Genomic DNA, 345,230 nt, shown 5'->3' with positions numbered 1-345,230 from the left:
AGCTGACTGGTACTAATCGGTCGAGGGCTTGACCTAAAAGCGAGGTTCGAAGTGCGAGGCACGAGGTTCGAAAGGACAGAGAGGCTGAGGACGAAGGGCTTCGGGATTGCTAATGACTAGGTGAGTGGCTCAAATTCAATCGACACTACTAGAAGAAGACTCTGTGCAGTTTTGAGAGAACAGCGTTCGAAAGAATGAACTATCTCAGACATCTGGTGATCATGCCGGAGGGGTTCCACCCGTTCCCATATCGAACACGGAAGTTAAGACCTCCAGGGCCAAGGATACTTGGAGCATAGCTCCTGGGAAAGTAGGTCATCGCCAGGTAACAAGCGAGAGACTATCTCTAACGAGGTAGTCTCTCTGTGTTTAGTCATACTGTAAATTAAGATACTTGGGTCCGGGGTTCCACCCGTTCCGATCCACATCCTACGCCGTTTAGTATTCTTTGGGGATCGCGGCTTCGGCGAAACCCTCCACTGGAGGCTTTCGTGCTGTTTGTATCGCCAGGTAACAAGCGAAAGGACTATCATAGTCTTTTCGCTTGTTTGCGTTTGGCAAACAAAGAAACGAAGTAGGCGAAACATAATTGTACTTTTTATTCAAAAGAGAGGCTTAGTTTTGAAGAGAATACTTTAGGGCACTATTAGTGAACAACATAACAAACTTGTTAAGAAATATTGTGTTAAAATAGGGAAAAGGTTGGAGATTAATTTAGATTCATGGTCCGACCATCAGACATTGTGGTATAATATGGAGGTAAATAGGTTTTAAAGGGAGATGGATTTGTGGTCTCTAAGCTTAGCAATTTTGTTGCCAATAAAATAGTAAGTTTTATTCATGAACAAGGTGGGTTTGCTGTTATCGTATGTGATGAATCTGGGATAATCATGGCAGATTCTGCCCAAACTAGAGTAGGGGTACAGCATAAGGGAAGCCACCAAATAATGACTACTAATATAGAATATACAGTTGTAACTCAAGAAGAGGCTGACGTTTCAAATGGGAAGTTAAAAGAGGGTTACAACCAAGCAATTAAAGTCGACGGTGTTAAAATCGGCACCTTTGGAATTGCTGGTCCTCTAGATATCGTTAGTCCGGTTGCCAGGATTGCTGCGGGTATGGTTGTAACGATGCTGAGAGACGAAGAATTGAAAGACATCATGCGCAATCAAGTAAAAGTTTTAAGTAATTCGATAGAGCGAGCTGCCAGTGCTGTGCAACAAACAGCTGCTTCGGCACAAGAAGTGGCCGCGATTAGTCAAGCTATTGCGACAGAGGCGAAGGAGGGAGAAAATCAACTTAAATTCACTTCAGATATCTTGGGGCTTATTCGTAAAGTAGCCAAACAAACTAATCTTTTAGGGTTAAACGCAGCAATTGAAGCAGCCAGAGCAGGAGAACATGGACGTGGTTTTTCCGTGGTTGCAGGTGAAGTTCGTAAATTGGCAGATGAAAGCAATCGTTCAGCCAATGAAATCAGTGAACTCTTACTGGAATTTCAGGCCATTATTCAAAAGATCACGGCAAGTTCGTTGCGTAACAGTGCAATCACGCAAGAACAAGCACAGGCTAATCAAGAAATTGCCAAATTAGTTGAAGGTTTACAGGAAGTAAGCGGACAGTTAGAATCGTTGGCTTTAAGTTTATAGGTCATGTCTCAAGTAATTTGTTACTAGACAGTATGATGCTTCATACATAACATTTCAAAGAAAAGGAGATATATATGGAAGTTTTTTTAGCCTATGGAAAGAATGGGTTGAACATAAATGTACCTGAACACACGAGAGTCGTTGAACCGACACATTTGAAGTTGCCGGAGAATGACCATGAGCTTGTATTAGACGCTCTGAGCAATCCTAAAGGGACAAACCCGCTTAGAGAAATGGTTAAGTCAACAGACAGGGTAGTCATTGTAATTAGCGATATTACTAGGCCGACACCAAACTATAAATTAATTCCTTGGATACTTGAGGAACTTCCTCATGTACCGGTGGAAAACATTACCATTATCAATGGCCTTGGAACTCACCGTGACCAAACAAGGGAAGAATTCATCGAAATGTTAGGAGAAACAGTTGTAGATACTGTACGTCTTGTAAATCATCATTGTCACGAAAAATCGGAGCTTTCGCATCTGGGAACGAGTAGCTTTGGGTGTGAGGTATATCTAAATAAAGAATATGTTGAAGCAGATTTTAGAATAGTAACAGGGTTCATCGAGCCTCATTTCTTTGCGGGTTTCTCTGGCGGACCTAAGGGAATTATGCCTGGTATAGCGGGGATTGAAACTATATTAACCTTCCATAACGCTAAAATGATTGGGCACCCGCTGGCTACCTGGGGAAAACTAGATAAGAATCCACTTCAAGAAATGACGAGGGAAGTCAACAATTTTTGTAAACCGGATTTCCTTCTAAATGTAGCTCTGAATGGAGAGAAAGAGATCACCAATGTATTTGCCGGCGAGTTGGTTGAAGCTCATGCTATTGGCTGTGCATATGTCAAAGAACAAGCCATGGTCAAATGTGAGAAGCGTTATGATGTTGTAATTACGACGAATGCTGGTTACCCTCTCGATCAAAATTTATACCAGGCTGTAAAAGGTATGGATGCTGCCCGGATGATTGTCAAACAAGGGGGGACGATTATTTGTGCCGCAGAATGTAGTGAGGGCATGCCGGAACATGGGAATTTTGTTAAAATACTTCAAATGCGCAACTCACCAAAGGAACTTTTAGAAATGATTAACGAACCTTCATTTCAAATGTTTGATCAGTGGGAAGCACAAAGATTGGCTATGATTCAGGAGTGGGCAGATGTATACTTGTATTCCTTGTTGCCTGAAGAATCGACAAGAATTGCAAATTTAACTCCTACGAGGGATATCGAACAAACTTTGAGGGAACTAACGGGTAAATATGGCGATAATATGAGTATTGCTGTTTTGCCACTTGGCCCTCTTACGATTCCGTATGTCGAAGAATAGGGTCTAAACAAATTTTGCTTAAGGTTAGTTTTGATATAAATAACTCAATTAGAAAGGGACGTCGTTTATCTGAACGACGTCCCTTTCTAAGATATTACTAATCTATAACATCAGAACCCTGCTCGGCCATTTCCTTCTCTGCAAAGGTAATCATTTTCTTGACCATATTGCCGCCAATTTGACCTACTTCTCTGGTGGTCATGTTAGCAAACCCTTTTTCTTGAATATCATCGTCTAAATTTAGTTCTTCAGCTACTTCCCACTTAAGCTCATCCAACTGTCTTTCGGATTCTGGAACTTCAGGTGTATTACGGCTCATATTTAACCATCCTCCTTTTTCAGTTGTTTGTTTAGACATTATTATACTAACCATATAAAAGGTCTTTATACGTGTAATAAAAACATAAATTTACTCATGATTAACAATACTATTAAGTATGTCCACAGAAGATTGTACTAGGCTAGTATTTAGCTAGAGCAGGAAATAAGTGTCGATTCAGATGATTCTGTATTTTATAGCCAGGCATAAAGGGATATTTGCACCTCTTGTCGAACTATTTATACTATGTATACTAAGGCTTATAAAGAAAACTTTTTTACCGCCAAGCCACAGGCGAAGGCCAAGGATGGCTAAGTGTCCCTGTAGCCAGGGACAGCGAGAAGGGACCGATGGCCAAGGATGGCCGAGTGTCCCTGTAGCCAAGGATGGCGAGAAGGGACCTTCCAAAAATATATAACTATAAGTTAAACTTTCTGGCTAGTATTATAGTAAGTTTAGTCATTATTATCATGAAGGTAACTTAGAAAACGAAGTTAATAAACTTGGAAAAGGGATAAGAATATTACTGAAAGGAAGGTTAAGTTTTTTCGAGTTTTCTTAACTGGAGACGATGTGCATGAAATGTCTTTAATGGGAGGAGTATTTGAGGTCATCGAACAGACTGTCTCCCAACATAAAGTAAAGAGAGTGCTCCAGGTTAAACTAAAGGTTGGAGCACTTACAAATGCGGAACCGGATGCTCTGCAAATGGCTTTTGAAGCTTATGGCAAGGATACCATATGTGAAGGAGCAGAACTGTTAGTAGAGCGTATAGACGTGCTTGGTCGCTGTCAGAACTGTCATTATGAGTTTAACGTGACGGGGATGTTTTTTCTCTGTCCAAAATGTCAAGATATCAACATTGAAGTTATTCAAGGTGAGGAACTATTACTTGAAAGCCTGGAGGTAGAATAATGGAAGCAACACGTCGTGAAATTGAAGTCATGGCAAATTTACTTAACTCAAATGATACGCAGGCTGAAATAAATCGTGCTCATTTTCGAAAGAATAATTGTTTAGCTATTAATATGATTGGCTCACCAGGAGCAGGAAAAACTTCGCTTTTGGAAAAGTCGTTGCCCCTCCTAACTAGAAGTCTTGGTGTGGGGGTTATAGAAGGAGATATTTTTACTAGTAAAGATGCGGATCGCATAGCTATACACCAGATACCTGTAATTCAGATTAATACTGGCGGAGGATGTCATCTTGACAGTAAAATGGTAAGTAAGGTTTTACCGGACTTTGATTGGAATGCCATTGATCTGATGATTATCGAAAATGTCGGGAACTTGGTTTGCCCTGCCGATTTTGATCTGGGTGAAGCATTTAAAGTCATTGTGCTTAGCATTGTTGAAGGAGATGACAAACCTTCGAAATATCCTGTGATATTCCGCAATGCGAAAGCGGTTGTTCTAAATAAGATGGATCTAGAAAAATTGACTGATGTAAATATGGAGACGATGAAACAAGATATTCTAGCGATTAATCCACACATACGAATTTTCGAAGTATCTTGTCGCAATGGAAATGGGCTAAATGAATGGATTAGTTGGCTAAGTCAAGAGGTGATAGAGCACCGGGAACATGAAGGGTAACAATAACGATTGGTTAGTTGAGGTGCTGGAAGTACTGCGAGGTATAGTAAACTGCCTTTCGAAAAATAACTTTAAGAATAATATGTATCAAAATAATTGTAAGAGCCTTTCACCACTGCAAAGATTCATAGTGGTAAAAGGCTCTTGAATTTTATGGCGAAGCAAATTTCCCTTCGTGCTGAATGGAATCAATTTCCTTTATTATTAACTCACTCAAACGGGGGAATAGGGCTTCGATTTCAGGGCTTATTTCTAAGCCCCATTCTAAACTTTTAGGTTGAATACCAAAAATTAAAGTTTGTGGAGCATGCCCCAATACATTAGCCATGGTTATTACTTCAACGATGCCGATTTGATGAAATGATACTTCATATTGTTCGGGGATTACTTGAAGATCCCCAGGTTGAAAGCGGAACAATGCTCCAGGCTCAGCGTTAGCATTTAAGGCATCGATGATAATAAGAAAGTCTACATCTTGTATTAAATGAACGAGCTCCAGTCCAGCTGTCCCCCCTTCAAGTAGTTCTACATTGTCGGGGAGCGTATTCTTAGCTAGTTCGTCCAAAAAACGAACTCCTAAACCTTCGTCAGATAAAAGGATGTTTCCTACTCCCATCACCATGATTTTTGGTGATTGCATGATTATACACTTTTCTCCTTTCTTATCTTGCCAAAAAACATGAAGAGAAACTGCTCATAGGCTGCTGTAAAGACAAGATAAAGGTGAACTGCGATTACAGCGATAAATAGCCACATTAAGAGATAATGGAATCCTCGAACAGCCGCTAACCCTCCAAAGGAATCAGCTAAACTTGCCAATTGAACAGGCTTGTAGAGTATGAAGCCTGTCACAGCCTGAACTACAGCCATAATAGGCAGGGCAATATAGGCCATTTTTTGAAGGGGGTTGTATTTCCCGGTTTTGGGATGTTTGCCCAAGAACAAATAATATTTAATTTGAGGCCAAGTTGTTTTTAGATCCTGAGAGTTGAAAAAAAAGGTGTCATAATCTTTATGCTTCCCAAAAAAGGAGTAATAGAAACGGACGATGCCATTAATGATTAACAGATACATAAAAATAAAATGCAAATTCCGAACTAGGCTCATAGGCATTCCTTGATAAGGGGAATGAATGAACCAACCTGTGATGCCTAAAAATAAAAAGTTGATTAAATTGATCCAGTGGCTTATGCGCTGAAACAATGGGTGGTCTAAGTCTAATTGGCTAGACATGTCCTTCCCTCCTTTATTACCAGCCGATCTGGAATTTTTTTATCTGGTTAGTTTCAGGATGAATGAGGTGAATCGCACAGGCTAGACATGGATCATAGGAACGAACGACCCGTACAATGTTGACAGGATTTTCGAGATCAGGTACAGGAACACCTATTAGGGCTTCTTCAACCGGACCACGGACACCCTTGTCATCCCTTGGAGAGAAATTCCAAGTAGTCGGAACAACCATTTGATAGTTTTCAATTTTATGATCGGCGACTTTGATAAAGTGGCCAAGAGCTCCTCGAGGAGCTTCAACCATGCCTGCGCCTTGTCCGGTGGCTGGAGCTTCCCAGTGATCAGTATCATGAATGCGGAATTCCTTAGATCCCATTTCTTTTTCCAAGGCATCAATCCAATTGAACATATCTTTAGCCATAAGGAGAGTTTCATAAGCACGAGCCGCATGACGTGCTACTGCACCCGGCTTGATATTATACTTAGCGATGATATCCATGAGACCTTTAGGTTGCATAACAAGCATTCGGGCAAGAGGCCCAACTTCGATTGGTTTAGCATCATAGCGAGGGGCTTTAACAAAGGTGTAGGCACCTTTCTTATCTAGATCAGGTACTGTATCCTCGGTATAGGGCGTTTTACCGTTGGCGCTGGCTTTATACCAAGAATATTGAACGTCTTCTGTAATTTTTGCTTCATCGACCGATTTAATACTGCTTAAATTACCATCCATAATGACGCCTGCTTTAAAGAACATGTCTTTGCCAGCATCGTCACGGGCAAATCCACCATAAGACAGATAGTTGGGACTCCCTCCGCCTACACCGGCTTGGGCTAAGGGCAGAAGCGGGCCAGTACCGAATGTTAATACATCTTGCAAATAAGTTTTCTCGATGAAATCAAGCTGTTCATAAAGCATGGAACGGAATTGCTCAACGACTCCAATGCTTGGAAGCATAGTTACGCCACCAACGACAATCGAAGATTGATGGGGCTGTTTTCCGGCAAACAGTGCGGACATTTTCTTGGCCTTCGCTTGCATCTCTAAAGCTTTGAGGTAATGGGCAACAGCCATGGTCACTAATTCAGGATCGTTGACGCTGAAGGCATCTGGTTTATAACGAGGAGTCAGTGGAGCAGTATCCCCGGCAGTCACCAACTTTACGATTTTGTCTTTTACAGCCAGAAGTCCTGGGTCTTTTCCTTGATATTGGGCGACAGCTATTACATCTATATAGTCTAGGGCACTTAGATGATAAAAATGCAGAGGATGGTCATGCAGATACATCGCCCCAAGGATTAGATTCCGAATAAGACGACCACCGGCCGGAACATTTGCGCCATAAGCTTTGTCCAGAGCTAAAGAGGACGCCCAACCATGTGAACCGGCACAAACCCCACACACTCGTTCTGTAACATACGTAGCATCTCGAGGGTCACGACCACGGAGCATAGCTTCAATCCCACGGTACATGGTTCCTATGACATGTGCGTCAACAACTTTTCCATTCTCGACTTCTACTTCAACCCTTAAGTGCCCTTCAATGCGTGTTAAAGGATCGATTACTACTTTCGCCATCTACACGTCCTCCTTATGGTCCTTTTTGCTCAGTCTGCCGCTAGCAGCAGTAGCTATTAAATGGGCTCCCAGACCCACTGCAGCAGCTCCTCCAATAACAGCCCCTACTGTATCTGCATTCACTTGACCAACGCCTGGAAGCTTGAAGATCTCTTGCTTTGCATATAAGGGACTGAATCCATCATAGAAGTCTTTCTCTGAACATCCGGAACAGGGAGACCCTGCATTAATACAGAAGTTGGCGTTGTCATTCCACCATACTTGTGCACAGTCGGTATAGGTCTTTGGACCTTTGCACCCCTTTAGTATTAGGCAATACTCTTTTTGAAGAGGATCGTTCCAATCTGTAAGGAAGTTTCCACTTTCGAAGTGCCCGCGGCGAGGGCAGTTATCATGCAATAATGAACCGTAGAAGGCCACCGGGCGATTTTGAGCATCCAGCTCTGGAGCCTTTTGGTAGGTCAAGTAGTATAGAATTGTGCCAATTAATGTATTGGGTTTGACCGGACAACAGGGAAGATTAATTACGGGTTTGTTAATTCCTTCGTTTCTCAGGATTTCTGCCACACCGACAGCACCAGATGCACAAGCCCCTGGAATCCCAGCCCCCTCTGATGCACAGCTTCCGATGGCGAGAATCACCTGAGCCTTCTGAGCTGATTCAAGGAGAATTTTGCGGAATGGTCTGCCTCCAATCATACAGAAACGGTCTTGCTCTTCTTTACCGGGACAGGATCCCTCTACAACGAGAACAAATTTTTCCTTGAGAGCCTCTTGGTAAGCTTCCTCTGATGTGTGACCGGATCCAGCCATGATGGTTTCATGATAACGAATTGAGAGCATATCTAAAATGAGTTCGGCGGGTGAAGGATTTAGGGTGGAAATGGCTGATTCTGTGCATCCAGTACAATCCATGCCTTCCAACCAGATAACAGGCGGTTTCTTCAGTGCTTGTTCTAACGCATTAGCCGCTTGAGGTACGATAAGTTCGGGAAGTCCAAGCGCTGCAGTTGTTGCTGCAATCAATTTCATGAAATCACGCCGAGAAACCCCTTTGACTTTGAGTAAATCAAAATTACCCATACTTTACAGAACACCTCCTGAATTTGAAATTGATCCTTCAGCTAAGTAGGCCTTAGTGTAACGAAAACGATATATGTAACTTATATTCTGGAAAAATTGTCAGTTTCCTCTCTAACTTATGAATATTTAGAAGATTGGCAATATTAATTTATAATTTAGTAATTAAAAATACTAATGACAAGAATTTTTATTAAAGAAAACTTGGCGAACGAAAAAGCTCGATGCACTCGTTGTGACTCAACCATGGGCGGTCGAACCTTGGAAAGCGCATAGATTATGATACTTTCTGACTATTACGAAACGTTTAGAATTAATTTACTTGAAGAAAATAGAGTTTGGCGTGTACAATAAGAGTGTTAATATTAAGAATTATTTCAGTAAGGCTGAAAGCTGGTCATTTAACAATGAAAATACAAGCAAAAGCTATCTATTTTAATGGTATTGTTCAAGGGGTAGGGTTTCGACCTTTTGTTTTTAAGCTTGCAGAAGAACTAGGTATCAACGGATGGGTAAATAACTCAAGCCATGGTGTAACAATCCATGCAGAAGGAAATAAATTAGACTTGTTCTATGATCGGTTGCTTAATGAAGCTCCCCCTTTGGCTCAAATCGTGACAGCACGATTTGTTGAGACTGAGCCTAAGCGCTATAAGACGTTCGAAATTGTTGAGAGTGAAGCTGAGCAAGATGCGGATGTTTTAATATCGCCGGATGTTGCAACATGCAGAGATTGCCTTAAGGACATGGCTGACCCTATGAGCAGGTACTGCGCATATCCGTTTACAAATTGCACGAATTGTGGTCCGCGCTATTCAATAATTCGTGACGTTCCTTATGACAGGGTGCAAACCACTATGTCAGAATTTCCGATGTGCAACTCATGCGCAGCAGATTATAGAAATCCAAGGGATCGACGATTTCATGCACAACCGGTCGCCTGTGAAAATTGTGGGCCTAAGCTTCAACTTAGTGATGCTTTTGGTCACCCGCTCCCAGGGATAGGCGTAGATCAGCTAGCCCAAGGCGGGATTATTGCGGTAAAAGGGCTAGGGGGCTTCCATCTTGTTTGTGATGCTCGAAACACAGAAGCCGTTCGTCGCTTGCGAGAACGAAAGGAAAGGGGATCAAAGCCTTTTGCGGTTATGGCGAGATCTGTGGCAAAGGCTTGTAACGAGGTTAATATCAGTGCTAAGGAAGAGGAATTGTTACAGTGTCCAGCGGCCCCTATTGTGGTCTTGGAACGAAAGTTAGCTCTTGCGGAGCCTTTACCGGGGAACATCGCACCGGGAATACAGACATTGGGAATCATAATGCCATATACCCCAGTACATCATCGCTTGTTTGAGGGACCCTGTGATTTTTTAGTCATGACGAGTGCCAACCTCAGTGGGCGTCCATTAATTTACACAAACGAAGAGGCCTTTGAAGCTCTACAGGGAATTGCGGATTATTTTCTGATGCATAATCGAGATATTTATCATCCCTGTGATGATTCGGTTGTTCAAGTGATTGGTCATGAAATCGTCTTTTTCCGCAGGGCCCGCGGTTATGTCCCTTTACCAATTTTAATGTCCCAAATTCAGATTAAGACCCCCCTTCTCGGTGTAGGGGGAGAACTTAAAAATACATTTTGTCTCGCCTTGGGGCAACGGGCTTTTGTGAGTCAATATATTGGAGATATGGAAGGGTATGAAAATCTTCAGCGCTTTCACCAGGAACTGGAATCCTTTCAACGAGTCGTTAATATTGCACCAAGTGCGATTGCCTACGATAAACATCCAAACTATCAACTAACGAGATTTGCTTTGGAACAGCCTTGGCCAAAATATGCCGTGCAACATCATCATGCCCATTTAGTTAGTGTGTTGGGGGAATGGGAAAGAACCGAACCAACCCTGGGAGTTATCTGTGATGGAACTGGTTACGGAGAAGATCATTGTATCTGGGGGTTTGAATTTCTGTATGGAAACTCCTCAGGGTATGAACGCAAGGGGCATTTGGAGTACTTAGGGCTTCCAGGGGGAGATGCGGGTGGAAAACAACCTTTACGAATTGCTTATTCGTATCTTAAAACTCTTTTTGACAGTGCAGAATGGGAAAAGACTTCGTCCTTTTGGTCAGCCCTTTCAATCCATGAACGTCAGATCTTAGATCGTCAACTCGAAACCGGAATTCAAGTTTTTCAAACCTCTAGCGCAGGGAGATTGTTTGACGCGGTCAGTGCCTTACTAGGTGTATGTACTAAGGTAACCTATGAAGGACAAGCTGCAATTGAGCTGGAAAGCCTTGGGGCTGATTTCTTACGGCAAGAAAGTCTTGAAGACTCAGAATATCGGAGTAGAAATAAACAATTACTCTATTCATATGAAGTAAGAGCTGAGAACGGGGTGCTTATCCTTGGAGTTAGACAGCTTTTCGAAGAATTGGTTCGAGATGTTCTTCTTGGCGTGAGTCGGGAAGAAATTGCCTATCGGTTTCACCAAACGATTGCTCAAGCGATTGTGGATATAGCCCTGCAACTGGGGGCAGGTTGCAGTCCTTTGGTTTTAAGTGGAGGGGTATTTCAGAATAAACTCTTAACTGAAGCAGTCCTTGAAAATTGTCAAGCAGAAGGAATAAAGGTCTTGCGTTCCCGAAGCCTCCCTCCAGGGGATGGAGGCCTAGCCTTTGGACAACTATTAATTGCGAATGAGGTGTTATAATGTGCTTAGCCATTCCTGCTAAAATCGTCACGATCGACGGCACTATTGCCAAGGTAGATATGATGGGAAATGAACGTATAGTCAGTATCGACTTGGTGCCGGAGGTTGGAATTGGCGAATACGTGTTAGTTCATGCCGGGTTTGCCATCAGTATTATTGATGACGAAAGTGCCAAAGAAACGGAAGGACTGCTGCTGGAGGTGGCTGAGGCCTATGAAAAAGACCAGTAAGGAGTTAATGGCTAGGGCGAGCATCCTTCTCACCGAAATTAAGTCCTTAGCTCAAAGTCCATTTACCATCATGGAGGTTTGCGGAACGCATACTGTAGCTATCGCCAAAAATGCGCTTCGAGAATTATTACCATCTACTGTGCGGTTAGTTTCTGGACCTGGTTGTCCAGTCTGTGTTACTGCCAGTGGAGATATAGACCGGTATCTTTATTTAGCCGCTCAAAAAAATGTCCTCACCGCTACGTTTGGGGATATGATTCGAGTGCCGGGTACGGAAAAGAATTTACAGGAGTTAAGAGCTGAAGGCGCAGATATTCGAGTGGTTTATTCAACTCAAGATGCGTTGGAGTTAGCTCGCCAAAATCCAAACAAAGAGGTTGTTTTTCTGGGGATCGGCTTTGAAACGACTGTTCCTACTGTAGCCGTGAGCTTAGAGATAGCTAAACGGGAAGGGATAAAAAATTACAGTGTGCTCTCTATGCACAAAGTGGTCCCTCCAGTATTAAAGCTGCTGGCAGAGGACAATGAACTGGTTGTCGATGCTTTTCTTGATCCTGGACATGTTTGCTCAATTATAGGTATAGAGCCGATAAAGTTTATGGCTCAAGATTATGGTAAACCTGGCGTTGTTACAGGATTTGAAGCCTTGGATATCCTTGAGGGGATAGTGATGCTCCTTCGCCAACGTGCAGAGGGACGCTCTGACATTGAAATTCAATATCATCGTGTAGCTAAGCCGGAGGGGAATCCTCAGGCCAAAATGTTTATTGAACGGGTCTTTGAGCCTGTTGATGCGTATTGGCGAGGGATAGGACTAATCCGACAAAGCGGCTTGGGTATACGGGAAGAATATAGACTTTGGGATGCTGTCCAGAAATTTTCCTTGCCTGTTTTTGACTCGCGGGAAACACCTGGTTGCCGTTGCGGTGATGTCTTAAGAGGGATAATTTATCCGACTCAATGCCCTTTGTTTGGGAAACATTGTACACCGATGAAGCCTGTTGGACCTTGTATGGTATCTACTGAAGGGTCTTGTGCAGCTTATCACCGATACGCTCAAAGGAGTGTGGATTAAATGGAACGCATAATGTTGGCTCATGGAAGCGGTGGACGGCTAAGCCATGAATTAATACTCAACCTTTTTCAGAAACACTTAGGAAATCCTTACTTAAATCAGATGAACGATGCTGCTTTGGTGCCCGGCAGGGAGCAGATCGCTGTAACCACTGACTCGTTTGTAGTTTCCCCTTTGTTTTTCCGCGGGGGAGATATCGGCAAGCTTGCGATATGTGGTACGGTCAATGATTTAGCGGTGAGTGGTGCAATTCCAAAATTTATAACCCTGGCACTTATTTTAGAAGAGGGTTTACTTATGGAGGATTTAGAGCGGATTATTAAAAGTATTGCCGAGACTGCGGCTGAAGCCGGTATAGTCATTATCAGCGGGGATACGAAAGTTGTGGAACGCGGAAGTGCTGATAAAGTTTTTATAAACACCACTGGAATAGGGTATATTACAAATCGTTTAGTTGGTCCGGAGCAGATTCGGCCCGGTGACGAGATTCTTATAACAGGAACGATTGGGGATCATGGAATAGCAATTTTATCGGAGCGAGAAGGGCTTGAATTTCAAACTCCTGTGCTTAGTGACTGTGCTCCTTTAAATAAATTAATTGATACTTTTTATCTGCCAGGAGTCAAATGTATGAGAGATCCTACCCGTGGCGGCGTGGCGACAACTTTAAACGAATTAGCCCAACAAGCGGGAGTGAGTATGCTTTTAAAGGAAGAGTTCTTACCACTGTCTCCAAGCGTAGAAAGTGCCTGCGAGATGTTAGGATTGGATCCCCTTTATTTAGCGAATGAAGGAAAGGCCTTGGTCATTGTGAGGCCGGAAGTTGCGGAAGAAGTGCTTATGAAGATGCAGGCTCATCCATTGGGGCAAAATGCAACACGTATTGGACAGGTACAAGAAGGAAAGTCGGGGCTTGTGCTTTTGGAAACTTTCCTCGGGGGAAAACGTATAGTTGGCATGCTCGAAGGCGAACACCTTCCCCGGATATGTTAAGAAAGTATGAGGCGGTATTATGCGGATAGCAGTCATTGATGGACAGGGTGGCGGTATTGGCAAACACATTGTAGAACAGTTGCGCAAAAAGATCCCGGAGTTAAATATCCTCGCCCTCGGGACAAATGCGCTTGCGACTGGTGCCATGTTGCGCGCAGGGGCCACAGAGGGAGCTTCTGGTGAGTCTGCCATTTGCTACAATGTGGAGCGTGTAGACATAATTGTGGGCTCGGTCGCAATCATGATGGTCTACGGTCTTTTAGGTGAGATTACAGCGTCAATGGCAACAGCAATTTCGGCCAGTAAAGCGGAAAAATTGCTGTTGCCAATTCAACGTGGAAATATTCAGCTTGTAGGGGTTCCTCGCATCCCTCTGCCCCATCAGATCGAAGCCTTAGTAGCAGTAGTAGAGGAACGATTAAAGGCTGAGTAGCAATTATAGAATTATACCGAAAGTCCTAGATAACTTTCGGTGTATATAGTGTTAGTTTGATAGGTGGGTTAAAAATATTTATTTTAAAAGAAGTTAAACGTTTTTTGATTTACTTTATAATTCTTGTACTATTATCAGTGTATTGGGTAGAAACTACATTTTATGAAGCTTCCATCGTTGCAGTTGGTTCTTGGAGCGCAATGAGTATCTTTGAATTTATTCAAAAGCGCTTTACTAACAAGAAATAATCAAAGAGAATCAAGTTGCATTTAACAACGTTAAAATTTGGAAGCATAAAGCCCATGGTACGGACTTCATTGCAATGAAACTCCTTGAATAGTAAGGCACTTGGGTTGGAATACTTAATTCGCCCGGAGACTAGTTTGCTTGACAAGTGGAATATTCATTGCTATTATTAATCCATACTAAATTGATATGAAATGGGGTATTTAATATGAGGGTTGTTGATAACATTACAGATTTGATAGGGAAGACCCCTTTAATTCGTCTGCAACGTTTGGTTAAGCCTGGAATGGCTAATATCTATGTTAAAGTTGAGTCTTTTAATCCAGGTGGAAGCGTCAAAGATCGTATTGCTTGGGGAATGATTAAAGATGCCGAGGAACGAGGACTGCTCCGTCCCGGGGGAACTATAATTGAGCCAACAAGTGGGAATACGGGGATTGGGCTAGCTATGATTGCAGCCGCCCGAGGTTATCGATTAATTGTCGTTATGCCAGATTCATTAAGTGTTGAACGGAGGATGTTGATGTCTGCCTATGGTGCGGAATTTGTCTTAACTCCTGGAGCAGAGGGGATGAATGGGGCAATTAATGAGGCGAAGCGGTTACTCAAGGAAAACCCGGACTACTTCATGCCTCAACAATTTGAAAATCCTGCTAACCCTGAAGCTCATCGACGGAGTACAGCCTTAGAACTTCTTGACCAGTTGAAGGATATCGATGCGTTTGTCGCTGGAATCGGCACGGGGGGGACAATAACTGGGATCGGCGAGGTATTAAAAACTCGTCTTCCCGAAATACAGATTATCGGAGCGGAACCAGCCTCGTCTCCAGTCATTTCCGGCGGGAAACCAGGACCGCATAAAATCCAAGGAATTGGTGCTGGGTTTATACCGGAAGTTTTAAATAAGACGATCTTGGATCAAGTTATACAGGTAAGTAATGAGGACGCCTTAGAGACAGCGCGCCGCATGGCACGAGAAGAGGGAATCTTGGTAGGCATTTCTTCTGGAGCAGCAGTAAGTGCAGCTCTTCAAGCAGCTGTAACTTTAGGCGAGGGGAAAAACCTCGTTGTTCTGGCCCCAGATACTGGGGAACGTTACTTGAGCACTGAACTGTTCAGCAAGTGATAGGCAGAGTAATAGTCCCCTCGTTCAATTTTGGAACGAGGGGACTTTCGATAATGTTTATCTCATCCGACGCCTTTATAATAAACTCCCCAAAAGACCATTTTGTCAAAAATATAAATTATAAAGATATAGATTTAAATTGTTATATTCTAATGTGGAAATCTGTGGAGAATCTACTCACGGCAGATCCTGTTTATTCAATATACCTTTACAAGAGAAATTAGCTTGTGCTAAACTATTTAAGACTAGCATAAGGAGGATTTAACTACATGTCAGGACATTCAAAGTGGGCAAACATTAAACATAAAAAAGGTAAGGCAGATGCTCAAAAAGGTAAAATGTTCACTAAGCTGGGCCGGGAACTGGTGGTTGCCTCCCGTGCTTGCGGGGGAGACGTCAACGACTTTCGCCTGAAGATAGCCATCGAAAATGCTAAATCAGCAAATGTTCCTAATGAAAATATCCAACGGGCAATTCTTAAAGGGACTGGCGGAGCAGAAGGAACAGTATATGAAGAGTTGCGTTATGAAGGATATGGTCCGGGTGGGGTCGCCATTATGGTTGATATATTAACGGATAACAGAAACCGGACAGCGGGGGAAGTTCGTTATATTTTCTCTAAAAATGGGGGCAACATGGGTGAGACTGGATGCGTTGGTTGGATGTTTGAGGAAAAGGGTCAATTGAGAATCCAACGCGAGGGTATCAAATTAAGTGATGATGATTTTATGATGTTGGCTTTAGAAGCTGGAGCTGAGGATATTGAAATTGATGAGGATGGCTTTGTTGTATACACGACTCCAGAGACCATGGAGGAAGTTCATCAAGCTCTTTTAGATCAAAAGATTTCCGTTGAGGAATCTGTGCTTAGCCCAGTTCCCCAAAACACCCTTGAAATTTCGGATGTAGATCAGGCCCGCAAGATAGTGCGTTTAATGGATAAACTTGAAGATCATGACGATTCTCAAGGAGTTTATTCTAACTTTGAATTAGCCGAGGCTTTAGCAGGTGAAGATCTCTAAAGACAAGCCTGTCACAAGATCAAGTAAAAGGAATATGGTAAAAACGATTAAAGTAAACCCTCCTGGCAAGACTATAGCTAAGAAGACAATAGTCAGGAGGGTTTTTCATTATGTCCAGGTGGAAAGTTGTTAGTTTAGTTCTTATTCTAGGATTGGGAATTGGTTGCATAGTTCCTGCTACAACCTTATGGTGGTCCAACAAAGATCGCGCTGAGTCCGTATTGAACACTTTGAATTCGGCAGATGTGTTAGCAGGTGAAGCTACTGAAAAGGAAAGCTATCATTTCGGTTTGGAACAAGGGGTGCTTTCTGTGATCGAAGGAAAACCCGGAGTGAATGGCAATGTTATAGTAACAGGGTTAAGTGTAGAGTCATGGCCAAAGGAAATCATAGATATGGCTCATAAGGTTGAGTTCTATTCTTTAGATGAAGTTCAGTCGTTCATTGATTCTGCAAGTGAATCCCTTTGGCTTGAGTGAAACAGATTAGTAAAAAAAGAAAGGAAATCGTCCGTCTTCTGTCGAAATCTATTAGGATTGAAAGGAAGACGTGCATGATTATTTTAGGAATTGACCCAGGAACGGCAATTATGGGGTATGGATTAATAGAACAAAAAGGGAACACCTTAAGTGCGCTCGATTATTCATGCTGGCGTACGCCTGCTCATACGCCATTGGCAGAGCGCTTGCTGATGTTATATGAAAATATAGAGCCGTATCTGCGTATACACACTCCGGATCATATTGCAGTTGAAGAGTTATTTTTTAATCGAAATACCACGACCGCCTTAGCTGTAGGGCATGCGCGGGGGGTTGTTTTATTGGCTGGTGCCCAACATGGCCTTCCGATTTATGAATATACTCCATTGCAGGTTAAACAAGCCGTAGTAGGGTATGGAAGAGCCGAAAAAAATCAGGTCCAACAGATGGTCAGAGGATTACTGGGGCTAAATGAAATTCCGAAGCCAGACGATACTGCTGATGCTCTGGCAATTGCGATCTGTCATGCGCATAGCTTTGCTTTGAACCAGAGAATGGGGGATTTAAGATGATTGGAATGTTGCGTGGCAAGGTGTGGGAAATCCAGTCCGATCGTCTAGTGCTCGATGTACAGGGAACAGGTTACTTGCTCACTGTGCCGTATGGGTTGTTGGCAAAGGCTCAACCAGGGCAGGAACTTGTCGTATATACCCATGTCGTTATGCGCGAAGACGATTTATCTCTTTATGGGTTCTCCTCATTTGAAGAAAAGCAACTCTTTCTTCAAATGTTAAGTGTTTCAGGCATTGGGCCTAAGGCGGCTATATCTCTGCTTTCAACCTTTGGCGCGGTTCAGATTGAAAGTGCTATTGTTAGTGAAAATCTTAATTTATTGACTAAGGTCCCAGGCATCGGTAAAAAGACAGCACAACGGCTTATTCTCGAACTTAAAGAAAAGTTTAAAGGACACAGTACGTTTCCAATTGGAGAGAGCTCGTTCTCTGAATCCTCTTCCCATACTCACTCCGAGACAGTGCAAACTTTGCTGGCCTTAGGTTTTGGTTTGGACGAAGCACGGCAGGCTGTTGGTCAGATCCAAAAAGACAGTGGGGAATTAACCACTGAAGAGCAGGTTAAGAAGGCATTGCGGTTACTTGCTCCAAGCTAGAAAGTTAAGCCCCAAAGACACATCTTTGGGGCTTATTTCAACGAAGTATGCCGCACTTATGAAATGGGCTAAGATTTGGATAAACATGCTATACTTTAATTAGGCGCCATACTTATGACCCTAAACAGGAGGGGAAAGCATGAAATCTCATCAAATTATTAAATTGGATCAGGCTTTTCAAGCCCTTAAGGCTGGCATTATTGTGATAGATGATCAAGATGCTGTCTGTTATTGCAATCCAGCTGCAGCTAACTTCATTGGGATAGACGTAGAAGGCATTATTGGCAAGAAAATAATAGATGTTATTCCGAATTCTAAACTCAACAACGTAATACTGAGTGGAGACGCTAACTCGGATCAACTGTTAATAGGAGAACGGATGTTTATCACGAACCGTTCTCCTATTAATCAAGACGGAGAAACAGTCGGTGCGGTTGTCGTTTTTCAGGACGGCAGCGAATTGCAAACAGTATTATCTCGTTTAGATAATACGCTAAACAGCCTCACGAGCTTAGAAAGTATTTTTGAACAAGCCTACGACGGCGTTATGGTCGTAGACTCAAAAGGCATTATAACCAGAATTACGAAGAGCTACTGTCGGTTCCTTAATATTGAGCAAGAGGATGCTATCGGTCGTCTCTGTACTGACATTCTACCGAGCAGTCGAATGCATATTGTTGCCCAGACTGGTTTGGCAGAAATCGGAGAGGTCATGGATATTAACGGAAAAGAAGCGATGGTGATGCGCCTTCCTTTGAGGGAAGAGGGTAAACTTATCGGTGCAGTAGGCAAGGTTATGTTTCGGGATGTCCGAGAGCTTCGTACTTTGGCAGAGAAGTTGGATTTATTGGAGAACAAGCTAAAATTCTATGAAAAGGAATTAAAACACTATCAGAAGTTTCGCTATACATTTAGTAACATTATCGGCAAGAGTCAAGCTATGCTTCGGACGATAGCGCTGGCGGAAAGGGCGGCGTTAGTTAAGTCAACGGTACTTTTGCGTGGAGAGAGCGGCACAGGTAAAGAGCTCTTTGCCCATGCTATTCATGCCGCCAGTACGCGCCATGACCAACCGTTTGTGCGAGTGAACTGCGGGGCAATTCCAGCGGAGCTTTTGGAGTCAGAACTTTTCGGGTATGAAGAAGGTGCCTTTACCGGAGCCAAGAAAGGCGGTAAACCAGGAAAATTTGAGTTAGCTAACAGAGGGACAATTTTCTTAGACGAGATCGGTGATCTGCCACTCCCTATGCAAGCAAAAGTTTTACGGATCTTACAAGAAAAAGAAATTGAAAGAGTAGGAAGTAATCGATTACAGCAACTAGACATAAGGGTTATAGCTGCCACTCATCGAGACTTGGAAAAAATGATAGGGGAAGGAGAATTCCGCCGTGATCTCTATTATCGGCTCAATGTGTTTACGGTGACCATACCTCCTTTGCGGGAACGGGAAGGGGATGTCTTACTTTTAAGCGAACATCTATTGTCTAAATTCCAACACGAACTGGGGCTATCCTTAAGAAAACTCGATCGTTGGGTTATGGAACTATTTCAGCTTTATGCATGGCCTGGAAATGTTCGAGAACTGCAAAATGCGATTGAAAGAGCCATCAACGTCGCGGAAGGGGGGATGATTCAGCTTAAAGATCTTCCCTTATATCTTCAAGATTTAGAGGGGCGGCGCGGAAACACATCTCTGCAACCATTAGCGCTAGAACTTGCGGAGGCGGAGCGTAAGGCTATACTTAAGGCTCTAAAGACAACGGATGGAAATAAAGTTAAAACTGCGGAAATTTTAGGAATTCATCGAACAAATCTCTATCGCAAAATGGAAAAGTATGGATTATAAAGCAGCGCATTCGCGACATGTAGCGAAGGGGCTACATGAAATGCTAGATTTGAGTCATAACAAGGATAGCTTACAATAAGCAGATTGCAAACGTTGCGAAATAGCTACATATTGCTGCCTGCTTAAATAATATCTTTTCTATAAAACCCTGGAGGCTAAGGCTTTCAGGGTTTTATTTTTTTGGCATGTATCTTGCTTATAGATAAGTTGCGTGGAAATTTTGATTCTTCTGGAAGAAGCAAGAAGGATGAGAAGGAGCGAGGAGAGTTTAGGTACGGACACTTAAAAAGCTTGACAGGAGGATAATCGCGATGAAGAAGGCGGTCTTAACTGCGGATGAAGCGATCGCGTTGATCAAGGATGGAAGCATGGTCGCCATTGATGGATTTGTCAGTATTGGACATCCAGAAGAATTGACGATGGCTTTGGAAAAGAGATTTATTGAGACGGGTTTACCTAAGAATTTATCCTTGGTGTATGCGGCAGGGCAAGGGGATTCTAAAGATCGGGGAATGAACCATTTGGCGCATAATGGGCTCATCAAGCGCGTTGTTGGCGGGCACTGGAACCTAGCGCCCAAGTTAGGGAAGATGGCTGTTGAAAATAAGATTGAAGCCTACAATTTTCCGCAAGGAGTTATCTCCCATCTCTTCCGAGATATTGCAGCCGGTAAGCCGGGGACCTTAACCCATATTGGTCTTGAGACTTTTGTTGATCCACGTCATGGCGGGGGAAAGCTAAATCAGATTACCCAGGAGGATTTAGTGGAACTCATGAGCTTTAAGGGAAAGGAGTATCTCCTCTATCATTCCTTCCCGATTGACGCAGCTTTTATTAGAGGAACATCTGCCGATGAATTAGGGAATATCTCGTTTGAAAAGGAAGCACTCACTCTTGAAGGGCTCTCCATTGCCCAAGCGGTTAAAAACAGTGGAGGTGTTGTGATAGTACAGGTGGAGCGTGTCGTTCAAGCGGGAAGTATTAATGCCAGAGATGTCAAAATTCCTGGAATTTTAGTGGATGCAATTGTAATAGCGAGTCAGCCTGAATTCCATATGCAATCGTTTGGTGAACAATATAACCCCTCCTACAGTGGTGAAATACGATTGCCGTTTACAGAACTTAAAGCGATTTCTCTCGATGAACGAAAGATCATGGCTAGAAGGGCTTTTATGGAGGTAACCCCAGAAGCAATTGTTAATTTAGGAATCGGTGTTCCTGAAGGGGTAGCATCGGTTGCCGCGGAAGAAGGGGTCTTAGACCAATTTGTATTGACAGTGGAATCCGGTCCGATTGGGGGAGTTCCTGCTGGAGGGTTAAGTTTTGGAGCGAGTTTTAATCCTGATTGTATTTTAGATCAACCTTATCAATTCGATTTTTATGATGGTGGAGGACTGGACATCACGGTTTTGGGGATGGCTCAATTGGACAGACACGGTAATGTTAATGTTAGCCGGTTTGGGACACGCATTGCTGGGGCAGGCGGATTCATTAATATTTCTCAAACCGCAAAAAAAGTTGTATTTTGTGGAAGCTTTACTGCTAATGGATTAAAGGTAGAGGTTAAGGACGGTAAGCTAGTCATCCTGCAAGAAGGAAAAATTTCTAAGTTGATCCAAGACGTTGAGCATGTCACTTTCAGTGGAAACTATGCGCGAAAGAAAGGACAGCAGGTGTTGTTTGTGACTGAACGAGCAGTGTTCAGGCTGGGTGAAGAAGGTCTCGTGCTTGAAGAAATTGCTCCTGGCATCGATCTTCAAAAGGACATTTTAGCCCTGATGGATTTTAAGCCCATTATTGCTGATTCCTTAAAAACAATGGATTCGAAACTTTTCAATCCAATACTCATGAAAATAAGTCAGGAACTCAATGGAAGGTGTGTAGCAAAATGAAAATAAAAGATAGAGTTGCTCTAATTACAGGAGGCGGTCAAGGAATTGGTAAGGCCATTGCTCTTAATTTCGCTCGTGAAGGGGCCAAGATTGCAGTTAATGATATTTCATTTAATGAAGTTAAGGCTTTGGAAGCCGTGGAAGAACTACGGAAACTAGGGGTGGAGGCTGAGCTGTTCCTCGCGGATGTGAGTAAAGAAAACGAAGTAAACAGCATGGTGGAAAAGATTATCGAACGTTTCGGAAGGGTGGATATTCTTGTCAATAACGCTGGTATCAATCGGGACGGACTGCTTCATAAAGGCAATCTGTCCAATTGGGAGGCTGTCATGGCGGTTAATCTGACCGGACCTTTTATCTGCACGAAAGCGGTACTTCCGTCTATGCGTTTGCAGGGATATGGACGAATTGTGAATCTTTCCTCGTTAACTGCCCGCATGGGAATCTTCGGAACTGGGTATTATGCAACTTCAAAGTCGGGGTTGATTGGGTTAACAAAAGTAACTGCTGTTGAAAATGCGACTAAAGGAATTACCTGTAATGCCTTAGCGCCTGGATATATTAATACGGACATGATGAATAAATACCCTGAAGATCAATTAAAGGCACTGATAGCAAAGATCCCAGTCGGACGATTTGCTGAACCTGAAGAAGTAGCAAATGCAGCCCTTTTCTTAGCATCAGACTCCTCTGCATATATCACTGGGGCGGTCCTGGATATAAATGGCGGAATTTTCATCTAAAATTGAAAGCAGGATAAGGGAATGGCGCGGCAATCGTGAAGCCTCTGCCTCATAGGATTACTGAAGAATGGGCCAGGGTCGGAGCGCTTCATTTTAGGATAGATAAGCAGATGTTCACTTCGGATCTAGGGTAGAAAAATTTAGTTGGAGGTGCATTTTATTGGCGGTTCTTGGAATTATCCTAAGTTTAGTTTTGCTGATGTACATGGCATACCGAGGTTTTTCGGTCATCTTTTTTGCGCCAGTTTTTGCTCTGTTGGCAGCGGTATTTTCCGGCATGGCTTTAATGCCAACCTATACAGAAGTATTTCTCCCAAATATGGCGAATTACTTGAAGGTATATTTTCCATTCTTCCTTCTCGGGGCCGTTTTTGGTAAAGTGATGGAAGAATCCGGGGCAGCCGAGTCGATCGCTAAAGCAATCGTCAATAAACTTGGCCCGAAGCAGGCTATCTTAGCAGTGGTCTTATCAGCAGCAATTCTTACGTATGGAGGAGTTAGCCTTTTTGTTGTCGCCTTTGCGGTTTATCCTTTTGGAGCTTCCCTGTTTAGAGAGGCAAATATCCCAAAACGACTTCTTCCAGGGACTATCGCTTTAGGTGCCTTTACGTTTACAATGACAGCAATACCAGGTACCCCCCAGATTCAAAACACGATTCCCATGAAGTTTTTCAATACGGATTTATATGCTGCCCCTGTGTTTGGAACCCTGGCTGCTCTTATGATCTTTGGGGGCGGTATGGCTTGGTTAGAGTATCGTAAACGGCAAGCACAAGCTAAAGGGGAAGGATATGGTCAGCATACCCTGCAAGAACCTGATCAAGTTGAAGGTAAAAACCTGCCTAATCCCTATCTAGCTTTACTGCCCTTAGTTTCTGTCTTAGCCGTCACACTAATTCTGCAAAAGTTTGTTTTCCCTGCTTGGGATATCGCGAGTTGGGTAGGTCAACCACCTTATAATATTGCCAAAGCAGGACTTGTCGGGACTATGAATAACTGGGCCTTAATGATTGCACTTGTAGTAGGGATAACCATTGCGGTTCTTATCAATCCTAAAACAATGAAAGGAAATCTTGCCAAAGCGATCAATGCCGGAACAATCGGTTCTTTGCTGGCTGTGATGAATACTGCTTCTGAAGTTGGCTATGGCAATGTGATCAAAACTCTGCCCGGTTTTAAATCAATTGCTAATTTTTTATTGGGTATTGGACAAAGCGGCAGTCCGCTTCCCTCAGAAGCAGCTACTGTTACTGCCTTAGCTGGTATTACGGGCTCTGCCTCCGGGGGAATGAGTATCGCTCTGGATACCTTTGGCAAACAATATTTAGAATGGGCTACCAGGGTCAATGTAAATCCTGAACTCCTGCACAGAGTTGCCAGCGTAGCTTCAGGCGGAATGGATACGATGCCCCATAATGGCGCAGTTATCACGTTGTTGGGGATCGTTGGTCTCACTCATAAGGACGCATATAAAGATATTTTCGTTACGTCTCTGCTTATCCCCGTTGTTACTGTCTTTGCTCTCATTTTCCTGCAAGGCATTATAGGTTTTAACTAAATTTGAGAGATCCTTCCTAAGAATTACAACGCTTTGTTGAGAAAATTATAATCGGTATTCAGAGAGTTTTAACAAAGATCCCCGGTTGGATATTTTGCTAAACCGGAAGGAGTAACGAAAAAACACAGGAGGCTGGATCATGAAAGAAGTTGTAATTATCAGTGCAGTTCGTACTCCTATCGGATCCTTTGGAGGAGCTTTAGGACAAATTCCGGCGATCGAATTAGGCGGACTGGTTATCAAAGAGGCCATTAGACGGGCCGGTTTAACTCCTGAACAGGTCGATGAAGTAATCATGGGAAATGTCTTGCAGGGAGGCTTGGGTCAAAATCCTGCGCGACAGGCTGCCATTAAGGCTGGCATTCCTCAAGAGGTACCCTCATGGACCCTGAATAAACTTTGCGGATCTGGGCTTAAATCGGTCGAGAGTGCTGCTCAGGCCATTATGACGGGAGATGCAGAGATCATCGTTGCCGGTGGAATGGAAAGTATGTCAATGGCACCGTATGTACTGGAAAAGGCCCGTACAGGTTATCGATTGGGACATGGGACGTTGATTGATACTGTTCTTCAAGATGGACTATTGGATGCCTTCCATGACATTCACATGGGAATTACGGCAGAGAACATCGCTGAACAGTTTGGAATTTCTCGTGAAGAGCAAGACGCTTATGCAGTGCAGAGTCAAAATCGAGCAGAAGCTGCCATCAAGGCGGGGATTTTTGATGAGGAGATTGTTCCGGTCCTGATTCCACAGCGTAAGGGGGAACCCATAGTCTTCGATAAAGATGAATATCCGAAGTTCGGTACGACCTTAGACTCACTGACCAAACTTCGTTCAGCCTTTAAAAAGGAAGGGACAGTGACTGCTGGGAATGCGTCAGGTATCAACGACGGAGCGGCTGCTGTGGTCGTTATGTCTAAGGAAAAGGCCGTCGAATTAGGGTTGCAGCCGCTAGCTTTCATTGTATCCTTTGCTTCTGCTGGTGTGGATCCTAAAATAATGGGTACCGGTCCGATTCCAGCCAGCCACAAAGCATTGTCCAAAGCAGGGTTCACTATTGAGGACATTGATCTTGTGGAAGCGAATGAAGCCTTTGCTGCTCAGACTATTGCAGTTGCTCGCGGGCTTCAGCTTTATACAGATAAAACCAATGTTAACGGCGGGGCGATCGCTTTAGGTCATCCGATTGGCGCCAGTGGGACTCGGGTTCTCGTAACACTCTTGTACGAAATGAAACGCAGGGAAATAAGACGAGGTCTCGCCACATTATGTATTGGCGGAGGGCAAGGTACGGCTATGGTTGTCGAAAGATAGCCCTTGGTATTTAAGAGTAAGAGCCAAAAGTATTGTTTGGCTCTTACTTTTTGCGTATTAGAGTAGTGTGATGACTGTATGAATGCAGTTAACCTGAAGGTGTTTGTATATATCTAGAGAGACCTGATGATTATATCTTCTTCGCATGCAGGAGTTTTATCTTATAAGGAGAATAAGTTTAGGTTGGAGATGAAGGGTTTTATACGTGAAGATTGCAAAGAGGAGCCTAGCAAAGATAAGGAAATTTGCAAACAAACCTGCTCTGTAATATATTTAATTTCGTTGGTGACGAGAGGGGGATAGAATATGACTGAGCGTCTGGTTGCGCCACAAGAACAACCTGCAGATCGTGAAGGAGAGGGGCTGCGTCCTCAACGCTTGAGTGACTACATAGGGCAGAGAAAAGTCAAAGAAAACCTGAGTGTTTTTATTCAAGCCGCCTCCACTCGCGGAGAAGCGCTGGATCATGTCTTATTATATGGACCGCCTGGCCTAGGAAAAACGACTCTCGCGAATATTATTGCTGCGGAAATGGGCGTGAGTGTTCGCACCACTTCCGGTCCAGCGATTGAACGTCCTGGGGACTTAGCGGCGATTCTGACCGCTTTAGAGCCTCGTGATGTTCTTTTTATAGATGAAATTCACCGCTTAAGCAGTGCAACAGAAGAGATCTTGTATTCCGCCATGGAGGATGGGTGTCTGGATATTGTGATTGGAAAAGGGCCCAGTGCTCGTTCAATCCGCTTGTCCCTTCCTCCGTTTACATTAGTAGGAGCAACGACCCGTGCAGGACAGTTAACGTCTCCTTTGCGGGATCGCTTTGGGGTTATCAGTCGTTTGGAATTCTATGAGGTTGAGGATCTAAAAGATATTGTCCTGAGAGCAGCAAGTATCTTGCGCTTGAGTATTACCGACGACGGTGCGGAAGAGATCGCTCGCCGTTCCCGCGGCACACCAAGAGTTGGCAATCGCTTGTTAAAGAGAGTCCGGGATTTTGCTCTGGTTTGGGAGGGCGGTGCTGTCACTCAAACCATAGCCAGAGAAGCACTGAATCGCTTGGATGTTGACCCCGAGGGCTTAGACCAGATTGACCAAAAAGCACTAAAGACGATTATTTTGACCTTCGCCGGAGGCCCAGTCGGGCTGGATACTCTTGCCGCAACGATAGGAGAAGAATCGATCACCCTTGAAGATGTCGTTGAACCCTTTTTGCTTCAAATGGGATTTTTACAACGTACCCCGCGTGGACGAATGGCTACAGCAAGAGCTTATCAGCATTTAGGCTATTCGTTGCCCCAGAGTCGGATGGACAGCGTACTTTTCCCGGAGTAAAAGGGACAAGGGACGTTCCTACCCAGCGACCAGAAATTAAGGGACAATTCCTTCAGCATCCAACGAGCCAGTGAACGGGAACGTGTGTGAACGTGCAATTTCTACTTACTTTCACAGACCCCAAATGAACTCAAGAACCGTCCCCCACTACCCTAGGGGATAATTGCTAGAAATTGAAGAGTATTATTCGAAGCATATATGCAAAGCAAAAAGGGCACTCTGAAAGCATAAGCAAAACTTAACTTCCACCATGACGTGACTATCTGATTAATGTGGAAAAGGGTGTGAAGACATGCTTCAGATTATGTATCGGTTACCCTTTTTGTGGATAGTATCATTAATACTGGTGCTGGCTCAGCCAACACTGTGTCAAGCAAAAATGGTTTCAGTAGAGCTTGTATGGAATTTGGGCCAAGCAGGGTGGGTTCAAATAGAGATTGAAAAAGGCGACTATCAACTTAGTATGGATACAGTGACCCGTAAGTTTCCAGCAGGTTCGACTCTTCAAGTCGGTTGGGGCGGGTGGACTCCCGTCTTGCGGATTAACCATGAAGAATTTCAAATCTTTAGTGGATCAGTTTTGGAAATCAAGGGTATAAATTCGGGGAGTCTTCGTGTTAAGACTCCTGAAGGTAAAGAGGCTGCTTATCGTGGCGGATTACAACTTAATTGGCAAGACGGTCATTGGCGGTTAATTAATCAAGTTGATAGTGAAGACTACCTAAAAGGAGTCGTGCCGATTGAGATGAGTAACGAATGGGCTAACGGAGGCTCTGAGGCGCTTAAGGCTCAGGCTGTAGCAGCTCGGACTTATCTTGTCAAACAGACTGATAATGGCAATAAAATGATTACAGATTCTCCAGATATACATCAGGCCTATGCGGGGATAAGTGTTGAGGGAGAAGCGTCAAAAGCAATCGAGGCTACGCGCGGGGAGATAATTGTAGATGCCCAAACTGAGGAACCTATAGATGCACTCTATTCTTCTCATAGCGGTGGATATGCAGAGGACGCTAAAAATGTATGGGGAAATACAGACATCCATAATGTGTCGCATCCTGATCCTTATTCGCAAGGGGTTGGGGGTGCGGTGAATTATTGGCGCTTTATTGTTTCCGCTCCGCTCTTGGGCTCAAAGTTTGGATTAGGACCCGTACGTGATGTTAAACTTGACAAATTCCCCTCCGGCAGGGTAAAAAGTGTAAAGCTGGAGGATGAATTTGGACAGACTGCGACCGTTAAAGGCAGAGCATTTGTTCAAGCGTTCTATCCTTTTGGGCAACCAATTCGAAAGGAAGCTTTTTTGGGAAGCTTATTTGAGGCACAGGCAGTTGTCAAAAGCGATTCGCAGGGGAAATTAGATTCCACCGGGCTTTTCGCGTCCTTTGGATACTCCGGATTTTTAGAATTAACAAGGCCAAATCAGCAGGAGCAAGGGCCTTTGTTATCAAAAATTCTAAGTTCATCATTAGGGACAAGTGCTGATCCCCAGCCGTTCGGAGTCTTTATTTTTGAGGGACGGGGCTGGGGTCACGGAGTAGGGATGTCTCAATGGGGTGCTTATCATATGGCCCAATTAGGGTATAAATATCAAGAAATAATAGCGTATTACTATAACCATGTTTCAATTTCCAAGGGATAATAATTTTAAGATAATAAACATGTCTTACTGAAGGAGAAGAATAGATTGAATGTCTCGGATTTTGATTTTGAATTGCCGGAGGACTTAATTGCACAGCATCCTGTAGAGCCTCGGGATACCTCCCGTTTAATGGTCGTTAATCGTCAAAGTGGAAAGATAGCTCACCACACGTTTAGAGATCTGAGTTCACTTTTGAAAAAAGGCGATGTCCTTGTGTTAAATAACACTCGCGTTATTCCCGCGCGTTTGATTGGAGAAAAAGAGGGAACGGAGGTTAAAATTGAAATTCTTTTGCTTAAGAGACTTAAACTTGATGTATGGGAAGCGTTAGTTAAACCAGGCAAACGACTTAAGATTGGGCAAAAGGTTAGCTTCGGGCACGGAATGCTAGTTGGAGAACTGCAGGAAATATTAGCAAATGGGAACAGAACGATCCATTTTAGTTATTCAGGGATGTTTGAAACTATCCTAGATCAGCTCGGCGAAATGCCTCTTCCGCCCTACATAACGGCTCAATTGGAAGACCAAGAACGTTATCAAACAGTGTACGCTAAAGAACGGGGATCTGTCGCTGCGCCTACAGCAGGTTTGCACTTTACGCCGAAACTTTTAGATGAACTCCAGAAAACGGGTATAGAAATTGTGGAGATTCTTCTTCATGTAGGTTTAGGAACCTTTCGCCCAGTCAAAGTTGAAGATATTCGTGAACATGCTATGCACTCGGAATATTATCGTGTCGACTCAGAAGCAGCGGAGCGAATTAATCGGGCAAAACTAGAAGGACGCCGTGTCATCGCTGTAGGGACAACTGCAGCGCGAACTTTAGAATCTGTGGGTCATGAAGGGAAGGTTGTACCAGGTGAAGGATGGACGGATATCTTTATCTATCCAGGCTATTCATTTCAGGTGGTAGATGTCCTCTTGACCAATTTTCACTTTCCAAAGTCTACCTTGGTCATGCTTGTCAGTGCTTTGGCAGGACGAGAACTTATTTTAAAAGCGTATGAGACCGCCGTTCAAGAGAGATACAGGTTCTATAGTTTTGGAGATTCCATGCTTATTCTATGAATTTGAAAGTTGCCTTTTCAAATTCAGCGACATTCTGAATTGTGCTTAGTGTAAAGCCTAGTGGGACAGAGATTTAGATCAGTGTAAAAAGAAGGAAGTGAAGGGTTTGACCGCCGTATATTTGGAAATACTTAAGGAAGATTCCCGGACAAGAGCACGCTTAGGGAAGTTGCATACGCCGCACGGCATCATGGATACGCCAGTATTCATGCCAGTTGGAACACAAGGAACAGTAAAGACTATCACCCCGGAGGAGATCAAAGAAATTGGGGCAGGGATGATCTTAAGTAATACATATCATCTATTCTTGCGTCCGGGCCATGAACTGATTCGGGAAGCGGGCGGGCTTCATCGTTTTATGAACTGGGACGGGGCCATTCTCACCGATAGCGGCGGTTTTCAAGTCTTTAGCTTGGGAGATCTGCGTACTATCAGGGAAGAAGGTGTAGAATTCAGATCACATATCGACGGATCACGCCAATTCCTAAGCCCGGAAATCTCGATGCAGGTTCAGATGGCTCTTGGCTCTGATGTGGTAATGGCTTTTGATGAGTGTGCACCGTATCCCTGTACTCACGAATATGCCAAGGATTCCTTAGAGAGGACTACGCGTTGGCTTAAACGGTGTAAGGAGACATTGACAACGACGGAAACCCAATCATTATTTGGAATTGTTCAAGGAGGTATGTTTGAAGATCTGCGACGTCAAAGTGCTGCTGAGATCACGGAATTAGATTTGCCGGGGTATGCGGTTGGGGGCTTAAGTGTCGGAGAACCAAAAGAGATGATGTACGAAGTCTTAGATTATACGGTTCCCTTACTTCCGAGAGAAAAACCGCGTTATCTTATGGGGGTTGGTTCTCCAGATGCTCTAATTGAAGGGGTTATGCGGGGGATAGACATGTTTGATTGTGTGCTGCCTACCCGCATTGCCCGAAATGGAACAGCTTTGACCCGTTACGGTAAAGTGATTGTTCGCAATGCCGGATCGGCACGGGATCTTGGTCCGATTGATCCATCCTGCGATTGCTATACTTGTCGCAATTATTCTCGAGCTTATATAAGGCATCTGCTCAAGGCTGAAGAAATTTTAGGTCTCAGACTAATGACTATTCATAATTTGCGTTACCTTCAGATTTTAATGCGAGAAATTCGAGAAGCGATTAAGGAAGATCGGTTGCCAGAGTACCGTGAGAAGTGTTTTTCTGATTACGGGTACGAATGACAGAGGTCGGAGGGACAGAAGCCAGAGGTCGGATTACTAAAAGAAGAGGGTCAATTAGACGCTGAATAAGTTCGGTTAAGCTTCAGATAGAGTAATCCTAACGGAGGAAGTTAAAATTTTATGCAATCAGGAAGGATTTTCACGAGGATATGGTGAATAGTTCAGGAGACTAATAAAGGGGGAATTACAAAGTGACTCAATCAACAATGACATTAGTCCTATATTTTGTAGTCTTTTTTGGGATTATGTATTTTCTCATGATCAGGCCTCAACAGAAACAGGCGAAGAAACGGCAGGCTTTAATGAGTAGCCTTCGTACTAGGGACCAAGTAATAACAACAGGCGGGATTTATGGTAAAATCACAAAGGTTAAAGAGGATTCCGTCATTTTGGAAATTGCGGATAAAGTTGAAATTGAAATGGCCAAAAGTGGAATTGTCAGTGTAGAAAACCGTGAAATTGAGCTTGATAAGAAATAATAGACATTACAGCGATATATTATTGCGCTCAGCTCTCTTAAAGATTATTTAAGACCAGTGCCCGAAAAGATATATACGGAATAAAAGCAAGTGGCACAGACCACTTGCTTTTAAACTTATTTAATACAAAATGATAAATGAGGTGAATACTGCCCTTGTATAGAGATCCTATAAATAATGACCAAACGTATGAAGAGTATGTGCGAGCAGATTTGAACCGTTGGGTAAGGAAATTGTTGCAAAGGCCGGGATTAGTGGAACGAACCTCAAAAGTTATTCAAACAAAAATTAATGATAAGATTATCCCCGAAAAAGTACATACTGTAATTACTGCGACAGTTAAAGGTTTAGTTAAATCGGTCGTCTTTGGATTGGAGTATATCCCTAACAGTCCCATAATTTATGGAGTGAAGCTGCAAGAGCGTGATCAAGCGGCTCAGAGGCTTTTAACCAAATACAGAAAGATTGCTGCCGCCGAAGGGGCAGGGACCGGTGCGGGTGGTTTTACCCTCGCAGTTGCTGATTTTCCGGCCCTTATCGTCATCAAAATGAAGTTTCTCTTTGAATTGGCTCATATTTATGGGTTTTCTACCGAAGATTATCGAGAGCGACTTTTTTTGTTATATGTTTTTCAATTAGCCTTTTCTAGTCAAGAGAAACGACCTGAACTGTACAAGGTCATTCTAAATTGGGACAAGTCCAGAGAAAGCTGGCCAGTCGAGAAAGAAAGTTTACAGCAAGTCAATTGGGAACAGTTTCAGCGGGAGTATCGAGATGCCATCGATTTCCGTAAAACACTTCAACTCATACCGGGTTTGGGTGCAATAATCGGAGCATGGGCAAATTACGGTTTAGTGGATGATCTGGGAACAATTGGCATAAATTGCTATCGATTGCGAATTTTAGGGGGGAATTAAAAATTGACAAAGGTCACTCTGCAAGAGGTCAAAGCAGATTCCTATGTACAAGCTCTGATTGATGCCGGAAACCGTCATCTTGCTGCGATTGGTTTTACAGAACATGGGCTTAGGCATGCAGGCTTGGTTTCTCATATTGCTTCAAATATTCTAGAAAAGATGGAGCATTCCGAAAGGGAGTGCGAACTGGCAGCCATTGCCGGTTACTTGCATGATATAGGGAATGCTGTAAACCGTGTCGCCCATGCACATTCAGGGGCAATTCTCGCGGCCGGGATATTAGAACGGCATGATATGGAACCAGAGGAGATTGCGATCATCATTGGTGCAATCGGTAATCATGATGAGCAGGACGGGAACCCTGTCAACGTTATTTCGGCAGCTTTGATTCTGGCCGATAAATCGGATGTACACCGTTCCCGAGTGCGAAACCCAGATCTGGCGAAGTTTGATATACACGACCGAGTTAATTATGCGGTTAAAAAATCTTTTCTTCGCGTCTATCCGAAGGAACGAATCGCTTTAGAACTCACGATTGATACTGAGATATGCCCGGTAATGGAGTACTTTGAAATTTTTCTGGCCCGGATGCTTTTGTCCCGTAAAGCAGCCGAATTTCTGCTCACCAAATTTGAATTAAAGATTAATGATGTAAAATTACTCTAATATAGGCTATTTCCCATTTTCCCCAGATTGACATTGCAAACTTGAAAGTTTTATAATGGAGTTTGGCATGGGCAAGTCCCATTCAAATTAAAAGGGAGGAAAGCAGATGAGACGGGGAAACATCATCAAGCTGGTGGCATTAGTGCTTTTAGTGGTAGCAGCTGTTGCACTATCGATTAAACCTCTAATGGATCCCGAAAAGGGCATCCTGTTGGGACTTGACCTACGTGGTGGAGTGCATTTAGTGTTGCAAGCCGAGCCAAACGAGGATGGCACTCCAATTACCAACGATGATATAGACAAAGCGAAAGCAATCATCGAGAAGAGGGTCAATGATCTGGGGGTATCTGAACCTATAGTTCAATCGGATTATGATAAAAAGCGAATCGTGATCGATCTGGCCGGGGTCACCGACCCGGACAAAGCAGTCGATATCTTGAAAACGACAGCTAAGTTAACCTTTAGGGATCCACAAGGAAATATCGTATTAGAGGGGGATGACCTCAAGGACGCTAAGGGCGGACAAGGTCAGGCTAGTGGATACGTTGTTAATTTATCCTTTTCATCTGAAGGAGCAAAAAAGTTTGGTGAATTAACGACCCAGTTAATTGGTCAAAGACTAGGTGTTTATCTTGATGAAGATCTATTAACAAATCCAACCGTTAATACACCAATTCTTAACGGTCAAGCGGAGATCACAGGGTACGCGACCCTAGAAGAGGCAGCAAATGATGCGGTGCTCATGCGTTCAGGTTCATTACCAGTAAGCATGTCGATTGCAGAAAAACGTCAGGTAGGAGCATCTTTAGGGGTAGACTCCTTGAATAAAAGTATTTATGCTGGCGCATATGGTGTGATCTTTATCTTCTTATTTATGTTAATCTTCTATCGTGTACCAGGGGCTGTCGCGAATCTTTCGTTGTTCGTCTATGCTCTCATAGTTCTTTGGATTTTCTGGATGTTTAGAGTCGTGTTGACGCTACCAGGTATCGCAGGGTTTATTCTCTCGGTCGGGATGGCCGTGGACTTTAACATCATTATTTATGAACGGGTAAAAGAAGAAATAAGAGCTGGTAAATCCCTGCGGGCTGGTGTAGAATCGGGCTTTAGCCGAGCATTTATCACAGTTATAGATGCCCATGTAACAACCCTTATCGCGGCTATAACTCTTTTCTACTTTGGGACAGGTGCCATCCAAGGGTTTGCTTTGACCTTAGGCATAGGGATTATTGTTACCCTGTTTACCGGTATTACCTTTACTCGACAAGTGCTGCGGTGGATTGTGGGAGCTAACCCGAAAATGAAAACAATATGGTTTGGCGTAAGGGGGGATGCATGATGAAAACTGGACATCCAGCGACTTACGAGGAAGTAAAGAAAGTCCACCCACTTTACTTTAACATTATGAAGAGACGATATTGGTGGTTTGCTCTTTCGTTATTAGTTTTGATCCCTGGAATTATTTCTCTTTTCATGCAGGGACTTAATTTAGGAATTGACTTTAAGGGCGGTTCAATGCTCGATATAACCTTCAACAAGCCGGTGACCCAAGCTGCGATTACAGATACGATGAAATCGGTGGGACTTGAAGGACCGGTGCAATTGTCTAATGGGGATACTTCGGCCTTAATACGAACGGAAGCGCTCGAAGAGGAAAAACGCAATGAATTATTAGCAGCCTTGGAAACCAATGTCGCAGAATATGATAAAAATTCTCTTGGAGACGATAAAGTGGGCCCAGCGATGGGGCAAGAGCTGACCAGAAATGCTTTATGGGCATTACTCATCGCTATTGGTTTGATGATTGGCTATATTACAATTAGGTTTCAGTTTGTTTTCGCAATCTCTGCGATTATCGCCTTGTTACACGATGTTTTAATAGTCGTCGGTGCTTTTTCGCTGCTCCAATGGGAAATCGATTCGACATTTGTAGCGGCGATCTTAACCGTTTTTGGATATTCGATCAACGATACCGTAATCATCTTTGACCGAATCCGTGAGAACGAAGCGAAGATGAAGCGGGCAGACAGTTATGAAGATATGGCAGATAAATCTGTATGGCAGACCATGCGCCGATCCATTAACACGTCCCTAACAGTACTGATCGCCCTGCTCTCAATATTTATCTTCGGCGGTGAATCAACAAAATTATTCTCCTTAGCCATGTTGATTGGGGTATTTGTTGGAGCTTACTCCTCTATCTTTATAGCTAGCCCAATTCTATTAGAAATTAAGCAACGTATGAGGAAATCGCGTAGAGGCGGTAAAGCAGTTCGCGCTTAAATACTAAGTACGGTTTAATGAAAAAGAGATCTCGAGATGTAATTATTCTTGAGATCTCTTTTTTAAATTTAAAAGTTTTAAACGTTTCAATTTAACCCTTTACCAAAGATTTATTTAAAATAAATATGGCAGATGAAAGACAGTGAAGACAAATAATATGATAAAATAGTTAAATAAAGTAATTATTTTATTTAAGTTGAAGTAATCTTTGTTTAAGCATAAAGGAGTTTATCAATGTGAAAAAAGTTATTGGAAAGATATTTTTAATTGTCTTTTTACAAGTGCTTGTCATTGGAATCAGTGGTTGTGGTGGGGAGAAGCCCTCAAGCTCTATTTCACAGACTCAATTAGATTCAAGCACTCCAAGCACGACATCGGGCAAATTACTAAACACGTTAAAATCACCAAGCAACCAAAATGCACAAGTAGTGCCTGTCTTATACTATCATTCGGTCATGCTAGAGAAGGGAAATGAAGTGAGAATGCCTCCTGACCAGTTTGAGGCGCAAATGGCCTACTTGCAGGAAAAGGGGTACGAGAGCGTTACATTGGATCAGTTATACCAGGCATTTTATAAGGGTGGGGTTCTCCCCCAAAAACCAATTGTGATTACATTTGATGACGGTTACGAAGATAATTATGCGACTGCTTTCCCTATCGTAAAAAAGTATGGATTTACTGCTGCAGTCTTCATGGTGTCCAGCTATATTGGCGGAGAGGGATTTATGTCATGGCCCCAGCTTAGAGAATTATCAGCCAATGGATGGGAAATTGAAGGGCATACAGTTAATCACCCATATTTGTCTCAAGTGGATATGACCATAGTGTTAAACGAGCTAATGGATTCTAAGGAAACACTTGAAAAGGGTCTCGGAAAGTCTGTGGGATTTTTTGCCTATCCTTACGGAGATTTGAACGGTGATGTGGCACAAGCGGTAAAACAAACAGGGTATTTAATGGCTTTTACTACAGATCGGGGTTGGGCTGACCTTAATCTCGATGAATGGCATTTGCAACGTGTTTATTGTTTCGCTAATATGGGACTGAACGAATTTGCCCGACGACTTCAAGAACCAAACTATTAAGTGAAGATTAAGGACTCTTATATAAAGGCTCTCCAGAGATTGGAGAGTCTTTATATATTCAAAACTATTTTAATGGAAGATATTAACACTTTAGGATCTTTTTACATATCTTACTGTGAGCCCAAGAAAAACGGAAAATATCGGAATAAGGAGGTCGCTGTTATGGCATATGGTATTGGTGCAGTTGAAGGTGTCGAAGGTGTTGGATGTGGACCTAATTTCCTACCTGGGATTGCTGTAGTTGTAGTAATCATTCTTTTGTTAATCGCTATGGGTATCGTTTTTTAAAAAAGGGTCCTAAACTTCTAGAAATTAAGATATAAGGGGGAAATATTATGTACGGATATGGATACGGAGCAGGGGCAGGGTATGCAGGAGCTTGTTGCCCGCCAGTTGCCCCAGTTGCACCAGTAGGGAGTGCAATCGGAGCAGGCATCATCGCTATCGCAATTCTGATCTTAATTGCCTTAGGCGTTATATTCTAAAAATTTAAGTCTAAGTAGATTTTAAGGGAGGTCATTAGTATGTTTGGAGCAGGTGGAGCCGGAGTTGGCGCAGGAATTGCCATAGTCGTAGTAATCATCCTTTTGCTTATCGCAATGGGGATCGTTTTTTAAACAAATTCGCTAGATTTAATTTATAGATATAAGGGGGAAATATTATGTACGGATATGGATACGGAGCAGGCGCAGGGTATGCAGGAGCTTGTTGCCCACCAGTTGCCCCAGTAGGCAGTGCAGTCGGAGCAGGCATTATCGCTATCGCAATTTTGATTTTAATTGCCTTAGGCGTAATATTCTAGACGATCAAAATCTAACTAATTTATAAGGGGGGTCATAAGTATGTTTGGAGCAGGTGGAGCTGGAGTAGGCGCAGGAATTGCCATCGTGGTTGTTATCATTCTTTTGCTCATTGCTATGGGTATCGTATTCTAATAAAAAAGATTTTGAAAATGGTGGCATTCAATAGTTCGCATTTGGAGGTGAGTTCATGTACGGATATGGTGCAGCTGGTGTTGGTGTTGGCACTGGTGCTGGAATTATAGCTATTGCCGTTTTGATTCTGATCGCCTTGGGAGTTATTTTCTAAGCTTTCTCAAAAAGGTGATGTAGAGGAGCACTGTGATAAGGGGTCCTCTAGTTTTGGGTTTTATTGCCTAAACCACTAGCCGTCTGCTTAAAAAATTCTATATTTTAAGCAGACGGCTAACTCCTTTAAAATAGCTAAATGGCCCTGCATATTGGGGGCAGCGCCATTTAGTAGATTAAGAACGGTCAAGAATGGACGAAAAGTAAAATGATAAGCATACGATTACATAAATGAAAAAGGTTTACCCATTAAGGCTTACCACCACCAACGGCGAAAACCCCACCAAGGACCGAAACCAAACCAAGGGCCGAAGCCAAACCAAGGAAAACCCCAACGTCCCCACCACATAGTTAAAACCTCCTTCAAATTATCGTTTTCATTTACTGTAGGCTAGCAGCTATAATTAGATCTACCATAATACAGAATATGAAGATAATGGAATTAATGTTCCAAATAATGGTAATTGATGTCGTGATTGCAGTTTACCCTTAGAGAGCTAGATTTCCCTTAAGATTAGATTGGTTATTACTGGGATATACTACTACGAACATAGTGTTGGGGGAGAGAGGTTTCTTGGAATTCATTCAACTGGTATTACTCGAGGGAATACTTCTTCTTTGCGCAGGAATGATTTTTTTTGGAGGGATTTTGGGAACTGTTGCGGCAACAGTCGCTTTAAGTGGGATAAACTATCTTTTCCATGACGCAACAATGTTTTGGCAATGGGAAATTCCCATGTTAGCAGGTGGAACCGTTGGAATCCTGCTCCTTCTTACTATTGGAAAAAAAGCTAATAAAAGCAAGATTGTAGGCGGGCTTATAGGCGGATTGACCAGCTTGGTTTTACTCGGGGCCTTTGCAACGCCAGTTATTGCTATAATCCTATGGGCCTTAGTATTCGGCACAGGTATTATTCCTAAAGGTAGCAAAAAACAGATATTATGGAGTTTCGCGCCAACATTTTTGCGAATAATCTTGGGATTGGGATGGATTATTTACGGAAACTTTTTAACAATTTAATCCTGAAATCCTTTCCATTATCCGGAAAAACCCAAAACAAAACCTTGCTATTACGTTTAATATTTGTTATCTTATACATAAACTTATTATTGTCAGGCATATAGCTGGGCTTCAGCTTTTGGAGCAGCGGAGGAATCTGCGGGACTACCTTTTTGTAAGGGGTCCTATTTTTATGTACTTTAGTCTGATTTACCATATACTAGTCAGTGAGGAGAGTGCAGTCGTGGATGAAAAGACACAGGTGGCCTCATTATCAGTTGCTTCGAACATTATATTAACCTTAACTAAGGTGATAGTTGGGTTAGTAAGTGGGTCGGTTAGTATCTTGTCGGAAGGGATTCATTCTGGTATCGATCTAGTGGCGGCCTTTATTGCACTCTTTGCGGTGAAAGAGTCTGGGAAGCCTGCAGATTCATGCCATGCCTACGGACATGGAAAGATAGAAAATGTTTCCGGTACGATCGAAGCTGCTTTGATATTTGTGGCAGCGCTAATGATAATCATTGAAGCGATTAAGAAAATCCAAGAAATTATTTACGGCAATGGTGGACATGTCACAGATTTTGGCTTGGGCTTAGGTGTGTTAATCATGGGCGTTTCAGCGATCATGAATTGGATTGTCTCCACACGGCTTATGAAAGTCGCCAAGCGAACTGACTCTGTGGCTCTTGAGGCGGATGCCTTGCATTTGAGGACAGATGTGTATACATCATTAGGAGTATTGGTGGGGTTGCTCTTAATCAAGCTAACGGGTTGGACCATAATAGATCCTATCATCGCGCTTGGAGTTGCGTTTATGATTATAAAGGCATCAATTGATTTAACAAAGAAGGCTTTTGCACCGCTGGTTGATGTCAGTTTGCCGGATGAAGAACGTGAGATTATTGCTGAAGTACTGCAACGCTATGAGGATGAATTTGTTGAATTTCATAAACTCCGGACTCGTAAGGCCGGAGCAGAAAGACATGTTGATTTGCATTTGGTCGTTGCTAAATATACTCCAGTTGTTGACGTTCATGATTTGTGTGACAGGATAGAAAAAGAGATTAATGAGAGATTGTATATAACTTATGTCTTGATTCATGCAGAACCTTGCAGCAACAGAGATGTGGAATGTCCGGTTGAGGAAGGATTGACTTCCTCTTGTCAGAGTTGCCAAGTGCGGAAGCCGGAGCAGGGGTCGGAGGTCAGAGACTGGAAGTCAGAGAGCGAGATCTAAGAGCTACAACTTTTAATGATTTGTATGCTGGATGGCTGGTCTTTGATATTATCGTTGTATAATTTGAGAGCTTTTCAGATTCCATTTGAGTAGTGTTTCCCATTATTTGAAGGATAAATTCTAAGGTGAGCTTCAAGTCCGAACTTCGAATATTAAACGTCGAGAATATCGATAATGGTTGCTGCAATTTTAGCTCTGTTTTATAATGAAAGCCTGGGGGAGTATATTTGTGAAACGATTATGGTCTGTACAGCATTCTTCCGGACGAATGACAGAAAAACTCCGCGATTTTTTAGGGATTTCTCCGGTTGTCTCAGAAATATTAATTCAAAGAGGCTATCAACAGCCTGAAGAGGCTATTGAATTTATGCGCCCAACCCTCTTAAATCTGATCTCACCGTTTTGTTTTTGCGACATGTTAAAAGCGGTTGAGCGATTGTCTTTAGCCTTAGAGCGCAAGGAAAAGGTCCTTATCTATGGTGATTATGACGTGGATGGAGTTACGAGTACCACGTTACTATACAAAGTTCTAATTGATTTGGGGTTACAGGCTGTGGCCTATATTCCACACCGCCAAGACGAAGGCTATGGTCTCCATTCTGAGGCTGTTGAACGGGCAGCTAAGGCGGGTGTAAGTGTTCTTATTACAGTTGACTGTGGGGTTACAGCAGTCGTGGAAGTGGAATTGGCTAAAACTCTTAATATTGACGTCATTATTACAGATCACCATGAACCGCTAAAAGTTTTACCAAAGGCTTTTGCTATTATAAATCCTAAGCTTGAGAATTCGGGCTATCCCTTTAGGGATTTGGCCGGGGTTGGTGTAGCGTTTAAATTGGCCCAAGCTTTATTGCAATCTTTAGGGAACGATGAAACAGGCATACACTCTGAAATCAAACTCTTAGATCTGGTGGCTTTAGGTACGATTGCAGATCTAGTCCCTTTAATTGGCGAAAACCGGGTCTTAGTTCATTATGGACTTCGCCAAATGGAGGAGACGAATCATCCTGGACTGGCAGCTCTTATCGAGGAGTGTGGGTTAAAGGATAAAACCCTTAAAGCAGGACAAATTGGCTTTATGGTCGCGCCTAGAATTAATGCGGCAGGACGTATGGACAGTGCCCGAGCAGGTCTGGAACTTCTTCTGACGGAGGATGCTGAGCGAGCGGGTGAACTTGCTCGTCAGTTAACTCAGGAAAACCAATCGCGCCAAGAAACCGAGAAGGAAATTTTAGCAGAAGCGATTTCCTTATTGGAACGTGAACCGCTGCCGCGAGTGATCGTACTTTCGACAGACCATTGGCACCACGGAGTTGTAGGGATTGTAGCTTCCCGTTTGGTAGAACGGTATTATCGTCCAGTCTTTATAATTTCGGAAGACGGAGAAGAAGCCAAGGGCTCGGCGCGTGGCATTGCGGGTTATCCCGTATTAGAACAGTTGAGCACACAAGCACATCTGCTGACAAAGTTTGGAGGACATAAACAAGCCGCCGGTTTTTCTCTCCCTGCAAAAAATATCGAAAAACTTAGAGAAGGACTGAATGAACAAGCTTTAGCTTTTGATGAAACTCTCTTCCATGAAGTCTTAAGAATTGATTCTCAAGTTGCTCTCGATGCTGTTTCCGGGGATTTACTTCGTCAACTCGACCTAATGGCACCGTTTGGGTTTGGCAATCCAGGCCCGGTTTTGGCCAGTAAAGAAATTCCTGTGCATTCCCTAAGTACTGTAGGAAAAGACCAAAGTCATCTTAAATTTCGCTTTGGATCGAAGGGAGAGCTAGAAGGAATTGCTTTTAGGTTAGGAGAACGTTTGAATGAGCTGAAGGATAAACTGACATTAGATGCAGCATTTGTTCTGGATTGGAATACTTTTCGAGGTCAAGAAAATGTTCAATTAATGATCAAAGATATTCAGACTGAAGCGAATTGGCTGAATCGGCCAACTATAAATGAGGCCGGTCCAACAGCATATCAGGAAATTGCGGTCGCAAATGAGGAAATTGAAATTGAATGGCTGGACTGGAGAGATTTGCCTCAAAAAGAGTGGCCTATAAAATATAATCAACGATTATGGATTTGGGACAACACTGGGAGTATGCCGACTCTTCGACTTGGGAATGATTTGGCTAGTAGCCAACATACTCAAGGAGAACGTTCTGAGGCCAATCCTTTGAATCAGGATGAGGATGGAAAAGTGAATCAAAGTCTCGGGTTGATGTTCGGTCTTCCGCTTACGGAGGAGGATTTTAGAGAAGGCGTCGAAAAACTGCGGAGATTAGGTATATTTCGTATTGCACTTGCAGGATTTCAAGCCCCACTTGAGGAAAGAGTTCGTCAGCGTTGTTGTTACATAGCTCGCGAAGAGCTGGTAAAATTATATCGAGAGTTGCTTGCTAAATCGAGCAGGGCTAATCCTTTTCGTTGGGGTACAGATCTGAAAATTTTGGCTAAAGAGAAAGTCGGATTAAAAGTATTGGAGGAGTTGGGGCTCATCCGATGCCTTGGCGGGACGGATGAGATTGTCTTGGAATGGATTCCAGCTCAAAGCAAATTAGAACTGGAATCATCTTTACGCTATCGTTTAGCAAAAGAACGGTTGGATAGAGCATTAAAATTTCAAAATCAACTGCTCGTCTCGTCTATTCAATTAAAGAAACTTTACTGACCGGAAAATTTTTAAGTTTAGGTACAATTATCTAAGTTGTTTGCATCAAAAGAAAGGTGGCGTAAAGATCATGGATTTCAGGGATCATATTCGCGTAATTTCCGATTTCCCCAAGGAGGGAATTTCGTATAAGGACATTACAACTCTTATGAAAAACGGCGAAGTTTATCATGCCGCTATTAACGCCCTGGTAGAAAAAATTAAGCCGTGGCAGCCTGACGTGATTGTCGGCCCCGAAGCACGTGGCTTCTTATTTGGTGCACCTGTGGCCTATGCCTTAGGAATCGGCTTTGTTCCAGTTCGTAAACCGGGTAAATTGCCGGCTCAAACGATTGGTGAAACCTATGCTTTAGAATATGGGTTTGATACGTTAGAAGTCCATGCAGATGCTATCAAACCTGGCCAACGAGTAGTTGTTGTGGATGATCTGTTAGCAACTGGGGGAACAATGCTTGCGACCGCAAACTTACTGAAAAAGATTGGGGCAGATGTAGTTGGATTAGGCTTCCTAATTGAACTAACGTTCTTAAACGGTCGGGAGAAGTTGGAGGATTACCCTGTTTTTTCTTTGGCAGAGTATTAGATTTGGCGAAGTTGTTACTCATGCATAGAAGGTATGAACTTGCGTTATATACTTTCTAAGCATAAGTGCGAATAAGGATACACCCACGGCTGGGGCTTCTCCGCTAAGTTAACACTTGCAAAGACAGTGTCTTCGGGCGCCAGCCAGGTTTTCTGTAATCGAGCGTTATTGGCAGATGAGAGGAGTTCACCGATGTCCTTCGCAGAATTAATGGTAAAAATGAAAAAGAAATCTCCAGAGGCACGTCTGGCTATTGTGGATAAGGCATATCAGTTTGCTGAAGTGGCTCATAGGAACCAACTGCGCAACTCTGGGGAAGATTATATTCTGCATCCCTTGGAAGTTGCTCAAATTTTGGTTGAACTTGAAATGGATGAAGCAACCATTGCGGCCGCTCTGCTTCATGATGTCGTGGAGGATACGGAATTTACCATTCAGGATATTGAGAAGGCATTTGGCGCAGAAATCGCGTTGCTTGTTGACGGTGTGACTAAACTTGGCCGGATTGAGTACAAAAGCAAGGTGGAGCAACAAGTAGAAAATCTACGCAAGATGTTTTTGGCGATGGCCAAGGATATCCGTGTTATACTCATTAAACTTGCTGACCGCCTTCATAATATGCGAACCCTGAAATATCATTCAGAGAAAAAGCAAAAAGAAATTGCCCAAGAAACCTTGGAGATTTTTGCTCCGTTGGCTAACCGCTTGGGGATTTTTCGGATTAAATGGGAGCTGGAAGATCTTTCGTTTCGATATCTAAAACCACAGGAGTATTATGATTTAGTCGAAGGAATTGCCCTCAAACGCCGGGAGCGCGAAGCCTATATTAACGAAGTTATAGTGCAAATGCGAGACAGACTAGATGAAGTAGAAATATATGCGGACATTGCGGGTCGTCCTAAGCATTTTTACAGTATCTATCGTAAAATGTCTACTCAGCACAAAGAACTAAGCGAAATCTACGACCTCATGGCGATTCGAGTCATTGTGGACTCCGTCAACGATTGTTACGGTGCATTAGGGATCATTCACACAATGTGGAAGCCGATCCCTGGTCGCTTTAAGGATTATATTGCCATGCCTAAACCAAATATGTATCAGTCATTGCATACTACCTTGATTGGACTTCATGGAGAGCCCTTTGAAATTCAGATCAGGACCTGTGAGATGCACCGTACGTCAGAATACGGGATTGCTGCCCATTGGAAATATAAAGAAGGAAGCAATAATGAATGTGCTAACAAGTCAACGAGTAATAAGTCAACAAGTAATAAAGACTGTGGAAATAAAACAGCGAGCGTAAATTTTGATCAAAAACTCTCTTGGTTGCGTCAACTTCTGGAGTGGCAACATGATTCTCGGGATGCCGGAGAATTTATGGAGTCGTTGAAAATAGACTTGTTTGCAGACACAGTTTTTGTATTTACTCCCAAGGGAGATGTGGTGGAACTTCCCGCAGATTCATGTCCAGTTGATTTTGCTTATCGCGTTCATACAGACGTTGGGCACCGTTGCATAGGTGCCAAGATTAACGGGCGGATTGTTCCGCTCGAGACAAAGCTGAATAACGGAGATATTTTAGAAATACTTACCTCAAAGCAAGGGGGAGCACCTAGTCGAGATTGGTTGTCTTTTGTTAAAACGTCCCAGGCCAAGAATCGGATTCGCCAATGGTTCAAGAAAGAGCAACGAGAGGATAATATCATTCGTGGACGTGAGAGCTTGGAACGTGAGGTCCGCAAGCTGGGGCTGGATCCCGCAGCTGTTCTTAAACCTGAAAGCCTCATGGCGATTGGCAAGACCCAAAACTTTGTAGGTCTGGATGATTTATACGCCTCAATTGGGGACGGTGTACTCACCCCAAATAAAGTCTTGATGCGCTTGCGCGAGGATCTCACTAAAGAAGAACGAGAAAAGGTACAGCTGGCAGCACTCCAGCAAGGGGAAGGCAAAGCACCAACTCAGGTTTCGTATGGCAAAGCAACGCATGGGGTGAGGGTCAAAGGCGTGGATAACGTATTGATTCGTTTCGCACAGTGTTGCAACCCTCTGCCGGGGGATGCGATAATGGGTTATATTACCCGAGGGCGCGGGGTTTCCATTCATCGCGGGGATTGCAGCAATGTACTAAGCCACTCTGAAGACGAGAGTGATCGAATCGTAGAAGTTATGTGGGCAGAACAAGTGGATTCCACTTATCCTGTAGACATTCAAATCTATGGGAGAGACAAGCCGCGTTTGGTCACAGAGGTCATGAATACGGTTTTAGATACTCGGACACATATTCTAGGGATTAATGCCCGAGTGGGAAAAGGCGACGTTGCCCATATCCAGTTGAGAATTGAGATTAGAAATGTGGAACAGCTTAAAATGGTGATGCATAAAATTCGTAAGGTTAAAGACATCACGGAAGTCAAGCGAATCCATACGGGAGAAAGTTAAGATGCGCAGTGTTGTACAGCGCGTTAAACGCGCCTCGGTAACCGTGGACGGTGAAAAAGTAGGAATCATAGCTGCCGGACTTTTAGTCCTGCTGGCAGTTGGACAAGAAGACGGAGCAGACGACATAAGCTGGATGATTGAAAAAATTGTAGGGTTGCGAATTTTTGAAGATCAAGGAGGGAAAATGAATTGCTCCGTACTGGATACAGGCGGAGAAATTCTTGTAGTTTCTCAATTTACACTTTATGGTGATTGCCGTAAAGGGAAACGCCCTAGTTTTACGGCAGCTGCACCACCTGAACAAGCTAAGGATCTATTCGAACGCAGCGTTGCCGGAATGCGCAGTTATGGAATAAAAGTGGAGACGGGAATTTTCCAAGCAGAGATGGACGTTGAATTGGTCAACGATGGACCTGTGACGATACTTTTAGACAGTAAGAAAAAGTTTTAAGGAGGTAATGTTTGATGATTGAAGCGCAAGCTATGGGTGCCATGGGAGCAAATTGTTATTTGTTCTATTGTGCGGAAACTAAGAAAGCTGTGGTCATCGACCCCGGCGCAGATGGGAAAAGGATTTATCGTTGGGTTATGGAGAAGGGTCTAAAGGTAGATTATATTCTGATTACCCATGGGCATGTGGATCACATTGGTGCCGTAGATGAACTTAGAGAACTATTGGGGGATGTCTTGGTAGGGATTCATGCGGATGATGCAGGGATGTTAACAGATGACAAGAAGAACCTCTCTAGTTATGTGGGAAGCAGACTTGTACTTAAGAAAGCGGATATCCTGCTTCAGGATGGACAAGAACTTATGATTGGCAAAGAACGAATCAAAGTCATAGCAACTCCGGGACATTCTCCTGGAGGGGTATGTTTCTTATGTTCTGAAGGGCTGTTTAGCGGAGATACGCTTTTTGCCGGGTCGATTGGGCGAACTGATTTCCCGGGAGGATCAATGAATCAGCTTTTAGATGGAGTCAAGAAAAAACTCTTGATTCTCCCAGAAGATACCCGAGTTTTTCCTGGTCATGGTGAAGAGACCAGTATCGGAGAAGAAAAACGGGACAATCCCTTTTTGGTATAAAATTTCTTGATTCAGTGTTGCCATCCATGGCACCGCGGCACTAAGCTATCCTTGGCGATGGGATATACAAATATTCTTGATTCAGTGAAAATTACTACCACAGAGGAATCCGAACTAATCTTAGAAGATGTTATCCAGGAGCTTGGAGCGATTAATCCGGATTAAAGAGCGCATCATTTGGTGGGACTTACTATCGGTCGTGGGGGAAATAATCTATTTACAGAAATAACCAAATAATTATTGACAAATAACGATCGTATTTGGTAAAATATAAAGATATAGGCGTTATTCATTGAAACAACGTAATAAATGTAGAATACTCACGAAACCTTTTGGAAAATTCCGGGTTAATCTTTCTCCAGGGAGGGCTTGCAAGACTGGAACTAGCCTGAGAGACACACGGTAGGACACCCTAAAGAAGAGTATCTTTGCATCGGATAGTCTCGTTAACGACTGAAAAGTGGGCGGAAGAATACCGTCAATTAGGGTGGCACCGCGAGAAGTTCTCGTCCCTTGCGCAAAGCAAGGAACGAGGGCTTTTTTTCTATAAGTGCCAGCCAAGCCATTTTTTGAACTATAATTTAAGGAGGAATTTGCATGGCGATTCAGCGTCCAAAAGGGACTCAAGATCTATTGCCAGGTACAATCGAACAATGGCAATATCTCGAAGAAACTATTCGCTCAGTTTGCCGCGAATATGGGTATGAAGAGATTCGGACGCCGATGTTTGAAGCGACAGAACTTTTTCAAAGGGGTGTTGGGCAAACTACGGATATTGTTAAGAAAGAAATGTACACCTTCCAAGACAAAGGGGATCGATCAATGACCCTGCGTCCGGAGATGACTGCTTCGGTCTGCCGTGCGTATGTGGAGGACAAGCTTTATGGCCAACCACAGCCGATGAAATTGTACTATATTGGCCCTATGTTTCGGTATGAGCGGCCACAAAGCGGTCGTTTTCGCCAGTTCCATCAGTTTGGGATTGAAGTTTTGGGTGCAGACCAACCGATCGTGGACGCAGAAGTCATTAGCTTAGTCTGGAATTTATATAAACGACTTGGACTAATTGGGCTTGAGGTCCATGTCAATTCTGTCGGATGCCCAATTTGCCGCGCAAGGCACCGTGAACAACTGCAGGAATTTCTGGCTGCTCGAAAAAGTAAATTATGTAACGATTGCCAAGAACGTTTTGAACGAAATCCATTGCGCATACTAGATTGCAAGAACCCCTCTTGTCAAGAAGAGACCGTTGGGGCGCCGACAACAAAGGACACCCTTTGTGAGGACTGCAGTACTCACTTCGAGAAAGTTCTGGCTATCTTAGGCAGGGCCGGAGTGGTCTATCGAGTTAATCCACGCTTGGTAAGAGGACTTGATTATTACACGAAAACAGCTTTCGAAGTCATGGTCGAAGAAATTGGAGCGCAGAGTGCCATTTGTGGGGGCGGCAGGTATGATAAGCTGGTTGAAGAAATCGGCGGACCGCCAACTCCGGGAATTGGATTCGCTATGGGGATTGAACGTGTTTTAGCAGCCCTGCAAGTACAACATAAGCTGCCGGAAGAAAAGCCTAAACTATTTGCTATGTTGATTGCCTGGGGTGAACAAGCCCAAATCGAGGGCTTTGCTCTTCTGAGTGCCTTGCGCAGCCAAGGGATGCCTGTGGGTATGGATTTGCTCGGTCGAAGTCTAAAAAACCAACTTAAATCAGCCAATCGACAAGGCGTACGCTATGCCTTAATTCTTGGTGAAGAAGAGCTTGCTCGAAAGGTGCTTGTCATTCGTGATTTAACACTCGGCGAGCAAATGGAAGTTTCACTGGTGGACGCAGTTGAAGAAATAAACAAGAAGTATCAGAGAGGTGTTTAACATGACAGTATTTTCAGAACGTGTTGAAAATGGGCAGCTAGGATTAGCAAAAGTGGGAGAGACCGTTCGTTTGTTAGGATGGGTTCAGCGCCGTCGTGACCACGGAGGTTTAATTTTCGTTGATCTGCGAGATCGTACAGGTATTGTTCAAGTTGTTTTTGACCCAGAGAAGATGGGAGAAGGATTTTCCACGGCGGAAAGCTTGCGTTCAGAGTTCGTTGTCTCTATCCTTGGGCAAGTGATTGCTCGCCCAGAAGGAATGATTAATCCAAACCTGGCAACAGGCAAAATTGAGATCGCGGCACAGACATTGGATGTCTTAAATGGAGCTAAAACTCCTCCTTACTATCTTGTAGATCAAGTGGATGTAGACGAGACAGTGCGTCTAAAATATCGTTATTTGGATTTGCGTCGACCTGAAATGCAGACCATATTCAAGATTCGGCATCGAGTCACTCAGATCATGCGTAATTTCTTTGACCGTCAAGGTTTTTATGAAATCGAAACTCCCATGCTTAATAAATCTACGCCTGAGGGGGCACGAGATTATCTTGTTCCCAGCCGTGTTCACCCAGGTGAGTTTTATGCCTTACCACAGTCCCCCCAAATATATAAGCAACTTCTCATGGTAGGCGGTATGGAGAAGTATTTTCAAATTGCTCGTTGTTTCAGGGATGAGGATTTAAGAGCAGATCGTCAACCGGAATTTACTCAACTTGATGTTGAGATGTCTTTTGTCGAAGTGGAAGACATACTTCCCATGATGGAAAAATTAATGACGGAGATTTTCTCTGAAACGGTTGGGAAACCTGTAACCGTTCCTTTCCCGCGTTTAACATATAAAGAAGCAATGGAACGTTATGGATCAGACAAACCGGATACGCGCTTTGGCATGGAACTGATCGATGTAGGAGAACTCGTGGGTAAAACCGGATTTAAGGTATTCGCTAATGCGGTGGCAAATGGCGGGAGCGTAAAGTGTATCTGCGCTAAAGGGTGTGCTGGCTTGCCACGTCGCGAAATCGATGACCTGGCTAAGTTTGTCAGTACTTATCGAGCGAAAGGCTTAGCCTGGATCGTCTTAGCTGAGGAGGGCCTGAAATCCCCTATTGCTAAATTCTTTACTGAAGAGGAAATGGCTGCCCTAATTGAACGTACACGTGCCGAGACTGGAGATATCTTGTTCTTTGTGGCAGATACCTATGCTGTCGTCTCTGATGCATTGGGGCATCTGCGCTTGGAATTGGCAAAACGTTTAGGTCTGATTGAAGAGGGACTGCTCGAATTCCTATGGGTTACCGAATTCCCACTCTTGGAATATGATGAGGAACAACAACGTCATATCGCTATTCACCATCAATTTACTGCACCGATGGACGAAGATTTACATCTTCTCGAGACTGATCCCCTTAAAGTTCGGGCAAAGGCCTATGACATGGTCCTCAACGGAACGGAGCTCGGGGGCGGAAGTATTCGGATTCATCGTCGCGAGGTACAGGAGAGGTTATTCAAGTTACTTGGATTTTCTGAGGAAGAGGCTGTCGCCCAATTTGGATTTCTTATGGAGGCCTTTGAATATGGTACTCCTCCCCACGGCGGAATTGCCTTTGGCCTGGATCGAATGATTATGCTCTTAACTGGAAAAGATAATATAAGAGACGTAATTGCTTTTCCGAAAACTCAAAGTGCCTCAGATTTAATGGCTCATGCTCCTTCGACAGTGGCGGACAAACAATTAAAAGAATTGCATATCCGGACAAATATTGAGTTACCCAGTGTAAAATGATAAGGCAAAGCGAGTGGGCAATGAGGAGAGTTAACAAAATATTTTTTTATTAAAAGAATTCTTCTTGAATTGTAAGGAATAGTAACTTTTCCGAGTTGACAGGGAAGAGTGCATTAGCTATAATATTTATTGTAGCTACCCCCTTAGGGTATCGGAGGATGCATAGCATGACGAATTCAACCCCTTATTCAGAATCTAAAGAGGATCTTATACGCAGGCTTAAAAAAATCGAAGGCCAAGTAAAAGGGATTCAACGTATGGTTGACAGTGACAAGTATTGTGTTGATGTCTTGATTCAAGTGGCAGCAGTTCGTGCTGCGCTTAACAGGGTTGGCACTATTGTCTTTGAACACCATTCACGGGGATGTATGCGCAATGCCGTTGAGAACAATAACCAGGAAGCTGCGATTGAGGAGCTTATTGGGGTGCTCGCTAAATTTATTAAGTAAATCATATTTGATTAGGAGGAATTATTATGGCAGGTGCAAATGTTAAAACCTTTACTACTGCAAATTTTGAATCGGATGTTTTGAAGTCTGAGCAAGCGGTTTTGGTCGATTTTTGGGCTCCTTGGTGTAATCCATGTCGTATGGTTACTCCTGTTATTGATGAACTTGCTGATGAGTATGTCGGCCGAATCGCCATCGGGAAGGTTAATGTCGATGAGAATGGCCCTATCTCTAGTGAATATGGAGTTATGAGCATACCTACACTGGCTATTTTCAAGGGGGGCAAAATGGTTGACAAAATTACTGGCTTCCGTGGAAAACCTGACCTTGTCAAAATGCTCGAGGCCCATATCTAAGTGTCAATAATATAAGCCGATAATAAAAAGCGATGCCCAATTTCGGGCATCGCTTTTTTGGGCTAAATGAGGGGGGGTATAAACTTCAATTCGGGGAGCGGGGTTAGGCTATCTTTTATTATCCGTGGCCTTAGGGGGGGTGAAAAGCTCTTTTCCCATTTTTGAGGGGACGTAAAAGGTTTGTCCCTGAACAGTTGGGGGCAGGTAGGTTTGGTCAACCCAGTGGCCTGGGTAAGAGTGTGGATAGAGGTATCCTTTTCCGTTCCCTAATTTTTCTGCGCCGGGGTAGTGTCCGTCCTTAAGTTGGGGGGGAACTTCTCCAGTAGGATGTTTTTTTACATAATTCAGAGCCTGATCGATGCTCGTGACAACACTGTTGCTTTTAGGTGCAGTTGTGATGGCTAGAACTGCTTGAGCTATGGGGATTCTTGCTTCAGGCAGGCCCAGCCATTCAAGAGCATTTGCAGCAGCATGAGCTTGAAGCATGACCATCGGATCTGCCAATCCCACATCTTCTGACGCGTGGACGATAATCCGTCGGACAATAAAACGTGGATCTTCGCCCGCTTCAAGTAAAACCCCTAACCAATAGAGCGCTGCATCGGGATCTGAACCGCGCATACTTTTGATAAATGCGGAGATGATGTCATAATGATTATCCCCTGATTTATCGAACCGGATGGCCCGTTGTTGTATGGATTCTTCCGCTATATCAAGGGAGATATGACGAATTCCGTTTTCTGGCGCGGTAGTAAGAACTGCCAGCTCTAAAGCATTAAGGGCGCGGCGTAAATCTCCGTTAGCATAATTAATCCAATGCTCCCACGCTTCAGAGGTGATTTCTGCTTGATATTGCCCTAAACCTCGTTCTGAATCCTTCAGGGCTTGTTCGAGTCCGAGACGAATTTCTGGAGGTTCAAGAAGTTCTAATCGAAAAAGGGTTGAACGACTAAGGAGCGCAGAATTTAATTCAAAGAAGGGGTTTTCTGTTGTTGCACCGATGAAGGTAATAGTTCCATTTTCGACAGCAGGAAGAAGTGCATCTTGTTGTCCTTTATTAAAACGATGAACTTCATCACAAAAAACTAAAGTGCGCTTGCTGTAAAGATGAAGATTATCTGTTGCCTGCGTAATAATTTCACGGATCTCCTTAACGCCAGAGGTGACAGCATTTATGCGGACAAAACGCGACGTGGTTTTGGCAGCAATGACTTGTGCTAAAGAGGTCTTCCCTGTTCCTGGCGGGCCATAGAGAATCAATGATGAAACACGGTCAGCCTCAATAGCCCGACGCAGGAGTTTTCCAGGGCCGAGAATTTGAGTTTGACCGATATACTCTTCAAGTGTTCTTGGGCGCATACGCTCCGCTAGAGGAGCAACTTGATGTTGATTGAATGTTGCGGAAAAAAGATCCATTGGGCTATGTTCCTTTCTTACAACCTGTGGCTATGGTTTGATACTGGCCAAGTTTTCTTATATTAATTATATCATGCAGGACGGACATCTGCTTGCAGAGCTTTACGTTTAAAATTGTTAGTTTGATCACAGTAAAAAGATAGCGTTAGGTGTAAAATATAAAAGAAGTTGAGTTTGGTACTAGTAGGCTTGACAAATCCCGAGTGTTTTTATAAGATATAAACAGATAAGAAATATATGAAAAAAAGCGTTTATCTAGTGGAAAAGAGGTGAGGGTGTTGAAACTCTCGACCAAAGGTCGATATGGGGTAAAAGCCATGTTTGATTTAGCTCAACATATGGGTGAAGGACCGACTTCTTTGAAAAGCATTGCAGAGAGGCAGGGTATATCTGAACATTATCTGGAGCAACTAGTTTCCGGTTTGCGTAAAGCGGGTTTAGTGAAAAGTGTTCGTGGTGCGCAAGGTGGTTACTTGTTAGGGAGAGAACCGGATAAAATAAAAATTGGAGATATTATCCGTGTGTTAGAAGGGCCAATTGCTCCGACTGATTGCGTATCAGAGGAGGACCCGGAAATTTGCTCTAAAGCTGAGTTTTGTGTCACTAGGGCAATTTGGGAGAAAGTCAGGGATTCCATCGCAGATGTTCTTGATTCCATCACACTTGAAACAATGCTTGAAGATGCCAAAAAGATTGAATCGGAGCGGAACTTATATATGTATTACATTTAACCTTTATTTTTTTGCTTCAAAGTTTATGATATAAGGGAGTGAGCCCCATGAGGCGAGTTTATTTAGACCACAGTGCAACAACCCCGGTTGATCCAGAAGTAGCTGCTATCATGATGACATATTACACAGAAAAGTATGGTAACCCGTCAAGTGTTCACGGCTTTGGCAGAGAGACTAAACAAGCCCTTGAGCAAGCTCGAAATCAGGTGGCCGAGTTGATCGGTGCTGCTTCTAGGGAGATCACATTTACCAGCGGAGGAACAGAAGCGGACAATCTGGCGATTCTTGGGACAGCTGAAGCGCTTCGTAAAAAAGGTAAGCATATTATTACCTCTTGTATCGAACACCATGCTGTTCTTGAAACTTGTGAATACCTGGAAAAGAATGGATTCGACCTGACAGTTATACCAGTAGACGAAGAGGGAATTATTTCAGTTGATGAAGTACGGAAGGCTATTCGACCGGACACAATCTTGATTACTGTAATGCATGCCAATAATGAAGTGGGATCAATTCAACCAATTGCAGAAATCGGTAAACTGGCTAAGGAACATGGTATTGTCTTTCACGTTGATGCAGTTCAGTCTCTGGGAAAAATCCCAATTAATGTTGAAGAAATGAATGTCGACTTGCTGACTGTTTCAGGTCATAAGATTTATGGCCCTAAAGGGGTAGGAGCACTCTATGTTCGCAAAGGGGTACGAATTGTGCCTTTAATTCATGGCGGAGGGCAAGAAAGAAAGCGCCGCTCGGGAACAGAGAATATGCCTGGAATCATTGGGTTTGGTAAGGCCTGCGAGTTGGCTGGGCAACGGATGGCGGACGACGCGAAAAAACAAATTAAACTGCGGGACAAACTGATGAATGGTATCGTAGAACGTATAGAATATGTGAAAGTAAATGGACCGGTAGGAGAAAAGCGTTTACCCAATAACGTTAACGTCAGTATCCGTTATGTTGAAGGGGAGTCTTTATTACTCTCTCTAGATATGTTGGGAATTGCAGCCTCAAGCGGATCGGCATGTACCTCGGGGTCTCTGGATCCTTCCCATGTTTTACTGGGTATGGGATTGATTCATGAAATTGCCCATGGTTCATTGCGCTTCTCCCTGGGTCGTCAGAATACAGAAGAAGAAATCGATTATGTCCTTGAGCAATTACCGAAAATCGTGGAGCGTTTGCGAATGATGTCTCCACTGTACGATCAGGTTATTCATTCGAAACAATCATAATAAGGAGTGAGGAAGAAATGTATACAGAAAAAGTAATGGATCATTTTACAAATCCACGCAACGTTGGCGAAATGGAAAATCCAGATGGTGTCGGTGAAGTAGGAAACGCTAAGTGCGGCGACATTATGCGTATATATTTAGATATCGAAGGGGACATTATCAAAGACGTAAAATTTAAAACCTTTGGCTGCGGAGCTGCAGTCGCAACTAGCAGTATGGTTACGGAAATGGTCAAGGGAAAAACGATTGACGAAGCTATGGTAATCTCCAATGCGGCAGTAGCTGAGGCATTAGGAGGCCTTCCAGAAACTAAAATGCATTGTTCTAATCTGGCCGCAGATGCACTTCATAAGGCCATTGGGGACTATCACGATAAACAGCAAAAAAAGGAATAGATGAAGAATGACTCAAACTACAAAACCTAAAGTGGTTGTGGGTATGAGCGGCGGCGTGGATAGCTCCATGGCCGCCGCTTTGCTCAAAGAAGAAGGATATGACGTGATTGGGGTAACTATGCAGATATGGGAAGCAACGGGTCCGGAAGTCGAGGGGGGTTGTTGCTCGAACTCGGCTATTGACGATGCCAGGAGAGTTGCCTTTATATTGGGAATTCCCCATTACGTCATGAACTTTCGTTCGTATTTTAAGGAGACTGTAGTAGATTATTTCACGCAGTCTTATTTGTATGGTGAAACTCCCAACCCATGCTTGGCATGCAACAAACACGTAAAATTCGGGGAGATGCTCCGCAAGGCCCGTGGATTAGGAGCGGAGTTTATAGCAACCGGCCATTATGCTCAAGTGTTACGAGATCCGAACAGTGAACGATTTCTTTTAAGTAATAGTGCAGATGCGCGCAAAGATCAGACATATGCACTGTACATGCTAACCCAGGAACAGCTGGAACATACTCTTTTTCCTTTAGCAGAATATCAAAAAGAGCATGTGCGGGAAATGGCTAGAGAGCGGGGCCTAGGGGTTGGAGATAAGCCCGAAAGCCAAGAAATTTGTTTTGTGCCAGATGATGATTACGCGACCTTTGTGAGGCAGCGATTAGAGGTCCCGATCAAGCCGGGTGATTTTGTAGATCTTGCTGGAAAGAAATTGGGCCGGCATGAGGGGATTATTAACTTCACAATTGGGCAGCGAAAAGGCCTGGGAGTCACCTTTGGTAAACCAATGTTTGTGGTAGGGCTGAATCCTGAGCGCAATGAAGTTGTTCTGGGCGAAGATCGGGATGTGTATACGGATACGCTTTGGGCAATCGATCTCAACTGGATATCGATACCCGATTTAACTGAACCATTAAAAGTTAAGGCCAAAATTCGTTACAATTCCACTGGGGCTCCAGCGACAATTTTCCCTGGCGAAATAGGGTCTTGTTATGGTGTGATGGTACGCTTTGATGAACCACAGCGCGCAGTGACTCCAGGACAGGCAGTCGTCTTTTATCAAGGAAATTTAGTGGTTGGCGGGGGGAAGATTATTTCTGATCCTCGCGGCCGAGATCGCGGGTCGAAGTAAGTTCTTCCTTCTCGCCATCCATGGCTACAGGGACACTTGGCCATCCTTGGCCTGCGCATGCATAAAGTTTGGTTTAGGCGGGCAGAGTATAGATAGAAATTTTTTTAGCGGAGGTGGAAGAACAAATGAGACGCTCACGTGAGATTGTCGGATTGCCAGTGTTGGATTTAAAAAGTGGAAATTCAATTGGTTGGGTACATGATCTGGTGCTTGACAATGAAAAAGATGAGGTTGTCGGAGTTCTTCTTGAAGGCGGACATTTCTTCCACTCAGCTAAAGGTATTCCTCGGAAGGCCATTGTAACGGTTGGTAAAGATGCCCTGACTGTTAATGAAAAAACAGTAGAAGAACTTAAGGGGACAAGATGGTCTGACAAAGTAGGTAATGAAGTCTATACTCAAGGTGGAGACGCTAGAGGCACGATTGAAGATGTTTTCCTCGATGACACCATAGAAAAAATGGTAGGGTTCGAGGTATCTGACGGGCTCTTCGCTGACCTTCTTCACGGTCGGGGGACGATTCTAAAGCCGCATGTCATGATTGATGGGAAAGATATCTTAATCGTTGATAACCAAGTATCCCCCTTGGATCAAGCAAATGAAGGGGGAATGCGATCATGAATTGTCCAGTTTGTGGTGGAAGAGCCATTGGTAAAGTTGGAGTCGAGCAGTTTTACTGTTGGGATTGTTGCGTTGAATTTGCGACTCAAACTGATAAAGTAGTAATTTACGATTTGGCCGAAGACGGCTCTTTGGTGGCTTGGGATGATCCAAGCCTCAATCCCACTGTTTCTTGTGCAGATGAAGTAATTCCGATTTAATGAAAAAGGAACGATGAATATTAGGTTTTAAAAAATGTGGTATTCATTTTTTGCGAAGAATAGAAAAGTGTTGATGCGACGCAGTATGAATCCTTCAAAAAGGGTAGGCACCTGTTTGTCAAGAATATGAAACTATTTCACTAATGCTGGATTAAAAAAGCGCGCATCGCGCGCTTTTTAGTTTGTCTTTAGTCCGTTTCTAAGAGCGTGCTTCGTTGTTCAGGGAAATACATAAGTTCATTCTGTCCCAGATCTTCGAAAGGAAGTGTACTCTCACGGTTTATGAAATTTAAAAATTGGAAATGGATTTTTACGGGAACGTGTTTGCTGTTGGGAATACTAATTCTCTTCCGGGTGAGGGCAATATTAGGTCCGTTTTTCCTTGCTTTTGTGCTGGCGTACTTGTTAAACCCTCTGGTTGTTGTGCTGGAACGGTATAAAATTAGCAGAAATAGAGCTATTGCGATTGTTTTCATCTTAATTATTGCCTTTTGTGCCACTGCCATTTTCCTTATTATCCCAATAATCTATAATGAACTAAGTAAATTGTTGGTTATTTTGCCTCAGACGATTCAGTCGATTACGGATATGATCGAAGAGTTTCGGAATCAGTTTAAGGCAACAGGGTTACCTAATCGAGTTGCGATTGTCTTAGATGAACATTTAATTCAAGGGGAAACAATGATTGCTGATCGGCTTAACCAATTTCTAGATAACTTGCCAAAGGCACTGTCTTCAGTGACTCTTTACATGTTGTCGCCGGTTATTGCCATTTACATTCTGGCAGACTGGAAAGGCTTAGGGGAAGGCTTTTTTCGGATTATCCCTCAACGCTGGAGGATGGAATGGCGACGGTTGTGGCAAGACATTAATCATGTCGTAAGGCAATTTGTTCGAGGAGATTTATTCGTAGCAGTGATCGTAGGGATAATGATCGGTATAGGGGTAAAACTTGTTGGCATGGATTATGCTCTGTTGATTGGCCTTGTTTGCGGAATTTTTGACCTAATTCCCTATTTTGGGCCTGCAATTGGGGCAGTTCCAGCGATACTATTAGCTTTAACTCATTCTCCGGTGATGGCCTTAAAGGTTACCTTGGTTATTTTCTTTGTGCAACAGCTTGAAGGGAATATAATATCTCCTAAGCTTATGGGCGAGAGTGTCGGACTTCATCCTCTTTGGGTTGTTTTTGCACTTCTAGCTTGTGGAGAAATTGCAGGGTTCTGGGGCATGTTCTTGGCTGTCCCTTTAGCTGCGGTCATTCGAGTACTGTTTAAACATATTTATTTCAGGCTGGTGTCTACGAAAGTCTAATCTAGTTGACAAATAAGACATTCCCTGTATATACTTTATAAACAATGGAAATTTTATATTACTATCATAATTACGTCAGAAAGTACCGCTCAAGCCCGGTAAGATACAGGGTGATCCCGAAAAAATCTCGTCCCTGATTGACAAAGGGAGAGATTATTTTTTTATACCAGTCGGAAGGGATAATTTGACTGTTATTTCTTGATTGAATTTAAAGGGGTGTTCATATTGTATTCAGGCAATGAATTAAGGGACATGTTTCTTAAGTATTTTGAGGCTAAAGGGCACAAAATTCTGCCTAGTGCTTCGCTTATTCCCAAAGATGATCCGACATTGTTGTTAACAGTGGCGGGCATGGTTCCTTTTAAACCATATTTCCAACGTCAGGTTGAACCTCCCTTTCCACGGGCTACGACTGCTCAAAAGTGTGTTCGAACCCCGGATCTCGAGGAAGTAGGGAAAACTGCTCGTCATCATACATATTTTGAAATGTTGGGAAACTTTTCGTTTGGAGATTACTTTAAAACGGAAGCAATTCCCTGGGCTTGGGAGTATATCACCAATGTCTTGAAAATCCCGGTTGAAAAATTGTGGATAACAATATATCCCGAAGATCAGGATGCCAAACAAATATGGGAAAAAGCAGGTGTTAAGTCCGAGCGAATCGTAGGTGATCCGGAGAACTTCTGGGCGGCTGGTCCGACAGGTCCTTGCGGGCCTTGTTCTGAGATTTATGTCGACCTGGGTGCAGCCAGAGGGTGTGGTAAACCAGGTTGTGCTATAGGGTGTGATTGTGATCGGTTCTTGGAAATATGGAATTTGGTCTTTATGCAATATAACCGTGATGAAGCAGGCGTATTGACCCCACTTCCAAAGCAAAATATTGATACGGGGATGGGCCTGGAGCGGATCGCCTCTGTGATGCAGGGTGTGGAAACCAATTTTGACACGGATCTATTCCGTCCTATTATTGATCATGTCGCAACCTTAGCTGGAATCAAATATAAGGATAATGCTAAAAATGACTTAGCTTTAAAAGTGGTTTCAGATCACGTTCGAGCGGTTTCATTTATGTTGTCCGATGGAATTCGGCCAAATAATGAAGGCAGAGGATATGTCCTTCGTCGTATATTGCGTCGGGCTGTTCGGTTTGCTAAACTCTTAGGGATTGACAAACCCTTCTTGGAATCCGCCTTTCAAATTATACAAAGGGACTATGCCCACGCCTATCCGGAGCTCAAAGAGAACGAGAACTTTATTCTCAGTCACTTAAATTTAGAGGAGAAGAACTTTCAAGCAACTTTAGAACAGGGCACTCAGTTATTGCAGGAAAAGGTCAAGGAGCTTATCAAACAAGGGGAGACAGTGTTAACTGGAGCCGATGCTTTCTATTTGTATGAAACCTACGGTTTCCCTGTAGAGTTAACTGAAGAAATGCTGGAAGAACAAGGGCTGTCCGTAGATATGCTGACCTTCCAGACCGCTTCTGAGGAACATCGTCTCCGAGCGAAAGAACAATCTCAGCAAATGCGTGCTGTGGTCGAGAGCCCGGAACTTATAGAAAGGGCTAAATCCTTAGGAGCTACACCCTTTGTTGGCTATGACAAAGTTTCTTTAACGACTCGAATTGAAGGCCTGTTTGTCAATGGCAAAGAGATGCAGGACGCTGGTGAGGGGGAAGAGGTTATGATCTTCCTTTCAGAGACTCCTTTCTATGCAGAAAGCGGAGGGCAGGTGTCTGATGTGGGTGTAATCCGAACATCCCGTGCCGAGGCGCGCGTGCTTGAAGTCAAAAAAGGTGTGACAGGAACCCTTTATCATCGGGCTGAGGTTAAAACAGGGGTATTACATGTCGGGGAATCCGTAGAAGTGGAAATTGATAATTTTGACCGGCTGGCTACGACTCGTCATCACAGCGCGACCCACCTTCTTCAGACTGCTTTGCGCTCGGTTTTGGGGGACCACGTTCAACAAGCAGGGTCATTAGTGACTCCTGAACGTCTGCGCTTTGATTTTACGCATTTTTCTCCAATGACACCGGATGGTTTAAGGGCAGTCGAGGGGCTGATTAATGAAGCTGTGTTAAAGAATATGCCGGTTAAGGCGACAGAAATGTCTTTAAAGGAAGCTAAACAAAGCGGAGCAACGGCACTTTTTGGAGAGAAATATGGAGAAACTGTCAGGGTTGTAAGTATGGGGATGTTCAGTCAAGAATTGTGCGGTGGGACCCATGTTAACAGCACAGGAGAAATCGGACTTGTAAAAATCCTTAGCGAAGGCGGAATAGGGGCTGGCTTGCGTCGGATTGAGGCAGTTGCCGGTCTTGAAGCCCTGGCATACTTCCGTTCCCTTGATGAGCAGGTAATGGAAGTAGCCCAGAACCTTAAAGCACAACCTTTAGAGGTTGGGAAGCGTGTAAATGGTCTGATGACCCAGGTAAAAGACCTTGAACGTGAAATCGGACAACTCCAAGCAAAGCTTGCCAAGAATGAAGTTGGAGGGTTATTGAGTCGGGTTGTGGAGGTCGATGGAATTCAGGTCATAGCTGCCCAAGTACAGGCGCCGGATATGGAAGGTCTTCGTCAAATGGCAGATTTAATTCGAGACAAGATGAAGTCTGGAGTTATCGTCTTAGGTGCTGTAAGCGAAGGAAAGGTTAACTTTGTTACAACTGTTAACCCAAAAGGTTTAAGCGGGCTTCATGCAGGACAGATTATAAAGGAAGTAGCCAAAATTACTGGCGGCAGCGGTGGCGGTAAGCCAGACATGGCACAGGCCGGCGGTAAAGATCCCAGTAAATTGGGTGAAGCTATAGATCGAGTTCCAAATCTTATCAGAGAATTTCTTAAAAAATAGAGGAGAATCATACTGAGAGTAAGAATATCTAATTCAAGTTGAAAAAGCCGTATACGAAAAGGCGAAAGGTGGACAGGGAAATGGATCGAATGGAAGAAACCATGATGTTTAAGGCTGTAGGAGATGAAACGATTTCAGCCCACGATATATTGCAGAAGGTGTATGCCGCGTTACAGGAGAAAGGGTATGACCCGATCAACCAAATGGTGGGTTATCTCATGTCTGGCGACCCTGTATATATTACCAGCCACAATCAGGCGAGATCGATGATTCGTAAACTTGAACGCTTTGAGCTGATCGAAGAACTGGTTAGAACCTATTTGCAAGAAAAATAGTAATGTACTTTGAACCCTCACTAATGTGGTGAGGGTTTCAACTTTAGAGCGTACAGTGCGAAATGAGTGCATGCACTAAAGGAGTTTTAAAATGCGTCAAGTTAAGCTTGGCTTGTGGGGAGCAGACGTTTCAGAGGTTTGCTTTGGAAGTCTGGCAATATCTCCGTTGCAAGGCCGTGTAACAGAAGCGGAAGGAATCTCTGTTCTGCGCTATGCGCTTGAGCAAGGGGTTAATTGGATTGATACTGCAGAAATATATGATAACTATGGGCAAATTGCTGAAGCCATAAAAGGACATCAGGACGCTCGAATCGTCAGTAAATCGTACTCTGTCACTGCCGAAGAAATGAGCCTAAGCATAGAGAAGGCGCGTACTGCTCTTAATCGGGATACCCTTGATTTTTTCTTACTTCATGAGCAAGAAAGTGCTTTAACCTTGAAAGGACATCTGGGCGCTTGGGAAGAACTCTTGCGAGCAAAGGAAAAGGGTATAGTTCGCTGGATCGGCATTTCGACGCATGCTGTTGCGGGAGTCAGGGCAGGTGCGCTGTTACCCGGTCTTGATGTGATCCATCCCATCTTAAACTACCAAGGTCTGGGGATTATTGATGGCACCTTAAGCGAGATGCTGGATGCTATTTCCTTTGCATCTGACCTGGGTATAGGGATTTATGCTATGAAGGTTTTTGGGGGCGGGCATTTAGCAAGCGATCCTGAAAAAGCCGTAGCCTTTGTCCGAGGTGTTTCAGGCGTTCAGAGCATGGCTCTGGGAATGTCCAGCCAAGAAGAAGTGGATTATAATCTCCTCTTGTTGGCAGATAAAGAAGTCCCAGAGGAGTTGCAGAGAAAGGTCAAGCATAGGCAACGGAAACTATATATTGCAGATTGGTGCCAGGGGTGTGGGCTTTGTTTGGAAGCTTGCCCCCAGGGTGCTTTAAGTATTGAAGAAAATATATCGGTAGTTGATGCCAAGGCTTGTGTACTTTGTGGGTATTGCGGAAGGGTTTGTCCCCATTTCTGTTTAAAAATTGTCTGAAGTATTTCTTGATTAAAAGTATATTCAGGGCCAGATGTTGTTAGATTAAGGAGAACTTATGAGTTGGCTGTATTTGATTTTAGCAATTATTTTTGAACTTTGTGGCACTACTTTAATGAAACTTTCCAATGGGTTGACAAAAATTGTTCCTGCAATAGGCATGTTTGTCTCATATTTTTTATGTTTTTGGCTGTTATCATTGGCTTTAAAAGAAATTGAAGTAAGCGTGGCATATGCAATATGGTCAGCGGTAGGGATAGTGGTTATTTCTGTAATAGGAATAGTTTTTTTTAACGAAACAGTTAATACCCTCAAAATAGTTTCTATACTTCTAATTGTGGCTGGAGTCATAGGATTAAATTTAAGTGGTTTAAAGCATTAATGCATATTTATGACTAAAAATAGTTTTAATTAAAAAACTATGAGTCAACTTGGAGGGAATACTGTTGAGAATTATGGGGTTGGATTTTGGGTCGAAGACGATTGGTGTGGCGATGAGTGACGCATTATTTTGGACGGCCCAGGGAGTTAAGACGATTAGACGCTCCAAGAAGGAGCTAGATGAGTTGCGTGAACTTATACGGGAGTATGAGGTTATGGAGATAGTCATCGGGTATCCTAAGAATATGAATGGAACGCTAGGGCCTCGATGTACTTTGACCGAGGAGTTCGCTGAGGTTTTACGTGCCGAATTTGGACTTGAAGTCAAGTTGTGGGATGAGCGTTTAAGTACTGTTGCAGCCCAGAGGACTCTTATAGAAGCGGATGTGTCGCGCTCGAAGAGAAAACACGTTATAGACAAAATGGCGGCCGTATTTATCCTTCAGGGTTATCTAGACAGTCGGCAAAATAAAAATAGTTAAGGGCAATATTTGACAATCATTACCTACAATAGTACAATGACAATATTCTTTGATAAGAGGTGAATCATATGACTGACCATGAACATAACCATGATGAGCATGACGCGGAAGAGTTTGATACTGTCATTCTCACAGATGATGAGGGAAAAGACCATGAGTTTCTTCATCTAGACACTTTGGAACTAGAAGGTTCTACATACTTTGTCTTGATGCCTATCTCTGAGGACGAATCAGAAGAGGATGAGGCTATTATCCTTAAACTCGGTAAAGATGCTGAAGGCGGCGAAATGTTGCTTGACATCGAAGACGATGAAGAATGGGAAAAAGTGGCTGATGCTTGGGAAAACCTGGTGGAATCCGAAGACGAAGAATAAGGTGGACTAATTTTATCCCGTGTATATTTGGGAATACTAAGAACTCGCTGAAAAATAATTCAGCGAGTTCTTTTATTTTGCAGTCTAGAAATTATTAACTCCACCTAATGGAGGCACTCAAATTTCAACATCTTTATTCGAGGTTTGGCAGTCAAATTTTGATCATGAATAAAATTAATTATTGAGATAAACAACAACCTCCGCGGAAATACTAAAGTTGAGAAAAGAGGAGGTGTTGAAGATAAAGTACTTAGAAAAAGTAAGAATACGAGATCTTTTTTTTGCTGGGGCTCTTTTTTTACTCATTTTATTAAACGGTTGCAATTCTTCAAACCCTGCTCCTGCGCCTGATAAACTTTCTGAGGATGCACAAGATAGTAATCGAGTTGAAGTAACTAATAGAATTATTTCGGATGGGACCAAAATTGACGATTTGGATTTAAGTGGCACTCCATTGCCTGAGGCATCCGTAAAGATAGAAAATTGGGCAAAGGACAAGCTGGAAGAAACGCGTGTACTGTTGTACAATGATACAGAGATTCCTGTAACTCTAAGTGACATAGGGATTGAGGTGGATACTCAGAAGATTATTGAGGAGACACAGATTAATCCCGGAACGGCTCTGCCCAGTGTGTTAAAAGTGGATTCATTAATAGCAAGTCAAGAGCTTCAGGAAAAGCTTAAAAAGTTTAATAGACCAGCCAAAGATGCTTCTTATAAGATTGAAAAAGATGCAGTAGTCATTCAGCCGGGGGAGAGTGGGCGGACGGTCAATGTCGAAAGCTTGATCAATCAAATTCAAGAATTTCCTCTAAATGATGTGCCGGCACGGATCGTCATTCCCATGGTAGAAGTTCCGGCAGCTGTTACTACTGAGTCTGTTAAAGCCTTAGCATTTGATGCAGTCATCGGGGAGTTTTCTACTAATTTTTCAGTTAAAGAAAAGAATCGTTCTGCTAATTTGACGGCTGCTGCTAAAGCGTTGGATGGCAAAGCGCTTCTTCCCGGAGAAACTCTTTCTTTTAACGAGAAAGTTGGTCCGCGTGAGCCAGAAACAGGATATAAAGAAGCTTATATAATTGTTAACGGCGAGTACGTGCAAGGAACCGGAGGGGGCGTATGCCAGGTGTCTTCGACTCTGTACAATGCCGTATTATTAAGTGATTTAGAGATAGTGGAACGCAAGCCTCATGCGGTTGTCGTTAGTTATGTACCATCTGGTCAAGATGCGACCGTTAATTATCCCAACATTGATTTTAAGTTTAAAAATAATACCAACAGTTTAGTCTATTTGCGCACAGAGGTAAAGCCAGGAGTTCTGACGGTTAGGATTATGGGTAAGAAAACGGATAAAACCGTCCGAATTGAACGGCAAGTGGAGAGAGAAATAGCCTATAAGACAGAAAGGCGACTAGATCCCAAGTTGCGCAAAGGACAAGTCATTCGGGAACAAGCCGGTTCTAAAGGGATTATTGTCAATACGTGGCAAATTATTCGGGATGGGACTGGCAGTGAGACTAAGAAGTTTCTGGGTCGTGATTGGTATGCTCCGACAAACCGCATATTACGTGTAGGGACTTAAAAGAGGATCTCACTGGAATAATAGAAAGAGAGAGTGAGAAATGGCCAGAAAAAAGAAGACCATAGGCATATTTACGTGGATTGTTCTTTTTGCATTGGTCGGGGGCGTCGGATTATTGTCTTGGTGGAATTGGGCTAAAATGCCCTACTCCACGTCAGGAAACACAGAAAAAATCACGATTGTTTCCGGAACAACTGCAGGGCAATTAGCCGAAGAGTTACAAGAGCGTCATCTAATACGCAGTGCGTGGATGTTTAAGTTTTTAGCTCGTGAACGTCAAGAAGATTTCAAGCTCTATGTTGGGGATTATCAATTAGCCCCTGCAATGTCCCCGAGCGAAATGATAAATCGCTTAATTGGTCGCTCAGTTGCCTCAGATACTAATCTGGTGACCATCCCAGAAGGGTATACTACGAAACAAATTATGGAACTCCTCATCCAAAAAGGAATAGGCAGTAAAGAAGAGTATATGAAAGTTGTTACGGAAGGTGAGTTTCCCTATTCATTTTTAAAGGATGCCCCTATAGGGGTTCACCGCTTAGAAGGATATTTATTTCCTAATACCTACGATATTCCTGTAACCACAACTCCTCATACCGTCATTGATTTGCTTCTTCGACAATTTGAGAAAGAGCTGACGCCAGAAGTACAGAATCAACTCACTGCAATGAAACTTACCGTTGCTCAGTGGGTTACCTTAGCCTCTCTCATTGAAAAAGAGGCAGTGAAAGAAGCCGATCGACCATTGATCTCTTCAGTGTTAATGAATCGATTAAAGATTAACCAGCCCCTTCAAATAGATGCTACTATTCAATTCTTGCTCGAAACTCCAAAACCGAAACTTTCTTACGAAGATCTTCAGATTCCCTCTCCATATAATACTTATCTCCATTCAGGATTTCCACCGGGTCCGATTGCCAGTCCGGGACATGCTTCTCTGCAGGCGGTATTAAATCCGGCCCAAACGGAGTTCAGATACTATGTGGCCAAAAAGGACGGCTATCATGTATTTGCTAAAACCTATGCAGAGCATCTGAAAAATGTTAAAGAGTATCAGTGAGATAATTGGTAGATTTGTTCCACGTCTTTGTCACCGCGGCCAGATATATTGACGATGAGAATTTGCGCAGGACTCATTGTTGGGGCAAGCTTAAGTGCATAAGCTACGGCATGTGCGCTCTCCAGAGCCGGGATGATGCCTTCAGTTCGGGAAAGCCGATGAAAGGCATCAAGAGACTCATCATCTGTAATGCTGACATATTCTGCACGGCCGATGTCCTTAAGATAGCTGTGCTCGGGTCCAACACCGGGATAGTCCAGACCGGCTGAAATGGAGTGGGTGGCAAGAGGCTCTCCGTTTTCGTCTGCCATGACGTAACATTTAAAGCCGTGTACGATTCCGGGAGCTCCGGCGGTGAGGGGAGCAGCGTGTTTGCCAGTTTCCAGCCCCAGACCAGCCGGCTCAACTCCTATGAGTTTAACAGAGGAATCATTGATAAAGTTCGCAAACATGCCTATAGCGTTGCTGCCGCCTCCAACACAGGCCATGACAGCATCAGGAAGTTTACCTTCGGCTTCGAGTATTTGCTGGCGTGCCTCCCGGGAGATAATCGCTTGGAAGTGTTTCACAAGGGAGGGGAAGGGATGGGGACCGACAGCAGATCCCAGCATATAAAAAGTATTCTCATAGTTCACGGCGAAGTCCCCTAAGGCTGCATCCACAGCATCCTTCAGAGTACGGGTTCCAGATGTGACGGGGACTACTTTGGCTCCCAATAGTTCCATTCGGAAGACATTAAGAGATTGGCGCTTTGTATCTTCTTCTCCCATATATATGACGCATTCCATGTCAAAGAGGGCACAGGCTGTTGCTGTGGCCACGCCGTGTTGTCCTGCTCCGGTTTCTGCTATGACCCGTCTGGCACCCATGCGTTTAGCAAGTAATGCTTGGCCAAGGACGTTATTGATTTTGTGCGCACCGGTATGGTTAAGATCCTCTCGTTTGAGGTAGACTTTAGCCCCTCCTAATTGGTGGGAAAGCTTTTTTGCATAGTAGAGGGGATTGGGGCGGCCTACATATTGACGGAGATAATAGTCGAGTTCTTGATTGAAGTCAGGATCATCCTTATACCTTTCGAATGCGTCGTCTAACTGATTTAATGCGTTTTCTAATTGAGGAGGGACAAAACTTCCGCCATATTCACCAAAATAACCCTTTTCCATAATAAATTCCTCCATCTCATGATTTTAATATTGGAAAACTAAAAAACTTTCCGCCCTTCAAAGGACAGAAAGTTAATTTCTATATGCCACCTTTTTGTATGGGATCTACATATAGTAAGATACCCATATTCCAAGCTTAGATACGGAGCAGGATGCATTTCTCGGCAACAAATAAGCAGATGCGGAGAGTCGACCTCTCGATATCCGTGTCTCTGTAACGGGAAACCCCCGGTATCACCTACTGATGCAAAAGCATGTTCGGATTACGACTCTGAGATCCATTCGGTCTGCGGGAAGTGTATCAGACTCTCACCTTCTCTGACTCGCTAAAAACATTCCTCAAAGACTTACTAATTCTCTTCATTGTCTTGCATGTTAATTTTCTGTATTGTAATATGGCAGAAGGCACTTCGTCAAGAGGTGTTATGTAAAAGATTTAAAGTTAGGGGAATCTTCATGAAAAAACCGGAATTGTTAGCTCCTGCGGGAGATTGGGAAAAGTTAAGATACGCTCTGGCCTACGGAGCGGATGCTGTTTATATGGGAGGGCAGGCTTTTGGTCTGAGGGCTTACGCCGGGAATTTCGGTTTCCAGGAAATGGAGCAAGCGGTTCGCTGGACGCATGATTTAGGGAAGAAACTTTATATAACGGTAAATATCTTCGCCCATGAGCCGGATTTTGAAGAACTCCCGGCTTACCTCAAGCAGTTGGAAACCTTAGGTGTTGACGGAGCGATTGTCTCAGATCCGGGCGTTATTGCGATAGCCCAGGAGGTGGCTCCTCGACTGCCTCTTCATTTAAGCACTCAGGCCAATAACACAAATTCATATTCGGTTCGATTTTGGCTGAAGCAAGGGATTGAGCGGGTTGTTCTCGCTCGGGAGCTGACGCTGGAAGAGATAAGAGCAGTACGTACTAAAGTGGATGGGGGACTGGAAATCTTTATCCATGGAGCCATGTGCATGTCTTATTCAGGGAGATGCTTGTTGAGTAATTATTTAACAGGAAGAGATGCTAATCGGGGAGAGTGCACTCAGCCCTGTCGGTGGGGATACGCACTTGTGGAGGAAAAACGGCCAGAGGTTGTCTTTCCGATTGAGGAGGATGAACGCGGGACTTATGTTTTCAACTCGCACGATTTATGCCTCTTGCCTCATCTGCCCCTGTTAAAGTCAATTGATATAGACAGCTATAAGATCGAAGGACGGATGAAAAGCGTTCAATATGTTGCCAGTACAGTTAAGGTTTATCGTGAAGCCATAGACACTCTTTGGGATCAGGGGGAAGAAGCCTTTCAGGCCAAGCTCCCTCAGTGGTTAGAAGAGATGGACAAAGTCAGTCACCGGGATTATTCCGCAGGATTTCTCTTTGGTAAACCGGGGGCGAGCTCGCATAATTTAGTGTCTTCTCATTATGTTCGGGATTATGACTTCGTAGGAGTTCGGTTGGATGAAGGGAACATAGATAACGAAGCCGCAGCCGCAGATACCACAGATGAGTCCGTAGCTTGGATCGAGCAACGAAATAACTTTAAGCTGGGAGAGGTTTTAGAGGTTCTAACTCCCCAGGGCGACTGTTGGTCGTTTGAAGTTAAAGAGATGTGGGATATCGAAGTAGAACCGATAGAAGTGGCTCGTCATGCTCAGCAGAAGATTAGGATGACCGTCCCCAGAATGATTCTTCCCTATAGTATTTTGAGGCGGGCGAAAAGCGAGAGAAAGTGAAGCGCGATTATATGAAGTGATAAAAAGTGTTAAGCGGCTCATGTTCTGTTTTAGGGCCGGCGGCTTCGGCGAAACCCTCCACTGGAGGCTATCGTAACCGAAGCAGAATAAGAAACACTCACTTAAAAGAAATGGGAGTCTTCGTTGAATTGATAAAAACAAGTCCACAATAGTAGTTTAAGGAGACGAGTGAATGAATTATGATGGTTCAGACCAATCAAGTCCTCTTTTTTCGGATGTTGATGTTATCGTTAAAGCGCGCTTAGAACGGGTTGAAATGCAAATGTTAGATAAACTTGTCGAGGGTTTAGGGCATTTAGGCATCGTAACAACAACGAATAAAGCTTTAGGAGAGGTCATGATTCAAACAACCAAGCATTGTTGGCCAGATTTAAAAAAGGCCATAGAACAGATGCCTTTTGAGATAGAGTTCATTTAAGATAAATATGAAGAATTAGGGGAGTAGCAGATGAATTTTTCAGACCAACCAGGGGCACACCTCTCGGATATTGACCTTATCATAAAAGCGCGCATAGATCGGTCACAGATCCAAATGCTTTGCAAACTTGTCGAGGGCTTAGGGCATCTCGGCATTGTAACAACTACGAACAAAGAATTAGGTGATGTCATGATCCAAACGACAAAGTATTGTTGGCCTGAGTTAAAAGAACTGATATTAAAGATGCCGTTGGAGATCGAATTTATGTAAATAGCAGAAGGAACCCAAAGGGTTCCTTCTGCTATTTGCGTACCATCAATTTTTTAATGGCTTGATCGAGCCCTTCTAGGGTTAGTTCATACATTGGAAAGACACTGCGCACCATTTTAATGGTGTGATACCCGTGAACTCGTTCCCAATATTTCTCGGGTATAGGATTAAGCCAAACATTATACGGAAACGTCTTAGCTAAACGTTCCAACCAGGTGTATCCTGGCTCCTCATTGCCTAAATCCCAAAAGATGTTGCCATCGATCATCGTGAGTTCACTTGGGGCCATGGCTGCATCCCCTATGATAATGACTTTATAGTCTTTGCTGAGTAAATGCATAGTATCAATAGTTTTGACTGCTCTTTTGGGGTTGCAAGCGGCATCTAAATATAACTGGTCATAAAAACAGTTGTGAAAGTAAAAGAACTTTAGATCCTTGAAATGAGAAGACTTATGCACTGCAGAAAACAACTCACTGCAGATTTTGGCATAGGGAGCCATCGATCCCCCCGCATCCATCAGGACAATAAGCTTAACGGTGTTTTTGCGCGGCCTTGTCCAAACAAGTTTCAATTTCCCAGCATTTTTGCAGGTTTTATCGATAGTATCATCTAAATCAAGTTGGTCTTTGGCTCCGTCAAGACGCGTGCTGAACTGGCGCAATTTACGCAAGGCGACTTCAAACTGACGCACTCCTAAGGTTTTGTCACTGCGATACTCCCGGTAATTTCGCTCTGCGGCCACTTTCACCGCGGATTGCCCGTATGACTCGCCCCCTATGCGCACTCCACCGGGATGAAACCCAGAGTGCCCGAAGGGGGAAGTCCCACCCGTTCCGACCCATTTATTTCCGCCGTGATGAGGACCATCCTGTGTACGCAGACGTTCCTCTAAAGCCGATTTTAAACTCTCCCAATCGGGTAACCCTAGTTTATTCAAGAGTTCATTGCGTTCTTCTTCGGAAAACATCTTAGGTGGTAAAGGATTTTCCATCCACTTGGAAACCTGATCTAATAATTGTGCAGGGGTCTCTATCCCTCGAAAATAGTTCTGAAATGCAAGGTCATATTGGTCAAAGTGACTTTCGCTTTTAACTAAGACAGCTCTGGCAAGATAGTAAAATCCTGATAGGCTTGATCCAGCCAAACCTCCGTTAAGTGCCTCCATCAAGGTCATCCATTCTGTGATAGAAACAGGAACCCCTTCGCGTCGTAATTGATAAAAAAAGTTAGTATACATAGTCTGCTCTACCAGCCGCGACTGTTGGCGCGTGACGGACTGTCTGCCCCGCGCGAATGAAGTTGCCTTAAGGCCAAATCAAAATCCTGATTCTTCTTTAACAACGCACCTAAGAAAGGGATTTCCTTTGAAATTCTATCCGGTTCTATACCACCAATGGTTAAGGCCTGTACCCAATCGAGAAGTTCGCTGGTACTGGGCTTTTTCTGCAAGCCTGAGACACTTCGCAACCAATAGAAAGATTTTAATGCTTCCGCCAGCAGTTTGGATTCTAGCTCAGGAAAATGGACGTGAACAATCTCTTCCATCATTGCTTGATCTGGAAAGTCAATATAATGGAAGATACATCTCCGCAAAAAAGCATCCGGCAGTTCTTTTTCCGCGTTGCTCGTGATGATCACTATGGGGCGATGTTTAGTCGTGATGGTTTCCCCAGTTTCCGGGATGTAAAAGTTCATTACGTCTAATTCCCAGAGCAGATCATTGGGAAATTCTAAGTCCGCCTTATCGATTTCATCGATCAAAAGGACAACCCGCTCAGTAGATTCAAAGGCTTCCCCGAGTTTACCCAACTTAATATATCGTTTTATGTCGGAAACATTCTGCTCGCCAAATTGACTGTCATACAGGCGTTGGACCGTGTCATAAACATACAGGCCATCCTGTGCTTTGGTGGTGGATTTAATATTCCAGATAAGTAATCGGAGTCCAAGAGAGCGGGCAATGCTTTCCGCTAAGACGGTTTTACCGGTGCCAGGCTCCCCCTTAATTAGGAGCGGTCTCTTTAGGGCAACTGAGATATTAACACTGTTGCGAAGATCGTTCGAAACTATGTAATCATCAGTTCCTTGATAGGATACATGATCGGTCATTGCTATAATCCTCCTTGTCATAACTGAACTTGTTTTATATAATAATACCACTATTCTGTCAATTTTGTATATTATTATTGTTGTGTTTTGAAAACTGATCTTTTACCTTTTATAGATGGGTTATAACTCCTGCAAAATGGCAACATTTTATGTGGGGGGGATTGATTAATATGTTTAAAACTAGAAAAGAAGGCGGTTATACGCTTACTGAGCTTATGATTGTTATTGCGATCGTGGGGGTTCTGGCATTTTCAGAGGTTGAGCATGTTAGGACTGCGGCGAAACTTACGGGGGTGCAGGCTAATTTTAGATCGGTCACCACTGCCATATACGGCCTTGAAGCAACTGATACCCTAGACATAAAATTAAGAGAAGTATTTGGAGATTCAGTAATCCCAGAAGTTGAAGATATGAGGAATCCGATTACAAATAAGGTTGGTGTTGCAACAGATGAACCACATATCGATGAACTAACCGCAGCAGTCTATGTGTTAGCTGAGTCAGAATCTCTTGTACCATCAGCAACTGAACCGTCTGTATATAAAGGCGCTGTCCTAACGATTATACACCCTGACAACAGTGTAGCTGTATATGGCTGTGACGAAAAAGGGAAGCTGATGAAAGGATTACAGATGACGATACAATTATGACATCTCAAAGAATGTAATTTGAAAACAGTGTTATAAATTCAAGGATAATGTTCTAAATTGGAACAAATTGCATTAATAATTAACGGGCTTAAGCATTGTTTTTTTTCAATTAAGGTCTTATGCTTAAAGTATACAAGTAGCTTATTTGTAGACACTAGCGTTGTGAATATTCCGAAATTTGTTTCTGTAATTATAAATTTTGGTTAATATACCTATTGACGACTTATAATAAAACCGATAATATATAGAAAAAAGGTAATAGGACCAAGGTCCTGGAAGAATGGGACTAAAGACCTAAATAACTAAGAGAAAAAGTACATAAGAGAGAGGATGAATAAGTTGAACGAGATGATCAAACGTAGAAAAGATAATGGTTTTACTTTAATCGAACTTATGATTGTTATCGCTGTAATTGGGATTCTGGCGGTTGTTTTGATCCCGAAGGTGGGGACGATTAAGACTCAGGCTAAGACTGCTGGTCTGAATACTAACATTCGGTTAGTCGAAGGATATATTCAGAATAAAATAACAAAATGGGCGGACAATGGAGCAACTGAGAATGAAATTCAGAATGACATAATAGAGGCATTTAATAATGATGATATTACCAATCCTTTTACTTTCAGTAAAGTAGTAGCTAAAAACGCATCAGATAGTGAAGCTTTAATCGTACAAAAAACAAACGATAAAAATGATGTAAATAAAAGAGGATCTGTAGTTGTAGAAGTTGATAAAATTGATCCATTAACTATTACAATAACTGCTCATGATAATGATGGCGATATTATTAAAGACTTGACCGTTGAAATAACTCCTTAAAATTGTTTTGAATAGTATTCAATCAAATAGGAAAAGGGTGTTTACCGAAACACCCTTTTCCTATATTCTTAAAGTAACTCGGAAAGGAGGAATCCCCATGGCCCTACGCCAAGAACGCAAACGTCTTGGAGAAATACTCATCGCTGGTGGCGTGATTTCTCCAACTCAATTAGAAGAGGCTCTTGCAATGCAAAGGTCTCTTGGTCTTCGTTTAGGCGAGGTCCTAATTAAGCAAGGGCTTGTCACTGAAGAGGATATTCTGCGTACTATGCAAAGTCAGCTGGGACTGCCTTCGATTGATCTTAATCGCGTTGTTGTGTCCGAACAAGTTCTTCGTTTACTTCCAGAGAACGTTGTGCGGAAATACACGGTTCTTCCTGTGGAAATGAACAACGCCCAGCTTATGGTGGCTATGTGCGATCCGACTGATTATTTTGGAATCGATGATTTGCGCTTAGCTTCAAGAATGATGATCAAGCCCTGTTTAGCCAAAAAAGAAGATATTCTCCGGGCTATAGATCGCTTCTATGGTCGAAGTGAAGCGGAAAAGGCGGCCCGTGACTATGCCAAACAATTGGGCGTGGCACCGGTTGCAGCAACATCTCAGTTGGCGTCTCTTAACGTTTCCGGTGTGGAAGTTGTTGATGAGGAATCAACCCCGATTATCAAATTTCTAAATACAATTATTGACAATGCCGTTAATAACCATTCCAGTGATATTCACATTGAACCGATAGAAGAAGAACTTCGGGTGCGCTTCAGGATGGATGGCGTGTTGCGTGAAATTATGCGGACTCCGATTAGTATGGCAGGTCCAGTCGTCAGCCGGGTGAAAATTATGGCTGACCTCAATATTGCGGAACGACGGTTACCTCAAGATGGCCGAATTTCCTATCTGGTGGGGGGGAAGATGATCGACTTTCGGGTTTCCACATCTCCCACAATGTATGGAGAAAAGGTTGTTTTGCGTATCTTAGATAAATCAAGTACTATTCTTGAGACAGAAGCTTTAGGACTTGTCGGCAAAGATTTGAAAGTCTTTGAGGACTTAATCTCTAGACCTTACGGGATCGTATTAGTTACAGGCCCAACGGGAAGCGGTAAGACAACAACTCTCTATACAGCTCTGAACCAGTTAAATACATCGGATAAAAACCTGGTTACGCTTGAAGACCCTGTTGAATTCAACTTCAAAGGGATCAATCAAATGCAGGTGAACACTAAAGCTGGACTGACGTTTGCAACAGGGCTCCGATCAATTTTGAGACAAGATCCTGACATCATCATGGTGGGCGAGATGAGGGACAATGAAACGGCACAAATCGCTGTACGCTCCGCATTAACAGGGCATTTAGTGTTGTCGACCATTCATACCAATGACGCAGCCAGTTCAATTACGCGTTTAGTAGATATGGATATAGAGCCTTTTCTACTCTCTGCTTCGATTATTGGAATTATATCTCAAAGACTTGTCCGGCGCATCTGTCCTCAATGTGCGACTGAATATAAGGCAGGCTTAAAAGAGCATTCTATCCTGGAAATACCTAATGAAACCCCTTTTGTGTTAAAAAAAGGGCAGGGGTGTATTTACTGCAATAAGAGCGGATATAAAGGCCGAATTGCTATTTTTGAAATGATGCCAATTACCGCGGGGCATAGACAGCTTATTGACCAGCGAGCAACAGCGGATGAATTAAGAGACTATGCGATTAAGCAGGGGATGACGACTCTCAAGCAGGCGGCCGCAAGACTGGTATTAGATGGAATTACAACCTTGGATGAACTTCTAAGGGTGACTTATGTGAATGAATAATCTGAGGTGAACGGCAGGAATGCAATTTCGCTATAAAGTAATTAATGAAGAAACACGGGTGACTGAAGGAGCATTAGAAGCGGCGGATCTAGAGGCTGCCAGACGGCAGATAAGCGAGAATGGCTGGCAAGTTATCTTTCTAGAAAAATCGTCCTCGCTGAGTGGGTTGCTCTCTAAGAAATTCAAACCTAAGGTGAAGCATGAAGCTATTTCTGCTTTTTGCACGCAAATGTCGATGATGATACGATCGGGAGCCAATTTAGTCAGGGGATTGGACATTCTTCATTCTCAGATGGAGGATCGGCGTTTGAAAGAGGTCATTGGAATCATTCATCGCAGTGTTAGTCGGGGTAGTTCATTATCTGCGGCCATGCGAGAATGCCAAGGGGCTTTACCGGAACTTTTAATTAATATTGTCAGTGTCGGTGAGGAAAGCGGAAACTTGGACTCTGTCCTGTCTAATATGGCAGAATACTATGAACGGGAAAATTTTATTCAAAAGAAGATTACAAGTGCGGCAATTTACCCTTTGACTATGTTAATTGTCCTTGTCGGACTTATTGTCATGTTTATGAATTTTATTCTTCCTGAGATCACTGAACTTATGAAAGGGAATGGTCAAAGCCTGCCATTGGCAACTCAGATGATTGTTGACACAGCTGATTTTTTACAGAGTCATGGAATATACCTCTTGCTAGGTTTTCTAGCCCTCGCTGTGCTTTTAGCCAGGGTATTTAAGATTCCTAAGTACCTTTTTTACCTGCATTCTTTTCTGCTAAGAACTCCTCTTTTGGGCAAAAACATAAAAGATGTAGTTATTGCCCGTTTCTCTAGAACTCTAGCCTTGTTTTTACATTCTGCTATTCCTATTGTGCCGATTTTAAATTCTCTAGAAAATATCGTGGGCAACGAAGTTCCTCGTTTAGCGATTGTCCGTTCAAAAGACCGAATTATTAAAGGAGAGACTATGGCCTTAGCCTTCGGACAAGAGCCTTTCTTTGACCCTCTCATTATACAAATGATGTCTATTGGGGAAGAAACAGGACGTTTGGAGGAACTAATGGTCGAAGTAGCTAATCACTATGATAAGCGAGTTGAGATTGGGCTGGCACGTTTAGTGGCTTTGGTCGAACCGATCTTTACGATCATTATTGGAGTCTTTGCTGGGGGGCTAATCATTGCTATTGCCTTACCTATATTCAATATGGCGAGTGGGGTCGGTGGAGGTGCCGGGGGTCAATAAGTCAATTATTTAAAGTACTTAATATTTAATTCCTCAACAAATTAAGCTTGGAGGGCGTCATGTGGACACGTCCGGTAGTTTCGAATGTTATAAGAAAAGTAACTTAGGATTTACTTTAATAGAGATAATGCTAGTTATTGCAGTGGTTGGGATACTGGCAATGGTAACTGTTCCCAAGTATCAAGGAGTTACTGATCATTATCATCTGGAATCTTCGGCTCAAATAGTAGCAGTGCAATTACGCAATGCCAAACAATATGCTATGGATCGGCGAACAGAAGTTTATGTAATGTTTAATTCAAAAAGTGTTCAAACATTCCATGTGATTAAAAATAATAGCTCTCGTGAGTATGAGTATGCTGTAATAGAGAATCCACAAAGATTTGATTCGGGAATAAAGTTTGATTTTAGTGATCTGAGCAATGAAGGGCTTAAAGATATCCCCACCACAACAGCGGATGGAAATGTTATTAACAACATTCCGCTCTATGATAAATGTTTAGTTTTTGATAGAAAGGGTTTTCTTCAGGTTAGCCCGGTTAGTATCATCTTGTCTAATTCTCGTAAGTCCCGTCAAAGTGTTAGTATCGGCCTAACATCAGAGGATTTGAGTGTTAAGATTAGTTGGGAATAAGCTTTCATCCAATACTTTAAGACTAAAGCGTGATTTGGAGGGCTAAGGATGAAAACTAATAAGGAAGACGGTATGACAATCTTAGAAGTTGTCATAGCTATCACCATTTTACTTATGGGGACAGTTTTTGTAGCACAAAGCAATTCTCTATCCTATCGTTTCCTCGGTCAACAAGAATTACGCCAGCAAATGGTCTTCTTTGCTGCTGGGGCGATGGAAGCAGCCTTAGAAGCAGCCTTAGAAGGGGAGAATGAGGACTTAACAAGTGGCAGAATTACTGCAAAAGCTAGTTTAGACGTTCATATTCCTGAGCTGCTGCCACGAGGCTTAACCCCTTTTAAAGTTACTGCTTCTGTTAACTCACCGAATATTTCCGATGTTGAAATGTATAACTACAGGTACAACTACGATGAAAAATAGGTTCTTTGATCAGAGAGATGGTTTTAAAAACACTGGGTTTACTTTATTAGAGCTAATGATTGCCATAACGATCTTTGGCTTTCTAATGCTTTATGTCTCTCAATTGATGCGCTCTGAGATTAGATTATATAACAATGCCAGCAAACAAAATGACCTTGATCACAACGCTCGGTCGGCCATGATGCATATTTTAGATGAGATGCGTCTCGTTCCAAATAAAACTTACTCATATGGGGATAAACCAAGAGACAGTACAACCAAAAAAGGGTACAACAGCGGAGTTTATATCTATTCCTCTACTTCGACTAATTATTGCTTAATCAATGAAAATCCTCCGATAGATTCCCTAACCGGAAAACTTTCCCCTCCTGATGGGACAGTGATTTTTTTTGATAAACAAAATCATAAATTGTGGTATCGGGATGGGAATAGGAATGATCATCTAATTTCAGATCAGATTAAGTCATTAATTCTAACTCAGGACGAAATTAATCCAAGGCTTGTTAAGATTGTTTTAATTGCAGAGGATACAAGTATCAACAGAACTTATGAACTTGTCTCTTATATGCGCTTATACTAGAGGGAGGAAACTATGAGAGAGCGCGGTTCTGCCATGTTGACAGCTGTTGTGGCTGTAATGGTCTTACTCCTTATATCAGGTATTCTTTTTTCCTTAGTCAATAATCAGTTTAAAATGCAAACGACTGAGGAAAAAGCATTAAAAGCATACTACTTGGCTGATGCAGGAACAACCTATGGAATTGCTGTTATGGTTAATGCTGTGGTTGATGCGGTGAAGAAAGGGAATTATACGGATACTACGATAACGATAAAAAAGCCAAGTCCTTTTGGACCAGCTTATCGAGGAGAATTTGAAGTTACTGTGTCAGTTAGTCCTGATCCAAATCAAAACTTTAATTCCAATCTAGATTCAGATCAGGTGTATAATATTACGGCAACCTGTGAGGGGTATTACCCAAGTAAAGATGATAAAAACCGAATCTTAAGAAAACTGAAAAAAGAATACGCCTTTAAAATGAGCATGGATACACCTTAAGCGTAGAATACTGAAGTTTTAATATTTACATTACCAAGAGTCAATGATCGCTTTTTCAGTATGTTTTGTATTAAATCCTTAGAACAACTAAATATGTGAACCCTCGAGTATTGCTTAGGTTAAACTAGGGACCTGGGATTTAGGGAGGTGTTAAATGAAAAAGAGAAAGAATCACTTAGCCCTATTTGTTGGACTAGCTTTAATATTCGTTGTCCTTTTAGGCACTTTAGTTTTTGCCACTGCGAACAGTGATGATAATGGGAACGGGGGGAATTCGACTAAAACCTTTTCGATTCAGAGCAGTGACGACTTTACTAAGAAAGAAGATATTAGTAAGCTAGTTGTCAGTGCTGGTCAGGTTTTCCCGATCTATATTTATGCTGTTAATAAAGGCAATGCTCAATCTCCTGAAGTTAATCAGGAGATTCCCGTGCAAGTAACCTTGTTTAATCCTAGTAACAATCAAACGTTTCAAACTTACGTAACAATACCTAAAGGGCCTGCTAATACTTATGCGACTTTAGATCTTAGCTGTGCATACCCCGGAAAGTGGACGGTTAAAGTATATGGTAATCCTGGCAAGGGTAATGTTACAGTATCCGGTACTTTTACTGTTATAGGTAATGAGGCTGTACTCAATGTTATCCCGCCGGAAGCAACGATTCTATTAAATTCTACCCAAAAGTTTCAAGCTCTCTTTACGGATTCACAAGGAAATACAACCCCTATATCCGATGAACCGGCTATTATTATTCCTGAAGCCTTAAACTATACGATTTTTTCAGGAAGTTCTGCTTCGACATTGGCATTAAATGGCACTGATATTAACATAAAGGGTAGCACTCATTCGAATAGAGACTTTATCGCATCTGTTTATAAGCTTAATATATCCCAAACTTGTGAGGCTGTAACAACGGTGCAACTGAATGGTAATATGAATGATATTCATATTGGTAAGGTAGTTCAGAATGCTTCGTCTATAGTTATGCCGGATATTGGTAATGCAATCATAGCGATGGCTCAGGCGACTGGACAAACTTATAATGGAAATAAAACCTATAATGATACTAACATTTATTTAAATTCTCCAATTTATGTTGATGGTAATTTAACAATAAATTGTAATGACTTTTCAGGGATAGGTCCTATCGTGGCAACGGGAGATATAACGATTAATTCCACCACTTTATCTATCATGAATGATGCTCCTGTTAGCCTTTATTCGAAAAACGGTAATATAAAAATAGGTAATAACAGTGTAAATCTAAAGGGAATGGTTTACGCACCCAATGGTACTATTACTATGAATGGCACGTATCTGAATATTTATGGTCGAGTGATTGGAAATCAAATTGGGATACAAGTTAACCAGTTAAATATTGATAGCAGTGATAATGACTTAACAAGTCTAATAACAAGTGGAGTACCACAAGTAAAGTGGTCAAGCAGTGATCCGAGTGTAGCAACGATTGACCCAAGTGGTTTGGCAACAAGTACTGGTTTGGGAACCTGTCTAATTACAGGGGAGTATACAATTAATAATGTTACCTACACAGATACGTCGCAGCTTACAGTAATATCCCCGACCCTTAGAATTGATCCCGAAAGCGTCATTATACCTTTAGGTTCTACCCAGGCATTTAAGGCTATCCTTGAAGATTCAGACGGGACCGCAGATGTAACAGAATCAGTAACATGGTCAAGCAACAGTTCGAGTGTAGCAACTATTGAATCGTCTGGATTAGCCACTAGTAAGGGAGGGGGAACCTGTAAAATTACGGGAACCTATTTGATTAATGGCGTGAGCCTTACAGCTGAGGCTCAGCTTACAGTAGCGTTGCCGACACTAAGTATTGAGCCCGCTTTTTCATGGATTTTATTAGGCTCCAAACAACAGTATCAAGCGATACTCACTGATTTTGAAGGAAAGGAAAAAGAAGTAGTAACGGAATTTATGGAATGGTCCTGCGATCAACCAAATATTGCAACAATTGATTCATCAAGTGGCTTAGCCACAGGTATAAGTGCAGGAACCTGTATAATTTCAGCAACTTATATCATAAATGGAGTGAGCATCACGGCTTCCGCTACCCTTGAAGTTATGGACCTGAGTATGGTTACGACTTTAATCGTTAAACCAGCACCGGTGCCGATGATGAATGCCATCTTTGTTGGAGATACTCAACCATTTACCGCCCATTTGAAGTATAGTGACGGAACAAGCACTGATGTTACCGATAGAGTTAAATGGTTTAGCAGTGTTAGCTCAGTTGCAGCTATCGGAGATATTGACGAAAATAAAGTCTTAGTCACCGGAATCTCTGCAGGAACCAGTATAATCTCGGCTACCCTTAATACTAACAACAACTCTTTGTCTGGGTCGTATTTGTTAAAGGTTTTACCGATTAATGGCGGAATTATTCGGGAATGGGAACTATAATAAGTACAAAGTATCCTAAAATATCCTTTGGCATAGAGCTCTATGATGAAATGTATTAAATCAAAAACGCTCCTTGGGAATTTTACATTTACATCAATGGTAAACAGAATTTGAGGAGAATGCAACATGTTTAAGCAGAAACAGTGGCTGGCAGTTATTAAGGGAAATCACTGGGTTGTTGCCAAAGTGGCTCGCCATAAGAGCAAGCTGGATATTCTCCATTTGTTAGAATTTCGTGCAGGTAGTGAAAATGAATTCCAAAGCGTTCAATACCAGCTTGGTGAAGACCTGCGATTGCAGAAAGAGGATTTGAAGGAAGAGAAGCAATCGAATGCTGTTGGAAAGACGGATTTACTAAAGGAGTGGTTGAATAAGAACGGTATTCCTGTGAACAAGTTGCGAATTGCCGTTTCGTGTCAGGGAGTGATTACGCGGATGATTACTCTTCCGCTTATGTCCACCCAAGATTTAGATAGACTATTGACGGAACAAGTTGATCAATATTTTACTTTGAATATTTTAGATTATGTTGTGGATTATAGAGTTTTAGAACATTTTAAAGAAGATGGGGAAATGCGTTTAAGAGTTCTTCTTGCTGCCCTGCCTAAGTATCAGTGGAAAAAACTTTGGTCTGAGTGGGAAGAGATTGGATTCAAACCAAAAGTGGTTGATTTAGCGGCCGATGGATTGGCACGATTGTATTCGCAATTGACCCTGAAGGGTAAGAACCAAACGAATATAGCTGAGTTGGGGACTCCTCTTGATTTAGCAATTGTTGATTTAAGTGCTGAGCGTGTGGAATTTATCCTCCTAGAGCAAGGAGTGTTTTTCCTGTTTTCCGATTTAGAGGTTTCATTAAACGAGTTGGATCAAGTTGCGATTACTGTCCATGCTCAAGGGCTTGACCATGGACAAGCTGAAGAGGGGGAAGATTCACAGCTGCAGACCGCAAAAGTGAATGCTTGGGCTAAAAAAGAAATTGAAACGACTTTGGGAAGTGTCTTACAGTCTCTCTCTGAATTCTTCGGCTTTTTTGCAGCACGGCATTTTGGAAAATCCATTGATCGTATTTATATTACTGGAGACTACGCTAATCTTCCCTACTTACAAGAGATCTTTGAGAACAATTTAGAAATTACCACGCAGGTAGGCTTCCCGAATGCTTGGCGTCCTTGTTTCAGCAAGAAAATGAGTATACATCAGAAGAACGGGATGAAATATGGCAGCCTTTATGGTTTGGCCTTGCGGGAGGGCTAAATGAGAGAAAAAAGAGAGTTTAATTTTGCTAAGCGGTGGCTTGAAGGGCTGGCCAGAGAGAATGGAAGCCCTTCAAAATGGAAGGAAAGAGCATTGCTTTGGGGCACGGGAAGCATATTAATCTTAATTGTAGCGGGAAGTATTCCCTGGCTGTGGGAATATAAGGTGAAGCGAGATATTGCCCTTGTTGAAAAGCAAATCATCGCGATCGAGAAGATCAATAATCAGGTTAACCAACTTAAGGGGTTAAAGGTTCAAGCTCAAGAACAACAGCAGTTATTGGATCTTATGCAAAAGAGTTCCCAAGATCCTGGGCCTATATTGGAAAAACTAATGGAGAACTTTCCGATAGGGACGGTAATTAATTCGTTTTCTCTCCAAGAAAATACCTTGACAATGGGAGTAAGTGTTCCGATACCGGTTGACGTTGCGCGTCTGTGGGTTAGTTTGCGTGATTCTGGGATGTTTCAAGAAGTTGATATTCAGACTGTATCATTGGAAGATAAGGCACAAACTTTGAATTTTAACTTAAAGTTAAGGCAGAATCAGGATTTTGACTTACAGACGATGAAAAGTAAGGAGCAAGAAGGGTGAAGGAGTTAAAAAAGGAAAAGCTTGAAAAAGTGATACTTATCCTATTTCTGATCTTCGGGCTTGTCTATGCTTATATAACTGTTCTTTTTTTGCCGGAATGGACGGTTATTCAAAGTTCAACAAGTCAATTAAATGCTCAGGAAAATCATTATCAGGAATTGCTCTCCTACCAAAATAATCAAAGTGGGCTTCAAGAGGAAATTACAGGGCTAGAGGCTAAGGTGCACCAATTGAATGCCCAGCTTCCGAATCGGATTGATAACCCCCAACTCATGGTCGGACTCTATACTTTGGCTAAACAACACTCGGTTATTCCTCAAACCTTAGCTTTTGAGCAGGCTCAAAACAAAGGTACCTATCAAGAGATGGGCATGAGCTTTAGCTGCCTAGGTAAAACGACGGACATACTCACCATGATTCATGATCTGCAATTCGGGGGGAGTCAACGACTGGCGATCAAATCCATAAGCCTTACTGGCACGCAACAGAACATGCGGGCGGACTTAAAGCTGACGGCTTATGCCAGTCTTGGAAGTTCCGGCGATTCAACTCAGAAACCAGCCTTTATGAATTCCTCCTTTGGTGTAGATTCTCCCGAGAAACTATTTCAACCCTAAAAATTCGCCTTTCGAGAAATCGGAAGGCGAATTTTATATTCAGTGGATAAGCAAAATCTCCAGCTTCTAAGCATAGGTATTAGAATACCATGCGAAAGGAGTGGAGAAGATGATCGCGGAACTCTTCTTTGTCAGTATTGCACTCTCTGTTTTAAAGGGAGTCACCTTACTGGTCTCGTATATTAACAATAATGCCTTTCCTCAGCCTTTAAATGAACAGGAGGAAGCGCGTTATTTAAAAATCCTCAGCCAAAGTAAAACAGAACCTTTTACCTTAACCCGTGAAGTTGAGAATGCGCGCAATACCTTAGTGGAGCATAATTTGCGCTTAGTTGCGCATCTTGTCAAAAAGTTTGATGGTACTGGTGAAGATGGGGACGATCTGATTTCGATTGGGACGATCGGTTTAATCAAAGGGATTAATACCTTTGATCCGAACAAAGGGACTAAGCTTGCCACGTATGCAGCCCGTTGTATTGAAAACGAAATTTTAATGCATTTGCGGTCACTGAAAAAGTCCCGTGGCGAAGTCTCAATCTATGATCCAATTGGTATGGACAAAGAGGGTAATGAAATTTCGCTTATTGATGTTCTGGGTTCCAACGAAGAAGACATTTCCTTGAAGGTCGAAAATGAATCAGAGCAAAAGGCGTTGCTTGAACTTGTTAAAAAGCTTACCAAAAGGGAAAAACTAGTTCTTCAATTGCGCTATGGCTTAATGAACAGCCCCAAAAGGACCCAACGTGAGATTGCCAAAGCCTTAGAAATTTCCCGATCCTATGTTTCGCGCATTGAGAAAAAAGCCATTCAAAAATTAATGGAAGAGATGGCAAAGATTGATTCAAATAGGTAGTCCATTACTTGCTCTCGTGGCATCCTCTAAGGTATAATGATATAAACTTATGCATTTTGGAGGATTCTATGTTAGAGTATTTTCGGCCTACACGTCAAGCTAATTCGCTCGATCTTATTTCGGTTGAACAGCTTCGTCAGGATGGGATTCGAGGGCTAATTATTGACTTAGATAATACTATGACCCCCTGGAATAATGTAGAAGTGGGCCCTAAAGTGGAAGCGTGGTTTAAAAAGGTTAAATCAGCTGAAATTCGTGCGTGTGTGGTGTCTAACAATAGTAAGCGTCAACGCGTAGCCGTGGTTGCCGACCGATTAGGGATTCCGTTTGTTTTTGGGGCCACAAAACCGCGCCGCAGAGCGTTCCGGGCGGGTATGAATCTTTTGGAAACCGGGCAAGAGGATACAGCTGTCATTGGAGATCAGTTGTTTACAGATATTTTAGGCGGAAACCGTCTGGGTCTATATACAATTTTGGTCACTCCCATCAATGATCATGAGTTTATCGGAACTCGGATTATGCGACGGATAGAGAAACTGCTCGTTTGGGTTATGAAGCATTTCGCTTCGGCCAAACCTTACAGTCCGAAAATTCATTAAGCATTCAGGAATGGCTTAGCCATTCCTTTTTCGCTATTTATCATGTCTATGCCCAGATAGGTTCAACTGTACTCAGTGGAGTTAATACTCCCTGAAGCAGTTTCTTATATTTTCTGTTCTGGTCTTACTAAAGGAATTATGTAAAGGAATGTTATAAGTGGAAAGACACTATGCAGTCATGGGTGACCCAATTCAGCATTCACTCTCTCCTTGGATGCACAATGCAGGGTATGAGGCACTGGGGCTAGACGCGGAATATCAACGCTTTCGCGTTGAAGCCAGCCATTTAGCGGAGGCGGTAAAAGGTCTTCGTGCCTTGGGGTTTTCCGGTTGGAATGTAACACTCCCTCATAAGGAAAATATTGTCTCTCTCCTCGATACTCTTACTCCCCAAGCTCAGCGCGCGGGGGCGGTTAATACCGTGAAAATTCATGAGGGACAACTTATTGGTCACAATACGGACGGGGATGGATTTGTTCGTTCTGTAGAAGAAGAACTCCATGGATTTGAAGGAAAAAAGGCAGTTCTACTAGGTGCAGGCGGAGCCAGTAAAGGGATAGCTCTGGCCTTAGCTGAGCAAGGGATGTGTTTACATATTCTCAATCGAACGCCTGAAAAGGCGAAGGGATTGGCTCAAGCCATAGAACGCGAGGGAGGCACAGCTTCTACAGGGGAGTTCGCTCCGGGGGACTGGCTCAAAGATGTAGACCTATTAGTGCAAACGACTTCTGTAGGGCTGCATAGGGAGAGCTTTCCATTCTCATTAGAAGGGATTTCTAAGCGGGCGCTGGTTGTGGATATAATTTTCAACCCTATGGAAACTGCTTTTTTGAAAGAAGCTAAGAAACTGGGGTGCCGAACGCATAATGGTTTAGAAATGCTTCTATATCAAGGGGCTTTGGCCTGGGAGTTTTGGCTTGGTGGCCAAGCCCCTGTCAAGGAAATGCGCCAAGCCCTAAAGAATCAACTCTTCAAGGGAATGTTTAATAAAGGATAGAGGTAAAGGAAGAGTGAAATGAGCAAAGCAGGTGCCAACGATCTTGAGAGAGGATTTACGCTCTTAGAAATGTTACTTGTGTTTGTTCTTTTGGCGGGCTCAGGTTTTTATCTGCTCATTAAGCTTCCTGTTAACTTTGAAAAGCAACGCTTAGCCTTTGAGTCAACTCAATTATTGGAAGACATTCGGGATGCTCGTCAGGCCGCAATGGCTGAGAATAATTGGTATGCGGTTAAATTTTATTATCAGACTGGGGATCACCATTACCAGATCTATAAGCAAGGCCAGATGATAAAAAACGTGTATCTTAAAAATGGAATTAGTTTTTTTGGAAGCCCGGGGGATTTAACCTTTAATGCTTCAGGACGAAGTGTGGGGACGACTATTACTTTGACCAATTCATTGGGTGAGCGGAGAAGTGTCATTGTCGCCCCAGTAGGTATGCGCATTCGAGAAAAGTTGGATATAGAGGGGAAGACGGAAAGTGCGGTTTTTAACAGCGGGAGAATCACACGGTCAGAAATTGGTGGGAATTATCGAGGGACTTCCCTCGGGAATGAAGATTTCTAAGGATCAAGTCGATAAGGCACTTAGAAAACGTCAAAAGGGCCCTGGACGAGGCGGAAGGATGGCCATTGAGCAAGATGAAGTTCTGCTTGTTTCCGGAGTGCGAGGCGGATTAAGTACCGGGGCCCCAATCGCTTTGGAAATTCCTAATCGTGATTGGGAAAACTGGGAGAAAATCATGACTTGGAGAGAAGACGCTGACTTAGAGAGCCGAAAAGTGTTGACTCCTCGGCCAGGGCATGCGGATTTGACAGGAGCTCTTAAATATCGTACAGAAGTCCGGAATATCCTCGAGCGCGCGAGCGCCCGAGAAACTGCCATGAGGGTAGCAATTGGGAGTGTTGCCAGGCAAGTTCTGACCGCCTTAGGCGTAGAAATAAAGGGGCATGTCCTTGCGGTTGGCGGTGTTCACGCAGAGCGTGCTGATAATGAAGAGTATTGGCAACGTGTAGAACAATCAGAGTGGTCTGTAGGAGACCCGATTGCCGAACAACAGATGGGGGAAAAGCTCATCTTGGCACGAGAACAAGGGGAATCCTTGGGAGGAATCTTAGAAGTGCAAGTGCATCATGTCCCCGCAGGATTGGGGTCCCATGTGCAGTGGGATCGGAAGTTAGATGGTAAATTAGCCCAGGCTGTCCTTTCAGTACAAGCGATTAAAGGGGTGGCGTTTGGCTTAGGTTTTGAGGCAGGGGACCGATTGGGGTCCAAGGTTCATGATCCAATTTGTTATGAAAAGGGCCAGGGCTTCAGCAGGGTTTCAAATCATGCTGGAGGAATCGAGGGGGGGATGAGTAACGGAGAACCGATCATTCTTCAAGCGGTTATGAAACCGATTCCGACCCTTTATCAACCTTTAGACACGGTGCATCTGGAGACTAAAGCCGTGGTTAAAGCTAGTGTAGAGCGGTCAGACATCTGTGCTGTACCAGCGGCTTTAGTAGTTTTGGAACATGTAGCAGCTTGGGTAATTGTCGAAGCAGTGCTTGAGAAATTTCCAGCGGATACTTTTATAGAATTACAAACAGCCTGGAAAGATTATAGAGATAATTTATTAAATCAGTGAGAGGGAGGAGCTCCATGCGAAACATTGTTCTCATTGGATTTATGGGAACTGGCAAAAGCACAGTTGGAAAGCGCTTAGCTCAGTCGCTCGCTTGGGATTTTGTTGATACAGACTATGAAATTGGAGAAGTAACCAGCTTGAGTGTCAGTGAAATTTTCCGTCGGCATGGGGAGACCCGTTTCCGTTCAGAGGAAAGCATCGTGGTTGCAAGGCTTAGTCAGCAGGAGCGGCTCGTTATTGCGACTGGCGGAGGTACAGTGCTAAACCCTCTTAATTGGGATGCTTTGGCTCAGAACGGGACCGTTATCGCTCTTCATGCCTCCTTGGAAGCGATTCTCGCTCGGATAGGAAATAAAAATGACCGCCCACTACTTAAGGGTCCAAGAGAAGCTATTGAAAAGCTGTGGTCTGAACGGCAGGAATGTTACTCTCAGGCTGATTTCATAGTCGATACGTCGCAAAAAAGCGTCGACGAAGTGGTAAAAGAGATTCTTATACAGCTAGAGAGGATGACGAAAAATGAGTTTAGCGAAGTGGCCAAAGATTGACGTAACGGCGGACCGCACGTATCCCGTGTTTTTGGGATCGTCTCTCGAAGAGTTAGGAGAATACTTACATCTTCAATTTGAGGATGTGGAGCACATTCTTGTTATTTCACATCAGGTAGTAGCCGAATTGTACTCGGAACGTCTCAAGAAAGGACTTCTTAATTACCGAGTGAATTTGCTGACAGTCCCGGCAGGAGAAACGGAAAAATCCTTGGAACGTTTAGCTCAGCTAACGACAGCGGCGTTGCGTTGTGATGCGGACCGGAAAACCCTCGTCATCGCTCTCGGAGGAGGGGTTATCGGAGATTTGGCGGGCTTTTTTGCCAGTGTCTTCATGCGGGGAATTCGTTTGATTCAAGTCCCTACCACCTTATTGGCGCAAGTGGACAGCAGCATTGGTGGAAAAACAGCGGTAAATCATCCGGCGGGCAAGAATATCTTAGGCACCTTTTACCCACCCTTGGCGGTTTGGACGGACTTTTCAACCCTCGAGAGTTTGCCTTGGGAAGAAGTTGAAAATGGCTTAGCTGAAAGTATTAAGCATGCCATAATCGCTGACCGAGACCTTTTTGAGTTTTTTGAGAATGAAGAAAAAAGTATCAAGCTCCGGGAAAAATCGATCTGGGGCGAAATGGTGACACGGTCTTCTGCTGTCAAAGTGAAAATCGTTTCCCAAGATGAACGAGAACAAGGAGTACGCGGCTTGCTGAATCTGGGTCATAGTTTTGGACATGCCCTAGAGACTGAGATGAATTATCGCGGAGTTACTCATGGACAAGGGGTTAGTATTGGGATCATAGCCGCGACCCATCTCGCCTACGCAAAAGGGCTGATGACTAGCGCGGAGATAGATCGAATTAAGCAGTTGCTTAATACCTATGGCTTGCCGACTGAGATTAAAGGACAAGACCCTGAGGCTTTGTTGCAACGTATGCAATCGGATAAGAAAAATCAAGGGGGACGAAAGATTCTAATCCTGCCCAAAGGAATTGGGCAAGCGATTGTTTCGAAGGAATGTTCCGACCTCGAAATCTTAGCAGCTTGGAAACAAGTTATTTCTTAATATGAAGGATAAAGTGAGAATCTGGCAAGGATTATGGAATCCTTGTCAGATTTTTACTATTGAGAGACTGGAAAAGTGCATATAGAGAACTATCTTTGCCAAAAGACCTAAATACAGATCTATCAAAAAAGTTAAATTCTATGTGTAAATTTAAGGGTAAATAGGTTAGAGTAAAGTTAGAAGCTTGGTGCAAGCCAAGCCTTTTATCAAAAGTCGGGAATCCAAGGTGGGAATAGAGCTTTATTGAGTAACGAGAATAACAAATTAAGGGCTTTGGGGGTATGAAAAATATCTAGGCAACATCGCAAGAAGGAACATATAGAATTTGCTCTAAATACCACGGAATACTTGGTGAAAAATGGTTTCTCTGATATTTATTTAGTATATGAAGCTCTGCCGGATTTAAACCTTGAGCAGATTGATACTTCTCTGGAGTTTTTGGGAAAGAGGTTGAAAGCTCCGCTTCTCATAAATGCAATGACCGGTGGACATCCTGATGTTGAGTATATTAACAAGAGTCTGGCAAGGGTGGCAGCACGGGCTGGCATTGGCATGGCAGTCGGCTCACAGACAGCCGGCTTGGAAGATCCAGGGGTGAGAAGTACCTATAAGATAGCACGAGAAGAGAATCCTGAGGGGATTATACTGGCTAATGTTAATGCCTTAACACCGCCGGCTCAGGTAAAAGAAGCAATCAACATGATCGGAGCAGATGGCGTTCAGTTACATTTGAATGTTGCTCAGGAACTTGCTATGACTGAGGGGGATAGAAATTTTCGAGGGGTTTTGACCAACATCGAAAATGTCGTAACCTTATCCGATGTACCTGTCATTGTTAAAGAAGTTGGCTTTGGTCTGTCTCGAGAGACAGCTAAGAGAATCTATGATGTTGGAGTGCGTTATATTGACGTTAGTGGTAAAGGTGGAACGGATTTTATAAAAATAGAATTTGCTCGTTCTAGTCAGGACTGCTTAGGGAAATTCCAGAATATCGGTATTTCTACTGCTGCCAGTCTGATAGAAGCTTTAAGTTTGGATTTACCGTTTTCTGTTTTAGCTTCTGGTGGTTTTAAGGGTGAAAGTGATGTAACATGTGCTCTTGTTTTAGGATCTAAATTGGTGGGTATGGCGGGCCACTTCTTACAGGTTCTACATAATAGCTCTGAAAAAGGCCTTAATGATCGAGTTGATAGAATCATAGAAGATTTGCGCCGGTCGATGTTAATGGTGGGGGCTGCTTCTTTGGAAGAATTGTCAAAAAAGCCGGTGGTTATTACGGGCATTACGGCAGAATGGCTTTTGCGAAGGGGCGTTGATATCAACAAATACTCACGGTCTAGAGAATGATATTTGAACTAAGGTATCATATAAAATATATACTGAGGAGTTTATTTATGACTGAGAAAGCTCAAAGAATGCTTAACTACTTAGCCAACCACAATACTATGATCCTTTCTACTTATGGGGAAGACGGACCTTGGGCTACCCCTGTTTTCTTTGTCAATCGTGGATTCCACATTTATTTTTTGTCAGAACTTACGTCAAAACATAGCAGTAACTTGCAAGATAATCCCCTAACAGCGGCGGCAATTACTGAAGACTATCAGGATCCGAAGACGATTCAAGGGCTTCAACTGAAAGGGAAGGCTTACCTTGTGAAAAACCTCAAAGAGACAGCAGTCGTTTTGGCTTCTTATTATAAGAAGTATCCCTTTGCTATGCAGATTTTACAGAATCCGAGTACCTTTAAGGGAGTTTCCAAGGCCCGTTGGCACTGCATAATACCTCAGTTTCTCAAATTTACGGATAATACTATAAAATTTGGCGAACATATTGAGTTGAATTTAAAGGTTGATGAAACTAGAGATGGTTATGAGCTGTCCGAAGTCCAAGCAACTTTGGATACATAATGCTTAGGTTGTAAAGAAAAACCCATAAATATCACTTTATCAGAACCAGTGCTGGAAGTGGTCAAAGAAAAATGGAATGAGTATGGTTATAAGGATGCATTCAGTTACAAGGCCTAAAATAAGTTCAATAGTTTGCTGAGTTCTTATAGACAGACTTGGGTGAGAATTAGGTTATTTCTTAAAACCAAGAAGTATACAAAATCTGACAAGGATTAAAGAATCTTTGTCAGATTTTCCTTATTGCAATTGCAAAAATACATATCGATGTAACGCTATGGAATTAATAGGGGAAAATGGTAACTAAAAGCATTTTTGAGAAAGATATGTCGAGGCTGGAAGGGATTTATTAATGGATAGAGAAAGAAGAAGAATTGTGTGTAGGAAGCTTATATTGAGTTGAAAGTTGTGAGTTTAGAATTGAGAAGCGTGAATTATCCAAGAAGAATAACCTTGAAGAGAAATAACGAGTCGCGACTATCAGGTTTCACATTATGGGAAGTTCTAGTCGTCCTTTTCCTTATGGGAGTTGTTCTAACCTCATTTACCCCTTACTACGGTTCAGCCTCTAAAAATGTTCGCTTGCAAATGAATCGGGCCAACATCCAAAGAATCGAAGGAGCTGCCCAACTTTACAAGATTGATGTCGGAACTTATCCACACAATGTAACTGATTTAGTATATTATCAAAAGGGCATGAGTGATTGGCATGGTCCCTACCTTAATGAAATACCAATCAATCCATTTAACTTTGAACAGAGTTACCAGCTTGATTCGTCGGGGCGAGTCGATAACTCCTCGGCTAATTAATGATCTAACGTTCGTTAACTTAAAGAGATGATATGGTTTTTTGTGGGAAATGGATAAAGCTTGAATGAAACCATGAAAGGGGGAGGGAGCATCCCAAAAAGTAATAACATCGGCACTGCGAAGGGTTATGTTTTATTTGATGTATTATTTGCCCTGTTTCTTTTCTCTTTAGGATTTGGTGTTCTTTTCGAATTGACAGTTGGGGCGCTTTCTGAATCTCGCCGGGCCACAACCCTTATGGAGGGGGCTAATCTGGCGCAGGCGACAATGGATCACTTGGCAGTCCATAATTGGAGCGATAATATCGCTGACCGTAATTGTATCCCAGGCAGAGCGATAGAAGGAACGGATGGGAAATTCCGTTGGATAATATGTTCAGAATGGCATGACACCCCCCAACTGTTGAAAGTAAGTGTAGAAGTAATTTGGATGGAACGGGGAAACCCTTATCAATATAAGTTGGAGAGTCTTTATGCAGTTGAATAGGTGGACGGATCATTCAGAATGCGGGTTAACCCTTTTGGAAGTGTTAGTTGCCTTATTGATTTCCGGCATTTTCTTACTGACTGCGATGCGGCTGTTTACTGATCAATGGCGTGGAGCGCGTGCTCTCAAGAATCACTTGGAAGCACATTATGCCGTCATGACGGCTGGAAAGACGGTCTCCGATGCAATTCGCATGTCTGAAACTGCAAGCTGGACAAATCCCGGTGTATTGAAGGTGCTACCCTTAGCAGATGATTCTAACCCTTTGCCAACGCTTGATTCCTATTTTATCGATGATTTAGATCATGATGGACAGAAAGATCTTTATTGGAGACATGCTGGAGTTTCCCAACCGGTGGCGAGCTGTATGATTGGATGGAAATGTGCGGAGGTGGAACCGGGATTGTGGAAAATCTTCTTACAAGCAAGCGTCGATGGGCAAATTGCTTCTTGGCAAACTCTGATCAGACCACGGGTATATTCTACTGCACCACAAATACCCTCCGTACTTTGATTAATAGAAGAGTTCCCAAGATAATGGTGCAAAATCAATCAGGTTATTTGAGCCTTCTCGTTCTCTTGCTTTTAACCTTGTTTTCGGGATTGGGGATGGAGGTCTATCTAAAGGGCAATGCAGAGAACCGCATGGTAAAACGTGAAACTCAAAGCAGACAAGCCCTATACATTGCTGAGGGAGGGATTGAGTGGGCTAAAGCCCATTTGCTGGTTAATCCGGAACTGCGGCAGGGGAGTTTGTCATTTGATACTGGTCAGGTCGATATCCTAATTGAGTTTAGTGGAGGGGAGTATAAAGTGACGTCTAAAGGACTTTCCGGATTAGCTGTTCGAAGAATTGAGGAGCGGTTAGAGTTAGTTGATGGAACTTGGGTCATCAAGGGTTATCAGGAATTGCATTGGTGAGGGCATGAAAAACAATCATGAATTTGGTCAGTTTTTAGTAGCTAATGGCTTTCTTAATAAAGTTGGATTATCTGCTGGGTTAGAATTAGCCTTGCAGGCCGGAGAACCAATTGGGGATACGCTTGTGCGTATGGGTGCGTTAAACCAAGCTGGCTTATCAGAGGCTGTAAGACAATATCTGGGGATCCCAGAAGTAAAATTGACCAGGGTCGCAATTGACCCTGCTGTAGCAGGTCTAATTACTGAAGAAATTGCTCGCCGTTACACGCTCATCCCCTTTGAACGGTATTCCGGGGTTTTGAGAGTCGCCATGTTAGATCCCACCCATGAACGGGCCCTCCGGGATGTCAGAATGTTTACAGGTCTGGAAATTGAGCCTGTATATGCTATGAAGGAAGAAATTGAGGCTGCAATTCGACAGTGTTTAACGGTAGAACAATCCGTCGCCCGTCTGGCAAACCTTGCAGAGGATGTTTTGGAAAATCAAGGCGTTTGGTCGGTCGAGTTTTCCGAGACTGCTGAGTTAGATTCCCAAGAGGACGAGGCACCAACCCTTAAATTCGTTCATTCCGTGTTACACGAGGCTGTCGTGCAGGGAGTTAGCGACATTCATTGGGAACCCCGTAAAAGTGCTTTTGTTGTGCGCTACCGAATTGACGGTAAACTTATTAGAAAACATGATCTCTCGGCCAATGCCGCTCGGAGTATTGTCTCCAGCCTGAAAGTAATGGCTCAAATGGATGTCGCAGAACGGCGATTTCCTCAAGATGGCCGAATGACGTTTAACGCAGGTTTTCGGTGTGTTGACCTGCGAATGTCCTCGATGCCTACTGTGTATGGGGAAAAAATAGTTGTACGAATTTTAGACCCGGAGATGGCTCAGCGTCCGCTTAATGATCTGGGAATGCGCTTAGAGGTTGAGACGGGAGTACAAGCCTTATTGAAACGTCCCAATGGTTTGATACTGGTCGTGGGTCCAACGGGAAGCGGCAAGACCACTACCCTCTATGCCCTGCTCAGAGAATTAAACGCTGAGGAGCAAAATATAATTTCAATTGAAGAACCTGTCGAATATCAACTGTCTGGGGTGAATCAGGTACAAGTTAACCTTCCCGCAGGGCTCAGCATTCCTGTTGGGTTAAAACATATCTTGCGTCAAGATCCGGATGTGATCATGATTGGAGAAATCCGTGATGAAGAAACAGCGAGAATCGCCATCACCGCTTCCCTTACCGGACATTTAGTTTTATCAACGTTACATACTAATACGGCAGCAGAGGCCTTAGCTCGGCTCATCGATATGGGGGTAGAGCCCTATCTCTTAGCCTCAGCGGTCAGTGGGGTATTATCTCAACGCCTGGTGCGCCGGTTGTGTGAACATTGTAAGATTAAGTATAAGGTTTCTGAGGCGGAGAAAAGGGTACTCCGTTTACCGGGGTCAGTCGACCAACTGCATCGTGCTGTGGGATGCCCGGATTGTCTGGGGACTGGATTTCGAGGCAGGATTGGGGTACATGAATTTTTGCTGTATAATCAGGAGATTAAAGAACTCGTCCTATCTATGCAAAATGCCAGAGACATTGAACAACAAGCGATGGTTTCTGGGATGCTTACGGTTTTTGAAGATGGGATGTTTAAGGTAATCCAAGGACTTACGACCGTGGAGGAAGTATTGCGTGTTACATCCGGAATACAAGGATAAGAGGAGACGGAAGAGATGTTTTCATTAAAAGAACTTTTGCTTTTGGCTGGAGAGAAAAAGGCGTCAGACATTCATTTGACAGTGGAGAGCCCGCCGGTTTTACGTATTGATGGTTCACTGGTTCAAAATCAGCTGGAAAAACTTTCTCAGGCAGATTTAAATAATTTTGCCCAATCTCTAATGAATGAAAAGCAAGCCAAACGGTTTGCCGAATATGGAGAATTAGACCTATCGTATAGTTTGGCAGGTATTGGACGTTATCGGGTCAATATATTTCGTCAGAGAGGATCTATCGGAATAGTTATTCGCTTGATTCCTTTTGTCATTCCCAGTCCGGAAGAGTTAGGACTTCCGCCAGTAAGTATTGAGCTGGCTAAACTGCATAAAGGATTAGTCCTAGTGACTGGCCCAACCGGAAGTGGTAAATCAACTACTTTAGCATCTCTCGTCGACTATATTAATCGAACACGGGCTTGCCACATCGTGACTATTGAAGATCCGATCGAATATTTACACAGACATAAACTGAGTTTAGTCAATCAACGGGAGGTTGGTAACGATACCCATTCATTTACGAATGCCCTTCGAGCTGTTTTGCGTCAAGATCCGGATGTAATTTTGGTTGGAGAAATGCGGGATTTAGAAACTATCGCTACCGCTGTTACAGCCGCTGAAACTGGGCACTTGGTTTTTAGCACGCTTCATACAAATGACGCCACCCAGTCGGTGGACCGGATAATTGATGTTTTTCCACCTCACCAACAGCAGCAAATTCGCGTGCAACTGGCGGCAGTATTACAGGGAATTATGTCTCAACAATTGTTTCCTAGAGCAGATCAGCAAGGAAGAGTGGCCGCTATCGAGGTTATGATGGCTACGCCAGCGGTTCGCAGCCTTATAAGGGAAGGCAAAACTCATCAGCTTCCAACGGTTATCCAAACGAATGCCAAGTTAGGAATGCAAACTATGGATAAGGCAATTATGGATTTAGTGCAAAGGGGTCTAGTGTCTTACGAGGTGGCTCAGGAAAAGATGCAGAGCCCTGACTGCATGAGGAGATGAGCAGGCAGTATTTTCTATGGAAAGCTGTCGACTTAAATGGAAGAATCCGGCACGGAGCATGGGCGGGTGATGAGAGTACTGAGGTTCAAACCCGCTTAAGGAAGGCAGGATACTTCCCCGTATGGGTTCGAGCAACCCTGAATTGGAAGAACGTATTATTACCGGCCAGAGCTAATTTAAAGTGGAGCAGTTTCGCTCGTCGGTTAGCTACCTTATTAGAAGCGGGAATTCCCATACTTCAGGCTTTGGAAATGATGACCTCCCCTGAAGAGAAAAGATCTTTTGAGCAGGAACAATGGAAAAGCGTTAAGGAGCGAGTGGAATCAGGCAGTGACTTATCAGAAGCTTTAGCTCTTGTGAATCCTTCCCCTAACGCATTTGTACTCTCCATGATTAAAGCGGGGGAATACACGGGAACTGTCGGAAAGGCTCTCAGTGAAGTGGCAGATGAGTTAGATCAGGAACAGGTTTATCAGCAAAAGGCTAAGGCTGCTCTGGCCTATCCAATGCTTTTGTTTTCTGCCGTTATCCTGGTACTTTATGTTCTTTCCGTGTGGGTTCTTCCTATGTATGAAAAACTGTTTTTAAGTGTAGGTGCCACTGAATTACCCTTTTTGACTAGAGTCATTTTTGCCGGCAGTCAAAAACTTCCCCTTTTCTTAGGGGGGGTTGTTGGATTAGTATGCGGTGGTCTGGTGTTTCTGAAATTTACGAGCCCGGATCACTGGAAAATTCGTTTAGACAACTTGCTGGGTCGCGCTCCACTCATCGGAAAGGTCTATCGTCTTCGGGATTTAGTTCAGTTTAGCAGAATGTTGGCTCGCTTATTAGGTGCTGGAATTCCCTTGTTGGAAGCTCTGCGTCTCACAGCAGGATCGTTGCGCAGCCCTGAGATGCTGGCGTTGACAAACCGTCTCGTACTAAATGTCCGTCAGGGAAAGAGAATGGCACCTTTGCTGCGTTCGAGTGGAATTTTTCCCAAGGAAGGGGCTGAAATGATAGGAATTGCCGAGGAAGCAGGTCAACTGGATCAGATGCTGCATTATGTCACGCGGATTTTTCGTCGTGAACTCGAGGAACACCTGGATCGTTTAATGCGTATGCTTGGACCTGTTTTGATTCTTGCTTTAGCTGGGCTGATCAGCCTTGTTGCTGGCGGGGTCATGCTTCCTGTCTTTGATCTCAGTTCACATCTTGAATAACAGACCGGAAATCAGAAGGCAGAAGGCGGAAGTCAGAGGCCTGAGGTCAGAAAAATATCTTGGAGTTAAGTATGTGGCAGGCTTATGATCACGGATAAGTTTAGCTTTACTTAAGATTATCTGATGAAGAGGGGGTTATTTAAGATGAAGGAGGAGAAAAGTGTGAATTATCTCAAACGGGACAAAGGATTTACCCTAATCGAAGTGTTGGCCGTGATCATTATCATTGCCGGGCTGGCAGCTATAGCGATCCCCAAATTAGTGTCAAGTACAGCAAACGCACGGCAAAAAGCAGATGTGGCGACAGCGCACCAAGTTAAAGCCGCCTTAGATCGATATCAAGTTGAAAATGGAACATATCCAAAAAACTTGAAGGACGATGATGGTGTGCTAACTGCTGCCGGGTTTATTCCTAATTACATAAGTAAGTTGGACAAAGCCACCACACAACAGGTGGCAGCGGGGCATGAAGGTTTTGGAGTGGAAACCCTTGATGCGGCTGATACAGATAAAACAGATGAAACGGTGCTTGTCATTCCGGACACTTCACAGCCCACCAATATAATCATGATCTATCTGGCCAGCAACGGTTTGGCCGCAGAAGTTCGAGCGTATGATGGGGAGTTAAAAGAAATCCTATGGACCTCTTCTGTTGATTAGTAATTTAATTAATAGGCAAGTAAATTCCCATATTTAGCACGAGTGCGTTTAATATTTATAGCTGGATGGAAGCAGAAGTGCAACCAGAAAGGATGATACTTCATGATGAGTATGACGGCAGGGCTTGCAGAACTCTCAATACTCTCAATGTTGCTGGGACTCATAATCGGAAGTTTTCTGAATGTAGTCATTTATCGTGTCCCCCGTGGGGAATCTATCGTATCGCCAGGCTCTCATTGTCCTGCTTGCGGACATGCTTTACGGCCTTGGGAACTCATTCCTGTGCTTAGCTTTATAATTCAAAAAGGGCAATGTCGTGAATGTCAGGCACGTATTTCTTGGCGTTATCCGGCCATTGAACTCCTAACAGGAATCCTTTTCTTTTTGACCGCCTACGTTAGTATTGATTCAGGGGTCCACCCAGCGCGACTAGTCTTAAACCTAGCTTTCGTAGCAGCGTTGATTGCTTTATCCTTTATTGATTTAGATACCTTTCGTCTGCCGGATGTTCTTACCCTTCCCCTTTTGGGGATTGGAGTATTAGGAGCTTTTCTTATACCGGGAAGCCCTGGCGGCTGGGAGAGTGTGCTTAGTGCTCTGGGCGCAGGGGGGGTGTTCCTGTTGATTGCGCTGGCCTATCCGCAAGGAATGGGTCTGGGAGATGTCAAGTTGGTGGCGGCCTTGGGTGCCTTCTTAGGGTTTCCTGCAATTTTTCTGTCAGTTTTTAGCGGAAGTTTTATTGGAGCATTAGCAGGAATTTTTCTCCTAATCACAGGTCAAAAGCGCTTTCGGCAGCAGATTCCCTTTGGGCCCTATCTGGCCTTAGGGGCAATATTTACATTATTATGGGGAACCCAAATCTTTGACTGGTACTGGACTTGGATAAGATAATATTTATGCACCATAATCGAACCTCATTTTAAGGGGGTGCTTAAATGCGAAAAAGTTCCATGGTCTTTGAAGTGACTGATGGAGAGATTCGAGGGTTTTGTTTTTCCATCCCTCTGTTTAGAAAACTGGTTCATAATTCTTCAGTGGTCAAATTTGACCGCATTCCAATTCCGACCGGAATTATTGAACAGGGAATTGTACGAGACGAAAACTCCCTAATAGGCATTTTATCGACTTATCGGTCGCAACATCCAGGCAACTGCCAGAAGGCACACTTAGCTGTTTCTCTGCAACAAGGATTCATAGGGTCATATACCCTGCCTTGGCTTTCTAAATACGATCGAAAATCAGCAATACCTCTCTTGGTTGATGAAGAAATATCGATTGCAAGATCAGATTTACTCTATGATTTCCTTGTTATTTCTGAAGAAAAGCATAAGGGCCTACAGGTTTTATTAGGCGCAACACGTCGAAGCATACTAGAACAGTATGCCTTTATTTTTGGACAAGCGGGCTTTAGCGTTAGTGGAGCAGATTTTGCTTATTCTGTCTTGGGTCAAGCCTTGGGATTTGAAGCAGACAAAGATGTGCTATACCTGCAGGGAGATTCAGGGAGTATACACATGGCCTTATTTCGAGGAGTGGTCCCAAAAAGTGTACGGTCGTTACCTTCTCTTCTATCTAAAGATGCAAGTGCGAATGAGGGTCGCGAACAAGGGCGGATTGATGAATGGAAAAACGAAGTCGGGCGCTTTCTTTTATACCACCGGACCCAGCAACCAGACTATAATTTAAAACGTTTGGTCTGGAGTGGAGGGCCCGAAATTGCCCAACTCGCTCAGGCGTTAGCCGCTTCAAACCATAACTTAATGGTTGAACAAGCAATGCTAAAGGATATTCCTGATTCTTGGCAGAAATTGCTTGAGGATAACAAAGGATTTGCTGAGGTGACGATGGGGTATGGCCAGCGAATCTTTTCAGATCGTTCGGGGCTTAACCTATGGTGTCAGCCTGTTGCCAAGCAGAAGGTTAAGAAGACCTATCTGGGTTTAGTCTTTCTGGCCGCGGTATTTTTAATAGCAGGAACTTTGATTTGGTTATCCCTCTGTCAAAGGGCATTGAATTTGCAAGAGGAAATAACACAGCTATCAACTGAAGGTGCCGGGATTGAGGAGCAGAATCGACAACAAGGAGCTCTCACGTCGGCTTGGAATAAGGTGAGTATACACTCGGAAAAAATCGGAGAGAGATTGGCTCAGGTTCAGGAGTTGGAGGGCGCAGAACTGAAGATTGAGCAGATCATCTTTAAGCAAGGGAGTTTGTCTGTTCACGGAAGTGCAAATGACTCCAAAAGTGTTCAAGGGATCATTAACAGTTTGCGGGCCTTAGGATGGGAAGCCCCCTCTTTGTCCAGTTATAAGTTGACAGCCCTAAAAAATGTCGAGTTTATTTTAAATGCAAAACAGGGAGGCAACTATGATTAAATCCCCCCCCCCCCTTTCTATATATCCCTTTTGGCAGCGTCTATCCCGGCGTACTTTAAAGGTTATCTTCGCAGGGGTTTTGATCTGTATTGCGGGTGCATTTTTGGCTCTTTGGCAACCAGCTTATATGCGACTGGGCTCCTTACAGGAAGAAAAGGCTCACTGGCAAGATGTACTAAGAAAGGGAGAGACAAAGCCTAATACCATTATTCCCACAATGGATCAGCTGCCCGATATGATTGAGTTGTGTCGGCACACATTTGCAGATCTGGGCGTGGACGTGGTTTCGTTAAATGTTGAACGGTTTGGGGAGCGGAGAGAGGCCGGTAAAGGTGCAAGGATTGATTATGCTTTAGTTAACTTGCGCTTACTTGGTCAATGGCCAGGAATCGCCAGATCTCTCGCAGCGCTTGAGAAAATGCAAGGAATCAGTATTCATGTTCAAGAGGCGGTGTTAAGTGAAGCAGGTGGAGAAGCTATTTTACAAATCTATTACTGCACAGGTGAGTAAGTTCAAGTTAATGGGATTATAAAGAAATGATTCCCAGAATTAGTAACAAGACATTCTTTCTCTTCCATAGTTTAAGGAGAGGAGGAATGTGACGTGGGCAAGGAATACTGCATTCAACCAGGAGATAATTTTCATGCCTTGGCTCAACGCTGGGGTGGAACTTGTGACGATTTTTTAATGGTCAATCCCAGTGTTGATCCACTAAGGCTTCAAATAGGACAGAAAATTGTTCTGCCCGAATTTAAAGGGTCTAAAGGGTTAGAACAGTATGCAAATATTGATGTAGATCAGGGGCAAGAGTTTGTAGGGGAATATCTTGACGAAGTTGAAATGGAAATAGAGGGAGTTCATGTTCGTCTTCGACGTATTGGGGAACCTAAGACTCCCCATGAAATTCATTTTCTTCTGCCGCGAACAGAGATACGCAAAATTCAGCCGGCAGGGGAATGTGGTCCAACAGAAGTGCAAATAATGTTAAGTAACTTAAACGTTATACTCTCTCCGCGCTTGGTGAGTGGGGATGGGGACAGCGCAGAAAAGGGTAAACTAGCGGTTCAGACAAAAACTCAAGAGCAAACAACTCCGCAACTATCTCAACCCCAACAGCAGGATCAGAACCAACAAACCCAATTCAATTTTGCCCCTCAATACGGTCAGGGAGCGAAAGCGGCATACTAACAAATTTGGATTCGCTTAGGGATAGGGGTTATACGCTTGAGCGAATACCGCCGTTAAAAAGGCCCAAGCAGCTAAACAGAAATGACCGCAAAAAAAGAAACGACAATTTTCGGTGTGAGTCAAGGTCTTCTAAATAACAAATTATATGGAAAACTGGACTTATGAAGGAGGATGTAACGAAACCTAAAGGTTTGTTACATCCTCCTTATACTGCGACAGATATCCAACCTCCAGCCAATGCCGTCTACGCCCGAATCATGGCCATCACCTACCAAGGAGCCACGGGTTACTTCGACAACCTCCAGTTTGAACAAAGCCCACAGATCCGAGGGTATAACGCTCTGCAAAACTACACCTATGCGGGATATCGGTATGATAAGGAAACTGGGTTGTATTTCCTGAATGCCAGGTATTACAATGCAGGGATTGGCAGGTTTTTGCTACAGTCTCCGGTTTGAAAATCCGGCGATTTTGAGAGGAACTAATCTAGATTAGTCATCTCTCAAAACCGGCAATTTTTAACTCGACACCCTTTTCCCTAACCGGGTTTGACTGTCACCCCAGAGCTCTTTGATCTTACGGACCGCTTCCGCTACAGATCTCATAGTGAGGTTAATCCTAAAGAAATAGATGTAATCCGGCTCTTACAAATCAGGCTTGTCCGAGAAACGAATGCGCATTCGTTTCTCGGACAAGCCGTCTGTCAAACTCGATTACCTGTCTTGGCCACTAATTGCTTTATTATCCAATTTTTTCTATAGGGCGATACGCAAGGCTTGGGAACGATTTTGAATTATAAAGACTTGATAGCGTAGCTTAGTATACTTTCGATATTTGTCGAATCGCTGTTGGTGCAACAGAAAACGAAGATAACAGAAGTTTATGGAAATTGGGTCCTTAACTAAAGTATTGCCTTGGGTTGCTTAGGGCAGCCCAGGGGAATCTGGTTTCTATCGTTAATTCATTAATTTTCTGACTTCATCAGGGATTATGATATTATGTAAATTATGATGTAAGAGCTTGGGATGATATGGAGATTGCAATACACTGTTGTCCATTGTCCTTATGCATGGATCACTCTAAAAATACTATGCTACAATAGAAAATTGTGTTAAAATTTTAAAGGTAGTTAAGGAAGTGATTAAATGGGTAAGATATGGGTGTTTAATGGTCCAAATATCAATTTATTAGGGTTGCGTGAGCCTGAGCATTATGGATCGCAAACATTGGCAGAGATTAATCAGGGAATATTAAAATTAGCTGATGAAGCCAAGATAAATGTTGAGTGCCGGCAAACGAATCATGAGGGAGTTCTCATAGATTGGATTCAAGACTTAACACCTGCTGATTTTTTAATCCTTAATCCTGGGGCTTGGACGCATACAAGTTATGCGATTCGAGATGCTATTAGTGGAGTAAAGGTTCCAGCGGTTGAGGTTCATCTGTCCAATATCCATGCTCGTGAAGCATTTCGAGCCAATTCAGTTATTGCGCCGGTCTGCATCGGACAGATTTCAGGGCTTGGTGCAGAGGGGTATGGATTAGCGATGCGCTATGCCATTGCTTACCAAGAGCATCGGGCATAACGCGCGAATCAGATATTCGAACCACGAACTACAAACCACGAACTACGAAAAGGGGGAGACATTTAGTGAGTCGTCTGCAACAAATGCGTCAACAGATGCACAATGGAAATATCGACGCGTATGTTGTGATGCGTCCGGAGAATGGACGATACCTAAGCGGGTTTTCCGGTGGAGAAACCACTCTGTACATTACGTTAGAAAAAGCTCTTTTATTGACCGACTTTCGCTACATAGAACAAGCCAAAGCCCAGGCCCCTGAGTTTGAAATTATTGACGCTGGACAGGACCACTTTACGACTTTGTCAGAAATCGGACAACAGGCACTAAGGGTTGGCTTTGAAGGGGACTTTATCACATATGTGGACTTTGGTAAATTAAAGGATGCATTTTCACAAGCTGAACTTTTGTCCTTACCTGATCTTGTCAGTCACCTGCGTTCGATAAAGGATAGTTCTGAAATTGATTTGATTCGACAAGCAGTTAAGATTGCAGATATGGCGTTTGATGAAGCATTAAAGACCATCGAAATCGGACAGACGGAGGAAGAAATTGGCCTGAACTTAGAATTTTCTATGCGACGGGCTGGTGCAAGCGGGGGTTCATTCGACTTCATCGTGGCTTCGGGTGTTCGTTCAGCTATGCCTCATGGGACAGCCAGTTCAAAGAGAGTTCAATCAGGAGAGTTCCTGACAATGGATTTTGGAGCGATTTATCAAGGTTACTGTTCAGATATTACTCGAACTGTGTTCATCGGCGATCCGGAGGACAAGCATCGGCAGGTTTATGATACTGTCTTGGCTGCCCAGCGGGCAGGGATTCAAGCAGTTGCTCCAGGACGAACTGGAAAAGAAGTGGATGCTGTAGCCCGTGCGATTATCGAAAAAGCCGGTTATGGAGATTACTTCGGACATGGATTGGGACACTCTGTAGGACTGGCTATCCATGAAGGTCCGAATCTAAATAAAAGGGAAGAACGCTTGCTGGAGCCGGGTATGGTCATTACGGTCGAACCTGGCATCTATATCCCAAATTGGGGCGGTGTCCGGATTGAAGATATTGTTTTGGTGACAGAAAACGGATGTGAAGTATTAACTAAAGCACCGAAAGAATTCATTATTTTCGAGTAAAATTTGTCCGAATAGCTAACTGTTGAATAACATCTTTCGCAAGCACCGACGAAGGAGCACGAAGATTCAGACAGGAAAGAACCTTACCGGAATCAAGGATATTGTTTAGGGATTTCTAAGTATTAGACGTTAGAAGAGGACAAACTAACTTATACAAGAATTATTAGGGGGAAGAAATAACATGATTTCTACAAACGATTTTAAGACAGGTCTAACCATCGAATTAGATGGTGATGTATTTTCAGTGGTTGAATTCCAACATGTCAAGCCCGGTAAAGGTGCTGCCTTTGTGCGTACGAAATTGAAAAATGTCAAAACCGGCGGAGTTGTTGAGCGGAGGTTTAATGCCGGAGAAAAGGTTGAAAAGGCTCATGTTGAGCGCCGAGAGATGGATTACCTCTATAAAGATGGGGAACACTTTGTTGTCATGGATAAGGAAACCTATGAGCAAACTTCTTTGACAGAGGCTCAAATCGGAGACGGTGTCAAGTGGTTGAAAGAAAACATGACATTAGGGGTGCTTTTCTTTGACGTGGAGGTTATTGGAGTTGATGTGCCAAATACAGTTCAGCTAGCGGTTGCCGCCACTGAACCAGGAGTGAAAGGGGACACGGCTACCGGAGGGACTAAGCCTGCAACTTTGGAAACGGGCACTGTAGTGCAAGTTCCGTTCTTTGTCAATGAGGGAGATGTTCTGATCATTGATACAAGAACCGGAAGCTATGTTCAACGGGCTCAGTAAAACAAGAATTCAGAGATCAGATGCCAGAAGTCGAAATTGTAGTAATAGAAGACTACCAAGCCTGAGGGTTTGGTCTGGAACCACTTGACAAAAGTGGGGTCTTGTAAGTAGATATAATATGACATGAAAACATCTCCTATGGGGCAAAGTAAGTTTAGTGCTACCATAGGAGGTGTTTTTTATGTTGCCCAATAAGACGTCAAAGCTTAGTGTGATTCCGCTCGGAGGAACTGGAGAAATTGGGAAAAATCTGCTTGTCTTTGAATACGAGGATTCCATTGTAATCATCGATGGGGGGGTAAAATTCCCGGATGAGGAATTACTTGGCATCGATTTAGTGATTCCCGATATAACCTATTTAGAGAAAAACCGTGACCGAATTAAGGGACTCTTTATTACTCATGGACATGAAGATCATATTGGAGGACTTCCCTTCATTTTGCCTAAATTGAACATTCCGATTTATGGAACTAAATTGGCATTAGGGTTAGTACAGGCAAAGTTTCAGGAGAGGACTCCATACTCAGAGTCGTTGATTAACATTCTTGAACCAGGCGTACCAATTCAGGCAGGGGCATTTAAAGTAGAAGCTTTTCGGGTTACCCACAGTATTCCTGATGCAGTAGGGTATTCTTTACTTACGCCAGTGGGCAGAGTGATTTATACCGGGGACTTCAAGGTTGACTATACGCCGATCGATGGTCAGGACATGGAACTCGGAAAACTGGCAGCTTGGGGGCAGGAAGGGGTGCTGGCTTTGCTTTGCGATTCAACAAACGCAGAGAGGCCCGGTGTTACTGTGTCCGAGATGGCTGTTGGGAAAGCCTTGCGGGAGTGGTTCGAACGGGCAGAAGGAAAAATTATAATGGCTTCCTTTGCTTCGAATGTGCACCGGATTCAGCAAGCGATAGATGCAGCTGCGGATATTGGACGCAAGGTTTGCGTTGTGGGAAGAAGTATGGAAAATGTGGTTCGAACTGCAATAGAACTGGGATATCTGAAATTGCCGGATGAAAATATCTTAGTTCCCAGTGCTGAGGTTGGAAATATGCCACCTGAGAAATTGCTCGTGCTCACCACTGGCAGTCAAGGAGAGCCACTGGCCGCCTTGACTAGGATGGCCACTCGAAGCCATCGGCAGATCAATGTTTTGGCTGGGGACATGGTAATTATGGCGGCAACACCTATACCCGGTAACGAGAAATTGGTCGGTAAGACGATCAATCATCTCTATCAAATCGGGGCTGAAGTTGTCACCAAAGAAATGGGACAGGTTCATGTGTCCGGACACGCTAATCAAGAAGAAATTAAGCTCGTGATTCGTCTCGTCCAGCCTCGTTTTTTGATACCGCACCACGGTGAAATCCGTCATCAAGTGGGCTTTAGAAGAATCGGTCATTCCCTCGGCTATGCTGACCAAGACATCGCCATAACCCAACTTGGCTCACGTGTTGAACTTTCTCCAAATCGAATGGAATTTGGCGAGCGTGTGGAAGCGGGAAGTGTCTACATAGACGGGCTGGGTGTAGGAGATGTGGGGCAAGTTGTTCTGCGGGATCGGCAACAATTGGCACAGGATGGGGTGGTCGTGGTTGTAGCCGCACTTTCCAAGGCCAAGCCTTATAGGATTTTGTCTGGGCCCGATATTATCTCAAGAGGATTCACATTTATGAAAGAAGCTGACACCTTAATTGACGGAGCAAAGAAGGAGGTAGTAAATACCTTAGAAAGACAATTTCAGAAAGACCAAATCGAATGGGGAGTTTTGAAAGCTAACATTCGGGATAGTCTAAGCAAATACTTATGGGATAAGACTCGGAGGCGCCCCATGATTCTGCCTGTGTTACTGCATTATTAGTGTGTTTAGGATTTATTTAAGATAGAGCGCTGCGGAACGTAATTATAGACCGAAGCGCTCTTATTTGTGTGGTCCCTCCTTCAAATAGGGAGATGGTCTCAATGTTCGACTTAGTTAAGCGGATTTCACATTGGTCTGACCCTTTATTTGCTGTACTTAAGTATAATTGCAGGAATATTAATTATTATTGAAGAATAAAGCAAATACAAAGGAGTGAGCTTATTATTATGAATTTTAATTGTAAATGGAATTTTAGCAAGATCACTCCTTTGCGGATTGCTATTCTTTATGGACTGACTAGTTGGATATGGATTCTCTTTTCTGATGGTTTAATAGCTCTAATTATCTCTAATCAACAGGAGCTCCTCAAGTTATCGACTCTTAAAGGGGGGCTTTTTGTCATAGTCACGGCAATATTGCTTTACTTGCTTATTCAATCTGGATATAATTCCCTTCAGAAATCTGAGCAAGCCCTAAAAAAAGACTGGGCCGTCTTGGAACGCTATCGGCTTTTGGCAGATGAGGTTCAAGATATAATTATATTTATCAGCCCGGAGGGACAGATTATTGATGCCAATGAAGCAGCAGTAAAACGTTATGGTTATACTCGTCAAGAATTGACAAACATGCCTGTTAATAAGTTGCGTTTGCCAGAGGATCAGTTAACAGTGCCATGCTTTCTTCAAAATGCGCCAAAAGGAATGCAATTTGAACTTAAGCATGTCTGCAAAGATGGAAGTGTATTTCCAATCGACGTTAGCGCTAAGGGGGCAACCTCAAATGGAAAACCGATTATTATAAGTCTCATTCGCGATATTTCTGAACGCAAAAAGGTGGAGGCTGAGGTTTGGCTTGAGAAGGAACGGGCCCAGGTTACGTTAGAGTCCATAGGAGATGCCGTGATCACCACCGATGTTCAAGCGAACATAGAATATTTTAACCCGGTAGCTGAGGCCTTGACAGGTTGGTCGAATAAAGAGGCAGTAGGTTTATCTTTAGAAAAAGTTTTTAAGATTATTAATGAAGAAACAGGGGAATCGGTTGAGAGTCCGATTGCCCGCAGTTTAAGAGAAGGTCGGATTGTCAGTATAGAAGATCAAACCGTTTTGATAAATAAGCTGGGGAATACAGTTTCAATTGAGGACTCGGCTGCTCCTATTCGGGATAGGGAGGATACAATAATAGGTGCCGTTTTAGTGTTTCGTGATGTCAGTTATAAGCGGAATCATATGAAAGAACTGGCCCATCAAGCACAACATGATGCCTTAACGGGGCTCCCTAACCGTTACTTGTTCAATGAACATTTAAAGCAGGCATTAGCCCGGGCAAGACGAAGAGAGGGTAAGGTGGCGGTCATGTTCTTGGATTTAGACCGCTTTAAACTGATTAACGATACTATGGGGCACAATCTTGGCGATCAACTCCTTAAAAGCGTAGCAGAGCGCATACATCAAACCTTGCGTGAAGGAGATACGGTGGCCAGGCAGGGCGGGGATGAATTCCTGGTCTTACTTTCCGAGATCAAAGATGAGATGGAAGCAAAATCAGTGTCAGAACGGATTTTAGGGGTTTTCTCTAAACCAATAATATTAGAGGACAATGAAATTTACATAAACGCCAGTATTGGAATTAGCCTCTATCCGGACGATAGCATCGATATGGAGACCTTGGTGAAGCAGGCAGATACTGCGATGTACTATGCTAAGGAAAGGGGGCGGAATAACTGCCAGTTTTTCACTCCAGGACTTAATATTAAAGCGAACCAAAGGCTCTCCACAGAAAATAGTCTTCGCAAGGCTTTAATTCGCGGAGAATTTGTCTTGCACTATCAGCCTCAAGTCAATCTCGATACTGGACACATTGTAGGTCTGGAAGCCCTCCTTCGATGGAACTCAGTCGAGTTGGGACTGGTTTCCCCAGCGGCTTTCATTCCTGTAGCGGAGGAGACAGGGCTGATTATACCTATTGGAGAATGGGTTTTACGAACTGCCTGTGCTCAAAATAAGGATTGGCAAGATCAAGGGTTTATCCCTTTAAGAATAGCAGTCAATATCTCTGCTCGACAATTTCAAGAACCAGGTTTTATCAAATTAGTTAAACAAGTTCTGCAGGAAACTAAATTAGATCCTCAATGGCTAGAGCTTGAAATCACGGAGAGAATTGCCATGGAAAAAGGTGAAATCACGCTTAAAATGTTGGCTGCCTTTAAAGAGTTAGGAATTCGAATTTCGATTGATGATTTTGGAACGGGATTTTCCTCCCTAAACTATTTAAGCCGCATGCCAATCGATACCTTGAAAATAGATCAGACCTTTATTCAAGACATTAGTAGTGGAGATAATGGGAAGGAAGTTGTCACAGCTATAATTCAGCTTGCTAAAAACCTTCAGTTGAAAGTGATTGCTGAAGGAGTGGAAACAAATAACCAATGCTCCTTCCTTAAAGACAAGCTGTGCGATGAAATGCAAGGATACCTCTTCAGTAAAGCGGTTCCTTCGGAAGAAGCGGAAAAGTTGTTTGAGCGACTCGCCAAATAAGTTAATATTGTTGCAACAGTTCTTTTAAAGACTGGTACATGAGTCAAAAAGCTCCCCTTAAGGCAAACATAATTTGTGTGCCTTAAGGGGAGCATTTTTGTGCCCGGCTTTAATACTTTTTTACAAAGGATTTATGTCTAAAACTTATAAGGTGGACATACCTTCTATCAAGGGGGGCAATGACGTGTCGCTACATTACACTCTATCTGTCGTTCAGGCACCTAAGGTGACTTCGAAGGCCATGGGCCCTCAAAGGGAGGGAAGCCTTCCCGGGCTTAATAAAAGCGCAACATTATGGGCAGACATGGCCAGATGGTTTGGGGATGATATCCGCTCGATTTTACTTAACCTTAAGGGAGTAGACTTTAATGAGGTTGAAGAGTTGCGTTTGCGAGTGGGGCAACCGCTTTTGGTTCGGACCTTAGACAAGGACCTTTTTATAAACCAAGAAGGGCTGGCAGCGAGTCCCCAAAAGGCGTACTTCATTAAGCATGAAGATCTGGCTTCGGCCATAGAACGAATGACTCATAGCTCGGTTTATGCTGTAGAAGAGGATCTCAAGCAGGGTTTCATAACCCTTCCGGGAGGGAATCGAGTGGGTATAACGGGTGAGGCGGTACTCTTGAATGGTCAAATACAAACAATAAAACACATCTCATCCTTAAATCTTCGTATTGCCAGAGATATTCGGGGACTTAGTTTAAAGATCCTGCCCTTGTTATTAAGTTCAGATGGTAGCATTTGTCATACACTTATAATTTCTCCTCCCCGTGCCGGTAAAACAACCCTCTTGAGAGATCTTATTCGTTCAATTAGTAATGGGGTTCCTCAAGTAGGATTAAAGGGTCAGACGGTTGGGGTTGTGGATGAACGAGGTGAACTTGCCGGGATGTGGCAAGGTGTTCCGACCTACGACTTGGGATTTCGCACGGATGTCTTGGATGGTTGCCCGAAAGCCAGCGGGATGAGCATGATGGTTCGCTCCATGTCTCCTCAGGTGCTGGCTATGGATGAGATTGGCCATACTGATGATGTTATCGCCATAGCGGATGCCTTGCGCACTGGGGTCCAGATTTTGAGTACGGCCCATGCCAGTTCTATAGAAGAAGCACAAAACAGACCGGTCATAACTCATTTGTTGGATCAGGGAGTTTTTGAACGTTTGGTTGTGTTAAGCAGGCAACATGGACCAGGAACGATAGAAGGAGTTTACGATCTGAGAACTGGGAGGATCCTGTGATGCTTGTACTGGGATGTATTGCACTAATTACCGGATGCGGGTGTTTAGGACTCTGGCTTGCTTATCGGATTCGGCGGCGTCCCATGGAGTTACGAGAATGTTCGATGGCTTTGGCACTGTTGGACACTGAAATCGTCTGGGGGGCAACTCCTTTACCTGAGGCATTCTGTATTTTAAAAGAACGAACAGATTCACCCTGGCAAGATTTCTTTGCCGAACTTCAAGAACGATTGCAACAGGGTGAGTCGGCAAGCACAGCTTGGAGAGAAACTATGATAACTCGAAATGCTCAATTTTGTCTCAAACCGGAAGACTGGCAAGTGATCGGAGATGTCGGGAAAGGCTTAGGACGGTCTGATCGAACAGAACAGCATAAACAGATCGAACTCGTTCAACGTCAGCTAATTATAATGAAGGAACAAGCGGAAGTGTGGTCGAGTAAACAAGCCAAGATGTGGTCGTATTTGGGCTTTCTGGGCGGAATAGCGGGAGTGCTCATTTTGATTTAACCAAGGAGAGGAGTGGGGAAATGAGCTTTAATTTAATCATTACGGTTGCTGGAATTGGCATTTTAGTAGGAGTTTTAGCTTCCGTCTTAAATCAATCCGGCCGCAGTGAAATGGCTCAGGGGGTTACAATTATGGGAGTTATTGTAGTCTTGTATATTGTTGTACAGTCTATAGCAGAATTATTTACTCTGGTTAAGAGTGTTTTTAACCTTTACTAGGGGGCTAAAGTGTGGAGATATGGCAAATCGTGGGACTAGCCCTGATCGTTACAGTTTTCAGTGTAGTTCTTAAACAGATCCGCCCGGAAATTGCGTTACAACTTTCGATCTTAGCAGGTGCATCCATCTTTATTCTTATTCTAAGTAAAGTGCGAGTAATTGTTGATTTGCTGCAGACCCTTGCGGATCAAGCAAATATTAGTTCCTATTATCTGCTTATTATATTAAAAATTGTCGGTGTAGCCTATCTCGCTGAGTTCGGTGCCCAAATTTGCCGTGATGCTGGAGAAGGTGCGTTAGCTACGAAGATCGAACTTGCTGCCAAAGTCGGGGTCATAATTTTAGCGATTCCTATTATTGTAGCCATTACAGAGTCCTTGGTACGACTTGTTCCGTGAGGTGATGTATTTGCCGCGTTTTATCGTGAGTTTGGTATTATTAGTTTTCTTCTTCGGTGGGACAACTCCTCCAGTTTTAGCTGAGGAGGTTTCCCCTCAACCACTTGAAAATATTGATCTTTTGCAAGAGGTCGATTTAAGCCAAATGCGTGGTTTTTTGGAGCAACTGGATAGTGATGTTCAAAAGGCAATGCCGGGATTTTCCTTAGTTCGCACCTTTGAGGATCTTAAGAGTGGAAAGCTGAGTCTGAAACCGGAAAACTTAGGGAAAACATTGTTGACGGTATTGGGTCATCAAATATTAGGGACTGCACCCCTAATTGGTAAGCTGCTTATCTTAGCCGTACTGGGGGCTGTTCTGGGACAACTTCAAGCAGCTTTTGGTGGAAGCGTCGGCAAAACTGCTCGGGTCATGACTTATCTCGTTCTGCTGAGCTTGGCGATAACTTCATTCAGAGAGGCCTTAGAGACAGCTACCGGAACGATTGATCAAATGGTAGGTCTGATGCAAACTATGTTTCCGGTGATACTGACATTATTAATTACGATGGGAAACTTGACCAGTGCAGCTTTGTTCAAACCTCTTATTATGGGTAGTTTGACAGTCTTAGCAACAATTATCAAAACGGTTATTTTACCCCTCTTTTTTCTAGCCGCAGTACTTAAGCTTTTTAACCAAATCTCTGAACAATTTAAGCTCGGAAAGCTGGCCGGACTCTTTGAATTCGCTGGTAAACTGTCTCTGGGTGTAATAATGACTGTTTTTATCGGAGTCATGACGGTTCAGGGGGTAACGGGTGGGGTTGCAGATAGCGTTGTTTTTCGTACAGCCAAGTATTCTGCTGATCTCGTCCCAGTCGTCGGGAAGTTCTTCAAAGATGCAGTTGAACTTGTAATTACGTCGGGTTTACTTTTAAAAAACGCAGTCGGTATTGTTGCTTTGCTGGCAATTATCGTGATTTGTTTGGGACCTTTGATCAAAATCTTAGCTATGATCCTGGTATTTCGAATTTCAGCTGCCCTCATTGAGCCTCTCGGTGAAAAGCCTCTTGCAGATAGTCTTCAAGAAATGTCAAAAAGTTTAATTTTAATTTTAGTTTCTGTTGCGTCAGTCGGAATTATGTTTTTTATGGCCGTTGCTGTCGTCGTTGGGACGGGAACTTTTTCAGTGATGTTGCACTAAGGAGGAGAGACTGTGCAGACGCTACAAACACTAGTACGAAATTTGGCGTTAATTTTAATGCTGGCAACTTTTCTGGAGATGCTTCTGCCTAATAAATCAATGCGCGGGTTTGTTCAAATGGTGATGGGGCTATTTGTAATTTCGGCGGTTCTCGCTCCGATTACTGCATTATTACATACTCCGTTGTCAATGGAGATTCCTGCATGGACTGCTACAACTCCTCAAGATTTACCGGCTATTGCGGTCGAAGGGCAAGGGGCTAAAATCGGGCGCGATGCTGTTCAGGAACAATATCGACAGATTTTGATCAATCAGATTAAAGGATTGGTGTTAGGTACTTCAGGAGTTGAGGACGCGGAGGTAGACGTTGAATTTGAAGAAGAAGCAGGAGGGTTAATCGATCAACCAAGAATTGCCTATGTAAATATTTTGCTCAAAGCGACCCGGGGAACTATTCAATCGGTACAACCTGTGATTATCGGGAATTCGCCAACGCCATTAGAAATACAAACTCCAAAAGCCGAAGAGGTGAAAGAGCGAATTGCCACCTTCATGAGCTTGGCCAAAGAAAATATTTTCGTTGCAGAAGGTTAGAGAGAGTTAATAGGATTTGGAAGGAGGTAAACTGGTGGATTGGATGAAAAAGATCTCGACAGATAAAATGTTGGTGGGGTTAGTGTCTCTAATAGCAGTGGGGATGTCTTTTATTTATCTTGGCAAGGGACCGGCAGACACTGATCAGAGTGCCCAAACAAAATCAGCGTTGACGGCTCCCGCCAACCCAAGTACTAAAATTGGTGTTTTAGAAAAAGAATTAGAGAGTAAACTGCAAACCAATATTTTGATGATGGAGGGGGTAGGGCGGGTCCAGGTCTCAGTGAATTTTTTGACAGGGCTTAAGAATGAGTATGTGCGTAATAATAATGTCACGAAAAGAACGAATAAAGAAACAGATAAAGTTGGTGGAACTCGTGAAACCACAGAGATTACGGAAAATAACCAAGTGGTCATGCCAAGTGGTTCCTCCCAGCCAGTCATCGCCATGGAGGATCGTCCGGAAATCGGTGGAGTATTAGTTATTGCAGAAGGAGCACGTGACCCAAAAGTTAGAGAAGGAATTCATACCGCAGTACAAACTCTTTTAAATATTCCAAGCGCTAGAATTACTGTTGTACCTATGGGTGGAACATCATGACGAAGCGCATACATCGGCCGATTCTTTTAATTGTTGGGCACAAATCCAGGGTATGGTTTATTGGCTTTATAGGATTGGTCGCTATCCTTGGAATCTTAGGATTAAAGTTGATGGTCTCCGAACCGCATGCCTATATACCAGAACAAGCAAGTTTGCCTGTAAATTCACAAATGGAGAAATCATTAATTCAGTTTGAAGTTGAGACTCTTAAGCCTAATAGCTCTGGGGGGGACTATTTCGTTAATTATCGCTTAAAAAGAGAACAGTTACGCCAAGAGTCGAAGGCAATGCTTTCTATACTGTTAGACTCGACGGTAGAAGAAAGTAAAGCACAGGCCCAAGAAAAATGGCTGGAACTCAGTTCGAAAATTCAAAGAGAAGAAGAGATTGAGAACTTACTTAAGATAAAAGGGTTTCAAGATGTTGTGGCAGATGTTTTTTCAGAACATGTCACGATAATTGTGTATGCACCAAGTTTAACTCCACATGAAATAAGTCTTATTCAAGATATTGCAGTTAGAGTAACCGGAGTTCGCATTGATAAGATCACAATATCTGCCAAAAAGTAGGGACAATAGACAAGAAGTCTATTAATAATGTGCAGGAAAATCACTGTGTCAGAGCGAACTATATGAAGATAGGACGAAAGTCCCGGTGAGAGGGTGAGAGACACTGATAATGAGCAAAATTCTTATTGCTGATGATGCGAGTTTCATGCGTTTGATGATTAGTCAGATTCTTGCTCGGCAGGGTCTAACGAACATTATGGAGGCTGAAAATGGCCGGCAGGCCGTGGAACTATACAAGTCTTATAAACCAGACCTTACGCTGATGGATATTACTATGCCCGAACTAGATGGATTGGCCGCACTTGCAGAAATTCTTGAGATTGACCCAGCAGCTAAAGTAGTCATTTGCAGTGCAGTCGCAGATGAAAACATTGTTAAAGAATCCTTACGAATGGGTGCTACAGGCTTTATTGCTAAACCGTTTCGTCCTGATGAACTCTTGTGCATGGTCCTCAAACAGTTGAACTAGCTGCGCTTTAGCCCACCAGTAATTAAGTTGCTGCCTTATGTTTGGCGGCGACTTTTTATGTCTTAGACAGTTAAATCCCACATCGGACATTATTATGTATAATAAGAGTTATATTGTATACTTTAACTGGATTCGTTGAAAAAGGTAAACTGCACCCATATAATAAGACATATGTGTTTCATTTTCATTAATAGAAAATTACCCATTGTTTGAATTCAGAGAAATGGGGATAATACAAAGAGGGGTGACGGCAGTGAAACCAATCAAGATTACAGATACGACACTGAGAGATGCTCACCAAAGTCTTTGGGCAACTCGGATGCGTACAGAAGACATGCTGCCAATCCTAACAGAATTGGATGAGGCAGGATATTTTTCGTTAGAAGTATGGGGAGGAGCCACCTTTGATGTCTGTTTGCGCTTCTTAGGTGAGGATCCATGGGAACGGTTAAGGCAGATTAAAAGTCGCGTCAAAAAGACACCATTGCAAATGTTACTTAGAGCCCAGTCATTAGTCGGGTATCAACATTATCCGGATGATGTCGTAAGGGAATTTGTGACCCTGAGTGTAAAAAACGGAATTGATATTATACGGATTTTCGATTCCCTGAATGATGTTCGAAATATGGTTGTTCCGATGGAGGCAGCCAAAAAGGCAGGAGCCCATGTTCAGGCGTCTGTTGTTTATACAATCAGCCCTGTTCATACCACAAAACATTACTTGGAAACAGCCACGGCACTTGCTGAACTTGGTGCAGATTCTCTCTGTATTAAAGATATGGCCGGCTTGCTTACCCCGATCAAGGCTTATGAACTAATTTCGTTGTTGAAAAAAGAATTAGGAATTATGATTCATCTTCATAGCCATTATATTGGTGGAATGGCTGTTGGAACGTATTTAAAGGCAGCAGAAGCAGGCGCGGATATCATAGATACCGCCAGCGTTCCTTTAGCCTTTGGTGCCAGTCAACCACCGGTCGAAACAGTGGTTCGGGCTTTTCAGGAAACCGAATTTGATACGGGCCTAAGTTTGCGTAAACTGTTCCATATTGCTAAGTATTTTGAGGCACTTCGAAAAAATCGCGGTTTCGAGCGTGGGATCACTCGGATCTCGGATATGAGAGTATTTGAACATCAAGTTCCCGGAGGAATGATCTCCAATTTAGTATCACAACTGGAAGAACAAGGTGCCTTAGAGCGAATACATGATGTCTTAGAGGAGATTCCCAAGGTGCGTGCAGAATTAGGATATCCGCCGTTGGTTACCCCTACCAGTCAAATTGTGGGAACTCAAGCGGTATTAAATGTTCTTACGGGGGCAAGATATAAATTAGTTCCAGGAGAGGTAAAAGGCTATGTACGCGGGTTGTACGGCCGTCCTCCAGCACCAATAAACGCTGAAATTCAGAAGAAAATTATTGGAGATGAGGAGCCGTTATCTGTTCGCCCTGCAGATAAACTTGAACCAGGCATGGCGAAAGCAAAGCAAGACACTCTTGAGTTAGCTCTATCTCCAGAAGACGTTGTAAGTTATGCTTTGTTTCCGCAAATAGCCAAGAAGTTTTTTGAAGAGCGAAAAAGTGGGGCTGTATCAAGAGAGGAACGCAAAGAGGTTAAAGGAACGAAGGGAGAACGCCCTTCATTGTTATCTAAGGAGGATTCGAAGTTGAATTTACAAGAAATAAAAGAATTAATCCAAATTATAGATGAGACTGATATTAGTGAATTAAATCTTGAAAGTGATGGTGTGAAAATCGCCATTCGCAAAGGACCAAGTGCAATAATGAGTGTTCCGGTAACTGCTGCACGTCAAGAAGGGAACCCAACCTCCGTTACAGTTGAGGTCCCTGCTCAAAACAGTGCCGAACCTGCAGTAAAAGCAGCTGAACCTATTATCAGCGCTAATACAGAAACGATCACCTCTCCTATGGTAGGAACGTTCTATAGTTCACAATCTCCTGAGGCAGCTCCTTTTGTAAAAGTAGGACAGCATATCGAAGCGGGTCAACCTGTTTGCATCGTTGAAGCCATGAAACTCATGAACGAAATCGAGTCGGAAATCGAAGGAAAAGTTATTCAAATTCTTGTAGAGAACGGTCAACCTGTTGAATATGGCCAACCGTTGTTCGTCATTGAAAAATAAGGAGAAAAAGAGAATGTTTAAGAAAATCCTGATCGCTAATCGTGGGGAAATTGCCTTGCGCATCATTAGAGCATGTCGCGAGCTTGATATTGAGACTGTCGCTGTTTTTTCTGAGGGAGATCGGGAAGCGTTGCACGTAAAGGCAGCTGACGAAGCGGTCTGCATTGGCCCTGTAGCAAGTGCCAGGAGTTATCTTAATATCCCAAATATCATCAGCGCAGCAGAATTAACAGGGGTTGACGCAATTCATCCCGGATACGGTTTCTTATCTGAAAATGCCCGCTTCTCTGAAATATGTGGATCGTGTAATATTACATTTATCGGACCATCTCCTACGGTTATTGAAACTATGGGAGATAAGGCCATGGCTCGCAAGACAATGATTGAAGGCGGAGTCCCCGTTGTTCCTGGCTCAAAAGATGTTATCACAGATGAAGAAACGGCTGGAGCAGTGGCTGAAGAAATTGGATATCCGGTATTGATTAAAGCCTCAGCAGGCGGTGGCGGCAAGGGAATGAGGGTTGCACAGAATGCGAAGGAATTGAGTAAATCGATTCAGGCGGCCCAGAATGAAGCTAAAGCTTCGTTTGGCAATTCAGAAGTTTACCTTGAGAAATATGTTGAGGAACCGAGGCACATAGAGATTCAAATTTTGGGAGATAATTATGGCAATGTTATTCATTTAGGGGAACGAGATTGTTCCTTGCAACGTCGTCATCAAAAACTGCTTGAAGAATCTCCTTCTAGTGCCATAAATCCTGAGTTGAGAGCTGAAATGGGTGCTGTAGCGGTCAAAGCCGCAAAATCTGCTAACTATTCGAATGCCGGAACAATTGAATTTTTGTTGGATCGGCACGGAAAGTTCTACTTTATTGAAATGAACACACGCATTCAAGTAGAGCATCCTGTTACCGAGATGGTTACCGGGCTTGACTTAGTGAAAGAACAAATCCGTTTAGCTGCTGGTGAACCGCTTGGCTATACACAAGAAGATATTCAAATGCGTGGTTGGGCCATTGAGTGCCGAATTAATGCGGAAGACCCGGATAAGAATTTTATGCCTTCCCCAGGGTTGATCAATATCTACCATGTTCCAGGCGGACCGGGAGTGCGAGTTGACAGTGCGGTCTACCAAGGGTATACTGTTTCACCTTATTATGACTCGATGGTTGGTAAATTAATTGTTTGGGGTGCCACTAGGCAGGAAGCCATTGCTCGAATGAAGCGTGCCCTTGAAGAATTTGTTATCGAAGGGATTCATACAACGATCCCGTTTCATTTAAAAGTATTGGACAATGCTTTTTATCAGCGGGGGGAAGTATATACAAACTTTATTCAGCGCCGAATCCTGGGAGAGTAAACTTGAGATTCGATCTTCGATGAACTATGTTCGGATATCGAACTGCTTGTCGAATAACCTTTGCTAGATCAGGCTTAATTTGGTATAATATCAACGTCATGAAGATAATGGAAACCTACTATAGATGGAGTGTTAACTCCATCTATAGTTTAGTTGACTTATCTGGGGGACTAACACTACATATGCATGTAATGCGAGGTATGAAGTTCAATATTCGAACCAAGAACACCGAACATCGAACTTCGAATTAGGGGGTGAGAGCATGGAAAGTTTGGGAACAGATAATTCCCTTGGGTCTATCCGAATTGCTGATGAAGTTGTGGAAGTCATTGCCGGATTAGCTGCTTCTGAGGTAGAAGGCGTCGTGGGTATGAGCGGGGGCATAGTGGGAGACCTTGCGAACATGTTAGGCAGAAATAAAAACCTGTCCAAAGGGGTTAAGGTCGAAGTCGGTGAACATGAAGTAGCCGTGGACTTATTTATTGTTGTAGAGTATGGTGTCTCAATTCCCGACGTAGCTCTTAGTGTACAGGAAGCAGTAAAAGAAGCCATTGAGAGTATGACTGGGCTTAAAGTGGTAGAAGCGAATGTCCATGTGCAAGGGGTTAATTTTAAACCGGTATTGGAAACCAAAGAAGAAGACTTCCGTCTGAAGTAAAGAAAACTTAGCTGGCGTCCGAAGACACTGTCTTCGCACGTGTTAGCTTAGCGGAGAAGCCGCAGGCGCAGGCGGCAGCTCTAGTTGCACTTATGCTTCAGAAAGTATTAACGATAAGTTATACTTTCTGACTAGTGTAAAGAAGGCCCCCCCTGGAAAGACCAGGGGGGGTTTCTGAAAGAAGGGACGACGATGTTGGCATATGCTTTAGGACTCCTTTTGATCCTCGGGGCACTTTGGATATTAGCAATTGCCACAGGATGGGGGCTTCCATATTTTTTAATTGCCCAAGGGCTTAACTGGTTGAGATGGAACCCTTGGGAAAGTATCATCGCGGCTGGAGTGTTACTTGTGTTAGGATTGTTATTGTTTATGCGCCCCCGTGCGAGGACGGACTATTCGTTTCGAACCTCGTTAAAAGGCGGAGATGTTCGAATTTCACACGATGCTTTGCAGGAGATTATCGCTCGCAGCGCAATGGCGTTGCCTGGTGTGTTACAAGTGAAATCAAACCTTAGACAACGTGATGCAGGCCTGGAGATTTTAGTTTTATGTCAGTTTGAACAGGGGGTTCTGATACCCCAAATATCTGGTGACATTTTGACGAAGGTCAAAGAGGATGTCGAGCTTTATACTGGAATAATTGTGGCAGAGGTGAAAGTACTAGTGCGTCGCTTAGAAAAGGTTCAATCGGTACGCGTACGATGAATGGCTTTTGGCTGAAAGTTGGAGAGAAGATTTCGCAGTTTTTAGTTTGGGCCTTGGAGAGCCATCCGGGTAAACTCTTCGGAACATCAATAGGATTCTTGCTAGGACTGCTATTAGTAACTCTTGGCTTTTGGCGAACGTTAGTATTAGCCTTGTTTGTTGTGCTAGGATTTGTTTTAGGAAAGCGCCAAGATGAACACAAAGATATTTCAACCTGGTTAGAAAGAAATTTTAACAAGTTTTAACGGTCATTAGGATTTAAAAATTATGCTTACTTAGGGAGGAATTTTCTTTGAGCCGAAGATTAGCCCGTGAAACGGCATTACAGGTGCTTTTTCAAAGGGACCTGACGAAAGAACCATTTAGTATAGCGGAAGAAGTTCAACGTTGGGCTAAGGAATTTGTCGTCCCCGAGCCGAGTAAAGACTTTGCCCAGGAACTTGTAGAGGGTACAATAGAGCATCAAGCACAGATTGATCAAACGATTGCTTCATATGCTCAGGATTGGACTATTAACCGTATGGCCAAAGTGGATCGAAATGTGATGCGTTTGGCTACCTATGAGATTCTCTTTCGGTCGGATATACCCGGTCGAGTAAGTCTCAACGAAGCAATTGAGTTAGCGAAACGTTTTGGCGGAGAGGAATCCGCAAAATTCGTTAATGGGATTTTAGATCGTATTGTGGAGAGCGCAGTGAAAGCAGAGCAGAAAGGCGCCGATGTTTGTTCCACAGAGATGGCGAACCCAAACTCCTAAGAAAAGTTTGAATATTACAATTTTTTTAGTAGATTTAAAATTGAAGGAAATTGAGCAAAGATCTCGAATTAAAATTATATGAGAATTTTGTTCACAATTGAGGAGGAGACAAATGTACCACGTTGTTAAAAAAAGATTGTTGGCAACCGGTATCGCCTTGCTGGAAGTCAATGCACCGGCTGTTGCCGCGAAAGTTGAGCCCGGGCAGTTTGTAATTGTTCGTCTAGATGAGCTTAGTGAGCGTATTCCACTGACTGTTATGGATTTTGATCGAGAAAAGGGCACTATCACCATCGTTATTCAAGATGTAGGGTATTCATCAGCTATCATTACCGGCATGAATGAAGGGGATGAATTCCAGGATTTCGTAGGTCCTTTAGGCGTTGCTTCTGAAATTGAAAATTATGGTACGGTTGTTTGTATCGGCGGCGGCTTAGGTATTGCTCCCGTACATCCCATCGCTCGGGCTTTAAAAGAAGCAGGAAATCATGTAATATCCGTCTTAGGTTCCAGGAGTGCAGATTTGCTGATTCTTGAAGATGAGATGCGCGCTGCCAGCAGCGAAGTCGTAATTGCCACAAACGACGGGAGCCAAGGTGTTAAAGGATTTGTTACCGACGGATTGGCAGAGGTTTTAGCTCAAGGACATCAAGTTAAGGCAATTTGGGCTATCGGCCCCATGATCATGATGAAAGCCGTAGTCGATTATACTCGGTCATTGGGTATTAAAACAATTGTCAGCATGAATCCAATTATGGTTGACGGGACAGGAATGTGCGGTGCTTGCCGAATTAGTGTAGGTAACGAAACAAAATTTGCCTGTGTCGATGGACCAGAGTTTGATGGTCACTTGGTAGATTTCGATTTAGCTATGAAACGCCTCGCTTTTTATAAAGATGAAGAAAACAGGGCTAAGGCACGGTTGGAATGTAACCATGAAGGAGGGCATCACTGATGACAGAGAAAGTTGAAAACACAAAAAAAGTAAAAATCCCTCGTCATGATATGCCTTGCCAAGAGCCTCAGGTAAGAGCACGCAACTTTGAAGAAGTCGCTTTGGGATACGCACAGGAAACAGCAATAGAAGAAGCAAAGCGTTGTTTACAATGTAAAAATCCCAAATGCGTAACAGGATGTCCTGTGTCAGTTTTGATTCCAGAGTTTATCAAGAAAATTGCAGAAGGAGATTTTCAGGAAGCTGGAAACGTCCTAAAAGTTAAAAATTCATTGCCTGCGGTTTGTGGTCGGGTTTGTCCACAAGAAGCTCAATGTGAAAGTAAATGTATTCTGGGAATCAAAGGGGAGTCGGTGGCTATTGGCCGACTAGAGCGCTTTGCGGCTGACTTTGGCATGCAATCCGGTAAATCTGAGGTTGTGAAACCCCAGTCGAGCGGTAAGCGTGTCGCCATCATCGGTGCAGGGCCTGCTGGATTAGCATGTGCCGGAGACTTGGCAAAAGATGGGCATGCTGTAACTATTTTTGAAGCATTGCACGTTGCTGGGGGCGTATTGATGTATGGAATTCCTCAGTTCCGTCTGCCGAAAGAAATTGTGCAAACAGAAATTGATAACCTTAAACAAATGGGCGTAGAAATCCTTACGAATCAGGTGGTAGGTAAAATTACGTCCGTCGATGAACTTATGGAAAACGGATATGATTCGGTATTTATCGGTACCGGCGCCGGACTTCCCTACTTTATGGATATCCCTGGAGAAAATTTAAATGGAGTTTATTCGGCCAATGAGTTTTTAACCCGGACAAATTTGATGAAGGGTTATAAATTCCCTGAGTACGCCACTCCTGTAAAAGTTGGAAAGAATGTTGCTGTTTTAGGTGCAGGAAATGTCGCGATGGATTCTGCTCGTACTGCCTTGCGCTTGGGTGCAGAAAATGTTTATATCATCTATCGTCGTTCTCGTGATGAGATGCCAGCCCGTAAAGAAGAGCTTGAACATGCGGAAGAAGAGGGTATTCAATTCCGCCTGTTAACAAATCCTGTTGCTATTGAAGGGGACGAGCGTGGATGGGTAAAAAGCCTGACCTGCTTGCGCTACGAGCTCGGAGAGCCAGATGCTTCAGGACGACGTGCTCCGGTTGCTATTAAAGGATCAGAATTTGAAATTCCGATGGACACGGTCGTAGTTGCCATCGGACAAGGTCCAAATCCTCTAGTAACGACATCTACCCCGGGTTTAGAGCTAAACAAGCGAGGCAACATCGTCGCAGATCCAGACACATTGGTGACTTCAAAACCAGGCGTTTTTGCAGGCGGTGACATCGTTACCGGTGCCGCAACCGTTATTTTAGCTATGGGAGCTGGTAAAAAGGCTGCCGCAGGTATTGATCAGTATCTCAAAGGAAAGTAACTTTTTAAAAAAACTGAACATCGGGCCTCCCACTTCATAAAAGTGGGAGGTTTAGAAGTGAATAAATCACAATATTTTGAAAGGAGTGTGTCTTTTGGCTCAATTATTAGATGGAAAAGCTGTATCCAAGATTCTTAAAGAAGAAATCCGCGAGGAGATTGCAACGTGGAAAGAAAAAGGTGTACAACCTAAACTTGCAGTGATACTTGTCGGAGATGACCCGGCCTCAGTAGTTTATGCACGGTCCAAGCAGAAAGTTTGTGAGGGCATAGGTATGGCCTTTGAACTCTTCACGATGCCTAGTGCTACCCCTGAAGCGGAAATCTTGGCGACGATTGAAAAACTTAATAATGATCAAAATGTGCATGGCATCATGATTGAACTCCCGCTTCCTAAAGGGATTCGGAAGGAAACGGTTATGGCTGCAGTGCGCCCGGATAAGGATGTAGACGGAGTTCATCCTATCAATCGCGGATATATTCTAAGCGGTGAAGAAGGATTATTTCCAGCCACCCCGCAAAGTTGTATTGAGTTGCTTTTGCGCTCAGGCGTTGAAATTGCAGGAAAACATGTCGTGATTGTTGGACGAGGAGAAACCGTTGGCAAACCTTTAGTTTTCCTAATTCTCAAGCACAATGCTACTGTAACGATTTGCCACTCAAAAACTCCTGACTTAGGAGCCTTTACCCGTCAGGCTGATATTTTAATTGCCGCCGTAGGTCGTGCTAAGCTGATCAAAAAGGAAATGGTCAAAGCAGGAGCGATTGTTGTTGATGCTGGGATCAATGAAATCCCGGGAGGAATTTGTGGGGATGTTGATTTCGAGGCTGTTCAAGATGTGGCTGAGTTGATTTCTCCGGTACCGGGTGGCGTAGGTTCCTTGACCACTGCCTTAATTATGCGCAATGTCTTGAAGGGAATCGTATTGCAAGGAGGGGTTCGCTGATGGATACGAACAAAATTTGGGAGTGGACCACTGAAGAATTTTTGACTGTGTCTGCCAGTTCTTCTCCAACACCTGGCGGGGGAAGCGTTTCTGCTTATGTCGGTGCACTGGCGGCCTCAATGACTTGTATGGTTGCTAACCTTACAATTGGTAAGGAAAAGTATAAAGAGGTTGAACCTCAAGCAAAAGAAATTTTGGCTGAAGCGGAAGACGTTTTGGGCATGTTGAAGAGTGGATTAAGTCAAGATATCGCTGAATTCTCAAATTTCATGGACGTCTTAAAGTTACCAAAAGGGACTGATGAAGAAAAAGCCCTGCGCACCAAGAAAATGCAAGAAGTCTTGGTGTCGGCTACGGATACTCCACTGGGAATCTCCCAAAACTGTTTCAGAGTGTTGCAATTAGCTCAGAAACTTGCACCCATCGGAAACAAGGGTGCAATCAGTGATGTTGGTGTATCCGCATACTTAGCGGAGAGTGCTCTGAAATCAGCAATGCTTAGTGTTGATATTAACCTGCCTGGAATTAAAGACGTGGCTTATCAAGAGCGCGTTAAGGCAGAACGAGCCAGACTCTTTGAGCAGGCCGCTGTCATTTGTGCTGAGACAGTTGCTGTTGTTCAGAGTCGTATGTAGAACGGGAAGTTTTTGGTGCGTTGTTCGCAGTTCGAACAATCAGATGTCTACCAGAGGATATCGAAGGTCAAATAAGGGGTGGGGAATAATATTTCCTTGCCTCTTATTTCTATTTAGGTACCAACTTCTCTGGACTTACAAAGAACTAGTGAACTCCTTCAACTAAAGTTGAACATCGAGACTTCGAACTTCTAATATCGAATGGCTCCTCTCATTTCTTTATGTTATGATAGGCATTGAGGTGAAGGGTGTGCCGAAAATATGGACAGTTTCTGAGTTGGTAGGCCGAATTGGTCAAGTCCTGCAGGAACGAACGGAGTTGCAAAACTGTTGGATCAGTGGTGAACTTTCGAACTTTAAAAATCATCGTGCTTCCGGACACTGGTATTTTACTCTTAAAGATGAGTCATCAAGCATTAAAGGGGTTATGTTTAAAAGTCGGTCGGAACGCGTGCGCTTCATCCCGTCCGATGGTTTAAAAGTCTTGATTCGTGGAAATATTCGGATGTACGATCGCGATGGGACCATTCAGTTATACGGAGAGGAAATGGAGCCGAGTGGACTCGGACAGTTGTATTTAGCTTTTGAGCAGCTTAAAAAGAAACTCGCTGAGGAAGGATTATTTGATCCCTTACGCAAGAAGAGTATACCTCGTTTGCCGCGGCGTATTGGGATTGTAACGAGTCCAACCGGAGCAGCGATTCGAGATATCATTAATATTATTGAACGGCGGCATCCGGGGATGTCGTGGATATTAGCTCCTGCTGCTGTTCAAGGAGAAGCCGCCCCACATGAAGTAGCTCAAGCAATTGCTCGACTTAATCGACATGGAGATGTAGACGTTATCATTGTTGGTCGTGGCGGAGGTTCTTTGGAAGAGTTATGGGCGTTTAACACAGATATAGTCGCTCGCGCTATCTCAGCATCCGTTATTCCGATTATTTCAGCTGTGGGACACGAAACAGATGTGACTATCTCAGACTATGTAGCTGATCTCAGGGCGCCGACCCCCTCTGCAGCCGCTGAACTAGCGGTGCCGATACTCATAGACCTGCAGCTTCAAGTGGCTCAACTGCGTGTTCGACTAACGGGTGCTATGGGGACTCTAATTGAGCGGAAACGTCAATATGTAGAAGGAATTGCCAATAAGGGACCTCTCAGAGACCCATTTTGGCGTATTGATCAGAGCCGTCAACGCCTAGATGCCCTGCAAATGCGCCTTCAAGAGGGTATGACTAGATTTGTAATTGATAAAAATGGTATACTAAAGCTATTGGCTGCTAAGCTTGATTTGCTAAGCCCATTGGCTATTTTAGGCAGGGGATACTCACTGACTTATAATGCAGAAGGACTCCTTCTGCGCTCCGTGAGCCATGTAGAGGTCGATGAACAAATTCGGATTCGTTTAGGAGAAGGAAGTTTACACTGCCGAGTGTTGGAGAAGGGAAATTGATCTATGAGTACAAATATATGGACAGAGGACCTTTTTGAGCAAGTGCAAGATAAAATAAATGAGAGTGCGACAGAAGAACCATCTCTAGAGACAGGACTTCAACAACTGGAGATGATTGTCAAAACGCTTGAACAAAAAGATCTGCCTTTAGAAAAGGCCTTGAGCTTATTTAAAGAGGGTATAGGTCTCGTTCAATATTGTTCTAAGGTGTTGGACCAAGCAGAAAAACAAATGGAGATCTTGCTTGAAGGGCCGGATGGACAATTACAAATAATGCCTGCCAGTTTCGATGGGGAAGGATGAACGTAAAAAGTGTTTAAGGAAACCTTTCAACGTTATCTCACAATGATTGAACAAACTCTCGCTCAGTTGCCGTGGGATAAAGACAGTTTAAATGAGAGTATGTATTATTCCCTAATTGGAGGGGGCAAACGAATTCGACCTGTGTTAGCTTTGGCCTCAGCAGAGGCTGTAGGCGGTAATCCTGAAGCTGTTTTACAAGCTGCTGCGTCCATAGAGCTTATTCATACATACTCCTTAATTCATGATGATTTACCAGCCATGGATAATGACGATTATCGAAGGGGAAGACTATCTAATCACAAAGTTTTCGGAGAGGCACAGGCAATTCTGGCTGGTGATGCCTTGTTGACGTATGCTTTTGAAATTCTGGCCAATTTAGAACTTGGTCAGCCTGAAAGAGAGTTGCGCGTTATACGCGAGGTTGCTGTTGCTGCAGGGAAAGATGGAATGGTCGGCGGACAGGTAGCGGATGTTGCTGGAGAAGGAAAAGCCCTTAGTTTAAATGAAATCGAGGAAATTCATAAAGCAAAAACGGGTGCCATATTGACGGTTTCTGCTCGGCTCGGAGGGATTTTATCAGGAGGCACGGAGGAACAAATTGAGGCACTGACGGATTATGCCCAAGCCTTAGGATTAGCTTTTCAGATAAAGGATGATATTTTGGATATAGTTGGGGATAGCGAAACTCTCGGTAAACCTGCTGGAAGCGATATTCGGCAGGGTAAATCAACTTATGTTTCTTTACTGGGGCTTGACGGCGCTGGTCACCAATTGCATGCTCAAATTCTTAAAGCTCAGGCAGCCATAAAACCATTAGGTGAAAGGGCAAGCTTTCTAAATGAGCTGGCATTCTATATTGAAGAACGCAAACATTAAATGAGGTCGTTATTATGCCGATATTTCCAGGGATTTACCACAATGCAATTCTAATTTCAGCTCTAACCGCATGGCTTTTAGCTCAAATTTTAAAAGTTGGGGTTAATCTATTATCAGTAAGGAAACTGAATTTCTCACTTTTTTTTAGTTCAGGCGGTTTTCCAAGTTCCCACTCCGCAACGGTGAGTGCTTTAGCCTTAGGAGTTGGAAAATACTATGGATGGGATTCGCCGATCTTCGCAGTAGCGGCTGTTTTCGGTATGATTGTCTTGTATGATGCTACTGGAGTGAGACGGGCTGCCGGCAAACAGGCAGAGGTTCTAAACCGGTTAGTCGAACGTTTATACCATGGACCTGACCTGGCTCAAGAACGGCTTAAGGAACTGATTGGACATACCCCTTTAGAGGTTTTTGGGGGCGTAATGGTAGGAATAATTGTTGGACTTTTAGTTTAGATAATGTATGGCAATTTGAATATAGACCTAATTACGAGGGGGAAGAAGGATGGGACTGCTCGAAAAAATTCATGAGCCGAAGGACTTGCGTGGGTTGAATCTGACAGACCTAAATAGTCTGGCGCAGGAGATTCGGCAAGAAATGATTAAAGTGGTCTCCAAAAATGGAGGGCATTTAGCGCCGAACCTTGGGGTCGTGGAACTAACCTTGGCGTTACACCGAATATTTAATAGCCCCCATGATAAGATTGTCTGGGATGTTGGTCATCAAACCTATGTGCATAAGCTCTTAACCGGACGGCTCAAACAGTTTAAGACGATTCGCCAATATAAAGGCTTGTCCGGCTTTCCCAAACGGGGGGAAAGTGCCCACGACAGTTTTGAAACCGGACACTCCAGTACTTCCATTTCGGCAGCTGTTGGGTTTGCTAAAGCTCGGGATGTTCTCCAAGAGAGTCACCACGTTGTGGCTGTCATTGGAGATGGAGCTATGACTGGCGGAATGGCCTATGAGGCCTTAAATCATGCGGGACATAGTGAGACAAATGTGATCGTGGTCTTGAATGATAATGAGATGTCCATTTCTCCTAACGTGGGGGCAATGTCTACATATCTTAATCGATTGAGGACAGATCCACTCTATGATAAACGTAAAGAGGATCTGGAATACTTATTGAAACGAATTCCCGGAATAGGACCTCAGGTTGCTAAGTTAGCAGCTAAAGCCAAAGACAGCCTAAAATATTTGCTGGTACCAGGATTACTTTTTGAAGAATTGGGTTTCACATACTTAGGGCCGATTGATGGACATGATCTGGCTTTGGTCGAAAAGGTATTAGACCAAGCTAAGAATAAGAAAGGGCCCGTTCTGGTCCATGTCGTGACTTGTAAAGGAAAAGGGTACAAACCTGCTGAGGAAAATCCGGATATCTTTCATGGGATAGGCCCTTTTGATCCCGAAACCGGAAAAGTGACTAAGAAACCTGCTCCTCCGACCTATACGGCGGTTTTCGGAGAGACCCTTTGTCAGCTTGCCAGGGAAAATCCAAAAATCGTGGCAATTACTGCGGCGATGCCAGGTGGAACAGGTCTTAATGAGTTCGCCAAGGAATTACCGGATCGTTTCTTCGATGTTGGAATTGCGGAACAACATGCCGTTACCTTTGCTGCAGGATTGGCATTCGGGGGGTTAAAGCCTGTTGTTGCCATCTATTCCACCTTTTATCAAAGAGCCTATGATCAAGTCCTGCATGACGTCTGTTTGCAACAGGCTAATGTTGTCTTAGCGATTGACCGGGCCGGAATTGTTGGGGATGATGGACCTACGCATCATGGTGTATTTGACATATCCTTTTTTAGGATCATTCCTAACTTGGTCTTCATGGCACCTAAAGATGAAAATGAATTGCGCCATATGCTCTATACAGCGATAAAACATGACGGACCTGTTGCCCTGCGCTATCCGAGATCAGCCGGACAGGGCGTAACGCTGGATAAAAAGTTAAAGCAAATCCCCATTGGTAAAGCAGAAGTCTTAAGGGACGGTCGGGACGTTACCTTAATCGGAATTGGTCCCATGGTTAATACTTGTCTCCTTGCAGCTCAAGAATTAAGTTATCGCGGCGTAGATGCTGCAGTCATTAACTTGCGGTATATAAATCCTCTAGATCGGAAACTCTTATCACATTACGCTCAGCTTACAAAAAAAATAATCACCATAGAAGACCATTCTCTTAAAGGAGGCATGGGCAGCGCGATTTTGGAATTTCTTGAAGAAGAAGGAATCGATGGTGTAACAGTTGAACGCTTGGGATATCCAGGGTTCGTCGATCAAGGATCCATTCCTCATTTGTTTACGGTCCATGGCTTATCGACTAAAGGAATCGTGCAAGCAGCAGAACGATTAAAATTGTTTCGTGACGTCGCGCAATCTTAAAATAGTTCCTGCTCACTGATAAAAGGACGGGGTACAGTGGCTAAAGGAAAAGAACGTATTGATGTATTAATCGTCAAGAACGGGTTGGCAACCAGTCGTGAAAAAGCGAAAGCTATGGTAATGGCAGGGATAGTGTTTGTCGGAGGGCAACGCGTGGATAAGCCCGGATCGGAATTATCTCAAGATGCGTTGATTGAATTGAAAGGTGAAATCCTGCCGTTTGTTTCACGTGGCGGATTAAAGTTAGCTAAGGCTCTGGAAGCCTTTCCAATCTCGTTTAAGGATAAAGTAGTGGTCGATATAGGCGCTTCGACGGGGGGCTTTACAGATTGTGCCTTGCAAAATGGAGCAAAACGAGTTTATGCCGTAGATGTAGGGTATGGACAGTTAGACTGGAAACTCCGAACTGATCCGCGGGTAGTTTCAATGGAGCGAGTAAATGCTCGTTATCTCTCAACGGACACTTTGCCGGAGAAGGTGGACTGGATCGTTTCCGATGTAGCGTTTATCTCAATTACGAAGATATTTCCTGCAATGATAGCTATTCTTAAAGATGATGGACAAGTAGTATCCCTAATTAAGCCTCAATTTGAAGCCGGACGAGAGCATGTCGGGAAAAAGGGCGTGGTTAAAGACAAAAATGTACATAAACAGGTTATTGAGACTGTCCTTGGGCAAGCAGAAGGTATAGGATTTCAGGTCTTAGGGTTAGATTATTCACCAATTCGCGGCCCAGAGGGAAATATTGAATATTTGGCTTGGTTGGGTTTGCAAAATGAATCGGGAATAGATTGGCATTCAGAGCTGGAACTTGTAGTTCACAACGCTCAGAAAGAGACGGAATAATAAAATGGAAAAAATCGTTGGTTTGTGGCGCAATATGAGTAAACCAGAAGCCTTGACATTGGCTCCTAAAATTGAGGCGTGGTTTCGAGCTCGCGGCTGGGACGTTTTAACAGAGTGGGAGGATATTATCAAGCAAAAAGCGGAATTCCTGATATCCTTAGGAGGGGATGGTACCCTTCTCCAAGCAGCGCGTGAAGCCTCCTCGTTCGGAATCCCTGTTTTGGGGGTTAATTTTGGGCGCTTAGGGTTTCTGTGTGAAATTGAACGTGAAGAAGTTTACGGTGCTTTGGAAAAGATTCTGAGCAAAGATTTTGAAATCCAAGAGCGTTTAATGTTGAATGTAGTTGTTAACGGTGGCGCTGAGGACGGAATTTCTTACAGGGTCTTAAATGATGTTGTGTTTTCCAGAGAAGGCAGAGATGGAATAATTACTCTGCAAGCAAACCTTTCGGGAGAACCCACCGTAAGCTATCCAGCGGACGGCTTGATTGTTTCTACTCCAACCGGTTCCACTGCCTATTCACTTTCTGCCGGCGGACCTATCATCAGTCCTAATGTTCAAGCAATCTTACTCACTCCGTTAGCTGCACACTCTCTCTCAGCTCGTCCTATGCTTGTCTCAGATGAGGAGGAAATCCAAATTCTTTTAGCTAACGGAGAAAAGTGTATGGTGACTTTCGATGGCCGTCAAAGCATCGTAATTTATTCAGGCCAAACCGTCATTATAAAAACTGATCCGATAAAAGCGTTATTAATCCGGTTGGGTACGCGCAGTTTTCCTCAGGTCGTTCGAGAAAAGCTAAGAGATCGTTGGCATGAGTAAGTGCGAAGCACGAGGCACGAGGCACGAGGTGCGAATTACGAGCGGTTATGCACAATGCCAGAGGTTCGAGCTTCGAGCTTCGCGCATCGGGCATCGCGAAAGGAGGGGTAGTGTATGAAAGCACGTCGCCAGATGAAGGTTCAAGAAATCATCACAAAGCAAATTATTCATACTCAGGAAGATCTTGCAGATAAACTGCGCTTAGCCGGTTTCGATGTAACACAGGCAACAGTTTCTAGGGATATTAAGGAAATGGGATTGATTAAAGTCCCTAGTCAGGGAGACGAATATCGCTATGCTGTTCCGAGCGAACATCATCCAGCAAACTTGCAAGACCGTCTTAAGCGTTTATTAAGAGAGGCTATGGTTTCCATTAATGATACTGACAGTCTTATTGTAATTCGAACTATACCAGGAAATGCACATGCCTTAGCCGCTGTTATGGATAATAGCAACTGGGAAGAACTCATTGGAACAGTAGCCGGAGATGACACTATTCTTTTGGTTATTAAGCCAAAAGAGGCTGTTCAGACGGTCCTGGGACGGATAAGCGCCTTGCTTGGGTAGGAGGTTTTGTTATGCTAGCAGAGTTGCACGTAGAGAATTTTGGACTAATGGAGACAGTTCGTCTGAATTTCGGTTGTGGTTTAACTGTATTTACAGGAGAAACCGGCGCAGGAAAATCAATGCTGATCGACGCGCTTGGGGTTCTTTTAGGTGGACGTGCCAGTACAGATCTTATCCGGCATGGAGAATCACGAGCACGAATCGAAGGCGTCTTCGATGATCTGGCACCTGAGTATTTACTGAGGCTTGAAGAGGCTGGTTATCCGGCGGAAGACGGGCAATTATTTCTTTTTCGTGAAATAAACTCCACAGGAAAAAATGTCTGTCGTGTTCAAGGCCGGTCAATTCCGTTAACCCTCTATCGTTCGCTTTGTGTAGGGCTTGTAGATATTCACGGTCAAATAGAACATCTTTCTCTCTTTCGCCCCGAAACCCATCAAGATCTTTTGGATGACTTGGGGGGGCTCCAAGTTGAAGTGGATGTGGTGAATGAAGCGGCCAAAACCTACCAGAGGATTATCCGTAAAGAGCGTGAATTATCCATTTCAGAAGATGAACGTCAAAAACGTGAAGAGTTTCTTCGTTATCAAATCGAGGAGATTGAACGGGTTAGTCCGGTGCCGGGCGAAGAAGAAGAACTCCTTCAGGAAAAGAAACGCCTAAGCAACTCGGAGAGAATTACCAGTCTGGTCTCTGAAGCCTATGGAGCACTCTATGAAGGTTCAGTGGGCAAACCGGCAGCCTTTGATATGTTAGGGCAGGCGCGCAAAGCTCTGCAAGAATTAGATCGTTTAGATGACACATTAAATGTTTATGAACAAATCGAGTCAATCTATTACTCGGCGGAAGACTTAGCTGAACAAATTAGGGCGTATCGTGATAATTTTGAGTTCGAACCGGAAAGACTCGACCAGATCGAAGAGCGTCTTATTCTACTCAAAAAGCTTCGGAGATTTGGGACAACGATTGAAGAAGTTTTGGAAAAACATGCGAGCATGCTTGAAGAATTGGATCAAATCACTCATGTTCAGGAGCAGTTCGAAAAGATACATAACGAGAAACAGACAACTCGAAAAGCCTATGAAATTGTTGCTGAGCAACTAAGCTTAAAACGGCGCGAAATAGCAACGGGTATCGAGAACGGATTGGCGCTTGAACTTGCGGATTTAGGCTTAGAGAAAAGCCGATTTGAAGTTCGGTTTATGCCGAATGAGGAGCCTGCCAAGGGTGGCGCAGAAACAGCTGAATTTTATTTCTCCGCCAATTTGGGAGAGCCGCCTAAACCCTTAGCGAAAGTCGCTTCCGGAGGGGAAATGTCGCGCTTGATGCTGGCTTTAAAAAGTCTGCTGGCGAAAGTTGAGTCGGTTGGAACCTTCATCTTCGATGAGGTAGACAGTGGAGTCGGAGGCAGAACAATTCATAGAGTCGGTGAAAAATTGGCTAAAATCGCCCAGGATAAACAAGTTTTTTGTATCACACATGCCGCACAAGTTGCAGCCTTTGCAGAGGCCCACTATGGTATAGTTAAAGAAGTCAACGAGGAAAGGACTCGAACTCGAGTTGACTCGTTATCTGAGGTTGACCGTGTTGAAGAACTTGCACGAATGCTTGGGGGCGGGGAAATAGAAATAACACGTAAACACGCTCAAGAATTACGGCAACGCTCTGCTCGTGGCACAATGTTCGGGGCATAATACACGAAGGGCGAGACTGATTTACGAAGCACAAAATTTACAATATAGGAGAGATTTGAATCTATAGGTGTCAGCCTAAGGATTTCAAAAAGTGAATTTAAGTAGGTTTTAAAATAGATTGCGTAAAGTTATTTATGCAATCTTTTTATATTGTCTAATTTGCCATTGTTTTAAAGAATATGGAACACTTTTGTCAGGATGAAACAGAAGTGATTTGGATAATTTAACATTAGAATTCAAACAAAAAACCTTCACTTCACTTATTATATTGACCGCTCTAAAACGAGGAAAAAGGGGAGATACAATGGGGAGAATAGAGTGGAGGATGATAAGAGAGTGAAAAAAAGAAGCATTTTATTATTAATCAGTCTCTTGTTTTGCACCTTCCTTCAACTGTTAGTTGAATTGCCTCAGATTCATCAAACTCAAGTTAGTCACCAGGAATCTAACTTTAAGGGTATTTGGTCCAGTATTATTCAAGTAGAGAAAACCTCACCTAATCACAAGACGGTTTCAGTAGCTGCTTCAGGAGTGTCTCATTCTCAGATGTCAGAAAAAATGGATGTCGCTTATAAACTTTTTGGGATTTTTCCGTTAAGTTCAGGGGAAGTCGAAGTAATGAATCCCATAAAATTAATACCCGGAGGGCAATCGATTGGTGTAACCTTACAAACTAAGGGTGTTATGGTCGTGGGACAGGCTCCTGTATTAGACAAAAACGGAAAGAACTCATTTCCTGCGAAAGAAGCTGGGATCCAAGTTGGGGATATCCTTTTGAAAATTGAAAATCAGGAAGTTAAAACGGATCAAGAGGTATCCAATGCCATCAATCTAGCAGGAAAACAAAAAGGATCTGTAAATGTTATATTTAAGCATCAAGATCAAGTTGTAGAGAAAACAGTGCATCCAATTTTTTGTGTTGAGACAGGAAGATACCGCATGGGTTTATTTGTTCGAGACGAAGCAGCAGGAGTCGGGACTCTCTCATTTTTAGATCCGGTTACTAATCTATATGGTGCATTAGGACATGTAATAACAGATGCGGATACTAATCAGAAGATTGAAGTCTATGATGGTAAAATCATTGCGTCAACAATATATGCTATTGAAAAAGGGAAACGAGGGCATCCAGGCGAAAAAATCGGTTCCTTTGTTCCTAACTCTATTTTTAGTGGAACCATTGAAAAAAATACTATGACCGGTATATTTGGTAAAATGAGTGGACGAATTGAGAATCCTTATTTCAAAGAAGCTATCCCGGTTGGTTGGGAATCGGAGGTTAAAGTTGGTCCGGCTAAGATTTACACGGTAATACAAGGAGAAAAGATAGAGGAGTTTACTGTTAATATCGATCGTGTCATGAAAAATCGAACGGACAGCAAAAATATGATTGTGAGAGTAACAGATCCAAGGCTCCTGGAAGTCACAGGTGGTATCATCCAAGGAATGAGTGGTAGCCCGATTGTTCAGGATGGGAAACTAATCGGAGCAGTAACTCACGTTTTCGTGAATGACAGTCAGCGGGGTTATGGAGTCTTCATTCAAAACATGCTGAATGACAGTTCTCAACTCGATAAGAAAGAAGCGGCTTAAAGATTAACTTGGAAAATTAATATATTAGAGCAGCCTTTCTATAGGCTGCTCTAAATAATTCAAAATAAAAATTGTAAAATTCTATGGGGAAAAGAAGGAGTATTTAAACAATTGTCGAAAATATAAATTGAATGCGGCTGAAATGAGGGGGATCCTGGGAATGCAAAGGCCTATACGTGTGCTACTAGCGGATGACAACCGAGAATTTGTCGAGGTAGTTAAAGAGTATATTGAACGGCAGGAAGATATGAGCCTTGTTGGGGTGGCATATCATGGAAATGAGGCTCTGGAATTAATTTCTCGGGAAGAACCTCATGTAGTGTTATTAGATATTATTATGCCCCACCTTGACGGGTTAGGTGTATTGGAAAAACTCCAGAATGCACCTCTTAGACCAAAAATAATTATTTTAACTGCCTTTGGGCAGGAATCAATGACCCAGCGAGCAGTAAGTCTTGGAGCAAATTACTACATTTTAAAACCTTTTGACTTAGACATCTTAGGTAAACGTATTCGCCAATTACAAGATGATTTTTCAAGCTCCGTAAATATTGCTTCAAACTCTAGTACCGTGTCTAATCGAAACAGTGTCTCAAACGCTAACTCCAATTCAAATTCCAATTCTAATTCGCAAATTTCCACCGGGATACTGCCTCCAACCTCTAAAAACCTAGAGGTCGAAGTGACAAGGATGATTCACCAGATGGGAGTGCCTGCTCACGTCAAGGGGTACCAGTACTTACGAGATGCTATTGTAAACGTGGTGTCTGATGTCTCACTGCTTGGAGCAGTTACCAAAGAGCTGTATCCGATGATTGCTGTAAAATATCAAACAACTCCCAGTCGTGTTGAACGGGCTATTCGTCATGCCATTGAATTGGCTTGGGATCGTGGAAATGTAGATTTCATGAATCGCTTTTTTGGGTACACCATTAATGTCGATCGCGGTAAACCCACCAATTCGGAATTCGTGGCAATGGTGGCTGATAAACTGCGTATGTCAATACTGTATTAGGAATCTACTGATACCAAGGGTTACAGGGTTTATAAAACGGAAATTAAGCCTACAAACTATTTGAACTAGGTTTGAAAATCAATTATAAACCTACAAACTAGTTTTATTGATTGTAATAAACTTTCTGTCTGCAAACATCTCTATGTTGAAAAAACTTGGAGGTGTTTTTTGCATGAAATTATCACAGTTTGACATGAGTATTGAAGAATTTATGCTATATTGTTCCAGTAAAAATCTTTCTAAAAAGACCATAATGGCATATGAACAAACGCTAAAACTCTTTTCCGACTACATGAAGAAATCATACGAAATTGAAAAGGTTGAAGGCGTTACTAAAGCCCATATCCGACACTATGTAAATTTCCTACAAGAACGTGGGAAATATAATAGAATTAAAGTAGATATTACTAAAAATAACTTTCTTGCCCGTGCTGATTGTGGAAAACCAATAAGTGTGAATACCATCAATAATTATGTCAGAAATATTAAGGTGTTTTTCAATTGGTTAGCGGATGAAGAAGAGATTAATAAAAATCCCGTTGATAAAATTAAACTTCTTAAAGGTTCTGAAAGAATGAAACCACTTCTCAATGAAGGTGAAATTAATTCGATTCTGAATTCCTTTGATAAAACTAAATTTGATGGATATAGAAATTATATTATTACCTTGTTTATATTTGATACAGGGGTCAGAATTACTGAGTGTTTGAACATTAATGTGCGAGATTTAGATTTATCTAATAAGGCAGTCGTTTTGAGATATACCAAAAATAAAAAGGAAAGACTTGTTTTCTTTTCAAATAGGATGAGAAAAGAATTGCAACGATGGATTCAATTCAAGGATAGATATTTTTCAAATGAATTATTATTTCCTTCAAATAGGGGAAATATCATGCTTCTAGGGACTTATGAAACTGCCTTACGTAAGATTGGTCAAAAGAATAGCATTGAATTATTCCCCCACAGAATTAGGGCAAATTTCGCTCAATACTATTTGCTCAATGGGGGTGATCTCTATTCGCTAAGTCGTATTATGGGTCATTCATCTTTAGAGGTAACCAAGGTTTATCTGCAATTAGATAATGAGAGTGTGGGTAGGCAATATCAAAAATTTAGTCCACTAAATGGTATTAACATCGATTAAGGCAAAAACCTTATCAACCTATTGACTTAAACTTCTTAAGACGTACTTTGTGTGCGTCAGAATGAAAATACTCATCACTGTTAAAAGGATGAGTGTTTTTGTTAAATAAGCGTCCTTCAAAGGAAGATATCATAAGCTTTAATACATACAAGAGCTGAAGCAACCTATTAATAAATGAGGGGTATGAGCTACTCAGAACATTTTCGCAGGCAAAAACCTTGCTAGCATACTTTAAACCCCGTAGAAGACAATTACGTGGCTGTGGATGTAAGTTATGATGTTGGATGCTTTCCCTTAAAGGAAATCTAATTAACAATAAAAAACTACTCAACCTCTTTTAAAAGAGGTTGAGTAGTTTTTTAGTAGGAAGCCTCTGAATAGACTAAACAAATAGTTTTACAGATAGAGTACATCTAACTAGTATATAGCGAAGGTAAGTTCGGGTTAGAATATTATGATAGGTATTACAGTAAAAATTCCGCTCATATGGAGCGGAATTAAATTCTTAGATAACTAAAAAAGCTTGACTATTTTAACTATCATGCTATGATTAAAGGGATTATTTAAATCAATATAAATAATTATAGCATGATCATTATAGATCTAGTATACAGATACTAGATTCCTTTGTCAAATTATTTTTTTATTTATTTCTATAAACTGCTAGAGAGGAATGGTTAGAATTTATTATATTTAATTTGGTCTAGACGGTATACTTGATATCATTACTTTATTGGAGGGTATAAAACAATGGAAGAAGAAAAAAGACCTTACTACGATATGCTTCTGGCTCGTAAGGAACGTGGAGAGAAGCTCAATTTACAGGATTTGAACTTTGATAACTTACGCCAGTTGTGGTGGTTCGAAATATGTTATGATGATAAGATTGCTGAATTATTCGATGTTACAATAAAGGAAGCGAAAAACTATCGATATAAACTAAATGTAAAACAACAGTATATGCAAGAGTTAGACTACCGAAAAAAAATTGATAAATACCTAGATATGGTGGAAATGCATAAAAAGGAAATGTGTGATTCATATGAAAAGAAAATCAATGAGTTGAAAAGAAGAATTAAAGAACTCGAAAAAAATCAGAAATAAACTGTTTAGTGTAAGTGGTCTTAGAGGAAAGCTTGTATTAAAACATGTCTAAACGGTGAAATGTTCAAGCTTACTTTAGAGTAATAGAAAGTAATCATTGGATATGAGACTCAGTAGTATGTGAAAATGTACCCGATCAACTCCATACTCCTATGTAAAGGAAATGAAAGAATAGGTTTCGAAATTGAGAAAGCAAAGGTTATCTCACGGTTTTTTGTGGAGTTCTGGGCATCTGTGACAGAAGACTACGATTTAGGTACTTTCCAACAGCTAATGAAGCTACTCCAGAAACACGGCGATGAACTGTTTTTTGTTACAGTATAGATGCATGTCACATTACTGTAATGCCTTGCCTGGGGTACATGAACCAGAGAGTGAAGACTCTGATAGATAATATTATCAGAGCTTGTTAAATATCATTTGAGGAACGAGGGGAGACTCAGACGGTTGATTAAGGAGCCAAAATGATGTTAATAGTGAAAATTAGTATATAAAGTGTTCTAAATAGGAAGAAGATTTATAGCTTTATTAAGGATTTGTTTCGCGTGAAAACGATGGTAAGTATCAACGTTTAAAGAAGCTGTAAAGCATAAATAGGGGGAAGGGACTCTGGAAGTTAAAACAAGTAATTTAAGGGTTGGTCAAGTGGTAAAAAACAATCGAGAAATGAGCATGTTACTGGGTGAGGTTTATAAAAAAGATGGAAAAGGTAGAATTTTGCAGGAGCAGAATTGGAAGCGTTATTTCAGGGCTAGAAAGAATGGTAATAAATACATCATTGAAGAAGTTTATGAAAAAGCAAAGCCTAAAATAAACCTGAAGAAAGGAAATAACAATAGCAATGTTTATGGTGAAATTGTCCAAAAATTAATTATGAATATGCTTATAAGCAATAATGGTAAATTAGAGAATTCTATAAACTATTTCTTGAAAGAGCTTTCCTTAATTAATGATAATTACATTTATTTCCAATATACTAATCAAGACTTTGCAGAGAGGCAAAATATCAATGAATTTTATATTCGAGAATTTTACCAAAAAACTAAAGGTAACCTCCGAGATATATTTGAAAGAGCTTTACAAAATCTAGGGAAAGAAAAATATCTGAAATGGGAAAAGAAGATAACTGTTAAAACTGTTGATGAAAAAGTTGAGTCACTAGATATTTATCGGGTTGCGACCCCTAAAGAAGTTGAAGTAATTCAAAAGGCTAAGGAAAAAGTATTAAGAGAGATGAACTTTGATACTATTCAAAAAGTTATATTTAGTGGTAAATATATAGAATATGATAATAAGTTAAAAGAGATCCTTTGGAAAGATGCCAAGATCTACTTTTATTATTATAAATATAAAATTAAAATGATTGAACTTTGTTGTGAAATAGATCTAACCAGTATAAACGAATTGAAGTCAGAGTTGAATAATTTATTTGCGAGTAACACAATTAAACAGGCAGAAACTAGGCATTTAGATACTATTAGAAAGTTTAAGTTAGCAATAGGAAGTAAAAAGTTGATGAAATATCAAGAATTTAGGCTTGATGATGAGTATACAGAAAAATTTAAAAAGTTAGTTTCAATTTTAATTGATAAGAAAGCAGAAATTTTTAAAAAGACTATCTAGATTAAAGTTGTCACCTTTGAGAACCTAATATATATTTTTATATTAGGTTCTCAAAGGTGACAACTAATAAGAAGAGACTTAGAAATTTACTATCTAATATATTGATCCACTCATTTTGTAAAAACCTTATGTTTTATTTTCTTTCACTCCGCTTCGCTACGTGAGAAAAGTAAAAGCCTAAGCGTTTTGACGGGTTTTACATAAAAGAAAATTATCATTTCATTTTCTTTGCATTAAGATGTGTGCAATACACTGTGGCCTTTTATAGCATACGAATCCCCGAATTTTCTATGGAATTGGTGCTTGGTAAATGATTTGTTTTATGAAACTTCACCACTTATAATCCCTTGATAATTCGGCATTAATAGACCAAAAAGGTAAAAATCCGTTTGGTTGCTATAAAAGAGGAAAGTCTTTACAATACTATGGTTTATTGAATCGTACACGATTAAAGATTTTTAACGAATTAAATGTTTTAATTATGCTTCAGTTATATACAGTGTGAATTTTATTTTGCAGAAAGTACTTGCTAAATTTTTTCTAAACATACTGATTTTACTGGGGTTTTAGGGGTGCTTTCGTAAAGAAAGAAATTCTATAAATATATAGAAAGGAGTAGTAGAGGCTACTCAAATATTACCCACATTTAAATAAGAGTAATATTTGAGTAAGGCATTTAATATTTGGTTGCTCAAGGGAAATTGCAGTTTCAAATTGACTCATAAATTATACCTTGACCCCTTTAAATAGGATATTTTACAAAACACTAAAAAGCTTTGATATGACTGGGTTCTATGGAATTGAACTTTATTAGAATTGACCTCTAAGGCGTTAGAAATGATTCGAATGCAAGGATTCACCATATAGGTAATTCCAACGGCTTAGAGCATCGTAAACTGAATTAAGTATCTCTCAAAGTTTTAATATAATATTTTAATAAAGTACGCAAATAACACATCATCATCCATATACCTGTTATGTGTTACGAACCATACGGTAATTGTATTTATAAAAAGGAGGGAATTACTTAGAAACAATTACTAACAAGGGTTGTGTCGAGTATCAGACGAGAATGCATTAATTAGTACAACTCATTAAAATAATCATATGTTTCTATACCTCGAATTTTTGAATCAATATATCTACTATTTTCATTGAAATTATCTGTGTTTACACTATTCTGGCAATCGTCATATATATCACTTTTATTTCCAGTAAAATCTAAAATAAGAGATTGAGGTATGTTGGCTTTTATCATATTTATAATTGCATATTTAGTTAAGCCACTTTGCGTAAACTGACTTCTATCAAGAATTCTAAGATTTATATCTATAAGGTTTTCATTATAAAATAAATCTTCTATATCTTTCAATATATCAGTTGTATAATCATTATCAATCATTTTTCCATTACGATTAAAAAATAAGTAATTCCCTTTTGAATTATGATGAGCTTTCTCTCTTAGTTTATATAATTTCTTAAAAAGAAAAATAATATTATTGGGTAATCTAGAAATGTAGAGATTATTATTATTACTCTCCGAAGGTATTTTGATATAATTGTATTCTAAATTAACACTGTCTGCAGGCAATTCAAATAATTTCTCTGGTTTCAACCCTAATAATAAAAATAGTTTCAAAATTATTAGGCATTGTGTGGATTTTACCGATTTATATTGAGTAAGTTTAGGATTACTAATTAAGTAATTATTTATAAATTTAAATTCTTCTTCTTGTAAACTTGGATATTGTTGTCGAGGTTTTAAAAATATCTTGTTTTCATTTAATAATATCTTTATTTTAGCATATATCTGCTTCAATTCTTCAGAGTTATTAAATACCCTTATCAAATTAGTGTTTTCAATGTTTTTACTATAGTTCAAGAACTTGAAAAAAGCATTAAAAGAGATTAAGGAATCATATATAGCCTGTTCAAAAGTTAATCTTTTATCTTTAATATAGAATACCGTTGATTCAATTAAATCATTGTGAGTAATGGTATACTTAAATAAACTCTCCATTGCTTTAGGATCACTATTGTCAACTCCGTCATAGGTTTGAGTTAAATAGCTGAATAATACCTTTACTTTTGGCACATATTGATCACTTGTGAAAGAAGTAGGACAATTATTCTCAAATTCTCTGATTAGAGAATCGATATAGGTTGTATTATTCATCATAAGTAAGAGCCTCCTATAAATAACCATAATGTATTAAAAGGTTATAGGTATATAGGACTTTAACCCCCGACCAAGTTCAGGTGGCATGTACAACCTTTGTTACAGGACAAGGGTTTAATTTGTTTTGCTCCAAGAATGTCCGTTAATAACGGTATCAAGCCTAGATGATAGTCCGTTAGTTAAGTCCTGCATTCCCTCTTTATTTGGTAAATATATAAGTACTCTATGGTTTTTTAAATCGGATGGAATGTCATCAATGCTTTGGGAAATTGGAATAACAATTTTACCTAATGTATGTGCGATCCCTACTTCATAGAAAACATTTGGGTTTTTCCCCGTGAAATCAACCACCACGATTTTGGAGCAAAATATTAGTTCGAAAATATCCTGAATAAATGTGCTATTTTTCCATAAATCGTCAGCTCGATAACATTGTAATGTCAGCTTTGAACATGATTCTTTGATTGCAGAATATGTTTGATTAAAGCTAGAAGCAAAAGGCATCATAACGCTTACTAAATCGTTTTGAACTGGTCTATCGGGAATACTGAAAACCGATGGTACTATAGCAATCTTCCTTTGAGACTTATTATTGTAATCTATCGCGGTTGACACAAAGATGTCTTTCTTATTGGCGCTTTGTGCCTTTTGCACTAAGCCTTTTACTCTTGCTAAATTGGTTTTTGCTCTTTCATTTTTAGGGTCTTTTTGAAGTGACTTTTCAAAAAAGTAGTAGGATTTACCTAAATCTTCTTTCTCATAAATTAAGCCTAGATTATTATTAGTAGCACTACATCCTTTGCCAATTCGTATGCCATATTCGTATGCCATCTTAGCATCTTTCGAGTAACCTCTTTCATTTAATGAGTAAGCAATTTCGAAGAAATGCTCATCCATATTGACTTTTTCTTTATTTTCAAAGTAAAGAGTACATATGATTTCATATTCTTTTAGTTCATATATACTTTCTATTAACGAAGTATCGTAAATCAAACTTCGAAAGATATCTTTGTGCGTTTGTGCAAATTTGTTGTTTTTATAAATGTCAATTAAAGTTTTGATATATTCTATTTCATAGGAATACCTAATAGTTTCCTTGAAATCTTTAATTAAAGTATTTAATAGCTTAATGTTTTGGGAAAGTTCGATATCAGAATCTGATTCAAAAATCTTGATGAAACTATTAATAACTATGTTTGAATTATAATTTTCATATTCTTTAGCAAATATCTCTGATTCATCTTTTAAGTACAAACATCCCAAATTTATATAAAAATCCAGTAGGTTATAATGTAGAATGTTTTTGCTTTCAATTAATTGTAGTTGTTTCATGTCTTCTATTAATTCATTAGATAAAGTAACCTCTTTTGGTTCTTCTCCATTAAAGAGTTGTATAGTCTCATTGAATAAATGTGCAATTGAAAAACACCATTTGTTGAGAATTTTTAAATCAGTACGGGATAGAACTTTATAAAAAGATATTAGAACATTTACAATTTTTTCACTGGGATAATTAGACATAAAACGACGCTGATTATCTTCATCGGTAAGTTCTATGCATGTATCATAAGGAAAAATAGATAATTCATCTATTTCTAACAATTGTACAACTTTGATTAGTTGGTCATCTAATACTCCCAAATTAGTCGAACATATTAAATGATTAAGTATAAATGGAATATGATCTTGCTTAATTTGCTGATCTCTTATTAGCCTTTCAAAGAAACCCGAAGTTTTTTTTGCCTCCATTTCTAGACACTCTTTATACATACCATTAGCACAATAAAGTTCCTTCATCCTGCAAACTAAAAAGAAATCCAAATAACTCAAATATTTTTTGTCTGTGTCCGTATTCTCAGCGACCAATTTATCTTTATGTCTTTTGGCATATTCTAATAAAGGGACAACTTTTTCAGAGGAATTAAAACTATCATAATTATTGCTATCATCTGGGAAGAGAATCCGTATTAAACCCATTAAAGAAGTTACATTAAAATCGGGTTTGGAACTCACAATATACACCCTCTCTGTGAAAACATACAATTAATATTTCTTCTTCCAAATGGTATTTCCTGCAAAAATTATAGGTTAATAGAAAAACTTTCCACATTCTTGAAAGATATTGTCAAAAAGGTTTATCTCTCTTTCGCCATCAGATAATAACTCTACTGTTTTTGGTAGGAATTGAATTCACAACTTAATTCCTCGACTACTCTCTGTAAGTCTCATACCCAGTAATCAGGATATTTTACGTTATAATTTTTTGCAAGTATCTGTATCACAAGGTGTACCTTTTAATACGAATTAAGCCTATTTTAGGATGTAGTCATACCAATGCTTCCAGAACATGTGGTATGTGTCATAAGGTATGTAAATCAATTATTAAACGTATCATATATTCGATTGATCTTTTGATACGCCTGCGATACACTGTATCTATAGTAAATATGGAGGCGTTGAGATATGAATAAAGTTTATGGGTATGCAAGAGTAAGCACAAAGGAACAGAACTTAGATCGGCAGATAGTAGAATTAGAAAAGTATGTTGCTAATGAGAGGGATATCATCACAGATAAGGCAAGCGGTAAAGACTTCAATAGAGTTGGATATATGTCCCTAAGGGATACCCTACTTAGAGAAGGTGATACACTTGTCATTAAAGAACTGGATCGGCTAGGCAGAGATATGAACATGATAAAAGAGGAATGGAACACATTGCTCAAAAAGGGTGTTGATATCATTATTATAGATACCCCAATGCTAAACACTAAGGGTAAGGATACACTAGAAAAAACTTTAATAAGTAATATAGTCTTTGAATTACTTTCATATATGGCACAGAAGGAAAGAGATAAGATTAAAGCTAGGCAAGCGGAAGGTATTGCATCACTAAAGGCAAGGAATAACGGTAAAGGAATAGGTAGACCTATAACGATAGAAGTCTCGGAAAGGTTTATGGATGCTCACAGGCAATGGAAAGCAGAAGAGATTACAGCAGTTAAAGCAATGGAGTTGAGTGGATTAAGTAAGGCTACATTTTACAGGAAGGTAAAAGAATACGAGGCTAAGAAGGGGTAATCTAACCCCTTCTTTTTGTCGGGGGCGGACTTTGCAACAATTTGACCACTCTTGACAAGCTATAATATACATAGTACATCTGCTCCAATAGGCAAGTTATTGACGGCTTACTTGGGTTTGATAACCCTATCAGAACATATGCTTTCTGGATTATTTTCTAATATTTGTATTTATAGCAGGAATATTGAGAAAATGTGTTGAACTTAGACGAGAGTAATTTATGTCTTCGCAAATCCCTTAACCTAATGCAAAGAGAAACTGCTTGTAAAGGATAGAGTGTGACGAAATAGGCTTCGGAGGTTTTAGAAATGACTATATCTAAGATGTGTGTAGGTTTTGGTGATAAAGTAGGAAGATGTAAAAACGTAGCCTCTTTTCCCAAAGAATCGCCATTTTGTAATAATTGTGCAGGGAAGAGTTTTGAATATCAGATAGCACAATTATTTCGTATTCAGGGATATAACGTAAATGAAAATATTAAAGTAGCTAGTACACAACATGATTTTTTCGCTTCCCTCACTTACGGGTTTTTAGAAGTAGGAATACTAGTTGAATGCAAATGGAAGTTCGAAACAACTGACACTGTCAACGGCGTAGATGTTAGGAAGTTTTCTGGATCGGTTCAAGTTTTTAACAAAGAAATGTCAGGAAAAAAGGCTGACAAAGCCTTCTTGGTTACTAATGGGAATTTTGCTCCAGAAGCAAAAGAGGTTGCATCCAGTCTAGATATAACGTTATATACACAGGCAGAACTGTTACATAATTTGATCAAATTTGAGCCTTATTTAAAGCGATTGGTATCAGATTATGAAAATAGCAATTTGAATGGACATTATATTTCACTAAATTCTAAGTCTGGATCTACTTTAATCAATCAAATTAATGATCTACTATTGGATCATAGTAACAATGCTCTTGTAATATTGGGGGATTATGGAGCGGGTAAAACGTCATTTTGTCTTAGGTTATGTTACATGCTAGCTAGTGATATACTTAGGGGGAAAAATTTACCTCTCCCAATTTTGATTCATTTAAGGGATTACAGTAAAGCTGTAGACATGGAACAACTTGTTACAGATTTATTAATTAATAAGTGTAAAATTCCAAACGGAAACTACCAAACATTTCTCGAATTATTGAGGACTGGACACTTTCTACTAATTTTCGATGGTTTCGATGAAATAGCCAAACGTGTAGATTATTCTACAAAACACAAGGTGTTTTCTGAAATATGTAAATATGTATCAGAAAATTCAAAAGTATTAGTAACTTGCAGAGCTAATTTTTTTAATCAAAAAGAAGAATTCGAAAAAATATTTCAAGCTTCGGCATTACATTTTGAACCTAATCACTACACCGTAAATTTTACTGAAATCGAAATAGATGATCTTAATGAGGAGCAGATAATTAATTATATTTCAAGCTATAAAAAAGAATTAACTGACAAAGGCTATAATGTTAAGGATTTCCTAGATATTCTTCGCACTACTCATGATTTATTTGATCTTGCAAAAAGACCCGTTTTGTTGAACGTCATTCTTGAGACTATACCAAGGCTGACGATTCAAAAAGGCTCAAAAATCAATGCTGCAACACTTTATGATTTGTATACTGGTTTTTGGTTGCAAAGAGAAGATTCTAAAGGTAAAACATTAATTAAATCAAGTGAAAAGATAATGTTCATGAAACACATTGCATGGAAAATGTTTGAAACTAATCTACTATCGATAAACTTTAGGGTATTACCAAATGAGATAAACAAATATTTTAAAATTGACATTAAGGAGGATATAGATCATTTTAGCCATGATATACTAAGCTGTTCATTTCTAAATAGGGATGAACTTGGGAATTATAAATTTATTCATAAATCTTTTATGGAGTATTTTGTAGCATCAAAAATTGTCACTGATTTAGTCAATTATCGTCATAAGAAACCTTCATTTATTAATAATGTACTTGGTCAATCCTCAATTAGTATGGAGGTTGGGCTGTTTATCCGTGATATTCTCGAAAATAGTCCATTATTAAATTCTATAACTCAAGTATTTAATTCTATCGACTTTGGACAACTTAATTCTACAGCTAAGAAAAATGCTCTTACTATACTATCTAAATTAGATGGCAATATTGCTTTCTATCTTAATTCAATTAAAACAAATGATCTTTCAGGAGTAGATTTAAGTTTTGCTTTAATCGAGAACGTTGACTTGAGGGATATGAACATGATCGGAGCTAATTTTTTTAGTGCAAAAATTTCAAATGTTAAGTTTGATGGTTCCTCTCTAGTGGATAGTATTTTTCGAAAAGCCTTCCTAAATAATGTATCCTTTGAAGAAGTTACACTTGAGACTACTGATTTTTATAGAGCGAATGTAACAAATAGTTCATTTTTCGGTTCAGATATGGCTTATTCTCATCTTGTCGAGGCAGTATTTTTAAACTGTGACTTTGAAGATGCTGAACTATCAGGGAGCGAGACGAGTATGACACAATTTAATAATTGCAAAAATATGGATACCATATGCGGCTTGCCATATTCGGTTCATTTGACATAAAGCAGAGTGTACTAAGCCTTAGATTCTACAGCTTATTAACTTTCTCAATTATCTTACCTTACCTAGTAGCATTTAAACCTTCTGCGTTTCATTGAGGTCGTTCTATTGCGTTTTACGCTTTAAGCATAATTCCTTGAAGCCTTTTTATGAATAAGGTATTAATGGCACTTGGGGAGGAACTGTAAAAAGGATAGTTTACAGCTCATAGTAGTGCAAGCCAAAAGTTTACCACTGTGGATGCGCTGATAAGTAACTGCCTAAGGCAGTTTTACTTTTTAGTTTATTTACTGCTTTACTTATATCGATATTTTCATGTGAGGGTATAATTTAAACATGATTTGATATCTAATTAAAATGCTAGTGGTAAACAATAAGAGACTAATTAATCTCTTAGTTTTCCCTCCTTAATTTCTTGTTCGCTCCATACTATAGCTTCTCTGTCGAAGTCGGTAACTACCACTTCAAAATAGTCATATATAAATTTCCATAGCTTTTCTAAACCCTCATCATCGACGTTTTCAATAAAGCGTAAAATCGCTTACTTTTTTAATTATCGTCCAACTCGCTCCCTACAATAGGTAAGAATAACTTGATTATAATACTTGTCAAAGGTCTTTTCATCAATGTCTTTTTTAGCTTCTTTCTCATAGACTGCCATCATAAGCTCAAACAATGATTCATCAACTTTAAGATGAAATTGCTTATTCCTTTGATCTCCTTTGGGGAAGCTTTTTTCAAAGTCTTCCAGAATAATTTCTTTTATAGAGGGATCGATGGATTGCACAGTTTCATCTATCTTCGTTTTATATCGACTTTCCACCCAAGTCTTAGCAAATTCATTTTGACAGTATAAAGTCATTTGACTGCCTTCCAAACTTGGAATTAATGGGTCAATCCAAGTTTGGTATGATTCTTCGGGTAAAAGTGACCGAAGTTGAAGTGTAGCCTTATGCCATAAATAATTAGACGATAAAGCAATAGAATCGTTACCCATTAGATTTACCTCCAAATTTAGGAATTTCGATCTTAATATATTCTACTCGAATGTCTTAAACCCTTCCTTAGTTTAAAAAAGATATACTCGATATATTATGGAAGCTAACTAAAGAGGACTTTACTTTATTTACGAGTTAAAAGTCAAATTAGAATAAGGGGACTTAGCTATGGACTGGGGGGTAGTTTACAACAGAGACGTAATTAGACAAAGGCTATAATGTGTATAGTACATTTATATCCATAGGCAAGTTATTATTTAAAGATTGCGACAGCATCCATTATGAAACATCTTAACACCATGAAGAGCCAGAGAATATTTAGGAACATGAATGAAAAGTTCCACACTTAATATAGCCTTGTTACCTTTGGCTTATTTTCTAAATTTGTAATTATTGCAGGAACATTTAGATAACTTGTAGAAATCTAGTTGTTATAAAATAAGGCATTTACAAACTGCTTACCGTAAGCAGAGGTAAAAATCATTGTGAATGGAAGTAAATCAATTACTTTAAGAGAGAAGCGATATGATGGATCAAACAGAACAATTTATGGATGTGGTTGAAGAAATATCTGAAGATGAAGAAACTGTTCGAATTTATTGCGAAGGTTTTAGTGGTAAACAGGAATATAAGAAAGGAAAATTAAATCAGAAAATCAGAGATCTATTTGAATCCTGTAACGTAAATTTTTTAATCGGATCTGGATACTGCTATGAAAGGTTGAGGACTTTAGGTGATTTAGAATCGCTGATTGGAGCAAATGTTGTAACTAATAAAGATAATCAAAATTCAAAGAATGCAATAGAAGCTCTAATACTATATGATTTTTTCAGGAACAGTATCTATCCCCATAAAGATGATATAGAAACAAATTGTTCCATTGAAAGCTCAAATATATTCATTTTGAAACTTGCGGGCTTGTTGTCTAGTAGAAATGATAAAAACTTACTTAAGAGAGTCAATATATTTACAACAAACTACGATATGTTTTTTGAGCTGTCATTGGAGAGGAACAAAATTTATTATAACGATGGATTTTCAGGTAGATTGGTACCAGAATTCTCGACTCAAAACTATAACAAAATAGTTAAACAAATAGTTCAGAACACGGAGAGAGAATCTCAGATACCTACAGTAAATATATATAAACTTCATGGTTCATTAACTTGGTCTAAAGAATCTGACCAAATTGTTTATAGATCAAATTCTGTTGAAATATTGAAATCAATTGAAGAAGACGCAAATGTATTTACAGACGTAAATTTTATGTATGATAAATCTTTAGAAACTAATATAAATGATTCTATTGATTCGATTAATCTATCAAGGGTGGAATTTAGTTCTGAATTATTAGAACTAATCAATAAATTCACGGAAGGTTACCAACAATTAAATATTATTAATCCTACAAAGAAAAAATTTGAGGAAACGCTGTTTTCAAACGTATATTATGATCTGTTGAGAATGTATTCAAATGAACTGGAAAAGAATAATTCGGTTCTATTTGTTTTTGGATTTTCATTTAAAGATGAGCATATTCATAGCATTACAAAAAGAGCATTATCAAACCCTTCAATGATGATGTATATTTTCGTTTTCGATGCACGAGAAGTTGAAAGTTTCAAAGACATGTTCAAAGAATATTATAATGTGTTTTACATCTATTGCGAAAATAGAAATATTGATTTAAATGAGTTTACCTCTATGATGTTTGGAGGTTAATTATGAATGATATTTTATTGATAGGAGAAGTTGTTGATGTTGTAGGGATTAGCACTAAAGTGGAGGTTTATGAAGAAAAAAACACATCAAGACTTTTATATAATGGGAAAGTTATAAAGAATATCGCTGTTGGAAACTATGTCAAAATACTTAAAGGCTACACTGAGATTATTGCAGTCATTGAGGGCGAATATATAAAGGAAGCTAAGAATGTTAGCTCATATAGCAAACATTCGGATACTTATTCCAGAGTTTTAGACATTAAGATACTTGGACATTTTACTGATAATAAGGCATTTGTAAAGGGGGTTTATGAAACCCCAATGATATCAAATTATGTATATGTTCTGCAAGAAGATGAAGTTCAAAAAATATTCTGCTTTACAAAAGATACAGAACCAGTTATTAGGATTGGCAATATTTCAGGTTATGATAACTACAAATTAGCATTTAGCATTCAAAAGCTTTTTGCAAGTCATATTGGTATATTCGGAAATACTGGCAGTGGTAAGTCCAATACTTTGGCAAAAGTGTATACTGAGTTGTTTAGATCGGGATTAAATTATAGAAAAAGTAATTTTATCCTTATTGACTTCAATGATGAATACATTTCGGATACAGTTTTAACTAGTGAAAAAAAGGTTTATAGACTTGATACAAGAACCAATGAAGGAGATAAATTTCCTTTACCAAGAAGTGTTATTGAAGATTCATTGTTCTGGTCAATAATTCTCGATGCTACTGACAAAACTCAACGTCCTTTTCTTGAAAGGGTCTTAAAAAGCCTTAGATATTATAAAAATCACTCCATTAGTTTCACTGACTTGATAAGGGTTATTCATGAAAACTCCTCGAAGTTTAATAAAGTCAAGACTGATACTGCTATTTTATTACATAAGATTTACGGAGGAAATCCAAGTGACTATGAGAGACTCTTTGATGATATAGAATATCATAGTGTGGGGTCTTGTTTATATAATCGCTCAAGTGGGCTATATTTTAATGTTATTGATAGTTTTAAAGATTATTTCATAACTAAGATTCAAGAGTTTAACTGCGGAAATATTTTTAATCCAGTTGACTGTCAAACGCTTGATCCATTAAATCTATTTGATATTGTTTTAAGATATAAACATATTTATGAAATGTTAAAAGGATACAGTAATGATGAACATATTTCTCCGATGATGAAGAGGTCTGAGAAGAGGATTAGCGAGATCTCAAAAGTTTTGGAATTTAAAGATCCAGTCCAAGAAGATGATGAAAAAAACATTCAGATAGTTTCAATCTCTAATTGCAATATTCACATGAAAAAAATAATACCGTTACTTATTTGCAAGGAAGTATATGATAAACAAAAAGAGGCTCAAAAGGGAAGTAAAAGCCTTCATCTAATCATTGATGAGGCTCATAATATACTATCTGAGAACTCAAATAGAGAAAGTGCTTCTTGGAAGGATTATCGTCTCGAAGTTTTTGAAGAAATCATCAAAGAAGGAAGGAAGTTTGGGTGTTTTATGACTATTTCTAGTCAAAGACCTTCAGACATTTCTGCAACTTTGGTGTCACAACTGCATAATTATTTTATTCATCGATTAGTAAATGATGAAGATCTATTTACTATTAGGAAATCAGTTGCCTTTCTAGATAGATCTAAACAAGAGATGATACCAATTTTATCTCAAGGTCAATGTATATGTAGTGGTTTAGCACTTGATTTTCCTGTGAATGTTCAGGTGGATGAACTTGATGATATTAATAAGCCTGATAGTAAAGATATAAATATAGTTGATTTGTGGAAAGTTCAATAGGCAAATTGGTTTTACTTTATTAGATTAAGCCTGAGTAAGGGTACATCTAAGTAGATCATAAATGCCAGTTATTAAAGATAATAGTGTCGTTAATTTTACTTGACTGTTTAAATACTACAATGGCAACATTGAACGACCTCTAAGTCCTCAGGAATTTTAGTTGAATAATATTATTGAATATCTTTTTGCGATTCTTAGGAGCTGATTATTACGCTTTAAGCGTGATGCCCAGAAAATATGACAATGTAGGAATCTTTAAAATGCGGGAGAAGAAAAGACAGGAGAACCCTGAAAGATGGAGGAATTGAAGCGAGTTGAATGGAGAAAATCAAAAAGAAGAATTTCTACAACTATACAATGAATATATCAAAAGAGAAGGAGCAGATAGACTACTTGATTATCTTTCATCTAAATCAAGTGATTTTTTTGTTGCACCATCAAGTACAAGATTTCATGGCTCCTACGAAGGCGGATTGGTAGAGCATAGTGTAAATGTCTATCATTGTTTAAAGGATTATTTGTCAAGAGAAAGGGTTAATAATTTATATAATATGACATATGATGAGGAAACAATAGCTATTGTTTCCCTATTGCATGATGTTTGTAAAATAAACTGCTATAAGAAGGGTTCAAGAAACATCAAGGATGAGAATGGAGTATGGAGAGCTGTGCCAATTTATGAATATGACGATAAGCTTCCTTACGGGCATGGTGAGAAGTCTGTATATATAATTACAGGGTTCATGAAACTGACACGTGAGGAAGCATTTGCTATTAGATATCATATGGGTTTTTCAGGTACTGAGGATAAAAGGAGCATAGGTGATTCTTTTGAACAGTTTCCGTTATCATTTGCTTTAAGTACTGCAGATATGGAAGCAACGTATTTTATTGAGAATAAAACTGACTAGCTTACGTATTACTTAATAAACTTTTTATGGAACTGCAAAAAAGCGAGGAACTATCATATAAGGTAGTTAGACCTGCTCCAGTGTTAAAGCTGAGAAGGGATAAAGCCCTTCTTTTTGTTGTCATGGGTGGGGGTAGTTTACAACAAGTAGACATTATTCTGAAAAGCTGTAATGTGCATAGTACATTTACGCTCATAGGCAAGTTATTTTTAAGACCGCGATAGCATTTGTGGTTTTAATAACGTTTATTACCTTACTACTATATCTTCTGAGATTTGTTTTATAGCAGGGATAATCAAGTAACTTGTTGAATTTATAACATATAGAAATTAATGGGTTAGTACCTATTAACCTTATTAAGATACAAGGATTATTGAAATGGGTCATCAGCATTTTGTTTAAACATTTGTGAGTCAAATATTAGCTTCAAGGGGGAATGTCTATGCAACAATATATTTTATCTAAAGTGAACATGAGTATTATGTCAGTAGAAAGCAATGTAATTATCAGAGACAAAGTATTTGCAAATGAACGACCAGATAAAACTTTAAAGTTGAATCATTTGGATATACGAGATTGTACCTTTGCAAATATGGGCTTTAGGGAATCGGAATTTAAAGAATGTGATTTATCACATAATATCTTTATTAGCTGTTATTTTAAGAATACTAATTTAAATCAAGTGAATTTCGTTGGAAGTAAATTCATAAATTGCAATTTTGATGGTGTTAAAATGCAACATTGCGATATGATTTATACTATATTCGAGGATTGTTGCATTGATTTCAACCTAGTATTTAATAGCCTCCCTTCAGAGTATAATCTTAGAGAAAAACTCTGTAAAAATTTAGCTATAGAATGTTTGAGGGCGGGAAGAGATGAGGATTATAAAAGGTTTTTTTTTCAAGAACGATTAGCAAGGGAAGATCATTATTTTGAAACATTTAGATTGGATCAGAAAACTTATTATAAAATAAAGTCTAATAATGACAAGATCATTGCATTTTTCAGGTATATTACAAGTAAGATGAGTAGATATGTTTGGGGTTATGGTGAAAATATATATCAACTATTTGGTGTAATGTTTCTAGTGAATTGGATATACTCAATTATTTACTGGAAAAGTGGCAATGTATTTCTTTATACGATTGGCAATGAAGAAAAGTTTGAAATTGATTATTATAATTCATTTTATCACAGTATTTGTAATTTCTTTACAGTTTCTTCTGGTTTATATACGGATAATAATATAACAAAAATTATTATGATGTCTCAATACTTTATAGGGGTTGTTTTCACAGGATTTTTCATTGCATCCTTATATAAAAATATCAATAGAAGGTGATTTATGTTTTATGTATGATTTTAATGTCGATAATTATTCGTTTGAGATTTCTTTAGAGGATATAGATACCATAGTAATTTTTGGTTCTCATGCGCGTGGCGAATCTGATGAGAATAGTGATTTGGATTTATTGTTTATCATTGAAGATTGTGATGAAATAAGCTATTTAAATAAAAAAATATCTTTACAAAAGCAACTAGATATCCCTTTTGAATGGATATCTTTATATACTAAAAATGCAATTAACAATATGTGTGAATATGGTTCGTATTTTTTATGGCATCTCAAAACGGAATGTAAAATTTTTTATTCTAAAACACAATTCTTAGAAAAAGTCCTGGAAAATATTAAGCCTTACCGCAATACATATTTCGATTTAATGGAATATTCTACAATATGTAATGATATTAGAGAATCTATTGGTTTTAACGATAAAACATATAATTATGAATTGAATATTTTAGCCTCTATTGCTCGTAATACCTGTATTGCATTAGCATACATAAATAATAAAATTTCTTTTGGGCGAATACAACCTGTAAAAACTTGTATTGAAGATATAGGCATTGATTTCCCTTTCAATATTAAGGAATATATAGAGTTATACAATTTCAGGATTGTATATAACAGGAAACTTATTATTCCTAATCTTAAACCAATCACAAAAGAATATATTAATTCGTGGGTAGATAAATTAGAGATATTAATTACTAGGTCATTAGATATATTGAAAAGAGGAATTGAAAGAAATGATTAATAATAATATAAATGCAATAAGAAAAGAATTAGATGATTTAATTATTGACGTTGAGGAAGAAAATTTCAGACCATATGTATTAAAAACACGAATAGAAAGACTTGTGATTAGAATACAAGATTTAGCAAGGGAGGAAAAAATCAAAGAGCTTGAAGAAGAAAGTCATAATATAATTATAAATTTCCACCCATATGAAGGAATAGCTAACTTAAAGAACATTAAAGATCGGTTTAACAAAATCAAGATACTTGTAAATAACCTATAGCTTTCATTATTATGAATGAAATTATGTACATGGTTAGATTTGTGGAAGGGTGATTTACAGCGACCCGTAATGATGAATAGTATCTCCAAAAAATTATAAAACTCTTAAAAATGCCTAAAACTAAACTAAGCTATTTAGAGGTATCCATTGGTTTAATTGCTCTAAGGTCATTTTTTACTTTTTGTGATATTGACTTGCCCATAGAATTAAAATAAAATAGAATTATATAGTGACAAATTTATAAGGTATAAACCAATAAACTGTATTGATATAGAATGTTTGCAAAGAATCTTGAACCTTTGGTAAAATCCGTCATGCCATTGAATTGGCTTGGGATCGTGGAAATGTAGATTTCATGAATCGCTTTTTTGGGTACACCATTAATGTCGATCGCGGTAAACCCACCAATTCGGAATTCGTGGCAATGGTGGCTGATAAACTGCGCATGTCAATAATGTATTAAGAGCAGTACATATAATGCGTACAAATTTTTTAGTAAAAATTCTAAAGTTAACACCTTTATTATACCTGCTTTGGGTACAAATAAAGGTGTTTTATTTTTAATAAAATGAGAAATCGCAAATATTATTAAATGAATTATAGCTAGCAGGATTTTACCGATAGAAAGAGAATGAACTTATCCATAGCAAAAGGTGATAGTTGGAAGGGGCAATTGATATGGAGGAATTTGACGAGCTAAGAGCCAAAGTAAACACGCTGCAGGAGGTTCGTATTCTGCTTTCCGCAATTATTGATTCCTCCCAGGATGCGATTTCAGTGGTAGATGAAAACGGACTTGGATTATTAATTAACCCTGCTTATACCAGATTGACAGGCCTAACAGCGAATGATGTCATTGGTAAACCTCCTACCGTAGACATTGCTGAAGGAGAAAGTATGCACATCCAAGTCTTGAAAACTCGTCAGCCTGTTAAAGGCGTTTTTATGAAAGTGGGGCCTAAACACAAAGAGGTGATTGTCAATGTCGCTCCGATCATTGTTTCTGGGCAGTTGAGGGGAAGTGTAGGCGTGCTCCACGATATCTCCGAGATCCATAAACTTTCAGAGGAGTTGGAAAGAGCGAAACGATTAATTCGTCATTTGGAAGCAAAGTATACCTTTAGTGACATTATCGGTGAAAGCGATGCCATTAAAGCATCCATCGAACAAGCAAGGCGTGCAGCGGTGACGCCGGCTACGGTCCTCTTACGCGGCGAAAGCGGGACTGGTAAAGAACTGTTTGCTCATGCCATCCACCGCTCAAGTGACCGACAAAAAGGGCAGTTTATCCGAGTGAATTGCGGAGCATTGGCGGAGGGCCTTTTGGAGAGCGAGTTGTTTGGTTATGTTGAAGGTGCTTTTACTGGTGCCAAACGCGGTGGAAAGTCGGGCCTTTTTGAAGAGGCCAACGGGGGAACTATTTTTCTCGATGAGATTGGAGAAATCAGTCTTAACCTTCAAGCTAAACTTTTGCGCGCGCTTCAAGAACGTGAAATTGTAAAAGTCGGAGATAACCGTCCGTTCAACATAGATGTGCGAGTGATTACAGCTACTAATGCAAATTTAGAAGCTGAATTGCGAGCCGGCAGATTTCGGGAAGATTTATATTATCGTTTAAATGTGATTCCAGTCATTATTCCACCCTTAAGACAGCGAAGAGATGATATCCCTTTACTTGTCCACCACCTTATTGGAAGTTTCAATCAAGACTACGGACGCTGTGTTGAAAGAGTAAGTGACGAGGCGTTACAAATTTTGATGGGCTATTCCTGGCCGGGAAACGTTCGAGAGTTAGAAAACATTTTAGGGAGAGCAATTATTAATATGAGGTTAGGAGAAACAGTTGTGGAATTACAACATCTTCCGGTTTTGGCCTATCCGAATGTCAATCATCCGGAGCTGGGTTACGACAACTCGGTACAGTCTAGGTTAACGACAGAGGAGGGCGGGTTTGAAAGCCTGCAACGACAATGGGAACGCGCCATACTTTTAGTTACACTCCAAAAAAATGGGGGTAATAAAACAAAGTCCGCGCAGGACCTGAAAATGTCTCTGCGCAATTTCTATTATAAATTAGAGCGGCATGCTCTTATCTGAATAAATGCCAGCTCTTTTGAAGGAAATCCGAGTGATGATTTTAACTTTATTCATGGTTTGCAATCATGGGCCTGCAATTTATTGCATGCAAGTTATTGCAAACCATGAATTTTTTTGCATTACTGACAAGCCTGCTAACTATGAATTTATCGTAGCCTCAGTCTTTTCCCAAGATCTTTTTTAAACTAAAACCGGATAAATTCAGAAAATTCTTTACTTAAGGAGAATAAATATATGAGGCTTTGGATTTCAGGAATGTCCTGGCAGCGTTATTGCATTAAATAAGGAGAATTATGATCAGAAGACCTGAGGGGGAAATATCATGGAAATTTTTGAATACCTACAGAAGTACGATTACGAACAGCTCGTTATTTGTCAGGATCAGACGTCCGGTTTGAAGGCCGTTATTTGTATACACGATACAACTTTAGGACCAGCCTTGGGCGGAACAAGGATGTGGGATTATGCCTGCGAAGAAGATGCAATCTTTGATGCATTAAGGCTTGCTCGAGGGATGACCTATAAAAATGCAGCAGCAGGTTTAAATCTTGGCGGCGGAAAAACCGTGATTATTGGAGACTCCCGCACCCAAAAAAATGAAGAGTTGTTCCGAGCCTTTGGCCGATATGTGCAATCACTGAACGGACGGTACATTACCGCTGAAGATGTTGGGACAACTGTTCAAGATATGGATTGGGTACATTTAGAGACCGATTTTGTGACAGGAGTATCTTCCTGCGGCGCTTCCGGAGATCCTTCCCCGATGACAGCTCGTGGAGTATGGCGTGGGATGAAAGCTGCCGCTATGGAAGCCTATGGCAGCGACTCCTTGAGGGGAAAAACAATTGCGATTCAGGGACTGGGACATGTCGGCTATTATTTGGCAAAACACTTGCACGAAGAGGGTGCCAAACTTATTGTCACGGATATTCATGATGACCTTATAAAACGTGTAATTGATGAAATAGGAGCGACCGCTGTCCGGCCTGAAGAAATCTTTGGCGTAAAAGCAGATATCTTCGCACCCTGTGCCATGGGGGCAGTGGTTAATGATCAAACGATTTCACAATTCAAGTTCCAAATTATCGCGGGTGCTGCTAATAATGTGCTAAAAGAAGAATACCACGGAGACAAGTTGCATGAACTTGGAATTCTCTATGCGCCTGACTATGTTATTAATTGTGGCGGTGTTATCAATGTTGCAGATGAATTGGACGGGTACAATTATGATCGTGCCCTGAAAAAAGTTGAAAAGGTCTATGACAATGTTGCTAAAGTCCTTAAAATCGCCAAAGAGTTTAAAATACCGACCTATATTGCTGCGGATCGTATGGCTGAACAGCGCATTGAGAGGATCGGACGAATTCGCTCGAATTACTTAAGCTAAGCATTCGTCAACGTTGATTGGTCTGAATTTAACCAGACAAGGAGGAGCTTTTATGCTGAGAGTTGAGTTTGATGAGGACCGCTGTAAAGGGTGTGAGCTTTGTGTGGAGGCCTGCCCAAAACATATTGTGAATATGGCCGCTCATTTGAATGCGATGGGCTTTCACCCGGCCACCGTGGCAGATCAAGAAAAGTGCATCTCTTGTGGCTTTTGTGCCAGAATGTGTCCGGATGTCGCAATCACAGTACGAAAGGAGGAAAAGAATAATGGCGAAGGTACTAATGAAGGGTAATGAGGCTTTAGCAGAAGCGGCGATTCGCGCCGGTTGCCGTTATTTTTTTGGGTATCCCATTACTCCGCAAAATGAAATTTCCCAGTATCTCGCGAAACGTCTTCCGGAAGTCGGAGGAGTATTTGTTCAAGCAGAGTCTGAGATTGCAGCGATTAATATGGTCTACGGTGCTGCGGGTGCCGGGGCACGAGTAATGACGTCCTCATCTGGCCCGGGAATCAGCCTTAAACAGGAGGGAATTACCTATATGGCGGGCGCAGAGCTCCCTTGTGTCATTGTAAATATCCAGCGAGGGGGACCGGGGCTTGGCGGCATTCAGCCTGCCCAATCCGACTATTTCCAAGCAGTCAAAGGGGGTGGGCATGGGGACTATAGATTGCTTGTGCTCGCCCCGGCCACCGTTCAGGAAATGGTCGATCTAATGGAGAAAGCCTTTGACCTTGCCGATGAATACCGTAATCCCGTTATGATTTTAGGGGATGGCATTCTCGGACAAATGATGGAGCCCGTTGAATTCTCGGAAGAAAAAGAAACTCTCAGACTGGAGAAGCCGTGGGCAACGACCGGCGCCAAGGGGCGAAACCCCAATATAATTAACTCATTATTTCTTGATCCTGCAGAACTTGAAAAGCACAACCATCATTTGCAACAAAAGTATGACCGGATGAGAAAAGAAGTGCTCTGGGAAAACTATCAGACGAATGATGCTGAACTGATCTTGGTTGGTTACGGCACTTCGGCCAGGATAGCTAAAGCGGTTGTGGATCAAGCAAGAGCTCAAGGAATCAAGGCAGGGTTATTCCGACCCATTTCTTTATTTCCTTTCCCGAAAGTCGCTCTGCAGGAGGCCTGTAAAAAATCTGAACGTGTCCTCACCGTCGAGATGAGCATGGGCCAACTTGTGGAAGACATTCGCTATAACCTTGAGTTTAAAGTTCCGGTCCACTTGTATGGGCGTGTCGGGGGCATGGTTCCTGCCGCTCGCGCAGTTCTTGAGGAAGTTAAACGTTTGGTCAATAGCGGAAAGGAGGGGAAAACGCATGATAACAGTTTTTGATCGACCGGAAGCATTAACCTCGGCCAAGACTCACTATTGCCCAGGCTGCACACACGGCATCATTCACCGCCTAGTGGCTGAAGTGATTGACGAACTGGGAGTCAGGGAAGAAACGATTGGCGTATCTCCGGTAGGATGCTCTGTCTTGGCCTATAACTACTTTAATCTTGATATGCAACAAGCGGCTCATGGCAGGGCACCGGCTGTTGCTACAGGAATTAAACGAGTTCATCCCCAAAAGATCGTTTTTACGTATCAGGGTGATGGGGATCTGGCTGCCATTGGTACTGCAGAAATTGTGCATGCCGCTGCCCGCGGTGAGAAAATCACAACGATTTTCGTAAATAATGCCATTTATGGTATGACCGGTGGGCAAATGGCCCCTACAACTCTTTTAAAGCAAGTAAGTGTGACTTCTCCTCAAGGCAGAGATGCCGCTCCCCAAGGGTATCCCATTAGAGTATCGGAAATGTTAGCGACTCTGGATGGGCCGGCTTATATTGCCCGGGTGTCTGTGCACACCCCCCAAGAAGTCTCCAAAGCGAAAAAAGCAATTATGACTGCCTTTGAATATCAGATGGCTGGTATCGGGTTCACTTTAGTTGAAATCTTATCTACCTGTCCTACGAACTGGGGGTGCACACCTAGAGAATCCTTAAGATGGTTAGTCGATAATATGATTCCTGTTTACCCGCTCGGGGTTAAAAAAATGGTAGAAGGGGTGAAGGTCTAATGCTGCAAGAAATTATCTTGGCAGGCTTTGGAGGGCAAGGGGTTATGTCCATGGGACAGCTTCTTGCTTATGCGGGCCTCGTTGAAGGAAAACACGTAAGTTGGATTCCTTCCTACGGACCGGAAATGCGTGGCGGAACGGCCAACTGTTCTGTCACGATATCAGATGAAGAGGTAAGTTCTCCCATCATTACCGAACCGGATACGCTGATAGTTCTGAATCGTCCCTCTCTTGAAAAGTTCGAACAGGATGTTAAACCCGGAGGACGATTACTCATTAACTCGTCACTGATCGACATTGAGCCCAAGCGCCAAGATCTTCAGGTTTTGAAAATCCCTGTGACTGAACTGGGTCGTGAAATATTAGGGAATAATCGAGTTTCAAATATGATTATTCTCGGCGCTTTTGTCGAGTTGACCCGTGCTGTGAGCCTGGAATCCGTAATTGGGGCTTTGAAGAAAGTCCTGCCGGAGTACAGACATAATCTTATTCCTCTTAACCACAAGGCGCTTGAGACAGGGATAGAGTTGGCTAAAGGAAGAGAGTTCCTCCATTTTAGATCTTGCGGTTGATCGAGCGGTGAAAGCAGTTGGTTGTCTTTTCAACTAACTGCTTTTTTGTTTTCTTTATTTTTCTTGGCATTATGGATAGAACATAGGGTAAAATAAGTAAAGGAGTCAAGTTAAGGAAAGAGGGAAATTCATTGGAAAAGCAAAACCGACAAGAAGAACGTCTCGATGGAGAAGTGCTTTTTGAGGGGAGAATGCTCCGTTTGGATCGGGATACGGTTCGTTTGCCTAACGGACATGAGTCAACGCGTGAAGTCGTGAGGCATCCGGGAGCAGTAGGGATCATTGCTATTTTGGATCAGCAGGTGCTTTTAGTTCGTCAATACCGATATGCCATAGCCCAGGGAACCTTAGAAATCCCTGCAGGAAAACTCGATCCTCAGGAGCCTCCCCTTGATTGTGCTGTACGAGAGCTTCGCGAAGAAACAGGTTATAGAGGGACCATGGAACATATCAGCACATTTTATACCACCCCAGGTTTTACGGATGAGGTGATGCATCTCTTTCTAGCTCGAGATTTGGTCTGGGATCCGCTCACTCCAGATGATGACGAATTTATAGGGGTAGAAAGAATTTCATGGGATGAAGCAGTGCAAAGGGCGAAACAGAATGAGTTCATTGACGCTAAAACCATACTGGGGATTTTACTTGTTCAAGGTCGAATGGGATGATTTTCGCAGATTTGCATATACATATCGGGCAAAGTTTAGACGGCAAATATGTAAAGATCACTGGGGCGAAGACTTTAACCTTACCCAATATCCTTCAAGTTGCAAGGGAAGTAAAAGGACTTTCTCTGGTTGGGATTGTTGATTCACATTCACCGGGGGTCCAACGGGATTTCAAGACTTTACTTGCTTCAGGAGTCTTAAAACCTCTATCAACTGGAGGGTATGCTGCCAACGGGTTAGCGGTGATTCCCGGACATGAGATTGAACTGCAAGTCGGTGAAGGAAATGCTCATTTCTTGGCTTATTTTCCTTATCTCGAACAAGTAGAACATTATGTTCGGTCTATAAAGAGTGGTATTAAAAACTGGCAGTTAAGTACTCAGAAGGGATTTCTTCCTATTGATCTATGGCTTGAGGCTGTTACTAAGGCAGAGGGACTATGGTTTCCTGCTCATGCTTTTACTCCCCATAAGGGAATTTACGGTGCTTGTTGCCGGAGGTTGAGAGATGTTCTGCCAATCTTACCCAAAGCTGTAGAAATTGGGCTCAGTGCAGACAGGGCAATGGCGGAGAGCATCAGTGAACTAGATTCAATGGTCATGTTTAGTAACTCAGATGCCCACTCTCTGCCAAACATTGCCCGAGAGTATAACTCTTTTGCTAAAACAGACCCCTCGTTTGGCGGATTGTTGGATTTAATTCTAGGGAAAAGCAAACAGGTTGTTCGAAATTATGGCTTGCCCCCAAGAGTTGGTAAATATCATCGTACGTATTGTCTGAGCTGTGAAAACCTAATCAAGAACCCCGCTCCACAATTGACGTGTCCTAATTGCGGGAGCAGGCAGGTTGTCATGGGTGTCTTGGATCGTTTAGTGAGTATAGCGGATCGTCCGATGGGAAAACACGATGTTTCATCCTATGTTCATCAGGTCCCCCTGCGACAACTTCCGGGAATTGGGCCTAAAATGTATGAGCGACTTTTAAAGGCTTTTGGCACAGAAATGGCCATACTTCATCAGGTTAACATGGAAGAGCTGCAGTCCATCGCTGGAGAAAAGGTCGCTGCTTGGATTATTAAAGATCGTTATGGTGAATTAATAATAGAAGCTGGCGGAGGGGGAGTATTTGGAAGAGTTGTGGACATACTTTCGCCTGAAGTGGAATAAAATCCCATAGGAGACTATGGGAAGGGGTGCAAAGGATGTGGAAACAACTCGGCGAACACATTCGTCAATATTGGGTTATTTATCTCACGCTTTCAAGTGTTTATCTTGCAGGTGTGGTGTTTGGGGGAGTGGGGGTTAACGCTTTAGGAGTTTCTGAAACCTCCCAATTAGTAAATTTTTTAGATACACTTTTAAAAAATCAACCGACTGCTTTTGAACCTGCTTTTCTTGGACAACTTGCCAGGGATATGTTTATCATGATGGCTGGAATATGGATCTTAGGGCTTACCATTATCGGTGCTCCCTTAATCTATTTAATTGTCTTTACACGAGGATTTATTCTTGGCTTTACAATCAGTTTTATTATTGGAGCGAAAGGAACACTAGGAATTGCCTTGGTATTAACGACCGTCTTTGTGCCGACAATATTTGCTGTTCCTTTACTGCTCCTTGGAGCAGGACTGGCAACAATCTTTTCATTTCTGTTACTTCGCGGGAAAGCTAGAGGGGAGTCATTGCGCAGAGAATTTCTTTACTATACAGCGGCGGCTGCGTTTGTTTCTATTGGTGCAGTTGCAGTAGGTGTCGCCCAAGGTTACTTTTCGATCCTTGGTTTGCGATTATTAACTCTTTAGAGTTTTATGTTTTGATGACACGAATCCTAATAAAAGTGCAATTGTAAGTAAGACTGAGATTTCAAGGCTTGCTATCCGTACAACGGTTGCATTATAATAAAACTATAATAGTGCTAATGATTGAGATGGAGGTTTAATCATGCTGATTGGAGTACCGAAAGAGACAAAAAATAATGAGAGTCGTGTGGCTATCACCCCAGCCGGAGTCCACGCTTTTACTTTGACTGGGCACAAAGTTCTTGTGGAGATGTCTGCTGGTGAAGGAAGTGGTATCACCGATCAACAGTATATTGATGCTGGTGCTCAGATCGTTGATTCATCCGAAGAAGTATGGCAAGCCGAAATGATTATTAAGGTTAAAGAACCGGTAGCCGATGAATATGCCTATTTCAAAAAGGGACAAATTCTATTTACTTATTTGCATCTGGCAAAAGAACCCGAATTAACGAAAGCACTCATGGAGAAACAAGTAGTAGCAATAGCCTACGAAACCATTCAATTGGATAATGGCTCATTGCCATTGCTTATTCCAATGAGTGAAGTAGCTGGACGCATGTCAATTCAAATAGGAGCTGAATTACTCGAAAAACCTAATGGTGGAAAAGGCATTCTGCTTGGTGGTGTTCCAGGGGTTACTCCTGCAAACGTAACCATCATTGGAGGCGGAATTGTTGGAACAAATGCTGCCAGGATGGCCATTGGCTTGGGAGCAGGAGTTACGATTGTGGAAAAAAGCACTCAGCGGCTTAGGGACATTGATGAAATGTTTAATGGCCGAGTGAGAACTTTGGCTTCAAATCCCTTTAATATAGCCAATAGTGTGGCTAAAGCGGATTTATTAGTTGGAGCGGTTCTTATTCCCGGCGCCCGTGCACCCCACCTGGTAACTGAGGACATGGTGCAAGCAATGTCTCCAGGAAGTGTTATTGTCGATGTTGCAATCGACCAAGGCGGCAGTATTGCGACTATTGATCGTGTTACAACCCATGATGATCCCACCTTTATTAAATATGGGGTTGTTCATTACGCAGTTCCAAATATTGCCGGAGCAGTTGCCCGTACATCAACCTTTGCCTTGACTAATGTTACACTTGGTTATGCCCTTGAAATCGTAAATAAGGGTTATTTTAAGGCGATTCAAGAAAATAGATCCCTGCGTAAAGGGGTTAATGTCATAAATGGCAAGTTGACCTATAAGGCTGTCGCTCAATCCTTGAACATTATGTATACTCCATTAGAAGAAGCTCTGCTCTAAGCAGAGTGCGTAGATTTAATTAGAAATGTTCAAATACGAATAAATTGCAGAGCATGGTTTGTTATCATCGAGTGGAATCCGTTAATTCGGAGACCACTCTCTTTTATTGCAGCAATAAACTGACAAAGATTAAATTGTCTTAGTATATGTGTATTTGCAGCTGCTTTATACTTCAGACAAGAGTGCCAACTTTCAAAAAAAAGTGGTCAGGAATATAATGGAATTGTAAGTATATATGGCCAAGAGAAGATTAATTTGACAAGGAGTGAGGGCATTGCATTATACCCGAACAAATGTCGTTCCCATATACGGTCATTATCCGTATCAGGTGCGGTGGTATCTGATCAACTATCCGGGTGGATACGAGCCCGCCTGGTGGGAGCGTTATGAAGATCAGTTTGAGCCGCTATGGCTTAAAAAAATGGAAAAACGAATGGGCTTTCTGCCTGGGAAAGAACCGCTTTGGTGGGAACTATTTGAAGAACAGTTTGAACCTGCCTGGTTACAGCGTTTAGAACGTCAAATGGGAATTCCACAACCCTTTGACCCTCGTTACGATCTTCAAAAAAGGCGCTATTAATTAAATGTTTCAATTTGTAAGTTGAAACGTAGTATCAACAGCTTTGTTATTAGTCGGGACCGATAAGATTACGGTCCCTTTCTTTTTTCTAGGATAAGGACAATCAGGAGGTGCATAGGTTTTAGGGATAGGGGGGGGCGTGATGCAGCCAACAAAAAGCTGGGTGGATTTTTTTCTTTATCTTGGCAGAGTATTTGTGCTTTTGATAATACTTGCCGTTCTTCTGCCAAAACTAGTTGCTGTGTGTAATAGCTTAATGTCTTCACTGTTACATAATGAGAAAAATCCACATGGCAATCCTCTGCGGGTAGAAATAACTCTTTCCAGAGAGATAAATAGTTAATACAGGATGTGCCTTAGTTGAATTTATACTTTCCGCTAGTACAAGGAAAATCCCCTCCCTGTGTAGAACATAGTAAGAAAGGGGGGATAGAAGTGACCTCCGAAGAGAAGATTTTGAAGAAGTACTTGACGTATTTGCATGTTGAGCGGGGTCTTTCTGAGAACACTAGGCAGGCGTATGAACGTGACTTGCGTCAGTTGATGAGCTACCTTGAACAGCGTGGTACGGACATTTCCGTATGTGAGGGCAATGATTTGTTTCTGTTTCTGCTAAAATGTAAGGAAGATGGAAAATCCCCTCGAACTATTGCACGATGTAATGCAACACTCCGAGGATTTTTTTCATTTTTGCTGGATGAAGGGCAACGTGGAGATAATCCAAGTACATATTTAGTGACTCCAAAGCTGAATCAACCGCTTCCGAAGGTGTTGTCGGAAGTTACAATGGACAAACTATTAAAATCAGAGGAGGAAACGGATCTTACTCTGAGAAATTTAACGATGCTGGAAGTTCTCTACAGCAGCGGGCTTCGAGTTTCTGAACTGATTGGGCTGCGCTTGTCGGATGTTTCATTAGATGTGGGGTATGTACGCTGTATCGGCAAAGGGAATAAGGAGCGGATTGTACCGTTAGGCGAACCTGCAATTCGAGATTTGGAGCGTTACTTAAACGGGCCGCGCGGGCGTTTATGCGGTAAGCAAAAAAACGATATTCTTTTTTTGAATTCTCATGGACGTCCTTTAACTCGTCAAGGAGTCGTGTATATTCTGAATAAATGGGGAAAAGATCATAATCTTGAGCAATCGATTTCTCCTCACATGTTTCGCCACAGTTTTGCAACCCATCTTCTGGATCATGGGGCGGATTTGCGTTCGGTTCAAGAAATGTTAGGACATGCAGATATCTCGACCACTCAGATCTATACCCATCTGACACGGAGGCGCTTGTTAGATGTTTTTCAGAAAGCTCATCCACGAGCGGATTATAAGATTAGGGAGTGAAGAAAGACATGCCACGGAGAGTTATAATTATTTTATTAGACAGCGTTGGAATAGGTGAAATGCCCGATGCTGAGAAATACGGGGACTTGGGGAGCTATACATTAGGCAATGTTGCTCTTCAGCGAGGAGGACTTAACGTCCCTCATCTTCAAAAACTTGGTTTGGGAAATATTAATTCTATCACGGGAGTACCCGCAGCTTCTGTTCCTGAGGGCAATTTTGGAAAAATGGCAGAACGATCTCTAGGCAAGGATACAACAACCGGGCACTGGGAGATGGCGGGAGTAATACTGGAGAGAGCACTTCCAACCTTTCCCCAAGGTTTTCCAAGCGATTTTATCGAACGCTATGAGCTAGAGATAGGGAGAAAGGTGATCGGTAATGAAGTTGCTTCTGGGACCGAGATCATTCAGCGTCTTGGTGAAGAGCATGTACGGACAGGGAAACCTATTGTCTATACTTCAGCTGACTCCGTTTTTCAAGTGGCTGCCCATGAAGAAATTATTCCTTTGCCTGAGCTAATGCGCATATGTCAGACAGCACGTATCATGCTGACGGGTGAACTGCGTGTTGGACGCGTAATTGCACGGCCATTTCTCGGAGAGACAGGGAATTTTTACCGCACCTCAAACAGGCATGACTTTGCTCTCGAACCCCCTCATAAAATATTATTAGAATATATAAAGGAACGCGGGCTAGAAGTTTGCACGGTGGGTAAGATAAATGATATTTATGCTGGCAGGGGTGTAACTGACTATGTTCCCTCAAAAGGGAATATGGAGAGCGTTGATAAAACTTTAGCGTATATGGACAAAGTAGAAACTGGCCTGATTATGGCCAATCTTGTTGATTTCGATATGATATATGGACACCGAAATGATGTTGAAGGGTATGCTAAGGCTTTAGAGGATTTTGATGCACGTTTACCGGAGATATTTGGAGCCCTGCGGTCAGAGGACATGCTTATCATTACGGCGGATCATGGGTGTGATCCAACCATGCCTGGAACAGATCACACACGGGAATATGTTCCGTTATTGGTTTGTGGGCCAATCCTGAACAAGGGGGTCAACCTGGGTGTGAGATCTACCTTCGCAGATTTAGGGGCAACTGTGGTCGAATACCTTAATACTGAGCCAATGGCAAATGGAGAAAGTTTCTATTCGGATATAAGGAGGTAATTTAATGATTTCGGAAAAGGAATATAATTCTAAATTAGCTGAGGCGCGCAGTTACCTTATAGAGAGAGTTCCTTCACCGCCTGAGCTTGGTATTATTCTAGGCTCGGGGTTAGGGGCTTTTGCTGATCTAGTTAAGGATAAAGTAACAATTAGCTACAAAGATATTCCACATTTCCCTGTTTCGACGGTTGAGGGGCATGCGGGCAAATTAGTTTTTGGAAAAGTTGAAGATCGCTCAGTTGTAGTCATGCAAGGCCGCTTTCACTATTATGAAGGCTATACTATGCAGGAAGTGACCTTCCCGATACGGGTAATGCAAGTCTTAGGAGTAAATGGACTTGTTGTTACGAATGCAGCAGGGGGAATAAATCCAGAATTCCGTCCGGGAGATCTAATACTCATTAAAGATCATCTCAATATGATGGGTGAAAATCCTTTACGTGGGTCGAATCTTTCAAATCTAGGTCCTCGCTTTCCAGACCTAAGCGAGGGATATAATTCAGAGTGGCGTAAAAAGGCGTTAGCAATTGTTCAAGAGCATGAAATTCATCCTCACGAAGGGGTTTATGCGGCCATGAGCGGCCCCAGCTATGAAACCCCTGCCGAAATTCGCCATTTGCGTGTAATTGGAGCAGATATGGTGGGTATGAGTACTGTTCCCGAAGTTATAGTTGCCAATCATGGTGGCATGAAGGTCTTAGGGATCTCGTGTGTAACCAATATGGCAGCTGGCATCTTGCCCCAAAAACTTAGTCATACGGAAGTTATGGAAACAGCTGAACGAGTTGAAAAGAAATTTGTAAACTTTGTACAGGGACTCATGAGAGTACTTTAGGAGTGATTTCATATGCGCATGACAGATCTAATTGTGAAGAAAAGAGACGGGGAATCCCTTTCTAAGAAGGAAATCCGATTTATTATCAAAGGGTATGTTCAAGGAGATATCCCTGATTACCAAATGTCTGCTTGGGCTATGGCGGTTTATTTTCGGGGGATGTCGCTTGAGGAAACTGCCGAACTTACCTTGGCGATGGCCAATAGCGGAGATCAACTGGATCTCTCCGCTATTGGTGGGCGATTTGTCGATAAACACAGCACAGGAGGGGTGGGAGATAAAGCTACGTTACTGATCGGACCAATGGTTGCAGCCTGTGGCGTGCCTGTGGCAAAAATGTCCGGGAGAGGGCTCGGGCATACTGGCGGAACGATCGATAAGCTTAGCTCGATACCTGGATTTCGGGTCGAGCTTACACAGGAAGAATTCCTGACGCAAGTTAAGAAGATCGGATTATCCGTAATCGCCCAGACGGGGAATCTTGTACCTGCCGACAAAAAACTTTATGCTCTCCGCGATGTCACTGGGACTGTCAGTTCCATTCCTCTGATTGCCTCTTCTGTAATGAGTAAGAAGATTGCTGCAGGAGCCCAAGGGATCGTCTTGGACGTAAAGTACGGTTCTGGCGCTTTCATGAAGACGGTTGAAGATGCCCGAATATTAGCAAGGACAATGGTGGACATTGGCAAAGCTCTAGGGCGACAGACGATTGCAGTATTAAGCAATATGAATCAGCCCCTGGGCCGCGCTGTCGGAAATAGTTTGGAAGTCCTTGAAGTGGCGGATGCCTTGCAGGGGAAGGGTCCGGATGATTTAATGAAAGTCTGTTTAGAATTGGGAGCTTGGATGCTTGTGGCTGGAGACTCTGTCCCCAATGTTGGGGCAGGCAAGAAATGCTTGCTTCATAGCATAGAAAGTGGTGCAGCGTGGAATAAATTTTTAACCTTTTTAACAGAGCAGGGGGGAGATGCCCAAGCCGTAATCGATCGACGCCTTAAGCTCACACCATGGAATTTACCCATCCTTGCTCATCAATCTGGATACGTACAACCCTTTGATGCACAAAAAATTGGGATTTTAGCTATGACTCTCGGTGCAGGTCGAACTACAAAGGACAGTCCCATTGATTTAGGAACAGGGGTCTTACTCGTTAAAAAAGCTGGAGAGTGGGTAGAAGCCGGAGAACCTCTATTGCAACTCTATGGCAGTGATAAAGAGAAGTTAGCAGAGGGACTGCTATTAGCTAAAGACTTAGTTTCTGTAGGAAATGAAGCTCCTGAGTTGCCTTCTTTAATTGAGGAGGTTATACAGTAAACGATTTATTATTATCGTAACACTCCCACTTCACTCATAATATTCCCCTCCTCACGTATGCATATTATAAGTGCAACTGGGGAGGGGGATTTTTGTTATGGCGCGTGAGAAAAATTTTTACCCTTTGGCCGAAGGGTTATCGACTCAGGATACGTTTGCCGTGCTAGGGGATGCCCAAAAATTTCAAAAGCATAAACATGCTTGGAAGGTTTGGCGTGCATTGAAAGATTTCAGATGTGTTGTATATCCCGTTGCTGAGGGTTTATCTCGCATAGACGGGAGCAAGGTCTACTCCAATTTAGCGCAACTGACAGACAAGGTAACGGTCGCAGTACCGTGTCTGTTGCCTGAAAGGCTCAAGTCTTTAGTTCCGGATGCGGTGTCTGCAGGATGCAGTAAAATTTGGTTCCAAGAACAAACCTGGACTCGGGAACTCCAACAAGAATGCGACAGCGCAGGAATTGAGGTTATTCGCGGGTGTGTGCTGAGGCACAGACTTTATCCTTCTAAAATAAGTCTGCGCTATTTAAGTCCCTGTTATTGGCATGGACTTGGAGATGTTAAAGTACCTATGAAGCGGTTTAGCAGGTATTGAAGCGAGTGGGTGGAGTTCCCAATGAAGATAACGTTTGGGTTAAATTAGATATAAAAAAGGCCTTTGGTGATCTGCTTAAGCAATTCACAAAGGCTTTTTGCTATTTTATAGGAGCAATCCAATATAATTTACTTTTTCGGGAATAATAAATTCACATTTAATTTCACTAATTTTATGAGGGGGGACAAAAGATGCGCAAAGTTTTATCAATCGTTTTAGCTATGGCAGTTGTACTTGGAAACATAGGCTTTGCTCACGTGCAGCCAGTATTAGGAGTTGAGATCGAGACGGAAGCTGCGAGTGCTATTTTGATGGACGCGGCTTCTGGTCGAATACTGTATGAAAAAGAAGCGCAGAAGGAATTGCCACCGGCAAGTGTCACAAAAATTATGACATTATTGGTAGCGGCAGAAGCAGTGGCTTCAGAAAAAGTTAAGTTGACAGATATCGTAACAGCGAGTGAGAATGCCTGTAAACTTGGAGGTTCTCAAATCTACCTTGAGCCTGGAGAAACTTTCACGTTAGAGCAGATGCTAATTGCTATTGCGGTAGGATCAGCTAATGATGGCTGTGTCGCAGTAGCTGAACATATCAATGGGACACATGAGGCTTTTGTAGAGGAAATGAATCGCAAGGCTCAAGAATTAGGACTAAAAAACACGCATTTTGCTAATGCTTACGGACTGCCTGCAGAAGGGCACTATACGAGTGCATACGATTTGGCGATGATTTCTAAGGAAGCACTTAATTATCCCCTTATTCGTAAGCTGACCAGCATGAAGGAATATGACCTGCGGGAAGGCAAATTTAAGCTTTGGAATACTAACAAGTTACTGTGGTGGTACCCCGGAGCGGATGGTCTCAAAACAGGATGGACTAATGAGGCTAAATATTGTCTGGCATCGACCGTTGAAAGAAATGGATTAAGGTTAATTTGTGTCGTTATGGGTGTGCCTCAAGTTAGGGGACATTTTGCTGAATCCATGAAAATCTACAACTATGGTTTTGCTAAATATGAATTTAAACAGTTTGCCCCAGCTGAAGAGAAGCAGGGAGTCGTTAAAGTTAGTAAAGGGGTAGAAAATGAGATAATAGCTATCACAGAAAAATCCTTGGGAGCAACCGTGGAAAAAGGAAAAGATAAAAATTTCTGGGTCGAGACAAAGCTTAACCCAGAAATCAGTGCACCTATTGAGAAGGGTCAAAAATTAGGAGAAGTTTTACTTTATCAAAATGACCAGTTGCAAGCAAGCGTTAATCTAATTGCTGATCATCCTGTTGCCAAAGCTGGGCTGATCGATCAGTTGGGACGTACAATGAAGGGCGTCTTCGGTTTCTAGCCGACAAGAATTCTACTCTGGATCTATGGCTGAACGATCATTAATTTGGGCTAATTTGCGGATTCTAAGGAGCGCGGCACGTTCGATTCGAGAAATCTGAACTTGAGAGAGATTAAGCTGACTGGCGATTTGACTCTGGGTCTTATCTTCAAAAAATCGCATTAACAGGACACGCTTCTCTCTCTCAGGCAACTTGTCCAAGACCTCATTAAGGGCAATTTTTTCGAACCAGCCAGGCTCAAGACCCTTTTCATCAGAGAGTTGATCGAGAACGTAGATGGGATCCGAGTCGTCCTGATAAAGGGTATCGTAGATGGAAGTAGGGCTTTGGATAGCTTCAAGTGCTATGACGATCTCATCTCGATCAATGCCAATACTATTAGCAATTTCACCGATTGTTGCTTCTCTGCCTAGTGTGGCGGACAGTTCATCACGAGCGCGATTCACTTTATATACAAGTTCCTTATAGGAGCGAGGAACTTTCACGGGATGATCATCCCGGAGAAAACGCCGTATTTCGCCGATAATCATTGGTACGGCATAAGTTGAGAACTTGACACCATACGTGAAGTCGAATTTGTCGATGGCTTTAATCAGCCCGATAGTGCCAATCTGAAAGAGGTCTTCCATCTCATAGCCTCGGTGAGTGAAACGTTGAACTAAATTAAAAATTAGTTTCAAGTTACAATTGATTAGACGTTCTCGGGCCGCTGTATCGCCTTCTTTAGCAGCATGAAGGTATTCCATCATCTCTTTATCTGAGAGTAAAGGAAAGTGAGGGAGATTCATTTCTGATAGTCGTTGAATCATAATTTCGCCCCCCCCTAATGAGAGGAGATGGGTGTTTGCTTGAAGCGCTTCTTCATGGTAACAGTTGTTCCCACTTCAAGTTTAGATTCTACTTGAAGCTCGTCCATGAAAGATTGCATAAAGACAAAGCCTAGGCCCATTCGCTCAGGATCAGTACTGTAAGCCGGTTGCATTGCTTGCTCAACATTAGAGATGCCACATCCTTCATCCTTTACAACAATAATGAGGGTGTCGTCAGCGATCTCCAGATTGAGGTAAACAATGTTATTGGGGACACTCTGGTATCCGTGGATGATAGCATTAGAAACTGCTTCGGAAACCGCGACTTTAAGCTCTTCGATGTCATTAAGTGAAAGATCCAATTGCCCTCCTATAGAAGCAATGAGTAAACGGGCAATACTCACATTTTCAGCGATACTGGAAAACGTGAGGGTTATTTGGTTAGATTTCATATTAAGCTCCCCTTCCTTCCTCATAGGCATGTGCTTCGTCAATATAGAAGCTAATAATTTTTGGTAAACCGGATAATTCCATGATCTTATAAATGTGAGGGGGTACATTAGTGATTTTAAGTTTTCCGCCTAAAGGAAGCAGTTTCTTGTACCTGCCCAGAATAACACCCAGTCCAGAACTATCGACAAACTGAACATCTTGAAGATTAAGGATAACTGTTCGAATTCCTCGTTTCTCAATCTCACTGTCTATGGCTTGTCGAAGATCGGATGCAGTGTGCATGTCCAGTTCGCCGTCTATGCGCAGAAGTAGGGTCAGGCGTTCTATTTTTTTTTCAAGGTTCAAGACCATTCCCCCTAAATTTATCAATACTAATGATTTCGCCATAACCCATAATTTTCCTGCTTGAATTTTAGGAATTCCTTGTAAGGCTCTGTCGAAATAGAAAAATTATTAAAGACTGTGGTAATAAGTATAATATATCCCATTATGCCAAATAATAGAAAGTGCTTGGCGCTGATAAAGAAAATATGCTTCCAGAAAGTATATAACGAAAAGTTATACTTTCTGACTAGTATAAAAAAGGAGGAATTGGGGATGGCTGACCAAACTCTAAAAAAGCCCTTGTTATCTGTAACTGCGGAAAAATATCAAACCTTAATTAAGCAATATACACCCAAGCCAACAATTATCAAAAATGTAGTTCGAGCATTTATCGTAGGCGGGATTATCTGTTCGATCGGGCAGATTTTCATCAATTTATTTAGTTCGTTTGGTTTAGCACGCGTCGAAGCATCGACTGCGGCGACCGCAACGATGATTTTCTTGGGAGCTTTATTAACTGGTTTAGGGGTTTATGATGAAATTGGGAAATTTGGAGGTGCGGGTTCAATTGTTCCAGTAACGGGGTTTGCAAATTCTATTGTTGCACCTGCTATGGAATTCAAGCGTGAAGGATATGTAATGGGTGTTGGGGCAAAATTGTTCACAGTTGCAGGACCAGTGCTAGTATACGGCATAGCGACCTCGATTGTCGTGGGTTTTGTTTACTTTCTTTTACACTAGTCAAAGCAGATGCTGCCTAGCAAACTCAAGTTTACTAATTATAGAAATACTCCACCTTATGAATGGGGATAGGTTGAAATGAACTTAAAACGAGTAGGAAACCAGACAGTGGTATTTGCCAAACCGCCAGTTATTTTATCGTCCTATTCTGTAGTCGGTCCTAAAGAAGGACAAGGACCTCTTGGAAAGACCTTTGATAAGGTTTGGGAAGACGAACTAAATGGCGAAAAATCCTGGGAAGTTGCAGAGAGCAAAATGCTTCAAGAGGCAATGAATGGGGCCATAAATCAAGCGTCAGTCCCAAAGGAGCAAATTGACTTTATGTTAGCGGGAGATTTACTGAATCAAATTATCTCTTCAAATTTTGCGGCTCGCCAAATGGCGTTACCTTTTATCGGCTTGTATGGAGCTTGCTCTACTATGGCTTTAGGTATAGCTGTAGGAAGTATGTTAATTGATGGTGGATTTGCCCAAAAGGTGCTAGTGGGGGTATCCAGCCACCACGATACTGCTGAGCGTCAATATCGGTTGCCGACCGAGCAGGGTGCGCAAAGGGCTATGAGTGCACAGTGGACAGTAACAGGGGCAGGCAGTGTACTTCTCGGAAGCGACGGAGCGGGTCCGCGCGTTACTTCAGCAACAATTGGAAGAGTAATAGACTTTGCTGTGAAAGATGTGAATAATATGGGCGCGGCAATGGCTCCTGCGGTTGCTGATACGATCCTAAATCACTTTAATGATAGGCAACTTCGACCGGTTGACTATAATCTAATTGCATCGGGAGATCTGGGAGCGGTCGGTTTGGCACTGGCCTGTGAACTATTGAAGCAAAGCGGTATGGATATGGGGACGAACTTTACTGATTGCGGGGTCATGATTTATGACGAGAGTCAAGATACCCACTCAGGAGCGAGTGGGTGCGGTTGTTCATCGGTAGTTTTGGCTGGGGATATTCTGCAGAGGATTAAAGCCGGGGAGCTAAAAAGAGTCATGCTGGTAGGCAGTGGTGCCCTGCATAGTCCAACGTCTGCCTTACAGGGAGAATCAATTCCCGGTATTGGACACGCAGTGGTTATTGAAGGGTAACAGAAAGGATCGTAAGAATATGTTTGAGATGATTGTTCCGGCTTTTATTGTCGGAGGGATAATTTGTATGATAGGACAGCTTCTTATGGACTTAACAAAGCCCACATTTACTCCTGCCCACGTGTTAGTTTCTTTTGTGTCTGGCGGAGCAATTCTTGGGGCGTTGGGTATATATGAACCTTTGGTGAAAATAGGTGGAGCTGGCGCTTCGATTCCCCTGTCTGGTTTTGGTTATTCTTTAGCTAAAGGGGCCATGGAGGCGGTTGAAAAACGGGGGATTCTAGGAGCCTTTTCCGGAGGGGTTGAAGCAACAGCAGTAGGGATTGCGGCAGCTATTTTTTTTGGCTATTTGATCTCAGTTGCTTTTAAACCAAAGGGATAAGGCGATGTGAACTTCGAACCACGATTAGAGGGAGCTGCAAAGTATGGATGACAATTCAAGTGAGAAAAATATTCCCGTAAGTAAGAATTATCAAGAAAATATCGAGTATCTAAATCGGGAATTGGGAGTGCCTGACAGTTTTGATATCGTGCTCCGTGAAATGTCCATTGGCGGTAAAAGAGTTGCTATCTATTCCGTTAATGGGATGGTAAACTCGCAAGTCGCGAGTTATATACTAGATGCCTTGATCGACTTAGAACGATCCGACCTCATTGTCAATGCCTTAGATAAACTTGTTAAGGGACGTATCGTTAATTTACAAGTCTCTGAAGTTCAAACCATGGATAAAGTATTCTATTTCGTATTATCAGGGCCCATGGCCATCTTTGTCGATGGACAGGATAAAGCCATTATTGTGGATGTACGGTCCTATCCTAGTCGTATGCCTCAGGAGCCTGATATCGAGCGGGTGACACGCGGAAGTCGTGACGGATTTACAGAGACCCTCGTCATGAATACGGCTTTAATACGCCGACGTTTGCGAGATCCAAAACTGCGTATGAAGTTAGTTCAGGTGGGCGGCCGATCAAAGACTGATGTTTGCATTGCCTACATTGAAGATATCACCAACTTGGACATGGTAAAAAAGATTCAAAAAGACATTCAGGGAATAAAAATTGACGGCATTCCTATGGCGGAAAAAAGTGTCGAAGAGTTTATTCTTGGAAGTAAATTCTGGAACCCTTATCCTCGTGTCAGGTATACTGAACGCCCGGATGTGGCAGCAATACATTTACTGGAAGGGTATGTCGTGATCATAGTTGATACTTCGCCATCTGTCATGATTGCACCGTCGACCTTCTGGAGCCATGTTCAGCATGCGGAAGAATATCGGCAGGAACCAATTGTAGGTGCCTATCTGCGTTGGATACGATTTGCGGGGATTTTTGCAGCACTCTTTCTTCTGCCGCTTTGGTTAGGTGCGGCTCTGAATCCGCAATTACTGCCGGAATCGATTCAGTTCATCGGCGTCACGGAACCAGCCAAAGTCTCCTTACTTATACAAGTTTTATTAGCTGAGATTGGTGTGGATCTGTTGCGGTTAGGTACTATTCATACGCCAGGTCCTCTAGGAACGGCTTTAGGTCTGATCGCTGCGTTTATGCTTGGGGATATCGCGGTGAAAGTGGGATTATTTACCCCGGAGGTAGTCATGTATATTGCTATTGTTTCGGTGGGGACGTTCGCAACGCCCAGCTACGAATTAGGTTTAGCCAACCGTTTATCACGGTTGTTCCTCATCATTATGACAGGACTCTTTAATTTTATTGGTTTTTGGATCGGGGCAGCAGCGGTATTCTTCCTTTTATGGCGGACAAAATCGTTTGGTGTGCCTTACCTCTGGCCCCTCTTGCCTTTTGATGCTAAGGCAATGAAGGCAATTTTAGTTCGTTCGCCAGTTCCAATTGCAAATAAACGCCCGAGCATCTTAAAACCACAAGACAAAGATCGTCAGCCGCGGGGCGGCGGCAAATAGGATCTGAAAGGATGAAAGCATAAGTGAGAATTGGGTTTCCTCGTGCTCTTTACTATTTTGACCACTTCCCTTTTTGGGCCGGTTTTTTCCATCGTTTAGGTATTGAGGTGGTAACATCGCCGGCTACTCATCGACAAATTATGGAACAGGGCTTAAAGAAAGCCAGTGATGAAACGTGTTTACCGCTTAAACTTCTAGCAGGTCATATTCAGGCCTTAAAGGATGTAGATTGGATTTTTTTGCCTCGCATTGTGAGTGTCGAAGCAGATACATACACTTGTCCAAAATTTCTGGGTATTCCAGAAAGTCTGCTTCCGGCAGTTCCTCCAGGAATGCCTGTTTTAACTGTTACCCTGAATTGGCGAAAGGGTAAACGTCAGGTGTTAAAAGATCTGGAAGTTTTAGGAGCACAACTGAGTCAAGATAAGGCCGATATTCGCAAGGCCTTTAACGAAGGCCTGGAGTGGCAGCAAAGATATCAAGACACAATGGGAGCAGGGTGGAATTTTGAGGAGAGTATTCGTGAGATTGAACGAGCGGCAAAGGACTTAACGGAAAGTGCTAAAGTCCCCACCCTAGTGACATGGAAAGAGCGGATGTTTGCAAAAATGTCATCGACGGCATTAAAACCTACAGCTGAGCTTCCAATAGTTGACCAGAATAGGGATCGTCTGAGAATTGCCTTAGTTGGGCATTCTTACCTAACACATGAATCTTATGCTAACTTAAACCTTCTCAGAAAGCTTCGCGAGAAAGCGAACGTGGAATTGGTTCAAAACGTCAATCAAGAAGAAGTCGAGACTAACTTGTCCGGATTGCGGAAAAAGTTATTTTGGAGTCACTCTAAGCAAATCTTTGGCGCCGGTAATAAGTTTGCTGAGGATCAAAGCGTTGAGGGTATTATTTATCTTACTTGCTTTGGTTGCGGGACGGACTCGATGGTACAAGAACTAGTGTCTCGAAGAGCCAGAGAACAACATAAGCCCTATATGGTGATTACCCTGGATGAACACAGTGGAGAGGCGGGTCTCGTTACTCGGCTTGAAGCCTTTTTGGATATGGTCGAAAGGAGGAGGGTCCATGAAGGTTACGTTTCCACATATGGGGAATGCCTGGATCGTGATTCAAACGCTCTTTGAATCTCTCAATGTTGAAGTGGTGGTCCCGCCGTTTAACAGTAAACGAACTTTGAATTTAGGAACGAAATTATCGCCGGAATCGGCCTGTTTACCATTGAAATTAAATCTTGGAAATTATCTGGAAGCTGCGAATGCAGGGGCAGATACGATTGTGATCACTGGTGGAATCGGCCCTTGCCGGTTTGGCTATTATGGTGAAGTAGAACGACAAATTCTTCGGGACGCAGGGTATAACTATGAAGTAGTTACTCTGGAGCCTCCTGATGGAAGTCTGGCAGGGTTGGCCAAGCGTATTCGCTTTTTAGCTGGAAGGAAAAATTCCTGGGCAAAGATTCTAAAGGCTATGCGATTCGCCTATTTGAAAAGTGTGGCTTTAGATCGAGTTGAAGATTTGATCCATGCAGCTCGACCAAGGCTCCCACACCCTTTGCATACAGAAAAATTATATGAAAGTGCCAAGCAAAGGCTTGCGCAGACTATGACGGAAAAAGGGGTTCAGGATACGGTTCGTTGGGTTCAAGAGACTATTCAGGAACGTCAAGAAGGGCTAAACAGCATGGCAGAAGGGATTAATAAACCCCTTCGTATAGGAATTGTTGGTGAGATTTATACAATTCTTGATCCCTTTAGTTCAGTGGGTATAGAGGAGGAACTCGGACGTCTAGGGGTGGAAGTTGATCGTTCTATTTATCTTTCAGGGTGGGTCGGAAGTCATATCTTTCGAGGAATCGCGCCGGGCTATCGATCGATCAGATCGTATCCCAGACATGCCAAACCCTTTTTGCCCCACTTTGTAGGGGGGCATGGTCTGGAAACAGTTGGGGCTACCGTGAAATTTGCACGGGAAGGATATGATGGAATCATTCAAGTTTTCCCTTTATCCTGCATGCCTGAAATTGTGGCAGCCAGTGTCTTACCTAAGGTTCAAGAAACTTATAAGATACCGATTATGACTCTTATTGTGGATGAGCATACTGGCCATGCAGGGATACAAACTCGCTTGGAAGCGTATGTCGACCTGCTTGAAAGACCGCGCCTTCTGCGAGAGAGCATACAAACAAGAGAAGGAGTGTTAGGTGTTGGTGGATGATAAATACTTTCTTGGTGTTGATGTTGGGTCGGTAAGTACAAATATGGTCTTACTGAGACCAGATAATACTGTGAAAGAAGCACTTTATCTAAGAACACAAGGACGTCCTATGCAAATTATTCAAGAGGGGATTAAACTTCTAAGATCTAAAATAGGGAAGTCAGCTGAAATTATGGGAGTCGGAGCTACGGGCAGTGCCCGTCAGCTTGCGGCGACTTTATTAGGAGCGGATGTCGTAAAGAACGAAATCACAGCCCATGCCGTAGCTGCTTCAAGAGTAAATCCTCAAGTACAAACTATCCTTGAAATAGGCGGACAGGATTCAAAGATAATTATTCTCCGAGATGGGGTCGTTTCTGATTTTGCCATGAATACGGTTTGCGCGGCAGGGACAGGTTCATTTCTTGACCAGCAGGCCTCTAGATTAGGAATTAAGATTGAAGAATTTGGTCCTTTGGCCCTTGAAGCAAAAAATCCAGTGCGAATTGCCGGACGATGCTCAGTTTTTGCAGAATCTGATATGATTCACAAACAGCAGTTAGGGCACTCATTGCCGGATATTTTGGCAGGACTTTGTCAGGCCATGGTGCGGAACTATTTAAACAATGTGGGTAAAAACAAAGACATTAAGGGCCCCATCTTTTTTCAAGGGGGTGTGGCTGCCAACCCAGGAATATGTAAAGCCTTTGAAGAAGAGTTAGGGCAACCGATTATTGTACCTGAGAATTATGATGTCATGGGTGCTTTAGGAGCGGCTTATCTGGCCCAAGAAAAAGTTGGATCACGCCCGGGTACTCGGACCCAATTTCGTGGCTTAGACCTAGGTGAAACTCATTTTCTGGCTAAAAGCTTTGATTGCACAGGGTGTGCGAACCGATGTGAGGTAGTAGAGATCACACAGGATGGCAGGAGTTTGGCCAGATGGGGAGATCGGTGCGGAAAGTGGTCGGTTGCCGGAGTTGCTGATACTGCTATTAGTGGATTAGAACAAAAGGAAGAACAACAGGGAGCTTAAACAAGGAACTGGTTGGCTATTCTGATTGACCAGCTATGTCAGGGTCGCAGTAAGCATAAGAAAACTCACAGTCTGAAGACCGCTTGCAGAGCGGGTATCAGACTGTGAGTTGAAATTTCTTGGTATTTAAATTAAATTCGTTACTAGTCACCATTCATACTTAACACCTCTTTAACTTAATACCTCTTAACAAAATTATACTATTCTTAGTATAGACAAGCAATCATTTTGTTATACTTTTTGTTTCATAATATGCCTCTGGCTTTTTTTAGTGACATACAGTTAGAGACACACAGATCAAACAAATTCCCAGTTCATTCTATAAAAATATAACAAACTTGGATTATCAATTTCCCATTCATACATTTCAATATTGCCAATATAACGAGGATTTATTATTTGAGGCAGTGATAAACTAATTTGAGCAGAAGAATCAGCATAAATACATTTTTTCACACTAGTTACCATTCCCTTAGGAACACAAAGTCTCAAAATGATCTTTTCAGTAGGGTTTTTTACAACATGACCCAGAAAAGGCTGCATTTTTCGCAAGGAATCGCCTAATTCGTACATTAGTATACAATCGGTCTTATGATTTTTTTGTAGAGGTACTTCAAATATAACGTTAATGGTTTTCCTTGGCTCGTCTTTGCACAGCTCAACTTTATGATTGCTTGTTTTTGACTTAATAATTGGCAGTTCACTTATAGTAGTTCCTGTCCATTCATGAGTGCGTTTCATGCCTTTGATTTCTTTTAATGCGAGGATATTAAAACATGAGGTATAGGTGATTTCTTCTCGCGTTATAAAGTGGATTTCAGTATCAATTTTTTTGTACATATAGTCCATTGAAAGTGAAGGAAATTTAGGCTTAAATTTATTTGTTTTATCCTTATAAAATACAACAGAAGCAGTTAATGCAACTCCAATAGATATTCCTGCAACAAAGTACTGCCATGGCAAAACAACCTTGTTTTGTAATAACGAAATGATATTCGCAGCTATTAATGACCATAAACTTCCAAGGAGAATCCAAATGACTGTTGCTGAGAGACTTGAGACAAATCCAATTTTGTATTCTAACCCTACCCCTAAACTATCTCTTTTTCTCATAAAAATATTCCTTATCTGTATAATAATGTAATCTACTACATTATAATATCATTGTAAGACAGGCCCATCAATACCCCTCTGCAATAATTTTTAAAAGACATAACCCTGCTTGTAATTTCCATAGATGTGGTTTGATTCATGGGACGACCAATATTGAAGTTGGAGCATTATGATGACATAATAATGACATTGAGTGAGAGGTGAGTATATATGCTGCAAATGAGATCGAGAAAAGATTTGAGAAATACAAATGAAATTTCAGATCGTATTTCGTACTCATAAGCATTGACACTTTCAAGCTGTCAGGATTTGTTTTAACATCATAGAATATAAGTGGACCTAGTTAAAGTTGATTTGGGCGAAAACAGAATTTAACTACAGAACTGTCACGCGATGGGAAAGATAAACAACGTGTGGGGAGCCAGCTGCCCATAAGAGAGGAGAGGGTCGAGACATTATTGAGTAAGAAAGAGGTGGAAAAAGCGTGAGACTGCACGGAACACAAACCTTTAATCAGCGGGGCCATTTGGAAATAGGCGGATGTGATACTGTAGAGCTGGCCAGCCAATTTGGAACTCCATTATACATCATGGATGAAGCCCATATTCGTGACATTTGCAGACAATATCATAGTTCGTTTGTTAAAGGTATGGAAAATACAGAGGTTATTTATGCATCCAAAGCATTTTTGACCTTGGCTATGTGTCGAATTATTGATGAGGAAGGCTTGGGTTTAGATGTCGTTTCAGGGGGAGAACTCTATACGGCACTTCAAGCGAATTTTTCACCTGAACATATTTATTTTCATGGCAATAATAAATCAAGCGAAGAATTGTTAATGGCAATTAACGCTGGAGTTGGACGAATTGTCATAGATAACTTTTATGAGATGAGCGTATTAAATGATCTGGCTAAAGATATGAATCAACAAGTAAATGTTCTTCTTCGAATAACCCCAGGAATTGAAGCACATACACATGAATATATTCAGACTGGTCAGATCGATTCTAAGTTTGGTTTTACCTTATCTAACGGAACTGCCGACCAGGCACTCGATTTAGCGTTTTGTTACTCTAATCTTGAGGTTAAAGGGCTGCATGCTCATATCGGATCGCAGATCTTTGAATTAGATTCCTTCCGGCATGAAGTTCAGATTATGATCAAGTATATGGCAGATACCCATGTGCGGACGAGTTGTCTGCTCAAGGAATTGAATCTTGGCGGAGGATTCGGAATATACTACGCTTCTGGAGATGAACCTGCCAAAATCTCGGATTATGCCAAAACGGTAAAGGATGCTCTGAACGAAGCTTGTCAATGTCAAAATTTCCCCCGCCCTAAAATTGTTATTGAGCCGGGGCGTTCGATTGTGGGGACGGCAGGAACGACCCTTTATACGATTGGTTCGATTAAAGAAATTCCTGGAATTCGTAAATATGTCGCGGTAGATGGAGGGATGACAGATAACCCTCGGCCTTCCCTTTATCAAGCACGTTACGAGTCAATCCTAGCCAATCGTTCCAATGAAGAAGCAACTGAGTCTGTGTCTATTACAGGAAAATGCTGTGAGTCTGGCGATATGCTGATTTGGGATATTGATTTGCCTAAAGTGAACTCAGGTGACCTATTGGCGGTTACATCTACGGGTGCTTATAATTATTCCATGTCTTCCAATTACAATCGGCTTACACGGCCTGGAGTGGTTTTAGTGAAGGATGGTCAGGCAGATGTAATTGTAAAACGTGAAACCCACTCGGATCTGTTGAGGAATGATGTTTTGCCAGAACGGTTGAAGCATGTAAAAATGGCCAGTCGATAATCTTTACAGCTTAAAGGACGTATGCGCGTTGATAATGCGTAATACGTCCTTTTTTATTAGTCAGATAGTATATCTAATGGCACCTATTCAAATTTTCATATCATCCGAGGGATATATGCTAAGGGTGAAATTCCGTATCCGAACTTTGAACTGTTGCCCTAGATTTTTGTGGACGAACAATTACAAGGTCGAGAGCCACCAATACAAGAGTAGCGATAAGAATGATGGTTAGACCTTTAGATGAAGATGTTGGTGCATAAGAAAAGGCAGGCATAGAATATGAAGAGAAGGGAATCGAGGGAGGGACAGGGGATCTCTGGAAATTAGGATAATTAGAATAGGAATGTGGTAAATAGGCCATAGGGGATTGACCGATATATGAGGATTGACGTGTATAGAGGGCAGGAGTGGGAGGATATGCATTGAGCACTGATGAAGAGGGTCGTTGAGCGGGATAATAGGTGGGGGTAGGACGAATGGTATTTTGATGGAAGAGGCAAGGATTTCTCATTACAGGTGTATAGAGATGATGAGAATATCCATGATTCAAGGCTGTCTCCCCCTTTCGTTAGAACATCAGGTTAATTTTAAGGCGATGGATTAAAGGTTATATGTCTAGAAGACGTTTTGTATTGGTATTATATGTATATTTTTTCGTGATGCTACATTTTTAGAAGGATATATAACCAATAAGTTGGCAGGCAAAAATTGGGCCTAATTGTGAGGCGTTTTTTTTGTCTTTTTGTGTTTTATCGAGAATATTTCAGAGGGGATTGTTTGATGCTAAGGAAAAGAGTTTTAGAATGGAGTGGACTCTGATGCAGGAAAAAAAGAATCATATCAAAACGCTTTTCCGGGTCATTAGGGCCTACAAAAAACCTATGCTTCTCGGGTTATTTCTAGGTATTAGTCTCGTTATAGGTGAGCTCTTAGTGAATCAGTTTATTAATGGAAATGAAAATATCCCCATTACTCTTGCGAAGATGGAGACAAAATCCAGCCAGCTTGAAAACGATACCTCACAAAGCGAGGATCAAATCGTTAAGGAAACTATGGAGACTGAAAATAAGCAAGGGACTGAAAATATCGGCAATGCAAATGATACAAATGACTTTGAATCCAATAATTCTGATCAAGCTCAGACAGTTAATGGTTCAAATGATTTTAATGATGAAGAGACTGTCTCCACTATTAATAAGAAGCATTTCACAGTGCTTTTAGTTGGCGTGGACCAGAGACCAGGTGAAAAATCCTTTAGTAACACGGATACTCTATTAGTCGCCAATATCAATACTGTAAACGGCCAAGTCTCTCTGATTTCTATCCCAAGGGACACACAAGTTAATATTCCCGGCTATGGAAAGGAAAAAATTAATGCTGCAGCGCGCCTGGGAAAAGGACTCAAAACTACTAAGGCCTTAGTTGAAGAATTAACAGGCCAGCCAATAGACGGCTATGTGCTGACGAATTTCAAAGGGTTTAAGACAATGATCGATACATTAGGGGGGGTAACCCTAACAATTGAAAAAGATATGTATTACGTTACCGGGGACGCAGAAGATGGAATTATCAACCTAAAAAAAGGAACGCAACGCTTAAATGGGACACAGGCTTTGCAATATGCCAGGTTTCGTCAAGATGCTTTGGCAGATATATCAAGGACATCCCGGCAACAAGCAGTTCTTAAAGCTATGCAAAAGGAGCTGTTTCAAGTTAAGACCTTACCAAAATTGCCTGGGCTTATTTCTCAGCTGAATAAATCGATGGAAACAGATCTTTCGGTAAGTGAATTATGGTCACTGGCAAATATTATGAATCGCTTTAAAAACCCTGAGATTATATCCCAGACTTTACCGGGTAATTTTCTTATCGAAGATGATATTAGTTATTGGAGAGTGGATCCCCTGAAGTCACATTCCGTGGTTAAACGGCTTATAGAAGAGGGGAAAACCACATCTGTATTTTTTCAGCAGACTTAGTTTGTTAGCTCAATAAGTGTAACCCTTGTCATTTAACTTAAACGGTTATATACTATATAAGATTAATTTAGTAGGTTAAATTTTTGGAGGGTGAACATTGGATAAGTTGCTTGAGAAGTTGAAAGAATACTTGCACATGGAAACGGAAATTCCTTTTGATGAGTTTTCCGAATATTATCGTACCCTAATTGAGGAACTAAATCTGAAATTTAATGACCTTAATAATGATGATCGTGTAAAGGCTCTTTATATTTGTTCAATTGTACAATCTAATGCGGATGCCAGGGCAAAAGAGAGTAAAGTTAATGCAAAGGCATTCAAAAAGATGAGTTCAAAATGTGCGTTTTGGGCTGATGCGATCAAATTCAATTTGGGTAAAAGTGGAATGTCTCCTGAGGAGATTGAAAAAGCAACGGAAGAGATTAATGAGAACATCTAATCTGACAAAGATTTAGAATGATAAAAGAAGCATCATAGGCTTGATGCTTCTTTTTTTTATTTTTGGGTGAAACATTTCGCTCCCTTCAAACGTAAGAAGAGTGTAGAGAAATTTAGTGATAAAAAGGAGGAAACAAAAAATGCCTGAAAGAGTTTATCGATCGGTAAGAGATAAGATGATTGGAGGAGTTTGTGGGGGACTTGCAGACTATTTTAGAGTCGATGTCATCTTAGTGCGGCTCATTGCTTTAATTGCCTTGTTTGCGGGGGGAGTTGGTTTTCTGGCATATTTAGTAGCCTGGGTGATTATTCCACTTAATCCGACAGAGCATAGTGGATACCCAGGGAATTATAAACATGATGTTGGGGATGGCGTTAAGGAATTGGTCGATGATTTAGACGAGGCGACTAAGGAATTTGGGAGACCAGAAAATCACCAGAATCAGCAGAGTCATGAAAATCGCACTAAAATTGCAGGTGGTGTTTTGGTTGTTTTAGGACTGGTATTTTTACTTGAACGCTGGTTTCCATTCTGGTTCGATATGAGTAAAATGTGGCCTATATTTCTTATCTTTATTGGGCTCGCTATTATTGTGCGGGGGGGAAGAAAATGAAAAGAGTCTTTGATAGCGTAAGTCGAGGACTGCTTCTAATTACAATGGGAGTTATCTTCTTCCTGCTTAATTATGGGTTCTTATCTTGGAATTTATGGGCACACGTCCTTGATTTATGGCCTTTAATTCTTATTTTGGCCGGAATTGGCTTGCTGTTTAACCGGAGGATTCCCCTCAGTGCCATTTTGTTAATCTTTCTCTTGAGTATGGTTGGGTATTCACTAGTTGTGGGGGATAAGCCCGTACCTTGGAGACTGTATAATAGTTTTCATAGTAATTTAAGAGAGGCTGAAGCAATAGAGGTACCTGCCAGGATAGGAGGATCCGGATCAATAGACGTCCCATTGCCTTCAGAGGTCAAAAAAGCACAGTTAAATCTTGAATTAGGGGGAGCTCAATTTCAGGTAAAGGCATTAGAGAACAACCAAAGCCAAGCGCAACTTATGACGGGGAGTTACAGGTGGGAACGCAGAGGTTCAGCCCCGACAGTAAACGGATCGCCCATAGTCATTGAGCAATCAGGAGATACCATAAATGCTAAGCTTTCCTCATCAACGCCAGGAATAGGGACACGCAACTTTAAAGATATATCGCTAAACCTTTCGCAGAAAGTACACTATGATTTTGATATAGAAGCCGGAGCAATCAACGGAGATATTAATTTAAGCCAACTCTTCGTGGATAAATTCAAAATTAGTACTGGAGCCAGCGAATTAAAAATTCAATTTGGTGACTTGGGAAGTGCGACCGACGGGGAAATTGAGAGTGGCGCCTCTAAGCTTACTTTGGTTGTCCCTGAAGCAACCGGCTTAAAGATTCGTTTAAACGGAGTGGCCACTAGTACGAATTTCATGGGCTCGGGATTACTGTTAGAGGACAAAGACTGGGTTAGTCCAAACTATGCAGAAGCTAAGAGCAAAATTGACTTAGAAATTTCCACCGCGGCTGGAACCCTGCGATTGGAGAGGCCATCAAACAGTATACTTTAGTGGCTTATCAGAATTGAATAGTTGCTATTGTCTGAAGGCTTGGCGTTAGCCAAGTTTTCTTTATTAAAATCAATATCTGCAAGCTTGCTTAGTTCTGACTGTAACCAACAAGTTGCTGTGAATAGGCTAAAGATGGTATAATTTAAAGATAATCATAAGGATAGGAGATTGAGGATGTAGAATGGATATCATTTTGGCTCATCGCCAAATCGATTTTGATGCGTTAGCATCTATGGTGGCAGCCCAGAAAATTTATCCAAACAGCGTTTTGGTCATGGACGGGAAACCGAACGTCTTTGTTCAAGATTTTTTGGCGTTATCAAGAGATCAATTGAGGTTTCGTAAAGCTCAGGATATTAATCTGGAAGAGGTTTCTCGGGTTATCTTAGTAGATACCCATGAACTTCATCGAGTAGGATTTTTAGGGGAAAAAGTGGCTAGACTACCTGGAATTGAGGTGGAGATCTATGATCACCATCCCTATGCGGGTGAGCTCAAAGAGGGTATGGTTATCGAGCCTGTCGGGGCGTGTGCTACTCTTTTAGTTGAAAAACTAGCTGGACTTGGATTGCCCTTAAGCAGTTTTGAAGCAACGTTAATTGCCATTGGGATCTATGATGATACAGGGAGCTTATTGTTTGATAATACCACAGTTCGTGATGTTCACGCTGTGGCTTATTTATTAGAGCAAGGGGCAAACTTGGGAGTAATCGCTAAAAATTTACGTCGACCGCTTGCTGAGGAGCAGAAAGAACTATTACAACAATTGTTAGATCAAGGACAAACGGAGTTTTTTGATGGATTAGCCGTATATATCTCGTATGCTGAGATTAAGGACTATGTAGGAGGTCTTGCGTTATTAGCTCACCGAGTGGGTGAACTTGAAGGCGCCGAAACTTGGTTTCTATTGGTTAAGATGGAGAACAGGGTGTACATAGTAGGCCGTTCCAGGGGCAGAGGATTACCTGTCAATGGATTAGTTCAGTTATTTGGCGGTGCAGGACATGAGAGAGCTGCTTCTGCAACCATCAAGGATGCTGAACTCCCCGACATATTGAAGCAATTGCGTTCGGCTATTCAGAGTTGCGCTAAACGTCCTCATCTTGTTAGAGATATCATGAGCTTCCCGGTTAAAACTGTCTCTCCTGAGACACGGTTAGGTGAAGTGGAACAAATTTTATTGCGTTACGGGCACACAGGAGTACCTGTCACAGAAGATAAGAATTTAGTAGGGATTATTTCCCGACGTGATGTCGATAAAGCAATCAAACATGGACTGCAACATGCACCGGTAAAAGGTTTTATGACCACAAAGGTTGCTACCGTAGAGGCTGATGTACCGTGGGATGAAGTTCAGCGCCTGATGGTCCAACACGATATCGGACGTCTGCCTGTTGTGGAAGATGGGAATCTCGTTGGTATCGTTTCCAGGTCAGACGTTTTACGTCTGGTTCACGGCGGATCAGTTCCTATCGAAACGCAGCTTGCACGAGATCGCAGTGTTGCCATGCGTCAGGACATCTTGGATTTGATAGAACGCCTGCCTAAGGAAGTTCAAAATCTCCTTGAAGCGGTGAGCGAAACTGCCGAGGAAGAAGAGTGTTCAGTTTATATCGTGGGAGGATTTGTCAGAGATTTATTGCTCTCCGTCCCTACCCAGGATTTAGATTTTGTAGTTGAAGGCAGCGGCGGTCAATTTGCCCAGGCACTGATGCGGCGTATCCCGGATGGAAAGCTGACGCAGCATATAAAGTTTGGAACTGCTCAGATTATTTTTCCCGATGGAAGTCATCTTGACATAGCCAGTACGAGATGGGAACATTATTCTTTTCCGGGAGCACTTCCTCAAGTGGAAGAATCTTGTTTGAGGGATGATCTGTTTCGACGGGATTTTACGATTAATTCGATGGCGATTTGTCTGAATACTGAGCGTTTCGGAGAACTTGTTGATTATTATGGCGGTAAGCAAGATTTGCAACAAAGGAAAATTCGCTTCCTGCATAATATCAGTTTTATAGATGACCCTACTCGAATGCTTCGAGCAATACGTTTTGCTGAACGCTATCATTTTGAGTTTGCTAAAGAAACTCTAGATGCGTTACATACTGCGATAGAGACAGGTGTCCTTTCTAAGCTCAGTGTAGAACGTTTTACGGAAGAGGTACTACTCATCTTTAAAGAGGTTAACTATCTGGCGATGGGTCAGATTTTAGTGGAGAGCGGCTTGTTTAAAGCGTGGTTTGGCAAGGAGCTTGCTTGGAATTTTAACTTGGATGATGCGGAGAACAGCAGGGATTGGTCAATTAACATGCGTTGGCTAGTCTCTGTCTCCCAAATGAAATTTTACGAAATTGGCACCTTGCTTGAACGAGTGATTTTAAATAAATCCCTTCGGGATGAAACAATTGCCTATGTACAATTGCGTCAATCATTAATGGAGCGCTTAACCATAAGCGAAATGGACCGTTTGTTAAACAAGGCCCCCAAGGAAGTTGTGATTGTTTTAGCGCGGGATGAACGATTTAAAGTGCGAATAATGGAATATCTTGAGGCTGGTCAAAGAATTAACATGTCCCTTGATGGAAAGGCTCTCTTACAGATGGGTTTGAAGCAAGGTCCAGAAATCGGAGAAATTCTAGATCGAGTACGAATGGCTTGGCTCGAGGGCAGAATTAGCACCCTAGAAGAAGAGCAGGGAATGGCTCGTCAGTGGGTTAATACCCAGCGTTAGAAGGAGGTAGGGATTTGTTCGATTTAAATATAACCACTATTATCGCAAATATTCCTGCTTTGATGATCGGGTTTGCCTTTCATGAGTTTGCTCATGCTTGGGTTGCCGATCGTTTAGGAGACCCGACACCGCGAAGTCAGGGGCGTTTAACCTTAAATCCTTTCGTGCACTTAGATCTATTTGGGACTCTTATGGCGCTCATATATCGATTTGGTTGGGCAAAGCCCGTTATGACAAATCCTCACTATTACCGGGGGGATAAGCGCCGCGGACAAATGTTGGTTTCTTTAGCTGGTTCGATCATGAATTTGATCGTGGCCTTTGTGGTAATGCTGTTATGGTATTTAACCATGCTTGGAGTTCAAGGTTCGCAGTGGAGTGATGTAATCTCACTTGTATTTTACTCTGCCGTATGGATGAATCTTGGCTTAGGAATTTTTAATCTCTTACCCATCCCTCCCCTTGATGGCTTTGGCGTTCTCAGAGGGATATTGCCTGAACGATACGATCCCCAGTTACAGCTAATTGAACAGTATGGTATGATTATTCTAATCGTTCTTCTCTTTACTAATATTCTCGGAATAGTACTTTATCCTGCAGTGAATGGGATATTCTATGCTTATGAGAAAATTATTCTGCTGATATTAACCCCATTTCTAGGGTAAAGGTGATAGACGAAATTGGAAGTTGTTGGTCAAGAGTGACCAGAGATTTACAAAAGGGGTGTAAATATGAAGGGAAGAATATTTAGTGGAATGCGTCCGACAGGGGCATTACATATTGGGCACCTGAGTGTGATTCAGAACTGGGTGACCTTACAGGAGGATTATGAGAGCTATTTTTCGATCGTAGATTTGCATGCCTTGACAACTGGGTATGAAGACAGATTAGACTTTTCCAGCTTAAGGAGGGAGATAGCCTTAGATTGGCTCAGTGTGGGAATTGACCCTCAAAAGAGCGCTATCTTTTTACAGTCTGCGGTCAAAGAACACGCTGAGCTTCATTTGCTATTTTCTATGTTTACACCCTTATCTTGGCTGGAACGGGTACCAACCTACAAGGATCAAATTCAACAATTAAGCCAACAGGGAAAAGATCTTGGAACTTACGGATTCTTAGGGTATCCTCTCTTAATGGCCGCAGATATTTTGGTTTATAAAGCAAATGTGGTGCCTGTCGGAGAAGATCAAATCCCGCATGTCGAGCTTTGCCGGGAGATTGCTCGACGTTTTAATCATCTTTATGGAACAGTGTTTCCCGAACCTAAAGATCTTGTGGGCAAAGTACCTCTCTTGCCTGGGGTTGACGGGCGGAAGATGAGTAAGAGTTATCATAATGCCATATCCCTTACGGCTTCCTCTGAGGAGATTAAGACGAGAGTGCAACAAATGGTAACAGATCCAGCTCGGCTGCGTAAAGATGATCCGGGTCACCCAGAAGTTTGTGTCGTGGATAAATTCCATAAAATCTACACTCCGGAAGTTGCCGAGGTAGAAGAAAAATGTCGCGCAGGAAAAGTGGGCTGTGTGGCGTGTAAACGGCATCTGGCAGAGAATTTAGAGAAGTTAATAAGTCCTTTTAGAGAAAGGCGTGCTTATTGGGAAGAGCCCGGTCGAGTGGAAAAGGTCTTAGAAGAAGGTGCCCAGCGTGCGCGGGTAACCACCTCAGAGACAATGAAAGAAGTTCGTTGCGTCATGGGGCTGTAATGGAACGTGAAAACACTGGTCCTCAGGTCGAACTTCCTGCCTACCAGGGCCCGCTTGATTTGTTGTTAACTCTTATTCAACAAGAAAAAGTGGATATCTATGATATCCCGATTGCACGAGTTGCTGACCAATTCGTGGAAGTTGTACGCCAAATGGAATCTATGGACATGGAAGTTACCACAGAATTTCTGGTGCTTGCAGCTCAGTTACTCTATATTAAATCACGCGAGCTTTTGCCAAAACCCCCAAAAAGTGAGCAAAGTCCGGTCGAGGAGGAAGATTTACGACAGGAACTGGTTGAACGCTTACTGGCTTACAGGGCCTTTAAACAAGCGGCTAAAGTACTTGAGAACTTGGAAACCTCATCAGGACGATCCTATTATCGCGAAATCAATGTCGAGGGGTTATTGACCGATGTCAAACCGGAAGATCCTCTTAAGGGGATAGATTTTGATGATTTATGGCAAGCGTTTTGCAGAGTAATTGAACGTGCCGAAAAAGGGGAAGAAATTAGATACGTTGAACCGGACGAAATTGCGATTGACATTATGCTTGCAGATGTTTTGCGTCGTGTTTTGCTTCATCCGAAGGGGCTTCGTTTTAACCAGCTCATGAGAATAGGAACGCGCATGGAAATGATTGTATCTTTCTTGGCGTTGTTAGAACTTTTGAAATCTGGAAAGGTGCGCGCTGAGCAAGTGACACTGCTTAGCGAAATCATGTTATATCCAACTGAAAAGGCCTGGGAATTCACGGAAGAGGAGTAGATAGAATTGCTATTTAGGGAAGCGGAAACGGCTGCCTTAGAAGCTCTTTTATTTGTTGCGAAGGATCCGCTGACACCAGAATTGCTCGGGGAGATTCTGGAGTTAGACTTAGCGATGATCAAAGAGCTTCTTTATGAGCTTCGTACTCGGTACGCTGTAGACTCCTGCGGATTAACCCTTTTAGAGATTAATGGTGGCTTTAAACTAGGTACGAAGCCCAAGGTAGCACGCTATATAGAAATTTTGTATAAACAACCTGCACAAGCTCTCTCCAATGCAGCGCTTGAAGTGCTCTCTATCATTGCTTACAAGCAACCGGTGACGAGAGGAGAGGTGGACTTCATCAGAGGAGTTCAATCTGATCGCGCCCTAGCAACGCTAGTTGAGAAAGGTCTGGTGAAAGATGTAGGTCGCAAGGATGGACCGGGGCGACCCATTCTTTATGCCACGACAGAGCAGTTTTTACTTCATTTTGGCTTGCGTTCCCTAGAGGATATGCCAGACTTAGAAGCAGGATCGTTTAGTGATGATGAGGTGGCGAGCGCTCAAGAATAGCCGTAAACATAATAAAAGCAATCTTCATTTAATTGGAGATTGCTTTTATTATGTTAAGAAAAAGGCAAAAGAATTTTTTCTTGTACCAAAGGCCATGGTTTTGGTTGCATAGGATACAACTACATCTGTTATCAGACTGAAGTTGTTGCTATCTGCCAATGACGCTGTAAAAAGTATCAATTACCTTCATCGAGGATTATTCGAGATGCCAGATAGGTTCCGACTGCAACTATAATAACAACTAAAACTGTTTCATAGACTTCGAGTAATGGTTTTGCTTTCCCTATTTTAAGAATTTTTTGATATAGTTCAGGGGCCTGTTCCTCAATAGCTTTTACTTTAGCCTGGAGGCTGTCAAACTCTTTCGTAATCTCTTGATATTTAACGCACAGCAGTTCGTTTTTCCTTTGAATAATCCTGTCAGTTGAGTTAGTACGAGTAATAGGCTGCGTTGAATGTGGAGTAGCAAATCTAAAACTTACTGAGTTTCCATCAATTGAAAAATCATTAGCTGAATATCCCGTTTTCCGCAGACCCCCTATAAAGGCATCACACATAAGCTTGTTTTTTAAGGTAATGTTGATATCCATTGTTAACTCTGAAGGTTCGGAGAATTCACCCAGCTTAAAACCGGTTAACCACCAATGTTCTCCTTCCCGCGTGAATAGTACATTTCCGTTCTTCCTTAAGACAAAGGACATCTGCAACAGGTCGGCATCGCTTGCACAATTATAAAAGGTACCTGTAAAGAAGCCTGGTATCTTTAAATCCAGCGCCCCGGTATAAACTCCTATTTCCCCCCCGGTGACTAAGTCATACTGACCTTTCCAAAATCCAATCATCCATTTTCTCTCATTGTATTCGAAATGAATAGGTTCACAGTCGATGATCATTCCCAGTGGCGCTGCCGCTTCATCAAAAAGTCGGCAGTAGCCAATACTTCTCTGCCAGGGATTCATGATGGAATAGAAAATATCCTGAATTGAATCATAGGAATAACCTGCGATTTCAATTACTTTATCCAATTCAGAGTTATCTGTTTCCTGAGTTAAAAAGCCGACCTTGTCAACATTTTTGCTAATTGACATTTCGCCTTGAGATTTTATTTGAACGGACATACATATCCCCCCTTAGTACATATTATTGGGTCAATGTATAGAATGGTGCATAAATTGTCAAATTTGTTTAAACACAAAATTTGACAAACGGGAGGCAGAAGATGTTCAATTAGTTGATGACTGATGGTATAGCTTTAGAAGGATAACTGCAGATGAAGTAGAATATCATTGCTATATTGCACTTAATTGGTGAGACAGGGGAGTCTAGAGGTCTGTTGCTGCTTGTCGCACGAGATGAATAATTAGCGTGAGATTGAAAGGACAGAAAAATGCAATTTTTCGCCTATGGACAAAAGGAAATAGATTACTTGAAGCGCAAGGACAAAAAATTAGGGGCAGCTATTGATAAAATTGGTATGATAAAACGGGAAATCACACCTGATCCGTTTACTGCACTTGTCTCGAGCGTTGTCAGTCAGCAAATTTCAAATAAAGCTGCAGAGACAGTGTGGAACAGATTGCTCACGCTGCTAGAGGAAATAACACCGGAAAGAATTGCTCAGATTGATTTGTCTAAAATTCAAGGGTGCGGAATGTCTGAGAGAAAAGCTGGATACATAAAAGGAATAGCAGATTCAGCTATTTCGGGGAAGGTAGATTTTAATGAACTTCATAGACTAACTGATCAAGAAATTATCGCAACGCTTTCCTCGTTACATGGCGTGGGAGTTTGGACTGCCGAAATGTTACTTATTTTTTCACTCTCTCGTCCAAATGTGTTGAGCTTCAAAGATTTAGCGATCTGTAGAGGAATGATGAACTTATATGGACTTAAAGAACTCCCTAAGGAAAAATTCGAGGGGTATCGAAAAAGATATTCTCCCTATGGCTCTGTGGCATCATTATATTTATGGGCACTTTCGGTGTGAATGTTATTAACCGATTCAGTTTAAATAAGTTTCTGCGTTTCCCACCATTCCAAGCATTTCCAAATGCTGCAAAAATGCCGAAAAAGAACCACCCAGGCTCTAGAAAACTAAATGTACCGGAATCAACCCTTCTTGACCTAAATAAAGCCCTCAATCTCCTATATTTATTATTGCACAGTTTAGTTTCTGTAGGTTTGAGTTAAAATACGGGTAATAGTTAGGGGATAATTTCCTCTCGTGAATAGCGAAACAGAAAGATTGTTTTGCTTATTGCATAATTACGCATTAAATGGGGAATCTTATCCTTTTAGCACTAGACAGAAGTATAACTATCCGTTAGATACTTTCTGAAGGTCCCTTCTCGCCATCCTTGGCCACAGGGACACTCGGCTATCACGGCGCCTTGCCATTCATGGCGGCGATCTAATTCGAACGTTCTGTTCGAGTCATGGCCAGCGCATATCAGTGCAACTAAGGCGATCGCCCACGACTGAAGTCTTGGTGCTAGCCAAGTTTTCTTTAGCTTAGTATCTAGGATGATGAATGGAGTACGGAGGGGTTTAGGTGCGAGTTTTAGCGTTATTGCTCGCTATGGTTATCTTACTGCTAATCAGCTTTGTTTTAAAAGTACAAGTAGATTTTCGATACCGTCGTATCGAAGAAGAAGATCATATTGATATTGATTTTCGTGCTTTTAAAGGATTATGGCGTGCAAACTATCAGATTCCAACCCTTCAATTAGAGTGGGAAAAAGGACCACAGGTTGAATTCGAACAGGTTGCACAATCAAAAGGAGGAACTCGTAAGACTAAGACTACTGCACGTATCCGCTATATACGGCGCGGCTTTTTGAGCCGGCTGTGGCAGAACATTCCCATGCTGTTGAAGCACATAAATCGCATTAAGAGACAGTTTTATCGAGGGATTCATTGTAAGTCGATCAATTGGCGAGTAGAAATTGGGTACAAAGATGCATGTCATACAGCTATCGCAGCAGGATCTTTTTGGACCATGTTTGGGTTTGCTTTCTCGTACCTTTACAGACAGGTGACGATGGAAGTGCAATCTCCAGCAATAGTAGTAATTCCCCAGTTTAAAAAAGAGGGTTTCTTTTGTGATATTCAATGCATATTCCATCTAAGAATAGGCCATATTATTTTCGTAGGACTGAGATTATTACGAACGTTTAAGCGGGGTATAAGGGGGAAGACAATGCATGGGGAATCATCCGATTGAATCATTAATGCAAACCGCGATGGAGAGTATCCAACAAATAGTCGACGTTAATACCATAGTTGGCGACCCGGTTGAGAGCCCGGACGGTTCGGTGATTATTCCAATTTCCAAGGTTTCATGCGGTTTTGCAGCAGGCGGCAGTGAATTTGCTCCACCTGATGACAAAGAGGGAGGAAATTCTGGAGGAGGCACGCCGGGTCAAGGTCCAGCTCTGCCGTTTGGCGGTGGTGCCGGAGCAGGAGTATCAGTGCAGCCAGTAGGCTTTTTGGTTGTCGGCAACGGAAACATTCGACTTCTTCCTGTCGATAGTAATGTGGTAGTTGACCGTTTGATTGATACTGTTCCAGATCTATTAGAGCGAATTACAGGTATGTTTCAAAAGAAAAAGAGAACTACAGACGAGATTATTATTGCCCGCGACTAGACAGGTCGCAATCTAAGAATATGGATCAAGCAGAAAGAACGGGATATCTCGTTCTTTTTTGTTTGTCCCTTTCATACATTTTAGGCAGGGGGTGGGAAATGGTTAATCTCATCTGGCTTTTAATGTTGGCGATCGGAATAATCGTCTCTGCGTTTAATGGTCACATTGAAAATGTTACAATATCTGCGATGAAGGCTGCAGAACTCGGAGTGGAGGTTGCAATTGAACTAATCGGTGTAATGAGTTTATGGTTGGGTCTTATGCGCTTGGCAGAGGAAGCTGGTCTAGTTAAAGGGATTGCGCGTATTTTTGGGCCAGCAATTCGGCGCCTGTTTCCATCTCTTAGACCTGATAGTCCAGCCTTGGGTGCTATTATTATGAATTTAAGCGCCAACATTTTGGGGTTAGGTAATGCAGCAACACCCTTTGGACTTAAGGCCATGCAAGAACTCCAAAAGGAAAATCCTACACCTGATGTGGCAAGCCCTGCCATGATTACATTTTTAGCGCTAAATACTTCTTGTATTACCCTAATCCCGGCAACGATTATTGGAGTGCGACTAAAAGCAAATTCAGTCAATCCTACTGAAATTATTGGGACGACTATAGTCGCGACAGGATGTGCTATGTTCATGGCGATTTTAGTGGATTACTTTATACGTCGCAGGAGGAAGACATGAACGTAATTGCAGAAATATCCCGTTGGGCAATCCCCCTTCTCTTATTACTTATTCCAGTGATAGCCTACCTTCGAAAGGTTCCTGTCTATGAGTCGTTTGTAGAGGGAGCGGAGGAGGGTTTTAAGACAGGTGTGCGGATACTGCCGTTCTTAATTGGGATGCTTGTCTCAATTAGAGTGTTCGTAGACTCCGGTGCTCTTAATATACTGTCGCATTGGCTGCAACCGCTTTTTGCCCTAATAGGACTGGAGGCCGATTTCGCTGCCATCATTCCTTTAGCAATTATGCGTCCTCTAAGTGGATCGGGAGCCTTAGGAGTAGCAACGCAACTAATCAATGAATATGGACCGGATTCCTTCATCGGGCGTTTAGCGTCAACCTTACAAGGGAGTACAGATACCACATTCTTTGTGCTAACAGTCTATTTTGGCTCGGTAGGAATCAAAAAATATCGTTATGCACTCAAATTAGGATTACTGGCGGATATCATTGGATTGATCGTCTCGGTCTGGATAGTTACTAAAGTGTTTTATTGACACGTACTTTGTGCATACTAACAATGAACCGAAAGGGGGCATTGTTAGTATGTTATATATTGTTTTACCGGCGTATAATGAGGACCAAGCACTTCCAGAATTACTAGCAGATATAAATCAAAATTGTGCGGCTATTCCTCACCAAATCGTTGTTGTCAATGATGGAAGTACTGATAGTACTTTCGATGTTATTCAGAATTACGCCCAAACACATGACAACGTGCACGGAGTTAATCATGAGCAAAACCAAGGGTTAGGGGCAGCTATAAACAGTGGTTTCCAATACGTTTTAAATCATAATTATCAAGTCAATTCACCGGACAAGCTCACTTCTGAAAAACAAGATTCTCCTGATATTGTTATCACCATGGATGCAGATAATACTCAACCTGCAGACTGTATTCCCGTATTGTATGATGAGATTTGTTCAGGTGCAGATCTAGTGATTGCTTCACGATATGTTCAAGGCGGAGAGCAGCACGGACTTTCGTTTGGGCGCAGAGGACTGTCTTGGGGAGCCGGAAGAGTCATGCGGTTTTTTGCACCAATCAAGGGAGTTCGGGATTATTCATGTGGATATCGAGCATATCGACTCAGATTGCTGGCCGAGGGAACCCGACAATACGGACCGAATATCATTAAGAGTCGGAATTTTTCTGGGATGGTTGAACTATTGCTAAAAGTTGCTCCTTTCGCAGAGCGTGTCACCGAAGTTCCCTTAAAACTTCACTATGAACTAAAAAAAGGTGCCAGTAAAATGAGAATTGGAGCAACGATTTGGGGATATTTACAACTCATATATCAGTTGAAACGCAACAAGTGGAGTACCGTGGAATGGGCCGAGGAATAAACCGTATACTCTTGGCAATGATTTTGCTTATTGCCTTAGTGCTCCGTTTACGCGGAATTACGAATCCGTTGTTAGATGATCAGGCCTGGAGGCAGGCAGATACTGCAAGTATGGCAACCCATATGATAGGTCATTTAATGGATTTTCCGAATGTTTTCATACCCCAACTTAATTACGACGGAGTGATACCCCAAAGTGTTGAGTTGGAATTTCCCTTTTTGCCATATCTTTTGGCTTGGAGTTGGAGTATCTTTGGTTGGGCGGATCTTTGGGGACGTTTGTGGTCGGTCGCCTTATCCTTGGTTACAGTGGCAGGAATTTATAATTTGGGGCGAAATATATTCTCCGACAGGGTTGGGCTTTTTGCGGCCGCAATATATTCCTTAATCCCTTTGTCAATCTATTATGGACGAGTTGTTATGCCCGAACCTATGGCCCAAGCCTGGAGCATTTGGGCATTAGCAATGATCTGGAGATGGAGGACTGCTCAAAAGGAGAGCGGGATTTGGCAAGCAGGCTTGGTGATGGCTGGGGCAATACTAGCTAAGCTTCCTCAGCTTATGTTGTTTCCCGTTGCCCTTCTGCTGGGTTTTTGGCCGCTTACTGATCGCCGGATAGGGCAACTTATCCGTTACAGTATGATTGTGCTTATTCCGCCATTGGTATATTATTTATGGGTACATTTTAACGTTGCTTCTTCCAGTCAATTTGTATCAGGAATATTGACTGGACAAGTTGTCAATGCAACAAGCTTTGATTGGGAGATATTGAAAAAAAATATTCAAGATGGATTTACTGAGATAGTCCTGTTTCTATCCGGAGCTGGGATGCTCCGCATCCTCTTTTTTCGCTCTCAGGCGCGTATGGCCCTATTGGCTTGGTGTGGGATTAGTGTTTTATATATTGGAATAGTTTGTGCCCGTATTCCTTTAGATTATTACTTAGTGCCTATTTTACCTTTAGCGGCCTTATTGAGTGCTTATGCCCTTGACTGGATACCCTCCCTGCCAGGAACGGCGATTGGTATTGTCTTCCTGGTGTTAATCAACAAAGGTTCCTATACTGACTTGGCTCCAAAGTATCAATGGAATCAGGAATATCTCAGTCAAGCTAAGTGGATTAAAGAGCATACTGTACCATCAAGCATCCTGGTATTAAGCGACTCGCCGCCGATGACGTTTTATTATGCACAGAGGGTTGGATTTCGTTTAGACCCAGCCGATACTGAAGTTGCCTTCGAAGTTCTTCAAAGATTACAGGGGGATTACCTTGTTCATCTTCCTCATAGCACACAGAGCGAACAATTTTGGGGAAAAGTTCAGAATAGTTATCCAGAGGTTGGCCCCGGCATATATGATTTAAGTAATTTAGACAAAGCTAGTGACACAAAGGAATTAAATACTAGCAGCGGACAGTTAGGAAGGGGAAAATATGGCTCAAGATAAAGAGAGTGGAGAACGTTTGCAAAAAGTGTTAGCGCAAGCTGGGGTGGCTTCGCGGCGACATGCTGAGCAACTTATTCTAGAAGGTCGAGTAAGTGTAAATGGAGTAAAGATCTCTGCCTTAGGGCATAAAGTGGGGACAGATGACTATATTGAAGTCGATGGAAAGCCAGTCGAACGCTCTGAAAAACTGCACTATTATCTTCTTAATAAACCGGTTAGTGTAATTACCAGCGTAAATGACCCACAAGGGCGACCCACTGTTATTGATTTAATGAAGGAAGTTCCTGTACGAGTTTACCCGGTTGGAAGGTTAGATTATGACACGTCGGGCGCATTACTGCTTACTAATGATGGGGAATTGGCCCATCGCTTGATGCATCCTTCATATGGAGTAGAGAAGACTTACCGTGTCTGGGTACAAGGTCCAGTTGGTATTAGCGCTCTTGACAATTTGCGCCAAGGTGTACTGCTGGAAGATGGGAACACCGCACCAGCTATTGTAGAGCGTGTTGTGTGCGGTGTTCCTAAAAAGAGTACCGAGAAGTCTAAATCGGATCGTTTAGAAATCCTGGAAGTGACAATTCATGAAGGACGAAATCGCCAAGTTCGTCGGATGTTTGCGGCTGTCGGATATCCTGTACTTAAGCTTGAGCGGGTCCGCTTCGGTTCACTTAGCCAAGGGAATACTCTTCGTCCCGGTGCTTACAGAGCTCTTACCAAAGAGGAAATCCAGGAATTGCGAACCAAAGCAGGATTATGATTTAGGGTAAGTAGGATGATCCAGTTCCTTATTCCATTTCTCAATATCTCTTCCGCCATAGCCGCGCAGGGTATTAGTAACCCCATTAATTTTTTCGTGTTCTGTTTGGATTAGAACAAACCAATGCCCCGTGCGCACTTCATGTTCATAATGGCGTGCGCGAATTTCAGAAAGACCATAGCTAAGTAGTACCTCAGCAAGCCCGCGACCTTGAGGTTGATGCATGAGCTGACTGGCTAGAGGTCCGGCGACAACTACTTCCCCTAAATTGGGTACGAGAAACGGTGGAGCTTGAACTAGCCAAGTATGATATTTGTCGAAAAAGGGTTCGCTCGGATAATAGGCTAATTCGTTAGCAATTTCTTCACGGTATTGACCTTGATGGAGGTATTCACTTAGAACCACTACGGATACTTTACTATTCGCCAAGGATTCCCCTTGAATTTCTTCAATTGCCTCCTTGGTTTGTTGAGAGCCTTTGAAAATAGCAACGGCTGTTTTTAGCATGTAATTTATCCTCCTTTTAAATGCATATATACCCGTTGAAGTTTTCTTAGTATGTCCACAAATTCCAACCCTAAAGCAAGGCTTGCAGGAGAAAATCAAATCTATGGAGAATATTTAATTTATATGAAATAAAAAGACAGAATGTAGTAAGATGGGGAAACGGAGAGAACCAGTAATGAAGATTCGGATTGGGAATGAGCTCCTGACAGAACACATTCGCGTACGGATTAGAGTGGATTTTCGCGGTGAATCAAAAAATGGACGCTTTTTCTTTGGAGGGAAGAGTAAGGAAATAATGGCTGAAACAATGCGAGAGCAACAAGTTGCTTTACTTCGCAATGTGCCGCTTCAAGGAATCATTATTGAGGATGTTGATCTAAGTTTAGATGTTTATACAGTATCAGAAGAGAATGGACGCCGACACCATGAGGTTGCCTATGCTCCGATCATTCTAACTTTGCGTATTGAGAATATCGATGATTTGCTCCCTCTCTTGATTAAACCAGAGTTCCGCAAAATTGAATTTTTAAGCCCTGAAAACATATCTCTTCACAGATTGGATATGGAGCGTTTACTATTTCGACTTAGTCAATCATTTCAGCAGGAGTTAAGAATGCTAGAACAAAAGTATTCACGCTAATTATCATTAATAAATCCCTATCATTAAACTGCAATGATAGGGATTTATTCGAAGAAGGGCAAAATCGCTGAGCCTGTCATTCAGTGAATTTCTTTTAACTTGGTCACCCTCTCGATCAAAACAGCAGATACAAAATGTCCCGGCCCAGAAACTTGTTTGCCTAGGTGAAAAGGGGATGAATCCTATTGATTTACTATTGGAATTAGCTGAAAGGCTTGGCATTATTGCTACAGTAGGATTACTGATGACGAAGAGTCTAGTCTTTCGTAAATATTTGAGTTCCCAGATAACCCAACGTGAGAGGTTGACCTTGATTATTGTTTTTGGAGTATTTTCTATGGCAGGAACTTATTCGGGGGTCTCAATACATGGTGCTATGGCTAATACGAGCGCAATTGGAACAGTAAGTGCAGGGTTGCTCGGCGGACCTCTGGTAGGATTAGGGGTTGGCACTATTACAGGATTACACCTCTATATATTCTATGGCGGATTTACTGGTTTAGCTTGTGCAGTATCGCCCATAATTCAGGGCTTGTTGGGAGGGTTAGTTTATTGGCTGGCAAGAGAAAAAGCCTGCGATTGGAAGGTTGGTATAGGGCTCGGGGTAATTGCTCAAATTTTGGAAATGATAATAATTCTTATGCTTGCTCGTCCTTTCGTTGAAGCATGGAACTTTATTAGGGTCATTGCAATGCCAATGATGATATTCAATGGTCTTGGGGTGGGTCTTTTTCTATTAATTGTCAAAACAGTTTATCCTGAAGAGGAGCAGATTGCCGCCATTCAAGCTCAGAATGTTTTACAAATTGCCGATATGACGTTGCCTTATTTTCGCGAGGGAAATGCATTAAGTCTAAGTGAGCTTTATGCTAAAATCCCCAAAAACCATAAAGCAGAAATTCAGGGTTCAGTCCGTGTTCAAACCTTAACAGGGTTATCTCTTAAGATTGTCTTCGTCCAGAATCGGAACAACCACAGAGATTGGTTGGCGATTCTAACGACAGATCTTGCATTAGATAATGCTGAAATTATAAGGATTTATGGGATGCGTTGGGGTATCGAGACCTTTTTCAAGGTGGCTAAATCACACTTAAAACTGGGTACCGAATTCCAAGGACGGTCATTCGATATGATGATTAGCCACACGATAATCGTCTTTACTCGTTATCTCATCCTTGAGTGGGAACGTAGACAAAATAACGATGAACGCTCACTGGGAGGATTGTTTTACCTTTTTGCAGATGAAGTCATGGATTTAGACTTAAAAACAGCCTTGCGCCAATTGATGGCATTTGTACTCGATCTACTACCGAATAAACCCAAGAACAAAGAATCGCTTAGTCAACTACACAACTGGATTAGTGAATTGCCCAGTTATATCAAGGCTTTATTCGCACAACTGCGGTGCGAAAGTTGAGTTAGTAATAAGCTATTAATTGAGGAGTTTTAAGAGTTCATTATTCCTGCTGCGGACGGCAGCCATAGCTGGAAAGTCGAGTTCATCCATCAAAGGAACAGCAAGTGCAGCAGGAGTCCGATCCTGCTGTGCATTTTTGTCTTGAACAACGCTTACATTATTGATTTTGGAACTAAATACACAAAGAGCAAGAAATGCCAGAGAGAGCTTTTCTTGCTCTTTTGCTTTTTGAGACATATGCATATTCTAAGAAGAAATAGTAAATATTTCAAAGGAGTGAGTTTGAATTGAAATATCGCTAAAGCAGAGTTATAGTATTCAATGGCGTGATGGTAAGGTGGTAAAATGGTCAGACCAGAGGAAGATTTTATATTTAGGAAAGGAAGAAGACAAACGGGAAAAATGGAGGAATAAAAAAAGTCTACATAACGAAAGGTGGTATTTGACTTGGAATGGACACAGAACTATTCCGCACTTGGAGGTAGCGTTGGACTAACGGCACTTGTGGTTTCGTTACCAATTTTTTATTTATTATGGGCTTTAGCAATTAAACGTATGAAGGGCCATATCGCTGGGGTATCAACGCTTTTATTTACTATTATTATAGTTGTTCTTGTTTACAAGATGCCATTAGGTATTGCACTTTCAGCAAGTGCTCTTGGAATTCTGAATGGATTGTTTCCTATTGCTTGGATTATTGTAACAGCTGTTTTTCTATATAACCTTACCGTTGAAGCTGGAATATAATTAAAAGTTCAATTGCTTCTTTGTCCAATGACCGTCGTCTTCAGGCCCTTCTCATTGCTTTTTCGTTCGGTGCGTTTTTGGAGGGGGCGGCTGGATTTGGTACTCCCGTTGCAATTACGGGTGCGATCTTAATTGGACTGGGTTTTGAACCTCTCTATGCGGCAGGTCTTTGCTTAATAGCAAACACTGCCCCGGTTGCCTTCGGAGGGATTGGTGCACCGATTATTGCCGCTGGTGCAGTAACCGGTGTTAATGCGGACATAATCTCCGCAGCCGTTGGACGGCAACTACCCTTTTTGTCAGTTTTTATACCATTATATTTAATTATTCTCATGGCTGGCTGGAAAGGGGCAAAAGAGGTTCTCCCTGCTATCGCTGTCTCAGGTATTACCTTTGCAGTAGCACAGTGGTGGTCTTCTAACTACCTGGGTCCTATGCTTCCTGATATTATTTCTTCGCTGTTCTCATTGATTGCCACGGCGGCCTTACTAAAAGTGTGGAAACCTAAAAATATATGGCGTTTTCCAAATGAGAAGACTGAAAAGGTTGAACAATATAAAAAGTATTCTGGCGGTCAGATTCTTAAAGCTTGGTCTCCGTTTTTAGTTCTCACAGTCATGGTGGGAATTTGGGGAACTTCGGGCTTCAAAGATTTTGTGACGAAACAGCTGCAATGGCTCATTAGCATTCCGCATTGGCCTGGGCTAGATGGCCTAGTTGTTAAAACTATGCCGATTGTTAATAAACCAACGGTTTATGCCGCTTATTATAAATGGGAGTTCTTTTCAGCTGCCGGGACAGCGATCCTGATCTCTGCACTTATTACAATGTTCATTCTTCAAATTAGCCCGGCCAGAGGAGCCAAAGTAGCACGGGCGACATTGAAAACTCTCATCTATCCGACTATTACGGTCAGTTCAGTATTGGGCTTCGCCTACATTGCGAACTATTCTGGACTATCGTATACACTAGGTATCTTATTTGCTGGAACCGGTCACTTGTTTCCTTTCTTTGCTCCTGTATTAGGTTGGCTCGGTGTATTTTTAACGGGTTCAGACACCTCGGCTAACGCTCTGTTCGGTCAACTGCAAAATGTTACTGCCCAACAAGTTGGAGTTAACCCTATTCTGACCATTGCCTCAAACAGCTCCGGTGGAGTTGTTGGGAAAATGATTTCTCCACAATCCATTGCGGTAGCGACGGCTGCAACTGGCTTAGTTGGAAGAGAGTCTGACCTTTTCCGCTTTACACTTAAACATTCACTCTTTCTGTTACTTCTTGTTTGCATTATGACCTACCTGCAGGCATATGTGGTTCCGGGTATGATACCGACGATCGAAACATTTATACAATGAACACATGAAGCTTAAACTGAAAAATTAGCTCTATTATGGGGAAGCGGCAGTTTTTAAAGCCCTTCCCCTTATTATTTGAAGAGAATTTAATATACATATTGAAATTTAATGATAATTGCATTAATATATGGTTAGATGGTCTGACAGCCAGACAAAATTAAAATTTTCACAATATAGGGGGTAGATGGATGTTAGCTCGTGAAGTCTTACAAGAACTCATTCAAGTGCTGGGTGCGGAGAACGTTCTCACTGAGCAGGAAGACTTACTGACCTATGCTTATGATGCGACTGCCGCGATGAAACATCATAAGCCAGATGTTGTGGTTTCACCCCTTTCTACTGAACAAGTGGCAGAGGTCGTAAAAATTGCTGTACGCCATAATATTCCGATCTATCCACGCGGTTCTGGTACTAATCTTAGTGGAGGAACTATTCCCACAAAGGGTGGTATGGTTCTTTCTATGCTTAATCTTAATAAGATCCTAGAAATAGACCAGGATAACTTGACGGCGACCGTTCAACCAGGTGTGATCATCCAGGCGCTTAATGATGAAGTGCTAAAACTTGGTTTGTTATATCCACCGGATCCAGGAACAGTCACTACCGCAACGATGGGTGGCTCTCTTTCGGAATGCTCAGGTGGATTGCGTGGTCTAAAATACGGGGTAACCAAGCATTATATTATGGGATTGCAAATAGTTTTGGCCAATGGCGAGGTCATCCGGTGGGGCGGAAAAACGGTTAAAAATGTAACAGGATACGATCTAGTAGCCCTCTTTACCGGAGCTGAAGGAACGCTGGGAATTGTTACGGAAATTATCGTGAAATTAATACCATCTCCCGAGGCCCGCAAGAGTATTTTGGCCGTTTTTGATGATGTTGATAAGGCAGGAAAAGCTATTGCTTCGATAATCCGTAATAAGATTATTCCAGCAACCCTTGAGATTATGGACAATGTAACGATTCAAACCGTTGAACATTTTGTCCATGCAGGACTTCCATTAGATGCTGAAGCGGTCCTCTTGATTGAAGTTGACGGATATAAAGAGGTGGTTGAAAGGGAAGCTGTTTTGGTAGAGCAAATTTTAAAGGACGAGCAGGCTGTCGAAGTTAAAATTGCTAAAGATGATAAAGAACGCGATCTTTTGTGGTTAGCTCGCCGGAGTGCACTTCCTGCCCTTGCTCAAAAAAGACCGACAACAGTCCTTGAAGATGCAACTGTACCCAGAAGTAAAATTCCCGATATGCTTAAAGCAATTCGTAGAATTGCCGATAAGCATAATCTCAATATCGCCACATTTGGGCATGCTGGAGACGGAAACCTGCATCCTACTATTTTGACGGATGAACGAGATCAGGATGAAATGAAGCGGGTTCACTTAGCGGTCGATGAAATTTTCCAGACCGCGATATCTTTGGGAGGGACTCTCTCAGGTGAACACGGGATCGGGATTGCAAAAATGAAATATCTAGATTGGGAGTTTGGAGAAGCTGGTGTCGCTGCATTAAGGCGAATAAAAGAAGCCCTGGATCCCAACTATTTGTTGAACCCTGGGAAGATAGTAAGGAGGGACTAATCGTGTCCGTATATAATTCACTGGATTCGATTACCGAAGAACTCCATAAATGCATGAAATGTGGAAACTGTATGGCGGTTTGTCCTATCTACAAGGAAACACGCCAAGAGGTTGGAGTTGCAAGGGGAAAGATAAGTTTAGTGGAATACCTCCTTTCTGGAGAAATTGAAATGACCGAGAGGCTAGCTGATCGCTTTTCCCTGTGTACAACCTGTATGGCTTGTAACACTAACTGTCCCTGTGGAGTTCGATTTGATAAGATAATCTTGGCTGCGAGGGCAGAAGCTGTTCGCAAAAAAGGATTGCACCCGGTCAAAAAGATTGCCTTTACTGCGCTCAAAATGCAACGAATGTTTGATTTTGGGATGAAGACAGGAAGCCTTTTTCAGGGCGTAGCCTTAAAGCACGTACCCCACAAAAGTGATCGTATTGCTCGAATGCGTTTTGATATAGGTATAGGAACAGACAAGGTATTCCCTATGCTTGCCAGCAAAACATTGCGTTCTGAGTTTCCTGAAGTGGTTAAGGTCAAAAATCCAAAGATGAGAGTGGCCTTCTTCACAGGATGTATGATAAATTATTTCTATACAGATATTGGAAAATCAGTCGTTGAGGTTCTCAAAGAAAACGACATTGAAGTGGTCATTCCAAAGGGTCAGGGTTGCTGTGGTATTCCCGCCTCAGTTAATGGGGATGTAGCCTCTGCCAGTGCTTTGGCAAAACGCAATTTAAGAGCATTTGAGAAGCTGGGTGCGGACGCATTAGTTGTTGCCTGTTCTTCTGGAGGGACTGCTTGGAAGCATGTTTTTGGTGAATTACTAGAGAATGACCCAGAATTTAAAGCATTGGCTGATAAGTGGGCTGGCAAATCATATGATATTTCCGAATTTTTGATTCATAAAGTCCCTTTCAAAAAACAAGGGTTAGGCCGAGTGGACCGGAAAGTCACTTATCATGATCCTTGTCATTTAAATCGTGGTCAAGGGATTAATAAAGAACCGCGAGAAATATTAAAGAGTATTCCCGGGGTAACATTGATTGAAATGAAAGAGCCTGGTCGTTGTTGCGGGATGGCTGGATCGTTTAGTCTCGTTCACCCTGATCTTTCTGTACAGATTTCGGATCGGAAAACAGCGGACATTGAATTGACACACACGGATACAGTCGCAACTGGTTGCCCGGCTTGCAGGTTACAGCTGAAAAGCGGGGTAGAAAATGCAGGAATTGAAGAAGAGGTCCTGCATACAATCCAGATATTAGCTGAATCTTACAGGGCTGGTAAAAAGAACTGAATTTGTTCTTTAAAAGTGAGAATACTCACGACCTTAATTGTTGTAAAACATGGGAACACTTTATAATAATAAAGTGTTCCCATGTTTCATATAGGGGTTAGCTATGGTACACTAAGAACGGTTATAGGTATACAACTGGTGTGCGAGGAGTGAATAGGGTGATACTAAAACCCATTAGAACCCGAAAAATCTATGAGCAAATTGTTGATCAGATCGGTCAACTAGTTGCTCAAGGGCAGCTAAAACCTGGCGACCGGTTGCCTTCTGAGCGGGAATTAGTTGAACGGTTTCAGGTAAGTCGTGCGTCTATACGGGAAGCCATCAGTGCCCTTGAGATGATGGGATTAATTGAAGTTCGTTCTGGTGAAGGGACTTACATCAGGCAGGTTAATATAGAATCAGTAGTTACACCCCTAGCCTGGATGCTTTTCATCGAAAAAGATACTGATCTGGAACTTTACGAAGCACGCAAAATTCTAGAGGTACAAGCTGCGGGACTGGCGGCTGAGAGAGCAGAGGAAAATGAGATTTGTGAAATGTTTGAAGCCTTGGAAGTCATGCGCAGAGATCTGGAATTGTATCATTTAGGAGAAGAGGCGGATCATAACTTTCATTATGCAATTGCCAGAGCGACGCATAACAAGATCTTGTTTCGTCTAATGAACACTCTTTCGGATACAATGAGAAAGACTTTGAAAAGCAGTCGCAGTAAACTTTATGAACATAAAGATACTCCAGAAAAACTTTACAGGGAGCATCTTTTTATCTACGAAGCAATTAAAAATCACGATGCAAAGAAAGCTCAGAAACTTATGCTAGATCACTTAGTTGGGGTAGAGAACCAACTTGCCAAGGCTATAACCTTAGAAGGTAAATAAAAGAGGCGGAAACACTGCTGAAGTGTTTCCTGCCTCTTTTGACTAAGAAAGTGAACTCTTAAGAATGAGAGAGATAGCGAAAGGTAATCATACTATGTAGGAAGGAAATCTGAGATAGAAAGCGAATAGTCATGGACAAGAAGTAATATTAGCGAGGATGTAACTATGACATGTCAAATGGTATACCACAACGGGAATTGTCTAAATACTAAAAGACCTTATGCCCGTTCGTGTAAATTATGTATAGAGAGTTGTCCGCATCAGGCTATCTCAGAGTATCGAGAGCTAGATACTAAACAATGCACAGAATGCGGGGTTTGTATGGCTGTTTGCCCGAGTGGCGGTTTTGTAGATCATTCAATTGACAAGCTCCATAATTATCTGTCAGAGTCAGACAAAATCGTTTTAAACTGCCCAAGGGCGGTCCCTCAGGGGTTTGAGATTTCGTGCTTAGGGATACTGGATCGAGACAGTTGGATGACTCTGATGTTGCTGGCTAAGGAAAAAACAGCAACCATTATAACGGGAGTTTGCTCAGACTGTGAGGATCGACAGGCATGTGCATCCAGTGTTGAGATCTTTAAACAGGTTCATGCCGACTGGCCGGATCATCCTGCTGTCCATATTAAAGTACGACCAGATCAAGGGCTTGCTGAGAAACCAGTGCTTACTGAAGTTGGCGTACGCAGGACCGTTACTAAAAAGGATTCTAAATTGGGCTGGCGGCAAAAAAGTCGGGAGAAAATCGAGGAATGGTTGCCAAGCATGGCGGCGGATGAATCATATCAAATTCCAAAAACTCGTCAGTGGCTCCTCGAAGCCTTTGAGGCTTCGGCAGAGGAAAAGATCCCTTTTCATGCTTTAGCTGTAGTTGCTGATTCATGTACCAGTTGTGGTGTTTGTGCGGCAATTTGTCCCCAAGGAGCCTTGCAAAAGCGAGAAGAAAGGAATTCAGACATTGGTGCGGAAGATCAGACAAAAGAGGAGCAGATCACATCGATGCGGCTTATTTTTGAACCACAGAAGTGCGTTCAATGTCACCGTTGTGTGGAAACCTGTCGGTCAAAAGCTCTGACATTTAGTTGTAAGCCGTTATCTCATCGGTTAATTACTGGAAAAATATTAGTCCACGAAGGCTGTCCCAAGTATTGTAACCAATGTGGCAAACGTATTTTTGATAAAGGAGAATTATGCTTAGTCTGTGCCACTGGTGATCCTGCCAACAGAGGATTCTTCTCCCTCTAGTGTACGTTAAGCATGGTGTCCGCCACATCCGCAGTGAGCGCTATGCTCGTGTGCTTTTTTCTTGGGTTCACGCAAAACTTGGTCGGTTAGATGGGTTACATGAGAAATAGGTTGTTGTTGAATATCTTTAGCTAAGCTTATAATTTCTTGGATTTCTGCTTTAGATAAACCTGCATTTGTTCCCTCGGTAATTGCTAGACGGAGTGCTGCCAGGGCGTTACAGGCAACTGCAGCAGAAATTCGTGCTAAAATGATAGAACGTTGGTCAAGACTCATTAAACATTCCTCCCAAACTAATTTTATATGTAAGCTATTCTCAATCTTAGCACAGAATAGTTTCTGGGGCAAAAAACAAGCTGACCTTAACGGATATCTACCCTGAATCCTAAAGGATTAAAATTCTGATAACATAACTATTGACTCAATCAAGCTACTAATATGAAGCTGAGTCAATGAAAGAAAGGAATTAAGATGAACGAGTATCAAGTTATAGTAGTAGGTGGCGGGGCTGCAGGAATGATGGCCGCCGGACAAGCTGCAAGAGGAGGTGCAAAGGTCCTTTTACTTGAAAAGAAGGAACGTTTAGGTCGGAAAATTGCAATTTCAGGTAAGGGACGCTGTAACATAACTAATGTTGAAAATGTATCTGATTTTATTAGCCATTATCCTGGAAATGGACGCTTTTTACACGGTATTTTGCGGGATTTTGATAATGTGGCCTTGAGAGAATTTTTCGCCAGTTATGGAGTTGAGACGAAAGTTGAACGAGGAGGACGAGTTTTTCCTGTTTCCGATGATGCGGAAAAAATCGTTGATGCCCTAGTGACGTTTCTCAAGAATAAAGGAGTCACTATAAAATCGGGAATTGCAGTGGAAGAAGTTTTGGTTGAGAATGGACAGGTAACAGGGGTGCGAGGGAATGGACAAAGGTATCTGGCTCCTAGGGTGGTCGTTTGTACCGGCGGATCCTCCTATCCCGCGACCGGGTCAAACGGGGACGGATTCCGGTTTGCTCGAAAACTGGGTCACAGTGTGATTACCCCTCGACCTGCGTTGGTTCCTCTCAAGACAGCTGAAGACTGGGTAAAAGAGCTTCAGGGACTTGCCCTGAGAAATGTTGAAGCATCATTATGGATTGGGGGAAAGAAGCAGATTGCTGAGTTTGGGGAAATGCTGTTTACACACTTCGGAGTATCCGGTCCCATTATTTTGACGTTGAGTCGTCAAGCGGGGGATGCCCTTCGTGAAGGGAAACAAGTCGAACTCCGGATCAATCTTAAACCAGCCCTTTCCGCAGAACAGTTAGATCTCCGAGTTCAGCGCGATTTTCAAAAGTATAGTAATAAGCAGTCTAAAAATGCCCTGGATGATCTTCTACCCCAGAGCTTGATTCCAGTTCTAATCCGTCTCGGCGGGATAAATCCAGAAGGGGTAGTTCATCAAATCAGCCGTGAAGAACGCAAGTCCTTGGTTAAATTATTACAAGGATTACCCCTCACCATCACAGACACTCTCTCCATAGAGACAGCGATTGTAACGGCAGGGGGAATTAGTGTGAAAGAAATAAATCCTAAAACCATGGCCTCAAAATGTATTAAAGGACTTTATTGGGCTGGTGAGGTTGTAGATGTTGACGGCATAACAGGTGGATATAACCTTCAAGCTGCTTTTGCTATGGGATACAGAGCTGGTCAAGCAGCAGGGAATGTTGTCAGTTAATGGTCTGATTAATACGCTTCCTGCATAGACTCTTTTCGAGGTGATGTTCGTGCGTCGAAGAGGAAGTTTATTAGAGTGGTTGTGGAACATAGTTCAGCGAGGAGAACGCAGGATTATCAGGGTTATGGTCTTGGCATCAGTTTTACTTTTATTAATGCAGTTAAGTGCGGTAAGGGATCCACTTGATTTCTATATGACAGTAGCGGCTAAGGTGGAAGCTCCTCCTATGGAATTGCCTGCACTCGCTAACGCTGAGCGTGAAGGAGTGGCTAAGACATGGCAGATAACTTTAAAAGCTACACCAGCAGCTCCAATTCGTGTGGTTCAAAATGGTACGGTAATTGCTGATTTGGCAAAAGGAGAACAACAAATAGCGGTTCAATCCGGGCAAATCCAGTTGGATGGGATAGGGGTTGCTCAGACCATAAGAGTTCAGGTCATTAAAAAAGATGCTCGGTTGCTTGAACCCCGTCATAACCAGATCATCATATTACAAGGTAATATCATGAACTTTACTGTGAAGCCGTAGTGTTGCAAAGCGCTCTTGGTAGTACTATAATTATTGGTAATTATTGTTTTGTTATATTCTCATTTATTAGATGAGAAAAGGAGGGTAGTATGGCAGGACGGTATCAAGGTTAACTTTAATAAAGTTTGCAAATTAGAATTGCATAAGTGAAGAATGGTGGGATGGTTTTATAAGAAAACTAAGACACTGAAAGGTGTCTTTTTCTACCATTTATACTGCTGTTTAATATTTAATAAGTACCGATGAGAGAGGAAGAACGCTTAGATGACACAGAGCAAAAAAATTGCGCTTGCTGCGTTAAAGATGGCTATGACAGAAAGCCGAGAAGAAGAGGTCCATTTAAAAGAGTCCTATCTCAGAAATGGAGTTAAGACAGCCGCAGTCGATTATGGTGGCGAGTATATCGCTTCGGTTCGAAAAATTGTAGAACGAGCTATAGTAGCAGCTAAACGCGAAGGGGCAATTCAAGAGACACATGGGGATGAAGGAGCAGTAGCTGGTGCAACTCGTGAAGCCTTAAGTCAGATAATGAATAAAGCAATGGGCTTAAATATTGGTGGGAAAATTGGAATTGCTCGTCAGAATGATCATTTAAGTGTCGCAGTATTTTTTGGAATAGGACTCTTACATTTAGATGAAGTGGCTGTAGGATTGGGACATCGCGTTGCTCCCAAGGAATAGGGGGGAGAAGATGGTGCGAGGAATACGAGGTGCGACAACGGTTGATCGCAATGATGCAGAGGAGATACGGGAAGCAACCCAAGAACTTCTGAAAGTAATTCTCAATGAAAATTCACTTTGCACGGAAGACTTGGTTAGTGCGATTTTCACAGTTACACCGGATTTGAATTCTGATTTTCCGGCATCAAGTGCAAGAGCCATAGGCTGGCAGTTAGTACCGCTTCTATGTTCAACGGAAATTCCCGTACCTGGTGCACTTCCATATTGCATTCGGGTACTTTTACATGCTAATACTAACTGTAGCCAAAAGGAAATTCGCCACATTTTTTTACGTAATGCGGTAATTTTACGTAAAGATCTTGTAGATATTGATAGTTAAACAACCAAGGGATTAATTAAGCTTTAATAAGGAAGAAGGGGAGCGCGGTGAATCTAATCGCTCGACGGAAGGATGAACAACAAGAAACCACTACGGTTCGAGTGGGAGATGTTATCATCGGGGGCCCTCAGGTGGTCGTTATAGCCGGTCCGTGTGCCATTGAAAGTTATGAGCAATTATTGAGTACAGCCTTGGAAGTGCAACGGCTTGGAGCCACGATGCTTAGAGGCGGAGCCTATAAACCAAGGACTTCTCCGTATTCCTTTCGCGGTAAAGGGATAGGCGGTTTGGAAATGTTATCCCAAATTAAGGCACTCACAGGACTGCCGGTAGTTACAGAGGTGATGGATGCTCGTGACATTGAGCGGATTGGGGAGGTCGCTGATATGTTTCAGATTGGATCCCGTAATATGCAAAATTATACCCTGCTTACCGAAGTTGGGAAAACCAAGCATCCGGTTTTATTAAAACGCGGCTTGGCTTCAACCTTAGAAGAATGGATTTATGCTGCAGAGTATATCATGGCAGAAGGGAACGATCAGGTGGTTTTATGTGAACGAGGTATTAGAACGTTTGAGACGTATACCCGCAACACTGTAGATATCACTGCAATTCCTGCCTTAAAAGAATTAACGCACCTCCCTGTCTTTTTAGATCCCAGTCACGGTACAGGTAAATGGTCACTGGTCAGCCCGGTAGCTTTAGCTGGAATAGCCGCAGGTGCCGACGGCTTAATGATTGAAGTTCACCCTCAACCGGAGCTTGCTTTAAGTGACGGTGATCAATCATTAAATTTTGAACATTTTGCGGAACTCATGGAAAAGGTAAAACCTGTGGCAGTAGTCGTGGGACGACAATTATCTACGGAATGACGGTTCAGGGAATGAACATAGGAAAAATAAGATTTAGAAGGCATCAACAGTTGTTATATGACTGTTGATGCCTTTTGCATAGAATTGAGTATTACAAAATTATATAAACTGTCTTGACTGTTACCCAGAATTGCTTTCTAAAGGTGAAATTTTGATAATTTTAGACAGTAATCAATTGATTAAGTAGTTAGGTAATGTAGTAACAATTTGAGGAAAGGCAATCAGAAGTACAGTAACAATTACGGCGGCAAGTATAAATGGCCAAACTCCCCGGAAAACGGTTCCCAGAGGTACGTCTTTTGCTACCCCTCTAATAACATAGGCGTTGATACCTACAGGCGGGGTTATTACACCGATTGCTACTGTCATACAGATGATTACCCCAAACCAGATGGGGTCGTAACCCAGAGTACCTACGACGACTGGGTAAAAAATTGGTACTGTCAGTAAGATAAGTGGAATCATCTCGATCAGAGCACCCAAAAACAAATAAATTAAAAGAATAATCAGCATGATAAAAAAACGTGGAAGAGCTAGACCGCCAACCCATTCAGCAATTTCAGAAGGAATTCGACTAATACCTAAAAAACGGGTGAAGATAATAGCTCCGGCTACCATAAATAAAATCATGGCTGTTGTGTTGGTGGTATCCTTTAAAGCGTGGTTGAATCTTTCCCAATTCATCGTCCTGCCAATCAAAGTAACCAGTAACACCCCTGCTGCGCCAACGGCACCTGCTTCAGTTGGGGTGAAATACCCCAGAAAAAGCCCCCCGATAGAAATCACGAAGACCGCAATCACTTCTATTAAACCATCTCGCAATGAAGCCAATACCTCTCGTCCAGATGCTCTTGGCTCTCCAGAGGGTGGACAGAGAGTGGGATTTAGTTTATTCACAACATAAATCATAAGCATATAAGCAATCATTAATAATATCCCAGGAGTAATGCCAGCCAAGAACAACTTGGAAATTGATTGTTCGGTAGATACTCCGTAGATCACAAAAATAGCACTTGGAGGAATTAAAATACCCAGTGCGCCTCCTGCAGCCACACTGGCAGTGGCAAGGGAATCATTATAATGGTACTTCTTCATTTCCGGAAGAGCGATAGAACCGATCGTCGCTGTGGTCGCCGTACTGGAACCGCAAACTGCTCCGAAAATAGCACAAGCTACTTGGCTTGCCATAGCTAATCCACCACCCAAGTGGCCCACTACAGTATAGGCAAACTTAAATAGGCGGGTGCCTATTCCGGAATGATACGCTAAATAACCCATTAAAACAAACATGGGAATTACGCTAAGAGAGTAGTTGGCCCAAGAGGTATAAAATTCGGAAGCCATCATCCGGAAGGCGGCGGCAGGAGTCACTAAATAACTAAAACCGACTAAACCAACGAGACCCATGGAAATTGCGATAGGCATTCTCAAGCACAAAAATACTATGAATGCTAGAACGCCAACAAATCCTGCCATGGTTGGACTCATCTCTGCACCCCCTTTCTTAGGTTATTAATCATAGACCCTAAGGTTACGAGGGCGTATGCCAATAAACCAAAAGCAACTACATAGATAAAGAAATAATAGGGAGTTTTAGTGGTCATGGAGACCTGTCCGCTAAGCTTCATATCATTGGCGTAAATAACAATTCTCCAAAAAGATATGCTCAAAAAAACCAAACACAAGAAATCGATCACCACATGAAGCACAGTTTGTACTTTTATGTTAAGTTTATCGGTGAATAATTCTAAATAAATATGGCCGCCTTGTGCTCCACAAAAGGCTAGAGAAAGACCTACGACCATTGCTGACAGAAATTCTGTCCACTCAATTGCACCAGGTATCGGAGTTCCAAACTGGCGTGAAATGACATTGCCAACCACCAGTACCATCATGGCGACTACAATCCACCTTGCAATATTATCAAGAATATAACCGAATTTTCTGGCGAATTTGCTTACAACTCCCATTTTGTCACCACCCTTAAGTATTGAAGAAATAACAAATAAACGAGGGCCAAGTACTTAATTCACATTAAAAACTTCTTGCACTTGAAGCCCTCGTTATTACAGTACTAATATTTCTTATTAGTTTTATCAACTATGTCTTTAACAGCAGTTAAGATTTTTTCTCCTTCTAAGCCCTTACCGTTTAATACGGTAATATAATCAGTGTGCATTGGTTTAAGAAGGTCCAGCCATTTTGCAGTTTCAGATTCGGAGAGGGTTATTATTTCAACCTTCTTTTTGTCCTGTGTATATTTCACGCCAGCCGCATTAATTTTATCCCACATACCAGGGACAACTCCGCCATAATAATCTTCAGTAGCTTGGGTGATTTGTTTCTGAACATCGGCGGGGATAGAATTCCACTTATCCAAATTCATAGTAACGAAGAATGCTTGATTGTAAATGAAAGGGGTCTGCGTAATATAGTCACCAGTAACGTCCCCTAATCTGAACCCCTTCAATAATTCACCCGCAGAAAGTCCGCCTTTCATGATGCCTTTTTGCAATGCCTCATACCATTCGGGCATTGGCATTGTGATTGGTGTAGCACCTAATAATTTAAGCGCATCACCTACTAGGCCTGTACTCGCACCAATTTGCAACCCTTGAATATCTTTCAATTCTCGATAAGGAGCCTTTGACATCAAATTACCTGGTCCAGAGGCCCAACTAAAGAGGTGATGAGTATCTTGCAACTCTTTAGGATTGAGAGTTTTGATCCCTTCCATAAGCGAATAACTCGCTGACATGGAATTTTTATTAATAATACCTGGCAATAAAAAAGTTTCAACGACCGGAAAACGTCCTCTGGTGTAGGCGTAAGCGGACATACCGATATCAGAGACACCCTTAACAACACCCTCATAGGTTTCTGCAGATTTCAAAAGCGTTTCAGCAGGATAGCTCGTAACTTTAACCCGGCCATTCGTAGCTTTGTCCACAGCCTTTATCCAACCCTGAGTGATTTCAGTTTCAACGGGGTGGGTAGCAGGAAAAAAGGAGGCCAGTTTTAATTCTATCGGCTTCGTTGTTTCAGTAGCGGTGCCGCCAGAACTTGCAGGACTTGAACCGCATCCCGCTGTGCTTAACACTAAACTTATGGCTAATATGAAAATGAATAATCTCGAATTAGAAGAAATAGTTCGTTTTTTCGCAAACATATGATACATCTTCCTTTCGTTATAAAGCGTTAGCGCAGTGTCTGACCGTTGGAAAACTTTGCGTAAATAATTTATTTTTTGTTGTCAGTCCACCTCCTTTGATAATAAGTATCTAATTGCAAAAGTTATGCCACATAATTTAGAATATAAATAATTTTCTGCGAATTATCAATACAATGACTTGAATGGCATCTTTTAGTTGTCAACGGATGGGAAACAATTAAATTTACCACAACCAAAGAGGCATTGCACGATATATTCAATCTAAATTGGTGCGGTAACACACCATTTGGAGAGACATAACACCGAATCTATTTTATAAGTCCAAAATTGCAAAAAATATCTCTCTATCTGTAATGGAGCAGGATTAAGCAATCTTACTACAATGCGGATAGAGAGACTTTTTAGCTGATAGAGTTTAAGTAACATCATTAAATCAAAGTGAAACATCCATCGACAATAAGATCACACCCTGATGTATAAGATGCTGAGTCTGAAAGCAGATATATGACTGCGCCAGCTAGTTCTTCCGGAGTCCCCATGCGCTTAAAAGGCGTTGAATTTATCCAGCTGTCCTGAAACTCTTGAGGAACATTGCGTGTCAACTCTGTAAAAATATATCCGGGACTGATACAGTTTACTCGTATTCCTTTGCTGCACCATTCCACTGCGAGGGACTTTGTCAAATGTACTACACCTGCTTTGGACGTATTATAGGATGCTGTCTTTTGCGGAGAATTAATAATTGTTCCTGACATAGAAGCTGTATTGACGATTGCGCCTTTTTTATCATGAGCAACCAAATATTTCGCAAATGCTTGTGAAACAAAGAAAACGCCATTTAAATTTATGTTTATAACTTTAAGCCAGTCATCAGGTTTTACGTCTAAGGCTGCTTTAGGCAGAGCAATTCCAGCATTGTTAAAAAGCAAATCTAAAGTGCCCATTTCGGCAGCAGCTTTTTCAATTGCCTGAGCTACGATTTCCGGTTTGGTAACGTCTGCACATACTGCCATAGTTTTGCAATTATATTCTTTTGCAATAGAATCAGCAGTGGCCTTAGCTTTTTCTTCTTGCATGTCAAAAATAACAATATCAGCACCAACGGCTGCAATATGTTCAGCAACTATTTTTCCGATTCCTTGTGCTCCACCTGTTACAATAACTACTTTACCTTCAAGTGAAAACAACTTTTTCAACATATCCATATTTCTGTCTCCTTTTTCAATACTGAACTAATACCTAATTGTTACTGTAATGTAAAATAATGGTGATGACCTAAATTAATAGCATGTAAATACCAAAAATAGAAGTCTAAAAATAGAAGTCTAGATAATCAGAAATGAACTTGTTCAGCTAAAGCTGAACATTGAGACTTCGGTGACATAAGTCTCCAGTACGATAGTCTCCGGTGGAGATTATCGCCACCGAAGTAGAATAAGGAACACCCACTTGAAGAAGTGGGAGCCTCGGAATTGATTAGCAGACCAGAAACGCGCGTGTTAGGTTAATAAGACAAGGGTTATCATGATCTTTAGTGCGCTCCCTTCAGTTTTTTAACTAAGCACCTTCCCCAAGCTATCTCATATCACAATTATAAGCAAAATATAGGCCAAATTTTCTTATTTATCCGGATGTTCGGCTAAGAGTCGTTTATTATATCCCAAAAGGCAGGGATGGACTGCTAACGGATAATTAGCTTTGACTGAAGGACCTCTAAAGAATCAGCAAGAAATTAATGAGTGGTGTAACAGTGCACTGAATTGGTGTAAGATTGCACCGCCAATTATCAATCTCTGACAAGATATCTTTTTGATTATGAATAGATTTTGTATTATTTTTTGATTCCATATTTTGTAGCTTTACGCATTACATTTGAGTGGTCAAGACCTAAAGCCTCGGCTGCTTTTCTAATTGAGGGGTAACAATTGAAAGCCATAATAATCAGCTCCTTTTCCAACATTTCTTTAGCTTGTTGAATCGGTAAGATCGCATTGACTGTAATTGGAGAATTAACCTTGTTCTTAAATTTAGACAACTGTGTGAGGACATGCATGGGTTGAACTAAATCTTCCTCTGTGACGACTAACAGTCTCTCGATTACATTTTGAAGTTCACGCACATTACCAGGCCAACCATAAGATTCTAAGATAGAAATAGCCTTGGGATCAAAATGTTTTTCAACACCATATTTTTCGTTATACAGGCGGATAAAGTGCAAAGTCAGAGGCAGAATATCCTCTTTTCTCTCCCGCAGGGGAGGGACCTCGATAGGTAAAACGTATAAGCGATAAAAGAGGTCTTCTCGAAACACTCCCTCCTGCACTCTTTCCCAGATGTTGCAGTTTGTGGCAGCAATAATGCGGACATTTAGTTTTATTGGGCTGATGCCACCGAGACGATAGACCTCTTGTTCTTGTAGTACACGTAAGAGTTTAACCTGCAAATTCGCTGACAAATCTCCGATTTCGTCAAGCAAAAGTGTACCAAGGTTGGCAAGTTCAAACATACCAGGCTTTCCTTGAGAGTTCGCCCCGGTAAAAGCTCCTGCTTCGTAGCCAAATAGTTCTGATTCTAAGAGGGTTTCTGGAATAGCTCCACAGTTTATTTGGATGAATCTTCCTGAAGAGGCTCGGGTGCTTGTGTTATGAATGACTCGGGATAATACTTCTTTTCCTACGCCTGATTCTCCTAAAAGCAAAACAGTGGAGTCTGTTCGGGCAGTACGAATTGCCAAGTTAAAGAGCTTCAGCATCTCAGGGCTTTTCACTATAATTTTATCCTTCCGGAGCTGCTCTATCATCAATTCCGGCGGTTCGGTCTGATTGGTTGCCAGTAATTTGGATTCGCTTAGTTCTTCACCTAATGGTGAGACTGCAGCGTCTATTAGTGGTCGCGGCAGAATGTATTGTCTTTCTTGATAGGAATACTTGGAGGCGGAGGTGGCAGACTCACCCATCGAAGACTCTATGCTCAACTCCAGTTGAACGAGGTCGCTAAGTTTATGCAGTTCAGAGATATCTTGGATATTGCTTACAACTCTCGAAACCTTCCCTTCATTGTCAAAAATCGGATAGCTGGTAACCAGTACTTGCTTGCCGGTAGGACTAATATTCTGAACACTGGTGATGGTTCGTCCTTCGCGAAGGGCTTTAGCGGTTATGGATTCATACTCAAAAATGCCTTTTTCAAATAAGTCGTTAATATGCTGGCCGATAAAGTGCGAGGCGTCCAAGCCGGTTAAGCGCGCATGGGCCTGATTAAATCTCATACCACGCCCTTCATGATCGCAAATTGCTATTCCGTCAAAAGAGGATTCGATAATGGTATCTAATTCTAGGTTTAGTTGCTTCACTGAAGCTTGTTCAAATAGTTCTTGGCCGTGTTGACTTTGATTGACCAGCTTATTATTTAAGTAGCTAATTAGTGTCTTAGTCATAATTATTCCAACAAAGTTGCCCTGAGCATCTTCCGCTGGGAACCAAGAATTATTCTCCAGTAAAGCATCTTCTAGTTCCATGCCTTCTTTGTAAATAATGATGTCCGTTTGCATAGCATCCTTAACAAGAACTGCACCCTTGTGAATCTTTTTCTGGGCTGATGCCAAATTGAGAATGCCAACTATTTTTTTATTTTGCACTACTGGAGCAGAAATGAGTTCGTGAGCAATCATACTATCCACTGTCTTGGCTAAGGGCTGATCAGGGTCAAACTGCACCAGACTGGGTCTAGCTAATTTAATAAGTTTCATAAGCCGCTGCTCCTTAATTTTTAGATTAGTGTATATATTCATTATATTTCTATATTTCAATAAAATAAAGTCTAATTTACTGGTTGTTCGATTAATAGTTTATGCAAGAACTAAAATCTAAGATTCAAAAAATAATGCCCTTAACTATTCCCTGTGGAATGTTAAGGGCATTAAAAATCAGGATCTAAAGGCCTAACATCTCTTTGAAAATTCGGGTTTTGGTTCGGCTCATTGGAATCTTGCTGCGTACATCGTCATCGACCACAATGTTATAAGTTCCATTAAAATAAGGAATCAGTTCCTGCATGCGCCGAATGTTAACTAAATAACAACGATGGGAGCGGAAAAAAAGAGTAGAGTTTAAACGTAATTCCAACTCGCGTAAAGTAAAGCGAGTCAGATAAGCGTCCTTTTGAGTTTTAATGTAGACATTCTCTTTATCGGTATAGATAAAGATGATATCATTCGGGTGTAATAGAATTATTTTATCCCTTTGTTCAACAGGTACAACTTCCAAAGGCTTAGGATGGGTAACGGCTTCACTCTTATCGGAGAGCAGTGGAGCATTCTTTGATGCATTTAGGTTGTCTCTTAACTGGCGTACTTTCATTAACGCTTCTTCTAGGCGCACAGGGTGAATGGGTTTCAGAAGATAGTCTACCGCATTTACGGCAAAGGCAAATGTAGGTGCGTATTCTTCTTGAGCGGTGGTCAAGATGATTGTGGGTGAATCAAGCTTTTCTCGCAATAGATCAGTCAGATCAGTCCCATTTAGGCCTAGCATAGCAATGTCTAAAAAAATTACAGAGTAATCCAGGTTGTAGATTAACTCTAGAGCTTCCAACGCATTTGCGGCTTCCCCAACAATCTGCACATCCTCAAAAAGCTCGAGTAAATAGCGAAGTTCTTTACGTGCGGAGCACTCGTCATCGACCAGTAGGACACGAAGTTTCAAGCTAATCCCTCTTTTCTTGGCATATCGGGAAGTATAATTTTGTAGTGAGTTTTCATCTATCCATTAGCCGGTGTATTCGTGTAATCGTTTGGAATAGAATGTTCGATTAATAATTTCTGACAATTGAAATATTCAGAAATATTTTATGCAAATATCATCACATGTAATGTCCTCGCTTGTCAAGATGATATTTTTTGGAAAAACGGGTTCTCAAAGCTTCGAAAACACTTACGTTAAAGAATTTTCAGAAGATTGTTCAAAAATATACTTTGATATAGTCATATAGTGTGTGATATCGTAATAATGCAGATATTTTACTAATAAACTCGTGGAAATTGCGGCATTGTCTGTTGTTAATTGACTGATAATCTCAGCATAGATATAATTAAGGAAACCCTAATAACTTTTATGACCTATTCGGTCATAAGGATGGCTATAAAAAGACAGAATATTCACCGATTTTCATTGCAGTTTGTCCCAAAATGGGTATGAAAGGGTGAAAGGCTTTGTTTTCATCAACACTAATAGAAATATTGGAAACTGGGATGCTGTTATGAGATGGGTAGAAGAGGTCATGACCCCTCTATCGGTTTGTCTGAGCGATACTAATTCTTGTTTAGAGGCATTGCAAAGGCTTAACGAAATTAACTCTTCCGGTTGTCCTGTAGTGGATAAAGCAGGGGAGTTACTGGGAACAGTCACAATGAAGGCGCTTATCGAGAGAATGATCCATAATGACCGTTCACCTGCAGATCTGAGTTTTCTAGAAGCAGTGGAACGCAATCCTTTGGTTATTAAGCCTTCTCTTCGTTTAGAAGAGGCTTGGGCTTGCCAATTTGATTTGGCAGTGGTAATTGAAGAGGATGGGCAGATTGTTGGAGTTTTAAGCCGAGCCGATCTGGCTGTTGCTTTATATCAAGAAGCCGAATTCCAAGTTAAAGAACTTGAAGCGATATTAAACTCTGCGCATAATGGAATTGTAGTTATCAATAGCGATGGCAGGATAACTTCATTTAATAATAGGGCAGTCCAACTATTTACCAGAGTTTCACGTGAAGCTATTGGCCGCCATGTCTTAGATGTAGTGCCTATTGGTCTGATGGAGACACTGGAAACGGGGAAATCGGAGTATTCCCAAGAGTTTCGAGTGGGTCAGAGGACATATATCATGAATAGGGTTCCAGTTATACAAGAAGGGCAGATAACAGGAGCTGTTGGGATATTTCAAGATATATCCGAAGTTGAATCTTTATCGCAAGAATTGGCCGCAGTTAAGGAACTTAACAGTGAACTTAATTCAATTATACAGTCCTCCGCGGATGGTTTATGCGTCACCGATTCGGCTGGCATTGTCCGCAGAGTTAATCGAATATTTCAAAAAGTGAGTCTGGGCAATACGCAGGATTTGGTTGGAAGAGGAATCCAAGAAATTGAAGAGGCTGTCTATGGTCATCCGTTGTTTGACTTAGTTTTGCAACGTAAGCAACCCGTTACCATTATAGACAATAAAAATAATCGCAGTCTGATTATCACAGGTAATCCTGTTTTTGATGAGGACGGAAAGCTCTTAAGGGTTGTAATAAACTTAAGAGATATGACCTTTCTTAATCAAATGCAACAGGAGTTGATTGATGCCAAACGAATAAGCGAAAATTGTCAGGAGCTGTCCGAATCGCGAAATCGTCTGGAAACTGGGGGGATGATTGGCACTGGTCCTGAGATGATACGGGTATTCGAATTAATTAGGCGGGTAGCTAAGGTTGATTCTACCGTGCTTTTATTTGGAGAATCAGGTGTTGGTAAGGAAGGTATAGGGAAACTCCTTCATACTCAGAGCAACCGAGCCGAAGGCCCTTTTATAAAACTTAATTGCGGGGCTATTCCAGAGCAATTGTTAGAATCAGAACTTTTCGGATATGAGCAAGGAGCGTTTACGGGGGCCCGTCGAGAAGGTAAGATCGGTATGTTTGAGCTGGCTCATAATGGAACGCTTTTACTCGATGAAATTGGTGATTTCCCCCTTAATCTTCAGCCCAAGCTTTTAAGAGTTCTGCAAGAACGGGAGCTTGTTCCTATTGGCGGAGCAATGCCGCGTCAAATTAATGTTCGAATCTTGGCGGCAACCCATAAAGACCTTGAAGAGATGATCAGGGGGGGCCAATTTAGAGAGGATCTGTACTTTCGATTGAATGTGGTTCCGATTTTTATTCCGCCTTTGCGGCAACGGCATGAGGATATCATTCCTCTTCTTAATCATTTTCGAGATAAATTTAGTAAGAAGTACGGCTTTAAGCGAGAATTCTCGCCAGAGGTAATTGAGGCTTTTCTGGAGTATGACTGGCCAGGTAATGTTCGGGAGCTGGAGAATATGGTTGAGCGTTTAATGGTTGTTTCGGCAGGAGATTTGATACAGGTATCACAGTTGCCAATTTCCTTTAAATCCAGTGCCAGCAAATCAGCAAGAGTATCAGTCAATTCCTTAATGCCACTGAAAGAGGCTGTAGATGAAGTAGAGCGTCAACTTATTGACAAGGCCTTAGAGAAATTTGGAAGCACTTATAAGGCCGCCGCTGCCTTAGGAGTTAATCAGTCTACAGTAGTCAGAAGAATGGCTCGTTTTCGGCGGACCGACGCAGAGTCGCCTGCATAGCGTTAGAATATTTCCGGAACCATGATTGAAATTAAATTTAAGTTCCTAGGAAAACCGAGTCATACTTGCATTGTTTCGATGCAGATATGACTCGGTCCAAGTTGTGATCCAATAGTCTTTTAATAGAGAATGATAGATAACACTGCAATTTTGCAGTGTTATCTATCATTCTCTTATTTTAATTATTTTAAAAATAACTGATGTTATACCGTTGGGCGTTGGTTTCCGACAATTCGACTGTAGATTACAACTGGTCGATAATAAAATGGGGCGAGAGTGTAAAAAATTGGCATTACACTTGCAGTAGACTTTGTGTTAAGTGAATTATCTAAATATTTGAAAAAAAATAAACAGAAGGAGATGGTTGTGAAATTCTTAGGAAAATCTGCAGAGTTGTATAATTTTCAACTGAATTTGCAGTTAGTTAATGTATCGAAAATATATAACAAAATTCCTGAGTGCACGTGCTACACCAAACAACAGAGGTGATTGCTTAAGCTCCAGAACGTATAGGTGTATTCCAATTTTAAACTCAGCTGATAATATTGTCCACATTTTGGGTGGGGTTAACCTTCGAGCGGATGGAAGAAAAATAAAAACATACCTAAATAGAGGGGTTGAAAAATGAGGTACGCAGAGACAGGGTATAATTTGGAAATTGATTTATCTCGAGGAAGCATTGAGAGGGTAGAAACTGACCCCCTATTAACAGAACTGCATCTGGGGGGGCAGGGTACTGCCGCGAAGATAATATGGGATAGGGTTCCTCCGGAAACTGAACCCTTTTCTCCCGATAATCTAATAATATTCAGCAGCGGTCTTTTAAATTGCACACCAGTTCCCGGTGCCAATCGTTGCATTGTCAATACTATTAGTCCACAGACAAACCTTTTTGTTAATTCAATGTTGGGTGGATATTTTGGAACGGAAATGAAATATGCCGGTTACGACAGAATAATCATTCGGGGTAAGTCCCCTAATCTGGTTTATTTGTGGATAAATAATGACAAAGTGGAAATTCGTGATGCCTCCCATCTGCAGGGTAAAGGTGCTATGGAAACACAAGGAATCCTTCAAGCTGAGTTGGATGCCAGTGCCCAAGTGGCCGCTATCGGCTTAGCTGGTGAGAACAGGGTTTATGGTGCGAGCATCGAACACGCCAGCTCTGCTGCAGCCCGTATGGCAGGTGTGGTTATGGGGGATAAAAGGTTAAAGGCGATAGCTATACGTGGCACAAAGGACATCAATGTTGCCCATCCGACTGAACTTTGGGGGCTGTGCGAGCCCAAGTATAAGTCGATTGCTGATGATCCGGAGAATGGAGACCCGATGCGTTTGGATCCCTCTAACGATGCTTGGCACATGGAAAATTTCGCTTGGGGCAATGCCCGGGAGCGACGGAGAGGTTATTTTACCAAAGATGTTTACAAGAATGATGTAACGACTACTGATAAAGCCCGGTTGCGATGGGTTGGTTGCTATAACTGTCCGAAGATGTGTAAGCAAATGCTTGAACTGGAAGATGGGAGGAAATTCTTCACAAAATGCTTCAACAGGCTTATCTATATGATGGCGGCCTATGTGGAAGATTTTAGTTTTAGCTATGAGATGCTGGCCAGAACCACAGAGTACGGAATGGATGGATTTGCAACACCTCAGCTTCTGGCCTTCGCTGTTGAACTTTACGAAGCCGGCGTTCTAACTAACGAGGATCTGCCAGACTTCCCTGCTGATAACGCGGAAAGATTCTTCTATCTGCTTGATATTACGGTTCGGCGTGAAGGGTTTGTGGGTGATGCTTTAGCCGATGGCGTTTATTGGGCGGCTCGTAAGATTGGCCGGGGTGCGGAAAAATATGACCATAATACCACTAAAAAAGTGGAGCAGGTGCCGCTTAAGTTGGGAAAAGTAAATTTCCCCTATTATCTAATGTATGCCACCGGTGAGAAGATGTCTATCACCCAGATTGAAGGGTCGTATCCCCAGGCACCGGAGCCTGATTTAGAAAAGAGAAAAAAACTTGTAGAAGGTTGGGAAGCTGCTCCGGAGAGGTTCAAGAAATGGTTCTTAGAATGGGAGCCGCGTGTAGATCCTTCGATAGAAGAGTCTGTTAACATTACTGATTGGAACGAAATGATGCATTATGTTGATGACTCCATCGGGACCTGCGCTTGGTTGTCCTCCTTTAGAGGCCAATTTGGTTGCAGGCCTGCGTATCATATGTATAATTTGCCGGAATTCATCTCCTATGCCAGTGGACTTGAGCTGGATACCGACAAACTATGGAAAATAGCTACTAGGAACCGAACTTTGGTTAGAGCCATTAATAACCGAAGAGGCCTAAGAAGAATTGATGAGGCTCCGCCTGTCGACCACTGGAAGATTAGAGAACCTGAGAAGGAACAAGCATATCTCGATGGGTATTATGCTTTCAAGGGCTGGACTAATGAAGGAATTCCAACCAAAGAGACCTTGGACAAATTAGGCTTGGATTACGTGAGTGAAGACTTCATCCAGAGGGGGATCTTGACAAGCGACGGAGGTGAGATCCGTGAAGGGTGAAAAGAAAATAGTTAAATTAATTAAAGTTAATCTTGACAAATGCATTGCATGTCGTGCTTGTGAGTTGGCCTGTTCCGCATTTCACGCCAAGCCGAAATACAGCAGCATCAATCCTGCTAGGTCTCGGATTCGGTTGGTTATGGATGTACTGAATGATGAGTATGTGCCGATACGTGCTACTGAATATACCAAATCTGAATGTGTCGGCAGACAGATTTTTACGATCAACGGAAAAGAATACAGCGAGTGCAGCTTCTGCGGAGCTTCTTGCCCGTCGAGAGATCTATTTAGGGAACCTGATTCTGGTCTTCCATTGAAATGCGATATGTGTGAGGATGAGTTAGGTCATGAGCCTAAGTGTGTAAAGGTGTGCACGGTTGGAGCCCTGGTTTATGAAGAATACGAAGAAGAAGTCAATGAGGAAGTTAAAGAAAAAGAGAAGCAGATCGCGCTGGAAATGGGATTAAAATCATTGCTAGACAAATATGGAGCCCAGAGACTATTGGATAACTTCGTCCGAATGTCCCAGAAGGGCTAAAACTGTTATGAGAAAGGAGAGGATTAGAAATTGTGGAGATTGTAGCCCCCTTCAAAGAGGCCATAGATGAAATCAAAGAGAGTGGTGCAGACGCCGTTAAATTCTGCTATCAATGCGGAAAATGCGATACTGTTTGTCCCTGGAACAAGGTCAGAACGTTCAGTATGCGCAAACTGATTCGAGAGGCAACCTTTGGTTTGACTGAGATAGAAAATGAAGAAATCTGGCGTTGTACTACCTGCGGAAAGTGCCATCAGAGATGCCCGAGAGACGTAAAGCAGATTAACGACATGGTTGCCTTGCGCAGATTCGCCACGGGATATGGCGTTTTCCCTGAGGCTGTTAAGCCTGTTCGCGCTGCAAGTGCAGGCCTTTTTGCAGAAGGAAACCCCTTTGGTGAAGCGCGAACCAAGAGAGCGGAATGGGCAGAGGGTCTTTCAGTAAAAACATTCACCGAAGGGATGGAAATCTTATATTTTCCGGGTTGCTACTTAAGCTATGACTCAAGATTGAAGAAGGTAGCTCGAGCCACTGTCAATATCCTCAATAAGGCAGGGGTGGATTTCGGGATACTGGGTACCAAGGAGAATTGCTGTGGAGAAAGCATCCGCAAGACCGGCAATGAGGCATTATTCAAACGCATGGCTAGGGAAAACATCAAAACGTTTATCGATAACGGTGTCAAAAAGATTCTTGTTTCCTCCCCTCATTGCTATCATACTTTCAAGAATGAGTATCCAGAATTCAATGTGAACTTTGAGGTAATTCATATATCCCAGTATTTGTTCGAGCTTATAAATGGGGGAAGACTCCAGATCAGCAAGGAGTATGAGAAGAAAGTTACGTATCATGACCCATGTTATTTAGGTCGGCATAATGGCATATATGACGAACCGCGAGGGGTCTTAAAAAAGATACCTGGTTTGATATTAAACGAGATGGAGGAGTCGCGGGAAGATAGTATGTGTTGTGGAATGGGCGGGGGCAGGATTTGGATGGAAACTCAAAAGTCCGACAGATTCGCCAACCTTAGATTGGATCAAGCTATTGGAGTTGGTGCTGAGGTGCTGGTTACTTCCTGCCCCTATTGCATCACCAATTTTGAAGATAGCAGGTTAGTCCTGAATTATGATGACGTCATACAGGTTAAGGACATCACGGAGATTCTCCAGGAAATTATTTAGAGGACGGAGAAGCTAAGCATGCAAAAGGAAATTGGCGTATCATATATGAAAAATGTGGCAGTGGAAATAGTCGGTGATCGCTTTTCGGAAGAGGGGTGGGGCAGGACCTCAGTTCACGTGCCAAGCGAGATGGGTCTCACAATCTTTGTGAATCACCAGGAACTGGTCACCATTCAGTGCACTCCAACTAAGATGGAGTGTCTTGTCCTTGGATTCCTGTACGGAGAGGGAATCATCTCAGGTATCAGCGACGTGGTGATGATGAAGATGTGTGAAGTGGAATCACTGGTCGATGTGAGGCTGATTAACCCCGAGTTCGAATTGCCAACTCAGCGGACACTCACCTCAGGGTGTGGTGGAGGTTCAGTTTTCAAAACGTACGGACAGAAGGTTGAATCGGGTCTTGTTGTGACAGCAACGGAAGTGTTGTGTCTAATGAAGCAACTTCAAGAGAAGATGGATCTGTACCGGCTTAGTGGCGGTGTACACACTTCAGCTTTGTCCGATACTGGGAATCTGCTGGTAGTGGCCGAGGATATCGGACGACATAACACTTTGGACAAGATCCATGGCGAATGTCTAGAGAGGGCACTATCAACCCGAGACCGATTGTTGCTGACCACTGGTCGAGTTTCGTCGGAGATGTTGCTTAAGGCCGCAAAGATGCAGGTCCCGGTTGTTGTTTCGCGTCATTCGCCGACGGGGAGCGCCGTTTCACTTGCTTGCGATCTAGGCATTGCTCTAATTGGTCATGCACGTGGAAATCGCCTGTTGGTGTATTCACACCCGGAGCGGCTTGACTGCTCTGCAAACTAGGTGCGGCTGGCTGATCCGGTACTTGGACAGTATGCGCACATAAAACCTAAAGAGGTGATAGAAAGTGGAACAAGAACTATTGCTAAAAGAACAAATTCAACAACTTTGTAATCGTGCTGGAAACAATAATTTTGGAGACGTAATGGTTGTTGGTGGAGGGATCAGCGGTATTCAAGCCTCCCTTGATCTTGCTGCTGCCGGTTATAAGGTTTACTTGGTTGACAAAGCGCCGAGTATTGGTGGTCATATGGCCCAGCTTGACAAGACCTTTCCAACCAATGACTGCTCCAGTTGAATACTCAACCCCAAACTGGTCGAGGTCGACCGGCAGCCGAATATTGAGGTCCTAACCTATACTGAAGTTGACAGTGTAGACGGGGAAGCAGGGAACTTCAAAGTAACCTTGATTAAAAAGCCCAAATACGTTGACGAGAGCAAATGCACGGGGTGTAAAGCCTGTGTAGAATACTGCCCGGTTAAATACCCTGATCAATTTAATCAGGAAATATCTCAGAATAAAGCGATTCATATATATTTTACTCAAGCAATTCCGCTTGCCACTTATATTGATGAAAGTTGCCTTTACCTTAAAGAAAAGAAATGTACTATTTGCCAAGCAATCTGTAAGGCTGACGCCATAGATTTTAATCAAACGGCGGAGAAGGTAGAAGTAAATGTAGGGGCCATCGTTCTAGCACTGGGGTTTGAGCCATTTGACCCCAAGCTCCGGAATGACTATGGCTACGGGAAGTTTAAGAACGTAGTAACCAGTCTTGATTATGAACGGATATTAAGTCCTTCCGGGGCATATGAAGGGGAGATACTGCGAGCTTCCGACAAAAAGCATCCTCATAAAATAGCGTGGATTCAATGTGTCGGGTCCAGACAAGTTAACCCGGCAGGCGGGAATAGCTATTGTTCAGCAGTATGTTGCTCTTACGCCCAGAAACAGGTGATTCTGACCAAAGAGCATGATGCAGAGGCCGAGTGTACCATATTCCATAACGATGTTCGTTCCCATAACAAGGATTTAGAGCGATACTTCCAAAAAACAGAACAACTTCCCGGGGTTCGGTTTATTAGAAGCTACGTATCAATAGGAAAAGAGATCCCGGAAAGCAACAATGTAACGATTAGATATACAACACCGGATGATGGAGTAAAAGAAGAAGAATTCGATATGGTGGTATTATCCATAGGCCTGAATCCCCCCACTAATTATCAGGCTTTGGCCGATAAGTTCGGCATCGAGCTCAATTCACACGGATTCTGTAAAACAAGTCTTTCCAATCCTATGGAGGCCACCAAGCCTGGGGTCTTTGTCAGCGGATCCTTCCAGGGTCCTGCAGATATTCCTGAGTCGGTTTATACCGCCAGCGGGGCTGGCTCGCAATGTGGTGAACTTCTTGACTACAGAAGAGGGAAGCTGTCCAAAGAAAGGATCTATCCGCCGGAAAGGGATGTATCCCAAGAGGAACCAAAGGTAGGCGTCTTTGTATGTCATTGCGGGGCTAATATCTCAAGGGTAGTAAATGTACCTTCCGCCGTTGAATATGCCTTAACCTTACCTAATGTTGTCTACGCCCAGGAACAGTTATTTTCATGTGCCACAAATTCTGCCAAAGAAATTGCAGACATGGCCAAGGAAAAAGGGCTCAATCGATTGGTTATCGCTGCATGCTCCATCAGGACCCTTGAACCGTTATTCAGGGACACCCTTCGGGAGGCGGGAATTAATCAATATTATTTAGATATGGCTAATATTAGAGAACATTGCTCCTGGGTCCACTCGAAGGAAAAGGAAGAGGCCACCCATAAGGCTAAGGATCTAATCCGGATGTCGGTAGCCCGGTCTAGCCATTTGAAACCTTTGCAGGAATTTGCGCTGAACGTCAATAAGACGGCCTTAGTGGTCGGAGGAGGCGTAGCCGGCCTGACCAGTGCTCTGAGCGTGGCTAACCAAGGACATGAAGTTTACCTGGTGGAAAAGGATACCGACCTGGGGGGAATGGCGCGCAGAATTCATTACACCTTGGAAGGGTTGGATGTTCAAGAATATTTGCACGATGTGATTCGCCAAGTTTATCAGCACCCCTTAATCCGTGTCTATACCGAGGCAGCCATCACTGAGACGGGCGGTTTTGTGGGAAATTTCATTACCAAGGTGAAGGCTCAAGGAAGAGTCACCGAGATAAAGCATGGGGCAACCATTCTTGCTACAGGTGCTGAAGAATACCAACCCATCGAGTACCTTTATGGAAAAGATGACAGGGTAATAACCCACTTGGAGTTAGAAGAGCAAATCGTCAAAAAAGAAGAAAGCCTGCTTAACACTCGGAGTCTAGTGATGATTCAATGCGTAGGTTGCAGAAATGAAGACAGAAACTACTGTAGTAGAATATGTTGCAGCGAGTCTATCAAAAACGCCCTGAAACTAAAAGAGCTAAACCCCCAGATGGATATCTACATTCTGTTTAGGGATATGAGGACGTATGGGTTAAAAGAGGATTATTACCGAGAAGCGGCTGGTAAGGACGTAAGGTTCATCCGCTATGAGGCGCAGGATCAACCTCAGGTGGAAGAAGCTGTTGACGAGGATGGTCGGAATGTCTTAAGAATTAGTGTGACTGATCTTATTTTAGGTAAGAAGCTTGAAATTGATTCTGATAAACTCGCTTTAGCTGTCGCTGTTATTCCGTCAGCGGGAAGTCAGGAGGCTGTTGACCTATTCAAGGTAACTACCAATCAAGATGGTTTTTTCAAAGAGGCTCATGTAAAACTAAGGCCTGTTGAGTTTGCTGTCGATGGCGTTTATCTTTGCGGAATGGCTCACTATCCCAAGCATATAGCGGAAACGATTAGTCAGTCTTATGCAGCTGCAGGCCGGGCCTTAACCCTGCTCTCACGTGATTCAGTGGTAGCCTCAGGCGCTGTTGCAGAGGTGAATGGGAATGACTGCATTTCGTGCGGGGCATGTATCACGGCGTGTTCGTATGGTGCCATCGAGTTCATTATGACACCACAAGGCAGAAAAGCTGGGGTTAATCCTCCTCTATGCAAGGGAGATGGTCTTTGTAACACCGTATGTCCGACAGGGGCTATTCAACTTAAGAACTTTACCAATGAGCAGATATTGAGCCAAATCGATGCAGCGGTTGCAGGCTTGTAGATGTTCGCTATGCACAAAGACAGGATTACTAAGTAAGGCGGTGAGAAAAGCATGAGTACTGGACTTAAATTTAAACCAAAAATATTAGGGTTTGTCTGCCAATCGTGAGCATACGGGGCTGCAGACCTAGCTGGCGTGTCCAGACTACAATATACACCTGAGAGTAGGGTTATTCGTGTCATGTGTACTGGCAGAGTTGACCTGTCATTTGTATTAAGGGCTTTCTCCAATGGAATGGATGGAGTGTTTCTAGGCGGTTGTAAATACAATGATTGTAATTATGGTACCCAAGGAAATTATCATGCGCTAAACATGGTACTCCTATGTAAGAAAATAATGGAGCACATCGGCCTGAATCCGGACAGATTAAAGATCGAAACGATGTCTTCAGCTGATGGAAACTTGTTTGCTGAAATTATGACTGACTTTGGCAAACAGGTGAAGGAGTTAGGACCTCTCGGCAAAGGGGAAGGAATCGACGACTTGGTCTTAAAGTCTAGAATCCAAGCAGTTGCCGATATCGTCCCCTACATTAGACTGGTGGAAAGAGAAAGAATGAGAATACCCGTCCAATCGCAGGAAGTGTATTATAATTTTTTCGGCAGTGACGAGTTCACCAAATTGTTTAAGGAAACAGTTATCGAGAAATTGGTAGACAGCCAAATTATTTCACTCTTGCGAGAAGGACCCCAGACAACCGGAGAGATCGCTAAGGTTTTAGATCTGACCCCGTCTGAAGTATCAAGGCACCTGAATAGTTCGTCAAGGCAAGGATTAGTTAGGTATGAGGAAGGCCGGAAGTGCTTTGCACTGGCCTAAGGTGAAGAGCAGACAGTGGATTAGAGGAAGGAGGTCAGGACAAAGAAGTTATGGATAAGGATGCAATTGATAAGATTTTAGATAAATATCAGGGCCAAGCCGGTTCTTTGATTCGAGTAATGATGGAGATTCAGGAAGAGGAACATTGGCTTCCCAGAGAAGTATTAGTGAAGATCAGTGAAAAATTGGGGGTGCCCTTTAGTCGGGTTCTGCGAATAGCTTCCTATTATAAAACCTTCAGTTTGACTCCCAAAGGACGTCATGAAATTCAAATTTGTACGGGCACGGCCTGTCATATTCGTGGTGCGCAGCGTGTTCTCGATGCGGTGGAAGAACTGACCGGAATTAAACCTGGCGAAACAGATTTGGATCAGAAGTTCAGCTTGGAGACTGTTAACTGCCAAGGTTGTTGCACATGTGGTCCGTTGATAAAAGTTGACGAACAGACTCACAGTAGAATATCGCCTGCCGAAATAGCAGACGCCTTAAAAAAATATGATTGAGGGAATATTATGACAAGGATAAATTCAGTTGCTGAATTGGAAGAACTCAGGAAGGGTATCTTGTCAAAAAAAGATCCCGATAAGCCTTGTATCGCAATATGTGCGGGAATCAGCTGTCTTGGTCTCGGTAATGGTGACGTTATCAGCGCTTTTAAAGAAGAAATCAGGAAACAATCGTTGGAAGTTGAAGTTATAGCCACCGGCTGCCATGGCTTTTGTGAAAAAGGACCAATTGTTGTGATTAATCCTGAAGAAATCTGCTATTTGGAGGTAAAGCCGGAGGATGTCCCAGAGATCATATCCCAGACTGTGATTGAGAAAAAAGTGATTAACCGACTAGTTTATACAGATCCCCTTAGCGGTGAAAAGGCAACTCATATGTCTGAAATACCCTTCTATAAAAACCAGATGCGAGTTCTCATCGGACATAACAGTAAGATTAATCCCAAGAGTATTGATGACTATTTAGCGATGGGCGGTTATTCTGCCTTTGCTAAAGCACTTCTTGGGATGAGTCCAGTGCAAGTTCTTGATGAAATAAAGAAGGCCAACTTGCGCGGCCGGGGCGGCGGTGGATTCCCTGCCGGGTCGAAGTGGGAGACAACTCGTAATGCACCAGAGGAAGTAAAGTATGTTATCGTGAACGCTCACGAAGGGGAACCCGGGGCTTTTATGGACAGAGCCCTTTTCCAAGGGAATCCGCACAGCGTGCTGGAAGGATTGATGATCGGTGCATATGCTATCGGTTCACATCAAGGATTTATTTACACTCGGCATGACACTCCGGAGTTAAGAAAGAACCTTGATATTGCCCTGGCCCAGGCGGAGGAATACGGACTTCTGGGTAAAAATATCCTTGGCTCCGGTTTTGACTTTAAGGTGGAGGTACATTTTGATGTCGGAATCTTCGTATCAGGCGAGTCCAGCGCCTTAATGAGATCAATCGAAGGGAAGGCGCCGGAGCCGAGACCGAAATACATCCGGACTTCGGTAAGTGGTATATGGGATAGGCCCAGTAACCTAAACAACGTGGAGACCTGGGCAAATGTGCCTCTGATCATCGGCAGGGGCTCCGAATGGTATAACAGTATAGGGACAGAACGGAGCAAGGGTACAAAACTCATCTCCTTATCGGGTCATGTCTGTAATTCGGCGGTCGTAGAAGTTCCTATGGGTACCTCGCTCCGTGACATTGTCTACGACTTTGGCGGTGGAATTCCCAACGGAAAGAAACTTAAGGCGATTCACTTTGGAGGACCAATGGGGGGAACGATTCCCGAGAGTCTCATCGACAACCCTTTGGATTTTGATGTGCTGTCAAAACTGGGAGCCTCAATGGGCGCAGGCGACATGCTGATGATGGATGAAGATACCTGTTTAGTGGAAGTCGCCAGGTATTTCCTTGATTTCCTCTCGGGCGAATCCTGCGGCAAATGCGTTCCCTGCCGTGAAGGCATCCGGCAGATGCTTAATATCCTGACGAATATGACGAAAGGCAAGGGAGTAGAAGGGGATATTGAGCTTTTGGAGGAATTATCCGAGGTCATCGGCGAAGCGGCCCTTTGTTCGTTGGGCAGGAGTGTTCAAAAACCGTTATTGAGCATGTTGAAACACTTTAGAGATGAATTCGAGGCGCACATCAAGGAGCAACGGTGCCCGGCACATTCCTGCAAGGAACTGATTGCTTTAGAGGGAGCGTAGAAAAATGAGTGAAATTATTTTACAGATTGACGGAAAAGACGTCGCGGCAAGTGAAGATATGACCATTTTAGACGCAGCAAAAAAGGCGGGAATATCGATTCCGACACTTTGTTACCACGAGGAGATAGAAGCTTATGGGGGTTGCCGCTTATGCACGGTTGAAGCAGACGTTCGAGGCCGGACAAATATCGTGGCTGCTTGCCTTTACCCGGTGCAAAAGAACTTGGTCGTAAGAACCAGGTCGGAGAAGATTGATAGGATTCGAAAAATGATCTTGGAGTTATTGTTGGCTCATGCTCCGGATGCCTTTGATTTGCAGGATTTGGCTAAAGAGTATGGCGCAAACAAGGATCGGTTTGAAAAGGATTCCTCATTTTGCATTCATTGTGGTCTTTGTGTAAGATACTGTGCCGAGGTCAAAAAGAAGAACGCTATTACATTTGTGGACAAAGGAAAAACTCGGGAGATTAGCTTCATCCCTGAGATATCCGCCAAAGAGTGCTGGGACTGCAAAGAGTGTTTTCCGCTTTGCCCGACAGAGGCACTGCAAGCAGCTTTCGTTTTAGCTAAAGCATTCACGTTTCCCTCATCTTTTTTGGAGTCCGCGCCAGCGAAATAAGCTACAGATTCTATGTTATTGAGGGTGAATTAAACGACAGACTCAAATTGGCACAATAATTGCATTATTTAGTAAATTGTAATTATTTTTAAAATAAGGAGGACTAAAATGAAAAAGGGTTAGAGTGGGACAAAGGAATAATGAAAACTATTGTCAGAGGGAGCAAAGAAGAATCCCTTACTTATGCAATGAAAAAGTTAGTGAGCAGTTGATAATTATTTTTAAGAAGAAAGAGGAGGACCAAAATGAAAGAAGTTGTAATCGTCAGTGCTGTGAGAACTCCAGTTGGTACTATTGGAGGGACACTCAAAGGTATAGCGCCACAAGAACTGGGAGGCATGGCCGTAAAAGAAGCAGTTGCCCGGGCAGGAGTGAGCCCTGATTTAGTGGAAACAGTAATCATGGGTTGGTCACGACAAACGACTGAAGCAGCAAATATTGCTCGTAATTGCTCGCTTTTGGCAGGAATACCAGAAGAAGCCTCTGCCTATACAGTGCATTGCCAATGTGCTGCCAGTTTAAAAGCTATCAGCAATGGAACCCAAGAAATACAGACCGGAAGGGCAGACGTAGTAGTAGCCGGGGGTACTGAGAGTCTGAGCCGTGCGCCCTTTTATCTCAAAAATGCTCGCTATGGGTATAGTGCAGGTGATGGAGTTTTAGTTGATTCTCTAACAGAAGCTGGACCTGGCGGACAACCCGCTTCGATCTATGGTGTTGTTTCAATGGGCGATACAGCCGAAAATGTGGCTGAACAATTTAATGTTTCTAGAGAAGATCAAGATCAATTTGCTTTTCAGAGTCAGCAAAGATGCCAAAAAGCCTTGCAATCTGGAGTTTTCAAAGATGAGATTGTACCAGTTGAAATTAAATCTCGTAAAGGCACAGTTATTTTTGATACAGATGAAGGTCCAAAGGATACGTCACTGGAAAAAATTGCATCACTAAAACCAGTGTTTAAGAAAGACGGATCCGTTACTGCCGGTAATTCCTGTGGTCGAAATGATGCTGCTTCGGCAATAGTTTTAATGTCTGCTGACAAAGCCAAGGAACAGGGTATTAAACCATTGGCTAGAATTGTAACGGATGTAACGACTGGAGTCTCTCCGCTGATTATGGGGATTGGTCCGGTACCGGCTGTGCGTAAGGCCTTAAAACAAGCTGGACTAACTTTAGACGATATTGACTTGATTGAATTAAATGAGGCCTTTGCTTCACAATCCTTGGCCGTTATTCGGGAGCTTGGTTTAGATATGGAGAAAACGAATGTCAATGGTGGAGCAATTGCTTTGGGTCATCCGATTGGAGCAACTGGAGCCCGCTTAATGACGACTCTTCTTTATGAGCTGCGCCGACGAAATGGTCGCTATGGTATGGTTACCCTTTGTATTGGCGGCGGACAAGGGATGGCTACCATTATTGAAGCTCTGTACTAAAATAGAACTGAAGATAATACTTGCTGAGAGAAGCATTACCGCGTTGCTCGCGGCAATGCTTCTCTGGTTTTTAATCAAAAGTACGATTGGGGAGCAATGGGATGCAGATCTATGAGTATAAAATACCAATGCCAGATATCGGATACAACGCAAATGCCTACTTGATAAAACATAAAAATAAAAAATCAATTCTAGTGGATGCAGGTCCAAATTCACCACAGGCACTGGATGCCCTCGAAGCTACTCTTAAGAAAGCTGAAGTCGGCTGGGATAATATTGAGCATATTTTGGTAACACATGGGCACTATGATCATTTTGGCTTTGTAGCGCAAATTGCGGAGCGTTCAGGTGCCTTGGTTTGGGTTCATCCTGCTGATCGCAATAAATTAACCAGTGCACTAAAGAACCCATTTTTTATAGACCCGGAAGCGGCAATTCCGTTTTTGGAGGAGCTTGGGATTCAGAGGACTAAGATAGCAGGTCTGATAAATGAGGTGGTAACCTTGGAGGGCGGGACTAAGCCTTTGCCGGAGTCTTCTATCCGCTCTTTGTCACAAGGAGCTGTCTTGAATTTATCTGGTCTTACCATTATTCACACACCGGGGCATACACCTGGCAGTTGTTGTTTTCAACTTGTAGAAAATGGCGCAGTGTTCACTGGTGATACACTGCTTCCGGAAATTATTCCAAACCCCATTTTTGACCTTGAAGGGGAGGAGAGAGACTTAAGCTTGGTAAGATTGCAGGAGTCTATGACTAAGATTCGCCTGCTTAGGGCTTCTAAAGCTTATCCAGGTCATGGTAAACCAATCTTATCAATTGACTCAGCCATTGATCGCCAGTTTACCCATATGGCTAAACGCAGTGAACAAGTCCTTGGAATTCTTGGCGTTTATGGCTTGAGTACATTTTCTGTAACTAACAAATTGTTTCCCAGCGACGGAGGGCGGTATCATACTTGGTTGGCACTTTCTGTGACGCTGGGGCATTTGGGTTGGCTAAGAGTTCGAAATTGTGTCCGAACCAGGCGTAATGCAGGAATAGTTTATTGGGAAGCTCAGTGAGCGGCATATAAACCGAGTCGTATTTGCATTATTATGATGCAGGAATGATTCGGTAAAACTCTGATTTATGCAGACTTTTAAGAGGACAATGATAAACCCACTGCAAATTCGCAATGGCGTTTATCATTGTCCTCTTAGATGCTGTAGACATTGAACCGTTGACGGTGGCTATTCGACGATTAGACAGTAAAGATTAACAAATCATCACTTAAGTGATTTGAGAGTATTAAAATGGCACCGGAATTGCAAATATATTAAAATATTATAAATATACTGATAATTTAGGTCTGAAGATCTTGACTTACTGTCAGGTTGAAAGAGGTGAAAGATAGCTTAACCACAGATATGGGGATAGGATCAAGGGGGTTTTACATTAGCATTGATACTATGATAAATGTGTCAAATGCGAGGATTGCGGGTGTTTGGAATACTGTTTCGGCAAGATCATTGAGAATTAAGCCGATGATTGAGATGAAGAGATTACTATGTCTTCATTATTGACAGGCAGATATAGAAGGTTTTTCAAAAAAATCTGAATTTCATAACTTTTAAGAGGAGGAAATTTAGAAATTATGAATCGAATTCAAGAACTCTACAACAGCAAAAAACGCGATGCTTACGAAGCGATTAAACTAATTAAGGATGGAGATTGGATATGTTTACCTTTGGGAATTGGCGAACCACCGACAATTTTAACTGCCTTATCAGAACAACGCCGCAACTATCATGATGTTAAAGTAATGCAAATGTTTGCTCAAAGAAAATATGGTTACTATGATCCCGAAACAGCGGAGAACGTTCGTCACGTAGCTCTATTTGTTGGCGGTGCGTCTCGAAAAGGTGCTGAAGAAGGCTGGGCAGACGTTATTCCTAATAACTTTTACAGTGTTCCAAAGTTAATTAGGGATGATCATATTAAAGTTGATATAGCGGCTTCTATGGTTTCCCCTATGGATAGTTTCGGTTACTTTTCTTTAGGTGTAGGAGCGGATTATTCCATGGCAGCGATTTCCAAGGCAAGGGAAGTGATTGTAGAAGTAAGTCCTGAGGTGCCTTACGTATATGGAAACAATAAAGTTCACATTTCTCAGATTTCTGCAGTGGTAGAAAGTCAATTTCCATTATTTGAAATTCCAATTGCTCGTACAATAACACCAGTCGAGAAAGCTATTGGAGAATACGTAGCTGAATTTATTAAAGATGGTGATACCCTGCAAATTGGACTTGGGAGCATTCCTGATGTTGTGATCACGCAACTGCAAAACAGACATGACCTTGGTATTCACACAGAAGTGATGACGGATTGCATTCTAAATTTATTTAATGCTGGTGCAATCACAGGTCGCAAAAAAAACTATCTACCAGGAAAGATGATTTGTACTTTAGGACAAGGCACCCGAAAACTATTTGGCATGATGGATCATAATCCTATGGTCGAGATGCACCCTGTAGACTTCACCAATGATCCTTATCTTGCCGGAAAAAATAATAATCTAGTTAGTATCAATGGCTCGATTCAGGTCGATTTTCTGGGACAATGCAATTCAGAAACCATGGGAGTTAATCCTTTTAGCGGCACTGGAGGGCAGGCGGATTTTGCGCAAGCATGCGCCCGATCCGAGGGAGGAAGATCTTTTATAACTCTTCCATCAACAGCTAGTAAAAATACGATTTCACGTATCGTTCCGACTTTGTCCACCGGTTCTGCAGTAACTACAACAAAGAATGATGTTATGTATGTTGTAACTGAGTATGGTGTAGCCAAACTTCGCGGGAAGAGCAGAAAACAACGGGCACAGGAATTAATTGCTATAGCCCACCCCGATTTTCGGGCAGAATTAACGATAGAAGCGCGAAAGATGAATTTATTATAATTTCCAATTTCTCAAACACACAATTCAGGGGGGTACTCGGTACCCCATTTTGTGTGCTTAAATACAGTGGACCTGAGTAGTTATAGTTATCTTAAATTTCTTTTTTCTGTTAAGTGTCCAATTTGGGTACACCGGTTGGGGTGAAAGGAGATGAAACAAATAACCTTAGAATTTACTGACAAAAAATCCAGCAAACCTCGTATTGATTTTCATGTTCATATGGGGTTATACACCTATTCCCATCCGTGGGTGACTGAATGGATCAAGCAAGCTCATCCTGAAGGGTACGAAGACTATATTAACCGTTATAACGACCCAGGAGCTTTTGAAGACTTGTTATCGTCTGAAGGGGTTGATTATGCCTGCGTGCTGGCAGAATTAAGTTATATTACCACGGGGATCTGTACTAATGAGCAAGTAAGAGACTTTTGCCGGGGTAGATCGAAGTTAATACCATTTTGTGACATTAATCCTTATATTTTTACTAACTTGGGAGATGAACTGCGCCACAAGGTGGAAGATGAGGGGTTCCGGGGATTGAAATTATATCCCACCTACCAACATTATTACCTTAACGACCAAAGAGTGTACCCGCTCTATCAGGCCGCTCAAGATTTAGGCATTCCCGTCCTGATTCATACCGGTTCCTCAGTCTTTAAGGGCTCTCGCATGAAGTATGGAGATCCCCTGCACTTGGATGATGTTGCAGGAGATTTCCCGAATTTAAACTTGGTTATGGCCCACTCGGGTCGCGGGTTCTGGTACGATAAGGCTTTCTTTCTCTCTAAACTTCACTCAAATCTCTATATGGAGCTTGCGGGTCTTCCTCCTGGCAAATTGCTGACTTATTTTCCTGAGCTTGCTCGCAACACAGATAAAGTCATTTTTGGCAGCGATTGGCCGGGTATGAGAGGGATTAAGAGCAACATGGAAGCTATTAGTAAATTAGCATTGCCCGCGGAGGGGGTAGAAAATATTCTTGGTGGCAATGCTGCTAAGTTGTTGCGACTGTAATTTGGACTAAGATAATAGTTCACTTGGCGACAAGCGATAAATATGTTTCCGAAAAAACCTGTATTTGCCTATAACATTTTAAGGACATGTTATAGGCAAATACAGGTTTTAAGCATGTCTTGTGAATATATTCGTTGTGATTTGATCTATTACGATTTGAACATTAAGATAATTAGTTTAATCAAATTCCTTTATTTAGACCAAATATTCTGATTACACCCCTATCCATGTGTGATAAAATAAAGGTGAGGAGAATTCTAACAGCCTAAAAATATCAATAAGGGGAGATGTTCCATGAAGGTTCGTGACATTATGCTCCCTAACAGGGATCAATTACGGCCCCAAGACAGCATACGTAAAGTGATGGAACTGCTTAAAACTTCTAAACTTCTTGGAGTGCCTGTCGTTGATGAAGTTGGACAACTCATTGGCTATTTTTCATTGTCGACTCTATTTAGTTGTTTATTGAATGATTTAAGTATTGATACTCCAATAGAAGCGTACTACATCCGGGAGGTTGCATATTTTCGGGAAGATAAATCCTTTAATAACTTGAAAGAACTGACCCATTGGTTGCATACAGTTCGAGTTGGACAAACTCCTGTTGTTAATATGGCCAACGAACCGATTGGTGCGATTACCCAAGCAGGTGCGGTTAACGAACTCTTAGATCAAACGGAGTATTTATATAATGAATTGTCCAGTGTTATAGAGAATGTCCCTGCAGGAATTATTGCAACGGATGATAACGGGTTTATCACCTTAGCGAATCAATACGCCAAGAATATCTTACAAGGGATCGGAGGGGGTAAATATATCGGCGAATTTCTTAGCGAGTTGAAAGATGATTTTGAACCTGTTGTTGAAGGGGCTTGGATGATACCTCATAAGATTGAATATCAAGCGCTAAAATTGATCGCTACTGCTGTCCCCATCTATCAAAATACAATAATAAAGGGGGCAACCTTTGTTTTACAAGACCTGACAGATGTTGAAGGAATTGCCCATGAGTTAAAAATTGTCAAGGAACTCAAGATGACTCTGGAGACTGTTTTAGAGGTTGCTTATGAAGGTGTAGCGGTATTAGATGAACAAGGTCGGCTCAACATGGCGAATGCTAACTTCTGTAAAAGAGTTGGTAAGTCAAAGGAAAAGATCATTGGAGAAAATATCAATAAATTTGTCCCTCTAACGGACAACCACTCCCCTTTGCAAGTATTAGAAATCGATTCAAAACCCTGTGTCATCTCTACTTTGCCCTTTACAAAAGAAAGCAAAATTAAGGGAACAGTGGTCAAGATATATGAAGATTTAGATCAATTAGCAGATGTAATGCAACAGGTAAATCGGATTAATATGCAACTAAACTATTACAAAGATGAGCTGTTAAAGGTAAATGGAACAAGTTATATAATCGGCAATATTATTTGCAGTAACGAGCGCACTGCTAAGCTAAAAACTCAGGCACTTCAAGTAGCCCGGGGAAACTCGACTATTCTTATTACCGGTGAAAGCGGTACTGGGAAAGAACTGTTTGCTCATTCCATTCATAATGCCTCTGATCGACGTAAAGAACCTTTTATCAAGGTTAACTGCTCGGCCATTCCCGGTGACCTGGCGGAATCAGAATTGTTTGGGTATGAGGACGGAGCTTTTACCGGTGCGCGCAAACAGGGTAAACCGGGCAAATTCGAGTTAGCAAGTGGAGGTACTATTTTTCTTGATGAAATTGGAGATATGCCATATCTGCTGCAAAGTAAGTTATTAAGAGTCATTCAAGAAAAGGAAGTTGAGCGAGTAGGTGATGTTAAGACTCGTAAAGTTGATGTTAGAATTATTGCCGCTACGAATAAGGATTTAAAACGTCTTGTCGCTGAAGGGAAATTCAGGGAAGATTTGTATTACAGGTTAAATGTAATTGATTTAAAGATACCCCCTTTGCGTGAGCGAAAAGAGGATATTCCAATTCTGGCAGATTATTTTATAAATAAATATAACAAATCATTTAATAAACGAGTAGATGGGATCACTGAAGCAGCCTTAGAAGTTTTCGATCATTACAATTGGCCAGGTAACATCAGGGAGTTAGAAAATGTGATCGAAAGAATATTGAATTATGTGGAATATGGCTTAATAGATCTGCAAGATTTACCTGATGAAATCATTCAAACAGAGAAATTTAGCGGGATTGCAGGTCTGAGTTTAATAGGTCAGAGCCTGGCCAATATAGAACAAGTAGCAATTCAAACTGCCTTGACTGAGGCTAAAGGCAACAAGTCTAAGGCGGCGAGGTTGCTCGGTATAAGCAGGTCGAAATTGTATGAAAAGCTTTCACAAATGCCTGATATTTTAGTCGATCATAGAAGTTCATAGAATAATAGGATTTATTGTGTTGTACGAGAAACATACAAGTGTATGGTTCTCGTACATTTTTATTGGTAGGATTAGCCTTAGCCTTAGCAAGAATTACTGACTTGCGAGGACTAAGGCTATTATATTTTTGTAAATATAGGGTTGGCACAAGTATTGCAATAATATTCAGATAAGTGTGTCAGTTCAGAATAAAAGCGCAGATTGACGTATTTGATTGATAATTGGTCACGGATGAAACGCGGGATATCTTCATAAGGGGGTGAAGGAAGTACGCATACTCTGCCCTTATTATTTTGAGTTAAAGTCAAGGAGGCTTAAACATTGGATAAAGGGAATGAATTTGTTAAATGCCAGATAGAGAAAAATATTGCAGTGGTGACAATTGATCGACCACCCGTTAATGCTTTAAATCCACAAGCTTTAATGGAGTTCCAATCAATTTTTGATAATCTGGCTAAGGAACCTAAAGTTTTGGTTGTGATAATTACCGGAGGCGGTAAAAAAGTATTTGTGGCAGGGGCAGATATCGACAGTTTGAGAGCTGAAACACCTGAAACGGGACTGGTAACAAATTTGCGTTTTCAAGACACCTTTACTAAGATTGCCAATTTCTATAGACCTGTGATTTGTGCGGTTAGTGGACTGGCTATTGGAGGCGGCTTTGAAATTGCAATGGCTTGTGACATTGTAATCGCAGACACGAATGCAAGTTTCAGTTGCCCCGAAGTAAACTTAAGCCTTATAGCTGCAGGTGGGGGTACTCAAAGATTGCCGCGGCAAATTCCAGTTGCTAAAGCTAAGGAACTGCTCTTTACTGGCCGGAAGATGAAGGCCGAGGAAGCTGAAAAAGTTGGTTTTGTCAATCAAGTAGTGCCTGTAGGTGAGGTTCTTAACGCCGCAAAGGCTTTAGCTAAACAAATTGCAAGCAGAGGTCCGATAGCTGTAGCTATGACAAAAAGGTGTATAAATCAAGGGTTAGATTTACCTCTCAAAGAGGGTTTGCAGTTAGAGGCGGCAGAAAGCGCTTCTAATTTCGGTACAGCCGATTTTATCGAAGGCGTAGATGCTTTCTTTGCCAAAAAGGCTCCAGAGTTTAAAGGTTAGTAAACTTGTTTCAGCGAAACGCGCAACCTTAACAAATACTATCGTGCTGAGGATCAGGTTTCGTCAATGACTCTGTCCCATATGGAACACGTCTTGACGGAAGCGGAGTGTAAGAGTATTTGAATGAGGTTCAAAGGGGTGGATACAAATTGGGGACTTACCGTAATCTTATTTTGGAGAACAGAAAAGGCATTTTACTGGTGACTATTAATCGAGCGGAAGTAAGAAATGCTCTTAATTGGGAAACATGGGAGGACATTGGGCAGCTAGCCAAAGAGATAAACAATGATGAATCAGTGAAAGTAGTCATTATTACGGGAGCAGGAGACAAGGCTTTTGCGGCTGGGGCAGATCTTAGATGGCTTTTGGAACGGCCATCTGTTGAAGCACTAGAACCCGGAGTACAAGGAGTTTTGACAGAATTAGAAAATACCGTTAAACCAATCATCGCCGCAGTTAATGGTTATGCCTTAGGAGGCGGTTGTGAGCTTGCTATGGCCTGTGACCTCAGAATTGCCAGCGAGCGAGGAAAATTTGGTCTTGTCGAACCGACTGTTGGGATTTTGCCAGGCGGTGGAGGAACCCAGCGTCTGCCACGTTTGGTCGGCAAAGGGAAGGCTAAAGAACTGATTTTTACCGGGGATATCATTGATGCTGTTGAAGCAGAACGAATTGGGCTGGTAAATAAAGTTGTCCCTCACGACCAGTTGCTTGTTGCATCATTTGAAATGGCAAAGAAAATTACCGCTAAAGCACCGCTTGCTATACGAATGGCTAAAAAGGTAATTGACATGGGAATGGCCACAGACTTCCCTACAGGGTTAGCCTTGGAAAAATTAAGTCAAGCTTTCTTGAACGGAACAAGTGATCGTACTGAGGGCATGACGGCTTTTCTAGAAAAACGGAAACCAAATTTCCAAGGAAAATAGGTTTATTAAGATAGTAGAAATACTCACAGAAGCTTATCAGGGGATCTGGGGTTTAAGCTTAATTTAGTTCAACTGACCAAGATTACAGGCAGTGCAACAACTAATTTAAGTTAAATAAAAAATCTAGGAGGGAATACGATGAAATTTGCTGGCAGAGTAGGGATTGTTACCGGGTCTGGGCGAGGGATTGGCCGTGGAATTGCTTTAGGTCTGGCTGAGCAGGGCGGCACAGTGGTTGTAGTTGATGTTGACATAAAAAGTGCTGAAGCAGTAGTCAAAGAGATTGAAGCAATGGGCGGCAAGGCCATGGCGGCTAAAGTTGACATCACGAAAAGTGCAGAAGTCAATGACATGGTGGCTAAGGTGATCGAAAAGTATGGTAAGGTCGACATTCTAGTTAATAATGTTGGCTGGAATAAGGTCAAACCATTTGTTACTGGGGATGAAGAGTTATGGGATAGAGTCATTGCAATTAACCTAAAAGGACCAATCATCTGCTGTCGTGCAGTTGTGGATAACATGATGCAAAATAACTATGGCAAAATTGTCAATGTGTCTTCCGATGCCGGACGGGTAGGTTCAACAGGTGAGTCTGTTTATTCTGCCGCGAAGGGCGGGGTAATTACCTTTACCAAAACTCTGGCACGGGAAATGGCTCGTTATAAAGTCAATGTTAACTGTGTATCCCCTGGTCCTAGTGACACACCATTTTTGGCAGAGGTTAGTGCCGAGAATCCTAAGTTAATGGAAGCAGTTAAAAGAGCCATTCCTTTGCGTCGCCTAGGTGAACCAAAAGATATAGCCAATGCGGTTCTGTTTTTTGCCTCGGATGATGCTGAATATATTACTGGGCAAACCCTTAGCGTCAGTGGCGGATTGACCATGCATTCTTAATAAGATGTAACCTATAAAATTCTGCAATAAACCAAAATTAAGGGAGGAAATTAACAATGAAAGCAAGCGTGAAGTATGTACCACTAGACAGAGAATTTTCAGAAATCTTGTATGAGAAAAGAGACGGGTCAGCTTGGATAACTATTAATCGTCCAGAAATCATGAATATATTAACTTATGACCTGGTACTTGAATTGACTGCCGCTTTTGAAGATGTGGAAAGAGATCAGACCATTGGAGTATGCGTCTTAACAGCTGCTGGCGAAAGAGTGTTTAATGCCGGTGGAGATATTGACATGATGAATGCTCTCGATCATGTAACCGGTCAGGTTTGGAACAATGCCTTGATGAAGATGTCCACGATTATGCGCAATATGAGAGTTCCGATCATTTTGGCCGCTAATGGTTATTGCATCGGTGGCGGTAACGAATTGAATATATTCTGCGATATGACGATTGCCGCTGAACATGCAAAATTTGGTCAGGCCGGACCGAAAGTAGGAGCTTGCCCAGTATGGGGAGCTACGCAGATGTTACCAAGGATCGTGGGTGAGAAAAAAGCACGCGAAATGATTATGATGTGCAATATCTATACCGCGCAAGAAGCTTTAGAAATGGGTTTGGTTAACAAAGTAGTTCCTTACGCAGATTTGTACACTGAAACTCAAAAATGGTGTGATACCATCCTCGATCGCAGCCCACAATCGATTCGGATTGCCAAAGTTTCCTTAAATTTCGAATCAGATTTGATGTATCCTTCCTTAATGGCCGGCTCAGTTTACCTAAGTTACATCTGGGGTTCAGATCAAGTCCATGAAGGATTTAACGCATTCAAAGAAAAAAGAAAACCAAATTGGCACCAATTCAGAAAGAATGCCGAATAAAACAAAGAGAGTCAAACAATACAAGAAAGTATCCTGCCAAAATGTGCCCAGCAGGCACATTTTGGCAGCGACTGTTAACTCCCGTGACTTTTGAAAGAATGTGGGTAAAAATTAATGTGATAGGGGAGGCGAAGATTTTGTCAAAAGAGATTAAAAATATTGCTGTTGTTGGCAGTGGGATAATGGGAACTGGAATTGTATATGCGGGTTTGGTCGGTGGGTATAATGTAACACTTTACGGGAGAAGACAGGAAGCGTTGGAACAGGGCAAAGCTTACGTTCAGAAAAACCTTCAAACGGGTGTGAAAATTGGTAAAGTAACCCAAGAGACTATGGATAGTTGTCTGGCGCGGATGAAAGTATCGAATGATTTAGAGACTGCCGTCAAGGATGCAGATCTTGTTATCGAAACTATAGCAGAAAATATTGACATGAAAGGAGAAATCCTTAAACAATTAAACGTAATGTGCCCCGAAGGGACTATAATAGCGACCAATACCTCGTCTCTAAGTGTAACTGCAATTGGGTCCTTCGCAAAGAATGCTGAGTTGGTAATAGGAATGCACTTCTTTAATCCTGTTCCAAAAATGAAATTAGTTGAAATTGTCAAAGGCCTAAAAACAAGTGATGAGACGGTCCAGGCAATAATAACCGTTGCTGAGCAGATGGGTAAACAAACTGTGGTTGTTAATGATGCCGCTGGGTTTGCTACGAGCCGTTTAAACGTCTTACTGGGGAATGAAGCATTTTATATGTTGATGGAAGGGGTTGCTTCGGCAGAGGATATTGATAAAGCTGCCAAAATAGGTCTTAACCTGCCTATGGGACCCTTAGAAATGAGTGACATGGTCGGACTGGATACTCGATATAAAGTCCTTGAGTATTTACACAAGACCTTGGGAGAACGCTTCAGACCTTGTCCATTAATGAAGAAGTATGTGGATGCCGGTTTACTTGGACGTAAAACAGGTGAAGGGGTTTTCAAATATGAGAACAAGTAAAGAGTATCGCGAAAAAATTCTTTCCATGCGTCCTAATGTGTATATGAATGGAAAATTAGTTGGTCGCGATCATCCGGATTTTGAGCCGGGGATTAGAACTCTGGCGTTAACCTATGATTTAGTGGATGATCCGGAATACGCTGATCTCTTAACAGCCACATCTCATTTGAGTGGAGAGAAAATTAACCGTTTTACACATATGCATCAATCGACCGATGATTTGCTTAAAAAACAGGAAATGACTCGGAAATTGTGCTTAGTATGTGGACGTTGTATCCAAAGGTGTATGGGAATTGACGCTATGAACGGCCTTTCCTTGGTTACTAAGGACATCGATAACGCTAAGGGTACTAACTATCATGAGCGCTTTCTTAAGTATTTGCGTTTCTTTCAGGATAATGACCTAGTGGGAAATGCTGCGCAATCGGATGTTAAGGGTGACCGGAATTTAAGACCGCATCAACAAGCTGATCCAGATCTGTACCTGCACATTGTAGAGAGACGTGAGGACGGAATTGTGGTACGGGGGGCTAAAGCCCATAATTCTATTGCAGCCTATGCTGATGAACTAATAGTTATCCCTACAAGAGCGTTAACCAAAGAAGAAGGAGATTGGGCAGTCGCCTTTGCAATTCAAGCTGATGCACCTGGAATCAAGTTGATCAGCCTTCCCCATAATCACCGGAAACGCAAGCATCTTAAAGCTCCGATTGAAGACTATGGAACCATGCATGCTCTTACTGTTTTCGACAATGTCTTTGTTCCATGGGACCGAGTGTTCATGAACGGCGAGACAGAATTTGCCGGACAATTAGCTTCCCAGTTTGCCACCTATCATAGGCATAGTTATACTGGGTGTAAACCAGCCTTATCAGATATTTTCCTTGGAGCAACGGCTCTGATGGCGGAGTATAACGGCATAGGAAAAGCCTCGCATGTTCGGGATAAACTGGCAGAATTGATTACGGTAGGCGAGTTAGTCTATGGCGCTGGAATTGCCGCTTCGGTTAAGGGATTCAAAAGTGCATCAGGAACGTTTGCCCCCGATGTTGTTTTCACGAATGTCGGACGTTACCATGCTGGAACCAATATATACCATGAGTTCGAAACTCTGGCAGATATTGCTGGGGGACTGGCAGCCACGTTGCCTTTTGAGGAAGATTTTTACAGTCCGGATACTAAAGACGATTTGGAAAAGTATATTATGCGTAAATCTGATGTCTGTGCTGAGAATCAGCACAGGGCGTATCGTTTAGTTGAAAATCTGATTGCGTCCTCGACAGGAGCGGCAACAGGAATCAGCGGTATTCATGGTGGCGGTTCTCCGGTCATGGAGAAGATTGCTATCATGAGTAAATACGATATACAGGCACGTAAAAATGTTGTTAAATACTTAGCGGGGATCAAGGATTAGGGACAAGGGCAAGGGACTAAACGGCAGGTGGAGCTAAATAACTCCACCTGCCATTTAGTCCCATATCTATTTTCGATGATGAACCTGTAATTACCCTTTGAGGGTGAAACGATTATTACTTAATTCTTCAATCCCGAGACACCCACGTGGGTGTTCCTTATTCTAATTCGGTGACCATAGTCTCCCCCACGGAAGTCTCGATGTTCAGCTTGCTGAGCGAGTTCACTCGGAGAAATAAGCACCTCTCAACTTGTAAAGTGTGAGTCTCCTCATTAGATAAACTGGCCGTCGATTTTTGTGCTATTAGGGGTTGTGATGAGGGGCCTTTCTGTGGTAAGATAGCTTTAATCTTGATTTCAGGATGGTTGGGAAGCTTTGTTTGGCAAGGCTTGTGTAGAATGGTAGTCTGGGGTTTCCGGCGAGGGCTTCGCGTGAAGGGCTCGTCGAAGATGATGAAGAATGGTAGAATAGTAGGATGGGCGCGAGTTAGAATTAAGGCACCCTCTATTCAGGGTGCTTTTTTGTATATCTAAAATGACTCGTGGGGCTTGAGGGGATGACAGTCAAGATTTGACTTAGCTCAAAGAGCTAGCTCAATGCATAATAATGTAAAGCAAGAAAAAAATGGAATGTAGGATGGTAGAAAGGGGTCGGAGAAATGATTGTTGTTATGAAAATGGGTTCGACGGCAGAACAAATTGAAGAGGTTTCCACACGCTTAACGGAAGAGGGATTCAAAATTCATCTTTCCCAAGGAGTGGAAAGAACAATTATGGGGGCAATTGGGGATCGCACGCGACTTGAAGCCCTCGATTTAGAAGCATTGCCTTGGGTAGAAAAAGTTGTGCCTATTCTAGCTCCGTATAAACTGGTTAGCAGGGAGTTTCACCCTGCAGATAGTATTATTCGCATTGGCGACCAGGAAATTGGCGGCAACAGGGTCCACGTCATGGCTGGGCCTTGTGCAGTTGAAAGCAGAGCTCAGATTTTGGAAACAGCACATGCCGTGCGTGAAGCAGGTGCGACCTTCTTGCGTGGTGGGGCTTTCAAACCGCGCACTTCGCCTTATTCCTTTCAAGGGCTAGAAGAAGAAGGATTGCGCTATTTGGCAGAAGCTCGAGAGCAAACCGACCTATTGGTGATTACCGAGGTTATTGATGCCAGAGATGTTGCTTTGGTGGCTGAATATGCTGATGTACTCCAAATTGGTGCTCGGAACATGCAGAACTTTATCCTCCTCAAAGAGGCAGCCAAGTGTGGGAAACCTGTTCTTCTTAAAAGAGGGCCATCTGCAACACTGGAAGAATGGATGATGGCGGCAGAATATATTATGGATGGTGGAAATTATCAAGTCATGTTCTGTGAGCGAGGGATTCGAACCTTTGAAAGTTATACCAGAAATACGCTTGATTTGAGTATGGTTCCTGCTTTGCATGCCCTGTCGCATTTACCGGTCATTATTGACCCCAGTCATGGGACTGGAAAATGGCATTTGGTCCATCCTATGGCTAAAGCTGCGCTTGCCGCAGGAGCAGATGGCTTGATTGTTGAAGTTCATCCTCATCCGGAAAAAGCCGTTTCAGACGGAAAACAATCCTTAACGCCTGAAAGGTTTCAAGTTATGATGGCTGATTTAGCAAGGCTTACTTCTGCCTTAGATCGAGAGTTGGGGGAAGTGAGTAAGTGTGTTAAATGAAGCTTTAATATCCACGGACAATGAGGTGGATTTAACACCGGGTTGGCAAGGCCTTCGGTTACCGAGGGCTTGCATCCTCGGTTTAGGACTGATTGGCGGGTCTTGGGCAGGAGCCTTGCATCGGGCCGGCTGGGATGTTTTTGCAGTTGATTCAAATAAGGCCAGTATCGATGAAGCTGTGGGGCGAGGGTGGCTCCAAACAGGGTGGACATCTATGCCGAAATTCTTAGACGTCGATTTAATCGTTTTAGCACTTCCTCTGCAAGAGTTGGCCATGGGTCTTGACCAATTAGTAGGAAAGATTACCAAGGGGACGATCGTGACAGATGTAGGAAGTGTAAAGGGAGAAATTTGCCACAAATCGATGATTGATTCTAGAATGGATTTTCGCGACTTCCATTTTGTTGGCGGTCATCCTATGACAGGTTCAGAACAATCTGGTTTTGGTGCTGCTAATTCTGACCTTTTTCGAGGGTATCCCTATGTCTTAACTCCAGCAGAGGATTGTCCACATCAAGTGGTTCAAAAACTCGTTGAAACTGTACAGGGGTTTGGAGCTAAGGTCATTTTTCGAGATCCTGTCCACCATGATGCAGAAGTAGCAATGGTTAGTCATATCCCTCATTTATTGGCGGTAGCCTTAACTTTGGCAACGCAGGATGCGTCCAAAGAAGGAGGATCAGCCTTGGCGTTAGCTGGTCGGAGTTTCAGGGAGTTAACGCGTATTGCAGATAGTTCTCCTGAAATGTGGAAGGAAATCATGGTGCGAAATGCTGAGGCAATCTTAGGGGGGCTTGATCTGTGGGAACAAAGAATCAAGGAATTAAAGGAGTGCCTTCTGGAGAGGGATGGAGAGATGATAGCTGAAGCATTTCGAAAGGCACATAAGGTAAGGGCAGAGATAAATTGATTTAAGTCTGTGTAAGTAATATAACTACTTTAGGGGGTCAATTTCTATGCGAGGCGTATTTATTAAACCTGTCACGAATTTGAAAGGTGAAATTAGAGTTCCTGGCGATAAGTCAATTTCTCATAGGGCGGCACTTTTTGGCGGAATGGCCTATGGAGAAACACATATATCCAATTTTCTTTTGGGCCAGGACTGCTTGAGTACGCTTCGGTGTTTAAAACAACTTGGAGTCCCATGGGAAAGACAGGAGAAAGAAGTTTGGATTCGCAGTGAGGGCATGGATGCATGGCAAGAGCCGATAGACGTTCTTGATGCCGGTAACTCGGGGACGACTTTGAGACTAATGCTTGGAGCGTTGGCTGGCAGTCCTTTTACCGTCACAATGAACGGAGACGAGTCTCTTCGATCACGCCCCATGCGTCGAGTCACAGACCCTCTTAAACAGATGGGTGCTCGGATTATGGGACGAAGGGAAGGTAACTTGGCTCCTCTGACTATGATGGGTGGTCAGTTACAAGGGCAAAGCTTTAGAACTCCCGTTGCTTCTGCCCAAATCAAATCCGCTATCCTTCTAGCTGGATTGAGAGCAAGCGGAGAAACAAGCGTAGAGGAACCTGCACTCTCTAGAGATCACACTGAACGTATGCTTAGAGGATTCGGAGTTGATGTTCAGAGTGATCAGACCATAGTAAGGGTCCATGGGGGCGGGCGTTTAACCGGCCAAGCTGTTTCTGTGCCGGGAGATATTTCATCAGCTGCCTTCTTCCTTGTCTTAGGGAGTTTAGTTGGGAAAGGTGAGATCATCCTGCCGGATGTCGGTATAAATCCTACTCGTACAGGAATCTTAGATGTATTAAAGGCTATGGGTGCGGATATTGAATTGTTCAATGTCGAAGAAGTTTGTGGTGAGCCTAGAGCCACCATACGCGTTCGCCCTGCGAAACTTAAAGGGATCGAAATTGCTGGGAACATGATTCCGCGGCTGATAGATGAAATCCCTATCCTGGCCGTAGCCGCTTGCTTGGCTGAAGGGGAAACTGTTATTCGGGATGCTGCAGAACTAAGAGTTAAAGAAACTGATCGAATAAGTACCGTCGTTGGGGCATTAAACGCCTTGGGCGCTAAGGTTGAGGAATTGCCGGATGGCTTGAGGATCCAAGGTCAGACTTCATTGTACGGTGGACAAGCGAATAGTCTTGGAGATCATCGCTTAGCGATGGCGTGGGCTATAGCCGGTATGCTGTCGAAGGAAGGGGTTAGTGTAGAGGACATGGCTGCCGCTGATGTATCTTTCCCTGACTTTTTGACAGTGATTAAGAAAGTAGCTGGAGAATTTAATGTCTAATAAAGAAAATGAATTTAATCATAGTATTGATAAGGGGTTTCTTTACGGATTAAGTCAATCTTTGACGATTGCCATTGGATATGCCCCAGTAGCTATAACGTTTGGTATTTTGGCAACGCAGTTCGGCTTAACCTTTTGGGAAGCCGGACTGATGTCTTTCTTTGTCTACGCAGGTGCTTCACAGTTTATTGCCATTGAAATGATCCATCAAGGGGCCACCCCTTTGATGATTGGTGTTACTACCCTGATTGTAAATATTCGTCATTTTCTGATGAGCTTATCGGTTGTTCCTTTTTTCCCAGAAAGGTCGCTCCTGTGGTCTTTGGGTTTAGCCCAAGGACTCACAGACGAATCATTCGTGCTCAATACAAAGGTTTTGAAGGATGTAGAAGGGGAAGAAAACCGTCGACGAGTCATGTTGGGGATTAACTCAGGGGCTTTCGTCACTTGGGTAAGTCTAACAATATTAGGTGGTCTGATTGGGAAGTGGTTGCCTGTTCAGTTCTCTGGTTTTCAATTCGCACTCTTAGCTTTATTTATTATATTGACGACGATGTCGCTGTCTCGTAAAAACTATATGACATATCTTATCGCAGCAGTCCTGGCGGTTGTTTTGAAGTTGCTCATTCCTGGAAAAATCTACTTAATTATAAGTGTAATCCTTGCGGCAGGGATCGGGGCATGGTGGCGCGTGAGGAAAGGCTCTCACCGGGTCGGATTAAACAGCCAAAAGAGCAGCTAAGCTGCTCCAACAGAGAAGGGAAGGTAGTCATGTCATTCCAACTGCTGGAAACTATTTTATTAATGACTATAGTCACATATGGTTCGCGTGTTTTGCCATTTCTTCTGTTTAAAGGGGAGAATATTAAAGGCTTTGCGCGAGATTTCATAGAGCTTGTTCCGATTGCCTTACTTGCTGCTTTAGTTGTTCCGGAGTTGGTGACTCCCAGCGGAACAATCGTCATAATGAATAATCCTTTTCTTTGGGCAGGGATTTTGACATTTCTTTTTTCCAGATTCGTACCAAATCTTTTTTTAGGAATCCTCTTTGGGATGGCCGTGTTCTGGGGATTGGATAAATTACTATTGTAAACTAAAAGTCATTCTCTAAGCAATTGGGGAAAATTCTATCTAAAGTTATAACCGTGCTGTTGTTTTGCAGCACGGTTATAACTTTTTTCTACATTAGCGGTGCGAAAACACGAAGAATAGAGCTGCTTAGCCGTTTATACCATTTAACAGCCAGACAGTCCTCCACTGTGACGGATTGGCATTGTTCCAAGGTCTTAAGAAAGTCCGCTGTAACTTCTAAAACGCTTTGTGTCTGATAGAGCCAGACACCGCACTCAAAATGCAGGTATAAACTGCGGTAGTCCAAATTTATTGTGCCAACAACTGCTAACTTGTCGTCTACTGCAAGAGTTTTAGCATGCAGAAAGCCGGGGGTGTACTCGTAGATTTTTACGCCGCTTTCCACAAGGGTATCATAGTTTGAACGGGTCACAGCATGGACATACCATTTGTCCGTGATATGTGGAGTAATGATTCGGACGTCCACATTTCGCTTAGCAGCGGAGCAGAGGGTGGTCATCATCATATTGTCGAGAATGAGGTAGGGTGAATTGATGTATACGTATCGCTCAGCTGTGCTGATAAGATTCAGATAAACGGTTTCTCCTAATGATTCATCATCTAAGGGGCTGTCACCAAAAGGCTGAACATATCCGTCAGAGACAAAAACTTTTTCAGGACTGGCGACAGGTCTATATTGCTCATAGTCCTCATCTGTTTTTTTCTGTTGACTCCAAAGAGATAGAAACATGACAGCGAAACTCCAAACAGCTTCCCCCTGAATGATGATAGCAGAGTCTTTCCAGTGCCCGTGTTTCACATAAGAATTAATATACTCATCTGCGAGATTGATGCCGCCAGTAAAGGCGGTATAGCCGTCGATGACTGCAATCTTGCGATGGTCACGGTTGTTCATGCGCGCCGACAGAATCGGGATAAAGGGATTGAACACACAGCATTTGATTCCCATTTTTTCAAGTTGTTTATCATAACGATAAGGCAAAGTGAAAAGACACCCGACATCATCGTATATCACTCGAACATCGACGCCCTGACTGGCTTTTTCTGCGAGAATATCCAATATGGAATTCCACATGAGGCCCTCTTCAATAATGAAGTATTCTAAAAAGATATATCGCTCAGCTTTTTTTAGTTCCTTTAATAAGCGGTCATACATTCTCTCGCCTGGTGTAAGATACTCCGAAATCGTGTTTTGATAGACTGGACAAAAGGAATAGTTTTCGATATAGCGTGACTGATTTGCTGCACTCAAATCGCGTGTTTGAATCTCCTTAATAACAGCCTCATTTTGGCCTAGCAGTTCAGTCATCTTTTCTTGAATGACACGCATTTTCCGTTTAGCTCGCTTGCTCAGTTTATTTTTTCCAAACATTAGGTAAAACAATCCGCCGAAAATCGGGAATAGCATAATAGGAACAATCCAGGCAATTTTATAGGCGGGATTGGTCTTCCCGCTTAATATCCTCAGTACGGCTACTACACTAAGCAATGTACAAAAGGCATAAAAATAAACAAAGTAGCTGCTAAATCTTAAAATGAACATCACTAAAGCAAATATTTGGATCAAGATAGGCAAACCAACTAAAAAGATCCTATTGAATAGAAGCTTTAATAACTTCTTCATACCCTTCACACCTCAAATTTCTAAAACATGCTCTCGTCTTAGGATACCGCTCTCTAACTCAGAGATCAACTGGGTTTTTTGATCAATTCCGAGACACCCACTTCTTCAAGTGGGTGTTCTTATTTTACTTCGGGGTAGACTCCCCACCGAAGTCTCGATGTTCAGCTTTAGCTGAACGAGTTCACTGACATTTACTGAATTGAGGCATCGGGGCGTGTGTTGTTGTAAGTAAACATAATCCAAGAGCACATAGACCCAGCTATTACTATTGACTAAATAAAGTATAACCTATATTATATATACTGTAAATATATTGTAGTGTATAAGTGGAGGCCGAAGATGAAAGGCATGGTATTTGAAAATGAAATATGGGACTTTTTACGAACTATCTCAGAGTGTATGGCAAACGCTTTCCGGCCTATTGTTGAGGAATATGGCTTAACAATAATGCAGACTCGCATTCTTGTTGAAATCAAGGAAGGGGGCCCTCACACGATAGGGAGCTTGGGCGCCATCATTGGAATCACGGGAGGGAATGCATCTTCCATGTTTAAGAAGCTTGAAAAGGCTGGCTTTTTAAGGCGCATTCGAAATCCTGAGGATGAGCGGTGTGTTCAATTAGCGCTTACAGAAGTTGGAGAAGAGACAATTAAAAAGATCGAGGATGTTCTTGAGCAAAAATACGGAGCTTTTCTTAAAAACAAGAACAAAGAAGAATTTCAAACTATCTTTGCATGTATGGAAAAAGTAAGTTCTTTTCTTATGGAAATGAGTAAATTTATACCAGATAAAACAATGGAGTGAAATATAATGGATGAAAAAAACCCCCCAAAAAAACCCTTGATTTATTATTCTTTAGTTGCAATGGTTATTCTTTTGTTACTGAATGCCTTGGTTTTCCCCGAGTTGATGAAGCAAAAGGTCACCCAAGTGGACTATGGAAACTTTTTAACACAAGTAGAAAAGGGATCTGTACTTGAAGTGGAAATTCAGGATAATCAGATTGGTTTTATTGCTAAAAATGAGTCGGGTGAGGAAATCGTATATGCCACAGGAGCGATGAATGATCCGGATCTGGTCAATAGACTTCATAATGCCGGTGTGAAATTTTCTCAGGTTATTCCCAAAGAAAATTCCCCGTTGATAAATTTTCTTTTGACATGGATTTTGCCCTTAATTTTGTTTATTGGAATTGGGCAATTGTTGGCAAGGCAGATGCAAAAACGGATGGGTGGCATGAATGCTATGACCTTCGGTAAAAGCAACGCTAAGATCTATGTTCAGGCACAGACCGGAAAAACCTTTGCCGATGTGGCAGGACAGAATGAATCGAAAGAAGCGCTTGCTGAGATTGTCGATTTTCTTCACAATCCAAAAAGGTATGCTGAAATTGGCGCAAACCTGCCCAAGGGAGCTTTGCTTGTAGGCCCTCCCGGGACGGGTAAAACTTTACTGGCAAAAGCAGTAGCCGGAGAAGCGAAGGTTCCCTTTTTCTCGATTTCAGGTTCAGAGTTTGTAGAAATGTTTGTGGGTATGGGTGCCGCAAAAGTGCGAGATTTATTTAAACAAGCCAACGAAAAAGCCCCTTGCATTATTTTCATTGACGAAATTGACACGATTGGTAAAAAACGGGGGAACGGCGGTTTCGGTGGAAACGATGAACGTGAACAGACCCTGAACCAGTTGCTTACTGAGATGGACGGTTTTGATGGTAAAAAAGGCGTCGTTATACTTGCCGCCACTAATCGTCCCGAAACTTTAGACAATGCCTTGCTTCGTCCAGGCAGATTTGACCGTCGAATCCCAGTGGAACTTCCTGATCTGGCAGGTCGGGAGGCAATTTTAAAGGTTCATGCTCAGACGATTAAGATGGATGAGACGATTGATTATAAGGCTATTGCACGAGCAACCTCAGGTGCTTCGGGCGCTGATCTGGCGAATATCATCAATGAAGGGGCACTGCGAGCAGTTAAATACGGCAGAACCCGTGTCAAACAAGAGGACTTAGAAGAATCTGTTGAAGTTGTTATTGCGGGTTACGAACGCAAGGGCGCTGTGATCTCTCACAAGGAAAAAGAGATTATTGCTTATCACGAGATAGGACATGCTCTAGTTGCAGCGAAGCAAACTGATTCTGCACCGGTGCATAAGATTACCATCATTCCAAGAACATCGGGCGCACTTGGCTACACCATGCAGGTGGAGGAAGGCGAGAGGGTACTGATGAACAAGGAAGAGGCTTTTAACAAGATTGCCACCTTTACAGGAGGCCGAGCAGCGGAAGAACTGATATTCGGTACCTTTACAACCGGGGCTTCCAACGACATTGAACAGGCCACTAAGATTGCGCGGTCAATGGTTACACGGTTCGGTATGAGTAAAAACTTTGATATGATGGCTTTAGAAACAGTGAATAACCCATATCTAGGCGGCGATACTTCCCTTTCTTGTTCTTCTCAAACGGCGGCCAAAATCGATGAGGAGGTTCTTGCTATCATTAAAAGTGCCCATGAAAAGGCAATCTCAATTCTAAAAGAGAATACTGATAAGTTGCATGAACTGGCTCGCTTTTTATTGAATAAGGAAACCATTACGGGTGATGAATTTATGGCGATACTGTCCTGATTTCGACGATAGTGAACTCGTTTAGCTAAAGCTGAACATCGACTCGGTGGGTGACTCTACGAAGCAAAATAAGGAACACCTATTATAGAAGTGAATGTGTTCTTGGAATTTGATAAAATGAAATAAAAAACCCACAGAAGAAACAAAAACTTTTGTGGGTTTTTAGCACTCGTTAGGGGTAGGTGAATGAAGATTACCAATGTTTCTTTGGAAGAAATACCTTGTTACATGTTACAATTGATTGAGGTTTTAAAGCTTTATACGCGGAGAGCGGAATAAATGTAAGTGTAACTGCAAAGATTGGTAATTATTAATCTGATAAGTGGAGGGATAGTTGTGCCAAAGGAATTAACACACTGGCATATCGCTCGTGAAGCTTTGCAAAGGGGGGCCCCGATAGAGGTGGGAGAGATCATTGCGAGTAATCCTGCACTTTATTATATTGGTGCCATAGCCCATGATATTCCCTTTTATGATTTGTCCGAGCCGTCTGAAGTGAGCATTGAACGTATTGCAAACCAGTTGCATGGCGCAGCTGGGGAGAATACTTTGGCCCCGCTTAGCGAAATCATGGAGAGGGCACTTAGGCAAACTAATAAACAAGGCTCTTTTGCCTTTCTGCTGGGCATGTTGACACATTATGTTGCGGATAGTATGTTCCATCCCATGGTTTATTATATGAGTGGAAACTATTTCGCGGATGATTTAGAAGAACGGAGTAAGGCCGTCTTTAGGCATCGTCTGTTGGAAACAGCCATCGACCTTTGGTTACAGACGATTGAGCCAATGGAGTATCCAGTAGATCTAAATCATTTGTGGCGTGAAGCGGGCGAACCTGGACGGCAAGCCCTGAAGCTCCTTGCAACACACTATACTTATCAGGGCGATAAGAGCATACTAATTAATTTTATGAAGGCGTGGCGAAATCATCGCTTTCTGCAAACTGCTTTTAGTTGGTCAATCCCTTGGCGGGCGTTAACTATTTATCGTCGTTATGGGCATCCAAAGGCAGAAAAACTAGAAGCTTTGTTCTACTCACAGCCCTTGGACTTATCATTCTTTGGAGAATCCTTAAGTTGGTTGCATCCCGTTAGTGGAGAGTCAAATGAGATGAGCTTAAAACAGCTCTATGATTTGAGTGTTAATAAGGTGATAATTTTATTTGATCAGTTAGCCAAGCACCCTATAGAAAAATGGCATCTCCACCTGCGTGAGCTTCCGCCATTATCCTTAGACAGCGGACTCCCATACGTACCAGTAGCGCAGATGAAATTTTTCCGGACTGAGCCCATTGAACATCATTTACGGTCTGATATTAAAACGCCTAATTAATGGATTTTTTCTTGATTATATTTAAAATAATATCGACTTGAAATCCTTTGAGTATAACTTGCAGGAGAAGAGTTATTGACCGAATACCGTTTATTGGTATGATATAAGTAGAAAACTCCAAGATAAATCTCGGAGTTTCCGTTAGCTTGATGTAGTGAAGTGTTATGCTGGATTTAAGTTTCAAATGGAATAAGGAATACAAATTTAGTTATTGAGGATAGGTATTGGTGGGCGTGGGATCGTCCATCATATCCATCTCATCGTCGTCATCCTCATAGCATCCACATCCTCGAGATACAATCGTGAAACCATACCTTTCAGATTTTCGTCCGAGCAAAAAGGCGACAATAAGACTAAGCAAAAAAAACATCCCATTGGTATGATAGTGTTTTTGATGAAAAAACATTTTAAATCCCTCCTTTTGATTATAATTGCCGCTATAGGTTAGATTCATCCGAGGAAATATTGGGAAATAGAGTTGGAGGATTGTACATGCGTTACGATATTTTGTTGTGGGATTTGGATGGAACTTTGACAGATTCTAAAGAAGGAATTACTCGCTCAGTTAAATATGCTCTAAGTCGGTTAGATTATTCTATCCCTGAAGCGGATGATCTCGATTGGATCATTGGACCACCATTAAAAGAGAGCTTTAAGACTTTGCTTCAAACCACGGATGAAGCTTTATTGAACCAAGCGATCATAATTTATCGGGAGCGTTTTCGAGAAATAGGGCTCTATGAAAATATAGTTTATCCGGGAATTCCTGAATTATTGTTTAAATTAAAGGAAAAGGGTTGCAAGCATTTGTTGGCGACATCAAAGCCTAGGGTCTTTGCAGAGAAAATTCTTCAACATTTTTTACTCGAAGAGTATTTTGATGTTATTATGGGAAGTGAGTTAAATGGTCGATTTGCAGAGAAGGAAACAGTCATTGAAGAAGTTTTAAAAAGGGTACCTGGGAGTTCAGTGTCTAAAACTGTGATGATAGGAGATCGGAAATATGATGTTCATGGAGCCAGGGCTAACCAAATAGATGTTATAGCTGTAGGATATGGGTATGGGACGGTTGATGAACTTCAAGCTGCAAATCCAGATTTTATTGTTCCAAGTGTCGAGGGCTTAGGTAAGTTACTACTCAATGATCTTGTATAAATTTGACGATTTACATATCCTTCCCGCCATCCGTGGACTCCAGGGACACTTGGCCGTCCATGGCCTGCGGATACCGGACTGCGGCGTCTAGATAGACATAATTTTCGTCTCTTTCTTGTCGTACCATTCCTACTATACCATTGTCTTTTGCTTTTTCTAGGTATTGGTGAACCACAAACTGATAAGCACGCTCATCCCAAGGATCTAAAAAATCAGTTACTGTATTGAAATAGGATTCTATGGGAATTTTAAGATGATGGTGATATATTTGTAAGGTTATATCCGATGATTTCATAAAAGTTCCTCCTTTTAGTTTAGTCTGGGAAAAAAACGGGAGAAATATGTGTCTACTCTAATGGAAGAAGGAGAGTGAGTAATGGAAAAAACTGATATGAATTTAGATAACATTGAGCTTCCGCCTAGAGGTCGAAGATTGAATTGGGTAGATCTGGCTTTGGTTTTAGGCGGGGTCGTGGGCATATATATAATCTTGTCTTTTGGAACGTTCTGGTTACTGGAGCAGTGGCCCCATGAACGTGTTTTAATGTATCTGAATGCTTTTATGACTCAGGTGTCATTTGCCCTTTTGATCTGGACACTAAAAAAAGCCCGTCATTGGACCTGGGCAGATTTTGGTTGGCAGGGTGTACCAGTCAGAATGATCATCTCGAGGGTCTTAGGATTATACGCACTGACTTGGGTTGTAAATATATGTTATGCTATAGCTCTTTTTAACTATGGCTTTACTCCTCCGGAAACAGATGTCTACTCCAAGCTGTTAGGACAGGTTTCCTGGTATACCTTGATTCTTAATTTGCTCTTAGCAGGTGTCTTAGCTCCCATTGTGGAAGAAACACTATTTAGGGGAGTTATCTTTGGAAGCTTACAAGCGTACTTTGGAAAGTGGACGGCAGCAGTAATTAGTGCTGCGATTTTTTCCGCTCTTCACTTCCAGGCCTATGGATTTCTTCCACGCTTTGTTTTAGGCATGATTCTTGTATATCTTTATGATAAATACAAATCTCTCTATCCTTCGATGGGACTGCACGCGTTGAATAACATAGTTGCTACCCTAATCGCGGCTAGTGTATTGATTGAATAAAAAGGAGCAGACGGGATGAAGAGAAGGCAACAACAGGCATTGCAAATTGCGATTGATGGCCCTGCCGGTGCGGGGAAAAGTACAATTGCCAAGATCGCAGCTAAACAATTGGGACTTTTTTATGTAGATACCGGGGCGATGTATCGAGTAATCACTTATAAAGCTCTTAAAAATAGAGCCCCGATAGACGATGAATCTATGGTAAGCCAAATTGCTAAAAGTACAGAGGTTGTTTTTGATCATTCGGATAAAAGGATTGTTTGGTGTGACGGAGAGGATGTTACTCAGGAAATTCGTTGCCCCGAAGTATCACGTGCTGTTTCTGTCGTGGCGGCCTATCCTGGGGTCAGAGAACGTTTAGTGGAACTTCAACGCATGGAAGCTGAACGCGGTGGCGTAGTTATGGATGGTCGTGATATTGGTACTTATGTTTTGCCAGAAGCAGATTTTAAAATTTTTTTAACAGCAACTCCTGAAGAGAGGGCAAGGCGTCGGTGGATGGAACTCCAGAAGTCGGGAAAAGATGTGACGTACCAAGAAGTTGCCATAGATATGGCTGAACGTGACCGCCTTGATACAGAGCGAGTAGTTTCTCCGCTAAAGCCTGCCAAGGATGCGATCATCCTTGATACGACGGGGTTATGTATAGAAGAGTTAGTTTCAAGGATTCTAGCGTTAGTGCAGGGGGGTTGAGCAATGACGTTATATAGTTTTGCCAAGAGGATGTTTCGACTGCAATTTCGGTTAATGGGCTGGAAAGTGCAAGGTGCGGACAATATGCCGAATGAAGGACCCGTTATTTTGGCAATCAACCATGTTAGTATGTGGGATCCTGTTGTTGCTGCCTGCAGTATTCCTCGTAAGGCCTCCTTTATGGCTAAGGAAGAATTATTTTCCATACCTATTTTAGGGACTATTTTCTCTAAGCTGGGTGCTTTTCCTGTAAAACGAGGGCAAGGGGATATGAATGCTATTCGTCAATCTTTGACAATCTTAAAAGGAGGAGGCGTGTTAGGACTTTTTCCGGAAGGAACACGATCAAAGACTGGAGAGATTCAGAAGGGTATGCCGGGAATGGTCCTCTTAATGGAAAAAAGCCAAGCGTCTGTTGTCCCTGTAAAGGTGAGCGGAACTCGCCACATGTTTACAAAAGGTTGGGGGAAAATTACTGTTGTTATCGGGAAACCGTTGACTCCCCAGATTTTGAAAGCTCCGGAAGGCGTGGAAAATCGTCGAGAATGGATTGCCGAGAAAATAATGCAGGCCATGATAGAATTGCCTGAGGCAAAGTAGATCTGTACGATCAAAACTGCCTCACTTAGCAGGATTTTTGGTGGGTAATAGAGAATTAGTTCTTTACAATTTTTAGGGAGGTTCTTGGTTTGAAAGTCAAACGCGCAACTAAGGCTGGATTTTGTTTTGGCGTAAAGCGCGCCCTTGAAATGGCTGAACGGACAGCGGAAACCTCGCATGCTGTATCACTTGGACCGCTCATTCACAACCAACAGGTTGTAAAACGCTTATCAGAACGGGGTATTCAGGTTGTTGAGGATTTGGACGAGCTAACAAGCCAACAAGCCTTGATTATAAGGTCCCATGGTGTGGCACCCAGTGTTTATCAAGGGGCTGAAAGCAAGGGGGTCCAAGTGGTCGATGCCACGTGTCCTTTTGTTCAGAAAGCCCAACGATTGGCTGCTGAGTCTGCTCAGATGGGGCAACAAGTTATTGTCATGGGAGATAAACTTCATCCTGAGGTACAGGGAATCCTAGGCTGGGCCGGGGAAGAGGCAATACCTATTCAGACGGTCGAGGAAGCTAAAGAGCTTCCGTTTTACCCTCATCTGGCAGTTTTAGCTCAAACAACTCAACTGGCAGAGAATTTTGCAGGGATTGTCGCTGAACTTAAAAATCATACTGACGATTTGATCGTCCATAATACAATCTGTAATGCCACGGCAGAACGTCAAAAAGTTGCCCGAGAATTAGCCGAAGCGGTTGATGTTATGGTGGTCGTCGGTGGACGAAATAGCGCTAATACCCGAAAACTGGCGAGCATCTGTGCAGAACGCACAAAAACATACCTGATTGAAACTGCGGATGAATTAGAAAATGTTTGGTTTGAGGATGCTAATAATGCGGGCTTGACTGCAGGGGCTTCTACCCCAGATTGGATAATCGAGGAGGTTTTCAAGAAAATGTCAGAAATGAATGAGCAAGAAATGGAAATGTCGAGTTGGATCGATAATTGTCCAGAGCTCCATCCCGGCACGAGGGTTACCGGTACGGTGGTGAAAATTACAAGAGAAGAAGTTTTTGTTGATATTGGATGGAAATGTGAGGGAGTCATTCCGCTTGGCGAGCTGTCAGTGGCAAGGAAAACCCGCCCTGAGGAAGCGGTGGCGATTGGAGATCAAATCAGCGCTGTGGTTATTCGTGTGGAAAATGAGGAAGGTCATACAGTCCTGTCTAAACGAAAAGCGGATGAAGAAGGGGCTAAGGATCACTTAGAGAAAATTGCAGAAAGTAAGGAAGAGATTCAGGCAGAAGTCGTTGAGGTCGTAAAGGGTGGTTTAGTAGTAGATGTAGGGTTGCGCGGTTTTGTTCCCGCATCCCAAATTCAACTGGGATATGTCGAAGACCTCAATCAATTCATGGGTCAGACTCTTCGCTTACGTATGATTGATTATGATCCATCAAAGCGTAAAGTGGTTCTTTCACAAAAGGTAATTCTAGAAGAAGAGCGAGGGGTTAAGCGCACACAGTTGCTTGAATCCCTTAAAGAGGGGGACGTAGTGAGCGGGACGGTCAAAAGGATGGCTGACTTCGGTGTGTTCGTTGATATCGGTGGGATTGATGGACTGCTTCATATTTCTGACTTAGCCTATACTCGAATTAAGCATCCTTCGGACATGCTTAAGATTGGGGATGAAGTGGAAGTCCAAGTTCTGAAGCTTGAACAACAAACCGGGAAAGTGTCCTTAGGGCTAAAACAACTTAAAGAAAGTCCTTGGCTACAGGCGGCTAAAAACTATCCTGTTGGATCTACAGTTAATGGCAAAGTTGTGCGTATTACTCCCTTCGGAGCATTTGTGGGGCTTGGAGACGGCGTGGATGGGTTAGTTCATATTTCTCAATTAGCTGATCATCATGTTAATAAAGTAGAAGATGTGGTTAAAGTTGGGGATATGGTGTCTGCTAAGGTCATGGACTGTAAGCCGGAGGAAAAGCGAATTAGTCTGAGTATTCGCGAGGGGATCACAGACGCTGCTAAGGAAAATGATCAACAAGCTTTAGATTTACAATCCGAAATCAGACCATTTACGATTGGTGATGCAATAGGAAAAGAACTTCAAACAGAAAACCAAGATTCTTAATTAATTAGCACTTGCTGTTACGGCAATCTCTATAAACGGCTTCAAGCCATCCTTGGTGATGCTCTATCCTCGAACATCTTTGTTCGAGTCGTGGCTATGCTCGCATCAACCTTTTTGTTTGAGATGGCCACTGCATCGGTGCATTTAAAAATGACTTCCTGTTTCTTGACACAGGAAGTCATTTTACTGGCATATCTGGAGGAAGTGTCTTTGTTGATATAAGATTGTGCTGACCTGGATTAAGTTTAGAAGGAAGGAGATTCAGATGGCTAAACGACAATCGAAGTTGCCTATCGATTTTCCAATATTATATCTTACACTGGCAATTTTGGCCTTTGGCTTAATTATGGTATTAAGTGCTGGGGCGGTGCGCGGTTTCAATGCAACTGAGAACTCATATCACTATTTTTCTCAGCAAATGAAGTGGACCCTCGTCGGCTCTGTTTTTGCCTTAATAGCTATAAAGATCCCGTATGGGTTTCTGCGGCGCTTCGCTGGGATTGGGGTTTTGGTTAGTATGGTTTTGCTCATTGCAATTCTTTTTACGGATGCAGGCATAGAAGCTGGCGGTTCGGCCCGTTGGATCTCAATTGCGGGAATCACAATCCAACCTTCAGAAATTGCAAAACTCGCGATGGTTCTTTTTTATGCACATATCCTTGATCGCTATCCGATCCTACGAGGGCGTGATTGGCGTATTCCATTGGGCATCCTCATACCCACCACTGTCCTTATCTTGGGTCTCGTTTATAAACAGCCGGATTTAGGGACAACCATGGTTATTGCTCTAACCTGCGCAGTGATGCTCTTACAGACGGAACTGCCGACAGGCTGGTTCGTTGCGGCGGTGCCGACCTTGGGACTGCCACTCCTATACTTCATCTATAATACGAAGTATCAATGGGAACGGATTTTGGTTTGGTTAGACCCTTGGAAAGATGCGATGAATAAAGGATATCAAATTACAAATGCCGAGATTGCCTTTGGCTCAGGGGGTTTGTTTGGAGTTGGGTTAGGACGAAGTTTGCAAAAGTATGGTTTTTTACCCGAAAATCATACAGACACCATCTTTGCTATCGTTGGCGAAGAATTAGGGTTAATAGGTACGATGTTCTTATTATTTCTCTTTGTTGCCTTATATGCTCGGGCTTATCATGTTATAAGTGAATGCCCTGATCGTTTTGGCAGGTTATTAGGCTATGGAATAACATCCTCTTTGGCGATCCAGACAACCATCAACTTAGCAGTTGTTACCGGCGTGTTACCGGTAACCGGGATTACGTTGCCTCTGATTTCTTATGGCGGTGCCTCTCTCGTGATAACTTTGGTAAAACTTGGTCTAATCTTAAACCTCTCTAGATATCGAAAAATTGTTACCAAGGGGTCACTTGAAAAGAACCTCTCTAATATTTCTGTGTAAACCCTCTCTAAACGGGAATAATATGAAAAGGAACGTTTAGGAGGGGTAATATGCTTTTTCCTTATGGAGAATGGATAATTCTGTTCTTAACACTTTTAACTTGGGCAGAGAAAAAAGCCTCTCGACGATTTTTTCTCTTGTTGACAATTGCCTGGCTTATAGGAAAATGGACTGAGATATCCCTTGCTGTCACTATGCCTTGGCACTGGCATTTTTCACGTCTTGCGGTTATGTTGGTGTTTTGGGTTTGGTCAATGCGACAAGCTGAACGCTGGCTTTTGCCGCTGTTTTTCACCAGTTTAATTGTTGGCGTAGAGACTCTGTTTTTCGTTAATGAACCAGGAGTATTTCCCTATGGAGAGTGGTTTTTTGCGATTGCGCTGGTTTTAGTAGCATGGTTGAGTGCTAAATCCTTTTGGGGAACAGCCGCTGCTTTAACTGGAAGTGCGCTTTTGAACCAAGCCTTTGTCCGTTTTACCTACGACGGTATTATAAGGTATATTGGCTTGCCTAATGAATTTACTTGGAATTTTGGAGTGGGACTATTTAGTGCTTGGGTAGCCTTAGCTCTAGGGTGGCAGTATTATACTGAGAGGGAGGTGCGTAGAGCGGAAGCTGATCAAATACCGTCAAAAAGCTCTGGAATCTATGAACCCTCGGAGGAGAGTAAGCTTCGATAGCAGAACTCTCACATGTTCAGCTATAGCTGAACGTGTTCACTTGTAGTATACTTGTAAACGATTAAGGCTGAGATGATAGGCTCTTGATCTGAAATGTCAGGAGGATGAAACGTTTTGCCTAAAGGGCTTGTAGTCGCAGCGGTCCATTCAGGGAGTATCGCTGAAGAAATGGAAATTGAGGTCGGAGATCGTGTTCTGGCCGTAAACGAAGAAGAACTTAATGATATTATTGACTTTCAATTTGGCATCTCGGAAGAGGAATTCATGTTGCTTATTGAAAAGGAAGATGGTGAACTTTGGGAGCTTGATATTGAGAAGGGACCAGGGGAGTTCTTGGGATTAGAGGTTGAGACAGTAAGTGCCGAGGGTCTAAAAAAATGCGTTAATAATTGTTCCTTTTGTTTCGTAGCTCAAATGCCTAAAGGAATGCGCCCTTCTCTTTATGATAAAGATGATGATTATCGCTTATCCCTTACTCAAGGAAGTTTTATAACCTTATCGAATTTAAGTGAGGAAGACTTATCTAGAATTACATCTTTACATTTGACTCCGATGTATGTTTCAGTTCATGCTTGGAACCCAGCAGTGCGAACTAAACTCATGAAAAATCCGCATGCGGGAAAACTGCCTGAGCAATTTAAACGCTTTGCGGAGGCTGGAATCGCAGTACATACTCAGATTGTCTTGATTCCTGAACACAACGATGGGGACGTGTTGAAAGAAACCATTGAACGGTTAGCCGAGCTTTATCCGTCGGTGCAATCAATTGCAGTTGTACCCGTGGGATTGACTCGCTATCGTGAAAAGCTTACCTCGTTGCGAGGCTTTTCAGCTGATGAAGCACGTCAAATTCTGGATCAAGCCGAGAAGTGGCAGAAGGACTTCTTTACCCAGACAGGTCGGCACCTCGTGTACTTTTCAGATGAATTTTATGTGCTGGCCGGGAGAGAATTTCCAGAGTCAGCGGTATACGATGACTTTCCACAATTAGAAAACGGCGTAGGTATGGCTCGAAAATTTATCACAGAGATTGAAGCCGGTTGGAACTTGCTTCCGCATGAGGTCTCAAAACGCTGTGTGCACCTTATAACCGGAACAGCAGCCCATGACCTTTTTGAATTTTGGAATAATCGTTTGATGGATCGAATCAGTGGCTTAACACTGACGATGCATGTGATACAAAATGATTTTTTTGGCTTATCGGTGACTGCTGCAGGACTACTGACCGCCCGGGATATCGCCCGGCAATTAGGAGATCTGCAAGGTGAAGAGTTTCTTATTCCGCGTACAATGCTCAAAGCGGATGAAGATATCTTTCTTGATGATATGAGTGTGGAATGGTTAGAACAGAAGGTTAATGGCAAGGCAAGGATTGTTGAGAACGATGGACTTGCATTTTTAGAAAATGTGATTGGATATTCATTGGAGGTGGAACGCTTTGAGTAAACCTGTTGTAGCTATAGTGGGTCGGCCAAATGTAGGAAAATCTACATTGTTCAACCGCATTACGGGCGGACTGGTAGCTATTGTTGAAAATATGCCGGGAGTAACAAGGGACCGCCTTTATCGCGATGCGGAATGGCTGGGGCGAAAGTTTGCTTTAATTGATACGGGGGGCATCGAATTTAAAGATGAGGGGACACCGATTTCTTCACAGATGAGAAGACAGGCAGAAATTGCCATGGAGGAAGCGGATGTCGTGATATTCGTTGTAGATTCCCAAATTTCTCCTACGCCAGATGATGATTTAATTGCCCGGACGTTACGTCGCTCGGGTAAACCAATCTTGCTTGCTGCGAATAAAGTGGAAGATTTTGCTAAGGCAGAAGGTCAGTTATATGACTTCTTAAGTTTAGGGTTGGGTGAAGCAATTCCGATTTCTGCGGTTCATGGCATGAATACGGGCGACCTGCTTGACTCAGTGATTTCAAACTTTCCCGAGGATGATGAGGAAGAATACGATCCGGACGTCATTCGCATTTCTGTTATTGGACGTCCAAATGTCGGAAAATCTTCTTTGGTCAACATGATGCTGGGAAAAGAGCGCGTCATTGTCAGTAATGTTCCGGGAACCACCCGGGATGCGATAGACACTCCTTTTGAACACGAAGGCAAACATTATATACTTATTGATACGGCTGGAATGCGGCGTAAATCACGCATAGACGAACTAACAGAGCAATATAGTGTAGTACGTTCTCTTCGTGCAGTTGATCGCTCAGATGCAATTTTAATGCTTATAGATGCCATAGATGGGGTTACAGAGCAAGATAAAAAGATTGCCGGCTATGCAGATGAGGCGGGTAAAGCCATTATTCTAGTCGTCAACAAATGGGACCTCGTTGAAAAGGATGAAAAGACGATCAACAGATTTGAAAAGACGATACGCGAAGAATTAGGGTTTATGCAATATGCGCCGACCATGTTTATCTCTGCTAAAACCGGACAACGGGTTAATAAAATTCTGGAGCTTGTGGATTTCGTGGTCGAGCAAAATTCAACTCGTGTAACTACTGCGACTTTGAACACCTTACTGAGAGAATGGATTCATTCTAATCCGCCTCCGTCAGATAAGGGACGACGCTTAAAGGTGAGGTACCTGACTCAAGTGGGAGTTAAGCCGCCGACGTTTGTTTTCTTTGTTAATGATCCGGAACTTATGCACTTTTCCTATAAACGATATTTGGAGAATCAAATGCGAAAGCACTTTGGATTTGAGGGTACACCGATCCGAATTGTAATTCGACAAAAAGATGAAGAGAAGGAGTAGGCCATGTCGCGTTACCTTATTTATATCTTGGCGTATTGCTTGGGTGCCATTCCTTTTGCCTATTTAGCGGGCTTGTTTAAAGGGATTGACGTACGTCAGCATGGTAGCGGAAATATCGGCACAACAAATGCCTTTCGCCTTCTAGGAGTGAAACTGGGAATCATGGTGCTCTTAGGAGATTTTATGAAAGGGGCATTGTCTGCCTACCTCGGTCTATGGGCTTTTGGGCCCTGGGGAGGTATTATTGGCGGGTTATTAGCAATGGCAAGTCATAGCTGGAATCCTTTTTTTGGCTTTCGGCCCAGTGGGAAAGGCGTGGCAGCCGGGTTCGGAATCATTACCGTTTTGATGTGGAAAGTCACATTAATAGCAATCTCCGTGTTTATACTGGTAGTATGGTTGACACGTTATGTTTCTATGGGTTCGGTTACGGGTGCTCTCACGGTTCTAATCATGGTCTTTGTTTTTCCAGAACCGTTTGAATATCGGGTTTTTGCGGTGGTCGCTGTCTTGGCAGTACTAGTTCTTCATCGGGCTAATATTCAACGTGTTCTGAATGGAACAGAACATCGATTTGGGGATAAAAAATAAGCGGAGACCGAGGTCCGAAGAAGTCCCGATAGCTCGAAGAGCAAAAAGCTTGAAATTGAGGTTGAACGAACCACGAACTTCTAATATCGAATATCAAATATCGATACGGGGGGAAGTAAATGCCTAAGATTGCAGTTTATGGGGCTGGGAGTTGGGGAAGTGCTTTAGCAGTTCTTTTGGCGAAGGCTGGTCATCAGGTTGCCCTTGTTGGCCGCCATGCAGATGAAATGGAAAACATGAGAAATCAACACGAAAATAAGCGTTATTTACCAGGTGTTGTCCTGCCTCAAGGACTTTTTCCTACAACAGATCTTTCTTTTTTAAACGCGGATCTGGTTGTTTTGAGTGTTCCATCTCATAGTGTTCGAGAAGCTGCGCGTATGATAAATCCCTTCTTGAGGAGAGGCTGTATTGTTGTCAATACAGCTAAAGGGATGGAAGAAGGAACACATTGCCGCCTCTCCGAAGTATTGATTGAGGAGTTGCCTAACAATCCGGTGGCTGTTTTGTCTGGTCCCAGCCATGCTGAAGAGGTCGGCAGGGATATGCCGACGACTGTTGTAGTTGCCTCAGATGTAGAGACTGCGAAAACTGTTCAAGATATGATGATGACTCCGAAGTTTAGAGTCTATACCAATCCGGATGTTATCGGAGTTGAACTCGGTGGGGCTTTAAAAAATGTTATTGCTTTGTGCACAGGTATTGCTGAGGGGCTAGGGTTTGGAGACAATACAAAAGCGGCTCTAATGACCAGAGGATTAGCAGAGATTGCCCGTTTAGGCGTAGCCTTGGGAGGGAATCCGCTGACCTTTGCTGGATTATCAGGGGTTGGTGACCTCATTGTGACTTGTACCAGTCTTCATAGCCGTAATCGTCGCGCCGGAGTCGCTCTCGGTCAGGGCAAGCCTTTAGAAACGGTGCTGAGAGAGGTCGGAATGGTCGTTGAAGGAGTAAGAGCGACTCGTATAGCTCACTTTCTTGGAATTGAGAAAAATATCGCTATGCCAATTACGGAGCAGGCCTATAAAGTTTTATTTGAAAATGCCGATCCGAAAATTGCCGTTGCAGACTTGATGTTGCGAGGTAAACGTCACGAACTTGAAGAAGTTGTCGAGATGAGCTGGTTAAGATAATATACATATTTTAGTGTTTAGGAACATAGACGTAGAAGAGGTTGTTTAAATGCCTTTTCTGCGTTTTTTGTTGTATTGTCATATTTGCCCCAAACAGCCAATATACTTATACTGCTTAATGTGCTAGTCCAGTTATTGGAATCCACGTGTTACTGGGAGGTGGAAGGGGAGATTAAGGTGGAGGCCCTTCCCCAAATTTTGGGACAGCACTCAAAAGGGAGGGAAATTAACAATGGAAAAACTAGACATTTTCAGGGATATCGCAGAACGAACAGGAGGCGATATCTACCTCGGTGTCGTTGGGCCAGTCCGTACGGGAAAGTCCACCTTTATCAAACGATTCATGGACCTCCTGGTCTTGCCCAACATCCAAGATGCCTTTGAGCGGGAGCGGGCTAAGGATGAGCTTCCTCAAAGCGGGACTGGAAGAACGATCACAACGACGGAACCTAAGTTTATTCCATCAGAATCGGTGGAAATCGTTGTACGAGACTCGATTCACATGAATGTTCGATTGGTTGACTGTGTCGGATACAGTGTGGAAGGCGCTTTGGGGTATGATGCAGAAGACGGCGAAGAGCCGCGCATGATGAAAACATCATGGAGCGACGAGCCTATGTCTTTCCAAGATGCAGCTGAAATGGGAACACGTAAAGTAATTTCAGATCATGCTACGATCGGAGTTGTAATAACTACCGATGGATCAATCACTGATATCCCCAGGGAAGCATACCTAGACGCTGAAGAACGGGTAATTACTGAGCTTCGCCAACTAGGAAAACCGTTTGTGGTAGTACTGAATACGACACGTCCCTATGCCGAAAATACACTGGAACTAAGCCGTTCCTTAGAGGAAAGATATGCAATACCCGTCATTCCGGTGAATTGCCTTGAGATGGCCCAAGAAGATATAACACAGATTTTGGAAGAAGTGCTTTATGAATTCCCTGTAGCTGAAGTAAACATTGACCTTCCAAAATGGGTTGAGGAACTTGACCCCTCTCATGCAGTTAGAGCTGCTTTTGAGGATACAGTTCGCAAAGCAATTGACGGAGTAAGACGTCTGAGAGATATCGACCAGGCTTTAGACGCCTTGTCTGATTGCCAATACGCCCAAGATGTTCTCCTCAAAGAGATGAACTTAGGCACTGGTATTGCCAATGTAGAAATCACTGCTGTTGACGGGCTCTTTAAAACTGTTCTGCAAGATCTTACAGGGATTGAAATTGAAGGCGATCATTCCTTACTGCGTTTAGTTTTAGACTATAGTAAAGGTAAGAAGGAATGGGATAAACTGTCACAGGCTATCGAGGAGGTTCGAATTAACGGATATGGTGTGGTTACACCACAACTTGAAGAAATGTTCCTTGATGAGCCCGAACTAGTAAAGCAAGGCGGACATTATGGAATCAAACTCAAAGCGAGCGCTCCATCGTTGCATATTATAAGAGCAGATGTTACAACCGAAATTACGCCTTTGATTGGTACAGAAAAGCAAGCGGAAGAGCTCGTGAAGTACATGCTGGATGAGTTTGAGAGTGATCCCAAGAAAGTCTGGGAATCGAATATTTTTGGCAAATCACTGCATGACTTAGTCCGTGAAGGTATCCAAAATAAACTTTATCGGATGCCGGAAAACGCTCAGAACAAGCTCCAAGACACCTTGCAACGGATTGTTAATGATGGCAGCGGAGGCCTGATCTGCATAATCATTTAGGTCATTGAATCAAAAAGCATTAAGGATATAAAAAGGACGTTGGAACGCAACTTATGCGTATCCAGCGTTCTTTAGTTTTTTCATTAAGAGGATAAGTAATAAAATATTCAGCATATATGCATAGAGATATTGTAAAATTTTCGGAAAGTGCTATATTTTAATTTGAGATTAAAATCGAAATGCATATATGCAAAAGAAATAGAAGTATTGGAAGAAGTGATTTAGTGACCTAATTTGAGAGACGATGACAATATCCAAGGTAACTAAAAATATAATGAATCGCATTATGCATTATTGATTATATATGCAATCGTGCATTGGCGATCGAGAATTATCAAGGTCTTCAGTGATATTGGGAGTGAATTCATTCACAGGGCAAAAATTGAGTAGGCTATCTGGTAAGTCGATACATGGATGCAGGGACAAATGATTATTGTAAGGAGGATAAAATAATGCAGGCGTATATTGCAATTATTGTCTTTATTATTGTTTATGCTTTGATTCTTTCTGAGAAAGTCCATCGAACAATTGCCGCTTTGCTCGGGGGCATGCTGCTGATTCTCTTGGGGGTATTGGCTCAAGAAAAAGCAATCGAGCATATTGATTGGAATACTTTGGGACTGTTGGTTGGAATGATGATTGTGGTAGGTATTACACGTCGAACAGGAGTTTTTGAGTATCTGGGCTTGAAGGCGGTTCGGTTAGCTAAGGGGGAACCGATTAGAATTTTAATAGCTTTGGCCAGCGTCACGGCCATACTTTCTGCGTTTCTTGATAATGTTACAACGGTTTTATTGATTGTTCCGATAGTTTTTAGCATTAATGATAAGCTCAATCTTAAGATAATGCCTTTTTTAGTAGCCATGATAGTTGCTAGTAACATTGGCGGAACGGCTACTTTAATCGGGGACCCCCCGAATATAATGATTGGAAGTCAAACGCATTTGGGATTTGTTGATTTTATAACCAACTTAACACCTGTTGTTATAGTCATTCATGTCGCAACCATGGCGGTTTTTTATTTTATATACCGGAATGAAATGAAAGTATCGAATGAACTTAAAGCAGATCTTATGAAGATCGATCCTCTTTCTGCGATAAAAGATTCTGCCCTCTTGAAAAAATGTCTGTTCGTCCTGGGTCTTATTTTAATAGGCTTTTTCACGCATCAGGCCTTAGATTTAGAATCGGCGACGATTGCTTTATCAGGTGGTGTCCTCTTAATGTTTATTACTAAAGAAGAGCCAGAACAAATTTTATTAACCGTTGAATGGCCCACAATCTTCTTCTTCATTGGGCTTTTTATTGTGGTTGGCGGTCTGATTGAGACGGGTATAATAGACAGTATGGCCCATTGGGCAATCACGGCCACAGCTGGAAATTTCACACTGACAGGTATGCTGATTTTATGGTTTTCGGCTATTGCCTCTGCCTTTGTGGATAATATCCCTTTTGTAGCGACTATGATACCTCTTATTCATCAAATGGGCGACTTAGGGGGAATTTCGCAAACTGGATTGGAACCTCTCTGGTGGGCGTTATCTTTGGGAGCCTGTTTAGGCGGAAATGGAACCCTTATTGGTGCTTCTGCGAATGTTATTGTTGCGGGCATGGCTGAGAAAAATGGAGTCCACATCCCTTTTATTGGCTTTATGAAATTCGCGTTTCCCTTGATGTTGCTTTCGATTTTCATTTCTATGGTTTATCTTCTGATTTTTTATTTTTAAAATTTCTTTTAGTAAGGAAGAAAACTTCGTTTCGGTTTGTAAAGTCGGATGCATTTGAATTTTGAATTAAGTGTAATGTAAGGTTAAAAGATTGGAACGCAAGAACTGTGATGTATCTTGCGTTCTTTTTTGATCATACAGGGAAAAGATTATAGCTAGTTCGAAAAATCATCCTGCATATGCGCATATTAATTATTGTAAATTTAGAATAAATAGTATATTCTAACAATAGGGAGATTTCAAGTATGCAGATATGATAAGCGGGGTAAATGTTTAGGTGCATACATTAGTCAAGGAATAGCATGATTATATCAAGAATATTAAGTGACTAAACGCTGAAACGATATTTATTATGCAAAAGCAATAATTAATGCAATTAGGCATAGTGAGCATAAGGGCTGTATTCTAAGTAGGATTAAAAATAATATTTTGGAGTTGAGAAGTGATGGCAAGACGGGAATGTTTAAACTTCGTAAAAACCCCTAATAAGGATAACGATAGTCATTTGCTCTATCAGAAAGACGGCTTTTTGGCAAGGATTATCCTAAACAGACCAGAGAAGTATAATGCCTTTTCCTTGCCAATGATTCGAAAATGGGCGGAAGCATTACAAGACGCTCAAGATGATCAAACCATAAGGGTTGTCGTGGTGACAGCCAAGGGTAAGGCCTTTTCAGCTGGTGGTGACATCGAAGCCATGGCAAACGGAAAAGGATTTGTTGGATGTGATGATCAGGGCGAGACATGGGGGAATAAAGCCATTGACCGGAAACGAGCTTTAACAAACCATGTGCATAAAGTTGCTCTAACATTAGAAATGATGGATAAGCCTGTAATTTGCGGTATTAATGGAATTGCTATAGGGGCAGGCCTTGATATGGCGTTGATGTGCGATATTAGGGTAGCTGCAGAAGATGCTCAACTTTCAGCAGGTTATGTTAAAGCTGGAATTGTGCCAGGGGATGGCGGCGCCTTCTATCTGCCTCGTTTGGTAGGAGTTGCAAAGGCCTTAGAAATCTTATGGACGGGGGATTATATTTCAGCTTCTGAGGCTAAAGAAATAGGAATGATCAACAAAGTTGTCCCTGCTCAGGAATTAGAGCAGGCCACCTTAGAATTGGCAAGGAAAATTGCTGAATCTCCTCCAGTATGCGTTCAAATGATTAAGCGGGCAGTTTATTCCGCGCAACGAACAAACGATTTACGGACGGCTTTAGATCTTATTTCATCACAAATGGCTATTGTTTCCGAAATGTCCGACCATAAAGAAGGATTGAAGGCCCTTATCGAGAAGCGTAAACCGATTTTTACCGGCCAGTGAACTCGTTAAAGCTAAAGCTGAACGAGGAACACCCACTTACAAGACGTGGGAGGTCTTCTTTGAATTTATAAGTAAGGGCGGAGGGGAATAGTTTGTTGCGTGTGGGGCAAGTAATGTCACGACTTTCCATATGTCTTTATAAATATCATACTATTGGGGATGCGATGACAATAATGATGGAAAAAGAAGTTGCCGGCTTGCCTTTTCTTAATGAACAAGGTTATCTTTTAGGTATGCTCACTAAAAACCAGATTCTAGAAAAGGGCATAGAAAACTATGTCGCCGAAAATAAGGCTGCTGATTATCTTACGAATCGCTTTCTCCCCCTAAACGAAGAAACGTCGTTAGAAGATGTTTGGAATTTACCATTTGATATATACCCAGTTTTAAACAACCTGGAAGAGATTATTGGCGTAGTTTCTAAGTATTCGTTATTACAAGCATATTTTCAAGAGGTTCGATCACGAAGTCAAGAACTTGAGGCAGTCTTTAACTCGGCGCACAATGGTATTTTATCGATTAATAAACAAGGAATTATTACCTCCCTCAATCCAGCAGCAGAAAAACCAACTCGCACAACTAAAGAGGAAGCAGTTGGACGTTTTTTAAACGATGTTATTATCCCTACAGGTCTCTTGGAGGTTGTACGTAACGGAATACCTGAATATGGGGCGAAATTTCAAGTGGGGCGCAGACTGTATATCTCCAATCGGACACCGATTCTTAAAGATGGAGAAGTAGTAGGGGCGGTAGGGGTTTTCCAAGATGTTTCTGAGATAGAAAAGGTTTTACAAGAATTGCAAAGCGTAAAGCAACTTAACGAAGAACTTCAGACAATTATTGCATCCTCTTATGATGGGTTAATCATTTGTAATGGACAGGGTGATATTCTTCGTTGCAACCCTGCAGTGGGGAGAATTTTGGAAGCTTCATGGGAAGAGTTAGTGGGAAGGCCCTTTAAAGAGCTTGTGGATAAAGGCATTTTTCAGAATAACATCATACATCTAGTTAAGAAGCAAGGCGGTTTTGTCAGTATCTTGGAAAGACCTTTTGCTAAACATTCCCTAGTTATCACAGGCAACCCAGTCTTTAGTGAAGAAGGGGAAATTGTAAAGATCGTAATCAACATACGAGATATGAGTGAGTTGGAGTTTTTACGGGAAGCACTTGAAGAGAGTAAACAACTATCTGAAAAATATCAGTCACAGATCGCTCAGATGAGGAATCAACAGGAAGCAGGGGCTGAATTAAGGTCCTGTTCCGTTATCATGAACAATGTCCTAGATCTGGCGTTTAGGGTAAGTCAGGTTGATTCGCCTGTAGTATTAGTCGGAGAACAAGGGGTAGGAAAGGAGGAAATTGCCAAATCAATACATATCCAAAGTAAACGAAGTAAAGGGCCTTTTTACAAAATTAATTGCGGTTCATTGCCAGAAAATCTTTTAGAGATTGAGCTGTTTGGTCAAGAGATCTCTTATAGCAGAAATATTGCAAAACCGGGAGTATTAGAGTTAGCTAATCATGGGAGCGTTTACCTAGAGGATATCGATAAGATGCCCTTAAATATACAAGGTCGTCTAGTGAGAGTTCTTCGTGACAAAACATTGCAGGTAACGGATGAAAAGGCTGCCATTTCCATAGATACTAGAATTCTTGCCGGTACAAACAGACCATTAAAGGAACTAGTTGAAAAAGAGCGCTTCCGCTCAGACCTCTTCTATACTCTTAATATTGTACCAATTAAAGTTCCGGCACTGCGAGAACGGAAAGAGGACCTAATTCCCCTTGTTCTTTTTAACTTGGAGAAGAATAATAAGCGCCATGGGTTTGATAAGATCTTTTCTCCGGAAGCTGTTCAGTTATTGTTGGATTATCCTTGGCTGAGTAATATACGGGAGATGGCGAACGTGATAGAAAGGCTGATAGTCACATCTAAAGAAAAAGTTATTTCTGGCAAAGAAGTGGACGGCGTACTTTATGAAAAGGAACAGACCCCTCTGAAGACAATCACTGTGACCGGGGTGGTTCCGCTGAAGGAAGCCATCGACGATTTAGAACAACAGCTTGTCACCTTAGCTATGAAACTTTACGGAACTACGGTTAAAGCTGCTGAGGCGTTAGGGGTCAATCAATCCACGGTAGTACGGAAGTTGCAGAAATCGAAACATAACCTGGGGGGTCAATGAAGGAGGAGGGTGTATTATGGATAAGAAAATTAGTGTGCTGTATTTTAGTGCCACAGATACTACTAAAAAAATAGTATCCAGAATTGCAGAGAAAATCTCAGAGAACCTTGACAAGCCAAGTGATGTAAATGTTATTGATTTTACTCTGCCTGATGTCAGAAAAGAACCAGTGTCTTTTACAAAAGAAGATATTGTTGTTGTAGGAGTTCCGGTATACGCTGGAAGAGTTCCCAATGTATTATTAAAATATTTAAACTCCGTTAAAGGTAATGATGCCTTAGCTATTCCTGTAGTTGTTTACGGAAACAGAAATTATGACGATGCATTAATAGAACTTAGAGATATTCTCGAACTCAACGGTTTTAAGATTGTTGCTGGCGGTGCTTTTATAGGTGAACATTCATTTTCTAAAGTGCTTGCCAAAGACAGACCCGATGAAAAAGACATGGACATAGCAAGTGATTTTGCTATTCGAATATATAAAAAAATTACGACTCAAGATAATTTCCAAATTCTTAATGTAAAAGGAAATACCCCTTATCGAAAATATTATATGCCTAAAAATAAAGATGACAGCCCAGTTGATATTAGAAAGGTTACTCCAAAGACAAATAGCAATTGTACTGATTGTAAGCTTTGCGCAGATGTCTGTCCTATGGGTTCCATTGATCATGAAGATGTCAGTAAATTAAATGGAATTTGCATTAAATGCGGTGCTTGTATAAAAAAATGTCCGTCTCAAGCAAAGTTTTACGATGATGCAGATTATTTAAGACATAAATATGAATTGGAAATTGATTTTGCATCTCGAAGTGAACCTGAATTATTCGTTTAACTATGGTATACTTTTTAAATAATTATAAGGAGATGATACATAGTGGTTCGAGTCGCCGATCTGGAATCAGGGAACTTTTGGAAACATATTGGCATGACAACCGTTGTTGGAGTTGATGGAATAACTCGAATACAATTAACAGTTAATGAGAACCTGAAACAGTTTTATGGAAATCTTCATGGAGGGGTTATTGCTGCTTTGATTGATTCAGCTATTGCCGTGGCGGTCAATCAACAATTAGACCCGGGAGAAGGCGCTTCTACTGTGGAAATTAAAATAAATTATTTGCGTTCAATCAGTGAAGGAACACTTTGGGCTGAAGGAAAGGTTATTCAAAAAGGCAGAAAGATTGTGGTTGCCCAAGGTGAGATTAAGAATGAAGCTGGTCAAGTACTGGCCGTAGGTACCGCGACATTTATGGTCAGGCAAATGGCTTGATACTGAAGGCTTGGCGCTAGCCAAGTTTTCTTTATAAACAAAGGGAGTGTTAAGTGAATGACTCTGCGCGAGGCTGTGTTGCAGGCATTAAAAGAGAAAAAAGGGGAATGGCTTTCGGGAGAAGCTTTGAGTGAAAGCCTGAATGTATCTCGGACGACAGTTTGGAATCAGATCAAGGCCCTGCTAGCTGAGGGTTATGAAGTGGATTCATCCCCGAAAAAGGGATACCGGCTTTGTTCTCCTCCAGATATCCTGTCCCCTGCAGAAGTGGGTCCCGGGCTTACCTGTAAAGTATTTGGTCAAACGGACTATTTATATTACCAAGAACTTGATTCGACCAATAACAGAGCCCGAGTCCTGGCATCTGAGGGATACCCGGAGGGTACTGTAGTAGTGGCGGATATGCAGACAGCCGGACGGGGACGCCGCGGTCGGAGTTGGTACTCGCCAAGCAACCAGGGAATATATATGTCGGTAATTCTGCGACCGGTCTTGCCTTTAAAGGAAATCTCGAGAATTTCCCTCTTAACTGCTGTGGCTGTGGCAGAAGCTTTCGAAGAGGAGTTAAACTTGCCAGCCCGAATTAAGTGGCCTAATGACATATTGATAAATGACAAAAAAGTAGCTGGTATACTGTCCGAAGCAGTCACCGACATGGATGGCATCGAATATATCGTGGTCGGTATCGGCATGAATATAAACAACCAGCTTCAGGAATTTCCTGGTGACTTTCGAACTGCCGCCACCTCTGCCCGGGCCGAAGATGCACGCCCAGTTTCCCGGGTCAAGGTGTTGCAAGGCCTGCTGGCACGGCTGGAAAGCCATTATTTAGACTTACTAGCCGGCAGTTTTGAGGGAACCCTTAAAAAAGGCAAAAGCCTGTCAGTGGCAATCGGACAAGAGCTAAGACTGGATACAATCAACGGCTTTCTGGTGGGTAAGGCCATCGATATCGATGAAAATGGATTTCTCTTACTCCGAGACCAGTCTGGTATTGTCCATACCATAATTTCTGGGGAGATAACAATCTTGCCTCTCCATCCTACTGAGGTATTGTCAACCTAAAAGTAGATTTTTAGTTGACAATATAATTGGAAGATATTATAATAAATTATAGATTCACAGTTGCTCAGATACTAAGGACTTGGAAAGAGTTGCAGGGGACTTGTGACAGGGAAAGTTTCCTGTCGCAAGTCCCTTGTCGGTTTCTGGTACTAGCAGCGGAATGCCGCAAAAACTCAAATAGAGGGAGATAAACAGATGGTTAAAAGTAATAATTCCCTACGGCGTATGGTTTACGCTTCCATGTTCGGAGCCTTGACTGCTGCCGGCTCCTTAATAACCATCCCCATGCAGCCGGTGCCTATTACCCTACAGACTCTTTTTACGGGCTTGGCCGGAGTCCTTTTGGGAGGATATGCTGGGGCATTGAGCCAGGTTGTCTACGTACTTTTAGGCGTAATCGGCCTGCCCGTCTTTTCAGGGGGAAAAGCTGGTCTTGGGACGCTGATAGGTCCTACGGGTGGCTACCTGATTGGCTTTATTGTAGCCGCTTACGTTATCGGTAAAATGGTAGAAGCCAAGAAAGAGCCGGGTTTAGCATGGCTAGGTTTGTCCCTGGTCGTAGGCAATCTGGTGATTTATACCCTGGGAGTAGCACAGCTATCGCTAGTAGCTCACTTATCAATACCAAAAGCACTGCTTGCAGGCGTAGTTCCCTTCTTGGTTGGTGACGTGCTCAAGCTAGTCGCGACGGCCTTAATCGGCCTAAAATTACGCAATCAAGTTAAAATCTAGGGGGGCCATGAAAAATATGATCAGGGTTCATAACCTGACTTATGCTTATGAAAAGGGTGACTCACCGGTTCTCAAAGACCTCAATCTACATATAGCTGAAGGCGAGTATATTGCTCTTATCGGCCCCAACGGTTGTGGCAAAACTACCCTCATTCGGCATTTAAATGCCTTACTGATTCCTTCCGCCGGCGAAGTCTTGGTCGATGAGTTAAGTACTCGCAACTCGAAAAGTCTTCTGGAAATTCGGCGCCGGGTAGGGATGGCTTTTCAGAATGCTGATAATCAGATTGTAGGCATGAGTGTAGAAGAAGATGTTGCTTTCGGTCCTGGCAATCTTGGCTTACCGCCAATTGAGGTGCGCCGGCGAGTGGATGAGGCCCTAACCAGAGTAAGTCTGATCGGGCTGCGATCCCGACCTCCCCATACACTTTCCGGAGGCCAGAAACAACTTCTGGCTTTGGCTGGTCTGCTGGCTATGGAACCGAAAATTATTGTACTTGACGAGCCTACCGCTTCGCTGGATCCGGAAAGTAAAAAGAAGGTACTAACCTTACTGCGGAAATTGAACTCCCAGGGGCTGGGTATCATACATGTGACCCACAGCATGGACGAGGCCGCCTTAGCGGACCGGGTGCTGGTGATGGATCAGGGCGAATTGATTGCTGATGGAAGTCCAGGAGACATATTGAGCAGAGTGGAGTGGCTTAAGACGCTGAGCCTGGCCCCACCCCAGATCACCGAGTTGATGTGGCAGCTGCAGCAAGGAGGAAAAGATGTAAGTACCTGCATTTTTTCGGTTGAAGATGCGGTTGAAGAAATAACTGCCCTGCTGGAAAGACTAAGGAGTTCAAGCAATTTCTGTTTTCCTAGAAAGGCGGATGGACATGTATAGGCTTGGGCAATACGTTTATTTCGAATCCCCTGTTCACAGACTGGACCCTCGAGTCAAACTTATAGCAGTGATAGCTCTTAGCATAATAATTCTACACGTGAATCTTATAGGTCTCACAACAGCCAGTGCCATAGCCTTAGCCATCTCGCTGCTTGCTCGTCTATCCTTGGGATCAGTGCTGAAAACTTTGCGCCCAGTACTGCCTTTCTTTTGCTGTCTATTCTTGCTTTATATATTTTTTACTCCGGGGCGCCCGTTGCCACCGTTTCCTATCGGTCCGATGCAAATCACTTACGAGGGTTTAAACCTCGGGATTTTACAGGTCTGGAAGTTCTTGCTGCTGGTGGCTGCGGCATCCATTTTGACCATGACTGCCACGCAATCTGAGATTACTATGGGGCTGGAGCGACTCCTGCGCCCCATAAGAATTGCTGGAATATCTTCTCATGATGTTGCTATGTTATTATCTTTAGCCTTAAGGTTTATGCCCACGTTGCTAGACGAAATGAATTGCGTCAGCCAAGCTCAATTGGCTCGAGGCGCGAATTTCAATCCACGACATTTAAGCGGGAAAATTAGAGCGATTAGATATCTGGCAGTCCCTTTAGCGATAAATATTTTTCGCCGTTGTGATGAACTGGTTGACGCCATGGAAGCACGGGGATATCAGCAAGGCCATCGTACCTATCTGCGCGAGCTGGTCTTATCCAGAAGCGATTATTGTTTAATAGCGGCAATCATTATAATATCGATAGCGGTTGTAGTAGGGTAAAATAACAAGAACGGCCCATTTTATCGGGACGTTCTTTTATTGTCTGAACGAAAATCACCTGCTGTGCAGGTGGTTCCATAAAGCTTTAGCTATGAGTAGAAAAAACTACCTACCTTTGTTATAGTGCCGGTTTCGTCAGCCGCACTATAACAAAGGAGGTAGATATCCATTGAGTGCAATTAAGGAAGATGCGCAGCGACTGTGGCTTGAGGCCAGAACAAGTTTTCTTTAGCGTTTTAGTTAAGATAGATTATACTTGCCCAGTTTTTCATAAAATGCAGATCTGCTCATTTTAAGGAGCCGGGCAGCCGCACTCTTGTTGCCCTTTGCTTTTTTCAAAGCCACCAAAAGCATTTCTTTATCAACATCGCTCAATACCGCTCGATAGGAGGAGGGTTCATACGCTTTCTGGCCGAATTGAAAGATCTGGGCTGAGAGGTGTTCTATTCCTATTTCGCCCTCCAAAACGTAATTGGCAGCTCGCTCGATGGTATTTTCAAGTTCCCTGATATTGCCGGGCCAAGAGTGAATTAGTAAAGCATCTTTGGCAGCTTGGGTTATGCCGACGACATTCGATCCTAGAATTTCGTTATATTTCTGAATAAAAACCTGGGTCAAAGGCCATATATCTTCGGAACGTTCCCGAAGCGGAGGGAGGTTGAACTGAATGACATTTAGACGATAAAAGAGATCTTCTCGAAAAGCTCCTTTACTTATCGCCTCCCGCAAATCCTTGTTTGTGGCGGCAATAATACGAACATCCACTTTTTGAGTCCTGATTCCACCCACTCGCATAAATTCTTTATCCTGCAAAACCTGTAATATCTTAACCTGTATAGAAAGAGGCATATCTCCAATTTCGTCTAGGAAAACAGTTCCCTCATGGGCTTGGGTGAAATACCCAGTTTTACCTTTCCGGGAAGCGCCTGTAAAAGAACCCGGGGCGTAGCCAAAGAGTTCGGATTCTAAGAGAGATTCGGGAATGGCGGCACAATTAACTTTAACAAACGGTTGATTTGCTCGGGGACTTGCGGAATGAATGGCATGGGCAAACATGTCTTTACCTACGCCGCTTTCCCCGGTCAAAAGAACCGTTGAACTGCTGCGAGCAATCCGATGGGCATCCTTTTTCATCTTAATGAAGGCCGGATTTTTTGAAACCAGATTATCAAAGCTATTCCCACGTTTTTCGAGTTCATCGCGATAATATTGGACTTGTTGCCTTAAAGACAGCCATTTCCGGGCTATTTCTTCAGTGAGTCTATTATCATCAAGATAGACAGTACTGACCACCCCTACGGTCTGAGTCTCATCGTAGATAACCTTGTTAATAGGTATATGAGAAACAATGCAATTTCTGCCGTTAATGCTACATACTTCAACTTCAGTAATGCCTGTTTTGCTGACCTCGGCGGGAAGTCCGCTTGGTAAAAGTTTTTTGATCGGCATTCCAGTCATTGCTTCTGAGGTATTTGAAATAAGTCGGCATCCACTTTCATTTATATATTTTACATAACCTGAAATATCTGAAACGAAAACGCCATCAGAGGAAGCATTAAGGACTCCGTCAAGATTGGTCTGCAAGTCCTTAACGATTTCCAGTTCTCGTGCCATTTGTTCCATATCCGATATATCTACAAAAGCAATTTTTGTGCCAATCTGAATATTATCTGCCATAATTGGCATTTGACTAACAATAACGGGGAGATCCTGTATTATCTGCTTTACTCCCCGGCTGCGATTACTAAATAGCTTAAGATCAGGGAGCACATATTCCAGGTGCAAACCCTTGATCTCAGAAGAGATCAGTCCGAACATCTTTTCGGCGACAGGATTGGTCCGCAGAATTTTTCCGTTATTATCAATAACGATGATACCTTCATAATTTGCGTTGAATATAGATTCAAGCAGAACGTTTGACGTCATGATCAATTTCTGACTTCCCCGAAGATATTCTGCCGTTCCAATCATTCCAACTGGCGCACCTTGATGATCAACAACAACTACGTAATCAACCAGACTTTGGCTGGAGCGCACTACCATTGATACTTCATCATAGCATAGGTCACATGATACAGAAATTGGTTCATTAACTATGTAAGGAGTGCAAGGATCATCTAAGCTAGAACCATCCAGCAGTGCCTTATATAACCTCTTTTTGGGAAAAACCCCAATCAGCTTATCGTTATTATCAACGACTGGAAGAGTATCCAGCCTGGAATCCTGGTAATATTGGATTACAGTTCGCAGAGAATCATTTGGATGAATAACTATAAAATGTTTATTCATCATCTGCTTAACGGTTAGCCATGAAGTGTAATTTAAGTTTTCAGGAACCACCATTATGCTATTCTCCTCCCGTTGTTTACAATACTTAAGCATATGCCAGTCTTTTTTCTGAATAATTAAATTATACTATAAAATTAAGCATTATAAAATGCATTTTCTGCATTATTGCCAGCCAAGGTTGTATTTATCTAAATAGAAGACTATTAAAATCTTTTTCTTATACTAACATCTTCAGCGAGGAACTCCTGCAGTGATCCATCAGCCAAACGCACGATTAGTCCTCCGTTTTCACTTATATCTACGGCCAGCCCATGAAGGCAAGAGTCGCCTTTGTTAACGATAACGTTTTCTCCTAATGTAACGTTGTTCTTAATCCACTTGTCGCGGAGATAGGGATGTCCAGCTTTTACAAAGCCCTGGATATGTTCATCCCAGCTAATAATAAACTGTTTAAGAAGCTTGACGCGGGACACGTTTTCACCCCGTTCTAAGCTTAGTGAAGTGCTGGTTTTCTGACAATCCGAGGGGAGATGATGGATTCCTAAGTTAACATTTATACCTAAGCCGATGATTATATACTCGAAATTAGATTTGGAAAAACTGCTCTCCGCAAGTATGCCGCAGACTTTTTTATCGTTTATGAAGATGTCGTTAGGCCATTTGATTCCAGCCGCGCAGCCAGTAACTATTTTTATGGTTTCGGCAACAACTACTGCGGTTAAAAGGGTAAGCTGAGGCACAAATTGCACGCTGATTTGAGGTCTTAATATCATGGACAACAAAAGCCCCTTACCGGGTGGGCAATGCCACTGGCGTTGCATCCTGCCACGGCCGGCGGATTGGGACCTGCACATCACTATGGTGCCCTCGGCAGCTCCGGATACAGCCATTTGTCTTGCGACACTGTTGGTTGAAGTTAGCTCTGGATATAAATATATTTCCTTGCCTAGCAGGCTAATGTGCTTATGAGGTAAGCAAGCCTCTTCTTCGATAGACCTGTGTTCCATAAAAAACCTAAATCCCCCTTCTTAGATCAAGAGTAATTGAAATTAAAATATCACCTTAATGTGCTTGCCGTCAAATAGTTAAGTTGTAACAACGATGTAAATGTGTTCGTAAAACCGGAAACTGTCCGCCTAACCATACAATTTAAAGAACAGGTTTTGGGTGTTTTGAAGTTAACAATAAGAGTAAATATTAAAATTTTGCGGACGGACAGGGGGATTGCCCCCACAGCTAAACAAGTAAATCATAGTTGGCATAATTATTGCAATATTCATACAAAGATAGGAACTGCAATTGTATTGCCTCATCATTGGAAAGCAGTGGCGCAGGTAACTATATGAAATGTTTTAAAAACCTTAGACTTACGGCAAAAGCACATTAACAAATAGGCGGAGGTGAGATAGGAGCTAAATATTCTTGTGAATTAAATTCCTGCGTTACGTCTGAAAGCAAATTGCTAAAGTGTAATAATAAATTGCAACGGGGAGTGGAAATTATGGATTTTGGATTAACTGAAGATCAGCAAATGATACAAGATATGGCTCGAAATTTTGCTCAGAAGGAACTGGCTCCTTTTGTCGAAGAGGATGAAGAAAACCACTATTACCGCAGAGAAATTCTGAGTAAATTGGGCGATTTGGGGATGTTGGGTTGGAGTATACCTGAGGAGTACGGCGGAAATGGCATGGGTTGGATGGAAGGCGTTCTGGCTCTGTATGAAATAGCCAAGGTTCATACCTCTTGGAGACTGGCAATCAGCGGCAATTGCTGGGGTCCGGCTATGACGATAAATCAATATGGTACAGAAGAGCAAAAGCAAAAGTATATTCCGGGGCTGGTAGATGGTTCATTTGTAGGGAGTTTTGCTATAACCGAAGCTAATACTGGTTCTGATGTGGCTAGTATGAAGACCTTTGCCGAAGACAAAGGAGACCATTGGTTAGTGAATGGTTCAAAAATGTGGATTTCCGGAGGACACACTTCTGATGTCGGGCTTCTCTACGCCGTCACAGAAAAGGGCGCGGGAGTTAAAGGATTATCATGTTTTATTGTTGATTACAATAAAACCCCTGGCATTACCAGAATCCCAATTCTCTCGAAAGTCGGTATGTGGCCAGCACCGACCTCAGAACTGGTGTTTGAAAACGCTGTGATTCCGAAGGAAAACCTTTTAGGTCCGCTAAATAAAGGTTTTCTAATATGCATGTGGATGTTGAACAACACTCGCATGGGTTGCGCCACTGGTTCAGCAGCGCTTGCAGCAGCTTGCTTGGAAGGTGCCGTTCAATATGCCAATGAGCGTACTCAGTTTGGTCAATCCATTGGAAAGTTTCAAATGATCCAAGCACAACTTGCTGAAATGAAACTAGAAGATGAAGCAGCTAAATACCTCGTTTATCATGCTGCCTGGTTAAAGGATAATAATTTGCCCAGCCAGCAAGCAACTTCCATGGCTAAGCTGTACGGTTGTATTGCAGCCGTTCATGGTGCTAACATGGCCATGAAAATTTATGGCTCCTATGGTTATTCAACTGAATATCCTTGTGGCAGATGGCTCCGCGACGCTAAGCAGTTTGAAACTCTGGAAGGGACATCTAACATTCATATGCAGATTATCGCGGGCATCGAACTAGGTTACCAACCCAATCGGTAAGTCCGATAATAGAAACCACAGCTGGCAAAGATCGATTTCAAGCCCTTGCAGAGCAAGGGCTTGAGGCATTAAACTATAATCTGTAGTCCTGAATGAGTTAGCAATTATTGAAAGCCAAAGATGAGTACTTGGATCAGGACTTGGAACAATGAAAGTGGAGGGGCAAGTATGAAAACAATCATGGTCATAGGGGCCGGACAAATGGGGGGCGGAATCGCTCAAGTTGCTGCCCAAGCAGGCTACTCTGTTATTTTAAATGACATTAAGGATGAATTTGTTGAACGGGGTCTCGGCATCATCCAGAAAAACCTTAGTCGCAGTGTTGAAAAAGGAAAACTTACTGCTGAAGATAAAGAGGTTATAATTGGTCTTATTACTAAATCAACCTCTCTGCAAGATGCGGTAGCTGCTGACTTAGTTATCGAAGCCGCTGTGGAAAATATGGCCATCAAAGCCCAAGTGTTTTCTCAGCTTGACGTCATTTGCCCTGAACACACAATACTTTCGACCAATACATCCTCATTACCCATCACTGAGATAGCAGCCTTTACCAAACGTCCGGATCGAGTGATTGGAATGCACTTTATGAACCCGGTTCCGGTTATGAAGCTCGTCGAAGTTATTCGTGGCTTGGCCACCAGCGACGAAGTTTATAAAACGATAGAAACCTTAAGTGAGAAAATGGGCAAAACGCCAGTGGAAGTCAATGATGCCCCCGGATTTGTTGCCAACCGGGTTTTAATCCCCATGCTCAATGAAGCTGTCTGTACACTTAATGAGGGCATAGCTTCGGTGGAAGCAATCGATAATGTTATGAAGTTAGGGATGAATCACCCCATGGGTCCATTAGCGTTAGCAGATCTAATTGGACTGGATACCGTCTTATCCATTATGGAAGTTCTGCATGAAGGGCTAGGGGATAAATATCGCCCCTGCCCGTTACTTCGTAAGTACGTCAAAGCCGGCTGGCTTGGACGGAAATCCGGTCGAGGTTTTTATAACTACCAGGCTTAATTATAAATTCAATATCTTGTTTAATGTTTAGTGGAAGATCTCCCGGATCAAATGATATTAAGTTAGTGAAACTTAGTATAACGAGGAGGACAAACCATGGAGTATAATAATCTCATCTTAAAACAAAAGGGTGCTGTCGCCATTTTAACTATTAACCGGCCTAAAGCCTTAAATGCCTTGAATGAAGACACACTGATGGAACTCTCTTCTGTGCTTGATGAGCTAGAGAAGAACTCCAGTGTCAAAGTGGTGATACTCACAGGAAGTGGAGAGAAGGCCTTTGTTGCGGGGGCAGACATAGCTCAGATGAAAGAGCTTAACGCTTTAGAAGGCAGACGGTTCGCTCAATTAGGGCAAACAACGTTTCGTAAGCTTGAACTTCTGTCTCAACCGGTAATCGCCGCAGTTAATGGATTCGCCTTGGGAGGTGGATGCGAGTTAGCCATGGCCTGTGATATCCGTTTAGCGAGTGAAACCGCAAAATTTGGTCAACCAGAAGTAACTCTGGGAATTACGGCCGGATTTGCAGGCACTCAGCGTTTACCTCGCCTTGTTGGTGCCGGACGGGCTAGCGAGTTGCTATTTACAGGGGACATCATTGACGCCCAAGAAGCTTATCGCATCGGCTTGGTAAATCATGTCTATCCATTAGAAACCCTTATAGAAGAAGCACTAAAGCTTGCCAACCGTATTGCTGGGCGTGCTCCCGCAGCTGTACAGCTAAGCAAAAGTGCCGTCCAGCGTGGAAAAAACATAGATATTGACAGCGGACAAGCTTACGAAGCAGAGGTTTTCGGCCTCACGTTCAGCACACTTGATCAAAAAGAGGGCTGCTCAGCCTTTTTAGAGCGACGTAAACCAGATTTTAAAGGGTGTTAATAACGTTTTCTAGGTTAAATGGGAATGTCTAACTCGAGTCGAACATTATGAAGGAGTTGATTATAAATGAGAGAAGTTGTTATCGTAAGTGCTGTTCGGACACCTGTGGGTTCTTTTTTAGGCGCCTTAGGGCAGATCTCGGCAGCTGATTTAGGTGCGATTGCTATTAGGGAAGCGATGAAGAGAGCCGGTATTACTGCTGATCAGGTTGATGAGGTTATTATGGGTAACGTGTTGCAAGGCGGGCTAGGACAAAATCCCGCTCGTCAAGCGTCTATTAAAGCCGGAATTCCACAGGAGGTTCCTTCATGGACACTTAATAAAGTATGCGGATCCGGAATTAAATCTGTTGTTTGTGCTGCCCAGGCCATTATCTCTGAGGACGCTGATATTGTTATTGCAGGCGGGATGGAGAGCATGTCCTTAGCGCCTTATGCGCTTCCCAAAGCACGTACAGGGTATCGGATGGGTAATAGCAGCTTGATTGATACTATGATTATTGATGGATTAACTGATGCCATGAACAATATTCATATGGGCTTAACGGCTGAAAACATCGCAGAACAGTTTAGTATTTCTCGAGATGAACAAGATCACTATGCAGTCTCCAGTCAAAATCGTGCCGAGGAGGCTATTAAAGCCGGGAAATTTGAAGAGGAAATTGTATCCGTGTCCATTCCGCAACGCAAAGGAGATCCCCTCGTTATCTCGCAGGATGAATTTCCACGTTTTGATGCAACCTATGAAGCTCTTGCCAAACTAAAAGGCGCTTTCAAAAAGGAGGGAACCGTTACTGCCGGGAACGCTTCGGGGATCAATGACGGGGCGGCTGCTGTCGTCGTTATGGCCAAAGAGAAGGCTTTGGAGCTGGGATTAACCCCTCTTGCTACCATCACATCATGGGGTTCAGCAGGTGTAGATCCCTTAATTATGGGAACTGGCCCCATCCCGGCTAGCCGTAAGGCATTAGAAAAAGCGGGACTGAAAATTGAAGATATTGATCTTGTGGAGGCCAATGAAGCATTTGCTTCTCAAACTTTAAGAGTTGCTAAAGAGTTACAACTTGATATGGCGAAGACGAATGTAAACGGTGGAGCGATTGCTATCGGTCATCCTGTGGGTGCTTCTGGAACTCGTATTCTAGTAACATTGTTGCACGAAATGAAACGTAAAAATGCCCGTCGTGGATTAGCCACATTGTGTATAGGTGGAGGTCAAGGGATCGCCATGATTGTAGAACGTTAAAAGACCTGTTCATTGTCCTTTATTGATTGCAGGAGATGTGTCCTGAAAACACAACAGTTGAGGAGATTACATTCTTAAAAAGCCCAGGGCATGATGACTGGGAAGATGGTTTCAGCAATTAATTGAAATTATTGAGCGAAAATCATTTGTTAATACAGTTTTGTGAAAAAGAGCATCCGATCAGGATGCTCTTTTCTTTATACTGGTCAGAAAGTATGACGTTTCTGGAAGGTCCCTCTTCGCCATCACGCCCCTTGGTATCTATGGCGGTGCACTAACCTCGAACATCCATGTCCGAGTCATGCGGCAGGGAAATTCGACGGTCCATGGTCAGAGTATAAGTGGAACTGAGGCCGATCGCCTGCGCCTTGGAGCCAGCCTGTTTTCTTAAAATCGATAAGGATAGTCTTTTACCAACTAACTTGCAGAAAGATAATTAAACTAAATAATCTGATAAATTGGCATGTATATTGCAATATACACTAACAGGATCACATTGGACTGAAAATGATGGATTAGGTGGTGAAGCTAGAAGAAAACTGTCATGAATTGCTCCAATTGCGTTGCTCCTATTGAGCCGAAACAATAACAATGGAGCAAGGCTGAATAATTCAGACGAAGAACCAATTTTGAAAAGGGGTTGTTTATATAAATTGGAGAGAGCCGTGTGGGTTATAAAAGCAAAGTGATGACTATGATCACATTGCACTGGGTGGATTTGTAAGAATAGTGATTTTAAAATGGATCCTCAGCGTTTAATGGTTTAAGAGATGCTTGGCTTAAAAGACTAATGACCTTTGATTAATGCATGAAAGGGGGGAAGTGAATGTCATTGGCACTAACTACTTTTATCTCAGGAATATCTGGAGTGTTTTTAGTTATGACATTTCTACTGATAATGATTAAATTGAGCTCAAAACTTGCAATAGCTTTAGAGAAGAAACAAGAAAAACAGGAGTTATAGGCGTAATTATACTAAACAAATTAGTTAAAGAAAGGAGATTAGAAAATGGAGCTATTACAAGGAATGTGGACGTCCATGGCTTTTGACAACCTCTATTGGGGTAATTTCGTCATGTGGGTGATTGCGTTAACATTTGTTTATCTTGCTATTAATAAGGGTTTTGAACCCCTGCTGTTATTACCAATAGCCTTTGGTATCCTTTTAGTTAATCTGCCCTCAGAAATTATGACGCCCGGAGAAGGACTGCTTTGGCGTTTCTACCATTATGGCGAGGAGTGGGCCATAATTCCTCCCCTCATCTTTCTAGGCATTGGAGCCATGACCGATTTTGGTCCGGTGATTGCCAATCCAAAGACTCTGCTGCTGGGTGCTGGTGCTCAAGGAGGGGTGTATGTCACCTTCTTTGGAGCTTTAGCTTTGGGTTTCAATATTGACCAGGCGGCTGTCATCGGAATTATCGGAGGTGCGGACGGCCCGACCACTATTTTCCTAGCGTCTAAACTAGCTCCGGAAATGATGGGTATCTGTGCGGTGGCTGCCTACTCCTATATGGCTCTGGTACCGGTTATTCAACCGCCTGTGATGAAATTACTTACCACTGAAGCTCAAAGAAAGATCCGCATGAAATCCTTGCGTAAGGTATCCAAACTGGAAAAAATATTCTTCCCTATTATTACGGTTATTGTTATCACCTTGGTTGTACCAGATGCCGCTGCCTTGATGGGTATGTTCTGTTTCGGTAATTTGATGAGGGAATCCGGGGTGGTCGATCGTTTGAGTCTAACAGCACAAAATGAATTGATGAATATAGTCACCATATTCTTAGGAATATCTGTTGGTGCTACTATGCCTGCAGAAGTGTTTTTGACAACCAAGGTTATCGGCGTATTTATTCTAGGTTCGGTAGCATTTTGTTGTGCAACGGCCTGTGGTATAGGGTTAGCGCATTTAATGAACCTGTTCCTTAAAGAGAAAATCAATCCATTAATTGGTGCTGCCGGTGTTTCAGCTGTGCCTATGGCAGCTCGTGTAGCTCATAAAATGGGTTCTGAAGCGGATAAGAAGAACTATCTTTTGATGCACGCCATGGGTCCGAACGTAGCAGGTGTTATTGGTACTGCGGTAGCAGCAGGTATGTTTCTCAGCGTATTGAAGTGACCCAATATTTGTTCCTGAGGTTAAGGAGGTTATCTGATCAACTGCACGATATATGTTTGCAGCGAACATATGCAAAAAAACTGCGTACAGGGTTAATCCTTAACTTTAGTATAAAGAGAAAAAATTTTAAAAGGAGGAAGATTTAAAATGGCAAACATTGAATGCCCAATGTCAGGTAAAGTCTGGAAAATCCTTGTTAAGGTGGGAGACACTATTGCGGAAGATGACGAAGTAATCATTCTCGAAGCTTTGAAAATGGAAAATCCTATATTTGCACCCGAAGATGGCGTTATAAAAGAAATCAACGTTAAAGAAGGTCAGCAAGTCACCGAAGGTGATGTACTAGTTGTACTGGAATAGTTCTTTTAGATAATGGGTGCAAAGATTGGAAGTTGAATGGATATTCAGCTTCCTCTACCTTTATATCTAAATGACACTTAAAGTGATTGCTTATGCACACTAATTTAAGCAGTATTTTGTACTTGAAAGGAGTGTTAATTAGTGAGTGAATTCGGATATTCTATGCCTAGATATTTTGCAAAAATGGACGATCTGGGTAATCCCATAAAAAAGGTAAACACGAAAAATGCCGAAGAACTGTTAGCGGTGGAAGCTGAAGTTGATGCTGAGGTTAATCGGATTAAAACTGGTGGAAAACCAAGCGAAAAGGTGAATGCCGGGGGAGAATGGACTGCATGGCAGCGTATTGACTACTTAGTTGAGCCTGGTACTTGGTGCCCGCTCCATACAATATATGATCCTACTGCCAACGAAGAGGGTACTACCGGGGTTATCGATGGAATTGGAAAAGTTAACGGTAAATGGGTAGTCGTGATTGCTTCTGATAACAAATATTTGGCAGGTGCTTGGATTCCGGGACAGGCCGATAATATTACCAGAGTGACTGACATGGCTAAGAGAATGAATCTGCCTTTAGTATGGATATTGAACTGTAGTGGTGTTAAGCTGAGCAATCAAGAAGAAGTATACCCTAACCGTATCGGTGGAGGGACTCCATTCTATAGACATAATGAACTGGAACAGTTAGGTCTGCCGGTTATCGTAGGTATCTACGGAACTAATCCAGCTGGTGGCGGCTATCATAGCATCAGCCCAACTATTCTTATCGCTCATAAAAAGGCTAACATGGCTGTAGGCGGTGCCGGAATCGTTGGAGGTATGAGCCCGAAGGGTTATGTCGATGAAGAAGCTGCTCAATCACTGATTGATGCAACACGCGGATTTAAATCAACTCCTCCCGGGAGAGTGGAAATTCACCATGGGGTTACTGGTTTCTTTCGTGAAGTAGCTGAAAGTGAAGAAGCCGTTCTGGACGCTATTAAAAAGTATGTGGGAGCACTGCCTGCCTATAATCCGGAATTCTTTAGAGTTGCTGATCCTGCCGAACCTAAATTTGCTGGCGAAGATCTTCGTACTATTGTTCTTACTAATCAGAAGAGAGCTTACGATATATACGAAGTATTGGCCCGTCTCTTTGATAACAGCGAACATATGGAATATAAGCCTGACTATGGCTTGGAAATGTATACTGGGATAGCCAAAATCGATGGTTTAGTCTGCGGTTTCGTTGCTAACAAACAGGGGATATTGAAGAACTATCCGGAATATACCAAAGATTATATAGGTGTTGGTGGTAAGCTCTATCGTCAGGGCTTGATCAAGATGAGCGAATTTGTGACACTGTGTAATCGTGACAAACTGCCGATAGTCTGGATTCAGGATACAACGGGTATTGATGTTGGGGATACTGCGGAGTCTGCGGAACTGCTTGGTTTAGGACAGTCTCTAATTTATTCTATCCAGAATACTGATATTCCTCAGATGGAAATTACCCTCAGAAAAGGTACCGCTGCAGCTCACTATGTTTTAGGTGGACCTCAAGGTGCTGCCAATGCTTTTAGTATTGGTACTGCAGCGACAGAGATAAACGTAATGCATGGGGAAACTGCTGCCGCAGCTATGTATTCACGCAGACTGGTTAAAGATCAAGACGATGGTAAATCTTTGGATGGTACCATTGCTAAGATGAATGCCTTGATTCAGGATTATGCTGAAAAATCCAGACCGATATTCTGTGCTAAGAAAGGTTTCGTTGATGAAATCGTTAAGATGCCGGCATTACGTAATTATATTCAGGCATTCGTGGGAGGAGTCTATCAAAATCCAAAATCGATTTGCCCAATACATCAAATGATAACTCCGAGAACCATTAAAGATTATATGGATGTATATGTAAATAAAAGCACGGTAAGAGATAATTAATTTGTTTAAAGCATGAGTGAACTCGTTCAGTTAAAGCTGAACATCGAGACGTCGGTGGCATAAGTCTCCGGTACGATAGTCTCCGGTGGAGATTATCGCCGAAAGCGCACGGCCCGTAACGAATACAATTGCGCTGAGGATAGACTTATGCCGAAGGCGCATATGCACAGACGAATACATTCGCGGCGTAGGATGGACTCTGCACCGAAGCAGAATAAGGAACACCCACTTACAAGAAGTGGGAGTCTTCTTTGGATTAATAAAGCGAGCTGGTAAAATACAGCCCGCTAAGAAACCTGATACGAGGGCTAAAGGGCGGGAACTTTTAAAACCACATGCGGCAGGATTTCTGGTGAAAAAGGAGTTATGCGTATGTATCAAGTTACAAGTAAAGAACAAAATTGCAGAGCCTGTGGCAAGACTGTCTTAGAAAATTCTCATCATTGTCAGAACTGTGAGGTTGGAGCTCCAGGAATATATAGCAGATGCCCCAAATGTAAATCGGAGAATTATGTCTATCATAAGTATGGTTATGCGATCATCCGGGCGTTATTAGCCACTTGTGTTTGTGGTCCACTCGGTCCGGTTTTTGGTTTTGTGGGTTACAATAGAACCGAATGTATTTGTCTGACCTGTAATCAGGGATGGTTTCCTTTTCAGAAAGATGAACAGCTCGGACCCTTTAACACCTTTGTCGGAGAAGAAGGCAGAATGAGCAGAAGATTTAAAAAAATACCCTCTAAAATCTCTTTTACATTATAGAAAGACCTGTTGCAGCAGGCGCTATCTACTTATGAGAAAAGTGCCTTAAAGAATTTTAGACATCAATGAAGGGCGTATGGAAGTAGCGAAGAGCGACTTTTATACGCCCTCGTTTGTTAAGTTTATGTCGATATTGCTTATTGAGATTATTTCTCCCAAGAAGATGGAGAAAGTTGAACTGAGTCAGAACAATTAGATAATAGCAAAGATAATGAAAATTTAGAAAATACTAGTAAAATATATAGACTTTAAAAAGAGGGGTGTGATATAATTTTATCAAGGAACATTGTTCCGATAATCGGAACTAGCATAGCAGAATTGGGGAAATAATACCGTATATTGGTGTTATTGATATAAGTTTCAATAATCAAGGAAGGAGGTGATAAAAGCTAGGTTTACTTATCCAAAGTTTAAGAGGGAAAAATTATAGGAGGAGGGCGAATCTAAAATGCACAAAAAACTGGCGTTAATTATGGTTATCATTATAACTCTGGCTCTGACGGGGTGTGGAAGCACCAGTTCCACGGGCGATGGTCAGACGACCGCGAAGATTCAAAAAGTGAACATTGCTACGGGGACGACTTCGGGTGCTTATTACCCAATAGGAAATGCCTTAGCTAAAATTTGGTCGGACAAGGTTCCAGGCGTTAAAGCTTCAGCTCAGTCAACCGAGGCAAGCGCTGCTAATATGAATTTCTTGCAACAAAAGGAAGTCGAAGTAGCTTTTACTATGGCCAATGTGGCTGTGTACGCTTATGAAGGTCAGGATACATTTAAGGGACGGGCTAACAAGGATCTGCGCGGTATGACGTTCTTATATCCTAATGTGACTCAAATTGTCGTACGTAAGGATTCCGGAATCAACTCGCTCAAGGATCTCGAAGGCAAGAGATTTGCTCCAGGGGCAACCGGAAGCGGGACTGTAACCAACTCTAAAGAAGTCTTGGGGGCTTATGGGCTCAATTTTTGGGAGACGGATAAGAGCAATGTGAAAGCGGATTACGTTGGATTTACTGAGGCGAGCGAATTGTTAAAAAATAAGCAAGTCGATGCTGCTAACTTCTCCGGTGCCATGCCCTTAGCGGCGATTATGGATGTCTCTAACTCTATTGACATTAAGCTGATTTCCCTTGAACCGGAGATGATTAAAGAGATTGTCACCCAATATCCCTTCTACTATGAGGTGGTCATTCCCAAGGGAACCTACAAGGGACAGGATGAAGAGGTACACACCGTAGCCTTAGCTAATCTACTACTTACACGGGCTGATCTCAGCGAAGATTTAGTCTATAATCTTACGAAAGGTATTTATGAAAACCTGCCGGATCTGTTGAATGCCCACTCCATCACCAAGAACATTAAGAAAGAAGACTCTAATAAAGGGATGGGTCCTCTGCCCTTGCATCCTGGTTCCATTAAATACTTCAAAGAAGTTGGGATTATGAAGTGAGTGAAGTAAGGAAGGGGGTGAACCGGACATGAAGGTCCGGGAAGGAACGAGTGATGATAACCAAGTTGAGAGATTATCAGCGGATGGAATTGCCTCAGAGGAAGTCGTCCAAGAATTCTTGGAAAAGTACGATAAGGAATCTCAATTCCGGAAGTTTATGCCCCGGACAAAACTTGCGTTATTGGTTTCGGCGATCGCTGTTTCATTTTCTCTTTTTCATTTGTGGGTAGCGGGTTTTGGGGCGCTGGAGGCCATTAAATTGCGCTCTGTTCACCTAACCTTTGTCATGGTGCTGATCTTCCTGCTGTATCCGGCCCACAGGAAAGGGATGCGTAACAAACCGGGCATTACGGACTGGGCAATGGTCGCGCTTAGTATTGTAACGGGTCTCTACATGGTCTTCGCCAATGAGCAATTAGCCATGCGTGGAGGTCTGCCGATAACCCGGGATTACATCATGGGCGCGTTAGGCATCTTGGTAGTCCTAGAGGCGGGACGTCGGGCCCTTGGCAAAGAGTTGCCGATCCTTGGCGTACTGTTTCTCCTCTATGCCTACTTCGGAGAATACATCCCAGGGACCTTTGGGCACAGCGGTTTCAGCCTGAATCGGATTATTGCCCATATGTATCTGGGTTCAGAAGGGATCTTCGGTGTTGCACTTGGTGTGTCGGCCACGTTTATTTTTCTCTTTGTATTATTTGGTGCTTTCCTTGGGGAAACGGGCATGGCCAAATTGATTAATGATGCGTCAATGTCCATGGCGGGAACCTCACCGGGCGGGCCAGCCAAGGTTGCCGTATTTGCGAGCGGAATCATGGGAACCATCAGTGGCAGCGCGGTGGCTAACGTAGCGACAACCGGTGCCTTTACCATCCCCTTGATGAAAAACATTGGTTATAAGCCTCACTTTGCGGGGGCGGTGGAAGCCGTCGCTTCCACCGGCGGTCAGTTAATGCCTCCAGTCATGGGAGCAGCGGCGTTTATCATGGCAGAATTCTTAAATATCCCTTATAAGGACATAATGCTGGCAGCGTTAATACCGGCGTTTCTCTATTACTTAGCGGTCTTTACGATGGTGCATCTAGAAGCCGTTAAGACGGGATTAGTGGGCGTGTCGCGTGACAAATTGCCGATAATGGGAGTGGTCATGAAAGAGCGGGGTCATCTCATATTGCCCCTGATAGCGATTGTTTATCTGCTGATGAAAGGGGTAACCCCAACGTTTGCAGCCTTTTACGGGATTTTGACAGCCATTGGGGCCAGCTTCTTGCGGAAAACGACACGAATGAGTTGGCGCGGGCTACTAATGGCCCTGGAAATGGGGGCGAAAGGGAGTGTGGGTGTAGCGATAGCCACAGCGGTCGTCGGGTTTATCGTCGGAGTATCCTCACTGACGAGCCTGGGCATAACGCTGGGAGACAATATGATTGCCTTTGCTCACGGAAACTTGTTTGCAACCTTAGTCTTGACGATGATTACCGCCATCATTCTGGGCATGGGAATGCCGACCACTGCGGTTTACATTGTGGGAGCTACTATAGCCTCCCCGGCTCTCCTGAAACTGGGGATTGCTCCGTTGGCCGCTCACCTGTTCGTATTCTACTTTGGCAACATCTCGAATGTTACCCCCCCTGTAGCCTTGGCTGCCTTTACAGGAGCCGGGATTGCCGGAGCCAGTCCAAGTCGAACGGGGTGGGCAGCAGCTCGTCTGGCATCCGCTGGATTTCTAATCCCTTTTATATGGATTTATTCACCCGCCTTAATTGCCCAGGGAAGTCTGGGTGAGATTCTGTTGGCGGCTGTAACGGCAAGTATTGGGATTATTACGCTAGCCTGTGCGGTACAAGGCTATATGCTAAGAACAACGAATGTTATCCAAAGAATATTCTTGTTTGTAGCAGCCCTTGGATTGATTAAGCCGGGATTGATAACAGATACAGTGGGTATTTCGGTATTGATAATTGTATTCCTCTGGCAACGGTATCAGCGTAATTCAGTAAAGGCTGAGAGTATTAATGTGTAGTAATTAATAAAGTTATGTTTGCAATAATTTTACAGATCAAACTTATGGAAAGGATACTAACGGGCTGCTTAACAGCCTGACAAAATATCGGTAGGTTGTTAAATGTCCGAATGTTGTGACTTCCGAGAGGGGGACAGAGGAAATGGATTATTTTACGGAGCCAACAGGGGTTGCTATTATAGGAGCTAGCCAGGATTTTAAAACTATTAATGGTAAAATCCTTAAATATTTACTAAAGCATAAGTATCAGGGCCAGATTTATCCGGTAAATCCAAAGTACAGAGAAATTGAGGGGTTGCCTTGTTATCCTTCGGTTGACGCAATTCCAGAACTAGTAGATTTAGCTCTGATTGCTGTGGCCGCAGCGCGGGTGCCGGGAATTTTAAGGGATTGCGGTGCCAAAAAGATTAAAAGGGCTGTCATTTTTTCATCTGGATTTTCTGAAACCGGGTCAGAAGGTAAGAAAATCCAAGAAGAAATTATCAAGATCGCCCAAGAATTCCAGATGCGCCTGATAGGTCCAAATTGCCTGGGTGTCCTTAATGTATCTACAGGGCTGATCGCTTCTTTCAGTGCCTCGATGGAACTAGACAGCATCAAGGAGGGCCCGGTAGCTTTAGTATCTCAGAGTGGGGCTGTTGGTTTTCTGCTGTTTAATCTACTGCAAGATGCTGGTGTTGGAGTAAATTATGTTATCACTACTGGCAATGAAGCAGATGTAACTGTTAGTGAAGGTCTGGCATATTTGGTGGAGAATCCGAGTACTAAAGTAATCTTAACCTATTTGGAAGGTTTAAGGGATGGAGAGACCTTTAAAAGAACAATTGAAAAGGCTGCCGAGGCAGGTAAACCAATTATTGCCTTAAAAGTTGGCAATTCTGCCAGTGGTCAAAAAGCAGCCGCTACTCATACGGCAGCCTTAACCGGCTCAGGAGCCGCCTACAAAAGCTACTTTGATAAAATGGGCATCATACAGGCCAAAGACAGTGATGATATTATCGACTTGGCTCAGGCCTTTGTGCCCGGAAAATTGCCTAAAGGAGCTAGGTTGGGTATTGTAACAATGTCAGGTGGAGTTGGTATCTTGCTGGCAGATCGTTTAGAAGAAGTTGGGTTGCAAGTACCGCAATTAAGCGAAGCATTGCAAGAAGAGGTGCGCAAGGTCATTCCGGCCTTTGGTTGCGCTCAAAATCCAGTTGATGTCACTGCCCAATCTCTAAACGAGGGAGAAGAGTTTAAGAAATGTCTAAAAATTCTCTTGGAGTCAGATGAACTAGATATGCTGATCGTTGCTATAACTATGGCTACTGGGAAATTGGCAGAAAAAATCGGCCGTGACGTTGCCGAAGCGGCTTTAGAGACAGATAAACCCCTAGTCGTCTGCTGGAGTGTAGGGCAAGTAGCTAAGCCAGGATTTGATGTCCTAAAGGATGCGGGTGTCCCCCTCTATCACTCTCCAGCCCGGGCGGCTAAAGTTATGGGGGTTTTATACAACTATGCCAGATTTAAAAATGGCTGGAAAACAACCGTTGCAGAAAAAATAAACATCTCCAGGCAAACCAAAGTCCAAAATGCCCTTAAAGAAAGTAACAAAGCCTTAAGTGAACATGCTACAAAGGAATTATTAGAACTATATGGGCTTCCAGTTACTAAAGAATATGTTGCTAAGAGCGCGGAAGAAGCTGTAGCTATTGCTGAAAAAATGGGCTACCCGGTAGTGATGAAAATTGACTCTCCTGATATTTTGCATAAAACTGAAGCAGGAGGAGTTGCAGTAAATATTAACTCAGCACAAAGCGTAGAAGCCACGTTTAATGAAATAATGAAAAAGGCCCTAAATTACAATCCTCAAGCCAAAATCAATGGAATCTTAATGCAGGAACAAGTTCCGGCAGGAGTAGAGGCAATCATTGGGCTTCAGAGGGACCCGGTTTTAGGTACTCAAATCATGTTTGGTCTCGGTGGGATCTTTGTAGAGGTGTTTAAAGATATCGTATTAAAACCAGCACCTTTAAGTCGTGAAGATGCCCTTGAGGTGTTGAATCAGATCAAAGGAGGTGCTCTCTTAAACGGTGTCAGGGGCGGACAACCAGCAGACAAAGAGGCTTTAGTAGAAATATTGCTTGGAGTCAGTCAATTAGCAGTAGAGGCAGGAGAGAATCTACTCAGTCTTGATATAAACCCAGTAACGGTTCTGCCCCAAGGCCGGGGCGCAAAAATCCTAGATGGGGTGCTTGTCAGTTCAGGTTTGGACAATAATTAGATTTAATAAATTACCTCTTGCTTATTAAGAATTGAATGTTCTTGCAATACTCACACAAATTAACATATAATATGCATAAATCATTATTATCGGGTAAGGTTAGAAGAGTTAGATAGGGGCGATTTAGTGGCTGGCAAGACTAACGATTTTTTAATTGTCAGTAAAAATATTTTGCCGGAGGCCATTTTAAAGACTGCGCAGGTGAAAGAACTCCTTGTAAAAGGAGATTGCGAGACAATTAATGAAGCTGTGGAGCGTGTAGGGCTTAGCCGAAGCGCTTTCTATAAATACAAGGATGGCGTATTTCCGTTTTACGAGGCTAGTCGTGAAAGAATCGTTACGATTTCCTTGATTCTAGAAAACAAAGCAGGTGTGCTTTCTCACGTTCTTAACTTTATTGCCTCAGTAAAGGGTAACGTTCTTACGATTAACCAAGGGATCCCCTTGCAGGGAGTTGCCAATGTCTCGATTTCCATAGAAACTGCTGGAATGGCGGATACTCCGGAGAACCTTTTGACTGGGCTTGGGGAAATCGTTGGAGTAAGAAAAATTGAAGTTATCGGTCAAACTTAGGGTTGCGATTTTGGAGTAAATATGGTATCCTTTAAAAGCCTTAACAAGAGGGCATTAATCGGGGCGTGGCTCAGCTTGGTAGAGCGCTACCTTGGGGTGGTAGAGGTCGCATGTTCAAATCATGTCGCTCCGACCAGTAATATCAACGGTCTTAGGGTTCTTTGTTAGGCTAGAAGTACTGCGAATGCCCAACAAATGCCTAACAAAAAATAATAGACCTTTTGATCGGTCTACTATAAAATGTATCTAACTTATCGTTGGCTACCTTCTGCCTGTTGAAGGTCAATAATTTTTCTATTTAATTTTTCTTTTTTGTTTACTCCAAGGTGCTGATAAACTGCTTTTAAAACTCTAATATCGTGTCCAAGTCGCTCGGCTGCTAAATGATCTAGTACATCATTTTCGTATAGCCAAGTGGCGTGATAATGCCGGAGAAAGTGCAATCGAGTCTTCGGTATTTTTTTGTTTTTTACGAGCTTTGCCAGATAGCTGGTGTAACTGTCTGGACGCATCGGGAATATAAGTTTGTCGTTATTATCTTTCTTGTCGGTTATTTCAATTACCTTGCGCTCCTTCTTTCTTAGGGCAAATCCATCTCGTATGACTATCTTTATAAGATCCATAAGGTATGGTGGAGCCGCTACTTCACGAAGCCCATTCTCTGATTTTGTTGTTTTGATTTGATACTCTCCCTGATCATTAATCACATAAGCCTCATCAATTTGTATGGTGTTGTTTATAAAGTCCAGGTCATTTGGCTTAAGCGCAAATATTTCCTCTCTCCTTAAACCGCACCAACCAGCAAGAAGTATAATTGGTTCATCCCTTGTTCCACGCACTGAGTCGTGGATCGCTCTAAATTTTTCAGGAGTCGGGACATCCGAATAGTCAACCTTGTCTTCTTTAGGCAGCTTAATTTCCTTCATTGGGCTTTTGTTTTTCAGAGCGTCATGCAGGATCGGCCTAAGGCAAGATAATACTCTTCTGGTGCTGGTCTGTGACATTTTTCCGAGTAACTTACCGCGAAACTCTTTGATGTGTATTTCCTCTAAATCCTTAAATTTCATTTGCTTAAAATATGGTTTGTAGTGATTTTTCAAATAGCCTAAGTACAATACATACGTACTTGGGCTATAATTGTTTTTGTGGATCTCAAGCCAATTCTTGATATACTCAGCAATCCTAATATTCTTAACTGTAATCAATGCACCATCTACAAGCTCCTGCTCAATCTCTCTGGCGGCCGCCTTGCACTCCTTTAGGGTCGGCTTGGTAACATACTCGAATAACTGTTTTCCGTTTTCATCGCGCCCTACATAGATCGTCGCTTGATACGTCCCGTTGGGGCGTTTTTTTATGCTTGCCATTTACGCCATCCCCAATCTCTAATTTTCGTTCTAATTCAATCTCGAAAACAGCATCCTTGATCTCCTTAAGGGTTTTCCTTGTTAGGTATTTCCTCGCTCGTTTTCCTTCAGGATCAACTCCAAAACAAATCGTTGCTTGGTATGTTCCGTTAGGCCGTCTAACTATACTTGCCACTTATCTCACCTCCGACTGAAATCTTATTGCCTTACCCAATATGACGACATCCTTCATATCCTTCTTTGAGTACACTTGATCTTGATAGTTAGGATTTTCTGGCCTTAATATAACGGTTCCATTGATTTTGTAAACACGTTTTAGCGTTGCCTCACCATCAATCATAACAGCTGCTATCTCTCCGGTTTCTACGTCTGGTTGTTGCCTTATGAAAACCACATCACCATCTAGTATCCTTGCTCCAGTCATACTGTCTCCCTTGACCCTAAGGCAGAAATCTACATTCGCATCCTCGGGAACGTATTCAAAGCTTTCAATATTCTGTCGAGCCAATATGGGTTGTCCGGCTGCAATCGTACCCATAACTGGGATTTGCTTAGATAACTTGACAGTCTCTGGGTACTTGTCCACATCAGCACCCATCAACCATGCAGGACTAACGCCATACTTAGCGGAAATCGCTTCGATAGTGAGGATCTTAGGCGTCATGGTAGCAGAGGTATATCGGCTAATTGCCGAAGGACTCAAATGGAGGAATTCCGCTAGGCTATAAATAGTATCGTTATTGTCGGACATTAGTTGCATTAGCCTTTCGGCGAACTTGTTTTGATCAAAGGTTTTGCTTTGCATTATTTATTAGTCCACTCCTAACTTGTATTATATGCAACCATGTTTATATTATCAACACCTAAAAGATAATTTATACTATTATTGTTGATAAAGTGGTTGACAAACTTAACCGAAAAGGAATATATTATACCTAAGCAGTTGCGTAACTAAACAAATTATTCATTGGGAGGTGAAATTATGCCAAGAAAGAGATCGACGCCAAGAAATCAAAAGTATTGTGAGTTGACAGCTATCAAGGGATTGATTAGGGAAAAGAAAGACTCCTATGCTAAGATTTCTGAAGCTTTGAATATTGCTCCTAATACACTTTGCAGAAAAATCAATGGGGAACAGATTTTTGATTGTAATGAAGTTGACGCAATTGCAGATCGACTAGAAATCGATACTGACAAAATACTTCACTATTTTTTTCCCCATCGGTTGAGTGGAGCAACACTGGAAGAGTATCTATCCAAACATAAGTCTAGTTAGTAAACAAGATGGCAAAAAAAGGGGGCATTATATATTGCGCCGGACAATAGTTTAGCCCAAAATTCCTTAGACCGGGATTTTTGGGTTAGTAACTTACTAATTATTTTTGCTTTAAAAATTTGACTTGGCGCACTTCCAGTTCATCAAACGGACCAGGTTTGATAATCCGAAAGTACGCCGATTGAGCAACGTTGCTCTAATTATTTGTTCCACCAAGAACAATTCACTCTAGCCAGAGTCGTCGCCAAACGACTTAAGGCAATAATTAAAGACTAATTTTTTATAGTCAACGCCAATTGTCTATAAAACGCACAACCTCTAAAGGTTTATTAAGCGTGCCCGTCTTTAACTTGATGTACGTATTATACATTATTATTTTCCATTTAGTCAATATGTTTTCTGTAAATTTTCAGCTAAATTTGCTAAATTTGCGAAAATATTCAAGAAAAGTAGATTTTATCAAGGGGAAGGAGGTTGTCATGCATGTCGCTCCTGGAAAATGTTAAGCAAATTTGCAAGGAAAATAATGTCTCAGTTCCCAAGTTAGAAAAGGAACTTGAGTTAGGAAGTGGGTCCATTTATAAGTGGGATAGCTCATTTCCAGCAGTTGATAAGGTCCAAAGGGTTGCGGATTATTTCAGTATTTCCGTAGATTATCTCTTGGGAAGGACAAGCTTCCGGTTTGATGACTCATCCAACTCTAAAAAACTTAACTCGATCATTGGCGCGTTACTCAATGAGGTTAATGAATCGGTCAGAAAAAGAGAGCTTCCCAATCTTAGCATTGTGGAATCATTGAAGATCTTGGCTGAACTTACTGTGTACAAGCTTGATAAGGGATAAGGAGGGAACCATGAGCAACTTAATTCCAATCGAACATAAAGGCCAAAGAATATTGCCTAGTACTCAACTAGCTGATGCTTACGGTACAGACAATAAGCATATTTCAGAAAACTACATTAACAACTCAGCAAGGTATACCGAGGGAAAGCACTTCTTCAAATTGATGGGTGAGGATTTGGCAAGATTCAAGGAAGGGTATACGAAAATTCCCGATAGCCTTAAATTTGCATCCAGTCTCTACCTCTGGACAGAAAAAGGAGCGTGGCTCCACGCCAAATCCCTCAACACTGACAAAGCATGGGAAGCCTACGAAATGTTAGTGGACGAGTATTACCGAATCAAGGATATCCAGTCCAAAGACTCCTATATGATTGATGACCCCATTGCCAGAGCTAAAGCATGGATAATCGAAGCAGAAGAAAGACAATCCCTAACACTACAACTTGAAGCACAACGTCCAAAGGTTATCTTTGCTGAAGCTCTGGAAGTCTCAAATAACACCATCCTTATTGGAGAACTTGCAAAAATACTTAGGCAAAACGGAATCGAGATTGGGCAGAACCGGCTATTTGAAAAGCTCAGGAAAGATGGGTACTTAATCAAGAAAGGTGAGAACTATAACCAACCAACTCAATACAGCATGGAACTTGGATTATTCGAGATAAAGAAGCGAACTATCAATAACCCTGATGGAAGCGTGAGGGCAACAACTACAACAAAGGTAACCGGGAAAGGGCAGATTTACTTTGTTAATAAGCTTAAGGATGAAAGAAAGGCGAGCGCCTAATGTGTGAGTGTATAGAGCAAGTCCAACAAAGCGTCTTTGATCTATTTAAAAAAGATGTGTCCCAAGTTGATGTTATCGATCCAAGATGCCACTTTGAAAACCTTCTTATTGGGAGCGAATTCCCCTTGTACATTCCCACGATCGTTGATTATCGAACGATAAGTAAGCGTGGCAAGGAAACGAAGTGCCGGAGGAATTACACGATAACTCCTGAGTTTTGCCCATTCTGTGGAGTAAAAATCGCGAGGGAGAGAGACGTTTAGGTTGTTGTTGCTTACTCAGACTAGGGATCTCGTCAATATAGGCTAGCACACCCGCCGCACCGTTAAGGCGATAGCGTAAAAACGTTAATGAGAGGAGGTGAAAATAGAAATGCGGATCGGATTACATGATGCCGAGAAAGAACATTTTCGAAAAAAGACATTTCCAAACTTTGCATTAATGAAAATTAGCGCATATCACAAAGCGCAAGGTGACTTGGTTGAATGGTGGGACCCAATTGAAAAATATGACCTGATTTATTCAAGCAAAGTTTTTGACTTTACCCCTGAAAATCCATATTTACCAATAACCGCAATTAGGGGAGGAACAGGATATAAAAATATTCCTATGAGTCACAAATTACCTCAAGAAATTGACAACCTCTATCCTGACTACTCTATGTATCCCGAATGTGACTACGCAATTGGTTACTTAACAAGAGGTTGTCCGAATAAATGCTCTTGGTGCTATGTACCGGAAAAAGAGGGGGAAATAAAACCCTACCGTCATTGGCGAGAAGTTATTCGACCTGAATCAAAAAAATTAATCCTAATGGATAACAACATTCTTGCTAGCGAATATGGAATTGGTCAACTCGAAAGAATGACTAGAACCGGATACAAAATTGACCTAAACCAAGGAATGGATGCACGACTGGTAAATGATCAAATAGCCGAAATCCTTGCACGCCTGAAATGGATTCGCTTTATAAGATTCTCTTGTGACCAAACTTCACAAATTCCGGCAATCCTAAATGCTGCAGAATTGCTTTTAAAATACGGCGTTCGTCCATATAGGTTATTTATTTACCTGCTAGTCAAAAGGGAAATTAATGACGCGGCTTTCCGAGTTGAAAAACTAAAGCATCTTAAGGCGATCAATCTTTATGCTCAACCCGAAAGAAACGAACGAAAGGGTATTATTCCAGATTCTATGCAAATGGAATTCGCGCAAAGGTATGTCTATGGCGGATGTTATCGGAAGGAAACTTGGGAAGAGTACGCAGCTAGGAAAAATTTATTTTAGGGAGCTGAAACCCATGAAACCAAGCCTAGCAGAACTAATGCTCATGAACAACCTAGTCGAACCAGAAAGATCGACAGAGTACGACGATCACGTTAAGTATCGCGGTCTAACAGGCAAAGCCTGGTCCAAGCGCAAGTCTCGGAGCAAGATCGCGAAACAGTCCCGGAAGCGGAATAGGTAAGGGGGGAGAAAATGGCTAATACAAATTTATTTCAAAAAGGCGATTATGTGACCACTAAATACGGACAAGGAATAGTGATTAAGAATTGTGCAAAATTTGAATTTTGGGAAGTGAACATATCTGAGGTAGGAATTAAAGAGATTCACTATAAGGAAATTAATCTATAAGGATGTGAACACCCACGAAACACGTAAATGCCCCAAATGTAACAGGTCGGCGTACTCGTCGACATTCCGCGAGGACTGGGAGTGCCCGTATTGCGGGGAAAAAGTGAAAGGAGATGTAAGGATGGCAATTCTTGAGGTGAAAGTCGACGTCGAAAATCTTGAAAAGGTTAAAGCTATCGTAACGGACGCAAAAAATGAAAATCTCAGATTAAAACTCCAACTTGGAAAGGTCCTTGAAGCAATATCCCTAGGGAATACGTGTCCGAATTCTGTTGACTTGCCAATCGCTGAAGATACAGATTGCGGAGAAAGTTGTGCTATCTGCTGGCGTAAAGCCTTGGAACATGTTGTTGTGGATGATGATGTGATCTTGGATCAACTCTCCTCTCCCGAAATCGCCACCATGCACCAAGACGGAACGCTCTGTGAGCAGTGTGGTGAGGTTATCGGGGAGCCGGTTGGTGAGCCGAGGTTGTGTAAGGGGTGCGAGGGATGATAAAGGAGTGCTCCAACTGTCATTATATGTGGAGAAAGGAAACCGCCGAACCTTGTTGTTATTGCGATAAAGACTTCTCCAGATTCACACCTAGTATTCATCTACTTGTTGATAGCGATAAGGAGGTTGCACCTTGAAAGACGGACTCGTTCTCCTCTACGTCAAGGACGATGCAATACTGCCGGTAGCCCTGACGGAAGAGCAGAATCAGACCTTTGAAATACTTATGGGCGCTATGCCGGGGACAATCAGAGTCGTGAATAACCCCCAAGGTTCGGCAATCAATCTCATGGATCAGCTGAGAGGGAAGGAGGTTGCGCATGACAAAGGCTGAGATCTTAGCCATGAAGCCAGGGCCAGAGTTAGATGAGTTAGTTGGCAAGTTAATGGGCGCTACTCCGGTAGTCAAGTGGTACGCCATGAACAAAAATGAAACTGCCTATTTTATGGATTTTGAATGTCGTCGTTTGGCCCAAGATTGGCACGTCAAAATAACTGGAGAATACAAAAATCATCGATATTCATCAGACGGAGGGCATATCGTTCGCAAGGAATTTTATCGCCAGTACTCAGCCGACATATCAGCAGCGATGGAAATACTGGAGAGTAGCGGAGATCAGTTCTTTTTAAGGAAAACTCCTAGCGGAAAGTATGCAGCTGGTTTTTTGAATATATCCAGCATGGGAGATACCGCGCCAGAAGCCATCTGTAAGGCCGCACTCTTAGCCAAGATGGAGGTGACAACCTAAATGCAAGCAAACGAAAAACTCCGCCCAGCAGTGCAATGCCAAACGGAGCAAGGAAAAATTCAATCTAGAGTTATTATACCACGCGACAACGATTTTAGACCAGTCTACCTGTGGGGATTTATTGGTAGCGTTAAGGAGTTCAGGCAATTACTCAAAGCACAACTGATATTACTTAATGCCGAGTGGTAGCTCCCGCGAAAGGAGTGGTGACGATGAAAAAGTTAACCCCAACCTGCTTATGCGGTTATCCAATGATGTTCAAGCCCGGCCAAACACGGACATTTTGCAAAAACCCAGGATGCAGTGTTGTGCAGGAAAAAGTCGAAGGCGGATATTGGGCTACCGGGTGGACGAGAAGCGTGTTTACCCCGATTTTAGCAAAGCCGCCTAAGCTTAACCACTATCAGAAGTACATGCGCTGGAGAAACAGCAACGGTAAGCGCCGATGAACACTTTTTACACCGGCGATGTTATTAAAATACTCGAGCTGTTATCGAGCGAGTCAATCAACTGTTGCGTGACATCTTCGCCTTATTACGGTCTTCGCGATTACGGTTTACCACCTACAAGTTGGCCGGAAGTTGAGTATATACCAATGTCCGGATTACCAACAATCAAAGTTCCTGCATGGATTGGATGCTTAGGCTTAGAACCAAGTCCCGAATTATTCATCGCTCACCTAGTTTTTGTTTTCCGTGAAGTGCGAAGGGCTTTGAGGAGCAATGGAACATTGTGGCTTAACCTCGGAGATAGCTACACAGGAAGCTGTAAGGGGGCGTGGGATAATCCAAGCGACAAAGTTAAAGAATCGTACACTCCCAAGAGTAGCGATTATAAGCACTTGGAGAAGAATCCACTGGGACTTAAGCCTAAAAATTTAGTCGGTATACCTTGGAGAGTAGCCTTTGCACTTCAGGCAGACGGATGGTACTTACGCTCAGACATCGTATGGAACAAGCCAAATGCAATGCCGTCAAGTGTTAAAGATAGGCCGACCAGATCGCATGAATATATTTTTCTACTTAGTAAGAGCTCGAGGTATTACTACGATACTGATGCCATAAAGGAGCCTGCAAAAGAATGGACTGGACAAGCTGCTGTCTTCGAAAGGTCAGGACCGGTATCAAATCACATTATCCCCGGTCAATCTGTTGCGCAGCACCGTAAAAGCAGAAGTGGAAATATCGAGAGAAAACTAGGATCAGCTCGAGGCAGACCTGATTCGCACATTGGCGGATCAATTCCATGGGAAGGAAACACAAGAAACAAGCGATCAGTCTGGACTGTAGCAACTAAGCCATTTAAGGGAGCACATTTTGCAGTATTTCCTCCCGATTTAGTAAGGCCATGTATCTTAGCCGGGTGCCCTGTTGGGGGAACTGTCATGGATCCATTCGGAGGCAGCGGAACCGTTGCAATGGTGGCCTCTGAATTAGGAATGGACAGCATCTATATCGATTTAAACCCCGAATACACGGAAATAGCCAAAGAGCGATGCGGACTAGCATTTTAGCTCAAAAGGAGTTGTCAAAAGTTCTAAGGATTTTAATTATTGCATTGATCTTAGCACTATCTAGCGCACCAATCCAAGTGAAGCAGGAGCCATCACACGTCGTTGCGATTGACCTTAAGTCGTTGGTTCCAAGGCCTGTCGTGGCTAGGAAACAGGTTAGCCGGAGTAGTCAGCAGATCGAGCGTAGGGCGATGACCATTACGGCTTACACCAAGGACGATGAGGGCATGAATGGCCGAGGAATTACAACCAGCGGCGAGAGAGTCCGGCAAGGGCTGACGATAGCGGCTCCTGAGAGAATTCCCTTTGGGACGGAGATTCATATACCCGTACTTGGGACGTTCGTCGTTAGTGATCGTGGTGGCGCAATTAAGGGCAATCGATTGGATCTCTACATGGAGAGGCGTGAGGATGCGCTGAGGTTTGGGGTGCAGAGATTAGAGGTTTTTATTAAATATCCGTGAGAGGATGGATGTTGAAAAATGATAAGTGATATTGAACAACGGATTAAAGATTACTGGAAAGGAACGCCTGCGATTGTAATAGTCAAGGAGATCAAGCGCAGGACTGAACTTCCTAAATGGGAAGATTGCCCGAAAGATCACATCTATGTCGGAGTTTCGAGGTTGAAGCGTGGGGATAAAATCACGGTTGTTAGGCACAAGATCGAAATGTCGTGTACTGCTAAGAAAACACGCACAGAAGATCTTTCTGAAAAAGATATGTACTTCACTGGGGCTGTGCCACCGTATAAAGATATGACTTGTAAGCAATGTGGGGAATTTAGTACGCGCATCAATATCGGGAATATCTGCCAAGATTGCACCGATAAAAACAAGGTGACCGCATCATGAAAAACCCCAAGCGGCCTACCCGCAAGCAAAAAGAAAAAATGAAGTGCCTGCCAGCGCCTAAGAATTGGCTCGTGGTTAGCGATAACCAAGGACGGCTTAAGGTGATACATCGGATTACGAGTGAGATTAGGGAGTTGGGGGCATGACGAGAGAGATTATTGTGGACAATTTTGCGGGTGGAGGCGGAGCAAGCACAGGAATAGCCTTAGCCATCGGACGCTCAGTCGATATCGCCATCAACCACGATCCCGAAGCTATCGCCATGCACAAGGTCAATCATCCAGACACAGATCACTATTGCGAGTCAGTATGGGAAGTTGATCCGAGGAAGGCGGCGAACGGTCGGCCCGTTGGCTTAGTTTGGTTAAGCCCTGATTGCAAACATTTTAGCAAGGCGAAAGGTGGAAAGCCAGTAGCTAAAAATATTCGCGGTTTGGCTTGGGTAGCAGTACGTTGGGCGGCCACAGTCAGACCAAGGGTGATTATGCTGGAGAACGTGGAAGAGTTTAAGACATGGGGCCCTCTACTTAAAAACGGAATGCCGGACACTAAACAGAAAGGCCGGACGTTCAATGCATTTGTTAATGCGCTCAAGCGCCAAGGGTATCAAGTCCAGTACAGAGAGTTAAGGGCTTGTGATTATGGGGCTCCAACCATCCGGAAGAGGTTTTTCTTGATTGCTAGGTGTGATGGATTGCCGATCACTTGGCCTAAGCCTACGCACGGTGATCCTTCGGGCCACGAGGTAAAGGCAGGAATATTGAAGCCGTGGCGAACGGCCGCTGAGATTGTTGATTGGACAAAGCCCTGCCCATCCATCTTCGATACAACCAAAGAAATAAAAGATAAATATGGCGTTAAGGCTGTTAGACCTCTGGCAGACAACACAATGAAAAGGATTGCCAAGGGCACAGATAAGTTTGTGATCAATAATCCCCAACCTTTTATTATGAGCATAGGACAGACAGGCTTTACCGATGACAGGGTAAGGAGCATACACCAACCTTTGAACACGATAGTTACAAAAGCTGAAGCCTGCTTAATAACGCCTACGCTAATGCAATACCACAGCTACGAAAGTGATGGAGTTAGAGGACAAACAATTGACAGGCCGATATTAACGATTGATACAAACCCAAGATACGCGCTAACGGCGGTTTTTGTCTCAAAGTATTACGGCACAGGCGAAGGTAGTAACCTGAAGGACCCATTGCATACGGTAACGACAAAAGATCGAAACGCGTTAATTGAAACGCACCTTTGCATACTACGCAACCACATGGATTGCAAGGAGCTAAAGGAGCCTTTACCCACAATAACGACAAGTCCTGGTCATTTTGCGGAAATTAAAACAGTATTGACAAAGATTGATAGTGATCAAGACTTGGGACGTTGGCCGGAAGTCAGGGAAATGTTGAACAAATACTGCGGTTATAACATTGCTAGCGATGAAATCTTGTTATTGAAAATCAATGGAGAATTATATTTTATATCAGATATCGGCATGAGGATGCTGGAACCAAGAGAGCTGTTCAATGCTCAAAGTTTCTCACCTGACTACATCATTGATCGAGATATTAACGGCAAGAAGCTTTCTAAGGCAACACAGGTTGCAAAGTGCGGAAACTCAGTTCCTCCAGTATGGCCTGATGCACTTGTCAGGGCTAATTTGCCCGAGTTATGTGGCGATATCGCGCCAAGTCAAATGGAGATATTCAACTAAGAAAGGAGTGATCCCCTTGGATAAATTCGACCTAGAAGTCCATAACGCCCTCCAAGAACTCAGAATCCCAGCCCACTTAAAGGGTTATGAATTAATTAAGTCCGCGATGAAGATAATCCGTGACGATCCGAACGCCATTTACTCTATCGGTAAAATTTACGAGGCCGTTGCTCAAGAATATGGCACTACGCACAAAGCCGTATCGTCTGGAATTAGGAATGCCTTGCAAAGCGCCAAGTCTGATTACCACGATCAAAAGAGGATCTTAGGCACGAATCGGGAGTTGTGCAACGCTGAGTTTCTAGCCACATTGGCTGAGGTTGTGCGGTTGAAGTTGGTTGGTGCGGCATGAAGAAACTAACACCCTCTCAACTCTCAGATGTTCAAAACCTCATGGATGATCCCTTAATATCACAAGCCAGTGTTGACTTCCATAGCAATGGTCTGATGCGCGTGACGATTATTTCTAAGCCTGATGTTGAGCTATTTGGGATAGATACCTTTCTGCGGAAAGTATTCCCGGGGATGGAGTATCGCGGGGCTCCGGCCATCGATGATGATAGTGAGCTTCATTTTATCGACTACAACGGCGAAACGCTTATAAATTTGCTCATGAAAAAAGCTCCCGCGCCAACGGAAGCTGAAAAGGAAAATTCTCACCTAGATTGTACCATAGAACATCCGGAAGTTGAATCATTGAAGGAACTGTGTGAGTTCTAAGATTTTAAAGAAATGAGGGTTTAATTATGTGGGTAAGACACATTAGTGCATCTAATTTTCTCGGGATTACTGAAATATCTAAGGATCTCGGTAAGGTCAACCGTCTAACCGGTCGCAAAGGTTCTGGCAAGAGTAGCTTTGTGGAATCCCTCCAAAAGGGATTTACGAACAAATCGGAACGAACAGAAATTGTCCGCCATGGTGAAGATGAAGCCACGATATTCATTCAAACTGACACTGGACTTGAGATTGATCGCAAGATTCGGAATGGCAAAGCAGATTACCTAAAGGTCAAGCAACCCGGCGAAGCTGTCCCATCGTCTGAAGCATTTCTCAGGAAGTTTATCAATGGCGATATCTTTAAGCCTTTGGAATTCGTTGATAAATCCCCAACCGAGCAAGCGAAAATCATCCTCAATCTTCTGGAAATACCATGGACTATGGATAACATTACAAACTGGTTTGGCGAGATCCCAGAGGGCGTGAATTATGAAGCTCATATCCTCCAAATCCTCGGTCAGATCGTGGCTCATTACTATGAAGAAAGAGCTGCCATTAATCAAGAGATCGTTGTTCTCAAGGCTCAAATCAAAGGCTACAAGGATCAACTTCCACCCAACTATGACGGGGAAGAATGGCGATTAAAGAAAGTCTCTGAGTACTACGGAAAGGTCGCTGAGGCTGAGGAAGTTAATAAGCGGATAGATAGTGCCAAGAACATCATTGAGGGACTAGAAAGCCGAATTGCAACGATTAGGGCTGAGGCTGAAACAGAGAAGCAAGCAAAGCGAAATCAGATGGACCAAAAGCGGAATGAGATTAAGGAGTTCAAGCAGTTTCTTGAAAATAAAATCGTAGAATCTCAAACTGTTATTTCCCAAGCAGATACCAAAATTAAGCAATCTGAAAACGAACTTGACCTAGAACTTGAACGTAAATTACAACAATTGAAGGATGAATATGCCATTAAAAAGCAAGTTGCCAAAAGTTTAGTGAATGACGAAATTAAGATTACAGAACAAAGAATTGTCAATTATGAGCAATCCATTGCAACAAAAGATCAGGAATTCTCCAGCATTGACGAGCTCGAAGAGCAATCCCTATTGGCCATTAGTGAAAAAGCGGACGAGAAGATAAAAACTGAGGATGCCAAGGTGGGAAGTGCTCGACAAATCCTCACCGAGACAGTTCCGGTTGAAGTTGAACCCCTGCGCTTGGCGGCTGATCAAGTGGCTCACATGCAAAGCTTCCTCCGTGATTATGACCTCATGGCAACTATGATCAGGGAGAAGTTAGCACCAAAAGAAGAACTCAGCAAAACCCTTACTCAGAGAATTGAGAAGGGGCGCGAATTACCTATGGAACTCTTGAAGATTGCAGCGTTGCCGATCCCTGGGATCACGGTGGATTCGGACGGATTGATTCGGATTGGGCAGACGCTGATCGATGGGCTCAGTGATGGAGAGAAACTTGAATTAGCTTTTAGGGTCGCGAAGGCTCAAGCCGGTGAATTGAAGCTTATATGCCTCGATGGGTGGAACAAGATTAATCCTAGTGACCGCGAGTGGATCGAGAAGGAGATTAACGAGGACGAGTATCAGTATGTAATTTTAGAAACTACCGAAGGTGATCTGAATGTGAAGATCGAGGGTGAGATTTAATGACTGGAGTTATCCCGTGGGAAGAACCTTTGCCTGATCAGGAATCTTACACAACAGAGCAAGCTTCTGAGCACGCTAAAAAATGGTGTTCCCAACACAAAGGATGGAAGCGCATATGCGACATAGAGGACAGTGATGCACTTTATAAAACTTGGGACGAGCTACCAGTTAAAGTGCGGAAAGAATGGGAAAGTCACTACGGTTACAGCGCAGAAAACGCATGGCTTGAATTCGGAAGAAAACCATGCAAGGTCCCTAAAGGATTCATTACGGGCAAGGGTGAGTTTTACGAAAATGTTCTGGATGTTCCACCATGGCACAACTTAATGATGGTATTCCAAACCAGCAAACTTAAAAGCGTTAAGAAATTTGAGGGGGAAACCAAATGACTAACGAATGCACATGCCACATAAACCCTCCGTGTTCCTACTGCTTGGAAAAGTTAGAATGCAGAGGTTGTGGCGATTTAGTCCATCCAGACGATGCTGATTATATTCAGGATGATTGCCAAGAAGTTGGTCCATTTTGCGAAAAATGTATAGATAAAATTTGTGGAGGTAACGAGAAATGAACAACGAATTTGAATTAGCCTTACAAAAATCTAGCACACAGAACCAAAGTACAGCCGTTCAAACTACAATCGGTAGACATACCCAAGATATACAAGGCCTTGTGTTTATGGCCAAGCAATACCCGCGCAACCAGTTTGACTCTTGGAAGAGAATAAAGGAAGCGTGCTCACGGAAATCATTGGCCGAAGTTGCGTCATATACTTATCCTCGCGGCAAGGAGAAAATAACAGGCCCATCTATCAGATTGGCTGAGGTGCTTGCTCAAAACTGGGGGAACATGTCAACTGGAGTGGTTGAGCTCGAGCAGAAGAACGGCGAATCAACTTGCATGGCTTTCGCTTGGGACTTAGAAACAAACTTCAGGGATGAAAAGATTTTTACCGTAAAGCATGAACGTTGGACAAAAAACTATGGAGCCAAGAAACTTGAGGATCCTCGCGACATTTATGAGCATATCGCAAACATGGGAGCCCGTAGGCAGAGAGCTTGTATTCTGGCCGTTATTCCTAAAGATGTCGTTGATTCTGCAGTCGAGGAATGCGATAAGACATTGGCTGGAATTAACTCAGATCCAATCGTTGACCGCATAAAGAAAATGCTTGAGAGGTTTACAACATATGGTGTTACTCGCGAAATGCTCGAAAAACGTGTTGGTTGTAAGTCCGAAGCATTTACCGAGAAAGACCTCGTAGGATTATTTAAAATTTACAACAGTCTCAAGGATGGCATGGGAGCCAAGGAGGATTATTTCGAGGTAGAAAAACCACCAACGACAGAAAGTAAGGTCGAGGCCGAATTCAAGGCAGAGCAGGAGCGCAAGGCTAAAGAAGAATTCGACCGCCAAGAAAGTCTTAAGCTAGACGCTGAACTTGCTGAGAAAGAAGGTAAGTGATGTTCCCTTTAACTAAAGATAATTATCATAGTACCTTGGCAAACACTTGTTATATGTCGAGAGGCCAATATAAAAATTTTCTTGATTGCGAAGCCAGCGTAATGGCAAGTTTGAACGGGCAATGGGTGGAACCTTCATCCATTGCCCTGGAGGTAGGGCAGTATGTGCATTCGTGGAATGACGGAACACGACGAGAGTTTATAGCTAATCACAGTAACATGTTTACTCAAAAGCTAACCCTAAAAAAAGAATATCAAGACGCTGACAAAATGATTGAAACCCTAGAACGAGATCCCTTCGCCATGTATTGCCTCGAAGGACAAAAAGAGGTCATTGTGACGGCGTTTATGTTCGGCGCATGGTGGAAGGTTATGTTGGACGTCCAGAACAACGAGAGACGTAGAATAGTTGATCTCAAGACAACTAGAAGCGTCACTGAACATGTTTGGATAGTCGTGGAGGATGAGTTTGGTAAAAAAGTTAACAGAAAGGTGTCGTTTGTCGAGGCTTATCAATATCCCCTCCAAAATGCTATTTACTCAGAGGTTGAACGGATCGCGATGGGCAGGGATGAAGGAGATTGGTCGGAGTTTTTAATTGTGGCGGTCAGTAAGGAGAAATCACCCGACAAGGCGATCATTAACATGACTGATCCTGAGAGATTGGTTAAGGAGTTGGCGGAGGTTGAGGCTAATATGCCGAGGATAATTGCAGTTAAATCAGGGCTGGAAGAACCAAGGCGCTGTGAGTGCTGCGATTATTGTAGGGCTACAAAAGTACTGACTAAGGTTGTTAAGTATACGGAGTTGTAAGGAGTGAGAGTATGAAATTCACCATCGATAAATCAATCCTATTCAAGGCAGTCAATAAAGTCCAAAAAGCAACCGACCAAAGATCTTCTCTCCCGTTTCTTCGCGGAATCCTAATAGAGGCCGAGAGGGATTATTTAAAGCTAACCGCTACAGATTTATCACTGACAATTCAGTGCATTATCCAAGGGGTAGATATCCAGGAGATAGGACGAGTCTTGATATCAGCTAAGTTTTTCAACGATCTACTCAAAAAGCTGTCTGGAGAAATAGCTATCGAAACGAACGGCGATAAATTAAAGCTCACCTGCGGAGAATTGAGCGCCAATCTAAATGTTTTGGATTCTGAGGATTTTCCTGCAATTCCCGCGATCTTGAACCCTAAAGAGCTACGTTTACCGACAAAAGCATTGAAAACTGCATTAAATAAGACAATTCATTGCACTTCGTCTGACGACATTAGACCTGTTTTTTCTGGAGTTTTATTTAAAGCCAAAGAAAACTTAATTAACTTTGTGGCAACCGATACCCATCGTATGGCTGTGTTAAGTCGCCATATCGAAGAAAGTGTAGAAGTTAATGCAATTGTTCCGAGTAAGGCCACCAAGGCGATGTCCAGTATTTTTGATGATGAGGTCGTAAGAATGCAATTCGGAGAGGAGTTTGCCGTCTTCAGCTGCAGTGAAATAAAGGTTATAACAAAACTGATCGAAGGCCAATTCCCGAACTACAAAGCGGTTATTCCCAGTGATCCAATTGCTAAATTTTCAGTCGATAAAATGATTCTGCGAAACGCAATTGATCGGGCCAGTATATTCTGTGAAAAGCATTATAGGATCGTAAAAATGGCTGGCGGGGAGAGTCTTTCCGTATCAGGATCTTCATCCTTGTTTGGCGAGGTCAAGGAAACAATCAAGGTTGAGCATGAAGGCGAAGCAGTGAAGATTGCTTTTAATTCTGAGTTTTTACTTCAGGCCATAAATGCAACGAGCGAAGAAAGGTTAGTGTTTAAATATTCCGGATCGAATGGCCCAATGACTATTTGCGAAGATGGATATACACAGTTAATTCTTCCCGTGAGGACTGAGTAGTAAAGACCAAGCAACGGAGTAGGTGGAGAAGTGGCTGACGTTCAAATTGATTCAGGGGAGTTTACAAGGATTGCAAATATCCTGCTGGAGAAAACAGCGCAACTCCACCTGAACGGGACACAATATTCAATCATTCTGACTGTGTGGCGATTTACTTACGGATTTCAAAGGCGAGAGCACGAACTTTCGATTACTTTCATTGCTAATGCCACAGGAACCGTCGGAAGAGTAATTAAGAGAGAGTTAAAATCTCTTATTGATCGAAACATCCTTTTAGTCACAAAAGGAAGCACGAAGTCTGAATCTCGAACTTTGAAATTTAATAAGGATTTCGAGACATGGATTGAGGGGACTAAAAAGTCCCCTGCTGAGGAGGGGACTAATCAGTCACCAGGGGACCAATTGGTACCCTGGCAGGGCACTAAAAAGTCCCCTGAGGAGGGGACTAAAAAGACCCCTAACAAAGAAAGTAAAGAAAACTATAAAGAAAGTATATATATAGTCTTTTCGCATTGGAATTCCAAAAAAATAATCACGCATAAATCTCTCAACGACAAAACGTATGGACACATAAATGCAAGGTTCGAGGAAGGGTTTTCACTTGAGGAAATTCTAACAGCGATTGACAATTATAAAATCATTCTTAGTGATAATGAACTTTACTTTTGGAGTTACAAGTGGGGGTTGGGTGATTTCATGGTTAGAGGCCTGGACAAGTTCAAGACTGAGAGTGATCCGTTTTCGAATTACAAGAAAAAGGATAAGCCACCTCCGAAGGGACCAACCGACAATCTTGGTAAATCACAAAAAGGTAAGTACGATGGATTTTATTTGTGAGGAGGACAAGTCTTGCTATGAAAATTGACAAAGAAAGAGCGACAAACCTCTGGGAAGGCGGCCTTCTTGACACAGAGATAGCGGAAATTATGAATTGCACGAAGGCTGCTGTGTGTATCTGGAGGAAGAAAAACGACTTGCCGCATAATAGATGGCTAGTAAATGGGAAAAGCGAGGGTAATAAGAAATGTTAAATAGAGTTGTTTTGATTGGACGCCTCACAAAAGACAGTGAGCTCACTTACACGCCAACAGGAATAGCCGTCTGTAAGTTTACATTGGCAGTCGAACGTAATTATAAAAACGCTCAGGGAGAGCGTGAGGTTGATTATATAAATGTTGTGGTTTATCGGCAGCTTGCAGAGTTGTGTGCAAATTACCTAGCGAAAGGCAAAATGGCAGCTGTAGACGGTCGGATGCAGGTTAAGTCATACACTGGGCAGGATGGGCAAAAGCGATGGGTTACTGAGGTTATTGCCGAGAATGTAAGGTTCTTGAGCCCGAAAGATGGAGGATCGTCTGAATCGACGAATAGTTCATCTAGTTCGTTTGGACACGAAGTGAATTTGGACGATGATATACCTTTTTAGAACATTCTGAATATGGAGTGTGGACAATGAAATATTTCATAACCTATCTCGCTATCCTAACCTTTTGCCTAATATGGAATTATGGTGCCCACAGAAATGATGGGGAGGAGTGATGATTAGTGCCTAAAGAAAAACCGATCCCTCTTACAACTCAAGAAGTTCAGGATATTTTAGCAGGACGAAAGACGATGAAGAGGTTAGCCATAAAGCCTCAACCGGATCATTGCCATAGGGATATTGCGGGCAAAGAGAATCCTTACAACGCCGATGATTGGAATAGATTATTGCCGCAAATCGGAGAAAAGGAAATTAAGTGCCCTTGGCAAGTCGGCGACATCCTTTGGGTGAGGGAAACGTGGAAATATTACGAAAAAGCAGTTGGCAAAGGTGAGAGTTTTCGAGTTAAGCAATTTCCGGCATACAAAGCCGATGGAGATAACAACTATATACAGAAATCATGCGAATGGTACGAGGGGAAATGGAAACCATCAATCCATATGCCGCGCTCAGCAGCTAGATTATTCCTCAAAGTCAAAAGCATCCGAGTTGAGAGATTACAGGATATAACCGCTGAGGATACCCAAACAGAAGGAATAAAGCTTAATTGCAAACACGATGATTATGTTTGTTCTGCGCATCCTTGTGATTTTAAGACAACCATAGCTTGTAAGGATTATTTTAAAAATCTATGGAATAGCATCAACTCAAAACGCGGTTATGGATGGGATATCAATCCTTGGGTATGGGTGATTGAGTTCGAGAGAGTGCAACATGGCTAACCACGCAAACCTCGGCAAATCCCTAGAAACCCTCATCGAACACGCCAATAAACAATACAGAGCCAAAGGTCTAGCCCTTGTGCAAAAAGTGGCCACACCATGGCAGGTCATCCGAAAAGGGAAGCAGATCGTTTCTGCCTTCCCTGAAGAAAAAAGCACGGTAGACTTTATCGGCGTAGCTGGAGATAAGGCAATCGCCTTCGACGCGAAGCAATGCCACGACAAAACGAGGTTCCCGCTGTCAAACATCGAGCCGCATCAAATGGATTTCCTCGGGAGTTGGCAGGAGCAAGGCGGGACAGCGTTCTTCATCATCGAGATGACGGTGTTAAAAAAGATCTACCGGCTTGAATTGGCCGATGTGCATATGTACTGGTTGAAGTCGCTGAACGATGGTCGAAAGAGCATACCGGTTAAGGATTTCGAGAGGTTTCTGGAGGTTAAGCAATCCGGTGGGATTGTGTTGGATTATTTGAATTTAATGGGGAGGAAGTAAGGAATGAAAATTAATGAATTAGTCAAGAAAGCTCATGAAAACGCTGTAAATAAAGGTTTCTGGGATGAAGAAAGAACATTCGGTGAGCAAATTGCATTAATGCATAGCGAACTATCTGAGGCTTTGGAGGAGTTTAGGAAAGGTTACAGTCCAAACGAAACCTACAAGCATTGTACAAAGGTAGATAAACCGGAGGGAATACCAATTGAATTAGCAGACACTGTAATTCGCATATTCGACACTTGTGGACGCTACGGAATAGACCTACAAGCTGCTATTGATCTTAAAATGAAATACAACGAAGGAAGGCCGCGTAAGCACGGAAAGGTCATATAGAAGGAGGATTGAGATAATGTGTAAATGCCTAACTTCCTGCAAAGGACAAGCTTGCCAGTGCAAGACTTGTGTAGATAAGGGCAAGTGTGGATATGTGAGAATTGATTTTTGTCGATGGGATGAGATTGGAGGGAAGAAACGTGGCTGAAAGTAAAATTGAGTGGACTGACGCTGTATGGAATCCTGTTACTGGCTGCTCAAAGGTATCTGCCGGATGTGCGCACTGTTATGCCGAGCGATTATGGCCAAGGTTAAGAGCAATGGGCAATCCTGCTTATAAAGACCGTAGCTTCAATGATGTGGCTTGTCATCCAGAGCGATTAGAGCAGCCGTTGGGATGGAGAAAGCCGCGAAGAATATTCGTTAACTCAATGAGTGATCTTTTTCACCAAGATGTTCCTCTTTCATTTCTTTCTGAAGTTTTTGACGTTATGAGATTAGCAAAACAACATACCTTCATGATTCTTACAAAGAGGCCGGAAGGATTGAAATGGTTACGATTGAACGGGCCTATTTATGATGATAAACCATTGCCTAATGTCTGGTTAGGTGTTTCAGTCGAGAATCAAGCAGCGGCTGACGAACGGATACCACTGCTCCTTCAGACACCAGCTGCAGTAAGATTTATAAGTGCAGAGCCGTTATTAGGGCCAGTTGATCTGCAATCTGATATTTTAGGTGATACATTATGTCGTTGTGGTGGATGCATGGATTTTGCCAAGGATAATCCGAATGATTGGGGAGCTCAAAGAATTGATTGGGTAATCGTTGGCGGAGAATCAGGGCCGGGAGCAAGGCCTGTACATCCGGATTGGGTAAGGAACTTGAGGGATCAATGCCACGGGTCTAAAGTACCGTTTTTCTTTAAACAGTGGGGTGAGTGGGGATGGTATCAGGGTGGTCACCATAGTATGAAATACCCTGGGACTTTTGTTGATGATGAAAGATTTAAGGCGTGGATGGTACGTGTTGGCAAAAAGAAAGCCGGACGTGAACTAGACGGACAAACATGGGATGAAATGCCGGAGGTGTCGAGATGAGCGACCAAAACGCCTGCCCTTACTGCGGATTAACTGTAATCCACACAGGCGGCTGCATTCAGTGCCCAGATCCGGCTTGTGGATGGAGTCAGTGCGGATAGGAGGGAAATCATGGAGAGAGTAACTACCAGAGAATTATATTCACAGTTACAAGATAGACTCATGATTGAGTTAGGGGAAAATGAAATACTTTGTCCAGAATGCAAAGGCTTACGGTTTGTTTTTGTTGAACGCGGCGAGAAGGGCTATATCGAACATTGTAAGCGCTGCTATACGGGGAAGCAGTACATCTGCAAACGTTGCGGAAAAGGCAATAAAACTGACCATTGCGAATGCGAAGAGGCGCGGCAGGAACGACGAGATAAATTCGATCTTGAGGAATCTCGAAAATCAGCGGCAGCATATGAAAAGGCTGAAAAGGTAAATTACAAGGATTATGACGGATATTTTCTTTTGCCGCATAGCGAGCGCCTTCAAGAAATCGAAGATGTAAGAGACTGGATTTACGACAAGTTATCCAATGGCGAAGATGTCCCGGAGTATTTGTGGGCAGTAGAAGGCGAAACTCATTTTTCAATCGACTTACAAGACGTTATATCCGAAAAATGTGAAGATGGCTACGAAGATATGTACAGTAACCTTAGTACGGGAAGTCCGCTGATTACACAGGCTCAAGAGCTAATTAATCAATGGGAAAAGGAACAAGGCGAGAGTTTATATCTTTTCACTGAAACTTATAAAAAAGCGGTTATCATAGAGGATCTAATAAATGAAGTAAGATCAGAAATAGCGATACTATGAAACAGCTAAAATATGGCGGTCAACTCTACAACGCATGTTCACCACGACAGGTCAATGGAAAATGGATGTGTGATGCGTGGAAGTGTGGAAGTGGTCGAGTCGTTAAGAATTTCAGGGTACTGAATGCGCTTGGTGAAATGTTGATTCGGGGAAAGAGGGCTGTTTTATGAAATCCTACCTCAACCGAACCGAGAAAACTCAAGCCCTAACGATAGCATCCTTCGTGGCCTATGTCACTGACACGGCGAACGAATGGGCCAAGCACAGTCGAGACAAAGACGCCGTGAAATCTCTCCGTATGGCTAAGTCGTTTATGAGCAGAGCGATGGACTCGTTATTCAAAGGCCTGGATCCTCTGGAGATCAGAAAAGTCCTTAATCAAGTCTCGAAGATGGAAATTGTCGTCAAATACTCGGACGAGGCGGCTAGGGAATATAAACGGATGCAGGAGATCGACGGAGTGACGCCGGTGAAGACTGATGACTTTTATGAGATATGTGGACAGGCGTTGGGGATTTGTTCGAGTTGTGAGGACAGGTCGAGGGATTGCAGGCTAAGAGAGTTGTTTATCCAGTATGATGTGCCGGTTGCTAATCTTAGTCCGAGGCCGGGAGAGTGTCCGTATTGTGTGGAGGAGGTAAGTGCGTGAGAATTTTTAGTGCTATCTTTGGGATTATAAGCATTGTTTATTTTGCTACAGAAAATATGGATAATGCTATTTTTTACATGGCCCTTGCGATATGGGTTGAACCGAAAGGGGATAAGTAAATGAGCAGCGATATCATTCACTCTATCAGCCCCAAGAACGTTGAGAAAACCAGATGCGGTCTAAAGTCACCACATTGGCAGCGTCAACACGGTATTCCAGACGAACGAGTCACCTGTAAACGATGCTTAGTTCACATCCAGCATGAGAAAAAGCTAGCAATAAGACAAACTAACAGCCGGTTACTGAGACTTCTTGAGTTAATTAATATTTACAGTCAGGCTGAAGGAGTTTTAAAGTCGGAGTTTGAAGCATTCGCAGAGTATGAAGAGCCAATTGAAACCGTTGAGGATCTTATTAGCGCCATGGAAGAAGAGATGAGCTATTGGGAGCCTGAGGCTGCAGAGGGGGAATAATAATGAATTACATCAAAGAGGCCGAGAACATCCTCTGGTACTATAACGACTTATACCGTAGTGTCGAGAACATGAACCGAGAGATAGCTAAGATTGTCAGTCGCCAAAGCCCGAGCACGCTGAACGCTATCAGCCTTGAGCCAACAGGGGTCCGCGGCAGTGGGGATGCAGACGATAATACGTATAACCTTATGTTTAAGATCAAGACGTTGATGGATAATCTAAATACGACGATGACAGAGTTAAGTAAGGTTGACCAGATGCTTGATGATATCAGTCAAGAGCCTGGGTGTGAGCTGTATGGGCAAGTATTAAGAGAGTGGTATATTGTGCGGACACCGAAGGAAGAGATAGCCAGCAACATCGGGTATTCCCATAAGAGCACAATCTACCGGCTCAAAGATAGGGCGATTAAGAAGTTTGCTGTCAGGCATTTTGGCCTTGAGGTTATGAAAGTTATTTAGAATCGTTTTAGATAAGCGAAAAAGAGTAGACGGTTTTTTGACTTTGGCTGATATATAATGCTTGTATCGAGATGTGTAAAGAGCGTTCCCAAACGAAGGGGAGCGCTCTTCTTATTTGCATTAAGGTGGTGATAACATGATTACGTCACATCAACGTGGTCATTTAATTAAATACATAGACGGCGCATGGGTATACGCAGACACTAACGAATCAATTACCACTGAAAGACCATGTGCAAGATGCGGAAGGCCACCAACCCATGAAGGGCATGATGAGTGCCTTGGCATCATAGATGGAGCAACGTCTGCATGTTGCGGTCATGGCGTTGAGGATGGCTATACAGTAAGTGGTGATCATCATGGCTAAGCCAGCTTTCTCTTGCGTAGGATATGAGCCCAGGAAGTCAGGGCTCAATCCTAATTGTGGGAACTGCAAACAATATAATGGGAAGACATGTTTGGTTAAGACAGTGTTGAATGAGTTGTACGAAGAGAGCCCTGGGTTTAGGGCGATGGATCGGATGATGCGTGGGAATCGCGCATCAAGGATAGACTGATGTTAAAGAGTTGCAAATACTGCATGAAGATCCACGATAGCAAATATGATTGCGGGAAGAAACCTAAGCGAAAGAAGCAAGGCAACGATAAGGATAAATTCAGATCAACCCAAGCTTGGCAAAAGAAAAGGGAAGAGATCAAGCAAAGAGATAACTACTTATGCCAGGTGTGTATCCGAAAACTATATGATACACATAACCAGTACACCTATAGCGACTTGCAGGTACACCACGCTGTTCCATTAGAAGAAGACTTTGATAAGAGATTAGACAACGATATCCTACTGACTATATGCGAGAGGCATCATGAGATGGCTGAGAACGGAGAGATACCCATACAAGTGGTACTTGATATTGTTAGAGAGCAGGAGGAAAGACAGAAGTTTAGTTGAGAAGTTTGCTGGATAAAAACCAGCCACTTCTCTTTTTTGTTGCATAAACAGAAAGGAGAAGTTATGAGCTACAAAAAGACAGAGGAAGAAGTGCGGAGAGTAATCAAAGAAAAATATTCTGATTATGAGTATACAAGAGGATATATCGGAGGAAGGGGATTCTTATATCTTAAGTGCAGAACATGTGACACTGTTTTTAAATATAACGCCCAAATAGTGAGGGATAGCAGAAATGCAAGTAATACCAAAATATATTGTGCGAACTGTAGAGCGATCGAAGCTAAACAGAACAGGCATCTAAGATATGAGGAAGCTAAGGCAGAGAGAAAAAAGATAAAATTATTAAAGATAAGGGAAAAAGAAATAATTCAGTTAAAAGAAAAAGAGCTGAAACTAAAAGAAAGATTACGTAAATATGTGTGCGCTGAATGCGGAGCAGAGTTTGAATCTATACACCATAATGCTAAATACTGTTCAGATGTTTGTAGAAAGCGAATAGAGAACAGGTACAAAGAAGTAAGCAGAAGAAAACAGTTAAAAAGAAATGGAAAAATCGATTACTCAATAACCTTGCCTAAACTAATCATAAGAGATAATGGCATATGCGCATTATGTGGGGTGCAAGTAGATGTAGAAGCTTATGATAATGATGGAGATATATTCATAGCTAAAGGAATGTATCCATCGATAGACCATATAATCCCTGTGTCAAAAGGCGGAACACATACATGGGATAATGTTCAACTAGCGCATTGTAAATGCAATGCGGATAAAAACGATTCTTTGAATTTAAAATTTGAATCACAAGGCAATAAAACAAACGCAATATAACCCCCCACCAAACTTTTTTGATATTTCCGAAAACCTCCAACACCACATGCCCTCCTCTGAAAACGATATATTCCCACATCAGCTTTTGAAAGGAGACGAAAACAATGCCTACACCTCCAAAACCATTCACAGTATTGAAATCAGAAAAGAAATCACATCGCACCAAAGCTGAATTAAAGCAGAGAAAAAATGGCGAAGAGTCACTAACAACCGGCGTAGCATTGAAAGCTCGTCTCGAAGTAAAAAGAAATCGAGTGGCTTATAAAGAGTTTAAAAGACTAAATGATCTACTTGGAGCCATAGGCAAGAACGATGCAATTTACGAAACAATTATTAATCGGTATTGCCTAATGATTGCCGAATGCTCTGATCTCGAAACTAAAAGAGAAAAGATTTTCGATTCCGCAACAATACTTGAAGCAAAATTAGAAGAGAGGGGCGGAGATGCATCGTTTGATGAGCTCAGACAAGCGATAAATGATATATCCCATATATATGGGATGATGATAGCTTGTGACAAGCAAGTTCAATCTAAACGCAAGATGCTTCTTGATATCGAGAAAGAAAACATTATGACCATCGCGGCAGCACTAAGGAGCATACCAAAGAAGGAAGAAAAGTCATCTAATCCACTGTTAGAAGCCTTGAGAGATGGTTAGGGATAGTAAGGCCTATCAATATGCCGGATGGTGCACGAAAGATGGCAATCGCAAAGTCGGGGTATATATCAAAAAGCAAGCGCAATCATGGATGGATATTGTTGACGGTAAGAATTCAGAAGCATACGTTGACGAGAATACATACGACAAGATTTGCAAGATACTAAAACTCATGATTCACCCGGACTTACAATGCTCCATGCACGATGGACTTGAAGATTATGCATGGTTCCTAGTTGTCGCAACGCTTTGTACAAAACTTAAAAATGATAAAAACATGAACATCAGATATTATATAACCGCCTTATTGGAGATAAGTCGTAAGAATTTTAAGACATTCAATAGCGCGGTTATTTTTATTTTGTTAATGCTTACCGATCCTCAATTCTCACGTTTCTTTTCCGTGGCTCCCGACTTAAAACTCTCTAAAGAGCTGCAGTTAGCAATTAGAAAGATTATCAAGGTTAGCCCGGCATTAGCTGATGATGACACATTTAAGGTACTAAGAAGTGAAATACGCTGCCTTATCACTGACAGTGAATATACACCGTTAGCATACTCTGAAGATAAGATGGACGGTAAGCTTGCAAATGCATTCCTGGCTGATGAAGCCGGGGCTATGGATAGTTACCCTATTGAGGCCATGAGATCATCTCAGATAACCTTGTTTAATAAGCTTGGAATCATCATTAGTACCCAGTACCCAAACGATAACAACGCCATGATAGACGAGATCGACATATCAAAGAAAGTGCTGGACGGACTAGCCGATAATAAGCGTAGATTTGCTTTACTGTACGAGCCAAACGATGAGTTTTTAACTGATGACAAGTGGCAAAAGGAAGATTTAGTTATCTACCAGAGTAATCCGGTAGCAGTAGCTCACGAATATATCTTTGAAGCCATAAAAGACATGCGGACTATGGCTATTCTTTATGAAAACAAACGGGAAAATTACCTCTGCAAACACAATAATATCAAGTATAAAGGCCTTGGAGTAGAGGGCTATATTGAAATAACCAAGGTCAGAGAATGCAAAATTAAAGAGGATTTATCTTTTTGGATAGGCAAGAAGGTATATTTAGGGCTGGATTTATCACTCACTGAAGATAATACATCGGTTGCAATGGTTTGCGAATACGAGGGAAAGATCTACGCAAAAGTTTGGGGCTTTATACCAAGAGACAAGAAAGACCTCAAGAGCAAGAAGGAAAACGTTGATTACAACAAGTTAATTCGGCAAGGAGTTTGCTTTGAGTGTGGTGATGAGGTTATAGGATACGACTTTGTAGAAAGACACATCATTGGACTTGAAGAAAAATATGGCGTAGAAATCGTACAGATTGGCTATGACCGGATGAACGCTATCAGCACAGTACAAAAGCTTGAAGCTGCCGAAAAAGAGTGCGTTGAAATCAAGCAACACAGTTCAGTTTTACACATGCCAACCAAATTAATCAAAGAATTTATTTTGAGCAAGAACTTTAGGTACGATGAAAACCTGATGCTGGAGATTAACTTCCAGAATGCTCGATGTACAGAGGATACTAATCTCAATAAGTACGTAAACAAGAAGAAATCAGCCGGTAAGGTTGATATGGTAGTGGCATTAATAAATGCCACTTATTTATTGCAACAAGATATGTTGTTTGGGGAGGATGACTTTGATGTTCAGGTTATCTAGGAAGGTGGTGAGATTGTAAATGTGGCCATTTAGCCAAAAGGAAAAAAGAGCAGATGTAACAGCAGTTGAGCCAACGACAGACGATGTGTTATTAAGGGCTCTGCTGGGATCTTCAGCCGTAACAAAGACAGAAGCCTTAAACATTCCAAGTGTAAAAAGTTGCATAAACTTTGTTGCAGATACTGTATCTATGCTGCCAATTAAACTTTACCAAGAGAAAGACGGGAAAGCAGAAGAAGTCAAGGGGGACAAACGAGTAAACCTACTAAACGACGATACGGGCGATACACTAGATGCAGTACAGTTTTGGAGGGCTTTAATTAATGACTACTTTCTCGGGAAAGGGGGCTATGCCTATGTAAAGAAAGAAAGGAATCAATTCGAAGGGCTATATTACGTCGATGAAACAAGCGTATCCGTTAACAAAAATGTAGACCCCATATTCAAGGATTACGATATTTTAGTCAATGGAACGACGTATAAGCCTTATGAATTCTTAAAAATACTTAGAAATACCAAGGATGGGGCAAAAGGCGTAAGTATTATTGAGGAAAACAGCTTAATCCTAAGCGTTGCCTATAATTCTCTAGTGTATGAAGAGAATCTGGTCAAAAAGGGCGGAAATAAGAAGGGTTTTCTGAAATCCACCAAGAAGCTCACGCAAGACGCCATTGATAAGCTAAAAGAGGCTTGGAGAAATCTTTATAGCAATAATACCGAAAATGTTGTCATTCTTAATGACGGTATGGATTTTAAGGAAGCGTCGAATACATCCGTAGAAATGCAGCTTAATGAGAATAAAGAGACTAATTCGGCGGAAATTTGCAAGATAATTAACATACCGATAAACATTATTAAAGGAATTGCATCTTCTCAAGAATATAGCAATGCCTTTAAAATGGGAGTTATGCCGGTGCTGAGGGCAATTGAATGCGCTTTAAACAAGGACTTGCTTCTCGAAAAAGAGAAGGGGTTCTTTTATTTTGCCTTCGATACGAAAGAAATGCTAAAAGGTGATATCAAAGAGCGCTTTGACGCTTACAAAACAGGCATTGATGCTAATTTTCTTGGCATCGATGAGGTGAGATTTATGGAGGATTTGCCATCGTTGGGCATTGAATGGATCAAGTTGGGCTTGGACAGTGTTTTATTTAATCCAAAAACTCATGAGATATATACCCCGAATACAAATAGTGCGCAAAATATGCAAAACTTGAAAGAAAAAAGCTTGAAGGGGGGTGATGAAGATTAGAATTGAAATTAGAAACGATAGTGTGCTCCTTGACGGCTATGTGAATGCAGTTGGCAGGGACAGTAAGCCAATCATCACTCCGCGTGGTAAATGCGTCGAGCAGATTGAGCCAAGGGCATTTCAGCGTGCCTTAGACAGAACAGAAAACGTTGATTTATTGCTCAATCACGACAAGACAAGGAAGCTCGGATCAATCAAAGACGGTAACATTGAACTCTTTGAGGATAACATTGGCCTTCGAGCTATTGCCACCGTAACTGATCCTGATGTTATCGAAAAGGCGCGGCAAAAGAAGCTCAGAGGATGGTCGTTCGGGCAGTATGTAAACAAGGACAGGATGGAGGAGCGGGCTGATCAGCTTCCACGCCGTCATGTAGAAGATCTAGACCTGTTCGAGGTGTCAATTATCGATGACCGTATGTCTCCGATTTATACCGGCACATCAATAGAACACAGGGCTGAGCAAGAAGTTATTGCCGAACAACGCGGAGATGAATTCAGGGCTATCACGGTGGAAATTGAACAACCAAAGGCTAAAGATGAGCCAATTGACTACTCTGGGTATGAAAAAAGAATAAGTGATCTTAAATGCTGCTAAATAAAGCAGCTTATTTTATTGCCAAAATGAAAGCGAGGGAAAATTAATGAAAAAGAAGATTCGTGTTCCTGAATTCCGGGCAACCCTGAAAAGCTTAAATGAGCAAAGAAATGACAAGGTAACAGAATTACAAGCGCTTGTCGATACTGCCAAGGGTGAAACTAGAGCTATGAGCACCGAGGAAATGGAAAAATTCACCGCGTTGGAAGCTGACATTGCCAGTATTGATAAGACAATCAAGGCCGAGGAAAGAGCCAGAGATTTGACTCTTAATGTTATTGATGACAAGAAAAAAGAGGAATTGAGAGCTGAAGAACTCGAAGAAAGAGCTTTCTCCAACTACATCAGGGGAATCGTCGAGCAGCGTGCTGACGTAAACCTTACCACAGGTGATAATGGCGCTATCATCCCTTCCTCTATAGCCAATAAGATCATCAAAAAAGTGTACGACATCTGCCCTATTTATCAGTTGGCTACTCGTTATAATGTTGGCGGCACCTTAAGCGTCCCTTATTACGATGAGTCAACCCAAGCCATCACCATGGCGTATGCTACCGAGTTTAGCGACCTAGAGTCAAAGTCTGGAAAATTCCTTAGCGTTGAACTAAAAGGGTTCCTAGCTGGTGCTCTTTGTAAAGTATCTAAATCATTGGTCAACAACAGCCAATTCGATATTGTTAACTTTGTAATCGGTGCTATGGCTGACTCTATTGCAAAATGGATTGAGAACGAACTACTTAATGGTACCACTGATAAAGTAGCTGGATTAAGTGGCGTAACACAAAAAGTAACTGCGGAAGCCGCAATCGCTATAACGGCTGATGAATTAATTGATCTTCAAGAGGCCGTTCCAGATATGTATCAGGGCGGAGCAATTTGGATTATGAATAAGGCGACAAGAACCGCTATAAGGAAGCTAAAGGATAGCAACGGGGATTACATCCTAAACAAGGATGCTACAGCAAGATGGGGTTACACTTTGTTCGGGAAAGACGTCTACGTATCTTCCAATATGCCGACTATGGCTATCGGGAAAACAGCAATCTACTATGGAGATATGAGCGGATTAGCCGTCAAACTTTCCGAAGATGTGAGCATCGAAGTCTTGCGCGAAAAATTTGCAACCCAACACGCTATCGGTGTTGTAGGTTGGATGGAGATTGACTCCAAGATTGAGAATGCGCAAAAGATTGCTAAACTTGAAATGGCTGCAGCCTAATGGAGGTAGCATATGAAGATTAAAGCGCTAGTAAGTTTTGCTGGTGCTTTTTCTATGCACAAGGGTGAGGTTAAGGAGTGTAGTGACAAAGCTACGCTCCAAGATCTTTTAAAAGCCGGGTACATCGAGAAAGTAAAAGTGCAAAAACAAGAAGCTAATATGGGTGAGCCTGAAAAGGGCGTGAAGTCCGATGCCAATAACTAAAGTAAGTGAGATTACTAACCTAGAATTAGCCGAGTATCTAAGGCTTGAACATGCGGACTTAACAGATGTAGAAAAAGCAGAGCTGGATACATTACTGAATGTGGCAAAATCATTTGTTAGGGCCTATACAGGGATAAATGATGTTGATGTATCCAATGAGGTTGTTGGAACTGGAGATGGGGCAAGAAGCGTATTCAATGTTCTCTGCACTCCAGTAGTGCCAGATTCGCAAACGATTTACGTCAATGAAGTGGCCAAAGCAGAAGATACGGACTACTCTTTTAACGATACTTCCGGAGCCATTGGGTTTAAAACTGTTCCGGTTCTTGGGGACGCTATCGCTGCAGATTATAAAATTGGCTTGGATGCATATGCTGATTTTGTAATTGTGGTCTATATCTTAGTGCAGGATATGTACGACAATAGGACCCTGTACGTGGATAAAAATAATCTCAATAAAGTGGTTGATACGATATTGGGTATGCACTCAATTAATTTACTATAGGCGGTGATGCCTGTATGAACCCGGGAAAGTTAAACAAAAGAATCGACGTTTACTCCAAAGTTGAAAAAAAAAATGAACTCAAGGAAGAATACTTTGATTTTGAAAAACAGAAAACCATATGGGCGCAAGTGATGCCGCAAACGTACAACATGCAGCGAGCTCAGGCAGAAACCATGCTCACAAACGTAACGCACAAATTAATAGTGCGGTACAATGCTGGCAAAAGCATAACAAAGAGCGATTACATCATGTTCGGTGATCATCGCTTTGATATTGAATTCATCCTTGATCCATATTTTGCACACAAAGAACTTGAGATATTTGTCAAGGAAGTGATCGAATGACGGTTAAGTTAGAGGATATCCTGACAGCTGTCAATGAAAAGATCATCGTAAAATACCCAAGCATAAGCGTGATGGCGTCCGAAGATGTAAAGGAGGGTTTCATAAGGCCTTCCTTTTTCACGACTTTGGAAAACATTTCTCGGACTGATTACTTGCGCAAGTTTATGCGCACTCTGACGGTAGTAATCTACTATTTCCCCAGTGACAGGTACAAGTACAAGCTTGACACCATGGAAAAAACGCAAGCAATAGAGTCTATGTTTGCTCATGGATTGAAAGTAGGGACTCGGACAATACAACTCGTAGACAGTGTTGAGTCGGACGTGACAGACGGCGTTCTTTCATCGCGCATGGAGATGCAGTACTACGATGTTGACGATGAAAGTTCCGGGGGTGGCGGTGAAACGGAAGTCAAAATGCAAGAGCTTGATTTCGGGGTGAGTCAAGATGTTTGAAGTGGAACATATAGGCCTTACTGAATTCCGTGAAAATATCACCTATCTCGAACGCAACTTTCCGCGAGAAGCAAAGCGTATGTTATCCAGAGTAGGAAACAAGGCGAGAACTATCGTTCGCCGCAAAGCTAGGGAACTTGTAAAAAGGCGTACCGGTAATTATCAAAGGTCAATCAAGCGCGGCAAGGTTTTTGAGGATAGAAGCAGTAGTGGCGATCTAACCGTAAGGGTATATTCATCCTCAAAAATTGCACCACACGGCCATTTAATTGAACGTGGGCACAGAATTGTAGATAAACATGGCAATGAACACGGCTTCAAGCAAGGATATCTTGTCTTTGATAAATCGAAAGAGGAAATAGAGAGAGATTTTGACAGCATTATAATTGCTGAATTCGACAGAGTGTTAAGTAGGCTGTAAAAGGGGGACACGAAGAATGGGACTACCTATTATTGATTTTATTTTTAAATCACTCGCGGTTTCTGCGATAACAAGGAGTGCGCGCGGAGTTGTAGCGTTAATACTGCGAGACGCGACTGATACACCTACGTTCTACTCGTATAACGATGTAACTGAAGTAGTAAGCGAGGATTGGACAGCAACAAATCTGCAGTACATCAAGGACGCTTTCCTTGGCTCCCCAAACAAAGTCATCGTAGTGCGTGGAGCGGCAGCGGATATTGATTATACCACTCAACTAGGAACGCTGGCGTTAAAGAAATGGGATTGGATGGCAATACCAGGGATTGCCGTTGAGGATGTAGCGGATGTAAGCGTCTGGCTCATAGCTCGGCGCGCAGCCAAGAAAACGTTTAAGGCGGTACTGCCAAACTCTGTTAGTGACCACGAGGGCATTGTAAACTTTGCAACGGCAGGGATAGTGGTAGGGGCTAACACTTACACTGCAAGCCAGTACACGGCACGGATAGCTGGGATACTATCAGGCTTAAGCCTTACTAGATCTGCGACTTATTTCATCCTGCCTGAGGTTGAAGGCATTACTGAGTCGGCAGAACCTGACGACGATATCGATGCAGGTAAACTAATTCTGATTAGTCAGAATGGTGTTATAAAAATTGGGCGTGGTGTAAACAGTCTAACAACTACGACTGTAAGCAAATCTAAGGTATTCAAGAAGATCAAAATCGTTGAGGGTATTGATCTAATAAAAAGTGATGTTTCGAAAGCCTTCGCAGATGAGTATGTCGGTAAGGTAGTCAACATCTACGATAATCAAGTACTCTTCATCACGGCGGTAAATAGCTATTTACGCAGCCTTGAAGGTGATGTTCTCGACCCTAAGGGTGAGAACACCGTAGGCGTGAATGTAACAGCACAGCGCGCAGCATGGGAAGGCGTGGGGACTGATACCACGGAAATGACAGACCAAGAAATAAAAGAGAAAGCCTTCGAATCTAATGTGTTTCTTGGCGGCAATCTTAAATTCGCCGATGCGATGGAGGATCTCAGTTTTGAAATAGCTATGTAAAGGGGTGGCATAAATGGACGTAAGTAAAGTTATTAACGGGACCTTCGGAAGCTTGTGGGTAGACAATGAGTTGTGGCCTGAGGTTGATAAATTTGAGGCTAAAGTCGCCCTTACGTATGAGGAAATTAACATTGCGGGGAGCCTTGGGACTCACAGAAAGCTTGTAGGCCATTCAGGAACAGGTACAATGACTGTCAAAAAAACAAGCAGTCGTGTTGGTAAAAAAGTAGTCGCAGATATCAAGGCTGGAAGAACACCACGAATGAAATTGGTTGGGAAATTAGACGATCCTGACGTTGTAGGGGCGGAAAGGGTGGCACTGTACGACGTTACGATAGACGGGATCGAATTAATGAAATTCGAACAAAAAAAGTTGGATTCTCAGGATGTCGCGTTTGCATTTAGCAATTTTGAGTATATCGATACAATTTAATAGGGGGGAGAGAAAAAAGTGAGCAAAGTACTATCGATCCAAGAGCTTATAGCCCAAAAAGAGAAAATCAAAAACAAAAAAGCGAAGGTAGCTACGCTTTACGTTGAATCGCTTGAATCAAATATCGTTGTTTGTTCCCCTGGTACGGCTGATATGCTGGAAGCTCAGAGCGCAGGTGATAAGGACGCTGCCAGGGCAGACAGTTATTTGTTGCTGCAGTGTGTCAAGGAGCCAAATCTAAAATCGGGTGAACTGCAAAAAGCGTACGGCTGCATTGAACCGCTAGATATCGTGCCTGCCATCTTCCTACCAGGCGAAGTGTCGGCGATAGCTATTGAAATCATGAAACTAGCCGGGTACGGATCCAGCGTTAGCAAGGTCGGTAGCGACATAAAAAACTCATAAGTAGTGACATAGATTTATATCTATGTCACTACTACATTCAACGGGGCCACAGACTGGATTATCTACTCGGGCTCACACAAGCCGAGAAAGAGTTTTTCATTCAGTCTATGGTCCTTTACGGCGAAGAAGAGGCGAAAAGGTGGGGTGACTAGTGGCGGCAGCAATAGAACGGCGTATGACCTTGCGTGATCAGGTTACTCCCACAATGAACAACATTAATCGGAGCACGATGGCCTACGAGCGGAATTTAAGATCCTTGCGCAATACAGGTCAAAACTCATTTAATAGCTTAAAGAGCGGCCTATTGGGTATGGCTGCAACGGCGTTTGCGGTAGTAAAGTCGGTAGCAGCAATCAATGAAATGGAAGAAGCTTACAAAAAACAAATGACAGCCGAGGTCAAGCTGCAAGCGGTGTTTGACGCCACCGGCAAAGCAACAAAGGCGCAAGTTGATGAGTTAAAGAAGTACGCTTCGATACTCCAGGGAACTGGGATCATAGGCGACGAAGTGACCTTGGGCGGTATGCAACAGTTGGCCACGTTTAATGTTACGAACGACACAGTTAAAAAACTGTCACAAGGTATGGTGGACCTCCTAGCTCAACAAAAAGGGTACAATGCCACGCAAGAGGATGCTGTGACGATTGGTAATATGATCGGTAAAACCATGGACGGAAGTGTCGGTGCGCTGAAAAAAGTCGGAATAAGCTTTACCGAAGCGCAGGAAAAAATTATTAAGCACGGTAACGAGCAACAAAAGGCTGCGGCATTAGCTGAAGTACTCCAAAAAAATGTTGGTGGAGTAAATGCGGCGCTTGCGAACACTGACGCGGGAAAGATTATCCAGGCTAATAATGCCCTTGGTGACATGAAGGAAGTTCTTGGCGGTGCGGTTACGAGAATAAAGGGTGAATTCGCAAAGGCGTTCATGGATAATTTGCCGGTCATTGAGGCGCAAGTCAATGCTGTCAAAAACGCCATAATATCGTGGGTCGATTCTGGCGGGATACAAAATATCATAGACTACATGCGGACGGCAGGCGGTGTTGTGCGCGACCTCGCACCTTTATTCGGCGGATTAACTATGGTATTGATAGCTTACAAAACAGCTGCGGTCTACGCCTGGATAGCACAAGGCGGACTAAATGCGGCACTGAGGGCTAATCCCATCGGAGCTGTTGTAATGGGGGTCGTAGCATTAGTTGCCGTAATAACATGGATGCGTAAAAACTGGGAGCTTGTACAAATTACGTTTATGAATGGCTGGAACGGAATAGCATCCTACACTGAGACGGGTGTAAATGGGTTAATAAGCGGAGCGAATACGATATTAAGCGGGTTTAGCTATGCTGCCCAAAGTATAGGCTACTTTTTTTCACAAATGTGGAATGGTGTAGTTTCACAAGCGGAAAGTGCAGTAGGTGCCCTGCTCACACCAGTAAACGCAATCCGTGGTGCATTGGGGCAAGAAACTATAAAAGCTGACTTCTCCGGCGTAAAAACATCAATGGAAAGACCAACGTTCGAAAAACAAAACATAATTCCAGAGGTTAAGATTAAACGCTTTTCCGAGGACGCAATATCAAAGCTAGATGAAACCAGGAAGGCAAAAGCCGAGGCACAGAAATCAAATACCTTAGCCAACGCTCTACTTGCAAATGCAAACGCAGTTAATGCTAATACTGATGCCACAGATAGTAATACTGGTGCGCTAGGCAAGAAGAGCAGCGACTTAACCGGCGAAGAAATAGCCGATAAGCTATTGCCGAGACTTGAACGATTTGTTTACGGGTAAAGGGGGTGACAAAGCATGATAAAAGTATACCTGTCAATCAACGACAATAGCGAAGTACTCCTGCTCCCCGTCACGCCCTCAGAGTACGAGATAAAAGAGAGTTGGGACAATAAGCAAATAGACGGACTGTACCAATCACTAAATATCGTTACTAAAAAAGGATTAAGCACGATTGATTTGGAATCTTTTTTTCCTGTCAAGGAATACCCATTTGCTTTAAATAAGACAATGTACGGCAGTGACTACGTAGACACGATAAAGCGATGGTGGGACTTAAGGATTCCGATTCGCTTGATCATTGTTAATACTGATCCGAGTATTAAACTCGATACAGTCAACATGCTCGTTACAATAGATAGTTTTACGCACAGAACCGCCACAGATGGTGATATATATTACACATTGGCACTCAAAGAATTCCTACTTGTGGTGGTGTAGCTTATGTTCAAGATAACGCTAGTGAAAAATGACGGCTTGAAATCATACGACCTAACGCCTGTTGTAAACGGGATAAGTTGGGACAGCAATCTGTCTATCGCTTCAGTGATGGATTTTACTACCTTTTGGGGGCGAAGCCCATATCCTAATAATCCGGTTGAACTAGGTGACCTCGTTGTAGTCACAAAAGATGGGGTCGAAGTTGATAGAGGTATTGTAGTTAAAAGCAAACAGAACGATTCAATAACTATATCATACACAGCCTTCGACTATGGCTGGTATCTAGGGAAAAGCAAAAGCGTGTACCAATTTAACAAGATCCCTGCAAAGCAGGCAATTACGAAAATACTAACCGACTTTGGCATGCCGATTGGAAGCATAACATCAATGGATAACTTGATTGATTCGGTTTTTGTGCAAAAAACACCTGCCGAGATCATCACTACGATTATAAAGGCGTACGAACGTCAAACAGGTGTAAAAGTATTCTCAGAGCTTAGAGAAGGTAGAATTTACATTGAAAAGATGTCCGATGCAGTAATTATTGGAAAGTTTAGTCTTGCATCCGGCATGGGAGATATAGACGTTCTTGGGGCGACACTAGGAGCGGATCGGACGCGAAGCATCGAGGAGCTACGTAATAGAATAAAAATTATTACAGCATCTCAGGATGATTACCAAACACTTGCGCTCGCGGAAGATACGGTATCGGAAGGTAAATACGGACTATTAGAAGATACCTATAAGATTGATGAAGCTGACGCAGCCAAAGCGCGACAAGTAGCTAAAATCTTATTACAAAGGCTTAACAAGGTCCACGAAACGAACAAAATAAGACTCATGGGGGATATTGCATTTAAGGCCGGACGGCTATTTGATGTTGTTGAGCCCGAGACGGGAATGCAGGGCAGATACATGATCACGCAAGCAAAGCACAATGTCGATGCCGGTGGCGTGCACACCATGGAACTAACGCTGACACTCCCGGAGGATATAGCATGACGAACTTAGAAAAATTAGCTGATCTCTTTAACAACCGAAACAACCCAGATGTTATCGGAATAACCACGGGCAAGGTTATTTCTACAACTCCCCTGAGGATATCTTGGGGAGATAGCGTTGTTCTAGAGAATGATAAACTGGTATTGGCTAATCTAATTAAAAACGGATTACTACTAGGAAACACAGTTATTATGATTCCTGATAGTTCCTATAAACTGTTTTATATAATTGATAAGGTTGGTGCTTAAGATGCTGCCTAATATTTCAAGGCTAGAAATATCGTCTACAGACGTGGAGCAGGTAACAAGCCAAGCGCCTGCGCACAAAACGTTTGCATGGGATTTTGAGGCTGGCGATTTTGTACTAAAAGACGGGAAGATACCGGAGGTAACTGGCGCGGAATACGTGAAAGTGTGGGTCGAGAAAGCTCTGCGCACAATAAAGGGGATAATTATATACGAGGGGACGGATTACGGATCAGCGCATCATGGACTAATCGGTAGGTCGTTCGACAGGGAATTTACTCATGCCGAGCTGGAACGCACGATCAAGGAAGCGCTACTAATAAACAGTGTAATTACAAGCGTTAGCAACTTTGAGGTTGAAACAGACGAAGATCGAGTGACATTAAGCATGACGCTAAATACGATTTATGGGGAGGTGATTATGAGTAATGTCCAGTGAAGAAATATCGACTCGAATGCTAGGGAATATACCCACTGAGGTAGATAAATCAGAGGGATCCTTTTTTTATGACGCGATTAAGTCTGTGGCTATTGAGTTAGAAACAAAACAAGAAGAAATTAGTATTGCACTAGGTCGGGGCTTTGCAACTACTGCAGAGGGTGAATATTTGGACCGCAAAGTATCAGAACAGAATATCACGCGTAAACCCGCTACAAATGCAACGGGAAACGTAACAATAACTGGTCAGCATGGAGCGATTATAAAGACAGGCATGAAGGTGTCTAGCGCGTCATTAACCTATACTTACGATTCAGAGGATAAGGTCATTGGCGTAACAACTATAGAAACAGTGATGGTTAAATGCGATACCCTTGGAAGTATCGGGAACGTGCCGTCTGATACTATAAAATTCTTTCCAGTGTCTGTCGCGGGGCTGTCAGCAGTTACCAATAATGATGCTTTCACAAATGGTTATGACGGAGAACCAGATAATGAATTGCGTGAAAGATACCTTGAGAAAATACGGACACCGCCTACAAGTGGAAATAAGTACCACTACAGTAACTGGGCAAAAGAAGTGACCGGTATTGGCGATGCTAAGGTATTTCCTCTGTGGGCAGGAGCCGGGACCGTAAAAGTAGTCATTATCGACAGCAATAAACAGCC

General features: G+C 42.4%; 352 protein-coding genes, 1 tRNA gene, 1 rRNA gene and 2 pseudogenes (1 of these 356 only partly in view). 321 read left to right on the top strand and 35 right to left on the bottom strand.

The window, feature by feature from the left end; genetic code table 11:
* Positions 1-211: 211 nt before the first annotated feature.
* From rrf to larA, 3 genes are all read left to right on the top strand, one after another.
* A 5S ribosomal RNA gene (gene rrf, locus M8E35_RS02175) occupies positions 212-327 on the top strand.
* A 461-nt stretch (positions 328-788) separates the two neighbouring features.
* Complete coding sequence (locus M8E35_RS02170) at positions 789-1,652, top strand: methyl-accepting chemotaxis protein (RefSeq protein WP_252467087.1); 864 nt, start codon at positions 789-791, stop codon at positions 1,650-1,652.
* Positions 1,653-1,726: 74 nt separating this feature from the next.
* Positions 1,727-2,989, top strand: a complete 1,263-nt coding sequence (gene larA, locus M8E35_RS02165) for a nickel-dependent lactate racemase (protein WP_252467085.1) — start codon at positions 1,727-1,729, stop codon at positions 2,987-2,989.
* 97 nt (positions 2,990-3,086) lie between these two features.
* Here the strand turns inward: larA and M8E35_RS02160 are convergent, their stop codons facing one another.
* Positions 3,087-3,308, bottom strand: a complete 222-nt coding sequence (locus M8E35_RS02160) for an alpha/beta-type small acid-soluble spore protein (RefSeq protein ID WP_073030435.1) — start codon at positions 3,306-3,308, stop codon at positions 3,087-3,089.
* 573 nt (positions 3,309-3,881) lie between these two features.
* Between M8E35_RS02160 and hypA the strand changes: the two genes are divergently transcribed.
* Together hypA and hypB are read left to right on the top strand one after the other, a co-directional pair.
* The gene (hypA, locus tag M8E35_RS02155) at positions 3,882-4,223 is read left to right on the top strand and encodes a hydrogenase maturation nickel metallochaperone HypA (RefSeq protein ID WP_252467083.1); all 342 of its coding nucleotides are present in this window, start codon (positions 3,882-3,884) and stop codon (positions 4,221-4,223) included.
* Positions 4,223-4,903, top strand: a complete 681-nt coding sequence (gene hypB / locus M8E35_RS02150; protein WP_252467082.1) for a hydrogenase nickel incorporation protein HypB — start codon at positions 4,223-4,225, stop codon at positions 4,901-4,903. Before hypA ends, hypB begins: the two co-directional genes overlap by 1 nt.
* Positions 4,904-5,054: 151 nt before the next feature.
* On the opposite strand, the gene M8E35_RS02145 is transcribed toward hypB, so the two are convergent.
* Genes M8E35_RS02145 through M8E35_RS02130 form a run of 4 tightly spaced genes read right to left on the bottom strand, consistent with a single transcriptional unit; the run spans position 5,055 to position 8,798 of the window.
* Complete coding sequence (locus tag M8E35_RS02145; RefSeq protein WP_252467081.1) at positions 5,055-5,543, bottom strand: HyaD/HybD family hydrogenase maturation endopeptidase; 489 nt, start codon at positions 5,541-5,543, stop codon at positions 5,055-5,057.
* Positions 5,544-5,545: 2 nt separating this feature from the next.
* Complete coding sequence (gene cybH, locus M8E35_RS02140; protein ID WP_252467080.1) at positions 5,546-6,136, bottom strand: Ni/Fe-hydrogenase, b-type cytochrome subunit; 591 nt, start codon at positions 6,134-6,136, stop codon at positions 5,546-5,548.
* A gap of 16 nt (positions 6,137-6,152) precedes the next feature.
* The gene (locus tag M8E35_RS02135) at positions 6,153-7,715 is read right to left on the bottom strand and encodes a nickel-dependent hydrogenase large subunit (protein WP_252467079.1); all 1,563 of its coding nucleotides are present in this window, start codon (positions 7,713-7,715) and stop codon (positions 6,153-6,155) included.
* Entirely contained in the window at positions 7,716-8,798 is a 1,083-nt protein-coding gene (locus tag M8E35_RS02130; protein ID WP_252467078.1) for a hydrogenase small subunit, read from the bottom strand.
* Between the two features lie 404 nt (positions 8,799-9,202).
* Between M8E35_RS02130 and hypF the strand changes: the two genes are divergently transcribed.
* From hypF to trxA, 39 genes are all read left to right on the top strand, one after another.
* On the top strand, positions 9,203-11,500 hold the full coding sequence (hypF, locus tag M8E35_RS02125; RefSeq protein ID WP_252467077.1) for a carbamoyltransferase HypF: 2,298 nt from the start codon (positions 9,203-9,205) through the stop codon (positions 11,498-11,500).
* The gene (locus tag M8E35_RS02120; RefSeq protein WP_252467076.1) at positions 11,500-11,730 is read left to right on the top strand and encodes a HypC/HybG/HupF family hydrogenase formation chaperone; all 231 of its coding nucleotides are present in this window, start codon (positions 11,500-11,502) and stop codon (positions 11,728-11,730) included. The genes hypF and M8E35_RS02120 overlap by 1 nt, the downstream gene beginning before the upstream one ends.
* Positions 11,714-12,805, top strand: coding sequence for a hydrogenase formation protein HypD (gene hypD / locus M8E35_RS02115; protein WP_252467075.1), 1,092 nt, complete (start codon positions 11,714-11,716; stop codon positions 12,803-12,805). Before M8E35_RS02120 ends, hypD begins: the two co-directional genes overlap by 17 nt.
* On the top strand, positions 12,806-13,798 hold the full coding sequence (hypE, locus tag M8E35_RS02110) for a hydrogenase expression/formation protein HypE (RefSeq protein ID WP_252467074.1): 993 nt from the start codon (positions 12,806-12,808) through the stop codon (positions 13,796-13,798).
* Positions 13,799-13,817: 19 nt separating this feature from the next.
* Entirely contained in the window at positions 13,818-14,231 is a 414-nt protein-coding gene (locus tag M8E35_RS02105) for a DUF3842 family protein (protein WP_252467072.1), read from the top strand.
* Positions 14,232-14,685: 454 nt separating this feature from the next.
* On the top strand, positions 14,686-15,603 hold the full coding sequence (cysK, locus tag M8E35_RS02100) for a cysteine synthase A (RefSeq protein WP_252467071.1): 918 nt from the start codon (positions 14,686-14,688) through the stop codon (positions 15,601-15,603).
* Between the two features lie 269 nt (positions 15,604-15,872).
* A complete protein-coding gene (locus tag M8E35_RS02095; protein WP_073030423.1) occupies positions 15,873-16,625 on the top strand; it encodes a YebC/PmpR family DNA-binding transcriptional regulator in 753 nt (250 codons plus the stop codon).
* Between the two features lie 110 nt (positions 16,626-16,735).
* A complete protein-coding gene (locus M8E35_RS02090) occupies positions 16,736-17,104 on the top strand; it encodes a hypothetical protein (RefSeq protein ID WP_252467070.1) in 369 nt (122 codons plus the stop codon).
* Between the two features lie 74 nt (positions 17,105-17,178).
* A complete protein-coding gene (gene ruvC, locus M8E35_RS02085) occupies positions 17,179-17,676 on the top strand; it encodes a crossover junction endodeoxyribonuclease RuvC (protein ID WP_073030421.1) in 498 nt (165 codons plus the stop codon).
* Complete coding sequence (ruvA, locus tag M8E35_RS02080; RefSeq protein ID WP_252467069.1) at positions 17,673-18,272, top strand: Holliday junction branch migration protein RuvA; 600 nt, start codon at positions 17,673-17,675, stop codon at positions 18,270-18,272. The genes ruvC and ruvA overlap by 4 nt, the downstream gene beginning before the upstream one ends.
* A 139-nt stretch (positions 18,273-18,411) precedes the next feature.
* Positions 18,412-20,118 (top strand): sigma 54-interacting transcriptional regulator, encoded by a 1,707-nt coding sequence (locus M8E35_RS02075; RefSeq protein WP_252467068.1) that lies wholly within the window; start codon positions 18,412-18,414, stop codon positions 20,116-20,118.
* Positions 20,119-20,429: 311 nt separating this feature from the next.
* Positions 20,430-22,010, top strand: coding sequence for an acyl CoA:acetate/3-ketoacid CoA transferase (locus tag M8E35_RS02070; RefSeq protein ID WP_252467067.1), 1,581 nt, complete (start codon positions 20,430-20,432; stop codon positions 22,008-22,010).
* Entirely contained in the window at positions 22,007-22,753 is a 747-nt protein-coding gene (gene fabG / locus M8E35_RS02065) for a 3-oxoacyl-ACP reductase FabG (RefSeq protein WP_252467066.1), read from the top strand. The genes M8E35_RS02070 and fabG overlap by 4 nt, the downstream gene beginning before the upstream one ends.
* A gap of 160 nt (positions 22,754-22,913) precedes the next feature.
* Positions 22,914-24,311, top strand: coding sequence for a GntP family permease (locus M8E35_RS02060; RefSeq protein WP_252467065.1), 1,398 nt, complete (start codon positions 22,914-22,916; stop codon positions 24,309-24,311).
* Positions 24,312-24,450: 139 nt separating this feature from the next.
* Positions 24,451-25,629: an acetyl-CoA C-acetyltransferase gene (locus tag M8E35_RS02055; RefSeq protein ID WP_252467064.1), complete on the top strand. Its 1,179-nt coding sequence runs from the start codon at positions 24,451-24,453 to the stop codon at positions 25,627-25,629.
* 306 nt (positions 25,630-25,935) lie between these two features.
* Positions 25,936-26,961 carry a Holliday junction branch migration DNA helicase RuvB gene (ruvB, locus tag M8E35_RS02050; protein ID WP_252467063.1) on the top strand — a complete coding sequence of 342 codons (1,026 nt, stop codon included), beginning with the start codon at positions 25,936-25,938 and terminating at the stop codon, positions 26,959-26,961.
* 292 nt (positions 26,962-27,253) lie between these two features.
* Entirely contained in the window at positions 27,254-28,603 is a 1,350-nt protein-coding gene (locus M8E35_RS02045) for a SpoIID/LytB domain-containing protein (RefSeq protein ID WP_252467062.1), read from the top strand.
* Positions 28,604-28,648: 45 nt separating this feature from the next.
* Positions 28,649-29,671, top strand: a complete 1,023-nt coding sequence (gene queA, locus M8E35_RS02040; protein WP_252467061.1) for a tRNA preQ1(34) S-adenosylmethionine ribosyltransferase-isomerase QueA — start codon at positions 28,649-28,651, stop codon at positions 29,669-29,671.
* A 106-nt stretch (positions 29,672-29,777) separates the two neighbouring features.
* Positions 29,778-30,896, top strand: a complete 1,119-nt coding sequence (gene tgt / locus M8E35_RS02035) for a tRNA guanosine(34) transglycosylase Tgt (RefSeq protein ID WP_073030416.1) — start codon at positions 29,778-29,780, stop codon at positions 30,894-30,896.
* 191 nt (positions 30,897-31,087) lie between these two features.
* A complete protein-coding gene (yajC, locus tag M8E35_RS02030) occupies positions 31,088-31,375 on the top strand; it encodes a preprotein translocase subunit YajC (protein WP_084110293.1) in 288 nt (95 codons plus the stop codon).
* A gap of 149 nt (positions 31,376-31,524) precedes the next feature.
* On the top strand, positions 31,525-32,292 hold the full coding sequence (locus tag M8E35_RS02025; RefSeq protein WP_252467102.1) for an EcsC family protein: 768 nt from the start codon (positions 31,525-31,527) through the stop codon (positions 32,290-32,292).
* Positions 32,293-32,295: 3 nt separating this feature from the next.
* Positions 32,296-32,958: an HD domain-containing protein gene (locus tag M8E35_RS02020; protein WP_073030414.1), complete on the top strand. Its 663-nt coding sequence runs from the start codon at positions 32,296-32,298 to the stop codon at positions 32,956-32,958.
* Between the two features lie 106 nt (positions 32,959-33,064).
* Positions 33,065-34,297, top strand: coding sequence for a protein translocase subunit SecD (secD, locus tag M8E35_RS02015; protein WP_252467060.1), 1,233 nt, complete (start codon positions 33,065-33,067; stop codon positions 34,295-34,297).
* Positions 34,294-35,241, top strand: coding sequence for a protein translocase subunit SecF (gene secF, locus M8E35_RS02010; RefSeq protein WP_252467059.1), 948 nt, complete (start codon positions 34,294-34,296; stop codon positions 35,239-35,241). Before secD ends, secF begins: the two co-directional genes overlap by 4 nt.
* Before the next feature lie 236 nt (positions 35,242-35,477).
* Complete coding sequence (locus M8E35_RS02005; protein WP_252467058.1) at positions 35,478-36,326, top strand: polysaccharide deacetylase family protein; 849 nt, start codon at positions 35,478-35,480, stop codon at positions 36,324-36,326.
* Between the two features lie 162 nt (positions 36,327-36,488).
* Positions 36,489-36,614, top strand: coding sequence for a hypothetical protein (locus M8E35_RS26375; RefSeq protein WP_034597215.1), 126 nt, complete (start codon positions 36,489-36,491; stop codon positions 36,612-36,614).
* A gap of 47 nt (positions 36,615-36,661) precedes the next feature.
* A complete protein-coding gene (locus M8E35_RS02000) occupies positions 36,662-36,811 on the top strand; it encodes a hypothetical protein (RefSeq protein WP_252467057.1) in 150 nt (49 codons plus the stop codon).
* 176 nt (positions 36,812-36,987) lie between these two features.
* The gene (locus M8E35_RS01995; RefSeq protein WP_252467056.1) at positions 36,988-37,128 is read left to right on the top strand and encodes a hypothetical protein; all 141 of its coding nucleotides are present in this window, start codon (positions 36,988-36,990) and stop codon (positions 37,126-37,128) included.
* Positions 37,129-37,988: 860 nt separating this feature from the next.
* On the top strand, positions 37,989-38,435 hold the full coding sequence (locus M8E35_RS01990; protein WP_252467055.1) for a hypothetical protein: 447 nt from the start codon (positions 37,989-37,991) through the stop codon (positions 38,433-38,435).
* Positions 38,436-38,658: 223 nt separating this feature from the next.
* Complete coding sequence (locus M8E35_RS01985; protein ID WP_252467100.1) at positions 38,659-39,654, top strand: cation diffusion facilitator family transporter; 996 nt, start codon at positions 38,659-38,661, stop codon at positions 39,652-39,654.
* A gap of 205 nt (positions 39,655-39,859) precedes the next feature.
* Positions 39,860-42,319 carry a single-stranded-DNA-specific exonuclease RecJ gene (recJ, locus tag M8E35_RS01980; protein WP_445012470.1) on the top strand — a complete coding sequence of 820 codons (2,460 nt, stop codon included), beginning with the start codon at positions 39,860-39,862 and terminating at the stop codon, positions 42,317-42,319.
* 70 nt (positions 42,320-42,389) lie between these two features.
* A complete protein-coding gene (locus M8E35_RS01975; protein ID WP_073030407.1) occupies positions 42,390-42,902 on the top strand; it encodes an adenine phosphoribosyltransferase in 513 nt (170 codons plus the stop codon).
* Between the two features lie 192 nt (positions 42,903-43,094).
* Positions 43,095-45,344, top strand: a complete 2,250-nt coding sequence (locus tag M8E35_RS01970) for a RelA/SpoT family protein (protein WP_289710619.1) — start codon at positions 43,095-43,097, stop codon at positions 45,342-45,344.
* Between the two features lies 1 nt (position 45,345).
* Complete coding sequence (gene dtd, locus M8E35_RS01965) at positions 45,346-45,795, top strand: D-aminoacyl-tRNA deacylase (protein ID WP_252467052.1); 450 nt, start codon at positions 45,346-45,348, stop codon at positions 45,793-45,795.
* 14 nt (positions 45,796-45,809) lie between these two features.
* Positions 45,810-46,430, top strand: coding sequence for an MBL fold metallo-hydrolase (locus M8E35_RS01960; protein ID WP_252467051.1), 621 nt, complete (start codon positions 45,810-45,812; stop codon positions 46,428-46,430).
* Between the two features lie 597 nt (positions 46,431-47,027).
* Positions 47,028-48,299, top strand: a complete 1,272-nt coding sequence (gene hisS, locus M8E35_RS01955) for a histidine--tRNA ligase (RefSeq protein WP_252467049.1) — start codon at positions 47,028-47,030, stop codon at positions 48,297-48,299.
* Between the two features lies 1 nt (position 48,300).
* A complete protein-coding gene (gene aspS / locus M8E35_RS01950) occupies positions 48,301-50,085 on the top strand; it encodes an aspartate--tRNA ligase (protein WP_252467047.1) in 1,785 nt (594 codons plus the stop codon).
* A 167-nt stretch (positions 50,086-50,252) separates the two neighbouring features.
* Positions 50,253-50,534: a metal-sensitive transcriptional regulator gene (locus M8E35_RS01945; protein WP_073030451.1), complete on the top strand. Its 282-nt coding sequence runs from the start codon at positions 50,253-50,255 to the stop codon at positions 50,532-50,534.
* Positions 50,535-50,560: 26 nt separating this feature from the next.
* Positions 50,561-50,890, top strand: a complete 330-nt coding sequence (trxA, locus tag M8E35_RS01940) for a thioredoxin (RefSeq protein ID WP_252467045.1) — start codon at positions 50,561-50,563, stop codon at positions 50,888-50,890.
* A 108-nt stretch (positions 50,891-50,998) separates the two neighbouring features.
* On the opposite strand, the gene M8E35_RS01935 is transcribed toward trxA, so the two are convergent.
* On the bottom strand, positions 50,999-52,306 hold the full coding sequence (locus M8E35_RS01935) for a replication-associated recombination protein A (protein WP_252467043.1): 1,308 nt from the start codon (positions 52,304-52,306) through the stop codon (positions 50,999-51,001).
* A gap of 278 nt (positions 52,307-52,584) precedes the next feature.
* Here M8E35_RS01935 and M8E35_RS01930 point away from each other — a divergent pair, with 278 nt between their 5' ends.
* The 15 genes from M8E35_RS01930 to mltG all read left to right on the top strand — a co-directional run bounded on the left by M8E35_RS01930 (position 52,585) and on the right by mltG (position 66,030).
* The gene (locus M8E35_RS01930; RefSeq protein ID WP_073030399.1) at positions 52,585-53,037 is read left to right on the top strand and encodes an RrF2 family transcriptional regulator; all 453 of its coding nucleotides are present in this window, start codon (positions 52,585-52,587) and stop codon (positions 53,035-53,037) included.
* 47 nt (positions 53,038-53,084) lie between these two features.
* Positions 53,085-54,269: a cysteine desulfurase NifS gene (nifS, locus tag M8E35_RS01925; protein ID WP_252467042.1), complete on the top strand. Its 1,185-nt coding sequence runs from the start codon at positions 53,085-53,087 to the stop codon at positions 54,267-54,269.
* 17 nt (positions 54,270-54,286) lie between these two features.
* Positions 54,287-54,664 (top strand): Fe-S cluster assembly scaffold protein NifU, encoded by a 378-nt coding sequence (nifU, locus tag M8E35_RS01920; RefSeq protein WP_252467041.1) that lies wholly within the window; start codon positions 54,287-54,289, stop codon positions 54,662-54,664.
* Positions 54,665-54,671: 7 nt separating this feature from the next.
* Positions 54,672-55,793 (top strand): tRNA 2-thiouridine(34) synthase MnmA, encoded by a 1,122-nt coding sequence (gene mnmA / locus M8E35_RS01915; protein WP_252467040.1) that lies wholly within the window; start codon positions 54,672-54,674, stop codon positions 55,791-55,793.
* A gap of 125 nt (positions 55,794-55,918) precedes the next feature.
* Positions 55,919-56,413 carry a PRC-barrel domain-containing protein gene (locus M8E35_RS01910; protein WP_252467039.1) on the top strand — a complete coding sequence of 165 codons (495 nt, stop codon included), beginning with the start codon at positions 55,919-55,921 and terminating at the stop codon, positions 56,411-56,413.
* On the top strand, positions 56,410-56,613 hold the full coding sequence (locus M8E35_RS01905; RefSeq protein ID WP_252467038.1) for a YrzR-like zinc ribbon domain: 204 nt from the start codon (positions 56,410-56,412) through the stop codon (positions 56,611-56,613). Before M8E35_RS01910 ends, M8E35_RS01905 begins: the two co-directional genes overlap by 4 nt.
* Before the next feature lie 282 nt (positions 56,614-56,895).
* Positions 56,896-57,927 (top strand): AI-2E family transporter, encoded by a 1,032-nt coding sequence (locus M8E35_RS01900; protein WP_252467037.1) that lies wholly within the window; start codon positions 56,896-56,898, stop codon positions 57,925-57,927.
* 225 nt (positions 57,928-58,152) lie between these two features.
* Positions 58,153-60,780 carry an alanine--tRNA ligase gene (alaS, locus tag M8E35_RS01895; RefSeq protein WP_252467036.1) on the top strand — a complete coding sequence of 876 codons (2,628 nt, stop codon included), beginning with the start codon at positions 58,153-58,155 and terminating at the stop codon, positions 60,778-60,780.
* Between the two features lie 80 nt (positions 60,781-60,860).
* A complete protein-coding gene (locus tag M8E35_RS01890) occupies positions 60,861-61,115 on the top strand; it encodes an IreB family regulatory phosphoprotein (protein WP_252467035.1) in 255 nt (84 codons plus the stop codon).
* 91 nt (positions 61,116-61,206) lie between these two features.
* Positions 61,207-62,151: an aldo/keto reductase gene (locus M8E35_RS01885; protein WP_252467034.1), complete on the top strand. Its 945-nt coding sequence runs from the start codon at positions 61,207-61,209 to the stop codon at positions 62,149-62,151.
* Between the two features lie 58 nt (positions 62,152-62,209).
* Positions 62,210-62,533: a DMT family transporter gene (locus M8E35_RS01880; protein WP_252467032.1), complete on the top strand. Its 324-nt coding sequence runs from the start codon at positions 62,210-62,212 to the stop codon at positions 62,531-62,533.
* Positions 62,534-62,597: 64 nt separating this feature from the next.
* Positions 62,598-63,014 carry a Holliday junction resolvase RuvX gene (ruvX, locus tag M8E35_RS01875; RefSeq protein WP_252467030.1) on the top strand — a complete coding sequence of 139 codons (417 nt, stop codon included), beginning with the start codon at positions 62,598-62,600 and terminating at the stop codon, positions 63,012-63,014.
* A gap of 68 nt (positions 63,015-63,082) precedes the next feature.
* Positions 63,083-63,388 carry a DUF1292 domain-containing protein gene (locus M8E35_RS01870; RefSeq protein ID WP_073030387.1) on the top strand — a complete coding sequence of 102 codons (306 nt, stop codon included), beginning with the start codon at positions 63,083-63,085 and terminating at the stop codon, positions 63,386-63,388.
* A 232-nt stretch (positions 63,389-63,620) separates the two neighbouring features.
* Positions 63,621-64,970 carry a VanW family protein gene (locus tag M8E35_RS01865; RefSeq protein ID WP_373887410.1) on the top strand — a complete coding sequence of 450 codons (1,350 nt, stop codon included), beginning with the start codon at positions 63,621-63,623 and terminating at the stop codon, positions 64,968-64,970.
* Between the two features lie 40 nt (positions 64,971-65,010).
* Positions 65,011-66,030 carry an endolytic transglycosylase MltG gene (gene mltG / locus M8E35_RS01860; protein WP_252467027.1) on the top strand — a complete coding sequence of 340 codons (1,020 nt, stop codon included), beginning with the start codon at positions 65,011-65,013 and terminating at the stop codon, positions 66,028-66,030.
* On the opposite strand, the gene trpB is transcribed toward mltG, so the two are convergent.
* Positions 66,024-67,193: a tryptophan synthase subunit beta gene (gene trpB, locus M8E35_RS01855; protein ID WP_252467026.1), complete on the bottom strand. Its 1,170-nt coding sequence runs from the start codon at positions 67,191-67,193 to the stop codon at positions 66,024-66,026. The two genes, mltG and trpB, sit on opposite strands and share 7 nt — an antisense overlap.
* Before the next feature lie 456 nt (positions 67,194-67,649).
* On the opposite strand from trpB, the gene M8E35_RS01850 reads away from it, so the two are divergent.
* The 3 genes from M8E35_RS01850 to M8E35_RS01840 all read left to right on the top strand — a co-directional run bounded on the left by M8E35_RS01850 (position 67,650) and on the right by M8E35_RS01840 (position 69,627).
* A complete protein-coding gene (locus M8E35_RS01850) occupies positions 67,650-68,918 on the top strand; it encodes a peptidase U32 family protein (protein WP_252467025.1) in 1,269 nt (422 codons plus the stop codon).
* Between the two features lie 193 nt (positions 68,919-69,111).
* Complete coding sequence (locus M8E35_RS01845; RefSeq protein WP_252467024.1) at positions 69,112-69,357, top strand: DUF4911 domain-containing protein; 246 nt, start codon at positions 69,112-69,114, stop codon at positions 69,355-69,357.
* Between the two features lie 30 nt (positions 69,358-69,387).
* Positions 69,388-69,627 carry a DUF4911 domain-containing protein gene (locus M8E35_RS01840; protein WP_252467023.1) on the top strand — a complete coding sequence of 80 codons (240 nt, stop codon included), beginning with the start codon at positions 69,388-69,390 and terminating at the stop codon, positions 69,625-69,627.
* Between the two features lie 31 nt (positions 69,628-69,658).
* Here the strand turns inward: M8E35_RS01840 and M8E35_RS01835 are convergent, their stop codons facing one another.
* Together M8E35_RS01835 and M8E35_RS01830 are read right to left on the bottom strand one after the other, a co-directional pair.
* Entirely contained in the window at positions 69,659-70,867 is a 1,209-nt protein-coding gene (locus tag M8E35_RS01835) for a vWA domain-containing protein (RefSeq protein ID WP_252467022.1), read from the bottom strand.
* 8 nt (positions 70,868-70,875) lie between these two features.
* Positions 70,876-71,739: an AAA family ATPase gene (locus M8E35_RS01830; protein WP_252467021.1), complete on the bottom strand. Its 864-nt coding sequence runs from the start codon at positions 71,737-71,739 to the stop codon at positions 70,876-70,878.
* A gap of 170 nt (positions 71,740-71,909) precedes the next feature.
* On the opposite strand from M8E35_RS01830, the gene M8E35_RS01825 reads away from it, so the two are divergent.
* The 72 genes from M8E35_RS01825 (at position 71,910) to M8E35_RS01470 (ending at position 139,927) form a co-directional block, all read left to right on the top strand.
* Positions 71,910-72,389: a type II secretion system protein gene (locus M8E35_RS01825; RefSeq protein WP_252467020.1), complete on the top strand. Its 480-nt coding sequence runs from the start codon at positions 71,910-71,912 to the stop codon at positions 72,387-72,389.
* 348 nt (positions 72,390-72,737) lie between these two features.
* On the top strand, positions 72,738-73,208 hold the full coding sequence (locus M8E35_RS01820; protein WP_373887412.1) for a prepilin-type N-terminal cleavage/methylation domain-containing protein: 471 nt from the start codon (positions 72,738-72,740) through the stop codon (positions 73,206-73,208).
* A 97-nt stretch (positions 73,209-73,305) separates the two neighbouring features.
* Complete coding sequence (locus M8E35_RS01815) at positions 73,306-75,021, top strand: GspE/PulE family protein (protein WP_252467018.1); 1,716 nt, start codon at positions 73,306-73,308, stop codon at positions 75,019-75,021.
* Between the two features lie 19 nt (positions 75,022-75,040).
* Positions 75,041-76,264, top strand: a complete 1,224-nt coding sequence (locus M8E35_RS01810) for a type II secretion system F family protein (protein ID WP_252467016.1) — start codon at positions 75,041-75,043, stop codon at positions 76,262-76,264.
* A 61-nt stretch (positions 76,265-76,325) separates the two neighbouring features.
* Positions 76,326-76,898 (top strand): pilus assembly FimT family protein, encoded by a 573-nt coding sequence (locus M8E35_RS01805; RefSeq protein ID WP_252467014.1) that lies wholly within the window; start codon positions 76,326-76,328, stop codon positions 76,896-76,898.
* 48 nt (positions 76,899-76,946) lie between these two features.
* Positions 76,947-77,318: a type IV pilus modification PilV family protein gene (locus M8E35_RS01800; protein ID WP_252467012.1), complete on the top strand. Its 372-nt coding sequence runs from the start codon at positions 76,947-76,949 to the stop codon at positions 77,316-77,318.
* Positions 77,308-77,898, top strand: coding sequence for a PilW family protein (locus M8E35_RS01795; protein WP_252467011.1), 591 nt, complete (start codon positions 77,308-77,310; stop codon positions 77,896-77,898). The genes M8E35_RS01800 and M8E35_RS01795 overlap by 11 nt, the downstream gene beginning before the upstream one ends.
* Positions 77,899-77,910: 12 nt before the next feature.
* Positions 77,911-78,375 carry a hypothetical protein gene (locus M8E35_RS01790; RefSeq protein WP_252467009.1) on the top strand — a complete coding sequence of 155 codons (465 nt, stop codon included), beginning with the start codon at positions 77,911-77,913 and terminating at the stop codon, positions 78,373-78,375.
* Between the two features lie 154 nt (positions 78,376-78,529).
* Positions 78,530-80,815 (top strand): Ig-like domain-containing protein, encoded by a 2,286-nt coding sequence (locus M8E35_RS01785; RefSeq protein WP_252467007.1) that lies wholly within the window; start codon positions 78,530-78,532, stop codon positions 80,813-80,815.
* Between the two features lie 126 nt (positions 80,816-80,941).
* On the top strand, positions 80,942-82,072 hold the full coding sequence (gene pilM, locus M8E35_RS01780) for a pilus assembly protein PilM (RefSeq protein WP_252467005.1): 1,131 nt from the start codon (positions 80,942-80,944) through the stop codon (positions 82,070-82,072).
* Complete coding sequence (locus M8E35_RS01775; protein WP_252467004.1) at positions 82,073-82,666, top strand: PilN family protein; 594 nt, start codon at positions 82,073-82,075, stop codon at positions 82,664-82,666.
* On the top strand, positions 82,663-83,283 hold the full coding sequence (locus M8E35_RS01770; RefSeq protein ID WP_252467003.1) for a type 4a pilus biogenesis protein PilO: 621 nt from the start codon (positions 82,663-82,665) through the stop codon (positions 83,281-83,283). Before M8E35_RS01775 ends, M8E35_RS01770 begins: the two co-directional genes overlap by 4 nt.
* 109 nt (positions 83,284-83,392) lie before the next feature.
* Positions 83,393-84,136: an RNA polymerase sporulation sigma factor SigK gene (gene sigK / locus M8E35_RS01765; RefSeq protein WP_073030367.1), complete on the top strand. Its 744-nt coding sequence runs from the start codon at positions 83,393-83,395 to the stop codon at positions 84,134-84,136.
* 68 nt (positions 84,137-84,204) lie between these two features.
* Positions 84,205-84,735: a YqeG family HAD IIIA-type phosphatase gene (locus M8E35_RS01760; RefSeq protein ID WP_252467002.1), complete on the top strand. Its 531-nt coding sequence runs from the start codon at positions 84,205-84,207 to the stop codon at positions 84,733-84,735.
* 157 nt (positions 84,736-84,892) lie between these two features.
* On the top strand, positions 84,893-85,732 hold the full coding sequence (aroE, locus tag M8E35_RS01755) for a shikimate dehydrogenase (protein ID WP_252467001.1): 840 nt from the start codon (positions 84,893-84,895) through the stop codon (positions 85,730-85,732).
* 18 nt (positions 85,733-85,750) lie between these two features.
* Positions 85,751-86,302: a type II secretion system protein gene (locus M8E35_RS01750; RefSeq protein ID WP_252467000.1), complete on the top strand. Its 552-nt coding sequence runs from the start codon at positions 85,751-85,753 to the stop codon at positions 86,300-86,302.
* Positions 86,217-87,365, top strand: a complete 1,149-nt coding sequence (gene aroC, locus M8E35_RS01745; protein ID WP_252466999.1) for a chorismate synthase — start codon at positions 86,217-86,219, stop codon at positions 87,363-87,365. The genes M8E35_RS01750 and aroC overlap by 86 nt, the downstream gene beginning before the upstream one ends.
* A 14-nt stretch (positions 87,366-87,379) precedes the next feature.
* The gene (locus tag M8E35_RS01740) at positions 87,380-87,913 is read left to right on the top strand and encodes a shikimate kinase (RefSeq protein ID WP_252466998.1); all 534 of its coding nucleotides are present in this window, start codon (positions 87,380-87,382) and stop codon (positions 87,911-87,913) included.
* Positions 87,885-88,976, top strand: a complete 1,092-nt coding sequence (gene aroB, locus M8E35_RS01735) for a 3-dehydroquinate synthase (RefSeq protein ID WP_252466997.1) — start codon at positions 87,885-87,887, stop codon at positions 88,974-88,976. The genes M8E35_RS01740 and aroB overlap by 29 nt, the downstream gene beginning before the upstream one ends.
* A 288-nt stretch (positions 88,977-89,264) precedes the next feature.
* Positions 89,265-90,323: a type 2 isopentenyl-diphosphate Delta-isomerase gene (gene fni, locus M8E35_RS01730; protein WP_309446437.1), complete on the top strand. Its 1,059-nt coding sequence runs from the start codon at positions 89,265-89,267 to the stop codon at positions 90,321-90,323.
* A 47-nt stretch (positions 90,324-90,370) separates the two neighbouring features.
* Positions 90,371-90,886: a pyridoxamine 5'-phosphate oxidase family protein gene (locus M8E35_RS01725; protein ID WP_252466995.1), complete on the top strand. Its 516-nt coding sequence runs from the start codon at positions 90,371-90,373 to the stop codon at positions 90,884-90,886.
* A 405-nt stretch (positions 90,887-91,291) separates the two neighbouring features.
* Positions 91,292-91,693 (top strand): competence type IV pilus major pilin ComGC, encoded by a 402-nt coding sequence (locus M8E35_RS01720; RefSeq protein ID WP_252467098.1) that lies wholly within the window; start codon positions 91,292-91,294, stop codon positions 91,691-91,693.
* A gap of 60 nt (positions 91,694-91,753) precedes the next feature.
* Entirely contained in the window at positions 91,754-92,179 is a 426-nt protein-coding gene (locus M8E35_RS01715) for a hypothetical protein (RefSeq protein WP_252466993.1), read from the top strand.
* Complete coding sequence (locus M8E35_RS01710) at positions 92,166-92,693, top strand: PilW family protein (RefSeq protein WP_252466991.1); 528 nt, start codon at positions 92,166-92,168, stop codon at positions 92,691-92,693. Before M8E35_RS01715 ends, M8E35_RS01710 begins: the two co-directional genes overlap by 14 nt.
* Before the next feature lie 23 nt (positions 92,694-92,716).
* A complete protein-coding gene (locus M8E35_RS01705; protein WP_252466990.1) occupies positions 92,717-93,100 on the top strand; it encodes a hypothetical protein in 384 nt (127 codons plus the stop codon).
* Positions 93,057-94,802, top strand: a complete 1,746-nt coding sequence (locus M8E35_RS01700) for a GspE/PulE family protein (RefSeq protein ID WP_252467096.1) — start codon at positions 93,057-93,059, stop codon at positions 94,800-94,802. The genes M8E35_RS01705 and M8E35_RS01700 overlap by 44 nt, the downstream gene beginning before the upstream one ends.
* Positions 94,803-94,817: 15 nt before the next feature.
* Positions 94,818-95,864, top strand: a complete 1,047-nt coding sequence (locus M8E35_RS01695) for a type IV pilus twitching motility protein PilT (protein WP_252466989.1) — start codon at positions 94,818-94,820, stop codon at positions 95,862-95,864.
* Positions 95,861-97,066 (top strand): type II secretion system F family protein, encoded by a 1,206-nt coding sequence (locus M8E35_RS01690; protein ID WP_252466988.1) that lies wholly within the window; start codon positions 95,861-95,863, stop codon positions 97,064-97,066. The genes M8E35_RS01695 and M8E35_RS01690 overlap by 4 nt, the downstream gene beginning before the upstream one ends.
* A gap of 162 nt (positions 97,067-97,228) precedes the next feature.
* Positions 97,229-97,726, top strand: coding sequence for a type II secretion system protein (locus M8E35_RS01685; protein ID WP_252466987.1), 498 nt, complete (start codon positions 97,229-97,231; stop codon positions 97,724-97,726).
* 102 nt (positions 97,727-97,828) lie between these two features.
* Positions 97,829-98,617 (top strand): prepilin peptidase, encoded by a 789-nt coding sequence (locus M8E35_RS01680; RefSeq protein WP_252466986.1) that lies wholly within the window; start codon positions 97,829-97,831, stop codon positions 98,615-98,617.
* Positions 98,618-98,661: 44 nt separating this feature from the next.
* The gene (locus tag M8E35_RS01675) at positions 98,662-100,101 is read left to right on the top strand and encodes a type IV pilus biogenesis protein PilM (protein WP_252466985.1); all 1,440 of its coding nucleotides are present in this window, start codon (positions 98,662-98,664) and stop codon (positions 100,099-100,101) included.
* Positions 100,094-100,612, top strand: coding sequence for a hypothetical protein (locus M8E35_RS01670; protein ID WP_252466984.1), 519 nt, complete (start codon positions 100,094-100,096; stop codon positions 100,610-100,612). Before M8E35_RS01675 ends, M8E35_RS01670 begins: the two co-directional genes overlap by 8 nt.
* A gap of 93 nt (positions 100,613-100,705) precedes the next feature.
* The gene (locus M8E35_RS01665) at positions 100,706-101,290 is read left to right on the top strand and encodes a LysM peptidoglycan-binding domain-containing protein (RefSeq protein ID WP_252466983.1); all 585 of its coding nucleotides are present in this window, start codon (positions 100,706-100,708) and stop codon (positions 101,288-101,290) included.
* A 161-nt stretch (positions 101,291-101,451) separates the two neighbouring features.
* The gene (locus M8E35_RS01660; protein ID WP_252466982.1) at positions 101,452-101,748 is read left to right on the top strand and encodes an RHS repeat-associated core domain-containing protein; all 297 of its coding nucleotides are present in this window, start codon (positions 101,452-101,454) and stop codon (positions 101,746-101,748) included.
* Positions 101,749-102,435: 687 nt separating this feature from the next.
* The gene (gene aroQ, locus M8E35_RS01655) at positions 102,436-102,876 is read left to right on the top strand and encodes a type II 3-dehydroquinate dehydratase (protein ID WP_252466981.1); all 441 of its coding nucleotides are present in this window, start codon (positions 102,436-102,438) and stop codon (positions 102,874-102,876) included.
* A gap of 65 nt (positions 102,877-102,941) precedes the next feature.
* Positions 102,942-104,003, top strand: coding sequence for a M24 family metallopeptidase (locus M8E35_RS01650; protein WP_252466980.1), 1,062 nt, complete (start codon positions 102,942-102,944; stop codon positions 104,001-104,003).
* Between the two features lie 181 nt (positions 104,004-104,184).
* The gene (gene efp, locus M8E35_RS01645; RefSeq protein WP_073030333.1) at positions 104,185-104,745 is read left to right on the top strand and encodes an elongation factor P; all 561 of its coding nucleotides are present in this window, start codon (positions 104,185-104,187) and stop codon (positions 104,743-104,745) included.
* A gap of 181 nt (positions 104,746-104,926) precedes the next feature.
* Positions 104,927-106,603: a ribonuclease J gene (locus M8E35_RS01640; RefSeq protein WP_252466978.1), complete on the top strand. Its 1,677-nt coding sequence runs from the start codon at positions 104,927-104,929 to the stop codon at positions 106,601-106,603.
* Positions 106,604-106,830: 227 nt separating this feature from the next.
* Entirely contained in the window at positions 106,831-109,140 is a 2,310-nt protein-coding gene (locus M8E35_RS01635; protein ID WP_252466977.1) for a sensor domain-containing protein, read from the top strand.
* Positions 109,141-109,324: 184 nt separating this feature from the next.
* Entirely contained in the window at positions 109,325-110,380 is a 1,056-nt protein-coding gene (spoIIIAA, locus tag M8E35_RS01630) for a stage III sporulation protein AA (protein WP_252466976.1), read from the top strand.
* On the top strand, positions 110,380-110,889 hold the full coding sequence (spoIIIAB, locus tag M8E35_RS01625) for a stage III sporulation protein SpoIIIAB (RefSeq protein WP_252466975.1): 510 nt from the start codon (positions 110,380-110,382) through the stop codon (positions 110,887-110,889). Before spoIIIAA ends, spoIIIAB begins: the two co-directional genes overlap by 1 nt.
* Before the next feature lie 20 nt (positions 110,890-110,909).
* Positions 110,910-111,107 (top strand): stage III sporulation protein AC, encoded by a 198-nt coding sequence (gene spoIIIAC, locus M8E35_RS01620; protein WP_007779978.1) that lies wholly within the window; start codon positions 110,910-110,912, stop codon positions 111,105-111,107.
* Between the two features lie 11 nt (positions 111,108-111,118).
* Positions 111,119-111,505 (top strand): stage III sporulation protein AD, encoded by a 387-nt coding sequence (spoIIIAD, locus tag M8E35_RS01615; protein WP_073030328.1) that lies wholly within the window; start codon positions 111,119-111,121, stop codon positions 111,503-111,505.
* A 10-nt stretch (positions 111,506-111,515) separates the two neighbouring features.
* Positions 111,516-112,688, top strand: a complete 1,173-nt coding sequence (gene spoIIIAE, locus M8E35_RS01610; protein ID WP_252466974.1) for a stage III sporulation protein AE — start codon at positions 111,516-111,518, stop codon at positions 112,686-112,688.
* Positions 112,689-112,700: 12 nt separating this feature from the next.
* Positions 112,701-113,282 (top strand): stage III sporulation protein AF, encoded by a 582-nt coding sequence (locus tag M8E35_RS01605; RefSeq protein WP_252466973.1) that lies wholly within the window; start codon positions 112,701-112,703, stop codon positions 113,280-113,282.
* A gap of 34 nt (positions 113,283-113,316) precedes the next feature.
* Positions 113,317-113,883, top strand: a complete 567-nt coding sequence (locus tag M8E35_RS01600) for a SpoIIIAG-related protein (protein WP_252466972.1) — start codon at positions 113,317-113,319, stop codon at positions 113,881-113,883.
* Positions 113,880-114,452 carry a SpoIIIAH-like family protein gene (locus tag M8E35_RS01595; RefSeq protein ID WP_252466971.1) on the top strand — a complete coding sequence of 191 codons (573 nt, stop codon included), beginning with the start codon at positions 113,880-113,882 and terminating at the stop codon, positions 114,450-114,452. Before M8E35_RS01600 ends, M8E35_RS01595 begins: the two co-directional genes overlap by 4 nt.
* A 109-nt stretch (positions 114,453-114,561) precedes the next feature.
* Entirely contained in the window at positions 114,562-114,921 is a 360-nt protein-coding gene (locus tag M8E35_RS01590) for a response regulator (RefSeq protein ID WP_252466970.1), read from the top strand.
* Between the two features lie 253 nt (positions 114,922-115,174).
* A complete protein-coding gene (accB, locus tag M8E35_RS01585; protein ID WP_252466969.1) occupies positions 115,175-117,064 on the top strand; it encodes an acetyl-CoA carboxylase biotin carboxyl carrier protein in 1,890 nt (629 codons plus the stop codon).
* A 13-nt stretch (positions 117,065-117,077) separates the two neighbouring features.
* Complete coding sequence (gene accC / locus M8E35_RS01580) at positions 117,078-118,424, top strand: acetyl-CoA carboxylase biotin carboxylase subunit (RefSeq protein WP_252466968.1); 1,347 nt, start codon at positions 117,078-117,080, stop codon at positions 118,422-118,424.
* Positions 118,425-118,686: 262 nt separating this feature from the next.
* Positions 118,687-119,082, top strand: a complete 396-nt coding sequence (locus M8E35_RS01575; RefSeq protein ID WP_252466966.1) for an Asp23/Gls24 family envelope stress response protein — start codon at positions 118,687-118,689, stop codon at positions 119,080-119,082.
* Between the two features lie 192 nt (positions 119,083-119,274).
* The gene (gene amaP, locus M8E35_RS01570; protein ID WP_252466964.1) at positions 119,275-119,790 is read left to right on the top strand and encodes an alkaline shock response membrane anchor protein AmaP; all 516 of its coding nucleotides are present in this window, start codon (positions 119,275-119,277) and stop codon (positions 119,788-119,790) included.
* Complete coding sequence (locus tag M8E35_RS01565; RefSeq protein WP_252466962.1) at positions 119,787-120,035, top strand: DUF2273 domain-containing protein; 249 nt, start codon at positions 119,787-119,789, stop codon at positions 120,033-120,035. Before amaP ends, M8E35_RS01565 begins: the two co-directional genes overlap by 4 nt.
* A 47-nt stretch (positions 120,036-120,082) precedes the next feature.
* Positions 120,083-120,547, top strand: coding sequence for a transcription antitermination factor NusB (nusB, locus tag M8E35_RS01560; RefSeq protein WP_252466960.1), 465 nt, complete (start codon positions 120,083-120,085; stop codon positions 120,545-120,547).
* Positions 120,548-120,659: 112 nt separating this feature from the next.
* Positions 120,660-121,502, top strand: a complete 843-nt coding sequence (locus tag M8E35_RS01555; RefSeq protein WP_229248070.1) for a sulfide/dihydroorotate dehydrogenase-like FAD/NAD-binding protein — start codon at positions 120,660-120,662, stop codon at positions 121,500-121,502.
* Entirely contained in the window at positions 121,502-122,914 is a 1,413-nt protein-coding gene (gltA, locus tag M8E35_RS01550) for an NADPH-dependent glutamate synthase (RefSeq protein WP_252466958.1), read from the top strand. The genes M8E35_RS01555 and gltA overlap by 1 nt, the downstream gene beginning before the upstream one ends.
* A gap of 94 nt (positions 122,915-123,008) precedes the next feature.
* A complete protein-coding gene (locus M8E35_RS01545; protein ID WP_252466957.1) occupies positions 123,009-123,860 on the top strand; it encodes a bifunctional 5,10-methylenetetrahydrofolate dehydrogenase/5,10-methenyltetrahydrofolate cyclohydrolase in 852 nt (283 codons plus the stop codon).
* Complete coding sequence (locus tag M8E35_RS01540; RefSeq protein ID WP_252466956.1) at positions 123,860-124,495, top strand: cyclodeaminase/cyclohydrolase family protein; 636 nt, start codon at positions 123,860-123,862, stop codon at positions 124,493-124,495. The genes M8E35_RS01545 and M8E35_RS01540 overlap by 1 nt, the downstream gene beginning before the upstream one ends.
* A 250-nt stretch (positions 124,496-124,745) precedes the next feature.
* Positions 124,746-125,948: an exodeoxyribonuclease VII large subunit gene (xseA, locus tag M8E35_RS01535; RefSeq protein ID WP_252466955.1), complete on the top strand. Its 1,203-nt coding sequence runs from the start codon at positions 124,746-124,748 to the stop codon at positions 125,946-125,948.
* Between the two features lie 3 nt (positions 125,949-125,951).
* On the top strand, positions 125,952-126,251 hold the full coding sequence (gene xseB, locus M8E35_RS01530; protein WP_252466954.1) for an exodeoxyribonuclease VII small subunit: 300 nt from the start codon (positions 125,952-125,954) through the stop codon (positions 126,249-126,251).
* Positions 126,252-126,260: 9 nt separating this feature from the next.
* Entirely contained in the window at positions 126,261-127,127 is an 867-nt protein-coding gene (locus M8E35_RS01525; protein WP_252466953.1) for a polyprenyl synthetase family protein, read from the top strand.
* Between the two features lie 14 nt (positions 127,128-127,141).
* The gene (locus M8E35_RS01520; RefSeq protein WP_252466952.1) at positions 127,142-127,582 is read left to right on the top strand and encodes a divergent PAP2 family protein; all 441 of its coding nucleotides are present in this window, start codon (positions 127,142-127,144) and stop codon (positions 127,580-127,582) included.
* A 49-nt stretch (positions 127,583-127,631) separates the two neighbouring features.
* Entirely contained in the window at positions 127,632-129,518 is a 1,887-nt protein-coding gene (gene dxs, locus M8E35_RS01515) for a 1-deoxy-D-xylulose-5-phosphate synthase (RefSeq protein ID WP_252466951.1), read from the top strand.
* A gap of 36 nt (positions 129,519-129,554) precedes the next feature.
* Positions 129,555-130,364: a TlyA family RNA methyltransferase gene (locus M8E35_RS01510; RefSeq protein WP_252466950.1), complete on the top strand. Its 810-nt coding sequence runs from the start codon at positions 129,555-129,557 to the stop codon at positions 130,362-130,364.
* Between the two features lie 4 nt (positions 130,365-130,368).
* Complete coding sequence (locus tag M8E35_RS01505; protein ID WP_252466949.1) at positions 130,369-131,187, top strand: NAD(+)/NADH kinase; 819 nt, start codon at positions 130,369-130,371, stop codon at positions 131,185-131,187.
* 114 nt (positions 131,188-131,301) lie between these two features.
* Positions 131,302-131,754 (top strand): arginine repressor, encoded by a 453-nt coding sequence (argR, locus tag M8E35_RS01500; RefSeq protein ID WP_073030307.1) that lies wholly within the window; start codon positions 131,302-131,304, stop codon positions 131,752-131,754.
* Positions 131,755-131,765: 11 nt separating this feature from the next.
* The gene (recN, locus tag M8E35_RS01495) at positions 131,766-133,448 is read left to right on the top strand and encodes a DNA repair protein RecN (protein WP_252466948.1); all 1,683 of its coding nucleotides are present in this window, start codon (positions 131,766-131,768) and stop codon (positions 133,446-133,448) included.
* A gap of 336 nt (positions 133,449-133,784) precedes the next feature.
* Entirely contained in the window at positions 133,785-135,041 is a 1,257-nt protein-coding gene (gene spoIVB, locus M8E35_RS01490) for a SpoIVB peptidase (protein WP_373887409.1), read from the top strand.
* A 160-nt stretch (positions 135,042-135,201) separates the two neighbouring features.
* On the top strand, positions 135,202-136,056 hold the full coding sequence (gene spo0A, locus M8E35_RS01485) for a sporulation transcription factor Spo0A (protein ID WP_252466945.1): 855 nt from the start codon (positions 135,202-135,204) through the stop codon (positions 136,054-136,056).
* 172 nt (positions 136,057-136,228) lie between these two features.
* Positions 136,229-137,200, top strand: a complete 972-nt coding sequence (locus M8E35_RS01480) for a tyrosine-type recombinase/integrase (protein ID WP_252466944.1) — start codon at positions 136,229-136,231, stop codon at positions 137,198-137,200.
* Positions 137,201-137,950: 750 nt separating this feature from the next.
* Positions 137,951-138,304, top strand: a complete 354-nt coding sequence (locus M8E35_RS01475; protein ID WP_252466943.1) for a hypothetical protein — start codon at positions 137,951-137,953, stop codon at positions 138,302-138,304.
* Positions 138,305-138,949: 645 nt separating this feature from the next.
* Entirely contained in the window at positions 138,950-139,927 is a 978-nt protein-coding gene (locus M8E35_RS01470; protein ID WP_252466942.1) for a hypothetical protein, read from the top strand.
* A 1,081-nt stretch (positions 139,928-141,008) separates the two neighbouring features.
* On the opposite strand, the gene M8E35_RS01465 is transcribed toward M8E35_RS01470, so the two are convergent.
* Both M8E35_RS01465 and M8E35_RS01460 read right to left on the bottom strand, forming a co-directional pair.
* On the bottom strand, positions 141,009-142,106 hold the full coding sequence (locus tag M8E35_RS01465; RefSeq protein WP_252466941.1) for a hypothetical protein: 1,098 nt from the start codon (positions 142,104-142,106) through the stop codon (positions 141,009-141,011).
* Between the two features lie 114 nt (positions 142,107-142,220).
* Positions 142,221-144,119 carry a tetratricopeptide repeat protein gene (locus M8E35_RS01460; RefSeq protein ID WP_252466940.1) on the bottom strand — a complete coding sequence of 633 codons (1,899 nt, stop codon included), beginning with the start codon at positions 144,117-144,119 and terminating at the stop codon, positions 142,221-142,223.
* A 450-nt stretch (positions 144,120-144,569) separates the two neighbouring features.
* On the opposite strand from M8E35_RS01460, the gene M8E35_RS01455 reads away from it, so the two are divergent.
* Together M8E35_RS01455 and M8E35_RS01450 are read left to right on the top strand one after the other, a co-directional pair.
* Positions 144,570-145,184, top strand: coding sequence for a recombinase family protein (locus M8E35_RS01455; protein WP_252466939.1), 615 nt, complete (start codon positions 144,570-144,572; stop codon positions 145,182-145,184).
* Between the two features lie 308 nt (positions 145,185-145,492).
* Positions 145,493-147,742 (top strand): restriction endonuclease, encoded by a 2,250-nt coding sequence (locus M8E35_RS01450; protein WP_252466938.1) that lies wholly within the window; start codon positions 145,493-145,495, stop codon positions 147,740-147,742.
* Between the two features lie 550 nt (positions 147,743-148,292).
* On the opposite strand, the gene M8E35_RS01445 is transcribed toward M8E35_RS01450, so the two are convergent.
* Positions 148,293-148,736 (bottom strand): DnaA N-terminal domain-containing protein, encoded by a 444-nt coding sequence (locus M8E35_RS01445; protein ID WP_252466937.1) that lies wholly within the window; start codon positions 148,734-148,736, stop codon positions 148,293-148,295.
* A gap of 526 nt (positions 148,737-149,262) precedes the next feature.
* On the opposite strand from M8E35_RS01445, the gene M8E35_RS01440 reads away from it, so the two are divergent.
* From M8E35_RS01440 to M8E35_RS01320, 25 genes and pseudogenes are all read left to right on the top strand, one after another.
* The gene (locus tag M8E35_RS01440; RefSeq protein ID WP_252466936.1) at positions 149,263-150,459 is read left to right on the top strand and encodes an SIR2 family protein; all 1,197 of its coding nucleotides are present in this window, start codon (positions 149,263-149,265) and stop codon (positions 150,457-150,459) included.
* 2 nt (positions 150,460-150,461) lie between these two features.
* Positions 150,462-152,270, top strand: a complete 1,809-nt coding sequence (locus M8E35_RS01435; RefSeq protein WP_252466934.1) for an ATP-binding protein — start codon at positions 150,462-150,464, stop codon at positions 152,268-152,270.
* Between the two features lie 314 nt (positions 152,271-152,584).
* Positions 152,585-153,181 (top strand): hydrolase, encoded by a 597-nt coding sequence (locus tag M8E35_RS01430; protein WP_252466933.1) that lies wholly within the window; start codon positions 152,585-152,587, stop codon positions 153,179-153,181.
* A gap of 442 nt (positions 153,182-153,623) precedes the next feature.
* Positions 153,624-154,526: a pentapeptide repeat-containing protein gene (locus M8E35_RS01425; protein ID WP_252466932.1), complete on the top strand. Its 903-nt coding sequence runs from the start codon at positions 153,624-153,626 to the stop codon at positions 154,524-154,526.
* A gap of 10 nt (positions 154,527-154,536) precedes the next feature.
* Complete coding sequence (locus M8E35_RS01420; protein WP_252466931.1) at positions 154,537-155,283, top strand: nucleotidyltransferase domain-containing protein; 747 nt, start codon at positions 154,537-154,539, stop codon at positions 155,281-155,283.
* A complete protein-coding gene (locus M8E35_RS01415) occupies positions 155,276-155,548 on the top strand; it encodes a hypothetical protein (protein WP_252466930.1) in 273 nt (90 codons plus the stop codon). The genes M8E35_RS01420 and M8E35_RS01415 overlap by 8 nt, the downstream gene beginning before the upstream one ends.
* A gap of 307 nt (positions 155,549-155,855) precedes the next feature.
* Positions 155,856-156,011 (top strand): annotated as a pseudogene (locus M8E35_RS01410) (sporulation initiation factor Spo0A C-terminal domain-containing protein); the annotation flags it as partial.
* A gap of 215 nt (positions 156,012-156,226) precedes the next feature.
* Complete coding sequence (locus tag M8E35_RS01405; RefSeq protein WP_252466929.1) at positions 156,227-157,645, top strand: sigma-54 interaction domain-containing protein; 1,419 nt, start codon at positions 156,227-156,229, stop codon at positions 157,643-157,645.
* A 322-nt stretch (positions 157,646-157,967) separates the two neighbouring features.
* On the top strand, positions 157,968-159,032 hold the full coding sequence (locus tag M8E35_RS01400) for a Leu/Phe/Val dehydrogenase (protein ID WP_252466928.1): 1,065 nt from the start codon (positions 157,968-157,970) through the stop codon (positions 159,030-159,032).
* Positions 159,033-159,084: 52 nt separating this feature from the next.
* Positions 159,085-159,324, top strand: a complete 240-nt coding sequence (locus tag M8E35_RS01395) for a 4Fe-4S dicluster domain-containing protein (protein WP_252466927.1) — start codon at positions 159,085-159,087, stop codon at positions 159,322-159,324.
* Positions 159,299-160,381 (top strand): 3-methyl-2-oxobutanoate dehydrogenase subunit VorB, encoded by a 1,083-nt coding sequence (locus M8E35_RS01390; RefSeq protein WP_252466926.1) that lies wholly within the window; start codon positions 159,299-159,301, stop codon positions 160,379-160,381. The genes M8E35_RS01395 and M8E35_RS01390 overlap by 26 nt, the downstream gene beginning before the upstream one ends.
* Positions 160,365-161,114 carry a thiamine pyrophosphate-dependent enzyme gene (locus M8E35_RS01385; RefSeq protein ID WP_252466925.1) on the top strand — a complete coding sequence of 250 codons (750 nt, stop codon included), beginning with the start codon at positions 160,365-160,367 and terminating at the stop codon, positions 161,112-161,114. Before M8E35_RS01390 ends, M8E35_RS01385 begins: the two co-directional genes overlap by 17 nt.
* Positions 161,114-161,686, top strand: coding sequence for a 2-oxoacid:ferredoxin oxidoreductase subunit gamma family protein (locus M8E35_RS01380; protein ID WP_252466924.1), 573 nt, complete (start codon positions 161,114-161,116; stop codon positions 161,684-161,686). Before M8E35_RS01385 ends, M8E35_RS01380 begins: the two co-directional genes overlap by 1 nt.
* 131 nt (positions 161,687-161,817) lie before the next feature.
* On the top strand, positions 161,818-162,354 hold the full coding sequence (locus M8E35_RS01375) for an NUDIX domain-containing protein (protein ID WP_252466922.1): 537 nt from the start codon (positions 161,818-161,820) through the stop codon (positions 162,352-162,354).
* On the top strand, positions 162,351-163,520 hold the full coding sequence (locus M8E35_RS01370; protein ID WP_252466920.1) for an endonuclease Q family protein: 1,170 nt from the start codon (positions 162,351-162,353) through the stop codon (positions 163,518-163,520). Before M8E35_RS01375 ends, M8E35_RS01370 begins: the two co-directional genes overlap by 4 nt.
* Positions 163,521-163,555: 35 nt before the next feature.
* On the top strand, positions 163,556-164,155 hold the full coding sequence (locus tag M8E35_RS01365) for a stage II sporulation protein M (protein ID WP_073030296.1): 600 nt from the start codon (positions 163,556-163,558) through the stop codon (positions 164,153-164,155).
* 139 nt (positions 164,156-164,294) lie between these two features.
* Entirely contained in the window at positions 164,295-165,410 is a 1,116-nt protein-coding gene (gene ald, locus M8E35_RS01360) for an alanine dehydrogenase (protein ID WP_252466919.1), read from the top strand.
* A gap of 265 nt (positions 165,411-165,675) precedes the next feature.
* The gene (locus M8E35_RS01355) at positions 165,676-165,990 is read left to right on the top strand and encodes a hypothetical protein (protein WP_373887408.1); all 315 of its coding nucleotides are present in this window, start codon (positions 165,676-165,678) and stop codon (positions 165,988-165,990) included.
* A gap of 142 nt (positions 165,991-166,132) precedes the next feature.
* Positions 166,133-166,333 (top strand): hypothetical protein, encoded by a 201-nt coding sequence (locus M8E35_RS01350; RefSeq protein WP_252466917.1) that lies wholly within the window; start codon positions 166,133-166,135, stop codon positions 166,331-166,333.
* 92 nt (positions 166,334-166,425) lie between these two features.
* Positions 166,426-167,334 (top strand): site-specific tyrosine recombinase XerD, encoded by a 909-nt coding sequence (gene xerD, locus M8E35_RS01345; RefSeq protein WP_252467094.1) that lies wholly within the window; start codon positions 166,426-166,428, stop codon positions 167,332-167,334.
* A gap of 8 nt (positions 167,335-167,342) precedes the next feature.
* Positions 167,343-168,515, top strand: a complete 1,173-nt coding sequence (locus M8E35_RS01340) for a phosphopentomutase (protein WP_252466916.1) — start codon at positions 167,343-167,345, stop codon at positions 168,513-168,515.
* Positions 168,516-168,519: 4 nt separating this feature from the next.
* Positions 168,520-169,350, top strand: coding sequence for a purine-nucleoside phosphorylase (locus M8E35_RS01335; protein ID WP_252466915.1), 831 nt, complete (start codon positions 168,520-168,522; stop codon positions 169,348-169,350).
* Between the two features lie 12 nt (positions 169,351-169,362).
* On the top strand, positions 169,363-170,664 hold the full coding sequence (locus M8E35_RS01330) for a pyrimidine-nucleoside phosphorylase (protein ID WP_252466914.1): 1,302 nt from the start codon (positions 169,363-169,365) through the stop codon (positions 170,662-170,664).
* Positions 170,665-170,761: 97 nt separating this feature from the next.
* A complete protein-coding gene (locus tag M8E35_RS01325; RefSeq protein WP_252466913.1) occupies positions 170,762-171,259 on the top strand; it encodes a CoA-binding protein in 498 nt (165 codons plus the stop codon).
* Between the two features lie 191 nt (positions 171,260-171,450).
* The gene (locus M8E35_RS01320) at positions 171,451-172,599 is read left to right on the top strand and encodes a D-alanyl-D-alanine carboxypeptidase family protein (RefSeq protein WP_252466912.1); all 1,149 of its coding nucleotides are present in this window, start codon (positions 171,451-171,453) and stop codon (positions 172,597-172,599) included.
* Positions 172,600-172,611: 12 nt separating this feature from the next.
* Here the strand turns inward: M8E35_RS01320 and M8E35_RS01315 are convergent, their stop codons facing one another.
* Genes M8E35_RS01315 through spoIIAA form a run of 3 tightly spaced genes read right to left on the bottom strand, consistent with a single transcriptional unit; the run spans position 172,612 to position 174,207 of the window.
* The gene (locus M8E35_RS01315) at positions 172,612-173,409 is read right to left on the bottom strand and encodes a SigF/SigG family RNA polymerase sporulation sigma factor (protein ID WP_252466911.1); all 798 of its coding nucleotides are present in this window, start codon (positions 173,407-173,409) and stop codon (positions 172,612-172,614) included.
* A gap of 14 nt (positions 173,410-173,423) precedes the next feature.
* Positions 173,424-173,861 (bottom strand): anti-sigma F factor, encoded by a 438-nt coding sequence (spoIIAB, locus tag M8E35_RS01310; RefSeq protein ID WP_252466910.1) that lies wholly within the window; start codon positions 173,859-173,861, stop codon positions 173,424-173,426.
* Position 173,862: 1 nt separating this feature from the next.
* Positions 173,863-174,207, bottom strand: a complete 345-nt coding sequence (gene spoIIAA / locus M8E35_RS01305; protein ID WP_229248035.1) for an anti-sigma F factor antagonist — start codon at positions 174,205-174,207, stop codon at positions 173,863-173,865.
* Between the two features lie 252 nt (positions 174,208-174,459).
* Between spoIIAA and spoVAC the strand changes: the two genes are divergently transcribed.
* The 7 genes from spoVAC (at position 174,460) to M8E35_RS01270 (ending at position 181,176) form a co-directional block, all read left to right on the top strand.
* Positions 174,460-174,927: a stage V sporulation protein AC gene (gene spoVAC / locus M8E35_RS01300; RefSeq protein ID WP_073030285.1), complete on the top strand. Its 468-nt coding sequence runs from the start codon at positions 174,460-174,462 to the stop codon at positions 174,925-174,927.
* A gap of 78 nt (positions 174,928-175,005) precedes the next feature.
* Positions 175,006-176,013 (top strand): stage V sporulation protein AD, encoded by a 1,008-nt coding sequence (gene spoVAD, locus M8E35_RS01295; protein ID WP_252466908.1) that lies wholly within the window; start codon positions 175,006-175,008, stop codon positions 176,011-176,013.
* 19 nt (positions 176,014-176,032) lie between these two features.
* Positions 176,033-176,395 (top strand): stage V sporulation protein AE, encoded by a 363-nt coding sequence (spoVAE, locus tag M8E35_RS01290; protein ID WP_252466906.1) that lies wholly within the window; start codon positions 176,033-176,035, stop codon positions 176,393-176,395.
* A 43-nt stretch (positions 176,396-176,438) separates the two neighbouring features.
* The gene (locus M8E35_RS01285) at positions 176,439-177,932 is read left to right on the top strand and encodes a spore germination protein (protein WP_252466904.1); all 1,494 of its coding nucleotides are present in this window, start codon (positions 176,439-176,441) and stop codon (positions 177,930-177,932) included.
* Positions 177,933-177,955: 23 nt separating this feature from the next.
* Positions 177,956-179,071, top strand: coding sequence for an acyl-CoA dehydratase activase-related protein (locus tag M8E35_RS01280; protein WP_252466903.1), 1,116 nt, complete (start codon positions 177,956-177,958; stop codon positions 179,069-179,071).
* Positions 179,013-180,161, top strand: coding sequence for an acyl-CoA dehydratase activase-related protein (locus tag M8E35_RS01275; RefSeq protein ID WP_252466902.1), 1,149 nt, complete (start codon positions 179,013-179,015; stop codon positions 180,159-180,161). The genes M8E35_RS01280 and M8E35_RS01275 overlap by 59 nt, the downstream gene beginning before the upstream one ends.
* The gene (locus M8E35_RS01270) at positions 180,148-181,176 is read left to right on the top strand and encodes an acyl-CoA dehydratase activase (RefSeq protein ID WP_373887407.1); all 1,029 of its coding nucleotides are present in this window, start codon (positions 180,148-180,150) and stop codon (positions 181,174-181,176) included. Before M8E35_RS01275 ends, M8E35_RS01270 begins: the two co-directional genes overlap by 14 nt.
* A gap of 297 nt (positions 181,177-181,473) precedes the next feature.
* Here the strand turns inward: M8E35_RS01270 and M8E35_RS01265 are convergent, their stop codons facing one another.
* The gene (locus tag M8E35_RS01265) at positions 181,474-182,289 is read right to left on the bottom strand and encodes a hypothetical protein (RefSeq protein WP_252466900.1); all 816 of its coding nucleotides are present in this window, start codon (positions 182,287-182,289) and stop codon (positions 181,474-181,476) included.
* Between the two features lie 484 nt (positions 182,290-182,773).
* On the opposite strand from M8E35_RS01265, the gene lysA reads away from it, so the two are divergent.
* On the top strand, positions 182,774-184,108 hold the full coding sequence (gene lysA, locus M8E35_RS01260; protein ID WP_252466899.1) for a diaminopimelate decarboxylase: 1,335 nt from the start codon (positions 182,774-182,776) through the stop codon (positions 184,106-184,108).
* Between the two features lie 118 nt (positions 184,109-184,226).
* Here lysA and M8E35_RS01255 read toward each other — a convergent pair whose 3' ends face one another.
* Positions 184,227-184,658: a hypothetical protein gene (locus tag M8E35_RS01255; protein WP_252466898.1), complete on the bottom strand. Its 432-nt coding sequence runs from the start codon at positions 184,656-184,658 to the stop codon at positions 184,227-184,229.
* Positions 184,659-184,926: 268 nt separating this feature from the next.
* Here M8E35_RS01255 and M8E35_RS01250 point away from each other — a divergent pair, with 268 nt between their 5' ends.
* The 9 genes from M8E35_RS01250 to scpB all read left to right on the top strand — a co-directional run bounded on the left by M8E35_RS01250 (position 184,927) and on the right by scpB (position 193,887).
* Complete coding sequence (locus M8E35_RS01250) at positions 184,927-186,087, top strand: LCP family protein (protein ID WP_252466897.1); 1,161 nt, start codon at positions 184,927-184,929, stop codon at positions 186,085-186,087.
* Positions 186,088-186,184: 97 nt separating this feature from the next.
* The gene (locus M8E35_RS01245) at positions 186,185-186,526 is read left to right on the top strand and encodes a hypothetical protein (RefSeq protein WP_252466896.1); all 342 of its coding nucleotides are present in this window, start codon (positions 186,185-186,187) and stop codon (positions 186,524-186,526) included.
* Positions 186,527-186,665: 139 nt separating this feature from the next.
* The gene (locus tag M8E35_RS01240; protein ID WP_252466895.1) at positions 186,666-187,139 is read left to right on the top strand and encodes a PspC domain-containing protein; all 474 of its coding nucleotides are present in this window, start codon (positions 186,666-186,668) and stop codon (positions 187,137-187,139) included.
* Positions 187,136-188,128, top strand: a complete 993-nt coding sequence (locus tag M8E35_RS01235) for a toast rack family protein (RefSeq protein WP_252466894.1) — start codon at positions 187,136-187,138, stop codon at positions 188,126-188,128. Before M8E35_RS01240 ends, M8E35_RS01235 begins: the two co-directional genes overlap by 4 nt.
* 181 nt (positions 188,129-188,309) lie before the next feature.
* A complete protein-coding gene (locus M8E35_RS01230) occupies positions 188,310-190,859 on the top strand; it encodes a CBS domain-containing protein (RefSeq protein WP_252466893.1) in 2,550 nt (849 codons plus the stop codon).
* Between the two features lie 62 nt (positions 190,860-190,921).
* Positions 190,922-191,524: a site-2 protease family protein gene (locus tag M8E35_RS01225; RefSeq protein ID WP_373887411.1), complete on the top strand. Its 603-nt coding sequence runs from the start codon at positions 190,922-190,924 to the stop codon at positions 191,522-191,524.
* 66 nt (positions 191,525-191,590) lie between these two features.
* Positions 191,591-192,565: a tryptophan--tRNA ligase gene (gene trpS / locus M8E35_RS01220; RefSeq protein WP_252466891.1), complete on the top strand. Its 975-nt coding sequence runs from the start codon at positions 191,591-191,593 to the stop codon at positions 192,563-192,565.
* Entirely contained in the window at positions 192,565-193,332 is a 768-nt protein-coding gene (locus M8E35_RS01215) for a segregation and condensation protein A (RefSeq protein ID WP_252466890.1), read from the top strand. Before trpS ends, M8E35_RS01215 begins: the two co-directional genes overlap by 1 nt.
* A 6-nt stretch (positions 193,333-193,338) precedes the next feature.
* On the top strand, positions 193,339-193,887 hold the full coding sequence (gene scpB / locus M8E35_RS01210) for an SMC-Scp complex subunit ScpB (RefSeq protein ID WP_252466889.1): 549 nt from the start codon (positions 193,339-193,341) through the stop codon (positions 193,885-193,887).
* A 176-nt stretch (positions 193,888-194,063) separates the two neighbouring features.
* On the opposite strand, the gene M8E35_RS01205 is transcribed toward scpB, so the two are convergent.
* A complete protein-coding gene (locus tag M8E35_RS01205; protein ID WP_252466888.1) occupies positions 194,064-195,005 on the bottom strand; it encodes a DUF4474 domain-containing protein in 942 nt (313 codons plus the stop codon).
* Between the two features lie 269 nt (positions 195,006-195,274).
* On the opposite strand from M8E35_RS01205, the gene M8E35_RS01200 reads away from it, so the two are divergent.
* The 8 genes from M8E35_RS01200 (at position 195,275) to M8E35_RS01165 (ending at position 201,805) form a co-directional block, all read left to right on the top strand.
* Positions 195,275-195,874: a DNA-3-methyladenine glycosylase family protein gene (locus M8E35_RS01200; protein WP_252466887.1), complete on the top strand. Its 600-nt coding sequence runs from the start codon at positions 195,275-195,277 to the stop codon at positions 195,872-195,874.
* A 564-nt stretch (positions 195,875-196,438) separates the two neighbouring features.
* Positions 196,439-197,110 (top strand): DUF2953 domain-containing protein, encoded by a 672-nt coding sequence (locus M8E35_RS01195; protein ID WP_073030268.1) that lies wholly within the window; start codon positions 196,439-196,441, stop codon positions 197,108-197,110.
* Positions 197,091-197,534 carry a GerW family sporulation protein gene (gene ytfJ, locus M8E35_RS01190; RefSeq protein WP_252466886.1) on the top strand — a complete coding sequence of 148 codons (444 nt, stop codon included), beginning with the start codon at positions 197,091-197,093 and terminating at the stop codon, positions 197,532-197,534. Before M8E35_RS01195 ends, ytfJ begins: the two co-directional genes overlap by 20 nt.
* Positions 197,535-197,632: 98 nt before the next feature.
* Complete coding sequence (locus M8E35_RS01185) at positions 197,633-198,214, top strand: nucleoside recognition domain-containing protein (RefSeq protein WP_252466885.1); 582 nt, start codon at positions 197,633-197,635, stop codon at positions 198,212-198,214.
* The gene (locus tag M8E35_RS01180; RefSeq protein WP_252466883.1) at positions 198,211-198,750 is read left to right on the top strand and encodes a spore maturation protein; all 540 of its coding nucleotides are present in this window, start codon (positions 198,211-198,213) and stop codon (positions 198,748-198,750) included. Before M8E35_RS01185 ends, M8E35_RS01180 begins: the two co-directional genes overlap by 4 nt.
* Before the next feature lie 49 nt (positions 198,751-198,799).
* The gene (locus M8E35_RS01175; RefSeq protein ID WP_252466882.1) at positions 198,800-199,600 is read left to right on the top strand and encodes a glycosyltransferase family 2 protein; all 801 of its coding nucleotides are present in this window, start codon (positions 198,800-198,802) and stop codon (positions 199,598-199,600) included.
* The gene (locus M8E35_RS01170; protein WP_252466881.1) at positions 199,585-201,045 is read left to right on the top strand and encodes an ArnT family glycosyltransferase; all 1,461 of its coding nucleotides are present in this window, start codon (positions 199,585-199,587) and stop codon (positions 201,043-201,045) included. The genes M8E35_RS01175 and M8E35_RS01170 overlap by 16 nt, the downstream gene beginning before the upstream one ends.
* Positions 201,032-201,805, top strand: a complete 774-nt coding sequence (locus M8E35_RS01165) for a pseudouridine synthase (RefSeq protein ID WP_252466880.1) — start codon at positions 201,032-201,034, stop codon at positions 201,803-201,805. The genes M8E35_RS01170 and M8E35_RS01165 overlap by 14 nt, the downstream gene beginning before the upstream one ends.
* On the opposite strand, the gene M8E35_RS01160 is transcribed toward M8E35_RS01165, so the two are convergent.
* Positions 201,800-202,312: a hypothetical protein gene (locus M8E35_RS01160; RefSeq protein ID WP_252466879.1), complete on the bottom strand. Its 513-nt coding sequence runs from the start codon at positions 202,310-202,312 to the stop codon at positions 201,800-201,802. The genes M8E35_RS01165 and M8E35_RS01160 overlap by 6 nt on opposite strands.
* A gap of 175 nt (positions 202,313-202,487) precedes the next feature.
* Between M8E35_RS01160 and M8E35_RS01155 the strand changes: the two genes are divergently transcribed.
* Entirely contained in the window at positions 202,488-202,952 is a 465-nt protein-coding gene (locus tag M8E35_RS01155; RefSeq protein ID WP_252466878.1) for a hypothetical protein, read from the top strand.
* 175 nt (positions 202,953-203,127) lie between these two features.
* Positions 203,128-204,369, top strand: a complete 1,242-nt coding sequence (locus M8E35_RS01150) for a LytS/YhcK type 5TM receptor domain-containing protein (RefSeq protein WP_252466877.1) — start codon at positions 203,128-203,130, stop codon at positions 204,367-204,369.
* Between the two features lie 15 nt (positions 204,370-204,384).
* On the opposite strand, the gene M8E35_RS01145 is transcribed toward M8E35_RS01150, so the two are convergent.
* Positions 204,385-204,606: a hypothetical protein gene (locus M8E35_RS01145; RefSeq protein ID WP_252466876.1), complete on the bottom strand. Its 222-nt coding sequence runs from the start codon at positions 204,604-204,606 to the stop codon at positions 204,385-204,387.
* A 210-nt stretch (positions 204,607-204,816) separates the two neighbouring features.
* Between M8E35_RS01145 and M8E35_RS01140 the strand changes: the two are divergent.
* The 5 genes and pseudogenes from M8E35_RS01140 to M8E35_RS01120 all read left to right on the top strand — a co-directional run bounded on the left by M8E35_RS01140 (position 204,817) and on the right by M8E35_RS01120 (position 211,463).
* Positions 204,817-206,471 (top strand): annotated as a pseudogene (locus M8E35_RS01140) (L-lactate permease).
* A gap of 188 nt (positions 206,472-206,659) precedes the next feature.
* Positions 206,660-208,048: an FAD-binding oxidoreductase gene (locus M8E35_RS01135; protein WP_252466875.1), complete on the top strand. Its 1,389-nt coding sequence runs from the start codon at positions 206,660-206,662 to the stop codon at positions 208,046-208,048.
* 2 nt (positions 208,049-208,050) lie between these two features.
* Positions 208,051-209,340 (top strand): (Fe-S)-binding protein, encoded by a 1,290-nt coding sequence (locus M8E35_RS01130; protein ID WP_252466874.1) that lies wholly within the window; start codon positions 208,051-208,053, stop codon positions 209,338-209,340.
* Positions 209,341-209,498: 158 nt separating this feature from the next.
* Positions 209,499-210,218, top strand: a complete 720-nt coding sequence (locus tag M8E35_RS01125; protein WP_252466873.1) for a FadR/GntR family transcriptional regulator — start codon at positions 209,499-209,501, stop codon at positions 210,216-210,218.
* A gap of 165 nt (positions 210,219-210,383) precedes the next feature.
* The gene (locus M8E35_RS01120; protein WP_252466871.1) at positions 210,384-211,463 is read left to right on the top strand and encodes a 4Fe-4S binding protein; all 1,080 of its coding nucleotides are present in this window, start codon (positions 210,384-210,386) and stop codon (positions 211,461-211,463) included.
* 6 nt (positions 211,464-211,469) lie between these two features.
* Here the strand turns inward: M8E35_RS01120 and M8E35_RS01115 are convergent, their stop codons facing one another.
* On the bottom strand, positions 211,470-211,739 hold the full coding sequence (locus M8E35_RS01115; protein WP_252466869.1) for a hypothetical protein: 270 nt from the start codon (positions 211,737-211,739) through the stop codon (positions 211,470-211,472).
* A 195-nt stretch (positions 211,740-211,934) separates the two neighbouring features.
* Here M8E35_RS01115 and M8E35_RS01110 point away from each other — a divergent pair, with 195 nt between their 5' ends.
* From M8E35_RS01110 to aroF (M8E35_RS01090), 5 genes are all read left to right on the top strand, one after another.
* A complete protein-coding gene (locus M8E35_RS01110; RefSeq protein ID WP_252466867.1) occupies positions 211,935-213,182 on the top strand; it encodes a BaiN/RdsA family NAD(P)/FAD-dependent oxidoreductase in 1,248 nt (415 codons plus the stop codon).
* Positions 213,183-213,231: 49 nt separating this feature from the next.
* Entirely contained in the window at positions 213,232-213,711 is a 480-nt protein-coding gene (locus M8E35_RS01105; RefSeq protein WP_252466865.1) for a hypothetical protein, read from the top strand.
* A gap of 264 nt (positions 213,712-213,975) precedes the next feature.
* The gene (locus M8E35_RS01100) at positions 213,976-214,392 is read left to right on the top strand and encodes a HutP family protein (protein WP_073030252.1); all 417 of its coding nucleotides are present in this window, start codon (positions 213,976-213,978) and stop codon (positions 214,390-214,392) included.
* Between the two features lie 10 nt (positions 214,393-214,402).
* A complete protein-coding gene (aroH, locus tag M8E35_RS01095; protein ID WP_252466863.1) occupies positions 214,403-214,771 on the top strand; it encodes a chorismate mutase in 369 nt (122 codons plus the stop codon).
* Between the two features lie 47 nt (positions 214,772-214,818).
* Positions 214,819-215,643 (top strand): 3-deoxy-7-phosphoheptulonate synthase, encoded by an 825-nt coding sequence (gene aroF / locus M8E35_RS01090; RefSeq protein WP_252466862.1) that lies wholly within the window; start codon positions 214,819-214,821, stop codon positions 215,641-215,643.
* A 171-nt stretch (positions 215,644-215,814) separates the two neighbouring features.
* Here the strand turns inward: aroF (M8E35_RS01090) and M8E35_RS01085 are convergent, their stop codons facing one another.
* The 6 genes from M8E35_RS01085 to M8E35_RS01060 all read right to left on the bottom strand — a co-directional run bounded on the left by M8E35_RS01085 (position 215,815) and on the right by M8E35_RS01060 (position 223,518).
* Positions 215,815-217,131, bottom strand: coding sequence for a TRAP transporter large permease (locus M8E35_RS01085; RefSeq protein WP_252466861.1), 1,317 nt, complete (start codon positions 217,129-217,131; stop codon positions 215,815-215,817).
* Positions 217,128-217,613, bottom strand: coding sequence for a TRAP transporter small permease (locus M8E35_RS01080; RefSeq protein ID WP_252466860.1), 486 nt, complete (start codon positions 217,611-217,613; stop codon positions 217,128-217,130). The genes M8E35_RS01085 and M8E35_RS01080 overlap by 4 nt, the downstream gene beginning before the upstream one ends.
* A 104-nt stretch (positions 217,614-217,717) precedes the next feature.
* Complete coding sequence (locus M8E35_RS01075; protein ID WP_252466859.1) at positions 217,718-218,812, bottom strand: TRAP transporter substrate-binding protein; 1,095 nt, start codon at positions 218,810-218,812, stop codon at positions 217,718-217,720.
* 431 nt (positions 218,813-219,243) lie between these two features.
* Positions 219,244-220,020 carry a glucose 1-dehydrogenase gene (locus M8E35_RS01070; protein WP_252466858.1) on the bottom strand — a complete coding sequence of 259 codons (777 nt, stop codon included), beginning with the start codon at positions 220,018-220,020 and terminating at the stop codon, positions 219,244-219,246.
* A 626-nt stretch (positions 220,021-220,646) separates the two neighbouring features.
* The gene (locus tag M8E35_RS01065) at positions 220,647-222,563 is read right to left on the bottom strand and encodes a sigma 54-interacting transcriptional regulator (protein WP_252466857.1); all 1,917 of its coding nucleotides are present in this window, start codon (positions 222,561-222,563) and stop codon (positions 220,647-220,649) included.
* Positions 222,564-222,747: 184 nt separating this feature from the next.
* The gene (locus tag M8E35_RS01060) at positions 222,748-223,518 is read right to left on the bottom strand and encodes a LytR/AlgR family response regulator transcription factor (RefSeq protein ID WP_252466856.1); all 771 of its coding nucleotides are present in this window, start codon (positions 223,516-223,518) and stop codon (positions 222,748-222,750) included.
* A gap of 496 nt (positions 223,519-224,014) precedes the next feature.
* Between M8E35_RS01060 and M8E35_RS01055 the strand changes: the two genes are divergently transcribed.
* From M8E35_RS01055 to M8E35_RS00930, 26 genes are all read left to right on the top strand, one after another.
* The gene (locus M8E35_RS01055) at positions 224,015-226,168 is read left to right on the top strand and encodes a sigma 54-interacting transcriptional regulator (RefSeq protein ID WP_252466855.1); all 2,154 of its coding nucleotides are present in this window, start codon (positions 224,015-224,017) and stop codon (positions 226,166-226,168) included.
* Positions 226,169-226,792: 624 nt separating this feature from the next.
* The gene (locus tag M8E35_RS01050) at positions 226,793-228,730 is read left to right on the top strand and encodes an aldehyde ferredoxin oxidoreductase N-terminal domain-containing protein (RefSeq protein WP_252466854.1); all 1,938 of its coding nucleotides are present in this window, start codon (positions 226,793-226,795) and stop codon (positions 228,728-228,730) included.
* A complete protein-coding gene (locus M8E35_RS01045) occupies positions 228,720-229,268 on the top strand; it encodes a 4Fe-4S dicluster domain-containing protein (protein ID WP_252466853.1) in 549 nt (182 codons plus the stop codon). Before M8E35_RS01050 ends, M8E35_RS01045 begins: the two co-directional genes overlap by 11 nt.
* A gap of 32 nt (positions 229,269-229,300) precedes the next feature.
* Complete coding sequence (locus M8E35_RS26675) at positions 229,301-230,452, top strand: (Fe-S)-binding protein (protein ID WP_252466852.1); 1,152 nt, start codon at positions 229,301-229,303, stop codon at positions 230,450-230,452.
* A 129-nt stretch (positions 230,453-230,581) separates the two neighbouring features.
* Positions 230,582-231,268 carry a formate dehydrogenase accessory sulfurtransferase FdhD gene (fdhD, locus tag M8E35_RS01035; protein WP_252466851.1) on the top strand — a complete coding sequence of 229 codons (687 nt, stop codon included), beginning with the start codon at positions 230,582-230,584 and terminating at the stop codon, positions 231,266-231,268.
* Between the two features lie 64 nt (positions 231,269-231,332).
* Positions 231,333-234,437 carry an FAD-dependent oxidoreductase gene (locus M8E35_RS01030; RefSeq protein WP_464244748.1) on the top strand — a complete coding sequence of 1,035 codons (3,105 nt, stop codon included), beginning with the start codon at positions 231,333-231,335 and terminating at the stop codon, positions 234,435-234,437.
* A gap of 51 nt (positions 234,438-234,488) precedes the next feature.
* Positions 234,489-235,256, top strand: a complete 768-nt coding sequence (locus M8E35_RS01025) for a hydrogenase iron-sulfur subunit (protein WP_252466850.1) — start codon at positions 234,489-234,491, stop codon at positions 235,254-235,256.
* A 50-nt stretch (positions 235,257-235,306) separates the two neighbouring features.
* Positions 235,307-235,759, top strand: coding sequence for an NADH-quinone oxidoreductase subunit NuoE family protein (locus M8E35_RS01020; RefSeq protein WP_252466849.1), 453 nt, complete (start codon positions 235,307-235,309; stop codon positions 235,757-235,759).
* Between the two features lie 9 nt (positions 235,760-235,768).
* Positions 235,769-237,460: a (2Fe-2S) ferredoxin domain-containing protein gene (locus tag M8E35_RS01015; protein ID WP_252466848.1), complete on the top strand. Its 1,692-nt coding sequence runs from the start codon at positions 235,769-235,771 to the stop codon at positions 237,458-237,460.
* Between the two features lie 4 nt (positions 237,461-237,464).
* Complete coding sequence (locus M8E35_RS01010) at positions 237,465-238,079, top strand: 2Fe-2S iron-sulfur cluster-binding protein (protein WP_252466847.1); 615 nt, start codon at positions 237,465-237,467, stop codon at positions 238,077-238,079.
* Between the two features lie 245 nt (positions 238,080-238,324).
* Positions 238,325-239,515, top strand: coding sequence for a thiolase family protein (locus M8E35_RS01005; RefSeq protein ID WP_252466846.1), 1,191 nt, complete (start codon positions 238,325-238,327; stop codon positions 239,513-239,515).
* Positions 239,516-239,616: 101 nt separating this feature from the next.
* A complete protein-coding gene (locus tag M8E35_RS01000) occupies positions 239,617-240,579 on the top strand; it encodes an MBL fold metallo-hydrolase (protein WP_252466845.1) in 963 nt (320 codons plus the stop codon).
* Positions 240,580-241,151: 572 nt separating this feature from the next.
* Entirely contained in the window at positions 241,152-242,453 is a 1,302-nt protein-coding gene (locus tag M8E35_RS00995) for an acetyl-CoA hydrolase/transferase family protein (RefSeq protein WP_252466844.1), read from the top strand.
* 150 nt (positions 242,454-242,603) lie between these two features.
* Complete coding sequence (locus M8E35_RS00990) at positions 242,604-243,467, top strand: amidohydrolase family protein (RefSeq protein WP_252466843.1); 864 nt, start codon at positions 242,604-242,606, stop codon at positions 243,465-243,467.
* 294 nt (positions 243,468-243,761) lie between these two features.
* Positions 243,762-245,840: a sigma 54-interacting transcriptional regulator gene (locus M8E35_RS00985; protein WP_252466842.1), complete on the top strand. Its 2,079-nt coding sequence runs from the start codon at positions 243,762-243,764 to the stop codon at positions 245,838-245,840.
* A 321-nt stretch (positions 245,841-246,161) separates the two neighbouring features.
* The gene (locus M8E35_RS00980; RefSeq protein WP_252466840.1) at positions 246,162-246,944 is read left to right on the top strand and encodes an enoyl-CoA hydratase/isomerase family protein; all 783 of its coding nucleotides are present in this window, start codon (positions 246,162-246,164) and stop codon (positions 246,942-246,944) included.
* Between the two features lie 149 nt (positions 246,945-247,093).
* On the top strand, positions 247,094-247,873 hold the full coding sequence (locus M8E35_RS00975) for an enoyl-CoA hydratase/isomerase family protein (protein WP_252466839.1): 780 nt from the start codon (positions 247,094-247,096) through the stop codon (positions 247,871-247,873).
* A 138-nt stretch (positions 247,874-248,011) separates the two neighbouring features.
* On the top strand, positions 248,012-248,767 hold the full coding sequence (locus tag M8E35_RS00970) for an SDR family NAD(P)-dependent oxidoreductase (RefSeq protein WP_252466838.1): 756 nt from the start codon (positions 248,012-248,014) through the stop codon (positions 248,765-248,767).
* A gap of 56 nt (positions 248,768-248,823) precedes the next feature.
* Positions 248,824-249,651 (top strand): enoyl-CoA hydratase-related protein, encoded by an 828-nt coding sequence (locus tag M8E35_RS00965; protein WP_252466837.1) that lies wholly within the window; start codon positions 248,824-248,826, stop codon positions 249,649-249,651.
* Between the two features lie 137 nt (positions 249,652-249,788).
* On the top strand, positions 249,789-250,652 hold the full coding sequence (locus M8E35_RS00960; protein WP_252466836.1) for a 3-hydroxyacyl-CoA dehydrogenase family protein: 864 nt from the start codon (positions 249,789-249,791) through the stop codon (positions 250,650-250,652).
* The gene (locus M8E35_RS00955; protein ID WP_252466835.1) at positions 250,639-252,066 is read left to right on the top strand and encodes a 4-hydroxyphenylacetate 3-hydroxylase family protein; all 1,428 of its coding nucleotides are present in this window, start codon (positions 250,639-250,641) and stop codon (positions 252,064-252,066) included. Before M8E35_RS00960 ends, M8E35_RS00955 begins: the two co-directional genes overlap by 14 nt.
* A 658-nt stretch (positions 252,067-252,724) precedes the next feature.
* Positions 252,725-253,762: a 3-deoxy-7-phosphoheptulonate synthase gene (gene aroF / locus M8E35_RS00950; RefSeq protein WP_252466834.1), complete on the top strand. Its 1,038-nt coding sequence runs from the start codon at positions 252,725-252,727 to the stop codon at positions 253,760-253,762.
* Positions 253,752-254,672, top strand: coding sequence for a prephenate dehydrogenase (locus M8E35_RS00945; RefSeq protein WP_252466833.1), 921 nt, complete (start codon positions 253,752-253,754; stop codon positions 254,670-254,672). Before aroF (M8E35_RS00950) ends, M8E35_RS00945 begins: the two co-directional genes overlap by 11 nt.
* Before the next feature lie 46 nt (positions 254,673-254,718).
* Positions 254,719-256,017 (top strand): 3-phosphoshikimate 1-carboxyvinyltransferase, encoded by a 1,299-nt coding sequence (aroA, locus tag M8E35_RS00940; protein ID WP_252466832.1) that lies wholly within the window; start codon positions 254,719-254,721, stop codon positions 256,015-256,017.
* Positions 256,010-256,759 (top strand): AzlC family ABC transporter permease, encoded by a 750-nt coding sequence (locus tag M8E35_RS00935; RefSeq protein ID WP_252466831.1) that lies wholly within the window; start codon positions 256,010-256,012, stop codon positions 256,757-256,759. The genes aroA and M8E35_RS00935 overlap by 8 nt, the downstream gene beginning before the upstream one ends.
* Before the next feature lie 29 nt (positions 256,760-256,788).
* The gene (locus M8E35_RS00930; RefSeq protein WP_252466830.1) at positions 256,789-257,109 is read left to right on the top strand and encodes an AzlD domain-containing protein; all 321 of its coding nucleotides are present in this window, start codon (positions 256,789-256,791) and stop codon (positions 257,107-257,109) included.
* An 88-nt stretch (positions 257,110-257,197) separates the two neighbouring features.
* On the opposite strand, the gene cls is transcribed toward M8E35_RS00930, so the two are convergent.
* Positions 257,198-258,733, bottom strand: coding sequence for a cardiolipin synthase (cls, locus tag M8E35_RS00925; protein WP_252466829.1), 1,536 nt, complete (start codon positions 258,731-258,733; stop codon positions 257,198-257,200).
* A 339-nt stretch (positions 258,734-259,072) separates the two neighbouring features.
* Between cls and M8E35_RS00920 the strand changes: the two genes are divergently transcribed.
* The 3 genes from M8E35_RS00920 to M8E35_RS00910 all read left to right on the top strand — a co-directional run bounded on the left by M8E35_RS00920 (position 259,073) and on the right by M8E35_RS00910 (position 262,690).
* On the top strand, positions 259,073-259,537 hold the full coding sequence (locus M8E35_RS00920) for a MarR family winged helix-turn-helix transcriptional regulator (protein ID WP_252466828.1): 465 nt from the start codon (positions 259,073-259,075) through the stop codon (positions 259,535-259,537).
* A 6-nt stretch (positions 259,538-259,543) separates the two neighbouring features.
* Positions 259,544-261,358: an ATP-dependent zinc metalloprotease FtsH gene (gene ftsH, locus M8E35_RS00915; protein WP_252466827.1), complete on the top strand. Its 1,815-nt coding sequence runs from the start codon at positions 259,544-259,546 to the stop codon at positions 261,356-261,358.
* Between the two features lie 336 nt (positions 261,359-261,694).
* Positions 261,695-262,690 carry a zinc dependent phospholipase C family protein gene (locus M8E35_RS00910; RefSeq protein ID WP_252466826.1) on the top strand — a complete coding sequence of 332 codons (996 nt, stop codon included), beginning with the start codon at positions 261,695-261,697 and terminating at the stop codon, positions 262,688-262,690.
* Positions 262,691-262,898: 208 nt separating this feature from the next.
* Here M8E35_RS00910 and M8E35_RS00905 read toward each other — a convergent pair whose 3' ends face one another.
* Positions 262,899-263,096 (bottom strand): hypothetical protein, encoded by a 198-nt coding sequence (locus M8E35_RS00905; RefSeq protein ID WP_252466825.1) that lies wholly within the window; start codon positions 263,094-263,096, stop codon positions 262,899-262,901.
* 86 nt (positions 263,097-263,182) lie between these two features.
* Here M8E35_RS00905 and M8E35_RS00900 point away from each other — a divergent pair, with 86 nt between their 5' ends.
* Complete coding sequence (locus M8E35_RS00900) at positions 263,183-263,845, top strand: HAD hydrolase-like protein (RefSeq protein WP_252466824.1); 663 nt, start codon at positions 263,183-263,185, stop codon at positions 263,843-263,845.
* A gap of 10 nt (positions 263,846-263,855) precedes the next feature.
* Here the strand turns inward: M8E35_RS00900 and M8E35_RS00895 are convergent, their stop codons facing one another.
* Complete coding sequence (locus tag M8E35_RS00895) at positions 263,856-264,140, bottom strand: hypothetical protein (RefSeq protein ID WP_252466823.1); 285 nt, start codon at positions 264,138-264,140, stop codon at positions 263,856-263,858.
* Between the two features lie 81 nt (positions 264,141-264,221).
* On the opposite strand from M8E35_RS00895, the gene M8E35_RS00890 reads away from it, so the two are divergent.
* The 20 genes from M8E35_RS00890 to M8E35_RS00795 all read left to right on the top strand — a co-directional run bounded on the left by M8E35_RS00890 (position 264,222) and on the right by M8E35_RS00795 (position 286,600).
* Entirely contained in the window at positions 264,222-264,947 is a 726-nt protein-coding gene (locus tag M8E35_RS00890; protein WP_252466822.1) for a CPBP family intramembrane glutamic endopeptidase, read from the top strand.
* A 15-nt stretch (positions 264,948-264,962) separates the two neighbouring features.
* Complete coding sequence (cmk, locus tag M8E35_RS00885) at positions 264,963-265,640, top strand: (d)CMP kinase (RefSeq protein ID WP_252466821.1); 678 nt, start codon at positions 264,963-264,965, stop codon at positions 265,638-265,640.
* Between the two features lie 3 nt (positions 265,641-265,643).
* Positions 265,644-266,240 (top strand): lysophospholipid acyltransferase family protein, encoded by a 597-nt coding sequence (locus M8E35_RS00880; RefSeq protein ID WP_252466820.1) that lies wholly within the window; start codon positions 265,644-265,646, stop codon positions 266,238-266,240.
* Between the two features lie 89 nt (positions 266,241-266,329).
* On the top strand, positions 266,330-268,321 hold the full coding sequence (locus tag M8E35_RS00875) for a bifunctional 4-hydroxy-3-methylbut-2-enyl diphosphate reductase/30S ribosomal protein S1 (RefSeq protein ID WP_252466819.1): 1,992 nt from the start codon (positions 266,330-266,332) through the stop codon (positions 268,319-268,321).
* Between the two features lie 265 nt (positions 268,322-268,586).
* A complete protein-coding gene (gene ftsW, locus M8E35_RS00870) occupies positions 268,587-269,741 on the top strand; it encodes a putative lipid II flippase FtsW (protein WP_252466817.1) in 1,155 nt (384 codons plus the stop codon).
* A gap of 50 nt (positions 269,742-269,791) precedes the next feature.
* Positions 269,792-270,421, top strand: coding sequence for a hypothetical protein (locus M8E35_RS00865; protein ID WP_252466816.1), 630 nt, complete (start codon positions 269,792-269,794; stop codon positions 270,419-270,421).
* Between the two features lie 114 nt (positions 270,422-270,535).
* Entirely contained in the window at positions 270,536-271,867 is a 1,332-nt protein-coding gene (locus M8E35_RS00860) for a DUF512 domain-containing protein (RefSeq protein ID WP_252466815.1), read from the top strand.
* Positions 271,860-273,191 carry a ribosome biogenesis GTPase Der gene (gene der, locus M8E35_RS00855; protein WP_252466814.1) on the top strand — a complete coding sequence of 444 codons (1,332 nt, stop codon included), beginning with the start codon at positions 271,860-271,862 and terminating at the stop codon, positions 273,189-273,191. Before M8E35_RS00860 ends, der begins: the two co-directional genes overlap by 8 nt.
* Positions 273,192-273,194: 3 nt before the next feature.
* A complete protein-coding gene (gene plsY, locus M8E35_RS00850) occupies positions 273,195-273,782 on the top strand; it encodes a glycerol-3-phosphate 1-O-acyltransferase PlsY (protein WP_252466813.1) in 588 nt (195 codons plus the stop codon).
* Positions 273,783-273,901: 119 nt separating this feature from the next.
* Positions 273,902-274,915: an NAD(P)H-dependent glycerol-3-phosphate dehydrogenase gene (locus M8E35_RS00845; protein WP_252466812.1), complete on the top strand. Its 1,014-nt coding sequence runs from the start codon at positions 273,902-273,904 to the stop codon at positions 274,913-274,915.
* A gap of 232 nt (positions 274,916-275,147) precedes the next feature.
* Positions 275,148-276,632, top strand: a complete 1,485-nt coding sequence (spoIVA, locus tag M8E35_RS00840; protein WP_073029700.1) for a stage IV sporulation protein A — start codon at positions 275,148-275,150, stop codon at positions 276,630-276,632.
* A 452-nt stretch (positions 276,633-277,084) separates the two neighbouring features.
* Positions 277,085-278,359 carry an ArsB/NhaD family transporter gene (locus tag M8E35_RS00835; RefSeq protein ID WP_252466811.1) on the top strand — a complete coding sequence of 425 codons (1,275 nt, stop codon included), beginning with the start codon at positions 277,085-277,087 and terminating at the stop codon, positions 278,357-278,359.
* A 445-nt stretch (positions 278,360-278,804) separates the two neighbouring features.
* On the top strand, positions 278,805-279,680 hold the full coding sequence (locus tag M8E35_RS00830; protein WP_252466810.1) for an enoyl-CoA hydratase/isomerase family protein: 876 nt from the start codon (positions 278,805-278,807) through the stop codon (positions 279,678-279,680).
* 101 nt (positions 279,681-279,781) lie between these two features.
* The gene (locus tag M8E35_RS00825; protein WP_252467090.1) at positions 279,782-281,866 is read left to right on the top strand and encodes a sigma 54-interacting transcriptional regulator; all 2,085 of its coding nucleotides are present in this window, start codon (positions 279,782-279,784) and stop codon (positions 281,864-281,866) included.
* Positions 281,867-281,882: 16 nt separating this feature from the next.
* Positions 281,883-282,701, top strand: coding sequence for an EFR1 family ferrodoxin (locus tag M8E35_RS00820; protein ID WP_252466809.1), 819 nt, complete (start codon positions 281,883-281,885; stop codon positions 282,699-282,701).
* A 42-nt stretch (positions 282,702-282,743) separates the two neighbouring features.
* On the top strand, positions 282,744-283,139 hold the full coding sequence (locus M8E35_RS00815; protein WP_252466808.1) for a PaaI family thioesterase: 396 nt from the start codon (positions 282,744-282,746) through the stop codon (positions 283,137-283,139).
* 57 nt (positions 283,140-283,196) lie between these two features.
* Positions 283,197-284,204, top strand: coding sequence for a biotin--[acetyl-CoA-carboxylase] ligase (locus tag M8E35_RS00810; protein ID WP_252466807.1), 1,008 nt, complete (start codon positions 283,197-283,199; stop codon positions 284,202-284,204).
* 195 nt (positions 284,205-284,399) lie between these two features.
* The gene (locus M8E35_RS00805) at positions 284,400-284,936 is read left to right on the top strand and encodes a biotin transporter BioY (protein ID WP_252466805.1); all 537 of its coding nucleotides are present in this window, start codon (positions 284,400-284,402) and stop codon (positions 284,934-284,936) included.
* A gap of 16 nt (positions 284,937-284,952) precedes the next feature.
* The gene (locus M8E35_RS00800) at positions 284,953-285,828 is read left to right on the top strand and encodes an energy-coupling factor transporter ATPase (protein WP_252466803.1); all 876 of its coding nucleotides are present in this window, start codon (positions 284,953-284,955) and stop codon (positions 285,826-285,828) included.
* Positions 285,821-286,600 (top strand): energy-coupling factor transporter transmembrane component T family protein, encoded by a 780-nt coding sequence (locus tag M8E35_RS00795; protein WP_252466801.1) that lies wholly within the window; start codon positions 285,821-285,823, stop codon positions 286,598-286,600. The genes M8E35_RS00800 and M8E35_RS00795 overlap by 8 nt, the downstream gene beginning before the upstream one ends.
* Before the next feature lie 240 nt (positions 286,601-286,840).
* Here the strand turns inward: M8E35_RS00795 and M8E35_RS00790 are convergent, their stop codons facing one another.
* Both M8E35_RS00790 and M8E35_RS00785 read right to left on the bottom strand, forming a co-directional pair.
* On the bottom strand, positions 286,841-288,943 hold the full coding sequence (locus M8E35_RS00790; protein ID WP_252466799.1) for a sigma-54-dependent Fis family transcriptional regulator: 2,103 nt from the start codon (positions 288,941-288,943) through the stop codon (positions 286,841-286,843).
* A 149-nt stretch (positions 288,944-289,092) separates the two neighbouring features.
* Positions 289,093-289,896 (bottom strand): biotin--[acetyl-CoA-carboxylase] ligase, encoded by an 804-nt coding sequence (locus tag M8E35_RS00785; protein ID WP_252466797.1) that lies wholly within the window; start codon positions 289,894-289,896, stop codon positions 289,093-289,095.
* A gap of 494 nt (positions 289,897-290,390) precedes the next feature.
* On the opposite strand from M8E35_RS00785, the gene M8E35_RS00780 reads away from it, so the two are divergent.
* From M8E35_RS00780 to M8E35_RS00715, 14 genes are all read left to right on the top strand, one after another.
* Positions 290,391-291,548 (top strand): acyl-CoA dehydrogenase family protein, encoded by a 1,158-nt coding sequence (locus M8E35_RS00780; RefSeq protein ID WP_252466795.1) that lies wholly within the window; start codon positions 290,391-290,393, stop codon positions 291,546-291,548.
* 168 nt (positions 291,549-291,716) lie between these two features.
* Positions 291,717-292,562: a 3-hydroxybutyryl-CoA dehydrogenase gene (locus M8E35_RS00775; protein ID WP_252466793.1), complete on the top strand. Its 846-nt coding sequence runs from the start codon at positions 291,717-291,719 to the stop codon at positions 292,560-292,562.
* 96 nt (positions 292,563-292,658) lie between these two features.
* Positions 292,659-293,441 (top strand): short-chain-enoyl-CoA hydratase, encoded by a 783-nt coding sequence (locus M8E35_RS00770; RefSeq protein WP_252466791.1) that lies wholly within the window; start codon positions 292,659-292,661, stop codon positions 293,439-293,441.
* Between the two features lie 66 nt (positions 293,442-293,507).
* Positions 293,508-294,686 (top strand): acetyl-CoA C-acetyltransferase, encoded by a 1,179-nt coding sequence (locus M8E35_RS00765; protein ID WP_252466789.1) that lies wholly within the window; start codon positions 293,508-293,510, stop codon positions 294,684-294,686.
* Positions 294,687-295,512: 826 nt separating this feature from the next.
* Positions 295,513-295,650, top strand: a complete 138-nt coding sequence (locus tag M8E35_RS00760) for an oxaloacetate decarboxylase subunit gamma (protein ID WP_252466787.1) — start codon at positions 295,513-295,515, stop codon at positions 295,648-295,650.
* Between the two features lie 45 nt (positions 295,651-295,695).
* A complete protein-coding gene (locus M8E35_RS00755; protein ID WP_252466786.1) occupies positions 295,696-296,808 on the top strand; it encodes a sodium ion-translocating decarboxylase subunit beta in 1,113 nt (370 codons plus the stop codon).
* Between the two features lie 147 nt (positions 296,809-296,955).
* The gene (locus M8E35_RS00750) at positions 296,956-297,168 is read left to right on the top strand and encodes an acyl-CoA carboxylase biotin carboxyl carrier protein subunit (protein ID WP_252466785.1); all 213 of its coding nucleotides are present in this window, start codon (positions 296,956-296,958) and stop codon (positions 297,166-297,168) included.
* A gap of 141 nt (positions 297,169-297,309) precedes the next feature.
* Positions 297,310-299,091, top strand: a complete 1,782-nt coding sequence (locus M8E35_RS00745; protein WP_252466784.1) for an acyl-CoA carboxylase subunit beta — start codon at positions 297,310-297,312, stop codon at positions 299,089-299,091.
* A gap of 372 nt (positions 299,092-299,463) precedes the next feature.
* Positions 299,464-299,853, top strand: a complete 390-nt coding sequence (locus M8E35_RS00740; RefSeq protein ID WP_252466783.1) for a hypothetical protein — start codon at positions 299,464-299,466, stop codon at positions 299,851-299,853.
* 448 nt (positions 299,854-300,301) lie between these two features.
* Positions 300,302-301,303 carry a TAXI family TRAP transporter solute-binding subunit gene (locus M8E35_RS00735; protein WP_252466782.1) on the top strand — a complete coding sequence of 334 codons (1,002 nt, stop codon included), beginning with the start codon at positions 300,302-300,304 and terminating at the stop codon, positions 301,301-301,303.
* 28 nt (positions 301,304-301,331) lie between these two features.
* The gene (locus tag M8E35_RS00730; protein ID WP_252466781.1) at positions 301,332-303,326 is read left to right on the top strand and encodes a TRAP transporter permease; all 1,995 of its coding nucleotides are present in this window, start codon (positions 301,332-301,334) and stop codon (positions 303,324-303,326) included.
* 142 nt (positions 303,327-303,468) lie between these two features.
* Positions 303,469-305,589: an acetate--CoA ligase family protein gene (locus M8E35_RS00725; RefSeq protein WP_252466780.1), complete on the top strand. Its 2,121-nt coding sequence runs from the start codon at positions 303,469-303,471 to the stop codon at positions 305,587-305,589.
* 126 nt (positions 305,590-305,715) lie between these two features.
* Positions 305,716-306,162, top strand: coding sequence for an ACT domain-containing protein (locus tag M8E35_RS00720; RefSeq protein ID WP_252466779.1), 447 nt, complete (start codon positions 305,716-305,718; stop codon positions 306,160-306,162).
* Between the two features lie 59 nt (positions 306,163-306,221).
* Positions 306,222-306,298, top strand: a tRNA-Pro gene (locus tag M8E35_RS00715).
* A 115-nt stretch (positions 306,299-306,413) separates the two neighbouring features.
* On the opposite strand, the gene M8E35_RS00710 is transcribed toward M8E35_RS00715, so the two are convergent.
* From M8E35_RS00710 to M8E35_RS00700, 3 genes are read right to left on the bottom strand one after another with little or no spacing between them, the layout of a single operon-like run.
* Positions 306,414-307,529 (bottom strand): site-specific integrase, encoded by a 1,116-nt coding sequence (locus M8E35_RS00710; protein WP_252466778.1) that lies wholly within the window; start codon positions 307,527-307,529, stop codon positions 306,414-306,416.
* Complete coding sequence (locus M8E35_RS00705) at positions 307,465-307,704, bottom strand: hypothetical protein (protein ID WP_252466777.1); 240 nt, start codon at positions 307,702-307,704, stop codon at positions 307,465-307,467. The genes M8E35_RS00710 and M8E35_RS00705 overlap by 65 nt, the downstream gene beginning before the upstream one ends.
* Positions 307,705-308,334: a LexA family protein gene (locus M8E35_RS00700; RefSeq protein ID WP_252466775.1), complete on the bottom strand. Its 630-nt coding sequence runs from the start codon at positions 308,332-308,334 to the stop codon at positions 307,705-307,707.
* Positions 308,335-308,511: 177 nt separating this feature from the next.
* On the opposite strand from M8E35_RS00700, the gene M8E35_RS00695 reads away from it, so the two are divergent.
* The 59 genes from M8E35_RS00695 to M8E35_RS00410 all read left to right on the top strand — a co-directional run.
* Positions 308,512-308,805 carry a helix-turn-helix domain-containing protein gene (locus tag M8E35_RS00695; RefSeq protein ID WP_252466773.1) on the top strand — a complete coding sequence of 98 codons (294 nt, stop codon included), beginning with the start codon at positions 308,512-308,514 and terminating at the stop codon, positions 308,803-308,805.
* A 483-nt stretch (positions 308,806-309,288) separates the two neighbouring features.
* Positions 309,289-309,648 (top strand): helix-turn-helix domain-containing protein, encoded by a 360-nt coding sequence (locus M8E35_RS00690; RefSeq protein ID WP_252466771.1) that lies wholly within the window; start codon positions 309,289-309,291, stop codon positions 309,646-309,648.
* A gap of 10 nt (positions 309,649-309,658) precedes the next feature.
* Positions 309,659-310,435 carry a phage antirepressor KilAC domain-containing protein gene (locus tag M8E35_RS00685; RefSeq protein WP_252466769.1) on the top strand — a complete coding sequence of 259 codons (777 nt, stop codon included), beginning with the start codon at positions 309,659-309,661 and terminating at the stop codon, positions 310,433-310,435.
* Positions 310,435-310,698: a hypothetical protein gene (locus tag M8E35_RS00680; protein ID WP_252466767.1), complete on the top strand. Its 264-nt coding sequence runs from the start codon at positions 310,435-310,437 to the stop codon at positions 310,696-310,698. Before M8E35_RS00685 ends, M8E35_RS00680 begins: the two co-directional genes overlap by 1 nt.
* A 109-nt stretch (positions 310,699-310,807) precedes the next feature.
* On the top strand, positions 310,808-311,722 hold the full coding sequence (locus M8E35_RS00675) for a radical SAM protein (RefSeq protein WP_252466765.1): 915 nt from the start codon (positions 310,808-310,810) through the stop codon (positions 311,720-311,722).
* 13 nt (positions 311,723-311,735) lie between these two features.
* Positions 311,736-311,903 carry a hypothetical protein gene (locus M8E35_RS00670; protein WP_252466763.1) on the top strand — a complete coding sequence of 56 codons (168 nt, stop codon included), beginning with the start codon at positions 311,736-311,738 and terminating at the stop codon, positions 311,901-311,903.
* An 11-nt stretch (positions 311,904-311,914) separates the two neighbouring features.
* Positions 311,915-312,070, top strand: a complete 156-nt coding sequence (locus M8E35_RS00665; RefSeq protein ID WP_252466762.1) for a hypothetical protein — start codon at positions 311,915-311,917, stop codon at positions 312,068-312,070.
* Between the two features lie 121 nt (positions 312,071-312,191).
* Complete coding sequence (locus tag M8E35_RS00660; RefSeq protein WP_252466759.1) at positions 312,192-312,566, top strand: hypothetical protein; 375 nt, start codon at positions 312,192-312,194, stop codon at positions 312,564-312,566.
* Between the two features lie 133 nt (positions 312,567-312,699).
* Entirely contained in the window at positions 312,700-312,900 is a 201-nt protein-coding gene (locus tag M8E35_RS00655; protein ID WP_252466757.1) for a hypothetical protein, read from the top strand.
* Positions 312,887-313,315: a BC1872 family protein gene (locus tag M8E35_RS00650; protein ID WP_252466755.1), complete on the top strand. Its 429-nt coding sequence runs from the start codon at positions 312,887-312,889 to the stop codon at positions 313,313-313,315. The genes M8E35_RS00655 and M8E35_RS00650 overlap by 14 nt, the downstream gene beginning before the upstream one ends.
* Positions 313,316-313,504 carry a hypothetical protein gene (locus tag M8E35_RS00645; protein WP_252466753.1) on the top strand — a complete coding sequence of 63 codons (189 nt, stop codon included), beginning with the start codon at positions 313,316-313,318 and terminating at the stop codon, positions 313,502-313,504.
* A 23-nt stretch (positions 313,505-313,527) separates the two neighbouring features.
* Positions 313,528-313,764: a hypothetical protein gene (locus M8E35_RS00640; protein WP_252466751.1), complete on the top strand. Its 237-nt coding sequence runs from the start codon at positions 313,528-313,530 to the stop codon at positions 313,762-313,764.
* On the top strand, positions 313,761-314,828 hold the full coding sequence (locus M8E35_RS00635) for a DNA-methyltransferase (protein WP_252466750.1): 1,068 nt from the start codon (positions 313,761-313,763) through the stop codon (positions 314,826-314,828). Before M8E35_RS00640 ends, M8E35_RS00635 begins: the two co-directional genes overlap by 4 nt.
* A complete protein-coding gene (locus M8E35_RS00630; RefSeq protein ID WP_252466749.1) occupies positions 314,810-315,292 on the top strand; it encodes a 3D domain-containing protein in 483 nt (160 codons plus the stop codon). Before M8E35_RS00635 ends, M8E35_RS00630 begins: the two co-directional genes overlap by 19 nt.
* An 18-nt stretch (positions 315,293-315,310) precedes the next feature.
* Positions 315,311-315,682, top strand: coding sequence for a hypothetical protein (locus tag M8E35_RS00625; protein ID WP_252466748.1), 372 nt, complete (start codon positions 315,311-315,313; stop codon positions 315,680-315,682).
* Entirely contained in the window at positions 315,679-315,828 is a 150-nt protein-coding gene (locus M8E35_RS00620) for a DUF6906 family protein (RefSeq protein WP_252466746.1), read from the top strand. Before M8E35_RS00625 ends, M8E35_RS00620 begins: the two co-directional genes overlap by 4 nt.
* Positions 315,825-317,405: a DNA cytosine methyltransferase gene (locus M8E35_RS00615; protein ID WP_252466744.1), complete on the top strand. Its 1,581-nt coding sequence runs from the start codon at positions 315,825-315,827 to the stop codon at positions 317,403-317,405. The genes M8E35_RS00620 and M8E35_RS00615 overlap by 4 nt, the downstream gene beginning before the upstream one ends.
* A 16-nt stretch (positions 317,406-317,421) precedes the next feature.
* Complete coding sequence (locus M8E35_RS00610) at positions 317,422-317,757, top strand: sporulation initiation factor Spo0A C-terminal domain-containing protein (RefSeq protein ID WP_252466742.1); 336 nt, start codon at positions 317,422-317,424, stop codon at positions 317,755-317,757.
* On the top strand, positions 317,754-318,125 hold the full coding sequence (locus tag M8E35_RS00605; RefSeq protein WP_252466740.1) for a hypothetical protein: 372 nt from the start codon (positions 317,754-317,756) through the stop codon (positions 318,123-318,125). Before M8E35_RS00610 ends, M8E35_RS00605 begins: the two co-directional genes overlap by 4 nt.
* A gap of 26 nt (positions 318,126-318,151) precedes the next feature.
* Positions 318,152-319,786 carry an AAA family ATPase gene (locus tag M8E35_RS00600; protein ID WP_252466739.1) on the top strand — a complete coding sequence of 545 codons (1,635 nt, stop codon included), beginning with the start codon at positions 318,152-318,154 and terminating at the stop codon, positions 319,784-319,786.
* Positions 319,786-320,175: a hypothetical protein gene (locus tag M8E35_RS00595; RefSeq protein ID WP_252466737.1), complete on the top strand. Its 390-nt coding sequence runs from the start codon at positions 319,786-319,788 to the stop codon at positions 320,173-320,175. The genes M8E35_RS00600 and M8E35_RS00595 overlap by 1 nt, the downstream gene beginning before the upstream one ends.
* The gene (locus M8E35_RS00590; RefSeq protein WP_252466735.1) at positions 320,172-320,357 is read left to right on the top strand and encodes a hypothetical protein; all 186 of its coding nucleotides are present in this window, start codon (positions 320,172-320,174) and stop codon (positions 320,355-320,357) included. Before M8E35_RS00595 ends, M8E35_RS00590 begins: the two co-directional genes overlap by 4 nt.
* Complete coding sequence (locus M8E35_RS00585) at positions 320,354-321,250, top strand: hypothetical protein (protein WP_252466733.1); 897 nt, start codon at positions 320,354-320,356, stop codon at positions 321,248-321,250. Before M8E35_RS00590 ends, M8E35_RS00585 begins: the two co-directional genes overlap by 4 nt.
* Positions 321,250-322,062: a PD-(D/E)XK nuclease-like domain-containing protein gene (locus M8E35_RS00580; protein ID WP_309446435.1), complete on the top strand. Its 813-nt coding sequence runs from the start codon at positions 321,250-321,252 to the stop codon at positions 322,060-322,062. The genes M8E35_RS00585 and M8E35_RS00580 overlap by 1 nt, the downstream gene beginning before the upstream one ends.
* A gap of 11 nt (positions 322,063-322,073) precedes the next feature.
* Positions 322,074-323,150, top strand: a complete 1,077-nt coding sequence (dnaN, locus tag M8E35_RS00575) for a DNA polymerase III subunit beta (RefSeq protein ID WP_252466724.1) — start codon at positions 322,074-322,076, stop codon at positions 323,148-323,150.
* Positions 323,151-323,180: 30 nt separating this feature from the next.
* Positions 323,181-323,987, top strand: a complete 807-nt coding sequence (locus M8E35_RS00570; RefSeq protein ID WP_252466723.1) for a replication protein — start codon at positions 323,181-323,183, stop codon at positions 323,985-323,987.
* 17 nt (positions 323,988-324,004) lie between these two features.
* Positions 324,005-324,181, top strand: coding sequence for a hypothetical protein (locus M8E35_RS00565; RefSeq protein ID WP_252466722.1), 177 nt, complete (start codon positions 324,005-324,007; stop codon positions 324,179-324,181).
* Positions 324,175-324,576 (top strand): single-stranded DNA-binding protein, encoded by a 402-nt coding sequence (locus M8E35_RS00560; RefSeq protein ID WP_252466721.1) that lies wholly within the window; start codon positions 324,175-324,177, stop codon positions 324,574-324,576. The genes M8E35_RS00565 and M8E35_RS00560 overlap by 7 nt, the downstream gene beginning before the upstream one ends.
* A gap of 119 nt (positions 324,577-324,695) precedes the next feature.
* Complete coding sequence (locus M8E35_RS00555) at positions 324,696-325,355, top strand: hypothetical protein (RefSeq protein WP_252466719.1); 660 nt, start codon at positions 324,696-324,698, stop codon at positions 325,353-325,355.
* Positions 325,348-325,851: a Holliday junction resolvase RecU gene (gene recU / locus M8E35_RS00550; protein WP_252466717.1), complete on the top strand. Its 504-nt coding sequence runs from the start codon at positions 325,348-325,350 to the stop codon at positions 325,849-325,851. Before M8E35_RS00555 ends, recU begins: the two co-directional genes overlap by 8 nt.
* Positions 325,852-325,854: 3 nt before the next feature.
* A complete protein-coding gene (locus M8E35_RS00545) occupies positions 325,855-326,187 on the top strand; it encodes a nucleoside triphosphate pyrophosphohydrolase family protein (RefSeq protein WP_252466716.1) in 333 nt (110 codons plus the stop codon).
* A 140-nt stretch (positions 326,188-326,327) separates the two neighbouring features.
* The gene (locus M8E35_RS00540) at positions 326,328-327,227 is read left to right on the top strand and encodes a DUF5131 family protein (RefSeq protein ID WP_252466715.1); all 900 of its coding nucleotides are present in this window, start codon (positions 326,328-326,330) and stop codon (positions 327,225-327,227) included.
* A gap of 111 nt (positions 327,228-327,338) precedes the next feature.
* Complete coding sequence (locus tag M8E35_RS00535) at positions 327,339-328,028, top strand: hypothetical protein (protein WP_252466713.1); 690 nt, start codon at positions 327,339-327,341, stop codon at positions 328,026-328,028.
* A gap of 283 nt (positions 328,029-328,311) precedes the next feature.
* Entirely contained in the window at positions 328,312-328,677 is a 366-nt protein-coding gene (locus M8E35_RS26670) for a DUF5651 domain-containing protein (RefSeq protein WP_252466711.1), read from the top strand.
* A complete protein-coding gene (locus M8E35_RS26355) occupies positions 328,674-328,796 on the top strand; it encodes a hypothetical protein (protein WP_289710604.1) in 123 nt (40 codons plus the stop codon). The genes M8E35_RS26670 and M8E35_RS26355 overlap by 4 nt, the downstream gene beginning before the upstream one ends.
* A complete protein-coding gene (locus M8E35_RS00525) occupies positions 328,797-329,150 on the top strand; it encodes a hypothetical protein (RefSeq protein ID WP_252466709.1) in 354 nt (117 codons plus the stop codon).
* A gap of 2 nt (positions 329,151-329,152) precedes the next feature.
* Complete coding sequence (locus M8E35_RS00520) at positions 329,153-329,614, top strand: hypothetical protein (protein ID WP_252466707.1); 462 nt, start codon at positions 329,153-329,155, stop codon at positions 329,612-329,614.
* A gap of 136 nt (positions 329,615-329,750) precedes the next feature.
* Positions 329,751-329,981: a hypothetical protein gene (locus M8E35_RS00515; RefSeq protein WP_252466705.1), complete on the top strand. Its 231-nt coding sequence runs from the start codon at positions 329,751-329,753 to the stop codon at positions 329,979-329,981.
* A 213-nt stretch (positions 329,982-330,194) separates the two neighbouring features.
* The gene (locus tag M8E35_RS00510) at positions 330,195-330,563 is read left to right on the top strand and encodes an HNH endonuclease (protein ID WP_252466703.1); all 369 of its coding nucleotides are present in this window, start codon (positions 330,195-330,197) and stop codon (positions 330,561-330,563) included.
* Between the two features lie 63 nt (positions 330,564-330,626).
* Positions 330,627-331,394, top strand: coding sequence for an HNH endonuclease (locus tag M8E35_RS00505; protein ID WP_252466702.1), 768 nt, complete (start codon positions 330,627-330,629; stop codon positions 331,392-331,394).
* 104 nt (positions 331,395-331,498) lie between these two features.
* On the top strand, positions 331,499-332,053 hold the full coding sequence (locus M8E35_RS00500; RefSeq protein ID WP_252466696.1) for a hypothetical protein: 555 nt from the start codon (positions 331,499-331,501) through the stop codon (positions 332,051-332,053).
* Complete coding sequence (locus M8E35_RS00495; protein ID WP_252466695.1) at positions 332,046-333,737, top strand: terminase TerL endonuclease subunit; 1,692 nt, start codon at positions 332,046-332,048, stop codon at positions 333,735-333,737. The genes M8E35_RS00500 and M8E35_RS00495 overlap by 8 nt, the downstream gene beginning before the upstream one ends.
* 19 nt (positions 333,738-333,756) lie before the next feature.
* Positions 333,757-334,989 (top strand): phage portal protein, encoded by a 1,233-nt coding sequence (locus tag M8E35_RS00490; protein ID WP_252466684.1) that lies wholly within the window; start codon positions 333,757-333,759, stop codon positions 334,987-334,989.
* Positions 334,979-335,587, top strand: coding sequence for an HK97 family phage prohead protease (locus M8E35_RS00485; protein ID WP_289710603.1), 609 nt, complete (start codon positions 334,979-334,981; stop codon positions 335,585-335,587). Before M8E35_RS00490 ends, M8E35_RS00485 begins: the two co-directional genes overlap by 11 nt.
* A gap of 46 nt (positions 335,588-335,633) precedes the next feature.
* Positions 335,634-336,806 (top strand): phage major capsid protein, encoded by a 1,173-nt coding sequence (locus M8E35_RS00480; protein ID WP_252466683.1) that lies wholly within the window; start codon positions 335,634-335,636, stop codon positions 336,804-336,806.
* 12 nt (positions 336,807-336,818) lie between these two features.
* Positions 336,819-337,010, top strand: a complete 192-nt coding sequence (locus tag M8E35_RS00475; RefSeq protein WP_252466682.1) for a hypothetical protein — start codon at positions 336,819-336,821, stop codon at positions 337,008-337,010.
* Positions 336,997-337,515, top strand: a complete 519-nt coding sequence (locus M8E35_RS00470; RefSeq protein ID WP_252466681.1) for a hypothetical protein — start codon at positions 336,997-336,999, stop codon at positions 337,513-337,515. Before M8E35_RS00475 ends, M8E35_RS00470 begins: the two co-directional genes overlap by 14 nt.
* A 14-nt stretch (positions 337,516-337,529) precedes the next feature.
* Positions 337,530-337,859 carry a phage head closure protein gene (locus tag M8E35_RS00465; protein WP_252466680.1) on the top strand — a complete coding sequence of 110 codons (330 nt, stop codon included), beginning with the start codon at positions 337,530-337,532 and terminating at the stop codon, positions 337,857-337,859.
* Positions 337,856-338,314 carry a phage tail terminator family protein gene (locus M8E35_RS00460; RefSeq protein WP_252466679.1) on the top strand — a complete coding sequence of 153 codons (459 nt, stop codon included), beginning with the start codon at positions 337,856-337,858 and terminating at the stop codon, positions 338,312-338,314. The genes M8E35_RS00465 and M8E35_RS00460 overlap by 4 nt, the downstream gene beginning before the upstream one ends.
* Positions 338,307-338,735, top strand: coding sequence for an HK97 gp10 family phage protein (locus M8E35_RS00455; RefSeq protein ID WP_252466678.1), 429 nt, complete (start codon positions 338,307-338,309; stop codon positions 338,733-338,735). Before M8E35_RS00460 ends, M8E35_RS00455 begins: the two co-directional genes overlap by 8 nt.
* Positions 338,736-338,973: 238 nt before the next feature.
* A complete protein-coding gene (locus M8E35_RS00450; RefSeq protein WP_252466675.1) occupies positions 338,974-339,804 on the top strand; it encodes a phage tail sheath C-terminal domain-containing protein in 831 nt (276 codons plus the stop codon).
* A gap of 13 nt (positions 339,805-339,817) precedes the next feature.
* The gene (locus tag M8E35_RS00445) at positions 339,818-340,237 is read left to right on the top strand and encodes a phage tail tube protein (protein WP_252466672.1); all 420 of its coding nucleotides are present in this window, start codon (positions 339,818-339,820) and stop codon (positions 340,235-340,237) included.
* 18 nt (positions 340,238-340,255) lie between these two features.
* Positions 340,256-340,642: a phage tail assembly chaperone gene (locus tag M8E35_RS00440; protein ID WP_252466670.1), complete on the top strand. Its 387-nt coding sequence runs from the start codon at positions 340,256-340,258 to the stop codon at positions 340,640-340,642.
* A gap of 151 nt (positions 340,643-340,793) precedes the next feature.
* Complete coding sequence (locus M8E35_RS00435; RefSeq protein ID WP_252466668.1) at positions 340,794-342,437, top strand: phage tail tape measure protein; 1,644 nt, start codon at positions 340,794-340,796, stop codon at positions 342,435-342,437.
* 15 nt (positions 342,438-342,452) lie between these two features.
* Positions 342,453-342,875, top strand: coding sequence for a hypothetical protein (locus M8E35_RS00430; RefSeq protein ID WP_252466667.1), 423 nt, complete (start codon positions 342,453-342,455; stop codon positions 342,873-342,875).
* Between the two features lie 3 nt (positions 342,876-342,878).
* Positions 342,879-343,877, top strand: a complete 999-nt coding sequence (locus M8E35_RS00425; protein WP_252466664.1) for an XkdQ/YqbQ family protein — start codon at positions 342,879-342,881, stop codon at positions 343,875-343,877.
* Positions 343,874-344,125, top strand: a complete 252-nt coding sequence (locus M8E35_RS00420; RefSeq protein WP_252466662.1) for a DUF2577 family protein — start codon at positions 343,874-343,876, stop codon at positions 344,123-344,125. Before M8E35_RS00425 ends, M8E35_RS00420 begins: the two co-directional genes overlap by 4 nt.
* Before the next feature lies 1 nt (position 344,126).
* Complete coding sequence (locus M8E35_RS00415) at positions 344,127-344,561, top strand: DUF2634 domain-containing protein (RefSeq protein WP_252466661.1); 435 nt, start codon at positions 344,127-344,129, stop codon at positions 344,559-344,561.
* Positions 344,551-345,230, top strand: the 5' portion of a protein-coding gene (locus tag M8E35_RS00410; protein WP_252466659.1) for a baseplate J/gp47 family protein. It continues 358 nt past the right edge of the window; 680 of the gene's 1,038 nt are visible here — the first part of the coding sequence; its start codon is at positions 344,551-344,553; its stop codon lies off the right edge, out of view. The genes M8E35_RS00415 and M8E35_RS00410 overlap by 11 nt, the downstream gene beginning before the upstream one ends.

This window comes from Desulfosporosinus nitroreducens (assembly GCF_023897015.1).
Taxonomy (GTDB): domain Bacteria; phylum Bacillota; class Desulfitobacteriia; order Desulfitobacteriales; family Desulfitobacteriaceae; genus Desulfosporosinus; species Desulfosporosinus nitroreducens.
The sequence above is the reverse complement of the archived record's forward strand: the minus strand, read 5'-3'. Positions and strand labels throughout refer to the sequence as shown.

Coding starts and splice junctions, on each gene's coding strand:
- M8E35_RS01275 (WP_252466902.1), top strand. CDS start 179,013: ATGAAGGTTACGTTTCCACATATGGGGAATGCCTGGATCGTGATTCAA.
- ruvC (WP_073030421.1), top strand. CDS start 17,179: ATGATTATTTTAGGAATTGACCCAGGAACGGCAATTATGGGGTATGGA.
- aspS (WP_252467047.1), top strand. CDS start 48,301: ATGACAGTATTTTCAGAACGTGTTGAAAATGGGCAGCTAGGATTAGCA.
- M8E35_RS01365 (WP_073030296.1), top strand. CDS start 163,556: ATGTGGAAACAACTCGGCGAACACATTCGTCAATATTGGGTTATTTAT.
- M8E35_RS01785 (WP_252467007.1), top strand. CDS start 78,530: ATGAAAAAGAGAAAGAATCACTTAGCCCTATTTGTTGGACTAGCTTTA.
- xseB (WP_252466954.1), top strand. CDS start 125,952: ATGAGTACAAATATATGGACAGAGGACCTTTTTGAGCAAGTGCAAGAT.
- M8E35_RS01640 (WP_252466978.1), top strand. CDS start 104,927: ATGTTGCCCAATAAGACGTCAAAGCTTAGTGTGATTCCGCTCGGAGGA.
- M8E35_RS00725 (WP_252466780.1), top strand. CDS start 303,469: ATGGATTATTTTACGGAGCCAACAGGGGTTGCTATTATAGGAGCTAGC.
- M8E35_RS01700 (WP_252467096.1), top strand. CDS start 93,057: ATGGAACTTGGGTCATCAAGGGTTATCAGGAATTGCATTGGTGAGGGC.
- M8E35_RS01000 (WP_252466845.1), top strand. CDS start 239,617: ATGCAGATCTATGAGTATAAAATACCAATGCCAGATATCGGATACAAC.
- M8E35_RS00985 (WP_252466842.1), top strand. CDS start 243,762: ATGAAGGTTCGTGACATTATGCTCCCTAACAGGGATCAATTACGGCCC.
- M8E35_RS00680 (WP_252466767.1), top strand. CDS start 310,435: ATGTGTGAGTGTATAGAGCAAGTCCAACAAAGCGTCTTTGATCTATTT.
- M8E35_RS00620 (WP_252466746.1), top strand. CDS start 315,679: ATGAAAAACCCCAAGCGGCCTACCCGCAAGCAAAAAGAAAAAATGAAG.
- M8E35_RS00545 (WP_252466716.1), top strand. CDS start 325,855: ATGAAAATTAATGAATTAGTCAAGAAAGCTCATGAAAACGCTGTAAAT.
- M8E35_RS00625 (WP_252466748.1), top strand. CDS start 315,311: ATGATAAGTGATATTGAACAACGGATTAAAGATTACTGGAAAGGAACG.
- larA (WP_252467085.1), top strand. CDS start 1,727: ATGGAAGTTTTTTTAGCCTATGGAAAGAATGGGTTGAACATAAATGTA.
- M8E35_RS01285 (WP_252466904.1), top strand. CDS start 176,439: ATGGATGACAATTCAAGTGAGAAAAATATTCCCGTAAGTAAGAATTAT.
- M8E35_RS00505 (WP_252466702.1), top strand. CDS start 330,627: ATGAGCTACAAAAAGACAGAGGAAGAAGTGCGGAGAGTAATCAAAGAA.
- M8E35_RS01100 (WP_073030252.1), top strand. CDS start 213,976: ATGACACAGAGCAAAAAAATTGCGCTTGCTGCGTTAAAGATGGCTATG.
- M8E35_RS00455 (WP_252466678.1), top strand. CDS start 338,307: ATGTTTGAAGTGGAACATATAGGCCTTACTGAATTCCGTGAAAATATC.
- M8E35_RS01065 (WP_252466857.1), bottom strand. CDS start 222,563: ATGAAACTTATTAAATTAGCTAGACCCAGTCTGGTGCAGTTTGACCCT.
- M8E35_RS01205 (WP_252466888.1), bottom strand. CDS start 195,005: ATGTCCGTTCAAATAAAATCTCAAGGCGAAATGTCAATTAGCAAAAAT.
- sigK (WP_073030367.1), top strand. CDS start 83,393: ATGATCGCGGAACTCTTCTTTGTCAGTATTGCACTCTCTGTTTTAAAG.
- M8E35_RS00930 (WP_252466830.1), top strand. CDS start 256,789: ATGTCATTCCAACTGCTGGAAACTATTTTATTAATGACTATAGTCACA.
- spoIIAB (WP_252466910.1), bottom strand. CDS start 173,861: ATGAAATCTAACCAAATAACCCTCACGTTTTCCAGTATCGCTGAAAAT.
- M8E35_RS01315 (WP_252466911.1), bottom strand. CDS start 173,409: ATGATTCAACGACTATCAGAAATGAATCTCCCTCACTTTCCTTTACTC.
- M8E35_RS00990 (WP_252466843.1), top strand. CDS start 242,604: ATGAAACAAATAACCTTAGAATTTACTGACAAAAAATCCAGCAAACCT.
- M8E35_RS00445 (WP_252466672.1), top strand. CDS start 339,818: ATGGACGTAAGTAAAGTTATTAACGGGACCTTCGGAAGCTTGTGGGTA.
- M8E35_RS00460 (WP_252466679.1), top strand. CDS start 337,856: ATGACGGTTAAGTTAGAGGATATCCTGACAGCTGTCAATGAAAAGATC.
- M8E35_RS00750 (WP_252466785.1), top strand. CDS start 296,956: ATGGCAAACATTGAATGCCCAATGTCAGGTAAAGTCTGGAAAATCCTT.
- M8E35_RS00735 (WP_252466782.1), top strand. CDS start 300,302: ATGCACAAAAAACTGGCGTTAATTATGGTTATCATTATAACTCTGGCT.
- M8E35_RS00830 (WP_252466810.1), top strand. CDS start 278,805: ATGGCAAGACGGGAATGTTTAAACTTCGTAAAAACCCCTAATAAGGAT.
- M8E35_RS00470 (WP_252466681.1), top strand. CDS start 336,997: ATGCCAATAACTAAAGTAAGTGAGATTACTAACCTAGAATTAGCCGAG.
- dtd (WP_252467052.1), top strand. CDS start 45,346: ATGCGCAGTGTTGTACAGCGCGTTAAACGCGCCTCGGTAACCGTGGAC.
- M8E35_RS02130 (WP_252467078.1), bottom strand. CDS start 8,798: ATGGGTAATTTTGATTTACTCAAAGTCAAAGGGGTTTCTCGGCGTGAT.
- ytfJ (WP_252466886.1), top strand. CDS start 197,091: ATGGGGAATCATCCGATTGAATCATTAATGCAAACCGCGATGGAGAGT.
- hypE (WP_252467074.1), top strand. CDS start 12,806: ATGGAACGCATAATGTTGGCTCATGGAAGCGGTGGACGGCTAAGCCAT.
- M8E35_RS00800 (WP_252466803.1), top strand. CDS start 284,953: ATGATCAGGGTTCATAACCTGACTTATGCTTATGAAAAGGGTGACTCA.
- M8E35_RS01175 (WP_252466882.1), top strand. CDS start 198,800: ATGTTATATATTGTTTTACCGGCGTATAATGAGGACCAAGCACTTCCA.
- M8E35_RS00730 (WP_252466781.1), top strand. CDS start 301,332: ATGAAGGTCCGGGAAGGAACGAGTGATGATAACCAAGTTGAGAGATTA.
- M8E35_RS01710 (WP_252466991.1), top strand. CDS start 92,166: ATGCAGTTGAATAGGTGGACGGATCATTCAGAATGCGGGTTAACCCTT.
- M8E35_RS01480 (WP_252466944.1), top strand. CDS start 136,229: ATGAAATTATCACAGTTTGACATGAGTATTGAAGAATTTATGCTATAT.
- secD (WP_252467060.1), top strand. CDS start 33,065: ATGAGACGGGGAAACATCATCAAGCTGGTGGCATTAGTGCTTTTAGTG.
- M8E35_RS00760 (WP_252466787.1), top strand. CDS start 295,513: ATGTCATTGGCACTAACTACTTTTATCTCAGGAATATCTGGAGTGTTT.
- M8E35_RS01160 (WP_252466879.1), bottom strand. CDS start 202,312: ATGCTAAAAACAGCCGTTGCTATTTTCAAAGGCTCTCAACAAACCAAG.
- M8E35_RS01995 (WP_252467056.1), top strand. CDS start 36,988: ATGTACGGATATGGATACGGAGCAGGCGCAGGGTATGCAGGAGCTTGT.
- M8E35_RS01840 (WP_252467023.1), top strand. CDS start 69,388: ATGAATTTTTCAGACCAACCAGGGGCACACCTCTCGGATATTGACCTT.
- spoIIIAB (WP_252466975.1), top strand. CDS start 110,380: ATGCTTGTACTGGGATGTATTGCACTAATTACCGGATGCGGGTGTTTA.
- M8E35_RS01845 (WP_252467024.1), top strand. CDS start 69,112: ATGAATTATGATGGTTCAGACCAATCAAGTCCTCTTTTTTCGGATGTT.
- M8E35_RS00600 (WP_252466739.1), top strand. CDS start 318,152: ATGTGGGTAAGACACATTAGTGCATCTAATTTTCTCGGGATTACTGAA.
- recJ (WP_445012470.1), top strand. CDS start 39,860: ATGAAAGCCTGGGGGAGTATATTTGTGAAACGATTATGGTCTGTACAG.
- M8E35_RS01820 (WP_373887412.1), top strand. CDS start 72,738: ATGATCAAACGTAGAAAAGATAATGGTTTTACTTTAATCGAACTTATG.
- M8E35_RS01800 (WP_252467012.1), top strand. CDS start 76,947: ATGAAAACTAATAAGGAAGACGGTATGACAATCTTAGAAGTTGTCATA.
- hisS (WP_252467049.1), top strand. CDS start 47,028: ATGGCGATTCAGCGTCCAAAAGGGACTCAAGATCTATTGCCAGGTACA.
- M8E35_RS01120 (WP_252466871.1), top strand. CDS start 210,384: ATGACATGTCAAATGGTATACCACAACGGGAATTGTCTAAATACTAAA.
- M8E35_RS00630 (WP_252466749.1), top strand. CDS start 314,810: ATGCGGACTAGCATTTTAGCTCAAAAGGAGTTGTCAAAAGTTCTAAGG.
- M8E35_RS01170 (WP_252466881.1), top strand. CDS start 199,585: ATGGGCCGAGGAATAAACCGTATACTCTTGGCAATGATTTTGCTTATT.
- M8E35_RS01325 (WP_252466913.1), top strand. CDS start 170,762: ATGGCGCGTGAGAAAAATTTTTACCCTTTGGCCGAAGGGTTATCGACT.
- M8E35_RS01080 (WP_252466860.1), bottom strand. CDS start 217,613: ATGGGAGTTGTAAGCAAATTCGCCAGAAAATTCGGTTATATTCTTGAT.
- M8E35_RS01235 (WP_252466894.1), top strand. CDS start 187,136: ATGAAAAGAGTCTTTGATAGCGTAAGTCGAGGACTGCTTCTAATTACA.
- M8E35_RS02055 (WP_252467064.1), top strand. CDS start 24,451: ATGAAAGAAGTTGTAATTATCAGTGCAGTTCGTACTCCTATCGGATCC.
- M8E35_RS01830 (WP_252467021.1), bottom strand. CDS start 71,739: ATGACCGATCATGTATCCTATCAAGGAACTGATGATTACATAGTTTCG.
- cmk (WP_252466821.1), top strand. CDS start 264,963: ATGAAGAGAAGGCAACAACAGGCATTGCAAATTGCGATTGATGGCCCT.
- M8E35_RS00585 (WP_252466733.1), top strand. CDS start 320,354: ATGAACAACGAATTTGAATTAGCCTTACAAAAATCTAGCACACAGAAC.
- M8E35_RS00635 (WP_252466750.1), top strand. CDS start 313,761: ATGAACACTTTTTACACCGGCGATGTTATTAAAATACTCGAGCTGTTA.
- M8E35_RS01240 (WP_252466895.1), top strand. CDS start 186,666: ATGCCTGAAAGAGTTTATCGATCGGTAAGAGATAAGATGATTGGAGGA.
- M8E35_RS01165 (WP_252466880.1), top strand. CDS start 201,032: ATGGCTCAAGATAAAGAGAGTGGAGAACGTTTGCAAAAAGTGTTAGCG.
- M8E35_RS01680 (WP_252466986.1), top strand. CDS start 97,829: ATGATGAGTATGACGGCAGGGCTTGCAGAACTCTCAATACTCTCAATG.
- fdhD (WP_252466851.1), top strand. CDS start 230,582: ATGGGTCTCACAATCTTTGTGAATCACCAGGAACTGGTCACCATTCAG.
- M8E35_RS01760 (WP_252467002.1), top strand. CDS start 84,205: ATGTTAGAGTATTTTCGGCCTACACGTCAAGCTAATTCGCTCGATCTT.
- M8E35_RS00820 (WP_252466809.1), top strand. CDS start 281,883: ATGGATAAGAAAATTAGTGTGCTGTATTTTAGTGCCACAGATACTACT.
- M8E35_RS01890 (WP_252467035.1), top strand. CDS start 60,861: ATGGATCGAATGGAAGAAACCATGATGTTTAAGGCTGTAGGAGATGAA.
- M8E35_RS01390 (WP_252466926.1), top strand. CDS start 159,299: ATGGCGAAGGTACTAATGAAGGGTAATGAGGCTTTAGCAGAAGCGGCG.
- M8E35_RS01400 (WP_252466928.1), top strand. CDS start 157,968: ATGGAAATTTTTGAATACCTACAGAAGTACGATTACGAACAGCTCGTT.
- M8E35_RS02000 (WP_252467057.1), top strand. CDS start 36,662: ATGTACGGATATGGATACGGAGCAGGGGCAGGGTATGCAGGAGCTTGT.
- M8E35_RS00675 (WP_252466765.1), top strand. CDS start 310,808: ATGCGGATCGGATTACATGATGCCGAGAAAGAACATTTTCGAAAAAAG.
- M8E35_RS01395 (WP_252466927.1), top strand. CDS start 159,085: ATGCTGAGAGTTGAGTTTGATGAGGACCGCTGTAAAGGGTGTGAGCTT.
- M8E35_RS01910 (WP_252467039.1), top strand. CDS start 55,919: ATGAGACGCTCACGTGAGATTGTCGGATTGCCAGTGTTGGATTTAAAA.
- M8E35_RS00515 (WP_252466705.1), top strand. CDS start 329,751: ATGATTACGTCACATCAACGTGGTCATTTAATTAAATACATAGACGGC.
- M8E35_RS01115 (WP_252466869.1), bottom strand. CDS start 211,739: ATGAGTCTTGACCAACGTTCTATCATTTTAGCACGAATTTCTGCTGCA.
- M8E35_RS01540 (WP_252466956.1), top strand. CDS start 123,860: ATGGATACGAACAAAATTTGGGAGTGGACCACTGAAGAATTTTTGACT.
- M8E35_RS00420 (WP_252466662.1), top strand. CDS start 343,874: ATGACGAACTTAGAAAAATTAGCTGATCTCTTTAACAACCGAAACAAC.
- secF (WP_252467059.1), top strand. CDS start 34,294: ATGATGAAAACTGGACATCCAGCGACTTACGAGGAAGTAAAGAAAGTC.
- spoVAD (WP_252466908.1), top strand. CDS start 175,006: ATGAACTTAAAACGAGTAGGAAACCAGACAGTGGTATTTGCCAAACCG.
- M8E35_RS01250 (WP_252466897.1), top strand. CDS start 184,927: ATGCAGGAAAAAAAGAATCATATCAAAACGCTTTTCCGGGTCATTAGG.
- plsY (WP_252466813.1), top strand. CDS start 273,195: ATGTCGCGTTACCTTATTTATATCTTGGCGTATTGCTTGGGTGCCATT.
- M8E35_RS00775 (WP_252466793.1), top strand. CDS start 291,717: ATGAAAACAATCATGGTCATAGGGGCCGGACAAATGGGGGGCGGAATC.
- M8E35_RS00480 (WP_252466683.1), top strand. CDS start 335,634: ATGAAAAAGAAGATTCGTGTTCCTGAATTCCGGGCAACCCTGAAAAGC.
- M8E35_RS01405 (WP_252466929.1), top strand. CDS start 156,227: ATGGAGGAATTTGACGAGCTAAGAGCCAAAGTAAACACGCTGCAGGAG.
- M8E35_RS01670 (WP_252466984.1), top strand. CDS start 100,094: ATGATTAAATCCCCCCCCCCCCTTTCTATATATCCCTTTTGGCAGCGT.
- cybH (WP_252467080.1), bottom strand. CDS start 6,136: ATGTCTAGCCAATTAGACTTAGACCACCCATTGTTTCAGCGCATAAGC.
- trxA (WP_252467045.1), top strand. CDS start 50,561: ATGGCAGGTGCAAATGTTAAAACCTTTACTACTGCAAATTTTGAATCG.
- M8E35_RS01335 (WP_252466915.1), top strand. CDS start 168,520: ATGATTTCGGAAAAGGAATATAATTCTAAATTAGCTGAGGCGCGCAGT.
- M8E35_RS01675 (WP_252466985.1), top strand. CDS start 98,662: ATGCGAAAAAGTTCCATGGTCTTTGAAGTGACTGATGGAGAGATTCGA.
- M8E35_RS00535 (WP_252466713.1), top strand. CDS start 327,339: ATGGAGAGAGTAACTACCAGAGAATTATATTCACAGTTACAAGATAGA.
- M8E35_RS00565 (WP_252466722.1), top strand. CDS start 324,005: ATGAAAATTGACAAAGAAAGAGCGACAAACCTCTGGGAAGGCGGCCTT.
- ftsH (WP_252466827.1), top strand. CDS start 259,544: ATGGATGAAAAAAACCCCCCAAAAAAACCCTTGATTTATTATTCTTTA.
- mnmA (WP_252467040.1), top strand. CDS start 54,672: ATGACTCAAACTACAAAACCTAAAGTGGTTGTGGGTATGAGCGGCGGC.
- M8E35_RS00665 (WP_252466762.1), top strand. CDS start 311,915: ATGGCTAATACAAATTTATTTCAAAAAGGCGATTATGTGACCACTAAA.
- M8E35_RS00690 (WP_252466771.1), top strand. CDS start 309,289: ATGTCGCTCCTGGAAAATGTTAAGCAAATTTGCAAGGAAAATAATGTC.
- M8E35_RS01595 (WP_252466971.1), top strand. CDS start 113,880: ATGACGAAGCGCATACATCGGCCGATTCTTTTAATTGTTGGGCACAAA.
- mltG (WP_252467027.1), top strand. CDS start 65,011: ATGGCCAGAAAAAAGAAGACCATAGGCATATTTACGTGGATTGTTCTT.
- nifU (WP_252467041.1), top strand. CDS start 54,287: ATGTATACAGAAAAAGTAATGGATCATTTTACAAATCCACGCAACGTT.
- recN (WP_252466948.1), top strand. CDS start 131,766: ATGCTAGCAGAGTTGCACGTAGAGAATTTTGGACTAATGGAGACAGTT.
- spoVAE (WP_252466906.1), top strand. CDS start 176,033: ATGTTTGAGATGATTGTTCCGGCTTTTATTGTCGGAGGGATAATTTGT.
- M8E35_RS01825 (WP_252467020.1), top strand. CDS start 71,910: ATGTTTAAAACTAGAAAAGAAGGCGGTTATACGCTTACTGAGCTTATG.
- M8E35_RS01880 (WP_252467032.1), top strand. CDS start 62,210: ATGAGTTGGCTGTATTTGATTTTAGCAATTATTTTTGAACTTTGTGGC.
- M8E35_RS00415 (WP_252466661.1), top strand. CDS start 344,127: ATGCTGCCTAATATTTCAAGGCTAGAAATATCGTCTACAGACGTGGAG.
- M8E35_RS01960 (WP_252467051.1), top strand. CDS start 45,810: ATGATTGAAGCGCAAGCTATGGGTGCCATGGGAGCAAATTGTTATTTG.
- M8E35_RS01450 (WP_252466938.1), top strand. CDS start 145,493: ATGACTATATCTAAGATGTGTGTAGGTTTTGGTGATAAAGTAGGAAGA.
- M8E35_RS01180 (WP_252466883.1), top strand. CDS start 198,211: ATGAACGTAATTGCAGAAATATCCCGTTGGGCAATCCCCCTTCTCTTA.
- aroH (WP_252466863.1), top strand. CDS start 214,403: ATGGTGCGAGGAATACGAGGTGCGACAACGGTTGATCGCAATGATGCA.
- M8E35_RS01810 (WP_252467016.1), top strand. CDS start 75,041: ATGCAATTTCGCTATAAAGTAATTAATGAAGAAACACGGGTGACTGAA.
- M8E35_RS01380 (WP_252466924.1), top strand. CDS start 161,114: ATGCTGCAAGAAATTATCTTGGCAGGCTTTGGAGGGCAAGGGGTTATG.
- ruvB (WP_252467063.1), top strand. CDS start 25,936: ATGACTGAGCGTCTGGTTGCGCCACAAGAACAACCTGCAGATCGTGAA.
- M8E35_RS00580 (WP_309446435.1), top strand. CDS start 321,250: ATGTTCCCTTTAACTAAAGATAATTATCATAGTACCTTGGCAAACACT.
- M8E35_RS01340 (WP_252466916.1), top strand. CDS start 167,343: ATGCCACGGAGAGTTATAATTATTTTATTAGACAGCGTTGGAATAGGT.
- M8E35_RS01945 (WP_073030451.1), top strand. CDS start 50,253: ATGACGAATTCAACCCCTTATTCAGAATCTAAAGAGGATCTTATACGC.
- aroA (WP_252466832.1), top strand. CDS start 254,719: ATGCGAGGCGTATTTATTAAACCTGTCACGAATTTGAAAGGTGAAATT.
- M8E35_RS00490 (WP_252466684.1), top strand. CDS start 333,757: ATGTGGCCATTTAGCCAAAAGGAAAAAAGAGCAGATGTAACAGCAGTT.
- M8E35_RS01070 (WP_252466858.1), bottom strand. CDS start 220,020: ATGGATATGTTGAAAAAGTTGTTTTCACTTGAAGGTAAAGTAGTTATT.
- M8E35_RS00805 (WP_252466805.1), top strand. CDS start 284,400: ATGGTTAAAAGTAATAATTCCCTACGGCGTATGGTTTACGCTTCCATG.
- M8E35_RS01320 (WP_252466912.1), top strand. CDS start 171,451: ATGCGCAAAGTTTTATCAATCGTTTTAGCTATGGCAGTTGTACTTGGA.
- M8E35_RS00650 (WP_252466755.1), top strand. CDS start 312,887: ATGACAAAGGCTGAGATCTTAGCCATGAAGCCAGGGCCAGAGTTAGAT.
- M8E35_RS01200 (WP_252466887.1), top strand. CDS start 195,275: ATGCAATTTTTCGCCTATGGACAAAAGGAAATAGATTACTTGAAGCGC.
- M8E35_RS01565 (WP_252466962.1), top strand. CDS start 119,787: ATGAATGGCTTTTGGCTGAAAGTTGGAGAGAAGATTTCGCAGTTTTTA.
- M8E35_RS01815 (WP_252467018.1), top strand. CDS start 73,306: ATGGCCCTACGCCAAGAACGCAAACGTCTTGGAGAAATACTCATCGCT.
- M8E35_RS01775 (WP_252467004.1), top strand. CDS start 82,073: ATGAGAGAAAAAAGAGAGTTTAATTTTGCTAAGCGGTGGCTTGAAGGG.
- hypB (WP_252467082.1), top strand. CDS start 4,223: ATGGAAGCAACACGTCGTGAAATTGAAGTCATGGCAAATTTACTTAAC.
- trpB (WP_252467026.1), bottom strand. CDS start 67,193: ATGGAAAAGGGTTATTTTGGTGAATATGGCGGAAGTTTTGTCCCTCCT.
- dxs (WP_252466951.1), top strand. CDS start 127,632: ATGGGACTGCTCGAAAAAATTCATGAGCCGAAGGACTTGCGTGGGTTG.
- gltA (WP_252466958.1), top strand. CDS start 121,502: ATGACAGAGAAAGTTGAAAACACAAAAAAAGTAAAAATCCCTCGTCAT.
- M8E35_RS01750 (WP_252467000.1), top strand. CDS start 85,751: ATGAGCAAAGCAGGTGCCAACGATCTTGAGAGAGGATTTACGCTCTTA.
- M8E35_RS02120 (WP_252467076.1), top strand. CDS start 11,500: ATGTGCTTAGCCATTCCTGCTAAAATCGTCACGATCGACGGCACTATT.
- dnaN (WP_252466724.1), top strand. CDS start 322,074: ATGAAATTCACCATCGATAAATCAATCCTATTCAAGGCAGTCAATAAA.
- M8E35_RS01455 (WP_252466939.1), top strand. CDS start 144,570: ATGAATAAAGTTTATGGGTATGCAAGAGTAAGCACAAAGGAACAGAAC.
- M8E35_RS00590 (WP_252466735.1), top strand. CDS start 320,172: ATGACTAACGAATGCACATGCCACATAAACCCTCCGTGTTCCTACTGC.
- M8E35_RS01975 (WP_073030407.1), top strand. CDS start 42,390: ATGGATTTCAGGGATCATATTCGCGTAATTTCCGATTTCCCCAAGGAG.
- M8E35_RS02070 (WP_252467067.1), top strand. CDS start 20,430: ATGAAGAAGGCGGTCTTAACTGCGGATGAAGCGATCGCGTTGATCAAG.
- M8E35_RS00700 (WP_252466775.1), bottom strand. CDS start 308,334: ATGCAAAGCAAAACCTTTGATCAAAACAAGTTCGCCGAAAGGCTAATG.
- M8E35_RS01265 (WP_252466900.1), bottom strand. CDS start 182,289: ATGAGAAAAAGAGATAGTTTAGGGGTAGGGTTAGAATACAAAATTGGA.
- M8E35_RS00895 (WP_252466823.1), bottom strand. CDS start 264,140: ATGAAATCATCGGATATAACCTTACAAATATATCACCATCATCTTAAA.
- M8E35_RS00485 (WP_289710603.1), top strand. CDS start 334,979: ATGAAGATTAGAATTGAAATTAGAAACGATAGTGTGCTCCTTGACGGC.
- M8E35_RS01870 (WP_073030387.1), top strand. CDS start 63,083: ATGACTGACCATGAACATAACCATGATGAGCATGACGCGGAAGAGTTT.
- pilM (WP_252467005.1), top strand. CDS start 80,942: ATGTTTAAGCAGAAACAGTGGCTGGCAGTTATTAAGGGAAATCACTGG.
- M8E35_RS00790 (WP_252466799.1), bottom strand. CDS start 288,943: ATGGTGGTTCCTGAAAACTTAAATTACACTTCATGGCTAACCGTTAAG.
- M8E35_RS01555 (WP_229248070.1), top strand. CDS start 120,660: ATGTACCACGTTGTTAAAAAAAGATTGTTGGCAACCGGTATCGCCTTG.
- M8E35_RS01150 (WP_252466877.1), top strand. CDS start 203,128: ATGAATCCTATTGATTTACTATTGGAATTAGCTGAAAGGCTTGGCATT.
- M8E35_RS00890 (WP_252466822.1), top strand. CDS start 264,222: ATGGAAAAAACTGATATGAATTTAGATAACATTGAGCTTCCGCCTAGA.
- M8E35_RS00865 (WP_252466816.1), top strand. CDS start 269,792: ATGCTTTTTCCTTATGGAGAATGGATAATTCTGTTCTTAACACTTTTA.
- M8E35_RS00755 (WP_252466786.1), top strand. CDS start 295,696: ATGGAGCTATTACAAGGAATGTGGACGTCCATGGCTTTTGACAACCTC.
- cls (WP_252466829.1), bottom strand. CDS start 258,733: ATGAAGAAGTTATTAAAGCTTCTATTCAATAGGATCTTTTTAGTTGGT.
- M8E35_RS00500 (WP_252466696.1), top strand. CDS start 331,499: ATGCCTACACCTCCAAAACCATTCACAGTATTGAAATCAGAAAAGAAA.
- M8E35_RS01005 (WP_252466846.1), top strand. CDS start 238,325: ATGAAAGAAGTTGTAATCGTCAGTGCTGTGAGAACTCCAGTTGGTACT.
- M8E35_RS01010 (WP_252466847.1), top strand. CDS start 237,465: ATGAGTGAAATTATTTTACAGATTGACGGAAAAGACGTCGCGGCAAGT.
- M8E35_RS00920 (WP_252466828.1), top strand. CDS start 259,073: ATGAAAGGCATGGTATTTGAAAATGAAATATGGGACTTTTTACGAACT.
- M8E35_RS00495 (WP_252466695.1), top strand. CDS start 332,046: ATGGTTAGGGATAGTAAGGCCTATCAATATGCCGGATGGTGCACGAAA.
- M8E35_RS02095 (WP_073030423.1), top strand. CDS start 15,873: ATGTCAGGACATTCAAAGTGGGCAAACATTAAACATAAAAAAGGTAAG.
- M8E35_RS00995 (WP_252466844.1), top strand. CDS start 241,152: ATGAATCGAATTCAAGAACTCTACAACAGCAAAAAACGCGATGCTTAC.
- ald (WP_252466919.1), top strand. CDS start 164,295: ATGCTGATTGGAGTACCGAAAGAGACAAAAAATAATGAGAGTCGTGTG.
- M8E35_RS00510 (WP_252466703.1), top strand. CDS start 330,195: ATGAAGATCCACGATAGCAAATATGATTGCGGGAAGAAACCTAAGCGA.
- M8E35_RS00970 (WP_252466838.1), top strand. CDS start 248,012: ATGAAATTTGCTGGCAGAGTAGGGATTGTTACCGGGTCTGGGCGAGGG.
- M8E35_RS01350 (WP_252466917.1), top strand. CDS start 166,133: ATGCAGCCAACAAAAAGCTGGGTGGATTTTTTTCTTTATCTTGGCAGA.
- M8E35_RS00605 (WP_252466740.1), top strand. CDS start 317,754: ATGAAGAAACTAACACCCTCTCAACTCTCAGATGTTCAAAACCTCATG.
- M8E35_RS01075 (WP_252466859.1), bottom strand. CDS start 218,812: ATGTTTGCGAAAAAACGAACTATTTCTTCTAATTCGAGATTATTCATT.
- M8E35_RS01970 (WP_289710619.1), top strand. CDS start 43,095: ATGTCCTTCGCAGAATTAATGGTAAAAATGAAAAAGAAATCTCCAGAG.
- M8E35_RS01225 (WP_373887411.1), top strand. CDS start 190,922: ATGATCGGGTTTGCCTTTCATGAGTTTGCTCATGCTTGGGTTGCCGAT.
- M8E35_RS01690 (WP_252466988.1), top strand. CDS start 95,861: ATGAGCAGGCAGTATTTTCTATGGAAAGCTGTCGACTTAAATGGAAGA.
- M8E35_RS01415 (WP_252466930.1), top strand. CDS start 155,276: ATGATTAATAATAATATAAATGCAATAAGAAAAGAATTAGATGATTTA.
- M8E35_RS01660 (WP_252466982.1), top strand. CDS start 101,452: ATGAAGGAGGATGTAACGAAACCTAAAGGTTTGTTACATCCTCCTTAT.
- M8E35_RS00900 (WP_252466824.1), top strand. CDS start 263,183: ATGCGTTACGATATTTTGTTGTGGGATTTGGATGGAACTTTGACAGAT.
- M8E35_RS00660 (WP_252466759.1), top strand. CDS start 312,192: ATGGCAATTCTTGAGGTGAAAGTCGACGTCGAAAATCTTGAAAAGGTT.
- trpS (WP_252466891.1), top strand. CDS start 191,591: ATGAAGGGAAGAATATTTAGTGGAATGCGTCCGACAGGGGCATTACAT.
- M8E35_RS00785 (WP_252466797.1), bottom strand. CDS start 289,896: ATGGAACACAGGTCTATCGAAGAAGAGGCTTGCTTACCTCATAAGCAC.
- M8E35_RS01885 (WP_252467034.1), top strand. CDS start 61,207: ATGCGTCAAGTTAAGCTTGGCTTGTGGGGAGCAGACGTTTCAGAGGTT.
- M8E35_RS00465 (WP_252466680.1), top strand. CDS start 337,530: ATGAACCCGGGAAAGTTAAACAAAAGAATCGACGTTTACTCCAAAGTT.
- aroF (WP_252466834.1), top strand. CDS start 252,725: ATGATTGTTGTTATGAAAATGGGTTCGACGGCAGAACAAATTGAAGAG.
- M8E35_RS00935 (WP_252466831.1), top strand. CDS start 256,010: ATGTCTAATAAAGAAAATGAATTTAATCATAGTATTGATAAGGGGTTT.
- M8E35_RS00645 (WP_252466753.1), top strand. CDS start 313,316: ATGCAAGCAAACGAAAAACTCCGCCCAGCAGTGCAATGCCAAACGGAG.
- M8E35_RS00955 (WP_252466835.1), top strand. CDS start 250,639: ATGAGAACAAGTAAAGAGTATCGCGAAAAAATTCTTTCCATGCGTCCT.
- M8E35_RS00525 (WP_252466709.1), top strand. CDS start 328,797: ATGAGCAGCGATATCATTCACTCTATCAGCCCCAAGAACGTTGAGAAA.
- M8E35_RS00695 (WP_252466773.1), top strand. CDS start 308,512: ATGCCAAGAAAGAGATCGACGCCAAGAAATCAAAAGTATTGTGAGTTG.
- M8E35_RS02105 (WP_252467072.1), top strand. CDS start 13,818: ATGCGGATAGCAGTCATTGATGGACAGGGTGGCGGTATTGGCAAACAC.
- M8E35_RS00595 (WP_252466737.1), top strand. CDS start 319,786: ATGACTGGAGTTATCCCGTGGGAAGAACCTTTGCCTGATCAGGAATCT.
- M8E35_RS01505 (WP_252466949.1), top strand. CDS start 130,369: ATGGAAAAAATCGTTGGTTTGTGGCGCAATATGAGTAAACCAGAAGCC.
- amaP (WP_252466964.1), top strand. CDS start 119,275: ATGTTGGCATATGCTTTAGGACTCCTTTTGATCCTCGGGGCACTTTGG.
- efp (WP_073030333.1), top strand. CDS start 104,185: ATGATTTCTACAAACGATTTTAAGACAGGTCTAACCATCGAATTAGAT.
- M8E35_RS01370 (WP_252466920.1), top strand. CDS start 162,351: ATGATTTTCGCAGATTTGCATATACATATCGGGCAAAGTTTAGACGGC.
- M8E35_RS01110 (WP_252466867.1), top strand. CDS start 211,935: ATGAACGAGTATCAAGTTATAGTAGTAGGTGGCGGGGCTGCAGGAATG.
- M8E35_RS01420 (WP_252466931.1), top strand. CDS start 154,537: ATGTATGATTTTAATGTCGATAATTATTCGTTTGAGATTTCTTTAGAG.
- M8E35_RS01740 (WP_252466998.1), top strand. CDS start 87,380: ATGCGAAACATTGTTCTCATTGGATTTATGGGAACTGGCAAAAGCACA.
- M8E35_RS01850 (WP_252467025.1), top strand. CDS start 67,650: ATGAAAAAACCGGAATTGTTAGCTCCTGCGGGAGATTGGGAAAAGTTA.
- M8E35_RS01330 (WP_252466914.1), top strand. CDS start 169,363: ATGCGCATGACAGATCTAATTGTGAAGAAAAGAGACGGGGAATCCCTT.
- M8E35_RS01425 (WP_252466932.1), top strand. CDS start 153,624: ATGCAACAATATATTTTATCTAAAGTGAACATGAGTATTATGTCAGTA.
- M8E35_RS01590 (WP_252466970.1), top strand. CDS start 114,562: ATGAGCAAAATTCTTATTGCTGATGATGCGAGTTTCATGCGTTTGATG.
- M8E35_RS01145 (WP_252466876.1), bottom strand. CDS start 204,606: ATGTCTCAAAAAGCAAAAGAGCAAGAAAAGCTCTCTCTGGCATTTCTT.
- M8E35_RS02075 (WP_252467068.1), top strand. CDS start 18,412: ATGAAATCTCATCAAATTATTAAATTGGATCAGGCTTTTCAAGCCCTT.
- M8E35_RS00880 (WP_252466820.1), top strand. CDS start 265,644: ATGACGTTATATAGTTTTGCCAAGAGGATGTTTCGACTGCAATTTCGG.
- spoIIIAC (WP_007779978.1), top strand. CDS start 110,910: ATGAGCTTTAATTTAATCATTACGGTTGCTGGAATTGGCATTTTAGTA.
- M8E35_RS01465 (WP_252466941.1), bottom strand. CDS start 142,106: ATGATGAATAATACAACCTATATCGATTCTCTAATCAGAGAATTTGAG.
- M8E35_RS00835 (WP_252466811.1), top strand. CDS start 277,085: ATGCAGGCGTATATTGCAATTATTGTCTTTATTATTGTTTATGCTTTG.
- M8E35_RS00765 (WP_252466789.1), top strand. CDS start 293,508: ATGAGAGAAGTTGTTATCGTAAGTGCTGTTCGGACACCTGTGGGTTCT.
- aroQ (WP_252466981.1), top strand. CDS start 102,436: ATGGGTAAGATATGGGTGTTTAATGGTCCAAATATCAATTTATTAGGG.
- M8E35_RS01790 (WP_252467009.1), top strand. CDS start 77,911: ATGAGAGAGCGCGGTTCTGCCATGTTGACAGCTGTTGTGGCTGTAATG.
- M8E35_RS01445 (WP_252466937.1), bottom strand. CDS start 148,736: ATGGGTAACGATTCTATTGCTTTATCGTCTAATTATTTATGGCATAAG.
- M8E35_RS01385 (WP_252466925.1), top strand. CDS start 160,365: ATGATAACAGTTTTTGATCGACCGGAAGCATTAACCTCGGCCAAGACT.
- M8E35_RS00845 (WP_252466812.1), top strand. CDS start 273,902: ATGCCTAAGATTGCAGTTTATGGGGCTGGGAGTTGGGGAAGTGCTTTA.
- aroB (WP_252466997.1), top strand. CDS start 87,885: ATGAGTTTAGCGAAGTGGCCAAAGATTGACGTAACGGCGGACCGCACG.
- M8E35_RS00905 (WP_252466825.1), bottom strand. CDS start 263,096: ATGTTTTTTCATCAAAAACACTATCATACCAATGGGATGTTTTTTTTG.
- M8E35_RS00430 (WP_252466667.1), top strand. CDS start 342,453: ATGATAAAAGTATACCTGTCAATCAACGACAATAGCGAAGTACTCCTG.
- ruvA (WP_252467069.1), top strand. CDS start 17,673: ATGATTGGAATGTTGCGTGGCAAGGTGTGGGAAATCCAGTCCGATCGT.
- M8E35_RS01575 (WP_252466966.1), top strand. CDS start 118,687: ATGGAAAGTTTGGGAACAGATAATTCCCTTGGGTCTATCCGAATTGCT.
- M8E35_RS00425 (WP_252466664.1), top strand. CDS start 342,879: ATGTTCAAGATAACGCTAGTGAAAAATGACGGCTTGAAATCATACGAC.
- accC (WP_252466968.1), top strand. CDS start 117,078: ATGTTTAAGAAAATCCTGATCGCTAATCGTGGGGAAATTGCCTTGCGC.
- spoIVA (WP_073029700.1), top strand. CDS start 275,148: ATGGAAAAACTAGACATTTTCAGGGATATCGCAGAACGAACAGGAGGC.
- M8E35_RS01795 (WP_252467011.1), top strand. CDS start 77,308: ATGAAAAATAGGTTCTTTGATCAGAGAGATGGTTTTAAAAACACTGGG.
- M8E35_RS02090 (WP_252467070.1), top strand. CDS start 16,736: ATGTCCAGGTGGAAAGTTGTTAGTTTAGTTCTTATTCTAGGATTGGGA.
- M8E35_RS01435 (WP_252466934.1), top strand. CDS start 150,462: ATGAATGATATTTTATTGATAGGAGAAGTTGTTGATGTTGTAGGGATT.
- M8E35_RS01635 (WP_252466977.1), top strand. CDS start 106,831: ATGAATTTTAATTGTAAATGGAATTTTAGCAAGATCACTCCTTTGCGG.
- M8E35_RS02160 (WP_073030435.1), bottom strand. CDS start 3,308: ATGAGCCGTAATACACCTGAAGTTCCAGAATCCGAAAGACAGTTGGAT.
- M8E35_RS00770 (WP_252466791.1), top strand. CDS start 292,659: ATGGAGTATAATAATCTCATCTTAAAACAAAAGGGTGCTGTCGCCATT.
- M8E35_RS01475 (WP_252466943.1), top strand. CDS start 137,951: ATGGAAGAAGAAAAAAGACCTTACTACGATATGCTTCTGGCTCGTAAG.
- cysK (WP_252467071.1), top strand. CDS start 14,686: ATGAGGGTTGTTGATAACATTACAGATTTGATAGGGAAGACCCCTTTA.
- M8E35_RS01905 (WP_252467038.1), top strand. CDS start 56,410: ATGAATTGTCCAGTTTGTGGTGGAAGAGCCATTGGTAAAGTTGGAGTC.
- M8E35_RS02135 (WP_252467079.1), bottom strand. CDS start 7,715: ATGGCGAAAGTAGTAATCGATCCTTTAACACGCATTGAAGGGCACTTA.
- M8E35_RS01020 (WP_252466849.1), top strand. CDS start 235,307: ATGGATAAGGATGCAATTGATAAGATTTTAGATAAATATCAGGGCCAA.
- M8E35_RS00710 (WP_252466778.1), bottom strand. CDS start 307,529: ATGGCAAGCATAAAAAAACGCCCCAACGGGACGTATCAAGCGACGATC.
- nifS (WP_252467042.1), top strand. CDS start 53,085: ATGAGGCGAGTTTATTTAGACCACAGTGCAACAACCCCGGTTGATCCA.
- argR (WP_073030307.1), top strand. CDS start 131,302: ATGAAAGCACGTCGCCAGATGAAGGTTCAAGAAATCATCACAAAGCAA.
- M8E35_RS26375 (WP_034597215.1), top strand. CDS start 36,489: ATGGCATATGGTATTGGTGCAGTTGAAGGTGTCGAAGGTGTTGGATGT.
- hypD (WP_252467075.1), top strand. CDS start 11,714: ATGAAAAAGACCAGTAAGGAGTTAATGGCTAGGGCGAGCATCCTTCTC.
- M8E35_RS00810 (WP_252466807.1), top strand. CDS start 283,197: ATGACTCTGCGCGAGGCTGTGTTGCAGGCATTAAAAGAGAAAAAAGGG.
- M8E35_RS00740 (WP_252466783.1), top strand. CDS start 299,464: ATGTATCAAGTTACAAGTAAAGAACAAAATTGCAGAGCCTGTGGCAAG.
- M8E35_RS00795 (WP_252466801.1), top strand. CDS start 285,821: ATGTATAGGCTTGGGCAATACGTTTATTTCGAATCCCCTGTTCACAGA.
- M8E35_RS01725 (WP_252466995.1), top strand. CDS start 90,371: ATGACTGAGAAAGCTCAAAGAATGCTTAACTACTTAGCCAACCACAAT.
- M8E35_RS02045 (WP_252467062.1), top strand. CDS start 27,254: ATGCTTCAGATTATGTATCGGTTACCCTTTTTGTGGATAGTATCATTA.
- M8E35_RS01015 (WP_252466848.1), top strand. CDS start 235,769: ATGACAAGGATAAATTCAGTTGCTGAATTGGAAGAACTCAGGAAGGGT.
- M8E35_RS01835 (WP_252467022.1), bottom strand. CDS start 70,867: ATGTATACTAACTTTTTTTATCAATTACGACGCGAAGGGGTTCCTGTT.
- M8E35_RS01695 (WP_252466989.1), top strand. CDS start 94,818: ATGTTTTCATTAAAAGAACTTTTGCTTTTGGCTGGAGAGAAAAAGGCG.
- ftsW (WP_252466817.1), top strand. CDS start 268,587: ATGGCTAAACGACAATCGAAGTTGCCTATCGATTTTCCAATATTATAT.
- M8E35_RS01900 (WP_252467037.1), top strand. CDS start 56,896: ATGAAATTTAAAAATTGGAAATGGATTTTTACGGGAACGTGTTTGCTG.
- recU (WP_252466717.1), top strand. CDS start 325,348: ATGGCTAACCACGCAAACCTCGGCAAATCCCTAGAAACCCTCATCGAA.
- M8E35_RS00560 (WP_252466721.1), top strand. CDS start 324,175: ATGTTAAATAGAGTTGTTTTGATTGGACGCCTCACAAAAGACAGTGAG.
- M8E35_RS00520 (WP_252466707.1), top strand. CDS start 329,153: ATGAATTACATCAAAGAGGCCGAGAACATCCTCTGGTACTATAACGAC.
- M8E35_RS01185 (WP_252466885.1), top strand. CDS start 197,633: ATGGTTAATCTCATCTGGCTTTTAATGTTGGCGATCGGAATAATCGTC.
- M8E35_RS00615 (WP_252466744.1), top strand. CDS start 315,825: ATGACGAGAGAGATTATTGTGGACAATTTTGCGGGTGGAGGCGGAGCA.
- M8E35_RS00685 (WP_252466769.1), top strand. CDS start 309,659: ATGAGCAACTTAATTCCAATCGAACATAAAGGCCAAAGAATATTGCCT.
- fabG (WP_252467066.1), top strand. CDS start 22,007: ATGAAAATAAAAGATAGAGTTGCTCTAATTACAGGAGGCGGTCAAGGA.
- M8E35_RS00965 (WP_252466837.1), top strand. CDS start 248,824: ATGAAAGCAAGCGTGAAGTATGTACCACTAGACAGAGAATTTTCAGAA.
- M8E35_RS01135 (WP_252466875.1), top strand. CDS start 206,660: ATGTTAGCTCGTGAAGTCTTACAAGAACTCATTCAAGTGCTGGGTGCG.
- M8E35_RS01440 (WP_252466936.1), top strand. CDS start 149,263: ATGATGGATCAAACAGAACAATTTATGGATGTGGTTGAAGAAATATCT.
- M8E35_RS01050 (WP_252466854.1), top strand. CDS start 226,793: ATGAGGTACGCAGAGACAGGGTATAATTTGGAAATTGATTTATCTCGA.
- M8E35_RS01705 (WP_252466990.1), top strand. CDS start 92,717: ATGGTGCAAAATCAATCAGGTTATTTGAGCCTTCTCGTTCTCTTGCTT.
- spo0A (WP_252466945.1), top strand. CDS start 135,202: ATGCAAAGGCCTATACGTGTGCTACTAGCGGATGACAACCGAGAATTT.
- hypF (WP_252467077.1), top strand. CDS start 9,203: ATGAAAATACAAGCAAAAGCTATCTATTTTAATGGTATTGTTCAAGGG.
- M8E35_RS02145 (WP_252467081.1), bottom strand. CDS start 5,543: ATGCAATCACCAAAAATCATGGTGATGGGAGTAGGAAACATCCTTTTA.
- M8E35_RS01215 (WP_252466890.1), top strand. CDS start 192,565: ATGGAACGTGAAAACACTGGTCCTCAGGTCGAACTTCCTGCCTACCAG.
- M8E35_RS01155 (WP_252466878.1), top strand. CDS start 202,488: ATGAAGATTCGGATTGGGAATGAGCTCCTGACAGAACACATTCGCGTA.
- M8E35_RS00670 (WP_252466763.1), top strand. CDS start 311,736: ATGAAACCAAGCCTAGCAGAACTAATGCTCATGAACAACCTAGTCGAA.
- M8E35_RS00640 (WP_252466751.1), top strand. CDS start 313,528: ATGAAAAAGTTAACCCCAACCTGCTTATGCGGTTATCCAATGATGTTC.
- M8E35_RS01520 (WP_252466952.1), top strand. CDS start 127,142: ATGCCGATATTTCCAGGGATTTACCACAATGCAATTCTAATTTCAGCT.
- M8E35_RS00780 (WP_252466795.1), top strand. CDS start 290,391: ATGGATTTTGGATTAACTGAAGATCAGCAAATGATACAAGATATGGCT.
- M8E35_RS00475 (WP_252466682.1), top strand. CDS start 336,819: ATGAAGATTAAAGCGCTAGTAAGTTTTGCTGGTGCTTTTTCTATGCAC.
- M8E35_RS01935 (WP_252467043.1), bottom strand. CDS start 52,306: ATGGATCTTTTTTCCGCAACATTCAATCAACATCAAGTTGCTCCTCTA.
- M8E35_RS01230 (WP_252466893.1), top strand. CDS start 188,310: ATGGATATCATTTTGGCTCATCGCCAAATCGATTTTGATGCGTTAGCA.
- M8E35_RS01085 (WP_252466861.1), bottom strand. CDS start 217,131: ATGAGTCCAACCATGGCAGGATTTGTTGGCGTTCTAGCATTCATAGTA.
- spoVAC (WP_073030285.1), top strand. CDS start 174,460: ATGGCTGACCAAACTCTAAAAAAGCCCTTGTTATCTGTAACTGCGGAA.